The sequence below is a fragment of the Paenibacillus sp. WC2504 genome, from assembly GCF_052682475.1.
On the sequence record NZ_JBQZFH010000001.1, the window covers coordinates 1 to 461,373 of the forward strand.

Consider the following 461,373-nt stretch of genomic DNA (forward strand, 5'->3'; position numbering starts at 1 on the left):
CATAGCAGCTACCGTGGTACGCAATTGATTAATAATAATGCTAGTGACTGACTCATAATATTCAGCATCACGACGGTAACTTGCGAACGTACGAAGCAAATCTGTTTGCAAAAAATAATATCCAATCAAGGAGAAAATATAATGATTCATTATACCTGATATATCACCCATAAGGTCGGTTAGAATAATAACCCGCTGCAATTGCCCCGACAAATATGGTGATAAGTCAACTTCTTGCAAGAACTTCTTCACTAGCCTAGTGTCTTTCTCTATAATTAAAACCCAAGCAGTCTCGGTTTTGTTTCCTAAAATTTGTTTGAGGATTGCTGAAGAACCCATCCCCAAAAGGATATATCCCGTATTGTCAAAATTAACACCGTCTAAGAACTGTTCCGCTTCATACCGCGGATCATACATACTTGCAGAGAAAAATTCATTCCCTTGTTCATCTGCCAGCTTAAAGGCAATATCATCTCCGACGTGAATGATTTCAAGATCATCGGCACTAATCAATTCCATTTGTTCCAACAGCCATTCGTTGTATTCAGTTAAGAATTGTGCATTGCTGTCGTAATAGTTCATACTAAGCTCCTTCTATTCGGAAGAACCGGCAACAGCCTTTATTCGACCGAGCAATTCATACATTAATAAATCAGCTGCAATTAAATAGTCTCTATTATCCACAGCTAGTAAAATTAGCTTCAGCAGTTCTATCAAATCCTGCTGCTGCGCTTCAGAGATATGTTGATTCATCAAAATGCAGTCTATTTCTTCTGTTAGAGCCTCGAACTGACTCAGACCATTCTTAATTTCATAGCGGTAAAAAGCGTAACAAACACGCTTCACTTTCTCATGCAGTGCCTCGACGCTTTCGTCGTACATAATTTCCTCCATTCATTGGCCCTAAATCAATTGTTTTAAAAAAGCCAACCGCAAACGGGTTGGCTTTTTGATAAATCCGAATGTATTAACGCAGCAATTGAAGAACACCTTGTGGTTGTTGGTTTGCTTGTGCCAACATAGCTTGTGCTGCTTGGGAAAGAATGTTGCTCTTCGTGTAGTTCATCATTTCTTTCGCCATATCTACGTCGCGGATACGGGATTCAGCGGCGCTCAAGTTTTCGGAAGAAGTATCCAAGTTAGCGATAGTGTGCTCCAAACGGTTTTGGTATGCACCAAGGTTTGCACGAATTTTGGAAACCGAGCCAATACCTTTGTTGATAGCGGCAATGATGGAACCAACAGTACTCGACTTGATCGAGGAGAACTTGGATCCGTAATTCGCACCAACCAATAAACTTGCTTTCGCGTTTACAAGTACAGACATCGTGATGGTTTGACCGGAGTTCGCACCAACTTGGAAACCAACTTTACTGATTTTGGAGTTCAGCAATTTCTTAGTGTTGAACTCTGTAGCAGAGGAGATACGGTTGATTTCTTTTTGCAACTGTTGAACTTCCAAACCGATTTTGTTACGGTCAGTCGTTGTATACGTGTCGTTACCTGCTTGTACAGTTAGTTCACGCATACGTTGCAGAATGTTTTGCGTTTCGCTCAATGCGCCCTCAGCTGTTTGAATCAAGGAGATACCATCTTGGGAGTTACGGGAAGCTTGGTCCAAACCACGGATTTGGGAACGCATTTTCTCGGAAATTGCCAAACCAGCTGCATCATCGCCAGCACGGTTGATACGCAGACCGGAAGACAACTTCTCCATAGCTTTAGCAGTGCTGTTGTTGTTAACAACCAATTTGTTGTACGTGTTAAGTGCTGGTAGGTTGTGGTTAATAATCATTTGATATTCCTCCTTGAGTTGTAAAGAACACATCCATGTGTCCTAATGTATTGCACACCTCTGGTAGGTCGGCCGCCCTCCAGAGGAGCGATTAATATATATATCGGCTTTTATATAAAAAATGTTTAGAGGAATTTTTGCAAAAATGGAGGAAATTCGACTTTTTTATCACGGAAATTTTTACAAATTTTGCAACGGCATGTGAAAACACAATCTCTACCTCTTCTTTTCCTAAAAATGAGATGAAACGACTCTAAATTCGGTTTGTTATCACTTTTTAAGATCCATTAACTTTTTCAAATTATCTAGATCTATTTTGGAGCGTATCGCCTCTTTATTACTTTTCTGCACTTCCTCATACAACTCCTTTCGCAAAATACTGACTTCCTTAGGAGCACTAATACCGATCTTCACTTGATCTCCGTCAATAGCCGATATTACAATCTCAATATTGTTATTGAGAATGATTGATTGCCCTTTTTTTCTCGTTAAGATCAGCATTAACGCTCACCGCTTTCTTCAGGGGCTTCTTTAAAGAGAGGATCGTTCGTACCATAGGTAGATTGTGGAGGTAGCACCAATTGACGAGCTTGCTCAGTCGCAATGTTCAACACCAGCGGTGCTAGCAAATTCACAGTGGACTTTGTGTACGGCTCCTTAATCGTTACAATATTAATAACAGCAACCTCTTCATTCGAATTCAACTCAAGCAAACTTTTGTCATTGTCCTCGATCTCAAATGTATAGTTGGGATAGAAAACAAAAGGTGTCACTACCAAAAAGCTTATATTTTCATCTTGCACACTTTGCAGATATGCATACGGGCTGCCCTCTTCAACGACAGAGACTTCAAATTCATCCAGTTCTTCGAATCCTAGAATGCTTCCATTAAAACGAAGAACTTTGCCTTGTAAAAGATCAAGCATGCAATAATCTCTCCTAAATACATAATGCTATAGCTTGCGCTATAGCATTATGTTTTATTATTTGTTTTTACCGTGTGTTGGCCAAACTTCAAGAAAGCTAGGTTTTAATATCAATTTGTGGTGGAATTATCTCCACCTTAGGGTACTGAATCATATAAATATCGAGTTTACCCCGAATATAATTAATCTCAGGGGGGTTCGGATGTGTATTTACGTTAACTTTGCCTTCCTTGAATTGAATATCCAGTTTGCCTGGTTCGTAATGCAACTCAACATTGTCCATGGAAGCATCACCTAAGAATTCAAACTCGAAAAACTCATCGCCCTTCTCTTTCGCAATTTCTGCAATAGCGTTTCCACCATTTTGAATAGCCGCTAATCGATTGCCGTTTTCTACAATTTTGGCAATTCCCTGCAGTGCTACATCACGAGCTTTTGAATAAATTCTACTCATTGTTTCCAGGGACGATCCCAATCCCAGTGCATCCCAAGCTTTGCTGGAATCAATGTAAAGCACACCTTTTTCCGAGTGGATTTCCAACTTGGACGGTTCGGTCGTTATTTCGAGAGTAGCTTTAGGCTGCTTGATGTCCAGTTGACCTAAATCAGCATCAATACCTATCTGAGCACGTTGTTGACGTATCTGAATTTGAGGAATTGGAAACGTCATGCTAAACCGCTCCTATCGTAGAAAATCAACGAGACTCGTGCTAATAATTTTAGAACCTACTGAAAGGGACGCATTATAAACATTTTCATCCGTCTTTAAATTAGTAATGACAGCCGGAATATCCGCATCTTCTTCCTTAGCTTGGAGAGTTTGAAGATTGGTGCCTATATCTTCAAGACGAGATTGTGCTAATTCAATTCGATTTTGTCTTGCCCCTACATCTGCACGCGCCTGTAAAAAAGCTTCATTTCGGCTATCAATCTTGCCAATACAAGCACCAATATCATTTTGATTGCCGGAAGCTAAAGCAGCCGATAAATCCTTCATAATCATGAAAATGTTGTCGCTAGCTCCAGCAGCACCAAAAATTTTATCGCCAGAAACATTAGCCGTTACTCTTACACCTACACCAATATCAAACTTAATTTCCCCTTGATCAGCAACATCCGTCGATGCTGTGGCTGAGTTATATGGCGCTTTATCGGTTAACTGGCCATTGAAAACGTACTTCCCGTTAAATTGACTATTCCCAATCGTAACCATCTGTTCTGATAGCTGATCGATTTCTTTCTTAATTGCATCTAGTGCTGATTGCGGATTAGTCCCGTTGGAAGCCTGAACCGTCAACTCTCGAACTCGCTGAATAACAGTATTCGCTTGATTTAACGTTGTATCTGTGAAATCAAGCCAGGAAACTGCAGAGTCCGCATTACTCTTGTACTGTTCGTTCGCGGCTCCCTCGCTGCGATAACGCAAAGAGAAACTTATCCCGACAGGATCGTCTGAGGGTTTATTAATTTTTCTACCAGTTGAGAGCTGGTTCTGATTTTCATTAATTCTCGATAAATTTGCAGTTACATTTCGCAGTAATTGATTATTCATCATGCCTTGAGTAATACGGGTGGTCATGTTAGCATTCACCTACCATACAATATTAGTCTTTCTTATCTGCCTACTGTCCCCATGCTATTAATTACTTTATCCAACAGCTCATCAAACGTTGTCATTACACGAGCCGCAGCACTGTAAGCTTTTTGAAATTTAATCATATTAGACATTTCCTCATCCAACGAAACGCCGCTTACTCCTTGTCTGTTAGAGTCAACTTGATCAACTAAAGTTTGCTGGTTCGTTGCCTGCCTCGTAGCTTCCTGACTTTGAACACCTAGTTGTCCGACAATCGACCGGAAAAACTCATCAAAAGTACCATCTTTTAAAACGGTGTTTCCGCCGGCTGCATCTTCGAAACTGATTTTGTTATCCTTAAGACCTGCCAACAATAGTGCCATATCGTTATTACCCTTAACGACTTTTTCTACACCATCGGTATCTATATATGTTCGAGTCGATGTGGAGACATTGGACGGATCACTTAGAATAGTAGGATTAACTGTGATACTGTCGGCAGTAAATTCCGTCGCTCCAGGCTTTAAAGTAAAGAACGGAACACCCGACTTCAAAGGGCTTGAACCAGAATACCCTAATTGGTGCAAACCATTAAACCCTTTGACAACAACCTTAAGATCGCTTGTCAATGTGCGTCCCGCACCACTAAATTGCTGCTGAGAAGTTGTCCCGTCAGAGTTAACGACAGTTAACGTAGTCCCCTCGGGGACAACCATTCCTTTTGGCAGTGTCGTTTCAACATCACCTTGAACCATCGTCTTCAACATGGCATCCAGCTGAAACTTATAACCGGCAACATAATTATCTCTAGATTGCAGCATTCCATAGACCTCACCACTGTTGAGATCCCCTGACACAGCAGAACTCGTTAACGAGTCTGTAGATAATGTATTAGCGACCTCATTACCACTAACTAGTTGCACGCTGCCCATCTTCACATTATAGCCGTTGCTATCTTCTGTATAAGTTATATTGATAATTTTAGATAAATTATCCATAAGAAGATCCCTTTGGTCCCGCAAATCATTCGCATCGTCCCCTAGCCCCTCGATACGAAAAATTTCTTCATTGAGCTTTGCAATTTGTCCAATCGCTGTATTGGCTTCCGTCGCCTTAATACCGATATTCGTCGTTAAATCGGAAGAGAGATCTTGAAGTTGCCTAGATGCTTGGTTAAATGCATCCGTCATTGCCAGCGCCCGTTCTTTGACTAATACTCTTGCCGTAGTGTTTTCAGGAGATTTACTTAACTCCTGCCAAGCATTCCAAAAACCTTCGACTGTTTGGCGAATGCCAGTATCGGAAGGTTCGTTAATGATCGATTCGATTTTATCCAGTGTATCCTTTCTAGTGCTCCAATCGCCAAGATTCTTATTCTCATTATGAAACTGATCGTCCAAGAATTTCTCGCGAATCCTTGTGATATGGTCAAATTCAACACCTTGACCCATTTGACCAGGAACAGTACTCCGCTGCAAACCAGGATATTCAAGCGGCGCTGCAGCTACCATGTTTACGACTTGTCTCGAATAGCCTTTCGTATTAGAGTTCGCTATGTTATGACCAGTTGTGTTAAGCGCTGCTTGTTGCGTAAAAAGAGCCCTTTTCGAAATCTCTATACCCATAAAAGTGGAACGCATAAATCGAAATCTCCTCTCGTAAACCCTACTAGGCTTTTGTATCGAATAGTCCCGGACGCTTCGCCCCATAGGGCACTTGATTTGGTCTCTGATAGATTACATCATCTTCAGGTACTCCTAGTACTAAATCAACCGTATAATTGATAAAGGATAAAGACTGTTCAATTAATTGCTGATTAATTTCATTCTCAGCCTTTAAAGTTTTCATAGTCTCCACTAATTTTTGTTGCGCTTGCATTAACAGCTGCTTTTCTTCCGCTTTAAAAATGATTTTCACTAAATCTGCAACCGTTATCTTAGGGTTTGGATTATAACCTCTTGAAATTAAATAGGACCCGATATGCTGAATTCTTTCTAAATTCAGCTCTTGTATACCTCGAATCCATCTGCTTTCTTTGTTTACAATGTTATTTAATTGCTCCACATCGTTTTTGACGAGTACGCGAGGCTTCTCACGTGCTAATACGAGCAATGCTTCATGAGCTTCTTGCAGTTTAGACATGGTTTCCATCAAAAGCTGTATCGACACACTCGTTCACCTATTCCATCTTTTGTCATGATATATTTTACTTGAGATAAGGGATCAACTTTTCTGCAATTTTGTTCGCATCCACATAATAGGTGCCAGAGGCTACAGATGCCTTTAATTCCTCGATTCGCTGTGCCTGCTCTTCCGTCCGTACAATGCCCTTTGCATCTAGCATTTCCTTAGCCTCAGCAGAAATTTCGACCTGATCTTTCGCCTTTTCCTTCTTATTGGCTGCATGGGACATAAATTTAGCATCGCCAGTTTTTTTATAAGGGTTTACAGCACCAATTCGCTGATTGTCATTAATTTTCACACTCAACCACTCCCATGATCTGACATAAATAAAATGCCGATAATCTTTAGAGTTATTATCGGCATCATATGTATAATATTTTATATCTCAATCAGCAATTTCGAACAAAATTAATGTCTGTCTTTTAAACGTTCATGAATCTTAAAGCTAATTTTGCCCTCTTGCTTCTTCAGTTCTTCATTTCTCCGCTCGTCCTCGGCCGTGTTCCGTACATCTTTCACAAGCTTCATTCGGCACGGCTCGCAAAGCGTATTTTCCCGAATCAACGTCCCACAAACCTCGCAAGGATAAGCCATGTTCGGCGCATTCATAATAGAGATCCGACCTTCACGAATAAACTTCGTAATCTGCTTAATAGATACGTCCGTCGCTTCACTTAAATCATTTATAGTAGTACCTTTGTTTGCACGCAGATACTTCAGGCATTTATCATACTGCTGCTCCAAATCTTTCAAGCAATTCGGGCATACCTCAGCAAATCCCTTAACAAAAATCTTCCCACAGCGTGGACAATTAGCAACGTTCATGCCCATTATATGGCCCCCTTCTATTGTTCCCTATACCTAAATATTTAATTCCAGTTTACCGCAATCCGACAGCGTTTGCATATCTCTATTTTTCGAGAGCCTGGCTGTAGCCCCTATCGCGCCCATGTAATACCGAACACTTTCGCCGGCAAGGATTCGCCTAAAACCCTTGCACACTGATTCATAGTGCTCCCAGTGGTGTACACATCATCTACGATATATATAACGTATGAAGCTGCCTGGCAACCTGTCAGCTGTTTAATCAGCAGCTCGTTAATCTCAAAAACATGTACTAGATCATCCAGACGCTCACTCCTATTCTTAAAACTTTGTTTATCTGTATGTTTCGAACGATTAAGCAGTTGAACGACAGGGAGCCCGACTTTTCTTCCTAATTCAATAGCCATTTGTTCAGCTTGGTTAAAACCGCGCTCCAGCAATCTACGCTCACTAACAGGTACGAACGTGATAAGTCTCTTAATTGAGACTGGATCCGTGCCGAATTCTCTCATTTCCTCTTGCAATAAATGATACGCATGAACAAGCATTTGACCAATTACAGCCTTGAGTCGTTCATCTCCTCGATATTTATAACGAGCTAATAATTCTTTCATCATTTCATCGTATCTCACTGCACTGCGGCTTTTCGAGAAATAAGCGTATCCCCTTCGTTGACAGTCATAACATACCTCGCCTCGCCCGCATATAGCACAAAGTGCCGTTCGAATCCATGGTATTCTCATATAACATGAACGACAAAGTCCCAGCTGCTTAACACGGTCAGAGCTAACTTGCTTACACAGCAAGCACTCTTCCTTTACTGGACTGAGCAGTGAAAAGAAAGTTCCTCTCATTGCACCCAGCCAATTTTTCCAATCACTCATTCACTTCCCCCTTTCAAAATACCCCCGTTTACGCGCTATGCGATTCATTTTCTCGATTTGTCGAATAGCCTCCTTTTGTGATCGTGTGATTTCTTTGGCTGCAAAATAAACCTTTCCCGCCGGATCGTCCTTTGATCTACCTGCCCGCCCAGCCATCTGAACAAGCGCTGCTTCATCAAATAATTTTGAATCGGCATCTAGGATAAAGACATCCGACTTCGGCAAAGTGACTCCTCTCTCCAAAATCGTCGTTGTCACCAAAACTCGTATGTCCCTGTTACGAAAACGCTGAACCCTCTCAGTTCGGTCAGAGTCCTTTGACGAAGTTCCCTCAATGCACAGCGTAGTACCTCCTTGTAATTTTATCCTAAGTAGATCCACCGTAGGCTCAACCAGGTGAATGTTGGGAACGAAAACAAACAACTGTGCACCCCGCTCCACTGAAGCTACCAGCTTAGCAAATAACGAATTAGGCAGAGCTTGAGTATGTATAGATTTATTTAGGGATGGGGCGGCTATGAGCTCCGGTACTGGCAGGGGATTTTTATGAAAACGCACCGGTACCCGCACATGTGGTAAATGGCCTCGTTCAGCCGCTTGCCTGACGCTCTTCGGCGGTGTAGCCGATAGCAATATATTCACACCACTTCGTTTGCAAACTTTAGCTGCAGCATAAGCAAGCATTGGATTGTTATGGTACGGGAATGCATCAATTTCATCAATGATGACAAGATCAAATGCCTCATCAAAACGCATGAGTTGATGTGTCGTGGCAATTGTAATTTGCCCTTGCTCCCATCGCTGCTCGCTACCACCATAAAGCGTAACGACACTATAGTCTGTGAAAGCTTTCGATATTCTTGGTTGAAGCTCTAATACAACGTCTTTTCGTGGAGTTGCAATCAACACTCGCCCTCCATTGGCCACTGTTATATGAACGAAAGGGAATATCATTTCCGTCTTTCCTGCACCAGTAACGGCCCAGATTAAAAACTTTCGAGGCTCTTTAGTCAGCAATCCGCGCTTATCCTTCCCCCTCTCCTCCGTAATAAATTGTAGCCCCTCCAGAGATGCTCTAGTCTGAGCTTCACTAAGTCCCCATGGTTTGATGTAGTTTTCGAGATTCTCAAAGGACTGTTTCGCGTCTTCCACCACTAACTTTCCATTCTCAGCTGTCCCTCCAAATATAAGCAACGAGCAAAACTTTACCCGTCCCATTGTTAAGCACGCTTCACAGTAGGGGCAGTCTTGTCCGCAGAAATGGCAGGCTGACCAATACAAACTCTCCTCACCGCTTCCGCAACGTTTACAGGAGTAGCTCGTCCTTTTCTGGTAACCTCGACGCCATTCCCGGTACTCCTTTATATAGAGTCCATTCTCTAATGTTAAATCCCCGTTAAGATGAGCTAGCTGTAGATAACTCATCCAAGCTTCCCCTGCACCTAGTTCTAAATTTGCCGCTTTTAACAGCTGCTCAAATTCCTCTACAAGCAACGTCCTACCGCTGCAAGCTAATACAATCTTGGTATAAACCCCATAATCTAAAATCATTCTAGGTAACAATCTTTCCTCGCTAAATGTTATTTTCTTCATTGCAATTTTGTCGCAATTTACTAAACCGCAATTTTTGGCCGCCTGTCGGAACTGCTTCAGCATACTTTCATCGTCCTCAACCGCTTGTTTTAAATTTGCAGATTTTAGTTTACCAAGCACCCGCACACCTTGCCCAAACGAAATAAAAGGTTCGAACAGTACGAGGCCGGCGTCGGCTGCGTATTGCTCGAACCAATATTGAATGTCTGTCATAGGGTGAATGGACAAATGCCAATTCCACTCCTTATTTACAAAAACGGCGTAAAGTTGAACCTTCATTGCTCACCTTACCCTCTTTTTAAGTTGCATCTGCAAGCGGTTACTGCTATCCGACAGGAATTTTCACAAGATCTTCCCTATTGCTAAGATGAACAACAACCACAGGTTCCCCTTCATGCTCACTCACAAATTGATCAACTGCATCAAAATCCATTTGATATCTCAAATCAAGTAAATGGGTATGGGATAATCGCTCAATAATTTGTCTTGTGTCGTCAGAAGACCCTTCATCGTAGATCGTTGCCGTAACTTCATAGCCTTTTAATCCAGAGAAAAAAAATAAAGAGCGAATATACCATTCAATTTGATTTTGGTTATTTTTGGTGACAAGCAGAACTTTTGCAGGCTTCTTCTTTCTACCCTTTCGGGCTCCGAACAATAGATGAAGCACTGCGATGCTGATTCCGTAGCAACCCAAGATCCAAAGTAACCCAATCCACATAGCGGATCCCTCCCTTAATTGCAGTGTATGCCACAAAAAGTAGAGGGGTTCCAACAACGGGAGTCTTATAAGGTTACCCAACCATTCTTAATCGCGATGATAACCGCTTGTGTACGGTCATCTACTTCCATTTTTTGAAGAATGGAGCTGACATGGTTCTTCACCGTTTTTTCACTGATGTAGAGGAACTCTCCGATCAGTTTATTGCTTTTGCCTTCTGCCATTAAACGAAGAACTTCCGCTTCCCGTTTGGTAAGTGGGCTGTTTGTATTATGTATGTACTTAAGCGCAGAATCCTTAGCGCCCTGTCCTGATCCAACCACACCGACGTCATCTAAATAAGTCATGCGTCTTAGTTGGTTGATTAGCTTTCCTGTAACTTTGGGGTGAATATAGGCGTGACCAGCCACCACAGAACGAATCGCATTAATAAGCGACTCCGCTTCCATATCTTTAAGCAAATAACCCGAAGCTCCCTTGCGAAGGGTCTCAAATACATAGCTCTCATCATCATGAAGCGAAAGAATGATAACCTTAATATCAGGGAAAATAAGCTTTAGGCGCTCAGTCGCGACTACACCATTCTCAAGTGGCATGTTGATGTCCATGAGAACAATATCTGGGGTGATTTGATTACATAGCTCGATAACCTGGATCCCATCGCCACACTCTCCGATGACCTCCATATCATCTTCCATATTGATAATCCGTTTAACACCTTCGCGAAACAGCTGGTGATCGTCCGCAATAACAATTCGCACATTGCGTTTATGACTCGCCGTGTTGTCCATTTTGATTTTCCTCCTTGTTCTCTGCACCGCCGCCAATAGGGATTAGCATTGTAATTTTGGTTCCGGAATCTTTGGCAGAATCAATAATCATTGTGCCTTCCAGAAGCTCAACACGCTCACGCATGCCTAACAAACCAAAATTATTTCCCTTAGCTATTTTCTGCTCTGTTTGCGGCACATCGAAGCCGACCCCATTATCTACGACGTAGATTTGTACTTGATCAGGTTCCAGTGTTAGCTCAACAGATAAGAAAGTTGCTTTCGCATGTTTTATTACATTAGATAGAGCTTCTTGCACCAGTCGGAAAATCGCAATTTCAAGCCCTGATGGAATGCGAGTCTGCTTGCCTACGAGATTGAATTGCGTACGAATCCGATATTTCTCTTCGCAATCTTGAACATATTTACGCAGAGTCGGTACGATACCTAGATCATCGAGCGCCATCGGGCGGAGGTTGAAGATGATCTTACGAACTTCTTCAAGTCCCCCTCTGACTTGTCCCTTCAAATCCACTAGTTCTTCCTTAACCGCGGGGATATCTTCTTTAATAAGCATGCGCTGAGCAATTTCTGTTCGTAGCACAACATTTGCCAAGGTCTGAGCCATACCATCATGAATTTCACGCGCAATACGCTTTCGCTCTTCCTCTTGTGCCAAAATAATCTTTAAACCAAGCAATTGCCTGTTTTTAGCGGATTCTAATATGCGAGTGACCTGATTGAGATCTCCGGATAAGTATTCTAAAACTACATTCATCTGAGAAACGATCGTTTCAGCCCGTTCCACCTGCTTGTCCACATTCTTAGTTCGCACTTGCAGGTCATTGCGTCTGGCCTTCAGATTATTTTCTTTTTCTCTAGCAATAGTGAGTTGTAATTGAAAGGCAATAGCCGCTTCATAAGCAACCTTAATATCTTCCTCACGGTACTTATTAAAGTCACGACTGACTTCCGTGAGTCGAATGCGGGAGCGCTTGTAGTCCTTCTCTAACTTGTCAACCAAATCAATTGTGATACTCGTTTCATGCTTAATTTCTTCAAGTTCACGAGTAAGCGATTCTTTTTCCAAGCGAGAAGCTTCTGCGATCTCGAACATCTGATACTTGCTGCTCTCCATGACGTTAATTGCGTTTTTTATGACACGATCTATAGCGTCTGGCTGCAAATGAAACATGCTCCTTTTTTATAACAATATTAGAAATTAGTCTACCCCATATTGTAACATAGTTCTTACAATTTGAAGTGAACTTCTAGCACTATTTATTCAATAGTTATCCCATAATTTTGGGGATCCCAGCCTACTTTAAACCCTAATTTCTCAGAAATTACACGAAGTGGAACCATAGTCACATTATTCATAATTTTTGGCGCAACCTCCGCCGTGATACGATCCCCATTTGCCAGTAGATCTGCATTATCAACCCACAAATCAATTAGCTTATCCCCGCGAATAACAGTAACTTTCCGTTCTTTATCATCCCATTTCACATTGCCGCCGAGAGCTTCTGTTACAAATCGAATTGGAATAAGCGTATTATCATTCACAATAGTCGGCGCTTGCTCCAGCGTCATTGCTTTTGAGTTTACTGTTACTTGCTTCTTGTTCACTGTAAGTTTTACTGAATTCTTCGGTAAAGCCGGCAACTGTCCTTTATAAATAAAAGAGATATCATCTATACTAATTTTCCCTTTCGAAGCTCTTTCATCCTGTCCATTTGCCGGATTAGCTACATATACGCTCTTAAGCTTAATTGGGAATTTAAGATCGGACACATCAGCCGTTAGCTTGCGCCAGCCCGTCCAGTTCGTATTTTCTGTGAAGCTGACATAGTTCAATTTGCCATCTGCATCAACAATTTCAGCACGCACCCAGTTAAAACTTCCATCTCCGAGGACTTTAGCTGTAATAAACTCAGGTTCACCTGCAATTTGCACACCGTTCGTACCATCAAATCGGGCATATGCAGCTTTTGTGCCTGTACCTTTTGTAAAATCATAAGAAATCGCTAAATTCTTATTTCCATTCGCTTGTTCAATATTTACAGAAGAAACAACCTCAGCAGGATATTTATCACCAGTAGTTATAACCGCAGAATTATCTAGGTCGTACCATACCTTTTCTTGTCCCACTGGAAGAGTAACCATGGTACTGAAGCCATCATATCTTGCGATAACCTGAGCAGCTTGGGAACCTGAAGCACTGTCTACATGTAAAACGCCATCTTTCAAGCTCCCTTTTACGCCGCTAAGTTCCCATGTTGCTGATGCCGCGGGCAGTTCTCTTGTTGCACCGCTTTTGGTTGTCACCATAATAGGCAGCTTAAAATCTCCGCCCTCGGTCAATGAAAAAGCACCTGAATTGAATTTCATCGAAGTAATTTGGTTCCGGCCGATAACCTCAACATCCATGGATGCAGAACCTTTTCCTGACTTCGCAGTAATCTGCGTTTTACCTGGTAATGTAGGTGTAAACACATTATCCTTAAAGCCACCATTTGCTGTCGAACTACTCCATTGTGGAACAATACCATCCACTGAAATTGGGTTATAATAATCGTCATAGGCTTTGAATTGATAAGTGCTGGATTCATTCATGAATAAAATGTTTTGACCTTTTAAAATAAGACCTTTCAACTCACCTTTAGGCGCCGTTGAATATACGCCTACACCATTTGCAACCGAACGTTGGTTACCATTCTCTGTTTTATTCACCAATTTCGGATCAAAATCACCTAGAGGTCTAGAAACCATCTGTGTGGAACCACCACCATCCAGGACTAAACCTTTCCAAACTCCAGCACTAATCATAAACTGCTGAAGCTCTGGCAGTGTCATACCCGCGCTACCTGCACTGCGATCAGAGGTAATAATATACGCTGTTTTCATATCTTTGGAATAACCTATTGCCGTTCGTGAGCGCGGACTGTAACCGCTGAAATCATTAATATTTCTTGTGAAGTAACTCGGCTTCGCATCGTCAACTAACAACGTGCTTCCTCCGATAAGCATTTTGAAGTTTTTCCAATCATATGTTTTTGAAGCATCATGCGGAACCATATCATATTTGGTAGTGATTTTATCTCCGACTTTGAGGTGATTTACGATAAACTCCCTAGCTAAGCCTGAACCTCTAAGTATGTAGCCGTCCGCGGGAGCGATCATTTTAATATTCGTATCTACCGCAATCTCCTTGACGATATCATTTTGAATAAGCGCCTCAGTTGGAACATGCGTACCATCTACCGCTCTTTGTGTCATTGCCCAAGCACTTGTATATAGGAAAAGTCCATCAGCAATCATTGCGACATTGTTATCATCCCAATAATATGTTTTATTCACACCGCCAAGTTCAAAAGAGGTTCCATCTTTCGCTGTTACCTTGCCCTCAAAGTCAAGAATATCAATAATCGGCTGATTGTTCTTCGTTATTGCAAAAGAATATAATCCCGATATTTTTGCTGGCGTCGCCATCACCGTTCCATTCGTGATTTGAGCGCCCTCCGGGACACCTTCAGCCTGTGTATTGAAGAAATCTCCATTTACACCTGCTACTGCTCCGCTATCCTTCACCATGCCCAAAACACTCTGGTTCTTCGTAAATTGCGTATTCGTCCCTGCCATTGCGTCTATCTTTACGTTCGGATTCGTCAAGTCGACCTCGATCACATTGGCGTTTACCGAAACATCCTTATTGCTTCTAGTTGTTGTCCATACATAATTCTTCATGATTGCGCCTGATGTAATTGTTTCCTGTGAACTAAGCGTCAACGTTGAACCTGCCGCACTTACCGTAGTCCCAGCTGCCAACTGCCACACCAATGCGCAAGCCAGCGCACCAATCCATACTTGCTTCTGTACCGTCATGTTGCTTTTCCACACTCCTCTTTCAGTCTAAGTCTATTATCTATCATTTTCACGATACTTATATAGACTCTTAAACTATGGAAAAAGTTACGATAGGATTGCAGTTGTATTTATACACCAACGAAACACAAAAAAGAGAGTCATCCCTTATGGGGCCTGCTCTCTGCCTGAGATACAAAACCTGTAAAATTTACAGAATACGTTTTATTTTAGCTTCATGCTCAATGGACCGAGCTGACAAAAGTTCAATAATGGAGTGCTGCTGTTCTTGGATAAGTTCAATCCGTTTTACAGTTGCATTGGTTTCTAAAACAGCTTGTTTAACTTGAGTTTGTTCTATTTCAAGCTTGTCTAGGCGGGTATCGATACCATCTAGGCGAGTGTCAATACCAATTATGTGGTTGTCCATACCATCAAGACGAATATCAATGTCAATTAAATGGTTATTGATACCATCTAGACGTTTGTCGATCCCAGTCAGACGATTTTCAATCCCATCCATACGTCTATCCATCAAATCTATCTTATCATACATCGGCAAAAATTCGGCCTTCAGCATTGCTGATAGAGCCTCTTTCAACTCATTATCCATTTTCCATCACTCCCCGATTCATCTATAATAGATGCTTATAATCGTAATTTCAGTATAACATACGAAGTGCTCGTGATGAAAAGTTATTAAGTATATGTATATATTACCATTTTTTATATTGTTAGTCAAACATATGTTCTGTTTTACTGAAAAGTAAAAAGCCATCCTATTATGGATGGCTTATCTAACTATATTAAACTAATGCTTGAGCTTTCAAGAGCTCAGCTTTGTCTGTACGCTCCCAAGGAACATCCAGGTCATTACGGCCAAAGTGACCATAAGCAGCCGTTTGACGGTAAATTGGACGACGCAGGTCAAGCTCTTTAATGATACCCGCTGGGCGAAGGTCGAAATTGTTGTGAATCAGCTCAACTAATTTCTCTTCGCTTACTTTTGCCGTACCAAATGTATCCACAGCAATGGAAACCGGACGCGCTACACCGATTGCGTAAGCCAATTGAACTTCACATTTTTCAGCAAGTCCAGCAGCTACGATGTTTTTCGCAACATAACGTGCTGCGTATGCACCGGAACGGTCAACTTTTGTTGGATCCTTACCAGAGAAAGCACCGCCGCCGTGACGTGCGTAACCGCCATACGTATCAACGATGATTTTACGACCAGTCAAACCAGCATCCCCTTGAGGTCCGCCGATTACGAAACGGCCAGTTGGGTTGATGAAATAGTTTGTGTTATCATCTAACAAGTGCGCTGGTACGATTGGAGCAATAACATGCTCTTTAATATCTTTTTGGATTTGCTCTAGAGTAACTTCTTCACCATGCTGTGTAGATACAACGATTGCATCGACACGAACTGGTTTATCATCGATATACTCAACAGTTACTTGAGTTTTACCATCCGGACGCAGGTAGGGAAGAGTACCATCTTTGCGAACTTCTGTCAAACGACGAGCCAGTTGGTGAGAGATCGAAATCGGGAGTGGCATAAGTTCAGGCGTTTCATTAACTGCGAAACCGAACATCAAACCTTGGTCACCGGCACCAATTGCTTCAATTTCTTCATCGGACATAGAACCTTCTCTTGCTTCAAGTGCTCTATCAACACCTTGTGCAATGTCAGGGGATTGTTCATTCAAAGAAACAAGAACCGCACATGTTTGGGAATCAAATCCGTATTTTGCACGCGTATAACCGATTTCTTTGATTGTTTGTCTTGCAATTGCTTGAATATCAACATATTCAGAGCTAGAAGTAATCTCACCGATTACCAAAACCAAACCAGTTGCTACAGATACCTCACATGCTACACGAGCATTTGGATCGTTAGCAAGAAATGCATCCAATACCGAGTCAGAAATTTGGTCACAAATTTTATCCGGATGACCTTCTGTTACGGATTCGGATGTAAATAAACGACGTCCACGTACTTGCGCCATATCATTCATCCTCCAATATCATTTAGTATGTTTGAAAAGCTTCTACTCGATGCCTCTATATGAAAAAAAGTGGGCCCGGCTTTAGCGGCAGCTTTTCACGCCAAACGGAATCCCTCTTTTGCGCTCTGCGCTGACAAGAACTTTGAATTCCGCACTGCTAAAATTTAAAACAAGCTTTTAATGAATAAAGACAACAAAAAAATGAACCTTTCCCGATTGGAAAAGGTTAAATTAAACATTGACCTTCAATAAATTATCTTACTTTATTTGTCGTCTAGTGTCAATGAATGCAATCGTGAATAAATTATGAATAAGTTCTAAACTTAGAGAGAAAACAAAGCTTCTTCAGCGCGTTGGATCAACCTCTTTGTTATAGTTCCCCCAACAGCCCCTGTATCTCTCGAAGAGATATGTCCCCAATAGTCTTCTTTCACTGAAGAGGAAGGAATAGAGCCTAACTCCGTCGCGAACTCCGTATCAGCATTTAACGACATTTGCTTACCCACAGGCAATCCTAGCTCAGCAGCAATCTCATATTTGAGTGCATCTAGCGCCTTTTTCGATTGAGGAACCAACTTATTGTTACTTCTAGCCATAATAAACGCCTCCTTAGAGTTTTTATTAAAACCAAGCTCCGTAAACAGTTGACCCAAGTGGGGACACCTTTATTATGGCTAGATTATCAAACTCGAACCTCATAAGAAGTTGTCATTAAGGGTAAAATTGTGGAGAAGAACTATTTTGCAACCGTGCTTCCATCTGCATTCAACAATAAATAGCTGCCGCGCACCATGACAAAAATGTCCGCTGTATTTTTCGGAGACGATTTTATGCCGCGCCCTTCTGTTGGAAAAATCAAAAGATGATTCAGCGCAGGTTCAGTCCCCGCTGGAAGATCCTTGCCTCCCGTTACATCTGGGATGCCATTATCATCGTTGCTCACGGTAAGAACTCTGCCGCTTCGCACGATAAATTCAGCGCCAGCACCGGCATAAAGCGTTTGTCCATTAGCCAATTGGACGACCTTCATCTCCGCTGGCGTTGGGGTAGTGCCTGTGCCTCCGTTGCTCCCACTGCTAGGCTGGCTTCCGCCAGCACTAGCAGCGATCGCTGAGGCAATGAGCTCTTTCACCTTGGCTTCGCTTAACGTGTTCTGATCGAAATAGCTCTTTGTGATCACCGGGTCGGAGGACGAGCCTGGAGTTGGAGCTTCTGCTTGGGAAACTGAAAGGGATGTGGATAATAGTAGAATTGCACCACCTGTTGCCAAGATCATTTTTTTCATATTCATTCGATATTAACTCTCCTGTCTTAATAATCTGTAAAATTAAAGGATATCTTACTTCTTTTGTTGAATTATTTACGGTTAAATAATCTAGCAAACGGAGTGATTCTATGAAAAAATTACTAACAGTCACTATGATTTTATTCTTTATCACAAGCACCGTCAACGCTTCCTCGATCCGGGGAGATTTCGAGGGTAATCCCATCGTGAGTGTAAAAACAAGTGGAAGTGAACTAAAGGTAGAAGATGTCCCTGCTATCAATTATAACGGAAGAACGATGGTGCCGATTTATATGTTAAGGCAGTTAGGTGCCGAAGTTGCTTGGGATGATTCGACTTATAGTGTGAATGTTTCTTTGAAGAATGATCCAACGCAAAACAATGTAAAAGAAACATCTATAATTAATGCTTATAAATGGCTAAGCGATACGGACATGCAAATTTATATGTTTGCAAGTAAATTGCAGCAATACAAGGATTTAGATCAAGTACCAAACCTTAAAGATTTACTTGATCGTGACTATTTGGAGATAACAGATGAGTACAATAAATCTTTGGAGTATGCTACTTCCATATATAAAGAATACGGTGCTGAAACTGGCATCAATGAAATACTCGCTAGCCAATCAAAAGTGCTCGAATCAGTTGGCCAAACGAAAGAATTGTTTAAAATATGGATAACACGTAAAAATGACGCGCAGATCAGTTCTAGTCTTCAAATGAGCGTGTTTACTAGTATTGAAAACAGCCAAAAGAACATTATAAATACCAATAAATATGTGCATAATACATTTATACAAAAATAAAAAGAAGGCCGTTAGGCCTTCTTTTTATTAAGGGGCAACTAATCTTAGTTAGCTGCACCTTTTACTGTTACTGCAACTACATCGGACTTACCACTTGGAGATGTAATTGTTAGATCAAATGCACCATCAACATTAGCAGCACCTGTTTTAGTTACAGAAATGTTACCAATTGCATCGATGGAAACAGAAGTAATATTGGAAGAGTAGTTGCTAGCGGAGAATGTTACACCAAGTACTCCGTTAACTTTTTGAGCTGCTTCTTGCTCGTACTCTTTACCATAGTTATCTGTAACAGTTACGTCTGGAGTAATTAATGCATTTCCATCAGTTTTACCAGCTGCAAGAGTATTGATTGTCATTGTGCTATCAGCAGCAATTTTGTCTACTGCTAAAGCATCATTTTTACTTGTAATAGCAACTGTTGCTAGCTTGCTTTCACCTTTAATCGTTTTGTAGGATACGTTCAATGTAGCAGTACCTACTTTGTTACCAAGAACATATGCTTTACCGCCAACCATAGCTACTTTAGCAATAGCATTATTGGAAGTGGTAATGCTTTGAATTGTGTATGCAGGAAGCTTAACGACGTCGCCAGCAGCATTCTTAGCAGTCAGTTTAACTTCACGTGCAAATGGGGACTTAGATACATCTTTAAGATCATCAGCAGTGATTGTCGTACCAGCTGCACCATAAGTTGATCCGATAACAGTACCACTATCAATTAGGTTGAACAATGTAGGAACCGCGTTCACGGAGTAAGTCAGATCATCAGTATTCTTAACAACACTGAATGTTCTAGACAACTTGGAGATCTCAACACCATTTTTAGTGATTACAGCTGTATATTCGGCACGAGCACCAGCTGGTGTAATAAATGTAGGTGCTGGTGTATTTGGTCCGCTAGTAAACAATGTGAACTCGCCATTGAAAGCATCGAAGTCACCGTTTACACCTTTACCATAAGTTACCGATTTATTGATCGGAGCATCTTTAGCATCTTTCAAACCAAAATCAGTGTAGCTAGTACCAGTAGCGTCGTAAGTTGCAACACTTACTGTAACTTCATATTTGTTTACACCATTATTCCAATCTACAACGTTGTTACCTTGACTATCTGTGTAGTGTGCATCGTCAAGTGTTTTTCCGTATTGGTCAACAACTGCAAGCTCGATTGCTGAAGTTCCGCCTGCAACTGCTTGTTTTGCAGAATCAGTTACAACTTTGAAGTGGTCAGGTACGCGCGCATCAGAGATTGTGAAAGTTTTAGTCGAAGTACTGCTTGCATTTGCTGTTGCGATGATCGCAGTGATGGAAACAGCGCCCTTAGCATTATTACTAATTCTACCTAATTTAATGCTTCCTCTGTGCTCACCAGAATCAAGTACTGTAGCAATAGTTTGACCATCTTCAACGCCAGAAACGTTAACTTTGATACGATCAATGTTTTGATCGCTAGTTAGATCATCAAGGCTGAGTTGGTTCCCCGCAGCGTCATAAGCAACAATTGGAATATATACATCTTTGTCGCCAGCAGCGATTACATCGTTAAGATCGCCGATTTCAACTTTGTTAGCAACTTTAGAAGATTTAACTGAGATTTTACCAGTTGCAGTAGCAGCTTGGTTAAACACTGTGAAGTTGTAATCACCAGCTTTATCAAGATCTTTGTTCAAGGAGATCTTAACTTGTGGGATATCACTTCCATTATCTTCGAAAACTACGCTAACATTTTCAGTTGCAATGTAGTCATTCCAGATAAGAGTTGTTTCTCCAAACAATTTAGCAGTGCTAGTATTGTCTTTGCTGTATACTTTAGCATTGATCAAAGAGTCATAGGAAATTGTGCCGCCGTATTGGTCAAACAGGTTAAGATCGAATTTAGCGTTTTCGCCTTTACCGTTCAAAGAGTCACCTACGGAGTAACGAGCTGCACCAAGCTCAAGTTTTGTCAAGATTGGTTGTGTACCCAATTTGAAGTTTTTAGTAGCTGTAATGTGGCTATCGTTGTTAACGATAGTTACTGGGATTACAGATACGCCTTGAGTTGTACTTTCATTTGCTGTATCCAAAGTGATCAACAAAGTACCATCAGTATCTTTAGTGATTTTTGTGAATGTTGCAGCAGATGTGTAAACGTTGTAAGAACCAGCGTTAGTAGTTGCGTTCTCACCGTATTGGTTGGAAGCTTTTACTTTAACGATAGTTTTGTCAGCGTAAGCAATTGTGTCGCCAGCGTTTACGAAGTCGATTTTTGTAAGAACTTCGTCTTCACCAGTGAAAGTTGCAGTAGTTTTGTCAACAGCAGCTGCATCCAAACCGGAAACTGTTACTGTGTACTCACCTTTGCTAACTTTAACGTCAGTCAATGTCAAAACTGCGGATTTTTTGTCATCAGCAAATTTAACAGTTGTAGCTACATCAGCTGTACCTTTTTTCAAAGCCAATTTTGCTTTGTCAGTGTCAACTGCTTTGTTGAAAGTAACTGTTACTTGTTGAGCTCCAGTTGCTTTTGCACCTGTAACGGATACTTTACCAGCTGGTACGTATTGTTGTTTTGCTTCGTATGCACCTGTAAGAAGAAGGTCACGAGTTGCGTTGGATTGGCCACCGAATTTACCAGCGTCGCCAGTAGGAAGAAGTTTCAACTCAAGAGCAAGAGCTACATAGCCTTGTGCCCAGTCAGAAACAGTTGTGTCAGTACCAGTTTTACCTTTAGCATCAGCATCTTTACCCAGTACGCGAACCAAGAAAGTAGCCAATTGCTCTTTTGTTACTTTACCAGCTGGGTTGTATTGACCTTCAGCATAACCGTCAGTAATACCAGCAGTTTTCAAAGCTTCGATGTAAGGAAGCGCGTAGCCGTTAGCAGCGTCGTCAGCTTTAACATCGGAGAAGCTGGAAGTTTTAAGATCTTTGTTTACTTCGATACCAGTAATCAAAGCTGCAACTTTTGCGAATTGAGCACGGTTCATTTCGTCTTTAAGACCAAATGTAGTGTCGCTCACTCCATCAAAAATACCTGCGCTGATCATTGCATCAAATTTTGCTTTTGTAGCTGCGTCAAGATCTTTAAGATCTGTGAAATCAGCAGAGGATTTAGCTGCGAAAGCTAGGGACGAAAACATGGATAATGCCATTGCTGTAGAAAGAACTACGGATAAACTTTTCTTCATAACCTTTTTTTCTCCTCCTTGAATATCTTTGGTTTTATTTTTTTGGATAAAGCTAGTAATATTTGAGCTCGATTTACTCATAGTTTGGTTCACCCCCTTTCCAGAGTTAGAGCATTATATAACTAAGTTCGCGTGCAGCTCTAGTAGCTGCATTGGAAACTAGTAAACGTAAAGTAGGAAGAAAGACACCCACACCAATTTACATTATACATTGGTCGAATAGCGTCGTAAAGAGTTATTTTGTGATATCTGTATGGCTAGTTATAAACTGGTTAACTCTTTATTATTTGCTTGCTTTCAAAGTATTAAACGCACAGGTTTCGAAAAAGTTGCGATTATTCAAAAAAACTTTTTAAATTTTTGAAAGAACCACAGATCCATCCCGACATAAATACGAATGAATATGTGCATAGTAGCTGTATAAACAAAAAAGAAGGCCAATTGGCCTTCTTTTTTACAAATGGGTTAATCTTATTTGTTATTAGCTGCACCAGTCACAGTTACTGCAACAACATCGGATTTACCACTTGGAGATGTAATTGTCAGATCAAAAGATCCATCAGCATCAGATGTTTTCGTTACTTGAATGTTACCATTCGCATCAATAGACACGCCAGTAACGTTTGCGGAGTAGCTGCTAGCTGAGAATGTTACGCCCAGAACGCCGTTAGCTTTTTGAGCATCTTCTTGCTCATACTCAACGCCATAGTTATCTGTCACAATTAGATCTGGATTGAGGAATGCATTGCCGCCAGTTGTAGCAACTGTCATAGTGCTGTCTGCTTCCACTTTATCGACTGCAAGTGCATCATTTTTAGATGTTACTGCAACAGTAGCTGTTTTAATTTCGCCTTTAATCGTTCTGTAAGATACGTTCAATGTAGCCGTACCTGTTTTGTTACCAAGAACATACGCTTTACCACCAACAAGCGCTACTTTAGCAACCGCATTGTTCGATGTTGTAATGCCTGTAATTGTACCAGTTGGAAGTTTTACAGTGTCGCCAGAAGCGTTTTTAGCTGTAAGTTTAACTTCACGTGCAAATACTTGAGATTTCGTTACATCTTTCAGATCATCAGCAGAGATCTCTTTACCATCAGTACCATAAGTCGATTTAACAACTACGCCGCTATCAGTAAAGTTGAACAATGTTGGAACAGCGTTCACGGAGTAAGTCAGATCGTCAGTTTCACTAGCAACTGTGATTGTTCTAGTTAATTTGGAGATCTCAGTTCCGTTTTTCGTGATTGTTGCTGTGTAATCTGCTTTTGCACCTTCTTTAGCATTCTCTGTTGTGAAGAGTGTGTACTCATCATTGAATGCTTCGAAGTCACCAGCAGTTTCGCCTTTACCAAAGATAGCGGAATTAGTTACTTTATCAGCTGGGTTCAAAAGCCCGATTGTATCAGCAGCAGTACCTGTAGCAGTCACATCGACTTTTACTTGATATTTGTTGTTCGAACCATCAATAAACGTTGGTGCATTGTTACCTTGGTTATCTGTGAAATTCGCATCGTCAAGTACTTGTCCATATTGGTCAATTACCGCAAGCTCAATTGCAGATGTACCACCTTTAACAATGGATTTCGCAGGATCTGTTACTACTTTGAAGTGATCAGGTACACGAGCGTCAGCAACTGTGAATGTTTTTGTGGAAGTGCTGCTTGCATTCGCTGTTGCGATGATCGCTGTAATGGATACTGCACCTTTTGTATTGTTGTTGATTTTGTTCAATTTAATCGAACCTTTGTGCTCACCGGAATCAAGGATTGTTGCTGTTGTTTGACCTTCAACACCAGAAACATTCACTTGGATACGTTTGATGTTTTCATCGCTAGTCAGATCATCCAAGCTCAATTGGTTACCAGCTGCATCATAAGCTACAACCGGAATATAAACTTCTGTGTCGCCAGCCGCGATGACATCGTTCATTTCGCCAATTTCAACTTTATTTGCAAGTTTGGAAGATTGAACGGATACTTTACCAGTTGCTGTAGCTGCTTGGTTGAACACAGTGAAGCTGTAATCGCCAGCTTTATCTAGATCGTTGGTCAATGAGATCTTCACTTGTGGAATATCATTACCGTTATCTTCAATTTCTGTTTTCACATCTCCAGCCGGGATGTAATCATTCCAAATCACAGTTGTGTCACCGAACAATTTAGTCGTGCTTGTATTGTCTTTGCTGTATACTTTTGCATTCATCAAAGAGTCATAAGAGATCGTACCGCCGTATTGGTCAAACAGGTTAAGGTCAAATTTCACGTTTTCGCCTTTACCGTTAAGTGCTGTTCCTACGGAGTAACGAGCATCGCCAAGCTCAAGTTTCGTCAAGATTGGTTGTGTACCCAATTTGAAGTTTTTCGTAGCTGTGATGTGGCTGTCGTTGTTAACAACTGTTACAGGAATTACAGATACGCCTTGTGTTGTACTTTCGTTAGCTGTATCCAAAGTGATCAACAAAGTACCATCTGTATCTTTCGTGATTTTAGTGAATGTTGCAGCAGATGTGTAAACATTGTAAGAACCAGCATTTGTTGTTGCATTTTCACCATATTGGTTAGAAGCTTTAACTTTTACGATCGTTTTATCTGCATAAGCAATAGTGTCGCCAGCATTTACGAAATCAATTTTTGTAAGAACTTCATCTTCACCTGTGAAAGTTGCTGTTGTTTTGTCAACGGTAGCTGCATCCAAACCGGAAACAGTTACTGTGTATTCACCTTTGCTTACTTTCACATCAGACAATGTAAGAACCGCGGATTTCTTGTCATCAGCAAATTTCGCTGTTGTAACAACTTCGCTAGATCCTTTTTTCAACGTCAGTTTCGCTTTTTCAACGTCAACTGGTTTGTTGAATGTAACTGTTACTTGTTGCGCACCTGTTGCTTTTGCACCTGTAACGGATACTTTACCAGCTGGTACGTATTGTTGTTTTGCTTCATAAGCACCTGTCAAAAGCAGATCGCGAGTTGCGTTAGCCATACCGCCGAATGTACCATCTTCACCGTTGGAAAGAAGTTTCAATTCAAGCGCTAATGCTACATAACCTTGTGCCCAACCGGATACTGTTGTGTCTGTACCTGTTTTGCCTTTAGCTGCTTCGTCTTGACCAAGAACACGAACCAAGAAAGTAGCCAATTGTTCTTTCGTTACTTTACCAGCTGGGTTATATTGACCTTCAGCATAACCATCTGTTACACCAGCTGTTTTCAGAGCTTCGATATAAGGAAGTGCATAACCATTAGCTGCATCGTCAACACTAACATCAGTGAAGCTCGATGTTTTCAAATCTTTGTTAACGTCAAGACCCATGATCAATGCAGCAACTTTTGCAAATTGTGCACGGTTCATTTCGTCTTTCAGACCAAATGTTGTTTCGGATACGCCGTCGAAGATACCAGCGGAGATCATAGCATCAAATTTCGCTTTTGTAGCAGCATCCAGGTCTTTCAAATCTGTGAAATCCGCAGAAGATTTCGCTGCGAATGCTAGGGATGAAAACATGGAAAGAGCCATAGCGGATGTAAGGACTACGGATAGAGTTTTCTTCATAAGGGTTTGTTTCCTCCTAATATTTTAAAGTTTTTTGTTATAAAAACTTATAACCAACACAACGACATTGAAGTAACTTGCTATCATTTTCGTATAGCTTTTTTTCTATCACCTCGTCTACATGAATTAGTATACTATTATCTCGCTATTAATTCATTGACAAGTATTTTCCAAGTAGAAGACTGGCTTAATCCATGCTCTCACTAGGAAAACGCAAAAAAGAAGACCCCGAAGGGCCTTCTCATCTAAAATAATTACTTCACAATTACCGACGTTACAGTCGACTTGCCATTTGGCGATGTGATGATCAAATCAAATGTCGTGCCACTATCAGCTTTGATTGTTCCATCAGCACCAATCTCCACTTTTCCTTTTACATTATCCGCAGAGAATGCGAGGCCCATCAAATAGTTGTATGCCGGTGCTTCATCTTTGTCGTACTCAACACCATAGTTATCCGTTACAGTCAGATCTGCTACCGCATAAGCATTAGCACCTGTAGAAATCGTTGCTTCTGATTCCCCAGCTTCCAACTTGTCTACAGCAACCATATCGCTTTTTACCGTCACAGGTACACTTGCCTGCTTAACATTACCGTCAACCGTTTGATAGGTCACACTCAATGTTGCAGTGCCTTCTTTATTCCCCATTACGAAAGCTTTACCGGCATCCTCTCCAGTACCCATCGCAACCTGTGCCACGCTAGGGTTTGAAGTTGTAATTTGTGTAGCTACAGCCGGAAGCTCAACAGATTCACCTGCAGCATTTTTCGCTGTAATTTTTACTTCGCGAGACAATTTGCTTGTTGCAATTGCCAATTCACTGTCCTTAACTACGTCACTGTCCATAGCATTGAACAATGGTGCTACTGTTCCAACGCTGTAAGTTAAGTCTGCATTTTTACCAACGACGGTCAGTGTTCTTTCTGCTTTGGAAATCTCTTGATCGCCTTTAAGAATTTGAGCTGTGAACTTAACATAAGTTCCCTCTTTTGCTGCGCTCGTTGTTTCATAAGTGAACTCATCATTGAAAGCTTTATAGTCGTTTGTACCTTTTTCATACGTATTTTTCGTCAATACGTCTCCATTTGGCGTAAGAACATGCGCAGTAGCATTGTCAATAACATTACCATTTACATCATAAGTCACTGCTGTTGCAACTACACTATATTTCGTATTGCCATCTGCCGTTGGAACCACAGAACCATTGCTGTTTACATAGTTGGAATCATCCAACACTTGACCGTATTGGTCAATCACGCTGAACTCAAAATCAGAAGTTGCCCCTGCTACGGCATTTTTAGCTGGTACTGTTACTTCTTTCAAATGGTCCGCAATACGTGCATCGTGAACAGTGTACGTTTTAGTTGCTGTGCTGCTTGCATTTGCAGTTGCAATGACTGCTGTTACAGATACTGCTCCGTTAGAGCCAGCGTCGATTTTATCTAATTTAATCATACCCTTGTGCTCACCGGAAGTTGCAATTGTGCTGCTACCAGTTGCTCCAGAGATTGAAACTCTAATACGTTCTACGTTTGCATCACTTGCCAAATCGTCTGCACTCAGTTGCTTGCCATTTGCGTCATAAGCCACCAATGGAACATAGACGTCTGTGTCTCCGGATGCAATCACATCATTCATATCGCCAATTTCAATTTTAGTCGCTACTTTTGCGGATTGAATGCTCACTTTACCTGTTGCAGTTGCCGCTTGGTTAAATACAGTGAAGCTGAAATCTCCGGATTTATCAATATCTTTGAGCAAGGAGATTTTCACTTGTGGAATGTCGTTTCCATTATCTTCAATTACATAGCTAACATCTTCACTTGCAAGATAGTCATTCCAGATTAAGCTTGTATCTTTGAGCTTGTCTTCACTGGATAGCGTTTCATAGGACATAACAGAACCATATTGGTCATATAAGTTCAAATCAAACTCAGCATTTTCGCCTTTCGCATTCAGAGCAGTGCCCACGGAATAGCGCGGTTGACCTAGTTCAAGTTTCGTCAAGATTGGCTGAGTACCTAATTTGAAGTTTTTCGTTACAGTGATATGACTGTCATTATTCACAATTGTTACTGGAATGACGGTTACGCCTTGCGTCGTGTCTTTTGTGTTAGTATCCAATGTGATCAATAGTGTGCCATCATTGTCTTTTGTTATTTTCGTAAATGTTGCAGCTGATGTGTACACATCGTAAGAACCTGCATTTGTAGAAGCAGCCTCACCATATTGGTTTACAGCTTTAGCTTTAACAATTACTTTGTCTGCATAAGCGATCGTGTCATTCGCGGATACGAATTCGATGTTTTTCATTACTTCGTCTTCACCCTTGAAAGTAGCTGTCGTTTTATCAACAGCAGCTTCATCAAGACTGCTCATATTTACTGTGTACTCACCGTTGCTGATTTTAACATCTGTTAGTGTCAATACGGCAGATTTTTTATCAGCCGCGAATGCGGTAGTTGTTACAACGTCAGCGTTACCTTTTTTCAAAGACAACTTCGTTTTTTCTACGTCAACAGGCTTGTTAAAGGCAACTTCAACTTTTTGAACGCCAGTTGCTTTCGCGCCTGTAACGGATACTTTACCAGCCGGTACGTATTGTTGTTTTGCTTCATAAGCACCTGTCAAAAGCAGATCGCGAGTTGCGTTAGCCATACCGCCGAATGTACCATCTTCACCGTTAGAAAGAAGTTTCAATTCAAGCGCTAATGCTACATACCCTTGTGCCCAATCGGAAACTGTTTTGTCCGTGCCTGTTTTGCCTTTAGCTGCTTCGTCTTGACCAAGAACGCGTACCAAGAAAGTGGCCAATTGCTCTTTGGTTACTTTACCTGCCGGGTTGTATTGACCTTCCGCATAACCATCAGTTACACCAGCTGTTTTCAAAGCTTCAATATAAGGAAGTGCATAACCATTGGCTGAATCGTCAACACTAACGTCAGTGAAGCTCGATGTTTTCAAATTTTGATTTACGTCGAGACCCATAATCAATGCGGCAACTTTTGCAAATTGTGCGCGGTTCATTTCATCTTTCAGACCAAATGTTGTTTCAGATACACCGTCGAAAATACCTGCAGATATCATTGCGTCGAATTTTGCTTTTGTAGCAGCATCCAGGTCTTTCAAATCTGTGAAATCCGCAGAAGATTTTGCTGCGAATGCTAGAGACGAAAACATGGAAAGAGCCATAGCGGATGTAAGGACTACAGATAGAGTTTTCTTCATAAGGGTTTGTTTCCTCCTAATATTTGAAGTTTTTTTGTTTTTTAAAAACTTAGGATTAACTTTTTGAATGACTCGCAATTAATTTTTCGTATATCATTTCGTATATCAACTTGGCTACAAACTTAGTATACTATCGACCAGTGATAAAAGCATTGATAAGTATTTCCCATGGTGATTTATGCAAAGCACATAAATAAAAAAGAAGGCCAATTGGCCTTCTTTTTTAAAAGCGTTTGTGTATCTTATTTGTTATTAGCTGCACCAGTTACAGTTACTGCAACTACATCGGATTTACCACTTGGTGATGTAATTGTTAGATCAAAAGATCCATCAGCATCAGATGTTTTCGTTACTTGAATGTTACCATTCGCATCGATGGACACTGCAGAAACGTTAGCGGAGTAGCCGTTAGCAGAGAATGTTACGCCGAGTACGCCATTAGCTTTTTGAGCATCTTCTTGCTCATACTCAACACCGTAGTTATCTGTCACAATCAGGTCTGGATTAATGAATGCATTGCCGCCAGTTGTAGTAACTGTCATTGTGCTGTCAGCTTCCACTTTGTCGACTGCAAGTGCATCATTTTTAGATGTTACAGAAACAGTAGCTGTTTTGATTTCACCTTTAATTGTTCTGTAAGATACGTTCAATGTAGCTGTACCTGTTTTGTTACCAAGAACATACGCTTTACCACCAACAAGCGCTACTTTAGCAACCGCATTGTTCGAAGTTGTAATGCCAGTGATTGTACCAGCTGGAAGTTTTACAGTGTCGCCAGAAGCGTTTTTAGCTGTAAGTTTAACTTCTTGTGCGAATACTTGAGATTTCGTTACGTCTTTCAGATCATCAGCAGAGATCGCTGTACCACCAGTACCATAAGTCGATCCAACAACTACGCCGCTATCAGTAAAGTTGAACAATGTTGGAACAGCGTTCACGGAGTAAGTCAGGTCGTCTGTTGCGCTAGCAACCGTGATTGTTCTAGTCAACTTGGAAATCTCAGTACCGTTTTTCGTGATTGTTGCTGTGTAATCTGCTTTTGCACCTTCAGTAGCACCTTCTGTTGTGAACAGTGTGTACTCGTCATTGAATGCTTCGAAGTCACCAGCCGCTTCACCTTTACCGAAGATGGCAGAAGTGATTGCATTATTGTTGTCGTCACCTTTTCTCAGGCCGATCGTACCAGCAGCAGTACCTGTAGCAGTCACATCGACTTTTACTTGATACTTGTTGTTCGAACCATCAACGAAAGTTGGAGCATTGTTACCTTGGCTATCAGTAAAGTGTGCATCGTCAAGTACTTGTCCATATTGGTCAATTACCGCTAGCTCAATATCAGATGTTCCGCCTTTAACCACAGATTTCGCAGGATCTGTTACTACTTTGAAGTGATCAGGTACACGAGCGTCAGCAACTGTGAATGTTTTTGTGGAAGTGCTGCTTGCATTCGCTGTTGCGATGATCGCTGTAATGGATACTGCACCTTTAGTGTTGTTGCTAATTTGATTCAGTTTAATAGAACCTTTGTGCTCACCGGAATCCAAGATGCTTGCAGTTGTTTGACCTTCAACACCAGAAACGTTCACTTGGATGCGTTTGATGTTTTCATCGCTAGTCAGGTCATCCAAGCTTAATTGGTTACCAGCTGCATCATAAGCTACAACTGGAATATAAACTTCTGTGTCGCCAGCCGCGATGACATCGTTCATTTCGCCAATTTCAACTTTGTTCGCAAGTTTCGAAGATTGAACGGATACTTTGCCACTTGCTGTAGCTGCTTGGTTGAATACTGTGAAGTTATAGTCACCAGCTTTATCTACATCATTGATCAATGAGATTTTCACTTGTGGGATATCGTTACCGTTATCTTCCACTTCTGTTTTCACATCTTCAGCCGGGATGTAATCGTTCCAGATCACAGTTGTGTCACCGAACAATTTAGTCGTGCTTGTATTACCGTTGCTGTATACTTTCGCATTCATCAAAGAGTCGTAAGAAATTGTACCGCCGTATTGGTCAAACAGGTTAAGGTCAAATTTCACGTTTTCGCCTTTACCGTTCAGTGCTGTTCCTACGGAGTAACGAGCATCACCAAGCTCAAGTTTTGTCAAGATTGGTTGTGTACCCAATTTGAAGTTTTTCGTAGCTGTGATGTGGCTATCGTTGTTAACAATAGTTACTGGGATCACGGATACACCTTGCGTTGTGCTTTCGTTAGCTGTATCCAAAGTGATCAACAAAGTACCATCTGTATCTTTCGTGATTTTAGTGAATGTTGCAGCAGATGTGTACACGTTGTAAGAACCAGCATTTGTTGTTGCATTTTCACCATATTGGTTAGAAGCTTTTACTTTCACGATCGTTTTATCTGCATAAGCAATAGTGTCGCCAGCATTTACGAAGTCAATTTTTGTAAGAACTTCATCTTCACCTGTGAAAGTTGCCGTTGTTTTGTCAACTGTAGCTGCATCCAAACCGGAAACAGTTACTGTGTATTCCCCATTGCTTACTTTCACATCAGTCAATGTTAGAACCGCGGATTTCTTGTCGTCAGAGAATTTTGTTGTTGTAACAACATCGCTAGTTCCTTTTTTCAAGCTCAATGTAGCTTTATCTGTATCAACCGGTTTGTTGAAAGTTACAGTTACTTGTTGTGCACCTGTTGCTTTTGCACCTGTTACGGATACTTTACCAGCTGGTACGTATTGTTGTTTTGCTTCATAAGCACCTGTCAAAAGCAAATCGCGAGTTGCGTTAGCCATACCGCCGAATGTACCATCTTCACCGTTGGAAAGAAGTTTCAATTCAAGCGCTAATGCTACATAACCTTGAGCCCAACCAGATACTGTTGTGTCTGTACCTGTTTTGCCTTTAGCTGCTTCGTCTTGACCAAGAACACGAACCAAGAAAGTAGCCAGTTGTTCTTTCGTTACTTTACCAGCTGGGTTGTATTGACCTTCAGCATATCCATCAGTTACGCCAGCTGTTTTTAAAGCTTCGATGTAAGGAAGTGCATAACCGTTAGCTGCATCGTCAACACTAACATCAGTGAAGCTGGAAGTTTTCAAATCTTTATTTACGTCAAGACCCATGATCAATGCAGCAACTTTTGCAAATTGTGCACGGTTCATTTCGTCTTTCAGACCAAATGTTGTTTCGGATACGCCGTCGAAGATACCAGCGGAGATCATAGCATCAAATTTCGCTTTTGTAGCAGCATCCAGGTCTTTCAAATCTGTGAAATCCGCAGAAGATTTCGCTGCGAATGCTAGGGATGAAAACATGGAAAGAGCCATAGCGGATGTAAGGACTACGGATAGAGTTTTCTTCATAAGGGTTTGTTTCCTCCTAATATTTTAAAGTTTTTGTTATAAAAACTTATAACCAACGGGACGACAGTTTGAATCATTTTTTCAACCGTTCTATGTAGCTCGGCGGCTATCATCTCGGCTACACGACTTAGTATACGTGAGTATATACTAAATTTCATTGATAAGTATTTTCCAGTAGGCTCGATTTACTAGATAAATAATTATCGGTTTGTGCATGTATCACTCACATTTACAATTTACATGTTAATTGTGAACTAAATAAGTAGAGAAGCTGAAATTAAACTAAAAGTTAGCTTAAAATAAGCTGAAATGATTCTTCGACCATTAAAAAAAGCAAAAGACTGCATCCGATCATATCGGAGCAGTCTTTGTTCGCTTCAATTCAAGTTTTAAGGAATTTTCTTCTGTTGCTTAAGAACACGGTTAGCAATCGCCGCAGCTTGCGCTCTGGTCATATTGCCTTTTGGATCAAAGCTGTAGGTTGGCTTCTTCTGTCCTTGAACAGGCGCATTTTCAATGCCATCCATTAGTCCTGCTTTAATAACTGCTTCTACAGAAGCGAGTGCATAGGTATCAATGTCACCTGCATCTGTGAATTGCTTTTTAAGATTAGCAAGTGATTTGACTGAATCCGCGCTGGTTTTCATGTTTGCTGCTCTTTCGATCATAACAGCGGCATCTTGACGGCTAATAGAATTGGTCGGAAGGAACAAGCCGTTAGAGTTACCTCTGACGATACCCGCCCGTGCTCCGGCTTCAATATGCATGAAGTCATACAAACTGCTGCTATTCGGTAATCCAAGGCCTCTGCGCACATCCGCGAATGTACCTTGGAAGTTAGGGTTGGTCGGATCGTTAGTATGATAGGTTGTATCTTCATTTACTAATGGGATATTAAAAATGTTAACCAACATCGTTACAAACTCACCGCGAGTAATAGCGTCATTCGGCAAGAACTGTCCCGGTGTCTTGTTGTTCATAATCCCTTTGGAATAAAGAATATCCAGGTAATCGCGAGCCCAGTCATGATTCGTTACATCATTAAAGCTGTTATCCATATACATGACTTGGAAATAGCCGAAATTATCAACCGGTACTTTGATTGTATGGGATTTAGCATCTACAATGCCGCCAATATTCTTCCATCCTACATATTGGTTCCCGGTTCCGCTTGGATCCAAGAACGTACCGAATTGGTACACAGTGAGATACTTCCAGGAGTCATTACGAATCTCTTCATCGTATTTCAACGTTAGCGTTCCACGTTCCGTAGGTATGACTAGATTTTTAATGTAACGGGAGTAAAACGCTGTCTCCCCAGGTCCAGGTAGCGATGGAGACGGTAGGTTACCACTGCCTTGTAAAGCGTCTTTAAGTGTCGCATTTGTACTTGCTGCACTACTATCAATCGACCCGCCATCAATCCAGAACAATTTACTGGCAGCTCTGAATCGACCCGTCGGCTCTTGAAGGAAGCGCATGCCGGCTTGAGTCTCAGAAGCCTTATCTACACGCCCGTCATCTTGATTGGCAATCCCAAACACTAATTTACGATCAGATGTGATGAATTGTTCTGTTTGTGTACGGTCATTTCTCATCAACTTTGTGTCTTTCGGGAAAGTTAATGTAAGATCCCCATCGAACAAGCTCATTTTTGCTGTAAGATTCGTACGATACTGCGCACCTTCAATTGGTGTATTCAAATTATTAAGAATGAATGTACCTTTCGATTTAGCACTGCCTCGAATAACTTCAAAGCTAACTGTATTTTTCCCTGCTTTTAAATTCGGTACATCCAGACGGAAGATTCCTGGAGCTGTAAGCTTTGCTTCCGTTTTATTGTAAACAATAGAGTCTGCACCATCAGCTTGAATCACAACAGTTTGGAAATTTGTATTTACATTGGCCTGATCAATCTTATCTGCATTTTTAACGAAATTCGTTGGTTGAAGAAGCAGATAGTCAACAGGCTGTTTTGTAATAGTGATCATTTTGCTTGTCGTACGGCCAGTCTTGTTCTTAGCCACCAGTTCTAACACATAATCTCCATACGCATCCAAACTTAAAGGAGTCGATAATTTGAATTTGGTCGTAATTTGATTACCATCCAGTGGATTGGTCACTTGAGATATTTGCGCTAGTAGCGGCGTAGTACCAACAGTAAGAGTAGAACCATTAGGAACACTTCTTACATATAAAATAGCTGTTGATTTTGGATCAGCAGAATTTAATTGAGCGTTTAACACTGTACCAGAGAGCTGCAGCTTATCAGACGTAGTCAAGAAAGCCCCGGGTACTGAGCTAGGTGTAAAAGGCGTGATAGCTGGATCAAGGGCTAGCTCCTCAACTAGTGGAGCAAAATCACTTAAAACGAAGATCTCATAAATCGTTTGTGTAACAAGCACTTTTACGCCTGCGGGTTTTAAATACAATGAGAATTTAATTGTTTTCTTACCATCTGCATCAAAAAGGGGATTCAATGCAGAAGCAGGGATATTGAAAGTTCCATCAGTCGTGTTAATTGCTCCAGCAATATTGATATTTGTATCATTTACTGTTAATTCAACATCGCCATAGCTTGATGCAGGCAGATTGACAATTTTACCTGTAATACAAGGTGCCGTACCGCTCGCACAAGTGATTTGAGCCGGATTACTAACTACTTTCCCATTATAAAGACTGTTCACAATGACATAAGGGGCACTTGAAATATTCAACTGATACACTTTGGTACCAGCTTGGTTATAACCCGTTGTCGCATTCCACGGAACCAATGTCAGCTTGGTAGCACCATCCGGTATATCATGAAGATCAATCTCCGCTACGCCTGCAGTGACGTTCACATCACCATTGCCTGCAAATCCAGGGATCGTTACTTTCACTTTATCGGCATTCCCATTCACATGGAATTTAAGTTTGGCAGGAAATTCATTGATTTGATTCGTTCCTTGTTCAGTAAGCTTAACTTCATAACCTGCGCCAACTCCAATAGGTGGAGCAAAATATTGCGCAGTGTAATCAATGTAAGGCAAGGTTGGGTTAATGAAATTAAAATTATATCTAGTTGTGTATTCTCCACCCAGACTAGTAACGAATCTGACGTCAATTTCCTGAGAAGTCGCTGTGCCGCTGAGGGGTAGGTTTGCTTCAATATGATGGACGTCATAAGCAGTTCCACCTGTCACGGTCGATGGATTAACCAAACTTGGAGCTGTTCCACTAGGGACATTAGGATTAACATTCAGGAAACCGCCATTAGGAGTTGATGTCAAACCTGTTGCGAATGTATATCGAAGTGTTGTCCCACTTCCGGCAACGCTAATATCCGCAAACAAATAGTCAGGACTACCTGCTGTGATATTTCCTTTGCTGTTCTTTAAATCTGCTGTAAAAACAATGTTATTATCCGTTGAACTGACCAAATTAGGGATATTGACCAATGCTTGGTCTGAGTTCCCTGTTGCTGCCTCTTTAAAACGGACTTTACCATTATAAGCAAAACCTAAACCGTTGTTATAAATAAAGTTTCTTGATGTTGTGTAATAGTTTGTCGGGTTCTTAGCAACGAAAGTGATTAGATTATCCCCTGGCGTTAAGGTGAGATCAGAAGCTCTTCCCGTATTTGTTAAGAATGTAAAAATACCGCCAGAAAAATTAGTAGCTTCATATGTAGTTCCCGATACCGTAGCATCTACTTGATAAGCATTATTAGAATTACCTGTAATTGTAAGATTCGTATAAGGACCTGTTGCTGGGTACATACCACCATCTGCGAAATCAACATCATTGATTTTCAAATTTGTGATATTAGACACCGGTGTAAAGTAAACCCAAGCAGGCTTAGAGTCAACCGTTGAAGTGCTTCCGTATTTAACAACAATTTTATTTAAACCTTCCGTTAACTGAATATTCTCAAAGGTAATTTGGTTGCTGTTATTAGGGTTTTTGATGGCACGATTTGTTTTGTTTGGTGTCGTAATACCTGTAGTCATATTTTTGATTTCGTAGAAAACATTCGTAATCTGATCATCCGAAATACCCCCAATGTCTGCACTTAGCGTAATTGGGTTCGCCGTAATCCTTGGAATCAAAGCATCATAGAAATTCTCAGGATCCTGAACAACGGTAGTATCATTAGGGTCAGTATGTACGTAGTAATTCGTAATATTAATTACAGGTGCGGCCGAAGCCCCGAGTGGCGGAAGCAAGGCCAACAACATAGCAACCATGAGGCTAATGCTAATCCACTTATTTCTTTGCTTGGTCTTCAAAGCTAGTTCCTCCTTATGTCCTCTAAATTCCATTCATTCGACATGGCAATGCTGCTAACCGTCGGTTAGACAAACTTACTTTCGACAATCCCTCCCAAATCCTTCTATCATTCTACATGATTTGACGCGGCATACCGCCAAAAGTTCTTGTACCTTTCTTATCGGTCAAAACCTCTCAATTGTTTAGAGAAAGAAGGAAGTTCACAAAATAGAAAAAAAATCCAACCCGAGGGTTGGATTTGAGTAAAACCTTTATAAGTGCTGATTATTTGCCCATCCGGTCGCTCTGTACGGTCTTGCCTACAAGTCTTTGCAGGAAGTTAAGTACCGGTTTGCGGCTTTTACTAATAATGCCGATCGCTTCTGCTCCGACGAGCATCACCAGGAATAGAGCAACAATGATCATGATTAAACCCCAAGTGGAATCCTGGGAAATGAAGACGGAGCAGATTACCGCGCTACCGCCGAATACGGAAGCAATACCGTAAATAATCAGTACGCTTGTACGATGGCTGAAGCCAAGTTGCAACAAGCAGTGATGAAGATGGCTTTTGTCCGGTGCCGAAATCGGCAATTTATTCACATAACGGCGCATAATCGCGAAGAAGGTATCCGATAACGGTACGCCTAGGATCATAATCGGGATTAGAAGCGATACAACGGCTGCTTGTTTAAAACCTAGGATCGAGAGTGTCGCAAGTGCGAAGCCTAGGAACAAGGCGCCTGAGTCGCCCATAAAAATTTTGGCGGGATGGAAGTTATAGAACATGAATCCTACGATACTTCCTAGTAAGATTACAGCCAACAGAATAACTGTTACATTGCCCATCATAAGCGCTAAAATAAGAATCGTAGTGGTAGCAATACCAGATACACCCGCAGACAGCCCGTCAAGACCGTCAATCAGGTTAATGGCATTGGATACGCCAACGATCCATAATATCGTAATCGGGATACTCAGCCAACCGATAGGCAGGTTCGTTTCTCCGAACGGAATGTTAACGAGATCGATTTTGAGGCCAAAAGAAACGACGATACAAGCAGCAATGAGCTGCCCAAGAAGCTTCCATTTGGGGGATAGTTGAAAACGGTCATCCAAAGCCCCTGTGATGACGATAACTAACCCGCCGAGCAGCAAACCGAACGCTGCATTGGAGTTAACGGCATCAAGCGCTGGAGAGACGACGAAATAAGCTCCGACGAAGGCAAGGAAGATAGCTAGGCCTCCGAGACGCGGCATAATTCGCGTATGAACTTTTCGATGGTTGGGGGCATCTACAGCTCCAACCCAGAAGGCAAACTTTTTGACCAGGGGTGTCAGCAGCACTGCAATAATGCAGGCGGCGATGAACCCAATCGCGTATAATCCATACATGTCTTCTTCACAGCTCCTCTTGTCTTGGGTGGCAGGTGATCCGCCGAAGAGAATTATACTCCCATTTGTCCACAAATACTACTGCTAAATTTGTCTGAAATGACCGTTTTCAGCCAATTTTCATAAAAATTTTCATGGTTTTGTGACTTTCTCTTTGTCACGCATCACTTTCATCGCGAATTTAGGGAGTAATAACATTCTTTTGTAGCGCCACGGCTCCTGTAACAGGCGGTAGAACCATTCAAGACGTAGTTTTTGGAATACAACCGGTGCTCTTTTTAGCTTGCCCGAAAGAACATCAAAACTTCCCCCGACTCCCATCATAACCGGAACGCCGAGCTGCCCTTTGTATTTGCCGATCCACGGCTCCTGATTCGCTGCCGCTCTCCCTACAAATAGAAGATCCGGTGCGGCATCTACAATGGATTGAATCACTTCGGCATCCTGCTCATCACGAAAATAGCCATCACGCACACCAACCAACTTGATTCCTGGATAGTTTTTGCGCAGTTTGTCAGCAGCCGCTTGAATCACTTCATTAGAAGCACCGAGCAGATAGACTTTCCAGCCCTTCGACTCTCCGACCTTCATCAGCTCATTTAACAAATCGTAACCTGGGACCCGCTCTGCGACAGGCTCTCCAACATAATTGGCGGCCCAGACTACTCCTGTTCCATCAGGAACGATAAGCTCGGCGCGCTGCATCATGCTCATATAGGCGGGATCATCCAGCGCCGACATCACCATAATCGGGTTGGCGGTTATGATTTGATGAGGCTGTCTTTGTTCAATCGCCTTGGATAGGTAGGCAACTGTTTGGTTCATGCTCATCTTGGAGATGGGAACCCCATATATGCTTACTTTCGGTATAGCTTGGGCAGAAACAACTCCAGCTGAGGTCGTTGTCGATGTTGAGCTCATAGATATCTCTTCCTTTATGTGACGTTGGCTTTCACGTTTTGGTTGATTTTTTTTATTTATTAAAAAAAGAAACGATGCTTTTCGCAGGAAATTGCGCCTGCGCCTTAAGCTCCTCGATGGCGGCGCGTTTGGACGCCGCCCAAGCTTCTCGGCCATCCAGGAGAGCCCCAGCCTCCTGGGCCAGTGCATCCGCATCGAAACGAGACGTCGATGCGGCAGCTTTCATGCCAAGCCTATGGAGAAACTGGTCGATCTTCGGATCGTACGAGATGCCAACCATAGGCACATACTGCGAGGCTGCATAAATCAAAGAATGCAGCCTCATCCCGATCAACAGGTCGCAGCCCGCGACCTGCGCGAGCATATCCTGCGGATGGACGATGCCCGGCACCATCTCCACCCGCGACCCGTGATCGCCCAAACGGTCGATCGCGAACTGCGAGGCCACCTCGTCCGAAGGGAGGTGGAAGGGCAAGAACCGCAGCCGCACGTTAGGATCGGTGGCGAGCAGCTTTGCCAGGGACCGCGAGAGAGCTTCCAGCTCTGAGCGGTCCTCGTTCCAGAAGCGGACGGACACGCCCACCGTCCGCACGCCCGTGCCAGCCGACCCGCTAACACCAGCCTCGCCGCGAAGCGGCAGGCCCATGACCGGGTCGGGCACAACAGCGATGCGCTCCCACGGGAGGCGCATCGTCGCCAGCAATGCCGCGGACTCCGTATCGCGGACGGAGATGTAGGCGCAGCGTTTGAATACGCCGCGGATCCAGCCGTCAAACATCCGGCGATTCACCGGGCCGATGCCTTGAGAGTAAATAAACGTAGGCTTCCCAAGCCACTGTGCGATTTTCAGAACAGCTAAGTAATACGGAATCGTTTTGGAGCTTGTAGCATCCTGCAATAAGCTGCCACCGCCGCTGATCAAACCGTCTGCTTCCCGCAGGGCGCTGAGAAGTGGTCCTGGTTTCATACGGTGATAGGATTGGACGCCGTACATCGCTGACGTCTTTTCCGGATTCGCGGAAAGTACAATCGGCTCAATACGAATGCCCTGCTCTCTGCCTTGCTCCTCCAAAGCGAACAAAATAGATTGAAGCACAGCCTCATCCCCGCTATTATCGAAACCGTAATAGCCGGATAGCGCTATTTTGACAACTTTGGCACCCATCGTTTCCAACTCCTTGTGATGATTTCCCAAGCTGCAATCAGAACGAGGCCGATGATAGCGCCAAATACGATACCGTAGGAAATACGGATAAGAGAAATATGAAGCGGTGTATGCAGATGTGCGAATGTATCTACAATAGAAAGCTGCCCTATTACACCAATGAAAATCAAGTAAACAGCATGTCTATATCGTATAGATAAGTAGGCACCGAGAATGAAAATAGGGTGAGCTACTAAGAACTCTTTCGTACGTGGTCGGACGCCAAGCGTGTTCTCCAAGAACGAACGGAATAATTTTTCCACCGTCGAGGCTTGTCCTTCGTTACCCGTGCGAGACAAGTAATAGAAGACAGCAGCCAGACCAATCCCGGCAACAACGATCCATAACACACTAATAAAAGAGGTAAGGATACGGCGAACATGCATGATTTTATCGTTATAGGTATTATTCTCACTAAAGAAGAGCAAATACACACCAGCGATTGCGATAGGCAGTAAATGCAGCGCACCTACTCCACGGAACTGCTGCAGAACCAGCGAATACGTAATGTGGTTGAGGAGCGCAACCTCATAAACGACACCAAGGAGTGAAATCGCCGATGTTTTGATGAGTGTCCACAAGGCAAATGCAAGACCTGACTTCCATTTCGCCGCTGCTCCCGAACGAACTGTTCGAATTGCCAGCATAATGGCAATGCTCGGAGCGGAAATCGCTGCTCCCAAAGCAAGCCCTTGAGCATATAAATTCGCCGACAAGGTATGCAGACCAATCAAACCGAGCAGTCCAATCACGAAAAGTACGAGTGTGGCCTCTGGAATGAAGAAAGAAATCATAAGCACGATGATGCTCAAACCGCCAATCAACATAAAGACGCTGGCGACTTTTTGCCATCCTGTTGTATGAACATCAAATGTCTGCGCTAATCCAAGCGTAAAACCGGCTTTCTCAATGCGCGGAATCGCCCCGTCTTTGCCTTGCAAGCTCTCGTAAAATGCGGAAAGAGGGTCTACTAACTTTCCTTTATCTACGCTCTTAAGCGGCTTAGCGTTTAAGAAAACCATACGAATGTTGCGATCTTTCACCGCAAGCACGAAGCGATCCGCAACGCCTTGAATGCGGTCCTCCAGCTCGGCCTTTTTCAGCGGCTCCATGAGTTTCTCTCCATCTTTCTCCGTGAAAGAATGCAGCCGGACGACATTATAGTTCGTCTGTTTCGCTAACGTGTTGAAACCCTTTTGAGGCTCTTTCAGTAATTCAATAGCGGCTAAACCAATGCCATACTTGTTCAGCAGATCCGCCATTTTATTAAGGTTAACTTCGGTATCTTCTTCCGTATAACCTGGAACTTCGTTGCCATCGACAATGATTCTTTTCACGCCCATATCATGCAGCTGCTTCAGGAACTTATCCATCTCATTCGTAACGAAAGGTCGGCGATTAGATAGGCGCACTACAATTTGGAAACCTTGATCCTTCAGCATTTGCAGCGTAATCGGGTCAGGATCCATTCCCTTGATTGAAGCATCGTCCATGCTCATTTGAATGATGAGCCCGTTACGGTTTTTAAAGCTCCAAGGTTTAATGCCAACGTTCAGGTCAGCAAATGTTTTCTGAATTAATGGCTCCAGCTTTTGCTGGGTTGCACTGTCCTTGAATAACACATAGGTGAAGTTCTCATTAGGATCACCAAAAGTTTGCGTAAGCGCGGCGGCGTCCCTCGAGTTATACATCTCAATATGACGGCTTTCTTTGAACTCGCCTAGCGTGCTTTCATACACGGCCATTGATCCAATGCCAGCGGCCTTCATATTCTTCAGCTGCTGCGCGATGAAGCTCTGCGGGTTTGTTTGCAAATCCGAAATATCCAATAAGTCACGATAGTCAAAAACGAACTCGACGTTCTTTGTCGAAGTTTCCGTAAGGTGACGCGTATAAGCTAGCGGAAGCGAGCCTAACATGCCGATAATGACAAGCCACCATAATACATTTTTGAGCGGGTTATTCCACGTTTTATACCAATTCACCAATTGTCCACTCCTTAGAGCATTTACTTTCTAGTCCTATATACATTCGAAAACCCCTTCAGCTCCTAAACTCGAGGAAATAGGCCCAATGAATACGGATTTATTCCATCTATTCATTAGACGACCTATCCCTGACTTAGGTTCTGAAGAGGTTCAATTAATCCTATTTCATTATCCGTCTACACGGCTAAGTACATATTGAATGATGCGATCCAACTGTTCCGCAGCTTCTGCGCCTGAAGATCCTTTTACCGCAAAATAGAACTTAATTTTAGGTTCAGTACCCGATGGACGCAAACAGAACCAGGAACCGTCCTCCAGTTTGAATTTCAGCACGTTCTCAAGAGGAAGTCCATTTACACCTTTGGCGTAATCTTCCATAGCCGTAACCGGCGTACCGGCAATCTCTGTTGGAGGGTTAGTTCTCCACGCTTCTACCATACGTCCAATTTGTTCTACGCCGTCTTTCCCTTTGAGCGTCCTTGACTCCAGTTTTTCCAAAAAGTAACCAAAGGATTCGTACAGCTCTTGCAGGACTTCATATAATGTCTTGCCTTGCTTCTTATAATAAGCTGCCGCTTCTGCGATAAGCATAGCTGCGATGACAGCATCTTTATCGCGCGCGTAGCCGCCAGCCAAATAACCATAGCTCTCTTCGTAGCCAAAAAGGAAAGTATGCTCGCCCGTTTGCTCGAACTGGGTCATTTTTTCCCCAATATATTTAAAACCAGTTAACGTATTTAACGTTGGAATTCCATAATGATCTGCTATTACTGCGCCCATCTCGCTCGTTACGATCGTTTTGACAACTACACCGTTAGCAGGAAGTGTTCCACGCTCTTTCAAGCTCGATAATAAATAATTAACAATAATGGCTCCCGACTGGTTGCCTGTAAGAACAAAATACTCCCCGTTCTGATCCTTCACTACCGCACCCATACGGTCAGCATCCGGGTCTGTCCCAATAATAATATCAGCATTCCATTCTTTAGCTTGTGCGATAGCGAGTGTAAAAGCTTCACGTTCTTCCGGGTTCGGAGACTTCACGGTTGAGAACTGTGCATCAGGTAACTCTTGCTCAGCAACAACACGGACTTGTCCAAAACCCAGAGTTTGCAATACGGCTCTGACTGGCACATTCCCCGCACCATGGAGCGGCGTGAAGATGACACGGAAATCATCGCTAATTTCCTTAATCACATCCGGATTCTGGCTAATCGCGGTTACTGCCTTTATGTATGCTTGATCGACATCTTCGCCAAGCCATGTAAGAAGACCTTGTGCTTCTGCTTCCTCTTGACTAAGCTTCTTCACTTTATCAAAAGAGTCAATGCTCTGAACTTCGGCGATCACTTGCTCCGCAAACTGAGGTACGAGTTGTCCACCGTCTGCGCCATATACTTTATATCCATTATATTCAGGTGGATTATGACTTGCTGTCACGACAACGCCTGCTGTCGCGCCTAAGTATCTCACGGCAAAAGACAGCTGTGGTGTAGCATGTAAAGTTTTGAATAGATAGGCCTTAACGCCATTTCCTGCAAAAACCAGGGCAGCTTCTAAAGCGAACTCCGGCGACATATGACGTGAATCGTAAGCCAGTACAATAGAAGGGCTTTGTACGCCTGTGCTATTCACATATTGTGCAAGACCTTGGCTTGCACGACCAACGGTGTAGACATTGATGCGGTTCGTTCCGGCGCCAATAACGCCACGAAGCCCACCTGTACCGAATTCGAGATCTTTGTAAAAGCGATCCTCAATTTCTTTCTCGTCTTCCCGAATTGCAAGCAGTTCCTTTTTCGTTTCTGCATCCACTGCTGGATCGTTCAGCCATAATTGATACTCTGTTTGTACGCGCGTCATAGTAGTCAGGTTCATCTCCTTTTTATCTATGGGGTTATTTATTAGCAAGGGCGAACATAAGTTCACCTTCGACTACCACTTTCTCGCCTACTTTTGCCACAGCTTGGCCTTTGACAATTGTTCCTTTAACACGTGTAATCGTCATTTCTAATGTCAGTGTATCGCCAGGCACCACTTGTTGACGCCAACGAATGCCATCTGCACCCGCAAATAAACCAATTTTACCTTTATACTCAGGCATGGAAAGGACAGCTACAGCGCCCACTTGTGCCAAAGCTTCAATAATCAGCACACCCGGCATAACCGGATAACCTGGGAAATGGCCTGCAAAGAAAGGTTCATTGATGGTAACATTCTTAATCCCTACCGCTTTCACGCCTTGCTCTACTTCCAAAATGCGGTCAACGAGCAGAAAAGGAGGGCGATGTGGAATAATTTCTTGAATCTGGTTAATATCTAGCATAACAGGTAATGCTCCTTTCAATTTCTTGTATAAAATACAAGGTAATCACTTACAATACTGGTGTCCCTTCATTAACTGCAGAAGTGAAGGTTCATATAGGGGGAGCTTATGTAAGGAGGTGTGTGCACAGCCCTCGCATAGGCTCTTTTTACGTAATTGTCTATTTCGCTTTGGCCCTCCGGTTTAAAAGCAAGAATTGAAAAATATAAATGAAGGAAGTTAAGAAGGATATCCCGATCACGAACCACAAGTACGTAATGGCGAAATCTAAATGAAAAACAATGAAGAGAATGGCGAGATAGTAAAGTACTGTCGTTAATTTCCCCATCACATTGGCGGGAACGGTTAATTTCCCCCTGAAGTGGACGAAAGCAGAACCCATGATCATGCCCAGATCACGTATAAAAATCGCTGCCGCCGCCTGCCATGGTATCATCCCTGTAATAAGCAGAGAGAGAATGACTGCAATCATCATGCACTTATCCGCAAGGGGGTCCAGCATAACACCAACAGGTGTTACCAAACCTCGAGTTCTGGCAATATAACCGTCTAAGATATCTGTAAGCCCTGCTGCCAGCAAGATCAGAAAGGCTATCTGGATATGGCCGCTGAAAAAAATGATGAGGTACACAGGGATAAGAACAAACCTGCTAATGGTGAGCATGTTCGGAATATTCAAAGTACCCCTCCTGCGCCTTTTATCTGGTATCTGACGATTAGCCTTCATTCATTATACATTTGCTAACACAAAAATAAAACTCCCAATAAGGGAGTTTGAATTAATTCGCAAATACCAAATCGTATAAATGCCGCCAAGTGCTCATATGGAAGATCTCCGCTGATGGCTGATGGCCCAGCTTGGAATATCCGACCCATAGTCCGATATAAACGGCTAGCAAGCAAAGAACGGGAATACGTATGATTTTGAAAATAAGCCATATGATGTTTAGCCATTTCGGCCGTGGTGCCTTTTTCTTCTTTGGAGTAGGCTTGTTAGGCTTGTCAGACATCGAGCCCTATCCCTCCCTTTCTACGATCAGGCGCGCAAATTATTTGCGATATTCATCATCTGATCGGCAGATGTAATCGCCCGGGAATTGAGTTGAAGCGCTCTTTGCACCATCACAAGATCCGTCATTTCGTCGGAAAGCGTCACATTGGATTGCTCCAAAAACCCCTGCATTAATGTAACCCGATTATTGGTTGTATCCAGCCCTGGATCCACATTTTGCAAAATGTTCGCCTTCTCGGCATCCGTAATTCCCGCAGGAAGTGCGTATAGGTTATCTCCAACATCTTGGAGCAACTGCGGGCGCACAACGCGAACCAGCTTGATCTGTCCAAGGTTAAGCGGCTCAGCACTCGGGTCCTGCTCACTGTATCCATTGATAATGCCATTTGGTTGAACAACGGGTCTGAAGCCAGCAGGTATACGAATAGGATTACCGTCTGTTCCTGTAACAAAATGACCCTCTTTGGTGGTAAGCACCGTATCGCCATTGGCATCAGGCGTCAAATTGAAAGACCCATTACGCGTCCATGCAGGTTGAAACACTTGGTTTCCGTTCCCATCAACCTTGCTGACGGACACTTCAAACAATCCGTCTCCCTGAATCGCAAAATCCGTAATACCGCCTGTAGACTGAATAGGTCCTTGCGCAAGGTTGGTTTGGATTTGCACCAACTTTGATCCCCATCCTTGGTTGAAACCAAGGGGAGAGAATCTGCCCTGCTGACGGAATCCTTCCGGCTGCGACTTCACATTGGTCAGAACATCCTCAAAGGAGGCATCCTTTTTCTTAAAACCTGTCGTATTGAGGTTCGCTATGTTATTGGACAAGATATCCAGCTTCTGCTGTAAGCTGTGCATGGATACCGATGAGTTAATCATGGAATTGTTCATGTGTGGCTCCTTCGCAAGCTAGATTAGACGCGTCCGACTTCGTTCGCTGCCTTGTCCATACTTTTATCATAAGATTGAATGACTTTCTGATTGGCTTCATAGGCGCGGAGTGCCGACATCATATCGACCATAGACTGCGCAGAATCCACGTTAGAGCGCTCGATAAAACCTTGGCGAACTTCGACCTGATCACCAACGGCAACCTGTGTAACCGTTGCTTCGTCGCCTGGATTAATCCGCAGCAAACCGTTCCCTTCACGCAGCAGAAGATTCGGATCCTCTGCACGCGAAAGCATCAATCCTACAGGTTGTCCAGCCTGATTCAACAGCGGTTGGCCGTTCCCGTCAAGGAACTCCCCTTTGTCTGTTACTTTAAAGGATCGAATGGGCTGGCCCGCTCCATCAACAAGCAGCAAGGGTTGTCCATCGCGACCCAACACCTGATTGCCATTGGCGTTCACGAGTTGTCCTGTCGGATCGACGGTGAACTTACCATTCAAGGAATACCGGCGTTCTCCGTTCGCATTCATCACGGTGAATAATGCCTGCGGCTGGAACGTGCGCTCCCCGTCCGCATTCACGTATTTCCCCGAAGCGTCGAATGCCATGCCAGGCACTTGGATGTTCGACACGAGGGCAAAATCAAAAGGATTTTGCGTTTCCTGCAGGTCGCCTTGTGCGTGGATGGAGATATTCTCCTCTGAAAACACACCAAGACTCATCTTCCCAAGCGGTGCCGTTGAGGCGCCTTGTCCACCGCGAATTGTAGAAATAAGCATCTCCGGGAACGAACGCGACAAGGCATTACCTTGTTTAAAACCCGGGGAATTAATATTAGCAATATTGTTCGTAATGGTATCGTGTCTGCGCTGCTCGGAGATCATTCCTGCCGCCGCGGTATACAGTCCTCTTAGCATCTCTTCACCTCTTGGATAAACTTGTCTAGTTAAATTTACGCTTGGAAACTTTATCTAGGTTATCGAGCATGATCCCAGTTCCTTTAACTACGCAAGACATCGGATCTTCCGCAATTAATACCGGAACCTTCAGCTCGTCTGCTAACAACTGATCCAGGCCGTGCAGCAAAGCTCCGCCGCCTGTCAGGATAACGCCACGGTCAATAATGTCTGCGGAAAGTTCAGGTGGCGTACGCTCCAAAACGCTTTTCGCAGCCGTTACGATCGATGAAACCGGATCCCATAGGGCTTCCTGGACCTCACTGGAGTGAATCGTAATCGTAAGCGGCAATCCGGATACCATATCTCTACCGCGAATATCCATCTCTTGATCTCTGCCATGTGGATATACCGTTCCGATTTTCAACTTAATATCTTCGCTCGTCCGCTCACCAATCAGCAGCTTGTACTTATTTTTGATATACTTCGTGATTGCAATATCGAACTTGTCGCCAGCGATTTTGATGGAAGAGGAGGTGACGATGTCGCCCATGGATAACACGGCCACATCCGTCGTCCCTCCGCCAATATCCACAACCATGTTGCCGCTAGGTTGGAAAATGTCCATACCGGCGCCAATTGCCGCTGCTTTCGGTTCTTCTTCCATGAATACCTCTCGGGCACCGCTGCGCTCAGCCGCTTCGCGGATCGCTTTCTGCTCAACCGAGGTGATGTTGGTAGGGGCGCAGATCAAGATACGCGGATGCGAATACCAGTTCTTGCCCCCTACTTTTGCAATGAAATGCTTTAACATCATTTCCGTAATATCGAAGTCCGCAATAACCCCATCTTTCAATGGACGAATCGCGATAATATTGCCTGGAGTTCTACCCACCATGCGGAAAGCTTCTTCTCCTACAGCAAGCACGCGTTTCGTATCGCTTTCAATCGCTACTACAGATGGCTCATCGAGCACAACGCCGCGTCCTTTCACATGAATGAGCACATTTGCCGTGCCGAGATCTATTCCAATATCCTTGCTTAACATTTCAAGTTAATCCTCCCTAAATCTACCGTCCATCCCGTGAAGAATCGGCGCTCTTATAGATAGTTCTAATTATAAGCTAAATTCGCTGTAAATGCATTAATTCCTCTTTTTCCGTGAAATTTCGACATGTCCAGTTCCAGGAAACCGTCGGGATGATCGTATTTTTAGGATTTGACCGTGACTAAGTTCTCGGAGTGCTTCGGGTTTCGTGTCTTTCGATACTTGATTTTCGTCGCTTCTCCTCCCCTTAGATGTCTAATGGACTTGTGATACTCCAAAATGTGCTTCACCTGGTTGGCCAGGTCCGGGTTGATTTCCGGCAGTCTTTCCGTCAAATCCTTATGCACCGTGCTCTTGGAAACACCGAATTCCTTCGCAATGGTGCGAACCGTATTCTTGGTCTCGACGATACAGGTACCAATCTTAATGGTTCGCTCTTTGATGTAATCGTGCACTCCCCTCGCCTCCCTACTCGAGATAGTTTGGTAAAGTATATGAGGGGCATGACTAGATATTCTACGTAACCAAGCCTGACAAGCCCTTTTCCTATATTTATTTTCAAAAAAATCAGGAAATAAGGGCTTATGCGGTCTTTTTTGGCAAGGACAAGTCTGTTGTGTCCCTGATGGAGGGCAAGCCGTGGAGTAAATCCCCTAGGTTTCAAAGCAAAAAAGCAGCAGGATATACCCGCTGCCCTCATTCTATGTAGGCTGGTTGGTGACGAAGCCACCTGCTTGCCTTTTCATTTTAACCGATTACTGTTTAGCGTTTAGAATCGTTTCCGGATTCAGAGCGGCATTATCGCTAACTTGACGCACTTCAAAGTGCAGGTGCACGCCGTCTTCCTTCTCGAAATCATTACGTCCCGCTTTGGCGATGACGTCGCCTTTTTTCACTTCAGCGCCTTTGGTTACTTTGACTTCCGCTAAGCTTTGGTACACGCTGATCAAGCCATTGCTGTGTGTAATTTCGACAAGATTGCCGACAACTGGATTCTGCTCAACTGCCGTAACCTTACCGCTCATAGCGGCCAATACATCAAATGCTGCGCCATCTTTGGCTTTCAAATCGATTGCGGTATGCGGCGTCAATTGATCGTTATACTGAATCATTGCCGCCTGTTTAACTTCATTGGTTGCATTGGTGTCATAGAACGGAATGGATACGTCTAGAGCCGCTCTGTCTTTCACAGGCCATTGCATAGCTTCTGCTGGTGCGTTGACGGCAACCGCTCCATCTTTGGAATTGTCAGGTGCTTGATCGTCGCTGCTTACCTTAATGCCCAGATCGTCTTGGCTGACTGTTTTCGTACCTGTGTCCTGGTACACCCACATTAAGGTTAAGATAATTGCCGCTGCTGCTACATACGTTGCTGGGAATACCCATTTCTTAGCAAGCAACCTCTTCCATGCGGATGGACTTCCTTGTGCCCCTTGAACAGTTTTAGGAGCTTCTTCTTTTTGAAAACCTTTGTTTTGATCACTCATGGTTAATCACCTCATCAACCATTCTTGACACATTTAAAGGTTTTATACTTGAAGAAAGATATTTTTATAGAAACGTTATGAACTAAGATTTCTGGATAAAAGGGGTCGCTTTTTCAATAGAGATCCCTGTGTAATAGTAGGTTACAATCTGCTCTGCAGTCTTGCCCTCCTTGGCCATTCCATTAGCGCCCCATTGGCTTAAGCCAACGCCATGGCCGTATCCGTAAGTCGTAAACGTAATTTTGGAACCGGACCATTTCCATGCGAATTGAGAGGATGCTAATCCTAGCTTCTCTCTTACTTCTCGGCCAGAGAAGGTTTTTCCTCCGATAGTCATCTTCTTGATTCGGTGTCCCATGGACCACTCTAGCACTTTCATACTCTTTGTTCCGGTACCGGTGGTGGCTATACTCGTAACGCCCAGTTTCTGCAGCATACTTTTGTACGTAATGTCTACCGTTTCTTGGTAACGTGAAGACAGCTTTACATCCCACGGACTGGGCACGCTGCGTAGATAGGGACTCATGAATGGCCAGTAATCTTCTGAGTTTTCCGTATACCCGTTACTCGTTGAGAAAAAAGTAGCATTGATAGGCTTGTGCTCGTAAGTCAAAATCAGATCTTTCGTTTCATTCACAGCTCTATCGATTTTGGCCATATTCGTTTCATACGTACCTTTGGTCCACTTCTCTCTTAACTCTTGATCGGTCAGATAGGCTTGATGTGCCGTTGTGTCTGTTACAAGCGCATCATTTACAGGCACATTACTATAATCCTTCTCTAGCACCCTGCGTATGACGTATGTTCTAGCTGCCATTGCTTGCGCTTTGAGCGCTTCCAGCTCGAACTCTACTGGCATTTCTGCAGCGAGTACACCTTTCACATACTGCTCCAATTGCACCGTTTCGATTTCATCTTTTTTGGTCAAATAGACAGGGATCATCAACCCTCCAGCAGTCACCGTCTCCTGATGAGAGCCATCAATCGCTAGCTGTACAGAGGGCGAATCGTCGCCCCCCGGAATCTTCTTGACTAGCAATCCAGGAACAAGAAGGATGACGCAGAGCATAGAAGACAAACAAACAGCCATCCATAGGATGGCCCCGCGGCCAGGAACACGTTTTTTCTTCAACATCGTCTCAGCAGCCTCCATAAGCGCGTTTACTAGCAGGTATTTTGGTATGACTTAGCTTATGAGAGGCGCTAATAGATTAGAACACGTTGCAATTTGAGATTTACAGACCTGTGACTTGAGCAGGCGTATAATGGTCCGTCCTTGTGCCGTCTCCAAGCTCGCGCCAATAGTTATGACCCCAAGCCCATACCGTTCCATCGGACTTTAACGCTAAACTATGGTAGAAACCAGCTTCTACATCGGTTCCATCTGTTAAATTATTCACTTGAACCGGGCTGTTGCGATTTATGACAGTCGTGCCATCTCCCAGTTGGCCAACAGAATTAGTTCCCCACGCGAATACGATTCCGTCGCTGCGTAATGCCAAACTGTGGTTTTCATCTCCTGCCGCTACATCGACGATATCTTGAAGGAGTGAACTTTGAATGGCAGATGAGCTACTCGTGCCTAAACCGTTACCTAATTGCCCTAAATTGCCATCGCCCCAAGCCCACAAAGTGGCATCTGTCTTTAAAAATAACGAATGCCCCCATCCTGTTGCCAGGACCGTCTTCAATTGAGCTGGATTCGTTGGATTTCCCTGCGCCGATGCAGGTACGATCATCATGGCAGTAACATGAAAGTAAGCATTGAAATAAATCCTTTTCTTCTCATCAACATTAATGTTCTCTCCTTCGCTCGATAAAATGGTTACTTGATTGGTTGGTCAGAATCATAGATTCCAACATCCTAGATAAACTTATCCCCCTTTCTATTAGTGTAAAAATATGGAATTAGTTACATAATTAATAATACTATCTAGCATGGTTAAATCAATAGTAAACTTTTACAATATTTGTATAAAGTATTGGAATCTCGCAATAAAGCATAGAGAGCAAATAATCAGCTATCAGTAGGCAAAAAGAAGGGGACTTTGGCCAGATAATCAACTGGCACAAATCCCCCTCAGCTAACGCTCAATTAGAGGAACTAGAGTCCTCTATCTTCGTGAAAAAACGAGCTATTGCCACTCTGAGCGGAACTACAGGGTCTTAATTGTCCACAATAGCGCCTTTTACAGATGAAATCGACAAAATAGCGGATCGTAGTTCCTCTTCCACATGGAAATTCCGCCTTTTCAGAAAAATAGCGGACTCCAGCTCCCATAACAGCTGCATATGACCATAAAAAAAACCGCCGGAGCTCTCTCCGACGGTTCTTACTTATCCTACGCTAACGTTGGCTGGATATTGAAAAAACCCAGCTCCGCCGCTTCTTGCTCCACTTGTTGCGGCACCGACCGATAAATATCGGCACCAAGCCCGCGCAATACGTCTGTAATATCGACATATCCGCGATCAATATGGTGAACTCCTGTAATCTCGGTCTCACCTTCTGCTGCCAACGCCGCCAAAATCAGCGCGGCTCCAGCACGCAAGTCGGTTGCACACACTTTTGCTCCACGCAGCTTCGCGTTACCGCTGACGATAGCCGTGCGGCCATCGACTTTAATATGAGCGTTCATGTTCGCGAATTCTTCCACGTGCATGAACCGATTCTCGAACACCGTCTCCGTTACAAGACTTGTGCCATCCGCCACCATTAACAGCGCCATCATTTGCGACTGCATATCGGTTGGGAAGCCCGGATACGGCAATGTCTTCACGTCAACCGCACGCAACGGCCCCGTGGCACGCACGCGAATACCGTTTTCGTCTTCTTCGATGACAACGCCCATTTCCTGCATTTTGGAAATAACAGGACGCAGGTGATCCCCGATAGCATTTTCCATGTACAGTTCACTGCCGGTAATAGCAGCAGCAATCATATATGTGCCCGCTTCTACGCGATCCGGTATAACCGTATGTACGGCCCCACAAAGTTTCTCTACGCCTTCTATGCGAATAACGCCCGTTCCAGCACCGCGAATAATTGCACCCATCGCATTCAGATAGTTAGCCAAATCGACAATTTCCGGCTCTTTGGCTGCATTCTCAATGATGGTTGTGCCTTCCGCAAGCGTAGCCGCCATCATAATATTTTCGGTTGCGCCAACGCTGGCTACATCCAAATAAATTTTAGCACCCTTCAGGCGCCCCTTCACTCTGGCTTCAATATACCCTTGGCCTAATTCAATATCGGCACCCATCGCTTCGAAGCCTTTGAGATGCTGATCAATTGGCCTCGTACCAATCGCACAACCGCCTGGGAGTGAAATTCTTGCTTGCCCCCGTCTTGCTAATAATGGCCCCATAACAAGGAAAGAGGCTCTCATTTTACGGACTAGATCATAGGATGCTTCGCATGTGTCAATGCGTTCCGCACGAACACGAATAACCTGACGGTCATAGGCGACTTCAATACCTAAGCTTTGCAATACTTTATTAATGACTAGTACATCGTCAAGGGGAGGCGCATCGTGGATGACGCTTTCACCTTCCGACCCCAGAATGGAAGCTGCAATAATCGGCAGTACCGCATTTTTCGCTCCGTTGATTTTCACATTGCCAGCTAACTTTCGGCCACCGCGGACGATAATTTTGCTCATCATGGTCCCTCCGCGCACTTATTTTAATTACAAGGTTTTGCACATTTCCTAAGTTTATCATCACAAGCCACATAGTTACAACTGTGTTCTTTTGGTATTCTGAAGCACCTACATAGAGTTCGAACAGGATCTCCATTTTCGATCCGTTCTACTATCCATTGTTGACAACAATTTAAATCATTATTCGAAAAAAGGAATTAAAACATCTTTCCGAATCCCATGGAGAAGCCTAAATATTGGATGAAAAAACTGGCAACTAAATGCCCGAGCCCAATAGAAAGTAGAATTTGTAGCATAATGGCTTGTGCGCCTTTTGGATTCTTAAGCAGCACATCAAAGCGAAACGCTTGCAGCGCCCACCACGCGAGGCCGATACACAGGATATAAACCACGATATCGACCATGTTCATTACCGAAGCATACTTCGCGGCTTCATTCCATTTATCCGCTTCTCCCATAGGTCACTCCTTCTCGGTTCTACCGATTCATTACTTTAACCAGCATAGAGACGAATTCAGCGCGTGTGGCTTGCTCATCAGGATGGAAGGAGCCATCTGAATAGCCGGTGATCCAGCCGTCAGCCCACATTTGTTTCAAAATACCCAAACCCCAATAAGACTCATCTACGTCGTTAAAAGGTGAATTCCCCCGCTTCTTCCCTGTCATATTCATGCTGCGGGCAAGCATTTGTGTCATTTCCATTCGCGTAAGCGTACGATCAGGTCCGAAGGTTCCGTCAGGGTAACCAGCAACAATATCTGCTTGCAGCGCTTTGGCGACATAATCATAGGCCCAGTGTGAAGTGGGCATATCGGAGAACTTCAGATCTTTACGCTTCGTCAGCTTCAGGGCTCGAGTCAATACCGTCGCTGCTTCTGCCCGGGTAATCGACTGATTCGGGGCAAAACGATAATTGCCATACCCGCTAATCACGCCTTGCTCCGTAAGCTTGCTTATCGCATCTTGAGCCCAATGCCCTTCAATATCGGCAAATCCGCTTACGAGCGTATAACTGTTAATTTTCAATCTGTAAATTTGACTCATGAACCATTGATTGGCTTGCAGCTTAATATAATAGGTGCCTGCATTCAACGTTTTCTCAACAAAAAGCTGATCAGAACCATACTCGTTTCTATAAAAACCTTGTTCCTTCAATGTGCTGTCATATAGCGTTGCATACATCGTCCTCGAAGTAGGGATGTTAGTCAACCGTACTTGCGCCAGACCATTTTGGCCCATTCGGAATTCAAACCAATCAACATCATCATTGTTATTAAATAAACCTTCGTACACGGAATTCATCGCTGCAAATGTTGCCTGATACGACTTATCATTAGGTTCATTCGGATCGATTAATTTCGGCGTATATTCAATTTCCAGCGTATATTCACCTGTTATCGGCTCCGTATAATCCTTCGTATTACTGACTCGAATATAGTATTGCCCTGGAAATACATCCATGAGCGAGCTGATTTCAATCCCGCCATCTCCACCTTGATCTATAGTGATCGACTTTTCTCCTTCTTTCTGAAAAAGAATCATCGGATCTATACGACCCGTATCGACGGAGAGCTTCAACCTTATTGAGCCTGAATGCTCTAGAGGTAAGACAAACCAATCGACATCCCCTTTCTGGTGAAAGGTTCCGCGAATCGTTTGGCTGCGTTCAGGAAGCGCAAATGCTTTGTACTGCTTATCATTATCTTCAAAAGGGTCCGTGTAGATGATAAAATCCGTTTGCAAACTGTAACTGATCCCTGTTTTCCGTTCGCGATCTACGGTTTGAAGCTGCACATACGTGCGCCCTTTTGTCACTTTCACCTTAAAAGGCTGAGTTCCATCCGAGGAACTATTGGAAATAAAAGTTTCCCCGGAATCAAAGCGTACACGAATACCCGCACTATCGGTGTTTTGCAACCACAGCTCAATATATCCGTCATAGGCCGCATCAATCGCGTACCAATCCTCATCCAGCGCGGAGGATAACGCTGCTTTCACAGAGGTATGTATAGGCAGCTTAGCTGCTTGACTCTGACGATCATTTGGCTCAAATCGATCCTCTTTATAAGGCTTAGTCAGCGCCATATCCACACGCAGCAGCCCATAACCTGTTTTAGCATCCCAGCCGGTTTCTGCCAGATCATCCGCCGTCTGCTCCAGTTGAGATCTCACTTCATACGCGCTCATCGTTGGAAATTTACTCCACACAAGTGCCGCTGCCCCAGCAACCTGCGGTGCGGACATCGAGCTACCGTCTTGATACTGATAGCCGCCGCCTAGTGCTGTAGTATACACATCCCACGGTGCAACCAGATCCAGCTCCGGCCCGAAATTCGAACGAGGATCCGCCTGCTTATCAGCCGTAACGCCTCCTACAGCCAGAACCGTTGGATACGCTGCAGGGTATTTCACACTCATGCTTTCATTGCCGACGGCAGCCACCAGAAGGACATTGTGATCCTCTGCATACTTTACTACCCCTGCCATGTAATCGGAGTACTTATTCAGTCCCAGAGAGAGCACGACAATCTTCGCCCCATGATCCACAGCATATTTGATGCCTTCGCCAAGCTTCGCTTCGCCGCCTGTTCCATCTGACTCCAATGCTTTGATCGGCATAATTTTAGCGATTGGAGCTATGCCTGCAATGCCTTTATCGTTATTGATTGAAGCCGCAATGATGCCAGCTACGTTCGTTCCATGTCCATTATCATCAATTGGCTTTTTTGAGGGCTGTAGCAAATTCACGCCTTCTACCAAATTACCTACCAAATCAGGATGTGTAAGATCAACGCCGGTGTCAACCACAGCTACTACAATGGATGCACGCGAATCTCCAGCCGCAGCCCACGCTTCATTGATGTGGATCATATCCAGATAGGTCTGTTTGACCCTCATGGGATCCGTCGAAACGGGATAGGCTGCTTCTGTTTTTGTAACCATCACTGTAAGTTCCACAACAAGCATCATCAGGACGATGAACCCTAAGTGTCGAATGAATTTCATGAAATCACAGTTCCTTTATCTCGTAATGGTCTTATGCCTTCTCTATCTATACCACATTACCCGTCTTCTCGATACATATAACGGTTTTTCTTCGCAAAAAGTTCAGAACTTTTGAAAAAAATCCGGGGGGTTATCCACTTCTGTCTATTGTACATGCAATTATGGGATTTGTGTGTGATTTGGAGGCAATTACCACATTCCGTTTCTAGGTGCAAAATCAAAAAGCCCTCCCCAGCAAGGGGAGGGCTCATTCCTATTTACATCAAGATAAAATCCTTCGTGAGCATGAAGATAGATTCAATCCATTTGAGCACAAGATGCGGCACCAAACCTAGCGCTACGCTGATAAGAGCACATAACCAGACTGTTATGCCCAAAGCAACAGGCACCTTAACTTCAGCCGACTCATAATCGCTGCGCATAAACATTTGGCGAACGACACCAAAGTAGTAGTAGAAAGATACGACGCTCGTCGCGATCATTAGGGAGCCGAGCCAGTATTGATGGGTTTGCATTGTACCGAAAATGATGTACAACTTACCGAAAAATCCGCCGGAAATCGGAATTCCAGTTAAGGACAACACAATCAGTACCATGGCAGCAGCTGTAAAAGGAGCACGGTAATACAGACCTCCGAAGCCCTTGGCCTCGGTATGGCCCTCTGCTTGCTCAATAATCATCAGTACCGCGAAAGCACCGATGTTCATGAACAAGTACGCGATCAGATAGAAAATAAATTCAGAGAAATTCGCGTAGTGGACACCAGAGAAGTACGTCGCAATTGGTACAAGCAAATATCCTGCATTGGCAATTCCCGAGTAAGCCAATAGCCTTTTCATGTTGGTTTGCTTCAGGGCGATGAAATTACCGACCACCATGGCGATCGCAGCCATAACTGAAATGGCCAGGAACACATCGGATTGGAATTTCGATTCCTCGAAAGAAGAAAACCCGAACAAGACGTAGAAAACTCGGAAAAGGATGGCGAATCCGGCACCTTTGGACACGACAGCCAAGAAAGCCGTCACAGGTGTCGGTGCGCCTTCGTAGACATCCGGTGCCCAGCTGTGGAAAGGGGCAGCGGCTATTTTGAAGCCGAAACCGGCAAGCAGCATGAAAAATGAAACGTAGAGCAGCGGCTCATAGGAACTAATGAGCGATGGAAGCGCCGCGCCAATCTGTGCAAGATTGCTCGATCCCACCATCCCATATAGGAAGGACATGCCATACAAGATGATGGCAGAAGATATGCCACCCATTACTAAGTATTTAAAGGCTCCTTCATTGGACTTGCTATCTTTCTTCTTCATCGCCACAAGCAAGTAAGAGGTAATACTAAGCAGTTCCAGCCCTACGTACAGCGTTATTAAGTCGCCCGAGGATGACATAATCATTGCGCCGAGCGCTGCAGGCAGATAGAAGTAGTAGTACTCACCTACATGCGGGATCGTATCTTCCTTCACGGAACTTAGACTCATCAGAACGACGAGACCCGTTCCTACCAAGGTGAACAATTTCAGCAGATTGGAGAAATCATCCACTCTATAGCTTTGATTGAGCAGCTGAATCGCCTCATCCGGGTTCAACTGAAGCAAAACAAACACGCCGGAAATCACAAGGCCGACCAAGGTCAACCATCCAATAACGGAACGACTTAACCTGCTTGGCAGGATCAAATCCAAGAGAGATAGGATGATCGCGGTGGCAACCAGCGAAAGCTCAGGGAGCAGATGCACTAAATCGGCGACTTGGAGTCGAAGCTGTTCCACCGGACTAACCTCCTATCTTCCCGGCTACGCTTTGGATCAATTGATCCAAGCTGCCTATCGTTTGCTGAAGCGGCTGGCTCAGCACGCTTGGGTATACCCCGAGCAAGAGGATGAACGCCACCAAGGTAATCATCGGCACCGCCTCGATTAATCGTGCGTCGCGTATCCCTTGCAGGACGAGGTTTGGCTGCTTAGGGCCAAACGTGATGTTCAGCACCCCGCGCAGCACGTACACCGCTGCGAGAATGATCCCCAGTGTACCGATAATCGCGTACACCCGGTGTGTCTCGAAGAGTCCGAGGAATGCGAGGAACTCACTGATGAAGCCGGATAAGCCCGGCAATCCGAGCGAGGCCATCCCCGCAATCAGCAGAATCCCGCTGATGAAGGGAACCGACGAAGCGAGACCGCCTAAGCGATCGAGCTCGGTCGTGTTCGTCCGCTCGTAGATGCTGCCGACGAGCAGGAACATCAGGGCCGAGATCAGACCGTGTGAGATCAGTTGGAACACGGCTCCCTGAAGGCCCGACACGTTAAATGCGGCGAGACCGAGCAGGACGATGCCCATATGGCTGATACTCGAGTAAGCCAGCACGAGTTTGAAGTCTTTTTGCACCATCGCGAGAATGGCGCCGTACACGATGTTGATAACGCCTAGGAGCGCTAGCATCCAGGCCCACTGCTTCGCTTCCGCCGGAAAGAACAGAATGCCGAAGCGGATAAGGCCGTAAGCCCCCATTTTGAGCAAAATGCCGGAGTGAATCATAACAACAGCAGGCGGAGCCTCTGTATGTACTTTTAGCATCCACGTATGGAAGGGGAAGATCGGCAGCTTGATGCCGAAGGCGACCAGCAGCATGATGAACACGGTCCATTTCATGGCTGGGCTTAGGAAAAACGGCGCTCCCTCTTGATTCACATAAGCAGCGGGATCCTGCAGCAAATTATGTGCAATGGTATGAATATCTCCGCTGTAGTAAATGATAGCCTCTGTCTGCGACGGATCTTGGTTGAAGCCTGCCGTGCTGACAAGGATAAGGAACGCGATCAGCATAATCGCTGAACCGAGTCCGTTGTAGAGAAGGAAGCGGTTCGCCGCCTGCTCTCTGTTCATATAGCCCCATATTCCGATCAGGAAGAACATCGGCACGAGTGTGATTTCGAAGAACAAGAAGAACAAGAACAGGTCCTGAGCCATAAAGACGCCGAACATACCGGTTTCCAGCAGCAGGAATAAAATAAAGTACGTTTTCCAGCGTTTCTTGATATACACCGAGGCTAAAGCGGCCATGGATGAAACAAGAGCGGTTAAAAATACAAGCGGCAATGAAATTCCATCAACGGCAACGCTGTATTTGAATTCAAAGAAATACGATGTGATTTGTTGAATCCCCTCATGGTTCAGTGGGACTTTGATCCAGTCGAGTTGTTCTTTGTATTGAAGCGGATCGCCTTGAAAGTTGTAATCAGCATACAACCATGCCGCCAAAATAAGCGGAATCAATGTCGTGAGGATACCGATTGTTTTAATTAAACGGCCGCGATCACTTCGAATGAAGAGCAGGACCAGCACACCGAGCAAAGGTGAGAAAGCGATTAGACTGAGTATAGGTAGATTAGCCGGCATGGATGAACCTCCTTCCTGCGATGGCGAGCGCCAAGATCAGCATCCCTAGAATCATGATGACGCCATAGGTCTGCATCTGGCCATTTTGAAGGCGGGAGCCCAAACGCCCAAGACTGACGACAGTAAAGGCGACCAAACGCACGATACCATCAATGATGTACACATCAATCAGTTCAAGAATCCATCCTAAACCTCGCAGTGGCTTGATGATAAGACCGTCATAGATTTCATCCACGAAATATTTACGGTTCAGCAGTGTGTACAACCAAGGCAACTTACCGGATATAACATCCCGCGGAATCGTGCGTTTCAGGTAGATCAGGTACCCTAGACCAATACCAAGCAACCCTGCGAGTGTGGATAAAATAATTACGATCCAATTGGCTTTCTCGTCATGTTCTTGACCCGTTAACCAGTGGCCCAGCCACTCGTTGAACGGCGTATTCACAAACCCCGCAACCACAGCAAGTACAGCCAAAATGATGAGCGGTATCGTCATCGTGGAAGGTGATTCATGAGGCTCGTGGGCATGGTCGTCGTGCCCGTGCGCTTTCCCTCTAGGCGAACCCAGGAAAACCAGGAAAAACAGGCGAGACATATAAAAGGCGGTGAAGAAAGCCGCAATCACACCAACCCAAAACAACAGCTGGTTATGTTCATAGGCTTCTGTCAAAATCATATCCTTTGACCAGAACCCTGCGAATGGGAAAATTCCCGAGAGCGCCAAGGTTCCGATGGCAAATGTCCAGGTCGTTATTTTCATTTTGCGGGATAAGCCGCCCATTTCATTGATGTCCTGCGTATGCACGGCGTGAATCACGCTGCCTGCGCCCAAGAAGAGCAAGGCTTTGAAGAAAGCATGCGTGAATAAATGAAACATCCCTGACGTATACGACACGCCAATGCCGAGCGCCATCATCATATAGCCAAGCTGACTTACCGTCGAATAGGCGAGAATACGTTTGATATCGTTCTGCGCGATCCCAATCGTCGCCGCAAAGATGGCCGTAAAGCCCCCCACATAAGCAACAACCAGTAAGGCATCCGGCGAAGCATGGAAAATATCAAACGTACGCGCCACTAAGTACACCCCTGCGGCAACCATTGTTGCTGCGTGGATCAGCGCACTGATCGGCGTCGGGCCTTCCATAGCGTCAGGCAACCAGGTGTGCAGCGGGAACTGACCTGATTTCCCCATGGCTCCGATAAAGATCAGAACGGCAATCCAAGAGACGATGGTCGGGTCAATTTTGCCCGTAGTGAAGGCATTATGTATAGAGGTAAAATCAAGCGCATGCCCCGGCATGTACCAAAACAGCAGCAGGATGCCAAGGAACAGGCCCACGTCCCCGATGCGGGTAACGATGAAAGCTTTTTTCGCTGCAGCCTTCGCCTCTGGCTTGAAGTACCAGAAACCTACAAGCAAGAAGGAACATACCCCTACAAGTTCCCAGAAAATGTAGAGCTCTAACATGTTTTCCGAAATAACCAGGCCTAACATGGAGAAAGAGAACAAAGCGATATAACCAAAGAACACATGGATTCGCTCGTCGCCTTTCATATAACCTCTAGAGTAAATATTAACGAGGAGAGAGACCAACGTGACGATGACCAGCATCAAGGCGTTCAAATTGGTGACCTCAAACCCCATACTCAAGGTAAAATCGCCAACTTGCAGCCAATTCAGCTTATCCCACGTATAATCCTCAACTTTGCCGCCGATGCGTTCAACAAATATCAGCACAGCGACGATAAATGAGGCGAACATCGCAAAAATACTGATATAAATGCCCAAGTCCTTTAATTGACGTCCCATAGCCGTAAGCGCTAGAAAAGCAATCAACGGAAACAACGGAATGAGCCAGGCGTACTGTGAATAGTCCGATACCATATCCTTGTTAGCCTCCTAGCGCTTCATAGAATCCAAATCCGTTACATCTACTGTTCCTCTATTTCGGTAAATCGTAATAAGAATCGCTATCCCGACAGCTGCTTCTGCGGCTGCAATCGTAATATTGAAGAGTGAGAAAATTTGACCTGTCAGCGCCGGATGATCCCCGAGTTTGGAGAAAGCGATCAAATTTAAGTTCACCGCATTGAGCATCAACTCAATTGACAATAACACGATGACCCCATTTTTTTTCGTTAAAGCGCCATACAGACCGATACAGAACAGGATTGCAGCCAGCGTGAGATAGGGAGTAATAATGTTGCCCATAGCTAATCCTCCTCTCTCTTCGCGACGATAATAGCGCCAATGAAAGCGACTGTCAGTAGCACAGACATGATTTCGAATGGAATCACGTGCTGGTTATACAACAGTTTGCCGATTTCTAATGTATTGTCTTTGCCGGCATCTAAAGAGCCTTGGGAGACGAAGGTCGTTTTTTGAATCGCATAAAACAACACCCCGAACAAGCCCAAAGCGCCAACTATCGCCAAACCTTCGTGCCACGGACGCCTTGGTTCCTCCTCTTCCCCTTGTCTGTGCTTCGTCATCATAATGCCGAAAATCATAAGGATCGAGATCGCCCCTGCATAGATCAACACCTGTACGAAAGCAACAAACTCAGCTTCAAGGATAATATATAGCCCTGCTAAGCTAATGAACGTAAGCGCAACGGCAATGACCATATGAACAACTTTGGTAAAAGAAATCATAAAGATCGCTCCGCCGATGGCCAGAAGGGCGAAAATGAAGAAAGCCCAGCTTGAACCGCTTGAGAGGAAATCACCAATTCCGCTAAACATCTTTCTTGGCCCCCCCTTTTGGCATGGCCGAGTTATTCTCTTGGCGAATGTTTTGGTTATTGTCATTCAACCATTGCAAATTTTTGAAAAGATCATCGCGACTGTAGGAACTTAGCTCGAAATTATTCGTCATAACGATCGCTTCCGTCGGACACACCTCTGTGCAAAGATCGCACAAAATACAAATTTCGAAATTGATATCGTACGTATCAATGACCTTCCCCTTTTTCTCGGGGTCCGGATTCGCTTTACCCGTCAAAGTAATGCACTCGGTTGGGCAAATACGCGCACATTGATTGCACACGATGCACTTCTCTGGGTCAAAATGTTGAATACCGCGAAAACGATCCGGCATTTTTATCGGGACCTCAGGGTATGCGTACGTGATTTTTTTCTGTGTCATGCTTTTCAACGTTACGCCTAAGCCTTTGATTATGCCCTTCATTTGGTTCACTCCTTAGAGTTTTGCTTTTGCAAAACTGACTTCGTAAGCGCAGGCTTTGTTAAAAGATCGTCATAATGATCGCCGTTACCAGCATATTGACTAGCGCCAAAGGCAGCAGCACTTTCCAGCCGAATCCCATGAGCTGATCAATCCGTACGCGAGGCAATGTCGCCCGCAACCAGAACAAGACGAACACAACGAGGGAGAATTTCAGCAGGAACCAGATGATCCCCGGAATAAAATCAAGGAATGGGAACGGCGCATGCCATCCGCCTAAGAAGATCAGGCTCGTTAATGAAGCAATGATAAACACGTATACGTATTCCGATAGCATGAAAAAAGCAAAGCGGAAGCCGCTATATTCCACGTGATAACCTGCTACAAGCTCAGACTCTGCTTCCGGCAAGTCAAAAGGCGTCCGGTTAAGCTCCGATACACCAGCAATGGCGAAGATGATGAAACCTAGAATTTGAGGAATGAAATTCCAATGCCAGAAGCCGCCCGCTTGATGGTCAACGATGGTATGCAGATTTAAACTGCCTGTCATCATAATGACACCAATGACGGAAATGACGAGCGGTACCTCATAACTAATCATCTGCGCTGCTGAACGCATACCGCCAAGTAAGGCATATTTATTGTTGGATGCCCAGCCCCCGAGAATAATCCCAATCGTAGAGATCCCTGTAAGAGCGACGTAATAAAGCAGACCGGCATTCAAATTCGCATTAAACATCCGATCCGAGAAAGGGATCGCCGCAATAATCGTAAACGAAGGAATGAACGTAATGATAGGCGCCAAAATGAACAGCTCGCGTTCCGCCTTTTTGGGAATGGTATCTTCTTTAATGAGCAGTTTGAATACGTCCGCGACGCTCTGCAGAAGCCCAAACGGCCCTGTGCGGTTTGGTCCGATCCGCAGCTGCATCCAGCCAATGACCTTCCGCTCAAAGTAGATCGCGTAGGTAACGAAGCCAAGAACCAAGAGCAGCATAACGATGCCCCAGAAAAGGAAAACGAAGAAGTTCGTCCAGGTTAGACTCTCTTCCAGCAAATTTACCATTAGGCATCCACCTCCCCAACGACAATATCGATGCCGCCCAATATCGTAATCAGGTTGGTCATCGATTCACCGACCAGGAGTTTGGGCAATATTTGTAGATTTACGAAGGACGGTCTGCGGAATTTCAAACGGAATGGCTCTTGCTTGCCTCGGGAAATAATATAGCAGCCGATTTCTCCACGAGGAGACTCGATAGCCGCATACACTTCTCCTTCTGGAGGACGAATCACCCTAGGCACTTTGCCCATGGTTTCCCCTTGTTCAGGGAACTGTGCCACTGCTTGCTCCAAAATACGCAGGGACTGTTTTACTTCTTCCATGCGTACTAGATAGCGATCATAACAATCGCCGCCGCTTCGTACAGGCACATCGAATTGAAAGCGATTGTAGAGGCTGTATGGCTGCGTTTTGCGGATATCCCAATCAACACCCGTACATCTTAAGTTAGCGCCGCTAAGCCCATAGGCAATGGCTGTATTGGCGTCATATTTACCTACACCCTTAATCCTGGAGAGGAAAATCTCATTTCCGGATACAAGGGTATGATATTCTTCCAATTTGCCGTACATATACGGGATAAATTTCTTAACTTTATCGATCCAACCGTCTGGAGCATCCCATTTTACCCCGCCTACACGCATGTAGTTGTAAGTCAAACGAGCTCCGCAGAGTTCATTGAACAGGTCAATGATAATTTCCCGATCACGGAAAGCGAATAAGAACGGACTCATGGCTCCGATATCCAGCAAATACGTTCCCCACCACACCATATGGGAAGCAATCCGCTGAAGTTCCATCACGATCAAACGAAGGAATTCCGCGCGTTCCGGAACTTCCAATCCCATCATTTTCTCAACGGCATGAACGAGAACATAGTTCGTCGTCATGGCAGAGACGTAATCCATACGGTCTGTATAAGGAATAATTTGCGTGTAGCTCAGATTCTCAGCCAGCTTCTCTGTTCCTCTATGTAGATAGCCCATAACGGGTATAGCTTCTTTGATGATCTCTCCATCCAGCTTCACAATCACGCGGAAAACGCCATGCGTACTAGGATGCTGAGGACCAACGTTTAGCAGGAGCTCTTCTGTCCGTAACAAATGCTACACCTCCGGGTCAAGCGGTTCGTAATCTTTGCGCAGTGGATGGCCGACCCAATCGTCAGGCATCATGATTCTTACCAGGTTGGGATGTCCAGGGAAGTCAATTCCCAGCAGGTCATACACTTCCCGCTCATTCCAATTCGCGGTTGGCCACACCGGAGCGACAGATGGGATGCTTGGCTGATCCCGGTCTGTTTTCACTTTCACACAATACTCGCGCTTGTGCGTGAGGGAAAGCAGATGATACGCCACTTCCAGATGCGTCTCTTGATCCACACCGGAGAGATTGCGCAAGTAGTCGCAGCGCAGCTCTTCGTGGTCCCGCAGCGTCAGCGCAGCCTCCGGCCAGCGGGAGCTATGAATAACAACGTAAGGACGGTGATCGTCCCTTTCGTTAATGAAGCTATCGACGACGGCTTCTTCGCCGGCGCTTTCTTTCAAGATCGCAACCAGCCGGTCCAGCAGCGGCTGGTTCGGCGAAGGCTCTTTCGGCGCGGCAGGCTCCGCCGCATCGGTTTTCGCTCCGCGCGCGCTAGCTCGCGCTGCGCGTGCTTCTGCGGCGGCCTGAGCTTTGGCCGCCTTCTCATCATCCCCTGCAGCTGCAGGGGATGGTGGTGCTGCCGCCGACGCGGGCTCGCCCGTCGGCTCAGCGGCCGCCGCCTTCGCCGCTAGGCGGGCGGCTCTCGCCGCGGCGCGCTCCGCGGCCTTCTCTTCGGCGGTCTTCTCCGCCGCTTCAGCCGCGGGCGGTTCGCTCGCCGGTTTCGCGTCAGAAGCAGGCGTCGACTGCTCTGTATTTCCTTCAGCCTTGGTCTCATCCGTAGGGGCTGTCTGCCCGACCTCGACCTTCTCCTCGGGCTTCTTATCCTCACTCATCGGTTAATCACCTGCTTACCGGTCTTCGCCTCATAGCGAATCTTCTCCTGAAGCTTGTTGATCCCATAGATAAGTGCCGCCGGGTTCGGCGGACAACCCGGTATGTACACATCAACCGGTACGATCTGATCTACACCTTTGACAACGGAGTACGATTTAACGTACGGTCCGCCAGCAGTCGCGCAAGAGCCCATAGCGATAACCCATTTCGGCTCCGGCATTTGCTCATAAAGACGGCGCAGCAAAGGAGCCATTTTCTTTGTAACTGTCCCTGCCACAATCATGACATCGGATTGCCTAGGGGACGTACGGAAGATGACTCCAAAACGGTCTAAATCATAATGCGATCCGCCCGTACCCATCATTTCGATAGCACAGCAAGCAAGACCAAACGTTAAAGGCCAAAGTGAATTACTGCGAGCCCAAGCTTTCACCTGCTCCAGTGTTGTCATAAATACGTTGCGGTTTAACTCTTCGCGTTCTTCTGGGGAGATCGACTCTAGACTGAAGTCCATTGCAGCACCTTCTTCTTCCAAGCGTATATTAATCCTATGGCTAGCAAGGCTACAAAAATGCACATTTCTACTAAAGCAAAAAGTCCTAGCTGATTAAAAGCAACAGCCCAAGGATACAGGAACACGGTCTCTACATCAAAGATGACAAACATCAAAGCAAACAAATAATATCGAATGTTAAACCGGATTTGCCCTTCACCAACAGGCTCGTTCCCACTCTCATACGTCGTATACTTCTCCACAACGGGTTTGCTCGGTCTTAACCATTTGCCTATCGTAAGCGCTGCCACCGGGAGGAAAATACCTAACCCAAGAAAAATCGCTACGATTACATAGTTATTTGTATACATCATCTGAATGTAACCGCCTCCATTCTTATTTACTTTCTCAAATCATTGATTCAAATTGGTAATAATCACCTTCAATATTATACCAAAAGAGCACAGGGGAGTCGATGACTAATTCCAAGCCCTCTTTTTTACATAGTTTTGTGAATAGAATTTCCATAACTTTCAAGAAAAATCCGTTTATAAGAAAAAAGCGACGGAACCTAAGTCCCATCGCTTCTTTGATCTATTATTTGCCGGACACGCTGATCCGGTTCAATGCTCTTTGCAAAGAGGCTTCCGCACGTTTGAAATCAACGTTATCTTGCTTTGATTCCGCAAGACGTTTCTCCGCACGTTCTTTCGCTGCTCTCGCACGATCCACATCGATTTGTTCTGGCAGCTCGGCGCTTTCCGCCAGTATGACCACTTTGTCCTTGCGCACTTCCATAAATCCGCCGTTCACTGCGATGATCTCGTCTTTGGAGCCCTGCTTCTTCACAGTAATCGAGCTGATTTTCAATGGAGTCACGAGTGGAATGTGGTTCGGCAGAATTCCAAGCTCCCCTTCGACACCCTTTGCGACTAACATGTTCACTTGTTCAGTGTACACTTTGCGCTCAGGAGTAACAATTTCAAGTAGGAATGTACTCACTTGGATTCTCCTTCCTCAGCTAACGCGAAGTTTACCAAAGGTAACCTTACAGCGTTTTCGCTTTCTCGATTGCGTCCTCAATCGTACCTACGTTGTGGAACGCTACTTCAGGAAGGTTGTCGTGCTTACCTTCAAGAACTTCTTTGAAGCTGCGCACAGTTTCTTTCAATGGAACATACAAGCCTGGGAAACCGTTGAACGGCTCAGCAACGTGAAGAGGCTGAGACAAGAACAGACGGAGACGACGCGCACGAGTAACGACTAGTTTATCCTCATCGGACAACTCATCCATACCCAAGATCGCGATGATATCCAGAAGCTCTTTGTAACGTTGAAGAACTTGTTTAACACCTTGTGCTACTTTATAGTGCTCTTCGCCAAGAATTTCTGGCGTCAAGATACGGGAAGAGGAAGCAAGTGGATCTACCGCCGGGAAAATACCCGCAGCTGCGATACTACGCTCCAAGTTCGTTGTCGCATCTAAGTGAGCGAACGCTGTAGCTGGAGCTGGATCCGTATAGTCATCCGCAGGAACGTAAATCGCTTGAATCGACGTTACGGAACCTTTTTTCGTGGATGTAATACGCTCTTGCAATTGACCCATTTCTGTAGCCAAAGTTGGTTGGTAACCTACCGCAGATGGCATACGTCCAAGCAAAGCCGAAACCTCGGAACCTGCTTGTGTGAAACGGAAGATGTTATCTACGAACAGAAGAACGTCTCTGCCTTCAACATCACGGAAATACTCAGCCATTGTCAAACCTGTCAAAGCTACGCGAAGACGCGCGCCAGGAGGCTCGTTCATTTGACCGAATACCATCGCTGTTTTCTCGATAACGCCGGAGTCTTTCATCTCGTGGTAAAGGTCATTACCTTCACGAGTACGCTCACCAACGCCTGCGAAAACGGAGATACCACCGTGCTCTTGGGCAATGTTGTGAATCAACTCTTGCATCGTTACGGTTTTACCTACACCCGCACCACCGAAGAGACCGATTTTACCACCTTTTGCGTAAGGAGCCATAAGGTCAATAACTTTAATTCCTGTTTCAAGAACTTCCGATTTCGTGGACAAGTTCTCGAATGCAGGAGCTTCTTTATGAATTGGACTAGTCAACGTGCGATCAACGTTTTCGATACCATCGATAGGATCTCCAACTACGTTGAATACGCGACCTAGTGTTGCAGCACCTACAGGTACTGTGATTGGAACTCCTGTGTCTGTAGCTTCAGCGCCACGTACAAGTCCGTCCGTGGAAGACATCGCTACGCAACGAACGAGGTTGTCACCGAGGTGAACCGCCGCTTCAACCGTAATCGTAACCGTTTGACCGGCTTCCGTTTTTTCAATCTTGATTGCATTCAGAATTTCAGGGAGTTGTCCGCGTCCGAACTCAATGTCGACGACAGGCCCTGTAATATTCACAACGCGCCCTTTGCTCATGGTTTCCCTCCTAAGAAAAGCTTCGCCTCTAAGCGAGGCGTTTTATCAATTAAGCGTTCGCGTTCGCGCCGCTGACGATTTCCGCAATTTCTTGCGTAATGGCAGCTTGACGTGCACGGTTGTATGCTAATGTGTAGCTGCTGATCATCTTCGTTGCATTTTTCGTTGCGGAGTTCATCGCCGTCATTCTCGCGCCGAACTCACTTGCTTTACCTTCCAATACTGCGCTGTAAATAATTGTTTCCGCATATTTAGGCAGCAGCACTTCTAGAACGCCTTCCGCAGACGGCTCATACTCGTAGCTAGCCGTTGACGCGCCTTTTACTTCCTCCATAGGAAGCAAGCGAACCATCGTTGGTATCTGACTGATTGCATTTTGGAATTTGTTGTACACCAAGAACAATTGGTCGTACGCGCCCTTCTCAAAATTGGAAACAGCAGAAGCCGCAATCGATTTAATATCCGAGAACTTCGGAGAATCCGGAAGTCCTGTAACTTCTTGAACGATCTCAACATTACGTTTCTTGAAGAAGTTGCTACCTTTACGTCCGATTACGAAAACAGCATATTCCGACGGGGATTGATGTCTTTCGCGAATCTCCGTCATCGCTTTCCGCAATACGTTCGCGTTGTAACCTCCAGCCAAACCACGATCCGAAGTGATAACCAAGTACGCGGTTTTCTTCACTTCGCGCGTTTGCAGCATTGGATGTTTCACACCTTTGGAGCCCGCAGCGATGCTAGCTACTACTTCTTTCAGCTTATCCGAATAAGGACGAGCCGCTTCCGCAGCTTGCTGAGCTCGACGCAAGTTCGCAGCTGCAACCATCTCCATCGCACGCGTAATTTGCTTCGTGTTTTGTGTCGATTTGATTTGGCGCTTAATCTCGCGCATTCCTTTTGCCATACCTGTCACCTCTCTTTTGAGGCTTTGGAAAGCCTTCATTCGAAGGCCTGATCTCAGGCAGCATGCACCTAATCTCAGGCATAAACGGAGTACCTGGCTTTTCACGAAGAAAAGCGCAGGTATTCAAATTTTATTCAGAAACTGCGAAGCTCTTTTTGAACGTGTTGATGGAATCAACCAACGCTTTGTCGTTATCCGCAGTAATGTCTTTCGTATCATTAATGCTGTTCAAGATTTCCGGACGGTTGGATTCCAGGTAAGCCAAGAACTGCTGCTCGAAACGAGTTACGTCTTGTACTGGAATGTCATCCAAGTGACCTTTAACAACGGTGTACAGCGAGCAAACTTGTTTTGCAAGCGAAAGCGGCTGATGCACGCCTTGCTTCAAGATTTCAAGTGTACGAACCCCACGATCCAGACGAGCTTTCGTCGCTCTGTCAAGGTCGGAACCGAACGCTGCGAAGGCAGCAAGCTCACGGTATTGCGCCAAGTCTACACGCAGTGTACCGGCAACTTTTTTCATTGCCTTCGTTTGAGCGGAACCCCCTACACGGGATACAGAGTTACCAACGTTAACCGCTGGACGCTGACCGGAGTAGAACAGGTCGGACTCAAGGAAGATTTGACCGTCCGTAATGGAAATTACGTTCGTAGGAATGTATGCGGAGATATCGCCCGCTTGTGTCTCGATGAATGGAAGTGCCGTAATCGAACCGCCACCAAGATCATCGTTCAATTTCGCAGCGCGCTCCAGCAAACGGGAGTGCAAGTAGAATACGTCACCTGGGTATGCTTCGCGACCTGGTGGACGACGTAGCAAGAGGGACAACTCACGGTATGCAGCCGCTTGTTTGGACAAGTCATCGTATACGATCAATACGTGCTCGCCTTTGTACATGAAGTACTCACCCATTGCGCAGCCTGAGTATGGAGCCAACCAAAGCATTGGTGAAGGCTCGGAAGCAGATGCTGTTACAACGATTGTGTATTCCAAAGCGCCAGCAGCACGAAGTTTTTCAACAACGCCTACGACTGTGGATTGTTTTTGACCGATAGCAACGTAGATACATTTAACGCCGTTGCCTTTTTGGTTCAGGATTGCGTCGATCGCAATCGCTGTTTTACCTGTTTGACGGTCACCAATGATCAACTCACGTTGACCACGACCGATTGGAACCATCGCGTCAATCGCTTTGATACCTGTTTGCATTGGCTCATGAACGGATTTACGAGCCATAACGCCTGGAGCCATGTTCTCAACAGGGCGGAATTCAGTTGTAGCAATAGGTCCTTGACCATCGACTGGTTGACCCAAGGAGTTAACGACACGGCCGAGCAAAGCTTCCCCTACAGGAACCTCCATAATACGACCTGTACGTTTTACTGGATCGCCTTCACGGATATCTTTGTAAGGTCCGAGAATAACGATACCTACGTTGCTTTCTTCAAGGTTAAACGCGTAGCCCAGAACGCCATTTGAAAACTCAAGCAGTTCGCCTGCCATTACGTTTTCCAAACCATGAGCACGAGCGATACCGTCCCCTACTTGAATGACTGTACCAACATCAACCACTTGCATATCGGATTTATAGTTTTCAATCTGTTGTTTAATCAATGAGCTGATTTCTTCAGGTTTGATACTCAACGAACGTCACCCCTATTCTTACAGTGCTTGTTATTAAACCAAAGCTTTGGATAGGCGGTCTAGCTTGCCTGCCAAACTTCCATCATATAAACGGTCACCAATGCGCACTTGGATGCCGCCGAGCAGCTTAGGCTCAACAACAGTCGCAACACGGATTGTTTTTCCCGTAACTTTGCTGAAATGTGATGCAATTTCCGCTTGTTGAGCTTCTGTCAGCGTAAAAGCGGAATAAATCGTTGCACTCGCTTGTCCAAGCGCTTCATTCGCAATCTTCACATAATCGCTCACAAGAACGGAAAAAATTGCTTGTCTTCCTTTATCAATTAAGACCAGCAGCGTGTTCCACACCGGTTCGGAAACTTTGCCTTCAAAAATCTGCTTCAGCAGGTCCGTTTTGACGGTGTTCCCGATGTTCGGATGGTTCAGGAACTTCTGCAAGTCTGCATTGTCCCTAATCGCACTAGCTACAGATTTCAGCTCTTCTTCGACTTGGGAAATAATCCCCTTATCATTGGCTACTTCAAAAAGAGCTCTGGCATAACGCTTCGCTACGACGATGTCACTCATACGTTGCCTCCTACCTCTTTGAGGTAATGCTCAACCAATTGCTCTTGTGACTTTTCGTCGATTTGCTTTTCAATAATTTTGGAGGCAATCAGAACAGACATCGCGCCAACTTGGCTGCGAAGAGCGGCAACCGCTTTGTTCTTCTCGTTCTCGATATCTTTCAAAGCTTCATCTTTCAGACGAGCTGCTTCTGCTCCAGCTGCACGAACAATATCATCAGCTTGTTTGGAACCTGTTTGTTTCGCTTGCTCAATGATATCGTGAGCTTCCTTACGCATTTGTTGCAGTGCTTGTTTTTGTTCCTCTAACAGTTGATCAGCTTGCTTGCGGCTCGCTTCAGCTGTTTGAATTTGATCTTTAACTAACTGTCTGCGTTTCTCCATCATGCCGAACAAAGGGCCGAACGCAAACTTGGAAAGTAGCACGTATAAAATTAAGAACGCGATAAGTTGAATCCAAAATGTGGACCATTCAATATGCAAGTAACGTCACTCCCTTCTGATAACGTGGGCAAAACGAAGGCGTGGTGGCGACTACGGCCATCCCCGCCAAACGGTTTCTTAAGCTTTCCCCATAAAGATGAACGCAAGTACCAATGCAACGACCGGCATTGCCTCTACTAGACCTACCCCGATGAACATAGTTGTTTGAAGCGTACCACGTAGTTCTGGTTGACGGGAAATACCTTCCAAAGCGCGACCTACGATCAAACCGTTACCAATACCTGCACCTAGTGCTCCTAAACCGAATACGATACCTGCTGCTACTAATGCTATTGCTCCCATTGATAAAATCCTCCCTTAAACTCTTAGGTTTGTTTTGTGTATAAGTGACTCGAGACTACCCGAGGTAAGTCTTACTCTTAATGTTCTTCATGGATTAACGTTTGTGAGATGTAAACCATTGTCAGCATTGTAAATACGAAGGCTTGAATAGCACCTACGAACACACTGAAGCCCTGCCATACGAAGAGAGGCGCAATTCCAAACCAACCAGCTCCGATGATGACAGATATCATAATTTCACCTGCATAAATGTTACCGTAAAGACGGAAAGCGAGCGTAAGCGGCTTTGATACAACTTCAATCAAATGAAGGATCAACATTGCCCCTTTGTACTCAAAGTAATGCGCGAAGTAATGCTTCGTGTTACGTGTTATGCCTAAGTAGTGACTTAGTACGATAACGATAACCGTCAGTGCTCCTGTTACAGCGATATCAGCCGTCGGTGATTTCCACCACGACACATGATCTTCCGTCACGATCGAAAAAGGAAGGCCGAGCATGTTGCCGATAAAGATGTACATAATGAGCGTAAGACCAAGCGCGATAAAACCTTTGCCATGCTTAGAACCGATCGTACTTCCAATGATGCCTTCTACAAACTCAATCGTCCATTCCATGAAGTTTTGAATTTTTGAAGGATTCGTTACGGATGCACGGCTAGCCCCTGCGATTGCAAGAATAAGCACGATAATGGTGGTAATTCCGATCATCATAAGAGCTGATGCGTCGAAGTGAATACCTAACCACTCAAATTCTGGTACCTTATGTTCCATATTTCCCATTTTCACCCCTTTCATCGAATGGAATTACTTCTTAGACTTCCTAATAGAAAGAATACCCAGTACGAGTGTTGCCAATTGAGCAAAAAAGTATCCAACAATCGTCGTGGTTAAAGCGACATGTTCCGGATACCGAACGGCAACCAAACCTGCGAAGCCAGCAATTGCTGCTCTTGTCAGAAAACCTAGGGTCACCTTGCGCCCTTTCTGCTCTATCGCAGCTGCTGCCAACTTGTTAATTTTCCAGGCCAGAAACCTTGCATTGATCATGCTCGCCATAGATCCAAGCATAATGCCGGCAAAGTAAACCCGGTAATCGACAAGAAGCGCCCATGCAGCCAAACAAAAGGATAAAAAGAAAAGAAACACATTTTGAACCGTTTTCAGAGTGGCTGAAAATTCATCCATCATAGCCCTCCGTACCGCTTTATCATGAAGTAAATGCTAATGATTCCGGTTACAAGCCCTAGCAAAAATCCGCCTAACAACCAGAATTGTCCCCCTAGTACGCGTGTTAGCCAATCGCCGAACAAGTATCCGGCTCCTAAACAAACTACAAGGTCAATGCCGATCGCACTAGTTAACGCTACTGCCCGCCACGGATTATCATTGGGATTTTGCCGTTTCATCGCATCCCTCCTGAAGGCTTTCCGCTGTGGAAAACCTGTTTCGTAGACATAGTGCTACGAATCCTCATTTATTGTATCGAAGCAGTGCGAGGTTTGTCAATTGACGAAACTTAACAGTCCTCGCAGCCCGAAAGCCCTTAGAGCCTTGCGGCTCTAAGGTTTGCGAGTTTCCAAACCAAACAGTCGAACTGTACGCTGTAGCGTTTGTCATGATTTTGTCACGGTTAGAATGTTTCAGGACGCTCCGAAACCTTGCCAAAGTGATGTAGAATCGCTTGAACGATTCTTTGGGATGCTTTGCCATCCCCGTAAGGGTTGGCTGCTTGGCTCATTTTGTTGTATAAAACTGGATCTGTCAGCAGCGCGCGAGCACGCTCATAGACCTTCTCCTCGTCTGTTCCAACCAGCTCCAATGTGCCCGCTTGGATACCTTCCGGACGCTCTGTCGTATCACGGAGCACAAGTACCGGCACTCCAAAGGATGGCGCTTCTTCCTGAAGGCCGCCGGAGTCTGTCAGAATCATATGTGTCTTCGGATAGAAGTTATGGAACTCACTGGCATCAAATGGTTCTACCAGCTTAATGCGCGGGTGGTTGCCTAGAATTTCGTGCGCTGGCTCTTTGACAGCCGGACTCGGATGCACTGGATATACGATCGCGATATCTTCAAACTCATCAGCGATACGCTTCACAGCACGGAAAATTTGGCGGTGCGGTTCACCTTGCGCTTCCCGGCGATGGGCTGTCATCAAGATCAGCCTGCGGCCTGCCGCCCACTCCAAAACTGGGTGTTCGAAGGATTCCTGTACGGTATATTGAAAGACATCCGTAACGGTATTCCCTGTTACATAGATTTGAGATTCCGATTTATTCTCTTTGCGCAGATTATCAGCCGATTGCTGAGTTGGTGCAAAATGCAGATCCGCCAAAACGCCCGTCAACTGACGGTTCATTTCTTCCGGATATGGCGACATTTTGTTCCACGTGCGAAGACCCGCTTCGACATGTCCAACCTGGATTTGCTGCATAAATGCCGCATAGCTCGCAAGGAAGGTTGTCAGCGTATCGCCGTGCACGAGAATCAGATCCGGCTTCGCCTCTTGGAAGACCGGCTCCAAGCCTTGCAGCACGCGCATGGTAATTTCATTCAGCGTCTGGCGATCCTTCATAACGTTAAGGTCATAATCCGGTGTGATTTTGAAAATATCAAGCACCTGATCCAACATCTGGCGATGCTGAGCCGTTACGCAAACGAGAGATTCGATATGTTCTGGATGCTTCTCCAGCTCCTTAATCAGCGGAGCCATTTTAATCGCTTCAGGTCTAGTACCGAAGATCGTAATGACTTTCAAACGTTTCATTGGTTCTTCTCCCCCATCGTCATAAGTCTATTATTTCGTGCCGAACAGACGATCTCCCGCATCTCCCAAGCCAGGTACGATATAGCCATGATCGTTCAAGTAGTCATCCACGGCCGCCACGTAAATATCAACATCCGGATGCTCTTGTTGAACCGCTTTAATTCCTTCCGGTGCAGCAATTAAACACATCAGCTTCATTTGTGTACAGCCTCTGCGTTTCAATACTTCAATCGCTGCATTTGCTGAACCGCCTGTTGCGAGCATCGGGTCGATCACAATGAGCTCCCGCTCTAAGACATCCGTCGGCAGCTTCACATAATATTCGACAGGCTGCAGCGTGTCGGGATCACGGTATAAACCAACATGTCCTACTTTTGCAGCCGGGATCAGTTTAAGCACACCGTCAACCATTCCTAATCCTGCGCGCAAAATAGGAATAAGTCCCAGCATTCTGCCGGAAATAATGCGGCAATCTGCCGTTGTTACAGGCGTTTTCACCTGTACATGCTCAAGTGGAATATCTCTCGTGATCTCGTAAGCCATCAAAGTCGCTACTTCGTCTACGAGCTCCCGAAAATCTTTTGTTTTCGTATTCTCATCCCGAATAAAGGTCAGCTTATGCTGAATTAACGGATGATCACAAATAAATAACTTCCCCATAATTTCCTCCTAAAAAACCACAATGTTATATGTATTTTACCCATTTTAGCGTCAAGGTACGACAAACCTCGTTCATTATATCATATGTTATCCAACTTATCCTCCGAAAAACCAAACCTACCATGAATATCCTTATTTACGCAAAAAAACGCCTGAGAGCATCTCCCAAGCGGCTTTGCATCCTATCTCATTTATTCTTCCACCGGCCCCGGGTGGTACCAAATGTTTTTGAAGTCAAACCACCCCAGCGTATTGAATGTTATGCCTTGTAAATGAGGACTGTAAACCAATTGCTGCGTCGTATGCAAAAGGAATAAGACGGCGTAATTTTCCGACACTAAATCTTGCATCCCACGGATTCGTTGCAGCCGCACCTGTCTGTCGGGCTCATTTTCGATAGCCGCAATAGTCTCATCAAATATTCGTCGCTGCTCATCCGTTGCACAGACTCGAACCGCTAAATTACCCACTTTATACATCTCAATCAAGCAGCGTGCCTCATCATCATCCGCAACAACTCCGCCTATGATAACATCGGCCTCTAACAGCAGCGGCACCTTTGTCATTTGTTCAAAAGTATATAACTTCAGGATAACGGGAATACCCACTTCCTGACAGCGAGCATGAATCCATTCGGCTTGAGGCTGATTCTTGAGCGTAAATGTCATGGTAATGGGTTCGCCACCATAACCGCATTCTCTAAGCAGCTCCCTCGCCCGCTCCGGCTGGTGATCCTCAGGTCCTTTCCCCGGCGAATCCGATGGCAAGAAATCGGCAGCTGGCCTTGCATGATAAAGGCCTAATTCCTTAATTAACCCACAGCGATTCAGAATAAGCTGTATAGCTTGACGGAATTCAAGGGCTTGCTGTGGCCCATTTTTGCGAAGATTAAACACAACCGTGCTAGACCCGAGCATCATCACTTCTTTTTTACACCAGTGTGCAGGGGCAGGCTGTTTATAATGGTTAAGCTTCCCCATTTGGAAGTTCAACTGCTGCCATCTTCGATCGCTAACGTTATCAGGTACATAGAGCAGCTCGATGCGATCCAAATGGGCGCCTTCCTTGTAGTACTCCTCGAAGGCTTCTAACGTCACACCACCCGCATCATGCCTCGTAATCCGGAAAGGACCCGTTCCAACGGGAAGCATGCTGGCATCCGCTACCTTAGTTGCACTGTAAACATCAGCAGGGACAATCGCTGCCTGGTAGGAACTAACATAATGCGGCAGCATATAATTCGGCGCAGCAAGCTCCATGCGAATCGTCAGCCTGTCGACAGCGCGAATATCCTGAACGGATTTCAGCAGCCAACGATTCGGCGAATCCTCTGTGCCCAGCGTGCGCAACCGATTGAATGAAAACACAACATCGTCCGCCGTCAGCTCCCGGCCATGATGGAATCTCACCCTTTTCCGCAAGTAGAAAGTCCATACAGTCGCATCCCCATTGCATTCCCACTCATGAGCCAAGCCAGGCTCCAGGCTGCCGCAAAGCGGATTGAAATAGAGCAGCGTATCAAAGGCCTGCTTCACGAAATGCAGATCCCGCGAGAACAGCACGTCGACAGGATCAAGCGTCAGCACACGAATCTGCATCGGCAGCCTCAGCGTTTCAGGATTTCCGGAATCACAATTGCCTCTGTATCCGAAATAACTGCCGAGCCAGGCCAGGAACCGATCCATGACACTCCCGTCCAATCCATCCATTTGAAACAAACTCATCGCATGGTTCAAATTTCCTTGTTCAACATGAATCTTCGCTTCCGCCATCAGCACATCTTCCGCTGCGACCAGAAATCGAATCATCGAGCGGTGTCCACGACCTCGTCCCGGCGTCCAGACAATCCAACCCATTTCGCTCATTTTGCGGATCAAAATTTTTACATTGCGCTCCGTACAATACAAGTAACCGGCAATTTCTTCAACGGAGACAGGCACGTCCATATACGTGTGGGGGATCTGTAAAACACGCGTTATTGATGTTTTCAACTGCGCATATTGTAAGGCAAGCTGCATGAAAGTCCCCTCCTTTTACACGAATTACCAAAGAGTATAGTTGCGCCCTGCCATTTCGTCAACAGCCTGCAGGAGGGATAAAAGGTGAAAGTTTTCCAGTGCTCTGTACACTTTTTAACTCATGGTCATTTGTTATGATGGGGGAACACAAATTGACGATACTAGGAAACAGGTGATGGCACATGACATTCTTTCAATTCCATCCTAATGTGCGATTGCGCATTGCTCTAAGCTTTCTGACCAACATCCTCAGCAATATGGTTATACCATTTATGTCGATTTATTTTGCACGCACACTCGGCACAACAATCGCCGGCACAGCGACGACAATCTCCATTGCCGTGGCTCTAATCAGCGCCACAATCGGCGGTCATTACGCAGACCGGGTCGGCCGCAAAAAAATGATGCTAATTGGGGAAGGCGTTGCCCTTCTGGCTTATACGATCATGACCTTTGCTAATTCGCCGGTCTGGCATTCCGCAACACTCACGCTTATCATGACAGTGATCAGTACCGCCTCTTGGGGCCTTAGCAAACCTGCTGTAGAGGCCATGCTGATTGATGTATCAGGACCTGATACCCGTAAAGCCATCTATCGGATAAATTATTGGTCCAACAACCTGGCTATTTCCGTTGCGGGGATGATTGGCGGTTTCTTCTTTAGCGACTATCTCTTTGAGCTTTTGTTCGTTGCTAGCGGAATGTCACTTGTTGCGCTATTGGTGACAGCTTTTTTCATGGCAGAAACGATGCCAGCCGAGGTAAATAGCATGGAGGAAAAAACGCAACCTACAAGTCCTAAACGTATCTCGATGTATCATCGGTATAAAGAGGTGCTGAGCGACCGTAGATTCCTCATCTATCTCATCTCAAGTGTACTCATCGTGTCCGTAGAAATGAATTTAAACGGATATATCGGCATCCGGCTCGCTCAAGATATCCATCACACGCCTTGGTTTCCCAGTATGTCCGCAACCATCGACGGTCTGCCTCTCGTCGGCGTTCTACGCACAGAGAATACACTGGCCGTCGTGCTGCTCTCCCTTTTTGTTGGGCGACTGCTCAAAGGAAATTCCGACACCAGGATGATGCTGTTCGCCATGTTTCTAAACGTAGCCGGCTATACATATCTTGTATTCGGCAGCCAACCGATCATGCTTATGCTGCTAATGCTCATTGCCACCATTGGTGAGCTGACCTATGTGCCTTTAAAACAAGCGCTGCTTGTACAGCTTGTCCCCGACCATGCCCGCAGCTCCTATATGGCGCTCAGCAGCATGTCGAACCGCGTTGCCATTATGCTTAGCGGACTGAACATGATCATCGGCGGTTTTCTGCCATCCGGGGCCATGGCGCTGTTCATTCTGCTGACCGGTGTCGCTGGAATTGGCTTGATGGCGTCCATTCTGCCGAGCCTGAAGGAAGCAGAGCTGCAAAAAGTACAGGTAATTTGATTGCATAAGTGCTAATTAGCTAACTTTGATGTAAAAAGTACAGGTAATATCGGTGAACTGAGCTATTTTGGCGATTTCTAGTTAATTTACCTGTATAAAATGCAGGTATTGATTGAAATTGCATGGAGAATGCTGATTTTAATGTACTTTCTGCAGTTGTGCTGAGTCCACAAAAAAAGGGCTGCTTCAAAAGGTCATTAACGACCCTTTGAGGCAGCCCCTTCGTATTGATTAGTAAGTTAAACCTGGGTACAACGGATATTGCGCCGTCAAATCTTTCACCATGCCGCGAGCTTTCTCAAGAACAGCCTCATCTTTCGGGCTTTTCAATGTAAGTGCAATCACTTTCGCGATAGTTTGCATAGCTTCTTCATTCATACCGCGGGACGTAACAGCTGGCGTACCTAAGCGGATACCGCTAGTGATGAACGGGCTTGTTGGGTCGAAAGGAATCGCGTTTTTGTTCGCTGTGATACCGATCTCGTCAAGAACGTGCTCCGCATCTTTACCTGTGATGTTCAGGTTGCGTAGATCAACCAGCATCAAGTGGTTGTCTGTACCGCCGGAAACGAGGTTGATGCCTTCAGCTGTCAATGCAGTCGCCAATGCTTGCGCGTTGTTGATGACGTTTTGACCGTAAGTTTTGAATTCCGGTTGCAGAGCTTCACCGAAGGAAACGGCTTTGGCAGCAATCGTATGCATCAAAGGACCGCCTTGGGAACCAGGGAATACAGCTTTATCAATAGCAGCTGCCCAAGCTTTGCGCGTAAGAATCATACCGCCGCGAGGACCGCGAAGCGTTTTGTGCGTTGTAGTTGTAACGAAATGTGCATGCGGCACTGGGTTCGGGTGCAAGCCAGCAGCAACTAGACCAGCGATATGCGCCATATCAACGAAGAACAATGCGCCTACATCATTAGCGATGGAAGCTAGTGCTTCGAAATCAATCGTGCGCGGGTAAGCACTTGCGCCAGCAACTAACATGCGAGGCTTATGTTTGAAAGCCGCTTTACGAACATCGTCGTAGTCGATGCGGAAGTCTTTTTCACTTACACCGTAAGCAACGAAGTTGTAAAGAATACCGGAAGCATTAACAGGGCTGCCGTGTGTTAAGTGACCGCCGTGTGCCAGGTTCATACCCAGAACGGTGTCACCAGGGTTAAGAGCTGCCAAGTAAACAGCCATATTCGCTTGTGCACCAGAGTGCGGTTGAACGTTCGCATGTTCAGCTCCGAAAAGCTCTTTCGCGCGATCGCGAGCGATATCTTCGACGATGTCTACGTATTCGCAGCCGCCGTAGTATCTTTTGCCTGGGTAACCTTCTGCGTATTTGTTAGTCAGTACTGTACCCATCGCTTCAAGCACGGCTTGGCTGACGATGTTTTCAGAAGCGATAAGCTCAATTTTGTCGCGTTGACGACCAAGTTCTAGATTCATAGCTTCTACGATTTTTGGATCTTGCTTACTTAGAAAGTTTGTCATATGGAATTCCTCCTAAAGGATAATTTATATCTATAAGTTAACCTAGCAATCCGCATCTGGCGCGGCTTGCTGATAGAGCTGCTCGGCAGCCTCAGGTGTGTAGACTGCTCTCGTCCCGCCAATCAGTTTAGGCCGTGTAAAGGCCATGGTCACATAAGCATGACCCATATTCCGTACGGGCGGCCGTGCAGGCACAGCAACCCGCCGCAAATGCATCCCGATCAGCGTACTGCCAATATCGATCCCGGCATGCGCTTGAATCGTCTCGACGACTACGGGCTTTGCGAAGTGGCGGTACGCGTATGAGGCCATTGAACCGCCGGCTTTTGGCACAGGAATAACCGACACTGGCTCAAGCTGAGGGGAGATCGCGAAAAGATCTTCCTCAATGACAAGCGCGCGGTTCAAATGTTCGCAGCACTGAAAAGCCAAGTGCAAACCGAACTCGCGGCTGATGCGCTGCGCCGTTTCAAAAATCGGCCGCGCTGCATCCAACGTCCCCGAAGTCCCAATCCGATGACCGAGTATTTCACTCGTGCTTGTACCAATGACCAGAATGTGACCTGGTCGTAGATTGCCCACCTTTACCAACTCGCGAAGATTTGTTTCCAAATCTTCTGCAATCGTGTGAAGTATGGAATTTGTCATGGTGGTCACCCTTAAGGATGTATCGCGAAGCGATCTTCGATGCTTTGCAACTTGTTAATGCGGTTCTGGTGACGCACACCTTGCGAAAACTCTGTTTCCAGCCAAATTTTCACGATTTCCTCGGCAACACCCGGCCCAATGACACGCTCACCTAAAGCAAGCACATTCGTATCATTGTGCTCCCGTGTGGCTTTAGCAGAAAATAGATCGTGAACCAGCGCGCAACGGATGCCTGGAACCTTATTCGCAGCGATCGACATCCCGATGCCTGTTCCACAGATCAGAATCCCTTTGTCTGCTTCCCCGGAAACCACATCTTCACAAACCTTCAGTGCATAATCCGGGTAATCGACGGAATCTGCACAACTGCATCCATAATCTATGACCTGATGGCCCAAGGATTCAATAAAAGGAATAATAACATCTTTCAAACGATAGCCTGCATGATCCGCACCTAACGCAATTTTCATGGATAGAACGCTCCTTTGCTTGTTCGAATTCGACCCTTCTATTATATCCCAAAGTCCACCAGAAAACGAAAAAAAGAGCTGACACGCTAAGAATAGCGCGTTGCTCTTTTGCCCAGGCGACCGGCCGTATAGCTCAATGCTCCATTGTGGTTACTCCCACTCGTCGCCAGTTACATTGAGTCTTGCTTGATAAATCCATCTTATCGCATTATGCACGAGGTGTAAAGATGTCTTTCGCAAATCATTTCCCAGACTGCGGATCCTCTTTTCGCTCGCGAAGCTTTTTAACCAATTTATCTAAACTACCGCTGATTTCATTCGCTGTTTGCCGGTAAACCTCCAATGGGCCGCCGAACGGGTCGGAAATATCGTAATCCGGAATGGCATCTTCCAACAAATAAATACGATTTCGCTCTTCAACTGTTACCGTTTGTGAAAGAGCCTGCTTCAGCTGAAGTTCCGTCACCAGCTTTTCTCTTTCCTCAATCGCTTGAAGGATACGCTGATCGTCCTCTACATATTCTTTGAGCGTAAAAATCTTATCAATCGCGTCCGGATACCGCTGGATAACCGAACGTTTATGTCCCATCGTCATCGTCAAAATAAGATCCGCCCACTTCACTTCAGACTCCTGAATCGCTAATGAGCGAATAGGCTCTTTGAACCCTGCCTCTTGCAGCAGCGTTGCACTATTTCGGGAGATCGGAGTGCCCGTCATCGCGGATACGCCAGCTGAACGAACTTCTGCCGCAAGTCCTTCTTGGTGCACCCTGATACGCAGCAAACCTTCTGCTAATGGACTGCGGCACGTATTTCCTGTACAGACAAATAGAATTCGCAACATGAGATCCTCCTCAGAGTTTTGCGTAGCAAAACTTTCTTCGTAAGCGTAGGCTGAGTTTTGCGTTAGCAAAACTTTCTTCATAAACATAAGCAGAGCCTGCTCCGCCTCTATTGTATCATAGCAAAAACTTGATCCCAAACGCGAGCAGAATTAGCCCGCCAAACGCTTCGCCATACTCGCCAACCCAGCCGTTCACCCGTCTGCCAACCAATAAACCAGCTACAGAGAGCAGCGCGCCGAACAAACCAAATACAAGCACGGTTAACAGGATATCCGTCGCAAACATGCCTAAGGATACACCTACTGAGAACGAATCTATACTTACACTAAGCGCAAAAATCGTAAGCCCCCATATAGATCTATGATCAAAAGAGGTTGCTTCCTCTCCACGGATTGAACTATACACCATATGGGAGCCCAAGAGAATGAGCAAACATCCGCCGGCTGCAGTGGCCACATTGCCAAGCAGAAGCGAAACATATTGTCCCATAAATATGCCCATTAACGGCATAATGATATGAAAAATACCGATCACCATGCTAATTTTAAAAATATCCAACAAGCGAATCCCCTTCATGCCGATGCCAATTCCTAAGGAAAAAGCATCCAGACCCAAGGCTATCGCCATGATGAATATGGTGATGATCTGCCCAAATTCAACGCCAGTTACGAGCATAAGTGCTGTCCCCCTTGTCCGCTTTCTTAACCAAGATATGCGGACAAACTGGGAATCATGCTAGCTAAACACGTACAAGCCGGTGACCGGCTGCCTTGCGCAGACGGTTCATAATTGCCTGACCAATCCCTGTTTCCGGGCAGCCTTCTGCAGCAATATACTGAATCCCTTGCTGATCAAATTGCCTTAATGCAGCGTAAAGCCCCTGTGCGATCTTTTCCGGTTCCGCTAACGAGCCGCAGGCAATTACCAAATCAGCTTCAAATAGAGAAGCCCTTTCCTCAAAAGTAAGGATTCCCGTCGATTGCCCTCGCTCCCTAGCGGCTTGAATGTCGCGCTGAATCCAATCAGCCACTGCTTCAGCATTGTCTCCATATACAATATGCATGTATCCCTTTGGCGCATAATGCGTATACTTCATTCCCGGAGCACGGGGCGTTTCTGAGACCTGCACATCTTCCCGCTCAGGCTCATGAATTCGAATAGCCGGCAGTGCGGACTGCAGTTGCTCTGCTGTAATGCCGCCTGGACGCAAAATATACAGCTCACCATTAACAAGCTGAATCACTGTCGACTCAACACCGACCCCCGTCCCGCCGCCATCCACAATACCACCGATCCGGCCGTCCAGATCTTCTCGCACATGTGACGCCAGCGTTGGACTCGGTCTGCCAGAACTATTGGCGCTAGGGGCTGCTATAGGAAGCGCTGCTTTTCGAAGCAGCTCCAGGGCCACAGGATGATCAGGTATACGAATGCCTACCGTCGTAAGACCGGCAGTCACCAACGGCGAAATGCCGCCTGTTTTCACAGGCAGCACGATAGTAAGAGGCCCAGGCCAGAATGCCTCCATAAGCCTATGATGGTCAGGCGTGACACTATCAGGCTCAATGAGATCTGAGAGCTGCCCCGCATCCGCAATGTGGACGATCAACGGATTATCGGACGGCCGTCCTTTGGCTGAGAAAATACGCTCTACCGCTGTGGTATTCGTAGCATCAGCACCAAGTCCGTATACCGTTTCCGTAGGGAAAGCTACGGTAACCCCGTCCCGCAAAAGCGCTGCGGCATCCGATAATTCTTGACCCCTGTTACCAACCCTATCCGGGTCTACTTTCCAGTACTTTGTCACGATCTATCATCCTTACTTCCAAAAATGAAATCAAGTTAACTAAACCATGAAACGATTTTTTTGGTCATTTCCCAGAAGAAAAACTTCACTTTAGGCTGTGAGTCCTCAGTCGCATCAGCAATGACAGGTTGCGTTTGCGCATCCGTACTTGCTTTCTGCTTGACCGTTGGCTGGGCTGCTTTACTGTCTTTTGCCGCAGGTGCAGGTGTAGACGAAGTTTTCAATTTGTCTTGTCCTTCTGTTTTCGCTACTACAGCGGCAGTTGCCACCGCTTCACCTGAAACAGAATCTACAAAGCAAAGCGGCGGGAATAGCACGCACCACCAATTCTGGCCTTCTCCACTGCCAATCGTGACACGCAGCGCCTCATAGTCACCTGCAGGGTAAACTTCATTCCCGTACATTTTCGTAGGAAAAGGGACTTTACCAAGTTCAACCGTATGTGTGTAACTGTAGCCACGAGCTTCAATCATTTGTCCGACAAGCGCGTCAAACTCCGGTAAATGAGCCAATACTACCGCTCTTGCTTCATCCAAGGAATGCGGGCCAACAACCCAACCTTGCATACGTTCAATAATTACATCGCGAATTTCACGTTTCAGTGCTTGATCCTGCGCCGAATCCGAGTTTGCTAGAATACGCAGGCGAATAGACTCTTCCGGTATGGTAGGCGAAATAACCGCCGCATTCGTACGATTGGATTCCCAACTAGTTATCATAACAATAAGTGCAAAAGCCACGAATAATAAGTGCTTGAATGAATGACGATCCGTTCTTTTTACCATGAGGAAAAGCCCCTTTCCCTTCGCTTCTACTAGCCAGTATAGGCAAAAAGAGGAGAGGCTAAACCTAGCAATCTATTTAAATTTGGTAGATTTGATAGAGTTGGGATTCAGTTAACTGCCAAATTCCACTTAGGCTTATCTTAAGGGAACTAGAGAACTCTATTTTGGGAAAAACGGGCTGTTTCCCTCTCTGAACGAAACTACGGGGTCTTATTTAACCCCCATGGTCGTTTTTCGGGCAGAAAACGGCAAAATAGCGGACTGTAGTTCCTGTAGCGGGTGGAAAGCAGAAACAACAAGCCCTACTGCTCGCGCGCCCGGATCGCAATCACGTGGCGATCAATCCCCTGCAGATCCGGCACGAACCGGATCTCCTCCCAATTCGCGGCGGCGCGCAGCATCGCCGCCACAGCATCCGCCTGCCCGATGCCGACCTCGAACCCGACCACGGTCGGGATTCGCGGCAGCAGCGGCAGCTGAGCAACCATCCGGCGGTACAGGTCGAGTCCCTCGACACCGCCGAACAAAGCCGTGTGCGGCTCGAACAGCCGCACCTCCGGCATCAGCGCCGGGAGCTCGCCATCAGGGATATACGGTGGGTTAGACACCAGTATATCCGGAGCGATCCGGCGCTCAATATAAGGCTCGAGGAGGTCGCCCTCGAGCCACTCCACCCGCGCAGCCACGCCGTGGCGCTGCGCGTTCGAGCGGGCCATCTCCAGCGCTGCCGCGGAGATGTCGCTGGCAGCCACGCGCCAGTCGGCCCGCGCGTGAGCCACCGTCACCGGGATAATGCCGCTCCCGGTGCCAACATCCGCAAGCAGCGGAGCGCCTTGCGGGAACAGACGCGAGCCCTCGCGGAGCAAAGCCTCCACGAGCAGCTCCGTCTCCGGCCGCGGAATCAGCACGGCCGGGCTAACGGCAAACGTAAGGCCGTAGAAATCCTGCTCGCCGATTACATACTGTACCGGCTCACCTGCGGCCTTCCTCTCTACTAGCTGGCGCCAAGCGCCCTCCAGCTCGGCAGGAAACTGTTCCTGGAAACGGAACAGCAGCTCAGTCCGGCTGCAGCCCAGAAGATGCTGCAGCAAAAGCTCCACACAGGAAGCCGCCTCCGCTACGCCCAGCTTCCCTAAAAAAGAAGAAGCCTCTACATAGGCTTCTCTAATCGTCATCGAGGCAGTCGGCATCACATTGCCTGCTCCCCATTATCCAAAGCATCCGACTGCGCGGCAATGGTTAGCGCCGACACGATTTCTCCCATGTCACCGTTAAGCACTGTATCTAGTCGGTGAAGCGTCAAACCAATCCGGTGATCCGTAATCCGGCTTTGAGGGAAGTTATACGTGCGAATTCGCTCCGAACGGTCACCTGTACCGACTTTGCTTTTACGCTCGCCTGAATATTTCGCTTCCTCTTCCTCACGTATCTTATCGGAAATCCGTGCACGCAATACGCGAAGCGCTTGCTCCTTATTGGAGTTTTGCGATTTGCCGTCCTGACATGTTGCCACAATGCCCGTAGGCACGTGCGTCACGCGAACCGCTGATTTCGTCGTATTAACGGACTGACCGCCCGCTCCGCTCGAACAGAATGTATCTACGCGAATATCGGCGTCATTAATAACGATCTCAACTTCTTCCGCTTCAGGCATGACAACAACTGTCGAAGTGGAAGTATGAATACGTCCGCCTGATTCTGTTACTGGAATACGCTGTACACGGTGCGCCCCGCTCTCAAACTTCAGCTTACTAAAAGCGCCTTTTCCTGTGATCATGAAAATAATCTCTTTGAATCCGCCCAAATCGTTCACGGAAGCATCGAGAATTTCCGTTCTCCATCCTTGCGCGTCTGCATAGCGGGTATACATACGGTAAAGATCGCCCGCGAACAGCGCTGCCTCATCGCCGCCTGCCGCTCCACGGATTTCAACGATGACGTTTTTGTCATCATTCGGATCTTTTGGCATCATAAGGATTCTGAGTTGTTCTTCCAGATTAGCCGATTGCTCGCTAAGCTCTTCGATCTCCATTTTCACCATTTCACGCATTTCATCATCCAGCTTCTCGTTCTGCATCGCTTTCGCGTCTGCCAGCTGCTCGCTTACGCTCTTATATTCATTATAAGCATCGTAGGCTTCCTGAAGATCAGATTGTTCCTTCGAATACTCTCTAAGCTTCTTGGTGTCACTCGTCACATCCGGGTCACACAGTAGCTCACTTAATTTATCATAGCGGTCCACAATGGACTGAAGTCGATCCAACATAACGGATCACTCCTTTCTTTATTTTTTATTCATTAAACATTAAATCGGAAATGCATAACGTCGCCGTCATTCACCACGTACTCTTTACCTTCCAGGCGTACTTGCCCTTTTTCTTTCGCACCATTCATGGAGCCAGCTGTTACCAAATCCGTATAAGATACAACCTCGGCACGAATAAATCCACGCTCGAAATCGGTATGAATCACACCAGCCGCTTGAGGAGCTTTCGTTCCTTTGCGGATCGTCCAAGCTCTTACTTCCTGCACCCCAGCTGTAAAATACGTATACAAGCCAAGTTTGCGATAAGCTGCTTTAATCAATCTATTCAAGCCGGACTCTTGAAGTCCCAACTCTTCGAGGAACATTGCTTTTTCTTCATCTTCGAGCTCAGCAATCTCGGATTCCACCTTCGCGCTGATCGAAACAACTTCGTTGTTTTCTTTCGCCGCGTATTCTTGAACGATTTTGACGAATGGATTCTCATCCGCAGTTGATACTTCGTCTTCACTCACGTTGGCCGCATAAAGAACCGGCTTCATTGTCAACAAGTGAAGGTCGCGAACGAGCAGCTTCTCATCATCGCTCAAATCAATGCTACGCGCTGGCAGATCGTTATAAAGAGCTTCCTTGATGCGTTCCAAACACTCAACCTCAGCAACAACTTTCTTGTCGCCGCCTTTCAGGTTTTTGCGGGAGCGCTCGATCTTTTTCTCAACGGACTCAATGTCAGCCAAAATCAATTCGAGATTAATCGTCTCGATATCGCCAATTGGATCTACTTTACCGGAGACGTGCGTAATATTATCATCCTCAAAACAACGGACAACATGCACAATGGCATCCACTTCACGAATGTGTGCCAAAAATTTATTTCCAAGCCCTTCGCCTTTGCTCGCGCCCTTCACTAAACCCGCAATATCAACGAATTCGAAGGCTGTCGGAACAATGCTCTTAGGGACAATCATCTCTACCAGCTTGTGCAATCTCTCGTCCGGTACTTCAACTACCCCAACATTCGGATCTATCGTACAGAACGGATAGTTTGCAGATTCTGCCCCCGCCTGTGTAATTGCATTAAACAATGTCGATTTTCCTACGTTCGGTAGACCGACGATACCTGCTTTCAAAGCCATCGTAGTTACAACTCCTTAATTTTCGAAAATCATCCTTCTTATTATATAGTACTTGGAACGCAAAAAAAAGCCTGTAGGCTACTGATTAGCCGCAGACTTTTTTTCCAGTGCTTTTTTTGTTTCATTTTCCTGCTTCTGAATGTAGTACGTTTCAATCTGATTTTTTAAAATAAATCCGCGCAGCGCGTTCGTTTTCTCTTCTGGGATGCTAACAAAACTAGCACCGTAATAGTAGCCGTCATTCGTTTTTTCTTGCCGAACAATTTCCATTGTACATGGCACCAAAAAGCCCAAAATTAACTCCACTTCCAATTGGGAATTCTTTTGAATGACTTTTTCTAGCATAGCATTTTCACTGATCGTAAATCCTAAACCATTAACAGATAGATTTTTGATAGAGAATCGGATCGGTGTTTCAAAATGATGTTTGAGTTTCTTGTTTCTGTCTTGGAGCGCGAAAAGCAGCCCTTCATTCTTCACATCAACGCGAGGGAACTCCCGCTTTTCCGTGAACTTCCTGCGATTTTCAGGAGGATTCAGAACAATCAACGATCCCTGGTCCTTGGCCACAACCACGGTATCCATAACAAACAGCCCGGATTTCGTATACACCGTCATTTTACACTTATCTCCCAGCGCAAAAACATGATATTCCGGAAGCTCCACTTCAATGATGTCACCTAGTGCATAGGTCAACACGCCAGTGGCTACGAAATCTTCCTTGCTCAGCATCGCCTTGCTGTCAATCATTACATCAGCGTCGTACCCTTCCTTGCTGCCATAAAACTTAGCAGATTTTTGTTTGCTAACCACTTTGTCGATCAACCCTCCCCGCGTTCCAATAAAAAAATAGACTGCCCCTGCGCCGGGAACAGCCTATTACCTCAACCTAAAAAAGCATCGATTTTCGGTAACCAGGCTGTCGTAGTTCCATAGGAACCGTAGACCCTCGGCTTTGCGTCCTTACCTTTCGGCAAGTTTGCCATTATCGAACCTTGCAAATGAATTGTCATGCTTTGTCGTACAATATCGTGTTATATGGTCTAAAAGACCTAAGTTATCTTTCATTATACGGATGGATTTCCCTATTATCAACTAATTCTCTTGCATACATCTGGTATTTGTTGTATGAATGTTAAAAGAAATAAATATCCACAACTTTTTGAGTTATACACATTGTTATCCACAGGTTGTTAACAACGAATATTTGTTCGATCCTTTGTTCACATGTGGATAAGATTATTTTTAGTGAGGTGTCCCCCTGTGGATGAATATAGTGAACATATCCCATGGATGAAAGCGGCCATAGAGGAAGCACGTAAAGCCGAAGCCATTCGTGAGGTGCCGATTGGTGCCGTTGTTGTACATCAAGGGGAAATTATCGGCCGCGGCTACAATCTTCGTGAAACGACGCTGGATCCGCTTGCTCACGCTGAAATGATCGCTATTAAGCAAGCCAGTGAGCATTTGCAAGCGTGGCGCTTGCTCGACTGCAAGCTCTACGTCACGCTGGAGCCTTGCCCGATGTGTGCAGGAGCGATTGTTCAGGCACGCGTTCCACAGGTGATCTACGGCACAACCGATCCCAAGGCCGGCTGCGCGGGAACGTTGATGAACTTGCTGCAGGAGGACCGGTTCAACCACCGGGTCGATGTGGTCAGCGGCGTGCTGCAAGAGGAGTGCGCGACGATGCTGACGCAGTTTTTCCGCAAGCTGCGCGGGAAGGAATAGCCGTTCGCGTTCGACGTTAGGCATTGGCGCGCTGGGTGCGAGCGTTAGCTTCCTTCGTAAGTGGACGCCTCGCATTGATATGCGAAAGGGTACTATGATCCCCTATTCGCCGGATATTAAGCACTTCAGCGAGGAGAGGGAACTGTGATCCGCTATTTTAGCACTTCTAGCCGAAATCTTGGCTAATTAGGCTAAATAGAGTCCTGTAGTTCCGTCTGAACCCTGGAAGTCTTCGTTTTGGCTCAAATAGTGCCCTGTAGTTCCCCAACGCACGATGCATTTAGCTAAATTCAACTAGTAGTTAAATCTTGCCACTCAAAGGTTGCGCCATATAAGGCTTCGTGCTATCATAATCTTTGCCATGCGCCCGTAGCTCAGCAGGATAGAGCAACAGTTTCCTAAACTGTAGGCCGGATGTTCGAATCATCTCGGGCGCGTATACAACAAAACGCCAGTTAACGGTATAAGCCGTTGGCTGGCGTTTTTTTCAATCCTCCGGACAGTTGTTTTCCTTTAAAGCTTTTTTCATATTTTCTTTTAATTTATCTGCATAGCCAGTAATATCACCAGAATGATTGCCAAGATTTGCGTTGTACTGATTTACTTCATTGTTTATCTGCTCTGTGTAAAGGGCGATAATCCTCTGACAGGCTGGACCTGCAACTGGCGATTTTGACACAGGCAGCGGTGTAGGCGTTGGTTGAGGTTTATTGGGAACAGATACATCCGTTGTATTATCTACACGCTGAGAGTTCCAAGTCTTCATAAAATGGTATTCTGATAGGTTGTCCTTACTGCTCTTACTAAACTCCTCAGCATTTGATCGTTTGACTGTAACAAAGTTTGTAACCAAGTTATTATAAATAATGCTTACTATCATTGAATCTACGGGTGAATTAACCAAAAAACCGGAGAGTGCAATGATATGATCGTTATCTGCACTAGTATCATTTGATATTTCTAAATCTACTTTTAAATATAAGCCATACTCATTATAGATAAGCTGGACATTTTTCCCCTGAAATTCTTTAGCTTTCTCATTTAATGACGGAATAGTAGCTGCAAAATCTTTCATTGCGTTATCTTCCTTTACTTGAGGAAATGCAAAATCAACTGTGTACTTCTCAGCATCCCACGTCACCGATGCCCCGGTTTGTTTCAATAGGTACAACGGCACAACAGTTCTGCCATCTTGTATAGTAGCAGGCACATCCTCAGCTTGAAGCTCCTTCCCCCCGAATAAAACCTTCACGATTGGAGCCCCCTTGTAGTCACCATGAAGGCCCGCTGCATGAACGACACCAGCCAAACAGAAAAACGCTAACACAGACACAATCAGTTTCTTTTTTTTCATAAAAACTTTCTCCCCCACCCAAATTAGCTTGTTAATTGCCACCTGTAACATTTCTGATATTTCTAGAAAATTCCTGCAAAAATTCAATTTATTCTACCTATCCACATGTTAATAGACCTCCTGCCCGCTGAGAAAAAAATCAGCGTTATCAACATCAGCACAAGTAAGAGGTTTTTCGAACGTTATTAACAGCGAAAAAGAGGGAGGGTTATCCCCAAATTTGCCAGGAAGGGGCATCGAGCAGTAGTACTCAGGTAAGAGCATGCTCTACGGTGTACTTAGTGCAACAAAATGACGGAGGTCCGGCCTCAATTCGCAGTTTCGTTGTATTTTGTGCAACGTTTTGGAGAGGGAGGAGCGGTATATTCACCATTCAGGTCAAAATGAGTTTACTTCATGCAATGAAGATGACGATTCCGAGGTAAAACCGCCTTCAGTACTGTATCAAGTACAACGTAGGGCGGGGCGGTATCTCAGCACAAAAAAGAGACCCGCCGCTTCAAAAGCGGCAGGCCTCCCTTATTTCATCCGGTCCCGATACTGTCCCGGCGTCATATTCTCATATTTCCGAAAAAGACGGATAAAATACGATGGCTGATACCCAATTTGCTCCGCAATCTCGTTCACCTTTAAATCAGACTCGACGAGCAGTTTCTTCGCTTTATCCATACGCAGGGTGATCAAATAGTCGATGAAATTCACGCCATTGATTTGCTTGAATGCTTTACTTAGCGCATAGGTCGTTGTATTAAAAGCGTCCGCACATTCCTCTAGGGAGATGTCGCTGTTCATAAAACGCTCCTGAATCCGATCCGTAACACGCTCCACCAGGCGCTTCATATGGATGTCCTGGTATTCATTCAGCCCTTCAATATAAGGCGAGATCACTTTCGTTTGGAAAAAGCGGACCATCTGCTCAGGCTCCCGAAGCTGGTTCAACTGTTCGTACAAGTTGTAACCCTCGAAGAAATGATGGGGATTGAACCCAGACTCCAGCATAGTATGCAGCATACTGCCCAGAACCTGCATAGCTCCTTCCTGGAGGATCTTCTCTTTGCTCGACTGGCGTACAAGCTCATGAACGAAGCTCTCGATCAAGCTCAATGATTGCTCGCTTTGCCCCATACGAAGGGCTTGCATCAGCTCTTTTTCCAAGGCAAACGGATAATGCACATCGTCATTGGTGCTCGGCAGCATCTCTTCCAAGTCAAGCACTTGATGGTCCACTTTCAAATCCCGATAGCGGATGGAGCTGCGCAAAAATACTAAAAGCTGTGGCAGGTCCTGCACGTTAGCAGTTAAACGGCCCATGCAGACCGTGGTTTGCATTTTAAGAAGGGAGCTGATGGTTTGTCCCAAATCATTCGCTAACAAATACAGCTCATCCTTGGCCTGCTGTTTCGTCCGATCCATGGGGTAGGAGAGCAGAATACCTACGGTCATATCCTGGAAGTTCATAATCTCCGCATTTTGAGTTTGCGTATTTACGATCTCTTGCGCGATATTCGCTGCCGCAAAGGTCGCCAGTTGTTCCTCATTTTCCAGGAATCGGCCATCTTCTTTGGCAAATCCGCTAATCTTCACCAACAGCAGAACGAACCACTGGGACTCCGTCTGCCAGTCGAAACTCTCCATACGCCCTCTTAGCTCCGTCTCGCTTAGGGAGTAAAAGTGTCCTTGCACCAACTGCAGGAGGAACGCCGACCTTAGTGCGGGATAGGCCTTATCCAGCTTGGATTCCAGCACCCTGCTCTCCTGACTTAAATGCCGCCACTCCTGTTCAATAAAGGCAAGGTCATCCCCTTGGCTCTCCTGTGTGGGCTTATAATCCTTAATCACATTCACGAGCCGCACAATCGGCTGATAAATTCGCTTGGAAGCCACCCACGAGAGCAGCACAGCCAAGAGAAGCCCTATTCCCCCTATACTGAGCATACTTCTAGACATAAACTCTACAGGGGCCGTCAATTGCGATAAGGAGGTTGCCGTTACGAATTTCCACAACGTGCCTGAACGAGAGAACTGGCCGAAGGCGACGGAGTAGGACTGCCCTTTTCGGTCCAGAATGTAAGAGCCTATTTCTTCCGACCGTCCAATGACGCTTTCCCTGACCGCAGCTTCTAGTTGGGCATGTTCTTCATTTCCATTGCTTGGCGAGACGATAATATGTCCGTCCTTGCTCATAAGAAATGCGGCGCCATTGGGATCTGTGGCCATTTCTTCAACCATCTCTACCAACTTATCACGATTCAAATATAAAATAAGGGCTCCATACGGCTCTCCTACGCTTGGCAGCTTCTCAATTAGCGCAATGGAAGTGGAGTCTGGCTTCCCATTCCCCTTAGGTAAGGATTCCCACCAGAACACTCCCCGCTCTTGCTTCATTAATGTGTGGAAAATATCCCGCTCCAGCTCATTACGGATCGGAACAATACCCTCGCTATCCGAAATAATGACGGGATCTTCCCGGTCCAAATATAGCTGCGCTTGGTCAATTAACGGGTACGCTCCCTTCATGAGACCTAGGAAGCGATATAGATTTTGCGTTGTGTTGTATTCATCCTTGAGATTCATATCCGCAATTCTGGCATCCATCCTGCTGTCCAGAGACCACTGCGTAGCGGCCAGCTCGAGCTGAGCCAGGTTATCATTCATACGATCCATCGTTTTCTTCAGCAAAGTATCATGGTTGCGCATGATCTCTTTCTCAATATGAGCGCGTCCCGTAATATACGAAGTGTACCCGATGATGGCTGTAGGCAAGCTGGTAATGCACAACACCAAGATCAAGCTTCTGCGATAAAAATTCCCCCTGCCGGAACGTTGTGTCCACCAATACCAACTCTGCCTCCATCGACTCCACATCATCTGTCCCTCTTTCATCAAATGCCGAAATCCCCCGCGACTGCCGCAATTTTTTGGCGTCGGGGGGGCGGTATTTATTTATTTCGCGCTATTGCGTTTTTGATAAGCCGCATTCATTTCTTCCGTGATTTTGACCATATCCGGATCTGTCTTCAACTTAGCAACATAGCTGTCCCATGCGCTGAGCGATTCTTTCCCCATAATAACCTTCGTCTTCATGTCTTGAATTTTCTTTCTTAGCTCCGTACCGACCTTTTGGTTCGTATCGGAATTTAGACCTAACGAAGGGTCACCCGTACTGATTTTCACTTTTTCATCAATGATTTTTCTGTTGCGTTCCAAGTAATCATTCGGCATACCTGTACGGTAAGCACGCAGGTACTTGTCATATTTCAAGAAAATTTGACCTAGCGCTTGTTGGGCTACAATATCTTTCTTTGCTTGCTCTGTCGGTGTCTTGATGCCGTCTTTCTCTGTGTAGTGGACATCTTTCAGACCAAAGCTTGCCAGATCATAACCTTCTTGCGTAGCGCCGTAATCCATGAATTTCAACAATTGTTTCACTTTCGCTTCTGGCACAGATTTCGGAATTGCATACATACCGAAGAATCCGCTATCTTTATTCGAATAGCCATTTAATGATACTAGTGGAATAAAGTCTGCTTTCGGGTTCGTTTTACGCAGTTCTTCCGTTGGTTCCCATGCAGCTTCAGCTGTATCCTGGAAACCGCCGCCACGGTTTGCTTTCAGTAAATCTTTGGCCTGTGTGTTTTTGAGCACGGCGATGTCCTCAGGAATTAACTTCTCCTGGTAGGCACGATTCATCCAAGTAAGCGCGTCCTTCATCTCAGGCAGCACGTTTACGTTGACCAATTTACCGTCTACAAGCTTCCAATCGCCATTGACTTTTGTGAAGCTGTTCTGTAATTGACCCATGTAAGACATACCATTTTGGTCGACGAAGCCAACATAGCCAATGGTGTCATTTTTCCCGTTGCCATCTGGATCTTTCTCAACAAATGCTTTCAGTACTGTATATAGCTCATCTGTCGTTTTCGGAATTTCTAAATGTAACGTATCAAGCCAATCCTTACGCAGGTAAGGGAATCCACCGCCATCCGTAGGACGGGCACGCGGGATACCGTATGTTTTACCGTCAGCTTGCTTGGTATTCTCCCATGATTCCTTCGGATATTCCATCAAATTCGGATAGTCCTTCAGCATCGGTGTAAGTTCCCAAAATGCGCCTTGAGCGACCATGCCGCGTACTTGAGCACTGAATGGATCATCCAGCAAGATCAGATCAGGGATATCGCCTGAAGCTAGTGTTACGTTGATTTTATCGCCATAGTTGTTTGGTGAAACCCAAGTGATTTTGAGCTTAGTGTTCGTTTTCTTTTCGATTTCTTTGACGATGACATTGTCCGGCCCTGGAGGCTCCGGCGTGTAATACATTGTCATGATGCTAATCTCTGTCGGCTTGCCGGACGCTGCTTGTCCCGCGCTGGCAGCCGGTGCGCTCTCTTTGCTTCCACATGCGGCTAGCACGGAGGAAACGAGAAGGGTCGATGCTACTACACTTATTGCTTTTTTGTTCATAACCATTATTGTACAACCTCCCCAAATGTTCATCAATTATCTATTCTTTAACCGAACCTACCATTGCACCTTTGGCAAAATGTTTTTGCAGGAACGGGTACACCAATAAAATCGGGATGGTCGCAATAACAACTGCCGCCATCTTGAGCGTTTCCGGAGGAATCCGCTGCTCGGACATCATTTCAGCTGCGGCGCCGCCACCTGCTGCCGTTGATGCGTCAATCAACATATTTTGAAGCAAAACTTGAAGCGGCTGCTTCGTGAAATCATTGATATAGAGTAGAGCTGTGAAGAAGGTGTTCCAGTAAGCTACGGCGTAAAACAGCCCGAAAGCAGCAAGTGAAGGCAGCGACAGCGGCAAAATAATGCGATACCAGACGCTGATATCATTACAGCCATCGATACGCGCCGATTCCTCCAGACTAGCCGGAATGCTGTCGAAGAAACCTTTCATCAGCAGCACATACCAGCCGCTTGTTAGGACCGGCAGGATGAGCGACCACGTGCTGTTAATCATGTGCAAATCTCTCACCAACAAATAAGGGGGAATAATCCCCGGATTAAACAGGGTCGTGAGCAGAATGAGCAGCATGATGAACTTGCGGCCCTGAAGCCTTTTACGAGAAATCGCATAAGAAAGACAGGATGTTACCAGCAAGCTAAGCACTGTCCCAACTACTGCTAGGAACACGCTGTTTCCTATAGCATGTAGAAAGGCATCGGTCGACATCAGGTATTTGTAAGAGGCCAGGCTCCATTTAGCAGGAAGCAATTTGAACTCACTGGAAATGTAGCTGGACGGATCACTGAACGAAACAACAAACACGTAATAGAGCGGAAAGAATGTAATAATTCCTAGTATCCCTAACAGGATGGCGTTTACCACGTTAAAGACGCGATCGCCTTTGGAAGCAATATTGGTAGATACATGTTCAGCTGACATCAAGGATTCCTCCTTCCCTTTCTAGTAAACACCGTCTTCGCCAAATTTCTTGGCCAACTTATTGGCTCCAATGACGAGCAGCAAGCCGACAACTGATTTGAACAATCCGACTGCGGTACTGTAACTGAATTGACCTTGTTTCACACCAAGCCTGTACACATACGTATCGAATACGTCCGCTACCTCGGATACAGCCCCGTTCATCATCAAGAAGACCTGCTCGAAGCCGACATCCATGATATGACCAATTCGCAGAATAAGAAGAATGATAATGACTGAGCGAATACCTGGCAGGGTAATGTGCCACATTTGACGGAACCGGCCTGCTCCGTCCATCTTGCCCGCTTCATATAATTGAGGATCAATGCTCGCCATCGACGCAAGGAAGATAATCGTGCCCCATCCGGCATCTTTCCAGATGGACTGCGCCGTCAGCATGCCCCAGAAATAGTTTTTATTCGTTAAGAAGTCGATTTTACCGAAGCCCAGGGCAACCAGCATTTGATTGATAGCCCCATCTCCTGTCGAGAACAGCAGGAAGGTGATCCCTACGATAATGACCCACGATAAAAAGTGAGGTAAATAGACAATCGATTGAATGATTTTCTTATAAACCATATGGCGCACTTCATTCAGCATTAGGGATAATAGAATCGGCAGCGGAAAGAAGAGCACTAAGGATAAGACGTTGATTGCCAGCGTATTTCGGAAGAGTGTGAAGAAATCCGGATTGGAGAAGAACCTTTGAAAGTGCTCCAGTCCCACCCACGGGCTCCCCGACATGCCTTGATAAGGTGAATAGTTTTGAAAGGATATGACGATTCCCCACATAGGCACATATTTGAAAATAAGGAAGTAGAGCAGCCCCGGAAGCGCCAACACATATAAAAATTTGTCCCGAGCGATGCCTGACCAGACTTGTTTCAATCGACTCGCGCCCACTTGTATTCCTCCATTCTCGTTGTAATGATATCAGCAGGCTTCTACTTGCCTAGCGACAAGATTCAATGTACAGGCTGCTCCCGTTTCCTACAATCATCCATTTTTGTGCCCTTGATATCGCAGGAAATCTAGGGTTTTCTAGGCAATTTCCACCCGTTGCCTTATTTTGCAAACAACCAATCATAGCCTTGCCCTAGTCGATGTTCTATAATAAAACAGTAGTTAGATCAGGTTTGAAAGGAGCTATCCGTGTCTATTAACAGAATCCCAAGCTCTTATCGCATTCCATTGTTTTGCGCAGTCACTTTGTTGTTCTGGATGTCCATGTATACGAGCGTTCCCATCATGGCCCCTTATGTGGAATTCCTTGGCGGGAATCACCAACTGGCGGGATGGATCGTTGGCATGTATGGGATTTCCCAAATGCTGCTGCGCATACCCGTAGGCATCATGTCGGACCGCTTTCATAAACGAAAACTTTTCATTACGTTTGGGCTGTTTTTTACGGCCATAGGCGGACTAGGCCTTTGGATTACCCACGATTTCACGTGGATTCTAATTCTCCGAGCGCTTGCGGGGGCGGCCGCGGCAACGTGGGTCGACTTCACGGTCTTATTTACAAGCTACTATAAGCATGAAGAGTCGACGAAAGCGATCGGAACGATTTCTTTTTTCAACTCCTTAGGGCAAGTCCTCGGCATTCTCTCCGCAGGATGGGCGGCTGATTCGCTCGGCTGGGAGGCTGCCTTTATTCTAGGAGCGCTGCTAGGTGTGCTCGGGTTCATCGGTTCTTTCTTTTTGATTGAAAAAATAGAGCCTGATGCGCCTAAAATCACGATGCGTGCCATCGGAAATGTGGCTGCGGACCGTACGCTTCTCTTCGTGTCTTTACTGGCTATTTTGTCGCAGGTGCTCATCTTCGCCACGGTTTTCGGGTTTACTCCCGTTTATGCCACTGCGCTTGGTGCCGATAAATTCTCTTTATCGCTGCTCTCTTTATTTGCTAATGTACCGGTTGCCCTAGCTTCCTTATTTGGTGGGCGGAAATGGGCAGCAAAATACGGCGAGAAGCGAATGGTTGTTTGGGGCTTCGTCCTCATGGGGATTTTTACATTTACCATACCTTTTACGCATCATTTATGGGTGCTTATGATTACCCAAGCTTTCGCCGGCTTTGGTCGGGGGCTTTCTTTCACCCTGTTGATGGGAATGAGCATTAAACATATGCCTGCGGAGAAGCGGGCGACGGCAATGGGATTTTTCCAAGCTATCTATGGGCTAGGCATGTTCGTTGGCCCTGTGCTCATGGGTGTTATCGGCGATTGGTTCTCCTTGAATCAGGGCTTTATCGTCCTTGGTATCCTTGGTGTGCTCAGTGCCCTTCTATCTCAATGGTTCGTAAGAAGCACGCCTAAGATTCCAGCCGTCCAGTCAAGCGGATCTACCGCTTCTCTTTAACCGATAATAAGCGAATCTACTCGATTCGCTCTTTTTTTTTTGAGTGAAGTGCAGGGTTATCCTGGTCGCCTTCGTCTATTCATGCGGAGAGGAGGAGAAGCACATTCAGGAACAAGAGCTTGTAACACGCATATTGAATGGTGATGAGGCGGCGTTCCGAGAGCTTGTTGCGACTTATCGTCAATACTTGTTCCAGACGATCTACGCCATTGTACGCCATACGAAAGATGCCGAGGATTTATCGCAGGACGTCTGGTCCCGAATTTATTTCTCCCTCCCTCAGTACCAGATGAAAGGACTCAAAACGTGGATGACCCGCATAGCGGTGAATCGGGCAATTGATTTTAAACGGTCGGCTAGCAGGCGAAGGGAAGAAATGACGTCAGAGATGGAAATTCCGATGCAAGCGGTACAAACCGCAGGAACCTCATCTTTCTCTTCAAATGGTGTGGAACATGAAGTATTGATAAAGGAGACGACAGAGCTGGTCCGTCAGAAGCTCCACCAAATCCCCGCCAATTACCATGAAGTACTAACGGCCTATTATATTCAACATCAGTCTTATCAAGATATAGCGAATGCCCACGGGGTAACGGTAAAAACGATCGAGTCGAAGCTGTATAGGGCCAAGCAGTGGCTCCGTAATAACTGGAAGGAGGAGGATTTCATGTGAAACACTACGATGAACATACCTGGGGTCTATATATCAATGAGCTGCTGTCACCCAATGAAATCAGCGAAATGGAGCATCATTTGTACCGATGTGATGAATGTTTAGATCGGTTTATGATTTGTATGGAGCAAATGACCATGATACTGCCCGTATTGGAAACGGATGAACGAACATTCGCAGATGCCGTGCTTACACGAACGTTGGGAACCAAACGCTCCTGGTACCACTCTACGATATTGCATTACGGGATTGCCGCGGCAGCTACACTCATTTTAGTGGCTACGGGCTTTTTCCACGGATTATCACAGGAATTGGGGCCTCGAGGCGCGCTGCAGCCCGCTCCTCCTCCAGAAATGAAAATAGAGCAACCCATATCGGACCAATTGCTAAATAAAACGTTAACCTGGCTGGATACACTGCAAAATAAATAAGCCACAAGGAGGTCTATACACTTAATGCCTAATAAAAGCAGCATCGTCGCATTCCTGTTGTCCTTCATCCCCGGAGCGGGTCATCTCTATATGAATCGAGTCTTACGTGCCATTTTATACGGAATAGGGTTCTTTGGTCCTCTGTTTCTCATCTTTGTTGGTGTAGCTTTCTTTCACGCACATGATGATAATATTTTCATTCTGCTTTTCCTATTCGCAGCTCTGGTTGCTGTCATCAATATGGTTGATATGATCGTCTACCTGCTGCGCTACCAGCCCTATCCCGGTCCGCAATACGGACCGCAAGGGTCACCCTATGGAGCTGAACCTCCTTATGACCATATGCCAGCCTGGGAACCTAATCCTTACGCCGTTCACGCTGCCGCGCAGCAAGAAAGAACGAGAGTTATGCTGCTTTCCTTTATCCCTGGTCTGGGACATTTCCAGCTGGGTCTTATGCAGCGCGGTTTAACTGCTATGGTTTCGTTCTTCGGGGTTGCTGTTCTCGTCTTTTTCATCACCATGATGACCAATAACGATAGCTTCGTTGCTTTTCTGCTAGCTATGCCCGTATTGTGGTTTTACACCATGTTCGATGCACTGAAGCAGCAAGAGCGTAAGCAAGCAGGTCTGCCGCTTATCGATCGCAGCCTTTTTGATGACTTTCACTTCGGCGATGATTCTGGTCGCAAGAACCGAACCTTGGCAACGATTATCGCTATTTTCCCAGGTGCGGCTCACTTGTATCTCTCCATGAATAAACGGGGCATTCAATTGATGGCAATCTTCTTGTTCTCCATTTATGTGCTGGATGTGCTGCGCTTGTCCCTTTTCTTCTTTTTGATTCCGATACTGTGGTTCTTCAGCTTCTTCGATGGCTTACAGAGTATCTCCAAGTATGAGAATGGTACATTGGTAGATAAACCTATCATTGAAAACTGGTCAGCGTATCACCGCTCCATCGGATTCGTTCTCATCCTTCTTGGAGGCTATTATGTATTCAAAGAAGTCATTGTCCAGTTCCTGTACCAGGTATTCCCCAAAGCGAACTATATGTATTGGCTGAACAACTTCGGTCAAACGTTAATTGTGGCTGTGATTCTGATCGGTGGCGGCATCAAATTACTGCTTTATCGAAAAACGCAGCCTGTTCATTCTAAAGAGCAGCATACGGAATCAGATCCGTCATCGCAGATGTATTTAGAAATAGACGAAAAAAAGAACCCTTTTTAAGGGTTCTTTTTTTGTCGGTGTTTTTTGATTTCTTTTAAACTTGTTACACGTAAACCTTTAGGAAAATCTGCTTATAAAACACGGTAAGTGTCTTTGGCACATCCCCTCCAGCCTGATTATAACAGGTATGAAAGTCCTCTATGCAACGGTTTTTGTTTCGCGGAATGCTCCAACGGAACCACACCTCTCTGCTCACCGACAAATATAGTATGTCCGGTTTATCGAACTTTAATCATGCTTATTTAAAAAGTTTAATGACCGTGGCCGGCGCCTTCACCATGACCATTATTTCTTGAATGGTTACGGTTTTTCACCTTTTTCGACCCTGAGAGGGGCTCTTGTTGCTTTTGTCGCTGACTATTGCCACTCGACTGGTTCTGGGATGTATCCGTGACTCCATAGGCATCTGATTTCATAGAGATCATTCCCTCCTAGTTAATCTGCAATTTATTCTTGATGATTCAACGCATCTTGATGTCTGCGATCATTCACTTGCTGCTGCTGTTGCTGCCTATTGTGGCTGTTTACAGCATTCGTTCGGAAGTCTTTGTCTACATTTTGCAAATTTTTATCCCGCGCTTTTTGCTTCGTCATGAGAGAACTCCCCTCCCCATTTTAATGGTGTGTGACTCTATGGAGTGCTTGTGCGCATTCATGAATGTGACGAACATAGTCATCCACCAGATTTTGCACAACATCTCCCGTTTCATCGATGTGCATGGTCCCTTGTTGGACATCCATTAGCTCCACTTTAACCTCTCTAGCATCCACGTAGTTGACTTTAAAATCGAAATTGTAGCCCGTATGTCCACCCGCCTCAATATGAACCCTAACGGTCTGAGGATCGGCTTCATCGGCCCATACACGCGCCTGATCTGTAGGCTGCAAGGTAGTAGGCAGGACATTACTCCACTCTTGTACCAATTCCGTTTGATCAATGGTCAGCTTATCATAGCTCATAGGTAACACCTCCACATGTTTAAAATGCGGAAGCTGACCGGCTTTTATCCATGTAAAAAAACAACAACTCCCCTAAGTTGTTGCCCAAGGGGAGTTGAGTGAATCCACTGCCTATTTCACTGTCAGTTGCATAAGAATCGCCAGCATTTTAGCTGCTTCTTGGCGTGTTGCCGTATCCTGCGGCGCGAAGAGATTGCCGGACTTACCGGAAATGATTCCAGCTTGCTGCAGAGATTTCGCTGCCTCTACCGCATAAGAAGGAATAGCCGATTGATCTGCAAATTCCGTCGCCTGCGTCGCTTTAGGCAGCGTATAACCCATGAACGAAGCGAAGCGAGTAATCATGGCTGCCATCTGGCCGCGAGTAATGTTTGCCTGAGGATCAAATTCACCTGCATGTACGCCGCTTGTAATTCCTTTCTCAGCCGCCCATTGTACAGCTTTGGCATAGTAACTGTTGGCTTTGACATCCGCGAAGCCAGTGCCTGTATAAGAGCTTAGATCAGCATTAGCCATGCGAGCCAGAATCAACGTGAAGTCGGCTCTGGTGATATCCGCTTCCGGGGCGAACGCATCATCATTGACACCATTCAGGATGTCTCTTGCTGACAGGTACGTAATGTAATCTTTAGCAAAGCTCGAAGCTGTATCCTTGAAGTTTGCTTTCTGATAACCAACAGCATACTTCGAGAAATGCTTAATTTTAAAGCTTAATGTTCCTGTGACAGAATCGAAGTGGCTATTCATCACCTTGGTAATCTCACCGTTATCTGCGATGTAATAAGCTACAATAGCGTTAATATCCTCATTTGCAGCCGGTTGATAAGGAATCGCGACTTGAACCGATCCTCCATTGAAGCTGGAAACTGTTTTGCCACCTGCAGTAACTGTAAAATCAAAGATCGGACGATCTTTAACAGCCTCTTTGATCGCTTCTTTGGCTGTAGCATCCATGTTCTGCGTAATGTCATTCACAACTGCTTTACGTATGGAGATCGAGACCTCACCCGTTGACGCGGCAGAGGAAATGGTGGAGACCGCTTGCTTATCAAAAGTTACTTGTCCAATGCCTGCAGCAATCTTCATTTCCGTCGTTTCGCTATTCGCAATCTTACTCATTGCTTCTGCAGGCAGCTTGACGTCCACTTGGTTCGATGCGGTATCTGCACTTGCTTTGATCTCAAGAACCGTCGATTTACTTGTGGATTCTGTCATATCTTTTAAGGCTTGCGTGACTTGAGCAATCGAAACATTAGCAACGGAATTTCCTTTGCTGTCTTTTTCTACAGAAGGAGTAATGATTGCTTTATCAACGTTAGTACTAGGTGTAGTTGGTACTGTAGATGGAGACGTTGATCCAGACGACGCTGGCGTACCTCCATTACCTTTATCATCCGTACTCGTGGAATATACGTCTACGTTAGCTTCCGCTGTTCCATACCCATCTGGGCTAACAGCAGTAATCACTGCGCTGCCGTATGCTACGAATGATACAACACCTTCTGCATTAACCGTTGCAACGGAAGGATTCGATGATTTCCATTGTACCGTACCCGACGTGACACCATTTCCTTGGGAATCGGATACCGTTGCAGTCAGTTTTGTTGGCGCCGCACCTACCGGTACAGATAAAACCGTCTTATCCAAAGTGACTTTTTGAACATTCAGTTGATATACCGCTACGGTTCCACCAACTTCATTAGCCACTAGCAGGAGCGGGTTGCCATTTGGACTAACAGAAGCAGGGATAAACTCAATGCCTTCAGGACCGGTGTCCGTGTTCAAGTTATCTTTAGGAGTAAATACACGCGAGTTCGTATAGTTAACAAATTTCGCATTGGCAGGATCCGTAACATCATAAGTCATAATGCCACCAATACGCTCTAATCCTACAAAAGCCAGAACCTTGCTGCCGACTTTGCTAACTTTAATATCTTCAGGTTCAGGACCTTTTTTCGAGCTGCGATCGTCCATTGCCGTTTTACTATTGCTTGCATTGAAATTGTTAGGTAAACGCTGTGCCGTCACTTTCTCAAAATCATTGCCGCTGTCATAAACTTGAGACATTGTGTTCGCTTGCCAGATAGAGAAGGAACGTCCGCCATAGAGATAAATGCTGTCATGGCCCATATCACCCGCAACTTCAACACCGTCATAAGCGGTTTTCCCCGCCAAGAAGATTGCTGCCGCTGAGCCAGGAACCAAACTACCCTTCATAGCGCCAATCGTGCTTCCATTGGTTCTGACGCCCGGCCATTCTGTAACATCCCCTTCATTGGCTGTGAAGAGATACGGAACTCCGTCGATCGTATGCGTAGAGATACCATCTGGCATATACATGCCGTAAAATGGCACATTCTCAAACTTAATCGCATTGTCTTTGACGAGATCTAATGAGTTGTTTGGAAGACTCAAATCCTTGAAGCCCAACCCTTTTACGGACAAAAGGGTTTTGGAAGCAATGTCCACTGTTCCGATTGCATTGTTTTCTTGGAACGACACATAAGCTTTGGTGTTATCTTCAGAAATTGCGATGTATTCCGGCTCCAAATCAAACACGGCATCCGCTTTCTGACCTTCTCCCGTAACAGCACCGGTTGTTGGATCGGATGCACCGCGAATATGCACCTTATCATCAATAACGGAGACATTGTTGAACCTAACATGAGAAACTGTATCATTGGTTGTATCAACAATGGTAATGCTTCCTTCCGGATCTACTCCGCTTGTGCGCGGCTCACCTTCATTGGCGGTCAGGATATATCGGCCATCGGAGGTCGTTTTGATCATATCGGGCTGCACACCGGATTCATAAGATTTCAGAACATTGCCATCGTAGTCCATGACAAGGATTTTGCCCGGCTTCTTAGAATCCAGCTCTTGAACAGATAAGGAAATGCGTTTGGTCTTCGTATTGACATCCACACTTGTCAGGTCTCCATATAAGAAACCATCCTTTTCAACCAGATCTTTCATCGTGACTGTTTTCTCCTTGACTAAACCTTGCACAAGGTCTAGACGCACGATTTCCAAACTTGGTGGATTTCCCGAACCATTTACCAAATAAAACTTATTATTATCTTTGTTATACTTAACAATTTCAGCTACACCGCCGTCTTTATTCGTAACGCCTACAGCAAATTGTCCAATTTTGGAGATGCTTAAAGCGTCATTAACAGCTTGTGGAGCCAAGACCGTTAAGGATAGGTTCTGACCATACTGTGCAAGCAAACTGTCTGTTACTTTCACGTAAACGTTAGTAGTGACGGATGTTCCTTGTGCAGGCGCACCATATACTTCACCTGTGGTCGAATTAATCGATAACCCGTTTGGAAGGCCCGTGGCTGAGAACGTATACGGTGGTTTGCCCCCATAAACGCTCATCATTACGGAGTAGGCCATTTGTTCATATGCATTAGGCAAACTTGTGTTCGTATACCCTAATGGAAGGAACCATTCCCCATAGGCCCCGAATTTCGGACCTTTCAAAGCTCTATCTTGATCCGTTGTTGCGGAACCAGTGATATCAAACTGTGCGAAGTCTGCTTTGTTATTATCTGTATCTGCTAATGCTTTGCGACGAATCGACTTCTGCTTCGATGTACCTTCCGCGGATCCCTTCGGATAGTCAAACTCATAGCCATCTATGTCCGTTTGAATATCCGTATTGTCGCCATCATTGCTTCCCGTGCCCACCATATCTACATAACCAGCAGGCTTAGGATTATTGGCAAAAGGATTTTTATTCGTAACATCCAGCTTTGTCTGATTGCTCATAAGCGCAACCTTCAAGCCTTTATTATTGATCCAGCGTCCCGTCCATAACTGGTCATATGTAGCCGACAAATTAAATTTAGGAGACCCTGCCCCTGTAGCTTGTCCAAGAATAAGGAAGGATGATTTTGCCTTAATCGTCCCTACTAAATCCAGCTTCTGCCAATCACCTGTAGGTCCTGTCTTTGCCGATGATCCGCGATCCGCGTATTGCAAGGACCACCCATTGAGGACGACATCACGATCTGTAGGATTGTATAACTCAATAAAACCATGGGATGAGGCCGTATTGCTAGAATCCGTCGTTAATCCCCCACCATAAACTTGGTTAATAAACACGTGCGGCACATTTACATCATAAGTACCGTTCGCTTGATACGGAGTCCCCGGGATCACAATGGCATCTGCAGCTGCAATTGAAACGATGGAGCCAAACGAAGATACACTTACAACCGCCGATAACAGAACGGGCATTAATCTCTTCCTGACAGTCTTCAACTGTTGCTCACTCTCCTTAGCATGGAATATCTTGTCTATTATAAAAAAAGAGGATAATGCTAAATACACACTTTGTGTTAATTTATTTTTAATTATTTGTAAATCGCTACATAAAAAAGAAATAACAAAAAAAGCCACACGATTCATGAAGAATCGCATGACTTTTTGGGTTGGGGTATTACCATGGTTACGGAGAGGGTGGGATTCGAACCCACGGAGGCTTGCACCTCGGCGGTTTTCAAGACCGCTGCCTTAAACCACTCGACCACCTCTCCACGATAGCTGTCCCCTCTAGAGGAGACAACCTTGTGCAGTGACAAAAAGCATTGTATCACATAATCCCGCTAAGAAGCAAGTGCTATTTTTTCGTGATTACTTTTACGTTGTTCATGTACGGAACAAGAACCTCAGGAACGATAATTGAACCGTCCGCCTGTTGGTAATTTTCAAGGATTGCCGCCACCGTACGTCCAAGAGCTAGTCCTGAACCATTCAACGTATGTACGAATTCCGGTTTCGCCTTAGAGTCTCTACGGAAGCGAATGTTCGCTCTGCGCGCCTGGAAGTCTTCGAAGTTACTGCAGGAAGAGATCTCGCGGTACGCGCCGCTGTTTGGAAGCCAGACTTCCAAGTCATATGTCTTCGCTGATGTGAAGCCGATATCACCTGTGCATAGGGATAACACACGATACGGCAGCTTCAACAGCTGTAGAACGCGCTCAGCGTGCCCTGTGAGCTTCTCCAGCTCATCATAGGAGTCTTCGGGCTTAACTAGCTTAACAAGCTCAATTTTGTTGAATTGGTGCTGTCTGATCAAGCCGCGTGTGTCTCTTCCAGCCGAACCGGCCTCCGAGCGGAAGCAAGCGCTGAACGCAACGAAATTAACAGGCAGCTGCTCGGTTGTCAAAATATCTTCCCGATGATAGTTCGTAACCGGTACCTCTGCCGTTGGAATTAGGAAATACTCCGAATTCTCAACCTTGAAGACATCTTCCTCAAACTTAGGAAGTTGACCTGTACCTGTTAAGCTATCGCGGTTAACGATATATGGCGGCAGCATTTCTTCATAACCATGCTCATCGCTGTGCAGGTCCATCATGAAGTTGATCAATGCACGTTCTAGTCTTGCGCCAAGCCCTTTATAGAACACAAAACGGGAACCTGTTACCTTCGCCGCCGCTTCGAAATCCAGAATGCCCAGCTCTTGCGCCACTTCCCAGTGCGGTTTCACTTCAAAGTCGAACTGTGGAATCTCGCCAACGCGGCGCATCTCCACATTCTCCTCTTCAGAGCGGCCCACAGGTACGCTAGGATGAGGCATATTCGGGATGGAGAGGAGAACTTGCTGTAAGGACTCATCCAATACGCGAATCTCGTCATCCAGCTCTTTAATGCGGTCTCCGACTACCTTCATTTCCTGAATCAGTTCGTCGGCGTTCTCGCCGGATCTTTTACGCCCAGCCACCTCTTGAGAAACGGTGTTACGGCGATTTTTGAGCTGCTCTGTTTCTTGCAAGAGCTCTCTACGCTTTAAATCTAATGCTGTAAAACCGTTCAGCTCTTCAATCTGCTTCCCACGGTTTTGCATGGCTGCTTGCACGGCAGCCAAATCGTTTCGAAGTAACTTTACATCAAACAAGGAGATTCCTCCGTTAGCGCAAAATGGTTGTATATGGAAGCAAGCACCCTTACCGAAGTATCCGGTGATATCAAGGTGCTTGTACCATCAATTATGCTTGACTTTGTTTTACCATATCTAAGAAATAGCTGTGCAGACGGAAATCGTCTGTCAGCTCAGGGTGGAACGATGCCGCAAGGAGATGTCCTTGCTGCGCCGCAACGATCTGGCCGTCATACGTAGCCAGAACTTCCACACCCGGACCCACTTTCTCAATCAGTGGAGCACGGATGAAAACAGCGCGAACATTCTCGTCGATGCCTTTGATCGGCAGATCCGTCTCAAAGCTCTCGCGCTGACGCCCGAACGCGTTGCGAGCCACCGTAATATCCATCAGCTCAAGGTGAGCTTCCGGCTGCCCGGTGATCTCTTTCGCGATAACAATCAACCCTGCGCAGGTACCGAAGATCGGCTTCCCTGCCGCAGAAAATTCCCTCAGCGCATCGATGAAACCATATGTGCGCATAAGCTTACCAATTGTCGTACTTTCTCCACCTGGCAGAATGATGCCATCAAGCTCAGCTAGCTGCTCTGTACGTTTAACTACAACGCCCTCGGCGCCTGCTTTCTCGATGCCACGAATATGCTCTGCTACCGCGCCCTGAAGCGCGAGAACCCCAATTTTCGTCATTACCAGCCGCGCTCCTGCATACGTTCGGAAGCCTGCAGCTTGGAGATTTCGATTCCCTTCATAGGGCTGCCTAGGTTTTTGGAGATTTCTGCAATCAATTTAAAGTCTGTATAGTGTGTTACAGCTTCTACAATGGCTTTTGCGAATTTCTCTGGATTATCCGATTTGAAGATACCGGAACCTACGAATACCCCATCGGAACCCAAATGCATCATTAGAGCAGCATCCGCCGGAGTCGCTACACCGCCTGCAGCGAAGTTAACAACTGGCAATTTGCCTGTTTCATGTACTTGCAGCATCAATTCATAAGGAGCTCCAAGTGTTTTCGCTTCAAACATCAACTCATCCTTGGACATGCCTTGAACTTTGCGAATTTGACCTTGAATCATACGCATGTGACGAACAGCTTCAACAATGTTGCCTGTTCCTGGCTCACCTTTGGTACGAAGCATGGAAGCTCCTTCTCCAATACGGCGCAATGCTTCGCCTAAATCACGGCAACCACACACGAAAGGAACCGTGAAATCACGTTTGTTGATGTGATACACTTCATCCGCAGGTGTCAAAACTTCACTCTCATCGATATAGTCAACGCCCAGAGATTCCAGGACTTTTGCTTCTACAAAGTGCCCAATTCTTGCTTTCGCCATAACCGGAATGGATACGACTTTCATAACGTCCTCAACGATAGTTGGATCAGCCATGCGGGATACTCCGCCAGCTGCACGAATGTCAGCAGGTACGCGCTCTAGCGCCATAACAGCGGAGGCACCAGCTGCTTCTGCGATCCTTGCTTGCTCAGCGTTCATAACGTCCATAATGACGCCGCCTTTTTGCATTTCGGCCATACCTGTTTTAACGCGGGATGTTCCTGTTTCCATTCTTTATTTCCTCCTATACCTTAGTACGAATTTATACAGTTTCCTACACGATTCGATAGTAAACTTCTAAACAATTATTTTACATGAAGGAGGGGCATTATACAACCCATTATCTGGTCTAGGAACCACCCTTGATCCCTTTAAACATATCGCCAAAGAAGTTTTTGATGGAGCGGAACAACAGCCGGATCCAACTTCCTTTTTCGACATCCTCATTGGCAATTAGATCTGCCGTTTTCTCTTGTCCATTGTAGCTAACTTTCACTTTACCGAGCGTATCGCCTTTGGCAATTGGAGCTACCAATTTGCTTTCTTCAAGCGGTTCCGCCGTGATTTTAAAATCAGTATCTTTCGCGCCTTTTTTCGTAACGAAAGTTAGACCTGTTTTCGTTACTAGAGGCACTTGCGTTTGAACGCCTTTCTTAATGTTTACGATTTTCAAAGAATCTATTTCTTGTTTCGCATTTAGGAAAGGTTTAATCTCGAAATTATTAAAACCATAATCAAGCAGCTTCCTAGTTTCATTAAAACGTTCAGGTTCTGTCTTCGTTCCCATTACAACCGTGATAAGACGCATGCCGTTTCTTTCGGCAGTTCCCGTAAAGCAGTAACCAGCGTCATCTGTGGAACCTGTTTTTAAACCATCCAGGCCTGTATAAGCATATTTTTTAAAATTAGCGTTGGTCGAATTGCCTTCCAGCATCCAGTTCCAATTGATCATAGGCGTTTTATCGGTTGGTCTCAGCTTTAACGAAGGAATTTTCGTAAATTCGAGAACTTCCTTGTGATCCTTGAGGATGTTGTAGGCAAGAATAGCAGCGTCCCGCGCTGTCATTTTCGTTTCGCCTTCAATCGATTGCGGCGGATTCTTCAAATCGGCACGAGAAAGTCCTGTAGCGCTGATAAAATGAGCCTGGTCGGACATACCTAATTGCTTAGCCTTCTCATTCATCATTTTTGCGAAATTTTCCTCTGATCCCCCACCTAGAAGCTCAGCGAAAGCTACAGAGGCATCATTTGCGGAATAAATGGACATCGCACTGAACATATCTTTGAAAGATAATGTTTCATTTTCTGCAATCAGCTGGCCGGAACCAATCACATCAGCAGCATTTTTCGAAGCTGTGACTTGGGACTCCCACGTGAATTTACCTTCCTTGATGCTCTCCATCGCCAAGTACTCTGTCATCATCTTCGCCATACTAGCCGGTGGAAGCGCCTCATCGGCATTCATTTCATAGAGAACAGCGCCTGTGCTTGCTTCCATGATAATTGCAGATTTGGCATTGACCTTCAACTCGCCCCCCGTAGGTGCTGTGGTCGTCGTAGGAGCTGTCGTGGCGGCTGGTGTTTTGGTATCTGCGGCAAACGCCGGTTGTATATGTAAAAGTACGGATTGAGCGATTAAACTAACACCTAACACCAAAGCAATTTTTTTCCTTGTAAAACTAAAAAATCTCACAACTTCACTCTCCCTAGTAATTTTTATAACTTTTTATATTGTAACACACCCTATTAGACAAAAAAAAGAAGACACAGGTTCAAATCCTGCGCCTCCAATTATAGCCAAATTGTTACAATTATAAGGAGTAGTTAGGAGCTTCTTTTGTAATTTGGATATCATGAGGGTGGCTTTCCTTCAATCCAGCCCCTGTAATCCGTATAAACTGAGTATCATGAATCAATTCTAGAATGTTACGTGCACCGCAATAACCCATGCCTGAACGGAGACCGCCAACAAGTTGATATACCGTATCAGCTAATGGCCCTTTATACGCTACGCGTCCCTCAATGCCTTCAGGAACAAGTTTGCTCTCGTTCTCTTGGAAGTAACGATCTTTACTGCCTTCCTTCATAGCGCCTAAAGAACCCATCCCGCGGTAAACTTTGAACTTACGACCTTGGAAAATTTCCGATTCTCCCGGGCTTTCATCCGTCCCAGCAAAAAGACTACCAATCATCACGGCACTCGCTCCAGCCGCAATCGCTTTGACCACATCACCGGAGTATTTAATACCGCCATCGGCGATAACAGGAACACCAAATTCTGCAGCCGCTTGCGCGCAATCATAGATAGCTGTAATTTGCGGAACACCGATTCCTGCAATGACGCGTGTCGTACAGATCGATCCTGGCCCAATCCCAACCTTCACCATGGATGCTCCAGCTTTGATAAGATCACGTGTACCGTCACCAGTCGCTACATTTCCTGCAATAATAGGAAGATCTGGATATTGAGCTCTGATCTTCTTCACAGTTTCAGCAATGTTAATGTGATGGCCATGCGCAGAGTCTACTACAATCACGTCAATGCCTGCTTTGACAAGCGCAGCGGCTCTCTCCATAACATCTTTCGAGACGCCTACGGCTGCCCCTACAAGTAAACGACCTTGTGCATCCTTCGCGGAGTTAGGGAATTGAATCGCCTTCTCGATATCTTTAATCGTGATTAATCCCTTCAGACCAAAATTATCGTCGACCAAAGGAAGCTTTTCAATTTTATGTTTTTGAAGAATGCCTTCCGCTTGTTGCAGCGTAGTTCCCACTGGAGCTGTAACAAGGCTCTCTTTCGTCATTACTTCTTTAATTTTAATCGAATAGTCATGAACAAAACGCAAATCGCGATTCGTCAAAATCCCTACAAGTTTGTTCGTCTCATCTACGATCGGCACACCTGATATCCGGTATTTCGCCATCAGCTCTTCTGCGTCATAAACATGGTGTTCTGGCGTTAAGGAGAATGGGTTTGTTATAACCCCGCTCTCTGAGCGCTTAACACGGTCTACATGCTCAGCTTGCAGCTCGATAGGCATATTCTTATGGATGATTCCAATACCGCCTTCTCTGGCCATTGCAATTGCTAGGGCAGATTCCGTAACAGTATCCATAGCGGAGCTGATGAACGGAATATTCAATTTCACATGAGGAGCAAGAACCGTTGAAACGTCGATCTCCTTACCGAACACTTCAGACTTCCTTGGCACCAACAGCACATCATCAAACGTTAAACCTTCCTTACCAAACTTGTCTTCCCTCACAACACATATTCCTCCTTAGATCTGTTCTCTTCAAAAACCTCGACATAAGCATCCTGCTCACCGTATATGATTGCAATCTTAACAAAAGCCCATTTTTCGTGTCAAGGAAAAGGAACCCTCTAGAGATCGACAACCATCCGAATAAGAACATTCGGTTAACGATAGGAATATGTGCTGTTTGAATTCCATAACAAGAATTGTTCCACACCCTGTTCTCTAGCCGCTTTAATTTGCTCTTTCACATCTACATTCCCGTATTTCTTATGAGGTTTCACCCACGTTGCGGTAAAATCTTGGTACCATGGCCTGATTTCCGCCGTTGGTGCACTTACTCGCATCAGGTTTGAATTTTTCCCATTCGCATCGCTAATGGCTTTGTGAATCACCGCGTAGGGTTGCAGATCGGGATACTTAATACCGTACATCCCATTCGAATAATGGGAAGGGTACAGCATTGGCGAGATATAGTGAACCTGCTTGCTAATCATTGACCAGTCCTGCCCTATGCCCATGTCATTGTCGGAGGAGGTCGTTAAACCAAATACGTCAGCGGATAAATAGACCTCGTTCCCAAGTCGCTCCTTAGCCTTACTGAGAAAAGACTCAATGACCTGTGCTTTTGTCCATTTCCTTGGGTTATCGAATTTGACCTCCGCGTCAACCCGTTTGCTGTTTTCGGGAAATCGCACATAGTCGAACTGCACTTCGTCAAACCCTAGCTGGGCTGCTTCCTTGGCAATTTGAAGATTATACTCCCACACTTCTTCCTTGTAAGGATCCACCCACGCTATTCCTTTATTATCCTGCCAAACGCCGCCTTGATAAGTCTTCATCGCATAATTGCTTTTCTTCTTACTCAAATAGGGGTCTTTAAAAACAACAACACGCGCTATCGTATAGATATGCTTGTCCTTTAACCTCTTCAGCGTTCCTTTCAGATCGCGAATGATAACATGGCTATTGGCTCCTATCTCATTCACCATAGGCACGGCCGAGGTATATGTAACTTGCCCGGAATCGTTCTTCACATCAATCACCATTGCATTTAAATCGGTTTGATCCACCAAATCAATCAGTTGCTCCAATTTATTACCTACGGCAGACCAGGCCGATACATATATCCCTTTGACGATCTGCTTAGCAGGCATCTGGTTCTGAGCGGATACCTTTACTGGAGGAGCTGCTTGTTTGGTTGCTGCTTCTAATTTAGGTGCAGGGACTGCTTCAGCCGAATGATTTATGGATCGAAGCGGAGCCAGTTCCTCTTTCACGGCGTCCATCTTCACCGAACAACCCTGTAAAACCAAAAGACAAACTAATAAAATCGCCACCCATTTCCTTACAAAACATGCTTTCATACTAATCCCTCCTTATAGGGCTAGTATGGTTTTTTACGCTATTTTGTACTGATGTAAAAAAAAGAGTCTTCTTGGAATTTCTTCCAAAAAGACTCTTTCATTGTGCTTGGCAACGTTCTACTCTCCCAGAACCCTGCGGTTCAAGTACCATCGACGCTGGAGGGCTTAACGGTCGTGTTCGAGATGGGAACGCGTGGGTCCCCTCCGCCATCATCACCAAACAGTCAAAGCGTGTTTGCGCCTTGAAAACTAGATACGAAACTTGCGTAAAGGTTTGATTCTTAGGTTTATTGGTTAAGCCCTCGACCGATTAGTATTCGTCAGCTGCATACGTTGCCGCACTTCCACCTCGAACCTATCAACCTCGTCGTCTACAAGGGGTCTTACATACTGGGAAATCTCATCTTGAGGGGGGCTTCGCGCTTAGATGCTTTCAGCGCTTATCCCCTCCGTACATAGCTACCCAGCGGTGCCTCTGGCGAGACAACTGGTACACCAGCGGTACGTCCATCCCGGTCCTCTCGTACTAAGGACAGCTCCTCTCAAATTTCCTACGCCCGCGACAGATAGGGACCGAACTGTCTCACGACGTTCTGAACCCAGCTCGCGTACCGCTTTAATGGGCGAACAGCCCAACCCTTGGGACCTACTTCAGCCCCAGGATGCGATGAGCCGACATCGAGGTGCCAAACCTCCCCGTCGATGTGGACTCTTGGGGGAGATAAGCCTGTTATCCCCAGGGTAGCTTTTATCCGTTGAGCGATGGCCCTTCCATTCGGTACCACCGGATCACTAAGTCCGACTTTCGTCCCTGCTCGACTTGTAGGTCTCGCAGTCAAGCTCCCTTATGCCTTTGCACTCTGCGAATGATTTCCAACCATTCTGAGGGAACCTTTAAACGCCTCCGTTACATTTTAGGAGGCGACCGCCCCAGTCAAACTGCCCACCTGACACTGTCCCCATACCGGATCACGGTACCAGGTTAGAACTCCGATACGATCAGGGTGGTATCCCAACGGCGCCTCCACCCAAGCTGGCGCTCAGGCTTCAAAGGCTCCCACCTATCCTGTACAGATCGTACCAAAGTCCAATATCAAGCTGCAGTAAAGCTCCATGGGGTCTTTCCGTCTTGTCGCGGGTAACCTGCATCTTCACAGGTATTAAAATTTCACCGGATCTCTCGTTGAGACAGCGCCCAAGTCGTTACGCCATTCGTGCGGGTCAGAATTTACCTGACAAGGAATTTCGCTACCTTAGGACCGTTATAGTTACGGCCGCCGTTTACTGGGGCTTCAATTCATAGCTTCGGGTTGCCCCTAACCACTCCTCTTAACCTTCCAGCACCGGGCAGGCGTCAGCCCGTATACTTCGCCTTGCGGCTTCGCACAGACCTGTGTTTTTGCTAAACAGTCGCTTGGGCCTTTTCACTGCGGCCCCCTCGGGCTATTCACCCTACCGAGGCACCCCTTCTCCCGAAGTTACGGGGTCATTTTGCCGAGTTCCTTAACGAGAGTTCTTCCGCGCGCCTTAGAATTCTCTTCTCACCCACCTGTGTCGGTTTGCGGTACGGGCACCTTCGCCTGGCTAGAAGCTTTTCTTGGCAGTGTGAAATCATGACCTTCGGTACTTTAAATTTCCCTCCCCATCACAGCCCAGCCTTACGGTTAGCGGATTTGCCTACTAACCAGCCTCACTGCTTGGACGAGCATCCATCAGCTCGCGTCACTATCCTTCTGCGTCACTCCATCACTCATAACGGCTACGGTGGTACAGGAATTTCCACCTGTTGTCCATCGACTACGCCTTTCGGCCTCGCCTTAGGTCCCGACTTACCCTGAGCGGACGAGCCTTCCTCAGGAACCCTTAGGTTTTCGGCGGATCAGATTCTCACTGATCTTTTCGTTACTTATACCGGCATTCTCACTTGTATGCGCTCCACCTGTCCTTACGGTCAGAATTCAACGTACATACAACGCTCCCCTACCCATGCACATACGTGCAAGCCATAGCTTCGGTGGCGTGTTTAGCCCCGTTACATTTTCGGCGCAGAGTCACTCGACCAGTGAGCTATTACGCACTCTTTCAATGGTGGCTGCTTCTAAGCCAACATCCTGGTTGTCTGTGCAACTCCACATCCTTTCCCACTTAACACACACTTGGGGACCTTAGCTGATGGTCTGGGCTGTTTCCCTTTTGACAATGGATCTTAGCACTCACTGTCTGACTCCCGGATTTAAGTTTGTGGCATTCAGAGTTTGACTGGACTTGGTAACCCTTGGCGGGCCCCGCACCCAATCAGTGCTTTACCTCCACAACTCACAACATCCGAGGCTAGCCCTAAAGCTATTTCGGGGAGAACCAGCTATCTCCGAGTTCGATTGGAATTTCTCCGCTACCCCCACCTCATCCCCGAATTTTTCAACATTCGTGGGTTCGGGCCTCCAGTGAGTGTTACCTCACCTTCACCCTGGACAGGGGTAGATCACACGGTTTCGGGTCTACGTCCACGTACTAAAGCGCCCTATTCAGACTCGCTTTCGCTGCGGCTCCGTCTTTTCGACTTAACCTCGCACGGGAACGTAACTCGCCGGTTCATTCTACAAAAGGCACGCCATCACCCATATAGAGGGCTCTGACTTTTTGTAAGCACACGGTTTCAGGTTCTTTTTCACTCCGCTTCCGCGGTGCTTTTCACCTTTCCCTCACGGTACTGCTTCACTATCGGTCACTAGGGAGTATTTAGCCTTGGCAGATGGTCCTGCCGGATTCCGACGGGGTTTCACGTGACCCGCCGTACTCAGGATACCTCTAGGCATACGTTCATTTTGGGCTACAGGGCTTTTACCTTCTATGCCGGACCTTTCCAGATCACTTCGCCTAACGAACTTTTGCCACAACGAGGTCCTACAACCCCAAGGAGCAAGCTCCTTGGTTTGGGCTATTCCGCTTTCGCTCGCCGCTACTGACGGAATCACTTTTGTTTTCTTTTCCTCCAGGTACTTAGATGTTTCAGTTCCCTGGGTCTGCCTCCAATGTAGCTATGTATTCACTACATGGTAACTGCGCATTACCACAGCTGGGTTCCCCCATTCGGACATCCCCGGATCAAAGCCTGCTTACGGCTCCCCGAGGCATTTCGTCGTTCGCCACGTCCTTCTTCGGCTCCTAGTGCCTAGGCATCCTCCGTGTGCTCTTTCTAGCTTAACCTAGAAATTACATTTAAAGATTGTCGTGCAACCCGAAGGTTACACTACCTAAGTTCTTACTTTACGTTTTGTTTCGTTATCTAGTTTTCAAGGAACAAAGATATTACGTTGAAAGATTGCTCTTTCAAAACTGAACACGAGTGAGTAAACGATGTGTGCTTGCGCACTTGACTGGGTCGTTTCAGACCCGAGTCTCCATAGAAAGGAGGTGATCCAGCCGCACCTTCCGATACGGCTACCTTGTTACGACTTCACCCCAATCATCTACCCCACCTTCGGCGGCTGGCTCCCTTGCGGGTTACCCCACCGACTTCGGGTGTTGTAAACTCTCGTGGTGTGACGGGCGGTGTGTACAAGACCCGGGAACGTATTCACCGCGGCATGCTGATCCGCGATTACTAGCAATTCCGACTTCATGCAGGCGAGTTGCAGCCTGCAATCCGAACTGAGATCGGCTTATAAGGATTGGCTCCACCTCGCGGCTTCGCTTCCCGTTGTACCGACCATTGTAGTACGTGTGTAGCCCAGGTCATAAGGGGCATGATGATTTGACGTCATCCCCACCTTCCTCCGGTTTGTCACCGGCAGTCATCTTAGAGTGCCCACCCGAAGTGCTGGCAACTAAGATCAAGGGTTGCGCTCGTTGCGGGACTTAACCCAACATCTCACGACACGAGCTGACGACAACCATGCACCACCTGTCTTGGGTGCTCCGAAGAGGGGCACTATCTCTAGTGCTTACACCCAGATGTCAAGACCTGGTAAGGTTCTTCGCGTTGCTTCGAATTAAACCACATACTCCACTGCTTGTGCGGGTCCCCGTCAATTCCTTTGAGTTTCACTCTTGCGAGCGTACTCCCCAGGCGGCATACTTACTGTGTTAACTTCGGCACCGAGGAATCGAATCCCCAACACCTAGTATGCATCGTTTACGGCGTGGACTACCAGGGTATCTAATCCTGTTTGCTCCCCACGCTTTCGCGCCTCAGCGTCAGTTATAGGCCAGAAAGTCGCCTTCGCCACTGGTGTTCCTCCACATCTCTACGCATTTCACCGCTACACGTGGAATTCCACTTTCCTCTCCTACACTCAAGTCAACCAGTTTTGGATGCGAACCGGGGTTGAGCCCCGGGCTTAAACACCCAACTTAATTAACCGCCTGCGCGCGCTTTACGCCCAATAATTCCGGACAACGCTTGCCCCCTACGTATTACCGCGGCTGCTGGCACGTAGTTAGCCGGGGCTTTCTTCTCCTATACCGTCACACAAAGTGCAGTTACTCACCTTGCTGTTCGTCTAGGGCAACAGAGCTTTACGATCCGAAAACCTTCATCACTCACGCGGCGTTGCTCCGTCAGACTTGCGTCCATTGCGGAAGATTCCCTACTGCTGCCTCCCGTAGGAGTCTGGGCCGTGTCTCAGTCCCAGTGTGGCCGTTCACCCTCTCAGGTCGGCTACGCATCGTCGCCTTGGTGAGCCGTTACCTCACCAACTAGCTAATGCGCCGCAGGCCCATCTATAAGCCACAGATTGCTCCGTGTTTCATAATTCTCTCATGCGAGAAAACCAGTTATCCGGTCTTAGCTATCGTTTCCGATAGTTATCCCAGTCTTATAGGCAGGTTGCCTACGTGTTACTCACCCGTCCGCCGCTAAGCACCGAAGTGCTCCGCTCGACTTGCATGTATTAGGCACGCCGCCAGCGTTCGTCCTGAGCCAGGATCAAACTCTCCATAATAGAAAAGCTGATTGTACTCATTGACTTGCTAGCGAGATTTTACAATCTCATTTATAGTCGATTACTCGACTGTGCTTACTCACTCGTTGTTCAGTTTTCAAAGATCAATGACTTCCTTATTCATCCATCGCCTTCAAAAGCGACCTGATTAATATACCACATCAGCCTATTCGATTGCAAGAACTTTTTTTCAGTTACTTTCGTTCTTTCATTCGACCGCCGAAGCGACAAGGAGTAATATAACAAATCTAGAAACAGAATGCAAGCATTTTTCTATATTCTTTTTAAAATAAAGAAAAACCCCTGAATAAGGGGCCTCTCGTCTCTATACTTGTCCGATAACTTCTTGAATAAATAAGCTTCTCTCTATTGTTAAATTGACGATCGTTCCATTGACATTCACCCAAGGTCTTGTCGGCTGCGAGCGATCCGAGAATATAATCTCTCCGACACGATTATCACTGAGTCTAACTAAAGTTCCATTGCTAATTTGTGTAGACTTGTTTATAAACACTTGAACCAGGGTCGGATCAACTTTTCCGAATGATTCCGTAAAGAGTTGCTCTAACACGAGGTAAGGGGACATAGCCGTTTTGTGATGACGTTCGTTTGTCATCGCATTATAAATATCAGCAATTGCGACGATTTTAGCGTAAATATGAAGTTTATCGCCTTTCACTCCTAAAGGATAACCGGACCCATCCTCGCGCTCGTGATGCTGAACGGCTGTTAATTTAACACCCTCATTGATCCCCGAAATATTTTTTAGGATCTGATAGCCTATCAACGTATGCTGTTTGATCTCTTCCATCTCAGATTCCATCAAACGGCCCTTTTTCTCCAGGATGGTTGCATCTACTTTGGAAATGCCGATATCATGCAGAAGGCCGGCTAGTGCAATTTGCATTAAATCTTTCTGGGGAAGACCATGCCATCTAGCCAAACAATACGAGGTCAAACTGACCATAATGCTTTTGTGAAATATGTAATCTTGCAAATTGCGATTTTTGGGAGTAAAAGTGAGTACTTTGTAGGTATCGATATGCTGAATAAGTGCTTCAAGTCCGTTACGAATATCTAGGATGGGTAGAGGCTGTCCGCCATTAGCGAGCAAAAAAACGCGTTTAAGTAGCTTTAACATGTTCTGATACTCTATATAAAAAGGAGGAATTGTAGCAACTTCTTTCACTTTCGCATCCTCAATGGCCCCCTCGGGCTCAATGCCGTTCTTTGATTCAATATAAACAGAAGCAATGAAAAAAGCTTTAAGAATCTCAAGATCTCTCTCATTCAGGATTTTACCTTTATTGAAAAGGACATTTCCTAATTTCGTTGTTACATTGTCTCCTAGTTTTTCGCCATACTTTAATTGAGAAACGGCTACTGTCGGCACGATCGCTCACTCACCTTACTTTATCTTATACATGCTATTGTAAAATAAAAAGGATGGGTTTGTAAGCCCATCCCTGCAAATTATTATTCTGTATCCGTCGATTCCGTATCGGTTTCTTCCCAATCGCCGTCTTCTTCGCTCTCATTTTGGTCTTCGTTCTTCTGTACTCTCGCCAAGGTTCCTACTTCATCATCCTCACGAATGTTGATTAGACGCACACCTTGTGTGTTACGACCCATAACCGAAATACCATCCATACTTGTTCGAATGACCGTACCGGAAGCAGTAATAATCATGAGATCTTCGTCTTCTTGAACGACTTTAAGACCCACAACAGGACCATTCTTATCCGTGATGTTTAAGGTTTTGATCCCTTTACCACCACGTGTTTGGATACGATACTCAGAAACAGGTGTTCTTTTTCCGAAGCCCTTAGTCGTTACAATCAATACGCTGTTATCTTCATGGACTACGTCCATATCGATTACAGCATCTTCCTCATCAAGCTGGATACCTTTGACCCCAGTAGCCGATCTTCCCATTGAACGCACATCTTGCTCTGGGAAATGAATCGACATACCGAACTTGGTCCCCATGATGATACCTTGATTGCCGTCGGTTAATTTAACGCCGATGAGGTCGTCGTCTTCACGCAAATTAATCGCGATTAGACCGCCTTTACGGATATTGGAGTAATCGTCAATTGGCGTCTTTTTCACAACACCTTGCTTCGTTGCAAAGAATAAGTATTGATCTGTTTCGAAGCTCTCAACTGGGATTACAGCATTGATCGTCTCACCTTGCTCGATCTGGATCAAGTTAATGATCGGAGTCCCGCGCGCAGTTCGGCTCAAATCTGGAATCTCATAAGCTTTCAACCGATACACTTTACCTTTATTCGTAAAGAACATCAGGTAATGATGTGTATTGGTTACGAACAAATGTTCCACAAAGTCGTCGTCTTTGGTTCCCATTCCGACAATCCCGCGTCCACCACGCTTCTGGTTCTTATACGTAGTGACCGGTAGCCGTTTAATGTAACCTGTGTGCGTAATCGTAATAACGACATCTTCACGTGGAATGAGGTCTTCATCTTCGATGCTTTCCTCACCAATTGTAATCTCGGAACGGCGTTCGTCACCGAATTTCTCTTTGATCTCATTGAGCTCTTCGCTAATGATTGCTAGAATCAGCTGCTCGTCAGCAAGAATCGCTTTAAGTTCAGCGATTTTCTTCATGAGCTCTTCGTATTCAGCTTCAATTTTTTCACGCTCTAATCCAGTTAAACGCTGTAGGCGCATGTCCAGAATAGCTTGAGCTTGATCATAGCTCAAATTAAACGTGTTCATGAGGCCATCTCTAGCTTCCTCAGTAGTTCTGGAAGCACGAATCAACGCGATAACTTGATCCAGATGGTCCAATGCGATTCGCAAGCCTTCCAAGATATGAGCGCGCGCTTCAGCTTTGCGCAGGTCATACTCGGTTCTGCGACGAATGACTTCTTGTTGGTGTTTGAGATAGTACTGAAGCATCTCACGAAGATTCAGTACTCTTGGTTGACCATTAACAAGCGCCAACATGATGATACCGAAGTTGGACTGCATAGCCGTCTGTTTAAACAAGTTATTCAACACGACATTCGGATTCACATCCCGGCGAAGCTCAATCACAACACGCATTCCGTTGCGATCAGATTCATCGCGAAGATCCGTGATACCGTCAATCTTTTTCTCGCGAACGAGTTCGGCAATCTTCTCAACTAATCTAGCTTTATTTACTTGATAAGGCAGCTCATTAACAATGATTCTAGCCTTATTGTTATTTTCTTCAATGACGGTTCTAGCCCGCATCGTAACAGAGCCTCTACCTGTCGTATAGGCTTGTCTGATGCCCTCACGGCCCAGAATAAATCCAGCTGTTGGGAAATCCGGCCCTTTGATCGCTGTCATCAGCTCCAAAGGTGTTATTTCAGGATTCTGGATCAGCATTTGAATACCCTCAATAACTTCCCGTAGGTTATGCGGAGGAATATTCGTGGCCATACCTACCGCGATACCTGAGCTTCCGTTCACAAGCAAGTTAGGAAAACGGGATGGGAGAACAACAGGTTCTTGTTCCTCACCATCATAGTTAGGCGCATAATCGATCGTCTCTTTGTTGATATCACGTAGAAGTTCCATCGCAATTTTGGACAGACGAGCTTCCGTATAACGCATAGCTGCGGCCATATCGCCGTCGATCGATCCAAAGTTACCATGACCGTCAACGAGCATGTAACGAAGAGAGAAGTCCTGCGCCATCCGAACCATGGTTTCATAAACAGCGGAATCCCCGTGTGGATGGTATTTACCGATAACTTCGCCGACGATTCTCGCTGATTTCTTATATGGTTTATCTGGAGACATGCCCAGTTCTGACATCGCATAAAGAATACGACGATGAACCGGCTTCAGACCATCCCTTACATCTGGCAGTGCACGACTGACAATGATACTCATCGCATAGTCTAAGAAGGATGTACGCATTTCGGTAGAAATGTCAATTTCTTTGACTTGCGAACGTAATTCTTCGCTCATGAATGTTCCTCCTGAAAGCTTACATCGTTAACAACGTCTAAGACGTTTAGACATCTAGATTTTTCACGTAAATTGCGTGTTCCTCGATGAAATCTCTTCTAGGCTCAACGTTATCTCCCATCAAAGAATCAAAGAGCGTATCCGCTTCAATCGCATCTTCGATCGTCACTTGCAGCAAAGTTCGGCTTTCTGGGTCCATCGTGGTTTCCCATAGTTGCTCAGGATTCATCTCACCAAGTCCTTTGTAACGCTGTACATTGACTTTGGCACCCTCACCAAACTCTTGCATGATCGCTTCTCTTTGCTTTTCGTTATAAGCATAACGTACGGTTTTATTCCTCTCCAATTTGAAAAGAGGAGGCTGTGCGATATATACATATCCGGACTCAATTAACTTTTTCATGTATCTGTAGAAGAACGTAAGAAGGAGTGTACGAATATGTGCTCCATCAACGTCGGCGTCTGTCATAATAATGATTTTGTGATAACGAGCTTTATTGATATCGAAATCATCGCTGATTCCCGTACCGAAAGCTGTAATCATCGCCCGAATCTCCGTATTTGATAAAATACGATCCAATCTGGCTTTCTCAACATTCAAAATTTTTCCGCGAAGTGGAAGAATCGCTTGGAAGTGACGATCACGTCCTTGCTTAGCTGAACCGCCCGCAGAGTCACCTTCTACGATGTAAATCTCGCTGATAGAAGCATCCTTGGAGGAGCAGTCTGCGAGTTTACCTGGCAAGGCGCTTACTTCCAGAGCACTTTTACGGCGAGTCAGTTCTCTCGCTTTACGTGCTGCTTCCCTTGCTCTTGCCGCTTGAATCCCTTTTTCCAGGATACGCTTGGCGACAGCTGGGTTTTCTTCCATGAACGTTTGCAATTTCTCAGCAAATAAAGACTCGACAATACCGCGGACTTCGCTGTTTCCTAGTTTCGTTTTCGTTTGCCCTTCGAATTGAGGCTCCGGAATTTTCACGGAAATAATCGCAGCAAGCCCTTCACGGACATCGTCACCGGAAAGGTTTGAATCGCTTTCTTTCAGGGAGTTCGTTTTACGAGCATAATCGTTCAGAATCCGTGTAAGCGCACTTTTGAAACCTGATTCGTGCGTACCGCCTTCATGTGTGTTGATGTTGTTGGCGAAGGAATAAATATTTTCGGTGTAGCTGTCATTGTACTGAAGGGCAATCTCGATAGAGATATTATCTTTGGAGCCCTCTACATAGATCGGCAGCTCATTGACAACTTCGCGATTTCTATTCAAATGCTGAACGAAGGAAATAATCCCGCCCTCATACATATGCGTTGTAGCCGTATCTGTACGTTCGTCGATTAAATTGATCTCGATTCCTTTGTTCAGGAAAGCGAGCTCGCGAATCCTGGATTGAAGGATGTCAAAATCATATTCCGTTGTCTCTTTGAAAATCTCCGGATCTGGCTGGAACGTGACCGTCGTGCCCGTTTCTTCCGTCTCCCCAACCACTTTCACATCATATTGCGGTGTTCCGCGGCGGTATTCTTGTTGATGAATTTGGCCTTTATTCTTTACTTTTACAGTTAAGTGCTCAGACAACGCATTAACTACGGAAATACCTACACCGTGCAGCCCCCCGGATACTTTGTAACCGGAATCCTCGCCACCGAATTTACCGCCCGCATGCAGGACGGTGAGTACGACTTCAAGCGTTGGACGTTTGAGCTTCGCATTTTCCCCGACCGGAATCCCACGTCCGTTATCAATGACGGTAATACTATTATTTTTATGAACAATTACATCGATTTTCGTACAGAAGCCAGCAAGCGCCTCGTCAATACTGTTATCGACAACTTCCCAAACGAGATGGTGAAGTCCACGGGCACTGGTTGAACCAATATACATACCCGGTCTTTTGCGAACGGCTTCTAACCCTTCCAAAACCTGAATCTGACTATCATCGTACGCATTTTGATTCACAGACATGTTAATCTCCACCTGCTTTTTTTATAGTGAGATAAACCTCTTATACTCTCTTATGTGAACAACAAAAGGTTAGTTCGTTAACAAAAGATGCGCTCTTTTCTTGAGCGTGGTAGAGGAGATCGGGGAATAATACACTTTACTCTTCGTAACAACGAGAGATTTGCATTCTTCCTCACCGATTTTTTCTGTTTTTTTATCCTTAACAGCTTGTTGAATGAATTGTTTCGATATTTTTGAGGATTTTTCTATCGAGATATCGAATATAGCAATCAGTTCGGAAGCTCGAATAATTTTTTCTCCACCCAAATGAATAAACATGCTCCTCAGCTCCTGCCACTTACATTTCCTTTCAAAACATGAAACACGGAAGCATGGTTCAGTTGGTCCAAATGGACACTCTCTAGACCCGTCGTGGTGATAAACGTTTGCACTTTTTCTTGGAACGTGCGGATCAACTGCGTCTGCCTATATTCATCAAGCTCTGAAAGCACATCATCAAGCAATAAAAGAGGATATTCGCCAACTTCCTCATGGATGAGTTCAATCTCCGCCAGCTTAAGGGAGAGTGCAGTTGTGCGCTGCTGCCCCTGGGAGCCGTAGGTTTGCACTTCTTTGTCGTTGATGTAAAAAAGAAGATCGTCGCGATGAGGGCCCACTAGTGTAACGCCTCTTCGGAATTCCTGATCTCTGACCAAAGATAACTTTATCATAAATTGGTTTAATAAAACAGATTCATCTTCAAACGAGCCCATGTCAAACGAAGGGGAATAGCGGATGAGTAGCTCTTCACTGTCATTCGTTATTCCTCGATGGATCGTTTCAGCCCATTGTTGCAGCTTCTTTATAAAGTTTTGACGCTTTTTCATAATTTTAACACCATACAGTGCTAATTGTTCATTCCAGATGTCCAACATCGCGTCTGGTGAGCCTTTTCCAGCGAAATTTTGTTTTAAATAATTGTTACGCTGAAGCAAAATTTTTTGATATTGCGATAAATCATAGAGATAAGAGGGCTGAACCTGGCCAATCTCCATATCGAGAAATCTTCGTCTGATACCAGGCGTGCCTTTGACAATTTCTAAATCTTCGGGCGCAAACATAACAACATTAAGCGCACCGATAAAGTTGCTGAGCTTTTTCTGCTCGAGCCCATTAATTTTTGCCTTCTTGCCTTTGGTTGAAATGGAGAGATCCAATTGACAACTGCCATATCGCTTTTGAATCTGTGCATGCAGCTGCGTTTGATCACCGTTCCAGCCGATCAGTTCTTTGTCTTGATGAGTACGATGTGATTTGGTCATTGCCAATACATAGATGGATTCCAATAAATTCGTTTTGCCCTGTGCGTTAGGTCCTACGAAGATATTGACATTGCTATCCGTGGTCAACTCGATCTGATCGTAATTTCGGTAAGACTTAAGCGCGAGTCTGTTCAAAAACATGATTACTCATCCTCCTGGCTTGGCCCAATCAGGAGCTAACGACTTCGAATTGTCCGAAACCCTCCACGGTAACGATATCTTTCGGAACGAGTTTCCGTCCTCTGCGATTTTCTGCTTGTCCGTTCACTTCGATTTTTGTATCCACAACAAAAAATTTGGCTTGTCCACCTGTGGATATACAGTCCGATAATTTGAGAAACTGCCCGAGCGTAATATAGTCCGTGTTAATAGCGATTTGCTTCATACTGGAGCACTCCTTAATTCGTTGTTCGATATGGCAAGATCAGCTGTAGAATGTTTGTCGAATCTTGCGGTTTCATGATGATAGGCTGCATAGCTCCAGTAAATCCAATATGAATAAACTCTGAGTCGAGAACTTTGAGCGCATCAAGCATATATTTGGAGTTAAAAGAGATTTTGAGTAAATCACCGACAATATGCTGCAGGTTAATTTGTTCCGTTACCTTGCCGAGCTCGGAGGAGCTGGACGAAATTTCGATAGTTTGGTCTTCCAGCATCATCATTTTAACAATATTCGTCTTATCTTCTTTGGAAAGGAGGTAAGCGCGATCGATGGCTTCAGCCAATTCTTTCGTCGGAACGACCATTTCCGTTTGGAAAGACTGAGGAATAAGCTTCGATGTATCCGGATACGTACCATCCAAAATGCGTGAGTAAAATAAAATCGAATGAATTTTGAATAAAACCTGATTGTCCGAAATAACTATATCTATAAGTGAGTTTTGATCAGGCAAGATTTTGCTTAATTCATTCAGAGTTCGGCCTGAAATAACAATATTAGGCAAATTGTGCGCATTATCGTTATCAACGGTAACTTCTCGGCTGGCAAGTCGGTGACGGTCACAAGCAATAAATTTCAGTTTATCACCAGTGATATTCCAAAGTACACCCGTAAGAATTGGCGTAGACTCATTCGTTGATACCGCGTAAGACGTTTGTTTAATCATTGTTTTAAGCAAATCACTTGGAAGACGCAGCATTTTGCTTTCTTCGATTTCCGGAAGCAGCGGATATTCGTCCGGATCAAGTCCCATAATTTGAATTTCAGAAGAACCTGAACGAATGATGGTTTGAAAATTATTACCTACTTCAATTTCAATGAGTTGAGCAGGGAGCTTACGGATAATTTCAACGAAAAATTTAGCTGGAAGCACAACACTCCCCGCTTGATATAATTGAATGATTTTGTTCGTACCATTTTCGCTTGGCGTAAAGCTTTGGATGGAAATATCGGTATCGCTTGCCGTAAGGGTTACACCGCTTAAGGTTGCATCTATTTTGATCCCTGTAAGGATAGGAATTGTTGTACGTGACGAAATGGCTTTGGAAACGTGACCAATGGATTCTATTAAATGCTCTTTAAGGATCGTTAATTTCATGACTTCACTCCTGCAGTTCTTTTTTGGGGTGCGTTAGCATATCTTTATATAATAACATTCTTTATTAGTAATAGCAGTAGGGGCTCTGGATATGTGGATATGTGGATGAACCATATATAAAGCAAGCCTATCCACATGTGAATAGATTGTGTATAGGCTCACCCGAAATCAAATGTTATTAAGAGGGGTTTTTGATACGCTCTGTGAGATTATGAACGATCTTATAGAGCTCCTGGTCCGCTTGCAACATTTGCGATATTTTTTCATGGGCATGGATAACCGTGGTATGGTCGCGGCCACCAAAATTATCTCCAATTTTTGGCAAAGAGAAGTCCGTCAGCTCTCGGGCCAGGTACATAGCGACCTGTCTAGGGAAAGCTACGGCTTTCGTTCGTTTGCGCGCTTTAAAATCCTCGAGCTTTAATCCATAGAATTCACCAACACGCTGCTGAATATCCTGTATGGTTATAACCTTTGGCCGATTGGACGGAATAATATCCTTCAAAGCTTCGGCAGTCAAATGTACGCTAATATCCTGATTAATTAGAGAGGAGTAGGCAACTACCCTTATTAGAGCACCTTCAAGTTCACGGATGTTCGTATCGATTTGATTCGCGATATAGATCATTGCTTCATTCGGAATTTCAAGATTTTCAGCTTTCGCTTTTTTCCGCAAAATCGCGATGCGCGTTTCTAAATCAGGCGGCTGAATGTCGGTAATTAAGCCCCACTCAAACCTAGAGCGCAAGCGGTCCTCCAGAGTTGGAATCTCTTTGGGAGGGCGGTCACTGGAGATAATAATTTGCTTACCTTCTTCATGAAGCGCGTTAAATGTATGGAAAAATTCCTCCTGCGTACCTTCTTTACCGGCGAGGAATTGAATATCGTCAATTAATAGCACATCGATTGTTCTATATTTATTACGGAATCCTTCACCGCGGTTATCACGAACAGCATTAATGAATTCATTCGTAAATTTCTCTGATGAAATATATAAAACACGGGCCCCAGGGTTATGTTCCAGCACATAATGACCGATTGCATGCATCAAATGGGTTTTGCCTAAACCAACGCCTCCGTATAAAAAGAGCGGATTATAGGCTTTTGCTGGCGCTTCGGCCACAGCTAATGAAGCTGCATGCGCGAATCGGTTGCCTGATCCGATGACGAAAGTATCGAACGTGTATCTCGAGTTCATCATATTCGTGAAATTTTCTTCACCTGCTACAATGGCGGGACCTTTGGGCGGTATGACAGCCGGTTGAGTCGCAGCAGACTGCGCTTTCTGTTCTTCGGTCTCAATGATGAATTTCACGGAAACGTGTTTGCCGGTGAAATCATAAATGGTACCTTCAATCAGCTTGGTGTAACGGCTTTCCAGCCACTCCTGGGCAAAATTGTTGGGCGCACAAATAACGACAGTCGAGTCATTAAAAACTGTCGCTTTGGTTGATTTTAGCCAAGTATCGAAGCTAGGTTTGCTGAGCTTAGTTTGTATAATCGATAAGATTTGCTGCCATAAGTCCGTAGAATGGCCTTCCACAGTAATTCACTCCTTTAAAATCAAACATGTGGCGTAAAGGCCAGGTTTCATAAAATGCAATCTGTGTATAAATCATTATGGTTGAAGCTCTAACTGGAGCGATCCGAAAAACGCATAGATTGAACGCAATCAGAGTATATTCTGCGCGATTTATTGCGAAAAGAACCAACATGTCTGATGGGGTCAAAAAAGGACGGCTTTTGTCGTTTTATCCACATTATTAAGAATCGGTTAAAATGACTTGTTCTTGTAGAGGGAATTTTGTTCACAATGTTATCCACAGACTGTTGATAAATCGGAGAAGTGGTCGTGTATATCCACAACAGAAACATTATCATCTTAACAAAAGATAGCCTGTTAATCAACGGATTGTTTGGGATTATCCACAATTACAACAAGTTGTGCATAGAAATTGTTCACAACACAAGATATTGTTAATATTCTGTTGATTTTCGACAAGCTTCTCTTTTCGGTGGATAAAATTTATACACAGGTTATTCTTTTTCGATTTATTATGATCAATTTGGCATTTCATTCTGCACGCTCGGGTAGGTTGACTTTCTTGAGTGATATATGATTTAATGAGTAGTAGAAATTTTGTAGGATGGATATCCTCAGGTAGGGAGGTGCTATAGATGGGTCCGACGTTTAACCCGAATACGAGAAAGCGTAAGAAGAATCATGGTTTCCGTAAAAGAATGAGCACGAAGAACGGTCGTAAAGTTCTACAAGCTCGTCGTCTTAAAGGAAGAAAAGTTCTTAGCGCGTAAAAAGAGGCTCCGGAAGGGGCTTTTTTTTTTGCATTTGGATGGACAGTTTATATGCCGTCATTTCGGTCAAAAATAGATAAGATGCCTAAGTGGTGATTTCGCTTATCTGAAGTTAACGGTCTGGAGCGTACATGTCTGTGGAAAAAGAATATAGATTAGCTAAACGAGAAGACTTCAATAAGATTTACCGATATGGCAAATCAATGGCCAACCATCAATTCGTTCTTTACTATTTACCTCAGCCTAAAATGGAAAATTTCCGACTTGGCATCTCGGTGAGTAAAAAAGTGGGGAATGCGGTTGTTCGGAACCGCTTGAGACGAATGGTGAAAGAGATCATCCGTTTGAAAAAGGAGAATTTGACGCCGCATTATGATTACATTTTGCTGGCTCGGAAACCCGCTGTAGACATGGAATATGCCGAGATGGAGAAAAGCATTTGGCATGTAATCCGAAAAGCTTCTTTATTAAAAAGAAATGACACAATAAAAAAGTGAAGCATTATTTCTTTTCACGCTTAAATTGTGTTATAGTTTATGTTGGAAAAGATATTTAGGAGGATCTCATTTTGACTCGTCGACTTTATTTGCTTGCAGCTCTTTCTGCGTTGATCTTATTGTTGTCAGGATGTAGTCCTAGTAGCGCTGCTATGGCACCGATTGATCCTAATACGGCAGGTTTTTTTGTCAAATATTTTGTGTACCCGCTTTCGCAGACACTCGACTGGTTCGCCGTCAAGTTATGGGGTCAATATGGTTTATCCATTTTGGTCGTAACCCTAATTATTCGTCTCATTATTTTGCCTCTGACGCTGAAGCAGTATAAGAGCTCCAAACGGATGCAAGAGTTGCAGCCTGAGATGAAGAAGCTTAAAGAAAAGTATAAAGATGATGCGAAGAAGCAGCAGGAAGAAACAATGAAGTTATTTCAGTCAAATGGTGTGAATCCGTTAGCCGGATGTTTCCCAATCATTGTTCAAATGCCAATTCTGATTGCGCTTTATCAAGCTATCATGCGTAATGACCATATTCGAGAGCATACTTTTTTATGGATGAATTTAGGACAGCCCGATCACTATTACATTCTTCCGATCATTGCCGCGGCAACCACATTCGTTCAACAAATGTTTATGTCTTCTCAAATGAATCAACAAATGAAAAGCTTACTATACATTTTCCCGGTTATGATTTTCGTGATGTCCATGAATTTCGCAGCTGCGCTGCCACTTTACTGGATCTACGGTAACATCTTCACCATTATTCAGTCTTACTTTATTTATGGTTCTCCTGGAAAACAAAAAAATCCTGGATCTCAAAATAATAAGGGTGGCCTGTCCAAATGAAAAAAATTGTGGTGACTGGAAAAACTATTGAGTTAGCGGTGAAAGCCGGTCTATCTCAATGGCAGGTTTCGGAGGATCGTGTAAAGATTCATATTTTGGAACAGCCCTCCCGGGGGTTGTTTGGGTTTATTGGTTCCAAAGAAGCTAAGGTTGAGCTTGAATTGATACCAGATCCGCTTGAGGAAGCCATTGCTTTCTTACAAGATATGTTCGAAGCGATGAAAATTTCCATCACCATAGACACGACAAAGGATCGCGAAGGCTACCAGTTGAATATGAGTGGTTCGGAGCTTGGTATTTTGATCGGTAAAAGAGGACAAACCCTCGATGCGCTGCAGTATATAGTCAATATTGTCGCAAATCGTTATGCAAACTCGCATTTCCGGATTATTTTGGATGCGGAAAATTTCCGAGATCGACGTAAAAAGACGTTAGAGGAGCTTGCTTTAAGGTTGGCGAATCGTGTCATAAAGTCGAAAAAAGAAGTTATTTTGGAGCCGATGAATTCGCAAGAACGGAAGATTATTCATGCTGAATTGCAAGGGCATCCTGTTGTCAAAACATATAGCAAAGGCGATGAACCGAACCGTCGGGTCGTGATCGCCGTCAAATAACCTTAGCCGCAATGACATGAGCATAAGTCATTGCTTTTTCTTTAAGATGAGGTAAATTCGAGGTGTTAATACTATGTTAAATGATACGATTGCTGCTATTTCTACGCCGCTCGGTGAGGGTGGGATAGCGGTTATTCGTGTGAGCGGGGATGAAGCAGTTCCACTGGTGGAGCGTGTTTTTCGCTCGAAAACGAAATTATCAGATGCTGAGACGCATACGGTACATTATGGCTTTATTATAGAACCTGCTTCTGCCGAAAAGGTAGAGGAGGTTCTCGTTACTTTAATGAAATCTCCACGTTCTTTTACAATGGAGGATGTTGTCGAAGTTAGTTGCCACGGCGGTATCGTTTCTGTTAAGAAGGTGTTGGATTTATTGCTGCAGCAGGGGATACGTTTGGCGGAACCCGGTGAATTCACGAAACGAGCTTTCCTTAATGGTCGGATTGATTTGACGCAAGCGGAAGCTGTTATCGACTTAATTCGCGCCAAATCGGACAGAGCTTTTAAAGTGGCGTTAAAGCAAGTTGAAGGAAATTTGTCGAAGCAAATCAAACATTTACGATATGTGTTGGTAGAATTAATGGCCCATGTGGAAGTCAATATTGATTATCCAGAGCATGATGTTGAAGAAATGACGAATGCTTTCATAAAGAGTAAATGTGACACGGTAATGCTTGAAATTGACCGTCTTTTGGTGACCGCTGAGCAAGGTAAAATATTGCGTGAGGGTATTGAAACGGCTATCGTGGGCAGACCGAATGTAGGAAAATCGTCGTTGTTAAATGAATTGGCGCAGGAGAATCGGGCGATTGTAACCGATATTCCAGGAACGACTAGAGATGTCATTGAGGAATTTGTTAATGTTGGCGGTATTCCGCTTAAGCTGTTGGATACTGCGGGGATTCGTGAAACAACAGATTTAGTGGAACAAATCGGAGTTGAAAGATCGAAAACTGCTTTGGCGGAAGCAGATCTGATCTTACTGGTTCTGAATAGCAATGAAGAACTTCAGTTAGATGAGCTTGCTTTAATGAAGCAATTAGCGGATAAGCAAACGATTGTTATTTTGAATAAGATTGATTTAAGTCGTAAGCTAGATATCGATCAGGTACTGAGTTATTTTCCACATGAGCGTATTGTCGAGCTATCACTGATTGAGAATAAAGGTATTGATCATTTAGAAAAAGCGATTGCTGCAATTTTCTTTGAGGGCAAACTAGAGTCAAGTGATTTGACGTACGTTAGCAACGTTCGACATATATCTTTGTTGAAGCAAGCAAAACGCTCGCTGCATGATGCGCTTGAAGCGAACGAGCAATACGTACCAATTGATATGATACAAATCGATATTCGAGCGGCTTGGGAGCAGCTTGGAGAGATTATTGGCGATTCTGTTGGTGAGTCGTTGATCGATCAAATTTTTACACAATTCTGCTTAGGTAAATGAAAACCGACAGCATTTTCGTTTTCATAAAAGAGGGAGGGACTTTGAACTATGGGATATCATGCAGGTGAATTTGATGTTATTGTCATCGGCGCTGGACACGCAGGTTGTGAATCTGCTCTGGCATCTGCCCGGATGGGTTGTAATACACTGCTTTTAACAATTAATTTGGATATGGTTGCTTTCATGCCATGTAATCCATCCATTGGTGGTCCTGCAAAGGGCCACGTTGTTCGAGAAATCGATGCGATCGGCGGCGAAATGGGTCGCAACATCGACAAAACTTATATTCAAATGCGCATGCTGAATACTGGCAAAGGTCCAGCTGTACATGCACTTCGTGCACAAGCCGACAAGTTTTCGTATCAGCACAAAATGAAAGAAACAATTGAAGCTACGCCAAACTTAACGTTACGTCAAGGTATGGCTGAAGACCTCATCGTTGAAGATGGGGCGATCAAAGGTGTTATTACGAAAACAGGCGCTGAATATTACGCTAAAGCAATTGTTCTTACGACAGGAACTTACCTCAGAGGGAAAGTTATCATGGGTGAGCTTATGTACGAGAGCGGCCCGAACAATCAACAACCTTCGGTGAAGCTATCGGAATCGCTGCGTAAGTTAGGTTTCGATCTCGTGCGTTTCAAGACAGGAACACCGCCGCGGGTTCATAAAGATTCAATCGACTTTAGTAAAACGGAAATTCAGCCTGGTGATGATGAACCTAAGTTTTTCTCTTTTGAAACAAAGTCAGGTGCTGCTAATGAACAACTGCCTTGTTGGTTAACGTATACGTCCGAAGAAACACATAACATAATTAATTCGAATCTGCACCGTGCTCCAATGTTTTCAGGTGCGATTGAAGGTACTGGGCCGAGATACTGCCCATCCATCGAAGATAAAATTGTTCGTTTTGCCGATAAACCGAAGCATCAAATTTTCCTAGAACCGGAAGGCCGTAATACATCTGAGTATTATGTACAAGGTTTATCAACGAGTATGCCGGAAGATGTGCAGCTTGGCATTTTGCGCTCCATACCAGGTCTTGAGAAAGTAGAAATGATGCGTACCGGTTATGCCATTGAATATGATGCGGTAGTTCCTACTCAATTGAAGCCTTCATTAGAGACTAAGCTAGTTAGCGGTTTGTTTACTGCCGGACAAATTAACGGGACATCTGGGTATGAAGAAGCAGCTGGGCAAGGGGTTATGGCTGGGATTAACGCAGCTCGTAAAGTTCAAGGTAAAGAAGCAGTTGTGTTAGATCGTTCGGAAGGATATATCGGTGTTCTTATTGATGATTTAGTTACAAAAGGGACAAACGAGCCATATCGTCTATTAACGTCTCGTGCGGAGTATCGTTTGCTGCTTCGTCACGATAATGCTGATTTGCGTTTAACACCAATTGGTCATGATATTGGACTGATTTCTGAGGAGCGTTACGCGACGTTTTTGAAGAAAAAAGAATTAGTAGACCAAGAAATTGAACGTTTGAATACGGATAAAATTAGACCGGAACCGCATGTCCAACAGCTTTTGGAAAGCTTGGAAAGTGTAGTTTTGAATAATTCTGTTCCAGCAATCGCGCTGCTTCGTCGCCCTGAAATTGAATACAAACATATTGAACAAATGTCACCTTCACCACTTGAGCTGGACGATGAAATGAAAGAACAAGTTGAGATTCAAGTTAAATATGCGGGTTACATTGAGAAGCAAAGCAATCAAGTCGAGCGTCTGCGTAAAATGGAGAAGAAGAAGATTCCGGATGATATCGAGTATAGCGAAATTCATGGGATTGCAACGGAAGCGAAGCAAAAGCTGGCTAAAATCCGTCCGATCTCGATTGGTCAAGCATCGCGTATTGCAGGTGTGACACCATCGGATATTTCTATCCTTCTTGTATATTTGGAACACTATAACAGAGTCACGGCGGCTAGAGGTTAATATATGGATGCTATTCAACAACAATTTGTTCAATTTTTAGAGAAGCAACAAATAACTCTTTCTACTCTACAACTGGAACAGTTCGAGCAATACTTTAAGACTCTTGTAGAGTGGAATGAGAAAATGAATTTAACAGGTATCACGGAGAGAGAGCAGGTATACTTAAAGCATTTCTACGACTCTCTTTCCGTTTCTTTTAATTTTGATATGAACTCCATATCTACGATTGCAGATATTGGTTCTGGCGCCGGATTTCCAAGCATTCCTTTGAAGATCGCATTTCCTCACCTAAAAGTTACGATCATTGATTCTTTGAATAAACGAATCTTGTTTTTAAAAGAGTTGGTTTCACAATTAGGTTTAACGGATACGGAATGCGTTCATGGTAGAGCAGAGGATATTGCTAGACTTCCTAAATATCGTGATCAATTTGACCTGGTTACTGCTAGAGCTGTTGCTAGACTTCAAGTGTTGAATGAATTTTGTCTTCCTTTTGTGAAGAAGGATGGTACGTTTATTGCCATGAAGGGCTCAGAGATTGAAGAGGAGCTAAGTGAGTCATCTTATAGCTTATCTGAGTTGAAGGGGAAAGTTATTAAAGTTCTTAAGATGCAGTTGCCTGTTGAGGAATCGCTGCGGCATTTCGTGGAAATTCAAAAGCTCGCTGCAACACCGGCTAAGTATCCTAGAAAGGCTGGAATTCCACTGAAAGAGCCACTTATGAAAAGGTGAAATGTTCCACGTGAAACATTATTCATTTAAGTTTCACAATTGCTTAAAGCAGGAAATCTAGCTTCGATGAAGAATATATAATAGTAAGAATCTATTCAATTTGTAGTGAGTTTATGTGATTGCACTTGTCATACTTCGCCGTATTCTTGACAAGCGTTTTCGTTCTGTAGGACGAAGAGGTCGTCTATCTTTGGATCGTAATGGTCGCTTAAACTACGGGAAGAGTTGGTGGTAGGGTTTCCTATGAAAGAACAAATTTCAAAGCTATTTGGACTTGCTGATCGTTCGTCGACGGATGAGGTCAAAAACATACCGGTTAATACTATTATTCCAAGTCCATATCAACCTAGAACCTTATTTGATGATGATCGTATTGATGAATTGTGCCAAACGATTCGAACGCATGGTGTTATTCAGCCAATCGTTGTCAGAGTCAAAAACAATACATTCGAACTCATTGCCGGAGAACGGCGACTAAGAGCAGTTAAGAAGCTAGGTCTTGATACAATCCCTGCAATTGTAAGAGATTTCAATGATTCTCAAGCTGCATCCATTGCTCTTATCGAGAATTTGCAGCGTGAAGGATTGACTGCAATCGAAGAGGCTGCCGCTTACCAGCAGTTGATCGAGATGCATGATTTGACGCAAGAGAGCTTGGCTCAGCGTCTCGGCAAGAGCCAATCAACGATTGCGAATAAGATCCGTCTTTTACATCTAAGCGAACCTGTTAAGATGGCATTGATGGAGCGGAAGATCACGGAGCGTCATGCGAGAGCTTTACTTGCTTTGGATCAAGAGGATCTGCAAGTGAAAATTCTTGAAGAAGTTATTGCTAAAGAGCTGAACGTAAAACAAACAGAGATTAAGATTAACTTTTTAAAGGAAGCAACAAAGATTAAAAAGTCACGTCGCGTATCCTTTTCTAAGGATGTTCGACTAGCTTTAAACACCATTCGCCAATCCGTTGAGATGGTTACAAGCTCGGGCCTGAATATTAACACGTCTGAGAAAGATCATGAGGATCATTACGAAATTATAATTAAGATTCCTAAAAATAATTGAGCATTTATTGCTACCTTAAACGGCGCAAGCCGTTTTTTTGCATCTTATGAGATAAAACTATCAAATATAGATAAGGTAACTGAATGATAGATATGTTAAGATAGATATACTGCTTTAGTATGGCATATGGAACATAAGCGATTGAGGTGAAATGGTTTTGTCTAAAATTATAGCAATAACGAATCAGAAGGGTGGCGTCGGCAAGACGACAACTTCTGTGAATTTGGGTGCTTCCTTAGCTTCACTTGGGAAGAGAGTGCTTCTCGTTGACATCGATCCACAAGGGAATACGACTAGTGGTATCGGGGTTAACAAGGCCGATGTCGTGAATTGCATCTATGATGTGCTTATTAACGATGTCCACCCCAAAGATGCAACAGTGGATACGAATGTTCCAAATCTTAAGATTGTACCTGCGACGATTCAACTAGCAGGAGCTGAGATTGAGCTTGTTCCAACGATTTCAAGAGAAGTACGCTTGAAGAAATCTTTACAACTTGTTAAACATATGTACGATTATATTCTTATTGATTGTCCGCCATCATTAGGTCTTCTTACTATTAATTCTTTAACTGCTGCTGATTCTGTTATCATTCCAATTCAATGTGAATACTACGCGCTTGAAGGATTAAGCCAGCTGTTGAATACAGTTCGTTTGGTCCAAAAGCATCTTAATACAGGGCTTCAAATTGAAGGCGTTTTATTGACGATGTTTGATGCTAGAACAAACCTCGGCATTCAAGTCATTGAGGAAGTTAAGAAATACTTCCAAACAAAAGTATATCAAACGATTATCCCGCGGAACGTTCGCTTGAGCGAGGCTCCCAGTCATGGACAATCGATTATTACTTATGATCCTAGATCAAAAGGCGCGGAAGTGTATTTAGAGCTTGCGAAGGAAGTGATCTCGATATGACCAAAGGCCTAAACAAAGGTTTAGGTAAAGGATTGGATGCTTTAATTACATCACTACATATTGATGAGAGCGATAAAGTCATTCAAATTCCTTTAGCACAATTGAGAGCTAACCCTTATCAACCTAGAAAGCATTTTAACGAAGATAGCATTAAAGAGTTAGCGGATTCAATTAGAGAACATGGTGTCATTCAGCCTATTATTGTTCGTAAGGTTCTTAAAGGGTATGAAATTATTGCCGGTGAGCGTAGATTCCGAGCATCTCAGGTTACGGGAATTGCAACGATTCCAGCAGTCGAGAGAAACTTTACGGATCAACAAGTCATGGAAATTGCCTTGATTGAGAATGTTCAGCGGGAAGATCTTAACGCAATGGAGATTGCTTTTGCTTATCAAGGAATTATCGATCAGTTCTCGTTAACTCAAGAAGAGCTTTCTGCTAAGGTTGGTAAAAGCCGCTCACATATTGCGAACTTCCTGAGACTACTTCAATTACCGGAATCAATTAAACAATATGTTTCACGTGGAACATTATCGATGGGTCATGCAAGAGCTATCGTTGGTGTTAAAGATGACAAAATTAAAAAAGAGCTTGCGGAAAACACCATTAGTAAGCAATGGAGTGTTCGCGAACTTGAAGAAGCCGTGAAAATGCTTGAGGAGTCACCAGGTCAAGAAAAAGAAAAAACGAAGCAAAAAGAAAAGAATAGAGATCCCTATATCAACCAAGCTGAAGATCAATTAAGAGATATTTACCGGACTACGGTGAAAATCAAGAATCAGCAGGATAAAGGTAAAATCGAACTTCTCTACTATTCAAAAGACGACTTGAACCGTTTGCTAGAATTGCTTCAAGGCAAAATCTCTTGAAATTAGATAGCATACCGATGGTTTTCTTTCGAGCAGAAAGATCAAACTAAGGTATGCTATATTTATGAGTAGAATTCTGAATCCGCGAGAGAGGGTGGGTGAACATATGAAAGGTGTTATGTATTTTGATCAAGCTGCTTCCTCCTGGCCAAAGCCACCGGCTGTAATGGATGCGATGATGACGTGTATGCAAGATTATGCGGCTAATCCAGGACGAGGAAGCCACCAGATGGCTGTGAAGGCAAGCCGGGTATTATTTGAAACGAGAAAAAACTTAGCCCGCTTATTTGGGGTCAAAAACCCGAATGATCTGTCCTTTGCATTAAATACGACGCATGCGCTGAATCAAGCGATCAAAGGGTTTGTAAAACCTGGGGATCACGTGATCTGCACGAATATTGAGCATAATTCCGTGCGCAGACCTTTAGAATATTTGAAGGCTACGGCTGGAATTGAACTTACATATATCCGTAATGATGAAGAAGGAAATATCCAGCTAGATGATTTCAAAAAGGCGCTGCAGTCCAATACATCACTTGTAGTTGTTAATCACAGTTCTAACTTATTGGGGACGATTATGCCTGTGGCAGAGATCGGGGAGATATGTCGTACGCATGGCGCTAAGTTGCTTGTAGACGCGGCCCAGAGCGCCGGTATACTGCCTATTCACGTAGGTAATATGAACATTGATATGTTGGCTTTCCCAGGCCACAAAGGGCTTCTAGGGCCTCAGGGGACGGGTGGTTTATATATCCATCCTGACATAGACTTGGAGCCGCTTTTGCATGGGGGAACAGGCAGTCAGTCAGAAGCTATTCATCAACCGAAAGTAAGACCTGATCGTTATGAGGCAGGTACGCAAAACACAGTTGGCATTGCTGGATTAAACGAAGGCGTGAAATTTGTAATAGCGGAAACGATTGAGAAGATCCATGCTAAAGAGTGGCGTCAAACCCAAATGCTAATGGAAGGTTTACTGGGAATTGAAGGGGTCACGATTCTTGGCCCAGCTCTTGGACAAAATAAAACAGGGATTGTTTCCTTTAATGTGAATAACGCGGATTCATCGGAAGTCGCTTTCATATTGGATCAATCTTTTCAAATCGCCGTTAGATCCGGCTATCATTGTACTCCGCTTGCCCATGAATCGGCAGGTACGTTAGCTAGTGGAGCGGTAAGAGCAAGCATAGGTTATTTAACAACGGATGAAGAAGTGGAAGCTCTTATTTATGCAGTGAAAGAGATCCAGTCGCAGTATGCTAAGTAGAAAGAGGGATCAACCATGGGGGAACTGTTCGGATTGAATGGGAACTTTGTAGTTTTAGCCATTTTGGCATTGATTTTAGTTTTATTCCTTATCGTCATTATACTTTCGGTTAAATTATCAACTTTGCGTAAACGATATACGCAAATGATGAATGGTTCAAGTTCAGATAATATGGAGCAGCTTCTCATTGAAATGCAGCAGGCAATTAACGAGCAAAAGGCTGAGTCAGCAATGACGTCAGCCCAGGTTGATACAATTCGCCAATCCCTAACGAAGATGAAATCCAAAGTAGCGATTCATCGATATAACGCCTTCAATGATGGAGGTAGTAACCTGAGCTTCACAATTGCCATATTAGATGATTTCCAAGATGGTGTGGTTTTGACGGGAATACATAGCCGAGAGCAGATGTACTTGTATGCGAAGCCGATTCAAAATGGACAGTCCACTTACACATTAAGTCCAGAAGAGAAAGAGGCTATTAATCAATCTGTAAAGCCGTCTTAGCACTTGGCGCATAGGCTTGAGTGCGACGTAATGCAGAGTGAAGAGCATCGCCAATAACGTTCGCCATGTTCATGACAAGGCTGAGCCGCGTATTTTGAAGAACGAAATATTCCATGAATCCGCCTACGTTGACGATCCCAGTCACATGAATATTGCCAACAGGAGGAAGGTCTTTATTAACGCCAGCACCAGGCTTAAGCGGACCATCAGCAACCTGAATGCAGCCTACGCTGGATACTTGGCCCAAACAAGCATCGACGGCAACGATAAAAGGATTATCGAATTGACGTTGAATTTTATCAACGGTTTCAGATAAGTTCATGGCATGAACAGGTTCATCTAAAGTACCGAACAAGTGAAGGTTACGAAGGTTCGTCGTACGGTTCAAATGAGAGCCAACTAACGGACCTAGTGAATCTCCTGTAGAACGGTCGGTGCCCACACAGATAACAACGATAGGTTGATAGGTTGGTAGCTTACTAAAAATGGATTGCAAATGCTTAGAGAGAAGAAAAGGGGTATCGGCGTCTGTGTGCTGAATTTTGAGTGGGGTCAGTTCCGTGTCTTTCATTCCGTCGAAACCAATTTGGAATTTCATCATATCCCTCCAAAGTACTTCTTCTTTTTTTACTAGTATATGGATAGATAGAGACATTTATACGTAGGAGAGGAGGGATTTTCCTTGAATATTTCCGTTATGTTGTTAGCATTCGATTCTACGCAGCAGGCCCTGCGCGCCGAAATGCTGCTAGAGTATGCGGATATAGAAATTGACATCAGACCCACTCCGAAAGAAATTACAGCTGGCTGTGCCCTTTCTATTGAATTTCCTGGAGAAAATCTAGTACAAGTTCAAGAGATTATTGAATCAGAGAACGTAGAAATCAGAGGCATCTATTTTAAAAAAGAAGATAAATATGTTACCATGGAATGAAAAAGGAGGTCTAAACCGTGGCCTTTATTACGAAGTATTTCACCGATTTGATGAACTGGATTCGAAAGCATCTATCGAATCCTGAAATACTAGCTTCCCTATTTTGGATTATCGTAAAAATTATTCTCATATATGTTGTTGCGAGAGTATGTATTAAAATTGCAGATAAAACGATTGCACATATGATGGCTGCTAGAGACAAGTCACCGCTGAAGTTTGATAGACGTAGAACGAATACGATAGGCAGCCTTATACATAATTTAATAGCCTACACCGTAAACCTCATTTGTATTATGTTAATCCTTGGACAAGTTGGTTTAAATCTTGGGCCTTTGCTGGCAGGGGCAGGTGTGCTTGGATTAGCGATAGGTTTCGGAGCGCAGAGTTTGGTGAAAGATGTGATTACCGGTTTCTTTATCATTTTTGAGGATCAGTTTGGCGTAGGAGATGTCATTCAAATTGATTCATTTAAAGGGACCGTTGAAGAGATTGGCATTCGAGTCACAAGGATTAAAAGTTGGACGGGTGAGGTACATATCATTCCGAACGGAAATATTAAACAGGTCACTAATTTTTCAACTTACAATTCATTGGCCGTTGTCGATGTAACGATTCCTCATCATATAAATATTGACGATGCTACGCAAATTCTCAAAGACACTGTTAAGCACGTGCAAGAGCTTACGGAGGATATTGTGAAGGAGCCTGAGGTGCTTGGCGTTCAAGTGGTGGGGACGACAGATCTGAAGATTCGCATTATTGCAGAGTGCAAACCAACGCGACAATTCAATGTGACGAGACTTCTGAACATAGAAATTAAGAAGAGACTCGATAGTGTGCAAATTGAGACGATGTAGTTGAAAAGGCGGTGGCGGACGAATGGAGAAGAAGCAGTATCAACTTGGCGATATTGTGCAAATGAAAAAGCCCCATCCGTGTGGCACGAATGAAATGGAAATCATACGGATGGGGATGGATATTAGAATTAAGTGTGTAGGTTGTAAACACAGTGTTCTAGTTCCAAGAACAAAGTTCGAAAGTAAGCTGAAGAAAGTGCTTCGATCCAACGCAGAAAAAGAGGAAGAATCCTCATAAAAATGCTGTGGAAAAGCACTTGCGGGGGTCAGGATTTTTTGATATAATGAATCCTGTTCTCGCGTTTTATTGGAAAGGTACCCAAGAGGCCCAAGGGGGCTGACTCGAAATCAGCTAGGCGTCGCGAGGCGTGCGTGGGTTCGAATCCCACTCTTTCCGTACAAGCTATTACTAGCTAAAGAATGAAAGTCTTCTGCATCTGCAGGAGGCTTTTTTATTTTATCTAGAACCATATTAATGCCAATATTTGAGTTCCACGTGAAACATTTTGGGATTTAATTACGTCTATAAGGGCGTAGAAGGCTCTTTTGTTTTCAGTTCTTTGTCTAACCCAGTAGGGATAAAAAGGCTAAAAGAAAAGCAGAATAAGCTCATATCTATGTGTTGGCAACAAGAAGGAGGTAAGCGTAATGAGAAGTTGGATGATGATATTTCTGGTACTAGCTGTAGTAGCCACAGGATGCGCTAAAAAGAGTGAAGAGAGTGTATCGCCCAGCCCAACAGCGGGAGCGACTATAGCGCCTTCCACAGGGGCTTCAGCGACGCCTAGTGCAACAAGTGGGACAGGTGGTGGAACATCTGCAACAGCAACGCCGGCAACCGGTAGCAACGATACAACAAAGGATGAGCCGCTTCCTCAGATAACGAAGGAGCAAGCTGATAAGATAAGCATGACAAGCACCTATGATGATTTGGTGAAGCAAACAGGAGCGAAGGGCAAGTTGGTGAAAGACGAGAATGGGAAGAAAACCTATGATTTCGCCATTTCTAATCAACCAGGCTACATTGCGGAAATCGTTTATTTTGCAGATGGGAAGATTTCTGAGAAGAAGGTATTTAGGAAATAAATCAGGTCGTGCAGCATGATAGCTGTACGACTTTTTTTATCTCTACCCCGAAGTGAAAAAGAGTTTATACTTTGTTAATATTCCATTTAGATGGATTCAATAAGGATATATTAATATAAATATAAGGAAACGTTTCCCGTACATTGTGTTTAAAGGAGAAAAGAGATGAAACTTAGTAAAAAATCCGTTACTGTACTGTCCTTTACGATTGGAGCGTGTTTATTCGTATCCACGGCATTTGCCGATACGCTGCTTGGATCGGGTTATGACCGCTTAAAAGGTTCAGCAAAAACGACCGCAAGCATGATGGAAAAGGATATGAAGAACTATACCCTAGAAGCGCTCTATACGTTGAAAGATAACGATAAAACCTTAATTCAAGGATCAACGTCGCAAAAGATGGATGTTGAAAACCATATGAAGGAAGAGAATACAACGACGAAAGACGCCAATGGCGAAACAACTTCAAGATACTATTATTCCGATATAACGAAATCAGTTAATAAAAATGGAACAGACAATACTTATTATGTAATGGAATATCCGGCGAATGAGAGCAAGTTTCGTTCTGTAGATTTCAAAAACCCCTTTAAAGAAAAGGGAGCACCAGAAATTGAAAAAATCGTTGATGCCGTGGTTGGTGGTTTGAAAGATTACGTGCAAGTAGAGGAAGGACCTGAAGGTGGAAAAGTATATTCGGGCAGCTTGTCTGAAACTCAGGTGCCAGCCGTCCTAAATGCTGTCTCCTCTTTTGGGATCAAGCAGATGCTGAATGATGATCGCGATATGCCGGCCATAGAGAGCGATGTATTTGTGAAAAAGGTGGTAGGCTCGGCTAATGAAAATAAAGCGGGTTACCTCGAAAATGTGACAGGTGACATTACACTGTCCGGAAAAGATAAAAATGGTGTTCAACACGATTTGAACCTAAATGTCATCGTAAAGCTTTCTGAAGTTGGCAATACGAAAATTACACTGCCTGACCTAACTGGTGCAAAAGTTGAAAAGGTTAGCTACTCCAATGGATTTAGCAGCAAGTATGTAGGTAAATATAAAAACGATATCATTATGGAGAAAGATGGCAAGTTTGTGAAAATCGGCGAAAGAATGGTTGAGATCATAAGCGTAGACAACGATAAAGTGAAAGGAAAATATTCGGAAACGGTTATTCCAGGCTATGAGAGTCAATATCCGGATAAAGATGCCTTTGACTTTGAATACGATCCGGCGGCGTCCTCAACATTCACGTATAAGGATGCAAAAGGCGAGCAGAAAAATGGTTCCATTCATCAAGGTGCAACAGGCAAAGTTTATTTTGAAATGAATGTTGAGATTGTTAACGAAAATTCATACAGATCTATCTCGAAACCATATTACGATGGAGAGTTTAGCCGCATATTTGAATAGAACAGAGAGGTTCAGGAGGCTGCCGGTGCGGCTTCCTGAGCGTTTTTTTTGGGGAGATGATGGAAATTGACAGTCAAGGCGATTGAAATAAGTGGATTAACGAAGGCATTCAAAAATGGCCGAGGGATCACAGAGTTAAACCTGGATGTTGATCAAGGCGATATATTCGGATTCCTGGGGCCGAATGGTGCAGGGAAGACGACAGCTATGAAAATGATAACTGGACTCATGAAGCCAGACCGTGGCGATGTGAAAATTTTCGGTGCCAGCATTTTAGACGACTATGTTAACGCCATGAAGCATGTGGGTTGTTTGATTGAAACAGCGGAGTCTTATCCTTATTTAACAGCTAACGATAATTTAAAGATGTTCGCTAGGTTTTATCCGCATGTCGATCAGAAGAGAATTGATGAGTGCCTCGAACTTACAGGCATGTTGAAATATAAAAATGAGAAATCTCAGAAGTTTTCACTGGGGATGAAACAAAGACTGGGGATCGCGGCTGCTATACTGTCGAAACCTAAATTATTAATATTGGACGAGCCTCTAAACGGACTGGATGTTGAAGGGATGCTGGAGATGAGGAAATTGATCAAACAACTTTCTCAGGAAGGCACGACATTTTTTATCTCAAGCCACTTGATTCATGATGTGGAATTAACGTGCACAAGAATCGGCATTATTTATGGAGGCAAACTTGTTAATGTAGAATATACGCAGAATATCCTCTCGTACTATTCTTCATTGGAGAACTTTTTTGTTAGTGAGGTGGACCGGAATGGAAGGGTTTAAGGCCGCATTTATCAATGAATCCGTGAAGCTGTTGAAAAAGAAAAAGATGATGGCGGCTGCCATTTTATCTATCCTTGCTGTTTTGGTTGGACAGATCGCTGTAACCACAATCAAGCATGGGCTTGGATTGCGGGTTGTAGGAAGCGTTGAATTTCCTATCGTCGTTTTATCGTTTATTACGTATACGCTCTTGCCGTTGTTTGCCATTTTTGTAGCGATCGATATGTTTAACGGTGAATCCTCATCGAATACAATGAAAATAACACTGCTAAGACCAGTCTCCCGATTCAGTGTGTTTAGTGCGAAAGTGTTGAATTTAGCTTTATTTATTGCGGGCAATCTTCTGTTCGTGATGATTCTTTCGTTATTAGCGGGGTTTATTTTTAATCCCTCATCAGCTAGTTTGCCAGGGATCTTGAAGGTTGTTTTATCGTACGGATTAACTTTTTTCCCCGTATTTGTGTTTGCGCTGATTGTCGTCTTGTTGTCTAACGTGATACAAGGAGGACTCGCTGTATTTTTCCTCTCGATTCTGGTATTTATCGTTTTTAACTCATTGGGGATTGTGTTCTCATCCTACTCCAGTTTTTTCATTACATCGATGCTGGATTGGTATACATTATGGATATCGGAAACGATTAATGTGTTTAAAATATTCCGTCAGATTCTAATCATGTCGGGCTGTGGTATGATGTTATTTACAACAGGGTATTATTTGTTTGACAGTAAGGATATATAGAAAGGGATCTTCATGCATTTAACCAAACGTTTCTTCACGATGAATGCGCTGGCTGTGCTGCTCTCCGTTGGTTTGACAGTTCTGGCTGTCATTATTTTCGTTGCTGCTTATACGAAGGTTTTTGGTCGCGAAGCCGATACGAAGGAGGTTCAGAAGACCCTCGAAGTTCGAGCGGCGATCAGTGAGATCAAAAGAGAAGCACAGCCCCTCAAGTTCGAGCAGCTTTTGGATACGAAATTTCAACAAGAGCTTGCTAATCGAGTTAACGCTTTGGATGCCAGTGCGATTATTTTAAAAAATAGAGAAGTTGTATACGCTACGCAAAATTTCAACAGAATCGATATTGAGAGAAGTCTTATGCTCTCAGACAATCAGGCAACTCGAGATGAGGTCGAACTTGCCGGTAAAACATATATGATTACAAGAGTGGATTATAAGCTAACGACTGGCGATCCCGGTGTTCTGCTGCTGCTTGCTCCAATCAAGTTGAAAACGAACTTTTTTATGGTGCTCGGCATATTTACAGTTTGTGTATTCACCTTTGTTTTCTTGTTAACGAACTTTTGGGTGTCGTATCGATTCTCCCGCGGCATTATATCGCCGATCTCCAGGCTCAAAGCTGCTGCTAATAAAATTAGCGAAGGTGATTTAAACCAAGGGATTGCAGAAGAGGGCGAGGGTGAAGTTCGCGAGTTATGCAGGACGCTGGAGCTCATGAGAATTAAGCTGAAAGAATCGGTTTATATGCAGCAAAAATATGATGATAACCGAAAGTTCCTGGTTTCAAGTATTTCCCATGACTTAAAGACGCCTGTAACCTCGATCAAAGGATATATTGAAGGAATTATCGATGGGGTAGCCAAGACACCTGAGAAAATGGACGAGTATCTGGAAACGGCACGATCCAAAGCTATTCTCGTGAATGCTATGATCGATGATCTGCTTCTATACTCCAAGCTGGATTTGAACCAACTTCCTTATCATTTTGAAAAGAGTGATTTGGCGAGTTATTTTGAGGATTGTGTCGCGGATCATAAATATGAATACGAAAAGGCTAACCTCTCGTTAGCGTTAATCAACGAACTTAATGAGCCAGTCAAAGTTTTAATTGATCGTGAAAGATTAAAGAGGGTCATACAGAACATTCTTGATAATGCTATGACATATGTAGAGAAAGCGGACGGAAAGATTGAGATTATTCTCAGGGAAACAAGAACGTCTGCGATCATAGAAATTAAGGATAATGGAAAAGGAATACCGGAGAATAAACTTCCCCATATCTTTGAGCGATTTTATCAGGTGGACCCTTCAAGAAAAAGCGGCAGTGGACTAGGACTCGCTATCGCCAAGCAAATTATAGAAGGGCACGACGGGAAAATATGGGCGAAAAGTGCCGTAGGAGAGGGTACTCAGATAATGATATCTCTGAAGAAGTTCTAGTATGCTTGGAGGTTATGATGAAAAAAATTCTGATTATTGAAGATGATCAAAGTATCGCCAATCTACAGAAAGATTACCTCGAGTTGAGCGGTTACTCTGTTAAGACGGTGAACAGTGGATTAGCGGGTTTGAAAGCTCTCAAGGATGAAGACTTTGAGCTGATCATTCTAGATATCATGCTGCCGGATATAGATGGATTTGAGGTATTGAAGAGAGTGCGCGAGCATGACGATATTCCTGTTCTTCTGGTATCGGCAAGAGCTGAGGAAATTTATAAAATTAACGGCCTGGGCCTTGGTGCGGACGATTATATTACCAAGCCCTTCAGCTCAGGAGAGCTGGTTGCGCGGGTAGGGGCTCATTTGAAAAAGTTCCAACGGATGAAAGAGCGGTTTGGAAAAGGGAATGAGGGAAGCACGATTCAAGTCAGAGGTCTGGAGATTCAAAAGGAGGCAAGGCGCGTCTTTGTGAACGGAAATGAAGTCGTTATGGCGCAAAAGGAATTTGACCTGCTTCTATTTTTATTGCAGAACGCCAATCGGGTGTTTGGCAAGGAAGAGCTCTTTGAGAGAATCTGGGGCTTGGACGCGATGAGTGATGCCTCAACCGTCACGGTTCATATCGCCCGAATCAGAGAGAAAATTGAAGAAACCCCGTCGAAACCTCAGTATATAGGCACGGTTTGGGGATCCGGGTATAGATTTATTGTGTAAAAGAGCTGGTCCTAAGCAGGTAAACTAAACTACCTAGGGGCCAGCTTTCTTTCATTTCAGCCGTTAATAGCTCTTATTGCGGTTTCTGTAACTGATAGAGAATCGATCAATAACATAGCCGACTAACGCCCATGTAGCGATCGTCAATACATAGATGATGAGCATCCGAAACATGGAGATCTCATAGATGTCCGTGAATGTGGATGCAAACCAGGCAGGGACGCTAAGCGCATAGAAGATCATGTAAAAGGCATCATGATCGTGAAATAAATAATGACCTAAACAGAGGGCTGCACCAATAAAGGTAAACAGCCAAGTAAACGTGGATGTTCTCATGGTGAATTTCTCCTAGTTAAGGCTTTTTGCGGTGCCATTTCCGATTGTGGTTGCTGTTGGCCGGAAATCTGTCTCCTTTTTTTAACGTGACTGTTTTCGGGTTCTCAATCCCCATGTGGACGGCATTCTCGCCCATCTCGATATATACGCCGTCGTTAGGTACATGATCGCCTTCATTGAACTGTGTCCATTCACCCACATTGATCACCTCTTCGAAAGATTTTCAATCAGGTTTAGATTACCCTCTTGAGGGGGAAGCATGTACGATAGGCGTTGCCATGTTCATCCTTGAGAGAAAGACTTGTAATCTGGCGTTCAATTTGCTATAGTATTCAGGTGCGAGTTTTGAAAAAGAATCCTCGCTCCTTGCTCCTTCGCTTGTGCGAACAAGCTTGAACAGGGGCCGCTTAGTCCAAAAGGAGGTGACATACATGCGCAAATATGAACTGATGTACATCATTCGTACTGACGTTGAGCAAGAAGTTGTTCAATCTACAGTAGAAAAGTTCCAAGGCATCATCACGAACGGTGGAGGCGAAGTCTCCAAACATGACCTGATGGGCAAACGCCGTCTTGCGTATGAGATCAATAAGTTCCGTGACGGGCACTACGTGCTTGTACACTTCAACGCAGAACCTGCTGTTGTAACTGAACTTGATCGCGTACTTAAGATTACGGATGAAGTTATCCGTCACTTAATCACAAACGACGTAGCTTAATTGCATGCCAGTATTTTCGTCAGGGGGAATGTTCTATGTTGAACCGTGTCATTCTTATCGGTAGATTGACCAGAGATCCAGAACTTCGTTATACGCCAGCCGGCGTTGCGGTTACGCAGTTTACTCTCGCAGTAGACCGTCCTTTCACAAGCGGAGGTTCGAAAGAACGCGAAGCGGACTTTATCAATATCGTCACGTGGAGGCAGCTTGCCGAAACATGCGCGAACTACTTGCGTAAAGGTCGTTTGACAGCAGTGGAAGGCCGAATTCAGGTACGTAATTATGACAACAACGAGGGCAAGAGAGTTTACGTGACCGAAGTGATTGCCGATAATGTACGCTTCCTTGAATCCAGTAACAGTGCCGGAAATCGTGAAGACGGTGGATCGAACGCAAACGCTAGCTACGGCGGCGGAGGCAGTGGCAATCGTGGCGGTGGGTCACGCGAGCAGCAAGATCCTTTCATCGATGACGGAAAACCGATCGACATTTCCGATGATGACTTGCCATTCTAAAGTAGAAAGGACTGAACAAACTAATGGCTTTCCAAAAAAGAGATAACAATAGTGAAGATCGCGGCGACCGCAAATTTGCTCCTCGTGGCAAAGGCGGTAAAGGCAAACGTCGTAAAGTTTGTTACTTCACAGTTAACAAAATCAAGCACATTGACTATAAAGACATCGAAACTCTTAAAAAGTTCATCAGTGAGCGCGGGAAGATTCTTCCTAGACGTGTAACTGGTACTTCCGCTAAGTACCAACGTGCATTGACGATCGCTATCAAGCGTTCCCGTACAATCGCATTGTTGCCTTATACAACGGAATAGGGTTTACTAAGAAGGCAGCTGTTTATACGGCTGTCTTTTTTGTATGCCGATAAGTCCATAGGCGTGAGGAGAGATCGCACCGCTTTGTAGAGGCTTTCTTTTCTCCCCCTATTTTGTGGTATAATTAACGCTATAGTCTTTTGTAGGATGAGGAGAGATGACGGTTGCTGAATAGGGAAAAGGATGTAGACCTAGCCAGACGAGCCAAAGTCATTGAGTGGCTCAAGACAGAAGTCGTAGATCACGTAGCGCACCTGCTTAAAGGCATATGGGAAGGCAGCCATGTCAGAATTGTGGATGGTTTGGCCAGTCTAATCTCAAGCGGCTATATTTTGGGGAGAAGACTGGGTATTTCTTATCGCGATTTGGACGAAGCCATTGTAGAGAAAATGAAGAAGCACCGCCAAGAGGGCCATCAACTTGAGGACTGGTACGGCGACATTTCATCGCTCGAAGAACATTTACGTAAGAGGTGAGCCCGGTTGGGGAATCGAAGTTGGCAAAGCATCATTTGGAGTGCGGTGACGATCCTTTCATTGCTATCTCTAATGACGCCTTTTATTATTTTCACATTTAGTTTTCTCATGATTCCTGTATTGATGTTATATGTTAAATCAAGCACCAAACGTTTCGTCATCAGTTATGTCATCAGCTTGCTCGTCGTTTATTTGCTTACCCAGTGGCATGGGATATCCCTCATGTCCGTATCGCTGTTCTTCTTGCCGCCGGTACTGGTCATGGGTAATTTATATAAACGAAAAGCCCCGGCTAGGACTGTACTCACAGCAGGAATTATCACTATTCTGGCGGAGTCGCTGCTCAGCCTGCTCATTGGGTATTCGCTCGGATTTGATCCGGTAGCGAAGTTCAAGCATTTTATGATGGACAGCATTGCAAGTATGCCGCCGGGGATTAGGGAAGTTCTACCGAAGGACCAGGACTGGTATGTGAATTTCATTGTGCAAGTGATACCTTTGTATCTGATCTTTGTGGCGTTGTTTTACACCTTTGTCACTCACGGTATTAGCCGCTGGCTGCTCAACAAAACGGGAGAAGGCATTCCAGGTCTGCGCCCAATGCGGGAGTGGATGCTGCAGAAATCGTTGGTGTGGATTTATTTGATCGTATTTGTGCTCGATCTCTTTACGAATCCAGCTTCCAATTCGCTAATTCCGACGCTGATGATGAATGCGATGCCATTACTGATGCTGGCGTTTGCTATTCAAGCGATCTGTTTTCTATTTTTTGTTGCGCATGCGAACAAGTGGAAACCCATTTTGCCGATCGTTGCGATAATCATTCTTTGTTTCATGCCGCCACTTTTTATCGTTTACAGCTTACTAGGGGTATTTGATGTTGCGTTTCCAATCCGTGAACGGTTTAAGAAAAATTTATAGGATTAGGAGCTAGTTCGAATGCCGAAGTTCCTTTTAAAGCGATGGCACGGTCAACACATCGTGTGGATTTTCGTACTGCTCATCATCATGTCAGCTACCATCTATATGTTCAAATGGTGGCTTGGCGTTACGGCCTTCCTGGTCTGCGCCGTTCTGGCGTACTTTACGCTCCAAGCGGAGACAGCTTTTCGCAAAGAGCTGAATATGTACGTCGGCACGATTACGCATCGGGTCAAAAAAGCCGGCAATGAAGTGATGAGCGGCCTTCCTATCGGAATTATTTTATATAATGAAGAGAAGCGCATCGAATGGCACAACCCGTTTGTGGCGAAAATGCTGGGGCAGGATTCTGTCATCGGCGAGTCGCTGTACGAATATTTGCCAGATCTGAAAAACCGGAAAGATAAAAGCGATAAAGTAGATCTCACCATCGGGAAGTCCATTTATCAAGTATCGATTCGGCCCGAAGAAAGGCTGCTCTATTTCCGGGAAATCACGGAGCATGCGAATTTGGCTAGAAAGTACGAAGATGAGAAGACGGCGATCGGTATCGTCATGATGGATAATCTGGAGGAGTCAACGCAAGGTCTGGATGATCAAACGCGCAGTATTATGCTGGCCAAAGTGACGGGCGAGATTACCGAATGGGCTCAGAAAAATCAGCTTTATTTGCGCCGGACGTCCTCCGACCGTTTCCTCATTCTGATGGATCAGAAGGCGCTGCGTCAATTAGAGCAAACGCGATTTGAAATTCTGGACGATGTCCGGGACCTGACGATAGAGAACAAGCTGCCGATGACGCTTAGTATCGGGATCGCCTCTGGTGCGGAGCAATTAATGGAGCTTGGCCAAATGGCACAGATGGGCTTGGATATGTCTTTAGGCCGCGGCGGCGATCAGGTTACCGTTAAAGTGGGCCAGAGGTTGAGCTTTTATGGCGGAAGGACGAATGCGGTTGAGAAGCGCACGCGGGTTAGGGCCAGGGTCATCTCCCACGCCTTGAGGGATTTGATGAAGGATAGCGATAAAGTGATTATTATGGGTCACCGCTTTCCGGACATGGACTGCATTGGCGCATCGGTCGGCATATTGAAGGCTGTACAAGTGATTGGCAAGGAAGGATACATCGTGCTTGAGGGTGTGAATCCATCGATCCAGAAGGTGATGGAGACGATTGCGGGCGATGAGAGGCTGCATCGCTGGTTCATCACACCGGAGCAGGCGATGCAGATTACGACGCAGCGTACTTTGGCTGTGGTGCTGGATACACACAAGGCTTCAATGGTAGCCGAGCCTAAGCTGCTCCAGCAGACGCACAGGGTCGTTGTGGTCGATCATCATCGCCGCAGCGAGGAGTTCATCAATGATGCGACGCTCGTCTATATGGAGCCTTATGCGTCCTCTACCTGCGAGCTGGTGACTGAGCTGCTGCAGTACATCAATGAGAAGCTGACGATGGAAGTGCTCGAGGCTACGACTTTGCTGGCCGGCATCGTAGTCGACACGAAGAGCTTCAGCCTCCGCACAGGGGCGAGAACCTTCGAAGCCGCTTCGTATTTGCGCCGTAATGGCGCAGATTCCGCGCTGATTCAGCGTTTGCTGAAGGAAGATCTCGATTCTTACATCGAGCGAGCTGAAGTGATTAAGCATACAGAAACCATCCATGAGCATATCGCTTTGGCAGTTGCTGAGCCTAATCGCAAATATTCTCAGTTGATGATTGCACAAGTTGCTGATACATTGTTGAATATGACGAATATTATGGCTTCCTTTGTCATTGCAGAACGGCCGGATGGACTTATCGGCATCAGCGCCAGATCGCTGGGGCAGATGAATGTCCAACTCGTGATGGAGCGGCTGGGCGGCGGCGGTCATTTGACCAATGCAGCAACTCAGCTGGATGGCACGACATTAGAGGGAGCAACGAATCGATTGAAGAAAGTACTCGATGAGATGCAGGAAGAGGAGGGACTTTTCGAATGAAAGTCATTTTACTGAAAGATGTTAAAGGCCAAGGCAAAAAAGGCGAAATCAAAGAAGTATCCGAGGGCTACGCACAGAATTTCCTCATTGCTCAGGGGCTTGCAGCTCCTGCGACAACGGGGACAGTGAAAGTGCTGGATAACCAGAAGAAAGCGGAACAGCGCAAAAAGGATCAAGAGAAAGCCGATGCCAAAACGCTAGGCGAGAAGTTGAACGAAATGACGGTTCAAATTAAAGCGAAAGCCGGTGAAGGCGGCCGATTGTTCGGCGCAATTCCGAGCAAGCAAATCGCAGAAGTATTAGAGAAACAGTACAAGATCGTTATTGATAAGCGCAAAATCGTGCTCGACGAACCTATTCGTACGCTAGGCGTAACGAAAGTGCCTGTGAAGCTGCACAGCGAGGTTACAGCAAGTTTGAACGTACAGGTTCTCGAAGAGAAATAAGTGACTGAGAAGGCAAATGAGAGTCCCTAGGAGGGGCTCTTATCTATTGTGTGGTACCAAGACTACTAAACTATGAAAAGAAAGGCGGGTACTGAAGCATGAGCGGAGACAATATGTTTATGGATCGCGTACCCCCTCAAAATATAGAAGCCGAGCAAGCCGTACTCGGCGCCATTTTGATTAACGGTGACGCTTTAATTACCGCGATGGAACGGATTACGAGCGACGACTTTTATCGAGGGGCGCATCAGCGCATCTTTGAAGCGATCGTTGAGCTGGCGGAGGATCAAGAACCTGTCGACCTGATTACGCTGACATCGCTTCTGCAGAACAAGCAGCAGCTGGAAGAGATCGGCGGGGTTACGTATTTATCTGAGCTCGCGAACGCGGTGCCGACAGCCGCTAACATCGACTATTACGCAGCTATCGTCGAAGAGAAATCGATGCTTCGCCGTTTGATCCGCACAGCAACCCAAATCGTCACCAATGGCTACGCCAATGAAGACGATGTAGGGTCTATGCTGAGCGAAGCGGAGGCGAAGATTCTTGAGATCTCGCAGCGCCGCAGTTCAAGCGGGTTCGTGGTCATCCGCGATGTACTCATGGAAGTATTCGAGAAAGTAGAGTCCCTCTACTCCAACAAAGGAGGGTCCACAGGCGTCCCTTCGGGCTTTATCGACCTGGACAAGATGACGTCGGGCTTCCAGCGCTCCGACTTGATCATTCTGGCAGCGCGTCCTTCTGTAGGTAAAACCGCGTTCGCGCTGAACGTAGCGCAGAACGTCGGGGTACGCGCCAAGGAAACCGTCGCGATTTTCTCGCTCGAGATGGGCGCGGCGCAGCTCGTTCAACGTATGGTCTGCGCCGAGGCGAACGTCGATGCGAACCGCATGCGGACGGGGTATCTTGAAGGCGATGACTGGGAGAAACTGACGATGGCCATTGGCGCCTTGTCGGAAGCGAATATTTTCATCGATGATTCGGCCCAGATCACGGTTGCGGATATTCGTGCGAAATGCCGCCGTCTCCAACAGGAGAAGGGGCTCGGCATGATCCTCATCGACTACTTGCAGCTGATTGCCGGCCGCGGCAAAGGCGATAACCGTCAGCAGGAGGTCTCTGAGATCTCCCGTACGCTGAAGCAAATCGCGCGTGAGCTCAATGTACCGGTTATCGCGCTCTCGCAGCTCAGCCGGGGTGTTGAGCAGCGGCAGGACAAACGTCCGATGATGTCTGACCTTAGGGAGTCGGGTTCTATCGAGCAAGATGCCGACATCGTAGCGTTCCTGTACCGGGACGATTACTACGATAAAGAATCCGAGAAGAAGAACATTATCGAGATTATCATTGCCAAACAGCGTAACGGTCCGGTAGGAACCGTTGAGCTGGCGTTTTTGAAGCAATTCAATAAGTTCGTGAACATGGATCGAAGTCATCAAGAAGCAGCGGCCGCACAGTATTAACGGTCCGCTGCTTTTTTTTGTACTCGGGTAAATGGATAAACAGGGAGCTATTCGATGAAGAGCCAATTCCATGAAAAAGGGCGCAACTTCATAGTTTGACCAATATCCGAACGATTATACAGGAGCACTTATTATTGTTCGTTTTTCATTGACTTTGCGTAGGGGGACTGCTACACTAAAGACGGTGAAAAAAACCTTGTTCGTCTGCCTGCACGATTAGATCTACGCAGGGCAGCTTCGAGTTAAGGTCGTTTTTCATGCCGAAAGGTAGGTGCCCTTCCTGCAGATTACTGCCGAGGAGACCTAGTTCCTTCGGTGAGTAGTGGAGGCTGAACACTTTAGTGCTTTAATGAAGTCCATTTTTTTCAGTGGTACGAAAGCCATAACGGCTCATTATGGGTGACTCGTCACCGTACGGAGGTAAGTGCATATGTCAACGGTTGTTGTTGTCGGAACGCAATGGGGAGATGAAGGGAAAGGGAAAATCACGGATTTCTTAGCGGAATCTGCTGAGGTTGTAGCTCGTTACCAAGGTGGTAACAACGCAGGCCATACGATTATTATCAGCGGCAAGAAGTATAAGCTGACGATGATTCCTTCCGGTATTTTTTACCAAGATAAAGCATGTGTTATCGGGAATGGTATGGTTATTAATCCCGCGGCACTCATTGAAGAAATTAATTACATTCATGATAATGGTTTTTCGACAAAAAATTTAAACATCAGTGACCGCGCGCATGTGATCATGCCGTATCATCTGGTGCTTGACGGTCTGGAAGAAGATCGTAAAGGCGATAGCAAAATTGGCACGACCCGCAAAGGGATCGGACCTTGTTATATGGATAAAGCAGCACGCAACGGGATTCGTATTGCGGATTTAATGGATGCGGAAGAGTTTGAATTGAAACTGAGACGCATCATCGCAGAGAAGAACGTATTGATCGAGCAAGTTTATGGTTCTACAGGTCTGGATGTAGAGCCGATTCTTAAGCAGTACCTTGAGTACGCAGAAATCATTCGTCCTTATGTAACGGACACTTCTGTCGTTCTGAATGAGTACATCGATCAAGGGCGCAGAGTTCTATTCGAAGGCGCACAAGGCGTTATGTTGGATATTGACCAAGGCACATACCCGTACGTAACTTCCTCCAACCCAACGGCTGGCGGCGTATGTATCGGATCCGGCGTAGGTCCAACGAAGATCCACAATATCATCGGCGTAGCCAAAGCGTACACAACTCGTGTCGGCGACGGCCCGTTCCCGACGGAACTCGACAATGAAGTTGGCGCTTGGATCCGTGAAAAAGGCTTTGAATACGGCACAGTAACAGGCCGTCCGCGCCGTGTTGGCTGGTTCGACAGCGTGGTTGTCCGTCACGCAAGACGCGTTAGCGGCATTACTGGCCTGTCTTTGAACTCCATCGACGTTCTGACAGGGCTGGATACGGTTAAAATTTGCACAGGCTACATGTACCGCGGCGAGCTTATCGAGCACTACCCAGCTAGCTTGAAAGCCATCTCAGAGTGTGAAGCTGTCTATGAAGAGCTTCCGGGCTGGACAGAAGATGTGTCTGGTGCGCGTACACTGAGTGACCTACCTGAGAATGCAAGACACTACGTTGAGCGAGTTTCACAGCTGACAGGCATTCCAATCGCGATTTTCTCTGTAGGCCGTAACCGTGAGCAAACGAATTTGGTTCGTCCAATCTACGCTTAATTCAATCGAGATAAATACAAAATCCTCTAGGCTCATCAGCAGCCTAGAGGATTTCTTTTTTGTCCATTGGGATTTAATGGGCACGATTTCGTCAATACTGGGAAGGAGGGAACAGATTTAAGCGTCAGGAGTGATAGAGAGAATGAAAGTATTAACGTGGCTGGGCAAAATCGTCATAAGTAGTGTACTTATTACATCAATCACGATGTTTACGACATGGTATGTTGTTAACATGTATGTAGAGGATATATTTCGACAATATCAGATACCGGCTTTGGGTAAAAAGATTCAATTTAGTGATTTTGCAGCAAGATTAGCAGGAGACTTGAATATAGTTATGCGTAGAGACGGGGGGAAGCAAGCTACCCCGGCGGAAACACCGCCGGCAGCTACGCCTAGTCCTAGTCCCAGCCCGTCTGGAAGCGTACCTGGTTCCAATTCGAGTGATGCCTTACATTCGGACGCAGGAACATCTGGTGAAGCGGCTTCCCAAGGAGTGAAGGATGATGATGCCGTAGCCGTCATGGGGCGTGTAAGTGATGCAAACGAGCAGAAGAAGGAACTTGTCATGTCGACCGAGGATTTCGCTAAGAAGAAAGAAGCGTTATCCAGCGATGATAAGATGAAAATATTTTCTCTTGTTGTTGCTAAGCTGCCGCAAAATGAGGTGCAGCATCTGTCTGCTTTGCTTGAGGACGGGATTACAACGGATGAGCTTAAGCAGGTCAATGATACGCTCAAGAAATATTTGAACGAGACGGAACTTCAACAGTTAACAGCAATCCTGAACAAGTACTAGTCTTCCTCATTCGAGATCTTGGATTAGCCCTAATGGAGCTGTCCGCCGAATTTCATAATCGTGTCCTCAGCTTGACGGTAGCGCGATTTCTCTACACAAACGATGAGCGCGTAAGAGGGTTCAGCTGCCGAAAAGCTATCAACCGATTGCAGTAAACCGCCGGCATAGTCGTCCGTATGTGGCTCACCGCCATAATTGAACTTGATATCCAGCACACCTTGAGATCTAAGGACTTCTGCTGTTTTCTCCATTGTAGACCGATCTGTGAACGTAGCTTCCAAATTAATTTCCATGCATAAGCTCCCCTTTCAATTTTTCACTCAAATTCGTCATTTCTCGTAATTGGGTGTAAATCTATTGGATTTATGTACAAAAAAATGAAACTTTAACGGCTTCTTTTGGCGGTGGACACGAATCTATCACATGGAGATCGAGTATTTTGTTGAAATAAGCAGAGAAAGTGTGTTAAATTTAACAAAAGGTAGATATCTTCACGGATATTATGTCTAATTAAGGTTTATTTATGTATTTTGGAGTAATTAATCATTAGGATGTATTTGAATAATTACTTCATGGATGCAAAACCGTTCAAAGGGAGAAGATCATGACAGGTTTCAGGGGTATGCGCTTTGTTCAGGATCTCATCAAGAGATTCGCGCCGAAGCGAGAAAGCTTGACCGGAAATGAATCAATATCAGACAAGCAGCTGGAAGAAGTATCGACAACTACGACGCTAACGGTAATCAAACGACATAAATGGTCTCTAGTTCTGGGAGTTGGTGCGGTAGCGCTAACAGGGGCAATTACGTTTGCAGGTCATCAGTATGTGCAAGCGAATATGGTAAATGTATATCACGTTATGCTCAACGGCAAAGAAATCGGCGTCGTGAGCGATAATAAATTGATTGATGAATATAAGCAGCAAAGACCAGAAGAAGTGCAAAAGAATTTCCCAGATGTTCATGTCGTTCTTAAGACAAACGGTGTCACCTACACGCCTGAAAAGGCTTACAATCCGGTGACGGAAGATTCAGCTGTGATCGCCACACTTAATAAGGCATTAGTGCCCCAACCGGTCGGGGTCGAATTGAAGGTAGATGGGAATACCATCGCGATTGTGAAGGATCAGCAAACGGCTGATCAGATTTTGGAACAAGTCAGTGCGCCTTTTACACCAAAAGCCAAGGAAACAACTAAGGTCTCTGTTCTATCTGCAAGCCAGGGCGAGGATATTTCCACTGCGCCGTCAGAGCTGGAGAAAGTGGAATTCGTTCAGAAAGTTGATAAAGTCGAAGTGCCGATTAATCCAGAAGATTTGGCTAAACCGGAAGATGTTGTGAAGAAGTTGACGACTGGCGATGTGACGCCTGCGAAATACACGGTAGTTGAGGGAGATTGCGTCTCCTGCATCGCGAAGAAATTAGGCATTACGAAGCAATTCATCTATGATAAAAATCCTGGTCTTCAGGATGATAAGCTGAAGATTGGCAATCAGCTTGATGTTACGGTGCTTAAACCCAAGCTGTCCGTCAAGACGACAGAGAAGATTGTGAAGAATCAAGAGATTCAATACGATACGGAGTATGTGCAAGATGATTCGCAGCGCGTAGGCGTCGTTCAACCGATTTCACCCGGCAAAAACGGGCTGAAGAAGGTGACGATCCAAGTGACGAAGGTCGATGGGTTAATGACCAACGAGCAGCTGGTGGACGAAGAAATTATTGATAAACCCGTTACGGCAAAGGTGAAAAAAGGGACCAAGGTCGTCAAAGGCGAAGGCACAGGAAAATTCGCGTGGCCTGTTATTTCCCCGAGTATTTCCAGTACGTTCGGCGTGCGTTGGGGCAAGCTTCACAAGGGAATCGATATTACAGGTAACAAAAACATCATGGCAGCCGACAATGGTAAAGTAACCGAAACAGGATATAAATCAGATTACGGCAATTATGTGATTATTAATCATTTGAATGGTTACGAGACGCTATATGGCCACATGAGCAAAATTATTGCTACCGAGGGTTCGATCGTTGAAAAAGGCGATGTGATCGGTATTATGGGTAGTACTGGCGATTCCACAGGTGTTCACTTGCATTTTGAAGTGCACAAAAGCGGCAGCTTGGAGAATCCATTGAAGTATTTAAATCGTTAATTTACATAGAGGCAAGGTCAAACCGGACAACTCGGGGGCCTTGTCTCTTTTTAGTTGAATATATGATAAAATAAAGGGTAGTATGCAAGGAATAGGACGACTTCGCAGTTTATCCTGGAGTAGGCGGTGGTAGGTTTGTTTGGGAAAATTCTCGTGGTGGATGACGAACAACCGATTGCAGATATTTTGAAATTTAATTTGGAAAAAGAGGGCTATCAGGTGGTCTGTGCCTATGATGGCGGAAGCGCTGTAGAGCTTGCGTTCTCCGAGCAGCCCGATCTTATATTGCTGGATCTCATGCTTCCCGTGAAGGATGGGATGGATGTGTGCCGGGAGGTGCGTTCGAAGCTGAACACACCGATTATTATGTTAACAGCCAAAGATACCGAGCTGGATAAAGTACTTGGCCTGGAGATGGGCGCGGACGACTATGTAACCAAGCCATTCGGCACAAGAGAGCTGCTGGCCCGAGTCAAGGCGCATTTACGCCGCCAGACGAAAGTACAGACAGCTCCGACAGAGTCGGATACACAGCGCAACGGGATGCGAATTCACGCTTTATTCATCGATAACGACATGTACATGGTGTATAAAGATGGGGTTCCGCTCGATTTGACGCATCGCGAATTCGAGTTGATTCAATATTTGGCCAAAAACTCCGGCAAAGTGATGACGCGCGAGCACCTGCTGCAAGCGGTGTGGGGCTTCGAGTATTTCGGCGACGTGCGCACCGTCGATGTGACGATACGCCGGCTGCGTGAGAAGCTGGAGACGGATCCAAGCCGCCCGGAGTACATCATGACGCGCAGGGGGCTTGGCTATTTAATGCGCAGCCCTAAAGCCGGAGGCTTCTGAGCATGAAGGGCATCCGCTTCTTTCAATCGATCCAAGCGAAGCTGATTATTGTGTATGTCCTGCTTATTTTGATTGCGATGCAGCTTATCGGGGTGTATTTCTACAAAACGGTGGAGACGTACTTCAAGAACGACTTCTTGGTTTCACGCAATAGCCAGGTTACGCTGCTGGCGGGTTTTGTGGGGTCTTACCTCACAGGAGATCAGGACAGCAAGAACGCTGCCGAAGGCAAGAAAACGTATGCGGATTTGAACGAGTTTGTTAGCAATTTATTTTCGATTAATAATGCTGAAATTCAAATTATAGATGCCAACGGGAACGTCATTAGCACGTCGGTTCCCAGTCATTTAAAGCAGAAAAATACGCAGCCGGAAGTCATCCGAGCGCTGCAAGGGATCAAGGACAACCAGCGGATCTTCACCGACGAGGATGGTTATCGGAAAGTCATCATCGCCAAGCCGGTGGGTAGCGGTGCTCGTGTGCTAGGCGCTGTCTATCTGATTGCATCCATGGAGGATGTCTATAAGACGATTCGTTCGATTAATCGCATCCTGATTTCGGGTACACTGATTGCGTTAGGATTAACGGCTATTCTCGGTGTCATCCTCACCAGTACGATTACGAATCCGATCAAAGAAATCACGAAACAGGCGACAGCGGTCGCCGAGGGGAATTTTGATCAACAGGTCATTATTCAAGGTACCGACGAGATCGGACAGCTTGGTCATACGTTTAATTTCATGATGAATCGGCTCAGGGAAGCCTTGTCCCTCAATGAAGAGGAGAAGGAGAAGCTGGCCTCCATCTTGACGAATATGAACGACGGGGTCATTGCAACGGATGATAAAGGCCATGTCATCGTCCTGAACCGCAGGGCGAAGCAAATTCTGCAGGCGGAAGAAGAGACGACAATCGGCCTCGATATCTCCAAGGTGCTCGGGATTCCGGACGAAACGATTCAAGGGCTGCTTCAGGGAGAGGTGCGCACGACGCTTCTCAATATTGAACTGCCGGATGATGATGAGCAGTTATCCGTAAGGATTACATTCACACCGATTCATCGCCGGGGAGAAGGCCAGAGCGGGATTATTGCGGTGCTGCAGGATGTAACGGATCAGGAGAAGCTGGAGCAAGCCAGACGCGAGTTCGTCGCGAACGTGTCGCATGAGCTGCGCACGCCGCTGACGACGATCAAGAGCTATCTGGAAGCGCTTGATGACGGCGCTATCGAGGAACCGCAGTTGGCCTCGCGCTTTATCAGCGTGACGCGCAGCGAGACAGAGCGGATGATCCGCTTGGTGACGGATCTTTTACACTTATCGAGGCTGGATTCCAAGCAATCGATGATGAGCAAGTCCACAACCCTTGTGAGCGAGATGCTGGAGGAAGTGGCCGATCGGTTTTCTTTTCAGCTGCAGCAGCGCAAGATTGAGATTGTGATTCGGGTTGAGAAAGGCGTAACCGGCCTGCTGCTCGACCGTGACAAAATAGATCAGGTTCTCGATAACCTGGTGTCCAATGCGATTAAATACACGGGCGATGAAGGCGCAATCCGTCTGGAAGCACGGAAAATCGAGAAGGATATGCTGGAAATTTCCGTTCAGGATAATGGGATTGGGATTCCGAAGAAGGATTTGACGCGCATTTTTGACCGTTTCTATCGCGTAGACAAAGCGCGTTCTCGGAATATGGGCGGTACAGGACTTGGGTTGTCCATTGCCCGGGAAATAGTCAAAGCGCATGGCGGTACGATTAGTTTAGAGTCCGAGTTGGGACAAGGGACCCGTGTTGTCTTTACGCTACCGATTCAGCAAGAGGAGGAGGATGAGCTATGATTGAGAGTTTAAAATCTATCGCGCTTATCATCCTGATTGGTACCTCGCTGTATCAAAGTTTTTTGCTGGCGTCGTACAGTCCGCCTAAGATTGAGCCAATTCAACAAAGTAACTATGTGCAGACAGAGACACTTGGGAAGCAGGCAGAGCTGCAGGATATGCTTTTTCCTGATCAAATCATTGTCCATTTGGGCAATCAACAGCATTCCGTACTGTATCCCACGAATTATTACTATACAAGACTGCTCGATAACATTAAGCAGCGGAGCTTTAGGGGCTTCCGCAAGACGTCGATGTATTTGGTGAACGTGAACTGGGAAGATGTTCGCAATAAGCAGCAAGGCGTCGAGATCCGGTTCCGGGACGGCATCCCGTTCACCATTTTGCAGCAGGTGCTGCGGATAGAAGGCGAGCTGCCGGCGGATAACGATAAAGTGACGCGGATATGGATTTACTCGAAAGGCAATAACGAAGATGTTCGCGCTTTCTTCTTTACGGATTCACCAGGCGTAGGGTATGAGGTAATCGGGGCCGATTTTACAAGTAAAGACGTGGAGAATTTTGCAGCCTTCGGTGATGTTACGAATCTGTACAAGACGACGAACAGCGGCGATTACTATCTTCCGGTGAAGGCGCTCAGGCTGCCGAGTTATACTTTCAATTACACCCTGCTTACAGCGGATCAATTGAAGCAAAGCCTGTTCGTAGATCCTGGCATCACCCGCTATCTCAAAGAGCGCGATGGATCGGAAATCTACACGGACAGCAAACGCGGTTTTCAGCTTAATCGTGACCTGCGGTGGATTACGTACTCCGACCCTGTGGCCCCTGTGGAGAGCAAAAGCGAAGTGCTCGAAAACTTGCTGGCCGGCATTAAATTTATCAACCAGCATATCGGTTGGGATGGTAAATATATGGTGGCTCGTACACCACAGAAGCAGCTTTTTGACAATCAGGCCTTCACGTTCCGTCAGTATTATGAATCTTTGCCGATTGTGACGTCACAACCTGAAGGCTATGGTTTTCTGAAAATGCAGGTACAGAAGGGAATCATCTCTGGATTCGAACGGTCGATGATTATTCCGGATCTGAAGACAGCTCAGCGGCGTGACGGGGAAATATTATCCGGTGACGCGTTAGAAGAACGGTTGCAGTATTATCAGCGGCGGTCCAGTATCGTCTCTATTTTTCCGGCATATCATCCGGTTGTCTCGGAAAAGACCCTCACGTTAGTCCCCGCATGGGCGTTGGAGCTGCGAGATGGCACGTATGATTTCATCGAATAAGGTTGATTAAAACTATCTTTATGGAAAGGTTGGTGAGACCATGAATTGGAGCAGGGCCAAAACGATCCTGATTTGCTCCTTTTTGCTGCTCAATATGATTCTTGGCTTCCAGCTGTGGTCCACCAATCGCTCCAATCAGACGGAAATCTCGCTAGACACGTCAGGGACGATCGAGGAGCTGAATCGCGCACTCCACAGTAAAAATATTCGATTAGCCGATGAATTGCCGACGGATGTTACGAAGCTGAAGGTTATTACGGTGAAATATGACGATAGTATAAAGCCTGGGGACAAGAAAATGTTGAAAACGCCGTTGAGCATGAGCGCGTTGCTAGGCAAAGGAGCAAGCAAAGAAGTTCAGGCTCAGTCGGAAATTCCGAATTTTAACCTGTATCAGCTGGATTCAGCGGTAAGAACGAATGGTACTTATGTATTTAATCAACTGTACGGCAAGCTTCCGTTATTTGATGTGACGGTAGAGCTGAATGAGGAAAATGGAGAAATTACCAGTTACCGTCAAGCCTACGTTGAAGTAGAATCAGGAGTAGAACAAACGGAGCAAAAGCTGATTCCCGCTCAGTTAGCGGTGCGCAGCCTTGTAGACAACTATTTAAGTGAAGGCTCGATTATCACGGAGGTCAGACTGGGGTACCATGGACAGCCTTACAATTCCCAGACACAGCCGATGTTCCCGCACTGGCGGATTACGATCGATAATCACGATATTTATTATCTGCAGGCGTTCAACGGCGCGGTGGAGTCTCCGCAAAAAGGGTCGGAGCCCGTTCCATTTGGAACACCAGAAGGTAGCAAACCGGGAAGTACAAGTAACAACGATGATAAGAACAAGCCAGATAAGAAGTAGATTGGTAGCGCAGCGTTTTACATAAATAACTAAAACATTTGTACATGAATGCATAGAGGAGCAGGGTAGGATGGGTATGAGGTTTACAGTGCTGTCGAGCGGTTCGACGGGGAATGCGACGGTCGTCGACAATGGGGAGACCAAGGTGCTTATCGATGTGGGCTTCAGCGCGAAGAAGATGGAGGCGTTGATGAAGGAACGCGAGCTTGCCGCGGATACCATAGACGCTATTGTGATCACACATGAGCATTCGGATCATATCAAAGGTCTAGGCGCGCTGGCGCGTAAGTATGATTTGCCTATTTATGCGAATGAGAAGACGTGGGTGGAATTGGACCGCCAAATCGGTGTGATTGCGGAAGAGAACAAGCGGGTTATGGAAACAGGCACCATCGAAGAATTCGGTACGTTGCGTGTGGAATCGTTCGGGATTTCGCATGATGCGGCGGAACCGGTGGGTTATTGCTTTTATGATGGGGAGCAGAAAATAAGTGTCGTCACGGATCTCGGTTATATGAGCGAGAAAGTGAAAGAGAAGATTGTAGATTCAGATGCTCTGGTGCTAGAGACGAATCATGACGTAGACATGCTGCGCGTAGGGCACTATCCTTGGAGCATTAAGCGCCGCATTCTCGGGGATAAGGGGCATTTATCCAACGAAGCCGCGGGAGAAGCGCTTTGTGACGTGATGACGAATAAGACGAAGTCCGTCTATATGGCCCATTTAAGCCGTGACCATAATTTAATGGATTTGGCCAGGCTAACGGTGAATAACATAGTACAAGAGCGCGCCCCGGAGTCTAAGCAGTTACGATTAATGGATACGTATTTTGACCGTTCTACGAAATGGGATGTATTGGATTCGGAGTAAGTGCAGCGTCGATTTCTTTGGATTTGAGCTGTATTTCCTGCGGTGTGATCAGGCCTTTATCAATCAGTGTTTGAATGAGAGATGAAAGTACGAGGGATTGGTGGTAAAGGCTGTCCTTGAGATCTGCGAGCTTCCCGATCATATTGATTTCGTCCATATGGGATGGAATTCGATTCATAATGTGCATTCTCCTTTGGTTTTCTAATTTAAAGTTACTGTTAACTCTAGTAATTCCTTGAGAGATTTGGTTTACTATTATTGTAGGCAAGAACGGAACGAAACATTCCTATTTTTTGCAAATATAAGATTCTGAGGCAAGAGCGGCATGACCCGCCCCCTGTCAGCAAGGAGGGACACCCTGTGAGTTTGTTTGATGATGATTTTTATTCGACCAAAAGAACCAAGCAGCGAGAGCCTGTGTGGCGTCCTAAACGGTCGGGAGGATTTGCAGGATTTACGGAACGCAGACGAAATGTGGCCCTTATCGCAGGTGTAGGCGGGGCTTTATCGATGCTTTTGCTTGTTGGCTTAGTTAGCGGTTTGGGTCAAAAGGAATCGCATTCCGATGCAATAGCGATACCGGCTGCAGTCGCGAATGCAGAGACGCGTCCTATGAACATCAACGACTCTGTCGTGGCGGCAACGGAGAAAATTAAGCCGGCTGTGGTCAGCGTGATCTCCTCCAAGAAGGATGATAAGGGTCAAGAGAGCGGGATAGGGATCGGATCGGGCGTCATTTTTTCCCGGAATGGGGATAAGGTGCGCATCGTAACCAATAGCCATGTTGTCGAAAATGGGAACCAGTTTGAAATCGTGAATTTTCAAGGTGAGCATCGCAAGGCTACGCTGGTCGGCCGTGACCGGATTACGGATTTAGCGGTTTTGGAAGCTGATGGCAAAGATATCAAGGTTATAGCGGAATTTGGCGATTCCGAGACGCTCCGCGCAGGCGAAATGGCGATTGCCGTCGGTAATCCGCTAGGGCTTGGCTTCTCGCCAACCGTCACGCAGGGCATTATTTCGTCACCGAAGCGAACGATACCGGTTTCTTTATCCCGCGAGGGTACGGATTATGACTGGGAGATGGATGTCATCCAGACGGATGCGGCGATCAACCAAGGTAACAGCGGCGGACCCCTGGTCAATATCGACGGTAAAGTGATTGGGATTAACTCTATGAAAATTTCGGATACCGGCGTTGAGGGGTTAGGTTTCGCGATACCTATTAATAGCGCTAAGCCGATAATCGATAACTTGATCACCGATCACAAGGTCAAAAGACCGCTGATGGGTGTCTCGACGCAGGAATTGCAAGCTTTTAAAGGGACGGATGTATTAAAGCTGCCCGCAGATGTGAAAACTGGAGTTATCGTCTTCGAAGTATCTGGCCCTTCCAAAGAGGCAGGTCTGAAACCGCAGGATGTCATCGTGCTGTTGGATGACCGGAAGATTGATAGTACGATCACGCTGCGTAAGTATTTATACAATGAGAAACATATTGGTGATAAAGTGAACGTGACGTACTATCGCGGCGGCAAGAAGATGAATGCGGTCGTAACGTTAGTGGAAGCAACAGATAAATAAGATATAGAAACAATGCGGATGAGAGGTAGTTGCATGCACGTAGTTTGTAAGGATCATGTGGAAATCGCGATTGATGAGTTTGTCGATGAATACGAGGAAGCGCCGGATGTTGTGGATTTGCTGAAAACCCACTTCGCGAACTGGGAGCCTCCTTCCCATTGTGAGCATTGCCAGGAGTTGGCGCGATTTCTAGTTGTATGAGGAAGGCTGAGGCCTTCCTTTTTGTTTTTGAATAGATTAAGAAAGGGAGTATTCGTTTATGCAGATACAGATTTTAACGGTTGGGAAGTTGAAGGAGCGCTATCTTGTGGATGGGATCGCGGAGTACGTCAAGCGCCTTGGGCCTTATGCCAAGGTGCAAATGATTGAGGTGCCGGATGAGAAGGCACCGGAGAACATGAGCGCAGCTGAGGAGCAGCAGGTGCGCGTGAAGGAAGGCGAGCGGCTGCTGGCCAAGCTCGGCGCGGATGTGTACGTCGTGGCGTTGGCCATCGACGGCGAGATGTGGTCAAGCGAGCAGCTGGCGGCCTCGCTCGATAAGTTGGCCACCTATGGGCGGAGCCAGGTGGCCTTCGTGATCGGCGGCTCGCTGGGGCTCTCTAGCGAGCTGCTGCGCCGTGCGGATATGCGGCTGAGCTTTGGCCGCATGACGCTGCCGCACCAGTTGATGCGGCTGGTGCTGGTCGAGCAGATTTATCGCGCTATGCGGATAAATCGGGGGGAACCGTACCACAAGTAAAGGCAAGTTTTGAGCGTAAGGTAACGTTGGCTTCAGAACCAAATTAGCACATTACCTTTTTTACGTTCGGTCTCTACATATTTGTGGGCATCTGGCAGATACTCCAAAGGATATCGACGATCGATAACGGCGTTCAGTATTCTATTGTTGGCGAGTTCCATGAGAAACGCTAAATTCGATTGGTTTTGCATAAGCCCGGCTGTTGCGAAAACAGCCCTTTTGCCTTTCAACAGAGATGTCCACATCATTTGCAGAAGGATAGACAACCTAGGTGCGGTAGTCAGATAAATCCCCTTAGCCGTTAGCACTCGCTTACTTGCTGAGAAGGAGCGTTTGCCTACAGCATCAAAAACGACATCATAGGCTTTGTCCGCCTTCGTGAAATCTTCCTGGGTATAGTCAATAACGAAGTCTGCCCCTGCTCTTCTGACCAGACCTTCGTTGCCTCCAGAGCAAACAGCGGTTACTTCAGCGCCATAGTATTTGGCCAATTGCACAGCGTAGATACCGACGGCCCCTGAGGCGCCATTAATCAGCACTTTCTGTCCTTCCCGCAATTTTGCCTTATCCCTTAGAAACGTCAATGCGGTGGCGCCTCCGTCACAGACGCCGACGGCTTCTTCAAAGGTAAGGCTGTCCGGTATAACCGCAAGAGGGCTCTCTTCGGAAAGACACTTATATTCGGCGTAAGCACCGAAGTTTTTGACGCTCATCCCCAAGATGCGATCCCCTGGCTTAAAATGCTGTACTTCTCTTCCGACCGCTTCGACCACTCCAGCTAACTCGGTTCCTCCTATTGCAAATTTCGGTCTGGATAACCCGTAAATCAGTTTAATCATAAACGGATTACCCTTGCGAAAAGCGCAGTCCGACGGCCCTACCTTGGCAGCTTGGACACGTATGAGAAGCTCCTTGTTTCCAGGCGAAGGCTTCGCGATTTGTTGCAGAACAATCACTTCCGGCGAACCATACGAGATTTGAACCATGGCTTTCATGGGTTTTCCCCTCCTAGCATTAAATTTCACTTCAACGGACATTTACAAGAGGCTCCCCTGTGGTAGAAAATGGATAGGAGAAAGAACGGGCGACAGGGAGATGAAGGCAAGAGATGATGAAAGACATCCTATACAAATACATTTCGAGATGGACTTCTCTTAACGAGGAAGATCAGCAAGCCATAGTGAACGAAATTCGCATAGAAGAATTTACAAAAGGAGACGTTCTTTTTGAACAAGGAGATATTCCTACAGCATGCTATTTCATCTTGAAAGGCTGCGTAAGGCAGTATTCGATCGATGAAGAGGGTAGAGAAGTCACATCCAATTTTTATACCGAAGAGCAAGCCATCGCGATTTTCAATCATCACAAACCAGACAAGTCTTCCGATTTTACTTTCGTGTGCGCAGAAGATTCGGTAATGGTCGTTGGCGATCTGGATAAGGAAAAGGACATGTACAATAAGCACCCTCAATTGGAATCAATGACCCGCAGGATGATGGAGGAGAACTTTAGTCAGGTCCAAGAGGAATTCGCTGCTTATATCGCTTCTTCGCCTGAAGAACGCGTCAAAACACTTCTAACGAAACGCCCCTCTCTAATCGACCGTGTACCCCAACATCAATTGGCCAGTTATCTCGGCATTACTCCGGAGTCGCTAAGCCGAATTAAGAAGAGAATCCAGTAAGACTTAAACGGGTCCGAATACCGTAATTGTAACTAGGGGGATGTTTCCTTGCATTGATTTAAGTCAATAGACGAGCCTGGAAATACAGAAAGGGCACCCTCCCAGGTGCCATTCAAACTTGCCGTTATAGACAACTCGGAGAGCCTTATCACAAGTAGGGCGAAATTTGAAGCATTATTGCTTGTAAAGCTCAGAAACTAAAAAGAGGCCGCTTTGTTTGGTGGACTCTTGAAGAGAGTAGGATGGCGGTTATCAGTTACGATTTAGGATTGAAGAGATATAGTTTTTGAAGCCTTCTTCTCCAAGTTTTTCGTGCTTACCATCGTATCCCTCTATTTGCAAGTTATAGAGGGACACCTTAGGGAAAATCACGAAGAACTTTTGAAGTAGCATGAGATTACCCTAGCGGTTTTTGGTAGAGGTTGCTGATGGAAGGATTCTGCATGACCGCGCGATTGATTGGCCCGGACGCTCCGCCGGCTGAAATCGTGCAAGCCGCGATGATGTTGATGGAGGCTTATAGCCGTTCATTATGATTTACTCCCCACGCACACATGACTTCTGTTACAGGGATCAATTTTTTTGTTTGAAGGTAATCTTCTTAAATATTGACGGAGTATTAGTGACTACAAATTCTTTAACTCCAAGTGGTAAGTATTTTGGTCACACGTTCGACAAGACCTGCGTTCAAAATCTCATCGAGATACTTAATGCCACTGGAGCAAAAAACATCATTTCATCATCATGGAGAGAAGGAAGAACATTGGTTCAACTACAATCAATTTTCAAGGCTAATGGTCTTGAGGATTGTGTTATAGATGTAAGAAACCACTCCTATAATAAGAAGTGGTTTTTGCTTTTATATATCTTACTTAGCCGCCAATCTTAAAGCCTGCTCCTCAGCATCTTTATATCCCTTTTGCAACACTTCATTTCTGTCCAAAAATGCTGTTCCTTGAATTCGCACCGCTTCAAAATCTTCAATTCCCATTAAATCAAACATGGACTTCAAAAATTTATTCGAGTACTCCAGTTCAGAATAAAAGTCATTATTGGTGTAAATGGACCCACTGGCTTGAATGGTAACGACGCTTCTTCCATCATCAAGAAGTCCGATGGATGCTCTTCCGTTACTCATTGGGGGGCTGATATATTTAAATGTTTCCCGCGCAATCATAACATTATCTATATAATCCTTTAGTTTCGAGGGGATACTGAAGTTATGCATTGGAAATACAATGACGTATTTATTAGCACTTTTGAATTGCTGTAGCAGGGTATTCATACGATCTGTTACTTCTTTTTCTTGACTAGTTAATTCTTTCTCTTCCGCTAGTTTCGACCATGCGCTCAATACATTTTTATCAAGTGCGGGTACTTCGTCGTCGTATAGGTTAATTTGTTCAATAACCTCGTCATTCGAATGCTTCTCTTTGTATACTTTCAGAAAATAGTTAAATACATCGAGACTTGCAGAGGTTTTGGAATCAAAATCCGGGTGTGCATTGATGATAAGTAATTTACTCATGTATATTTCCTCCTAGGAATATATTATAGATCCAATTAATCGTCGATTTATATAGTCCATAATATAACTTCCCCAATTACATGTCAATTTATTAAACCAAGAAATTTATGTAAATAAACAAAATGAAATCGGTGCTGCTATGTTTTTTATCTCCCGCACTAGCGCATTCGTTGGCCGAGCCTCAGGACATAGTTTGCCTATTTTCTTTTAAATACGACACCAGAAAATTATGGTAAGATATTAGGAGAGAGTACCATTCCTATCTTATAAAATGGAGGCGCTTACTTATGGACCAACAATTGCAGCAAGAGGGATACTTTGGGGAGTTTGGCGGCAGCTTCGTCCCGCCGGAATTACAGGAAGTGTTGAGTTATTTGAGTGAGCAATTTTACAAGTTTAGAGACGATCCGGAGTTTAAGGAAGAGCTTCGTTATTATCTAAGCGAATATGTTGGACGTGAGAATCCATTAACGTATGCGGAGCGGCTGACCAAAGCTTGGGGAGGGCCGAAAATATACTTAAAGCGCGAGGATTTAAATCATACCGGAGCGCATAAGATCAACAACGCAATTGGCCAGATCCTGCTTGCTAAAAGGATGGGGGCGAAGCGGATTATTGCTGAGACGGGTGCCGGACAGCATGGTGTTGCTACGGCAACGGCTTGCGCTATGTTTAAAATGGAATGCATCATCTATATGGGAGCTGAGGATACTCGTCGGCAGGCGCTTAATGTGTTCCGTATGGAGCTGCTGGGTGCGACGGTTGTACCGGTACATAAAGGACAAGGAAGATTGAAAGATGCGGTAGATGAGGCATTGGACGATCTGGTTCGCAATTATAAAAATACATTCTATTTGCTAGGCTCCGCTGTCGGTCCGCATCCGTTTCCAACGATGGTCAAGCACTTCCAGGCCATTATTAGTGAAGAATCGAAACGGCAGATTGTGGAGAAAGAAGGCCGTTTACCGGATGCGGTGGTGGCCTGCACAGGCGGCGGGAGTAATGCTATCGGCGCGTTCGCTCATTACATCGACGAGCCGAGCGTTCGCTTAATCGGGGTCGAGCCCGATCAGGCTCCGTCTTTGACCCAAGGCGTTCCGAGCATCATCCACGGCTTTAAGTGTTTAGTGCTGCTGGACGAGGAAGGACAGCCGAAGAAGACCTATTCCATCGCCGCGGGGCTGGATTATCCGGGCATTGGGCCGGAGCATAGCCACCTGAAGGTGACGGGCCGGGCTGAATATGCAACGGTCACGAATGAGGAAGTGCTGGAAGCCTTCCAAGAACTGTCGCGCACGGAGGGAATCATTCCTGCCTTAGAGAGCGCGCATGCAGTTGCCTACGCGAAGCAGTTGGCGCCGACGATGAGCGAAGATCAAATTATTATCGTCAATCTGTCAGGCCGCGGAGATAAGGATGTCGAGCAAGTTTATCAAATGCTTAAATAGAGAGAAGAAGGGCGTCCAATAGGACGCCCTTTTGATTTGGCTCTGTAGACGATGGACAGGTAAATGCTGCTATTACTCGAATAGGATTGTAGTTGATAGTAAACAGTGTTACTCTTACAACGGTAAACACATACTCTACGTTTTGCAAAGAAAGGTAACACTATGATAAAAGTTGAAAACCTATCCTTCTCATTTCCGCAAAAAGAACTATATACAAACGTTTCATTTACGCTTGAAGAGGCACAACATTGCGCTTTTATAGGAACAAGTGGCAGTGGAAAAAGTACATTGATAGATATACTTATGGATCCAGAAAGATATTTGTTCGAGGGCAAGTTAGAAATAGATCCGACTTGCAAAATTAGGCATGTAAGTCAATTCCCACAATTCGACAAAACGAAAGAAACAACGGTTTTTGAATATATAGGGGAAGAATTTATTAAGATACAAGATGAAATAACATCGATTTGTACGGAAATGGAAACATCACCGGATGATATTGAATCGTTATTAGACAAGTATCAATTAGCTTTAGACGCATTTGATTCAATCGGTGGGGCTGATTTTGAAAGTAATATCAATAAGAAACTAAATCTAGCAAACCTCATGAAGCTAAAGGATCTTAGGGTATCCGATCTAAGTGGCGGGGAATTCAAACTTATTCAAGTGATGAAGGAAATGCTTAGTAGTCCAGACTTAATGATTATGGATGAACCAGATGTATTTTTAGACTTCGAAAACCTAAATGCACTTAAAAATCTGATTAATTCTCACAAAGGAATACTGCTTGTTGTTACGCACAACCGATATCTATTGAACCATTGTTTCAATAAAATCATACACCTTGAAAACATGGAGATCCAAGAGTTTGATGGGCGATATATGGAGTATACTTTCTCATTACTTCAGACAAAAATTGAGTTGCAAGAGATCGCAGTCGCTGAGCAAGAAGAAATTGAGAGATACGATAACATTATTGATAATCTTAGAGTTATCGCAACTATTAATTCAGAAGCATCTAGAGGCAGAGCATTAAAAGCTAGAGTTAGGTTTCAAGAGAGATTGGAAGCGCGTAGAATTAAAGCGCCATTCGTTGATATTAAGCAACCGAATATTCGTTTTGGTATGGATAATGAAATTGAAGACAGCGTTGTTGTAAAAGTCAATAATTATAGTGTTACTTTTGATGAGTTGCTTTTAGATAATGTTAACTTCGAGATAAAATCTACGGATAAAGTAGCCATTATTGGTCCAAACGGTACCGGAAAAACGACCTTACTCCGAGATATCTTTAAAAATAAGCATGCTGCAATTGAAGTTAATCCTGATGTTAAAGTGGCATATTTATCTCAGTTTCAAGGCGAAATGCTAAAAGATTCTAATACAATACTAGAAGAATTCATCGATGCTGGGTTTAAAACTTATGATGAGATTAGAACATTTATTGCAAACTATGGCTTTGAAGGGGAAATCGTTAATCAAAGGATAGCTTCTTTATCTGGTGGAGAAAAAAATATGCTTCAATTGGCTAAGGTTTCTGCCAGTAAAGCAAACGTTTTGCTTCTTGATGAACCGACAAGCCATTTGGACACGTATACACAAATAGCGCTAGAGAAAGCCATTGAAGACTATAAAGGTGCGATTCTCATGATTTCTCATGATTTCTATTCGGTTGTAAATGGTATGGATTATGTTTTAATCATTGACGATAAGACGATTAGAAAAATGAGTATGCGAAAATTTAGACAGATGATTTATGCTAGTCATTTTGATAGAGACTATCTAGAACATGAGCAAAATAAAAAATCACTTGAAATGAAAATAGAATTGGCTTTAAAAGATACGAATTTTGAACTTGCAAAAGTTTTGGTTGATGAGCTAGAAGAGCTGATTAAGTTGCTTTAGAAGACAATAATCCTGAAAAAGGGCTCTTCCGAATACAGGAAAAGCCCTTTTGGTGCGGCATCTGTTTTTTCGCAAACCCTGAGCTTCTATATGTCGCCTTCTTAATAATAAGTAATTGGAAAAAGGGAAGACTACACGATATCGCTTTTTCGCCAAAACTTATTATTTCTTGGAGGATGACAAATGAAAGGCAATTCAACCAAAGCAGCATTTTGGATAGTCGCCTGGGTGCTCGTGCTCTGTTTATGGTCTAGTGCAGCACCTTCCATTGTGTTTCCATTATATGCAACGGATTGGCATCTCTCGAAATCAACAACGACAGGTATCTTTGCTATGTATCCTATTGCAATCATCTTCGTGCTTGTAATCGTAGGTAATATTTCAGATTACATCGGACGCCGAATGACGTTAATGATCGGACTTACTTTCCTCCTCTTTGGCGCATTCGTTTTTGCCTTAGCTCCGAACTTGCACTGGCTGTTTGTCGCCCGAGCACTGCAGGGCTTTGGAGTTGGATTGACATCGGGGGCGGGGGCCGCAGCGCTTGTAGAGTTTAATCCGACATCGAACACGAAATTTCCCGGATCGATAAACACGATTACTCAGGCAGTTGGTGTGTTCATTGCATTAATTCTTGGGGCAATTCTAATTAAGTATGAGCCATTCCCGCTACATTTAAGTTATTGGGTTTTATCCTTACTCATATTTGTCAGCATGATCCTGTGTTTCTTCCTTCCGAAAAATCAAACATCTCGATCTGGCGATAAATCGAACTGGAAACCAGCGGGGATTAAGGTACCGAAAGGATTATGGGGCATTTATCTCCTGGCAGCATTAGCCGTAGGAATCGGCTTTGCCTATGGAGGAATATTTTTATCTCTTGGGGCTCAAATTGCGCGCGATGTCGTTGGGACGAAAGATATTCTTGTGATCGGTATGGTGTTATCGATTTTGAGTTTGCTAATTGCGGTGGGTGCTACAATTGCAGGGCGAATGAGTCCGCTGCCTTCAATTCGTATCGGAACGGTTCTGATAAGCTCGACATTGGTTCTTCTTGTCATGGCGTCAGAAATGCATTCTTTCATCCTATTCGTAACGTCGTCGATTACCGGAGGACTTGGTTATGGATTCTCTGTAACCGGAGGGATTGGCCTTGCGAACATGTACGCGTCACCTGAAAACAAAGCGCAGTTTTTATCTTCTGTTTTTGTCGTCTCTTATCTGTTCCAAGGAGCCAGCGCATTTGGCGGTGGTTTGGCTTCCACTATTTATGGCTTTAGCTACGCAATATGGATGCTTTCTCTTATAGTCGGATCAATTGCGCTTATTACGCTACTGTCTACGATGATGTTCAATAAGAAAATGGTCTATGCCAAGTAAATAAAAACACGAAAGTAGACTATCCTTCCTCAGGGTGGTCTACTTTTTGCTATAATATGTATAGTAGGACTGTTTAACAATTGGGCAAATATGGAATCCTAGTACTATCAAATAATGAGAGAATATGAGGGATGAAAATGTCGTACATCGTTGATTTTAAAAATGTGTCTACAGTAGGTTTAGAATCTTCGCCTGTAGCAGAAGCGCTTGCCGGTTTACGTGCGAATGAAGCCCGTTATTTCATGAACAAATACAAGCATGAATTCGAGGTTGTACCCGCTAGCGAAAGTCAGGAAAATCTTGATTATGCGAACAAAATTTTAAAAGAACGTGACATTGAGTTTGCTGCCAAGCCTCTAGAAACGTCGCATTTTCAAGTGGAAAATATTCAGTTTACCTATGTTTTTTACGAGGATGGCCTGTCGATCAATGTCATGTATACGGTGGATGATCCTAAGAAGCGGGCGGTTGGTTTTAAGCTTTCTGAGGGTATGGAGATACCTAAGGAGTTAGAATCGAAGTTCAAGTTCGCTAGGCAGAAGTCTAAATTGGCTGGAACGATTCGGGGTTCGTTTTTCGTAATCAAAGGAGAATATACGTATAACTGAAGCTTAAAATAAGAGGGTGCCCCTGCCATTTCCATGGCTTTTGGGACACCCTTATTTACGCTACATATGGTTGTGTGATGTTAAAAGCGACTGACCGCAACAATGACAGCTAACGCGATGAAGACGAATAAGTTGTACGGAGGTGATCTTTCATGACAAAAACGAATCCTAAGGTTGACGAATTTATTAGTAAGGCTAAAACCTGGAAGGAAGAATACGCAGAGTTGAGAAGAATCGTTCTTGGCTGCCAGTTAACCGAGGAATATAAGTGGATGCATCCTTGCTACACGATTCAGGATAAAAATGTTGTTCTCATACACGGGTTTAAAGACTACTGCGCGCTTTTGTTTCACAAGGGAGTTCTGCTAAAAGATGCTCATGGTATCCTTATTCAACAAACCGAGAATGTCCAGGCGGGGCGCCAGATTCGGTTCACCCATGTTCGGGAAATCCTTGCAATGGAGTCGATCTTGAAAGACTACATTAACGAAGCGATTGAAGTTGAAAAAGCCGGTTTGGAAGTAAGTTTTAAAAAGCAGACAGAATTCACAGTTGCAGAAGAGTTTCAAATGAAGCTCGATGAGAACCCTGCTTTGAAAACGGCCTTTGGAGCCTTAACACCCGGACGGCAAAGAAATTATCTTCTTCATTTCTCTGAGCCCAAACAATCGAAAACGCGAAAGTCACGGGTGGAGAAAAATGTGCAGAAAATTCTCGATGGAAAGGGATTAAACGATTAAAGAGGAAAACCATCCGTCTGCAGGGTGGTTTTTTTGTTATTTCATGACCTAGCCGTTGAACTTGACAAGTATGGATTACAAATGTAATACTGAGTTTGTATTACATTTGTAATCCAAGTAGAAAGGAGGTAGCTAATGTGAAAACTGTCCCACATATTACGGATGCCGAATGGGAAGTTATGAAGGTGCTCTGGAATCAGTCGCCACGCACGGCGAATGAAGTGATTGAAGCAATGCAGGATCAGACGGAGTGGAAGCCGAAAACGATTCGAACGCTGTTAAACCGATTAACGCAGAAGCAGGCGCTGTCTTTTACGCAAGAAAACAGAGTGTATGCCTATTTCCCTTTAGTTTCTGAGGGGGAATGTGTGAAGTCAGAGACGCAATCTTTTCTGAAAAGAATGTATGGCGGTGCCTTTAAGCCGATGCTGGTTAACTTTTTGAAGGAGGAGCAGCTGTCGGAGGAAGATATTAAAGAGTTAAAACAACTTCTGGAAAATAAATCCAACTAACAGCGATGCCCGAACAGGCGGCGCTGCTTCAGGAAGGAAAGGGTGAAAGTGAACCAAACCAATGAACTTCTCAAGGGTGTTTTTGAGTGGATTTTGTCGGTATCGGTAATGGCCGCCATTACGGTAGTGTTGATCATGCTAACCCAACGTGTCCTGCATAAACGGATAAAACCAAGATGGCACTATCTCCTGTGGTTATTGGTCATGGTGCGACTGCTCCTACCCTGGGACCTGGAAAGCGATTTAAGCATCTACAATTGGATAGCTTACTCTGGCGGCATTCACGAAATCGACTCCGTGGTTCAGATAGGAACACAAGAGAGATTGGCTGCTGTGGACTCAGTAGGTACTATTTTGTACAGGTACTCCATGTATGTATGGTTGCTTGGTATTGTCGTATTTGGCATATACACGGTGGTGATTAACCGTAAATTTGCGCGGAAAATAACAAAAGAAACGAGTCCGATTACAGACGCCGGCATCCTGCAATTGTTTTCCCAATGCCAAAAGCTAATGTCGGTACATAAACACGTCACACTAGTCGTATCGGACCAATTGACGATGCCCACGCTTTTTGGATTCTGGAAACCACGGTTAGTTATACCTCAGAGGGTGATTAATAGCTTAAGCCAGGAACAATTGCGGCATATCTTTCTGCATGAGCTGGCCCACTGCAAACGGAATGATATTGGCATCAATTGGATCATGCAATTTTTATTGATTATTCATTGGTTCAATCCTGTGCTTTGGTACGCGAATCAACGTATGCGTGAAGATCAGGAGATTGCAAGCGACGCGTTAGCACTTTCTTATCTTGAGCCAGCGGGAAGAGACAGTTATGGATATACGCTCATTCAGTTATTGGAAAGCTATGTACGTCCTGTAAGTGTACCTGGCAATGTTAATTTATCGGGCAGTAAGTCACAGTTAAAAAGGAGAATTATCATGATTAAACAGTTTCAATTTAATTCGTACCGTTGGTCGTTCGTTGGCTTAGCTGCTGTTTTGATAATTAGCGGATGTTCATTGACGAATGCGACGAATACGGATAAGCAAGCTTCGGCTCCACCGAGCTCTCCGGCTATTGATCAAAAGACGACGGAAACAACAAATACTGCAAACTCAACAGATACAACAAATACAAGTACGCAGACAACTGATACGGATAAAAAGCCGGAAACAACAGGTGATACACAAACTATTAACTCCGTGACACCGACTGCACCACCAAAAGTTACCGCGGAAGAAGCTAGGCCAACAGCAGTAGTATCAAGAACGAACGAGTCGAAGCCTTCACCGGTAGCCTCCGTCACAGAGGCAAGACGTGCTGCGGCTCAGGCAGCGGAGAGTCCAAGACAAGCACCTGCTGCATCACGACAAGCGAGTGAGGTAACGGCAGTGCCTTCATCCCGAGATGTCAAAAGGCCGACGGCAGTGCCAGCACCGGTACCGGATACTCGGCCGGCACAGGCTGAGCCAACCGCCAGAGTGCTAACTAAGGAGCAAGCGGCTCAGTAAACTTTCAGGGCAAAGTTAACCAAGAAGAAGATACCTTTGAGGGTGTTTTCTTCTTTTTCTATACGAATCTTTGTGAAAACTTGACCAAAATTTAGGGAAAATTGATATAAAATGATACTTCCTCACGGTATAATTTAAACATTATACGAGAAGGGGTCGAACTATGTCGTCACTATTGCAAAAACAGAGTTTAACATCGGAACAGCTTCAATTGCTTGCTTCCGAGATGAGTAAGAAACAGAAATCAGGTGGTATTGCATGGCTACTCTGGTTTTTCACTTGCTCATTTGGAGGTCACCGTTTCTATTTAGGTCGAATTGGAACAGGAGTAGCTATGTTACTCACACTTGGCGGTTTGGGTATTTGGTCACTCGTTGATTTGTTCCTGTTATCAGGGATGATTAGAGATACGAATGAAAAAGTTGAGAATGAGATTATTTCCGAAATCCGTCTGATCCACCAAGCGCGAGCCAACTCAGAAGCTGCTGTAGCGCAGGCATAACGAACATCATATTATGGATAATTTAAATTTATTGCGTACGCTAACACTGGAAGAACTAGCTATTTTAGAAGCAGAACTGCTGAAGAAGCGCAAATCTAAGGAAGTTGTATGGGCGTTATGGTCTGTGCTGCATTATTTTGGAGCTCACCGTTATTATACAGAGAATTATCTGTATGCCAGCATGATGTTTGCTGCTACGGTCGTTCCGGGTCTTGCGATCATTCTACTGGTGGTCTACACAGAGTTAGAAGCATTTAGTTACTTTCTTTTATGGTTTAGCATAGCCATATTAGCTGGATCTTTGCTTTGGAGCTGGATCGATGCTTTTTTTCTAAACAGAAGAATAGAAGAGATGAATCAGGAGCAGGAACGTGTAGTGATTCGTCGTATCAAAGCAACAAGTATGAACCAATAAGAATGAGGCCGTCAGAAACCACAAGGTTTCAAACGGCCTCTCTTTTTCATGCGCATATGAAAGCTGAAGGTGGCGCAGTGAGAACAATCATCTGTGTCGAAAGGGTTAACTGTTAATCAGTTAGCCCTCTTTTACAGGTTAGGAAGCTATTTATCTTTCGACAAATCAGGTAATATATATATTATAAATGATTGCCAATATTTTATAGTTGAAATGAGGTCTAGAAGTGCATCATTTGCATGGTACATACGATATGGTTTTAGTTGCATTTTCCTATGTGGTTGCTGTCGTGGCATCCTATACTGTCCTCGATTTAGTAGGAAGAATCAGCACGTCCAAAGGGCTGTTTCGCTGGTTATGGCTCCTTTTCGGAGCGATCGCAATGGGGCTTGGCGTATGGTCCATGCATTTTGTCGGGATGCTTGCATTTTCGCTGAACATTTCAGTTGCCTATAACTTAGTCAAAGTCATACTTTCCGTCGTGGTCGTTATCGCGGCTTCCTTCCTTGCCTTGTATGTAGTTGGCCGCAGTCAATTATCTTGGCGATTATTACTTGTAGGAGGGCTGCTGCTCGCAACGGGCATCTCGGCTATGCATTACATCGGGATGGCGGCAATGGAGATTCATATTTCCTATAAGCCTGTATATTTCGCACTATCGATTCTCATTGCTATTGTGGCGTCCATCGCGGCGTTATGGTTAGCATTCTATTTCCGTAAGGGCACAGAGCCAAGTAGAATGTGGAAAAAGCTAGGCAGCGGCTTAATCATGGGAGCTGCCGTGGTAGGCATGCACTATACGGGCATGTATGCAGCGCAATTTCAAATGCTCGATGCACTAGACGAAACGAAGGGTATGTTTCTGGATCAGAAGCTTCTCGCTTATACGATTGCAGGGGGTACATTGTTCACGTTAGGTTTGTCGCTTTTTGGCATATTTATTTCCAATCGATTGTCACGCAAAGATACCGAAATTCAGGAACATGAGAAATGGTATAGATCATTATTTGAAAATAATCAGGATGGCATCATTTCAATTAATATGCAGTATCGCATTATTGGGTTCAATTCCGCTATTACGCAGCTCACAGGGCTAACCGGTGAATGGTTTCGCAATCAGACGATCGACAATATTCTACCTTTCATTGTACCGGAAGATCAGGAGCGCACGAGGGAGATGTTTGTAAAGTCGCGCAGCGGCGAGATGCAAACTTATCAGACTGCGATTATCCACGAGCAAGGGCACCGAGTCGAACTCAGTGTGATTAACGCTCCGGTCATCCTCGATGGACAAGTTGTCGGCAGCTACATCATTGCCAAAGACATTACAGAAGAAAAGCAGTCCAAAGAGAAAATTCAACATCTCGCCTTTCATGATGAGTTGACGGGAATGCCGAACAGACGAATGTTCAATGAAGTGCTGGGCCAAATGATCGATAGTGAAGCTGAGCAGTTCGCTGTTATGGTAATGGATCTGGATCGGTTTAAATTAATTAATGATTCGCTTGGGCATACGTATGGAGACCAATTTTTGCAGGAGATGTGTGAGCGTATCCGTCGGTGCATGGAGGGCATGAATGTGACCTTGGCGCGTATGGGCGGTGACGAGTTCACACTGCTCTGTGACAGCCGTTACAATAGAGAAGAAGTTGCCGATTTGGCTGAACAAATCATCAGAGCGATTGGCGTACCGTATCGTCTTAAAGAGAATGACTTCTACGTTACAGCGAGCATTGGTATTGCCCTCTATCCGAACGACGGCGCGGATGCGGTGCAGCTGCTCAAAAATGCGGACACTGCGATGTACGAAGTGAAGAAAAACGGCAAGAACGGGTACCAGTTCTATACGGGCGAATTAAACGAGCAGCTGCAGGAGAAAATTGAGCTGGAAGTTGAATTGCGTCAGGCGATCGCGCGCAAACAGCTGTTCTTGAATTATCAGCCGCAAATTCGAGCCGGGGACGGCCAGATGATTGGCGTCGAAGCGCTCGTTCGTTGGAATCATCCGACGAAAGGCACGATTTCTCCAGGCGTATTCATTCCCATAGCCGAAGAAACAGGCATTATTTATGAAATGGGCACATGGGTGCTGAGAGAAGCCTGCCGGCAAATGAAAGAATGGCATCGCGGCGGCGGGCCGTTGATCCCTGTTTCCGTCAATTTATCCTCCCAGCAGTTCCACCAGACCAATTTGGCGATGTACATTAAGGAAATCCTTGAGGAGACGGGGCTTGAGCCGCAATATTTGGAGCTGGAAATTACAGAAAGTATGATGATGGATGCGACGGTTTCCAGAAGTATTCTAAATGAATTGACGGAATCGGGCATTCGGATCAGTCTGGACGACTTCGGAACGGGATACAGTTCCTTAAGTTATCTGAAGCTTTTGCCGATCCACAAGCTCAAAATTGACCGTTCGTTTATCCGTGATATTACGGAGAACAATAATGATAAAGCGATAGTGGCCACGATTATCTCGATGGCGCAGCATTTGAATATGGACGTTATTGCGGAAGGTATTGAAACGAAGGAACAGCTGGATATTCTCATGGATAATGATTGCAAAAAGATTCAAGGTTATTATTACAGCAAGCCGTTGCCTGCTCAAGATGTAGAGGAAGCTTTTTTCGCGCCAATGCGAGCAAGTGGATCATAAAAACGACAAGTTAGAAACCCGATTAGCTCAGTAGAGCTTGTCGGGTTTTTGTTTACTAGTATAAGTAATGTTTACCAAACAAATAATACCATGAGATCTGACAAACGACGTTGGAAGGTGGGGAGTGGCATTGACGGTAAGTGGAACCCTCTCTGACAGTGTTAATTTGATTATGGACGTCATCGGGCACAATCATGATGTCGTTTTGCGAGAAATTATATTAGGAAGTACAGGGCGAAAAGCTGCAATTATCTATATTACTACCATCGGGAGTTCGGATGTTATTAACAAAAACGTGATGCAACCACTGATGCAGATGGAAGCGGCTGACGGCGATTCACTCTCAGAACGGTTCAAAGAGAGAGTGCTGGGCACCACGATTTTACTCTCCGAAATCGTGGAAATTGACTCCGTGACGGCGTGTATTCGCAATATTTTATCAGGGAATACCGTACTCATCATTGACCAAATTAACAGCTATATCATTCTTAGCACGGCACATTTGGAAGGAAGAAGTATTCAAGAACCGAAGTCGGAATCCGTGGTGCGGGGCTCGCGTGAAGGTTTTGTTGAGAACATCTCTAAGAATATTACGCTACTGCGGCAGCGGATCAAAGATCCCACGTTCACGATGCTCCAATATCACGTTGGCAAGCGTACCGAAAGAGAGCTCATTATTGCTTTCATTAAGGATATTGCCAATGATCAGATTGTGGAAGAAGTCTGTCGCAGGATTGAAACGATCGATATTGACGATGCAGCTGAGTCCGGGTCTATTGAACAGTTTATTGAAGATAATACCTTTTCTCCGTTCCCGCAAGTTATGAACACAGAACGACCGGATCGAGTGGTCAATGCCTTGATGGAGGGCAAAGTGGCTATCCTTTTGGATGGCACGCCTTTTGTGCTTATCGTGCCGGTGACATTACCGATGATGTTTTACTCTCCGGAAGACAATAACGAACGCTGGATCTATTCAAGTTTAATCCGCATGATGAGGTATATCCTCGTCGTCGTTTCTCTTTATTGCCATCTCTGTATATTGCCTTTATTTCCTTTCATCAAGGGCTAATCCCCACCAAGCTGGCCATATCCATCACTTCCAGCAGGGAAGGTGTTCCCTTTCCTACCTTCGTGGAAGCCATGATGATGGAAATAACGATTGAAATACTGCGTGAAGCCGCAATTCGGCTGCCCAAACCAATCGGGCAAGCGATTGGCATGGTCGGCGGCTTAGTCATCGGGCAATCGGCGGTACAGGCGGGTATTGTGAGCCCGATCATGGTTATTGTCGTGGCTGTGACGGCAATCGCATCGTATACGATACCTATATATTCGGCGGGAATTGCCATGCGTTTGCTAAGGTTCTTCATGATGCTGGCAGCCGCAGTGTTAGGCTTGTACGGGATTATTATGGTTACGCTGCTGCTCCTCTCCCACATGATGAAGCTAAAAAGCTTTGGGACTAATTATGCAGGCGTGTACGTGCATTATCACCCTTCAGACTGGAAAGATTCAATCATTAAATATCCCTTGAAATGGATAAAAGACCGTCCAAAATTGTTAGATCCTAAAGATAAGAAACGAGCAAATTAAAGCAAATATTTAAAGGGGAAATGGACACATGAAGATCGTGCGAAGTGATCAGATTTCGTTATCGCAATTAACTGTCTTAAACACGTCCATGATTCTCGGACTGTCCGTTCTCACGCTGCCAAGGGCCACTTCTGAGAAGATCGGTACCCCAGACATATGGATCAGCATCATCATAGCGGGGTTAATCTCTATACTGTTAGCTGTCATTTGTACGAAGGTAAGTCAGCGGTTTCCCGGAAAAACTTTTTTTGAATACAATAAGCAGATTGTCGGTAAAGCGATCGGAATAGCTTTTAGTGTCATATTTTGCGTTTATTATATTTTGATGGCTGCATTCGAGGTGCGTATGCAAGCCGAGGTGATCAGGCAATTTCTATTAGATCAGACACCGATTGAAATGACCATGATCACGTTTCTGTTTGTTGCCGGTTACTTGCTCCTGGGACAAATAAATCCCATTGCCCGACTCATGGAATTTTTATTGCCGATTACCTATATAAGCATTCTGTTTGTTATGCTGCTCAGCGTCCAAGACTTTGATGTCGATAAGTTGCGTCCGGTTCTAAGCGAAGGGATGCGTCCTGTTTTAAATGGCCTTCTCTCAACGGCACTTTCTTATTCAGGTTTTGAGTGTATTATGGTGTTCTCCGCTTTTGTGGATAAGCCCCAAAAAATGGTGCGTTCAGCTATCATCGGTGTTGCCTTGATCATCGTCTTATACACGATCAATGCGGTAATTGTTATTGATGTACTAGGTGTCTCAGAATCCAGTACGTTAACCTGGCCGACCTTGGAATTAATCAAAAACGTGGAGATGGCTGGCTTTTTTTTAGAGAATTTTGAAGTCATCTTTATTGCTGTTTGGCTTGTTGAGATTTTTACTACCTATATTATCTCTCATTACATCGCAAGTCTTGGTATCAGCCAGTTGTTTGGCGTCAATATCAATTATGTGCATATCGGTTTGTTGATTGTTATTTATATCATTGGCATTTATCCAAGCGATTTGAACGGCAGTATCAAGCTAGGAGAAATCATTGGCAACTTGTCCTTATTCACTGCTGGAGTCATGCCAATCTTATTATTATTCCTTGCAGCACTTAGAAAAAGGGGACATACACCGTGAAACAACCTGCAAAACGGACTGTCTTATTCCTATCCTTGCTGTCATTCATTGTACTGCCTGGGTGCTGGGATAAACGGGAAATTGAACAGATTGGCATGATTACCGGAATCGGGCTGGATCAAGGGGAAGACTCAACCGACCACCGGATAAAAATGACGCAACAATTCGTCAACACGACTATCGGATCGAAAGAAGGCGTAGTAAAAGGATATTATAACCTTACGGATGAAGGCTCCAATATATTTGAAATCGTTAGAAGAACGTCAACCCGGACGGATCGTTCTCCCTATTATACGCATTTGAAGGTCATTATTTTAAGTGATAAGATCACATCAACCTCCCAGTTGATGGACTTAATAAACTTTTTTCAGCGGGACCATGAGATGAGACGTACCGTGCGTGTGTACTTTTCCAAAGGGCCTGCGAGCACGATTCTTGAAAAAACGACGGAAAATAAAGAGATTCCGGCCTTTAATATTTTTTATAAATCCCGAAATCATTATAAAACGCTAGAGATGCCTCGTCAATTAACCTTAGGAGAGATGTCTGTCTATCTCTCTAGTCAACAAAGCTTCCTTGTTCAAGTAATTGGTCTTATAAATGGGTCCGAGATGCAAGGAGCTGCTATCGTTTCAGGAAAAAAGAAGCGTTTAATCGGTTGGTTGAACAGAGAGGAGGTTTCGGGAATCAATTGGATTTTGGGAACTAAGAGTGGAAGTAAAGGAGGAATCATCACAATCATAGATAAGAAAACGAAGAAGGACATTATCTATGAAGTTGATCATATCGCTACAAAAATAAAACCCAAGGTGGAGGGTGAGCAGATCACATTTCACGTTTCCATTGATTCTGAAGGTCGTCTTGGGGAAGATTGGACCGTGAATGATGCTTTTGATGAGGATTTTATTAAAAAGACGGATGAACAGATAGCGGAAGAGGTAAAGCGTATTGTGGAACAAAGCATTGCCAAAATAAAGGACACCTATAAAGCGGATGTTGCTGGCTTTGGGGAACAATTTAGAATCAAGAACTACAAGGAATGGAAGAAAGTAAAGGATGACTGGGATGATGCGTTCAGCCGTTCAAACGTAGAGGTAGAGGCAAAAGTGCACATTCGAGAGTTCGGATCGAAAGGAAGGAAGGTTCCCAAGATTCCCAAAACCTAAGACCAACAATAGGGGAGGAATCTGAAAAGCCTACGCAAAGCCAATCATTAGTGGCTTTGCGTAGATTATTGTCGTGTATTTAATCAATTCGATATCTATTGATTTCCCATTTACTGCATCGAACTCTACAGTCGTTTGCCGTAATTCTGATATGCGCCATACACATTTTGATTGCTGGCAGATTCGAAGTTCCAGGCTACAAAAGACACCTAGGGGGTGCCCTTAGTACTAGGTTTCTTTTGACATAGATCAGCATAGGAGGTTTCAGAGTCCTTATGGCGAATAAATAGGTGATTGTCTAAGAACGCCGGAGGTGGAACATGAAAGCGCTATTTATTGGAGGAACAGGAACAATTAGTTCAGCAATTACGAAGCAGCTGCTGGACAGTGGATGCGAGCTTTATCTGTTGAATAGAGGCACAAGAAATGAATCGTTGCCAGCGGGGGCTAACTTGCTCACTGCAGACATTCGGGATGAAGAGCATGTCGCTAGTCTAATTGAACACTTGGAGTTCGATGTCGTTGCGGATTTCATCGCGTTCGAACCAACTCAGCTCGAAAGAGATTATCGCTTATTTCAAGGTAAAACCAAACAATTTATATTCATAAGTTCAGCGTCTGCGTACCAAACACCGCTGTCTGATTATAGAATTACGGAAGGGACGCCTTTATCGAACCCGTATTGGGAGTACTCGAGGAACAAGATTGCTTGTGAGGATTACTTACTCAAGATGTACCGCGACCATGGTTTTCCCATTACGATCGTAAGACCGAGCCACACCTATGATGAACGCTCCATACCGCTTGGTGTGCACGGCAGTAAAGGCAGCTGGCAGGTTGCCAAACGTATGCTGGAGAACAAGCCCGTCATCATTCATGGAGACGGCACTTCGCTGTGGACAATGACGCATAATAGCGACTTTGCTAAAGGTTTTATTGCACTTATGGGCAATATTCATGCTATTGGGGAGTCCGTACATATCACTTCCGATGAGACGCTGACTTGGAATCAAATTTATGAAGCTATTGCTGATGCACTAGGGGTCAAACTGCAGGCGGTTCATGTTTCGTCTGAATTTCTGGATGCGTGCAGCACGGAGAATTACAGAGGCGGATTGCTCGGAGATAAGGCGAATTCCGTTGTTTTCGACAATGCGAAGCTGAAGCGGCTTGTTCCGGATTTCGTTGCGACGACTCGTTTTGATCAAGGGATTAAAGTGACTGTCGCGCATATTTTAGCTAAACCCGAGTTACAAAGAGAAGATCAGGAATTCGATCAATGGTGCGATAAGGTGATTCGGGCCCTAGAAGCGGCTGTACAGGCAATTCGGGAATAGATTCGAAGGGGATGGCTAATGAATATAACGGTTGATACCAGAAATAACTCCAGAGTCGCTATTGTGCAAAGTGAAGACATCCTCATAAGTAATGTGCAGGAGGCTTTGGATTTAATGGCGTCTGTTCAATATCTGGAAGAGTGCCACAAAATTTTGATGGACAAATCTAACATTTCAGAAGACTTTTTTGAGCTTAAAACCCGCCTTGCAGGTGAGATTTTGCAGAAATTTACGAACTACAAGGTTAAATTTGCGATTGTTGGCGATTTTGACGTGTATAACAGTAAAAGCCTGAGGGATTTTATCTATGAGTGCAATCAAGGAAACGCAGTTTTCTTCCTCAAAGACAGAGGGGCAGCGCTGGACGCTCTGCACAATGCTAATTAAGGTTATTTCGTCACATCTTTTAGAAATGGAAACTCGGAGGGAACCGTAATGAGCAAGGTTTTACGTTTTGAAATGCAAGTACCGGATCCAGAAAGTACGATCGCGTTTTATTCGAATACCTTCGGATGGAAGTTTACAAAGTTCCCTGGGTCGCGAGATTACTGGTTTATTGAAACTGGGGAGGCGGATGAAAAAGGCATTGACGGAGGGTTAATGAAATCGCCAGATGGTGTGGCTAGAACGGTTAATTCGATTCATGTATCCTCCATCGATGATTTTTTAGCCTCCATTCCTGCCAATGGCGGAGCCATTGTTGTTCCCAAAATAACGATGCCAGGAATGGGGTATCTTGCCTATTTTACGGATCCTAGCGGCATGCTCCTTGGGGTTTCGCAGGCAGATCCAAACGCACGTTAAACGAAAAAAAAAGCACTGTACCTCCACGTTGGAAGGAACGGTGCTTTTTTAATTGGTTGCTTAAAAGCTGCTTAAAAATCAAAGTTGTCCGGATCCGGTCCGACACGTCGATTCTCGTTCAAGGCATCAATACGAGCCATCTCTGCATCCGTTAACGCGAAGTCAAAGACGTTGGCATTATCGATGATGCGCTGCTCTTTGATTGACTTCGGAATCGTCACAATGCCGCGCTGCAGATCCCAACGGAGAATGACTTGAGCAACCGACTTGCTGTGGCTAGCGGCGATGTCATTAAGAACCGGGTGATCGAATAGCTGGCCCTGCATGAGCGGAGACCAAGCTTCTAACTGAATGTTATGCGCTTTGGAGAAGCTGAGCAGCTCTTGCTGTGACAGAAGCGGGTGAAGTTCAACCTGGTTCACCATTGGCACGATTTCCGCGTCTTTCATCACATCTTCGAGATGATGAATTTGGAAGTTGCTGACGCCGATCGCTTTCACGCGGCCCTCTTTGTACAGGGTTTCCAGAGCACGCCAAGCTTCTTTATATTTCCCTTTGACCGGCCAGTGAATGAGGTACAGGTCAAGATATTCCAGCCCCAACTTGGATAAGCTGGCTTCATAGGCGGCAATTGTCGACTCATAGCCAAGATCTGCGTTCCACACCTTGGAGGTTACGAACAGATCCTCTCTAGCGAGTCCTGTTTCAGCAAGGGCCTCGGAAATGGCTTGTCCGACGCCTGTCTCATTCCCGTAAATAGCGGCCGTATCAATACTGCGGTAGCCGTTTCGAATGGCTGCTTTGACAGAGCTTACTACCTCGGAACCGTCTTCTACTTTGAAAACACCTAACCCGAACCATGGCATTTGAACGCCGTTCAGCAGGGTAGTTGTGGATTGTAAATGGTTGATCGTCATGCGTAATTCCTCCTCATGTAACTGTGTATATATGGGCCAACCGGCCTCATCGCATCATAAAATCCTCACCATCAGTAGGATGTCACCTGTTGGCAATTGCTATTATGAACGTTTCATGAGGAGATGAAAAGTACGTACTTTTTAGTACGATAGTTACTCTTCTGTGACTATTGGTGCTTAAATGATCCTATATTCCTCGATTTTACGGTACAAAGTCGTTCTTCCAATCTGCAATTTGGCGGCAGCCTTGCTGAGATTCCATTCAGAAGCAGTCAGTGCCATCTTGATCGCCTTAATTTCCGCTTCTTTTAGTGTTAGAGGGTAATCTTCGCTGGCGGCTTCGCCTGTAAGCTCATCCGCATCTTCCAGCATTAGATGCTCAGCATCAATCGGCTGATCTCCAGCCAGGAAGATTGCTTGCATCAGAATGCCGCTCAGCTCTCTGATATTGCCTGGCCAATTGTAGGCCAGCAGCTTGCGCTTGGCGGCTTCCGTGAAGGCGCAGCACGGTGAAGCATGCTTCTGAAGCAGATGAAGCGCCAATGTCAGGATATCGCTTCTTTCCCGTAGAGCAGGCATCGTAATCGGGATGCCCTTCAGCCGATAATAAAGATCGGCCCGGAATCCGCCGGCCTTCACTTCTGCGGCCAATTACGCGCACATCAACGGCTTTGCTTTTCGCGCTCCCAACCGGAGTAATCCTACCGTCCTGGAGCACACGCAAAAGCGCAGCCTGCGCCCGAAGGGGCATATCACCGATTTCATCGAGGAAAATCGTGCCTGTATGCGCAGCCTTGAATTTTCCGATATTGCCCTCTTTGCTTGCACCAGTGAAAGCGCCGCGGGCATAGCCGAACAATTCGCTTTCGACGAGACTGTCTGGGATGGCACTGCAGTTAAGTGCAATGAACGGCCCTCCCGATCGGACGCTTGCCGTATGAATGGATTGTGCAAACAATTCCTTGCCGACACCACTTTCACCCAAGAGCAGAACAGGGAAGTCGGAGGAGGAAGCCTTCTGGGCCAGCTCTTTCCTCTGCAAGAACGTCGGACACGTGCCGACGAGATCATCAAACGTGTATAAATGCTGATCATTTCCAGTCACCCTTCGAATGGAGACAGACTGCCACAGCTTTTGATATTCATTATGTAAAGTTTGAACGGCAAAACCCTCCAGTTTCGGCATGGGTTTACCGATGACGTCGCCGCCCATGATCCGCATAGCGGCGTGATTTGCCCGGAGGATGCGGTTATCTCGGCTAAGCGAGAGCAGGGGCAAAGGATGATGCATGGAGGAGTAATCCAGCTCTTTTAGCGTGATGAGGTGTTCCTTCTTCGATTCCTCGAGCAAAATTTTGTTTTGCAACGATTGAGCAGCCAAACAGGCGAGGGTAAAGGTATAGGCATGGAAATTCTCTTGCTTGCCGCTAATATTGACGATTCCGATAAGCTCGCCGATTGCGTTGAAGACAGGGGCAGAAGCGCAGGTCAGGAAATGGTTCGATTTGAAATAATGCTCTTCGGCATGCACACGCACGGGCTTACGCTCTGTAAGAGCGACGCCGATGGCGTTCGTTCCTTTGCGATGTTCAGCCCAATTGGCGCCTACTTGCAGCTGAACCGCCAGTGCTCGACGGGAGAAGTCGATATCTCCTGCTGTGTGAATAATGGTTCCTTCCGGGTTGATCAGCAGTGCCATCTGGCCGGATTCTTTGATGCCGGCATGCATGTGTTCGAAGATTTGCTCGGTGTATTGGATGGTTTGCTCATTTTGCTTGAGTAAAGACTGCATGTGAATTCCTGTTAAAATGTCATCGTCAATGGGGTCGGTGGGCACTAAACCAAGTTCGTGACAGCGCTTCCAAGAAGCTGCCGCTGCTTCGGATAAAAAGTTATTTTCCACGGATAGCAAAAAGATCCCTCCATTGCAATCGTATCTTATCCGATCATACCATAGTTGCTTTTATTAAAGGAGGGCTGCCCGTAAGAATGTCCCAAAATGGAACACATCCTTTGTATCAAAACGGAACATCGAACTTCGTACGCCATTCATAAACCCCGTTGTAACGGGATTTTGTCCGTTGGCACGATTCTTGCTTATCTATTTATGTATACCATTTTAAGGAGGCTGAGCGAGAATGATTTATGCACAACCTGGACAAAACGGATCCAAAGTAACGTTCAAAAAACGGTATGAAAACTTTATCGGCGGACAGTGGGTTGCGCCTGTTAAGGGGCAATACTTCGACAATCCGTCTCCTGTAAATAATCGTGTGTTCTGTGAGATTCCACGCTCATCTTCTGAAGATATCGAGCTGGCTTTGGATGCCGCACATGCTGCCAAAGAGGCATGGGGACGCACGTCGGTTGCTGAGCGCGCTGTTATTTTAAATAAAATTGCTGATCGTATGGAAGCTAATTTGGAAATGCTTGCGGTTGCCGAAACTTGGGATAACGGTAAGCCTGTCCGTGAAACGCTTGCGGCCGATCTGCCGCTGGCGATTGATCACTTCCGCTATTTCGCAGGGAGCATCCGCGCCCAAGAAGGTACGCTCAGCCAATTGGACGACAATATGGTGGCTTACCATTTTCATGAGCCGCTCGGCGTCGTCGGGCAGATCATTCCGTGGAACTTCCCGCTGCTGATGGCGACATGGAAGCTCGCTCCGGCGCTTGCGGCAGGAAATGCCGTAGTTCTCAAGCCGGCTGAGCAAACGCCGGCTTCCATTCTGGTGCTGCTCGAGCTTATTCAAGATTTGCTGCCTCCAGGCGTCGTCAATGTCGTTAACGGCTTCGGCCTTGAAGCGGGTAAACCGCTTGCCTCAAGCAGCCGTATCTCGAAGATTGCCTTTACGGGAGAAACGACAACGGGCCGTTTAATTATGCAATATGCTTCGCAGAATTTGATACCGGTTACCTTGGAGCTGGGCGGTAAGTCTCCGAACATCTTCTTTGAAGATGTGCTTGCGCGGGATGACGCTTTTTTCAATAAAGCGCTTGAAGGTTTTGCTATGTTCGCTCTCAATCAAGGGGAAGTGTGCACGAGCCCGTCGCGCGCATTAATTCAGGAGTCGATTTACGATCAATTTATGGAGAGAGCTCTGAAGCGGGTCGCTTCGATCACACAAGGCAACCCTCTTGATACATCGACGATGATTGGGGCACAGGCTTCAACAGAGCAAGTTGAGAAAATTATGAGCTATATCAACATCGGCTCGCAAGAAGGTGCGGAATGTCTGATTGGCGGTGACAGAGGGAAAGTAGAAGGGGAGCTTTCGGAAGGCTACTATATCCAGCCGACCGTTCTTAAAGGGAATAACAAGATGAGAATTTTCCAAGAGGAGATTTTCGGCCCTGTACTTGCGGTTACGACGTTCAAGAATCAGGAAGAGGCTTTGGCTATTGCGAACGACACGCTCTATGGTCTTGGAGCAGGCGTATGGACGCGCGATATGAACACAGCCTACCGGATGGGCCGCAGCATAGAAGCGGGGCGTGTATGGACGAATTGCTACCATGCATACCCTGCCCATGCAGCTTTTGGCGGATATAAGACTTCAGGTATCGGCCGCGAGAATCACAAAATGATGCTGTCGCATTACCAGCAAACTAAAAACTTGCTCGTTAGCTACAGCCCTGAAGCTTTGGGCTTCTTCTAGAGAGCTGCTGCGATGACGGAGGCAAGCAAGGTTGTTGCTACTGAGGCTGCTCTGGAGCTAATTGAAATCGTGAAAGCCAAACACGGCCCCGTTATGTTTCATCAATCCGGCGGCTGCTGCGACGGAAGCTCTCCCATGTGTTATGCGCAGGGGGAGTTCCTGATCGGCGACAGCGACGTTTGGTTGGGGGATATCGGCGGCGCCCCCTTTTATATGAGTAAATCCCAGTACGAATATTGGAAAAACACGATGCTGATCATCGATGTGGTTCCCGGCAGGGGCGGCATGTTTTCGCTCGAAGGCCCGGAGGGCCGGCGGTTTTTGACGCGTTCGAGGATGTTTACGGAGGAAGAGCGGCGCGTGTTAGGTTTGTAAGAAGTGTACGCAGGACCTGGCGATGTTCTATCGCTAGGTCTTTTTGTGCCTCATAAAGTACATGTCAGGGAAATTACAGGGCTCTATTTTTGCCCTAAAGGCTATTGTGCGGTGGGCGGATTCTTGGAGTGCAGCCCTTTTTCATGGTGGATTTTACAGCAAAAGTACGAATATACTAAAGGTAAGCGATTTCATTCTAAAAGGAGGAGTATGCGGATGGAAATCTCATTGACTACCCTGCAGGATCAAAGAATGCTGCTTACCCCACATATGCGGCAGTCTATGGAGATTCTCCACATGTCTTCCTCGGATTTGCATGAGTTGGTGAAACAGCAAGCGAATGAGAATCCTTTTATCGAACTTAAGTATAGACATCCGGCAAACCGTCCTATTAGCGGTTCTAATAACGATTGGCGGCTCAATGTCGATCATAACGCCACGCCTACGTTAGAATCGGTTTTACTAGAACAGATAGCCTGTATGAATTTGGAAAGTGTTCTAAAGGTACTCTGCAAATGGATCATCGGAAATCTGGATGCAAAGGGCTACCTTCCCTATACGAGAGATGAAATTTCTGCCATTCAAGGCTCCTCGTTGGAGCTAGTGCGTCAGGCTATTCAAATTATCCAAAGCTTAGAGCCATACGGCGTAGGGGCTTCAACCTTAGCGGAATGTCTTCTCCTCCAATTGCAGCAGATGAAGGGAATAGACCCGTTGGTGGTAGATTTGATCCAACAGGATTTGCCCGAAATTGCCGCTGGCAAGCTTCATCAGTTAGCGGTCAAATACGGGACAGAGTTACCACGCATCCAAGCAGCGATTGAACAGATAAAAGCGCTCAACCCTAAGCCTGGAGCGATGTACAGCAGAGAACAGCCGCAGTATGTAGTACCAGATCTCAAGTTGAAGCTGGTAGAGGGGAAGTATACTGTTTTTCTGGAAAACGCAGCGATTCCGGGCATTACACTCAGCGATTCCTATTTTCGTCTGATGGAGCAGAAGGCTTCGCAAGAGTCTTACCGCTTCTTGAAACAGCAATGGCAAGCAGCAAAGGGGCTCATGGACAGCATTGAGCGAAGAAAAGCTACGCTGCTGCAAACCGCAAGCCTCATGTTCGAGTTTCAGGCCGACTTTTGTGCGAAGGGCACCGCTCATATCGGAGCGATGACGATGAAGCAAGTGGCTGAAGCGCTGCAAGTACATGAATCCACCGTAAGCCGTACGGTCAGCCGGAAGTACGTTCAAACCCCGTGGGGGATATTTGAGCTGAAATATTTCTTCTCCTCTTCGATAAAGCTGGCCGATGGAACGTCGGTTTCCTCTTTTTACATCAAGGAAAAGCTTCGCGAAGCGATTGCGGGAGAGAATCGAGACCAGCCTTTCTCGGATCAACAGCTTTCCGAGCTTTTCATCAGCAGGGGCCTCGTCATTTCGCGCCGAACCGTGGCTAAATACAGAGAACAGATGAATGTTCCACCTGCTCTAAAAAGGCGATCTAACGTTTGAAGGTTAAACTTTAAACGCTAAGCTTTTAAAGTTTTCAGATCTTAAAGTTTAAGATTTGAGGTTCAGATCTTAAACTTTAAGATTTGAGGTTCAAATCTTGAAGTTTAAGGCTTGAACTTTACCGTTTAAAGTTTAAACTTTAGACTTTAAACTTTATTCCAGTGAAAGCGTAAAATTAACGAAATATTCCAAATACCCACTCATTCTACTTTCCTATTGCGAATAGGTATATAGATTCAAATCAAGGTAGGAGAGGGGAATTGACTTGACAAAGAACGAAGTCTTAACCACTACCATCACGCTGTCCATAGATAACGGCAGCAGTCATGTCAAGGTCATTTATGACCATCTGGACTGTAGCTTCATTTTCCCTAATGTACTAGCACAACCGTTTGGTGAACGATTTCTTTTGATGGAACAAGGTGATCCCTTGGATTTCCTCGACGTTCAAATTACATCGCCTGCCATTGAAAGTGATCAGTACCGACATGTTTACGTGGGAAATCTCGCTATTGGCGATGAAGGTATTCTTCACGAGATTGTCGGAGATAAAGCTGTGCAAAAGAAAGCCCAGAGACCGGAGACCATGGTGACGCTTCTGACAGCTGCCGCTTATGCCATTGCCAAACAACATGAGGACGCAATCAAGCAGGGTAAAAAGCGGATTAAAGCTGCCGTAAACCTGGGCACCGGCCTGCCGATTCGCGAAATTACGAAATTCCGCGATGAATTTGCCCGTAAAATTACCGGAGGCGTCCACTCCGTCACGTTCGTAACGACCCCTGTTTTCAAAGGGATCACAGTTGAAATGGAATTTTCGCTTCCAACCGATATCAGCATAGACGATGTATCCGGCGTTTATGATTTGGAAGCAACTTCGAAATCCCATCTGTCGCACAAAGGCTTTGGCATTGCCGATGTCGGCGGCGTAGATATGGATATCGCTTTCTTCCGACCAGGGCTTGATCTGGATCAAAGGCACTCGACTGGCGCAAAAATCTATCTCAACGACGCACTCGAAAGCATTCGGAACGAGGTGAATGCGCAAGGCGAGGAGCTGCTTGCAAGCACAGCCGAATTGACGCTCATGCTCGTCAACAAGGAGTATGAGATCTATGCCGAGGGCAAGGTCGTGTTTGATATGACGAGCCTGATCAACAAACACATGCGCATATTAGCGGAGAAAGTGCTGAAGTTCGCCCGCAGCTCCTGGAAGCACGTTCGTTATGCGAACGAGTTCTGGTTTATCGGCGGCGGAGCTGTTGTTTTGCAGCCTTGGATTGAGAAAATAAACGCCGAGCTGGGCCTGCCCATTCGGTTTGATACAGCCGAGCACAGCCAATTCCGGAATGTTCGAGGCACGTTCCTCATGCTGGACCACGCCCTGAAACATGCGGACGAAGTCGCGGCCGGCACAGATGCCAAAGGAGTCTCCGAGAACGGGAGCGGTCAGGATTGAAAAAACGCCGATCCACCGTCTACGTTCGCTCTGGCAAGGATGTAACTTTGTATATTCCATCAGATACGCCCACTGAGGTCATCGATTATTTAAACCAGTTGAAGATGGATGGCTATTTTAGCCAAGGTATTATAGATATTTTAACGAAATATGTTCGCGAAGAGCGCTTGTCAGCATCTGCAACATCTGAAATTGAATTATTTCCCGGGAAAGAAATGTTCCACGATATAGACAGAGTAAGCCCTCCCGTAGAACTGGAAGAGATCGATCCCAAGGTAGAATTGGACGAGCCTCCAGAGCCAGCTCCAGCAGCAGGTGCGGAGGGGGAACAGAAGAAATTCAGCTTGGCACAAATATTCCAGCAGTCCCGGCAAAATTCAGGGAAGCTAGTGCCTACTTCGGATCATGGAAGGGAGCCCGAGTAGGGGGAACTCCATGATTCAGGATAAGGAGGACACCCAAATGGATAACAATCAGGGGAAAGAAGCAGCTAGGCATTTTACATTAACTGATGATATATTTCGTTATCCTGGCATGGATGTTTATACGCAAATGACCGTTATCGTGTTGAAATGCTTCTCCTCAGAATCAAATGTTCCCGATTTGGTTGATATTGCAAAACTTGGTCGGATGAATCTGAAGCAGGTAACGAAAGCGATGCAGAATCTCGTCGAGATGAAAATTATTTCCCAGAAAATGTTTCGCCGGTTGGTCGGTGATTTCCAAGACGATCGGTTATCCTGGGCAGCCAAAGGTCTGCTTGCTTTTTGCAAGGAACATCCTAAGATTGACTTGACCGACTTGTTGGAACTCTCCAGCGAGTCAGGCGAGGATGAGAGCAGCATCCGCAAGGCACTTACGGAACTGCACCAGTATGGTTACTTGGATGAGTATCCGGTCTGGAGTCAAATCGCGAACTGAGGAAAACTGCAAATAACAGGGAAAACTCCTGTTCATGATCAAAAAAAGCTATTCCCCCAAAAATCGGGAGGATAGCTTTTTTTGCATGCTGTCTTTCTTCATGCTTTCTTCAGCAATAAGTATATGAAATAAGGTGCACCGATCAACGCGACCATAATACCGGCGGCAATCCCATCGGGGTCGAGCAAATTGCGGCCGACAGTGTCAGCCAGAAGCAGCAGCCATCCGCCGATTAGAACAGCGACCGGAATAAACAGCTGATTCCTTGGCCCGACCAAAGCTTTTGCGATATGCGGAGCCATAAGCCCGATAAAGGTAATGCCTCCCGTGACGGAAACGGCTGAAGCCGCAAGTGCGACAGCGGTAAGAAGTAGGACGATACGCTCTTTTTCCACCGATACACCAACCCCGATTGCAACGGGCTCGTTAAGACCAAGCAGATTTAACCGGTTGGCTTTGTACAAGGAGAACGGGATGAGCACGATAAGCCAAGGCAGAAGCGCCCAGATGAACGGCCAATCGGTTCCCCAGATGTTGCCTGCCAGCCACTTGGCGATAAAGTCTACCTTCGCACGTTCTGCGGAGGAGATGACGACAATCATGATGCCGGATAAGGCCATGGAGAAGCCAATCCCCATTAACACTAATCGGACGGGTTGAAGACCTTCTTTTCGACTATAAGAGAGCAAGTAGATGCAGGCTGCCGTTAGCAGAGCTCCAATAAAAGCGACTAGCGGTAGAAAATACACGAAAGAGCCTGCTTTTACCGGGAAAAAGAGAAAGAAGACGGCAACGGCGACACCCGCACCGGAGTTTATCCCGATAATGCCGGGATCAGCTAGATCATTGCGTGTAACGCCCTGCAGGATCGCTCCGGATAGCGCAAGTGCCATGCCGGCCAATAAGGTAATCAGAATCCGAGGTAATCGAATTGAAAATAACACAAAGTCTTCTTTGAAGGTCCCCTGACCAAATAGGGTAGGAAGCAGCCGGTTATAGGACAACGACGAGTAGCCTAGCCCCATGCCGATCACAATCGTAACGATGATAAGTGACAGAGCTCCAACTACGAGCAGGCGTTGTTTTCTGAGAATAGATGGATGAATCATGAGAAGGCTTTGCCCCCTTTACGTACGATAAACAGGAAGAAAGGTAAGCCTAGCATCGCCACAATAGCCACTACAGGCGTTTCATACGGCGCATTCATGGTGCGTCCGAGTGTATCTGCGAGCAGCATGAACGTACCGCCTGAGACTGCGGACATTGGAATAATGAACCGGTAATCGGTGCCTACGATAGCACGCACGACGTGCGGTATCATAAGCCCAATGAAAGCCATATTGCCGACAAGGGCGACGGATGCGCCTGCCAATAGAATAATGATGATGAAGAGAATCGCCTTAATTTGCGCCGTTTTTTGCCCTAATCCAACAGCCACCTCTTCGCTTAAGCTAAGAATGGTAAGCTGCCTGGAGAGCAGGAGAGATACCAGCGATCCCACCACGATAAAAGGTACGATCACCTTCAGCTGGTCCCATGATGCGCCGATCAATCCGCCTGCCGTCCACATGGTAACATCTTTTGAGATTTTGAAATAAAGACCGAGCCCCTCGGAAACAGCGTATAAAAAGGCCGAGATCGCAGCTCCGGCGAGAACGATGCGGATGGGTGAAAATCCGCCTTTTTTCATCGCTCCGATGCCGAAAACCAGAAGCGCCCCTATGGCCGCTCCAATGAAACAAGCGAGCATGATACCCAAGTAGCTTGTTGAAGGGAATAAAGCGATGGTTAGGGCGAGTGCTGCGTTGGCACCTGCTGTCAGCCCCAGCAAGCCGGGATCCGCTAGCGGATTACGTGTTATTCCTTGCATAATGGCGCCTGAGACGCCTAAAGCCGCTCCAACGAAAATCCCCGCGATTTCGCGGGGTAATCGAATTTCACGGATGATTGTAATCGCACCGCTTGTGGTGTGTGAAGTTAGTGCCAGCCAGACATCCGAGAGGGTAGCATCCGCTGCCCCAAACACCATAGCAACAACAAACATTCCCACAAACACAAGGAGCCCAAGGGCAAATTTATAACCAAATGAAATGGATTGTTTCATCCGAGACGGCTCCTCCGTGATGTTATTTAAGCAAATTTTTGATGAAGAAATCTAGTTGGTATTCCAGCGTTAAAGGATCGTTGAAGTAGAAAATCTTGGCGTTGGCTTCATAAACGTGACCGTTTTTTGCAGCCGTTGTATTCTTGTACGTCTCTGTTTGTTGGAACGAGTTGTCGGCATCCGGGTTTTTACTGAAAATCACGTAATCGCCCATGAATTGCGGCAGCACTTCCGTCGACAAGGCATAATAGCCTTCTTTCAGAGCTGTTTCCTTCACTTTTGCAGGCATAGGCAATTTCATTTCTTGATAAAGAATTTCTGTCCCGCGCCCCCAGTTATCGCCATATACGTAAAGCTGTTTGTCGAAGCTCTCGATGACGGAAATGGTTTTGTCAGCGCCGATTTTGGCTTTAATGTCAGTACCTGCTTTTTGTGCGCGTTTCTTGAAGTCGTCAACCCAAGCTCTCGCTTCACTTTCTTTGTTCAAAAGCTTTCCGATTTCGATATGTTGGGTTAGATAGTCAACTTTCCCATATGTGTATGTAACGGTTGGCGCGATTTTCTTAAGTTTATCTATATTTTTGATTGTGGATAGACCGATAATGAGATCGGGTTTTAGTTCAATGATTTTTTCCAAGTTTTCATCGGAAACTTCCTGCACATCTTTTAGGGTTTTGTCAAAGTTAGGGTTAGCTTTGGACCATGACTCCACGCCGACAAGCTTCACATTTAACGCCATTACGTTTCCTGCAAAAGCAGAAAGGACTATGACACGCTGTGGATTGGCAGGCACTTCAACGGGCCCATCTTCGGACTGGTATGTGATTGTTTTGGACCCAGCCGCAACTGAAGTAGCCGGTGTTGCAGAGCCATCTTCTTTTTTAGGTGCTGCAGATCCGCAAGCGCTAGTAGCTAGTACTAGGATGAAGAGCAGGAATGGAATCAGTATTTTTTTCACTTGAGTAGTCTCCCTTTAGTAAGTTGTAAGTAATGCACATGGGTTTATGGGTCCTAGGATCTCTTCCGATCTCTGCATCAATGTGGAAAACTTGCTTGAGAACTTCAGGCTGCATCACTTCTTCGCAATCGCCAGCTTTGACAATTTCGCCATCTTTCAGAGCGATGATGTAATCCGCGAAACGAGCGGCTTGGTTCAAATCGTGCAGCACCATGACAATCGTTCGGTCTTGTTCCCGATTCAATCGCTGCAACAGCTCCAGCACCTCTAGTTGATGGGCCAAGTCCAAGTAGGTTGTTGGCTCATCCAGAAAAATAATATCGGTTTCCTGGGCGATAGCCATCGCAATCCAAACGCGTTGCCGTTGACCACCGGATAAGGAATCGACAGGCCTGTATTTGAAATCTTGGGTGCCTGTCACTTCGAGCGCCCAGTCAATGGCTTCATAGTCCTTTTTTGTCAATCGGCCAAAGCCGGTTTGATAAGGGAAGCGGCCATAAGACACTAATTCACCGACGGTCAATCCGCTGGCGCTTTCAGGCGTCTGTGGCAGGATCGCCATTTTTTTGGCGAGAACTTTGGTGTTTTCTTTCGAGATAAGTGCTCCGTCCAGTACGATACGTCCGGATTGGTGAGGAATAATCCGTGTAGTAGCTTTCAAAAGGGTGGATTTACCGCAACCGTTAGCACCGATAATGGTCGTAATTTTTTTGTCAGGAATGGCAACGCTAAGATTTTTGACAATCGAACGTTCTCCATAACCAATGTTGAGTCCATCTATATACAGGCGAACCATAAGACACCTCCAGAATGTTATCGATAGTGATAATCATTATCATTAACATAACTAAACATACTTTAAGTCAACAGATTAAGGTTGTCAATGATTATTTTGTTGTCAAAAGAAAAAAATAGTCTTATAGTTAATTGATAATGAAAATCAATTGCATGTAAGTGAAAAGGAGTGAACGTTTATGGAGAATCAGGAATTGTTTGATGTAACGATCATCGGAGGAGGCCCGGCAGGGCTTTACTCTGCTTTCTATAGCGGCTTGAGAGAAATGAAAACAAAGATTATTGAGTATCAGCCACAGCTTGGCGGCAAAGTGCATGTCTACCCGGAAAAGATGATCTGGGACGTTGGCGGTCATACACCGCTGCCTGGCGCAAAGCTGATCGAGAAACTAGTCGAACAAGGATTAACATTCTCGCCGGAGGTTGTCTTAAGTGAGAAAGTCGAGTCGATCTGGCGCAATGAAGAGGGGATCTTTGAACTACTCGCTGCATCCGGCGCAAAGCATTTGTCGAAAACAGTCATAGTCGCAGTAGGCGGGGGCATTCTCAATCCCAAAAGGCTTGAAATCGAGGGTGCGGAACGGTATGAGGTATCTAATTTGAATTATACGGTGAAGTCTCTTGAGCGCTTTAAGGGTAAAACGGTCGTCATCTCTGGCGGGGGCAACTCAGCCGTTGACTGGGCTAATGAGCTGGAGCCTGTGGCTGGAAAAGTCTATTTAACGTATCGCAAAGATGCGCTTTCCGGTCATGAGGCTCAAGTGAAGCAGCTTATGGAAAGCTCTGTGCAATGTATTTTTAATTCTTCGATTTGTAAATTAATTGCCGGTGCAAATCACGAAACGATTGAGCACGTTCAGCTTGAGAATCACGAAACGGGCGAAATTTCGTATTTGGAAATTGATGAAGTCATCATTAATCACGGCTACGAGCGGGATACGACTTTACTTCAAAATAGCGAAGTGAAGATCGAGATCGTAGACGACTATTATATTAAAGGCAGCGCAGCGAGCGAATCTTCCATCGAGGGGATTTATGCAGCTGGCGATATTCTCAATCATGAGGGGAAAGTCCATCTGATCGCCGGAGCCTTCCATGATGCAGCGAATGCTGTAAATAAAGCGAAACAATTCATACAGCCAGGTGCCTACAAGTATGCTATGGTTTCTTCCCATAATGAAGTTTTCAAAGAACGAAATCGGGAACTAGTGAAGCAAATGTTCAGCTAACAGGACTCTTTAAATTGGTTGCTTTGGGAATAATACCTCTCGTACAAGCAAAGATGCTTCGTCAGGACTTCGAATTGCCAAAGAACGAGGAACCATGCAATTTCTGAGAAAAATACAGGTAAGGCCCACGTTTACAAATTTTTCCTAACAAAAGACGACAAGATTCCTTGGCATTCCCGAAAAATACTATAATCTTGCTCCCCTCACTTCGACAGCTATTCCAATTGGGGTGTTGTACTATTTTAGTACATACATCTAGGAGGTGCAGTGGTTGATAGATAAGAATATAAAGAGCAGAGCAGTTATGTTCGTAAAAAGTGACATGGAGCGGGTTGTGAGGGATTTGGAAAGTGGGATCATCACTAGGGATCAAGCTATTGGCAGTTTGAATACACTTTTCAACATCGCCTCCGGGATTGAAGATACGATGCAAATGCAAATGATTTGCAGGATGATTTCCTACATACGAACGACAAGTTTTTACGGTCAAATTAAGAAGATGTATGCGAATAAAATGTTTCATGATCAGCCAGCACCAACGTCAGCGCCTGTACCTATGCAAGTACCAGCTGCTGAAGAAATAGCAGCCTCTTCTATGAAAATCCTCGAGAAAATCGTTCGATAAGCATGTTAGGGGTTCTACATAAAAAAGCCTTCAATCCAACGGTAGAAATGGAATGAAGGCTTTTTGACATTCCGATCTTTAGTTGTTCGTTGGTTGGTCAGTGAAAATGTGGAAGCCTACGCCAAACTTGTCGACTACTTGGCCATATGCAGGGCTGAAGTGGGATTCTGACAGCGGGATAATGACGCGTCCCCCATCTTCCAGTGCATGGTAGATCGCTTTGGATTTCTCAACATCCTTGATCGAAATGCAAATGGTAACATTGGCACCTTTCTGAACAGGTTGCCCAGGGAAGGCGTCGGACAGCATCAGACGCGTATCGCCCACCATCAGCATCGCATGTCCGATAAGTTCATTAGCCTCTGAAGGGAGCGGGAAGTCCGGATTTGCTGGCATTTCACCAAACGTTTGTACGAAAACTTGTTTAGCTCCTAATGCCTTTTCATAGAATTGGATGGCTTCCTTAGCGTTTCCTTCCATGACTAAATAAGGGTCTAAGCGTAATGTCATCAACCTTCAGCTCCTCGAGTTAATTTTGATTAGGATCAATGTTAAGAAAACCTTACCTCTTATTATTAACACAAAACGCGAAAAAAATAAAGAACATATGTTCGATTAATTTGTAAATCTTTGATGAATCACTGGAAGCTCACTCCTCTTGTGTTCATGGACGATTTTTGGCACAATAATAACTAGATGGTAAGCTTCGGCTGTTTCATAGAAATTGGACTGTAAGTGAAAGTCTTGAAAAGAGGATAACACATGAATAAAGGATCCATTTATGGATTAACGTTTGATCAATTAGTTGCTTGGCTCGCTGAAAAAGGATTCAAAAAGTCGCGGGCTTTACTTGTATGGGATTGGCTGTATGGGAAGCGGGTAACCTCGTTCTCGGAGATGACGGATGTTAAACAGGACTGTCTTCAGGTGTTGGAGGAGCATTTCGCCATTCAAACCTTGACGGAGCATCTGAAACAAGAGTCGGCGGATGGGACAATCAAATTCCTGTTTAAATTGATGGACGGCAACCTGATTGAAACCGTGCTGATGCGTCACAAATACGGGCTGTCCGTATGTGTAACAACACAAGTTGGCTGCAATATCGGGTGCAGCTTCTGTGCAAGCGGTCTGCTGGCTAAGAGCCGGGATCTCACCAGCGCAGAAATTGTGGAACAAATTATGAAGGTTCAGCTTCATTTGGACGGCAAGGGCGCGAATGAGCACGTTAGCCACATTGTTGTCATGGGAATTGGCGAGCCTTTCGATAATTTCAAGAACATGGTGGATTTCATCCGCGTCGTAAAAGATCAGAAAGGTCTTGATATTGCCGCTAGACATATCACCGTTTCCACAAGTGGTCTTGCTGATAAAATCAGAGAATTCGCGGATTCCGATTTGAAGACGAACCTCGCGATTTCCTTGCATGCCCCGACGAACGAGCTTCGGACGCGGATTATGAAAATTAACAAAGCGATTCCTATTGAAAAGTTGATGAGTTCGATTGAGTACTATCTGGAGAAAACAAACCGAAGAATTACAATCGAGTACATTTTGCTGAAAGACGTGAATGACGGCAAAGAGCATGCTATCCAGCTGGCTGAGCTGATACAGCACATCCGTCAACTCGCCAATGTGAATCTTATCCCGTACAATCCGGTGGATGAGCATAGCCAGTACCAACGAAGCGAGCGGGAGTCCGTGCGGGCATTCTATGATACGCTCAAAAAGCAAGGCATTTCCTGCAGTGTCCGTCTTGAACACGGAACCGATATTGATGCCGCTTGTGGACAATTACGCAGCAAACAAATCAAGAAATCCACAGAGGATAACTTGGTTGCTCAATAAAAAAGAACCTTCCAGTCCACAAGTTCGTGGTTTGGAAGGTTTTTTTCAGTAGATAAGAAAGTATAAGTTTTTTACTTTTGCTTCGCTCTACCTTGAGAACCACGCTCGTCCTGAAAGGACGACGAAGTCGTTTATCCTTGGTACTTGCTAGTTTCCCGACCGCGCATAAACATTAAGGCCAAACCGACAACAATGAGCAGAGCGGCGAAGATGGGCTGATTGTGGAAAATGCCAGAGAAGAGCGATCCGATCGAGAAAATCGTAAAGAACAAGAGGGACATCACGGTCAAAATGTTGATCGGAATAAGCAGCCATTTATTGCGGCCTCCGAACCAATACAGCTCGAACAAACCGACGGCGGCTGCAAGCATAAAGCCCGGCCACATGAGATGCCAAATGTCGAACAGCATGGATATTTGGCAAACAACACCTGCCGTAAGCAGAATGCCGCCTGGCACCAGAACCCCTACACCTCTGCGATGCAAGATGAAGAAGTACAGCCAATGAAAGAAGACACCGACTGGAATGACGAATAAGGTTGGCCAGAAATATTCAAAAATGGTGCCCGTACTGAACGTGATTTCCCCTTTAAGAAACAGGAAGATGCCTAAAAGAATCAAGATCGGGCCGAGAAAAGCGCTGCGATTCATATTCACTATTTTCACTCCTATTAATTTATTCATTACATCTAGCATATCACGGTGCAAGAATCACGTCCTCCTGCTTAGGTGGAGGAACTTATCAGTCTCAAGACTGATTTTGTCCGGCCGATTCCCTGCATGCTAACTTTTTGCTGGAGCTTCCTCCCTCTTTTATGAATGAAAACGACTCAAGCGTACACAATATAACGAGCTGTTTCCGATTTAGATGAAAAGGAGAATCTACCTATGCAAGGCAAATGGATCAAGTTAACGCTGCTCTCTCTCTCTATTGCGTTCAGTACGGCTCCACTTCGGGCAGAAGCGCAGATGGATGATCGTGCAGTGGCCGCTAAACAGATGATGTACACGCAATCGATGGTGCAGTTGAAAAGCGACTTAAGAAGGCTATGGATGGATCACGCGATTTGGACCCGCAATTATGTGGTAAGCGCTTTGGCCGGTCTAGAAAATAAAGATAAAACACTGGCTAGGCTGTTAAGAAATCAGAAGGATATTGGGAATGCGATAAAGCCTTTCTACGGAGAGGATGCCGGGAACAAGCTGGGTGAGCTGTTGACGGAGCATATTGTAATCGCTGGCAAAGTAGTAGACGCGGCGAAAAGTGGAAATACGGCTGAGTTCGACAAAGTGAACAAGGACTGGTACCGCAACGCTGACGATATCGCCTCCTTTTTAAGCAAAGCTAATCCGAATTGGCCGATGAACACAGTACAGGATTTGATGTATGTTCACTTGCAAATGTTGACGGAAGATGTGAAAGCCATGCTGGCTAAAGACTGGGATGCTGATATCCTGTGGTTCGATAAAGGCGCTGATCATCTTATGATGATGTCCGACGCGCTGACAGAGGGCATTATTAAACAATTCCCGCAAAAATTCAAGTAGACATGAAAAAGGGACTGCTCCGAAGGTCATTTCAGACTTTCAGAGACAGTCCCTTTGATTTTAGAAGAACTTCACGAGCTGGTCTTTGATCTCCTCATTCGAACCGCCAACAACCGTCTGGAACTGCGGTTTGTCGAATAGAGCTTGAATTTGCTGCGGGTAGGTTTGCTCAATACCGCGCAAACGGATCGATTCATCGAATTTTGCCGGATGAGCGGTGGAAAGGGCTACCGTCACTTCGCTGTCCGCTGCGATACGGTCGGCAGCAGCGACACCACACGCTGTATGCGGATCAAGCAGATAGCCGTACTCCTTGTAATAGGAGCTGATTGTATCCAAACATTCCTCGTTCTGTACGCCGTACGCGGCGAAATCCGCCTGCACCGCTTGCAGCTTGTCGGCAGGAATTACAATGCGACCTTCGGCTTTGAACTGCGCCATCAGGGTGGTCACGGCTTCTGCATCTTCGCCGTATAAATAGAACAGGTAGCGCTCGAAGTTGCTGGCTACTTGAATGTCCATGGAAGGGCTGTATGTGCCGCGGAAAGCTCCAGGCTGGTACACGCCTTCCTTCACGAAACGCTCAAGGATGTTGTTTTCATTCGTCGCAAGAATGAGCTTATGAACAGGAAGGCCCATCTTCTGAGCGAGATAACCAGCGAAAATATCGCCAAAGTTGCCAGTCGGCACGCTAAAGTTAACTTTAGCTCCTGCATCGCCAGCTGTAACTTGGAAGTAAGCATAGAAGTAATAGACCGTTTGCGCTAAAATGCGGGCGATATTGATGGAATTAATTGCGCGCAAGTGGTAGCGATGCTTGAACTCAACGTCGGCAAACAGCTCTTTGATAATGCGTTGGCAGTCGTCGAAAGTCCCTTCAACGGACAGATTCAGCACATTTTCGCTATCAACCGTCGTCATTTGCAGTTCTTGCACGCGGCTTACCTTCTGGTGTGGGTGAAGAATACAGATGCGGATGCCTTCTTTGCCACGCACACCTTCAATAGCGGAAGCTCCGGTATCACCGGAAGTTGCGCCGAGGATGTGAATAATCGAGTTCGTCTTGCGGGAGACATACCCGTACAGATTGCCCAGGAATTGCAGCGCGATGTCTTTGAAAGCAAACGTTGGACCGTGGAACAATTCCAGCACATAAGTGTCATCGTTCAGGCGTTTAACAGGCGTTACAGCTTCATCACGGAACGTGCCGTAGCTGTCCTCAACGAGCTGTTTCAATTCTGCGCGCGGGATTTCGTTTTCAATAAATAGGGAGAAAATTTCAAGAGCCAGCTCCGAGTAGGAGAGGTTTTGCCACTTCTGGAGCGTGTCTGCGGATAGTTGCGGGATCGTTTTGGGAACAAGCAAACCACCGTCGTTCGCCAATCCCATCAGGATGGCATCGATAAAGCCGAGGGGTTCTACTTTTCCGCGTGTGCTAATGTATTCCATATTAGTCCCCTTATTCGAATGAATTTTCAGTTATTGTATCAAAAAACGAATCATTTGGACAGTGCGATCAGCCACGTTAAACAAAGAAACCTCCCATTTGGCATGGAAGATTTCAGCTTTTTACAAAAAATTATTCTTCTTTATCAGCAACAACGATTTTCCAAGCAGTACCGATAGGCGGCAGGCTCTTCGTCAAAGCAGGTCCGTAGAATCCAATCACATTTGCGCCCTTCACAAGCTTTGAGGTCGCAACTTTCTTCCCATTCAAGTCAACGATAGCCGTATCTTTCGTCAAATTCAGCACGATTTCGCTTGGCGAAGTTTCCGTTAAGCCCTCGCCTTTCACACGGATTCGCAGATCATCCTTATTTTCGCTGTGCAATTCTTCAATAACACCGGCTGTTCCCATCAGATCTTTTTGTATTTTCGCATCCAGAACCGTTACTTTGGACGTTGGCGTTTGCGGCGGCAGGCTCATCGTCATCACTATGGAATGTTCAGCCAAAACGGTTAAGCCTACATGCAAATCGGCAAGACTAAGCTTAGTGCCATCGGCCATTTGAAAGACCGTATCTTTGTCGACGTTAAGAACAAGGCCGTCTGTGCCTACACCTTGAATGTGGATCAATGCATGATCGCCGTCCGCACGAATGGAAGTGATGACGCCTGTCGCTTGGATTGTTTTGGCCTCTTCCTTCATGGAGAAAGAGACGGTGAGGTTGCCTTTCATCGATTCTGCAGCAAATGTGTCGCTAGGCGTGCCGTAAGCTGTGCCCGCAGTCAACAAGGCAGATAGGGATAGAATGGCAAAACTTTTTTTCATAACAGGATGCATGGAAGGACTTCCTTTCTATATGTAAAGTTGTCATTAGTCTGTCCTTCTTACATAAAAAATTTCCAAAATGTTGCAGGAACAGGAAAGTTTGATTAAATCGAACTTCCTCATGGACTTCACTCGAGCGAAACTATAGAATCAATTTATGTGTGTAACAATGGAAAGAGGTGGAATTCTTGTCTTTTATCATCAAGCTTCGGTGGTTTTTCAAAGAAAGATGGAAATATTATGCGCTGGCAATCGGTCTGTTAATAGGTGTGAATTTATTGACAACTATCCCGCCTAAAATGATAGGAAATACAATTGACCATATCCGCAGCGGGAATTTGTCCGCTACTGCGCTCAACCATACGGTCCTTTTGCTGATAGGACTTGCTGTTCTGCTATACATCATGGCGTATGTGTGGATCACGACATTATTCGGCAACTCGGCTTTGGTTGAAAAGGTGCTTCGTGGCCGCTTGCTTGCGCATTTGTCGAAAATGACGCCGGCGTTCTTTCAACGCAACAGCACAGGCCAGCTAATGGCGTTAGCAACGAATGACGTGCTGGCGATCGGTCAAACTTCGGGGTATGGAGTAATGACGTTGGTCTCCACGATAGTAGGAGCATCGGTTGTTATTGTGATGATGGTATCGCTCATCTCTTTTAAATTAATGATTGCGGCGTTGATTCCGCTGCCATTTCTAGCTTTTGTGATCAGTAAATTGGGTCAAAAGGTGAGAGTGCGCTTCCTTGCGGCACAAGCTTCATTCGGCAAAATGAACGATCATGCACTGGAATCGATTTCAGGCATTCGGGTAATTCGATCCTATGTACAGGAAGATCATGATCTAAAAGCATTTGATCAAGTCACATCCGAAGTGATGAATAAGAACAAACGCGTATCGATGCTCAATGCGCTTTTTCAACCGTTAACTTCCCTCATTGTAGGTTTGAGTTATTCTATTGGGATCGGATATGGTTCCTATCTGGTGTTTCATCATGAGATTTCACTGGGACAGCTCGTTTCGTTCAACATTTATCTGGGTATGCTGATCTGGCCGATGATTTCCTTCGGCGAGTTTATCAACGTCCTGCAGCGCGGTAGCGCCTCCGCTGACCGACTGGATACGGCTCTGACACAGAAGGCTGATATCGTAGACGTGGATAATCCGGTAGCGGTTAGTGTGCCTAATCGGATCGAAATGAAGGATCTCAGCTTCACATATCCCACTGCGAATCACCCAAGCCTGGCGCATGTGTCTTTCGAGCTGGAGCGGGGTCAAACCTTAGGCATTGTAGGACGTACAGGAAGCGGCAAAAGCACGCTGCTCAAGCAATTGCTGCGACAATACCCGATTCCTCCTGAGAAGCTGATGATCTCTGATGTACCGATTGAGCAGATTGCGATTGATCGGGTGAAAAGCTGGGTGGCCTATGTTCCGCAGGAGCATTTGCTGCTGTCCAAATCGATTCGCGACAACATCGCGCTGGGCAAGCATGACGCTCCCCCGGATGAGATCGCTCGAGCGGTGGAGATGGCATCTTTCACGCAGGATATTGAGCAAATGCCGGAAGGCCTTGCCACGATCGTCGGCGAGAACGGGGTCATGCTGTCCGGCGGGCAGAAACAGCGCTTGGCGATTGCCAGAGCCCTGCTCATCGATTCCGAGATCCTTCTGCTGGATGACTCGTTATCCGCGGTAGATGCCCGGACGGAAAGCCGCATCCTGCAAAATATCCGCAAGGAGCGGGCAGGTAAAACGACATTGATCTCGACCCATCGTTTATCCGCGGTGAGCCACGCCAATTGGATTCTCGTTCTGGATGAGGGACGGATTATTGAAGAAGGAACACACGAACAGCTGATGCAGTTTGGCGGTTGGTACCGGGAACAGTGGGACCGTCAGCAAATGGAAGCAAGTTTAGACGAATAATGGAAGAAAGGAGGAAAACACGATGAATCAACCATCAACGGCAAGAAGGCTCGTCTCGTACGCGCTTGTCTATAAATTTAGGATCATCGGAGCGCTGCTCATATTATGCTGTGCGGTAAGCGCAGAGCTTGCAGGGCCCTACATTACAAAAACGATCATCGACCAGCATCTTTCCGTAGATACAAGCCAGATGTCCTCTGTGCTGAAATTGATTGGTCTCTACATGGGGCTGCTTTTAATAGCAAGTATTTGCAACTATTCCCAGGCCTATTTATTTCAGTCCACAGCGCTTCAAATCATCAAAAACATGCGTATGGACTTAATGCAGCACATCCAGCGCATCGCACTGCGTTATTTCGACAATACGCCAATTGGTCAGGTGGTGTCGAGAATTGCCAACGATACGGAGGCCATACGCGACTTATTCATGAGTTTCATGGCGACGTTTGTCGTTAGTACGATGCAGCTTATCGGTATTTTCGTCGCCTTATTTATTCTGGATTGGCACTTGGCTGTCTATTGTTTGGTACTGCCGCCAATTTTCGCTCTCATTATGAAGATTCACTTGAAATATTCGAAAGTGTTCATTACCATCATGCGCGCAAGGCTAAGTGACATGAACGCAATGATTAACGAATCAATCGTCGTCATGCCGATTATTCAAGCCTTTCGCCGCGAGAAGGTGACGTTGGATGAATTTGAAGTGTTGAATAAAGACCGCTATGTGAATCAATTGAAGCAGTTCCGCGTTTTTTCCTTGTCCTCCCGCAACATTGTAGGTACAATCGGGAGCTTGGTGACGGCGATGGTCATTTGGTATTTTGGCCGGGAATCTCTGCAAGCGGCTATTTCCTTTGGGGTGTTTTATGCGTTTATCGATTATCTGGGGCGTATTTTTCAACCGATTATCGGGATTTTCGATCAGCTGACCAATGCACAAAGGGCTTTTGTATCCGCAGATAAAGTATTCGCTATTATGGATATGGAAGGCCAGGACGTTGAGAAAACAGATAAGGTGAGCCGTCCGGAAGGAATTGTGAAGTTTGATCAGGTTACGTTTGCCTATAAAGAAGGGGAAAATGTGTTGAAGCAAATTTCCTTCGAGGCTCGCAAAGGGGAAACGATCGCGCTCGTAGGCCATACTGGCTCAGGCAAAAGCTCAATTATGAACCTGCTGCTTGGTTTTTATGAACCCAATGAAGGCAGTATTACTATTGATGGGCGTGACATCAGGTCGATGTCCAAACAGGCGCTGCGGAAACATATGGGCATCGTGCTGCAGGATCCATTCTTATTTGCAGGGGATATTAAGTTTAATGTAAGCCTCTATAATGAGGAGATTTCTATCGATCGTGTAAAAAGCGCACTAAAAGATGTCGGCGCAGCACCTTTCATCGAGCAGCTGCCTCATGGCTACGACGAACAGGTTGTGGAGCGGGGCAGCACGTTGTCCTCTGGGCAGCGGCAGCTGATCTCCTTCGCGCGAGCGCTCGCCTTCGACCCGTCCATCCTCATATTGGACGAAGCGACAGCGAGCATCGACAGCGAGACCGAAGGGCTGATCCAGCAGGCGCTGAAGGTTGTCAGCGAAGGGCGCACGACACTCGTCATCGCGCATAGGCTGTCTACGATCCGCGATGCGGATCAGATACTTGTGCTGCACCGCGGGGAAATTGCGGAGCGCGGCAATCACGATGAGCTGATGGCGCTGAATGGCCGGTACGCGAAGATGTACCAACTGCAGAAGGGCGAGTCGGCTGTGGTGGGTTAAAGGATTGAGCTGCAGACAGCAGGAAAGCACATCCTCTTTTGAAGGAAGAAGGTGTGCTGGACCGAATGTGCGGAAGTTTGGATGATGGAGCTAACTAACGGACTGAGATGACCTTATCTACTCGTTACAGGGTTGAATTTAGCATTTAACGGACACACACGCGCCGCTAATGCCTTGAATTTAGCTAAAAACGACACTATTAAGAGCAGATAACGGCTCCTCAGTCCGATAACTCCTAAAAACGTTGGCAAATCATAGAAATAGCTGCAGTTGAGTCCGTGAGAGTAGAGTGAAACGTCCATCAAACAACAAATTTTAAAATCAGGTGTTGACATTTATCTTAAATTAAAGTATCTTTAAATCAAGACATCAAACATAAACGAAACCAACGATGAAATGAGGTGAACCTAATGAGCGAAACACGAAACGATTCCTTGGATCTCTACATCGCACTTTCCAGAGCAAGTGAATGGGTCAATGCACACGGCGACCGCGATATCCGCAAGCATGGATTAAACCGGACTGAATTCGGTGTACTGGAACTTCTTTATCATAAAGGAGCACAGCCTATTCAACAAATCGGCTCCAAAGTGCTGATGAGCAGTGGAAATATCACCTACGTGGTCGATAAGCTGGAGAAGAAAGAGTTTGTTGTCCGCCGGACATCCACGGAAGACCGAAGACTTGTTTTTGCGGAAATTACGGTTAAAGGCAAGCAGTTTATTGAAGAAGTTTTTCCTCAGCATATTGAAGTGATTGAGAACGCGGTGGCTGGTCTTACTGCCGAAGAGAAAAGAGTCGCTAGTCAATTGTTAAAAAAGCTCGGCAAGTTCGCCCAAGACGGTTTCAAATAGAAAAGTAGTTTGTCCTCAAAACGGAGGAGTAACTACTTTACCTTATGCCTAATATCTTAAATTAAAGATTCTTAAATTTGAAATGGAGGAGATCATTGATGAGTATCGCATTAGGATTGTTGCTGATCCGCTTGGTTGTGGGGCTTAGCTTCATGGCCCATGGCTCTCAGAAATTGTTTGGCTGGTTCGGGGGCTACGGTCCGAAAGGAACGGGCGGTTGGATGGAGTCCATTGGCATTAAGCCTGGTGTCGCGATGGCGGTTATGGCGGGCCTGATGGAGTTTGCAGGTGGATTATTGTTCGCAGCGGGTTTAGGCACTGTGTTTGCTTCCTTGCTGATTGCGTTGACGATGGTGATGGCGATTGCCAAAGTACATGGCAAAAACGGCTACTGGAACACAACAGGCGGTTATGAGTACAATTTACTGCTGCTTGCAGTTGTTATAGGTGTAGCACTAACCGGCGCTGGCGCCTACTCCATTGATGCATTATTATTCTAAGATTCTTTCTTCATACGGCAGGACATAACTAAAACTAACTATTAAAACTAATTATGAGGAGTGTATTCAAATGACAAAACAACAAACAGCAGGTATTCACCATATAACAGCTTTCGTTCAAAGCGCACAAGGAACTGTAGATTTCTACGCGGGCATTCTGGGATTACGTCTGGTCAAAAAAACAATCAACTTCGACGCACCTGAAGTGTACCATCTCTACTTCGGCGATGAGCATGGCACGCCAGGAACAATCATCACGTTCTTCCCTTGGGCTGGTTCCCGCAAAGGGCGTATCGGCGGCGGCCAAGTAGGTATCACAACATATGCGGTCCCTACAGGCAGTCTTGCCTTCTGGGAAGCGCGTCTGACCAAATTCGGCGTAGCCTTTGAGAAAACAGAAAGATTCCATGAGACCTATCTGCAATTCGAAGATCACGACGGCTTGAAATTGGAAATCGTTGAGCGTGAGCAAGGAGCTCCTAGCACGTGGTCATTTGGCGGCATTCCTGCTGACAAAGCGATCAAAGGCTTCGGTGGCGCTATCCTCTACAGCACGGCTCCGGACAAAACATCGCAGCTGCTTGAGCAGGTCATGGGGCTTGAGAAAGTGGGGCAAGAGGGAGCTTACGCTCGCTTCAAATCATTTGGCGATATTGGGAATATCATCGACATTCTTGTGAATCCAATGCCATATGGAGCAGGCGGAGCGGGTACGGTTCACCACATCGCATGGCGGGCCAAAGATGATGCTGAGCATGAACTATGGAGAAATCATGTGCAGAACAGCGGGTACCATCCGACGCCGATTGTAGACCGTCAATATTTTAACGCGATCTACTTCCGTGAAGAAGGCGGCATTCTGTTCGAAATCGCGACAGATCCTCCAGGTTTCGCAAGAGATGAAGCTCCTGAGGCGCTTGGTGAGAAAATCATGCTGCCGGAATGGTTCGAAGCAAACCGTGCACAAATCGAGCGCAACCTGCCACCGATCGCGGTGCGTGAATTGGAGGGGAACGGACAATGAGACATATTTTCCAACAAGGAACAGATGTAACGGCTCCGGTGCTCGTGCTCTTGCACGGGACCGGCGGCACCGAGCGCGATCTTCTGCCGCTGGCGCAAGCCATCTCCCCGGCGTCATCCGTATTAAGCATCAGAGGTAATGTGCTTGAGAATGGGATGCCGCGGTTCTTCCGCCGGCTCGCGGAAGGTATCTTCGATGAGGAGGATCTCATCTTTCGTACGAAAGAACTGAACGACTTCTTGGATGAAGCTGCCGTAGAGCATGGCTTTGACCGCCGGAATATGGTGGCCATCGGCTACTCTAATGGCGCCAATATTGCGGGCAGCCTGTTGTTCCACTATCCGGATGCGCTTCGAGGCGCGATCCTGCATCATCCGATGGTGCCGCGGCGCGGTATCCAGCTTCCGGATTTGACCGACACCCCCGTCTTTATCGGGGCTGGCCGCAATGATCCCATCTGTTCGCCGGAAGAGACCGAAGAGCTGCAGAAGCTGCTAGGCGAGGCGGGGGGTGAGATCGAAGTCCATTGGGAAAATGCCGGACATCAATTGACTCGTTCGGAAGTTGATGCGGCGGGCACTTGGTTTAAAGCAAATTTAACTTAAAAATAACAAGTAAAGGGGTGATGTCTGTGATCGCCATCGACCCTTCGAATCAAACCGAACGGGAGAATTACAAGCTGCTGATCGGCAGCATTATTCCCAGGCCTATCGCATTTGTCACGACGCTCTCGACAGAGGATGTCCTTAATGCCGCACCGTTCAGTTACTTCACGATTGTGACGGCGGACCCGCCGATGATCGCCGTGTCCGTACAGCGGCGACAGGGCGAACGCAAAGATACATCACGTAATGCTATCGCCAAAGGGGAATTCGTTGTTCATATCTCTGACGAATCGTATGTCAACGAGATCAATCAAACGGCTGCTGCACTGCCGTCTGATGAAAGCGAAGTGGTGTTAGCTGGCCTGACACCTGTTCCAAGTGTGAAGGTAGCTGTACCGGGCATCGCGGAAGCCAGCATCCGGATGGAGTGTGTTCTCGAGCGAGCCATCCCGCTTGGGGGGACGGAAGACGCCCCTTCTGCGGATTTGCTGATCGGCCGAGTGGTGCATTTTCACATCGCCAATGAGTTGTACGACAAGGGTCATATTGATGCTCAGAAATTGAGACCGGTGAGCCGGCTGGCGGGCAACTCCTATGCGAAATTGGGAGAGCAGTTTGAGATAGAGCGTCCTGTTTGACGTATGAGACGTGACAAGCCATTTGTACCCGCGGTTGATGGGGGCAGATGGCTTTTTTCTATTCATTTTATGCACCGAAAACCCGATAAATTTAGTATACTTACTAGAGTTACGCAGGGCGGAGGAATGATAGTGAAACGGAAAAATGGGAATAAGCTGCGTTGGATCAGCGCAGTTCTAATGGTCGCGTTGTTGGTTAACTTCTACCAGCCTGCAGCTTATGCAACTACAACAGTGGAACAAATGATAACGGGCCCATCTTCGTCCATATACGGAGAGTCAGTGCAATTTACTTCGGTTGTGGCGGATCGTGCAGCGAACGGGTCTACCCCAACAGGGAATGTAACGTTCTACGATGGGAGTACGTTGATTGGGGGACCGCTGGAGCTTGTTGCTTCAGAGCCGGAGGTTGTTTCTAGGAGCGCTGGGCTTGCTCCGGTGCAGTCTGGCAAAAAATTGACTTGTTCGGACTGTCCTGTGATTCAGTGGGGCGGGCTGAATTACTGGGCGTACAGCGACACGGATAACAATTTCTATGTGTATTTGTATGCCTTTGATGCGAATAACAATTTGGTAAAGTCCTGGCAGCTTTCGGGGAATCGTTACGTGACAGGTATCACAGTAGATAAAGTGGCCAAAACAGTTACACTTGTCGGCCAAGATAATGTACTCACGACACGAACTTGGGGGGAGCTTGAAAATTACAACGCTTATACGGCCATGTCCTTTTCCGGTCTAGCCGTAGGTGCACATACGATAACAGCTAATTATTCAAGCGGCGATGGTATTCATGACTCAAAGACGTCTACCTTTGTACATACGGTTGCTAAGATTCAAACCAATACCACGCTAACCTCGAATGCCGGATTCATTTACGTCGGCGAGCCGATCACCTTCACGGCGACAGTCGCCAACACAGGTGGCAATCCGGTTATGCCGGGGGGAACGGTTACTTTTAGAGAAGGCAGCAATATCCTGGGCTCTATGAGTGTCAACGGAAGTGGCTTTGCTAGCTTTACAACGTCGTCGTTGCCGGTTAGCGGTTACTCGGTCACGGCTACTTACGATGGTGATGGTCAGCATCTCGGCAGTACGTCAAGCAGTTTGTCGCAATCCGTGCTGGGGATACCAACCGTAGTGGCGGTTAGCGCTAGTCCCGGAAGTACAGCTTATGGGAATTCGGTAACGTTGACGGCAACCGTGGCGAATGGCTTGGCAAGCATTTTTGTACCGACGGGTACCGTGACGTTTAAGGACGGTTCGACAGTGCTTGGCACAGGGACGTTGAATTCGGGAACGGCAACCTGGACGGCCTCCAATTTGGACGTGGGAACCCATTCGATTACAGCGAATTACGGAGGAAGTCTTACCCATACTGCGAATAGTTCAAGCTCCACTCCAGTGACGATCAATCTGATTCCTACGTCATCCACTTTGACGGTTACAGGAACGACGGACGCGACTTCCACCTACGGGACTCCATTGACGTTAACAGCAACCGTGGCGAATACGAATGGCAGCTCGGTTATGCCAGGTGGTACCGTAACATTCAAAGATGGTGCAACCACCTTGGGTACCGCGACACTAAATGCAGGAACGGCTGATTGGACGATGCCGAATCTTTTATCGGCGGGATCTCACACGTTTAAAGCGGAGTACGGCGGAGATGCCAACCATGCGGTTAGTCTAGCAACGGCTGTCGGGCATACCGTTAACAAAGCAAGCACATCAACAACCCTGTCGTCATCGGGTGGGATTTCAGTTGGTGAAACGACGACTTTAACGGCACAGGTCATAAATACAATTAATCCTAATATTAAACCTACAGGTACAGTTACGTTTAAAAATAACGGTGAAAGCTTGCAAGTGCCGGTCTCACTAGACAGCAACGGCGCTGCGGTGCTTACCACTCATGATCTGCCGGTTGGCGATCTCGTCATTACGGCGGAATATAGCGGTGATGGCAACCATGTTGCGAGTGTTTCACAGTCCATCACCCAGCCGGTAACCAAAGCGCCGGTTACGGTTCACCTGTCTGTGGCACCGCAAATGGGAGAAAGTGTCTACGGGCACACGGTGAGTATAACGGTGCAGGTAGTTAATGCAGGCAGCGGAGCTTCCGTACCTACGGGGACGGTCACACTTTTGGGTACAGGAGGCTTCAGCAATTGGCCGGGGGCTATGACGCTGACGAACGGGACAGCGACTTGGGAGACCGACCAGCTGGCCGTTGGAACACATACCGTCGTCGCCAACTACTTGGGGGATCCCGAGCACCTTGACGGGGTGTCAACGAGCAGCAGCCTGCAGATCAAACCGATCCTTGTTACCGTCATGGTTACCGCTTCAGTAACGGAGGCTGTTTATTACGGAAGTCCAATTACATTTACCGCTCATGTGACGAATACGAATGGAGAACCGCAAATCCCTGGCGGTCATATTGTTTTTAGTGGCGGCAATTTACTGGGCACACCAATAGAACTTGACTCGGCAGGGACTGCTACTCTTACATCAGCAGCTTTGCTGCCTGGAACATACGACATTCAGGCCGCGTACATTCCTGATTTGGTGCACGAGGAGCGAATTTCAGCCCCGATCACTCAAATCATCAAACCCAATACGCAGGGGACCGTACTCATTTTGAATCATCCGAGTGGCATTTTTCAGCTTGGAGAACCTATTCAATTCTCCGCATCTGTAGGGAACTTGATCGGTGACCTGAATCAACCCGGCTACATTTCATTGAGAGAGAACGGCACTGAACGAGCGAGGGTAACGACGGATGTGTACGGGAACGCCGAAATTAGCTTAACAGGCGTGAATTCCGGTACACACCGATTTACAGCGCTGTACGAAAGAAGCGGCATCACAGACGGCACGGAGTCCCAAGCGGTGACAGTTGTTGTACAGCCTGCCTTGGTACAGCTTTCGCTCACGAGTGATGACTATGGCAAAGTGCTGCCAACATCCACGCCGTGGACCTCAGCTGTTGTTCATGGCGCTAGCCCGGCATTCGTCTTCCACGCAGCTTCTTCCGAAGAGGGCACTAGCACCTCGTTGAAGCGAATGGATCCGCAGAGCGGCGAGCTGGGTTCAGCCATCGCAGTGTCGAACGGACAAAGCGAACCCGTTACTTTCGTGGAAGGACTGAACCGATTCCAAGTCAAAGTAGTAAGCTCGGACGGTACAGCTTCGACCGAACATATCGTGTCCCTTTTTTATCAAAAAGGGGAGAAGCTTTGGGATATCACCAACGTTCTCGCCGTGACGCCATTGCGCTACGATATGGATGGCAATAGAACGTTCGATAAAGCGGACGTCATCGCGTTATTGAAGTTAATTGAGCCGGTTACCGCGGAATCGCAGCGGCCATAACAGAAAAGGCATACCCTCAGTAGTAACTACTGGTGGGTATGCCTTTTGTTGTTCTCTGATTGCCGGAGGGAACTGGAGTCCGCTATTTGAGGGTCAGGTTTGTCCTACGAACTACCCCGCCAGTTTTTGCCCGCTCGGATTTGCGTTCGCGCGCTTCTCTTTCCGCTCCAACCCATAGCTGACAAAGCCGATCAGCAGTCCCAGCACTGGCAGCAAAGCCCCAGCCCAAGGGAGATAGGTCAGCCCCATATGGGTGATGACCCACCCGCCGATAAAGGCGCCGCTGGCATTGCCGAGATTATTCGCCGAATGGTTCGAGGTGGAGGCGAGCATAGGCGCGTCCTTCGCCATCGTCATAATGCGCAGCTGCAACCCCGGCAGAATGCCGAACGCAGCCGCTCCCCAGACGAAAATGGTGATGACAGCAGCAGCGGGCAGATGAACCGTGATATTAAAAATAACAAGAATGAGGGCCAAAGCCGCGTAATTACCCAGTAATGCCGGCATGAGCTTCCAGTCGGCAAGCTTGCCGCCAATGATATTGCCGAAAGTAACGCCAAAGCCGAAAAGAACGAGAATCCATGCAACACGATGCTCCGAGAAGCCAGTCACTTGTTCCAGCAGCGGTGTAATATACGTGAAAACGGTGAACAAGCTCCCGCTGCCCAGCGCGCCCATGAGCAGCATCAACAGCAGCTTGGGCTGCGTTAAAGCACGGAACTGCTGAAGAATACCCGCACTTTTCTCCTGCTGCACGCGCGGGATTAAGAACATAATGCCGATGAGCGAGACAATGCCCATCAGGACAATCGCACCGAACGAGGCGCGCCACCCGAGCTGCTGCCCAATAAAAGTGCCGAACGGGACGCCCATAATATTGGCGATCGTAAGACCGGCCATCATAATCGAGATGGCCGCCGCCCGTCGATCCGGGCGAACCAGATGCACGGCGATAACGCCGCCTACGCCGAAGAACGTCCCGTGAGCTAGCGCTGTCACAATGCGAGCGCCCATCAGGATGGCGTAATTGGGCGCGATGACGCTGATGGCGTTGCCTAAGATGAACACACCCATTAACAGGCATAACAGCAGCTTTTGCGGCAGTTTGTTCGTGAACAAAGCAAGAATCGGAGCACCGATCGCTACCCCCATGGCATAGCTTGTGATAAGCTGGCCGGCTTGTGAGATGGTAACATGCAAGTCTTCCGCAACATTGGGCAAAAGGCCCATAATTACAAACTCCGTCATGCCAATGGCAAAGGCGCCGGCGGTTAAAGAAAGCAGGGAAATCGGAAACCGCCCTTTGGCGGCATCGCTTCCTTGTACGGCTTGATGACTCATTTTTCTGTCCAACCTCTCCGGTAAAGTTTAGTCTCTATATCTATCTCTCTACCATGTTGCGCCATAGTGCTAAACTGGTCAAGATAATAGTCAAAAAAGTCAAAATAACAGGGTAACGATTGGCCTCTAATTCTTTATAATGAAAGATATCTAGCTTGTAATGGTAAGATCCAGGAAGTCTGCTCGGACGGAAGGCCAGCCGCCTTCACATGACATGGGAAAGTGGGTCGAATTACGATGAGTGTATCTGTAGACAACTTGAACTTGGAAAATGTAAAAGCAGCCCTGCTAGCTGTGTCAAATACCCCTTCACAGCTGCTGTTTCAGGCGGAAACGCCCCTGCAAGTAAAGGCACGCTTGCTGCAAGGCAAGGAAAGCAAACAGCTTATACAGGAGATTCGAGAAGAAGGGGACAAGCTTCTGCAGGAAATGATTCCGACGTTGACGTATTCTTTGTTTCGTTTATTCTCCACAACAGGTTCTCGAAGGGAATATGAGCTTGTTTATTTCCGCCGTCGCAATCGATTGACGACATTTGGTTTATTAGCATGGTTAGAAGGGGCGGACAGCCCATATCTGGATGCGCTTTCTGATACAATTGCTACTATTTTGGATGAGTATACATGGTGTTTGCCTGCGCATATTTTGCATGGGCCGGAAATGAGGTCCGCCGAAGAGGCGCAATATGCGGCGGAGGGGCTTGTGAACCACTCCACGGAGTCGTTCACAATTGATCTCTTCGCGGCGGAGACAGCCTTCGCGCTCAGCGAAATCAGCGCGCTGCTCGGCGACGCGCTGCCGCAACTTCTCCGCGTACGTATCCGCGAAGAAGTGCTGCGCCGCATTCTGCGGCCCTTTGTGACGCAGGCTCCCAGCCACTGGGAGACCGCGACTCACAACTGGGCCTCTGTCTGCGGAGGCTCCATTGCCGCAGCAGCGATTTACACGCTGCAAGACGAGGACGAGCTCGCAGCGGTGCTGGAGCGAGCTTTTCCCGCGCTCGCTTCGTACCTTAGCGGCTTCGAAGAAGACGGAGCATGTACCGAAGGGTACATGTATTGGCAGTACGGCTTCGGCTATTTCACCTATGCCGCTGATTTGATCCTGCGGCGTACCGGTGGCGCCGTCAATTGGTTCCAGACGGACAAGGTGCGGCAGGTGGCCTTGTTCCAGCAAAAAAGCTTCCTCCACGGGAGGAAGGTTGTGAATTTCTCCGACTCGCAAGGGGAGGCGGGGATCTTTATGGGATTAAGCGGCTATCTGAAGCAGCTTTATCCGGAGATTGAGCATCCCGAGCTGTCGCTGCGCGCAGGTTTCCGGGATGATCACTGCAGCAGATGGGCGCCTGCGTTAAGGAATTTGCTCTGGTCTTTAGAGGACATCGAGGAAAGCGCTTGGCAAACGGCGGCTTACTATTTGCCGGATGCCCAGTGGCTGGTGTCCAGACAGCTTCAAGAGCAGGGCGCTTATGTTTTCGCGGCCAAAGGCGGGCATAATAATGAACCGCATAATCATAATGACATCGGACATTTCATCCTGTATGCGCAAGGCGAAACGCTGCTTCCCGATCTGGGGAGCGGGCAATATTCGCGGAAATATTTTGGACCGGAGCGCTATGAAATTTTGTGCAACGGCTCGCAAAGCCACTCTGTACCGATCATTGACGGCTTGTATCAACAAGCTGGAGCGGAGCATCGGGCAGAGGTGCTGAAATATAGCAGCAATGAGGAGCAGGATGATTTCGCATTAGAAATATCCAGCGCCTATGACACAGAGAAGCTTAATGAACTTGTACGTCGATTCACTTGGCACAAAACAGAGCCGCCAACTCTAGAGGTAACCGACAGCTACGAATTCGCACAAGCCCCAACAGCAGTGGTGGAGCGGTTCATGGCATGGCACCTTCCGCAGCAAGCGGAGGATGGGCGAATTGTCATAGCGGCATCGGCAGAAGCGCGGGTTCTCGTTTCTTATGACATGGATCTGTTTGATTGGGAGGTCGAGACTCTCCATCACGTGAATCATTTTGATCAGCCGGAGACATGTTATGCGCTTGATTTTAAGTTGAAGCCGGGTGTGTTGTCCGATTCAAACCTGAACATTCATGCTGCGTTTAGATTTGACTTTCAATAAAATTAACTTAGGATGTGACCAACATGAGTACTTCGAATACTTCACTAGATTGGGTTCAGGAAGCTTGGGACAAGACAGTTCATAAAGTAGCAAAGACAAGCCAAAGAATCGGAGACCGCTTCCCTCATGCCAGCGTGAAGGGCGAATACCAACTGGAGCCTGCGTCTTGGTGGACAGCCGGCTTCTGGCCGGGACTGCTGTGGCTGTTGTACCGCGACACGCAAGACGAGCAGCTGAAGCTGCTGGCTGAGTCCTGTGAGGGGCAGCTCGATCAAGTCATCGCAGATTATTACCGCTTAGATCATGATATCGGCTTCATGTGGACGCTGACGAGCGTTGCGCGCTACAAGCTGCTAGGCGCGGAGGACTCCAAACGCCGCGGCTTGCTAGCGGCGAATTTGCTCGCTGCACGCTTCAACGTGCAGGGCAACTACATCCGCGCCTGGAACCCGTGGCGCGAAGGCGAGGACAATGCCGGCTGGGCCATCATCGATTGCATGATGAACCTGCCGCTGCTGCACTGGGCCTCCCGGACAACCGGAGACCCGCGGTACTCGCATATCGCCGTGCGGCATGCCGACATGGCGTTAGAGCACTTCATTCGCCCGGATGGTTCTGTGAACCATATCGTGATCTTCGATCCGCACACGGGCGAGAAGCTCGAAGTGAAAGGCGGACAGGGCTTCGCCCCTGATTCCGGCTGGTCGCGCGGCACGGCGTGGGCGATTTACGGCATGGCGCTTAGTCATCTCCATACGGGAGATGCGAGGTATCTGGATGCCGCCAAGCGCGCAGCGCATTTTTTCATAGCCAACTTGCCGGAGGATCATGTGCCGCATTGGGATTTCCGTTTGCCGGAGGGAATCACGGCTTATCGCGATACGTCGGCAGGCGCTTGTGCGGCCTGCGGTTTGCTTTTGATCGCAGAGCAGGTTAGCGGCCAAGAGAGCAGCCTGTACCGTCAAACGGGTGAGCGCATCCTGCACTCGCTTTACACGAACTACGGCGCGTGGGACTCGGAGGTGGAGGAAGGACTGATCCTTCACGGTACCAGCCATTACCCGGAAGGCAAGAATGTGGATGTGCCGCTAATTTACGGCGATTATTACTTTGTGGAAGGCTTATCCCGGCTATTAGGGCACGGGGAGTTGTTCTGGTAGGCATTCGAATAAGCTGTCTGAGGTCAGAAATGACTTTGGGCAGCTTTTTTATTTGCAGTTTTCATATATAGACACAACATATATCAATATGATATATTAACAATCGAAATATAAAATATAAGCATTTGTGGAGGAGATCTCATCTTGAACAGTCAGGACGTCATTTTAGGAACATTAATGGATCGTTCGTTAACTGGTTATGAAATTAAACAATTATTCGAAACTTTATATTCCTATTTCTATAGCTCTAGTTACGGAACGATCTATCCCATGCTTCACCGAATGGAGAAGGATGAGCTGCTGACGAAGGAAAGCATTTTGCAGGATGGGAAGCCGAACAAGAATGTTTACACCATCACAGAGAAAGGAAAAAAACAGTTTAACGAATACTTGCAAAGCCCGATTGAAGCGGAGAATGTGAAATCAGATTTCCTGATGAGACTGTTTTTTGGCGAATATGTGGGGAATAGCAAGGTCATCGAGTGGCTGGAGAAAGCACAGATCCAAATCATGGAACAGCTAGATCAGCTGAAAGACTTGCGCGCGTTGTACAAGGATAAGATGCATCCTTCGCAAGTCATCTGTATTCAAATTGGTATGAAGAATTATGAAGCTAAGCTCGAGATGATTACGGAAGGTCTGATTCGGCTTAGAAATGTAGAGCATGAGGAGAGGGATTAACATGAATGGTTCAGGTTCAAATAAGAAACTGATTATTTTAGCCATGGCGTTAGGTTTATTGATGTCATCATTGGATAATACAATCGTCGCTTCCTGCATTAGCAAGCTAAGTGAGGATTTCAACGTATTTGATAAAATCAGCTGGGTATTTACCGCGTATATGCTGGCGGCGACGAGTACCATGCTAGTGTTTGGAAAAATGTCGGATTTATTCGGCAGAAAAATGTTTTACCTGATCGGGATCGGCCTGTTTCTGATTGGTTCGGCCTTATGCGGGATGGCGCAAAGCGTGGATCAGCTCATTTTGTTCAGAGTCATTCAGGGAATCGGTTCTGGCGCGTTATTGCCCATTAGTTTCACGATTATCTATACAATCTTTAACGATCCGAAGGATGCTGCCAAAATGTCAGGGGTTTTCGGGGCGATTTTCGGCCTTTCTTCCGTAGCGGGTCCACAGCTGGGTAGTTTTATTGCCGAACATCTAGGTTGGAGATGGAATTTTTATATCAACGTCCCGATCGGATTGGCTTCTATGCTCGTTCTGATCATTGCTTTGAAAGAGACGCGTTCGGAACGCAAACCGAAAATTGATTATCTTGGCACCTTATTTCTCATTATCACAACCGTTTCACTCATGCTGGCGCTGGAATGGGGCGGGAAAGATTACGCTTGGAACTCGTGGCAGGAAATTGGCTTGTTTGCTGTTTCGGTGGTTTTTGCCGTTTTCTTTATTCTAGTTGAAAAGCGGGCTGCCGAGCCGGTCCTTCCACTCAACATTTTCAAGAACAAAATGGTGCTAGGAACCAGCATCATCGTCTTCTGCCAAGGAGTCCTGATGTTCTCTGCCATCACCTATCTGCCTATTTTCTCCGTCGCTGTCCTAGGTCACACCAACTCTAATGGCGTGCTGACGCCGATGATGGCCTCCCTTATTTGCGGAGCTGTTCTTTTCGGTTTCTTGCAGTCCAAATTTGCCTTCCGCCCGCTGCTGCTCGTTAGTATGACGATGACGATTGTTGTTGCGTTGCTGCTGACCAAAGTTGGCCCGACTGCCTCTAGCGGGTATATGATCGCTCTTATGATTCTGCTTGGATTTGGTGCAGTAGGACCATTAATGAGCGTTGCACAGAGTGCCATAGCCGCTAATGTTGACCCTAAATACATGGGAGTCAGCTCCTCCATCGTTGGCTTCTGGCGCAGCATTGGCGGAATCATGGGTGCGTCGATTATGTCCACCATTGTCAATAATAACTTGAGTCACCTGATAGCAGATGGTGCGGCCAAAGCTGGCATTCCCGCTGACAAAATCAACACCCTGGCGAATCCAGAGCTGCTGATGCACGCAGGCGGAACGATTCCGCCGGAAATCCGTCAGTTCCTGCAAGGTGCGTTGGCAACCGCGATTAATCACGGTTTTATCCTCAGCATTTGCGTAGGTATTATCGGCTTCATTACCGCAATGTTCGTGGGTTCAAGCAGACTTGAAGCTGCGAAGAGGCAGGAAGCCACCCCTGTTCATGTGTAAAAGGACTCCCTCACGGTGAGGGGGAAGTTATTAAGCTGTCAGCTTGAAGCAGGAAATCTGCTTGGGCTGGCGGCTTTTTTTGGATTGGTTATGATTTGTCGTGAGGTGAGGAGGAGTCGTGGATTTGTAAGTAGCGTGGTAATGCGGCTGATTGGTGAATAGTGAGTAATAAGATAAGGGGTAAGCAGCACGTGTTAAGGAGCAAATGATAAGTAGTATCTAGTGAGTAGTGAATAGTAAGGAGTGACGAGTGAGCAATAAGCAGTAAATGTAAAGGAGAAGGAGCAGGTATTAAGTAATAAATAGTCGGATTGAGTAAAGTGTGCTGAATAGTGAGTGGGAGGCAGAGTGGGAAGTTTCGGCGTTTCGCTTCGTTGGATAGAATCCAACGAAAGGGCGATTTAGCTAGCCAAAAAGCACCTTCCATTGGAAATCGTCCAATGAAACGGAGAAGGGGCTCTCGAAATCGAGAGCGGCACCCTCAATTGAGCCAGCGTTATGATCTCGTTGCACTTTCTGCAACATAAATGAGGTCTGCACCGTGTAAACCCGCTTTTCATTGTATAAAATACAATGATCTAACCCAAAAGCCCCCTAAACAGCCTGTTTTAGCCGAAATTGTTGTACTTAGTACAACATAGAGATGAGCAGAGGCCAATTGGGGCTCATCATGTTGCACAAAGTACAACATAGGGAGAGCTAAGGCCAATTGGAGCTCATCATGTTGGAGCTCAGGGGGCTGCCAGCGCTCATCCCCCGTTACTCTGCCGTTCGCCACGCGCTCAGCAGCTTCTCATGCTGCTGCGCAGCTAGATCGAAGCGGTAGCTAGCAAGCAGATTCTCCAGCTTCACTGGTGCAAGGAGCGGGTTCACCGGAATATCCGGCGCCACAGGAAAGGAGAAGGCGGTGTTCATGTAATCCGTCTGCACCTCGCGGGACAGCATGAAATCGACGAGCTGCTTAGCCGCAGCGGTATTGTTACCGCCTTTCAGGATCGACACGGCTCCAATCTCCCAGCCAGCCTGCGGCGGGATGAAGGAGGAGATGTTGTAGCCGGAGTTTTTGAAGCGCAGCTGGTCGCTCAAGAACGAGACGGCCGCCGCCATCTCGCCTTCCGCCAGATGCTGCGCGCTCGTGTTGCCGGCGAACGTCATGGAGGCGCTCTGCTTCTTCAGCGCCTGCATTAGAGCGATCGCTTCGCTGTCGCCGCGCTGCTGGGCAAGAGAAGCGAGCAGCGTGTAGCCGGTTCCCGACGTCTCTGGGTCGGGAATCTCGATCTTGCCCTTGAGCTCGGGTCGCAGCAGATCTTCGTACCACTGCGGTAGCGGCAGACCCTTCAGCTGAGGGTCCTGCTGCCAGACGGTCTGGTTCACGCCAATGGCGAGCGCCCCCATGTACATGCCGGTCCAGTAGCCGGCGGCATCTTTGTATGTAGCTGGAATGCTGCTTGCAGCTGCTGGGGAGTAGCGAAGGGATTTGCTTTTGTTTTTGAGCTGCTCATGCAGATCGGCAGGGCCGCCGAGGACTACGTCGATGCCGGTTTTACCCAGCGTCAGCAGATGGTAGCTGGCTTCGCCGCTTGACATCCGGATGATGTCGTAGGACTGGCCTCTTTTTTCCTTAAACGTTTCGAGCAAAATCCGCCCGGCATCTTCCTGGAAGATCACATACACTTTGAGCGGCTGATTGCTTTTCTTTTCCCCCATGAAGCGAAAACCAAGGAAAACCCCGATCCCCGCTAGGAGCACGAGCAGACTTTTTTTCCACATGATGCAAATCCCTCCTGAACAGCCAAAAAAGGAAACCAAAGTTCCCCTTTTCAGCCAAGCTGCTAGTTGTATTTATGTCCTATTCATGTATCTTCATTAAATGAATTTTATCGTCACCGGCATGGATCGTGACATTCCCTTGAAACCTGGTTAATCCGATGTCATAGGCATCAACAATCCATTCTTTCATATTATCGTCCAGAATGAAATACCGCTCTTTCTCACCGAGGAACATCGATGATTTTACGAATCCGCTAACGGCAAAACTCCCAGCCTCCGGCGCATTAATCCGCATGGATTCCGGACGAATACTAAGCAGCACCTTCTCGCCTGGTGCCAGAACTTCATCCGTCGTTACGCTGGCTGTACGGCCACTCGCGCCGTACTCCACTATGACCGTACTACCCGTCACTTCGCGCACAATAGCATCAACGAAATTGGTTGTACCAATAAAATCGGCGACATAAGGGGTGCGAGGCTTGTAGTAGATCTCATGCGGAGTGCCATATTGGTCAATCGCACCTTTATTAAAAACAACGATGGAGTCGGACATCGACAAAGCTTCGAGTTGGTCATGGGTAACGTAGATGACGGTTAATCCAAGCTCTTGTTGAATGCTGCGCAATTCTACGCGGACTTCTTCGCGCAGCTTCGCATCCAGATTGCTGAGCGGCTCATCCAACAGGATGATCGGGGAGTTCATGACCAGTGCACGAGCCATAGCCACGCGCTGCTGCTGACCGCCGGACATCTCATGCGGGTAGCGCTCCTCCAGACCGGTCAGCTTCACTTTGGCCATCGCTGTCTTTACGCGTTCTTGCACTTCCGCCTCGGGGCGCTTCTGAATATCCAACCCGTATGCGACATTATCGAACACGGTCATGTGCGGGAACAAAGCGTACTCTTGGAATACCATCGGCGTTCCGCGTTTATAGGGCGGCAGATCGTTGACGAGCTGGCCGTCTATTTTAATTTCACCCTCATCTATGGTGTAAAAGCCTGCAATGGAGCGCAGCAGTGTTGTTTTTCCGCATCCGCTAGGTCCGAGAAACGTAATGAACTTTCCGCGTTCGATTTGCAAATCGATCTGTTTGAGAACGTGGTTGCTGCCGAACACTTTACTAACATTTTTTAAATCCAATAAAACTTGTGAACTCATCATTTCTCACTCCTTATCTAGAAATCAAATATTTTCACCTTCGAGCGGAAAATGAGCTTCATTACACCGAGCGTAGCCAGTGTAGTTCCCATCAATCCTACAGCAACAGCGGCTGCCCAGTAGTAAGTCCCGGTCTCAGCGTAGTTGAAGATCGATACGGCGGCGACGACCCATTTGGGCGTAATCAGAAAGACAATGGTGCTTAAGGTGTTCATGTTTTTCATAAAAGCGTAGACGAAGTTGGCGACAATGGTCTTTTGCAGCATCGGGAACACGATGGTTGTCAGTGTACGGCGGCTGTCCGCTCCGAGATTGGTGGCTGCTTCCTCGATGGATTTATCTACCTGCTTGAAGGAGGCGGTGAGTCCCCGATACCCAACAGGCATTTGTTTAAGCAGCATGGCTACGATAATCAAGATGGCGGAGCCTTGAAGCATGATGGGCCCGTTGCTGAAGGCAACGATCAAGGCCAAACCTACGAATGTCCCTGGCAAAGCAATGGGCAGAACAGCCGTGAAATCGAGCGTTTTTTTACCTGGAAAAGGCTTGCGCACTACGACATAAGCCAGGACTAAGGCGAAGCCGACGGCTAGAATAGAAGCGATGAGCGACAGTACTAAGCTGTTAAGAACAGCGGGGCTGGAAGGGTTGAACACCATTTTCGTGATATGACTCAGTGTAAACGTGTTGTCTCTCCCAAAGTTCTTCGTGAACGCGAACAAGATCGTAATGGCGAACATCGATAGGATGAAAAGCGCCATGATGCTGTTAAAAATAAAGAGAAGGATGTCCGTCTTGCGGGACGTTTTGACTCGGTTTAGTCCGGAAACGGGTTTTCCGGTTATCGTGGAATAAGATCCCTTGGACAGCAGCTTGCTTTGAATGACGAAAACCAACAGGGCGGGAATCACGAGAATGATGCCCATCACGGATGCGAGGCCAGGCTCGTTATTAATGATTTCTCCGTAAATTTCAACAGCCAGAAGGGAGTAGTTGCCCCCAATCAGCTTGGGATTTCCGAAGTCGGCAAAGCAGTTGATCGCCACGAGCAGGAAGGCGTTGATAACACCCGGCAGCGCTAATTTGAATGTGATGGTGCGGAAAAGCTTGAAGCCGCGTGCCCCCAGGTTCTGGGCGGCGATTTCCAGATTAGGCGATATGGAGCGTAGAACGCCGGTAATGGTCATGTAGGCAAGCGGGAAATAAGAGATCGTTTGTACGATCCAGAGGCCCGGCAAGCCGTATAAATCAAGCTCGACGTTGAACCAGGCTTTGAGTGTTTGCGACACCATGCCGCCTCTGCCGAATAGAAGCAAGAAGGCCAGGCCGGTCATAACGGAAGGCGCGAGAATCGGGAGAAAGGCGATAAACCGGAAAAACTTTTTCCCCACAATGTTGCTGTAATGAATCGAATAAGCGTAAATAAAACCGCAAACCGTTGCCGTTAGTGCGGAAAGGGAGGAACTGACGACCGTGTTCAACAGGGCGGTGCCGTAACGGCTTTTGCTGAAGAAGGTCGTCCAATCCGTCGCTCCCGGCAAGGCAATGACATATATAAGCGGATAAATGACGAAGAGACAGAGTACGGCGAAACTGATGAGTACGAGGATCAGCGAGGAGGGATCTTTCACCAGCTTGCTGATCGAGGTGCTCATGCCTTTTTTTTCTATAATCATAAGGGGCTCACGACCGCCTTCCACATTCTTGGTTTAGAGGGGCATTGGTCCGCAGAAGATCCGGGTATATGCGGCACCAATGCCCTGGAAACGCTTTCTTATTTGAGGTTCTTGAGCGCGTCCTGCAGCTCTTTACGCTGCTCGGCAGCTTTCCATAAGCTGTAGCTTGTATTGTATTTAGTTGTTTTGATGTCGATACCGCCTTTAGGAATCGGTACCGTAGGTTTCACGGAGCTTGCGAAAGCCGATTCGGTATAAAGAAGTCCAGGTTCATTCGTTAGCATGAAATCCATGAGTTTCTTGGCGCCTTCGGTGTTTGCGCCGCCTTTGACAATAGCCAGTCCGCCAACTTCATAACCTGCGGCTTCCGGAACGATCGAAATAATCGGGCTGCCCTGATTCTTCATTTTCAGTTGATCGCCAAGAAAGGTGATACCGATGGTGTACTCTCCTTTAGCCGCTTTTTGAATCGGCTCGATCCCTGACTTCGGTCTTTCTTTCAGGTTAGGCAGCAGTTTGGCTACATAGTCCAGCATTTTGTCTTTGCCCCATACTTGCGCCAGGGAGGCAACGGCTGTGTAAGCGGTACCGGAAGTTGCCGGATCGGACATGCCGATTTCGCCTTTAAATTTAGGGTCAAGCAGCTCTTGGAACGTCTGCGGATAAGGCGCGGTAGCGTATTTCTCTTTCCAACGCTGCTCGTTGATGCCGATAGCAATTGGATTCAGGTAAAAACCAGTCCAAGAACCCTCTTTATCTTTCATATTGTCTGGGATATCTTTGGCGTTCGGAGAAATGTAATTCTCCAGTGCGCCGGCTTTTTTCAATACCTCGTGCGAATCTGCCGGACCGCCCATGAGGAAGTCCGCTTGGGGTTTGCCCATTTCATTCTGAACGCGTGTCACGGCTTCACCACTCGGAAGACGAAGAACGTCATAATCGATTCCGGTCTCTGCCTTGAATTTATCCAGAATCTTACGCGCTTCTTCTTCTTGGAAAATGGAATAAACGGTAATTTTACCTTTCGCTTTCCCACCAAAAACACCAGACTTGTACAGGAAGAATCCTGCGACAAGCACGACAACAATAACGGATAAAATCATAACGGAGCTGTTACTTTTCTTTCTAGCCATTTCATCAACCATCCCCTCGATAGGTTAGGAGGCGTCACTTAACTTGAAATAGGCTTTATGGTTGGTTTCGTCCAGCAAATCAAAAACAATGAAGTAAGCGTTGTCATAGAGATCGATATGCAGCCAATGCTTCCCGCTCGCAGCTTCATCCTTTAGCTGTACAACATAGTGAGCGCTCGGGCGCTCCGCCATGAAGTCAAAATGGCTGAAGTCGATCAACCGGACGGCCGTTCGCATCTGTGCTGTCAGCGCAGTCCGATCCGTCTCGGATAACGCGGCAAGAACGCCGTCCTGCAAGCGAAATACTTGATGGACCGGGTTCGCAATCACACTGCTGACGGTTTCTGCGGTGAGCGTTTTGTCGATCAGCATGTTTTGCAGTTTGCGGATCTCCGCGCTAGTATCCAGCGAGTTCACCAAGTCACTGCCGAAACGAAAGCCGCTGGTCCCGATTTGGAACGGCACATCCTCTTGATCCAAGTAGGCCATGGAGCCTGTCAGCAGCAGCCGTGAAGCGTTTGCATGAGTGGGCTGCCCGCCTCCGTTTAATAAACGTGTGAACGAAGCTTTCCATGCAATCAACTCTTTGGGATCATCAATGGAGATGGTGCCGATACCCGGGTATGTGACATTCATGCTCATGGGAACGCCGTCGAACATGTCACGGCTGTTCGGGTCCTTCGGAACCGTTCGAACTTCATCGACTCCAATTCGGAATACATAAGCAAAAATGCCGATCAGCGTACAACCGATTACCATTTGCAATAAGATGAGACGCAACCATGAAAGCCCTTTCTTCTCCTCTTGCATGTAGATTACTCTCCTTTTATCTCAGAAAAATCATCGATTTGTATCAATTTTGTAACAGACTTTGGGGGCGTACAGGTTCCATTTGGAAGCTCAAAATGACTTCCGTTCCGCTTCCCTCACGGCTGTGAACGGTGATGTCGCCACCTTGCAGCTCCATCAATTGCTTGCAAAGCAGCAGTCCAAGCCCGTGCGAGTGGGCGGATACAGGCCGCTCGGCTTTTTCGGCAGAAGGATGGAACAGCGTGCGCGTTTCCTCTTCGTCCATGCCTTTGCCATTATCGGTAATGCGCACGAGACAGTGGTATTCCTGCTGCTCCAACCGTACGTTCAGCTGCGTGCAGTCACTGTGCTTGATTGCATTTTCTATAACGTTGAACAAAACTTGCTGTGTACGTTTTGGATCCATGTATACCTCACATGGTACTACTTGGACAGCAGTCGTAATGGCCGATTTATGGAGTGTAGGTTCTAAAATGCGCAAGCTATCCGTCAAGATCGCGGCCAAGTCTGTACGCTCAAGCTGCACCCGCCAAGCCTCATCGCCTTTGAGTGACGTTTGCAGCAGCTCTTCGACCATTTGCAGCAATCGCGTGCTTTCCTTGCGGATGTATACATTACAGGTTCGAATATCATCGATACGCTCCATTTTATCAATCAGATCGGAGAAACCGATGATGGAGGTTAGCGGTGTTTTCAACTCGTGCGTGACATTGTCGTAAAATTTTTTCTGCTTGCTCTGCTCATAATGGAGCAGCTCGATATGTTCTTGCAGCGCCTCGGACATTTGATTAAAGTCATCGGCCAGCTCCCGCACCTCGTCCTGGCTGCGTACGGTTATTTTTCGACTGAAATCGCCTACGGTTACTAGCTTCAAAGCTTGCTGTAAGGCGTGCAGCGGCTGCATGATGAAGAAAGAGAACGAGTAGCTCGCGAGCAAAGCGACAAGCAGGCAGCCCAGTGCGACGCCAATAAACCAGGTCCTCATGGCGGACAGGGTTTCTTCGTGTTTGTTTAAATCAAGCAGGTAGCGGAACCCGCCGACAATTTTGCCTTCGTAAAGGAAAGGAGAGGCATAGATAAGCATCTTGCTGTTCTCACCTTCCGTAATGACGGTGGCGGTTTGCCCTGCGAGTGCAGCGTCGATATCGCTTCGCTTCACCAGATCTTCCCGATTTCCGCTATCGCCGATAATGGTGCCCTCCGGATCAAACAGCTGGACTTGGAAGTTGCTGTTGGCGGCAAGGTGTGAGGCGATCAGCGGGGCATACGTCCCGGAAAAAAGCTGCTCGATGCTAATTTTTTTATCGTTTACAATTTTTAACGCCTCGATGCGGTGGAGGTCGTAATATTGACTAAGCGTCTGGGTATCCCGCTCAATCATACTTTTGCTTAGCGTATAGTTTACGACCACATACATCGCGGCCAGCAGCATGATGATCGTAATGGTGTGCTGAATGAACAGCTTGTTGCGCAGCTTCATGGCTTAAACCTCCAGCTTGTAGCCCATGCCGTGAACCGTGGCCAGCACATGATCGTGGGGTTTCATTTTCTCGCGGAGCCGGTTCACCATCATATCGACGGAGCGGGTTTGTCCGTAGTATTCGAACCCCCATACCTGGTCCAAAATATGCTCTCGCGTGAACACCTTTTTCGGATTTTTACACAACAACCAGAGGAAGTCGAACTCTTTGCTGGTTGTTTTGACGAGTTGGCCCGCCACTTTCAAAGACCGCTCGTTCCGATCGATCTCTATGACGCCGGCTTGGAGGATATCAACCGCATGTGTAGTGGTATCCGGGGTCATTCGACGCATAACCGCCCGAATTCGCATGATAAGCTCCCGTGTTTCAAAGGGCTTGGTCAAATAATCATCGGCGCCGAGCTGGAAGCCTAATATTTTGTCGTTCATTTCGTTTTTCGCTGTAAGTACGATAACAGGTATATCTTTATAAGCTTGTTGGAGCGTTTTCAAAAGCTCAAAGCCCGACTGATCCGGCAGCATCAGATCCAGCAAGATTAAATCAATCGACTGCGCGGCGAGCACGTCGAGACCGGAGGCGACGGTACCGGCTACGATAGGGTGGAAACCCTCAACTTCCAGGCTTAATTTGAGCAGCATTTGAATACTGGAATCGTCTTCAATAATTAATATCGTCATTTGGAAAGCTCCTTTCCGGCAGTCATTTTGCATATCGTACGTATGTCTGATTAGGCATCATCTATGTGTATACATTCTACACAACAGACGAGCTATGTAAATACGATTGACTTATATTGCATTTTACAAAAAGCGTTTTCAACCGTATGATGAAAGTGCGATGTAATATTTCTTTCCGTATTAGGGAACTTAATTTGATCTGCAACGTACTACAACAGGTGACAACAAATCAGATCCGACACGATGTGGAGAGAAGGAGTTCTAAACTGAATGAAACATGATGATAAAAACGGATGGCGTTCTGACATCGCGCCCTACGAAAGACCGCATATGAGGCATAGCGTCTGGCAAATTTTGAATACGATAATTCCCTTTTTTGCACTATGGTATTTCGCTTATTTAAGCCTTTCCGTCTCGATTTGGCTTACGCTAGTAATTGACATTATCGCCTCAGGCTTTTTGGTGCGCATCTTTATCATCTTCCACGATTGCTGTCACAAATCATTTTTCAAAAATAAATGGGCTAATGAAATTGTCGGTACGTTGACAGGAATTCTGACATTCGTCCCTTACCATCAGTGGCGTTACACGCACTCGATTCATCATGCATCCAGCGGCAATTTGGACCGCAGAGGTGTAGGCGATATTTGGACGTTGACGGTTGATGAATATCAGAAGTCCTCATGGAAAAAAAGACTTACCTACCGGCTGTACCGCAATCCGCTGATCATGTTCATTATTGGACCGATCTTCATTTTTCTTATAGATTATCGTTTTAACCGCAAGCGTGCGGGAATGAAAGAACGCATGAATACGTATATTACGAATGTTAGCATCGTGGGAAGTTTAGCGTTATTGTGCTGGGCGATTGGGTGGCAGTCTGTGCTGCTTATTCAAGGACCGATGTTTTTCGTTTCGGGCATGATGGGCATTTGGCTGTTTTATGTGCAGCATAACTATGAAGAGACTTATTTTGAAAATGAACCTGAGTGGGACTATGTCAAAGCGGCGATGCATGGCAGTTCTTTTTACAAATTGCCTAGAGTGCTGCATTGGATCACGGGGAATATCGGGTTTCACCATATTCATCACCTGAGCCCGCGAGTTCCGAACTATTACTTGGAAAAGGTTCATAACAAAAACGCTGTGCTGCGCAACGTGCAGACGATTACGCTCATGACGAGCTTGGAATCGCTCAAATTCCGTATTTGGTGCGAAGATACGAAAAAATTCATCCGTTTCAAGGATTTGAAGCCTATAAAAGTGAAGAGAAGCCTCGTCAAAACGTTGGAAATGGACTAGGTTATAAGGCAGAGCCGGCAGTTAAAGTAGAGAATCTACTTTGATTGTTGGCTTTTTTATTGTGTTTGTGGTCGGTGGATGGAGATTGGGAGATGGACCGCGGCCGCGAGCTGGGCGGGGCGTTCATTAATGTGTGTTGAGCCTCGTTGGATGAAATCCAATGAAAAGGCGATTTGGGGTGCTTTTAGACCCGGTTCGTTGGACTAAATCCAACGAGGTGTTCGATTTGGCGCTAATATGAGTCAATTTTGCGAGGAGTGAGTGGATTTCATCCAAAGGAGCGGAGGAATTAAGACGATAAAGTGTGTTTTCATTGGAAACTCTCCAATGGAACTTGAAGTGGCGGGAGAGGGGGGACACTCGAGCCGCCTGCGTCACATATCTACGTTGCACTTTCTACAACGTAGAAGCCGCATAAACAGCACAAGCCTTACTCTCATTGCACAAAGTACAATCATTTCACCTAAAGTGGCTCTTAGAGTAGCTAATTTAATGAAATCGTTGCACAAAGTGCAACGTAGAGTGCTTCAGGTGTGCGCAATCAGCCTTTTCGTTGCACAAAGTGCAACGTAGGACAGCCTAGGCGCAAGCAATCAGCCTTTTCATTGCACAAAGCGCAATATAGCCGGGCGTGGAGTCCAGTAGAGTCTGAAATGATTGAACACGACAACCTAAAAAAAACACAAGTCGGTGAAAAGACATTCCATTGTTGCAAGCGCTTTAGGAAGGTACCATAGGGGTATAACATCGACGAAGAAATAGTGAGGGGGGCTAGATGATGGCGGTAGGCGCGCAAGCGGTAGAACAGATGAATAAGCGTGCGCAGACGAAAAAGGGCAAGTCCTTTCTGCGAACGTTTTGGAAGTATAGGGCGCTGTATCTGATATCAGTTCCAGGGATTTTATATTTTATTATTTTCAAGTATGTACCGCTGCTGGGTTCAGTTATTGCCTTTCAGGATTACAACATTTTTGACGGCTTCACCGGAAGCAAATGGGTGGGTTTAGAACATTTTACACGCATGTTTGCCCATTATGATTTTATCAAAATTTTGAAAAATACAGTCTTAATCGGTATCTACGATTTAGTGCTTGCATTCCCTGCGCCAATCATCCTGGCTCTCTTGCTTAACGAGCTGCGCGTTGTGCTGTACAAGCGCGTTCTCCAGACGGTCGTATACATGCCTCACTTCCTGTCATGGGTTATCGTGAGCGGGATTGCCATCGGCATTCTTTCCCCTTCGACTGGTGCGGTGAACCACTTCATCGCTTGGCTGGGGTTTGAACCGATTTATTTCTTGGGCGAAGAATCATGGATCCGCACGGTTCTCATCTCGTCAGGGATTTGGCGGGATTCGGGTTACGGCACGATTATTTATTTGGCAGCGCTTGCGGGAATTAATCCGGATTTATATGAAGCTTCGGAAGTGGACGGTGCCAACCGTTGGAGACAAACCATTTCAATCACGCTTCCATCGCTGCTGCCAACTATTATGATTTTGTTCCTGCTGCACATTGGTAAATTCTTAGATTTCGGCTTCGAGCGCGTGTATGTGTTCTTGAATCCGCTGAATAAAGAAAATGGTGAAATTCTGGATACCTACATTTATACCGCGGGATTATTAGGCCAACAGTTCAGCTATACAACGGCCATCGGTCTTTTCAAAGCCATAGTAGGTGTCATCTTTATTGTAACGGGTAATGTGCTCAGTAAAAAAACAACGGGTGAAAGCTTGTATTAAGACGGAGGTGAACGCTATATGAATCGCAAGCCGACAGCCGGCTGGCAAGTTTTTAACATAGTTAATGTCGTATTTCTAACTCTCTTATCATTGGCGATGCTCCTGCCGTTCTTAAACGTGCTGGCTCAATCGTTCAGTTCATCTCAAGCTATCGTGAATGGCAAGGTTTTGTTCCTGCCGGTGCAATTTACAGCGATCAACTATCAATACGTGTTTAGCGACGCGGCCATCTGGCGTTCTTTCGGAGTAACCGTGTATATTACGATAGTGGGCACACTCATCAACTTGATTGCAACAGCTTCACTGGCTTATCCGGTGTCGCGCCCCGAGTATGCCGGACGCAACGCGGTTGTGATTATGGTTCTAATTACGATGGTCTTTACAGCACCATTAATTCCTAACTTTATTTTGATGAAAAACTTGCATCTGACGAACTCGCTTTGGGCTCTTATGATTCCAGGTGCGATCAGCGCCTTTAACTTTTTCGTGATGAGGTCGTTCTTCCTTCAGATCCCTAGCGAATTGATTGACTCCGGCCGGATCGACGGCTGCTCGGAGCTTAGAATGATCTGGAACATCGTGCTTCCTCTATCCAAGCCGGTTATGGCGTCCCTTGGGATTTTCTATGCCGTAGGCCACTGGAATACGTATCAAAGCGCGCTCTACTATATCAACAAACCAGCACTATGGCCGCTTCAAGTGAAGCTGCGCCAGCTCATTGTATCCGAAGATATCAGTATCGATCCTAACTCATCGCAATTTAGCGGACTGGCTCATATGGATCCGGAGGGTATCAAAATGGCGACGATTATTATCGCAACGATCCCGATTATCCTGATTTACCCGTTCTTGCAGCGTCATTTCGTCAAAGGGATGATGGTAGGCTCCGTCAAATCATAAAGAATCATTTGTGAAATCATGTATGAGATGGCGAGTTTTGACAACATTCTAAAAAAAAGACAATTCGAACTAAAGACAACCCATATCGACAAATTGTAAACGCTTTTACAATGAGTGTGTGTATTAGGTCATATTTTAGCGAAATGAAAAGAGGGGTAGAAATGAAAAAATGGATTCCCACGACGATGGCCGCAGTTCTCTTGGCCACTACGATGGCAGCTTGCTCTTCCAAGCCAGCAGAACAACCGGCAACCAGTGCAGCAGCTAACGGGGCTAGCGCAAAGCCGGCGGAAAAAACGAAGTTCTCCATCTCCTTGCGTACACTGGCATTCGGACACGTGGAGAAGTCACCTGATATCAACCAAGACAAATGGGTAAAGAAACTCGAAGAACTAACAAACTCCGATTTGAATATCGTGCTTGTTCCGCACAAAGAATATGAACAAAAAATGATCCAAATGTTTGCAACCAACGACATTCCTGATGTTGTTCAAGGAAGCGGCGGTGTAAACGGGAAAGAAATGGCGGGCTCCGTCAAAGCAGGCGTATTCATGCCGCTGGACGATTTGCTGAAGCAGTACGGCCCGAACTTGCTGAAAAAAGTGCCGAAAGACGCTTGGGATAACGTAACGTACAACGGTAAAATCTATGCGATTCCAGAGTATTTGTCGAACCCTTCCCGCCGCGCGATCTTCGTTCGTAAGGACTTGCTGGATAAAGCCGGTCTAGGCGTGCCGAAAACGGTCGATGAGTACATGGCTGTACTTCGCAAGTTCAAAGAAATGGGCGTTGAGAACCCTTACATGGGCCGCGAGAACTTTAAATATGCGGATTCCTTCTTCGGAGCCTATGACGTCTATCCATATCTCTCCATGTTTGAGAAGTCCGGCGATCAAATTTTGCCGAAGTTTTTCGACACAGAGAATATGACCAAAGCGCTTCAAACGTACAAAACGATGTTTGACGAAGGATTGATCAACAAAGAATTCGCTACGATCAATGCAACGGTATTCAAAAACACGATCCTTGCCGGTAAAGCAGGTATGTGGTCCATGAACGCCAATGAAATGCTGCAATGGGAAACACAGTTGAAAACGACGGTGCCAACGGGCGATATCGAAATCATCGCATCTCCGACAGGACCGGACGGTAAAGGCGGTCACTACTTGTACGGACCTGCGCCGCGTGCTTACTTCATCAACAAAAATGTGAAAAATGCTGCGCAAATCATCAAATTCTACGATTGGATGATGTCTGACGAAGCTGAGAAATTCTTCACATTCGGTATCGAAGGCGACACGTACAAAACGGTAGACGGCAAAATCGACTACAAATCGCCGACAGATTCTGCTGGTGTAGATGAAGAGCGTTACCGCCAATCCTTCTTGTGGTTGGTTCAAGATACAACTTATAATAAAGGCACACTTAGTATGACAGAAGATGGCAAGAAATTAATGAACGTGTACGATACGACTTTGAAAAATGAAGGACGCGACGGTATCAACTTCGAGCCGCGCTTGGAGTCCTTAATGAAAAATCCTGACATTTCACCGCTGTCCGATCAAGCGCCTCCTGTTATTCTTTCCCACATGGTCAAAATGGTGTACGGCAAAGAGCCGATCTCCGATTGGCCGAAAGTATTGGAAGAGTGGAAGTCCAAAGGCGGCAACGAAGTGATCAAGGAAGCTACAGAGAAATTCAATAGCAAAGATTCCGGTACGACTGTGTCGATGCCGCGTAAATAAGCTCAAGCAATTGAGCATGACCGACTCCTCACGAGCACACCAGCGCGTGGGGAGCGGGCATTTCAGAAGGGTAAGAAGGGAGCTGCCGCCTCATGTACCGCATCCTCATTGTCGATGACGAACCGATGATACGCAAAGGATTACAAAAGCTAGTCGAACAGTCGGAGCTGCCGATCGAAAGCCTGCGAACGGCTGAGAATGGTGTTGTCGCTTTACAGCGGATTCAAGAGGATCGACCTGACTTCCTGTTTACCGATATTCGCATGCCCAAAATGGACGGTTTGGAGCTGTGTGCCCGCGTTGCCGAAATGGATGCGGACATCCAGGTTGTCGTTATTTCCGGGTATAGCGATTTTGAATATGCCCAGAAATGTGTTTCTTATGGCGTCAAAGAGTATTTGCTGAAGCCGGTGAATATCAAAGGGTTTCAGAACGTGTTGGAGAAGCTGATCCGCACCAAGTCCAAAGTAAGCTCCGAATCTTTCGTTGCCGTAACGAAGCTGGAACAATGGGCAAGCCGCATGGAGCATGCGGTCTGGATGCTGCATCAGGCGGAATTAGACAGCTTGCTCGAAGAAATTTATACAGAGCTCAAAGATTATAAGTTGAAGCTGAACCGGCTTCTCGATATTTTGGAGGAAATTCATACCCTGCTGCACCAACGTTTGAATGTGCGTGATGTTTATCTCATGCAAGGCGAGCTTGCCTTAACTGGAGCTGTCAGCGAAGAGGAAGCTTGGCTACGATTCACCGGGGCAGTCTACGGCCACTTGGATGAGCTGAGAAATAAGCGGAAAGGGAAGCTGAAAGACCCTGTGGAGGTAGCGAAGCAATACATTGAGACGCACCTCGCAGAGGAAGTTTCCTTAGAGGAAGTAGCTGAATTTATCGGACTCAACCCGTCGTATTTTAGCCAATTATTCAAGCAAAGCACATCGGAGACGTTCGTTCAGTACCGCACACGCAGGCGCATGGAAAAAGCGAAAAAGCTGCTGGAGCAGCCGCAATGGCGCATCACGGATATTTCGGGGGAAGTTGGATACGCTGACCACCCGCATTTTACAAAAACGTTCAAGAAGTATGAAGGCTGCCTTCCATCCGAGTATCGCCAGCAGATGGGGATTCGTACATGAGAGGCAAGACGCTGTCACGGCAAATTTTTTCCAACTTTCTTATTGTCATTGTGCTCTCCCTCGTATCGGTTGGAGCTTTCTCCTATGTGCAGTCTTCCAGAGCGCTCGATGGCCAGGTGAAGCAGTACATGGAGCAAATGATCGACAGTGCCAACTATCAGACGGATAGCTATTTGCAGGCCTATGAACTTTTGAGTAACGCATTTTCCTCCAATTCGGATGTGCGCGCATTTATGGAAATCAAACCGGATGATTCGTACGAGTACTATGTTTACAGCGAAAAAATCAAGGAATTTGCACGTATTTCGGTGATTTCCGTTGTGACGTTATATAAACAGTTGAACATGATCTATGCGGTTGGTCAGCATGGGCGATCCGTCATCTATGAAAATCAGAATTTGCTGAACTTCGATCCCGTACTGGTGAAAGAAAAATATGATTATTTGATGAAAATGACGCCGGTTGACGGCAAAATCTCGCTGCTGAATATGAGCATTCGCGAGGTGGATCAGGGCTCTGTTGTGACGATGGCACGTAAAGTAAGAGGACCTTCTTACGGGGATGCCAATCGCGGAGTCGTCGCCATCGAGATCAAACTGGATGAGCTGGCGAAGACGTGGGATCGGGTGAGTCTGGGGAAAAAAGGGTTCTTTTTCATCGTAGACGATGCCGGGAACTACATCTACCCTCGTTCCATGAGCGAGCGCAAGCCGCAGGACGATTTGGCTTCGCATGTGCTGGCAAGCGGCAACCAGACCTTCATTTACAAGTATGACGGTGAGGAGCGCATGTTTGTATCGCGCAAATCCGGTTACTCCGATTGGAATCTGGTTGCTTCCATGCCGGTTGACGAGCTGAGGCGTCCAGCGAATACGATTCGAACGACAACGATCAGTGTGGGATTGATTACACTCGCCATTGCGTTATGGCTGGCCTCCCGTTTCGGACGTTCGATTATTGCGCCGATCCGATGGTTGAAAGACAGTATGAGAGAAACGGAAAAGGGAAATTGGCAGTACATCGATGAATCGGGCCGTACGGACGAGATCGGCGGACTTATTCATAGCTACAACCTGATGGTGACGCGCCTTTCCGATATGATTGAACGGGTCTACGAGGCGGAGCTGGAACAGCAGAAAAATGCCCTGGAGTTAGGGGAGACGAAGCTGGAACGCCAGCGGGCGGAATACCAGTCGCTGCAGCTGCAAATTAATCCTCACTTTTTATATAACACGCTAGAAACGATTAACTGTTATGCCATCGTTCAGGACTCGACGGAAATCACCGAAATGGTGGAAGCTATGGCGTTCATGCTCCGTTATTCCGTTCAGACCAACCTGGAAGAGATTACAGTAGCCAATGAGTTGAACCATGTTCGCAACTACATGATTGTTTTGCAGCATCGGACTGGCAAAGAGTTTGAAATTGACGTGGCGATCCCGCCATATCTGCTGCTGGAGAAAATGGTTCGGCTGACGCTGCAACCGTTGATTGAAAATATTTTTCAACATGCTTTTCCGGACGGTGTGGAGCCGCATCACTTTATCCGTATCAATGCCAAGAAGGAAAACGGCTTGTTCCAGGTTTTTGTGGAAGACAACGGCATCGGTATGAAGCCGGAGCGGCTTGAGGAACTGCGAAAGAAACTGGAGCAGAACCGATTGGCGGAGCCGGAAGAGAACGGCTCGCCCCGCCGAGGCGGCATTGGCCTCATGAACGTGCATCGGCGCATACAGATGGTGTTCGGTGAGGCTTACGGGCTGTCGATCGACAGTGAGTGGGGACGCGGCTCGTGCCTGACGATGACGATGCCGGAGACGGCGCGGCCGAAGATGCGGAGCTGATGGAAGCGGGCCAATCCCGCCACGTCGCCACGCCTCTGACCATCTACGGGCAAGATGAGAGGGTGAAGCTGGGCTGGCGGGCCAGAGGAGGAACGCCTGGGGAACGCTGGAGTCACGTTGAGGTACTGCTGAGGCACATCTGAGAGCACTTGAGGCAACACGATGAACTTTCTTCGTGACGATGGCGAGAAGTCAGAGAAATAAGCAGGTGCGGAAGGGTTGCTAATGCCGCTACGCCACGGACCCCCGCCTCTGGCCTTCTACGCTAACGGACGCAGATGACCTTAATCGGGTCAAAAGTCTATCGCCAACTATTTTAACTGACACAGTAGTCCTTATTGGCTGGATATGATGGCATTTCTATGCTCTGAAGTGGGAATAGAGTCTCTCATGTCCGTTAGCCTTGAATAAGGAAGCAAATAGACTCATATAACGTTCCTTGAGTCCGTTACACTCATCGAGACGGCTAGTCGCCAAGGCGAACGCTGAAAATTTTCGTTGGTAAACGGGGAATAGAAGTCGCTAGAGGCTCTTATTTCCCATTCATATATATCTTAAACAAAACATGGGAGGAATTCATATGAACATCAACTTAACGGGGAAAATTGCACTGGTAACAGGATCAAACGCGGGGATCGGACGCGCCATCGCACTGGCTTTGGCTAGCAATGGAGCAAAAGTTGGCGTGAACTGCCTGAACAACGTAGCACAAGGGCAAGAAGTTGTCGCAGCGATTCAAGCGGCGGGCGGAGAAGCTGTGTTAGTGCAAGCCGATGTGACGAATATCGAGCAGATCGATAGACTCGTAAGTGAAGTGGAGCAAGCGCTAGGTGGCACCATTGATATTTTAGTCAACAATGCAGGCCATTTGGTACAGCGTGTGCCGAATTCCGAAATGTTTGAAGAGATGTACGACCGCATTATGGACGTTAACTTGAAAAGCACCGTGTTCATGTGCAAAAGAGTGCTTGCCGGCATGAAAGCGAAAGGCTACGGCCGTATCGTCAACATGACATCTGTGGCTGCGCATAACGGCGGCGGACCGGGTTCGAGCATATATGCAGCAAGCAAGGCAGCCGTACTTACGTACTCTAAAGGCTTGGCGAAAGAAGTCGCAGCAAGCGGCATTACCGTGAATAACGTATCCCCAGGCTTTATCGGGAACACGATGTTCCACGCAACATTTACAACGGATGCAGCTCGTACAGCGACCATTAACGGCATTCCGCTTGGACGTGAAGGAGCACCTGATGATGTAGCTGGCGCAGTGCTTTACCTTGCTTCCGATTTGGCTTCTTATGTAACAGGCGAAACAATCGAAATCAACGGCGGGATGATGATGCGATGAGTACCGCGCTAAGATCGGACCGTATAGCCCATATCTTAAAAGAGGAAATCGACAAGCTGCAGCAGGCCGGCAGCCTGTCGATTCCGAAAGAACCTGGTGGCTGGTGGCACCAGTATGTTTGCCCACATCATCACACCGAACTGGTGTTCGATGACGGGCAAGTGGACGCAACCGATTTCGCGTGCCCGCACGGCTGCAGCATTGAAGGCGAAGCCTACCGCGGCGCTTGGCTCGTCTTTAAACATCAGTTGCTGGCACGCGTTGCGTTGCAGGCAGCGGCTGTCTATGCAGCGCTTGGCGAGGTTTCCTATGCCCGGCTTAGCAAAAGACTGCTCGTCGAATACGCCGAGCAGTTCCCGCTCTACCCCGTGCATCCGGAAGCACAAAGCTGGATGCTGAAAGGGCGCGCGTTCCATCAAGCGCTCACGGAGGCTATCTGGTCCACAACCCTGATTCGCGCTTACCTGTTATTGCGCGATAAAGGCGTTGTGTTCGACGGGAAGGAGCAGGCGGCTATCGACGTCTTCTTGGGATTGCTTGCCGGGAGTATGGAAGAATACCGGCACATTCTTATTCATGAGCGGAACAATGCGGAGAACAATTACACCGCTTGGCTGAACGCGTCATTGTCTTGCGTCTACGCCGCGCGTGGCGAACAAGCGGCGCTGGAGGCGCTGATTGAAGGGCAAGGCGGCTTCAAGCATCATCTCTCGATCGGCGTGAAACCCGATCAGTTCGAATTCGAAGGAAGCACGTATTACCACGTATTCGTGCTTCGGGCGTACTTGATCGCTGCGGAGATGGCACAGCGCTTCGGCATTGACCTCTACGCCGTCACAGGCGCAGAGGGCCAATCCATGCGCGGCATGCTGGAGGCGCTCGCCGAGCTGGCCGACGACCAGGGCGCGCTGCCTGCCCTGCATGACGGGCCGCTCGCGCGTGCTCCCTATGCCCGTGAGATCGCTGAGATCGCGGAGCAGGGGCTCGCGATCTACGGCATTGCCGGCCTCGCGCCAGTATTGCGCGAAGCGTACCGCCAGCTGGGCGCTGCCGGCGGCGAGCAGCTCGAGGCGCTGCTCTATGGCACAGACGAGCGCCCGCAGGCTCCTGCGGCTCCGCGGGCTTCAAGACTCTGGCCGGATGCCGGATTCGTCATCGGCCGTGTGGCGGGGAACCCGCTGTCGTTCCTCGCCGATTTTGGCGAGCATGGTGGTTCCCATGGTCACTACGACAAGCTGCATCTGACGTTGATGCACCCTGCGCAAACGCTTACTCCCGATTTTGGCATGGTGCCTTACGGCTCGCATATGCGGAAATCGTGGTTTGCCGAAACGTCCAGCCACAACACGGTGTCGCTGGACGGCATGTCCCAAGCGCCGCATGAAGGGCGCTGCGTACGCTATGAGGCGGCTAATGACGGGAAGTCCGTCTACGCTTGGCTGCAATCCACCGGAGCCTACGAAGGCTGCACGATGAATCGCCACCTGCTGCTCACGGACGAATGGCTGCTGGATTGGTTCCAGGTTGAGCTTGCCGAAGGGGCGCGAAGCATAGAATGGTGGATGCATCCTGCCTTTCAGCCTCTAACAGGAACGCTTGAAGAACGGGACGAGGTGTACACACTTCGGATTCAAGAGAAAGATGGTTCCTCTTCAGCAATAGCTGAACAGAAGCTGCCGATCATTGGCGGGCTGGTGCCGGATGCAGGCCAACTGCAGTTGTCTTATGTACTTGGTGAGAACACCACCGTGTTCCACACGGCACTAACAGAGCAAGGCGATGATGTACTGGCCGTGAATACGCCAGGAGATTCTATCGACCCGAGTCAAGCTTTGACAGCCGTCCTGCACCGTCGTAATGACCGTAGAGCTGATTTCATCCACGTGTATCGGGCAGATAGCAGCGCCTCAATTACCCGTGTTTCCGCGCAGGAAATTAAGATTACCGTACCTGCTCAACCGGAAAGCGCATCACGCATTCAACTTACGGAAGATAAAGGTTTGATTTTCATATAGAAGAAGGGAGCATCGTGATGACAACCCTGTCGCCATTATACGAACCGCAGAGCGGCGTATTAACCGTACAATACGAACCGAATGAGCAAACTAAACTGTTGGAGAACCCGCCACGCTTCACGTGGATTCCGGCCCAACTGGAGAATGACCGTTACGTGCTGCAAATTTCGCAGTCGGACGTATTTTCCGAGGCTGACACGCAAACGATCAAGCCGATTCCCTATAATTTATATACACCGGATGATGCCTTTGAAGCAGGAACTTACTACTGGCGCTACGCACTCCTTCAAGAGAACGGCGAGCAGACGGCTTGGAGTAAAGTCAGAAGTTTTGAGGTAGGAGCTGACTTACCGGAAACTCCGCTGCCTAGTCGGGAACGCCGTTATGCCGAAGCCTCATTGCAGCACCCTCGGCTGTGGCTCCAGTCCGCTGAGGTTGAAGCTTTCCGAGGCGAGCTGGAGGCTGATCCGACTTACTGCGGGTTCGATGTTTTTTATGAAAAGTCTGTTAAACCGTGGATGGATCGCGAATTTATCGCTGAGCCGCAGCCATATCCGGGCAACAAACGTGTTGCCAAGCTGTGGCGTCAAATGTACATGGACACGCAAGAAGTCTTGTATGCGATCCGTCACTTGGCGGTAGCTGGAACGATTTTGGCTGACGAAGAGATGCTGGACCGCGCCAAAACGTGGCTGCTGCACGTCTGCAACTGGGATGTCAACGGCACAACAAGCCGCGATTACAACGATGAGGCCTCTTTCCGAATGACTGGAGCGATTGCATGGGGCTACGACTGGCTGCATGGGCGGTTAACGGAGCTTGAGCGGAAGCTCGTGCGAGAGGTTTTGCTTGCACGTGCCCGGCAGATTGCTACGCATGTGATAGATCACTCCAAAATTCATCACGTGCCATTTGACAGCCACGCCGTTCGTTCGCTTTCCAGTGTGCTGGTCCCGAGCTGCATTGCCTTGTTAGAGGAAGAGCCGGAAGCACGCGAATGGCTGGATTATACCCTTGAATACTATGCATGCATCTATTCCCCTTGGGGCGGGCCGGATGGAGGCTGGGCGGAAGGTCCGATGTATTGGACGACCGGGATGGCTTTTGTTACGGAAGCGATGAACTTGCTGAAAAAATATACGGGCATTAACTTCTATAAACGGCCATTTTTTACGAAAACGGGTGATTTCCCGCTGTACGCTTTCAGCCCGGATACGCTTCGCGCAAGCTTTGGCGATCAATCCACATTGGGAGATCCTGTAAGCCTGAAGACAGGCTTCAACATCCGCCAATTCGCCGGTGTTACGGGGAACGGCCTGTATCAGTGGTATTTTGAGCGGGTACGTGAGACAGATACCGATTCTGAAATGAAGTTTTACAATTACGGCTGGTGGGACTTCCGCTTTGACGAAATGGTTTTCCGTCACGACTATCCGCAAGTGGATGCTATTGTGCCAACGGATGCGAATATCGAGCAGGTAAAATGGTTCCGCGACATCGGTTGGGTCGCATTCCACTCGAATATGGCTGATCCTGAGCGCCACATTATGCTGCTTACGAAGAGCAGCAAATATGGCTCAGTCAGCCATAGCCATGGGGACCAAAACGGGTTCCTGCTGCACGCATATGGTGAACCGCTTGCGATTGAGAGCGGCTACTACGTGGCGTTCAGCTCCACGATGCACATGAACTGGCGCAGACAGACGCGTTCGACGAATAATATTTTGATTGACGGCCTTGGTCAATACGCGGAGAAGAACAAAGTACTGAACATGGCGGCGAACGGATTCGTTGAAGTGGCTGAGCAGCGCAAAGGCTATGGCTACTCCCGCAGCAATGCCACAGCAGCGTATAAGGAGTACGTTCCTTATCTGGAACGGTACGTACGCGAGCTGTACTTCTTTGGGACGTATGTTGTCGTCGTGGATCACATCGATCTGGCACAGACGGGCACCGTGGATTGGCTGTTCCAGACGCTGTACGAAATGAAGCTGAACGGACAGACCTTCAAAGTCCAAGGCCGCAAAGCCGATATGGACGGTCGCTTCGTCTATTGCTCTTCCGGCGAACTGGAGCTTACACAGCATGAGGGCTTCGCGGATGTGGACTTGAGCGAGATCGAAGGCTTGCCGCTGCACTGGCATCTTAAGGCGACGACGAAGCCGGCGCGCAGCCACCGGATCGCTACGCTCCTTGTGCCGATTAAGCATAGCGAGCCGAAGTATGTGTCCTATTTCATGGACGATCAAGGGTTCGATACGCATATTTACTTTACGGAAGATGGCGTCACTCATCGTGTTGAGGTACCTAAGGCTTATTAGTCTATTCATTAGAACGACTCTCCTTTGCCAGCTTGGCGGGAGGGTCGTTTTTTATTTTCACGGCATGCGCTGTGTTGAGTTGTTAGATAATAGTGGTGAAATCTACCGTTATTTGAGCGTTACTGAGGCGTGAATATGGATTAACTGGAAAAACTCCAACTAAACTGCTGGGTTTCTATGCTTAACAGGGCTAGTACATGAATTTAAAGTGAGAAACTCCATTTATTTAAGATAAAACCTCGAAGCTAGCTGGATTAGCGGCAGTTTTTACAGTTAGTTGCTCGTGCAAGCCCCCCAAAAATTGCGATATCAAACCATATCTTACCGCCTCTGTACGTCACTACAATCAACAATACGGGGTATCCTACTGAATATCGGGGCGATGGCAAGCCTTGCTCAACGTTCAAAGCTCTTCATGCCTTAACAGTACTTTCACGCTCTTTGACAGTCACATTTTCAACGCTTTCCAACGCATTTTCAATAGCTTCTCTAGCTCGACTCAAGGCTCTTCAAACCCTATCGCCGGTCTTTCCCAAGCCCTTGAAAGGATACATTCAGGTACATAAACCTATAAAAAGTAAACATGAATCCTAAAGTTCACACATTGTAAGGGTTGCCAATTTCGAGCGATAATAGGGTCATCAAGTTCACCAAACAAACGAGGGGGATTCACATTGATTAAAAAATATAAAGGTCTTCAATTAACAGCAGCAGGCTTACTGGCTATCTCCTTAACAGCATGTGGTGCAGGCGGCAGCACAACAACACCGGCACCGGGCGCAAGCGCATCAGCAGCTCCAAGCGGTGGAAACACAACGAAAGAAAACGTAACGATTACGTTCCAAAACATATATCCCGATCCAACAGATCCGAAAAACGGTATGTTGAAAAAGATCGTGAACGACTACCAAACGAAAAACCCGAACATCAAAATCGAACTTGATTCCCTGAACACGGATCAACAAAAGCTGAAGCTTAAAACACAAGCAGCTTCCAAAGAAGTTCCGGATATCACGATCGTGAATCCATCCGCTCAAATGAAACCTTTCGTAGACGCAGGATTGTTCGCGCCGCTTAACGACATGGTTGAGCAAAACGGCCTGAAAGGCACGTTCCAAGAAGGCATTTTGAACTGGTACACATTCAACAACAACATCTATGCATTGCCTGATGGTAACAACATCGGTCTCGTTTACTACAACAAAGACTTGTTCAAACAAGCCGGCGTAGAAGTACCGAAGACATTCGAAGATATGGTCGCAGCTGTAAAAACACTGAAAGGCAAAGGCATTCAGCCAATGGCGATCGGTGAAAAAGATTCCTGGACCGGTTCCTTCTTGTTCATGAACGTGCTGCTTCGCACAAATGGCGGCCCTGGCTTCCTGCAAGCTGTTGTTGATGGCAAGAAAACATTCGCAGACCCAGCATTCACGGATGCTGTAAGCAGCTTCCAAGACTTGATTCAAGCTGGCGCATTCCAAGAAGGCGCAACTTCCTTTGACTACAACGCAGGTGAAAACTTGTTCAAAACAGGTAAAGCCGCTATGTACTACATGGGTTCATGGGCAACAGGCGGTATCGAGACTTCTTCCGTTAACGGTAAAGTCGGCGTATTCAAATTCCCAACGGTTAAAGGCAAAGGTAACCCTGATGAGTTCATGCTTGCACCAGGAAGCGCGTTCGCAATCTCTGCAAACAGCAAACACTTGAAAGAAACCAAAGATTTCTTGAACTACTTCATGTTGAACTTCCCGAAAGAAGCATTCGCGGTTAAAGGCGCAGTAGGTATCGCTCAAAAAGTGGACGGTGACTTCAAAGCAGCTGGATACTCCGATATGGCGATGGAAGTACTGGATATGTTCAAACAAGTTAAAGGCGGCGACCTTGCGTTCGATAACACAATGAACCCAGGAACAGCACAAGGCCACTTAGCAAGCATCCAAAACCTCTTCGTTCAGAAGAAAGATCCTGCTGAAGTTGGCAAAGAGCACCAAACAGCTTACGATACGAACAAAAAGTAAATAAATAATCATTTAGCAGCCAAATCGGAATTTATCCTTAGCGCCGCAAGGGTGTAGAGGGTGAATTCCGATTGGTATATCTCATGAAGGAGGCGAGCCAAGTGAATGTGTTAAGAGTCTCCAAGTGGACGATTGCCATGTTTGTACTGCCATGTTTGTTGATTTATGTCTGTCTCGTTTTTGTACCGATTCTAGTATCGTTATATAGTGGATTGCTGGATTGGAACGGGATCAGCGGTGCAAAATTCGTTGGTTTGGATAATTTCCGTAACTTGTTGTTTCATGATCCTGTGTTTTGGCCGTCCGTGAAACGGACTTTAATGTTTGCCGTATTTTCAATGGTTGAAATTCCAATTGCATTAGGTGTAGCCGTTCTCTTGAACCGATTCATCAAAAAGCCGAATTTTCTAGTTTCTGCTTACTTCTTACCGGTTATTTTGTCCGTTGTTATCGTCGGACAGCTCTGGAAAACCATCTATAACCCTGCCGCAATGGGCGGTATGCTCAATCAAGTATTGGACATGTTGAATTTGCATAGCTGGTCGAGATCCTGGTTAACGGATCCGAAGATTGCTATGTACTCTCTGTATTTCGTGGCCCTGTGGCAATACCTAGGGTACCACACTTTGATCCAGTTCACTGGCATTCAGAACATCCCTGCCGATATTTACGAAGCAGCGCGGATTGATGGAGCGGAGGGCCTTAAAGCCGACTGGTATATCACTTTCCCTATGAATATTCCGATTTTCAAAATATCGATCGTTCTTGCCTTTATCGGCTCTTTACAGGCGTTTGACATGGTCATGGTTATGACCGGCGGTGGTCCGGCTCATGCCACAGACGTTATTTCCACGCATATGTACAACATGTCGTTCCTATCCATGAAGTATGGATATGGTAGTGCGATTGCTGCCTTCTTGGTTGTCTTATGTTTGATTGCAACTGTAATTATCAATGGTATCTTTAATAAACTAGAGAGAAGATTTACTTAAGGAAGGGGAGTGTCACCATGCAAGATGTCAGGAAAGCAGCGGTTGCTGCACCTGCAATGACTCGGAGACGCAAAAGCTTCTCTATCCTGAAAGTTTTGGTCATTGCACTCTTGTCGTTGCTCGTAGTTACACAAGTGTATCCATTGCTTTGGTTGTTCATTTACTCGTTAAAAACGAATGAGGAAATCTTGTCGGGGCGGTTTTTCGCCCTCCCCCAAGTGCTTCAATGGAAGAACTTCTCCTCGGCTGTAGAGGCGGGGCATTACTTCCAGTACTTGAAAAACAGTCTTTTCGTCACATCGGTTACAATGGTCTGCGTTATCTTGCTTAGTTCCTTGGTTTCTTTCGCCATTACAAGGTTCAAGTGGAAATATGGCCAAGTCGTCATGATCATCTTCCTGATCGGGATGATGGTCCCGATGCAAGCGACATTGCTGCCGCTGATGATTATTTTCAAAAACTTGAATGCTTTGAACACGCATCTATCCATCATCTTGCCTTATATCGCGTTTCAGACGCCAATTGCGGTCTTTATCCTCAGCGGCTTCATGAAATCCATTCCGGCTGAGATTGAAGAATCTGCTGTCGTAGACGGCGCGGGGGTTTTCCGAATCTTTGGAAGCATTATTCTTCCGATTTCGATTCCTCCGATGATGACGGTGTGTATCTTGACCTTCATCAATATTTGGAACGAATACATTCTTGCGGCGACATTCATTTCGTCGGAGCGGCTCAAAACGCTGCCTTTCGGGGTGAACAGCTTCGTCAGTCAATATTCGGTTAATTACGGAGCTATCGGTGCGTTTCTCGTATTAGGTGCGCTGCCGGTCATTATCATTTATTTCTTATTAGCCGATAAAATTACAAAAGGTATGGTAGCGGGAGCGGTGAAGGGTTAACTTCACCCCTCTCTTTTTGCCGTTTAGGAAACAGCCTGTGATATGATAGCCTGTAACGACTAACGAAAGGGGACCGATTTCGAAGTGACACGGGGCCTTCATTCTATTCATAGCCGGCTGTTTTTGCTTTTTATTTCCTGCATGCTGATCCTTTTAACTTTGGTAAGCGTGCTCTATTACAAGAAAACAACGGACATTATTCATAGCAAAATCAGTGATTTGGCGGAGAAAAATATTTCCCAGACGGTAGGTCTCTTTGATCTGCTGCTGCAGGGTTATGACAGCATTACGAAATCGCTCAACAGCAACTATGAGATGCTCAGGTTAATCCATGACCGTGACACAAGCAAAGATGAAGCGGTCAATATCATTAATGAGCGCACCATTACGAATATCATGGGAGCAGCCTACTACTCCAGAGATGACATTGTCGGAATTCATATCATTACGAATGCGGGCAAAAACTATAACTATGAACGTGGTTTTGACAGCGTCATAAATGCGGACTATGCCAGTACGGCCTGGTACCATAAGCTGCAGGATTCCTCCGGTGAGATGGTTTGGCTGGGTCTATCCAAAGGCTCGATCATCAACCGGTTTCAGCAAGATTCTGTTTTCGTATTCGGACGCAAACTGTACGATTTAACCGATCATCGCTTGATTGGCGTTCTGGTGATTGAAACGAACCCGCAGCCGATTCTGGCGGCGCTTTCGAACGTGAGGATTTCCCCGAACAGCCAGGTGTATATCGTCGATAAGGAAGATCATATGATTGCCTCTACCGCGGGAGAAAAGGACAGTCCACCTTCTTTCGGAGGCCTGCCGCGCCCGCAAAACAATGAGATCGTCGTGGATGACCGAACGGAACAACTGATTGTTTCCGCTAAAGCGAAGATGTCCGATTGGACCGTATTCGGTTTAACTCCCAAAGGTGATATTAACTCTGAGGTTGTGAAAACGAGAGAGTACCTGTACCTCGTGATCCTGGCGGTGGTGTTCCTATCCTTGGTGCTTGCGAGTATTATTTCCCAGAATATTTCCTCACCTCTTAAGCTGCTGATACGGGAGATGAAGCAGGTGGAGATGGGGAATTTCAAAGGGTCAGTAACGGTCAAATCGTTCGAAGAAATTAACTCGCTCGTGTCTTCCTTTAACCGCATGGTGAATCGGATGGATGAGCTGATTGATCGCATTACGCTCGCCACCGTAAGTGAGAAGAACGCGGAGCTGCAAGCGCTGCAATCTCAAGTTAATCCGCATTTTCTCTATAATACGCTGGATATGATTTATTGGATGTTAGACGAGCGGGAGAACGACCGTTTAGGTAAAGTTATTTTGGCTTTGTCCCATATGTTCCGCTACAGCAGTGACTGGCAGGAGGCCTCGAAGACAACCCTTCGCCAAGAGCTGGATCAAATGCGTCATTATATGACGATCATTGAGAGCCGCTTAGAAGGCAGGGTCAGCACCGTATTGGACGTTGCGCAGGAGTGTCTGGATGTGGTTCTTCCGAAAATGACGCTTCAGCCAATCATTGAGAATGCGGTCAAATACGGGCTGGAGCCGCTCGATCGTCCTGGCGTGCTGCGGGTCTACACGGAGATCAGCGAGCATGAGCTGCGGATTGTGATTGAGGATAACGGTGTCGGCATCGAGGAGAGTGCCCTCCAGTGCATGCAGGAACAGCTGATCAAGGACGCATCGGATATCGACGGTGCGATGGCGTCTCTGCAATCTCCACAGACAACCGGTGCATCCGGACAAACTAGACGAGGCATTGGCATTACCAACGTGCATCGCCGGATTGTTCTTATGTTCGGAGATATTTATGGACTTCGCATTCATAGCAAGCAGGGGGAAGGAACGACCGTCATCATTGCGATGCCGCTTCCTCGGAAAGGAGAGTAAAACCATGGACATTCTCATCGTAGACGATGAAACGGTGATCCGGGAGGGCATCCAGCGTACGCTGCTCAACCGCTTCCCCGAGCATCAGGTTCATCTCGCGGCGAACGCGGAGCAAGCGATTGCTTTGCTGCGGAGCCACCGCATTCAAATCGTCCTCACCGACATTCTCATGCCGGGAATGACAGGGCTGGAACTTATGAATATGTCCCGGAGCCGGCATCCGAATGTGAAATGGGTGGTCATATCCGCGTATTCCGAATTTTCGTATGCGCAGGAAGCTGTGCGGCTCGGGGCCAAGGATTATTTGCTGAAGCCGATCGGCAAAGAGGTGCTCAGCGAGATGATCCGGAAGCTTGGCGAGGAAATCGCTCACGAAATCGAGCTGAACGAGGAGTCTGAGCTCCTGAAAGCGAACCGCAAGTATTTGCAGGAAGCTGTCTTTCAGCGCTTTGCGCAAGGACTGGATACCGGGCGCATCGATATGAAGCCCTTCATGGAGCAGCACCCGTATTTCCATCTGATTATGGTGAAAATGGAGAGCGATAAGGCCGTTTTCCTCGAAAATTTCATTATCGAGAACGTCCTTCAAGAGCTGATCGAGCGCTACGGCAAAGGTTTCGTAACAGTGCACGACAGCAAAAGCCTGCTCGGCATCGTCACACTGCCGGACGCCGCGCTCTTAACCACACTCGTGGATGAGCTGCGCAGCCACCTCGTGAAGTATTTGAAGGTGCCCTTTCAGATTATGAGCTCCGAACAGATCAACCGCTTCGAGGCGGTGCCAGCAGAAGTACAGCGCATGCGTCAAGCTTCGACGACGCAGGTCTACGAGCATCATGCGAGCGGCAGCGACCGCTCGGTCGATGTGGCTTTGCAATATATTCGCACGCACTATCATGACGACCTGTCGCTGGAGAAGGTCGCAGCGATCGTTTACTTGAATCCGGTTTATTTCAGTCAGTTATTCAAACAGAAGATAGGCCAGGGATTCAAGGAATATGTTACGCATCTTCGTCTGGAACAGGCGAAGCAGCTTCTTTTGAACCCTAAGCTGAAACTGGCGGACGTCGCCGATCGAATCGGTTATCAAGACATGCGTCATTTCTCGCAGGTGTTTCGCAAGAAGTACGGTGTGACCCCCTCTGAGTATCGAAATGAGCAGACGCCGAACACGGTGTGAGAGTTGTCAAGAGTTAGCGGCTCAGCCAACTTTCAGCAAATTCTAATAATAGCGCTTAAAGCTAGGCGCCGCTTGGATATCTCGTAGGACTGGTAAATACCGGTCCTTTTATGTGTGTTATGGTGGACCCAGGGCCAAACAAGCCCATCACCATGATCCATGAAGGAGGATATCCCATCATGTTACTAGTGAAAAAGAGCCGCCTTAGCAAATCATTCGTGGGAATTGGCCTGGCGCTTTCCTTATTAACGTCCGGAACGATGTTATTCGGACCTCAGTCAGCCTTAGCTGCTGCGAGTGATTCCACAACAACCGCAGCATATAGCGCCACGAGCACAAGCAAAGCAAGCGGTGTTGTGCGCACGGCACGATCCTATATCGGTAAAGTGCGTTACAAATTTGGCGTAAGAGACACGTCACGTTTGATTCTGGATTGTTCCTCTTTTACACAGATGGTTTTCAAGAAGAACGGGATCACGATCCCATGGAGTTCGGCTGATCAAGCGAAGTTGGGGACAGCCGTTAAGAGGAAAGCGAACCTGCGCGAAGGCGATCTCGTCTTCTTCAGTACGTCCAAGCCCGGACGTATTAATCATGTGGGCATCTATGTCGGTAATGGCAAGTTCGTGAGCAACACGGCGAGCTCCGGCGTCGTCATGCTGGATATGAATGATAGCTACTGGAAAAATCGGTTTATGACAGGCCGTCGGTTGTAATTGACCGATGGCTCTCTTTAATGGTATATAAAAGAAAACCTACATAAGGGAGCAGGGAAGCCATAATGAACTTGAAGAATGCTTTTGACGATGTGAAAAAGTTCCACCAGACCTTTGAGCACCCGGTAGCCACAACTCCGCAGCGCTTGTCGGAGAGCCGCAAGGCGGCTCGCCTGGCTTGGATGCAAGAAGAGCTGGACGAGTTCAAAGAGGCGGCGACACTGGAAGACGAAGTGGATGCCATGATCGATGAGTTGTACTTCGTGTTGGGTACCTTAGTCGAGATGGGAGTTGAGCCGGGGCCGATTTTTGACATCGTGCATCATGCTAACATGTCCAAAGTGTGGTCGGACGGTCTAGTCCATAAGAACGAATTTGGCAAAACCATTAAGCCCCCCGACTGGCAGGACCCTTTCGACAAAATTAGAGCAGAAATTCGCAGGCAGATGGACGATAAATAAGTTTTCAGTGGAGGAGGAAGAGGCATGTTATTTCATACCAGGCTGAAAGAGCTGAGACAACAGCAAAATCTAACGCTGCGCAAACTTGGCGAGAAAGCGGGCGTCAGTTATTCTATCCTGAATGCCATCGAAAATGGTCGAATACAACCGTCGAATGATGTCGTAATTGCTCTAACAATTGCCTTGAAAATAGAGGATAAAGAGGAACTCTTATCCTTAGTAAGAAATGCCTCTGAAGGGTAATTGCATTAGCCAAATATGTGTGGTACAGTATTAATAGTCTTTGGGGTAAAACCTGAATTGCTTATTGCAAAGGGTTATCATTTTAGTTTGTGAAACCTTTTCCAATGTGTAATTTTTTTGTTCGAAACAAGAAAAAAGACATGTTAATTAAAACTTTGGAGGTATTACCCATGGCAGTAGGAACAGTTAAATGGTTTAACGCAGAAAAAGGATTTGGCTTTATCGAAGTAGAAGGCGGCAACGATGTATTCGTACACTTCTCCGCAATTCAAGGCGAAGGCTTCAAAACTTTAGACGAAGGTCAACAAGTTGAGTTCAACGTTGTTCAAGGCAACCGCGGACCACAAGCTGAGAACGTTGTAAAGCTGTAAGCTTTTGCTTGCATAGATAGCAGTTCGGAGAACAACTCTTAACATTATGTTAAGAGTTGTTTTTTTGCGTCAGGAACTGCGATAGCCCCTACGAGGCGTTTTATGATACGTTCCGAGGGCTTGAAGGACCTTTATCCGCTACTGCTCAGAAAACGGAACAGAGACGTGCTCAGAAGCCTCTCAGGAGGCGTCCGTGCCATGAAAAAGGGCAGCCCCTTGAGTAGATGATCTACTTCGGGGCAGCCCTTCTTGATACTTATCTGTCGATGAGAATTTACTGATACTCTTTCGCCTTTTTCACAAGCTCGTCATAAGCAGCTTCCGGTGTGATTTTGCCGAACATGACTTTCTCGCCGATCGTTTTGAAATCCTTCGCTGTGTAGTTGCTCCAGCCTTTAGCCCCGGCATTGAAAGGTTGAGCGTCAGGAGCTACATTCTTAATAAGTTCAATTTGCATTTTATCAGCAGGGGTGAGTTTCGGTGTTAAATACTCGAGCATTTTCTTGGAAACCGGCACGCCCCGTGTTGTGGTTAGAAGATCTGCCGCTTCGCTGTCATTCACGAACCAGTCGATGAACTTCTTGGATTCTTCAGCATACTTGGAATCTGCGCTCACAGACCAGAACATGGAAGGCTTCAGCCAACCGCTGGATTGCACGCCTTTCGGTTGATTCACAAGGGAATAAACGTTAGGTTTTACAGCTTCATAACCAGGCAGCAGAGCAGCGAAAGTACGCTTCATAAATACGTTGTCATTGTTCATGAGGTCGAGCTTTGCATCAGACTCTTTATCCGTGGTCGCAATTTCTGCCGGAGGAATGACACCGGCTGTGCGAAGCTCGGCATATTTTTTAACAAAAGTTAGATAGGTGTCTTTGTCGATGTTGAATTTGCCGTCTTCCGTAATCGGATAGCCCTTGCCTTGGCTCAGTTGATAAGCGGTGTAGACCGTATAGTCAGATGTTGCGTCCATCAAGACATATTTATCTTTTTCCAGCTTGGCTTTGGCATCTTTACCGAATTGGAAGTATTCATCCCATGTCCAGTTATTTTTAGGTGGCGTGATTCCGAGTTTATCAACCGCATTTTTGTTATAGATCATACCGGTTGCGTTATTGCCTAACGGGATAGCGTAAAGTTTATCTTTGTACTTGCCTGAGTCTACGAGCGACTTGTCGATATCTTCAGTGCGAATGCCTTTCGATAAGTCAGCAAGCTGGTTTCTGCCCGCATATTCGGAAAGCCAAGCCGGGTCCATTTGAATGATATCAGGCGCATTTTTGGCGGCTGCCTGGGTAGCGAGCTTATCGGCGTAACCGTCAAATCCCGAAAATTCCGGTTCGAAGGTCACATTCGGATGTTTTTTCGTATAAGCATCCAGTGCTTTTAGCGTAGCATCGTGTCTTGCTTGTGAGCCCCACCATACAATACGCAGTTTCACAGGTTGCGTGCTTGCAGCGTTCGGCGCTGTCGTTGCAGCTGTGCTGCCTCCTGCTGTACTTGCTTTATTCCCAGAACCGCATGCGCTTAAAGACAGCGCTATCAAAGCAGTCATGCTGAGCATGCCCCATTGTCTCATCTGCATTTTCATTGATAATCCCCTCTCGCTAGCTAGTCTTCCCTACAATCTCATTATAGGATTAACGGAAAAAATGAAGAATGATAGTAATGAACACACTTCTTTCACTTTTGATCACAAAATTACAAAGCACAAAACGGATGCTTCATTTCATGAACGACAGTTAACCGCTTTTGCCTACTTCGCTTGGACTCATGCCTGTATACTTTTTGAAAATAGAGCTGAAGTAAGGAACGTTCTTGTATCCAACCTTCTCAGAAATTTCATAAATGAGATGTTTGCCTTCGGCCAGAAGGGCCTGCGCTTTCTTCATTCGAACCTGAATCAGGTAGTTGGTGAACGTTTCGCCGGTTGATTTTTTGAAAATCTGGTTCAAATAGTTCCGGGATAAGTACAGTTTTTTCGACATATCTTCCAAGGATACCTCTTCGGCATAGTGGTCATGCGCATATTGAATCATGAAATCGACAGCTTCTTTATGTTTGGAATTCTCATTCCAATGCCGGCTGGTGGCGATGATATGAATTTTGGCGCGCAGCCACTCTTGCAAGTGGGTTGTCGTTTGAATTTGCATGATTTCCGACGGCAGATGCATGTCCGGAAATAGTTCATCCAGCACAATGCCAACACTGTACAGGGAGTAGGCGAAGATCGTCCATAACTCTGTGCAGAGATACTGTAAGTAAGCAGGCGTTATCGTTGGCATCTGCTGCAATTGATGAATATAGGCATCTACAATTTGTGAAGCAGTCTCTTCCTTCGAATACACAATGGCTTCCGCAAGTTCCTGATAAAACTTGATTGGCCGAATCGCCAAATCCGATGGCAGGGAGGTTGGTTTGCCTAGCTGCGGAGTCATCGTTTGCTGGAGCAGATCCAGGAAAGCCTCCTCGGTGGAATCGGATATTTCCTGCCAAGCTGTTTTCACTTGACCTATTCCAATACGGATGTTCAGTTTAAGATACATAAGCACACAGTCAGTAATCCGGTTGCCGATTGCGCGAATGCGGCCAAGGGATGCGTCAGCAGGCTCCGAAGGTTCAATATGAAACATGATCGCAGCATGATGGCTGTGAAGCTCGATGAAGTCGGATTCAGGCCAATCTTCCGATAAAATTTCCTGAATGATATTAGCCAGCGCAAAACGGAATAAATTCCAATCGATCAGCGACAGGTTTGCCGTGCGTATTGTGCTCATCAACTCAATGCCCATGACAAGGTGATGGCGATGAATCCAGTGCTGCTGCTCAGCGGGAGGGAGATTTAGGCCAGAAACCCATTTATGGGACGTCCCCGTCATGACCGATTTCAACCATTCCTGCTGCCCGAATGGTTCATAGAGCATCAGCTTTTTTCTAATGTCTTCTTGTTCCATCTTGATAAGCTCTTTGGCTTCTAGTTCTTTAATGACTTTCTCCAGCACAGTCCGAAGCTCATCTACGGTAACGGGTTTGGATAAATAGTCACTGACATGCAGTCGCAATGCTTGCCGGGCATATTGGAAATCGGTGTACCCGCTCAGGATAATGATCTCCCCTGGAAAGTTCGCTTCCCGGAGTTTTTCAATCATTTCAAGCCCGTTCATCACAGGCATGTAAATGTCCGTAATGACGATATCCGGCTGGGTCTGGCTGATCATCTCCAGCCCCTCGGCGCCGTCGCTGGCCTCGCCCGCGAATTCAGCGTCAATGGCTTCCCAAGGAATCGCCTTTTTCATGCCTTCGAGCACTTGAAAGTCATCGTCAATGATGAGTATTTTCCACATAATACCGCTCCTCCACCTGTTCTTTGTATTGAATTTGTGGCAGCAGAACCGTGACAAGCGTCCCATTGCCTTTAGAACTGGTCATTTGAACGCCGTAGGGAGGCCCGAAATAAGCTTCAATCCGCTCCTTCACGTTGCGTACACCATAACCGCCCGTCTTTCTTATCTTTGGTTGATTCCAATCGGGACGCAGCCCTACACCGTCATCCTCAATCTGGAATTGGATGTCTTGATTGACCAGCTGTACGTTCACCTGGATCTCGCCTTTTTTTCTGCCGTGGAAACCATGAATAATGGCATTCTCTATAAAAGGTTGCAGCGTTAACCTCGGAATATAGAGCTCTCTGGCGGACTCATCAACGTTAATGGTGAATGACAATCGGTCGCCCCAGCGGATTTGTTGAATTTGCAAATAACATTCGACATGTGTGATCTCGTCGGCGATCGGAATGAGCGTCTCCCCGTTAGATAGGCCGATACGGAACATTTTGCCCATCAAGGAGAGGATTTTACTAATTTTGTCTTGGCCTGAATCAATGGCTAGCCAGTTTAGTTGATCCAACGTATTGTATAAAAAATGGGGATTAATCATCGCTTGCAGCGCTTGAATTTCCGCTTCACGCTGGCGTTTATGTTGAGCTTTCAAGGAATCCAGCAGCTCCTCAATGCGTTCCATTTGTTTGCGATAACCGTTAAACAGGTTTCCGAACTCATTGGTATAGTCTTGAGGCAAGTCTGCCACAAAACCCCGGTCCGGCAGCTTGCTCATGAAGGCGAGCAGTAACCTGATGGGCTTGGTAAATTGTCTGGAAATAAAAAACGTGACAAAAAATCCAATAATAATAGCGGAAAGCCCTACCGTTAAGAGAATCAGTGCCAGACGGATACTGCCGTTAATGATGTTCTTCCAAGGCGTTACTTCAACCAACATCCAGTTGGAAGGCGATTTGCTCCATACCAGTAAAGAATCGCTTTGCTGTTTGGCTGACAGATGTATGCTTCCGAACTTTTCATTTATGACTTTCAGTTTATCCAGTACATCGCCTTGCAGACTTTGATCCCCAATCGATGTCATTTTCCTGCCGCTAGCATCGAATAACAGCCGGCTTCGGCCTTCCGTTTCCCCCCGAATCAAGTCCTGAATTTCCGAAGATTTCACGTTCAGCATCAGCATGCCATAGTAAATACCGGAGTTATTATAAAGTTTCCTGGCATAGCCGATTACAGCGAGCGGACCTTTGTTGGTCTGAATCGTCCGTTCTTTAATCCAGGCCGAATCGTTATTTTGAATATCCGGAAACCAGTCTTCCTCCCGTACCTTTTGCAAATTATAGACGCGGATAGGACCCTGCGAATCCGGCATAAAAGGCCGCTCCGTATACAAATAAATCGACTGTACCATGGTTGTGCTGTAGGTGATGCTTGCCAGCAAATTCTCCAAATCCTGCTTCCGGCGATTGCGCTCAAATAAGTCGCTTTCGAGTGGATCGTATCCGATAATATCGATGTTTCTGGAAGCGGCTAGCGACATTTGCTCTATCGAGTTTAGCTGAATGACCAGACGTTTATTTAATTCATTTAATAGATCCTGCTGATAATTAGCGGTATTGCTGGCCAGCTCGCGCGAAGTGAGGCTGTAGCTTATCCATGAGGTGACGAGCAGCAGCACGGCGATGAAGGCAGCGAAACTGCCAAAGAACAGCCGGCCGATGCGGACACGCTTGAACATTGTAAACAAGGCTGATCCCCCTCATAAGATGCTATTAAACTGGAAAAAGGCTGCCAAATGCACAACCTTTTTCATATTTATTTCATTTTAGCCTTTCACAGCACCTGAGGCAATGCCGTCAACAAAATGGCGCTGCGCCATAAAAAAGATGATGAGCGAAGGGATGATGGATAGCAGCGACATCGCCAGCAATTGTCCCCAAGGCAGTGCCGACTGGCTGTCCACGAACAGCTTCAAAGCAAGCCCGACGGTGTATTTGCTAACCGAGTTAATATAAAGCAAGTGTCCGAAGAAGTCGTCCCAGTTCCAAAGGAAGCAATAAATGGCGACTGTGACGAGCGCTGGCTTTGTAAGAGGAAGCACAATTCGCCAGTAGATACCGAACCAGTTACAGCCGTCCATCTTGGCCGACTCGTCGAGCTCACGCGGAATGCCGCGGATGAACTGCACCAGCAGGAAGATGAAGAAGGGACCGCCAATCCCTCCAGCTAAGGCGTGCGGCACATAGAAGGGCAAGTACGTATTCACCCATCCCCAAGTGTTAAACATGATGTACTGAGGCACCAAAGTAACTTGGCTTGGCAGCATCAGCGTAACCATCAGGATGGCAAACCAGAAGTTCTTTAGCGGAAAATCCATCCGGGCGAAGCCGAACGCGACCAAACTGCAGGAAATGACAGACGTAATAAGCACTCCGGCAATTAACTCAAAGGTATTGATATAGAAATGGGTAAACGTAAATTTAGGAATGGCGACCCAGCCTTCGCTGAAGTTGCTCCACAACCACTCATTTGGCAGAAGAGAAGGAGAGCTCATTTCGGCATTGGATTTGAAAGCCGCTCCGAACCACCACAGCATAGGATAGATCATGATTAAGCTGAATATAGCCAATAAGGAATGAGTTCTTAACGTTCGAGATGAAATCAGTGGGTTTCTCATTTACCTTTCGCTCCTTCTGTTTCGTAGAATACCCAGTAGCGGGACGAGGCGAAAATGATTGCGGTCACAACAGCGATGACCACAAGAAGTATCCAGGCCAGCGCCGAGGCGTAACCCATCTCATATCGGGAAAAGGCGCGATCATAGAGGTACAAAGCGTACATATAAGTCGAGTTAATTGGGCCGCCTTTTGTAATGATGAAGGCTTGCGTGAACATCTGGAAAGAACCGATGGTTTGCAGCACAAGGTTAAACAGCAGAACAGGGGACAGCATAGGCAGGGTAATACTGACAAACTGTCTTACTTTCGAAGCGCCGTCAACGGATGATGCCTCATATAATTCGGTGGGAATTTGTTTAAGGCCGGCAAGGAAAATCACCATGGATGAACCGAACTGCCAAGCGACAAGGATGATCAATGTTCCTAAAGCTGTCTTGGGGTTGCTGATCCAGCTGGTGCCGTTTATGCCGAGCATGCCAAGAAATTTATTAATAAAGCCGTCCATGCCGAAAATATTTTGCCAAAGGATAGCTACCGCAATGCTGCTTCCAATCAGAGAAGGCAGATAGATGAATGTGCGATATACCGAAATCCCTTTAATTTTCTTGTTGAGCATCATGGCCACCATAAGCGCGCTAAACAGCTTAATTGGAACGGATAATACGACAAACAGAATCGTTATTTTCAAAGACTGTCGAAAAATCTCGTCGTCTGCAAAAATTCGCTCATAATTACGCAAACCAATCCATTCCGGAGCATCAAGCAGCGTATATTTGGTGAAGGAATAATACATCGATTGGATCATCGGCCAAAGTGTCAGCAGCAGAAACCCAAGGAGCCAAGGGGAAATAAACAGATACCCCGCAAACGGCGACTCCCAGCGGCCTTTCAAAGTGAAGGATGATGTTATTTTTCGGGAATGAACTCTTTGTGGAGAGATACTCGTTTCAGCTTTCATCGGGAATAACCGCCTTTCATGTCAGAACATCTTTATGTTTAGTATAAAAGCTAACAGCCCTCTGAAACATGAGAGTAATGAACACACTTCATTCACAATCGAACACTGGTAAAACATACAACATGGTTGTAGGCTTTCTCGGCCATGGCTTGTCTATATGAAGGTTTTCCTTATCTATCACTTCACACAACAGTGCAATTCAGCTTTTTGGTCAGCTTGCGGCATCAATTGCTTATGACCCTCCCTCTTTTTGCCCTGTTTTTTTGTGCGAATTTCATGCATTTTAGCTATTTTTTTGGTAGTTTTACATTGCTACCTACCTTAAAATAATAGATTTATTTTTCTGACTATTTTTTTGTTGGTGATTAAAATTTACTTATATATATGTATTACTTATAAAATATCAGTATTGTATGATAATTTAGATAACTTGGGAGGGCCTGATGAAGCAAGATTATCCGCTTAATCCCAATGGGATGGAGATTGTGTTTCTTGCTGTGTTTTTAATTTTGATCTAGAAATTTTACGGATATAAGCCCTATAATTGCCACCTCTTTAACGGCTGCGTGATAATATAGGGAACGGATTACAATGAAAAGTAGATTTATATGAACGCTTGTTTTTAGACGGAAATCATATAATGAATATTAAAGTTTTAATATTTTGAATTTTAAATTTTTAAAATGTAGAGTGAAAAAAGTGGCAACTATTTCTGGGAGTCTTATCGTTGACACAGGCTAGCGTTTGCTTCACAAAACAAACAAGCCTCCAAGCCCACCTTCTGTGGGTTTTGGGGCTTATTTATTATTTATGATCTTGAACAACGGTGATCGAGTTTTCATTGCCGACATAAATCCGGTTGCTTCGCTTATTCAAAGCCATGTTCCCTGCTGACTGCCCCGTTCGCAGCTTGACCAGCAGCCGATTCGTTAGTCCGCTGTACACGAACAAATCTCGGGTGTCCGTATCTCCGACATAATAACGGTTCGTCAACGGGTTGACGAGGAGTGAAGAGAACGTGGGAATGGGTAAGGTTGCCGCAATCGTATTTGTTAGCCCGCTAACCACGAACAGTTTGCCTTTCCCCTCTTGCTGAGCGCTTGCCAGATAGATGCGATTCGTTAGGTCGTTTACGGCAAGCTCGCTTTGGAGTTTTCCGAGTTGAATGGGCGTGCTTTTACCGAGCGTTGCACCTGATATCACAGAGGCAAACCGGCTTAGATTATTAGCTACATAAATCCGATTCGTCTGAGGGATGATACCCGGAGTAATAATCGGATTTTTGCCTACTTTAATCGTTTTAATTACGCTCAACGTAGAGCCGTTGATAACATGAACAGAGTCTTTCATTACATTTGTTACATAGACCCGATTAGTTCGTTTATCCATAGCGATAAGGGCCGGTGATCCGCCGACTCTTATGGTTTTCAGGACACGGTTGGTGCCGCCGTCGATGACGCTTATCGTTCCACTCGTATTAGCGACATATATGCGATTTCTTATTCGATCAACAGCAATACCAAAAGGGCGCTCGCCGACAGGTACGTTGGTGATGGCCTTGTTCGTTTTTCCATCAATAACAGTGACGTTAGCAGCTCGGAAGTTTGTTGAATAAATTCGGTTGGTACGCGTGTTCACAGCCAGAAATGTAGCGCCATCTCCCGTCTGCACACTGCCGATCACTTTATTCGTGTTACCGTCCAGTACGCCTACCAGATTCTCGTCAAAGACATAATAGACGCGGCTTGTAGACGAATTAACGCGAATATCACCCACTTGGCCAGCCACGGGCACAATTTTGATAACTTGCGGGTTATGGGTTTGTTTAATCTTAACTTGGACCTTAGTTTGTATAAGGGGTTTTGAGAAGTGGACCATTGGAGTCCCCCCTTCCCTGTATTTAATGAATGCAATAGTATATGGTCGACGAAGGGAATCGGAAACTTGTACTTTAGTCTCAGGTGAGTTTTAGAGAACAATAAGTCCGCTAAGAGGGTCATCTTGACGGTTTTTCTCTATACAAAATGAAAATAATGGTATAATTTAGGCGGTGAGTATTTAGGGGATTGGCTAAAGGAGCGGAGTGTCTAAGATGTCTAAAAAAAGGTCAAGTATGCTAGTTGGTGTAAGCGTTTGCGTTTGTATTGGAACCGGGATTTGGGGCTTAAGCTCGCTTAATTTCAGGGAAAGGACAAGCAACCCGACAGCGATTGTAACCTCCCTGGCAGCAACAACCGCGGCAACACCTGTTGAGAGTACACCACCCACGCTTGCGAAAAAAAGTTTCAACAATCTTCTTCAGCAGTATGGCTCTATACCGCTTTCGGATGCGCATAACCATGATGCGAGTGATTCGAAGTACATAAGCATGCAAAATATGTGGAAGCGGGATGCGATGGATCGCGTTGTTCTTTTCGGGGATGTATCGGAATCAAGCGCGATTCGAACCGATGCCTATGCCTGGGATGCCTATATAGAAAAGCCGGATTTCTTTGTGCCTTATTTCTCAGGCTTTGATCTTCATGATCCATCTAGTTTGGAGGTCGTGAGGAATAATCTGGAACAAGTCTATTTTGGACTAGGTGAAATTGCTGCCGCTTCGTATAATTCTCCCGTTGTATCGAAAGTTGAATGGAAGGCTAAGGATCCTATGGACGGCTTTCTACCGCAAATTTATGAGTTGTGTGCGGAGTATCAAGCGCCGATTCTACTCCATATCGATCCACCGAATGGCTTCGTGATTGATAAATTGGAGGAAGCCTTGGCTGCACATCCCAAGACAACCTTCATTTTCGGTCATGCGAATGCCTACAATTCATCTGAGAATATCAAACAATTATTAGAAAAGCATGATAACATCTATATGGATTTTTTTGCTGGGTTTACCGTGCTTAATTTGGAAAGTTCGAACCGGATCGAGGATTTTCTGCCTGTTATGAAGCAGTTCCCTGACAAGTTTATGCTCAGCACTGACTCCGGCTTCGGACTTGCAAGCGAGGATGCTGCCATCGAGGCGATGTATCGTGTCATGGATGCTATCGGAGATCCTGCACTGATCAAGAAAGTGGCTTATGATAATTTAGATGCGATCCTTCAGAATGAACCAGCTACCAAAACGCAGAAGGAAGCTATTCTGAAGAAGGACGCAAATCGTGATGTTACGAAGCTTTCGAAGCTAGAGGCTGGGAGGCTGCTTTGGGGTAAATAGTGATGAGCGTGATGAGTAATGGCTAGTCACATCAAAACATGCAAAAAGTACATTAAATAAATGAGGCTTATAGCCTCGGGGAGTCAAATCATGCAAAAAGTACATCAAATTTAGAATAATTACCCCATTCTAGGTAATCTCTAATGTTTTTGATGTACAAAATGCACGAACACTTCTAAAGTAGGCTAAAACGCAAAGGTTTGCTGTACTTTTTACACTTTCTCGCAGACGCGTCGTGCATCGTCCGCGATAATAATCCGATAACAGTGAAGCATGGCGAAAAAGCCAGCCCCCACCGCATACGAATACGGTGGAAGGATGGCTTTTTCTCGTTAGCGCAGATTAGCGCGCTTCAGCAGCCGCTGGATCGAGCGGTTTGCCTCAGGCAGGACAATGTCCTTGTCGATCGTCCGCATGATGCGGTTTTCCATAACGATCCGACCGTTAATGATCGTTGTCTCCACATCCGCGCGTGTTGCGGAGTACACGATGCGCGAGATCGGATCCACGTCGAAGGACGGATACGTGTGGAAATTGATGAGATCGAGGATCGCCAAGTCGGCTTTTTTGCCGACCTCGAGGCTGCCGATCTCTTTTTCCATACCGACCGCACGGGCGCCGCCGATGGTCGCCATGCGGAAGACCGTCTGCGCGTTCATCGCCGTCGGTCCGTGCACGGGCTTCTGGATGAGCGCAGCCAACCGCATCTCGTTGAACATGTCGAGATTGTTGTTGCATGGTGCGCCATCAGCGCCAAGCGAGACGGAGATGTCGAGCTTCAGCATGTCGGGCGTCTCGGCAATACCCGAAGCAAGCTTCAAGTTTGAGCCCGGGCAGTGGCTCACGTGGACGCCACGCTCATGGATGATGCGCTTCTCCTCATCATCCAGCCAAATACAGTGCGCCAGAATGAGGCGCTCATTCGCTAAGCCCAGATGGTCGAGATACACGACATTGCGCATGCCGGTCTCGGCCTGCACAATCTCGATCTCGCCCAGATTCTCGGATGCGTGCGTATGCACTTTCACTTGGTACTGCTCGGATAAGCTGCGTACTTCACGCAGCAGCTCTTCCGTGCAAGAGATGACGAATCGCGGCGAGAACGCGTACTGAATGCGGCCGCCGTCGTGGCCATTCCATTTTTCGAGCAAATCGACGCTTTGCTGGAGCGATTCGGATGTTTTTTCTTGCAAAGGGAATGGCACCTCATCGCCCTTGTCCATCATCACTTTGCCGGACAAAGCGCGGATCCCGCTCGATGCGATGGCTTGGAAGGCGAAGTCGGTATGATGCACCGTCTCCATATCTACGATGGTCGTTGTACCGCTTTGAATCAACTCGCCGATGCCGAGCAAGGCAGAATAATAGATGGATTCCTCGTCGTGGGAGGCTTCCAGCGGCCAAATCCGCTGTTTCAGCCAATCCATCAGCTCCAAATCGTCCCCTTTGCCTCGGAACAACGTTTGGCACAAATGAATATGAGTCTGCACGAAGCCTGGAATGACCGTCCGGTTCTTTGCTTCTATCACCTTATCCACTTGTGCGGGGTCCACATCCAGATCAGGTCCAATTGCCTTAATTCTGTCGTCTTCAATGAGCAGATCTCCAACGAAAATATCCCCGTCGCGGTTCATTGTTACTATTTCTGCCTGTTTAATAAGAATCGTCGCCATGGGCATAAACCTCCTACTTCTGTTTATTGTATGACGTCAGGAACATAAAAAAACTAGCCACGAAAAATATGCAAATGCGCACATTCTTCGTAGCTAGAAATTTACGGTTTCTAAGTAGAGACCCTTAATCCGATTATTAAGGTTATACGAAAGAGATTATTCAGTTCGTGTAGTTCCTGCTTTTCTCTAGCGTAAACGGGCATCGGCTTTTTGTCAACGAAATGTTATGAATGCTAACACGAACCCTACATCCCCTCCCTCTTTTTACTCGGGATGATTTTGTGTTCCGCTGCCCACGGCATAAGGGGTCTTCACGCCTTCATACATGAGGTGCATTGACATGCCTGCGGCGGCATGCACAAGATTGTGGCAGTGATCCATCCATAATCCCGGATTATTGGCTACAAAGGCGACCTCATACGTCTCTCCCGGCAGCACGTTCAGCGTATCGGACCACCAAGGGCTGCCGGTTGCGGGCTTGCCATTGCGCGAAAGGACAAGCACGTGATGTCCGTGCAGATGCATCGGGTGGTCGACATTTCCTCGGTTAATGAAGGTTGTTTTAACGAGATCCCCTTCCTTCACCATAAACATAGGCGCATTGGGAAATACTTCTCCATTCAAAGTGTAGAGAAAATCAAAGTTACGGTTAAAAATGCCGAGCTTGTTGTCCAGAATTAACGTAAATTCTCTATCGAAGCGGCTGCTCGCATCAAAAGCGGTTGCCGCGGGGTTACCATAGGTAAGAGGATCGAAGGCTACGGTAGGCGGAATCTCAGGGACGTCGCCACTGCCATCGGAAGACATAAGGATGCCTCCGCTCCGATTCCCTCCTACATTTAAGTAGACCGGGCGCTCAGGCATGATGAACGTGATATCATACCGTCCACCTGTAGGAACAACTACGTGGGTATTCGTTAACACATCGGGCTTATTCAGTTCTGTTCCATCAATAGCCGCCACCTCAAAGTGGGTGCCAACGAGTGTATAGTTTTGATTCACCCAATCGTCCGTGTTAATCAGCCGCATTCGGACAGGCGTTCCTGGAGCGATCGCCATGCGTTCGAGTTGATCCGAGGCGCCAACGGCAATCGAAGCCCCTTTCCAACGATGCGTCATCACGGTAATGTCTTTTACAGGCTGAAAAGGTTCCGTTTTCGGCTCCACGATCAAAGCCCCGAAGAGTCCCATGCTGACGGCTTCGCGCGAGTCCTGATGAGAGTGATACCAGAACGTGCCGACCTGCTCGGCGCGAAAGCGGTACGTATACGTTTCACCCGGCATGACCGCATTTTGCGTGGCCCCCGCAACGCCATCTTCGGCATTCGGCACATCCAGACCATGCCAATGCGCCGTAACGCCCTGCTCAATATCTTGGTTAATGAGTGTAACCTCGATCAACTCTCCCTCTTTCATGCGAAGCTCGGGACCCGGAATTTGCCCGTTGTACGTCCAGGCATCGACGGTTTTGCTGGAGCTGAGCGTGACAGTCTTTTTCTGAGCGGTTAGTGTAAAATGGCGATCAGGTATCCCCTCGCGCGGACCCGCCAGGTCGGCGACAGAGATCATTTTGCCTGAATTACTGGTCATTGCAGCCATTCTGCTTTGGTGATTATGCTGACTCATATCGGCCGGCATCACACCGCCGTAATCGTACGTCCCGCTTGCCATATCGATTTCGGGAGGCAGCTCACTTTTGTCCAAGGCATAGTTAAAAAGATAATAACCTGATGCTCCCAGCACGGCGAGTACAGTGAGCATAGCCAAGCCTCTTTTCCAAAAGGCCGGGGCCGTATAAGCTTCCATCTTACTTACCCCCCTGTAACGGAACTGATGCCTCCACCAAAGTCCTGCCGTTGCCAGCACGAAGACAGCCAACGGTATGGATATATCAAGCCATTTGAACGGAACAGGCGGAACTAGTGCGAAGTAAAAGGAAGTTAATGCGGCGAGCGCTGTCATCTGAAAAGGAATGATGAGGCCTGGAGCGGCTGCTCTCAAATGTGCTGTTGAATCAACAGGCGCTGCCTGCTCCGTGTCTCCAAGTGCTTGTTTGGTGATCGAGCGCAGCTTGAGCAGTTTAGGCGCGGCTACGAACCAGATGGTTAGAAGCGGCAAAAGGATCAGCGGTGCTTGGATGAACACGTGATCGATCCAAAAGGTAGTGAGCATGGTCTGCTGCATCCAAGCGATAGGCCCTAGAATAGCGGCGGCCGGAATGATTGGGAACCAGGCCCAGAACAACAGCTTGCGCGTTTTGCGATGCATGCGTTCAATGGTGCGGCTATAGAGCAGTCGAGAAGCTTTCACGCTCCCGATCCAGGTGCATATCACGAATAGCAGCGAAGCTGCCAGAATAGTTCCAATACTTATGTTGTACAAAATGAAGCCCCTCCTAAGTGTTTACGATAGCTTCAGTATAGAGTCGCTGCTTGAAGCGGCAAACGGTCCGGGGACCAAGTATCTACCTAGACTAAAGTTGGGGACGCTCATCTTCTTTAATCATCAGCAGGGTCGGGTAAGCGATTTCATTAGCATGTAAGAATTGGAAATAGTTTGCGTTTTCAAATGTGATATGTTATGATGAATCCAATCGACAAAAAGAACCTGAATTCACATATTGTAAAGGGTTTTCATTTTTGTTAGTGAACCTTTTGCAATGTGTGAATTTTTTCTCTTTGAAGAATAAAAAACATGTTAATAATTTTTGGAGGTATTTCTCATGGCTACTGGTACAGTAAAATGGTTTAACGCAGAAAAAGGTTTCGGTTTCATCGAAGTTGAAGGCGGCAACGATGTATTCGTTCACTTCTCCGCTATCCAAGGCGAAGGTTTCAAAACTTTGGATGAAGGTCAACAAGTTGAGTTCAGCGTTGTTCAAGGCAACCGCGGACCACAAGCAGAAAACGTTGTAAAACTGTAATATAATTTAAAAGACTGCCTTTACTTTGTAATGGCAGTCTTTTTTCAATTTAGCTATTGAAGTTTACTTACGTAAAACGCTGAGGAGGTCCATCATGTATTCCAGAAAAAAGTCCTTTGAAGAGATGCCTCTAGAAAATGTGACAATATGGTCTTGTGAACAAGAAGGTTGTAAAGGCTGGATGCGAGATAATTTTACATTTGATCACGTTCCGACTTGCCACTTGTGTCAGTCCACTATGGTTCGAAGCGTCAAGTTACTTCCTTTAGTTAATAACACGAGCATTGATCAGAAAACGCTCAAAAAAGGCGTTCAAATTTAATATAACAAAAGCCCGGAGACTCTGCTGTCTTCGGGTTTTTTATGTTATTATGGACACGTATTGGAAGAAAATAGCCCATCGCAAGCGAGGGAGGAATAGATGCTATGAAATCAAAAAAACGCCGGCAATGGCCGCTGCTGGTAGGCGCTTGTGTGCTTGCGGCATGTGTCGTCATCGTGATCGGCAAATCGCCGTTTGGCCCTGTCTCTTCTTGGAAGGCAGCCGGGAAGGATGTACCGGCTGCGGCAACACCAGTGCCCACGCCTCCACCTAGAGAGGCATTGGAGTTCCGCATGGTCGATCTCGACCATGGCTGGGTGAAATACGCCGATGGGATCGCGGCGACAGAGGATGGCGGCGGCATGTGGCAACCGGCCGCTGGAGAAGTGGCTGCTGCAGAAACAGCAGTCGACGGTACTCTAGCTGAGCTGCTCAGCTTGGAAGCTGGCTCAGTTAGTTCTACTCCTGCCCCGTTAACGGCCACGTTAGGCGGGGCTGCGTTACCGGTGAAGCAAACGCAGTTTCTGACACCGCGTATTGGTTGGGCACTGCCCGCCAGCAGCAAGGATGCGAAGAATCCGCTGCTGATCACCGTAGACGGCGGGCAATCTTGGGTGGATGGCATGACCGCGGAGGTCAAAGAGGCCATCCTCAAGGAGAAGGACCATTTGCAGCAGCTGGCGAAGGAAAGGGATCTTTACGCAACGAAGGAAGCGGCGAAAGGGATCATGAGCGCCAAATGGAAGCTCGTGCCTGAGAGCGCGGCGCCCGGAGATGCGGTGCTTGTGCGTCACGATGAGCCAGGAACGATTACCTGGCTGAACAAAACGTACACGCTCCAACCATATGGAGCGGGGTATTTCACGTATTTGCCGATTTCGATGAGTGCGAAGCCCGGCAAATATCCGATCGGCGATCAGACCCTCACCATCGTGGCGAAGAAGTTTGAGACGCAGTATCTCAAGGTCACGTCTGAGATGGAGAGCATGAAGCAGGATACGGCGCGTATCAACGCCGATCAGAAGAAAATCGATCTGGCGCGAAGCAAGTCCGAGCCGGAATTTCTGTTCAGCGGGCCGTTCGTGAAGCCCATCGAGGGGATTTTGACGACGCCATATGGGTACACCCGTTACGTGAACGGGAAGTACGATAGCGCTCATATGGCGGTTGATCTGGCCGCAAAGGAAGGTACGCCGATCAAAGCGACTAATGACGGGATCGTTGCGCTGGCCGAGAGCCTGTATTTGACCGGAAATTCCATTTATCTCGATCATGGGATGGGGCTTTTTTCGCAGTACGCGCATCTCTCCGAGCTGCAGGTGAAAACAGGTGACCGGGTGAAGCAGGGCGACATTATCGGGCTTGTCGGCACGACCGGGTTCTCGACAGGGCCGCATTTGCACTTTACATTTTGGGCGCATAATGTACAGGTGAATCCGGATTTATTTTGGAATACGACACCGTTTCGTTGGGTTCAGCCAGCACAGGCTAAGCCGAAGGGTTGAACATAAGAATAAAGGACACCATTCTTCGCTATGCGGAGAGGTTGGTGTCCTATTTGTTTTATTTTAGCGTGGAGAGACGCTCGTAGGTTTCCGCGTCACAGATGACGAAAAGCTGCGCATCCTCGGGAATGAGCTGATCTAACTTCTGATTGATATTCAGTTGATCACGGTCCGAAATCAGTGTCGCCCCCTCAAGGAGCAGCTGCTCAAAGGCGTCGCGGTATGTGCGCCAAGAGCTTCTTTTACCAAGCACCTGAAGGTTGCTGCTGGACTGTCTGGTCAAGAGCTGGGACACAATCCGTGATGATCCCGGTGAGAACGCCGAGCGAACGGCAAGCTGCGAAATCGTCTCGGAGCCGAGGATAAATTCATTCACATTAACATGCTGGAAATTTTGCATATTTTCGCTGTTTTTAATCTCGACGATGGAGTGGACGTTGCGGTAATTGCGCTCGATGGTTGTGGCGACCAGCAGTGTTTTGCCGTCCACAAAGGAGGGATCGCGCAGCATCGCCTGATCTTCCGTGATCTCATTGGCAAAGATGAAGACGGAGCGGGCTTTTTCCATATTCGCCATCTCCAAAGTTTCCATATGTGTAGGATTGCCTCTTATATAATGAACTCTGTTATGTACAATCGGCGTTTTCTCGAGAGTATCGATGAGCACGACCTCAGTGGATGTATCGGTGTTCAAAATTTCTTGAATCGCCAGCTCCGCATGTTTGCTCCAATCAATGATCACGAAATGCTGTTCGCCTTGATATCTCAATTTGCCCGCTTCCTTTCGCTGTCTGTATATGAATAATGAATCAACGACTTTGCTGATTGTGACGGAGATGAGACCAATTCCGAAAATATACAAAAAGATGCCGAGGCACTTGCCGGCCACGGTTTTTGGCGCATAATCTCCATACCCAGTGGTGGTCACGGTCGTCATTACCCACCAAAGTCCGTTGAAGACGCTGCCAAAGGTTTCTTTTTCCAGCATATAAGCACTGATCGCAGATAGAAGGATGAAAAGAAAGGCCAGACTATAGATGAACTTGTTGTTCATTCGCAGCAGTTTAAGAAAAATCTTACTGAAATAGAACATGGGGCTCCCTTCCTGAAAAAGTAGATATTTGGTCCGTCCACATGCTACAATCAAAGAACAAATGTTCTGGAACGGAGAAGGACGAATGGCTGAAACGATCAACATTTCCGTGCGCTCTCTGGTTGAATATGTGTTTCGCAGGGGGAGTATTGAGTCCGGTTTTCGGACAAGCACTGCGCTGGTTGAAGGTACGAAGGCACACCAAAAATTGCAGAAACAATATGGCGAAACGGATCAGCATGAAGTGTATGTTTCCGCTGAAATTGCTTGCCGGGAGCTCCTATTCGTGATTGACGGGCGGTGCGACGGTCTTCTTCAAGATGCGGACGGCGGCCCAGTGACGGTGGATGAGATCAAGTCTACCTCCTCGGACATAAATGAGATCCAAGAAGACTCGTACCCCGTGCATTGGGCGCAAGCGATGTGCTATGCCTATATGGTAGCCAAAGATCGCGGGCTTCATCATATGCGGGTTCAACTTACTTATATGCAGGTGGAGACGGAAGATACGCGCCGATTCGTGAAGGAAGCTTCGTTCAGTGAGTTAGAAGTGTTCGTGCATGACGTGGTAGAGCGGTATTACCCCTATGCACAGGCGATTTATGAGCATGAGCAGCGAAGGAATCGCAGCATCAAGGAGCTGGCATTTCCATTTCCAGCGTATCGCGAAGGCCAGCGGAAACTGGCAGGAGCGGTGTACAAAACGATCAGCGAAGGGCGCAAGCTGTTCGCCAAAGCACCGACCGGTATCGGGAAGACAATGTCGACCTTGTTTCCGTCGGTGAAAGCGATTGGCGAGGGGCTGCTGCAGCGGATTTTTTATTTGACGGCAAAGACCATCACCCGCACGGCAGCAGAGGAAGCGTATGGCCTGCTTCAGGCACATGGTCTTCAGCTTCATGTCGTGACCATCACGGCGAAGGAGAAGGTGTGTCTGAAGGACGAAGTCCGCTGCACCAAGGAGCACTGCGAATTCGCCGATGGTTATTACGACCGAATTAACGGCGCTGTGCTCGATCTTCTTCAATCGGAGACGATTATGACGCGCACGGTCATTGAGTCGTATGCTCGGAAGCATCGTGTTTGTCCCTTTGAGTTTTCCCTTGATGTCGCTTATGCCGCGGATGCGGTCATTTGCGATTACAATTACATTTTTGACCCGCGCGTCAATTTAAAAAGGCTGTTCGAGGAGCAGAGGCGGTACACGACTTTGCTTGTGGATGAAGCGCACAATTTGATTGACCGGGCGCGCGAGATGTACAGCAGCACGCTCTCCAAATCTGGGTTTCTTGCGCTGCAGCGGGAGTTCAAAGGCGTTCGCGCGGATTTGCACGATGCGGCTAAGGCCATCAACCAATATTTCATTACGCTTCGCAAAAGAATCGGAGACCGCCAGATGCTGGTAGAACCGGAGCTGCCGGAGGATCTCTTGGCGCTGCTCGATGGTTTCCTTGCAAGCGCTGAAAAGGAGCTGGCTGCAAGCGGTGGAAGCCCTGCGAGCCCGCTGCTCCTGGAGACTTACTTCGCAGCCCACAATTTCGTCCGTATAGCCAAGCTGTACGATGAACGCTATATGACATTGTTCACGTCTGATCGTAACGAAGTCAGTGTGAAGCTCTTCTGCCTGGATCCCTCCCATCTGCTCCGGCAGATGGGGAAAGGCTATCGCTCGCATGTGTTCTTCTCGGCGACCCTTTCGCCGCTGTCCTTTTTCATGGACACGCTGGGAGCGGGCGAGGAGGATTACTCCGTGAGCGTGCCTTCGCCTTTTGCCAAGGAACAGCTGGAGGTTTTCGTCCAGCCGCTGTCGACCCGGTATCAGGATCGCGAACGAAGCCGGGAGGCGATTGCCCGTTCGATTTATCAGATGGTGACCCGTCGTTCTGGCAACTATTTCGTGTTTTTCCCCTCGTATGCGTATATGAGCAGTGTCTATGAGGCTTTTACGGATCTTGTAGGTGAGCAGGGAGAGGATAGTCAGCTGCGCGTCCTGGTTCAGACGGTTCAGATGCCGGAAGAGGAGCGGGAGCAGTACTTGGCCGAGTTTCAAGCGGGACGTGATGGGACGCTGGTAGGCTTTGCCGTGATGGGCGGCATCTTCTCGGAGGGCATCGATTTGGTCGGCGAGCGGCTGACCGGCGTGGCGGTTGTTGGTGTAGGGCTGCCGCAGCTCGGGCCTGAGCGCAATCTGATCAAGGCCTACCTCGAAGACACAGGCAAAAACGGCTACGAATACGCCTACGTTTTCCCCGGCATGAACAAAGTTCAGCAGGCAGGCGGTCGGCTCATCCGCTCCGAAACGGATCACGGCGTGCTGCTGCTGATTGACGACCGGTACCTGCAGCCGCTGTATCAGCGATTGCTGCCGGAGGAGTGGCGTGATTATACGGTGCTGCGGTAGGATGGGAACTACAAAAGGAATAGGTGATCCGGCGGTTTGCCCATAAAAAAAGGCTATCCTCAAGCAAAAGAATCTGCTCAAGGATAGCTCTTTTTTTATAAGGACATCCGGTAAATGTTAACGACATCTTCGCGCGTCAACTTCTTGAAGTTCCCGAAATCGCCGTACACCATGGCTTTGTCAGCCATCAGCTCGATCGTGGAATCGTCGATGTCGTAATCCGCCAGGCGACTTGGCGCGCCGATGGAGTTAAGGAACCCGCGAAGCTCCGCGATACCTTCCTCGGCTACTTGGCGGTCCGTTTTACCGGTGGTTGTAACGCCAAAGACGCGCTGCGCGAACTGCTTGTACCGCGCTACATTGGCATCCAGCGTGTAGCTCATCCAGTTCGGGAATAGGATGGCAAGACCTCCGCCGTGCGGGATATCATGAACGGCTGACACCGCATGCTCGAGATTGTGCGTCGCCCAGTCGCCGCGAACTCCCATGCTAAGCGTCCCGTTCAGCGCCATCGTGCCGCTGTACAGAATCGTCGCACGATTCTCCAGATCCGTGAGATCCTGCAGCAAGCGAGGCGCCGTATCGATCACGGTGCGAAGAATCGTTTCACAAAAGCCATCTTGAAGAAGTGTATTATCGACATGATGGAAATATTGCTCAAAGACGTGTGACATGATATCAACCATACCATATACGGTTTGATTTTCAGGCAAGGAAGTTGTGTGGGCAGGATCCAGGATTGAAAATTTCGGGAAGGAGAAGGGGCTGCCCCAACCGAGCTTCTCTTTGGTCTCCCAATTTGTAATCACAGAGCCGGAGTTCATTTCCGAGCCCGTTGCGGCAATCGTCAGTACGGTGCCTAGTGGCAGCGCCCCCGTTGCGGATGCTTTACGCGTAACGATATCCCAGAAGTTGCCCTCATATTTGGCGCCGACGGCAATCGCTTTGGCACAGTCGATTACGCTGCCTCCACCTACAGCGAGGATTAGGTCGATGTTCTGAGTGCGGCACATTTCCACACCGCGGTGGACGGTTGTAAGTCTTGGGTTAGGCTCAACACCGCTCAGCTCGAAAATTGAAGCATCGATGCCTTTCAGCAGGTGAACAACTTGGGTGTAAATGCCGTTCAGTTTAATGCTTCCACCGCCATATACGAGCAGCACGTTCTTACCGTATTTGGGTACCTCAGCAGTTAATTTCTCGAGTGTCCCCTGTCCGAAATGCAGCGTGGTTGGATTATAATAAGTAAATGTATTCATCGAATTACCTCCTCGAGATCATCTATATGTAGTCTTACCCCTATATTGTATAGAAAGAAACAGCAAAAAACAAAATTAGAAGGACGAAGGCGCAGAGCCGATTCTAGTTGGATCAACACCATAATAGGAGGAATGATTATGGCAACATTAACACCTTATTTTTATAGCAGAAATGCAAGAGAGCAGTCGGACTTTTATGTAAAAGCGTTTGGGGGCGAAGTCGTCAGCCTGCGTACGTTCGCAGATATGCCGGGGGCCGATGAGTCTATGAAGGATCGCGTGCTTCATTTGGAGCTTCAAGCGCTGGGCTTACGCTTTTTCATGGCGGATGCAGGTACGGAATCGGTAGATAGAGGCAAGGGGTTAGATTTGACGTTGGAATTTAAAGGTGAAGAGGAGGCGAGACGTATTTTTGAAGCGTTATCCCAGGGTGGCCATGTGATCATGCCCTTTGAGCGCATGTTTTGGGGTACGATGTTCGGTCGCCTTGAAGACCCGTTCGGTGTGATTTGGCAGATTTCTACGGAGGCATAAGGCTTGAGTTGAGCCCCTCTACGTCCACGGACCGATTCGTTCCCGTTTATATTCCGTTTAAAATACAGGTGTATGATTCATTTTGCAAAGAGATACTGGAAAGCAAAGAATCATTCAGATGACGGATGTATATTCGATTGGGTAAAGGAGTAGAGATACATGGCAGTTACAAGGAAAGAAGCGCCACAGAGCGCAAGCAATTGGCGGGGATTCATCCGCTTGATCATGCAGGCGAATCCACCCAAGCTTCTTCTAGGCATAGCATTAGGATTAAGCATTATTTCAACATTGGCAGGACTTGTGATACCGCTATTTACGAAAAATGTGGTCGACAGCTTTTCGCTCGACAACTTGAATTGGATGCAGATTAGTGGCATGGCGATCGCTTTTGTCGGTTCGGCGGTTGCCTCCGGCGTCTCGGTTTATTTATTGAATCACGCGGGTCAAAGCGTAGTGGCCGGCATTCGTGAGCGACTATGGAAAAAGCTCCTCGTGCTGCCGGTTCGTTATTACGATAACAATCAGACGGGGGATACGATTTCCCGGATGACCAATGATACGGCTGTGATTAAAGGGCTAATCGCCGAGCATATGTCAGGGTTCGTGACAGGTATTATTTCAATAATTGGTTCTATTGCGGTGCTCTTGTATATGGATTGGAAAATGACGCTTATCATGTTCAGTGTATTCCCGATAGCTTTCCTCATCCTTTTTCCACTGGGACGGCAAATGTTCAAAATCTCCAAGGGCATGCAGGCTGAGACAGCAAGTTTCACTTCTGTGCTCAATCGTGTCCTATCCGAGATCCGCTTGGTGAAGGCAGCGAATGCCGAACCTGTAGAGTACCAGGAAGGCAGCTCAGGGATTCAAAGGCTTTTTAAATTTGGACTTCGCGAAGGTAAGATTCAAGCATTAATGGCGCCGCTTGTAACATTTGTTATGCTGATGTTGTTTGTTGTTCTGTTCGGTTATGGCGGTATGCGAGTGGCCTCAGGCGCGATAACCGCAGGTCAATTAGTTGCGTTCATGCTCTATTTATTCCAAATTGTGATGCCGATTACGCAGATCACACAGTTTTTCAATCAGGCGCAAAAAGCGATGGGAGCAACGGATACCATCCTCAAAGTGTTGGATTATGAAGAAGAAAACCCGCATGCAGGAGTGCCCGTAGCGAATGCTTCACAGTCGATTCATTTCGATCAAGTGACCTATGGCTACAAAGAAGGGGAGTCTGTCCTGAAAAATGTCAGCTTCACGATGGAAGCTGGCAAAGTGACCGCCATCGTAGGACCGAGCGGAAGCGGGAAGACGACGACATTCTCCCTGCTCGAGAGGTTCTATACGCCGCAGAAGGGCTCGGTTACCTTAGGGTCCGATCCGATCGATCAGTTCTCGCTTGTTTCCTGGCGCAGCCAGATCGGCTATGTTTCACAAGAGAGTCCACTGATTGCGGGCACGATCCGGGATAATATTTGTTATGGCTTGCAGCGTGAAGTGACGCTGGAAGAGTTGAAGCGGGCTTCGCAGATGGCCTATGCGGATACGTTTATTGAGGAACTGCCGCAACAGTATGAAACGGAAGTCGGCGAGCGCGGCATCAAGCTGTCTGGCGGACAGCGGCAGCGGATTGCGATTGCGCGAGCTTTGCTGCGCGATCCGAAGATTTTGATGCTGGACGAAGCGACATCCAGTTTGGACAGCAAGTCCGAGGTTGTGGTGCAGCAGGCGCTGCAAAATCTGATGCAGGGAAGGACGACGCTGGTCATCGCGCACCGCTTATCGACGGTGGTGGATGCCGACCAGATTATCTTCCTGGACAAAGGCGTGGTGACCGGCAGCGGAACGCATCAGGAACTGCTGGAGTCGCATGACATGTACCGCGAGTTTGCTACGCAGCAGCTTCAGCTGCAGGAGCAGCTCTCCGCGGATTCAGGTTTCGTGCCTGAGGAGGCGTTGCCTCCCGTGGAGGCTCCTTCGCATCGGTAATTGTACAGGGTAACTGCAGCGCGGGCTGCAGAGTAGGTCTACAACAAGGACTGTTTCAAAAGCAGATTAATCTGCGATTGAGATAGTCCTTTTTGCAGTTGAGGGCATGTTGCAGACGAGAGCATGGCAACTCAGCGGGAACTACAGGGCGCTATTTGAGCTAAATCCGCTGGATTCAGGTCTGAACGGAACCACAGGCTCTTATTTGGGCCTAAAACCTTACATTTCAATTGAAATGGGGGAAATAGAGGGCCGTAGTTCCCCTTCACCCAGGAAACGGGTTCATTCACACGGAATAGAGGACCGTAGTTCCCCATCTTCGATTTTAAAGAAGCTCAAGGTTTCTTTTCATCAAAGCAGCGATATTCCGTTCATTCTCTCGATTGAGAGCTTCCAACCTCTGAATGACGAATTCTTGGCGCTGAACGGGATGATTTTGGCTTAATTTGGCCTTACCCTCCATGTTCGATATGTGGATTTTAAAGCCTTGAATGCCTTTGCTTAATCCGGACAAGTAGGCGGAGTCTACGGATTCTAAATCATAGGGGCTATCGGGCTCCTCATATTTTTCAATCAAGCTCTTCATGGAGGACATCACTTCATCCTCATCGTCGATGAGCTCGGCTTGCCCGTATACGTGAACAGCCACGTAATTCCATGTCGGAACGGAATCGCTGGTTTCGTACCAGGAGGGGGAGATGTAGCTGTGCGGCCCTTGAAAGATGACCAGAACCTCCTGCTGCTGAAGATCTCTCCACTGTGGATTCGGACGAGCAACATGTCCATACAAGCATTTGTTGGTGCGATCAAGAGTAAGCGGCAAGTGGGTTGCCATCGGGTGGCCGTCATGCTGGGAAACCAGGGTCGCAAAGCCATTTTGTTCGATAACCGTGTACATGAGTTCGTCATCTTTTATATTAAAATAGGAAGGGATGTACATGTTGCTTTTCACCTGCTTCTTTAAATTTAACGGTATTGTAACAAGGGAAATGGGCTAAATATAGTGCCAATTTTGATGGGAAATAGTGTGCCACTATACAAAAGGAGGAAGAGTGCTGTTGTCGAATAAGTAAAGTAGCATTCAAATGATGATCTGGAGGGATACGCATTAATGGATAAAGTGCGTTGGGGAATTATTGGTTGTGGAGATGTGACCGAAATTAAAAGCGGGCCGGCCCTCCAAAAGGTGGCGGGTTCTGAACTTGTGGCCGTCATGCGGCGCAATGGCGCGTTAGCGGAAGATTACGCGAGAAGACACGGCGTTGCTAAATGGTATGATGACGCGAATGCGCTTATTCATGATCCGGATGTCAATGCCATATATGTCGCCACGCCGCCTGGTTTTCATCATGAATATACGTTGATGGCGGCTAAAGCAGGGAAGCCGGTTTATGTGGAAAAGCCCATGGCTAGGAATCACGGGGAGTGTCTGGAGATGATCGACGCGTGTGAAGTGGCTGGGGTACCTCTTTTTGTTGCTTATTATCGCCGGGGTTTGCCAAAGTTTATTCAAATTAAAGAACTGCTGGATAGCGGTGTTCTAGGGGAAATCCGGTTCGTCCATACGACTTATCTACAAATGCTCAGAGAAGACCAGGGTCAGGATCTGCCGTGGCGGTTGCAGCCTGAGCTTTCCGGAGGCGGGCTTTTCGTCGATTTAGCCAGTCATACGCTGGATATTTTGGACTATTTGCTAGGGCCGATTGGCGAGGTCAAAGGTTTTGCTCGCAATCAGAGCGGTCAACTGCAAGTCGAAGATATCGTGACAACGGCGTATGCGTTTGAATCAGGCGTGATGGGGACGGGGATTTGGAGCTTTAACAGCTTCGAGCGCAGCGATGTGAACGAGATTGTCGGAAGTCTCGGCAAAGTCATTTTTTCAACATTTGGCGGGGATCTTCGTTTGGAGACAGCGGACGGTCAAGTGCAGGAGTTTACGATTCCGAATCCGGCCCATGTGCAACAGCCTTTAATCGGGATGGTAGTGGATGAGCTTAGAGGTGTGGGGAAAAGCCCAAGTACAGGACAGACGGCCGCGCGGACAAATCGGGTTATGGATGAGCTGCTTCACGACTTTTATCGCCAAAATCAGCAGTAATCTCGTCCATATATTAACAGAATGGATAAAACGATTGACGGAAACACGCGAGCCAATTAAACTATGGTAAATTAGAATCACAGCTTGGATGCCAAACAGCGCCTACATACTTTGCCGAGCAAAAGCGTTAAAGTGGTGAGCGGGCAATGGGTTCAAGTCAACCAAAAGGGAAAAAAGAGAGGGGTAATTAGGTTGAAAAAGAAAGCACTTGCATCACTTGTATTATCAGCAGCTCTTATGGTAGTAGCCGGTTGTGGTCAAAAAACAGAGACAACGCCTGCAGCAGGCGGCGCATCAACAGCTCCAGCAGCAACGGCAGCTGCGGCAAAGACGTACAAAATCGCGATTTCGCAAATCGTGGAACATCCATCTTTGGATGCAACTCGTCAGGGCTTTTTGGCAGCGCTTAAAGACGCTGGAATCGTAGAAGGCACGAACCTGAAGGTTGACTACAACAATGCGCAAGGGGATCAAACGAACAATTTATCCATCGCGCAAAAAATTGCTTCCGGAGACAATGACCTGGTGCTAGGTATCGCAACACCATCCGCTCAAGCGGTTGTACAGCAAGTGAAGAAAGCTCCGGTTCTATTTGCGGCTGTTACGGACCCGGTTGCAGCTAAAATCGTAACAAATGTAGACAAACCAGGCGGTACGGTTTCCGGAGCATCGGACACGAACCCAATGGCGGTCGCACAATTGATGGATTTCGTTGCGGCTAACATGCCTAAAGTGAAAACAGTCGGTCTTGTTATCAACGAAGGTGAGCCGAACGCCGTGATCATGGCGAAAAATGCTGAGCAAGCTTTGGCGAAAAACAACATCAAACTCATAAAAGCGCCAGTAACGAATACATCCGAAGTAAAACAAGCTGCTCAATCCCTAGTTGGACGCGCAGACGCATTTTTGATTACACTCGACAACACCGTTGTTAGTGGTGTAGATGGCATCATTCAAATTGCTAACGAAAAGCACATTCCGTTCTTCTCCAGTGACCGCGATACCGTGGAAAAAGGAGCATTTGCAACGGTTGGCTTCAAATACTACGATCATGGTTATCAAGTTGGTCAAATGGCTGTTGATATTTTGAAAAATGGGAAGAAAACAGCGGACATGAAAGTAACTGTTCCTGATAAGCTCGATCTGATCTTGAACCTGAAAGCAGCTAAGGCGCAAGGCGTTGAAGTAACGGATGCTATGAAAAATGCTGTAAAAGACAAAGAGAAAAACATTATCCAGTAAGGTTTGGTTTGGGATACAAAAGGGGTGGACGTCACTTTCGTTCATCTCTTTTTTTCTCTCGTCTGACCTGAGGTTAGGCATTGTTTATTTTAAACTAGGAGGTTGTTTCAACATGATGGATTCCATGAGCGGTGCTGTCGAACTGGGCCTTCTTTATGCCCTGATGGCACTTGGTGTCTACATCACTTTTCGCATTCTCGATTTCCCTGACTTGACCGTGGACGGGAGTTTCACGACGGGTGGCGCGATTGCGGCGATTATGATTTCACACGGATATTCTCCGCTGCTCGCTTGTTTGGCTGCTTTTGCAGGGGGACTAGCTGCCGGGGCTTGTACGGGATTGCTTCATACGAAGGGGAAAATTAACGGGCTTTTGTCCGGTATTTTGATGATGATTGCCTTGTATTCGATTAATATGCGGATTATGGGCAAACCGAACATTTCACTGCTTGGTGCAGATACCATGTTCACGTCCATCTCTCCGATTGCGGTGGGATTCATTGTTGTGATTTTGTTTAAATTGCTGATGGACGGGTTTCTGCATACTGATTTGGGACTGTCTCTGCGTGCAACGGGCGATAATGCCCGCATGATTCGCAGTTTTGGGGCAAATACAGACAATACCACAATTCTTGGTGTCAGCTTATCTAATGGATTAGTAGCGCTTTCCGGTGCCATGATTGCTCAGCAATCCGGATTCGCCGATATTTCCATGGGCATCGGGATGATTGTTATTGGTTTGGCGTCGGTCATTATCGGGGAAGCGATCTTTGGTTCCCAGAGCGTGTTCCGAGCGACACTTGCGGCTGTTCTTGGCTCCATTGTGTACCGTATCGTGGTCGCTTTGGCACTGCGCGTGGAGTGGCTCAATGCTTCTGATTTAAAATTGATTACTGCAATTATCGTTATCATCGCCCTGGTGCTGCCATCCGTGCAGCGGTCTATCCGGCAAAAAGCAACCGCCAAACGGCGCTCCGCTGAGCTCATCGCCCACGCCGTTCAAATGAATAAGGGAGGTGGACGCTGATGCTGAAGCTTTCGAATGTTTCCAAGTTATTTAACCCTGGTTCAGCTGATGAGAAAATCGCGCTGATCGGCATTAATTTAACCCTGAAGCCCGGCGACTTCGTCACGGTCATCGGCAGTAACGGCGCCGGCAAATCGACGCTGATGAACATCATCTCCGGCGTGATGACGCCGGATGCCGGCGAGGTGGCGATCAGCGGTGAGACGATCCACCACCTGCCCGAGTATGAGCGCAGCCGCTGGATCGGCCGCGTCTTTCAAGATCCCATGGCGGGGACCGCTCCTCGAATGACCATCGAGGAGAATCTGGCCATGGCGTATACCCGCGGCAAGAAGCGCGGGCTTAGCTTCGGCACCAACGCGCGGAGACGCGCGTTGTTCCTGGAACAGCTGCAGCGCCTGGGCATCGGCTTGGAGAACCGCCTGCGCGCGAAGGTGGGTCTGCTCTCCGGCGGAGAGCGCCAAGCCCTCAGCTTGCTGATGGCGACCTTCACCCAGCCGCAGATTCTGCTGCTGGATGAGCATACCGCCGCGCTCGACCCTGCGCGGGCGGAGCTGATTACACGATTGACCGAGGAAATCGTGCGCGAAATGAAGCTGACCACGCTGATGGTCACGCATAACATGGAGCAGGCGATTCGTCTAGGCAACCGTCTGATCATGATGGACAAGGGCCGCATCATCCTCGATGTGAGCGAGGAGCGGAAAAAGGACCTCACAGTGGAGCAGCTGCTCGGTGAGTTCGAAAACATCAGCGGCAACAAGCTGTCGGATGACCGCGTGGTGCTGGGTTAATAAGAGAAGCCTTCAGTCTAAGGAGTTTTCCTTGGCTGAAGGCTTTTTTGTATTGGCTGGTGCGAGAAGAGGGAGTTAAGCAAGTAATTGTGAATCCGTGCTGTGCAACCGATGCAGGAATAGCTACTCCAAGTGACAAAGACGCAGCAAATGTGCTTATTTAGAGGGAATGGTGCGAGAAAGGGAAGTTAAACAAGTTAAAATGAATCGGAGCTGATCCATCGATATGAAATCAGTTGATTCATAAGTGCAGGCTGCTCGTTCCTGTTCTAGCGAATGTGCAAATGCGTGCCATCGCTTGATTGCACTTAATACAATCAAATACGCCTAATATTGCTGCTAGAGCATGCTATATTGCAATTAATACAACGATTTGCTTCATACAAGGTGGTTTTGAAGCCCATTTTGGCGAAATCATTGTATTTTATACAATGAAGAGTGGCTGCAGTGCATAAAATCCACCAAATCGTTGCATAAAGTACAACGTAGCCCCACATCCAAGAGCCAACAAAGCCAAAAAGGCTCTCTCAGCACCGGAAGTGATCAAGTACGCAGCTGAGAAGTCCTAAAAAGCCCTCTCACGACAAAAAGTCCCCACCTTACTGTGTGACACACAGCAAAGGTAAGGACTTTTCATTAATTATTTAGCCGCTTTAGGGCTAATCACTGCTGCAATCGCAGCAGGCGATTCTTTCTCGATAGGACGTTTGCCGACGAACAAGCTGAGAGGCAGTGCAACTAACACGATGAACGTAGCCAGTAGATACACATCGTTCACGCTCATTGTGAAAGACTGCATGCCGATAACGGCTTTATCCGTGATCCCGCTGGTTGCGAGGTCTTGGGAATGAATTGCGGTTTGTGACGCTAGAACAGAAGTGAACAGTGCGATAGCGAAAGAACCAAAAACGTTGCGCACCCAGTTGCTCATGGATGTTGCATGACCGGACAGCGTGCGCGGAATTTGCTCCATACCGGCGTTGCTGGCTGGCATCGTCGCAAAAGCGATCCCCACGTTACGTACGATCATCCAAAATAAGATATAACCGCGGGAAACGTCGACACTTAACCAGCTAAGTGTTAATGTGCCTACCGCAGTCAAGGAAATTCCGACAAACAGAAGAATGCGCGGACCCAAAATGCTATATAGTTTACCTACAAGCGGCATACAGAGCGCCATCGCCAGGGAAGCCGGGAGCAGGATTAAGCCAGTATCGAGTGGCGTTACATGCTGAATATTTTGCAGAAAAATAGGTGTCAGGAAAGTTCCCGAGTATAAGCTGATGGTAACAATACTAGAAATGATAAGTGTCAAAGAGTAGCGCGCATTAGCCAAGACACGTACGTTCAGCAAAGGAGAATCGGCTTTCAGCTCCCTCCAGATGAAGAGGCCAAGCATTAAGATACCTCCTGCGAATAATCCGATGACGCGACCTGATGTCCAACCCCAAGCATGACCTTGAGAGAAAGCAACGAGCAAAGAGAGACTTCCAAGGACGACGGTGATTAAACCGATCGCATCGAACCTTTTTGGCACAGAAAGACGGTAGAAGGGAATTAGCTTGATAACGAGAAAAATAGCAATAAGTCCAACAGGTACATTAAGAAGGAATAACCAGTGCCAGCTCCAATTCTGCAGAAGCCAGCCGCTCAAAGTCGGCCCGATGGCAGGAGCCATCATAGCGGATAACGACCATAGGGAAATCGCAATAGGCTGCTTGTCGCGAGGAATGACCTGATACACGATTGTCATCGTCGCCGGCATGATGAGCCCGCTGAAAGCCCCTTGGATAATACGGAAAGCAATGAGGGAAGAAGCATCCCAAGCAATTGCACATAGTAATGAAAAGACAGTAAAGCCCACAAGAGCTAAAGCATACAATCGCTTATAACTGAATCGCTCACCTAAGTAACCGGTAATAGGAGCAATTGTACCACTCGCCAGCATAAATCCGGTGATGGTCCATTGGATTTTACTCAAATCAGCATGGAAATGTTCACTCAAAATCGGTATAGCAATGTTAATTGTGCTCATACTTAAGATCGAAACGAAAGATCCGAAGAAGATGGCAATCATAATCGGCCAGAAACGAACTTGCTGTAAATCATCCTTACTCACTTGATACCTCCACACTCCATTGATCTTACTCGCCGGATTCTCTATAATTTGAATGAAAATCATCATACTACCAAAGATGACATATGTCAATTATGACATAACAAGGAGTTCCTATGAATACCCTTTCCTATGGATTGCTCAGCCTGCTATCTAAAGATTCTCGAACGGGCTATGAGCTTATGCAGCATATTCAGCCGTTTTGGCCAGCAAAGCATAGTCAAATATACCCACTCCTTGCTCAGCTAGAGCAGAAGGGGTATGTTGAATTTGTACACGTTATGCAGTCAGATAAGCCGGATAAAAAAGTATATTCATTAACAGAAGTCGGATTACAAGCACTTCAGGAGTGGATTGGGCTGCCTACAGACCCACCGGTGACTCGTGATGAATTTGCGTTGAAAGTATACTGCATTGGCCTTGTAAACAAAGAAGAAGCCCTGAAAATGCTGCTTGAGCGCGCGAGTTATTATAAAGGGAAGCAAGAGCGGTTTATGGAGACCTTGGAGAAGGTCAAAGGACAAAGTGCGAAGCCGCTTGAGGAATTAGAGTTTCATGACCCTATGTTCGCTAATTATGTTCTCGTAAAAAAAGCTATGCTCAAAGTAGAGGCAGACCTGCACTGGTGCGAGTGGATGAAATCGAAGCTGAAATCATAAATTGACGCTTTGCTGTTAGAACCAGGAAAGCCCGATAACGGGCTTTATTTGTTTCAGATCATAACGTTGATAGGCTGGATCTTAGTGACCAAGCTCTTGAATGACGGTTTGAATCTTCTGAAGGCGGATATATTCCGATTTTTCCAGTTGGGGACGGAAATAGGCGTATAAGTACGCCGCGTCATGGAAGTCCAGGCCGGGGTAGCACACGACCTCTTGGACTACCTGCGGGTTATCCATAATAACCTGCCATTCTCCCGTGCGTTCCGGCGGTGATATGGTCGTCAGGACGTGCTTTTTCGCTGCTAAGGTAGCCCCCAGCTCGGCCCAAATGCGTTCCCACGACGGGCTGAATTGCACCGGCTCCGGAAAGAGGCGGCCAGCTTTTGCGAGTGCCTGCTCCAGGCTAGGGATGTCCGCATCTGCGGCAGCTTTAATAGCCTCGGTTAAGCCGTCCAGCAGGCGGCGAAAGCCGGCATAACCCTCCGCACATACCTCTTGCTGATAAGCAGCTTCGGCTTCAGTGCTTTGAAGCATGGCAAACTCGGTATACGCGTTCGTTATCATACGGTGAGGTCCCCCCAAAACATACTTTCTCCAAAATGTATCACACTTTTTTTTCCAAAAAAAGCCCTTACATAGTAATAGACCTTCATTGGTTTAAATTCAGTTTATAAAAGTGCTTTATGCTAAAATAAGTGAAAATTAGACCTAACATGAAGCGAGGTTGGATATAAAATGGCTCCAATCCTGATCGTAGATGATGATCCTTATATTCGTGAGCTGGTCCGCGTCTTTATGCTGAACGAAGGCTTCGAGGTGGTTGAAGCTTCCGACGGCGCGGAAGCGCTCAAACTGCTGGAAACCGTCCAAGTCGACATGGTCATTATGGATATCATGATGCCGAATATGGACGGATGGGAGCTCTGCAAGGAGCTGCGGGAGCATTATGATATCCCGCTGCTCATGCTCACCGCCAAAGGCGAGACCTCGCAGAAGGTCAAAGGTTTTGAGCTGGGTACCGATGACTATCTCGTTAAGCCCTTCGAGCCTGTCGAGCTTGCGATGAGGGTCAAAGCCCTGCTGAAGCGCTATAAAATTGCTTCGTCCCAAACGGTTCAGGTCGGCGACCTCAGCATGAACAAAAAAACCTACGAGGTAACCGTTGGCTCCGAGAGCTTGACACTGCCGCTCAAAGAATTTGAGCTGCTCTACAAGCTGGCGAGTTACCCGGGAAAAACATTTTCGCGCGACCAACTGATCGAGCAAATCTGGGGTTTCGATTATGAAGGCAACGAGCGAACCATCGATGTGCATATCAATCGGCTGCGCGAACGGTTCCCGGAAGATCGGCACGCTTTTCGCATTGCAACGATTCGGGGCCTAGGCTACCGGATGGAGGTACTGCAGTCATGAACAAGAAAGTGCGGAGAAAGGACCCCAGAAGTCGTGGACAACGTGTACGTGGCACATTGTTCGCTGTAGGCTTTTTTCTGCTTATCATTTTGTACTGGCTCGCTGCTTTTTACGGTACAGAGTGGATTTACACCCATATTGATAAGCGCCCAAGCGAAGTCATCGTTCAGCTTATTAACTGTATCAGCGGCATGTTTCTGTGGGGCGTCACCATGACTTGCTTGGGCAGGTTCTTTCGCAGCGAGCAGATGAAATTTTTTAAAACCATGATTGCGGCGATCCAAAGTATGTCCAGAGGGGACTTCAATGTGTCTGTTGATAATAATCCGCACAATGGCCCCTTTGTAGAGCTGGTTGATTCCATTAACAACATGGCGGTAGAGCTGGGTCAATTGGAGAAAATGAGGCAGGAATTCATCTCTAACGTGTCGCATGAAATTCAATCCCCGCTCACTTCCATCAGCGGCTTCTCACGGGCGCTCCAGAACGAGAGCATCACGCCAGAGGAACGCAGGCATTATTTGGAAATTATTGAAGCCGAAAGCACACGCCTCTCCAAGCTAAGTGATAACTTGCTCAAATTATCGTCGTTAGAGTCACAGCATCACCCTTTTGAACCGAAAAGTTACCGGTTGGATAAGCAGATCCGCAATCATATTCTTGCCTGTGAACCGCAATGGATAGAGAAAAAAATCGAAATGGATATTGATCTGGAACCCGTTACGATATTGGCCGATGAAGATTTATTGAGTCAGGTGTGGACGAATTTAATTCATAATGCGGTCAAATTCACCCCTGTTGGCGGCACAATAGGTGTCCATGTTGAGAGCACCCGAAAAGAAGTTATTATTCGAATCTCCAATAATGGAGCTAATATTTCTGAGGAAGATTTGCCTCATATCTTTGAGCGTTTCTACAAGGCGGATAAATCGAGAAATCGAACCTCCGGGGGCAACGGATTAGGACTCTCGATTGTGAAAAAGATCATTGATATGCATGCAGGTACGATATCCGTAGAAAGTAAACCGGAGAAAAAGACGACGTTTATCGTTCGCTTCTCGTTGCAAGAGTCTTAGAAGGAGCACAAATAGAGACCTCCGCTTATCACTGATAACCGGAGGTCTCTAAGTTTCATACATCGTATTCAATTGTCCCTACACACACTCCAATCAAACCAACTTCCGTTGAAATTACGACGATAGACGATTACGGATCCTTTCCTCGAATAAACGCATGTTCACATTTACCGCTTCTGGATTCCCACATGCCCGTTGAACGTAACTCGTTCCCGCACCTTTTCTTCCGTCGTTTGAAGGAAAAGTGGGCATGTTTCGCTAACCTTGTCCATTGGACTATCCCCTTCCTAAGTTGAGAATATCCTAGCTACTCTTAGGGGTCCTTACCAGCTGTAAGGCTTGTCCTTCAAGTGAGCCTATACCAACTATAGTTCATTATTATAATATTGTAAATATTCAGAATATTTGCTAAAAAGAGATTATCGCCGAGTATTTTCGTGTTTTCTTTGATTTTCTTCGAATTGCTTAGTTTTGTAAAGGATTTGTAAATATATTATTTGCGGATATCGAACACTCTTAAGCTTGAAAAGATAAATGGCGAGAAAATCCTTTGAATCTGGTTCCTTGGTAAGTCAGTGTTCCCTGATCTCCCTCTACAATATAGCCGAACTGATCCCGTCCGACACGCAATTCTAATCTTTGGCGATCCTCAAATTCAAAGGTCGCATAATAGCTCGTATTAGCGCTCGAATCCCCGGACCCTCCGCTAACCTGCATTCTTTTGGCTACAACTCTACAGGTCAGGTTTTCGATGGGGGCTGAGTTATTGGAAGACCACGTGATAAATCCTTTGATAATGGCAAATAAAATAAAGCCGCCAATAAGCACCGCCATAATTGTAAAAATAACCATAAAAAGGTCTACACTGCCCTGATTAGGAAAGGCTCCTGTGTTGAAGCCTGTTGACATAATAATCACTCCTCAAAGTTTCGTAGTCAATTCGCGGACCTTTTTAGAGGAATCTTTTGACGAATCGATATCCGGTTTCATGAAAACCAAGCGGTTGCTGCGCTTTCCGGCTATCCCCATGGTTCTCCGAACCTGTGATCCACCACATCCCGGAGCAAGCGTGCTCTTGGGCCAGCTGCTCTGCATAGCTTTTTAGCTTATCGGCTGCTGCTTGGCTGCTGTCTGTTTCTTCAATTGATATCACGGAGACTTCGCTAAACTTCACAACGGCATCATCCGCTTGACGAATACGAAACCCTAGAGTGCCAAGTATTTGGTTCTCTTCTTCGTACACATAGAGGGATTCATCGGGATTATTACGCATAAAATGTAACCTATTTTCAATGTGCAGAGGGGAAATCATCTTGCCTGTCCGCTTGGAAACAAAATTGCTGATTTCTTTTGTATCTTGGGGGTTTGCTTCTCGAATGATATACGTCATTACGGGCCTTCTTTCTATGATCCTATGATTCTGCTAATTATACCATATATTGGAACATGAGTTCTACATTTGTATAAAAAAACCCGCCGAAAGGCGGGTAGAGCGTCAGAAGCCACGAATTACGCTTGCGCATGGATCGTGTTTAACGTTGTACGGTCGCTCGCTTGCACGAGCTTGATGAGCAGTTCTTTCGCTGCGGCATAGTCATCCACGTGAAGAATCGACGCGGAAGTATGAATATAACGCGCGCAGACACCGATCACGGCAGAAGGAATGCCGGTACCTTGCACGTGCACCAGTCCGGCATCCGTACCGCCGGCCGAAATAAAATATTGATACGGGATCTTGTGCGTCTCCGCCGTATCCAGAATGAACTCGACCATGCCGCGATGCGTGATCATCGTAGGGTCGAAAATGCGCAGCAGCGCTCCGCGCCCCAGCTGCCCAAAAGCATTGCGGTCGCCGGTCATATCCCCGGCGGCACTGGCATCCAGCGCGTAGAACAAGTCCGGCTGGATAAGATTCGCCGCCGTGCGTCCGCCGCGCACGCCAACTTCTTCCTGTACGGTAGCGCCGGCGTACAGGACATTCGGGAGCTTCGGCCCGCCGTAAAGCTCCTTCAGCAGTTCAATCGCCAGGCCTACGCCGTAGCGATTGTCCCAAGCTTTGGCCATAATCCGCTTCGGATTGGCCAGGGGTGTGAACGGGCAGATGGGAACAATCTGCTGCCCGAGCTTGATGCCGATGGCGAGGGCATCGGCTTTATCTTCTGCGCCGATGTCAATGTACATCGTCTTGATGTCTGCGGGCTTGCTGCGTGCTGCCTCGTCCAGCAAGTGCACGGGCACCGAGCCGATCACGCCGATGATCGGCCCTTGCTCGGTCATGATCTGCACGCGCTGGGCGGGAAGCACTTGACTGAACCAGCCGCCGAGGGGCTGGAATTTGATGGTGCCGTGCTCGGTGATGCCGCTAACCAGGAAGCCAACCTCGTCGAAATGACCGGCAACCATGATTTTCGGACCGCCCTCGTCGCCGCGCAGGATGCCGAATAGGCTTCCGAGGCCATCTTGGACGAACTCGTTGGTGTATTTCTCCATTTCACCGCGGACAAACTTGCGGATGTCTCGTTCAAATCCAGGAGCTGCCTGGAGTTCGGTCAATGTACGAAAAAGCTCTAAAGTTTCAGTGTTCATTGGAAATCCTCACTTTTTTACATGATTAGGTAGTGCGATAACTGTTATTTTATCATAACAGAAAAATAAATGAGATTTAGGCCAAAGACAGCTTTACAAAACTAATGACATTAGTTATTATACTTATATAGATAATAAACGGGAGGCGTTCAAAATGAAGGTAACGAAAATAGGTTTTTTGTATCAGGTGTCTTTTATGCCGAGATTTTTTCCGGTAAATTGTTATTTGGTGGAGGAAGAGAATGAATTGACGCTGGTTGATGCGGCTTTGCCATTCAGTGTGAAAGGTATTCTTCAGGCCGCAGAGAGCATCGGGAAACCAATTACACGCATCGTACTTACGCACGCACATGGCGATCATATTGGCGCATTGGATGGTTTGAAAAAAGTCCTGCCGCAGGCGAAGGTGTATATTTCGCGAAGAGATGCCAAGCTGCTGGCGGGCAGCAAGGAACTGGAGGCCGGTGAGCCGAATTTACCGATCAAAGGAGACGTTCCGAAGTCGGTGCAGACGAAGCCGGATGTGTTGTTAAAAGATGGCGACTACGTAGGCTCGCTCCAAGCCATTTCGGCTCCAGGGCATACGCCGGGATCGATGGCCTTCCTGGATGTGCGCAGCCGTGCATTGATTGCCGGTGACGCTTTTCAAGTTCGCGGTGGGGTGGCGGTTTCCGGTTTGATGAAGTTCTGGTTTCCATTCCCGGCGATGGCTACATGGAACAAAGAAGTGTCGCTGGAGAGCGCGCGCAAATTGAGACAACTGTCTCCAAGTCTTCTTGCAGTCGGGCACGGTGTAATGATTGAACAGCCGCTTGCGGTGATCGACCGCGCCATTGCGGAGGCAGCTCAGAAATTTCAGATGACAGCGGCAAACATTTAGATAAAAGGGACGGGACATCTATGGCGCAACGACAAGGACTAGACGCAGAAAACGTGCTGCAAGCAGCAATAGAAATGGCAGATACACAGGGGGTAGAAGGTCTGACATTAGCAGCATTAGCAGCCAAATTAAACGTAAAAACGCCATCGCTTTATAATCATATTAAAGGTTTGCCAGACCTGCGGACGCAGCTTTCCCGGCGTGGACTAATGCTCATCAAAGCCGCCATGGTCGATGCGGTAATTGGAAAAGCGAAAGATGATGCTTTGTTAGCTGTAGGTTTTGCTTACGTGGATTTTGCCCGGAAACATCCGGGTCTGTATGAGGCTATCTCCATCTTGCCTGATTATGAAGATCCGGAGTTGAAGGAGGCTGGCAACGAGGTTGTGTTTTTTTTACTGCGGATTCTTGAACCGTATGGACTCAGTGAGGAGGATGCGCTGCATGTGGTGCGCGGCTTTCGGAGTATGGTGCATGGCTTCGCGTCGCTTGAGCACAGGAATGGTTTCCGCATGGGACTCGAACGCGATGAGAGTTTGAGGCGGCTGCTTAAGACGTATCTAAGGGGACTTCGGACGGCGGAGTCTTGATGGTTTACTGCAGAAAGTGCAACATAGCAAGTGACATAATGAAGCCTGACGGAAAAATTGATCCGTCAGGCTTTGCTGTTAGTTGTGTTCATTGGACCAAATCCAACGAATACAGTGGCATGAAGGCTTGATTTGTGATTCTATTGGATGAAATCCAATGAAGTCAGTTAATCAAGCTTCTATAGCACCGGATATTGCAGTCTCATTGGATTATGTCCAACCAAATGTGCAATTGGGGTTCATTATTGGTGTTTTCATTGGAAGTTGTCCAATGAAGCGGATCTGCTGCTACCTCACGTCTCCTCGGCAATCATCGACGAGTCCAGACAGACTTCCACCGGAAGCCCGGAGTCAACGAAGCCCATATCGACGGCACGCCATAAATAAAGCGAGGCGAAGCTCCGGTACGGGGACCATGCCGGGGCGATTTGCCCCAAGTAGTTGCCATCCTTGCGCTCCTCCAATTGGTGCAGCCAGCGGGCAGCGCGCTGGAGACCGGCATCACCGACGGACATGATATCCTGCCGACCCAAAGCAAAAATCATGAACATTTCTGCTGTCCAAATTCCAATGCCTTTGACACTTGTAAGCTGCTTCAAGAGCTCCTCGTTATCCAGCACATGCAAGGCGTCCAATCGCAGATCTCCGGCTATGACTTTCATGCTAAGATCGCGAATATAGCGGATCTTGGGAAAAGAGACTCCGCACTGCCGAATGGCAGTCTCATCCGTGGCGAGCACAAGCTCCGGAGTGAATTCGGGAACGATCCCTTTCACTCTGGCTTTGATGGTAGCTGCCGCTTTGGTCGATAGCTGCTGGGAGATAATTGACATCGCCAGCGATTCGAAGGGGGAGGCACTTGTTGTCAAAGTCAGCTCGCCAACAAGGCGAATAAGGCAGGCTAAACGATGGTCAGCTTCAGAAAGCGTCAGGATAGCAGGATGTTCCTTATGCAGCAGAATCGTTGTACGCGAAGAGACGGGTGAATCTTGTTCATTAGAGTTAGAGGGATCGATATCCAACATAGCCGCTTACCTCCTCAAAAGTTTAACGGGTAAATGTACGTAGGTGTCCATTCTTCAAGTATAATAGGGAGACAAAGGCTGGTAAATAGAAGGAGCAGAGCACTTCAATGACCGACGAAATGGGCAAGGATCAAGCTATTCCGCGAAGAAATGTGGGCATTTTCGCTCACGTGGACGCGGGCAAAACGACAACAACGGAACATTTGCTTTATCATAGCGGGCGAATTCGCGCCCTAGGCAGTGTAGATAGCGGCACCGCGCAAACAGATTCTATGGACGTGGAACGAGAGCGCGGCATTTCGGTGCGCAGTGCAACAACCACTTTTACATGGAAAGAAACTTCTATTAATCTGGTAGACACTCCTGGACATGTAGACTTCCTATCCGAGGTGGAGCGTTCTCTGCGCGTGATGGATGGCGCGATTTTGATTGTTTCTGCCGTTGAAGGGGTGCAGTCGCAGACTGAGATGATTTGGCATGCGCTGCAATCGCTTAAAATTCCAACCCTGCTCTATGTGAATAAAATGGACCGCGTAGGCGCGGACGCGGACAGAGTGCTGCGCGACATAGAGAAGCAGCTCACGGGCATGGCGGTGCCGATCTATGCACCGCTCGGCGTCGAAGACACGTTCCGCGGCGCGGAGAACGTGCTGATCGAGGGCGCGTCCGGCGCGCCCGGTTTCGACCTCGCAGCAGCGGTCGAAAAGCTCTCCGAGCTCGATGAGCAGCTGCTCACGAGCTACATCGAAGGCGTGCCCATCCCGGCACGCGAAGTAAAAGCAGCCCTGCAGCGCTATGCGCGGCAGGGGCGGGCCTTTCCTTTGCTTGTCGGAGCATCGAGCAAAGGGTTAGGGATCGAGGAGTTGATGGAAGCCATCCTCGATTATTTGCCCGGGCCTAGCGGCAGCGCGGAGCAGCCGCTATCGGCCGTGGTGTTCAAGGTCGAGCGGGACAAGACCATGGGGAGAATGGCGTACGTCCGCCTCTACGAGGGGGCGATCCGCAACCGGGACACCGTGCTCAATGCCACGCGGGGCGTGGAAGAGAAGGTAACCCAGATTCGCAAAATCGACGGCCGCCGCGCCGAAGATATCGGTTATGTCGCGGCCGGCGACATCGCAGCTGTCTGCGGCTTGACGCAGGTGCGGATCGGCGACGTGCTGGGCCGGCCAGATGCGGTACCGCCGGCTCCACGGCTTGCCGTGCCGCTGTTGACCGTGCAGGTGCATGCGGAGAGCGACGCGCAGTATCCTGCGCTCGTCGCAGCGCTGCAGGAGCTTACGGACGAGGATCCTCTGCTTGATCTCCAGTGGCTGCAGGAGGAACGTGAGCTGCATGTGAAGGTGATGGGCGCCATCCAGCTTGAGATTCTGACCAGTCTGCTGGCTTCGCGATTCGGGCTGCAAGCAAGGTTCGATCAGCCTTCCGTGATCTACAAAGAAACGCCTTCTCAGGCAGGTGAAGGCTTCATTGCTTATACAATGCCCAAGCCGTGCTGGGCCATACTGCGCTTCCGCATCGAGCCCGGGGCGCCGGGCAGCGGACTCGTGTATTCGTCGCAGGTACGCGCCGATCAATTGCTGGCGCAGTACCAGAGCGAAGTGGAGCGCCGGGTACCGGAAGCGCTGCAACAAGGGCTATTCGGTTGGGAAGTTACCGATCTCAAGGTAACGCTCGTGGAGGGCGAACATCATGTATGGCATACGCATCCGCTTGATTTTGCTGTTGCGACACCGATGGGTCTCATGCAGGGTTTGGTGCAAACAGGGACTACGCTGCTTGAGCCGATGCTGCAAGTTCGCATTACCGTTCCAGAGGCTTACGGAGGCAAGGTGCTGAGCGATTTGGTGCAAATGCGGGCGAGTTTTGACCCGCCGCAGCTGAGCGGCGATCGGTTTGTCGTAGAAGGCCGACTGCCCGTTGCCACCTCTCTGGACTATCCGGTGAAGCTTAGTGCGATGTCCGGAGGCAGAGGGGTTATCACTTCGTCGTTCGGAGGCTACCAGCCGAGTCCGCCGGATGTGCATGCCGAGCGGAAGCGGCGAGGCGTGAATCCGCTCGATCAATCCAAATACATTTTAGCCGTGCGCAAAGCGTTATCAACATGACTTAGAATGGGCGGCTGTTCTCATTGACAGGTGGGGCAGGTGTCAGTACAATGGGAAGTAAGTTAATAACATGTGACGGAGAACAGGAGACTCACAAAGGATTGCCATTTTCATAGGAATGGGCATATCTTTTGGTGAGTTTTTTTGTTGTCATCCCCCAGGGGCGTGCACAGGAACGAGTGAACGGAGATGATGAGCTTGTCTTTGCAGGAGCAACGGATTTTACCGGCGATTCGCAAAATGAAGGATTTAGAGAAGCTGCTGAAATCCTCTTATACGTATATTGTGCTGCTGGACAGCCATATTGGACAGCTGAAAAGCATCGTTGATCTGGGACGGGCAAACGGCAAGAAGCTGCTGCTGCACGCGGATTTGATTGAAGGGCTCAAAAATGACGAGTATGCGGCTGAATTTCTATGCCAAAGCATTCGTCCTGCCGGGATCATTTCTACACGGGGAACGGTCATCACGAAAACGAAACAGAATGGGCTCATCGCCATTCAGCGCCTTTTTCTTCTGGACAGCAGCGCACTCGAAAAGAGCTATACGCTTCTGGAACGAACGCAGCCAGATTACATCGAGGTCCTTCCTGGCATTATTCCGCACATTATTAAGGAAGTGAAGGAACGTTCGGGTATTCCTATTTTTGCAGGAGGACTCATTCGTTCTGTAGGCGATGTGGAGCAGGCTTTAGGAGCTGGGGCGACAGCCGTCACGACGTCGAACACAGAGCTGTGGCAGCAGTATCATCAACGATCCTAACTTTTGGAGGTAGAACAATGGCAGAAGCCTCTTCCTATATTCTTTCGCTGGATCAGGGAACGACAAGTTCCAGAGCGATTCTATTTAATCAAAAAGGGAGCATCGTGCACACGTCCCAGCAGGAATTTAAGCAGCATTTTCCGAAGCCGGGCTGGGTAGAGCATGATGCGAATGAAATATGGCTATCGATTCAAGGTGTCATAGCGGCGGTTTTGTCGGAAACCGGCATTCAGGCAGCGGAGATTGCAGGCATTGGCATCACGAATCAACGTGAAACGGCGGTTGTCTGGGATCGGCATACGGGAATGCCGGTGTATCATGCCATCGTATGGCAGTCTCGCCAGACAGCAGATATTTGCGAAGCGCTCAAGGCGCAAGGGCTTAACGATATTTTTCGCGAGCGCACAGGGCTTTTAATAGACGCTTACTTCTCAGGCACCAAGATCAAATGGATTTTGGACCACGTGGATGGTGCAAAAGAGAAGGCGGAGCGTGGCGATTTACTGTTTGGCACGATGGACACTTGGCTGATTTGGAAGCTAACCGGCGGCAAGGCGCATGTGACGGACTATTCCAACGCTTCGCGAACGCTGCTCTACAATATCCATGAGCTGAAGTGGGATAAAGAGCTGTTAGGTTATCTGGACATCCCGGCTTCCATGCTGCCAGAGGTGCGTTCTTCTTCGGAAGTGTATGGATATACGCAGGAAAATCTCTTGTTCGGCTCGGCGATCCCGATTGCAGGTGCGGCGGGTGATCAGCAGGCGGCCTTGTTCGGGCAGGCATGTTTTGAAAAAGGGATGGCTAAGAACACCTATGGCACCGGCTGTTTTATGCTGATGAACACAGGCAATCATGCGATTCCTTCGCGCAGCGGGCTTTTGACCACGATTGCTTGGGGGCTGAACGGGAAAGTGGAGTATGCGCTGGAAGGCAGTATTTTCGTAGCGGGATCTGCGATTCAGTGGCTGCGAGACGGGCTGCGGATGATCAAAATGGCGCAGGACACTGAGGTTTATGCCCAACGTGTGGAGTCGACGGACGGTGTGTATGTCGTTCCGGCTTTTGTCGGTCTGGGCACGCCCTATTGGGATAGCGACGTTCGAGGCGCGATATTCGGGTTGACGCGGGGGACATCCAAGGAACATTTTATCCGGGCAACGCTCGAATCCCTTGCTTATCAGACAAAAGATGTGCTGCAGGCGATGGAAGACGATTCCGGCATTCAGCTCACAAAGTTGCGGGTCGATGGTGGCGCCGTGAGAAACAACTTCCTTATGCAATTCCAAAGCGACATGCTAGGCGTCACGGTAGAGCGGCCGGTCATCAGTGAAACGACGGCGCTTGGCGCAGCATTTTTGGCTGGGCTGGCTGTAGGTTTTTGGCAAGATCAAGCTGAAATTGCGGCGCAATGGCAGGTGGATGAGGCATTCAAGCCCGTGATGGAAGCGGAACGTCAAGAACAATTGTACAGTGGTTGGAAAAAAGCAGTTGGAGCCGCGATGGCTTTTAAATAATTTGGTTCATGCTATGATATACTTATAACAAGTTAATAATTTGGTTGGAGACTAGGGAGAAGCCACAGCGGCCTGCACGTGATAGCGTGTTAGGTTTGTTGCGGCTTTTTATTTTTCATATACGAAGGGAGATTATTGAGATGACTGTAATGACAGAGATGCGAGAAGTGACAGATAGCTTTAGCGGGGTAAAAAGACAAGAAATGCTGCAAACCATGTCGGAGAAGACATTTGATTTAATCGTAATCGGAGGAGGAATTACGGGCGCAGGCATCGCGCTTGATGCCCAGAGCAGGGGGCTGCGCACAGCGCTGATTGATATGCAGGATTTTGCTGCGGGAACGTCGAGCCGGTCGACGAAGCTTGTGCACGGAGGGCTGCGGTATCTGAAACAGCTGGATGTGAAGGTTGTCGCTGAAGTGGGCAAAGAGCGCGCGATTGTGTACGAAAATGGTCCGCATGTTACGACGCCGGAGTGGATGCTGCTGCCTTTTTACAAAGGGGGCACGTTTGGCAAGCTGTCTACTTCTCTTGGTTTAAGGGTCTACGATTTCTTAGCGGGAGTGAAACGAGCGGAGCGCCGTAAAATGTTTCGTCCACAGGAAACGCTAGGGCATGAACCGTTATTGAAAAAGAAAGATCTGAGAGGCGGCGGCTATTATGTGGAATATCGCACGGATGATGCGCGTCTGACGATTGAAGTTATGAAGAAGGCTGTGGAGCTTGGCGCACAAGCCGTGAATTACGCCAAAGTCGAAGAGCTGTTGGTGAAAAACGGGAAAGTGGTTGGCGTTCGGGTGACGGATCAGCTGGGTGGTGACGGCGGGAACTCGTCCTACTCGCTATACGCGAGCAAGATTGTGAATGCAGCTGGACCTTGGGTGGATACGCTGCGCGAAATGGATCATTCCAAGAAAGGCAAGACGCTGCATTTGACCAAAGGGGTACATTTGGTGTTTGATCAGAGCAAATTCCCGCTGCGCCAGGCCATTTATTTTGATACACCGGATGGGCGCATGGTGTTTGCCATTCCGCGTGACGGCAAAACCTACGTCGGGACGACGGATACGAACTATAAAGGGGATATCGTGAATCCCCGAATCACCGTGGCAGACCGCGCCTATGTGCTGCACGCCGCGAACGAGATGTTCCCGACCCTCGGCTTGACGGAAGCGGACGTGGAGTCTAGCTGGACCGGGCTGCGCCCGCTGATCCATCAGGAGGGCAAAGATCCTTCGGAGATTTCGCGCCGCGATGAAATCTTCGTGTCGGACTCCGGCCTGATTTCGATGGCCGGGGGCAAACTGACCGGCTACCGCAAAATGGCGGAGACGGTCGTGGACAAGATCGCCGCCATGCTGGTGGCGGAGGGCCTGTTTTCGGCGACGGCGTTGTCGCCGAGCCGTACTCGCACGCTGCCGATTTCCGGCGGCGAGGTCGGCGGCTCCGCGAAGCTGGAGTCGTTCTTGCAGAGCAAGATCAGCCAGGGCCAGCGGCTCGGGCTGACTAGTGCTGAGGCTGCGCTGCTGGCGCGGCGGTACGGCTCCAATGTGGATGCCGTGTTTGCCTTGGTGGCGCAGTACTGGAATGAGGCGGAGTGCCGGAAGATGCCCGCCGCTGTACTCGCTTCGCTCGTGTACGCGATCGAGTGCGAGATGGCCGTGAAACCGGCGGATTTCTTCATCCGCCGCACGGGGGCCCTCTTCTTCGATATCGCGTGGGCACGGCAGTGGAAGGCGCCAGCCATCGCCTTCATGGCGGAGCGCTTCGGCTGGGATGAAGCGCAGCAGGCGGCTTACACCGCCGAGTTGGAGCGGTTGCTCCATGAGGCGGTGAACCCGCTCGAGGCGTGAGCTCGAGCGGGGGGTTCAGCGGCTCGTACATGTAGCATGTAAGCTGGCTAATGTTGCCTCCGCTATAATAGAAGGAAAAACTACCGCTAATCGGAGCTGCGTTGGTCTGGGCTAAGCAATAGGGGGAGAAGCTCCAGCTAATTCATCGGATAATGGACGAAAATTGCTAGATTTCGTGGAATTAACTGCAGGAATTCCATTAAAGTTGTTTAAAGTGGACTAGATGCGGTGAATAACAGGGGAAATCGGCGTTAAGGAAAAGCAAAAAGAGCTGTCTCATAAGGTCGGGATTGACCTATGAGACAGCTCTTTTTCAATTAAAGATTAACGATTAGGCTTTGCTTGGTGTGTAACCGGGTGTATTGATAATTTCTGAGAGCTTCAAAACTCCTTCGGAGTAGTACTTATCTGCATCTGCTTGTGTTGCACGGTGCATGGAAACTTGGAAATCAAGGTCTTGTCTAAGGACTTTCAGAACCTTTTCTTTCAATTCGCCTGGATCTAGGTTAGCCGCAGAAGCCGCAAGGGTTTTACCTTGGCGAAGATCCTCAAGCACGTCTTTCTCTTCTCTTTTACCGAAAACAGCGGTGTCGTTGATTACGCGATCGATACGAGTTTGAATGACCTTTTCCAGATCGACCTGAGCTGTAACGGATTCAGGTGTGTAACCAGGTGTGTTGATAATATCCGTAAGCTTCGCAGCTCCTTCGGAGTAATATTTATTAGCATCTTCTTGTGTAGCACGGTTCAAAGATACTTGGAAATCAAGATCCTGTCTCAGAAGGTTCAAAACTTTTTCTTTAAATTCGCCTGGATCCAATCTTGCTGCGGAGGCAACTAGCGATTTACCTTGACGAAGGTCCTCGCGAACATCGCGCTCTTCTTTTTTACCGAAGACAGCTGCATCATTGATCACGCGATCGATACGAGCTTGAATGACCTTTTGCAGATCCGCTTGAACCGCGGTAGTCTCAGGAGTGTAACCAGGTGTATTAATGATATCCGCAATTTTAGAAACAGCTTCTGCATAAGACTTGTTAGCATCTTCTTGAGTAGCTTGCCCCATAGCGACTACGAAATCAAGATCTTGGCGAATGACATTCGAAATTTTTTCTTTGAGTTCGCCTGGATCTAAATTAGCTGCTGAAGCGACAAGTGTTTTGCCTTGGAGCAAATCCTCGCGAACGTCTTTCTCATCTTTTCTAGCGAAGAAAGCTGTGTCGGTAATAACATGGTTAATGCGACTAGCAACAAGTTTACTTAAATCTTTAGCTGCCCATTTCACGCTATCCGGATTGTAGCCGGATGTATTAATGATTTCGGATAGTTTACCTGCGCCTAGGGCGTAGAAACGATCGGCATCAGCTTGAGACGCTCCGTACATAGAGACCTGGAATTGCAGATCTTGTTTAAGCAAGCCCAGCAAATCATCTTTTAACTCGCCTGGATCCAAAGATGTTGCTGATTGAACGAGTGTATTCCCTTGGCGAAGAGCTTCGGAAATGTCATTTTGATCTTTTCTTGCAAAGCTGGCTGTATCACGCACGACGCTGTCCAATCGATTCATAACAAGATGAGCCAGAATTGCGTTGGTGTCAGCAGTAGGGAGCTTATCGCCTTTTGTTTCCAGGATGGCACCCAGTTGTTCAGCTACTGCGGCTTCACTAGCTAACAATTCGTCAGCTGAAATGATGCCGTAGCTGCTTGCCTTATGTAAATCAAAGTTAATGATGGGTGTCAAATCAGAAAGCAGATCAGTGCTGCTAATACCGGTAGCTTCAGGCAGCGTGTCTCCAACAGCAAGAGCGTCTCTAATATCGTCTTCGTCTTTGCCGGTGGCTTGAGCGGCATCCTTAGCAAGGATGGAAAGGTGATAGCTGATGAGTTGGTTTGCAAAAGAATCAGCTTGCAAAGTTGATTTTGCTGGAACCGCTTCGTCAGCGAATGCTTTACCTGCAGTAAGAGCAGAGCCTGAAAGCAGAATTGCGGCAGCAAGTGTACCTGTTGATAAAATTTTGAATGGTTTCTTCACTCGAAACATCTCCCTCGTATATCTATAAAATGTCACTAACTGCATTGCGTTAGTATTTATCGTTAACAACGTTGTTAATGATCATAATATAAATCCGCTGACGGGTATTGTCAATTCCGGATTGTGAAATGTTACACAATGTTCACAATATCGATTTTTGTCAATATTTCGACATTAAAGTTGACTGGCTGTTTTTTTTTGACTACAATTATCCTTGATATCTTAATTTTTCACAGAGGAGGAGAGTAGGGATGGATCAACATGAACAGACTTTCTCTGAGTGGAAGCAAACAATTAGCGATTTTATGTCATTGAATTACGAAAAAAAAGGCTTTAGTCCGCTTGTTGGGAAAATATTCGCACAGCTTATGTTCGCTACTTGTCCTCTTAGTTTACAGGATATTGTGGAACAGCTTGGCGTTACCAAAGCTGCTGTAAGCATTCAAATACGCAATATGGAAAGAATGGGCATGTGCAAGAAGATGCCTTCGACCAATGATCGAAGAGATTATTACTATGTTTCTGAAAGCTATAGTCTGAATCACGTTCGCAAAATCGTTCAGGATTTGGAATTATTTCATAAATGGGCGGAGAAAACCGTACAAGAAATCCCCAATATCGAAACTTGCAGTTCAGAGCAGAAGGAATCGCTGGAGCATTTTTCCCAAAGATTTTCGTTACTGGCTGCGATGTACGATATGCTGCATCCTATGATCAAGGAAGTAGAGGAGAAGTGGGAGCAGTGTGTGGTTGATCGCAAGAAAGCCAAAGAAAAGAACACGTAGAGTCTATCGTAACCGTTTACACGGCTCGATGGGCTTTTTTTTCGAATATCCTGAGTTGAAAGGGGCTATCCAACAGGTCATTGCCGACATGTTGAGTCAGCCCCGTTTTCGTTGTCTGGGATAGTCCCCAAAACGTGCTCCAATCTCGTAAAATATGCTATCATGCCTATAGACGGCGGCGCTTCCGCCATTCATTATTGCAAGCAAAGTAGGTGTTTCCCAATGGGATTATCAGAGCTTCTGTCTTATATGACGGAAGAGAACTTGGCCATGCTGGTCGATAAATACCGGTCGCTGGGCCCGTTGCCGGGTCTTCTTCTACCTTTTATGAAATCGTTCATCCCTCCTCTGCCGACACTTGTCATTATTAGCGTGAATGCGGCTGTATACGGGCTATGGCTCGGCTTTTTGTACTCATGGATCGGGATCGTAGGCGGATGTTTGGTGACGTTCGCGATTGTGAAAAAAGTGGCTGGACATCCGTATTTAGTGCGGTGGTCGCAGAAACCTAAGGTGCAGAAAAGTCTCATTTGGGCACGCCGGCAGGCTTTTAATTATGTGTTTCTGCTGAGTCTCTTTCCCGTGGGACCGTTCGTCGTCATCAATATGGCGGCAGGGTTAGTCGGGATGAGATTCCGTTCCTTTCTGGTTGCTGTGCTTGCCGGCAAAGCGGTTATGGTGATGTCGGTTTCCTTTATCGGCTATGATATTCATCGGTTTATCGAGAATCCGTCCCGACTTATTTACGTCGTTCTATTCATAGGGGCTTCGATGGTGATTAGTAAAAGAATCGAAAAACGTTTTAGTCATTAATTAAAAATGAACGAACGCTTCTCAGGAAGGCGTTCGTTCATTTATTTCGGTCGTATCGGCCTCTGTATATACGCGTATTTGAGCTTGATCATCCATGGTGGCCAGCACGACATCCTCCCAATCAACCTGATTAGCATGAATCTGGGCTTCAAGCCATTTTCTGTTCTTTCCTTGCTGAGTTAGCTGTTTCTCATTCATCGTACCTTCAACAATAATCGGCTTAACTAATGAGAAAGAGGAGGTGGGAATGTGCATGTCTTTGGGTGTAACTGGTTGGTGCTGCGCCTCAAGGAATACGGAAATCGTTCCCCCTGGCTCCCATAAAGCAAGAGCTACCTTATCAATATCCTCAATCTGCTGCTTCCGCAGTTCAGAAAAGAGATGGTCTACCGAAATGCGCGCTTTGCGTAAGTTTTTCATGACCATATTCCCGTGCTTGATCAGCGTCAAAGGCGCCGGATCCAGAAAATGCTTAAGCACGTTCCACTTCAGGCTTAACCAGGATGTAAAGATGTACAAGACTACAAGTACGGTGGTGGAAATCATAGAGCCGGTCAACGATAAACGCTCATCCGAGAGAGGGTGGGCAATAATGTTTCCCAAAATTAATGCAATGATGAAATCCAGGAATCTAAGCTGAGAAATGGAGCGCTGTCCGAGCAATTTAGCGGCAATGAGCAGGAAAAAGTAGCCCACAACAGCTCTCATCATCCATTCAAGCGCAGTTAAGGATTCCTGGCTATGAAAGAAGTCCAATCGAAGTCACACTCCGTGTATCAGGATCGTAAACCTGATTATTCTCCCCTTATTTTTCAGGCCTTAATCCGACTTCCCGCTCGCTCCATGCCCAGAACTGTTCGGCGAATTTATCATCTAGGGCCTTCTCGGAGACAGGCGCAATCTTCTTCTTATAAAAATATTCGCCGCTAACGGAGCGCACATCCGGACTGGACGCCAAAAAAATGGCTGTCTCCGCGCCTTGTGCCGGCGTTAGGAAAAAGGGCCGCAGCAAGCGGTGAACGGCCTTGCCGAATCCGGTGTCCCGATCGACACCGATATTCGTGCCGACCGCGCCGGGATGCAGCGCGTTCACCGTCACTGCTGTGCCCGCAAGACGCTTGGCTTGCTCGCGTGTAAACCAAATATTCGCAATCTTGGATTGCGAATAGCCTCTCCAGACACTGAACCCTTGGGTCAGGTGAGGGTTGTTGAAGTCGAAGTGCCCGATCTTGTGGGCGCCTGAGGAGACATTGACGATCCGCCCCTGCGGGGCGCGAATCAGGGCTTCGAGCAGCAGCTGGGTCAGCAGGAAGTGGCCCAGATGGTTTACGCCAAGCATCGCTTCGAAACCGTCGGACGTTGTTTGCCGTTTCACGGTGACGACGCCTGCGTTGTTTACAACCACGTCCAGCACTTTATGTTTGGCGAGGAAGGCGTCAGCGAACGCGCGAACGCTGGCGAGAGAGCCTAGATCGCAAAGCATAAGCTCGATGCGGTCTGAACCGCTCTGACGGCGTGCTTCGGCAAGCGCCAGCTCGCCTCTTGGCTGACTGCGGCACAGCATGATCACGTAAGCGCCCTGACGGGCGAGTTCCACGGTTGTCGAGAGTCCCATTCCAGAATTAGCGCCGGTAACGATGACGGTTTGATTGTGCAAGCGAGACCACTCCTTGGGCTTTTCTTCCATTATAGCCCATGAAGGGTTGCAAGGCTCGAGTTGTCAATTAGACTAGCGGCTGCTTGCCTCTTTCTATCCAATCTTCGCGAGTGGGTCCGTAAATATCCGGAACGCGTAGACCGGCTTGTCGCATCAAAACGATCATTTCACCACGGTGGTGGATTTCGTGTGAGATCAGCATACGCAGCGTTGTCGCATTCAGCCACATTTGGCCGTACATGTCGGTGGATTCCGTAAGCTTGGCATCCGTCCATTGGGACTGGATGGCACTTGTCAGTGCCGCTGATGTAGCGCGGTAAGCATCGGCTATGGTTTTGGCTGAGGCAGGCGCATGCTCATCACCTTCCGGTGCTTCAAAAGCGAGACCTACGCGAGATAACATTTCATGGATGGTTGTAGCGATATGCCAGGCTAGCTGTCCGAGTGTGCGGAAGTCCGGTGAGATTTGTTGCTTCAGGGATGCATCTGTAAGTGTGTCGAGTACACGTTGTGTCGCTGTGGATTCTTCGTTCCATTCGTTCACGAAATCTTGAATTGATTTAAACATGAGGAAAGCCTCCTTAGATTGGATATACCCTAAGTATAGACAACCATGACTGACAGCATAATGTCAGTGTTAGGAATAGAGCTGAACAATTTTTTCAGCTTTTTCTTTAATGGCGGCCGCCAGATGGGCGGGTTCGAGAACTCGCACACTAGGCCCATAACCGAGCAGCAGGCTGTGCAGCCAGGGCTCGTCCGGCTGTTTGGCGGTAATGATCATGGAGCCGTCCGTCTGATAAGCGATCTGCTTCGGCTGGAAATAATCCTCAATCTGCGCCTGAATGCTTTGCTGCGCATGCAAAACCAGATTAATTAATGTGGATGGATCTCCTTTGCCCCAGCCATATTGAAACGGTTCTTTCACCTCAGCCCGGCGTTCAAACGTCTCCGAGAGCACTTCAATTTCCTTCATGCGGTTTAGCCGGAAAATCCGAAAATCCTGACGCAGCAGGCAGTAGCCGTACAAGTACCAGCCGAAACCTTTGGCGACGATGCTCATAGGCTCCGCTGTGCGAATGGACTGTTCGCTTTGTGAAGAAATATATTGAAAGGAGATTTGCCTCGATTCCTTAATGGCGGATCGCAGCATGTTCAGCTTCTCTTTATCCTCGCTGCCTCGTCGCCATGGATTCATATCAATGATGAGTTGGTCGTCCAATCTGGCGGCCGTGTTTTGTTCCGACTTCGCTACGAGTGCGCCGACTTTATCAAGCAGGTTGCCGATTTCCTGGTCGCCGACTGTGGAACGGATTCCTTTTAACCCGACGATAATGGATTGCAGCTCTTCCAGGGAGAGAAATTGGCGCTCCAATCGGTACTGGTCCATAATTTCATACCCACCGCTCAACCCGGCAAATGACACGATAGGGATACCCGCTTGGTTAATGGCTTCGACGTCCCGGTATACAGTTCGCAGAGACACTTCGAAACGCTCCGAAAGCTCCTTCGCACTTATTCTTCGGCGGTTCAACAGCAGCATGGTGATCGCTAGTAAACGGTCGATTTTCAAAAAAACACCTCACGGATTAAAAATACGTTCCTTTCGCCCCGTCTTGTCCGGTTAAAAGGTTAACGGCATGTTCCAAAATGATTCTATCGCGTAAAAGCATGAATTTGGCCGAATAACGCTGACATTTGTGCAGGGAGGTAGCCATTACGTCCAATGCTTCATCGAGTGTCATCCAGGCGACGGACATCCCCAGTCTCAACTCATTCTCTGTTAGGGAAGGGGCGCTGGAAGGGTGGTGCGCTTTGGCAATGTAACAGTAGGAAAGCTGCATAAAATGATTACGGTTCTTATGCTCCTCGATAATGCCTAATTCATGCGTAATTTCCGCCTCATAGCCGGTCTCTTCCTTGATTTCTCGCAAAAAAGCAGCCTTCGGTAGCTCATTGTCCTCAATCCCGCCGCCAGGCAGCTTGTACAGATCTGATTCCGATAAATACATCATCGCAATGTTCATCAAGCCGTCAATGAGAATGCCCCGGGATGAATAGCGGGAAACGCGGTCTATAAATACAGGATCGCCGCCCAACATATCGCTGTCTGTTATTCGTTTGATCATTTGCACGAGGATCACCTGCCTTATTTGAAGAGCGGAAAATACCCGCTGGAATGCATTCCAAAAATACCCACACCAAGAGTATAGTATAACTTAGGTAGTCATGTCTCGAAACTTACAGGAGGCGATCAAATTTGTCTGAAAAACCGGAAGAGTGGATTGTAGAAGCCGATATCATCACAATGCAAAAAGCCATGGAAGCAGGTGAAATCCGTGCCGTCGATCTGGTTGCTTTCTATGTAAAAAGAATTGAAAAATTTAATAAGACCATCAATGCAGTGTTGGAAATCAATCCGGATGCGCTTCAAATTGCACAAGCGCTTGATGATGAGCGTCAAAAGCAGGGAAGCCGAGGTCCGCTGCACGGCATTCCGATCCTGCTTAAGGATAATATAGATACGGGTGACCGTATGCATACGAGTGCCGGTTCTATGGCCTTGGCGCAGTCATTTGCAGCTGAGGATGCTTTTATTGCCGCCAAACTGCGGGAATCCGGGGCTGTGTTGTTAGGGAAAGTGAATATGACCGAATGGGCCAATTTCATGTCCGGACCGATGCCCTCAGGGTATAGTTCCCGAGGCGGACAAGTCCTGAACCCTTACGGTCCGGGACGTTTCGAGGTTGGCGGGTCCAGTTCGGGTTCCGGCGCAGCAACCGCAGCCAGCTTCGCAGCAGCGGCTATCGGGACGGAGACATCCGGTTCTATCGTGAACCCTGCGCATCATAACAGCTTGGTTGGTCTCAAGCCTACGGTAGGATTGCTAAGCCGTATTGGCATCATTCCCATCTCTCACTCGCAGGATACCCCTGGACCGATGACACGGACAGTTACGGATGCTGCGCTGCTTCTCGGAGCGCTGACTGGCGTGGATGCACGTGACCCTTTGAGTCTGGCCAGTGAAGGGAACAGTCCTAGGCAGAGTGATTACACAACCTTTCTGGATGCTGATAGCCTTCAAGGGGCTAGAATTGGTATTCCCCGATGGTTCTACAAAAATTTGAATGAGGAAGCGCAACGTATTGCCGAAAATGCTATCCAAGTGCTGCGCGAGCAGGGTGCTGTTGTGATTGATCCCGTATCGCTTCCATGCGAGCAGGAGGAGTGGAATTCAGACGTATTGCGATACGAATTCAAAAAAGACCTGAACGACTATTTAGCCAAGCTCGATGCCTCCATCCCAGTGCATACTTTGCAGGAGGTTATTGCGTTCAATCATGAGCATGCAGAGAAGGCGTTGGTCTATGGGCAAAATACACTGATTTGGTCAGAAGAAACCAGCGGTACATTGACAGAGGATGATTATCTCCGCAATTTAGTCAAATATCAGGAGCTTACACGCTCTCGCGGCATTGATCATGTGCTCGAGGAGCATCAACTGGATGCGCTGTTTTTTCCTGGCGATGAAGGTTATGACATTGCGGCTCGTGCCGGCTATCCGCTGCTGAACGTGCCTGCCGGTTATACAGCTGACGGGCCTATGGGCGTCATGTTTTCCGCTGGAGCGTTCAGCGAAGGAAAGCTTTTGGCTTTGGGGTATGCATTTGAGCAGGCAACAAAATATCGTCGGCCTCCTATTCTGTAAAACGCCAGATTCCCGCATACAACTTGGAAAAATTTGAAACAATAAGCCGTACTCAAATCTAAGTCAAGGGAGTCTGATGATTCACATGTTTCAAAAAAGCGCTAGAATAGCGCTGCAAACAGCGGTAGTAGGCTTGCTTCTGGGGTGCCTATCCTTAGGGGGCCAGGGGACGGTTGTGGCTCAAGCAGCGAACAACGAAGAGCTTCCAGCGTCGCTACCGTCTCAGCAGCAGCCTGGACAGCTTAGACAAGCGCAGCTCATTCAGACGCGTGACATCGATGTGACAGGCGATGGCGTGCTGGATCAGGTGGCTCTTTCCGGTACGAAGCTGGACATGAACAGTCCGTACTATGACCAGTTGTTCATTGTTGTAACGAGCCCAGGGCAAACGCAAGTCGTTATCCCTCTGCAAGGCGGATACAATCCGAACATGCAGTTCTGCGATTTTATCGGCGAGAAGCTGCCTCAAATTTATGTTTCCGCGGAAAATGGGGGAAGCGGCGGATTATCGACCTTTTATCTCTATTCACTAAAAAATAATGTGCCGACCGCAATCCCGCTGCCTGCACCGCTTCGCGTCTATGCGACTTTTAAGAACAACTATGTGGTGAAAATGAAGATCGAAGAGAGCGGTAAATCGTTCAATATCGATATCAAAGACAGGAAAGACGATTACGAACAGTTTGGTGTGTACAAAGACGGTAAGGTGGTTAAGCCGATTATCGTGAATGTGGATACATACAGCCTTTTGAAGCCTGTTGATAAGGGTGGAAGCGGGAAGTGTGATCTGAGGGGAGTGCAGCGTATTACCGGCATTGCGAACGCCGATACGCTTGGTTACGCTACCTCTCTGTGGCAGTGGAAGAAGGGCAGATGGGTATTGAAAGAGTCTGCTGTCGTCAAGAACTATCATAATCATTGAATAAAAGACCGCCAAGTTAGGGGCTCGTGCTCCTGATTTGGCGGTCTTCTTGTTGAGAGGATGGCTTGTTCTTACACCCAGTTGCCATTGCGGAACAAAGGCTCGCGAGTGCCATCTTCTGATAAGCCATCAATGGCCATGTCGGCTGAACCAATCATGAAATCGACGTGGATCAAGCTTTTATTAAAACCATTCTGGTTGAGCTCTTCGAGACTCATCGACGTTCCGCCTTCAATCGTGAAAGGATACGAATTACCTAACGCGATGTGGCAGGAGGCATTTTCGTCAAATAACGTATTGTAATAGATCAATCCGGAGTTTGAAATCGGCGAATCATACGGCACGAGTGCCACTTCCCCCAAATAGCGGGCGCCTTCATCCATATCCAGCATTTTGTTCAGCACTTCTTGCCCTACTTCGGCGGTTGCTTTTACCACTTTGCCATGCTCGAAAGTAAGCGAGAAGCCGTCGATCAGAGAACCTTGGTAGCTCAGAGGCAGCGTGCTGCGCACTGTTCCGTTCGTCCCTGTTTTGGCGGGCATGGTGAAGACTTCTTCGGTTGGGATGTTCGGAATGAAGAAAACACCTTTCTCGGTTTCGCTTCCTGCAGCAACCCATTGGTGCTTAGGCGCAAGCTCAATGTACAGATCAGTACCTTCTGCCTTGAAATGAAGCTGCTTATATTTCTTGCTGTTCAGCATATTCTGTTTACCTGTCAAAGTCTCAATGTGTTCATTCCATGCTGCAACAGGATCTTCTTTATCCACGCGAGTAAGTTTGAAAATTTGCTCCCAAAGCTTCTTAACACGATCAGCTTCGCTCAAATTCGGGAATACCTTAGCGGACCATTCGGCCGTCGGGTAGGAGACCATTAACCAACTGACTTGATTGTTGCGCATATAATTGAGGAAGCCTTCGCGCGCTGTCGCTGCGGTTTTGCTGGAAATAGCAACCCGCTCAGGGTCTACATCTTTAAGCAAGTCGGAGTTCGGTGCGTAAATTTGCAGAAATGCAGCGTCATTCTTCGCCATTTCTTCCAGGCCGTTCGCGCGCCACATCGGATATTCGCGAAGCGTTGACTCAGGCGCATGCTTGAGTCGCAGCGCTTTTACTTCATCGTCATCCCAGTCGACAACGACGTCTTTCGCGCCTGCCTCATAGGCTTTTTTAGTCAGCTTGCGCACGAACTCCGCACATGATATTGGCGTCATGATGACGACTGTTTGATCCTTTTGTACGTTTAATCCTACACGAATTGCGAGTTCTGCGTATTTATCCAGATAATGATCGAATGTTTCCATCGCTTGGGCTCCTTTATATTTTAGTAACTTTTAGTGTATGATAGAAAATAAAACTTTAACCATTGGGAGAAAGGCTGGCGCAATATGGAAACGAAGACTCCAACGAGCACCCCGTCCAATTTCATTAAGAATATTGTAATCGAAGATTTGAATTCAGGCAAAGTCAGCCAGGTCGTCACCCGTTTTCCCCCAGAGCCGAACGGATACCTTCATATAGGACATGCGAAGTCAATTGTTCTTAATTTTGAATTGGCGGATGAGTTCAAAGGGCTAACGAACCTCCGCTTTGACGATACGAACCCCGTTAAGGAAGATACAGAGTATGTGGAATCCATTAAAGCTGATGTCGAGTGGCTCGGATTTAAATGGGACGGTCTCTTTTTTGCTTCGAATTATTTCGAGGAAATGTACAACCGCGCTGTGATTCTAATTCGTAAAGGTTTGGCTTACGTAGATGATCAAACAGCGGATCAAATTCGTGAAAGTCGCGGTACTTTAACTGCGCCTGGTACGAACAGCCCGCATCGCGACCGTAGTGTGGAAGAAAATCTCAGCTTGTTCGAGCGCATGCGCGCCGGTGAGTTCAAAGATGGCGAACGCGTGCTGCGCGCGAAGATCGACATGTCCTCGCCGAATATTAACTTCCGTGATCCGGTGATCTATCGTGTGGTTCATGCTCACCACCACAATACGGGTGACGCTTGGTGCATCTATCCGATGTACGCGTACGCGCATCCGATTGAGGACGCAATCGAGGGTGTCACGCATTCCATCTGTACCCTGGAGTTCGAGGATCAACGACCTTTCTATGACTGGGTCATCCGCGAGTGCGAAATGCCAAATGTGCCGAGACAATACGAATTTGCACGTTTGAATCTTACGAACACCGTAATGAGTAAAAGGAAGCTGAAACAACTCGTAGACGAGAAGGCCGTTGACGGTTGGGACGATCCGCGGATGCCGACCATTTCCGGACTGCGACGCAGAGGGTTTACACCAGAAGCGATTCGCACTTTTGCCCGTGAAATCGGCGTTGCCCGCAGCAACAGCACGGTTGATGCGAAAATGCTGGATCATTTTATCCGCGAAGATTTGAAATTGAAGGCGCTCCGTACGATGGGTATTCTCAATCCGCTGAAAGTCGTCATCACCAACTATCCGGAGGATAGCGTTGAGATGCTGGATGCCGAGAATAACTCGGAGAACCCGGAAATGGGCAGCCGCCAAATTCCATTCTCCCGCGAGATCTACATCGAGCAAGAGGATTTCATGGAAAATCCGCCGAACAAATATTTCCGCCTATTTCCCGGCAATGAAGTGCGCCTGAAAAATGCATACTTCATCAAATGCAACGATTTCGTCAAAGACGACAGCGGCAAAGTGATCGAGCTTCACTGTACGTACGACATCGAAACGAAAAGCGGCAGCGGCTTTACAGGCCGTAAAGTCAAAGGCACGATCCACTGGGTTGATGCGAAAAGCGCAGTACCTGCTGAGTTCCGTTTGTACGAGCCGCTCATTCTAGATGATCAAGAGGACGAAAATGCCTCCTTCTTAGAAAACCTGAACCCGAACTCCCTGCAAATCGTGCAAGGTTTTGTGGAAGCGGGCATGAAAGAAGCGAAGCCGCATGATAAGTTCCAATTTTTCCGCCATGGCTATTTCAACGTGGATCCGAAGCATACAACTAGCGACAAACTGGTGTTCAACCTAATTGTTTCGCTGAAAAGCTCTTTTGAAGTGTAAAGTTTAAAATCCTAGCTTAGGCTAGGATTTTTTTTGATTTGTTTGGTGGCTGGGCAACACTAACGGGCCTCGTCGCTGCTAGAACGCCGAAAAACATTGCTAAACGTGTGTGGAACGCGCCAGAAGTTTGCGTTAACGCTGAAAAACAAGCTTAACGTCCGGCGAAAGAGCCAAAAAGTCGCATGTGGCCTGCTGAAACGCCGAAAACATTACTAACGTGTGTGGAACGCGCCAGAAGTTTGCGTTAACGCTGAAAAACAAGCTTAACGTCCACCGAAAGAGCCAAAAAGTGGCGTGCGGCCTGCTGAAACGTCGAAAAACATTGCTAACGTGTGTGGAATGCGCCGGAAGTTTGCGTTAACGCTGAAAAACAAGCTTAACGTCCGGCGAAAGAGCCGAAAAGACGAGTGCCGTCCGCTGAAACGTCGAAAAACATCGCTAACGTGTGTGGAACGCGCCGGAAGTCTGCGTTAACGCTGAAAAACAAGCCTAACGTCCACTGAAAGAGCCAAAAAGTGGCGTGCGGCCTGCTGAAACGTCGAAAAACATTGCTAACGTGTGTGGAATGCGCCGGAAGTTTGCGTTAACGCTGAAAAACAAGCTTAACGTCCGGCGAAAGAGCCGAAAAGACGAGTGCCGTCCGCTGAAACGTCGAAAAACATCGCTAACGTGTGTGGAACGCGCCGGAAGTCTGCGTTAACGCCGAAAAACAAGCCTAACGTCCACCGAAAGAGCCAAAAAGACTGTCTCGGCGCCGAGATGGTGGCCGAAGCGGCAGCATTTTCGCAATGAATAAATTTTTTATTCACAAATATCCAGTATGATGGTGTCATAGAACCTAATTTCAGGGGAGTGTGCCTTGTGAAAACCGTTTTGGTGGTAGATGATGATCTGAATATTTGCCGCATTACGAAGCTTTACTTAGAAAAAAGCGGCTATGCGGTGATGACCGCAAATGACGGCGAGCAGGCTCTCACGCAGTTCGAAGAGCTGCAGCCCGACTTCATCGTGCTCGACATTATGCTGCCGAAGCGGGACGGCTGGTCCGTGTGCCAGAAGATTCGCGCAATGAGCGATGTACCGATCTTGATGCTGACAGCCAGAGCTCACGTGGATGAGCGAATAGAAGGTTTGCAAATGGGCGCAGACGATTATCTGGTCAAGCCCTTTGACCCGAACGAGCTGGTCGCTCGCGTGACGACGATACTTCGCAGAACGCTGATTCGTACGGAAGCGTCAGCGCCCTCAAACATTTATGAAGTCGGCAGCCTGCGGGTAGACGCTCTTTCCCACGATGTCACCGTAGAGGGTCAACTGGTCGCTTTGCCCAAAAAGGAGTACGAGCTCCTGTTATTTTTTGTACGTAATCCGAATCAGGTATTCACTCGCGAAGATCTCATCGCCAAGATATGGGGTTGGGATTTTGAGGGGGAAGACCGTGTCGTTGACTTATACATAAAACGTCTAAGACAGAAGCTATCGGCGCATACGGAAAGAAAAGTAGACTGGAGCATTCGGACCGTGTGGGGCATTGGCTACAAGTTCGAGGGACCTGAGTCATGCTGAACTCTTTTTACCGCAAGCTCTTATTTATCTACATGTCCATCACGGTTGTGTCTATTCTTGCGATTTCAGGAACGATCGGTTATTCCATGAATCAGAAGACATATGACCGCAGTGAAAAGCTCTTGCTGGAGAAAGTTGAACAGGTCGATGAGTTAGCCAAAGAGTTATTCGACGGGTCCACCTTGCAGAAGGATTTCCGCAAACAAATAAGTGCGATAGAGAAATCGTCCAACGTTCGAGTGTCTCTGATCAAGCATCCAAAAGTGAATGCGGATAAACTCCAGTCCATCGGCGAGTCCCCGGCACGCAAGGAATGGCTGGATAAAGTGCTGGCAGGGAATCAGGTGACGGTGCGGAGCAATTTTACCCAGAATAGTACGGTGAAAATGTTGATTGTCGGACGTCCTGTGGTGCAGGAGAACCGTGTGGTTGGGGCGATTTTTCTGTATACGCCAATTATGAATATCCAAGGAACGATCAACGATATCAATCGAGCGATCTATATCTCGGCCATATCGGTGGCGCTACTGGCGATGGCTGTGCTGTACTTTGTATCACGGCATTTTGTGAAGCCGATTCAGCTCATGAGCAAGACAGCGGAGGCGCTGGCTTTGGGGGATTTTAGCGGAAGGGTCCCCGTTCGAGGGAAGGACGAGATTGCATCGCTGTCGGGATCGCTGAATCGCATGGCAGGCAAGCTGCAGAAGGTGGAAGAGGGACGCAAAAGGTTTCTCTCTGAAATTTCACACGAGCTGAGGACGCCGCTGACGACGATTCGAGCCTCTCTGCAGGGGATAACGGACGGTGTTGTGGAGCCGGAGGATGCCAAGGAGTTCATTCAGGTATCTCTTCAAGAGACGCTGCGACTGAGCAGTTTGGTGGATGATTTGATGGAGCTGTCTTCTTTTGAGGAGAAGCAGGTGAAGTTGAGTTTTCAACCTATGGATGTATCCGATGTCATTACCCACGTGGTCACCCAGTTGAAGATGAAAGCCAAGGCCAAACGGATCGAACTAAGTTCGGAGGCGGAGATGGCCTACAGGGTGCAGGGGGATGCCGATCGGTTGAGGCAGGTATTCATTAATTTACTGGATAACGCGATTAATCATATCCCAGAGGGATCAGAGGCGGGAATTCGGGTGAAAGCAGTCAGAAATGAGCGCTGGATCGAGGTCTGGGATAATGGTCAAGGTATTGCGCCGGAGAAGCTGCCGCATCTGTTTGACCGCTTCTATAAAGCGGATGAAAGCCGCAATCGCTCCGGTGCAGGCCTCGGACTGACGATCTGTAAACATATCGTTGAAGCCCACGGAGGCTCTATTCGAGTTGAGTCAAAGGTTGGGGCGGGGACGGTATTTAAAATATTTTTACCGGTTGTTTAAACGTCGCGCTATGACAAACTTATGACATAATTATCCGCTAAGATAGGTTTCGTAAGGTAAACATAACCATAGACCAATCGAGGAGTGATACTTATGTTGAAAAAATTAACAGGACTAGCTTTGGTGGGCGCGATTGCATTAACTGTTCCGGTGGCGGCTTTTGCGGCGGAATCGCAGAGCAGCAGCACGTTTCATCCACTTAAACAATTATTGTTGGATAAAGCGCAAGCTTTTGGCATATCGACGGACGGTAAAACAAACAAACAGATCAAAGATGAACTGAAAACGGCAAGTGCAGCCCAAAACACAGAGCGCTTGAAAAAAGCCGCAGTAAAACTGGGCATCAGCACAGACGGCAAAACAGATGAGCAGCTCAAAGCGGACATCCAAGCAGCGGTGCAGGTAAAACTGCAGGCGAGAGCGACGAAGCTGGGGATCAGCACGGATGGAAAAACGAACAAAGAGCTGAGAGAAGCATTAAAGGCGGCGGCATTGACGAAGCTGCAGGCGAAAGCGACGAAGCTCGGCATTAGCACGGAAGGTAAAACGAATAAAGAGATCAAAGCGGCGCTGAAAGCAGCTGAGTTGACGAAACTGCAAGAAAAAGCAAAAGCGGCGGGTATTGCAACAGACGGCAAAACAGCGAAAGAGATTCGTGCAGCTCTCTCAGCCGGCAAAGAGGCGAAAAAAACCGCAGCATTGAATAAACGTGCAGAGAAGCTGGGTATTTCTACGGCCGGTAAAACAGCCGATCAGATTCTTGCGGAAGTAGAAAGCGCATTGAAGGCGAAATGGGCTGAAAAAGCAGCGAAATAGGCCGGTTGTGCGTTTAATGTGCGACAGGTGGTCGGCAAGGCGGAATAGGGGAAGTACAGGGTCTTAAATGAGCCAAAATGGGCTCATTTCTAGGTGAGATGAACTACAGGGCCTTATTTCGCATAATGAACTTGTATTTTGGCCAATTTTGCTAAAATAGCGGAACGTAGTTCCCACTAACCTGAAGAATCGGCTGTATCGTGAAAAATAGCGGACCACAGTTCCCCCTACCCCAAGATAACTACTCATATGGCCTAGAAGGCTGTCTCAAAGGTTGTTTCCGACCTTGTGGGGCAGCCTTTTTAGTTATAGCAGATTTCCACGGATTCAGCCTCGGGAAAATGAAAGGAGCAGAGCCCCTCGGCCTCGGCTTCAACACTAGCTCGCTCTGACGAGGATATGGCGCGGAATAACGTGATTGTTAACACGCACACTTTTCGTTTGTGCATCACAATGGACCAAATGCCGCTGACAAAACCGTCAATAAGCAGCGCTGCGCGAATGATGCCGTTATCCGTAAACACACGCTGCTTCAGCTCCTCCGCCATAATGCGTGAGCGGTCGTCGTAGGATAGCAGCATGTTGTCGAACTCCCCCAAGAAGCGAGGGGGAGCAGGCGTGCTAGCGTCCGGCCGTGGCGCCTCCGGCAGGTCGAACAGCTCATTGCCGTGCTCGTCGCGAAAGACGAGCAGGCCGGGGCGCAGCCGCTCCATGACCTCGCGCAGCCGGGTCAGCCCGGACCATACCTGCATATCCTTCACGGATGCAGGCCCAAATGCCGCCAAGTAGCGCAGCAACATGGCATCCACACTGGCCGCCTCCGCCAGCGGGCGACCGAGCCACGCCTCCGCGGTCGTGTGGACCGCCTGCCCGGCGGCGCCCCAGATGCCTCGCGGAGGCACCTGTACCAGCGGCAAGCGGCAGCGCACCGCTTGCGCCAAGGCCGTGGCGTCGCGCTGCGGCCACTGGGCCCCCAGGCGCTTGCCGAGCTCACCTAACGTGAGCGGCTGCGCCTCAAGCAGCGCTCGCCCGGCGGCGGCAAGCGCGTCCAGGTCCAGTTCGGCAAGTTTCTTGCCGAACGCGCCTTGCAAGCCGCGATCCTGAACTGCTTGCAGGATCGGGCGCAGCGTCACGCAGTCGTCTGCCGTGACGAGGTGGATCGTCGAGCGCATCAAGGCGATGCGCACGATGCTTCGATCCAGGATGAGCTGCGACAGCTGCTCATGGTGAAAGCTTTGCAGGCGGGTCCACAACCCCACGTAGGGTGGGTTGGGGGCTTGCGCCTGCAGCCCGACGAGGTGCCGGACCGCCGCGAGGACAGGCATGTCCGATCGCCGCAGCAGCAGCTGCCGAGCCAGGAGCGCCCGGTTGAGGTCGCGTCGGCTGAGGATTTTATCCATATGTTCAGTCATGCATAGGCCTCCTAAACGCTTTTATTTCAATATATAGCAAGCTCACTGACAGCAGTATGTCATGGTTGGTGCATGTCACAAAATGTATAATTTTGTAACTTATTTGTATATAATTGTAAATTATTTGTATAATAGATACAACGAGAAGGAGACATGTCGTTATGCACTTATTTGTGGCTATTTTCAGTGTTTGGGCTTCGTATCGATGGGGCGATTGGCGGAACTGGCAGAAGTATCAACCTACGATGATGTATTTCGCTATTGGTAATTTATTATACAACTATTTATGCGCTGAGCGTATGCTCTGGACGCTGACTCCCGACTGGTTCGGGGATACAGGCCTCACGGAATTGATTTACACCTTTCTTACTTTCCCAGCCACGGCACTCTTGTTTCTGACGAATTTCCCGCAGGGCCGGATGAAGGTCTTTTTTCACTATGTCCAATGGGTGCTCATCTATGGCGGGGTGGAGTACATCTACTCTTTGACGGGTAGAATCGAGTATCAATACGGCTGGTCTTTAGGATGGTCGATTATTTTTAATATCATCATGTTTCCTATGCTCAAATTGTTTTCGGTCAAACCTCTATTAGCTTATGGTTTTTCAATGCTGTTGACGGTTTTTTGGATGAAAATGTTTCATGTTTCGTTCTAGACCCCTTAGTTGTCCAACTCCCCTTCAAAAAGCTACAATAAAAGAAAATCAGCGATGTAAGGGGAACTTACAATGATCAATATCGGTCTCGCCGGATGGGGCGATCACGAGCTGGGCGGCAGCAGAGGGAAGCTGCGGGAGTACGGCGCACACTTTCCGGTTGTGGAGGTGGACACTTCGTTTTACGCAATTCAGCCGGAACGCAACTACATGAAGTGGAATCAAGAGACACCGGAAGGATTCGGATTCATCATTAAGGCGTACCAAGGAATGACGGGGCATTTGCGGGGAGCGAATCCTTTTGCCGGCGGGATCGGAGAGATGTTTGAGACTTTCTTGCAGTCGATTCGACCCGTTCAAGAAACGGGTAAGCTGAAGACGGTTCTGTTCCAATATCCACCCTGGTTCGATTGCAGCAAAGCTAATGTGGATGTGCTGCGCGATGCGAGAGAACGCATGGGGGATGTGCCTGTAGCTCTGGAATTCCGCCATCAGAGCTGGTTCAAAGAGGACATGCAGGAGAAGACGCTCACATTCATGAAGCGCGAAGGTTGGATGCATAGCATCTGTGACGAGCCGCAGGCGGGAGTGGGCTCCGTTCCTACGGTGCTGGAGGTCACGCATCCCGATATGACAATGGTACGATTCCACGGACGGAATGTCGGCGGTTGGGTGCAAAACAACGAAGCAAATTGGCGCGATGTGCGATATTTATACGACTACAATCAACAGGAATTATTGGAATGGAAGGATTGGCTGCTGCAACTTCAGGAGAAGACGCGGGAAGTCTGTGTGGTGTTCAACAACAACTCGGGTGGACACGCGGCTGGGAATGCTAAGCAGTTGATGGCGATGCTGGGGCTTGATTATGAAGGGCTGGCACCGAGGCAGCTGGATTTGTTTTAAAGGTTTCACTTTACATGAGGTCACCGGATCTTTTCTGGTTGACCTCTTTTTTGCCCAACTAGTTCTAGTTGGGCTCTTTGGCACGACTTTCATTGATTGTAATATTGAATTTTCGTAACAATTGTGCGAATGTTTGGCATTCTTCATCTGACCATTCTTTTAGTACTTCCTTGAATCGGACCGACCTTGCCTTTTTATATTCATCTAATTCATGTTTACCCAAATCCGTTATGTGTAAGGTATATGCCCTTCGATCTTGGGGGTCAGGTATTCTGTACACGTATTCTTTCTGCTCTAATGAAGATGCTTGCCTACTGACGGTGGAGATATCCAATTGAAAAATATCCGCCAATGCTTTTACGCCAGCGCAGCCATGAGCTGATATTTGGTGTAACAACAGATAAGCGGAGCGATCGATATTACCGAATTTCTTGTCGGATGACAAAGACGTGAGGCGGCGAACAAATATGGCCATTTCAAGTTCTATGATCTCCAATGAATCTATTTTCATACTTCTTCACCCCATTAGCTATATGAACTATGGTAACATACCCAACTCCAATTTTGAATCTGAAAAGAGGCTGAAAATGATGATTGACAACCCTCTATAAAGTTGTATAATACAACAATGTAGTTTTATGATACAACTTGTTTTTGGGGGAGTCAATGTGGCTCTTCAATTCTATTCGTCTGAAATGAGGTGTGTGGATGTATCTTGAGACCAATATTGCTAAACTTCTGAGGCAATTGACGAGATACCATAAAGAGTCGTTAGCTAAAAGGATTAATTGTTTGGGATTAACACCTCCCCAATTCATGACGTTGTGTCAAATTAAGAAGGAGCCCAAGACGATCGGGCAGATTGTCGACGCTGTTGATTTATCTTACAGTACCGTGTCGGGTATCATAGATCGGCTTGAACGCGATGGTTGGCTTGAACGTGTGAAAGACGAAGTGGATCGCCGCGTGACTTGGATTTATATGTCTGAGAAGAAACTGGCAAGGTTTGAGGAAAATACTTTTTTTCAAGAAGCTAATTATTCTAAGTTTTTAAATGGATTCTCAGAAGAAGAATTAGTCACTATTCATAATTCTTTCGATTTGATTACAAGACATTTGGAAAAGAAGGTTGAGGAGAAATCATGAAGCGTAAAGTAATGTTGTATATCATATTGACCGCTTTGGTCATCGTCGGCGGAGGAATCGGCGGTTATTTTTGGTATGAAGGCCAAAACTACCTAACTACGGATGACTCAAGGCTTGCCGGAGACATCTACAAAGTAATGCCGCGAATTACCGGAAAAGTGACTTCGTTGCAAGTTAGCGAAGGAGATCATGTGTTGGCCGATCAGATTATTGGGCAGCAAGACAATAATAATTTGCCCACAAGCAGCCTCGATCAAGCGGCACTACGCTCGCCAATTGAAGGAACTGTCATTAAAACTTTGGTTAAAGCCGGAGAAGTCTCCTCACCAGGCCAAACGGTAGCGATGGTCGTAGATACGAACAAGTTGTACGTATCGGCCAATGTGGAGGAAACAGAGATTCATAAGGTCAAGGAAGGCGAAGTTGTAGAAATCAATTTGGACAATTTCCCTGGCAAAGTGCTGCTAGGCAAAGTGCAAGAAATTAGTAAAGCCACTGCGTCGACCTTTTCGCTGCTGCCTGCTACGAATACAAGCGGGAATTTTACAAAAGTCACCCAACGTATCCCTATCAAAATTTCGATCGATGACAATCAAGGGCTTGAATTATCACCCGGAATTAGCACTTCAATCAAAATTCATTTGAAGGGCAACTAAAACAAGAGGAGTTAGTCGACGATGCGTAAACGAAAACAAATAATCGTTCCAGCGATTCTTATATTGGCAGCTATTGTGATCCTTCCTGGATGTGGCGCCAAAGTTTCAGGTCAAGCGGATTCCGCAGCCGTACCGATTCAAGTAATAAAAGTGGGTCAACCTGCAACTGCAGGCTTAAGTGGTAAAGTTATTCCGGATCAGGATATTAAAATTGTATCCAAAGTAGCTGGTAAAGTTGCCAACGTAAACGTGCAAGAAGGCAGTAAAGTCAAACAAGGCGATGTGTTGGTTCAACTGGAAACAAGTGATCTAACGCAGCAAGTGAAACAAGCGGAATCTGCCCTCGTTGCGGCGCAAGCGAAACTTGTTGATACAAAAGCAGGTGCCCGTTCCCAGGAGATTCAAGGGCTTCAAAGCGCAGTTAGCGCAGCTCAAGGGGCTTATCAACAGGCAACCGCGGCGATGGAGCAAGCCAAAGCAGGACTCGATCTCGCTACAAGCACTTATAACCGTTTGAGAAATTCTTACGACAGCAATTCTGGTGTAACGCAAGAAGATTTGGATAAAGGAACACTTGATTATGAGAAAGCGAAAGCTGCCTCTGAACAAGCACAAGGCGCTCAAAAAGCGGCTGAAGCACAACTCCAAGGAGCAGAAGCTAAGCTGCAATTGGCTAAAGTAGGACCAACAGATAATACGATTTCAGCGCTTCAGGCTGATGTTGACCGTTTGAATGCAGGTTTGGAACTTGCTAACAGCGGTTTGAGCAATGCGACAATTACCGCGCCAATCGACGGACTTATTGTCAAAAAAAGCATTTCCGTGGGTGAACTCGCTCAACCGGGCGTGCAAATCCTCTCTCTGGTGAACATGGATCAAGTTCAAGTGGAACTAAGTGTGTCCGACAGCCAGATCACACAAGTGAAGGCGGGCATGCAGGTAGACGTTGCGATTCAAAACTTGCCGAATCAAACTTTTAAAGGCGAGATTTCTTTCGTAAGTCCCGTTGCCAACGCGAACAGCAATACGTTCCCTGTCAAAGTGAAGGTAGACAACAAAGATGGTTTGCTTTTTGCAGGTATGGTGGCGGAAGTTAAACTGAACGCTGCTCAAGAAAGCCGTTTGGAAGTTCCGAAAAGCGCAATTATTAAAAAAGATCAAAAAGAGTATGTATTCACCGTAACTGACAACACAGCTCACCTCGTTGAAGTAAAAACGGAGGAGAAAAACCAGGATTGGTCGTACGTGCTGCCTACGGATAAATTAAAGGCGAATGAACAAATTGTCGTGAATCCTGCAGACAAGATTGCTGAAGGCACGAAGGTAAAAGCCGAATAGGAGGCGCAGCTATGGCCGATGCATCGGCAGTAAAACAACAAGAATCAGAAGGCTCCGGTAAAATGTGGCTGTCGCTTATCGCCATCGTCATGGGTACCTTCGTTGCCGTTCTGAACAGCAGCCTAATGAATGTAGCTATGAACAAGTTCGTTGCCGTATTCGGCTCGGATATCAATACGATGCAGTGGGTTATTACGGGATATACCTTGGCATCTGCGATGGTTATTCCAATGAGCGGCTTTCTCGGTGCCAAATTCGGAAATAAAAATATATTTATTTTCTCTGTAGCCGGGTTTACCTTATTTTCCGTAGTTTGCGGTCTGGCTTGGAGTTCTAGTACAATGATCTTGTTCCGAATCATTCAAGGTTTTGCCGGCGGATTTATTATGCCAATCGGGATGTCCATTATTTATACCACGTTTCCCCGGGAGAAAACCGGTACGGCGATTGGCCTGTGGGGGGTAGCCGCGATGTGTGCCCCTGCACTCGGGCCGACGTTCGGCGGATATCTAATCCAGAATTACAGCTGGAGATTACTCTTTTTCATTAATGTACCTATTGGGATTCTTGCCGTCATACTTGGGAAGGTCTTGCTGAAAGAATCTCCGCGAAGAGAAGGATTGAAATTCGACTTAACCGGGGCTATTCTGTCCATGGTCTTCTTCGGAAGTCTGCTATTGGCGCTAAGTAAAGGCCAGCAGCAAGGATGGACTTCTTTATTTATCATTAGTCTGCTATTTGTTGCATTCTTCAGTTTGCTGCTCTTGATCTGGGTGGAGCTCGGAGTCGAGCAGCCTGTGCTTGACTTGAAGCTTTTTAAAAATTTAAAATTTGCCATTAGCGTTATTGCAGGTAGTTTAGTTATGATGGGTATGATGGGCGGTACGTTCTTGACCCCTTTATATCTCCAGAATATTCAAGGGCTCTCCGCCATGCAGACCGGGCTTGTGATGATGCCGCAGTCCATCGCGATGGCGCTTATGATGCCGATCAGTGGCAAGCTCGCCGATAAATTCGGGATTGTCCCTTTGTGTATCACGGGTCTTACCATCCTTGGTGTCACGACATTGGATCTGCACCATCTCACGACGGATACGCCTAACCATTGGCTAAATACCATATTAACGATCCGCGGTATCGGAATTGGGCTTTGTATGATGCCACTAACTACAGCGGGTATGCGTGCGGTATCTCCACAGCAGGTAGGGAATGCTTCGCCGCTATCCAACGTTGTGCGTCAAGTAGCTGGTTCCCTGGGGATTGCCATCTTTACTGCGCTTATGAGCAATCGTCAAATTCTTCACTTTCAACACATCAGCGATAATGTGCCGGTTGATTCGGTTTCAGCGAATAATACGGTATCCATGCTCTCAGGCTCCATTTATTCATGGTCGGTAGATATGGCAACAGCCTCAGGAACTGCGGCTAGCTATCTGGCCGGCATCATGCAAAAAGAGTCATTAGTCAGGTCAATCGCCGATACGTTCTATATTTCTGCTATCCCTGCTTTTATATGTATCCCTTTCGTCCTTTTCTTTATCCAGAGAAAAAAGGCGCCAACCGAGGTCAAAAAGTAAATGATTTGATGATATCCAGATTTATATCCAGCTTTTGAGAGGAGTACGACAATGAAGAAAAGTTTATCCGTTATCGTGAGCTCAGCTATGGCTGTTACTTTATTTGCATCTGTAGCTCTAGGTGCGACTGGCGCTAAATCCTCAGCGGATTTCAGTGATTTAAGTGGGCTTGATGCGGGAACCAAAGCTAAATTTGATGCGATGATTTCCGCAGGTATTTTTGATGGAGTAAGCAATGGCGTTTTTGGCCTTCATGATAAAATGAACCGTGCGCAATTCGCCAAAGTGGCGGCTTTAATTTTCGGATTGAAGGTAAATTCAACTTTGCAGGTATCTAGTTTCAGCGATGTGAGCAGCTCAGATCCGGCAAATGGTTATGCTCTACCTTATATCGAAGCGTTGAAAGCTGCTAACCTTACCGACGGCTTTGGCCAAGGCACCTACAACCCGGCAGGCGAAGTTACGAAAGAGCAGCTGGCCGCCTTCCTACTTCGGGGATTGAATAAAGATGCCCAAGCTAAAGGAACTACAGGGGTTAATGATAACACCGTCTCCAGTTGGGCCAAAGGTTATGCCGCGTTGGCGATTCAATTGAACCTGCTCAGCAACCAAGCTGACGGTACATTCGGGGGAACCCAACCTGCGACACGCGACCTGTTGGTTACTTCCTCTTATGCAGCGAAGCAGCAATTTGTACCTGGGAGTATACCTTCCGGACAGCATTCGGAAATCCATGCAGAAGACCTGAAAGCCTATAGTCTTCCAGGAGGTTCACAGGCTCAAGTCAAGAGTGTTCTGCAGGAAAAAACAACAGATGGTTGGAGAGTTGGAACCGTCGTTAAGCTAACCAATTCGTCCAATTCCACGATACGTGTTCCTGATTACGAGCTGCGTGTCAGAACGTCAGACGGCACGGATTACACGCTAGTGCCAAGCGCAAGCAACGCCCGTTCGATTTTGCCTCAGAGTGATGTGACACTTAGTTATATGACCGATATTAATGTAAAGTCGGACGTAAGTTTAACGGATGTTCTTTGGATCGATGTGGATACAAAAGTATATCCTAAGCAGGAAACGCTGCTAGCGGATTCTCCTGTTGGATCGATTGTATGGCGCGGTAATGATGCTGTGATCAATGATGCTTCGCTCATGGGAGAGTGGGGAGCTACCTTCTCCATTCCAGGCGTGACTTCATCTTTGAAATATTCGGCGACAAGTCTGTCCAAGCAGTTCTCGGGGCAATCGCCAACCTATATCGTACAAGTGAAAGTTCAGAACTCGGGAAGTTATGCGGAAACCATTCCGGATTTTACGCTTAGCGGGAAATCGAATGGACAATCTTTTATTGGAAAAAGAGTTGAGGAATCCCCAATAACTCTGAATGCGGGAGAACAGAAATATATTCATTTTGCGGTTACAACGGAAGCAAGTACGCAATTGAATGCTTTCTATGTTCTTACACCTGAAAGTTTCTTGAAACAAGGCCAAACAACGCCGCTTCAATACTATACAGGACGCATTGGATTCGGACTTCCGGCTAATGGCGGAACAGAAACAAGCACAGTCCCTTCCGGAGGCAACTATACCTTTGGTACACCGATGGTATTCGAGCAAGGGAATGAGTTCATCAATCCTAATCTGGCTGTATCGTTAGAAGAATTGCATGTGACGAATAACGAAGAAACCGGAAATAAAACGGGATTAGCGAAGTTCAAGCTGGTTAATAAAGGTGATAAGCCGATTCCTGTACCGGCTTTAGCCGCCGATTTAACAGGGAAAGATGGTTTCACGTATACAGGAAGCCGTCAAACGTTGGGTACTTCGGACATCGCTCCTGGAACTGGAGTCGTAGTTAGCTATGGTTATACCATTCCATCGACAGACCAAAGTGATCAGTACAAACTGAATGTGCAGGGTGTCCTTGCAGGAGCTTCGCAAGGCCAAACGGGTTATAAATCCACCATTGCCAGCTACACGGTCAGCACGCAAAGCGACAATGATCATAACAATGTTTCCCTATATCCATTCAAGTTGAACATCAAAAGCTGGACATTATCTCAGCTGACGATTACGACTCCGTCCTTATCTTACTCATATAAATTAAATCTTGATTTGGACATTACACGTGACCCTGAAGTCCTTGTAGATAATAACTTCTCCAAATTGAAATTTGAATTGGTTGATGGTTCCGGAAGTTCATTGGGATCGAGTTCGTTCCCTTTCAGCGGAACAAATCGTTTGGTGAGCGGCACGCAATCGCTGAGCTTCAGCAATTTGACGCAAAACCAAGTTCAAAATAATGTTTCCATCAGAGTTTATGAGTCTGTGACTACACCGAATGGTGAGATGGACAGATTTATTACAGAATTGAAATAATCTTTACGATAAAAACAGAGCCCGCGAATTTTGCGTGGCTCTGTTTTTTTTGTTCGAGGGTCTGCCAGCACCTACTGTCGGCGCTAACGGACTGAGATGACGCTATTCGCGGCTTTTAAGGTAGATTCAGCATCTAACGGACTCACGAGCCGCTATTGGCTATGAAAATGCCAAAAACAGCGGCAAAATCCATAAATAGCGCCTCCTCCGTCCGTTAGCACGGGAAATCAGCCGAATTTAGCAGAATAACGGCTGCTGAGTCCGTAATAGAAGAGTGTGGCTGCTCACGTGCTGACGACTGAGTGGCTTTTGGCGGGCGGGATTCTTATGCAACCGTCGCCTTGCTCTCGTCGTAAAAGGTAAAAAAGGCTGCCCCACCGGTCCTTACAGACCTTAGGGAGCAGCCTCACGTTATGCCTAATCACCAGAAGAGGGGGAGGAAGCTAGAACCAGGATCCTACCACTCCGCTACCGTACCATCCGCTTGGCGCCAAACGGGATTTTTCCATGTGTGCCCGATAGCGGCCATTTCACGAACCTTGTCTTCGTTGATTTCGATGCCGAGACCTGGCGCGGTCAGGTTTTTGACGAAGCCGTCTTCGTATTGGAACACTGCTGGATCCTTCAAATAATCGAGCAAGTCGCTGCCTTGATTGTAGTGAATACCCAAGCTTTGCTCCTGAATGAAAGCGTTCGGGGAGCATGTGTCCAGCTGCAAGCAGGATGCCAGGGCAATAGGGCCTAACGGGCAATGCGGCGCAACCGCAACGTCGTAAGCTTCCGCCATCGCGGCGATTTTGCGAGTCTCCAGAATGCCTCCGGCATGGGAAAGATCCGGCTGGATAATGTCTACATAGCCTTGCGCGAGCAGATCTTTGAAGCCCCAGCGTGTGTACATGCGCTCACCGGTTGCGATCGGGCATGAGGTGTGGCGGGCGATCTCCCGAAGCGCCTCATTATTTTCCGGTAACACAGGCTCTTCAATGAACATAGGGCGGTATGGCTCCAGTTCTTTGACGAGGATTTTGGCCATGGACTTATGAATGCGCCCGTGGAAGTCGATGCCAATGCCGACATCCCGGCCGACGGCTTCGCGGACAGCGGCAATACGAGCGATGGCCTCGTCCACTTTGCTGAGCGAGTCGATGTAGTGCATTTCTTCCGTGGCATTCATCTTCACGGCCGTAAAGCCCGCGGCCACCTGCTGTTTGGCCGCCAACCCAACGTCGCTCGGACGGTCGCCGCCGATCCACGAATAAACGCGTGTGCGGTCACGGCACGCACCGCCAAGCAGATCATAAATAGGGGCATTGTAGAATTTCCCCTTAATGTCCCAAAGCGCTTGCTCGATGCCGGAGATCGCGCTGGTCAGAATAGGGCCTCCGCGATAGAAACCGCCGCGGTACAAGACCTGAAACATATCTTCAATCCGCATGGGATCTTGGCCAATGATTTGCTCACTCATCTCCATGACGGCGGCTGCGACTGTATCCGCTTTCCCTTCGACGATCGGCTCGCCCCAACCCGTAATGCCTTCATCGGTTTCGATTTTCAAAAACAACCATCTTGGCGGCACCTTAAACAGTTCTAATTTCGTAATCTTCATGGTAAATTTCCTCTCCCATAACCTAGAATGTCTTACTGGTTTACTGCCGCCATGAGCTGCTCGGCATATGTTGTAATCGCTTTATAATTCCCTTTTTGAATTTCGCTAAGTGAGACCAAACTTCCTCCCACGCCGACGGAAAAAGCGCCTGCTTCGAGATAAGCGGCAGCATTGTCCTTCGTGATTCCGCCAACGGCGAGGAGGTTTACATCGTTCAGAGGTCCTTTTATTTCTTTCAAATAAGAAGGTCCCAAGCTGGAGCAAGGGAATAATTTCACCGTTGATGCCCCGCAGTTCATGGCCTGCACAATTTCTGTCGGAGTAAGGGCTCCCGGAATCGGAAGCACCTCGCTAGCTAAAGCCTTTTCAATCATGCCCTGATCCACATTCGGCGAAATCAGGAACTGGGCGCCGGCCTGAATGGCTTCATCCCCGTAAGCGGCGTTCAGCACGGTGCCGGCACCAATCACCATACGGCCCTCATACTTTTTGCGCATCATTTGGATGATTTGCAATGCATTTGGCGTATTCAGTGTCACTTCGGCTAGTGCGATGCCGCCGCGCTCAAGCGCCTCAAAAAGAGGCTGCGCCTGAGAGGGCTCAATGCCGCGAATGATGGCAATGACCTTTGATTTCTTCAACTGCTGCAAAACTTCCGACGACATACCGTACATCCTCCTTTTTTATGAATATTGATCACGGTACTCCTGCGGGGTCATGCCGTAATGCTTTTTGAAGGCATGGTTGAAGGAGTGGGGACGTTGGTACCCGAGCTGTGTAGCGATTTCGTATATTTTATCGTGACCGTTCTTCAGCAGATAAGCCGCTCGATCCATTCGTACGCGATTGACATAATCGCTGAGGTTATCGCCGGTTTCCAGCTTATAAATTTTAGACACGTAAACAGGGTGCAAAAAGACATGATCGGCAATAGACTGCAGCGAGACATCGTTGGCCAGATGTTGATCGATAAAGGACCTGATGTCATTAATCAAGGTGACACGGCTGTCTTTCCGCTCTTGATCCATGTCTTCTCTCATCCGATGCAAGGAGCGAATTGTCCAATCACGCAGCTGGTTGACCGTACGAAACGGGATGCCTTCGGTCATCCGGTCGTAATCACCGCCGATGAGTTGGTGCAGAGGCCGGCCATTTTTATGAGCAATATAAGCAAAGGCAGACGCTACAGAGAAGTAAACCTCCAGCAAATGCTCCTGAGACTCGGAGAATTTCGCTTCCATTTCATCGAAAATCAGAGTTAGCTTATCCTCCGTATCCTCCCAACGGGCGGCTTCCAGAAGATGATTGAGCGTAGGCGGTTCGTACAGTCTTTGAAGAGCGGAGAGCTCTGGCTGAACGGATTCGTCGCCGAGCCGCATCAACAGCTCATGTTCACTGCCAATTTGTTTGCGAAAAGCGTTCAAAGAGGCGTTATACAGGGAGGTAACCTCACTGGGAAATTGTCCCCAGCTGCTCAGCAGGATGGAGATTTTACCTTTTAAATAATTTTTGACGGCAGATTGCAGGACGGAAGCGGTTCTCTCGAGCCAGGAGGAGTCTTCTTGATCCTCGGCCAGCGGCTTCTTTTTCATCACAAAAATCAAATAATCATGTGCATCTTTCGTGTGCCAGCTATCAAATTTCTCCGCGAACAGCTCCTCGACCATGTTGCTGATGGCATACTCCATAAGGGATAGACGGCTCATATCGTACTCCAGGAAATCTGACTCAAGCCGTATCATCATTAGCACACAGGGGTGTTCATGGAAATCCGGAAGCTCCAGCATCTGCATTTTGTCCCGGAGGGATTGCTCAGTAAGTTTGCGCCCCTGAAGAAGGTCGCTCAGTAAATTTCCCCGCAGCAGAGGGAGGTTTTCCTTCACTGTATAGCTCAATCGCTGCTTGGAGAAAACTTCCTGCCACTCGCTCTGAAGCTTCTCCATGACCCGCCCGACAGCAGCCAGCAAATCCGGTTCGGTCACGGGTTTCAGCAAATAATCCTCGGTACCTTGAAGAATCGCTTCCTTGGCATAGTTGAAATCGGAGTAACCCGATAAGAGAATGCATTTTGTTTTCTGCCATCTGCGGTTTATTTCGGCTATGAGCTGCAAGCCCGATATACCCGGCATTTGAATGTCGGTAAGAACAATATCGATGGAGAATTGCTCCAGGAGCTCCAATGCTTCCTTGCCTGAGTAGGCTTTGAATACTTGTTCAATCCCAATGGATGCCCAGTCAATCGTGGCATGAAGCCGATCTACGACATGAGCTTCGTCATCGACAATCAAAAGTTGAATCATCGTTTGCTCTCCCCGCCAGCTTCCGGAAGGTTCATCTGCGCACCGCGCTTCCAAGTTAACACAGCCTTCAAGCCTCCTTTTTCACCGGGATAAAAAGTAAGCCCTGATCCTTCTCCGAACTGGTAATACAGCCGGTGGTGGACGTTCCAAGTGCCGCAGCCAATGTCATCCGACATTGGGGAATGCAACTGTTCCAGCAGTCGAGCTAGTCCCGCCTCGTTCAGTCCAGCGCCGTTATCTTCAACGATGACGCGGTTCCAGTTCTCATCCTGCTCACCGGTTATGGTGATAAGATCGCCTTCCACGCTGCGTTCGATGCCGTGCAGGATGGCATTCTCCACCAAAGGCTGGAGGATCAGCCGCGGAACCCACTCATCCAGCATATTCGCGGGAACAGAAATATCGTATTTCAATCGATGGATACGCAGGTGCTGAATATTCAAGTAGTGGCCGACCAGATCAAGCTCATCTGACAGTTTAACGGCCTGCTTTTCAACCCTGGTCGTATAGCGGTAGAATTCGGCCAAATTTTGCGCCATAGCCACGACAGATTCTTTATCCTCCATCTCCGCCGAATTGATGATGAAGAACAAGGAGTTATACAGAAAGTGCGGATGAATCTGCGATTGCAGCTGCTTCAAGGTGGCTTCGCGGGACCGAATTTTCTCGGCATAGACGTCTTCGACCAGCACTTGAATTTGCTCCGCCATTTCATTGAACCGCTGAATAAGGAAATCAAATTCATTTTTGGCCTTGTAGTGGATGCGGGCGGATAGATCGCCGCGTTTCACCTTTTGTACACTTTGCATCATTTTGCCAATCGGTATTTGTACGTTCCGGTACAGCATGAAAGAAGCAAGCACACTCATAACGAGCAGAAGTCCGATGGTGGTATAGAACAATTTGCGCGTCATGGTAATGGGCGAAAGTATTTTCTCCACAGGGACATAATCAACTAAATACCAGCCTAGCTGCGTGGATTTCACATAGCTGATCAAATACTGCTGACGATCGATCTCGAACTGGACTTGACCGGAGCTGGGAAGGTCCCCATCAAGGGCAAGCTGCTCTCTAATGGCATTCGTAATCTGCTGGTTGGAAGAGCTATTCACAATTAGAGCGTTCCTGCCGTCCACCAAAAAAGGATCGCTCCGTTTATCCTGCTTGTACACGTCCATAAGATTCACCATGTTTTGGACGCTGAACCTTACTTGATAAAGCACATTTGCTTGGTCCACCGTCTGCGCACGAATCGGCTCGCTAATTTCCCGGATGAACGACCCAATCCCTTTGTCGCCTTCCCGTATCTCATAGGTCCAGGTGCGCTGAATGGCTCGATGCCAAGGCCACACATCCGTGCCGTTGACGAAAATGCTGGAGGAAAGCACCTGCTTTCCCTTGGGTATGGCAACCGTGAGTTCATTGACCCAGCCACTGGAGACGCTTTGCAAGCTGAGTTTTTGAATCATTCGCGATTGTTCTTTCAGCACATCATAGTCCGGTGAATCGCTCCGATTAATATATTCCCTCATATAAGGATCGCTCCCGAGAATGACGGGGGACATGGCCAGCCGCTCCACATCCGCATCCAGTTGATGCATGAAGAAGGAGAGCTGATTTAAATTTGAAGACTGAATCTGATCCTGCACAACGTTATTCGTAATCCGGTTCGTATAGCTGTACAGCAGCACGATAGGAATGAGCAGTAAGATCAACATGATTAAGATTTTGCTGAAAATATTCAATTTATAGGGCATGCCAAATCACCTTCCGGGTCCGCTAAGCGTTATAACTTAGAGTATACGCCTACGAGAGAAGTCCTCCAAATGAAGTAACCTCTCTCGTCATTGTATCCAGGGATAACCCTTCGGAATTAACCTTTTACAGCACCTGCGGAAAGCCCGCTGACAACATAGCGCTGCGAAACTAAAGCGATAATCAGCACCGGAAGCGTAATGATGCAGGCTGCGGCCATAAGAGCGCCCCAATTAATCTCCGAATAAGACATGAAGTTAAATACGGCGATCGGCAGCGTCTTCGTTTTGTCCCCGGCCAGAATGACAGAGAACATGAAATTGTTCCACGAGAAGATAAATGAAAGCAGAGATGCCGTAATTACGCCAGGCCCGGAGATCGGGAGAATAATCCGCAAGAAAACCTGATGATGTGTACAGCCGTCAATAAGGCCGGATTCTTCGATTTCCGTTGGCAAAGCTTCGAAGAAGGAGATCATAATCCAGATAATAAAAGGCAAACCGACGAGCATGTGGCTTAGAATAAGGGCCGTATACGTGTCCACCAAGTGGATTTTGGAAAATAAAATGAACCAAGGGATCAGGAACGTAATCCCAGGGATGATTCTCGCAACTAGAATGAGAAGCCCAAGCTTTTGAAGGTGATGTCTTGCAATTGCATAGGCTGCCGGAAGGCCCAGAATAAGTGACAGCAGCGTCGAACCGAAGGCAACAAGGAAGCTGTTCCAAATGAATTTCAAGAAATCGTATTCCTTGAACACACTGACATAGTTATGAAAAGTCGGTTTGAAAATAAACAATGAGCCGGTCGACAAAATTTGCGATTGTGTTTTAAAGGAGGCGAGCAGCATCCAGACAAACGGGAATGCAAAAACAATCAACACGATGAAGGTGAGCAGGGTTTGGAGCAATCGTGAACCTCTTTTTTTCTTCATGAAGCGGCTCCCTCCATTCGTTTGCGCATCCAAATCATAAATAACGTAAGGCCCATCACTAACGCGAAGAAGATGACAAGCAGGGACGACGCCATACCGAGCTTGAAGTATTGGAAGCCAAGTACATAGCCGTAAAGATTCAGTGTCTCCGAAGCGAAGTTCGGTCCGCCTTGGGTTGTTGCGTAGATAATGTCGAATGTTTTCAATACGTCGATCAAGCGGAGCATAGCCGCCACAATAATCGTTGGTCTTAAAAGCGGAAGTGTGATGGAAACGAACTTTCTCCATGTACTTGCGCCGTCCACATCAGCGGCTTCATAAGGGTCGGTTGGCAGTGTAGCCAACCCGGCCATGATGATGAGCGCAATCATCGGCGTCCATTCCCAGACATCTACGATGACAAGAGATGGAATAACCTGATTGGGAGAAGCCAGCCATAGCAGGGGTTCTAGCCCTAATGATTTGAGCATCATGTTGGCGACGCCGATTGTCGGCTCATATATCAGCATCCAGACCAAGCCCATAGCGACCGGTGTGGCGACCATCGGGAGCAAGAACACTGTTTTGACGAGGTTCTTCCCGCGAAACTCTCTGGAAAGCAGCAAAGCGATGGCGATGCCAAGGATAACCTCCAAAGCGAGTGCTGCAAAGGTAAAATAAAACGTCGAGCCTGCGGCATGCCAGAAGCGCTCGTCTTTTAGTAAAGCTGTGTAGTTGGCTAAGCCCACCCACAGGGGTGGCGTCGTAGCGGACATGCTCCACTCGTAAAAGCTGATGCGCACCGTGTAGATGATGGGAAACAGCATCATGAGCAGGACGAAGATGACGGCCGGAAGGGTATAAATCCATTTTAAGTTGCGGTTAAACCAGCTGTATTGCACCTGAAGTCACCCTTTCTGATGTTCGGATTGAAAGGAAAAAGGGTCATCAGATGACCCTTTTCACCCATCAAACACCTATTTATCTCGTTTTATCTTTATCTATGATTGTTTGCAGCGCTTGGTTAGCTTTATCTGCAACCGGTTGGATGTTGGTTTCGCCGGACATCACCTTCTGCACGATTTCACCAACCGCATCACGAGCTTCACCTACGCTGATAACCGTTGGACGGTCGTGGTCAACACCTGTTTTGGCGCTTTCCTTGATGATCGGAACTAGCTCTGCAGGGAATCCGGTCGTACCTTCCGGTTTATCCCATACCGAAGCGCGGGCGCCGGGGTTGCCTTTTTGCTGTGTTTTCAGCACGACATCTTTGCTTGTCGCCCATTGGATGAAGGCCCAAGTTGCATCTTTATTGCCGGATTTGGCATTCATGGCAAGTCCCCAAGATGTGATGCTGTAAGGCTTGGAGCCTGCTTTGCCGCCAGGGAATACTGCGAATCCAACTTGGTCAGCTACTTTAGACTTGGCAGGATCCGTTGCATTCTGGTACAAGGAGTTGGCATCCGTTAAGAAAGCAACCTTTCCTTGTGCGAAAATACCAAAGGCTTGCGGCCAGGACATGTTAAGCACACCTGGAGGTGCGTAGTCTTTCAGCAGCGTACCGTATGTGGTAAAAGCTTTGATCGCTTCAGGCGTATTGATGCTGGCTTTCTCGCTAGTCGTGAAGTCCGCTCCTTCCGAGTACAGGAAGGACGACACCTGCGTGACGAGCGGTGAGCGCTGGCCCCTTGCGACGAATCCGTACATTTCGTTTTTCGGATCGTGTAATTTTTTCACTGCAGCATTAAGCTCATCTAATGTTTTCGGTACGGCGATGCCGGCCTTTTGCAGCAGGTCCTTGCGGTAGTACAAAATCTCTTGCTCCGTAATAATCGGAATGCCCGCTAATTTGGATTCAACCGTTGTGGAGCCGATAGCTGATTTGGAGAAATCGTTGAAATCGTAATCCTTGGCTTTTTGCGCATAGTCATCTAAAGGCTGCACCCAACCGTTTTTGTAAAAAAGCTTACCTTCCTGAAGCGGTCGGTACATGAAAACGTCAGGCGTTGCGGAGCCGGATGTGAATTGAACCGTCAGCTTTTGTGTGAGCTGATCTTCGAAAAAGCTTTCGACATTCACCTTGATGCCTGTTTCCTTCTCGAAATCCGGCAGCAAAGGCTTGATGGCATCTGCCCAAGGGTGGTTGGCCGTAACGAGCGAGATCGTTTTACCTGCGAACGGCTTTGCGTTAGCGGTTGCAGCAGCACCGGCGCTTGGCTGAGTAGATGGCTGTGTCGTGTTCGATGTACTTCCGCAGCCTGCTAATACCGTTGCAGCCATAACAGCCGTCGTGCCAACGCCAATCCATTGTTTGAATGATTTTTTCATCTAATATGTGACCTCCCATGTACTTAGAAATGACTGTGTTTACATCTCTAAGAGTACCTGAATCCTGTAGGGTGTTGATATAACTAAGATTTAAGATGGATAACTACGGCTGAAGGTAATTCGTGTTAGGGATAGGGTGCCCTGATTGAAAGCATAAAAAAAGCCCTATTAGGAGGGCAATTCTTAAGTGAATAGACATACTTCACTTAGTTGCAACCCAATAGGGCGTTACGCTTGCACTTCTCTCGCGCTGCTGGCAGTTTTACTTTTTCGTTCTTTTAACGTAATTGAGAGTTAAACCAATAATGTTCACGATTAAAAATAAGGTAAGTAAAATATTTGTGGTATGCAGTTCTGCCTTTAATTGCGTTATATCTGTTTGTAGTTGTTGTGAAAGGTTGTTAGTTTGATCTGCTACATTTCCAATCCTACTACTGATATCGTTAAAAAACTGGTGAAGTTCTGAAAAGTCCAAAGAATATCATCCTCTCAGATATAGATGCTTATTTTCTATATAATACTGTATATTTCTAATAATTTACAATATTAATTCCATATTATAGTATTTAATTGTAGTATATATATTATTTTTAAGGAGATGGTATTTTTGTTAAAAATTAAAGAAAGAGTTTTATCAGCTTTACTGGCACTTTGTTTTGTATTATCTATACCTTCTCAGGCATCAGCAGAAGAAGTAGTTTCCACACAAAAAGTTAAACTTAAACTGACGTATGTTGATATTCCCTTTTCTGAAAGCGTCAATCTGGTTAGAAGTGAAACTATCAATTCTGCAAAAGTTGAAGTTTTTGATACAAAAACTGGGGAATTGTTGAATACATATCGAGAAACGATTGAAAAACAACAGAAGAAGTCTAATATTAATTCTATTACAAGCGGCGATTACTACATAGTGACCACTACTAACGATAGAACAGATGGTCCGAGTGGTACACAAGCAGTTACTAGATTAACTGTTAAAATGAATGTCTATAGTTCTGGCGGGTTTAGACAAATAAACTCGATAGAATCTAAAACTATGGCTGTAGTAAATTCAGGAAGTTTTACTTTAGAATCTGTAGACACTGTGGCTATTTCAGCTACAGGTAGTTTTCCTACCACCGGAATAAGAGCCAATGGAACTGGTGTAATTACAAAAAAAATGACCTTTACGTCTCTTTGGGAATTTAGTGCGGGACTATCGGCTTGGAAAATGGCGGAGTTTAATATTACTTATCAGGATAGTACAGCTAAAGAATTTTATGCTAGAAAGCCTATAAGTGTGAGTTTAAACTATAGTTTATATTAATTTAAAAAGACTACGGTAAAACCTTAGACGGAATTCTTTGCAAGTAAGTAAACAAAAAAGAGGGCTCCCAGATTAACGGGAACCCCCTTTTTGCATCTCTAACGGACTGAGCAGCCCTTATTCAATGAATTTGGGGCATTTTCAAATTGTAACGGACTCCAAAGCCGCTATTCACACAAAAATTGTGCGTTTTACTTGATTTATTAGCTAATAAGGACTCTGGTGTCCGTTACATTTGAGAAATAGGGAAATAAACGAAAATAACGTCTCTGGTGTCCGTTAAATAATTAGAGATAGCGGAAAGCTTGACCGCCTCAGCCATGGAGGCAGCCTTCAACCGTAACGGCTCCTTAAAGCGAGCTAACCTGGCTGAATTGGTTGGCATACAATTCATAATAATGCCCGCGGAGCGCAAGCAGCTCCTCATGCGTGCCCCGTTCCACGATCTCGCCGCCGTGGATGACCAGAATCGCACTCGCTTCGCGAATCGTGCTGAGCCGGTGGGCGATCACGAAGCTCGTGCGCCCTTTCATCAGAACGCCCATCGCCTGCTGGATGTGCAGCTCAGTGCGCGTGTCGACGGAGCTCGTCGCCTCGTCGAGCACGAGGATCGCGGGATCGGCGAGAATCGCCCGCGCGATCGTGAGCAGCTGCCGCTGGCCTTGACTCAGGTTGCCGCCTCCGGCGGTCAACATGGCGTCATAGCCGTTAGGCAGCTTGCGAATGAACCCGTCCGCGTTGGCAAGCTTCGCGGCGGCTTCGACTTCTTCGTCCGTCGCGTCCAGACGGCCGAAGCGGATATTTTCTCGGATCGTATCCGAGAAAAGGTACACATCCTGCAGCACGATGCCGAGGCGGCTGCGCAAACTGTCTTTATCGAGGCTGCGAATATCGCGGCCGTCGATAGTGATGGAGCCCTCGCCGACATCGTAGAAGCGGGTCAGCAGGTTGATGATCGTCGTTTTGCCGGCGCCCGTCGGGCCAACCAAGGCGATCAAATCGCCGGGCTCTGCGGCGAACGTGACATCGTTCAGCGTAGGCACGTCGTCGGTGTAGCGGAAGGAGACGTTTTGAAAAACGACTTCACCTTTCACGTCGGTTAGCTGCTCGGAACTTGTGCCAGGATCGTATTCCGTCTCGCGATCCATCACTTCAAACACACGCTCAGCACCCGCGATGCCGGACTGAATCATATTATATTGATTCGCAAGATCGTTGATGGGGCGGCTGAACTGCCTGGAATAGTTGAGGAAGCTGATAATAACGCCAACCATCGTCCAACCTTTGAGCACCATCCAGCCACCTATGGCAGCCAGCAGAATGAAACTGAAATGATTGATCATGTTCATGCTTGGTCCCATCATACCCGAAAGCTGCTGGGAGCCAGTACCGGCTGTGCGGAGCTGCTTGTTGATCGCACCCAACTGGCGGACCGTCGCGGCTTCACGGCGGAACGTTTTAACTACTTTTTGCCCGGAGATCGTTTCCTCGATTAAGCCATTGAGTTCACCGAGCCGTTGCTGCTGTTCCTTGAACAGGCGCTGAGTGTGCCTCGTAATCTGCTTCGTCGTGAATAGAACGATGGGAACCGTAATCAATGTAATGAGAGTAAGCCAAATGTTCAAAGTAATCATCATAATAAAAGATCCGACTATCATAACGATACTTGTAATGATTTGCGTTAAGTTTTGACTGAGCGTAGTTGCTACGTTATCGACGTCATTCGTCGTGCGGCTCATAAGTTCACCGTGAGAAGTCTTGTCAAAATAACTGATCGGAAGCTTGTGCAAGTGGCGAAACAGATCCTGTCTCATTTCCCAAACCGTCCGCTGAGATACCCCTGCCATCACATAGGATTGAATCCAAGTAGCGGCACCGCTGAACAAATAACAGCCAAGTAAAAGAAGGCAGAGTCCAAGCAGCCCGCTGCGGTCCCGCGGTACGATATAGTCATCGATGGCGACGCCTATCAAATAAGGCCCGAGCAGCGCAAGACCGCTGCCGACAACAGTAAGGATAATAACAGTGATCAGCCCGATGCGCTGCTGCTGAAGATAACCCCACATGCGAAGTAGGGTAGCACCGATGTGCTTGGCGCGCGGCTTTTGCGCCGGTGTCTGCTTTTTAGCCATGAAGGGCGGTCTCCTTTCCTTGCTGCGAGCGGTAAATGTCTTGATAGATCGCGCTTGTCGCCAGCAGCTCTTCGTGAGTTCCCCGTGCGGCGATGCGGCCCTCATCCAGGACAAGAATTTGATCGGCGTGCAGCACCGATGTAACGCGCTGCGCGATGATGATGCGTGTGCTGCCGGCCATTAACTGCTGTAGGGATCGCTGGATGCGCTTCTCCGTGCCAAGGTCAATGGCGCTGGTGCTGTCATCCAGTACAAGCAGCGGTGAGCGCAGGAGCAGAGCTCGCGCAATCGCTATGCGCTGTTTCTGACCGCCGGATAGATTCACCCCGCGTTGTCCCAGCTTCGCCTCGTACCCTTCGGGTAACTGGCGAATGAAGCTATCCGCTTCCGCAGCCTTGGCGGCTTCCTCGATCTCGGCCGCAGTAGCCCCGGGCCTGCCGAAAATAAGGTTCTCGCGAATGGTCCCGCTAAACAAGATGGACTGCTGCAGCACAATGCCAATTTGACTGCGAAGCTGTTCGACGGGCATTTCTTTAATATCAACGCCACCTAAAAGAATGCGGCCCTTCGTTGCGTCATAAAGCCGTGGAATCAAGCTGACAAGCGTGGATTTACCGGAGCCGGTCGCCCCGAGAATCCCGATCGTTTGACCTGGCAGCGCTTTGAAAGAGATGTCCTCAAGCACAGGCTGATTGGGAGCAGAATCATACACAAAGGATACATGTTCGAACTCCAACTCACAGCCAGCCCCTAGTGAATTCCGCTCTGTATGTACTTCGTTCCGTTCCTGCACAGGTTCGTTCATATCCGGTTCTGTCTCCAAGACTTCACGGATTCGCTCGGCGGAGACTTGGGCGCGGGAAATATTCATCAGCGTATTGCTGATTGAAACCAACGAAAAGAGCACTTGAGTGATATAGATAATAAAAGCGGCCAAATCGCCAATCGCCATAGAACCGCTCCAGGTCTGTCCGCCACCGAACCACAGAACCGCAACAATGCTAATGTTCAAAATTAATGTCATCAGCGGTCCGCTTGTAGCCAGAGCGCGGGCGGAGCTGAGACTTGCGTCCAGCAGGGCGGTGTTCGCTTTACCGAAGCGGGTTCGCTCGAAGGCGGCGCGAACGAAAGCTTTGATCACCCGAATGCCTGATGTGCTTTCCTGCATAACGGTGTTAACGCGATCGAGCCTCGCCTGCATCAACCGAAAAAGTGGCGTAGAGCGTTTCATCAGCACAAATAAAATAAGAAATTGAATCGGGACGACGACCAGCAAAATCAAAGAAAGCCGTGGCGAAATAACAATCGCCATGATGATGCTGCCATTAAGCAGAGAAGCCTCGCGTGTAAACTGGCGCAGCAGAATTTGCAGGATGTTCAGCATTTGCATCACATCACCGGTCAAGCGAGTAATCAGCGAACCGGTTGAAAAAGTATCCAACTGCCGGAACGAGAAGGATTGCACCTTCTCAAAAACGCTGAGCCGCAAGTCAGCGCCAAAGTTTTGTGCGGCTTTCACCGTAAAAAACGTACAGCCTACCCCGCCGACTAGGCCGAGAAAAGCAACGCCCAACATGTGCAAGCCCGTTGACCAAACCAGCGCGAGGTTACCCTCGGCTACGCCGTGGTTCACAATAGCCGCCATGAGGCGAGGCTGAGTAAGGTCCATGCAGACCTCCATCACCATGAGCAAAGGGGCAAGCAGGGTAATTAGCCAGTAAGGTTTAACAAATGATCGTAGTTTCCACATCGCAAGAAGTCCTTTCTTTTGTTTGGTGGCTAACTAATTTTCTTCCTCTTTCGGACGCAGATTCGCCTGCATTTGAAGCAAAAGACGGCGGAATAGGAGGATTTCCTCAGGCAGAAAATGCGAAAAGGTCAGCTCATCCGTCGCCTTAATGGCTTCCTTGACATGGACGGTGACTTCCCTGCCTTTATCTGTTAAATAAACGCGGGTAACCCTCTGATCCGTTGGGTCTGGCCGGCGTTCAACAAGGCCTGTTTTCTCCATGCGGTCAACCATAACCGTCAGTGTTGCCGGCTTATTGTGTATGCGCGCGGCAAGCTCGCGCTGACTGAGTCCGTCTTCGGCGGACAGGGCAAGGAGCAACGGCGGTTGTCCGGGATAAACGTCATACGGATGAATGATTTGATCGATCGTCCGGCGGTGCATTTTCAGCAAATGAGACATCATATGTGTGAGTGATTCGGGATTCGGGTGACGCGACACGGATATCCTCCTTTTTTGTTAGGTGACTAATCAATATCTTAGATACGTATTTCGATCCTGTCAATACACGATTTCACTTCTACGCTCCTTGTAAAATGCTCTTTGCACGGCTCCACGCATTTCAGGTATTGTATAGGTAAGGCATAAAAGGAGAGTGGAAGGAAATGACCGGCGCTATTATTTTGGGCGTAATTGCCCTTGTTATCATACTTGGAGCAACATTCTGGGTAACTCGGAAGGCGTACTCCCGTAGATGGGACGAAGAGGAGCGCGATTGAGGAGAGCGGTTTGCAGGCACAACCTCCCCCTAGTCAGGTATGCGCTTTCTTGCTATGATTGAAGGAGCAAACATAAAGGTGGATGGCCGATGAACCGAATGGAGGCCGAATTCAGTAACCTGGTCAAGGCTTATCGCAAAAGGCATATGGGCAAAGGGCCGGAGCGCGTTACGACGACTTTTTGCAAGTGCTGGGCGATCTGCGAAATGGCTGGCAACCTATCACCGGTGGAGAAGTTCATGGCGAAGACGGGCGATGGCAGACAAATGCTCCGCACGGCTCGCACGGAAATGGTCAAAGAGATGTATCGCGATTATCCCCCTGTGGAGATGGAAGAACTGCTCGGCGCGAAATTCGTCCAGCTGTTCGTTGACATCGACATTGAGCAGGACTTGGGGATGTCCGTATTCGTTTTTGATCAGGATTTGGAGAAGAAGTTTGGCGGGAAGTAGGCTGTGGTTGTTATGGGGAACTTTGTCTGACTGTTGACCGTAGACAGGGGACCACAGACCACAGACCAGAGACCATTGAAGCTGTACAATCATGTAAAAAGTGCAGCAAAACATCGCAATTTTGCGATTTTGAGAGTGAATCGTGTATTTTATACAGCAAAATTACGGACTATAGCCACCAAATAGAGCTTTATCCCCAATTTTGATGTACTTTTTGCAGGATTCAATCTAAGTTATGCGTAGTTGGCATAAATTTGATGTACTTTTTGCAGTTTGAGGGCGTGACTTCCATACATGGCACCATCAAACGCAAAGGCAAACATGCCTCCCAAGGCAAGATTTGCTAAGAATGGCATATACATAATCAAAGTGCTTGGCACTTGGTAGCGAACCTGCCGGAGACTAACCACTGTAGAACATCGCTTGTAACTTTCTGAAAAGGAAGCTTGCAGGGCGAGTTTTGCGGTGGTTTTTTGCTTCATATCAATCCAATATCATGATAAAGGAGCTGCTTATAATGGGAAAAACGAAGCACACCGGGCCGATCAAGCTGCCCGCCAAGCCGGATCCGAAGCTGTGGGTCAGCAAAGTGCCGTTCGGGTTAGGCAAAGTGAAGCCGCAGCATATTCGGGAAACGGCCAAAATTGCTTGGCAGAATCGGGATAATCTTCCTTATGCCTACCGAATATTAACGCAAGGGGTCTGCGATGGCTGTGCATTAGGTGTGTCGGGGCTTTACGACCAGACGCTGGCAGGGCCGCATCTCTGCACAACACGGCTGAACGTGCTTCGGCTGAATACGATGCCGGCGATCCGGGAGGAGCTGCTCCATGCGGACATCGACGAGCTGAGCCGCATGAGCAGCACAGAGCTAAGGCAGCTCGGGCGTATTCCTTATCCGCTCATACGGCGGCACGGGGAGCGGAAATTCAGCCGCGCCACATGGGATGAGGCGATGGACACGATTGCAGCGAAGGCGCGGGCAATTGACCCGAAGGGGATGGCCTTTTATCTGACGGCGAGAGGTATCACGAATGAGTCTTATTATGCGGCGGCCAAGGTGGCGAGGCTGCTGGGCACAAACAATATCGACAATGCCTCGCGCATCTGTCATTCGCCGTCGAAGACGGCTTTGAAGCGCTCCGTCGGTGTCGGGGCTTCAACATGTAATTACAAGGACTGGATCGGAACGGACGTCCTTGTGTTCTGGGGCAGTGTGGCCGCGAACAATCAGCCGGTCTCAACGAAGTATATGTATGCGGCCAAGCGCAAAGGGACGAAGATCATTGTCATTAACCCGTACTATGAGCCCTCTATGGAGCAGTACTGGATTCCTTCCATTCCCGAATCGGCATTATTCGGGACCAAGCTTGCCGACGATGTGTACCAAGTGAACATCGGCGGAGACATTGCCTTCATGAACGGCGTCATGAAGGTATGGTTCGAGATGGAGGAGGCTGCGCCCGGCTCCGCCATCGACCATGCGTTCGTGCAGGCGCACACGAACGGCTACGAGCAGCTGCGCGCCCACGTGGCGCAGCAGGACTGGACGACGCTTGAGCAGTCGTCCGGGCTCTCCCGCGAACGCATGCGCGAGTTCGCTCAGCTGCTTGCGCGTGCCGCGTCCGCAGTTTTCGTGTGGAGCATGGGGCTCACACAGCACCGCTTCGGCACGGACAACATCTCGCAGGTGGCGAATCTCGCCCTCCTGCGCGGCTTCCTTGGCCGCGAACACTGCGGGCTGATGCCCATCCGCGGCCACAGCGGGGTGCAGGGCTCCGGCGAAATGGGCGCGGATCCCTTCTCTTTGCCCGGCGGCGACATCAGCAGTGCCGTCGACCGCAGCCGCATCGAGCAGCTCTGGGGCTTCGCGCTGCCGAGCTGGCAGGGTGACATCGTCGGTGTCACCCTGGAGAACGCGCTTCTGCCCGAGGAGCAGGAGCGGAAGCTCCGGCTGTTTTACACATCCGGAGGCAATTTCCTGGAGACGATGCCTGACCCGGCATTCGTCCGTGAAGCTCTAACCGCAGTCGATGTCCGTGTTCACCAGGACATCATCCTGAACAGCTCCACGCTGCTGGATGCGCGGGAGGCCGTGGTGGTGCTGCCGGCGATGACGCGTTACGAGCAGCCAGGGGGAGGTACGTCCACCTCGACGGAGCGGATGGTGTACTTTTCGCCCGAGATCGCCGGCCCGCGGATCGGCGAAGCCCGCGCGGAGTGGGCGATCTACGCCGATTTGGCCCGCCGCGTGAAACCCGAAGACGCCGCCCGGCATCTCGGCTGCGGCAGCGCCGCGGCCATTCGCGAGGAGATTGCGCTGGCCGCGCCAAGCTATAATGGCATCCAGCACCTGCGTGAGCGCGGTGATGTATTTCAATACGGCGGCGCTTGGCTGTGCGAGGACGGCGTCTGCCCGACGCCGGATGGTCGCGGCGCACTGCTGCCGATTGAGCTTCCGCAGCTGCGGAAGCCGGAGGGCCACTTTGCCGTGACGACGCGGCGCGGCAAACAGTTCAACTCGATGATCTACAGCCACATCGATCCGTTCAACGAAGCGGATCGTTACGATGTGCTGATCCATCCCGGGGATGCGGCGCCTCTTGCTCTAAGCGAAGGGGAGGCGATTGTGGTCTACAACCGGTTCGGCAGCATGCACGGCAGGGTCAAATTTGCCGAGATCAAAACCGGCAATATTGAAGTCCACTGGCCGGAAGGGAACAGCTTGATCCCGAAAGGCGTTTACGAGCCTCATGCCGGCATCCCGGAATATAATACAGCGGTTATTGTGGAGAAAGCAGAAACGTACCATGCCCACAAAGACACGCGTTACGTCGAGAAGCGGATTGAAGAGCTGGAGATCGAGGCGGGGTGATGACGTTGGAAAACGAACAAGATCGGGTTGAGTCTACTGGCTTTGCCGAATCTCTGAAGTCTGCAGAGCCAGCGGAGCCAGGGCTTTCTTCAACGACAACATGGAACATTTACCGCTATAATGGCACGGAAATTCTCCCTCAAGAGGACACGATCGCGACGGAGACGCCGTTAACGATCAAGGTGGATGGCGAGGAATTCGCTACGCTGGTGTACACACCAACGGATTCGGTTGATCTGGTTACCGGCTTTCTTGCTTCTGAAGGCTTGATTCGATTCGTCGATCAGATTGAGTCCCTCACATTAGAGGAGGAACGCGGCTTCGCCTATGTGAAGCTGCGGCATTTGCACCAGCTAAGTAAACAAATGGTGTCCAAACGGTTCATCGGCTCCTGCTGCGGCAAAAGCCGTCAGTTTTATTTTCACAATGACGCTCGCACGGCCAAAACCGTTTCTACGAAACTTCAGATTACGATTCAGCAGTGTTTTCACCTTATGAGTCTCATGCAGGAGCAGTCGGCGGATTTTCGAGCTACGGGGGGACTGCATAATGCAGCCCTGTGCACGGCGGATGAGCTGCTCTTGAGCAGGTCGGACATCGGAAGGCATAATGCACTGGATAAAATATATGGTCACTCGCTGAGACAGCGAATACCTGTTCGTGATAAAGTGATTGCCTTTAGCGGGAGGGTCTCTTCTGAGGTCGTACTCAAGGTTGCCAAAATCGGAGTCGGTATTTTGCTGTCGAAATCTGCCCCAACGGACTTGGCGCTTAGATTAGCGCAAGACCTAGGAATTACGGTCGTTGGTTTTATCCGAAGGGACCAATTAACGGTCTACACCCACCCGCAGCGTATAGCGGAATGTCGATAAACCCCTTTTTATGTGGGAAAATTTGTATTGTCTCTCTATCACAAATATGCTAGATTCTAGTCACTGTCATATTTTGTTAAGAGAGGAAGACCGTCATGGGGAATTGGAATACCGTTGCTAAAAAAGGGGCAACAGCGTTACTGGCCGCCTTCTTGCTTGTTTCCCTGCAGGGGCCGTCACCTTCTTATGCAGCCGAAATAAATGCCGAAGTTCCTAAAGTGATTGAAAAAGCCTCACCGTCGGTTGTTGCAATTATCGGCAAGCCATCCTACGATTCAGATAAAACACTGGAGAAAAATCGTTTTAATCTTGCACACGGCACAGGCGTAATCGTCGAGTCCAATGGCGTCATCGTGACGAATGCACATGTTGTCAAAGATATGAAAAATATCGTTGTTGTTACATCGGACGGCACTACCTATAACGGGCATGCCACGAATATCGATGAGGAGAGCGACTTGGCATTGGTGAAAATCGAGGCCACCGGCTTATCGCCCGCGACTTTCGCTTCTTCCTCGGACATTAAAGTGGGCGAAACCGTCGCGGCGATTGGGACGCCGATTTCTTTCGCTTTGCGTAATTCCGTTACGGTAGGGATTGTCAGCGGACTTGACCGCTCGGTTAGCTCGCAATATCAGCTTATTCAAACAGATGCGGCGATCAATCCAGGCAACAGCGGGGGCGCATTAATTAACATGAATGGTGAGGTTATCGGTATTAATACGATGAAATATGCCGATTTCGGGGTTGAAAATCTCGGCTTTGCCATTCCGGTAGACACCGTCAAGTATGTGTTGAAGCATTTTAAGTTGTACGGGAAAGTAAAGCGTCCTTATTTGGGGCTGGAGCTGGAAGAAAGCTGGGAGGCCGTCGTTGGTTTGCCTAGCTCAACAGGACTTCGGGTTGCTTATGTCGATCCTGATTCACCGGCCGCGGCCGCGGGCATTGAGCAGGATGATCTGGTGGTTTCCATCGGTGCCAACAAGGTGAAAACGCTGGTCGACTACAATGAGGCGATCAAGAAGTATTTGCCGGATGAGAAGGTGGATATCACCATTCAGTCAGAGGGTGCGACCGTGACGAAGTCTGTTACGCTCGGCGAAGTGCTTCATCCCGAAACGAAGTGGAAGGAAGACGCGGAGGGGTCTGATTTGGACGCGGACCGCGGTAAAACCAAGATCGGCGACAGCCATTTCGGCTGGTCGATGAAGTATCCGGCAGGTTTAGTGAAAGGGCACCAATCCGAGGAGGGCGATTCGGTTAGCTTCATGGATGCCAAAGGAGAGTTCTCCTTGTCCATCCAAGTTGATAACGAGAGCGATGAGCTGTCTCCGTCGGCGCTTTTGAACAAATTAACCGGCAGTGAAGATGATGACTATAATGATATGGCGGCATCCACGATTCTGGAGCGCCAATATGTAAAGCGCGAAGGCGGTCCGTTTGCCAAAATTGTTGGCCGTTCCGGAGATGACGGCTACATTCAAACGCGTGGTTATCTTCACCAAGGGCGCCTATATAAAGTGCAATTATTTGTAACGAAAGATCACTATAACAACGATTTTAAACAAAATAGCTATAATGACTTACTTGATTCTTTTAAGCTTTCCTTTAATGCGCAAGATGAATCGCTCAAAGATATTTCGGTTTATTCTAACGGCAATACGACCTATACGAATGAGTATGGCTTATCATTTGCCTTGCCTTCCAACTGGCAGAAAAGCAGTTATACCGGAAGCTCCTCCTTCTTTAATTCGGATTATTCGCAATCGCTGCAAGTTGAGGTGACGTCGGCTTCATCCGGCGACACGTTAACCGCGTGGGCTGATCGTGAGCGCAAGCAGCTTGAAGCGCAGTATGTGCAGAAATATCGTAAGATCAGCGCCCCTGAGGAGCTTACTTTGGCCGGGGTTCCAGCTTTAAAGACAGCTCATGCCGAAACACTGGGCAACAAATGGACCGCGGGGTACTCGCTCTTTTTCATTAAGGATAAATATAAGTATGAGGTTGAAGTCAGCTATCCGCAGGAGGAGGAGGGGGCTGAGATCAATGATCTCTTGCACACCTTAACCTCCACGATTGAAGTGGATAAAGACCACATGGACCAAGAGCTTGGTTTCATTCAAGATCTGGACGAACTGATGGATCCGAATCGTACCATTACCTATAAAAATGAGAAATATAAATACACCCTGCAAATTCCTGAAATGTGGACAAGCAGCAAGTCATACGACAACAAAGACCAAGTGAGCAAGTCCTTCCTTTTCACCGGAGGATACTTGACGATCGGCGCAGATACCATCACACCTTATGAAGATGCGGTAAAAGAAGAGGACGCGGCGCAGAAGAAGAGTCACGATAGCGATAGCGAATATGCCTATACCGATGAGGAAACGACAGTGCTTGGCGGCGTGAAGGCGAAGAAATACGAAGTTAATTATGTGAGTGCCAAAGTGCCTTACAAAGAAACAACGTACATTTTCAGCCAAAATCAAATGACTTATACCGTTACGCTGCGCATGGACGAAGCGGTTCGAACAGAGGCTAATGAAGCTCGTTTGAAAAAGGCTTTTGACTCTCTCAAATTTTTGGATGCGGCGAACAAATAGCCTGCGGAAGCAGCAGGACATGTATGACCCTCTCCTCAGTCGTGACTGAAGGGAGGGTTCTTTATTGGCAGAGCAGAGCGGGGAGCAGGGGGAGGGCGATCATCATGAGGAAGAGGCTTATCCGGCAGATCGTATGGCTGCTTTTTATCGGTTACACGGGCTGTTTGCTGTATTGGATGTTCTGGGGGTTTGGGCGTGAGAGCCTGCGAAGCGGGGGGCATTTTGAGTATAACTACAATATAGTTCCTTTCAGGACCATTGGGATGTATATTCGGCATGCCCATTTGTTTCCGATGCGGACATGGGTAATCAATTTATTTGGTAATATAGGCGTCTTCATGCCCTATGGGTTCATTCTGCCGTATTTGTTTAAGGTGGCGAAGCGGTACAGGGTGTTTCTACTGCTTTTTGGTTGCCCGCTGGTAGGCTTGGAAGTGTTGCAAATGCTGCTCAGAGTGGGGAGTTTGGATGTGGATGATTTGATTTTGAACATATTTGGGGCGAGCCTGGCCTATTGGATTTTTGTGGCTTTCCTCCGATGGCATGCTTCAGATCAAGTTGAAATGAAATACAGGGTATAAAATGTGACCAATTGCCTCAATATAGCCCTTGTAATGATTTTAATTTGAGGAGGCTCATTGAAACGATGACCAAGACCGATTCAAGCCTACAGTCACAGAATCCGATTTCTTCCGCACAAAATTCAGCCGATAATGTCCATCAAGCGGTGAACCATGCGATGTCCCATCCGACACCTCAGACGCTGCAAGAGGCTCGGAATGCTATCGGTAAAGCCGAGAACTCGTTGGAACAGGCTGCAGATCAATCTGACGCGCCGGCCGTGCAGCAAGCTGCTGAATCGCTCAGCGAGGACGAAGCTAGGCTTCAATCGTTGGAATAGCATCAAAGGGAGCTATCCTGGGAGTAGTTCAACTACTTGGGGGTAGCTCTTTTGATTTTTCTGCGGTAGGTTGTGCGTGGGGAACTACAGGGCGCTATTTTGGCTAAATAGACAGTTCTCATGGTTAGACGGAACTACAGGGCCTTATTTGCCTCGAAAAGCTCACATTTGGCGGCGAAGGGACGAAATAAAGGCCAGTAGTTCCCTTCGACTAGCGGAAGTGACGTTTATTCGAAGAATAAGGGCCCGTAGTTCCCATTAGGTCAATTTTTCGCCAAGCTGCACTTACCGCTCCCAAGCTACTTCAACTACCTAAGCCCCCAAGCCATTCTGACTCCCGATTACTCCAGCACTTAAGCCACTCCCGCCACTCCCCGCAACCCAAGCCGAAAAGGCCATCCGTCAGATCATTCCTGATCTGCTCTGATAGCCCCGCTGCGATGACATCTCATCGTATTATTTATGGTACAACGCGTAGCCCGGATCTACCGGCACTTCAATCGCAATGATGCGCAGGCCTTGCGCGTCATCCGCCTTCAACAGCAGGATTTCATCGGCTTGTTTGTCATTTTGGACAACGACGAAATCCTTGTGGGAGATGGCCTGAGGACCGTTGCCATCTGCGGCGGCTTCACTGCTGCCTTGTCCTCGAATAGCGAGGAAAGCAAGCTGCCGCTTCGGGTGGAGGGAGTACGTGAATGATGCATCCGGCTCAAGGATCCAATCAAACATGTTAGCGTCTGTATCCAGCTGAATGGGGGCCTCTCCGCCAATGACGCTTTTCACCGTTACGCCATCTTGTTGGACGACCGGGAATTGCGCATGTTCGTATTGATTGTAGGTGGCGGGCTTTTTCACCGATTGGCTAAGGTGAGGCTCGAACCAGATTTGCATGCCTTCGGTGCCAGCGGTGCGGAAGGCTTCCGCGTGAGAGACGCCGGATCCGGCTTGAATGACTTGAGCACCGCCGTCCGTGACGGTCTCCAGTGAGCCAAGAGAGTCGCGGTGTTCTACGAGACCTTCGATCACATAAGTGACGATTTCGAACGCTTTATGCGGATGCATGCCGATCTCAGCAACATCGGTTGCGTGACCCCAAGCCCAATAAAATAAGGGACCTACACGATCCACAGCCGTTTTCTCTCTCGGAAAGCTAATGGCCCGCTGCTCGATAAAGTTGCCGCCGTCAAAAGCCCCAACACCTTGTTGATCAGCCGAAAATATTTGTATATGCATAAGAATCGCTCCTTTACTTTAAAATAATTAATTACTTACTATATGTAAGTATTATAGATCTCTTTTAACGAAATGTAAAGTGAAATCCCACTCTTTTAACAGCATATCTTGACTTCGCTGCGCGACTCCTACTACAATTTGTAGTGTAAGGAGTGTGTCTATCATGAAAATGCAAAATTTTAAATATGAAGGAAGCGGGCTTAACCGTTTTTTCGGTCCCTTAGAGGCTAAGATCATGGAGATTCTATGGAACAGCGCCGAGGAAATGACGATTAAAGACGTCCAACAGAAGCTTGATAAGGAGGCTAAAGCGATCAATTTCAATACCGTCATGACGGTGATGAACCGCTTGGTGGACAAAGGTATTTTGCAGAAAAAGGCGCTTGCCCGCTCGTACCAGTACAAACCGGTTGTTACAAGGGAAGCCTTCATGGAAGCTCAGTCCAAAGAGCTCACGCTTGATCTGATTGAAGAGTTCGGCTCCTTGGCGGTGACTCATATGGTGGATGCGCTGGATAAAGTGGATCCCGGTCTGCTCGACCAATTGGAGCAAAAAATCAAAGAAATGAAAAAGGATCGATAACGATGATGGAAAAGCGATTGAAATGGCTGTATGCTGCTTCTTTAGCCTTGTCGGGGCTTGTCTTGGGACAAATGCTGCTTTTTGTGGGACAGCATCTCTTCAAATGGCATGTACGCTATAACATCTTTGATTTGTGCGTTATCTTATTCAAAAATCTTCATATCCCTGCACCCATTGCGCTTAATTTGGTGAATGTTGTGATCCTTTATACCCTTAGCGCGGTCCTTTTGCTAATTATGCGGCAAACCTTCCAAGCGATGAAAGCCAAGAAGCTGGTTGCCAAACACCAGGATGCTGCGCTCACCTTGCAATACCGCGGCATGTATCAGCTTGCTGAGCATCAACTGCGAATTATTGCTTCCAAAGCGCCAACCGCCATGACGATAGGCTTTCGGAAGCCGCAAATCATCCTATCGACGGGGTTACTCGACATGTTGGACCCCACAGAGCTTCATGCCGTTATCGACCATGAGAAATGCCATTTGAAGCATCGCGATCCGCTCGCTATTTTCCTACTGTCCGTCATCTCTAAGGCGCTGTGGTATATCCCGATCTTTGCATGGCTTGCTAAGAAATACCCCATTATGATTGAACTTAGGGCAGATAAGTATGCCATTGGTCAAATGAATCAACCTGCCGATTTGGGCAGCGCTCTCCTCAAACTACTCAAACAACAATCACCGGTACCGAATCTATCCTTATCTCATGCCTCTTTCGCTGAAACATCCATAAATGTTCGCATCAAACATATTCTTGACCCGCAAATGACCTTCTTACTACCGTGGCCAAGGCTTCGAATAGTGGTATCCCTGTTGATCGCTATCCTGCTGATGGGGCTCATTTAGAGCCCTGATTGGCAAGGCTTGACTTTCCATTTATTAAACACTACACTTTGTAGTGTAAATGAAAAAGATGAGTGAGGAGAGAGATTGATGGATTATATCTTGAACAATCTGCACTTCATAGTGACGCATGTCCCTATCGCACTTCTTATTTTCAGTTTTGTTTTTGATATTATTGCGATGATCATGAAAAAACGGGAGTGGCACTCTGCCGGTATGCTCTGCCTTGTGGTAGGTGCGCTTGGGGCGATTGCGGCTGTCATGACGGGCCCGTCTCCTTGGCGTAATCCCCTGGTTGTCCCTCATGAATTCTATGCGAAATTAACAATGCTTGCAGCGATTGTTCTTGCGGTAGTTCGTGTAGGTTTGCTCATTTGGAAAAAGAAAGACGCAGGCCGGCATCCGATGTATTTGATCGGCTCGCTCGCGGCTGTGATCCTCGTCAGTTATACAGGCCATCTTGGCGGTCAAATGGTACATAGACCCATGAATGCCCCGGCTATGGCACCAGGGGGCGGAGTACCGGGTGGACAAGCACCTAGCGGACAAGGTGAGCCAAATGGACAAGGCCCTAGAGCTCAAGGAGCTAAGGGACCTGCGTCATCACCTGCGGCACAATAAATACAGGGCTATCCATCAGGTCTATTCAGACCCGTTGAGATAGCCCTGTTTTTGTCTAATCCTCATACAGGCTCGTCCAGCTCTAACTCCTCCAGCGTATACCGATTATCCCACAAAAAAATCATATCGTATTTCGTCGAATCGCGCGAAACGAATCTGGCAACGAGTGCAACAACGCCTCCAATTACGACTCCGAATGCGGCAATCCATCCTAACAAGGCAAACACTTGATCGACCATGCCCATCCACTCCCCCTGCGCGATATGAACTCATATGCTATGAATATGCCGCGAGAATTTGAAACATGTGTGACAATCGCACAAGGGGAAAAAGCAAGTATTCTGATCCGAAATTGGCAGGGTAAGATAGTTCTTTTATAGTCTTTTTCTCCGATTGACAGGGGCTTGAAAAGGGTGTTAAGATCACCTCTGTAAGCGCAGATATACAACTTTTGGAAATGATTAAGGACGCAAGACGGTTTGCGGTAGAGAAGGAGGGTTTCAAGATGATTAAGTTGGTTCTGGATCCAAACGCGCATTTTGAGCACAAAGATAACGACCATACAAATTCATACGGAGTAACCCGCCTGTTAGCCGATACCGATACGCCTTAAGGGTGTTTGTTCGGCTGCTGCAACCACTTCATATACGCTAATGAAGAGAAGCGCGGGTTACGAAGAAGTTCGTAACGAGCGCTTTTCTGTTTTCGAAAAGGCATATCGCTGCGTGCGGTGTGCCTTTTTGCGTGGATAAGTAAAGTAAAGGAGTGATGAAAGCGATGTTTATCGTATTAAAAAAATTAGGCTGGTTCTTCCGCATGAATTGGAAGCGATATACGCTGGCGATTGGGCTGCTCATTATCGTCGGAATCATTGATGTGATACCTCCGAAGCTGATCGGCTATGCGATTGATGGTATACACATGGGGACTTTAACTGGCAGCAAACTGTTCCAGCTGCTCGCCTTCTGGGGGACGCTGATTGTAGCCGGCTATGGCTTGTCGTATGTTTGGCTGTATCAGCTGTTTGGAGGCGCCTTCGTCCTGGAGCGCGTGCTCCGCTCCCGCTTGATGAGGCAGCTGCTGCGCATGACGCCAACGTTTTATGAACGCAACCGCACGGGCGATCTCATGGCTAGAGCTACGAACGACCTGCAAGCGGTGTCGACGACAGCAGGCTTTGGGATTTTGACCTTCGTAGACTCCACGTTGTTTATGCTGACTATCCTCTGCATGATGGGCTTCTTCATTAGCTGGAAGCTGACGCTTGCTTCAATCCTTCCTCTGCCTTTCATGGCTGCTGCGATCACCATTTATGGCGGGCGAATTCACGAGAGATTCATTCTCGCACAAGATGCTTTCGGTCAAATGAATGACCGGGTGCTTGAAACGATAGCCGGTGTACGCGTCATACGCGCTTTTGTACAGGAAAAGGCTAGTGAACAAAGTTTTAAAGCGATGACGGACGATGTTTTTCGTAAAAATATTGCCGTTGCCCTTATCGATGCTCTATTCGAACCCACGGTCAAAATCCTTGTCGGCATCTCTTATCTAATTGGATTATGTTACGGCGGATACATGGTGTTTCATAGTGAATTGACACTTGGGGAACTCGTTTCCTTCAATACGTTCCTCGGCATGTTGATATGGCCGATGTTCGCAATCGGGGAACTCATGAACATCATGCAGCGCGGCAATGCCTCATTGGATCGGGTGAATGAGACCCTTGGCTACAAACCCGATGTCACAGATGAACCGAATGCAACAACCATGCTGCTGCCTAATTCGATTAGCTTCCAAGCAGTCACCTTCCGCTATCCGTCATCTTCTATCGATAATCTCGTCAATATCTCTTTTGAGCTCAAGCGTGGACAGACGCTAGGCATTGTAGGGCGGACAGGAAGCGGCAAAACGACGCTGCTCAAACAACTGCTGCGCGAATATCCGCCTGGAAAAGGCACGATCGCCATTTCCGATACGCCGATAGAGCAGTTGACGATCGACACCGTACATGGATGGATCGGATATGTGCCACAGGAGCCGATTCTTTTCTCCAAAACGGTGAAGGAAAACATTAAGTTCGGCGCAAGCCAAGGCACAGAGGAGCAGCTTATTCAAGCGCTTGAACTGGCCGCCTTCCGCAAAGACGTTGAGTTCCTGCCGGAAGGCTTGGAAACCTTGGTTGGCGAGAGGGGCGTGGCTTTATCCGGCGGTCAAAAGCAGCGCGTATCTATCGCGCGGGCGCTTTATGTAGATCCAGAAATTCTCATGCTGGATGATGCGCTTTCTGCCGTGGATGCCAAGACGGAAGCCGAAATCATCCGAGGAATTCGCTCCGAGCGTGCCGGCAAAACGACACTCATCACAACGCACCGCCTGTCTGCGGTTCAACATGCCGATCGGATTCTCGTGCTCGATGAAGGGTATATCGTGGAAGAAGGCACGCATGAGGAGCTTCTCGCGCTCGGCGGGTGGTACAAAGAGCAGTATGACCGTCAGCAGTTAGAAGAGCAGCAGGTCGGCTGAACGGACAAAACGATGATCTCATGAAAAGAAGGTGAAAACCCTAATGAAACATACAAGCAAGCGATTATTTCAATATGCGGCATTGTTTAAAAAACCTCTGCTGATCGCGCTGTTATGCTTATCTGTCGCCGTTGCGACAGAGCTGGCAGGTCCTTTCATCGCCAAGAAGATGATCGACACGCACATTCTCGGTATTGAGAAGCCGTGGTTCGAGACCACGTCGGCAACGAAAACAGAGAACGCAGTTCCGATGAACGGAGGTTTTTATAAACGGAGCGATCATTTTGCGGAAGGGGAGCCGAAGGGGCATGAAATTCGGATTCTGCAGGTGGGCACCCAGTTTGTATGGGTGGATCAACCGCTCGTCTTTGACGGCGCCCGCAAGTTGACGGAAGATGGGAAGCTGACGATTACGCAGGGTACAGACCAAGCCGAGTATCCGGCTAGAAAGCTCAGCATTCAGGAACTGTACACGTTTTATGAGCCTGAATTTTTTAGCTTGATGAAGCTGGCCGGTGTCTACTTCGTGTTAATTCTCATTGGCGCCGGATTTACCTATGGTCAGCGGTATCTGCTGCAGTCCGCGGCGAATCGCATCATTCAGCGCATGCGGAGCGATGTGTTTGCGCAAATCCAGCGGCTGCCGATCAATTATTTTGACAATCAGCCTGCTGGTAAAATTGTTTCACGGATCACGAACGACACAGAGTCTGTCAAAGACTTGTACGTTCAGGTGTTGGCGAACTTTTTTACAGGGACGATTTATATTGTTGGTATTATTGTCGCGTTGTTTATACTAGACTATCGTTTGGCTTTATTCACGCTGCCGGTGCTTCCTCTGCTGTATGCGTGGATTATTGTTTACCGTAAATATGCCTCTTACTATAATCACGAGATCCGTGAAAGGATCGGTTCCATCAACGGTATGATCAATGAGGCGATTCAAGGCATGACGATCATTCAAGCTTTCCGCAGGCAAAAGGAAACGACGGAAGAATTCGAGCAATTGAACGAGGAATACACGCATTATCAAAATAAATTGCTCAGCCTGAACTCGCTGACCTCCCATAACCTTATGAACGTTGTGCGGAATTTGTTCTTCTTCGGTCTCATTTGGTACGTCGGGGGAAGCTCCTTACATTCGTTAATCACAGTTGGTGTTCTATACGCATTCGTTGATTACTTGAACCGGATGTTCCACCCTATGGTGGGGATCGTGAATCAACTGCCCAACCTGGAACGAGCCATTGTATCGGCCGATCGTGTATTTGAACTGCTGGATGAGCAGGGCATTCCCGTGGCGACTGAGAAATCCGAACGTTATCTGGGCAACGTGAAGTTTGAGCATGTTCGTTTTGCTTATAAAGAAGGCGAAGACGTGTTGAAGGACATCACTTTCGAGGCCAAACAAGGGCAAACCGTTGCGCTTGTCGGGCACACCGGCTCAGGCAAAAGCTCCATCTTGAATTTGCTGTTCCGCTTCTACGATGTGAACAAGGGCCGCATCACGGTCGACGGCCGCGATGTGCGCGAGATGCCCAAGCAGCTGCTAAGGCAGCATATGGGCATCGTGCTGCAAGATCCGTTCCTGTTCACAGGGACGATTGCATCCAACGTATCGTTGGATGATCCGTCCATCACCCGGGAACGGGTCGAGGAGGCGCTGCGCGAGGTCGGTGCAGCGGCTATGTTTCAAAGCCTGCCGCACGGCATCGACGAGCCCGTGATCGAGAAGGGCAGCACGCTGTCGGCCGGGCAGCGGCAGCTGATCTCTTTCGCCAGGGCGCTGGCGTTCGACCCGGCGATCCTGATCCTCGATGAGGCGACGGCCTCCATCGACACGGAGACCGAGGCCGTCATCCAGGCGGCGCTCGAGGTGCTATCGAAGGGGCGGACCACCTTCATCATTGCCCACAGGCTGTCGACGATCAAAAACGCCGACCAAATTCTGGTGCTCGATCATGGCGAAATCGTCGAGCGCGGCAACCACGAGGAGCTGATGGGGCACCTCGGGCGGTACTACCAGATGTACCAGCTGCAGCAGGGTCATCCGGAGACGGCAGCCGCCGGCGAGGACGAAGTGCGGAGCGGCTTGTAGGAACTTTTCCAGGCGCAAACGAGAAAAAACCGTCAGGCCATGCTGCCTGGGCGGTTTTTTTGTGCCGCCTATGCTACAATAACAGCAATAAATCTTTTCCTCACTGAAATGGAGGGGTTGTATGCGTCCAGATACACTTCGTTTGCTAAATTTGCTTCAGCTGCTGTCGGAAATCGCAATCGCTGTGGGATATTTGCTAGGCTTGATCCCATTCGTTTACCTGTGGTCGTGCGCTTGGGTAATCCCGCTCGTGTTTGTGAACTTGGTCTTTGCCATCCTCACCCATAATGGAACGACGACAAAGACAGTCATTAACATCATTATGGCGTTTTTGAGCTTTATTCCGGTTGCGGGGTACGTGTTCCGTATTGTCGGTATCGTGATCTCATGGCTGAACATTGCTGCTTTGTCCAAAGAAAGAAGCAGACGTTATTAAACGGCAAAAAGAGGCTCTCCCTTGGTCATTGGATGACTGTTGGGAAAGCCTCTTTTCCGTTAGTAGGCCAATCCTGCTCGGCAGCCAACATACTCTTGCGAACACGCAACGCTGTAGGTAAAATCCGCCGTATCGCCCACGGAGATCGACTTGCCATCCTCCGGCAGGAATTCGCGCGCGACACGGTAGGTGCCCAGCGCCTCGCCGTCTGGCAGGTAGGTTGGGCAGACGACCGTCCAAGAGAGGCCGGAGGCTTGCAGCAGCTCCCAGGCCTTGCGATGCTCCTCGGCGGCTCGCGTAGAGGAACGTCTTGTGTCCGGCGTCTCGTAGCGCAGCAGGCCGGGGTGCTCTTGGCTTTGCAGGATGCCGGCTGTGCCAATGGTGACGATCCGGCTTACGCCTTGTTCCTTCATAGCTTCGATGAGAAGAGGTATGGACTCCGTCAGCACCGTGCCGCCATCGGTATTGAGGCAACTGATGACGACGTCTACGCTCTCCAAGGAGTGACGAATGTCACCGGGATGGCAGGCGTCGCCTTGCAGCAAGGTAAGCTGTTCGGAGCGCTGGTTGACCTTTTGTGGATTGCGTACCAGTGCAGTTACTTTATGATTGTCTGCCAAAGCTCGCTCTAAAACGCGAGTTCCGACTCTTCCTGTTGCTCCTAGTAGAAGAAAATGCATGACTAGCCTCCATATTTCAAACGTTGTGAATTCTATTATACGCTTCTTGTTTGTCTTAGAGAAATGCACCTGTTACAGGCGTCTCAGAGTGATTCATCTATTTATTTAAAGATAGGTTCGTAGAGGAGACAAACTCACATAGACTAGCATAAATTGAATGCATCCCCTTACAAAGGAGAATGCACATGGCGACTTTTTATGAGGCTTTAAGGCAAAATGACAGGCTTTTCGCAACGCTGCAAATGCCGGGTGTTCTGGGTACTGGTGTTGGCTATGCTGATCCGGATAAACCTGGAAGAGGTGCGGCGATTATCGTGTACACGCGTAAAGGTGCGGTTACGACAGCAATCGGTAAAAGCATCGCAAAGGTTGTCGGCACTAGCATCCCCGTCCGTTATATTGCTGGAGCTCCCTTCAGACCTAACTCCGTAGCGGCCCCGAAAAAGATGAGCCGGTCTGTGAAAGCTCCGGTGAAACGTTACAGAGCCACGCAATTTCGCGGCAAACATCGTCCCGTTCCGGGCGGCGTTAGCATTGGCCGAGAGAATCGGGGGACAGGGACTTGCGGTCTGATCGTCATTCAGAATGGCCAACTGCTGATGCTGAGCAACAACCATGTGCTTATTGAAGCGAACAGATTCGGCGCGAATATTGTTCAACCGGGGAACCTGGACGGAGGCGTAAATGTGACAGATCGTGTCGGTACGGCATTCCGGTTTGTTCCTTTTAATCTAACAGGACCGAACTTCATGGATGCTGCTACGGCGATACCTTTTAACAACAGTTTGCTCACTCCGAGATATTTGGTCAGTAATACAGGGCAATTCGTGAATCCGCAAGGTCATTTGCTCAGCTACCGTGTGGGAGACCGTTTCTTTAAATCAGGACGTACCACGGGGTTTGTTATCGGCACGGTGGAGAGTATCGGCGTACAAATTAATATCGGACCTTATCCTGAGTTGGGGGGCGTTACGCTGCAGTTCCGTAATCAGACGATCCTCACGGCTCCTACGAACATCTCTCTGCCTGGCGACTCCGGGTCTGTATGGATGAGAGGACAATTTGCAGCGGCTTTGAACTTCGCAGGTAGCGGTCCTCGTTCTATCTCGACACCGATTGCTAGCGTAATGAATACATTCAATATTCGAGTAGCCGTTCTTGCGGGAACAGGCACTTTTAAAAGCGGTGCGGCCATTAATCCTTCGCCAAAAGGCAACTATGCTTATACCCGGCCATTGACGGTGGCACAACGCAAATTGGTGCGTATCGTTCGAGCTATGCCGAAAAAATAGATCATTGGTAGATCGCTCCCGTTCACAGGATGGAGGGCGATTTTCTTTTTGCCATGTGATACCTGACTTGAACGAACTTGGGGAATCCATCATAATAGGAGATATCAGAAAAATAGGATCACGGCATAGAAGGGATTTCCCAAGCATGAGAATCAATAAATTTATTAGCGAGACAGGGGTTTGCTCCAGGCGGGAAGCGGACAAGTGGGTAGAAGCGAAACGTGTTACGATTAACGGTGAGGTTGCCGGGCTTGGAAGCGTTGTAGGTCTTGGCGATGAAGTTCGAATCGATGGCAAACCGATTGGCGAGAAGAAGGAACATGTCTATATTGCGCTCAATAAACCAGTAGGAATCACCAGTACGACGGAAGCTCATATCAGAGGCAATATTGTTGACTTTGTGGGGCATTCGGAACGTATTTTCCCGATCGGCAGACTGGATAAGGATTCGGAAGGTCTCATTCTTTTAACGAATAACGGAGACATTGTGAATCAGATTTTGCGCGCAGAAAATAATCATGACAAAGAGTACATCGTGACGGTGAACAAGCCAATTACGCCGATGTTCCTGAAGGGCATGGCTAGCGGAGTGCGCATTCTGGGCACGGTAACGAAGCCATGCGAAATTTATCCGGTGGGCGATCGTGTTTTCCGCATCATCCTGACACAGGGGCTTAATCGGCAAATTCGTCGGATGTGCGAAGCGTTCGGGTATCGGGTGGTGCGCCTGCAGCGCGTTCGGATTATGCATATTCATCTGGGGAACTTAAAGGTTGGCAAATGGCGAGATTTGACGCAAGGCGAAATGAAAGATCTCATGCACACCCTTAGCCAAGAAAACGCCAAAACGAGCAAGATGCCTAACGGTAATTAAAACAGCAGCACATGTTCATGCCTCCCTGAAGGGGGCTTGGAGATGTGTTTTTTATTTTTTAATTTTTTTGTATGTTTAAAGCAACTTTTTCTTCCTTATCAGCGTCAAGGGTTATTATGGTAATTTTCAATGCCTAAAGGAGGAAGAGGACTTTGAAATTAGTCAAACAAGCAGGAACGCTAGTACTAGCTTCAAGTTTGCTGCTCACGGCTGCTCCAGCCGTTTGGGCCAGTGAGGTAAGTGTGGATAGTAAGACCATTGCAGTGCCTGCCTATCCCGGCGTCGTCGACAGCAAGATGTTAGATGCCAAAATCACGAAAGAGCAAGCGATAGAGCGGGCTAAGGCGTATATCACGCTGCCTCAAGGCTTCACATTCCAATCGATTAGCTTAAATGCTTACTATGGCACGAATGGCAGAAATATCCCGACATGGAACATTAATTATGTGAAAAAGGTAAAAGATCAGACCTACGGTTATTTGAACGTATCGATTAATGGCCTGGATGGAACGCTGACGGCTTATTCAATGAATGACAGTGATCCGGATCATAAACCGGCGTATCCGCCGAAGGTTGACTTCGCTGCAGCTAAAGATGTCGCTTCCGCTTTTATTGCTAAAGTGAATCCAGACAAGCAGAAAGAGCTGCTTTACGACGATTCGGAAGAGAAAGCGTTCCGCACACCGTTGAACGGGAATTATCAGTACAACATCCGCTTCGATCGTTCGGTTGACGGTGTTCCTTTTACTGCGAATGGTATTTCGGTCAGTGTGAATGGCGACGGTCAAGTAACGAATTATAATTACAATTGGTCTGATGACGTTACTTTCCAAGCGAATACCGGGCCTGTTACGAAAGAAAAAGCTGCTCAATTATTCCATGACAAAGCGGATCTCTCGCTTCTCTATCAGATTCCATACGGGGCCAAAGGCAAGAAATTACCGATTATTTCTTATATGATGGGAGCGTTTTCGCTGAATGCGCTAACCGGAGGAGTATGGAACCCGGTTCCGCATACGGAGGATTCCAAGCCTTTGACGGACAAACCGCTGGCTGAACGTCCATCGGCTGCTTTGAACCTGACGAAGGAGGAAGCCGTGAAGAAAGTCATCACGGTGTTCAATCTTTCCTCGGACTACAAGCTCCAAGAGGCTACCTACAATGAAGGGACGAACCCTGAAACCGGAGAAACCAACTCGAATTGGAACTTAAGCTGGAACACCGTTTCTGAGAAAGACCCTACAGGCAAGATAGCCGGAAGCGGAGTCTGGGCAAATGTAAACAGCAAAACCGGAGAAATCACCAATTTTAACAGCTATGTGCCGTACAGCCCTGATAACAATAAGGACATTGAAGGTAAGGTTTCCTTAGAGGATGCTGTTGCCAAAAGCGTAGATTTCGTGAAAACGCAAATTCCTTCTTACACTGACCAGTTAGTGCTCAGCCAGCCATCCGCCAAGGATTACTCGGAAGACCAGCTGAAGCATATGCGGAATTGGGATATCCGATTCAATCGCGTTATTGACGGTGTTAGTGCGGGTGGTGAGGGTGTAACCATCAGCATCGACCGCGTGACGGGTCAAATTATGAACTATCAATTCGGGCTCAGCGACATGCCTTATCCGAAGCAGAAACCGGAGATTCTGGCGCTCGACAAGGCGAAGGAGCTGTGGCTTTCCCAGTTCGACATTAAACTAAACTATGTGCTCGAATATGGCGGATCCAATGGCGTAATGCCAATTGAGAAATACAACCTGATGATTGCTGCGGGAGAAATTCCTCCGACTGCAGCCGTTACCAACGCAAATCAAAAATTAGAAGCTAAGCTTGTCTACACGCTCGTTCCAAAACTTAGCCGGGAACCCTTCCTGCTTGATGCGCAAACTGGAAAATGGAGAAACAGCCAGACGGGTGAGGTTATGTCCCTGGATAAAGTGACCGTTAGCGACATCGACAATCACTGGGCTAAGAACGAGCTTCAACTGATGCTGGACTATCAAGCACTTGATGTGCAGGATGGCAAAGTCAACCCGGATCAATTGATTAAACGGGGCGAGCTGGTCAAAATGCTGGTTATCGCGATGAATGGCGGGAACGGTGGCATCTATTACGGAGCGGATCGCAAAGCTTCCTTTGCGGATGTAAGCAACGCTTCCCCTTATTTTGCCTATGTCGAAAATGCGGTTGACCGCGGTTTGCTGGACGTTGGCGCTGATTTCAACCCAGAAGCTACGCTAAGTCGCGAAGAGATGGCACAATTGATCGTTAAGGCACTTGGATACAAAAACCTGGCGAAATTCGACGGCGTGTTCAACAGCCAATTCGCGGATGCCGCTGAAGTTAAGCAAGTAGGTACCGCTGCGATTGTGGTAGGGCTTAACATTATGTCCCTCAACGATGGCAAGTTTGCGCCGCAACAAGAAGTGTCAAGGGCACAAGCAGCAAGCGCGTTTTACCGTTTCTTGCAGAAACGGGCGGAGCTGCAAGATCAGCCACGTTACTACTACTAGGAAGCCGGTATGAGGATCATAGTTCCCCAATAGTGCGAGATTCGCGTGGTCATTACCGTATATACTGAAAAAAAGGCTATCTTACAGGTCATAGACCCGCAAGATAGCCCTTTCTTCACGCGCTTATTCATGTTCTAAAACATTGGAAATACATAATGAACTAAGAAATATAGAACTCCGAAGATGATGATGATGTAAGCTGCATACTTAATGAAGGTGGAAGCTACTAAACTGGAATCCGATTTTTTCTCTACATGGCGTTCTTCAATGTCAATATTACGTGGTTGTGTCGACATAGCAATCACTCCCTTATAAAGTATCTTGCTAGTTAATACCCGCCATATTTTGGAGTGAAACATCAGCATTCATAAAATGTTCCAATAATATTTTCTTACAGGCGCTCCTCAGTGTGCTACAATAATCTTTAAAATTTATTACGCATATTGGAGAGAAAGGAAGTAAGAGAAAATGGTTGTTTCCGGAAAAGTAGGTTTGGAAGAAATTATTAGGGCCAATCATGTGCTCAGCAAGGTGATCGAACCATCGCCTCTGCAACGCAATGAGCTGCTCTCTAACTTGTATGAATGTAACGTTTATTTGAAACGTGAAGATATGCAGGTCGTTCGTTCTTTTAAAATTCGCGGAGCGTACAATGTGATCCAAAGTTTGACCCCGGAAGAACGCGAAGCGGGAGTCGTGTGCGCAAGCGCAGGCAATCACGCACAAGGCGTTGCTTACTCTTGTAAGCAGTTGGGAATTGAAGGGAAAATCTTCATGCCAACGACGACGCCAAGGCAAAAAATCTCGCAGGTGAAGTTGTTTGGCGGATCTTTTGTAGAAGTGATTCTGACAGGGGATTCTTTCGATGATTCATCTAATCACGCCAAGGCCTACTGTGCCAAAGAAAATAAGGTGTTCATTCACCCTTTTGATGATATTCGCACGATCGCGGGACAAGGGACTGTCGGTCTGGAAATTATGAATCAGATGTCCGATACGCCTGACTTTATTTTTGCCACCATCGGGGGCGGCGGTCTTGTAGCTGGTGTGGCGACTTATGTGGACAGCGTTTCTCCACGTACCAAGATTATTGGCGTTGAGCCAGAGGGCGCTGCAAGTATGCAGGCGTCGCTCAAGCAGGGCAAAGTCGTTACTTTGTCTACGATTGAGAAATTTGTAGACGGCGCAGCTGTGAAGCAGGTAGGCGAGCTTACCTTTGATATTTGCAAAGAAAAGCTGGACGATATTGTTGTTATTCCTTCAGGGAAGGAATGCACGACGATTCTGGAGCTTTACAACAACAACGCCATCGTGATTGAGCCAGCAGGGGCTCTGCCTGTTGCGGCGCTTGATGCTTACCGGGATCAAATTCGCGGCAAAAACGTAGTTTGTATCATCAGCGGTGGTAATAATGACATAGACCGGATGCAGCAAATCAAAGAAAGATCGCTCGTGTACGAGGGCTTGAAACATTATTTCATCCTCAATTTCCCTCAGCGTGCAGGCGCTTTGCGTGAATTTCTGGAGGAAGTTTTGGGGCCGACCGACGATATTACCCGGTTTGAGTATACGAAAAAGAACAATCGGGATGATGCTCCAGCACTAGTCGGCATCGAGCTGAAGAATAAAGATGATTATGAGGGTCTTATTGAACGTTTGTCCCGCAAGGACTATGATTATATCGAGATCAATAAAGATCCCAAACTTTTTAATTTGCTAATTTAACTAAAAATAGCCAGAGTAGAAAAAATTGTGATATAGTTAAATAGTCCTGCTTTTTCTTTGTTTACCTGAATATTGTAAAAGGCAAACTTGCCGAAAGGTAAGGACGCAAAGCTCCGGGTCTTAGGTTGCCGCCGCAACGATGATGGCTGGGCTGCCGAGAGGAGCAGTTTACCGATACAGGTACGCCTACGGCTATTCCAAATGGAATAGCCTTTTTTGATGACCGGAATGGAGGTTCCCCCCGAATGAGAAGCCTTTTTTTAAAGTGGATTCAACAGATGAAAGATCAGGAGCTCCGCTATGTGGGCATCCTTGGTTTCTTTCTGCTGACGGCTAATCTACTTGCTGCTGCTTCTTTTACATTTACCCCGAAGATGATAGTGTTCGTTCTCATTCAAGCACTTATTTGCTTCTTTTTTGCCATTCGCATCCGTCACCTGCGGCTTAACAGCATCGAACAGGAGGAGAAGAGTAAGCAGCTGGCTTACTTGGCTTACCATGATACATTAACGGGATTGCCGAATCGACGGCTGTTCGAGGACCGCTTAAAGCGCGTGCTCCTTCATGCTCAGCGCTATGACCAGCTAGCAGCAGTTGTATTTCTCGACATGGATAGATTCAAGGAGGTTAATGATTCCTATGGCCATGCCTCTGGTGATCAGCTCATTCGATTGGCTGCGGAGAGATTGTTAGGCTGTCTGCGTGGTTCGGATACGGTGTATCGGCAGGGTGGCGACGAGTTTATTATTTTGCTTGAATCTTTTACCAAACCGGAAGACGTCCGAGCAGTGGCTATGCGCATTCAAAATGTCCTGGATGAACCCTTTATCCTGGATGGAAAAACCGTTACGATAACCGCTAGTATGGGAATTGCATTATATCCGCTAGACGGCACTAAGCCCGAACAGCTTCTTCAGCGTGCAGATGAAGCGATGTACGAGGCCAAAAACCATGAGAATAGCCGCTTCCAGTTCTATGCGTCAGACATTGATACGATGGTGAAGAGCAAGGCTCACATGGAGAACGAGCTGCGCTTGGCTTTAGAGCAGGAACAGTTCGAATTACGGTATCAGCCGCAATATGAAATCGCAGGCCGCAAGCTCATCGGCATGGAGATCAGCCTCTACTGGGAGAAGGGGGCTAAGCAGCTTAGCAAGCTCATGGATTGGCGGAAAGCAGCGGATGAACTGGGATTCATGGTGCCTATCGGCAAGTGGGCGTTTCAGACCGCGTGCAGGCAGATGAGAGACTGGCAGAAGGCCGGTCAAGAGCCGCTCCGAATGACGTTCACCATTAAATCTTCGCAGTTTAAAGATGATCATTTTATTGCCCATATAGCTGATGTGCTGCAAGAAACAGGTATCGATCCCAGTCTGGTCGAGCTGGACCTTACGGAGAGCATCACGTCTTCCAACGTGCAAGAAGCAAGCAAGAAGCTGACGATGCTGAAAAAGCTTGGCGTACGCATTGCCATGGATGACTTGTGTACGGGGCTTTTTACACGAAGCGGGCTGGAAGGTATGCCGCTGGATAGTGTAAAGCTGGACAGCACGCTGATCAGAGACCTTGTCGATGATGACGAAAATCAACTGCTTGCAGCTGCTATCGTTCGGATGGCCCACCGATTAGGGTTAAAGTTAATTGCGAAAGGTGTCGAAACGGAAGAGCAATTCGAATACCTGAAATTTCTGCAATGTACGGAGGTGCAAGGAAAACTGTTCAGCAATCCGCTATCCTCCGATCAATTCCTGACATTGATGACCATAAAAAATTAAAAATAGGTCATCTAGATTTTATTGACCGGCGGTAGTATAATAAATAATTGGGGCTTAAAACCTATATTGTGGGGCTTTACAAAAAGACCATGTCAACTTGGTTAACATCACGAATTATGATCATTTGCTGCAGGATTGCTTTTCACTTAAGTTGCAAAGTGATACACTCGGTCTATGATCAGACATACATAATTTAACTGATTCTGGTCAACCTAGAATGTGGGATTTAAGGTACAATTTTAAATTTATTTTGGGGGTAAAGATGATGAAAAAAGTATTCACAACAGCGTTAATGGCTGTCACTGTTTCCGCGGTTGCTTTGACAGGTTGCGGTGCCAAAAAAGAAGAAACAAAACCGGCCGCTTCCGCTTCACCAGCAGCAAGTAGCGCAGCATCCGCAGCACCAAGCAACAACAGCGGCAAAGATTTCAAAATCGGCATGGTCACAGACATTGGCGGCGTAAATGATAAATCTTTTAACCAAAGCGCATGGGAAGGTTTGCAACAATTAAAAAAATCAACTGGCGTAAACGTGAAGAACCTGGAAAGTAAAAGCGATGCGGACTATACGCCGAACTTGAACCAATTCGTAAAAGACGGCTATAACTTGACTTGGGGTATTGGCTTCTTGATGGGTGACGCGCTTAAAACGGTTGCAACTCAAAACCCGAATGCTAAACTTGCGATTATTGATAACGTTGTAGAAGCTCCAAACGTAGAATCCGTAACATTCTCCGAGCAAGAAGGTTCCTACCTTGTAGGTGTGGTTGCAGGTCTTACGACAAAATCCAACAAAATCGGTTTCGTTGGCGGTATCGACATCCCGGTTATCAAACGTTTTGAAGCTGGTTTCGTTGCCGGCGTGAAAGCTGTTAACCCAAATGCTAAAATTCAAATCAACTACACAGGCGCGTTCGATAAGCCTGACCTTGGTAAAGCAGCGGCAGCAACCATCTACAACGATGGCGCAGACATCATTTTCCACGCAGCTGGTTCCACAGGTAACGGTGTATTCAACGAAGCAAAAGACCGTGCGAAAAACGGTAAAAAAGTTTGGGTTATCGGTGTAGATAAAGACCAATCCCTTGAGTTCGGCGATGAAGTAACACTGACTTCCATGTTGAAGCGTGTTGACAACGCGGTTGCTCGTGTTTCCAAAGACGTTATCGACAACAAATTCCAAGGCGGTAAAAACGTTACACTTGGTCTGAAAGATGACGGTGTAGGCCTTCCGGAAACTTCCAAGAAAAACGTAACAGCAGATATCTTGAAAAAAGTTGACGAGTACAAAGCAAAAATCATCAGCGGCGAAATTAAAGTCCCAGAAACACCATAATACGGGTATAATAGGTACAGCGGTTACGAACGATAGGTTTACTTTTGTTCAAACAAGGCTAGTTACAATAACTAGCCTTGTTCTTAGTTTTGAGGGTTTTAAAAAAAAATTGATCCTTAGGGTGATCTGATGAATGAAGTAGTCCCTGTTGTTGAGCTCAACAACATTACGAAGAGGTTTCCGGGCATCGTGGCGAATGATGCGATCAGCTTAAAGCTGATGAAGGGTGAAATCCATGCCTTGCTGGGCGAAAATGGTGCGGGTAAATCCACATTGATGAATATTTTGTTCGGGCTGTATCAACCGGACGAGGGTTTTATAAAAGTACAAGGCAACGAGGTATCCATTGATAGTCCGAATCGGGCGATTGAGCTGGGCATCGGGATGGTGCATCAGCATTTTAAGCTTGTACAGCCGTTTACCGTAACGGAGAACATTATCCTGGGCATGGAGCCGAAAAAAGGGCTGAATGTCGATATTAAAACAGCGCAAGAAAAGGTGCGCAAGATATCTGAGCAATATGGGCTTCGCGTTGATCCGAAAGCAAGAATTGAAGATATTTCCGTCGGTATGCAGCAGCGCGTAGAAATATTGAAAACGCTGTATCGCGGTGCCGATATTCTCATTTTTGACGAACCAACAGCTGTACTGACGCCGCAAGAAATTAGTGAATTGATGGTCATTATGCGCAATCTTGTGAAAGAGGGCAAGTCCATCATTCTCATTACACATAAGCTGAAAGAAATCATGGAGATTGCTGATACCGTAACCATTATTCGCCGCGGGAAGGTGATCGATTCCATTGCAAGCAAAGACGCGAATCCGCAAATTTTGGCTGAGAAAATGGTCGGGCGCGATGTCTCCTTTAAAGTGGAGAAAAAAGATGTGAAGCTTGGGGAACCTGTTCTCCAAGTTAAGAACCTGGTTGTTCGGAATCAACAGGGACTGGCTGCACTGAAAGAACTTAATTTCGAAGTGAGAGCCGGAGAAATTCTGGGTATCGCGGGTGTAGACGGCAATGGCCAAAGTGAATTGATCGAGGCGCTGACAGGGCTGCGATCTATTGATAGCGGGCAGGTATTGCTAACAGGAAGCGACATTACGAACCATACGCCGAGAGAGATCTCGGAGGCAGGCTTGTCGCATATTCCGGAGGACAGGCATAAGCATGGACTCGTGCTTGATTTCTCTATGAGTGAGAACATGGTGTTGGAAACATATTTCCATCCTGCCTATAACAAAGCGGGTTTCCTCAATTACGAGGCGATTGACCGCCATGCGGAAGCGCTGATCAAGCAGTTCGACGTAAGGACACCGAGCATTTACAATAAGGCTCGATCTTTGTCGGGAGGGAACCAACAGAAAGCAATTATTGCCAGGGAAATACACAAGAATCCGAACCTGCTAATTGCTGCTCAACCAACGCGCGGATTGGACGTAGGAGCGATTGAATTCGTGCACCGTCAACTGATCGAGCAGCGGAACAAGGGCAAAGCAGTTTTGTTGATTTCTTTTGAGTTGGATGAAATTATGAACGTATCGGACCGTATTGCCGTTATCTACGAAGGACAGATTGTGGGAGAAGTGCTGCCGCAAGAGACGAACGATCAAGAGATCGGACTTCTGATGGCTGGCAGTAAGCGCACAGGGAAAGGAGCTGCTCATGAATAAGGTTGCTCGTATTTTTACAAGTGAATCAGCGGTGAATCCCATCGTGGCCATTGTGCTCGGGCTGTTATTCGGAGCGCTCGTCATGCTGGCAGGCGGCTATAATCCGATTGCTGCCTACGGGGCATTATTTGCCCGTGTTTTCGGAAATTCGTATGACATCGGGGAATCGATTCGTGCGATCACGCCTTTGATTTTGACGGGATTATCCGTTGCATTTGCATTCCGGACAGGCCTATTTAACATCGGAGCTGAGGGGCAGTTCGTCATGGGAATGACGGGGGCTACTTTTATCGGTGTGAAAGTGACAGGTCTTCCATGGATTATTCATGCGCCATTGGCCGTTATCGTCGGAGCGCTTGTCGGCGGACTCTGGGGGGCTATCGCAGGTTACTTGAAAGCAAAACGCGGGGTTAACGAAGTTATCACAACGATCATGCTCAATTGGATCGCGTTATTCCTGTCAAACTATATCGTAAATACATTCCTATTGGAGCCGAAGCAGCAGCGTTCGTATATGATTCAGGACTCGGCTTCGCTTAGCATTACTTGGTTGTCGGATTTGATGAACCATGCCAGGATTCACTGGGGCACCGTGGTTGCGATCCTCGCCGCCATCGTCTTCTATATCATTCTTTGGAAAACAAGACAAGGCTATGAGCTGCGTGCCGTAGGCCATAATATTGATGCTGCGAAGTATGCGGGCATGAACGTGAATCGCAACATTGTTAAAGCGATGTTTATCTCGGGTGTTTTTGCCGGTCTTGGCGGCGTATTTGAAATTCTCGGTGTGTTCCACTATCAGGTCGTAGCCGCGGCATCCCCTGGGTATGGATTTGATGGCATCGCCGTGTCCTTGTTAGGTGCGAACAATCCGCTCGGGATTGTCCTCGGCGCCGCGTTATTCGGCGGATTATCCTACGGATCAGCGGGAATGAGCTTCGGGGCCGATGTGCCGCCGGAAATTATCCGCATCGTGATCGGCTCGGTGATTTTCTTCGTAGCCACACAAGGCATCGTCAAATGGGTGCTCATCCCGTTCTATAGCAAACGCAAGAAAGAGAGGGCGTCGTAACATGGACCTGCTCACAATGCTCAACGCGTTTTTCACGAAATTCAGTGAACTTATTAACACAACGCTCGTTTACTCGACTGCGCTGATCTTCGGTGCTCTGGCTGGTATTTTCTCGGAGCGCTCCGGCGTGGTGAATATCGGGATTGAAGGACTTATGGTCTCCGGAGCTTTCGCATCCGCGGTTGGCGCTTATTATGCGGAAGAAGCAAACATGGGAGTCTGGTCCCCGTGGATCGGCTTGCTGACGGCCATGCTGTTTGCGCTCATCTTTGCGCTTATCCATGCTGTAGCGACAATTACCTTTAAAGCGAACCAAGTCATCAGCGGTGTCGTAATTAACTTTTTGGCTGCCGGTGTCACGCTGTTTCTGGTTAAAGTACTATTCAATGGCGCTGGTCAAACGGAAACGTTAAACGATGTATTTTCAAAATGGGAGTTTCCGCTTTTGTCGAAAATTCCGTATATCGGATATGCTTTATTTACTGCTTACCCGACAACCTATATTGCTCTAATTCTCGTTGCTGTTACGTACTATGTGCTGTTCAAAACACCATTCGGTCTGCGTCTTCGCTCCGTCGGTGAGCATCCAAGTGCAGCGGATACCGTTGGGATTAAGGTGAAGCGCGTGCGTTATATCGCTGTTTTGATCAGTGGTCTGCTTGGCGGCCTTGGCGGTGCAACCATCACATTGACGACAACAAGTACCTTCTCGCATAACACGATTTCCGGCCAAGGTTTTATTGCGATGGCTGCGATGATCTTCGGTAAGTGGCATCCGTTTGGTGCACTTGGCGCTGCCGTGTTCTTCGGTATGGCGCAGGCGCTCAACAACTTCATGCGGTTGTTCGATTTCTCCAAGAACATCCCGCAGGAGTTCCTCTACATGCTGCCTTATGTGCTAACGATCTTGGTCCTGGCAGGCGCAGTAGGTCGGGCGAAAGCGCCATCTGCTCTAGGTGAACCTTACGATCCGGGCAAACGATAAGCTATAGAAGTTAGAAAATGAAAAGGCACCACTTTGGGAGTTATAGCTCCTGAGGTGGTGTTTTTGTTTTGGAGTGAGGGAAGCGGTGTAGGTCTGATATCAAGGGTTTATCGTATTGAGATTTTGTCATATTATGTCGATGAAAAGAGGTTCGTAGTGTGACGAAATTTCAGGACGAATGTCATTTTCGAATAAAGAAAACTAGATTTGAGAGTGATTCTGAGATCTATAAATTGGCGTATGTTGACCCGCAAGGTTTCTCGACAGACACAAGTGGCGGCAAGATAGACGCGACGAACTTCGACAATTACAAGAAAGCGGCCGCGGATAAAAAACTGGCGGTCTCTGATATCAGAACCGAGGCAAGCAGCGGGAAAAATATTGTTATCATCGATCTCCCGCTTGTCGATGCCAAAGGTGAATTCCGCGGTGTCGTGCAGATGTTTCTAGTTCCTGAACAAATCATGTCGATTATCAACCACATCAAATTTGGGGAAACCGGCTACGGATATTTGATTTCTCCGAGTGGCATGTATCTCGTCCATCCGAATAAAACAGGACAAAGGCTTGAGGAATCATCGACCGCCGAGAAGGTGGAGCTTTACAAAAAAACCGTATTTAAGGATAAAAACGGATATATCTTTTATAAAGAACCGGACGGGACTTTGAAGTCGGCTGCTTATCAAACCATCGAGGCGACGGGCTGGAAGCTAATATTGACCGCTGAGCAGTCCGAAGTGTATCAGAAGGTCAATCTGCTTCAGAAAAATGCGGTCACTATGCTAGTCATCGCAGCTGTTCTAGTGATTGTGTTGGCTATTGTCGTTTCTAGAGCGATCGTCCGGCCTATCACAACGATCTCGGCGCTAATGCAGCAAGTCGGCAAAGGGGACTTATCCGGAAGATTGTCTGACCGCGGCGAAGACGAGATTGCCTCTATGCGGAAAAATATCAATGGCATGCTCTCATCCTTCTCGGAGATCATCGGCAACATCTCGGAAGCCGTCTCCCATACGGCGGCTTCTTCTGAAGAACTGACAGCGATCGCGAACGAGTCGACGAAATCGTCTGAACATATCACGCTTGCCGTTAAGCAAGTGGTCGGCGGCTCAGAGGCGAATTATCAGGCCTCTGAACAAATTTCGACAGCTATGAATGAAATGTCGACCGGCGTGCAAAAAATTGCCGAATCGTCAACAGACGTTTCGGAAACTGTGCAGAGTGTTGTCGAGCAAGCCGGCAGAGGGAATGTCGAAATTGTGCAGGCGGTTGCTCAAATGAACGAGGTCTGCCACGTCGTAGAGCATACGGCAGGCCTGGTACTCGGCTTAGAAGAGAAATCGGAGCAAATTCGCCAGATCGCCGGATTTATTTCGGGCATTGCCTCGCAAACGAACCTCTTGGCCCTGAATGCATCGATTGAAGCGGCAAGAGCTGGCGAGCATGGCCGAGGTTTTGCCGTCGTCGCGAACGAAGTGAAGAAGCTTGCGGAGCAGACCAGCAGAGCAACTGTGGACATAACCGCGATTATCAGCGAAACGATTGCAGCAACCAAAGAGGCGTCAGGTTCCATGCGCGATGGACTGTCGGAAGTGGAGAAAGGTTCGGTGCTTGTTCAGACAGCCGGCGAAGTTTTCCAATCCATTTTAGCTTCCGTTCAAAGTGTGAATGATCAAATTCAGGAGGTCTCGGCGGCCTCCGAGGAGATATTGGCAGGGACGGAGGAAGTGGCGGCTTCTGCGCAAGAGACAGCGGGCGTGGTGAAACAAGCGTTGATGGAGCTTCAAGACATTGCTAAGCTTTCGAGCGGGCAATTGCAGGCGATGGAGGAGATTTCCGCTTCTTCGGAATCGCTCAGCGTCATGGCTGTCAATCTGCAGGAACAGATCAGCCGGTTTAAGCTGAAATAAGAAAAAGGGTTGCACAGGACCACTCATGATCCTGATGCAGCCCTTTGTTATAGCGACTTGATCTGATTCCGGTACTCACTCGGAGAAACGCCGTATAAGCGGCGGAATTGTTTGGAAAAATATAACGGATCATAAAAGCCGACAGAGGCTGCGATCTGCTCAATCGTCAGTTCCAGCCGTTCCCGCAGCAGTTGGCGTGCTTTATCGACACGAAGCTTGAGCAGAAATGTCACGGGCGTGACTTTGGTGTGGCGCTTGAAGAGGCGAGACAAATAGGCGCGGTTATAGCCTAAGCTCTCAGCCATCATTTCAATAGTAATCGGCTCGGCATATTGGGTGGACAAATAGTGAATGGCCTGCTGCACGATCCGGTCGCTCTCCGCGTCTGAGATGACGCCGGCTGTCGTGGACGCGGAGAGAGCTTCGCAGTACTCACCTAATAGAAGAAGTAAATAGCCGATGGACTTCAGTTGTGCACTTACTTTCTTGGCTCGTAAAGCTTGCTGAATATGGCGAAACAAGACGGGGATATGCCGGTTGCGTTTGTTGTGCAGGATAGGCTGCAAAGGGTTGATGCCTGTTGATGCTACCAAAGAGGGAGCTTGCTCGCCTGTAAAGGCAATCCAACAGTAATGCCACGGATCATTGTCATCCGAAACATAGCTGATCAGCTGCTCTGGCTCGATGACGAAGCTGTCTCCTGCACCTAGCGCATACTCTTCCCCCTGTGTGGAAAATACGCCTCTCCCTGAAATGACATAGTGAATTAAATAGTAGTCGTACACCTTAGGTCCTAACCGATGAACGGGCTTAGTCTGACTCTCTCCTGCAAAGAGCACGGTCAAAGCACTCTCTCCAGAGGGGAGTGGGTTCGAAACGACATAGTAGCTTTCCTGCTTGGGCATGGCTCTCTTCAGCTCCGTGGGATATTGTCCTTATGCTCCTTTTAATTTACCATACTTAGCCGCCGAGTAGAAATGTTGAAATCACATTTTTCCATGTGAAAATAACATGCTTCCATAGCCAACACTGGATTCTTCTCTTATACTGAAGTTACAAACTTGCTCCTACATCCTACTAATAAAAAACTAAAGGCGGTGCCAGAATGGCAGATTTGCAAGCTTTAAAAGACACGTTTATTGAAATTTACGGGGAATCCGCAGCACCAATTTCAGCGTTCCATGCTCCAGGTCGGGTTAACCTGATCGGCGAGCACACGGATTATAATGGCGGTTATGTATTCCCTGCTGCATTAACGTTCGGAACGACACTGCTGATCCGTCCTAGACAAGATCGTGTCATCGGATTTGCATCGACCAATCTGGCCCTTCGCAAACAAATTTCCATAGATGACTTGACCTACCAGGAGGAAGATAACTGGATCAACTATCCGAAAGGAATCTTTGCCCACTTGGCCAAAGAAGGTCTTCCGGTTACGAAAGGCTACGATCTTTTGTTCCACGGTGAAATTCCGAACGGCGCTGGACTTTCCTCTTCGGCTTCCATCGAGGTAGTCACGGCTTACGCCCTGGAGACGCTTGAGAAATATCCGATTGATACGGTGAAAATTGCCCTTTTGGCGCAAAAAACAGAGAATCAATTCGTTGGTGTGAACTGTGGGATCATGGACCAATTTGCTGTAGCTAATGGGAAAAAGGATCACGCGATCCTGCTCATGTGCGATACGCTTGAGTACCGCCATGTTCCGTTCCAAAGCGGCAGCTACAAGCTGGTGATCGGAAACACGAACAAACGCAGAGGTCTCGTCGACTCCGCTTACAACGAAAGAAGAAGCCAATGTGAGCAGGCGGTCACATATTTGCAAAAGCAGTTCCCATCCCTCACATTGCTTGGTCAGTTAAACCTGAACCAGTTCAATGAATTCAAACACTTGATCCCAGACGAGACCGTTCGTCGCAGAGCGCAGCACGTTGTAGAAGAAATTGATCGTGTGCTCAAGTCGATCGAAGTGCTGGAACAGAATGATCTTGAAGCTTTTGGCCAGTTGATGATTGGGTCCCATAACTCACTGCGTGACCTCTATGAAGTAACAGGCGTTGAGCTGGATACGATGGTTGAGGCAGCGCTGAAGGTTCCGGGTGTGCTAGGTGCGCGGATGACAGGCGCAGGATTCGGGGGATGTACGGTTTCCTTGGTTCACGAAGACAGCGTACAAACATTTATCGATCAAGTCGGCAAAGAATATACGGAAAAAACAGGTTTGACACCAAGTTTCTATGTATGTGATATCGGGAATGGCGTAGAACAAATCGAGGAGGTATTGTAAATGGCGATTCTAGTAACGGGTGGAGCCGGTTATATCGGTTCGCATGCAGTGGCTGAGCTGCTGGAAAAAGGGGAAGAGGTTGTTATTGTCGATAACTTGCAACAAGGACATAGAGATGCCGTGCTTGGTGGCAAGCTGTATGTCGGCGATTTGCGTGACAGCGCGTTTCTGGATACTGTTTTTTCGGAAAACAGTATTGATGCCATCATCCATTTCGCAGCAAATTCACTAGTTGGCGAGAGCATGACGAATCCTGCCAAATACTATCACAATAACGTGTATGGAACGCTTTGCCTGCTCGAAAAAATGAATCAATACGGCGTGAAAAATATCGTGTTCTCGTCGACAGCGGCGACCTACGGCGAACCTGAGAACATTCCGATCTTGGAAAGCGATCGTACGCTGCCGACGAATACGTATGGCGAAACGAAGCTGGCGATGGAAAAAATGATGAAATGGTTTGACACGGCCCATGGTATCAAATATGTATCTCTTCGTTATTTTAATGCGGCGGGCGCACATGCCGGCGGCAAAATCGGCGAAGATCACAGCCCGGAGACGCACCTTATTCCAATTATTTTGCAAGTAGCCCTTGGTCAGAGAGCACACATCTCCATCTATGGCGATGACTATGCAACGGAAGACGGCACTTGCGTGCGCGATTACATTCATGTTAGCGATTTGGCCAGCGCCCACGTGCTTGCGGTAGAGAAGCTGCGCGGCGGAGCTGAAAGCAATATTTATAACCTGGGCAACGGCACAGGCTTTTCGGTTAAACAAGTGATCGATATCGCCCGCAAAGTAACAGGGCATGCGATCCCTGCAGTGATCGAGCCGCGCAGAGCAGGCGACCCTGCTACCTTGATCGCCTCCTCTAAGCGTGCAAGAACGGAATTGGGCTGGAAGCCTAGCCGCGATTCCTTGGAATCCATCATTGAGAGCGCATGGAATTGGCACCAAAATAACCCGAACGGTTACGCGGAATAAGCTTGTTTAGAAAGGAGTGTGGCACATGGAACGGACAGTTGAAGCAACGCAGTTTACGGCATTAACCATTGAAAGGCTCCTTCAGTTTGCGAAGCAAAATGGACTCATAGAGCAGTTGGATATCTATACTTCACGAAATGCTTTGCTTGATTTATTTGGGCTTGCTGAACCTTATGCAGGGGAAGTGCCGGATGAGAAGTTAAGCAGCCCTGTAGCCCTTCTGGAAGATTTGCTGGATGCAGCTTACGAGGCAGGCCTCCTGGAAGAGAACACAGCCACGTACAGGGATCTGTTGGACGCACGGATTATGGGGCTGCTCATGCCCCGTCCTTCCGAGGTTGTGAATCAATTTTGGAACACGGCGAAGACCAATGGGGTTGAGGCGGCAACGAATTATTTTTATAAACAATCCATTGATTCCAATTATATTCGGATGGATCGTATTCAGAAAAATGAATACTGGCTGACGGGCACCGCTTACGGTGATCTTGAGATTACGATCAATCTCTCTAAACCAGAGAAGGATCCGAAAGAAATTGCCCTGCTCAAAACGCTGCCGCAAAGCAGCTATCCCGCCTGTCTGCTCTGCGCGGACAACTTAGGATATGCCGGGCGTGTGAATCACCCGGCAAGGCAAAATCTACGGTTCATTCCCTTAGAGCTGGATAACGAGAAATGGTACTTCCAGTATTCGCCTTACGTGTATTACAACGAGCACAGCATTATTTTCCATGAAAAACATATTCCGATGAAAACAACGGCGAATACGTTCTATCGTTTGCTCGATTTCATCGATCAATTTCCGCATTACTTCATCGGTTCCAACGCGGATCTGCCGATCGTGGGCGGTTCTATTCTGAACCATGACCACTTCCAGGGCGGACGTCATCAATTCCCGATGGAGAAAGCTCCGAGCGAGCAAACATTCGCGAACGCTGAGTTCGCTGGCGGGAAAGCGGCCATCGTGAAATGGCCGATGTCAGTCATTCGCTTGAGCGGCCATAACAAGCAGCAGCTCTACAAGCTGGCGAGCAAGCTGCTCGAAGACTGGCGCGCCTACAGTGATGCGGAAGCGGACGTCCTCGCCTTCAGCGAGAAGGACGGACAGCGGATCCCGCATAACACGATCACCCCAATCGCCCGCAACAACGCACGAGGCGAGTACGAGCTTGATTTGGTGCTGCGGAACAACCGCACCAGCGCAGAGCATCCGGATGGCATCTTCCATCCGCATCAGCACTTGCACCACATCAAGAAGGAGAACATCGGCTTGATTGAGGTAATGGGGCTGGCGGTACTGCCAGGCCGCTTGCAAGAGGAGCTGGCGGATATCGCCAAGATCCTCACGGGCGAAGCCGACTACGGCAGCGCAATCCGTGACGAGGCCTCTCATCCGCTGCATAAGCATGCGGCATGGATCGAGGCGATGATTGCGAAGCACGGCGCTGCGCTGACGGCAGACGGCGCGAAAGCGGTGCTGCAGGAGGAAGTCGGCAGCAAGTTCATGGACGTGCTGCTCGACGCCGGCGTGTTTAAACGTGATGAAGCCGGGCAAGCGGCTTTTGAACGGTTTTTGAAAGCTGCGGGTTTTGCGCAGCAGCAATAAGAAGGGCTCCCTGGTCATAGGACCGGGGAGTTTTTTTGCGATTTGTGGTGGGATAGGAGCACTCTGCGTGCCGATAAGGGAACTGCAGGACGCTATTTCAATGGGAATAGCCCATTGGGCCGGCAAGGGGAACTGCAGTCCCCTATTTTGCCAATTTTGGCGCAACTAAGCGGATTCGAGCGTGAATAAAGCCCTGTAGTTCCACCGGGACCCACAAATGGGCCTTTTCCCCCGAAATAAGGCCACGTAGTTCCCCTCATGCAACCGCAGCCTTAGAATTTTCATCGATGTGTCGAAACCTTTGAATACTGAACACGATTTTAGTAAACTAAATGGGTAGTAGTTGGAAAATTCACTTGATTGAATCCGATGGGGACCGAGGAGGCTAAACCAGTATGGATAGCTTTAAGGCGTTAGTGGTGGAGAAGACAGAGGAGCACTTTTCCTCACAGGTGAAAGAGCTGCGAATAGAGGATTTACCACCGGGTGAAGTGACGATCCGCGTGCGTTACTCGGGTATTAATTATAAAGATGCGTTGGCTTGCACGCCGAACGGTCGCGTTGTGCGGAAGTATCCCATCGTGCCTGGCATCGATCTGGCAGGTACGGTTGCCGCTTCGTCAGACCCCCGCTTTCGCGAGGGGGACGAGGTGCTTGTGACCAGCTATGAGCTAGGAACGGGACATTACGGCGGGTTTAGCGCCTACGCGCGGGTCCCGGCCGACTGGGTTGTGCCGCTGCCGAAGGGACTGTCCCATCGCGAAGCGATGATCCTGGGAACGGCAGGTTTTACAGCAGCGCTTTCGATTCAGCGTATGGAGGAGAACGGGCTGAGCAAGGAGAAAGGGCCTGTCCTCGTCCGCGGCGCTACCGGCGGCGTAGGCAGTAACAGTGTATCGATGTTGGCTGCGCTCGGTTATGAGGTGGAAGCCAGCACGGGCAAGTCCGCCGATCATGCGTATTTGCTGGAATTGGGCGCGACGCGTGTAGTGCCTCGGGAGGAGTTATCCCCGTCCGTCAGGAAACCGCTCGACAAGGAATATTGGGCAGGCTGCGTCGATCCGGTAGGAGGCGAATCGCTTGCCTATGTCCTGAGTCGGATGAAGTACGGCGGGTCTGTAGCGCTGAGCGGAGTGACAGGTGGCGGTGAATTTGCCGCGACAGTGTTTCCTTTTATATTGCGAGGCGTGAACCTGTTGGGTATTGATTCGGTGTATTGCCCGTCCGAGATTCGGAGGCCCCTGTGGGAGCGGATGGCTGGGGAATTAAAACCGCAGCTGCTTGAACGGATGATGTACAAAGAAGTGACATTAGATGGCATTGTCCAGGCGACGCAAGAGGTTTTGGGAGGGAAAGTTAGAGGGCGAGTGCTTGTTAGCTTGTAACTCTTTTAATTCTTGTAACTCAGGCTTATAGATTTAATGACAAGTTGGGAGAGATGACGTTGAAAATGCGAGTTTCGGCCGTGCAGTACCATCTGCACACGATACACAATTTTGAAGAGTTCGCTGCGCAGGTGGAGCATTATGTGAAGGTGGCTCAGGAGTTTGAGGCGGATTTTGTGCTGTTTCCTGAACTGTTCACGACACAGTTGATGTCCATTGGTGATGAGCATGGCAAAGCGCTGCCGATTGAGGCATTGCCGTCGTTTACAGAGGCTTATCGGACGCTTTTCCAAGGACTGGCTAAGCAAACGGGCATGCACATCATTGGCGGCACGCACATTACCTCTGAAGAGGGCAAGCTGTATAACACGGCCTTTTTATTTTATCCGGACGGGCGTATCGGGGAGCAGAAAAAGCTGCATATCACCCCGACCGAAGTGAAGGAATGGAATATGGGGGCTGGGGATTCCCTGCAGGTGTTTGACACGGAGAAAGGCCGTATCGCGATACTCGTCTGCTATGACGTAGAATTCCCTGAAATCGTCCGAATGGCTAGAGCCCGCGGCGCTGATGTGCTGTTTGCTCCTTCCTGTACGGATGACCGGCACGGGTTCCACCGAGTGCGTTACACCTGCCATGCACGAACAATTGAGAATCAAATCTACGTCGTCACGACGGGCACGGTCGGCGCTCTGCCGACAGTTGATTTCATGAGGGCAAATTTCGGGCAAGCCGCGGTGCTTACTCCAAATGATGTGCCTTTCCCGCCAAAAGGGATCATGGTCGAAGGTGAAATCAACGGTGATATGGTGGTCACGGCGGATTTGGATTTAGATCTGTTAACCCTCGTCCGCGAAAAAGGCTCTGTCACCACATGGCGTGACCGCAGGACGGATCTGTACACCGATTGGTCCTAATCAGGGCGAGGGGGTATGCCTAGCATGGTGGATAGGAATTCGCACCAATATTACGCTAAAAAGTTGTACGTCTTCGACGGGGACAAGCCCATTGAGGCAGTCATTCGCAATTATGAAAAAGCAGATATGGACGCGCTGATTCGCGTTCAGCAGGAAAGCTTTCCACCGCCTTTTCCGTCGGAGTTATGGTGGAATGAGGAGCAGCTCACGGAGCACATTACAAGATTCCCCCAAGGCGCACTCTGTGTAGAGGTGGAGGGGAGGATTGTTGGCTCCATTACGGGATTACTTGTCGATTATGACGAGGTGCATGCTGCTGATCACAGCTGGTCGACGTTAACCGACGATGGCTACATCCGTACGCACCAGCCGGACGGCGATACCTTGTATATTGTGGATATCTGCGTGATGCCCGCATACCGCAAGTTCGGTCTTGGCAAATGGATGATGCAGTCCATGTATGAGGTCGTTGTACATTTGGGGCTGCGCAGATTGCTTGGAGGCGGGCGTATGCCAGGGTACCATAAGCAGGCTGAAGCGATGACTGCGGAGGACTATGTGAAAGCGGTCATGGCAGGGGCTTGCAAGGACCCGGTGATTACGTTCCTGCTGCGCTGCGGGAGAACGCCGGTGCAGGTTGTGCCGGATTATTTGCAGGATGAGGAATCACTGAACTATGCACTTTTGATGGAGTGGCGGAATCCATTTCGAATTAGGACGTAAAGGAGCTTGAGAAACTAATGGAATACATACGGATAACAAGTATAGACAACCCTTTGTTTCGTGCGATGCATGATCTGATGAAGGAGGTATTCCCACCGGAAGAGGTGCTGGAATATGCCCTGTGGAAAGAGCCATTGGAGGACCCGGGGATTCGAGTGTTCGTCGCTGTGCACGAAGGGAAGGTCGTTGGTACGACAGAATACCGCTACTATGAGGATTTTCAAGTGGCGATGACGGACTTTACGATTATTGGTCAAGCGGGACTTGGCATTGGTCGTTTTCTAGCGCGTAAACGTTGGAATGACCTGGAGGCTCTGGCGGCCGAGTCGGGCAAGCCGATGCTGGGGATGTTCGCTGAGATCTACGATCCGTATCGGATCGAAGGCCATGCGTTCGGCGGCGTGAAGCCGATGGACCCTTACGTGCGGCGAGAGGTCTTGTCGCATCTCGGTTACAAGCGGATTGATTTCCCGTATGTGCATCCTTCATGGGAAAACAACGGGGAAGCGGTGGAAGAGCTGGACCTTTGCTTCCTACCCACGGACGAGGATGCGGAGGAGATCAGCGCGAAGCTGGTTGCGACGTTCCTGCGCCGTTACTATGCCGTTCTTGCGAATAAACCGCAAGCTTGGCATGCCATGGTTGAGGGGCTTGAGGGGAAAGCGTCGCTTGCACTTTTGCCTTTATAAATGAGAAAAGGCTATCTCAAGGCGTGTTGATCCTTTGAGATAGCCGCTTTTTTACCAACCGAAGTCTAATGTTTTACCAGTCTCCGCTAGTGTCTTGATATTGCTTAAAATCATCCACCAGCTTGCTTTCGTTCTCTCGAAGCTTGGGTGGTTCGGTGTCCATTCATCATTGATGAGCGTCATTTTGGTGCAGCTGCCGACCGTCTCTAACGTAAACGTCATCCGCGACTGAAAATCCGCATGATTCGGATTATAGGACGGGCCTGCATGTTCGATGCAGGAGAGAAGTTTCTCCGGTTCATAGGCCAGAATCTTGCCATAGACATGGACCGTTTCATCGCCGTCATTGCCTGGCCCAATGTATCTGAAATCAGAGCCGACCTCGAACGTAGTCTCGAGCACGCTGCCGAACAGAATTTTACGCGTCCCCTCCGGTGTCACCAGAATATCCCACACTTCTTTGCAAGTTGCACCAATATAAAATTCGTATTTTAATTCCAACTTAAGCTCACTCCCTCGACTTGTGTTAAGTTTATGATAGAAGTTTGTACGCTCCAAGTATTGTAAAAACGCGACAAGGAGTGATCGGCGTCATGTCAGACCTTATCAAGCCCAGTCTAGGCATTATGAATCTGCAGCAAACTGCACGGAAATTTCAGCTTTCCAGGGTGGCTCCCTCGGAGGATCTGGCCTTTTTCATTCGCCATTATTGGATTATCCGGTGGGATTTAAGAGGTCAAGAGCCTTATACCCAGCACGTCATTCCGAATCCCTGTGTCAACTTGGTCGTTGAGCCTGACCGGACGGCCATTTATGGACCTGGAAAAGAGAAATACGGCCACTACCTGGAGGGCCACGGATGCGTATTTGGTGTGAAATTCAAGCCAGGCGGTTTCTATCCGTTCTTCAAGCGGCCGGTTTCTGACATGCAGGCGGGCCCGCTGAGCGTTCAGAATGTATTTGATACTGATCCGCTAAGGTTAGAGGCTGACATGTTTGCGCAGACAGATGAGCGGCAAATGGTAGAGCTAATCGAACGAATGATCCGGCCTAAGCTGCCGGAGCAAGATGCGCAGGTATCTTTTATCAATGAGATCATTGATTATATTAACGAGCAGCCGGATATTACGAAGGTAGACAGTCTCTGCGAGCACTTCCACGTGAACAAGAGGACGCTGCAGCGGCTTTTCGACCACTACGTTGGCGTTACGCCCAAGTGGGTCATTAAGCTGGCCCGCATTCAGAATGCGGCGGAAATGACGGATGTGAGCGTCAGGCCGAACTGGTCCAAGCTATCGATGGATCTGGGGTATCACGACCAGTCGCATTTTATTAAAGATTTTAAGTCCATTATCGGCCAGACGCCGGATGAATATGCCCGGCAGGCGCAGTAATAGCGAAAAGAGCCGGCCTCTAAGTAGGGTGGCTCTTTTCGTGTTGTGTATCGACATTATGCTGCTTAATTAAATGGAAAAACTCAGGCTGTCGAGACTTTCTCGACAACCTGAGTAATCGGCGTAAATTTCTTAAGTAGAATTTCAGAAACTCAATTCCCTTTGCCCGAGAAGCTGCGGTGAATCTTCCGTACCGCAAACAAATACACGATGAGCGGCGTCGGTGCCTGAAGGATGCCCCAAATCCCCCAAAACCAAGGATACCGAGCACTCCGCTTGCGCGCATCAACGAATAGCCATGTGCTTTGCACGAGCAGAATAAGAGCAATGCCTATCCAAGCCCATATAGGTAGCGCATCCCAATTCTCATGTTTCATGTGAATCCACCTGCTTTCTGAAGAGTAGCCAAGCTAGCGGTGCAATGATCGCCAAAGCTTGGAAGGTAATGAAGGTAACCGGCTGTGCAGCTGCGATTATGAAGAGGAGATAGAACAGCAGTAGGGCGGTGCCCCACAACTTGAGCAGATCACCGAGCAGCCGCGAGCGCTGTTTTCTCTGGACGGCTGCAACTTGTTGATCGAACCATGCGCTGCTTGGACGCGAGGCGGGGAATAAACCGTCTAACGCGTCAAGTCCTTGCTGCAGTCTAAGAACGGCATCCTCAGCCTCATTAGGAGGACCGTCGGCCTGAGCCTCAGAAGATCCGCTCATCTGAGGCTTTTTATGATTAGCGTCCTGAAAGTTATCCATCTACACCAGCTCCTTTCGCAATTGCTTCAAAGCGTTATGCACTCTAGATTTGGCGGTCCCTTCCGCGATGGCAAGGATTTGGCCGATTTCTTCATAAGTGTAGCCGTAGTAATGTTTGAGAATAACCGGAATGCGGCTTTCCTCGGGCAGTTCAGCCAAGGTGTTCAGTACATCGGGCCAAGCCTCGTTCCGGCTTTCGGCGTGCCACTGCATCTGACGCAGGGCTTGCACCTGCTGTTCTTCCTGCCATTTCTTTTCGCGTTTGCGCCGCCGCGCCTGATCAATCATCAAACGGGTGGCTATCGTGATCAGCCAAGAGGAGAACTTGGATTTCGCGTTGTACAAGTTTATTTTTTCGATGCATCGAATCATGGTGTCTTGCGTCAGGTCCTCCGCCATGGACGGATTCAGCGTTATTTTCAACAAATATTTGTAAACAAAATCATAATGCTGCTGTAACAGCCGGGATAGAGCGGTGCGATCTCCCTGCGTTGCCCGATCAAGCCAATCTTGCTCTTCCAAGTCAAGGGTCACCCTCTCTGCCTGAATTCTTAGATAGTACGAACAACGGGGATCAATCGTTCACGGTGCACGAAACTTTATGTAAAATCATTTATTAGCTTACCACGCTGAAGAATAGACATGTATAATGGCAGTAGGATAAAAACTCAGTGTGTATGGAGGACAATCTATTGAAACAAGGCATATTTGCAAAGGCAGGACTGTCACCGCAGGAGCTGAAGGAAGTTCGGGATTTATGGGAGACATGTAACCGCCATGACCATATCGAGATTAAACTAAACTGGGGGACATTATCGGATCGTCCGCCGGGCGTGACGAATGACTTTTTATTTTACCGGGATGACCGGATTGTCGGTTTTCTAGCGATATATTCTTTTCTGTCCACGGAAGTGGAAATTAGCGGAATGGTGCACCCGGAGGCGCGAAACCAAGGTATCTTTGGGCAATTGGTTCAGACGGCGTTGGAAGCGTGCAGACATCGAAGGGTGCCGAAGGCGATTTTCATTAATGAACGGGGATCGGTGAGCGGGAAGGCTTTTTTAACGAAGCTTGGCGCGGACTATCGTTTCTCTGAATACGTGATGGAGCTTCAGGAGGGCGCGGAAGGCGTGCCGCAAACCGGTGAAGAACCGCTGACGCTGCGCTCCGCCGATGTACAGGATACCGAGCTGCTTGTTCAGCTGAACATGTCAGGCTTTCAAATGCCGGAAGCGGATACGAGAGAATACGTGAACCAAACGATTACCGGCGACAAGGAAAGAACCTGGATCGCAGAGCTCGGGCACGGGGAACAGAAAGTGCCGATTGGTAAGATCGGAGCTATGATCGAGACGGATGCCAGCGGATTCATCTATGGCTTTTGCGTTCTGCCGGAGCGTCGAGGTCAGGGTTACGGACGCCAGATCTTGAGTCTGACAATCGGTGAGCTGAAGATGAAGCATCAGGCGGGTTTGATCAAACTCGAAGTTTCGGTCGAAAATGAGAAGGCGCTGGGTTTGTATGAATCTTGCGGCTTTAGAACGAAGAACGCGAACGATTACTACGTGTTGATGCTGGACCAAAACGAGTAAAATAAAGAAGGATAGAGTGGCAGTTGTTAAAACTGTGCTCTATCCTTTTGTGCGTCTCGTCGTGCCTAGTGAGCGGAACTACAGGGCGTTATTTCGTCGAAAATACAGTTCCATTACCCCTGCTGATAAATAAGCTCCGAGGAGCCGCTGATGATCGTACCTGTATTTTGTCCTGCACATATTTCTTTCATGGAGCCGGGTTTGTCGAAATTGAACACATGGATGGGAATATGATAATCCCGAGCCAGAATAAAGGCAGATTGATCCATGACCTTCAAATTGTGGTGGATGACGTCGTTGTAGTGGAGAGATTTGTATTGTAGGGCCTCTTTATGATGTTTAGGATCCTTGTCGAACACGCCGTCAACGCCTTGCTTCGCAACGAGGATCGCTTCGCAGTTTACTTCGATAGCTCTCTGAACCGAGGGATAGTCTGTAGTGACGAAAGGCTGTCCATTGCCCCCTGCGAAAATAACGATGTACCCTTTTTCCAAATGATGAATGGCTCTAAGCCGGATAAAAGGCTCTGCCACGGAGGCGATCGGAATGGCCGTCATGACGCGCACTTCCGCGTCGGTCTTCGCCTTCAGCACACCGCGCAGCATCAAGCTGTTGATTACGGTAGCGAGAGTTCCGATATTGTCAGCCTCCGCTTTCTCAATGCCCCAGCTCTCGCCCATGTTGCCGCGGAAGATATTGCCCCCGCCAATCACAAGACACACTTCAACACCTAACTGAACAACCGTCATAATTTCATTGGCAATATGATCCAGTTGTTTCGGATCGAAACCGAACTCGCTTTCTCCCGCAACTGCCCCGCCGCTTAGCTTAATGAGGACTCGTTTGTACCGCATATGGATCTCTCCTCCCATCAGACAATTGGTTTCTCTTCCCTATCTTTGTACTGTTTCAAAATCAACGCTGCCCGTGAGATTAGGACGGCTGCAGAGCGAAAAAAAACACTAAAGCAACGAATGCTTTAGTGTTTAATAGAAATGAGAAATAGGAAACGATTCTGCTTCTGCACGATCACAGGACCCTTCATATCCCTCACTCCTTTCCGCTTATGATTAAAAGTTATTGTACACGAACTAAGTAGAAGAATGCAATTTCTGCGGAACCCGCATATGCACGATGAGTCCGATCACGACTAGCACCAGAAGCGAGCCAAGCGCGACGCGGCTGGCGAAGTTCCCTGTGGAGGCGAGCGCCAAGGTAATGGATCCGTACAGAGCAGGCCCAACAATCGAGGATACCTTGCCGGAGAATGCGAAAAGGCCGAAAAACTGGCCGCGTTTCTCCACAGGCGTCAACTGCACGATCATGGTCCGTGATGTTACCCACATGGCGCCCATCGACACGCCGTAGAGACTGCCGGCAGCCCAGAACAGGCTTTGGCTGGTCGCTAAGGCCGCAATGGCTATCGCGATGATAAGTACGAAGGCAACGATCGTGACGGCTCTTTTTGGCCCGACACTGCGGGTGACATAACCGAAGAGGAAAGAGCCGATGATGCTGGATACGGTAGAAACCAAGTAGAGGAGAATGAACTGCCCCGTTGTGAAGCCCATCACTGTATTCGCATAAATCGCCATGACGGCGATGGCTGTGGCAATGGCGTCATTAAAGAAGAAGTAAGCAATCATGAACAAGAAAGCGGCCTGATATTTTCGCGCCTCCTTGAATGTTGCCCAAATCTCGCGGTAGCCGCTTAGAAGTGACTTTTTCTCGCTTACCGGCTTGAGCGGTTTCTCTTTGTAGAGAAACATAATCGGCAGGGAGAATAGCAGGAACATAAGCGCACTAGGAATAAATGTGTTTTCATAATGATTGCCGTTAATTAAAGGGAAAACGACAAGCCCGACTAGCGTCCCTACATATCCAACGGCTACGCCTACACCGGAAATAATGGGGATTTCACGCTCGCTGCCCAGATCCGAAATCATGGAGTCGTAGAAGATTAAGCTGGAATTATAAAAGAATTTGGCGATCATGAAGAAGAAAATCACGCCTAAAATCGAGGTGTTAAGCCCCATCCACTGTTGATCGGTATGCCAGATGGCCGAAGTGCCCATGAGCAGAGTCGCCGCGATGGCAATGAGCGTAAAGGGAACAAGGTAGGCCTTCTTTCTACCCGTGCGGTCGATCCACACCCCGAATAAAGGGGAGAGCAGGACGAGAAATAAGCTGGATAAAGCATTGGAGTACGTGATGAAGGTGCTGGCTATCTGATTCAACTCTTCGCTTTTTCCTAACGTTTCTTTTAAATAAAAAGGGTAAAAGACCGTCACGATATTGGAGGAGAAGATCGTGTTCGCGAAATCGTACATGGCCCAAGCGAATATCGGTAAGGAGAAGAACAGTGTCCAAGCGCTGCGTGTCTGCATAGAATTGGATGCGGGTTCAAGCTTTGCCACCAAGGTCACCCTTCCTGCGTGAATGAATTCATTTTTCTCTAGTATATTGGCTGCCGGGCAGAGAAATCCCTGTTGCTTTACAATAAAAAAATCTCTCCACCCCCGAACGGGAGGAGGAGAGATGGCAGTCTAGCTAGAAGGCCTTTTAATTTCAACCTCAATCATATCCAAATTTTCTTTCATCTCGACCACGTCGATGCCGTTGCGCTGCAAAGTAGTAGAGAGAGAATCTTTGTCCTGAGCCGGAAAAACGTACGCATTGCTTTTCTTATTATCGAGTAAATTTTTCGCTACTTGGACTAGACGCTCCATGGAGAACGGTTTTTTGAGATATTTCTGAATTTCTTTCTCATGGAAGTCATGCGGTTGATCCAGTGCGGTAGAAACAATAACCGGTGTCTGATAGTACAAAGGATGCCTGGATAAGTCGGCGATGAAATCCCATCCGTTCTTTACACCTTCTAGATGGATATCGACAATGAACAGAATCGGTTCACCTTTGCAACGGTTTAATGCGATAATTCCCTCTTCGGCAGAGCGCAATTGGATGGAGGGAAGATTCAGTTTATTCAACGCAATTTGGATCAGCTTGGCGAGATCATCATCATCTTCGAAAATAACGATTTTCCCTTCCATGGAAGATAGCTGATACTGGTCGAATTCAATCCGGAAGGTAGTGCCCGCACCCATTTGAGACTCGTAGGAGATCTGTCCACTGTGCCCTTCAACGATCTCTTTCACAATGGCCAGCCCTAAGCCGGTTCCGCCAATTTGACGTCGGTCGGAGTTATCGACACGGAAAAACTTGGAGAACATCTGGTCATGCGCTTCCTCAGGGATGCCGAGCCCGTAATCCTGCACGGAAGCAACAACTTTGCCGTTCTCTGCGGATAAATAAATATCGATGCGTTCCGCGCCCGGAGAATACTTGATTGCGTTGCTGATCAGGTTATGGAAAACTTGCCGGATTCGATCCGCATCTGCCCGCACCCAGAGTTCCGGTTCCTGCTGATGGATGACGATGTTGTGGTTTTGTTTATCCTGCCACTGATCAACGATGTCCTGGACAGTCGGCAGTAAGTTGATCGGGGAGAAGTGATATAACTGCCGCCCGGACTCCATACGTTGCAAATCAAGGAAATCATTGATTAAATTCGAGAGACGATGAGCTTCCTTATAAATCGTCTCCATGTATTTCTTCTGTTTATCTTGCGGCAGCTCACGATGGAGTAGAATCTCTATGAAGCCAAGCACACTCGCCAAAGGAGTCCGCAGCTCATGGGAGACGATGGAAATGAACTCATTTTTCATTTCATCGACGCGTTCTTCTTCCGTTCGGTCACGGAAAACGAAGAGATAACCCTGCTGCTCCGTATCTTCACTGACGACAGTTGCATACAGCTCAGCATGCTGGGGCTGATCATCCAATACGAAACCAAATCGCTGTGTCAGATGCGTATGTGCTCCGTTAATCAGCGCTTCGATCGAAGAAGCTGCGCCGAAGAAGCTCGGGGTTTCAGCTGCGATCTCGTGGCAGCTAGCTACCAAATTCTCGCCGATGCGTTCATTCAAACCAAAATAGCGGCTCATCCGATGGTTCGCGAAAAGGATGGTCCCCTCGGAGTCACACATCATCATGCCTTCGTGCGCCGATTCCAAAATATTTTGAATCAAGTCGCGCTGTCCTTCAATTAACAGCTTCTCGGCAATAAGCTCGTCGTTCAATTCCGCCAAATGGGCAGCTTGCTTCACTCTCTCGTCATTCATTACTTGAGCGAAAAATGCCAAGCCGAACTGACGGACCAAGCCCTTCGTCAGGCGTTGGTTGTTTTCTTGGAACACGGAGCTTTGGTAGCTCGTTAGGAGCAAGAAACCGATGACCGTCTGTTTGTCGTCAAGCAGAGGAACGTAATGATCGACGGCATGCATCATCCCGCCATGGACACCCTTCTCATGCCCGGTTACATCACGCGTGTGCACCAGGTTCGTGCCTTCTTCAAAAACACGTCTTGCCGGTCCAAATAACTCGTTCTGATGAACCTGAATATGTTCCTTCGGGTATCCGATTGAATGAATGATTTCATAGGTAGGATTGCCAGTGCCGCCAGTACTGCCAATACCTCCAGTATCGCCATTACCCGGTTCGGGGTCGCGTTTCATGACAACAAGAGCCGCATCCTGCAGAAGCGAATTCAGCAGTGCTGGCAGCGTGTGCTTCAAGAAATCCTTAAGCTCCACGTAACCGGTGAGTTTCTCTTGGTAGGAAGAGATCAGCTCAAGATCCCGTTCTCTTTCGGATAGCTTGGCCAAAGTGATTTGCTGCTCTTCCTGTTGTGCAATGATCTCCTCATTCTGGGTTTCGAGACTCTCAGCCATATACCGATAAGTTTCCTCGCTTTTACGAAGCTCCTCTTCGGCATGAATGGCCCGGAAGGAGATGAAGATGGACATCACGCCTGCGATGAGTGCAATAATGCCCCCAACCATGGTAATCGTACGAGAGGTTTGGCCAGCTTTGAGAGAAGAGTTGTAGGCGTCCTCTGTGATTTGCACAATTGTTTTCTCGATGCTCGTGTGGATGACACGGTAACGATCCATCATCGTTTTGCCTGAGTTGATCCGGGTTCGAGCTTCATCCGTTTTGCCTGCGCGAATGAGTTCTAGCTGACTGTCAAAAAAGCGCTGCAGATTGGTGATCGCCGGTATGGCCTGCGTATCCATAATGAGTTGGAGAGTCGGATACTTTTTATCATAAATACGGATCTTGTCCAGATCTTCTTCCAGCTGTTTTTTGCCTGCGGTATAGGGGTCCAAATATTGTTCATTGCCCGTTAATTCAAAACCGCGAATGCTGGTCTCCTGATTAATTAAGTCGGTCAGCAGACTGTTCGTAGTCTTGGAGATCGGAATGGCATCATTCACGATCGCATCGCTTTCACTTTCCATGTTACGGGAAGCAATATAGTTCGATATACTGACAAAAGCAAGTAACGCCACGATTAAAATAACGTATAGCATGGAGATTCGCGATCTCGTGAATGTTTTCATAGCCACTTGGTCACCTGAATTCTACATAGAATAAAATGAATGGGAATTCGTTTGAAATTCGACAAGACTCAACAATATTCCTCTAAAAATCAATCATGTTATGTTTTCTTCCATGAATTCATTGCAAGAACCGACAATGTCGTTTACAATACTATTCATTACATAGTTTATGTAACATTTGAGTACATGAAGGTTTCACAGGAGGAGGGCGCACACCGTGCAGGTTAAAGACAGCAGGATTCCGCTGAGACATGAAGTACGTCCATTCTTCCAACCTATACTCTCTCTTCAGACGCAGGAAATTATCGGCTATGAGACGTTGGGAAGGCGAATTAGGGAGGACATTGTCGAAAGCTTGGGGCCTTTTTTCAAAAATCCTGAAATTCCGGAAGATGTGCAGCTTCTCATTGATCGACACTTAAGGGAGCGGGCTATTGAACAGCTTGCCTCTACACAAGATGAAAGTTTATTATTCATTAACTTAAAACCCTCATGGATCTATCGGACCTACAAGCGCACAGGCGTGCTGCCGACGATTGAACTATTGCGGAAATATGACATAAATCCTGCACGTATCGTGATAGAAGTTACCGAAGAAGAATTTACAGGAAAGCTGCAAGAGCTTACCCAAATTGTAGAGTTATATCGGCAATTCGGCTGCATTATCGCAATAGACGATGTAGGCAGCGGGTTCAGCAATTTCGATCGCATCGCCAGTTTGCAGCCAAAAATATTGAAAATCGATCTTAATATACTGAAAAAAAGCGCGATTCATGCGGGTTACAAAGCATTAATGCAATCCTTTTCCATCTTGGCAGCTCAAATGGGCGCCTCCCTGCTTGTCGAGGGCATTGAAACGAAGCAGGAGCTGCACAGCGCACTGCAAGTTGGTGCGAGATATGTGCAAGGTTATCTCTTTTCGAAGGCAGAGCCGTATTTGCAGCATAAGGATGTGTTTAAACCTATGCTGAAAGAGGAAATGGGCCTCTTTAGCCAAGGGGAATTTCAGCGGAACCGTCATCTCTCTGCCATTCATCAAAGTTTGGAAGCAGTCACCCAGTCGGCCATTCGCATTTTAACAGCAGAAGACGCGGATCAGCTTATTGAACATACGATCACAACGGTAACTGAAAACTGTATACGGATCTACATCTGCATGGAGGACGGCTATCAAATTTCTTCCAACTACATACGTAAAGAGGATGCCTGGAATAAAGACGACAGTTATCGCGGGGCGAACTGGACGTGGCGTCCGTATTTCATCTCTAACATCCTCATGATGAACCTGCAAAAGCAAGGGATCTTATCACAAGTGTACACAGATCTGGATACCTCACATCAGATTCAGACCTATTCCTGTGCGCTGGGTGATGGGTATTATTTGTTTTTGGATTTACTGATATAGGGTGAGCAACATAGAAAAGACCGTCAGGCGCTTTTGCCTAGACGGTCTTTTTGTGTGGATAGGAGTCCTTTCACAGTACAGGGGAACTACAAGGCGCTATTTTAGCTGCAATAGCCATCTGCTCAAACATTGGGGAACTACGTTCCACTATTTAGTCATTTTTGGTTAGCAATACGCCAATTTCACTGAAATAAGGCCCCGCAGTTCCCCTACAATTATGAAAGCTCCAATTTAAGCCTGAATAGAGGTTTACAGATCCCTTATATTGCGACAAACAATGCGCGCACTCTCTGGAGAATGAGGCACCGTGGCCAGCACAACCAACTAGGCCTCGACCCACTCGCGCCGCAGCGAGAACAAGTCGCGCAGCTCATCTGTCGACAGTTCGGTGATCCAATTCTCACCCGTGCCGACGATCTGCTGGCTGAGGCCGAGCTTACGCTCGATCATCTCGTCGATGCGCTCTTCGAGCGTGCCGAGCGTAACGAACTTGTGCACCTGCACATGGCGAGTCTGCCCGATGCGGAAGGCACGGTCCGTCGCTTGGTTCTCGACGGCGGGATTCCACCAGCGATCATAGTGGAACACATGATTCGCCGCCGTCAGATTGAGCCCGATGCCGCCGGCCTTCAGCGAAAGAATAAACACATTTCGCTGCTCCTCTGCCGGCCGCTCAGCATTGTCCTGGAAGTTCGCGATCATCTCATCGCGACCCGCTTTGGTTGTTCCGCCATGCAGGAACAACACGGTCTCGCCCAGCTCCTGCTGCAGCACATGCTGAAGCAGGTTGCCGGTTTCGACAAACTGCGTGAAAATCAAGCATTTGTCGCCTTCTTGGCGCAGCTCCTGCACCATCTCCAGCAGGCGCTCCAGCTTGTTCGAACGACCGCTCCACGGCGCGGTCAGGCCTTCCTTGAGCAGCAAGGCAGGGTGGTTGCACACCTGCTTGAGCTTCGTCAGAGCAGCGAGAATGAGTCCGCGCCGCTCCATGGCGGAGAGCGTATCCAACCGGTCGAACATGTCTTGAATGTAGTTTTCGTATAACGAACCTTGCTCGGCGGTCAGTGAGATGAACGTTTTGGACTCGTTTTTTTCCGGCAGGTCCAGCTGAATCGCCGGATCTTTCTTTTCGCGGCGCAGCAGGAAGGGACGGATCAATTTTTGAACCTTATTGATGATCTCAACATCGCGCGTTTTCTCGATCGCATTCACATAACGATGCGTAAACTCGCGCACCGTTCCCAGATAGCCGGGATTCGCGAAGTCGAAGATCGACCATAATTCCGTAAGCCGATTCTCAATCGGAGTACCCGTCAAGGCAATGCGATGGAAAGCGTTCAAACGGCGAATCGCCGAGGCTTGCTTGGTATAAGCATTTTTTATATTTTGCGCTTCGTCCAGACAGATGGAGTTCCAAGTGATTTCACCCAGCTCCGCTTCATCCAGATGGGACAGCGTATAAGAAGTTAACACTAAATCAACTTTGCCGACAGCTTCCGTGAAGGCGGCTCCTTTGAACCGTTGAGGCCCGTAATGCAGATGTACCTTCAATGAAGGGGCAAAGCGCTTCAGCTCCATCTGCCAGTTGCCGAGAACAGACGTTGGACAGATCAGCAGAGAAGGCGCCGCAGGCTGCTCAGTCTCTTTGACGGTGAGCAGGTAGGTGATCCACTGGATCGTTTTACCGAGACCCATATCATCGGCCAAACAGCCGCCAAGGCCGAAACGGCGCAAGAACAAGAGCCAAGAGATGCCGTCCACCTGATAGTGGCGCAGCGAGCCTTGGAAGCTTGGCGGCGGTTCCACGGTAGGAATTGCCGCCGTTTGGGTCAGCTGATCGACCATGTGGCGCAGCTGCTCGTTCAGCTCGACTTCCATCTCGATGTAGCGCATCGCATCGGGATCATCTTCCGCAGGCAGCAGCCCGGCGGCATCCCCTGCGAAGTGCAGCTCGAGCACGTCGCGGAAGGAGAGGCCCTGCTTCTTCTGCACCTGCTTCATGATCTGCTCGACCTGAGCCATGAACTTCGGGTCGAGCTGTATCCAATTGCCGCGAATCTGGATCAGCTTGCGTTTTTCTTCCAGGAGCAGGCGGAACTCTTCCTCCGTCAGCTCCAGATCACCCACAGCCAGCTTCCAGTCGAACTGCATCAGCTGGGTGAGCCCGAACATCGTCTCCCGTCCAGAACCGACGGAAGACTTGATCTTCGCGCGCAGCTTCGGCTTCATCTTGCGGATACGATCCCACCAGGCCGGGAGGAACACACTGGTCCCGGCCTCCACAAGCCGAACGCTTCCCTCTGCGAGGAAGCGCCAAGCTTCTTCCTCCGTCAACGTCTGACGGAGGGTGCTTTCGCCCGCATCCAGCCAAGGCAGGATGCGCAGCCATTTGGCCGCGTCACGTTCGACGCGGCTCAGCTCCGGCTGCCACGCCTCCGGCAGTGGCAGTTCGCCCGCCACCGGCTCGCCGGTGGGCGTCACCGCGCGCAGCACGTCTGGCGCAAGCCGGTCCTGCAGCAGCACACGCAGCTGCCAGCCTGCGCCATGCGCCAGGTCCGGCTCTGCGAGCTGCAGGCACGTGCGCATCGGCGACCGGTCTTGGCGCCAGCCAATGGCGACGAGCCAGTCTTCCTCGTCGAGCCAGAGGTCGGCGGCGAGTTCGCCTCGCCGCATGAGCGGGTACGCGGCCTCCAGCTTGCGCAGATTGTCTTTCATGATGCCGTCAGCGTCCACCCATTCGGGGATGAGCGCATGAATCCAGCGGGAAACGGCTGGCGATTCCAGAGACTGCAACTCTTCTGGAAGCTGCAGTTTCCAGCCCATCTCGCCGGCCTTCCATTTCTCATAATCCGGCATGAAGCTTCCGGTGGCTAATGCCTCGCGAACCGCAGGTGCCAAGCGGATGAAATCCGCGGAGTCCTGATGCCAGCTAAGCTGCAAATGCTGCACAGGCTGTGGATCGCTGAAATAATCGAGCGCCTCAAGTGGCTGCAGCTCAATGCCTTCGCGATTTTGCCATTCGCTTGGTTCCATGAAAGTGCCATAGAAAGAAGCGCGGTGCCAGGCAAAAAGCATATTTTTCAAATCAAGGGCGTCCCAAATGCCGCCGTTCTCGCGGGATCCCCATAGAAACAAGGAGCCGCTGGGGAGGGAGCTTACATGAACCGTCAGCGCGCTGGTTTCGATCATCGAATCCATTTTCCTTTCTTGAGCTCTTCTTGGAAGGCACGCAAGCGTGAGAATTTATCCGCTAAACGATACACATAGTGCTCCCAGCGATCGTTTTGGCCTAATTGTTTGTAAATGCTGTGCAGCTTCTTCAGCAGCCGGACAGCCGTTTTGTAGGAAGCTCTGTTTTTCTCCAAAACCGCACGTTCCGCCGCTTGATGATACAGAGGGAGGAGCAAAGCGGCATCGTGCTCTTCAATCGCTTTTAGCTCCAGCGTGTATAGATTCAATGGCGAAATACGGTTTGCCAGTTGCAAATCAACCCATTGCCGATACCTTTTCGTCTGCAGCAAATAGGCGGTGTAATAGTAATAGGAGCGAGGCAGCAGGGACTCCATGACCTGTACCCATTCGCTGTCGGATTCCAAGTGCTTGGTCGTGTCGAGCCAATATTGGCAAAAGGTCCGGAAATCATCATGATTGGCCTGTGCAATCGACTTGAACAACCAGCGGAGCCAGACCAACATATCGTTCCACTGCTGATCGTTGTAATAATAATTCAGGTACAGGAAGTAATCCTTGGCATGAGGATGAGCTAAAAGCTCCAGCAGCTTGAAGGCACTGTCTGTATCCCCCTGAATAATGTGAAAATGTGCTCTAGCCGCAATCAGTGCATCTTTCTTCTTGGCAGGCTGATCCTTCTTGGACAGCAGAGCGTCGAGGCGCTGAATCTCCTCTTTCTGCGCGGCTGTTTGAGCGGACAGCCTCCACCAGATGAAGCGATATACGAAAAGCCAGTCAATCGGGCTGTCTTTTCCTTGCAGCGCGAATTCACCGAGCATTTTGAGCGTGGCCAGCATATGTTTGGGTTCAGCCGCGAAGGAGGCGTTCAGATCCATCCCTTGAGTAAGCTGGGCAAGCTTATCCTCGCAGTTTTTTGCGGCGATTTTGCACCCATTTTCGTGATAATAAGACAAGTAAGAGCTTTTGGTCTCTTGATAAAATTGTTCGATCTTACGCATCATGAACAGCACGATATGAAGCATATAGATTTCGCGCATCGAGCTTTTCCAATCGGCGGCAAAACCAGGCAAAGACTCTAACGCAGAGTCATAAAACGTTTCAATGGAGTGCTGATGCGAAATCGAGAATCCATGAAATCTCCCCTCGAAAAAACGATGCCAATCAGCAGGCAAAGCCGCTTCTTCGGGTTTATTGGCCTTGGCGGCTTCTTTGCGTTCTTGTGCCACAGAGGCGCCTCGCAATGGTTTTTTGCGCGCAAATATTTGTTGCTTTAACTGTTGCAGCAGCAGTTCGGGCCGTCCATAGGGGGCATATAAGCTGAAGAACGTAGCACCGATATGCTGGCAAAAACCATCGAAGGAGCAGCTGCATGAGCTGTCCTGAAAATTCTCTAGGTTCACCGTCGTGTTGTGCAGTCTCTTGCCTGCAACCGTCGACTGAATGCTTGTGCCTTTCAGATCGACATCCGCCACGCGGCCTTTATGATAATACTCCCAGCCCTGCTCCAATACGGCAGCATCGAAATGCAGCGGGATTTGCTTGATTAGGTAGTTCATTCGATTTTTGGGAATCTGCAGTTTCAGCATGTGTGCTTTCCTACCCTCCGAGCGGTACATTCCTTCTTCCATAGTAACAGATTTTTTCCGAAATTGCCCATTTCCACAGTTTATGCCAAAGGGTATTTTTTTATCCGGGGGAAAAACGGTTAACCCTGCATTCAAACCTATAATATGATAAAGTGAAGCTAGAAGGTTAGCTACCGAAGGGAGACTATACAATGGGTATTAAATTCGGAAGAGAATATAAGGATATTGTCACTGATTTTGTACGCGGCATTGAGATGGTGAATGGTTTCTATGAGCTGCTGGAGATGAGCGCGGACGATTGGCAGGAGCTTGAGCCGGAAGAACAGGAAGAGTGCCTGCGTACGCTGGCTGACGATATTTTCTATGGATTGGGCAACAGCCCTGTGATGCATGTTGGGGCAGGCTCGGTTCGCCATGATCCGAGTAATCACGTGTTGAAGGTTCACGACGGGGAAAAGCTGGTTTCCGTCATTTATTTGGTCTGATTTTTGAGTGAGCTAAAGAAAGGTGTATAAAAGTTATGCTGGATGGGGCAAGGAAGGTTTTACAACAAGTTTACGGGTACCCGGAATTCCGTGAGGGGCAGAAAAATATCATTTCCAATCTGCTTGAGGGGAAGGATACGCTTGGCATTATGCCGACGGGCGGCGGTAAATCGATCTGCTATCAGGTTCCTGCGATGCTGATGGAGGGCGTGACCCTCGTCATCTCGCCGTTGATTTCCTTGATGAAGGACCAAGTGGATGCCCTAGGCGTGCTCGGAGTTCCGGCGACGTTCATTAATAGTACGCTGGAAGCCAGAGAAGTGGAACAGCGGATGCAAGGCGCGATGCAGGGCAAATACAAGCTGCTGTATATCGCACCCGAGCGGCTGGAGTCAGAGCGGTTTCGCGCGCGGATGTCGGCGCTGAATCTTCCCTTTGTGGCCATTGACGAGGCGCACTGCGTGTCCCAGTGGGGGCATGACTTCCGCCCCAGCTATGTCTCTATTGCTCCGTTTATTCGTGAGCTCCCGAATCGCCCGATCGTAGCGGCCTTTACCGCTACTGCGACGGCCGAAGTGACGGCAGATATTGCGAGGCTGCTCGACCTGTCGGATGCTGGCATCTTTGTGAACGGTTTCTCGCGGGATAATTTGGAGCTGACGATTCTTCGGGGAGAGAACAAGCGAGATTACATCCACAATTATGTGAAAGAGCACACACATCAGCCGGGCATTATTTATGCCGCTACCCGTAAAGATGTGGAGGAGCTGTACGAGTCATTGCGGAAAAAAGGCTACGCCGCAGGCAAGTACCACGCCGGTTTAACGGACGATGAGCGCTCCTACATGCAAGAAGCGTTTCTGTATGACGATATTCGGGTGATGATCGCCACGAATGCCTTCGGGATGGGCATCGATAAGTCGAACGTGCGTTATGTCATCCACTACAATATGCCGAAAAATATGGAGGCTTATTACCAAGAAGCCGGTCGCGCAGGACGTGACGGAGAGCCGAGCGAATGCATTCTGCTGTTCAGCGCGCAGGATATTATGACGCAGAAGTTCCTTATTGAGCAGAACCAGCTTTCGCCTGAACGCAAAGCCAACGAATACAAAAAGCTGCAGACGATGATCGATTACTGCTATTCGCCGAGATGTCTGCGGAATGTCATTTTGCATTATTTTGATGAAACCAATATCAAAGACACCTGCGGGAACTGCAGCTCGTGCAAAGACGATCGCGATACCGTGGATATTACCGTTGAAGCGCAGAAAATTTTTTCCTGCATCCGTCGCATGAATGAACGTTTCGGTATCTCGATGGTTGCTTCAGTACTGAAGGGCTCGAAAGCGAAGAAAATTGTCGAATATCGGTTCGATCGACTGCCGACGCATGGCATCATGCGGGATTTGCCGGAAAAAGAAATTTCCGATCTGATTAATGTGCTGATCTCGGAGGGGTTCTTGCAGCTGTCCGAAGGCCAGTACCCTGTGGTCCGATTAATGCAGCCCGCAGCGGAAGTGCTTCAAGGGAAGCTGCCTGTGTACCAAAAGGTGCGCAAACAGCCGGTCAAAGCGGCTGCTGTCGACAATACCTTGTTCGAGCAGCTGCGGTTGCTTCGCCGGGAAATTGCGGCACGCGAGAAAGTGCCGCCGTATATCATATTCTCCGACAGCACGCTGCGTGAGATGAGTGAAAGCTGCCCGACTTCGGAATCCGCGATGCTGCGCATCAAGGGTGTCGGCGAGGTCAAATACCGCAACTACGGGAAGCCGTTCCTTGATTTGCTGCGCACGTATGCGGGTGAGAGCGAAGCCGAGGCGGTCGCTTATGATTTTGAGTAAAAGTAGCAAGTAGGACCGGAAGGGGCGGAAGTACGTGAAACTTGGGGACCGTGAGATTGATCAAAGGCTTGGGGCGCTCGCCGGCTGGACGACGGACGACCATAAATGGATCTTGCGGAAATACCGTTTCGCAGAGTTCATGCAGGGTATTTCTTTTGTAAATCATGTTGCCCGTATCGCTGAAGAGGATAACCACCATCCGATGATCGCCATCGATTACAAAATGGTGACCTTGCGGCTTACGTCATGGCATGCGGGCGGTTTGACAGAGCTGGATTTTCAATCCGCTGCCAAGTTTGATCATGCATTTGAAGAGGTTGTTGAGGGTTCTGGCGACGCTTAATTGAATAAGCTCTCGTTGTACACCATACAGTGAAAATTCGATACGCCTGTGGGCGTCTGCTTTTCATATGTGTCCGTGATGGTAAAACCAGCACGCTCATAGGTGCGGATTGCGCGCTCATTCCAGACAAGCACTTCAAGGTCGACCTCCTGCCCGGGGGCGTGCTTCAGCGCTTCACGGGTCAGGAGCTGCACGAATTGGACGCCAATTCCGCTGCCTTTTCCGCAGAGATCCGGACGGAGTCCCAGACCTAAGCGCGTGACGCCGACAATCGGGAAGAATTGAACGAAACCGGATAGCCCGCCATTGGCATCGACGACGGCTCGGTACTGTTCAGCCCGAATGTGCGGGTCGGCGAACTCGGTTTGCTCCCGTAGCATGGTTTCCCAAGAGGGCCAATTGTACAGCTCGTAGGGAGACGGATATTTCCACGTGCATAACTCCTCGCATTGCGCGTTAGTTAACGGTACAACTCGCCAGGGTAAGCTTGCTTTTACCACTTTTATTATCACCTTTTCTTTTATCGGTTGGAGGATCGCATGGGTTGGCTTTGGCTTTTACATATTCCATTTACTACATGTATTCTGTTTTCTATGCTCATGCTGGGATTACATACATTTCGAATTTCTGTGAATAAGAAATGGCCACTTGTGCTCATCTTCACCTTGGTTATCTCCTGTTTGGTCGAACTATTTACGTTCCTGGTGGACACGAAGTCTTGGAGTCCCATGCTTGCTATCGTGCTAGAAGCCATGTGTGTTCACTATGTATTACGATTGCGCAAGCTGCATGCACTCATGATCGTATTGATTGGAGCAGTTGGCTATACAATTTATTTATTCATTGTTCTAATCGGGGTGGCGCTAGTAACGGATGTTCCCGTTTACGATTATTTTGACAACCTGGATTCCTGGTATCGTCCTCTGAAAATCTATGCCGCACTGCTTGCGTGCCTTACGGCATTGCTCTTGAACAAGAACCGATTAGGCTTCACTATGCGGCTGGAACGAAATGAGGCCAAACATGCTAATCAAGCGTGGCGTCCCCGGAATCATGTGTTTTTTCCCGCTCTTTTGACGGCTTTTATTTTATTCTCCTCCGCTTATTATGGCGTATCCAGGCATGTGGCGTCCATTTTCTATTGGGCTGCGGGGTTTTGCCTAGTGTTTGCCTGGATGATTTACCTGCTGTATCGCAAGGAGATGGAGGAGCAGTGAAAGACGAATTTTGGAGATTTTGGATACAATAACGATAACGATTTTATTTGGATGAGGAGGTCATTTCCATGGCCCAAGTTACAGTTCGTGAAGCTGTTATACAAGATATTTCCCAGTTAAAAACGTTAATGATCGCCTATATCGTGGACTTTTACCAATATCGCCAGCCAGAGGACGAGAAGTTGAACGGATTGATTCACCGACTTTTGGAGCAAAAGGACGGCATCCAATTTGTAGCGGAATCGGAAGATGGGAAATTGGTCGGTTTTGCGACCTTATATTTTACCTTCAGTACATTGCGTGCTTCCAAAGTAGCGGTCCTGAACGATCTCTACGTTATTGAAGCGGAACGCGGTCAGGGCGCGGCTGCCAAGCTTTTCGCTGCCTGCAAAGGGTATGCGGCCAGACATGGCTACGCGAATCTATCATGGACCACGGCTACGGATAACCTGCGTGCACAAGCTTTTTACGATAAAATGGGCGGAGATCGCAGCGATTGGCTCACTTATTCTGTGAATCCTACGATTGGTATCGGGGATTAATTGCTGCGATTGACTGTTGCCTGGTCGGCAGCACGGTAGTACGGTAGGGGAGCAACAGTTCGCTATTTGCGCGATAGTTGCCCCTTTGATGGATGAAGGGGAACTATGAGCCTCTATTTCGCCGGATTTGGTGGAAATGTGGAGTTCCTGGGGCAAATAGAGCCCTGTAGTTCCGCTGAGGAAATGGAATATGCGAGAATTGCAGATTTAGAGGGCCATAGTTCCTCTAAATCTATGGGGGCAGCAAATTCTGAGGTGGCGGGGAGTTCGGTCACCGCTTCTACACCACGAGATTGCACAGATCTATTACTCGTAACAGGTAATCGTTGCTTCTCAGTCATCTGGACCTCGCGGACTGTCTATCATCACAGGCAATCGTTACCTCAGATTGACCTTTCCAGCCCCCATCTCTCGTTACGAGGGAATGGGGTTTTTTTGGCATCGTCTGGTTGACGAGGCTGAATTTAAAATTTTCATAATGTTTGCTAAAAAACAAATAATAAAGAGGTTCTAGATGAGGTCATATATAAAAATTGACATATCATCTGGTTTGGATCATACTAATAATTCGTATACGAAATAATATCAGGAAGTACATTCGGACGATCAGCTGCGCCCTATACAAATCTTCCGTACCTACCAAGAAGTCCATCAAACTTGTTATCAAGTCATGACGAAATCAGATTTATTCACGCGTGAACCAACCGAGTCTGATCGCTGGAGATAATGCTATGGCTATCGGATAATAAACATAGGTGAGGATGATCTCGATGACTAGCATGATGAATGCAACATTGCGTAAGGGACCAATCATGGCCTCGTTGCTTATTGCCGCATTCGTGGCGTTATTAAGTCAAACGGTCTTAAATGTAGCTCTGCCCAAAATGATGATTGACTTGAATGTGAATGAAAGCACCATTCAGTGGCTATCGAACGGGTATATGCTCATGAATGGCGTTCTCGTTCCTATCAGCGCCTATCTTATTAACCGTTTCACAACCCGCAAGTTATTCCTAGTAGCTTCGTCTATGTTTGCTCTTGGGACAGTTATTTGCGCATTATCCGGGAATTTCAGCTGGTTGTTGATAGGCCGACTTGTCCAAGCCGTTGGTGCAGGGGTACTTATGCCGCTTATGTCGGTTGTCGTTCTGACCATTTTCCCAGTCGCCGAGCGCGGTAAAGCAATGGGTATGATGGGGATCGCGATGATTTTTGCTCCAGCGATTGGACCGACGATGTCCGGATGGGTCGTGGAACATTACCATTGGCATGTTTTGTTTTACATCGTGTTGCCACTGGCGATCTTCGCTGTTATTTTCGGAGCTTTCTCGATGAGGGATGTTATAAAAACATCAAACCCGAACCTAGATGTATGGGGAGTTGTTTTTTCCACGCTTGGCTTCGGCGGTATTCTCTATGGATTTAGTGCTGCGGGCTCTGATGGGTGGGGAAGCGCGGATGTTGTCGTTTGTCTCGTCGTAGGCGGTATCTCTTTACTGCTCTTTGTCCTACGATCGATTATGGGGAAGACACCGCTGCTCGAATTCCGAGTATTCAAATATCCGATGTTCTCTCTAACAACGCTTATTAACGCAATTATCACGATGGCCATGTTCTCGGGTATGATCCTGCTTCCTATTTTCCTGCAAAATATCCGGGGCTTTACACCATTGGAATCCGGTTTGCTTTTGCTGCCGGGAGCCATCCTGATGGGAATTATGTCTCCGATTACAGGCATGATTTTCGATAAAATAGGCGCTCGGTGGCTAGCGGTCATAGGCTTAATTATCACGACCATCACGACTTACGAATTCAGCAGGCTTACCGCAGATTCAACTTACAATCATTTAATGCTGGTATACACCTTGCGGATGTTTGGGATGTCCATGCTGATGATGCCGATTCAGACAGCCGGTATGAATCAACTGCCGCGAAGCTTGAATGCGCACGGATCTGCGATGTCGCAGACGCTTCGTAACGTTTCCGGAGCGCTTGGAACGGCGCTTCTTGTCACCTTCATGACGAACAAAGCTGCTTCTCATGCCAAAGAGCTCATCATCTCGGGCAGAATCGATCCAAGCGACAAAGCCAAAATGGCGGAAGTCACACAGGCATCAACGATCTACGGAATCAATCACTCTTTTTATTATCGCTACATGGCTGAGTATTGCTGCGCTAGTGCTTGCCTTCTTCATTCGTAAAGTAAAACCGCATGAGGATACAAGGGAAGTGACGACAACTGCACAAGTCGCCGCTTTGTTGGAGGAAGACTGAGGAAACTATTATGGTTGTATGAAATACAACATAGAAGACTGTCAGGATTACCACTTCGGCGGTCTTTTTCGTATGTCCCAAAGATAACTTCCGCGCGCAACATTTTTACGATAAAATAAGTGGAGGTAACTGGAATTAATTGCAGGTAGGGAAAGGTGGCATAATCTGTGGAAAATATCGTAAGTCAATCATGGCTGCTCGGGCAGCTGGGCGATGCCAATATCGTCATTGCGGATTGCCGTTTTGCGTTAGGACAACCTGAATCTGGCAGAAAACATTATGAACAAGATCATATAACGGGAGCTGTATACGTAGATTTGGAAAAGGATCTGTCCGGTGCCATTATGGCGCACGGAGGCAGGCATCCGCTCCCTGACCTCGGTGCATTCTCCATCCTCGTGGGCAGCCTCGGAATCGACAGTACCAAAACCGTCGTCGCTTACGACGATCAAGGCGGAGCCATGGCTTCGCGCCTATGGTGGATGCTGAAATTCCTCGGGCACTCCGAGGTGTACGTGCTCGACCAAGGGTACACCGCATGGAAAACAGCGGGCTACCCGGTCACAGATGAAGTGACCGCCGCGTACACGCGTACCTTCTCGCCGAAAGTGCAGCGCACCATGCTGGCTTCCATGGATGAGGTCAAGGACAAGCTCGGCCGCCCGGGTGTCGTGCTCGTGGACTCGCGTGAGGAGCGCCGCTACCTCGGTTTGGAAGAGCCGATTGACCCAGTGGCCGGTCACATTCCCGGCGCACGGAACTACTTCTGGAAAGGCGTGCTCGGCGCTGATGGCGCTTGGCTGCCTGCGGCAAAGCAGGAGCAGCATTTTGCCGGCTTGCGCGATGCCGATGAAATCATCGTCTATTGCGGCTCCGGCGTGACGGCTTGCCCGAACGTGCTGGGCCTGAGCGAAGCGGGCTTTGACAATGTGAAGCTCTATAGCGGAAGCTGGAGCGACTGGATCAGTTGGGAAGATAACCCGATTGCGACGGGTGAGGAATAAGAGTTAGCCTAGCAGACTCAGCGAACAATTAAATAAGCCTGATTCCCATTAATGGGAGTCAGGCTTATTTCGCTTTGCCATGCCATCGCATGTTACTGTCATCTCGATGTCTCATACTGCCGCAACGCGATGGCTGTTGATTAGCGTCTTAGCAGCTACCGAGAACAACTCAGGCTTGAAATCATCCTTGTTTATATAAGCTACCATGGCGGCACCGCTCCATAACATCCGAATCTGGTCAGAGAGGTCACGGGGGTTGGGGAGGCCAGCCTCCTCGGCCAATAAGGTTACCTCGTCCCAAATGTCGCTTCTGCTCTCAAGTGCTTTGGCATGGTTGGGGTGCGCCGGTTCAGGGAACTCCACAATTGTATTCATGAAGGAACAACCCCGATACGCAGGACGCTTCATACGTTCAGCTAAATAGTCCATCAAAAAAAGGAGCTGCTCGAGACTGGACTCCGGATGCTCCTTCCGTGCATGCTCGATATTCGCTAGAAACTGGAGACGACGCAGCTCTAAGTACGCAGCTACTAATTCATCTTTGGTCGCAAAGCTTCGATAGAAGCTGGCTTTGGCTACACCGGATTCTTGAATGATCCGATCAATGCCGACCGCGCGTACACCCTCACGATAAAACAACTCATCGGCAACTCGTAAAATGCGCTCCTTGGCTGTTTCTTTCTTTTCCATCTGAAATTCACCTACCCAAAGTTATTTTTCTATATGTTAAAAAAAAGAGACAGATCTGTCTATATTATTTTAGGTAAGAACAAGGTTGCTGTCAATTTATTATCTCCTTACCAATTCGGGCACTATTCGTCCATTTCGAACGGCGATGCCGCTGCCTCCTCTATCTGAGCAAGTAAATAATGGACGAAACTGCCCTCTACCGAGGCTGTTTTTTTGCATATGTTGTTTCATACACATCAGCAAGGGAGGAGCAGCGACCGTGATCACGCATTTCGCTAGAGTAGAGTTGAACACCGTATCCATTCAGGGCGTGAAACAATTTTATGGCAACCAGCTCCAATTTCCCGTCAGTTTCGAAGCTGTGGATGAAATACACGTTCAACCTGCAGACCATTGTACGTTGGTTTTTAAAGAGGACAACCAGCCGTTAAGTCCTGCTCATGTGGCGTTTGAGGTTCCTTTCACAGCGTTTGATGACATAGTGGACCTCCTTCAAAAGGCCGGGGTAACGCTTCTGCAGTGGTCTGACGGCAGATCTGTCGACGAATTCGAAACAGGCAGAAATGTTTATTTTCGGGACGGTGATGGTAATTTGTTAGAAGTTGTTGCGCATACCTATGTGCAAGAAGGAGTCCTTCCTCCTAGCGGCTATCTAAAGATCCTGTATCTGAGAGAAATCGGCTTTCCGGTTGATGACGTTTTTGCATTCAGAGAGCTGCTTGTGGAACTTTTTGATTTTAAGTTGGATAACGTGGAGGACAATTTTACTTTTGCTATCGGGGGAACCGCACATGTCGTTGTTGTTTCGAAAAAGAGAAAATGGCTTCTTATTGCCATGACGGCCCTGAAGTCTGCTATGAACGTTAGGTTCGGGGCGCCTAGTGTCCAAGTGTTAAACAAAATTAGTAATAATTTAGACGATAAACACATCCCGTACACCCTGGAAAAAGATAGACTTCATTTTCAATTAGGAGAATATAACCTTCATATACAAGTCACGGCTTTTCCTGAAAACATCCCGGCGCTTTTGCAATTACCTAACGCTAGTAAGTAAAGCTAGATCCTCATCTAACTTCAGTGCATAATTCTATCTGCTGCCCATAAATTTTGTAAAATCTTGACCTATTTTGTCGCCCTCATATGCTAGAATAAGAGAAACAGATGGAAATTATATGCAGAGGGGTTTGTTGATGAGGAACAAGAGTGGGATTTTCATGGTGGGTTGTCTTGGTTTTATCGGCTTACTAGTGTTAATTGCAATCATCACAGCAGCTGTTGTATGGGGGCAACGAGGGACGGCGATTGCGCTGGATGAACAAATCAAGTCGCAGCACGTTGCAAATAAGTCAAACTACGATAACATGTGGAAAAGGTTTAAGGAAATGGCCCAAGTCACCGATATGCAGGCTGATGATATCAAGAAGGTATATACCGACCTCATTGCAGGCCGTTATACGGATACGCAGGTGCTTTTCAAAGTGGTACAGGAGCAGAACCCGCATATGAGTAAGGATTTGTATACGAAGCTTCAAAATGAAATATCATCGGCGCGTACCGAATTTGATCGGAACCAGAAGAAAATTGCCGATCAAGTCCGCGAGTACAACACGCATATTCGGAAACATGTGCTGATGAATGCGATTTTCCATTTCCAAACGATGGACGCGGAGAAATTTATTATTACTTCGGACCGTACGAGCGATGCGTATCAAACAGGCAAAGATAACGAAGTGAAGCTGAGGTAGCAGATGGCGTATTGGACAGCGTTATTCCTCGTTCTGATTGTTGGTTTTGCCATTGAACTTATAACGGGCCGCAAATGGTGGCGATATCTGCTGACATCGGTACTTGCCGTCATCTTATTCGCGGGAGTAGTAGCCAGTGATTTTTTTCTGAGGACGGTCGATACGGAGGTCTGGTCCGGGGCTGTCACGGACTGGGAGCACAAAGAAGAGTGGGACGAGTGGATCGCAGGCAGCGAAGAGTGCTCTACGGACAGCCGAGGTCACAAGAGCTGTACCAAAGAGCCAGGCCACTACGAGCACCACGAGGCGGTAAACAAACTTAAAACATCGGATAACGGATGGTTTGAGGTGAGAAGGTCTATGGACGGAAGGACGAGGTTTACGGACAGGTCACCTAATTCGGCAGCCGAGTTGGCCAAATATTTTCCTCCTGGGACACCTTCTGCCTCCGTGCATCTGTATGTAAATAAGGTGAGAGGTTCCTACAGTCTTTTTAAACATAGCGACATTGATCTGAAAGATTATCCTGATCTGCCTGAATATCCGAGCTTCGTCTCGGAGGTGCTTCATGTGGATAGAATCGTGGGCAATGTGCCAAATAGGCAAAATGCCTTGGCGGCGTTGGCGGCATGGAATACCGAGTTGAACAAGGCGGTGCCTGACCCGGATCGTCCTGGGGAGACGAAGTCGTGGAAGCAGGTCAATCTCATTTTTGTCAATATGGGAACGAATCTGCCGGAAGCGTATGGCTATGCCCTTCAGGATAAATGGAAGAACGGCAACAAGAATGATTTCATCGTCAGCTTTAGTCCAGCTTCGGATGGCTCTATGAAATGGGTGCATGCCTTCTCGTGGAGTGAAGTCGATATGCTCAAGCTGGAAGTTCAGGACTATATGACCGAGCAGGGGTATGGCAAGGACTTTGTGCCGATTGTGGATCATGTGGCTCAGATGGTGGCGGACCAATTCGTTCGCAAGCAGTTTGCCGACTTTAACTACTTGCAAATTGAAGTGAGCGAGACGTCGACCTATATTATTTGGGGACTAGAGATGTTTGTGCTTCTATTTTATGTGTATAGATGCATCATAACCTTCGTTCGTCGACGACGTAACCTGACCTATGATTATTCCTAGATAAAAAAGCGTTCTCCCACCGCATGGTGAGAGAGCGCTTTTTGGTTTTTCACTTTGTGGGGGGTTAAAAGGTTACTTCCAAACGAACAGGGCAATGATCGCTGCCCAGAATTGCGCAGTCGATGTCGGAGGCGACGATGTTGGTGCTCAACCTCGCTGAAGCGATAAAATAGTCGATGCGCCATCCAACATTCCGCGCGCGCACGCCGGGCATATTGGACCACCAGCTGTAGACGTCGGTGCGGTCCGGATAGAGGTGCCGGAAAGTATCGATGAAGCCGGCCTCCAGCAGCTCGGTCATTTTCCCGCGCTCCTCTAGGGTGAAGCCGGAGTTGTTGTGGTTGCCTTTGGCATTCTTGAGGTCGATCTCCTGATGAGCGACGTTCAGATCGCCGCAGGCAATAACCGGCTTCTTCGCGTCCAGCTGACTGAGATAGCTGCGGAAGCGATCTTCCCACTCCAAGCGGTAGTCCAGCCTGGAAAGATCGCGTTTGGCGTTCGGGGTATACACCGTCACCAGATAAAAATTCTCGAACTCGAGCGTGATGATCCGACCCTCGGGTTCTTCGTCCTCTTCCATGCCGTAGCGTACGGAAAGCGGCTCGAGCTTGGTGAACACCGCTGTGCCGGAGTAGCCTTTTTTGACGGCGTAGTTCCAGTACTGCTTGTAGTCCTCGCCAAGCTCGAGGGCGATCTGCCCCTCCTGCAGCTTCGTCTCCTGAACACAGATGATATCGGCGTCCGTTTCCTTGACGTAATCCACGAAGCCTTTATTCACGCATGCGCGCAGCCCATTCACATTCCACGATACCAATTTCATTCGTCAATTTCTCCTAACGTTCGCGATGATTTCTCATCACAGTGTAACATAAGATCACTATTGCTACATTAAGTGAGCGGTAATCCGCATTTATAAGAAAATATCCTACTCCATTATCAACATTACTGATTTCATTTTTCGCCATTTCCGCGCTATACTTTTCTTATCCAAGTAAGTTCATGGGTTTAATAAATATAGAAGGCGAGGTCATACGAAATGGCGACCATATACAATAATTTGACAGAGCTAATCGGCAACACGCCGCTGCTAGAGCTCTGGAATTACAATAAACGGCAGGCCCTTGAAGCCAAAATCATGGCGAAGTTGGAGTATTTTAATCCTGCCGGAAGTGTCAAAGATCGTATCGGTTTCGCCATGATCAAAGAAGCCGAGAAATCCGGCCAAATCAAACCGGATACCGTTATTATAGAGCCAACCAGCGGGAATACAGGGATAGGCCTTGCGTTTGCCGCAGCGGCTTTAGGATACCGCTTAATCATTACGATTCCAGAATCGTTCAGTATGGAACGCACGAAATTACTGAAAGCGCTGGGTGCGGAAGTGGTGCTTACGCCTGCTTCAGAAGGAATGATGGGGGCGATGAAAAAAGCAGAGGAGCTCGCAGCGAAGCTGCCAAATGCTTTCATTCCGCAGCAATTCAGCAATCCAGCTAATCCTGAGGTACACAGAAAGACGACGGCAGAGGAGATTTGGCGAGATACAGACGGAAATGTTGATATTTTTATTGCCGGTGTAGGTTCGGGTGGGACGATTACGGGCGTGGGTGACGTTTTGAAAAAAAGGAACCCGTCCGTGCAAGTCATCGCCGTAGAACCGGCCAATTCGCCGGTCCTGCTGGGCGGCCAGCGTGGCGCGCACCAGATTCAGGGCATCGGCGCCGGCTTCGTGCCGGATAATTACGACGGTTCCCTTGTCGATGAGGTCTTCAGCGTATCCGACGAGGATGCTTTCGCCACGGCTCGCGCGTTGGCAAAGACCGAGGGTCTGCTGGTCGGCATCTCCTCGGGAGCGGCTGCTTTTGCAGCGACGGAAATCGCCAAAAGGCCTGGAAATAAAGGAAAGACCATCGTGGTCATCCTTCCAGATACCGGAGAGCGGTATTTATCTACGGCACTTTTTGACGAATAAGGGAGACGTTACTTCCTATAAAAAGCAAGAAGACCGCTCCCATTCCGGGAGTGGTCTTCTGTCGTTAAGCTTGAACGAGTGCATGAAAAGCTTGATGCTCGGGCAGCGGTTTGCTGAAATAGTAACCCTGTACAAAATCACAGCCGACCGCCTGCAGGATGAGCAGCTGCTCCTGCTTCTCTACGCCCTCGGCGACTACCTCTTTATCAATTCGCTGAACGAGTGAGATGATCGACTCCATAATTACCCGATCTACGGTTGAATCGTCAATATGATCAATGAAAGATTTATCAATTTTGATAATGTCAGCAGGCAATTGCTTAATATAACTAAGGGAAGAGAAGCCCTTGCCGAAGTCGTCGAGCGCGATGCGCACCCCTTTATCCCTAAGGAGGTTGAGGTGGTTGGTCGATGTTTCTATGGATTGAATGAGCAGAGTCTCTGTGAGTTCAAGCACAAGGTGGCGGGGATCGAGTCCGGTCTCCTCCAATATGGCTAGAACCTGATCCGCAAAATCATACTGCATCAACTGAAGCGCAGAAATATTGACGGATATGGTAAAAGACATCTGCGAGGCAATTTGCCACTTTCTAGCCGTATGACAAGCTGTTTGCAGCACCCAGTAACCGATCGGCACAATAAGCCCGGTCTCTTCGGCTAACTGTATCCATTCACTAGGGGGAATGTACACCCCATCGGGCTGCTGCCAACGCAGTAAAGCCTCATATCCTTTGACCTCTCCGCTGGGCACATGAATTTGCTTCTGGAAATGCAGCGTAAACTGATTCTGTGCCAATGCTCCCTGCAGCGCATCTTCCAGCTTCCGCTTGTAGAGCTGATCTAATCGCATCGTTTCATCAAAAATACGGAATTGATGCTTCCCGCCGGCCTTCGCCTTACGCATAGCGACATCGGCACATTTAAGCAGCTGCTCAGCCGTTTGCCCATGATCCGGATACAAGGCGACACCCATACTCACTTTGAGCGGAAAGGAAACGCCGGCAACTTGAAAAGGAGATTGGCAAGCTTTCCAAATAGCATGAACTGTGCTTATGAAATCCGTATCATTGCCGCCTACATCCATAATGAGGTTAAACTCATCTCCCCCTGATCTCGAAACATGCATGCCGGGAGTGAACATATGTACCATTTTACGGGCAAAAAAGCGCAAGTATTGATCGCCTGTGGCATACCCCACAGAATCATTAATCATTTGGAAGTTATCAATATTCACCCAAATAACACAAACTCGGCCATTAACAGCACTGGCTTGCTGGATCGCCTGTTCTAAAAATTCATATGCGGAGAAACGGTTTGGAAGCAGCGTTAATCGATCGGTGGAAGCCATATGCTTGATCTGCTCGGCTTTATCCAGCGTATCTTTCTGAAGCGTGAAGAAGCGTTCCATGAGCTTTCTGTTAGTGCTGGAAACCAGGAGCAAGCTGATGATAATGAGCAGTGACCAGGTAAGAATGCCTGTAAGAATTTGAGACGACAGCACGAAGTTCTTGGCTTCTACAAAAAAGAAGAAGTAAGCGTCCGCTGCCAAGACAAGGGAAATGGCGACAAACATCACTTTTCTGCGCATAAAAACGGCGGCGACAACAACGATGTAAATACTGCTAAAAGTATTCGTTACAGCAGGCACAAACATCATTAGAAGCATTGTGTTGAGAAACTGTCCCCCAATAGGGATATAGCCGATCCAACCGGAATCCTTGTGATAGGAATAAAAGATGATATAGGTGGTAAGGGTCAAGACATTGGCGGCAGCCATGCACAAATAATGGGGAGCAGTTAACCCAAGCCTCATGTAGGCAAAAGTGATGACAAGGATGATGATCGTGAAATTTAGCAGCAACAATCGCAAGGCAATCGTATTTCTTTGACGGCGATTCTCGCTTATTAAAAGATCCATTTGTATAAAGGCCCCTATCAAAATTTGTCTTCTGTAGGTTTATGTCGAATAAGTAATGTTCCTGTTGAAAATTGTAAATTAAAACAAGATTTTTGTAAACCTTTGCCAGAAATCTGGACGAATAACGTCGATAAATAATAAATTGACCAAAAGTTCATTTCGCTATTGATAATGGTTTTCATTATCAATATAATGATAATGAAAACCATTATCAATTATTAGATGGGGACATGAAGCGAGATTACATCAATGAAAGTAAGCTTTATCGTACACAACTAAAGAAAAGCGGAGGAACTCCCTATGAAACAATTGGACAAAGAAAGCATGAAACTACAGTACTTAAAATTTACGAACAGCCTGAAATCCCTGATGTTGAGCACAGTCGATGAACAGGGCAAACCTTTCATTTCGTATGCCCCTTTTGTTAAAAAAGATGGCAAGTTGTACATCTATCTCAGCCGGATTGCCAACCATTACCGCTATATGGAGTCCAATTCCTCTGTGGATGTCATGCTGATTGAGGATGAAACTTCCACAGAGAATATGTTCGCCAGACAACGGGCGCGCTTTGTATGCCAAGCCGCAAACATCGGCAATGAGGGGCATGAAGACATTTTTGAACTCTTCGGAGAAGCATTCGGCAAGCCGACGATTAATATGCTGAAGACGCTAGACTTCTCGCTGTTTGAACTGACAACTTTGCAGGGCCGCTATGTGGCAGGCTTTGGTCAAGCATTTGATATCAACTTAACGGCGGAACAGTTTGATCATGTAGCAAGAGATGGCCACCAGCAAACAAAGTCCTCATAATTTATTCGAATAAGGGAGTGTAATCACTATGAGTTTTGCAACCGTATTACCGATTTGGAACGCGATTCAAGACCGTTTCCATGCTTCAATGAGAAAATTGCCGGAGGCCGATCTGACCCTTGAACTGGGTTCTGCTTCGATCGGATATATGCTTCGTCATAATGCAGAAGTTGAATATATGTTCGCTAATTGGTTTTTTGGTAAAAGCTTTCCAGAGGGGCTTAAGTTGCAAACGAGCGGAGGTCCATCCGCTAGTAAAGCCGTCTTTACGAACAAAGAGGAGTTGATCGACCTCCTGGCCGCGTCCAATGCTTACTTAATTGAAGCGATGCGTGAATTGCCGGAGGAAAAATGGCATATTCCCGTTGAAACGGTAATTGGGACATCGACGCCTTTGGAAGCGGTGGGGCGCTTGATGTATCACACAGGTATCCATGCCGGTCAGATTTCATTGATTCAGAAACATTTTGCAGTGAAGGAAAATGCATAAAATTTAAGAAAGATCCCCATCCAGCTCGATATTGAGTGAAAGGGGACCTTTTGTTTTTTTACGTATTTTTATTTTCGTTTACGCTGCTTTTGTTCACGAGCAGTGTCTGAAACAGCAGGTAATGAATCGACTGCAGAAACAAGTAAATAGGGAAGGAGAACATGAGCCGGTACCCATTTTTGTAATGAAAGACGCCAACCAACAAGCTCAGCCATTCAATGCCTACACTTAGGAGAGACCAGATTACTATGTAAGGAATGATGTAATAACCTTTCAGACCTAGCCATTTATATAGATAGATGAAGAGGTAGCCGAATGGAGCGTACATGGCATAGGAAAAGATATCGAACAAGTGATAGTTGGAATCATCCCCGACATCGTAGAGATCGAAGGGAGGCAGTCCAATTGTATGGTCAAAAATAAGACCAAAGACAATCCCGATCAGCAAGGTGAACAAGGTTTGTACAGGGGTGAATTTTTTGGGCAATATCACAATGGTTAGCAGTCCGAATACGATCATGGCGATAACAAACCACTCATTCGCATTGAAGTGGCTGTCGTAATAGACTTCATCATTCATGCTTCTTTCTCCTTCTGCGTGAAGTGCAGCAGCCAGCGACCTAGACCATACGTCACAGACATCATGATCAGCAGCGTTATACTGTCATAATAGGCGTTCCATGTCAGATTGGTTATGGCACCTGTCCACTTGAGGATGAAGCAGCACATAAGGAGAAATAGGAAGGTATAGAGGGAAATAATCACTTTCGTGAGAAATCTAGAAGCTGTGAGATACACATTGGCAAAAGTAAGTAACGTAAAGCAATAGATGAAATCTCGATATAGGATCACGGAAAGGAATTCAGGGATTTGAGTGCTAAAGTGGTACAAGTTTAGACTTACACTGAATAATGTCATGCGATTAATGTCGATGATGGACAAAACCATGTAGAGCAGCACATTCGTAATGAGAGGCAATTTTTTGGGCAGTGTGACTAGTACATGTACGCAATACCAGGCTAAAACCAGGAAATAAACCAGGACCAAGGCTGAGCTCCCCTTTTGGATGAAAATAAGGATCAACCTTATCCTTGCCGTTATTGAGCTGTTTAAACCTTGCGGGTACGTCACGGGTTCAAGGGTCGCGGGTCACGGATCAGGGATTACGGACAAAATCCCGGTGTTCGATTTTGCAATTGTTCCGCATAGCGGGGATCCAGCTTTGCCAATTCGGCAAAGTAGCCGCTAATTGCGTGGTTCGCGGACATGGAGCCGGCTTGGTAGGTGAGCTCGACGCCTTTTTTGACATGCAGATAGTGGTAGACTTGGTCGGTTCGGGGAGATCTATAGATGAAAGGCGGAAGCTCCGGGACGATGTCATTGGTATTATATATGCGATAACGAGGCCCGGTCCTGCGGTTGAAGAGGCTGGAAAATGCCGGATTTCCAACACGCGGTGAACCATAGGTATAGACAGAGGGCTCCTTAAATCTCGTATTAGCCGTAAGATCGAGGGCGCACAAATTGGCGAGACATCCTCCAAGACTGTGTCCAGTGAGGTAAAGGGTTTTGCGAGGGGAAAGTTTGGACATGACGGCTATAATCTGCTTGCGTGCGCTATTGTAGATGTCGAGAAAGCCTTTGTGGACAAGGCCTCCTTCTTTGGCATAGGGGTATGCCGTTTGTCTGGCTATCGCATCGGAAATCCAGTCTGACGTCGAACTCGTGCCTCTAAAAACAATCACAATCTGCGTATCAGACTCTGCAATAAAACCGAATAACTCTTTATTGCTAAAAACCGAGGTGGCCGTAAAGGAAGAAACCATCCGATAATTGCGTGGTAAAATGACGCTTTCCGGACCATTCGCAAACTGCACGTAGCTCTGACTGCACATAGCGGCAAGGAAGATCGCGGTTCGTGTGTCCAATGTGTTGATTAGCATTGTCCGTTCCTCCACACACAGAATGCTGTTCAACTATATATATGAGAATTGTGGACAGCTGTCATCCGGTAACCGCCTATTTTTTTCCTCATTCATTTTCTATGATGTATAATAATCGATGGAGGTGTGAACTAACGTGTTGAAACGTTTCTTCTCGTACTATAGACCGTATAAGCACTTATTTATTTTGGATTTTACCTGTGCGGTTGTGGCTGGGCTTCTGGAGCTTGGTTTTCCGCTAGCTGTTAATCAAGTGGTCGATAAATTGCTGCCTGCCGGGAATTGGGCTTGGATTCTTTGGGCTTGTGCAGGGCTGCTTGCCGTCTACGGACTGAATACCGTGCTGAATTTTATCGTTACGTATTGGGGTCATAAATTGGGGATTAATATTGAGACGGATATGCGGAAAAAAATGTTCGACCATCTGCAGAAGCTTTCCTTCCGGTTCTATGACAATAACAAAACAGGTCAACTAATGTCGCGTATGGCGAATGACTTGCTGGAGATTGGCGAAGTAGCGCATCATGGCCCTGAGGATCTGTTTATTGCGGTAATGACGCTAATTGGCGCGCTGCTACTGATGCTGAGCATTAATGTGAAGTTGGCTTTGCTAACCTTTGTGATTGTACCTGTGCTGCTCTGGATCGCCGTGTATTTTAATCAAAAAATGACAAAAACGTTCCGCCGGATGATGGGCGATCTCGCCGACATTAATGCCAGAGTCGAAGATAACATTGGCGGCATTCGTGTAGTTCAGGCTTTTGCGAATGAGTCTCACGAGAAAAAACTGTTTGAGGATAACAATGGGCGGTTCCGGATCACTAAGCTGCTTTCATATAAAATCATGGCATGGAATGTCTCCTTAAGTTATATTCTCATGCGTTTGGTGACGGTGTTCGTGTTGATTTGCGGAACTTGGTTCGTGATTGATAAGCAAATTTCTTATGGGGAATTTATTGCTTTCGTTCTGTTGACCAATGTGTTTCTGGGCCCGATTCAGAAGATTAATAACGTCATTGAGAGTTATCCCAAGGGTATTGCCGGGTTTAAACGGTATTGCGAAGTGATGGATACAGAGGCCGAAGTGTCTGATCGTCCTGACGCCGTGAAAGTCGACCATCTCGTCGGCCAAATAACATTTGATTCAGTCTCCTTCGGATACGGGCAGGAAGACCGGGTTTTGAATGATATTTCCTTAACCATTCGGGCAGGAGAAACCGTTGCGTTCGTTGGTCCTTCCGGTGCAGGTAAAACAACGATCTGCAGCTTGCTGCCGAGATTCTACGATGTAAATGAAGGCAGCATTTCCATTGACGGCATGGATATACGAAGTATCCAGCTGGAATCGCTGCGCCGGCAAATCGGCATCGTGCAGCAGGACGTGTTCTTGTTCTCCGGCACGCTGCGGGAGAACATTGCTTACGGCAAGCTGGGCGCGACGGATGCCGAGATCTGGGAAGCTGCACGGCGTGCGCAGCTGGAGGGTTACATCCAGTCCCAGCCGAAGGGACTGGACACGGTCGTTGGCGAGCGCGGTGTCAAGCTCTCGGGCGGACAGAAGCAGCGCCTTGCGATCGCGCGGATGTTCTTGAAGAATCCGCCGATTCTCATCCTCGACGAGGCGACATCAGCGCTCGACACCGAGACCGAGGCGGCGATTCAGCAGTCGCTCGCCGAGCTGTCGCAGGGTCGGACCACGCTTGTGATCGCCCACCGGTTGGCGACGATCAAGAATGCCGACCGCATCGTCGTCGTGACGGAGCAAGGCATTACGGAGCAAGGCGGTCACGAGGAGCTTATCGCAGTGGGCGGCGTTTACAGCCGTCTGCACCAAGCGCAGTTTAGCTCGTGAAAAAAACCTGGCAGCGATCTTAGTGATCGCGTGCCAGGTTTTTTGTTTTGTCTCGATTTGGTGGACAGTCGGGCAGGACTGGACTGGATCTGTACCGAGCGTAGGGGGAACCCTGGTCCTTTATTCTGCCGGGAATCTACACTTTTGCAGAAGGAGGGGAACTACCGTCCTCTATTTTACAGATATCAGCCAAAATGTTGGCTTTTTCGAGGGAATAGGGCCCTGTAGTTCCCATTTGCAGCTGAATGGAGCGGATTTAGCACGAATAAGGCCCTGTGGCTCCCTTATGCCAGATAAATGGATAGTACTCCCAAATGAATCATGGTAAACTATAAAATAGTTATCTACCAACGGTGAATAATAGAATGAGGTGACCGGTTTTGAAGTCAACGATTCGGTGGCTGTTGCTCGGGGTGTTTACACTTGTGTGCATCTTCTTTCTAAGCAACATCCGAAATGCCTTCCTATCTACCCAGCCAGATCAAATTCGGGTCACGCTTGGACCGGATACAAGCATTCAGAAAATAAGCGATCAACTGCCGGGGAGTCGCGTCCTCAATAACAAAACGGGCTTGCTGTCCGTTCCCTATGGCGAGTCATGGGATTACGTCAGCAAAGCGTTGACGATCAAAGGCATTTACCGCGTGTCAACGGTTCCATTGGAGCGTCCTATCATCTCATGGCGGTATTACGGATATTCCGTGAAAGATCAAATTCAGGGCTTCTTCCATGGCGATTTCGGTAAATTCCGCAGTCCGTACAACCGCAATGAAATCTCTGTCATCGGAGAGCTTCCCCGCATGCTGCTTCGCACTTGTACGTATTTCATCCCAGGCTTGCTGCTGGCAATTGTGCTTAGCGTGCTCATGGCGATGTCAGCGTCATTGTGGCGGCGATTAGGTCTTGTACTTGATGGCGCACAGGCTTTGCTTGTGGGCTTACCCGATTTCTTTTTAATTGTTCTTATTCAATTAGGCGCAATCTATGCGACGAAGTTTCTAGGTCATTACGTGCTGCTGATTGTACAAGTCGGTGATAAAACGCCGTTCCTCATCCCATTTCTCACCATCGCGCTAATCCCGTCAGTTACGATTTACGGTACAATGCGGGTCGCGATTGCGAGGGAGCTGGGGCAGGATTATGTCGTTACCGCACAAGCCAAAGGATTGACCCGCGGTGAGGTGTTGATCTCTCACGTACTGCGCAACGTAATGCTCGATTTGCTCTCGATTCTGCCGAAGGCGACAACGCTGGCACTGGCGAGTATGGCTGTTGCGGAAGCGATCTGCGGTATATTCGGCCTGGGCGGCTTCATTACTTCACCGGCCATGCAAAGCGTCACATCGATGTCAGTCATTTGCATGTCGCTCGTGCTGCTCGCAATGGCATTTCATGTGCTGTATGCCTTATTGCGTAAAAGGTTTGTCGTTCGCACAAGGGAGGTTGTATCACGATGATCAAACGTTCATCTAGTGCATTCTATCTCTCTATTGCTCTTATCGTGCTTATCCTTCTTGTTGCGATATTTGGTACATGGCTGAAGCCGCACGGCATCGCGCCGGAGGACAAAATCAACATGATTCAGTATCAGCAAGATGGGAAAACCCGCTACAACATTCCGCCGTTTTCACCGAACAGCACGTTCCTGTTGGGGACGGATCACCGGGGCTTTGACATGGTGAGTCTGCTGCTTAACGGTTTGAAGTATACGCTGGGGACGACTTTAGTGCTAACGCTGCTCCGTTTTATTATCGCGCTCCCTTGGGGATTGTGGAGCGGGACCACCGGCAAAGGGTGGGGTGTTCTAAAAGCGATGCAGTGGGTAGTGGCTTCCGTGCCTGCGTTTGTATTTCTATTTCCGCCATTAGCCGGGATGTATTTCGGGCTGAGGCTCGATCAGTGGGTGAAAGCGGACGCGCACTACAAGTTGCTCTTCTCCGCCACCTTTGTCATTCTCGTCACGTTCATCGGCGTATTTCCGCTAGCTCATCAGATTGCCGAACGAACGCGTTATTATAATGATAAATTATTTATTGAAGCATCGCGTTTAATGGGCGGCTCTGTTTTTCACCGTACAGTCCGGCATTTAATCCCCTGCATGAGGAATGAAATGACGTTCATGTTCCTTAGCGAATTCATGCAAGTGCTCTTCTTGCTGGGGCAATTAGCCGTCTTTAACATTGTTCTTGGCGGTACGGAAACGATTGGTGACAGCGACGCCGGCTACTCCATTACCATTACGACATCGGGGGAATGGTTGTCCCTTATCGCCTATGGCTCCAGGTATATTAGGCTGCATCCTTGGATTATTTTGAGTGTAGGGACCAGCTTCGCTTTGTTATTCCTCTCGCTGCAGTTCTTCTTGAGTCAATTGAAGCGCCGCTACGGGAGTGAACGACAGTTCATGTAAAAAAGGTCGGGTTCCATCTAAGGATGGAGGCCCGGCCTTTTCATATGCGGATCTTTTACTGCAAGTTGCTGAGTCGAAAATCGAGCCTGGCAGCAACGCCGGCAGGATTTTCCTCGGTGCGCGACCCGCCAAGGTTAAAGGCGATGATAACGACGTCATTGCGTCCGCGCCGTACAAATCGGCGAATGTCGAAAGTGCGGCCCGGGTTGTAGAAGGAAGGTGTGTTCTGCGGTCCGTCAAAGAGGAGCGGCACGCCATTGATGATGACAACGGCATAATTGTCGACAGATAGGAAAAGAGAAGCGCCGAGAATGGCTCTACGCTCAGAAAGCGTGAAACGTGTCGAAATGATGGCATTCTCACTGTTCAAATTGCCGGAGTACCAAACATAGTTGGCATTAGCAACTTGCACCCACGCAGGGTTGCGGGGAATGATTTGCGCATTGAACCACGAGTTGTCGGTGCCGATCGAAACCGTGCGCTGACTTAGAAAGCGACCCGAACCGGGCTTATGGTATTTTCTAAGCTGCGTACGGTACATCAGCATGGCTTTGCTTCTGGGCAGGCCTGCGCTCTTGGGGAGCCGAACAATTTTGCTCGGTTTTCCAGCCATTCGTTGTTTGGGAATCATTTCTCCATCTCCTATCAACATATGAATATACTTTCTTTGTATTCTATGTTTACTAGAGCGATTTGCGAGGGTGAGTGGCCGGTGTCGCCTTCTTCATGCAGCCTAAATTCTCTACTCACATAAAAAAGTACAATTAATATGTTTTAATGACATATAATATATGTTAACATAATAAAAACACAAAGGAGGAATCTCCCAATGGACGATAAGAATGATAAGACCAAAAGACTTTCCGTCTACTTGCCTGAAAAGGTGAAGACCGATCTGGAGCGCATGGCTGAGGAAACGGGCTTGTCGATGACACAGCTTATTGTGATGGCGACGCACGGTCTACTTGCGAATTATGCTTCGCAGGGCGGAGCTATTTTTGCCGACTTATTGGCAGCTAAACAACGGATCGTTCACGAAGTGAAGGATAGGCAGCGGCTTTTAAATGAAGAGAAAGAAGGCATGCAGGATTACTACGGCGCGCGAGCAGCCGAATATGAACGGATTTATGCTCGCGAGGATGCGGACTATCAGCAAGAACTTGCGATGCTGGCGGATATCGTGAAGAGGCAGGTTACGGGGAGCCGTGTCTTGGAGGTGGCCTGCGGTACCGGATATTGGACGCAGTTCATGGCGGAAACAGCCAAGCACATCGTTGGGATGGACGTTCGACCGGAGGTGCTGCAAATTGCTGCAGCCAAATCTTGGCCGCTGCATAATACATCTTTCGTCGAAGGGGATGCTTACCGGCTTTCGGAAGTACAAGGGGATTTTGACTACGGAATCGCCAACTTCTGGTTTTCGCATATCCCGAAAAATCGTCTGGATTCGTTTCTGCAAGGATTTCATGAGCGGCTTGGACGGGGAGCCCGCGTTTTTATGGCGGATAATGTGTACGTCCCGGGAAGAGGCGGCGAGCTGATTACGAGTGAACATAGCGAAGATACGTATAAAAGAAGGGAGCTGGCCGATGGCTCCAAGCATGAAATTATTAAAAACTACTATTCGTACGAAGAGTTGAATGAAATCTTTAAGCCGCTGTCGGAGCATCTGCGCATATTTGTCGGCAGCTCCTTCTGGTATGTTAGCTACATCGTGGCTTAAGAATCATCGGCCCAAGGAAAGAAGGAAACTCCTGGCTTAATGTCCGGATGTGAATTTAAGGCCGAGAACGCCGACCAGAATGAGGATCATGAATAGGATACGCAGTAAACTAACAGGCTCGTTCAGAAATAGGGTGCCGATAATAATCGCGCCTACAGCGCCAATTCCCGTCCAAGCCGCGTAGGCGGTGCCGATAGGTAGAGTTTTCGTAGCCACCGCCAGAAAATAAAAGCTGATGATCATGCCGACAATGGTGATGCTGGACGGAACCAGCCGTGTAAAACCGTTGGAGAACTTTAGTGAGATCGCCCAAACTACTTCAAAAACACCTGCAATGACCAAGTAAAGCCATGCCATCTGTGAATCACTCCTTAAGAAAGTATGCGAAGATGCCCATCTGACCGCGGCAAAAAGAAAAAGCCTGGAAGCAATATCGCGAATGCGATAAGACTCCCGGGCTTTTTCCCCTCCGTGATCACAGCGTATTCGCTGTGTGTTTTCTCTCGGACCAGACTGGCGCTGCAGCGCCACGGAACCCTAGAAACATGATGCCGTAATTATAGGACGGCTTACACGCTATGTCAAGTTACAACAGCCACAAGAAATGAATAAAAGCCCTGAGAAGCAGCTCATTCGAGCTAACGCTTGTCTGGGCTTTTTATTCATGATGAACAAGAAAATTACTTGGATTCAGCAGTTAGTTGATTGTAGATATCATCCCACAGAACACGTCTAGCGGATACATACCTTTTCGCATAATAGGATTCGCTCAGCTTGTTTTTCACGATGCCTTCATTGGATGCGGAATGAATAAATTCACCGTTACCCAAGTAGATGCCTACGTGAGAAATGCCTTTGCCTCCTGTGTCGAAGAACACAAGATCACCTTTACGAAGATCACTTTTGTCGATCCAGTAGCCCTCTTTATTTTGAGCTGCTGAACTATGAGGAAGGTCAATGCCGAATTTGTTGAACACGTACGCGGTGAAACCAGAGCAATCAAAGCCTCTTGTTGTCGTTCCCGCATCGCGGTACGGTACTCCAATCAATTCGTCAACCGTTGAGTCCAATGTGGATTCTGACGCAGACACACTCCCTAAAGCTACACTCAAAAACAAAACAAGACTAAAAAGAAGAGCAACAACCTTTTTCAACTGCTTGTCTCCTTCCGGTGCCTACGAGGTTAGCTGGAGGGTTCGGTTGAAGGTTCCCTATGATCCCTGTCTTGCAAGATCAATTCACCCGGTATGGTTCCCCCGTTTCCCCAAGAAATGAGGAATTCGGCATGAAATATTTGGTTTTTTAATGCTAGTCCCTTAAATTCGTCATAAACATCGAAATTCCTCCTTTTTCGTGCAATTGGGTCTGAAAAAATGTGTAAAGGTTCGCTTTACAGACAAAAAAACCCCCTTTTGCAAGGGGGTTGAACAAATCTAAACCATTTATGGTTTTATTTATTGCTTTTTAACGACTTAATTTGGCGGAAAGAAGCTGGAATTGCGACGTAATGGACCACATCTGCATGAAAATATGGAAAAGCGGGAAAAGTTGATAAATGATTAGCGCTACCAGACCTGCCCAGATATAGGTCGTTGTGACCGTGATCCCTGCCAAAAGTCCTGAGCTCAGTAAAAGTATCAGAGAAAGGCCGATAATCGGAAGCGAGTACCGCATGAACGTTAGGACTGTGGATATAATGCCGAGACGTGCGGCAATGGCGAACTGCACATACATGAAGAGCAGATGCAGCAGAAAACCGTACACCAGCATGCCCAGCAGCCAAGGCAGTAAATCGAGGGAAGCCTGTTCATAAGATGTGCTGTGAGCGAACACCTTCTGCACTTTGGGCAGCACCCAGATGAGCGGCAGCAGAGATAAGGCGATTCGAATCAAATACACGGCAAAGAAGGGGAGCGTGAGTTCCTTGATGCCGCGGACGAAGCGGTAGCCGGCATTTTGATCGGAATGGGTGAGCGAATAATAGACACCGCCGTTCAGCATCGGGCTAAGGAACATGCGCGCCAGGAGCAGGCCGGCCAGCCACCACAAGTAAGAGTGGCTAAGATCCGTTTTGAATAACTGAAACTGACTTTCGGCCAGAAAAAGCTGGAGCGCTTGCTTCGGCTGATCGCCGCCGGGAAACCGGTGCATGAGGGGAACTAACACCCCTTGTACAAGCTTATATAGGAGCATCCCCCAGCACATTTGGTAGATGAACAAGACAATCGTAGCGAAGGGTTGCCGTAGAGCCGCCCTGAAGCCGGATTTGAGATAGGTTGTCACCGGTGTCCCTCCTAAGCGTTGTTTTCTGAAGGCAAACTTGCCTTGTAGAGTGGGCGCCTACCAGGCTACCCACCCGAAAATAGCTTGCAGGAATTGGATAATGCCGAGATTCAGGCGGAGTTTCCACTTGGTGTCCACTTCTGCTTGCATAAAGTTATTAATATGCTTGTTCTCAAGAATGAGCGAGTAGTTCGGGTCGATACGAACCCAGTCAATAGGCGTCGTGTGGGTTAGTTTGTACTCAATGCTGCTCTCTTTGCCGTCCCACGTTTTGTCGAGCATCGTACCGTCGGCGAAATGGAACTGAATCGGCACTTCGGGCGAATTGCCTCCACGCTTGGAGATGAGGACCGTGCTCTCGTAAGGGCCGGCTCCTTTGCTGCCAGTGGCTTTCACATGGATGCTTTCAACCGTATAATCAACCATCATTGAGCCGTAGACATATTCATTGAAGAAGTCGTCCCACTTCGTTTTCGTTACATCCTCGACCACATTTTGAAAGTCTTTGGTAGAAGGATGCTTGAATTGCCATTTTTGAAAATAAGTCCGCATGATACGATCCATGGTCTTGGTGCCGACCTGTTTCTCGATGGCTTTCAGCACGAGTTTGCCTCTGGTATACACATTTTCTGCGTATTGATCATGTCCGGTATAGGCCCATGCGTTTTGCCGCAGGGCATTCGGAGAAGTAATGTAGCTGGACTCGACAGGCAAATTAGGGGTTGCCCCGAAGTCGGCCTCCATCACTTTATCCTCGGCGTAGGAGGTAAAGCCCTCATCCAGCCAAGCTTCTTCAAACTCATTGCTCGCCACAAGGCCATAGAAATATTGGTGACCGATCTCGTGCACAACGACGCGTTCCAATTCCTGATCCGGCGTTTTGTCGTCCGCGCCCCAAGCGGTTATGAGCGTAGGATACTCCATCCCGCCTGCGCCGCTGCCTCCGGGAGGAGGTACAACGATAGACAAGGTCGAGTAAGGATACGATCCGTACCACTGGCTATAGCGGGAGAGCGCTTTTTTGGCAGCGTACATATAGCGGTCTTTCAAATCCTGATGGTTGGGATCAAGATAAAGCTTGATCTTCACACCGGGTATTTGCGGCGTAGAGAAGGGTTCCTCCACATACACGAAGTGAGGTGAAGCCGACCATGCGAAATCATGCACATCATCGGCATAAAATTGGTACGTCTTCGTCCCGTTCTCCGTCACCGCCGGTTTCACAGGGAAACCTGTCGCGGCAACCGTGTAGTTCGCCGGCACTTGAATTTTCACATCATACAAGCCGAAGTCCGCATAAAACTCCGAATTCCCATGGTATTGATGGAGATTCCAGCCTGGCTCGGTGCGTCCCCTTGTGCCGGCCCGTTCATAAGCGGCGACCTTAGGGAACCATTGTCCAGCCATCACGAAGTCGTTCACATAGCCCATTCTGGCGAAGGCTTCGGGCAGTTTGACGAGAAATTCCGTTTTGAGTGTGACTCGCTCGCCGGCTCCAACCGGCTTTGACAACGGTATTTTGATCAGCGTGTGGTCGTCTTTATTGCCGTCATCAGGTTGTACAAACGCCATGCGTGGCGTAAGGTCCTCGCCATCTTCCGTTTTTACGGAAAGCAAGTCCATCCAACCGGTGCTATCCGCCGTAGCTTCATCTTGCCTTAGCTTGCCGCCGGACTCCCGCATAAACGTGGTTTTCTTAGATGCGAATGCATTCGGATATAAATGCAGATAAATCTCTTGCACAGGAACCGTTCCCGGATTTTCCCACGATAACGCTTGCTGCCCCTTGAGCTGCCTTGTTTCGGGTGTGTAGGCAACATTCATGTGATACTCCGCAATGCGGTAGCTCAGCGGTTCCTGCGTTTGTTTGTCCGAAGATTTGCCGCGATCAGCAGGCTGCATGTCCGGCGCCGGAGCTGACGGTTCCTCCTTAGAGACGACGGGCACCGTCAGTTTACTTGCAGATGGGAGCAAAGTTTCAGACAGCAAGACAGTGCCTGCTGCAAGGAGCATGACAACGAACCATTGTAGCTTTCGGTTTTTGAATAAAACACTCAATAGATTCACCCCGCCTAACAAGCATCTACAGCATGTATATGTAGACAACCTAGGGAATATTTCTGTGAGTGGAAAAGATTTGTTAGCACGGCTGAAATAGGCGCTGGCCAAGCCCTGGTTCTCTGCTCTTGTTCTCATGGAGTACTTTAGCTACAATAAAAGCAAAGGTATCATTTTAACATTACGATGAGTGGAAGGTGCAACGATGGAAGCGGACAAAAAGAAGCTGGCCTTGAATATAGTAAGCTCTAAAGTCAATCACAAAGGATTCGGTGCTGGAGCAATCGATCTTAGCAATGTATCAGGGGTAATTATCGATGGAGATGAAGCCTATCTCGATGAGGGCACACTGCATGCCAAGAGTAAAATCGAGAAAGGCATTAAATTTTCGACGAACAAAGAGGATGTGCCGAATGGACGCAAGGCGTGGATCGTATGGGTTGCCGTCGACCGCACCGAAGAAGGAGCGTATTATGCCGGCATGTCTGCTTGCGAGATGCTGATCGATACAGAGGCACGCCGGGGATGGAAGATTCTGGCCGATCATGTGAACAAGATGGATGGCGCGATGAAGCGTAAATTTATCCTGGATGGCTTGTCCGACAGCGAGCGTGCAGCCTTGAAAAAGCAGCTGATCAGCCATAACGAAGAATGGTGGAATCGCTCGGACCAAGTGCTGAAAGATGCCCTTTCGTAATTGTAGCAAGGCATAATTGGAAGTTATGAACATTATGTGTCATCCATTGTTACGTTCATGTGAACCGAGTATACTAGACCCTAGTGTATGTTACCTCATATACTAGGACAGCAAAAAGGCAGACTAAGACGCGCTTAGTTCTGCCTTTTTGTGTTCTCCGAAAGCCGCGTGGAAGCTGGAAATCAGTCGTTCCACCAGCGTTTGAGGTCGTTCCACCAAGAGCCGTTTTGGCCTTTTGGCGCGTCCTTTTTATCATCACCCGAAGCGGGTTTGGCGGGTTTGCCCGTACAGTAAGTCGTTGGCTCCGTGCCGGCGAGAAATGCCTCAAGATGAGCGTTCGGGCAATCCTCGTTGGACAGCTTTCCGCTCACAGGATCAATATAGACATTGGCTACGCCTTCTGGAATTTGGAACAGCTTAGGCGGAATGGCCTCCAGCGTTTGTTCCGTGAATTCTGCGAAAATCGGCGATGCCAGATGAGACTCGACGGTAGAGATGTCCCGGTCCTTATCATAGCCGACCCATACCGCAGTAGCGAGCTCCGGTGTGAAGCCGACCAGCCAAGCATCCGTATCGGTCGTTCCGGTTTTACCGGCAATCGGCCGTTTAATCGTGCTGGCAACACGGTTACCCGTACCGCCCTCCTCGAACACGCTCTCCATGAGATTCGTCATCACATAAGCAACCGCAGGGTTAATCACCTGCTCCTCTTTCGGAGCTGCTTGATATAAAATCTGACCATTCGCATCCTCAATTCGCACAATCGCTGTCGCTTCCTTATGCAGACCCTGATTCGCAATTGTTCCGAAAGCGGATGCCATTTCAAGCGGGCTAACAGGGAAGGAACCGAGCGCCAGTGAAGGCAGAGGCTTCATCGGTGAATTAATGCCCAGCTTGCGAGCCAGATCAATTACCTTCGCAGGACCAACGTCCAGAATCGTATGAACCGCATAGATGTTATCGGATTTGGAAATCGCCTGCCGCATATCGATATTCGCGTTTACATATTGATCGTTGAAGTTTCTAGGCGTGTAACGTTGCCGCCCTTCATCGTACGTGAACACCGTCGGTTCACTTTTCACCTGCGTGACGGGGGTATACCCATTTTGCAGAGCTACCATATACATAATAGGTTTAAAAGAGGACCCCGGCTGCCTTGTATTCGACAAAGCTCGATTGAACTGATTTTCTGTATAGTCGCGTCCGCCGACCATGGCTTTAATTTCACCGGTACGCGGATCAATGGCGACGAGAGCGGCCTGCAGCTCTGGTTTGCCAGTTAACTGTTGGTTCACGACATTTTCGGCAATTTCCTGCGCTTTCTTGTCGAGCGTCGTGTAAATGCGAATGCCGCCCTCGTCGAATTGCTCCTCAGGGATACCGAGCTTTTCCGTGGCCAGTGTCCGTACATAATCTCTAAAATATGGGGCGGCTGCTGGCTTTTTCTTCGTGAGCGGTTGGATGGTTAGCTTCTCTTTGCCGGCAGCGTCTGCGGCAGCCTGCGTGATGAACCCGCTGCGGACCATCGTTTGGAGCACGATTTTTTGCCGGTCCAGCGCATTTTTCATATCATAATAAGGGGAGTAGTAACGTGGCCCCTTCGGGACACCGGCAATCAAGGCGCTCTCGGCTAACGTCAATTCACTGGCGTGTTTACCGAAGAATAGCTCCGAAGCCGTTTCTATGCCATAGGTCGAATGACCGTAGTAAATTTGATTTAAATAATCCGCAAGAATTTCATCCTTGCTCAGCTGCATCTCCAGTTGAACGGCAAACATCGTTTCTTTGATTTTACGCGCCCAGGTACGGTCATGCGTCAAATACAAATTTCGTGCCAACTGCTGTGTGATGGTGCCTGCGCCCTGCACTTTCGCCATCGCTTTCACATTGACAATCGCTGCACGGGCAACAGCTTTCACATCGACACCGAAATGATCGTAGAAATGTTGATCCTCCACGGCAAGCGTAGCTTTGATAAGGTATGGTGAGATTTCATTTAATGGAACGACCTGCCGATTTTGCCCCGAATAGAATGTGTCGATGAGTTCGCCGTGTGTATCAAACATTTGAGAAGTTTGCAGCATCTTCGTTACAGGCAGCGTCTGCGAACGCAAATATACGAAAAAGATGGCAGCAGCAATGAGCATAAAAACACAGGTAGTGAAGAAGAAGGAAAACATTTTTTTAATACGGCGCATCCATCGCATGGACGCAGGCACCTCTTGCTCCCTTTGTTTTTGCGGAGTGCCTGAAGAGGGTTGACGATTGTTTTCATTATCGGACATCGATTCCTACCTCCTTTCTTGCTTCGCCCTAAGGACGTATTAACCAGTATGGAAAAGCATGGGTTTCCATATTCAATAAATTGTAAATATTTTTTGTGAATTGGGGAAAAGACCTAGGAAATTATTGCAATTTGGGGGTAATGAACTATAATACAATTTGTGCGTGTGAAGGGACGGGAAATTTTAGCCGACCTTGCATGACATTTTGGGCCGGTGGAACACTGTTAGAGATAACGAATGTCAGTAATTATTCATCCAATATAGAAGCGAAAGAAGGTATGAACATGGATTTGTGGTACACAGAGAAACAGACGGACAGCTTCGGCATTACAGCGAAAGTAAAAGAGACTTACGTAAGAGAGCAAACAGATTTCCAAGATCTGTCGATGATCGAAACCGAAGAGTGGGGAACGATGCTTACCCTGGACGGCATGGTCATGACAACTGTAAGAGACGAGTTCGTATACCATGAAATGGTTGCTCATCCTGCACTTGTGACTCACCCGAACCCTGAGAACGTCCTTGTTGTGGGCGGCGGCGACGGTGGCGTAATCCGTGAGATCATGAAGCACCCGAAAGTGAAAAAAGCCGTTCTGGTCGACATCGACGGTAAAGTAATCGAGTACTCCAAAAAGTACCTGCCGACCATTGCCGGCGAATTGGACAACCCGCGCGTTGAAGTGATCGTAAACGATGGCTACATGCACATTCATGATCACAAAAATACATACGACGTTATCATGGTCGATTCCACAGAGCCGGTTGGCCCAGCGGTTGAACTGTTCACCAAAGGTTTCTACCAAGGCATTTATGATGCGTTAAAAGAAGACGGAATCTTCGTTGCACAAACGGACAACCCTTGGTTCAAAGCAGATCTGATCCAAACCGTTAACCGTGACGTTAAAGAAATCTTCCCGATCGTACGCGTATACAGCGCGAATATCCCTACGTACCCAAGCGGTCTCTGGACCTTCACAATGGGCAGCAAAAAGCATGACCCTCTTCAAGTCGAGGAAGCTTCCATTCCGGAATTCCCGACGAAGTACTATACAGCACGCCTACACAAAGCAGCATTCGTGTTGCCTAAATTTGTTGAAGATTTGATTAAATAAATGAAAAGGCCGTCAGCCCTTGTGAGAGGGAGGCGGCTTTTTTGTTTGTGGTGTCGCTCGGCTGGGCTCGACCTTGGTCGCGAGTGCATGTACAAGTGCAAGTGCAACCCCAACCCCAACAGGAAGTGCTCGCAGGTCGAAACTGGCGATCGAAGTCACAAAAATCCACCAAAAGAGCAAGCTAGTTAAGTACCATGGAACCCACCAGTAGAAGCCAGCTAATTAAGTGCCACGAGACCCACCAGTAGAAGCCAGCTAATTAAGTGCCACGAGACCCACCAGTAGAAGCCAACTAGTCAAAGTAGCATGAGACCCACCAATAGCAGCTCACCCGTCAGCCCTCCCAAGTAGCCACAGTTCTGTAACGGACTCAGGAGCCGTTATTCTGCGGAATTCAGCGGATTTGAGGTGCTATCGGACTGAGGAGCCGTTATTTAGTGGTTTTGTCGCTAATCTAGGCAATATCATTGCCAATAGCGGCACGTGAGTCCGTTAAAAGCTAAATTTGTCCCAAAAGCAGCGAATAGAGTCCCCTCAGTCCGTTAGCCAGCAGGTAGTGCTCGCAGGAGCCGACTAAGCACCGTGGTCGACTCCCCAACGAACCTCCTAAAATAATTCTTCCAGCTCCACAACACTGCCATACTGTTGTCAGTCACACTCCACTATACTGATTACATGAAGTATTAAATCACACAAACCATGGAGGTAATTCCTATGTTCACTACCGTAGATAGCTTTATTAACGAATACCAACGCGAATCCGCTACAACGCAGCAACTGCTCGACGCCTTAACTGACGCCTCCTTGCAACAGCCGCAGGCTGAAGGCTATAGGCCGCTAGGTTTCATCGCGTGGCACTTGGTGCACAATGACCGCGGTATGCTGCTCGCAGCCGGGCTCAAATTCGATGCACCTTCTGCCGCCAGCAACCCGCCATCAGAGGCTGCAACCGTAGCGGATGCTTACCGCTCAACAACAGCCGGGATCCTGGAAGCCGCACGCACACAGTTAACAGACGCAAAAATGCAGGACGTCGTGAACATGTTCGGCCAGCAGTGGACCATCGGCGAAACGCTGTTCGCATTCCTTAAGCATGAAATCCACCACCGTGGACAGCTCACGATTTTGATGCGCCAAGCAGGCGTACCTGTCATCGGAGCCTATGGTCCTGCTAAAGAGCAGTGGGAAAGCATCGGTAGGCCGATTCCAGCCATTTAACAACTACAAAGCCCGCCAAGGAAAGCCTCAGATTTCACGCATTCGTGAGATTTGAGGCTTTTTGGCATGAGGAAAGAGCTGGCTTCGACATCATTCCTGAACGCTGATCGCAGTGATACATTGAATTCGTCGAACCTTTCATATAAACTAATACCTAACTTGCCTTATCTTGACATAAGGTGCAAAGAGGACCTGCAGAATAGGAGAATGACGAATCATGACGGATAAAGCGCGTGTGCGCATTCGCATTGAGAGCCGGAGCGGGAGCGAGACAACTGTGCAGAAGGCGCGGGGAGACCTGTACCGCAAAGGCAATCACACCTACATCCGCTATGAAGAAGAACGCAGCGAACTTGGACGAACGGTGACGCTTATTAAGCTGGAAGAGAATCAGATCCGGATCGTCCGCCAAGGTGATGTGCAAGCGGAGCAAACGTTTGTGCCTGGCGAGAAACGACTCGGATTTTATCATACGCCGCAAGGTCGCCTGGAACTCGAAATCGAGACGCACGAGCTGACAAGCGAAGCGGAACAGGGCATCGGAATCACGCGATGGAAATACGATTTATATGCATCCGGCACGCATGCGGGTACATACAGGATTAAGTTGTTAATTCAGGAGGAGTAAGAAGAATGGACGTATTAAACGAAGTCAAAGTCATCGTGAAACAAGCTATAGCAGATGCCGTTGCCGCTGCTGGCATTGTGGATGCCGCGCAGCTGCCGGAAATCATTCTGGAAGTTCCGAAGGAGAAAACACACGGGGATTTCGCAACGAACATTGCGATGCAGTTGACCCGTATTGCCAAGCAAAATCCAAGACAAATCGCCGAGCAGATCATTGCGAATCTGCAGAAAGATAAAGCGAATATCGCGGAAGCAGAGATTGCCGGACCGGGCTTTATTAATTTTAAAATGAACAAAGTTTACCTTTATCCGGTTATCGCCGACGTACTCGCTCAGGGTGAGCGTTACGGGGCAAGAAACGTGGGCCAAGGGCTGAAAGTACAAGTGGAGTTTGTCAGCGCCAATCCGACAGGTTCTTTGCATCTCGGACATGCCCGCGGCGCAGCTGTAGGGGATGTGCTGTGTAACGTGCTGGATCTTGCGGGGTATGACGTATCCCGGGAGTACTACATTAACGATGCGGGGAACCAAGTCGTAAATCTGGCCAAATCCATCGAAGCCCGCTATTTGCAAGCGCTTGGACAAGATGCCGAAATGCCGGAGGACGGCTACTTCGGGGAAGATATCAAAGGCTTTGCGGCAGATCTTGCCGCAGAAGAAGGAGATCGCCTGCTGAGCTTGCCGGATGATGAGCGCCGTGCTTTTTTCCGTACGTATGGCTTGAAAAAAGAACTCGACAAAATCAAACGCGACTTAGGCCGTTTTGGTGTACGTTTCGACAACTGGTTCTCCGAGACGTCGATTTATGAAGATAACCTGATTCCACCCGTTCTACAAGAACTGCGTGACAATGGACATATCTATGAAGAAGAAGGCGCTACTTGGTTGAATACGACACCGCTGGGTGACGACAAGAACCGCGTTTTGATCAAAAATGACGGCTCCTTCACGTACCTGACGCCGGACATCGCCTACCACCGCAATAAGTTCGGGCGCGGCTTTGAGCGCTTGATTAACATTTGGGGCGCCGACCACCACGGCTACATCCCGCGGATGAAAGCGGCCATGACGGCGCTGGGCTTCGAGGCGGATCGACTTATTGTGCTGATCGCGCAAATGGTGAGCCTTTTCCAAAACGGGGAAAAGGTCAAGATGTCCAAACGTACCGGCAAAGCGGTCACGATGGAGGATCTCATGGACGAGGTCGGCGTCGACCCGATCCGTTATTTCTTCGCAATGCGCAGCATGGACTCGCATCTGGACTTTGACATGGACTTAGCGGTATCTCAGTCCAATGAGAACCCGGTTTACTATGTGCAGTACGCACATGCACGGATTTGCTCCATCTTCCGCCAGGCGGAGGAGCAAGGCATCGCGGTGCTCCCGCTGGAGCAAGTTGACCTTGCTCAGCTTTCCTCGGAAGCGGAGTTCGACTTGCTGCGCAAGATCGGCGAGCTTCCGGAAGAGATCGCGATCGCGGCGGAGCAGTACGCGCCGCATCGGATGATTCGCTATGTTTACGAACTGGCAAGCCAGTTCCATAGCTATTACAGAGGCCACTACGTCATCACGGAAGACGTGGCCTTGACGCAAGCGCGCCTTGCCTTGCTAGGCGCACTGCGCACGACCCTCGCCAACACGCTTCGCGTAGTCGGCGTGTCCGCACCGGAGCGGATGTAAGTCGCCGCTCCCACCAAAAAGGAGTTAAGCAGCCATGAGCCGCTTAACTCCTTTTTTCATTGCGAGTCTTTGATCTGCCTCGCAGCACGCAAAGCCCGCCTGGCATTCAGGTGCCCTGGCTGCCAGCGTGTGCTTTCGCGCTTGTTAATGCCGAGCGCGCAGCGGCGCAGCGCGGTTTTGATCTGCTGCGGGGACAAGGGCTTGATGGCCAGCATTAACGCGATAACGCCGCTGACGTGAGCGGTGGCCATGGATGTGCCGCTAAGCTCATTGTATTTGCCGTGCAGCCAGGACGAGTAAACTCGTTCACCTGGTGCATAGATGTCAATTTGTTTGCCGCGATTGCTGAAGGGAGCTATGCGGCCTAGCCGAGTTGTGGCTCCAACGGAAACGACCTGGGAGAAGCGAGCGGGATAATCAATCGTTTTCCTTTTGCCATCATTACCGGACGAAGCGACAATGACTTTTCCTCTGTAATACGCGTTCAAAACAGCCTGCTCCAGCGCACGGTTGTACGACTTCATGCCGAAGCTCATGTTGATAATATCGAGATCATTGTTTACGCACCAGTCGATTCCGGCAATAATGTCTGAGACATAAGCGCTTCCACTGTGGTCAAATGCCTTAACAGGATGAATAATCGATCTGGGCGCGACGCCAATGATTCCCGAATTGCGGCCAGTCGCCGCAATGGTGCCTGCAATGTGCGTGCCATGGCCATTATCATCATAGGGGAGCATGCTGCGATTTAATAAATTGATTCCCCGTGAGATTGAATTTCGTAAGTCCGGGTGATTGTAGTCGATGCCTGTGTCGATGACGCCTACATGGATGTTTTGGCCTAGCGACTTGCTCCAAACTTCAGGTGCGCCAATTTGATCAACGCCCCAGGGGATGGTGTGGGAGCCGAAGCCAGATAGCGTGGTTGCACGTTTGATGAGGGTTCTGCTTCCAACTGATTGGTGAACGGTAATTTTGGTATCTTCTTCAATGACCGGATTGCCTGTCAACTGCTTGAGTTTCGAGTCGGAACGGAGCGTGCAGGAGAAGGCATGGATGATGTCGAGCGTGCGAACCTTGGACAGGTTGGCCAGACGGGATCTCATTCGCTTCAGCTCGGATTTGCATGCGTAGTAGTCCTTGGCTGATGAGAAACGGATCAAATGCTTCTTTCCGGATTGCTTGGTGAGTCCGATTTCCTCATGAAGCGAATGAAGAAAGGTGGCTATATCCATACGTGCCATCCCCCCATGACAGCTTATAATCGAGTCTCCCCTATCCTATGTACAGGTCACCCCTTCTGACCGTGTGATAGCCTTTATAGAAATAAATGGGTGCGAAGCCGTGTCAGATGTGCTGGTTTTACATAGGATAAATAGAGAGGCGCGAGCAGGAGTGTCTCTTCCTCAGGTACTGGAAACGGCTGTGACTCGCTCATACCGCTTCCTTAGGATACAGTCGCAAGCGGAGGGGGACCTTCGCTTGTATTCATTTTCGGGGGGCTTGTCCGAAAGGTTTTTTGCGGGTAGTTGCAATTTTAGAAAAAATAGGTTTTACTTAATGAAGATATTGGATAAGGTAGATAGAAGAAGTGAAGAAGACGGTCGAAAGGGATGTGCCTTAGATGAGTAGCGAATACACACTCAAAATCACCACAGAACAAGCACGCGAAATGCCGATGGTGGATTTGGCGTTTGAATTATTGAAATCGGCGAATACGCCGTTTTATTACCGTGACTTGATGGCAGAAATTGCAAAAATTAAAGGGTTATCCGAGCAGCACGTTATGCAAGTGATTGCCCAACTATATACGGAAATCAACATCGATGGACGTTTTGCTTGCGTAGGTACGAATCTATGGGGCTTGAAGCGTTGGTACCCTGTCGAGAAATCAGATGATGCGGTTGGTAACGCGAAGCGTCCAAGAATCATCAATGATGAAGACGACGATCTGGATGAAGACATCTATGCTGAGGAAGAAGATACATACGCAGAGGAAGACGAGTACGATGCGTTTGGTACGGAATCCGAAGAGGAAGAAGCGGAAGAAGATACCGAATTCTTTGAGGATGAAGAGATCGAAGAGGATCTTGGCGAAGAAGGTATCGAGGAGTCCGACGACGAGGATGAAGACGATCTGGACGAAGAATCCGATTTGGATGAGGATGATTCCGATCTGGATGAAGAGGATGACGACGACAAATAACTTGTCTTGACAGCCGCCGCCCGTTCAGAGTAAACTATTGCATGGGCTTTAAAAGAATCTTAACAAATCGCGCAAGCGTTCAAAAAGTGCCCCGTCTACTCACGGGTGTCACTTTTTTTTGTTTTCAGGCTGTTTTTTTCACCAGATTTTCATGAAAACCCTCATTTAGTAGACACTAAATCTGAGGCAGTGGCACCACGACAACGATAGCGAATGCTTACGGTGTAAGCTTTTTGCATAGAAAGACACAGGCCGGTGATCTGGCACTACTAAACGTATGCGTACGTTGCAATTTTCAACTAAAAAACTATTAGGAGGCGTACATAGTGACAAAATACATTTTCGTTACGGGGGGCGTAGTTTCATCCCTTGGCAAAGGAATTACTGCAGCTTCCTTAGGAAGATTGCTGAAGAACAGAGGTCTGAAAGTTACGATTCAAAAGTTTGATCCGTATATTAACGTGGATCCAGGGACAATGAGTCCTTACCAGCACGGTGAAGTTTTCGTAACTGATGACGGGGCTGAAACGGATTTGGACTTAGGCCATTATGAACGTTTCATTGATATCAATCTGTCCAAAAGCTCGAACGTGACTTCAGGCAAGGTGTACTCCTCCGTTATTACCAAAGAGCGTAGAGGGGAATATCTCGGAGGTACAGTACAGGTTATTCCTCACATTACGAATGAAATTAAAGATCGCGTATTGCGAGCGGGCCGTGAGGCTCAATCCGACGTTGTCATTACCGAAATCGGCGGAACCGTTGGCGATATCGAGAGCCTTCCTTTCTTAGAAGCAATCCGTCAAATGAAAAATGATATCGGCCGCGAGAATGTGATGTATATTCACGTTACGCTGATTCCTTATATTAAAGCTGCAGGTGAAGTAAAAACAAAACCGACACAGCACAGTGTGAAAGAACTGCGCGGCTTAGGCATTCAGCCTCACGTTATTGTTTGCCGTACCGAACATTCTTTGACAGAAGATATGAAGCGTAAGCTTGCCCTATTCTGTGACATTGATCCAGCGGCTGTAATCGAGTGTAAAGATGCAGAAACACTTTACGAAGTGCCAATGATGCTTCGCGAACAAGGACTTGACGATTATGTCGTTAATCACTTGAAGCTCAAAACGAATGAACCGGACATGACCGAGTGGGAAAGTCTCGTTCGTAAAGTTAAATCCTTGACGAAAAAGACAGAGATCGCCATTGTCGGAAAATATGTTGCTCTGCATGATGCTTATTTGAGCATTGTTGAAGCGCTTGGACATGCCGGCATTGATAACGACTCCGAGATCAACATTCGTTGGGTAAATGCAGAAGAAATTTATGACCACAACGTGGATGATCTGCTTTCCGGCGTGCAGGGTATCTTGGTGCCAGGCGGTTTCGGCGATCGTGGTATTGAAGGCAAAGTATCTGCTATTCGTTATGCCCGCGAGAAGAAAATACCTTTCTTCGGCATTTGCTTGGGTATGCAGGTTGCTGTTATTGAGTATGCGCGTTCTGTTTCAGGCTTGGATGGAGCGAACTCCTCCGAGATTAATCCGACTACGGCTTATCCGGTTATCGATCTTCTGCCAGAACAGAAGGATATTGAGAATTTGGGCGGTACTATGCGTCTTGGTCTCTATCCATGCAAAATTGTTCCAGGTTCATTGGCGGAGAAATGCTACAATGATGAACTTGTTTACGAGAGACACCGTCACCGGTATGAGTTCAACAATGAATACCGCGAGTTGATCGAATCCGCTGGCTTGCGCATTTCCGGTACGTCCCCGGACGGTCGTTTGGTCGAAATGGTAGAGCTTCCAGGTCACCCTTGGTTCTTGGCGGTACAGTTCCATCCGGAGTTCACTTCCCGTCCGAACCGTCCGCAGCCTCTATTCCGTGAATTCGTGAAGGCAGCTCAAGGAATTGCACGTAGCTAACTCGCTATGTGAACTACCTCCTGTAAAACAACTTATTTGTAAAAGTTTTCAATTTGGTTCTCTCTCGTGAAGGAAAACGGAAATGAATAGCGAATACGTTATGTATCTGTGAAGTGCAGGGGATTTGTTATTCGTTTTCGGGAGGGAACTAGGCTGATGAAGAAAAAGGTACTGATTGTCGATGATCAAAATGGAATTCGCGTACTGCTAATGGAGGTTTTCAGCAATGAAGGATACGATACTTATCAAGCCTCTAATGGTAAATTGGCTTTAGAAATCGTCAAAAATTCTTCGCCGGACCTACTATTACTGGACATGAAAATTCCCGGGATGGATGGCCTAGATATTCTCAAGCATGTGAAAGCTATTGATGCCTCGATCAAAGTAATCATGATGACAGCGTATGGTGAGCTGGATATGATTAAAGAAGCGACGGATTTGGGTGCCATCATGCATTTCACGAAGCCGTTTGACATTGATGAGTTGCGTATGGCGGTTAATATGCAGTTAAATAACGAGTCAAGTAGTGGTTTTGCCGTGGGATCCTAGTCATAGGGTCTTTTTTTGTGGCTGAGAAGCGAGGGCTTGGTTATCATTTGAAAGTATATGTGCTATAATAACTCAGGTATGACAAGAGCGGTCTACGCAAAACTACAAAAAGGTTCTAGGAGGAAGAGAAACATGGCATTGGTTTCAATGAATGAGTTTTTACCTAAAGCAAAAGCGAACAAATTCGCGGTGGGTCAATTTAACATGAACAACCTTGAGTTTGCTCAAGCGATTGTGGAAGCTGCAATGGAACTGAAATCCCCTTTCATTTACGGTGTTAGCGAAGGCGCACTGAAATATATGGGTATCGAATTTACAGTAGCAATTGCTGAAGCTGCAGCCAAAAAATCCGGTCTGCCGATCGCTTTGCACTTGGATCACGGCAGTTCCTTTGAAGTAGCAATGAAATGTATCCGCGCAGGATTCAGCTCCGTTATGTTTGACGGTTCACACTATTCTTTCGAAGAAAACATCCGTTTGACGAAAGAAGTTGTTAAAGCGGCTCGTGCAATGGGCGTATCCGTTGAAGGTGAGCTTGGAACAATCGGTGGTGTTGAGGATGACATCTCGGTAGACGAAGAGCACGCTAACCTTGCAAAACCTGAAGAAGCTATCCGCTTCTACGAAGAGACTGGCGTTGACTGTTTGGCAATCGCAGTAGGTACAGCACATGGTATGTACGCTGGCGAGCCTAACATCCATTTTGACATTATCGAGCAAGTTTCCAAAGCGATCCCAGTTCCTGTTGTATTACACGGCGGTTCCGGTGTTCCTGACGAAATGATTCGTAAATCGATCGCTGCAGGCGTTGGTAAAATCAATGTTAACACTGAGAACCAAGTAGCATGCACAGATACGATCCGCGCAGTTCTGAACAAGGACGCAAAAATTTATGATCCTCGTAAATATCTAACCCCAGCTCGTAACGCAATGGTCGAAGTTGTAAAATCCAAAATTCAATTGTTCGGAAGCAGCAACCAAGCTTAATTTTAATTGTATAGATGCAGTGGGAAATGCCGCAAGACGCAAACGGAGGATGCGAAATGTCCGCCGTTTGCATGCTTGCGGGCGTTTCCTTCTTCTATTTTTTGTCTTCAGTTGTTACTAGGACTGTAAGCGTTTTTGTTATTGATGTTCTTATTTCCTTTTATTTGTTCATGTTCATTTCAATAGATTGTGATACAATTTTGGTTGCAATTGGCGTTTAGGTTGAGAAGTTTGCGTTACAGGAAGGCACCTGGATTTAGGGGGAGAATCATGTTGGAGAAATTAATGGTGGTCGGGGGACGTCCACTACGAGGGACTGTTCAAATTAGCGGAGCTAAGAATAGTGCGGTTGCACTTATTCCAGCTGCGATTCTTGCTGAAACGCCGGTAACGTTGGATAATCTGCCGCATTTAAGCGATGTGGCTACATATACAGAAATTTTGACGGATTTAGGAGCTACCATCGACTGGAACGAAGATCGGATGACGATCGATCCTAGCAGAATGAAGTCTCTTCCAATGCCTAATGGAAAAGTTAAGAAGTTAAGAGCTTCCTATTATTTGATGGGAGCGCTGCTCGGAAGGTTCGGGGAAGCGAATATCGGTTTGCCGGGCGGATGCAATTTTGAACCACGTCCAATCGATCTGCATATCAAAGGCTTTGAGGCTTTAGGGGCTGAAGTAAGCAATGAGAATGGCGCATTAAGAATTCGGGCCAAAGAGCTGCGTGGAGCTAAGATTTATTTGGATATGGCGAGCGTAGGGGCGACGATCAACATTATGTTGGCGGCTTCACGTGCAAAAGGAAATACAATTATTGAAAATGCGGCGAAAGAGCCTGAAATTATAGATGTAGCTACATTGTTGAACTCGATGGGTGCAAGAATCAAGGGTGCTGGTACCGATACCATTCGGATCGAAGGGGTAACGGAGATGCATGGCTGCCGCCATTCCATCATTCCTGACCGGATTCAAGCGGGAACGTATATGATTGCTGCAGCTGCTACGCGCGGCGATGTTACCGTAGATAACGTCATTCCTAAACATATGGAAGCATTAACAGCGAAACTTCAAGAAATGGGTGTACATATCTACGAGATGGATGAATCCATTCGTGTAGTAGGTCAGCCTGAGTACTCTAGCGTCGATGTAAAAGCATTAATTTACCCAGGGTTTGCAACAGATTTGCAATCTCCAATGGCAAGCCTATTGTGCCAAGCTAGAGGAGTTAGTATACTAACGGATCATGTTTACAGCAATCGGTTCAAGCACATTCCTGAGCTCGTGCGGATGGGAGCTAAGATGAAAGTTGAGGGACGCTCCGCCATTATCGAAGGATCTGAGCTTAGCTCGGCGAAGGTTCGGGCAACGGATTTGCGAGCAGGAGCATCCCTTGTGCTTGCCGGTCTTAGCGTAAGAACAGGCGGTATCACCGAGGTGTCCGGCGTTGAGTTTATTGACCGAGGGTATGAGAACTTAGTCTTCAATTTATCTTCACTAGGTGCCGAGGTTTGGCGCGAGAGCGAAGAGTAAGGAATAAAGTTCCAGACAACAGGCAATGCTAGAATCCAATTGAAAATTTAATAGTTTGGTGGTTGAAACATGAGCATGCAGCTTGCTGAGCTTGAAGTACTCAAGCTTACTGAATTATATAAACTAGCTAAGAAACATCAGATTCCATACTACGGTACGCTGAAGAAAAAAGAACTCATCTTTGCAATTTTACGTGCACAAGCTGCTGAAAGTGGTCTAATGTTTATGCAAGGTGTCCTCGAAATTCTTCAAGAGGGCTTTGGTTTCTTGCGTCCCATTAACTATCTTCCAAGCTCAGAAGATATTTACATTTCTGCGTCCCAGATTCGCAAATTTGATTTGCGCTCCGGGGATATTGTATCAGGCAAATGCCGTCCTCCTAAGGAGAATGAGCGCTATTTCGGGCTTCTTCAGGTTGAAGCAGTTAATGGCGAGAAACCGGAAACGGCTGCCGAGCGGCTTCATTTCCCTGCCTTGACGCCACTCTATCCAGATACGCGTATTACGCTTGAAACAGAACCTAACAAAGTTTCCATGCGTATCATGGATTTGCTTGCGCCTGTAGGTTTAGGCCAGCGTGGATTGATTGTTGCGCCTCCCAAAGCAGGTAAAACGTTGCTGCTCAAAGAAATAGCTAACAGTATTTCTACGAACTACCCTGACATTGAGCTTTTCGTTCTGCTGATCGATGAGCGTCCGGAGGAAGTTACGGACATGCAGCGCTCTGTGAAAGGAGAAGTTGTTGCTTCTACTTTTGATGAGCTGCCTGAGAATCATATTAAAGTTGCTGAATTAGTCCTGGAACGCGCTATGCGTCTAGTTGAACATAAGAAAGACGTTGTTATTTTGTTGGACAGCATCACTCGTTTGGCTAGGGCTTATAACCTTGTAGTTCCGCCAACAGGCCGGACACTATCCGGTGGTATCGATCCTGGCGCATTTCATCGTCCGAAGCGTTTCTTCGGGGCTGCCCGTAACATTGAAGAAGGCGGCAGCTTGACAATTCTCGCTACAGCACTTGTGGAGACGGGTTCACGTATGGACGACGTCATCTATGAGGAATTTAAAGGGACAGGTAATCTTGAGCTGCATCTGGATCGTAAAATGGCGGAACGCCGTATTTTCCCTGCTATCGACATTCGCAGATCCGGTACGCGCCGCGAAGAGGCGCTGCTGAGCAAAGATGAACTTGAGAAGGTATGGGCGCTGCGCAAAGGCATGAACGATTCGCACGAATATACCGAGTCCTTCATCAAAAAACTTGCCGAAACGAAGACCAATCAAGAGTTCCTGGATTCTTTGGCTTCCCCATCGACAGGCGCTTCAACAGGGGCAAGCAAAGGGAAAGTGAAAAACTCAGCATCTTAAGGATGCGGAAGATGCGTTAACGCATAAAGAGGAGTACCGTTATGAATTTGGTTTATTCAGACTCACAAGGAAACGTTTTTGACCATCCGGATTTTTTGGCGCTTGGTCGAAATGCTGAAATGATAACAGAAATTATGGAAGACGAATTGATTCCGCTGCCCGAAGGGGCGACGCTTGTCAGTCTTCCTTTTACACGGCCAGTAGGCATAGATGCTGAGACTGGCGATATGAAGTTGGTGCCAGGCGATTATCATGCTGTGGGTGCGCTGCTGCCGCAGGGGTTTACCCGCCTGCTGCTTCCCGGTTACGTCAAATCCGACAAGACCAAGGCGCTGCCGCTGTTCGGTTATACGGCTGTTGTATGGAAGGATGAAGCCTTCTATGTAGCTGCTCGACTAACGGATAATCCCTACTTCTGGAATCCGATTCATTGCGATGTCACGGAGCTGGAGTCTCAAGTCAAAACCTTGACGGCCAAGTATCCGGAAAACCGCTTGTACGCCCACTTATCCAACTGCGCACTCGGTTATGAGTGCCTGACCGCTTCGAATACGTTCCTGCAGCGTTGGGAAGGCGCTGTTCCGGTCTCCTATTCCTGCAACGCAGGATGCTTCGGGTGTATATCGGAACAGCCGGATGAGAGCGGCTTTGTGGCTCCACAGACGCGTATGAATTTTAAGCCTCAGATCGAAGAAATAACGCAGATCATGCTGGAGCATCTACGTACGCCGGATAGCATTATTTCCTTCGGACAAGGGTGTGAAGGTGAGCCTAGCACGCAAGCGGCGCTTATTATTCCGGCGATCAAGCAGGTTCGTGAGCAGACGAAGATGGGCTACATCAACATCAACACGAATGCAGGGCTGACAGACCATATACGCGGCATCGTAGACGCAGGGCTTGACCTGATGCGTGTGAGTACAATCAGTGCTTTGGATGATCACTACAATGCCTATTACAAGCCTAGAGCTTATACGCTGAAAAATGTAGAAAAATCCCTTCGCTACGCAACGGACAAAGGTGTCATCACTTCCATCAATTATCTTGTTTTCCCGGGGGTAACGGATCGGGAGGAAGAGATTGAGGCTATGATCGAATTCGTGCGAAGAACGGGATTAAAATTAATTCAATTGCGCAACCTGAATATTGACCCTGAAAGTTATTTGGGGATTATCCCTAAGGCTCGGGGTGAGCTGCTTGGAATGAAGCAAATGATTGAGATTTTCGAGCAGGAATTGCCGGATGTTGTACTTGGATCCTACTCGCATACGCCAAAGTTCTACGCTAGCGACAGAAATACGACAATGGTTCTCTAAGGTAGAGGTTCCACTCGTTTTTCCATTGCATTCGAACTTGCGAATATGCTACAATGCAAAAGTACGTTAAGTACGTCCATTAACTCTGATTCAGCAAATGATTCAGGGCGGAAAGAGGTGAACCAACATGAAAGCAGGTATTCATCCTACTTATCATGCAACCACAGTGACTTGCGCTTGTGGTAATGTGTTCGAAACGGGTTCAATCAAGCAAAATCTTCGCGTTGAGATTTGCTCTAATTGCCATCCTTTCTACACTGGTAAACAAAAGTTTATCGATGTAGGCGGCCGTGTCGACAAGTTCAAAAAGAAATACGGAATCTAATTGGTATCAATTACTTTGCTGCCAATCAGCATAAGACGTCCTCCCTTGGTCATCCTAAGTTTAGACTTAGAGTCCAATGGGAGGTGTTTTTATGTTCAAGGGTATGCGAAGATTGACCATTGCCATCCTGCTTACCGTGAGCTTGGCCGGGTGCGGCATCAATTCGAGTAACAAAAACCCGCCGCAGACGGATACGGGCAATTATAAAGCGCAAAATTACAAGCGTGACGGGTATTTGGGGATCACCAACGTGAATCCAAACGACCCGCTGAATCCTACGTATCATCACTACGAGGATGATTCGAACTTAATGAAAAATGTGCTCGCACAGTTTCAGGGGATCGAGAAATCCAATATTGCCATCAACGGACCCAATGCTCGGGTGAAAATAAAAGCAAAGTCGAATTTGACGGCGGCGCAGGTTGAGGAGCTTCGCTCCCAAGTACAAAATGCTTTTGATACCAATATGCCGCGATACAAAACAACGGTGAAAATGTCACGTTAATCCAGGGGATCAGGTATATTTTCCCCCTTAGTTGCTATTTACAGGTGAATCAGCTATACTATTTTTACTGTGCTAGACGGGGAGGTAGCGGTGCCCTGTAACTCGCAATCCGCTGTAGCGGGGTTGAATTCCTGTTAGCGGTACTGTGATGTGAGGTCTGGCTCTTACACGTGGTGTTGAGAGTTGGGTCCTTCGCAATGAATGCTCATGAACCCGGTCAGGTCTGGAAGGAAGCAGCCGTAAGTGAGATGTTTCATGTGCCGAGGGGCTGCCTGACTTGAGCCAACGATAAGAGTTCGCTTGTATCACTTTATCAATAACAGGTGCACGGTTTACCATGTAATTTCATATGACTTTGAACTTGGACGCCTTCTTATGAGGCGTTTTTTATTTTGTCTATCCGCATCAGATCCGGATTCCATGTTTGATCCTCTATTTCATCCCCTGTTGCGATATAGTATAATGGATTCAGCATTCCACGCAGGGATTAATGGAGAGGAACACTATGGCACATATTGCTCTATATCGAACGTGGAGGTCTCAGACGTTTCGTGAGGTTGTCGGACAGAAACATATCACGCAGACACTGCAGAATTCTTTGCGAGAAAATCGCCTTACCCATGCTTATTTGTTCAACGGTCCACGGGGAACAGGGAAGACAAGTACGGCCAAAATATTAGCCAAAGCAGTTAACTGCTTAAACGGTCCAGCGGAAGAGCCATGCAATGCTTGCTCTGCCTGTGAACGAATTACAGACGGCGCTGTCATGGATGTCGTTGAGATTGACGCCGCTTCAAACCGCGGTGTTGAAGAAATTCGGGATATTCGGGATAAAGTCAAGTATGCTCCTACCGAAGTCAGACAGAAGGTCTATATCATCGATGAAGTGCACATGCTGACTACAGAGGCTTTCAACGCACTGCTTAAGACACTTGAAGAGCCGCCGGCCCATGTGATGTTCATACTAGCGACGACGGAGCCGCATAAGATTCCGGCAACGATTATTTCTCGCTGTCAGCGCTTTGACTTTCGACGTGTTTCAATGGATGATCAGGTGCAGCGGCTGAAATATATTTGTGATCAGGAACAGATTTCCATTAACGAGGAAGCGCTCCATTATATTGCGAGATTGTCCGATGGCGGGATGCGCGATGCGCTCAGTCTTCTGGATCAAGCGACCTCTTTTGCAACAGGGGAAGTGCAGCTCTCTGACATATTGTCCATTACCGGCGGAGTGGCATCCGACCAATTTAAGAAGCTCGTGCTTTGTATCAAAGACAAGGATCTTGGCGCCGCGCTAGAGCTAATCGATACATTCATGCAAGAAGGCAAAAGCGCTGACAAATGCATCGAGAATTTGATTAATTATTTCCGTGATTTGCTCATGGTTCGTATGGTGCCGAATTCGCCGGTCATTACAGAACGCGTGTTTGATATGCGCGAGCTCAGTGATATTGCCAGCCATTTTACACCAAACGAAATGATGGGCATGATAGAAATACTGAATCATTATCAGAGTGAAATGAAGTATTCTGTCCAGCCCCAAACCCTGCTCGAGATTTCGATTATGAAAATGTGCGGTGGTCATAGCGGCGAAGGACATACGGCTGTCAGCACAGGGGCAGATTCGGGAAGCCGAATGCCGCAAGGCGATCTTTTTGCTCAAATGTCCCAGAAGCTCAAACAACTTGAAGATCAGATAGCTGGACTGGTAAAATCGGGAGTATCGGGTGCGGCAGTTGAAACGAAACCAGCTCCCAAAATGCCGGTGGCCTCTGCGCCGTCCAAGAAGTCAGGAATTAAGCTTGATGGGTACTTGAAGGCTTCGGAAGGTCCGGAAACCAAGGCAGCTCTAATGAAATGGAGTCAGGTGCTGGGTCTGGTCAAAGAGAAGAAGATTACTGTCCATGCTTGGTTTGTGAATGGTGATCTGGTCTCGATGCTGGATGATGTGGTATTGGTGGCGTTCAAGAATGAAATGCACCGTAACACCACAGAGAAACCGGAGAACAAACTCATTATCGAGCAAGTGCTCAGCTCAGTATTCGGCAAACCCATGCGCTTGCTTACGGTTATGCGCAAAGAGTGGGACGACGCCAAGAGTGATGTGACTAGCAGTCCGCCTGAAGTTCTAGAACTTGTGGCAGAGGAAGGCAGCCCAGGATCTCCACCCAAAGAGGAGTGGATCTCCGAAGCGATTCAACTGTTTGGCGAAGATTTAGTGACCATTAAAGAAGACTAGACTAAATACAAAGGAGCAAACAAAATGAATAACATGAACCAAATGATGAAACAAGTGAAGAAAATGCAAGAGCAAATGATGAAGGCTCAAGAAGAACTGGGTACGAAAATCATTGAAGGCACAGCTGGCGGCGGCGTTGTTACTTGTACAGTGAATGGACACAAGAAAGTACAAAGCATCACAATCAAGCCTGAAGCTGTTGATCCGGATGATGTTGAAATGCTGCAAGACCTTGTGCTTACAGCTGTCAATGATGCGATGACGAAAGCGGAAGAAATCGCGAATAAAGATATGGGCAAATTTACAGGTGGCATGAACATCCCTGGTTTGTTCTAGTCACAACCATGAGTTACGATTCTGAAAGATGAGGGAGAACTTCCTTTGTATTACCCCGAACCGATTTCTAAGTTAATCGATGCTTTCTCCCGTCTGCCGGGGGTAGGCCCCAAAACGGCGGGACGCCTTGCCTTTCATGTACTTCGTATGAAGGAAGAAGACGTGATTGATTTTGCGAAGGCGCTCGTCAACGTGAAAAGAAACCTCCACTACTGTTCCGTTTGCTGTAACATTACCGATGTCGATCCTTGCCGGATCTGTCAAGATAAGAACAGGGATGGTTCCGTCATTTGCGTCGTACAGGAGCCTAAGGACTTGGTTGCTTTGGAACGCACCAAAGAGTTCGAAGGCTACTATCATGTCCTGCATGGGGCAATTTCCCCTATGGAAGGAATCGGACCCGATCAAATTCATATCGCCGAGTTACTCAAGCGGTTGGGGGATGAAACCGTACAGGAATTAATTTTGGCCACGAACCCGAACATTGAAGGTGAAGCTACGGCTATGTACCTGTCTCGATTAGTGAAGCCGTTTGGCCTGAAGGTTACGCGTATCGCGCACGGACTACCTGTTGGCGGCGACTTGGAATATGCCGATGAAGTAACACTGTCCAAAGCGATGGAAGGCCGCAGGGAATTATAAATAGCGTTAATCATGCAAAAGGGAGCTGAAGAGCTCTCTTTTTTTGTTTCGTGTAAAAGAAGTGCTTTAGTTCTATTTGCTCTATTTCCCCCATAAGCATAAGGGTAGATTAACCCGCATTTGGGGTCATGGAGGTTTGCTGATGAGACCAGCACTATTAGGCATGCACGGAAGGAAGAATCCACAGACGAAAAAAGGGGCAAAAGAGGAACTTCTGCGGGACAAGCAATTGCTGCTGCAAGAGATTCGTTCGGCACATGCGAATTGGGTGGCTGCTCAGGCACATTTCGAGTTTGCCTTGGACAAGGATCAGATTGACTATGCCATTTATGCGATGGAGGCGGCTGAGAAAAGATTTGAAATGCTGATCAAACAGGCAAAAAGGCTAAATCTGAGCATGATTGACACTGATCGATTACTGGAGGTGTAGACGTGTATATTAAATATGCGGTATGGGGAGTACTCATACTATCCTCACTAATTCTACTTGTTACCGTATTGCGTAACAGTGGGGCCGGCAGATTATTGTCTGGTCTAACGTTGAACGTTGTTGTAGCGGCCTTCCTGCTATATGCTTTGAATTTGCTGAGCGCCTATACGCAGGTGGATTTGCCGATTAATACAGCCACATTAGGGACAGTAACGGTGCTCGGTGTGCCTGGTGTTCTTCTGCTTGTTGGATTAAAGCTGACCTTGTTATAGGTGGAAGGAAAATACAGTTATCATATAGGTTGACTCGGAAGCAGCATCTGTGGTATCTTATAAAAGTTGCCGCTGAGACATGCGGGAATAACGAGTAACTTGAGAAAAACAAGTTGCAAATATAAAGTTAGTGTGGTATATTGAACTTCCGGCTTTCGAAAGAGAGCGGATAGGACAAGAGTTCTTGATCTTTGAAAACTGAACAACGAGTGAGTAAGCACAGTCGAGTAATCGACTATAAATGAGATTGTAAAATCTCGCTAGCAAGTCAATGAGCTATTCAGCTTTTCTATTATGGAGAGTTTGATCCTGGCTCAGGACGAACGCTGGCGGCGTGCCTAATACATGCAAGTCGAGCGGTCCCTTCGGGGATAGCGGCGGACGGGTGAGTAACACGTAGGCAACCTGCCTATAAGACTGGGATAACTATCGGAAACGATAGCTAAGACCGGATAATTGGTTTTCTCGCATGAGAGAATCATGAAACACGGAGCAATCTGTGGCTTATAGATGGGCCTGCGGCGCATTAGCTAGTTGGTGAGGTAACGGCTCACCAAGGCGACGATGCGTAGCCGACCTGAGAGGGTGAACGGCCACACTGGGACTGAGACACGGCCCAGACTCCTACGGGAGGCAGCAGTAGGGAATCTTCCGCAATGGACGCAAGTCTGACGGAGCAACGCCGCGTGAGTGATGAAGGTTTTCGGATCGTAAAGCTCTGTTGCCCTAGACGAACAGCAAGGCGAGTAACTGCGCTTTGTGTGACGGTATAGGAGAAGAAAGCCCCGGCTAACTACGTGCCAGCAGCCGCGGTAATACGTAGGGGGCAAGCGTTGTCCGGAATTATTGGGCGTAAAGCGCGCGCAGGCGGTCAATTAAGTTGGGTGTTTAAGCCCGGGGCTCAACCCCGGTTCGCATCCAAAACTGGTTGACTTGAGTGTAGGAGAGGAAAGTGGAATTCCACGTGTAGCGGTGAAATGCGTAGAGATGTGGAGGAACACCAGTGGCGAAGGCGACTTTCTGGCCTATAACTGACGCTGAGGCGCGAAAGCGTGGGGAGCAAACAGGATTAGATACCCTGGTAGTCCACGCCGTAAACGATGCATACTAGGTGTTGGGGATTCGATTCCTCGGTGCCGAAGTTAACACAGTAAGTATGCCGCCTGGGGAGTACGCTCGCAAGAGTGAAACTCAAAGGAATTGACGGGGACCCGCACAAGCAGTGGAGTATGTGGTTTAATTCGAAGCAACGCGAAGAACCTTACCAGGTCTTGACATCCCTCTGAATATCCTAGAGATAGGGTAGGCCTTCGGGACAGAGGAGACAGGTGGTGCATGGTTGTCGTCAGCTCGTGTCGTGAGATGTTGGGTTAAGTCCCGCAACGAGCGCAACCCTTGATCTTAGTTGCCAGCACTTCGGGTGGGCACTCTAAGATGACTGCCGGTGACAAACCGGAGGAAGGTGGGGATGACGTCAAATCATCATGCCCCTTATGACCTGGGCTACACACGTACTACAATGGTCGGTACAACGGGAAGCGAAGCCGCGAGGTGGAGCCAATCCTTATAAGCCGATCTCAGTTCGGATTGCAGGCTGCAACTCGCCTGCATGAAGTCGGAATTGCTAGTAATCGCGGATCAGCATGCCGCGGTGAATACGTTCCCGGGTCTTGTACACACCGCCCGTCACACCACGAGAGTTTACAACACCCGAAGTCGGTGGGGTAACCCGCAAGGGAGCCAGCCGCCGAAGGTGGGGTAGATGATTGGGGTGAAGTCGTAACAAGGTAGCCGTATCGGAAGGTGCGGCTGGATCACCTCCTTTCTATGGAGACTCGGGTCTGAAACGACCCAGTCAAGTATCTTCGGATACACAATCGCTTACTCACTCGTGTTCAGTTTTGAAAGAGCAAGCTCTTTCAGCAAGATGGTGAAATCCATGTTGCACTCGTTTGGTGATGATGGCGGAGGGGACCCACGCGTTCCCATCTCGAACACGACCGTTAAGCCCTCCAGCGTCGATGGTACTTGAACCGCAGGGTTCTGGGAGAGTAGAACGTTGCCAAGCGGACCCATAGCAAGCTTTCGAAGAAAGCTTCGAAAGCTTGTAGGTGGGTTTTTATTTTGGGGAGTTTCCCCGAAACACATATTGGCCCTTAGCTCAGCTGGTTAGAGCGCACCCCTGATAAGGGTGAGGTCGGTGGTTCGAGTCCACTAGGGCCAACCAATTTTATAATCATATGGGGCCATAGCTCAGCTGGGAGAGCGCCTGCCTTGCAAGCAGGAGGTCAGCGGTTCGATCCCGCTTGGCTCCACCAACTATCATTTTCAGACAGAGATTTCCAAGAAATTTCGACTTGAAATGAGAATGTGAGTTGTGATAAGATAACTTTCGCCGCTGAGATAGGGCAAGGGAATTTGAATCGCAATGAACACTTTGTTCCTTGAAAACTAGATAACGAAACAAAACGTAAAGTAAGAACTTAGGTAGTGTAACCTTCGGGTTGCACGAAATTTTCAAATGTTTTTTTCTAGGTTAAGCTAGAAAGAGCACACGGAGGATGCCTAGGCACTAGGAGCCGAAGAAGGACGTGGCGAACGACGAAATGCCTCGGGGAGCCGTAAGCAGGCTTTGATCCGGGGATGTCCGAATGGGGGAACCCAGCTGTGGTAATGCGCAGTTACCATGTAGTGAATACATAGCTACATTGGAGGCAGACCCAGGGAACTGAAACATCTAAGTACCTGGAGGAAAAGAAAACAAAAGTGATTCCGTCAGTAGCGGCGAGCGAAAGCGGAATAGCCCAAACCAAGGAGCTTGCTCCTTGGGGTTGTAGGACCTCAATATGGGGTTAGTTTGGTAGGCGAAGTGATCTGGAAAGGTCCGGCATAGAAGGTAAAAGCCCTGTAGCCAAAATCGAACGAATCTCCTAGAGGTATCCTGAGTACGGCGGGTCACGTGAAACCCCGTCGGAATCCGGCAGGACCATCTGCCAAGGCTAAATACTCCCTAGTGACCGATAGTGAAGCAGTACCGTGAGGGAAAGGTGAAAAGCACCGCGGAAGCGGAGTGAAAAAGAACCTGAAACCGTGTGCTTACAAAAAGTCAGAGCCCTCTATATGGGTGATGGCGTGCCTTTTGTAGAATGAACCGGCGAGTTACGTTCCCGTGCGAGGTTAAGTCGAAAAGACGGAGCCGCAGCGAAAGCGAGTCTGAATAGGGCGCTTGAGTACGTGGACGTAGACCCGAAACCGTGTGATCTACCCCTGTCCAGGGTGAAGGTGAGGTAACACTCACTGGAGGCCCGAACCCACGAATGTTGAAAAATTCGGGGATGAGGTGGGGGTAGCGGAGAAATTCCAATCGAACTCGGAGATAGCTGGTTCTCCCCGAAATAGCTTTAGGGCTAGCCTCGGATGTGGAGTTGTGGAGGTAAAGCACTGATTGGGTGCGGGGCCCGCCAAGGGTTACCAAGTCCAGTCAAACTCTGAATGCCACAAACTTAAATCCGGGAGTCAGACAGTGAGTGCTAAGATCCATTGTCAAAAGGGAAACAGCCCAGACCATCAGCTAAGGTCCCCAAGTGTGTGTTAAGTGGGAAAGGATGTGGAGTTGCACAGACAACCAGGATGTTGGCTTAGAAGCAGCCACCATTGAAAGAGTGCGTAATAGCTCACTGGTCGAGTGACTCTGCGCCGAAAATGTAACGGGGCTAAACACGCCACCGAAGCTATGGCTTGCACGTATGTGCATGGGTAGGGGAGCGTTGTATGTACGTTGAATTCTGACCGTAAGGACAGGTGGAGCGCATACAAGTGAGAATGCCGGTATAAGTAACGAAAAGATCAGTGAGAATCTGATCCGCCGAAAACCTAAGGGTTCCTGAGGAAGGCTCGTCCGCTCAGGGTAAGTCGGGACCTAAGGCGAGGCCGAAAGGCGTAGTCGATGGACAACAGGTGGAAATTCCTGTACCACCGTAGCCGTTATGAGCGATGGAGTGACGCAGAAGGATAGTGACGCGAGCTGATGGATGCTCGTCCAAGCAGTGAGGCTGGTTAGTAGGCAAATCCGCTAACCGTAAGGCTGGGCTGTGATGGGGAGGGAAACTTTAAGTACCGAAGGTCATGATTTCACACTGCCAAGAAAAGCTTCTAGCCAGGCGAAGGTGCCCGTACCGCAAACCGACACAGGTGGGTGAGAAGAGAATTCTAAGGCGCGCGGAAGAACTCTCGTTAAGGAACTCGGCAAAATGACCCCGTAACTTCGGGAGAAGGGGTGCCTCGGTAGGGTGAATAGCCCGAGGGGGCCGCAGTGAAAAGGCCCAAGCGACTGTTTAGCAAAAACACAGGTCTGTGCGAAGCCGCAAGGCGAAGTATACGGGCTGACGCCTGCCCGGTGCTGGAAGGTTAAGAGGAGTGGTTAGGGACCTCGGTTCCGAAGCTATGAATTGAAGCCCCAGTAAACGGCGGCCGTAACTATAACGGTCCTAAGGTAGCGAAATTCCTTGTCAGGTAAATTCTGACCCGCACGAATGGCGTAACGACTTGGGCGCTGTCTCAACGAGAGATCCGGTGAAATTTTAATACCTGTGAAGATGCAGGTTACCCGCGACAAGACGGAAAGACCCCATGGAGCTTTACTGCAGCTTGATATTGGACTTTGGTACGATCTGTACAGGATAGGTGGGAGCCTTTGAAGCCTGAGCGCCAGCTTGGGTGGAGGCGCCGTTGGGATACCACCCTGATCGTATCGGAGTTCTAACCTGGTACCGTGATCCGGTATGGGGACAGTGTCAGGTGGGCAGTTTGACTGGGGCGGTCGCCTCCTAAAATGTAACGGAGGCGTTTAAAGGTTCCCTCAGAATGGTTGGAAATCATTCGCAGAGTGCAAAGGCATAAGGGAGCTTGACTGCGAGACCTACAAGTCGAGCAGGGACGAAAGTCGGACTTAGTGATCCGGTGGTACCGAATGGAAGGGCCATCGCTCAACGGATAAAAGCTACCCTGGGGATAACAGGCTTATCTCCCCCAAGAGTCCACATCGACGGGGAGGTTTGGCACCTCGATGTCGGCTCATCGCATCCTGGGGCTGAAGTAGGTCCCAAGGGTTGGGCTGTTCGCCCATTAAAGCGGTACGCGAGCTGGGTTCAGAACGTCGTGAGACAGTTCGGTCCCTATCTGTCGCGGGCGTAGGAAATTTGAGAGGAGCTGTCCTTAGTACGAGAGGACCGGGATGGACGTACCGCTGGTGTACCAGTTGTCTCGCCAGAGGCACCGCTGGGTAGCTATGTACGGAGGGGATAAGCGCTGAAAGCATCTAAGCGCGAAGCCCCCCTCAAGATGAGATTTCCCAGTATGTAAGACCCCTTGTAGACGACGAGGTTGATAGGTTCGAGGTGGAAGTGCGGCAACGTATGCAGCTGACGAATACTAATCGGTCGAGGGCTTAACCACAAATCCTAAATGACACTTTACAAACGTTTCGTATCTAGTTTTCAAGGCGCAAACCGCTTTGACTGTTTGGTGATGATGGCGGAGGGGACCCACGCGTTCCCATCTCGAACACGACCGTTAAGCCCTCCAGCGTCGATGGTACTTGAACCGCAGGGTTCTGGGAGAGTAGAACGTTGCCAAGCACAGATGAAGAACCTTTTTGAGAGAAACTCAGAAAGGTTTTTTTGCATCTCCTACGACAATTCTAAGAAGCGCCACAAGAGAACTATAGACCGCTAATTGATTAGATTTGGACCTTTTCAGAGCTTAATTGGAACTGCGGGCACTTATTTCACCTAAAAAGGCAGGCTATTAGCCAAAACAAACAGAATAGCGGATCGTAGATTCCTTAACAAGTGAATCGCTCGCTTTTGCCAGAAATAGCGGAACGTAGTTCCCACTTGCTCAAGATGCGGCGTACTCTCGAGAAGGGTAACTCGCTAGGTTACTCAGCTGCAGAAAGTACATCAAAATCAATAGCCTCAAGCCTGTTTCACCCATTACCTGCATTTTGTGCAGGTAAATTCACAAGAATCTACCCCAAACGGATCAAACAACGGAAACTAGCTGCACTTTTTACATTAAAGCTACCTATAAGGGCGTGGTGGAGTGGAATTACCTGCACTTTCTACAGTTAACTATGGGGGAGGCGAAGCTCTAGAAGCTCCATTTGACCGGTATCAATTCCTGACAGTGGTACGAACCATGACGGTAGCTCTTTTTACAAGAACAGTCTCACCAAAGTTATACTGGATTAGCCACAGCCAGCCCTCCCGCATTCTTCCTACGCATTTAACAATCGGCTTTTCCAAGCACTCCCTAATCGCTCGCTAAAAGGGCCCTCAAAAGCATACTGCCTACACCCCAAAAAAAGGAACAGTCCCTGACGTTAAGCAGGGGTTTTTTTGTAAATACTGAGAGTAAGCTGTGAAAATGCTCAGTTTTCTTATATACGGCCAATGTTTAACGGCAGCACTTGTCAAAAAGAAAGGAAATGATTATAATCTAGTTAAGGTCAAAGAAAGTCAAAGTCAATCAAAGTCAATTTACTTCTAGCAGTCTGGGAGGATGAATTGATGCGTAACGTATCAGAAATTATTGAGCAGTATTTAAAGCATGTCCTTCAACAAAGCTCTGAAGGAGCCATCGAGATTCAACGAAACGATCTGGCCGATCAATTCCAGTGTGTGCCTTC

At 47.4% G+C, this 461,373-nt stretch carries 402 protein-coding genes, 5 tRNA genes, 7 rRNA genes, 1 other RNA gene, 3 pseudogenes and 6 riboswitches (1 of these 424 only partly in view); of the genes and pseudogenes, 219 read left to right on the forward strand and 199 right to left on the reverse strand.

Annotated elements, in window-relative coordinates; translation table 11 throughout:
• From ACUN27_RS00005 to ACUN27_RS00105, 21 genes are all read right to left on the reverse strand, one after another.
• A partial coding sequence (locus ACUN27_RS00005; RefSeq protein WP_445558220.1) for a hypothetical protein occupies positions 1–582 on the reverse strand: 582 nt, incomplete at its 3' end.
• A 12-nt stretch (positions 583–594) separates the two neighbouring features.
• Positions 595–882: a hypothetical protein gene (locus ACUN27_RS00010; RefSeq protein ID WP_315955580.1), complete on the reverse strand. Its 288-nt coding sequence runs from the start codon at positions 880–882 to the stop codon at positions 595–597.
• A gap of 85 nt (positions 883–967) precedes the next feature.
• Complete coding sequence (locus ACUN27_RS00015) at positions 968–1,795, reverse strand: flagellin N-terminal helical domain-containing protein (RefSeq protein WP_145668370.1); 828 nt, start codon at positions 1,793–1,795, stop codon at positions 968–970.
• Between the two features lie 270 nt (positions 1,796–2,065).
• Positions 2,066–2,296, reverse strand: a complete 231-nt coding sequence (gene csrA, locus ACUN27_RS00020) for a carbon storage regulator CsrA (RefSeq protein WP_315955579.1) — start codon at positions 2,294–2,296, stop codon at positions 2,066–2,068.
• Entirely contained in the window at positions 2,296–2,721 is a 426-nt protein-coding gene (gene fliW / locus ACUN27_RS00025) for a flagellar assembly protein FliW (RefSeq protein ID WP_315955578.1), read from the reverse strand. Before fliW ends, csrA begins: the two co-directional genes overlap by 1 nt.
• A gap of 97 nt (positions 2,722–2,818) precedes the next feature.
• Positions 2,819–3,391, reverse strand: a complete 573-nt coding sequence (locus tag ACUN27_RS00030) for a DUF6470 family protein (RefSeq protein WP_315955577.1) — start codon at positions 3,389–3,391, stop codon at positions 2,819–2,821.
• 12 nt (positions 3,392–3,403) lie between these two features.
• Positions 3,404–4,300: a flagellar hook-associated protein FlgL gene (gene flgL / locus ACUN27_RS00035; protein ID WP_127453339.1), complete on the reverse strand. Its 897-nt coding sequence runs from the start codon at positions 4,298–4,300 to the stop codon at positions 3,404–3,406.
• A 35-nt stretch (positions 4,301–4,335) separates the two neighbouring features.
• Positions 4,336–5,937, reverse strand: coding sequence for a flagellar hook-associated protein FlgK (flgK, locus tag ACUN27_RS00040; protein ID WP_445558221.1), 1,602 nt, complete (start codon positions 5,935–5,937; stop codon positions 4,336–4,338).
• A 28-nt stretch (positions 5,938–5,965) separates the two neighbouring features.
• Positions 5,966–6,448, reverse strand: coding sequence for a flagellar protein FlgN (locus ACUN27_RS00045; protein WP_445560584.1), 483 nt, complete (start codon positions 6,446–6,448; stop codon positions 5,966–5,968).
• Positions 6,449–6,503: 55 nt separating this feature from the next.
• Positions 6,504–6,779 carry a flagellar biosynthesis anti-sigma factor FlgM gene (gene flgM / locus ACUN27_RS00050; protein WP_315955574.1) on the reverse strand — a complete coding sequence of 92 codons (276 nt, stop codon included), beginning with the start codon at positions 6,777–6,779 and terminating at the stop codon, positions 6,504–6,506.
• 110 nt (positions 6,780–6,889) lie between these two features.
• Positions 6,890–7,306, reverse strand: a complete 417-nt coding sequence (locus ACUN27_RS00055) for a TIGR03826 family flagellar region protein (RefSeq protein ID WP_315955628.1) — start codon at positions 7,304–7,306, stop codon at positions 6,890–6,892.
• A 113-nt stretch (positions 7,307–7,419) separates the two neighbouring features.
• The gene (locus tag ACUN27_RS00060) at positions 7,420–8,190 is read right to left on the reverse strand and encodes a ComF family protein (protein WP_445558222.1); all 771 of its coding nucleotides are present in this window, start codon (positions 8,188–8,190) and stop codon (positions 7,420–7,422) included.
• Positions 8,191–10,062, reverse strand: a complete 1,872-nt coding sequence (locus tag ACUN27_RS00065; RefSeq protein ID WP_445558223.1) for a DEAD/DEAH box helicase — start codon at positions 10,060–10,062, stop codon at positions 8,191–8,193. It lies immediately after the preceding gene.
• 46 nt (positions 10,063–10,108) lie between these two features.
• On the reverse strand, positions 10,109–10,504 hold the full coding sequence (locus ACUN27_RS00070; RefSeq protein WP_445558224.1) for a hypothetical protein: 396 nt from the start codon (positions 10,502–10,504) through the stop codon (positions 10,109–10,111).
• Between the two features lie 65 nt (positions 10,505–10,569).
• A complete protein-coding gene (locus tag ACUN27_RS00075; RefSeq protein ID WP_127453353.1) occupies positions 10,570–11,295 on the reverse strand; it encodes a response regulator in 726 nt (241 codons plus the stop codon).
• Positions 11,273–12,469 carry a sensor histidine kinase gene (locus tag ACUN27_RS00080; protein WP_315955570.1) on the reverse strand — a complete coding sequence of 399 codons (1,197 nt, stop codon included), beginning with the start codon at positions 12,467–12,469 and terminating at the stop codon, positions 11,273–11,275. The genes ACUN27_RS00075 and ACUN27_RS00080 overlap by 23 nt, the downstream gene beginning before the upstream one ends.
• A gap of 86 nt (positions 12,470–12,555) precedes the next feature.
• Positions 12,556–15,159 carry a stalk domain-containing protein gene (locus ACUN27_RS00085; protein WP_445558225.1) on the reverse strand — a complete coding sequence of 868 codons (2,604 nt, stop codon included), beginning with the start codon at positions 15,157–15,159 and terminating at the stop codon, positions 12,556–12,558.
• Positions 15,160–15,349: 190 nt separating this feature from the next.
• Positions 15,350–15,751 (reverse strand): hypothetical protein, encoded by a 402-nt coding sequence (locus ACUN27_RS00090; RefSeq protein ID WP_315955568.1) that lies wholly within the window; start codon positions 15,749–15,751, stop codon positions 15,350–15,352.
• A 193-nt stretch (positions 15,752–15,944) separates the two neighbouring features.
• Positions 15,945–17,150: a methionine adenosyltransferase gene (gene metK, locus ACUN27_RS00095; RefSeq protein ID WP_315955567.1), complete on the reverse strand. Its 1,206-nt coding sequence runs from the start codon at positions 17,148–17,150 to the stop codon at positions 15,945–15,947.
• Between the two features lie 323 nt (positions 17,151–17,473).
• Positions 17,474–17,746 (reverse strand): alpha/beta-type small acid-soluble spore protein, encoded by a 273-nt coding sequence (locus ACUN27_RS00100; RefSeq protein ID WP_315955566.1) that lies wholly within the window; start codon positions 17,744–17,746, stop codon positions 17,474–17,476.
• 140 nt (positions 17,747–17,886) lie between these two features.
• Positions 17,887–18,441, reverse strand: a complete 555-nt coding sequence (locus ACUN27_RS00105; RefSeq protein WP_445558226.1) for a hypothetical protein — start codon at positions 18,439–18,441, stop codon at positions 17,887–17,889.
• Between the two features lie 200 nt (positions 18,442–18,641).
• Between ACUN27_RS00105 and ACUN27_RS00110 the strand changes: the two genes are divergently transcribed.
• Positions 18,642–19,241, forward strand: a complete 600-nt coding sequence (locus tag ACUN27_RS00110) for a stalk domain-containing protein (RefSeq protein ID WP_445558227.1) — start codon at positions 18,642–18,644, stop codon at positions 19,239–19,241.
• A gap of 44 nt (positions 19,242–19,285) precedes the next feature.
• Here ACUN27_RS00110 and ACUN27_RS00115 read toward each other — a convergent pair whose 3' ends face one another.
• From ACUN27_RS00115 to ACUN27_RS00350, 48 genes are all read right to left on the reverse strand, one after another.
• Positions 19,286–22,495, reverse strand: a complete 3,210-nt coding sequence (locus ACUN27_RS00115; RefSeq protein ID WP_445558228.1) for an S-layer homology domain-containing protein — start codon at positions 22,493–22,495, stop codon at positions 19,286–19,288.
• A gap of 390 nt (positions 22,496–22,885) precedes the next feature.
• Positions 22,886–25,969, reverse strand: coding sequence for an S-layer homology domain-containing protein (locus ACUN27_RS00120; RefSeq protein WP_445558229.1), 3,084 nt, complete (start codon positions 25,967–25,969; stop codon positions 22,886–22,888).
• Positions 25,970–26,223: 254 nt separating this feature from the next.
• Complete coding sequence (locus ACUN27_RS00125) at positions 26,224–29,199, reverse strand: S-layer homology domain-containing protein (protein ID WP_445558230.1); 2,976 nt, start codon at positions 29,197–29,199, stop codon at positions 26,224–26,226.
• A gap of 242 nt (positions 29,200–29,441) precedes the next feature.
• Complete coding sequence (locus ACUN27_RS00130; RefSeq protein WP_315955560.1) at positions 29,442–32,531, reverse strand: S-layer homology domain-containing protein; 3,090 nt, start codon at positions 32,529–32,531, stop codon at positions 29,442–29,444.
• A 389-nt stretch (positions 32,532–32,920) separates the two neighbouring features.
• The gene (locus tag ACUN27_RS00135) at positions 32,921–36,802 is read right to left on the reverse strand and encodes an S-layer homology domain-containing protein (RefSeq protein WP_315955559.1); all 3,882 of its coding nucleotides are present in this window, start codon (positions 36,800–36,802) and stop codon (positions 32,921–32,923) included.
• Between the two features lie 265 nt (positions 36,803–37,067).
• Positions 37,068–38,177, reverse strand: a complete 1,110-nt coding sequence (locus ACUN27_RS00140; protein ID WP_315955558.1) for a glycosyltransferase family 4 protein — start codon at positions 38,175–38,177, stop codon at positions 37,068–37,070.
• Between the two features lie 132 nt (positions 38,178–38,309).
• On the reverse strand, positions 38,310–39,098 hold the full coding sequence (locus ACUN27_RS00145; protein WP_315955557.1) for a WecB/TagA/CpsF family glycosyltransferase: 789 nt from the start codon (positions 39,096–39,098) through the stop codon (positions 38,310–38,312).
• 52 nt (positions 39,099–39,150) lie between these two features.
• Entirely contained in the window at positions 39,151–40,263 is a 1,113-nt protein-coding gene (gene csaB, locus ACUN27_RS00150; RefSeq protein WP_445558231.1) for a polysaccharide pyruvyl transferase CsaB, read from the reverse strand.
• Complete coding sequence (locus tag ACUN27_RS00155) at positions 40,239–42,287, reverse strand: DUF5693 family protein (RefSeq protein ID WP_445558232.1); 2,049 nt, start codon at positions 42,285–42,287, stop codon at positions 40,239–40,241. Before ACUN27_RS00155 ends, csaB begins: the two co-directional genes overlap by 25 nt.
• A 171-nt stretch (positions 42,288–42,458) precedes the next feature.
• Complete coding sequence (locus ACUN27_RS00160) at positions 42,459–44,153, reverse strand: phospho-sugar mutase (RefSeq protein ID WP_445558233.1); 1,695 nt, start codon at positions 44,151–44,153, stop codon at positions 42,459–42,461.
• A gap of 34 nt (positions 44,154–44,187) precedes the next feature.
• The gene (gene fabZ / locus ACUN27_RS00165; protein WP_127453383.1) at positions 44,188–44,616 is read right to left on the reverse strand and encodes a 3-hydroxyacyl-ACP dehydratase FabZ; all 429 of its coding nucleotides are present in this window, start codon (positions 44,614–44,616) and stop codon (positions 44,188–44,190) included.
• 160 nt (positions 44,617–44,776) lie between these two features.
• The gene (locus tag ACUN27_RS00170; protein ID WP_315955553.1) at positions 44,777–45,295 is read right to left on the reverse strand and encodes a CDP-alcohol phosphatidyltransferase family protein; all 519 of its coding nucleotides are present in this window, start codon (positions 45,293–45,295) and stop codon (positions 44,777–44,779) included.
• 100 nt (positions 45,296–45,395) lie between these two features.
• Positions 45,396–45,626 (reverse strand): DNA-directed RNA polymerase subunit beta, encoded by a 231-nt coding sequence (locus tag ACUN27_RS00175; protein WP_315955552.1) that lies wholly within the window; start codon positions 45,624–45,626, stop codon positions 45,396–45,398.
• 26 nt (positions 45,627–45,652) lie between these two features.
• Positions 45,653–46,519 carry a flagellar hook-basal body protein gene (locus tag ACUN27_RS00180; RefSeq protein WP_315955551.1) on the reverse strand — a complete coding sequence of 289 codons (867 nt, stop codon included), beginning with the start codon at positions 46,517–46,519 and terminating at the stop codon, positions 45,653–45,655.
• A gap of 23 nt (positions 46,520–46,542) precedes the next feature.
• Entirely contained in the window at positions 46,543–47,436 is an 894-nt protein-coding gene (locus ACUN27_RS00185) for a flagellar hook-basal body protein (protein WP_315955550.1), read from the reverse strand.
• Positions 47,437–47,461: 25 nt separating this feature from the next.
• On the reverse strand, positions 47,462–48,463 hold the full coding sequence (locus tag ACUN27_RS00190) for a rod shape-determining protein (protein ID WP_079417018.1): 1,002 nt from the start codon (positions 48,461–48,463) through the stop codon (positions 47,462–47,464).
• Between the two features lie 164 nt (positions 48,464–48,627).
• Complete coding sequence (gene spoIIID, locus ACUN27_RS00195; protein WP_029195640.1) at positions 48,628–48,918, reverse strand: sporulation transcriptional regulator SpoIIID; 291 nt, start codon at positions 48,916–48,918, stop codon at positions 48,628–48,630.
• Between the two features lie 300 nt (positions 48,919–49,218).
• The gene (locus ACUN27_RS00200; RefSeq protein ID WP_157318555.1) at positions 49,219–49,950 is read right to left on the reverse strand and encodes a M23 family metallopeptidase; all 732 of its coding nucleotides are present in this window, start codon (positions 49,948–49,950) and stop codon (positions 49,219–49,221) included.
• Positions 49,951–50,032: 82 nt separating this feature from the next.
• Positions 50,033–51,085, reverse strand: coding sequence for a stage II sporulation protein D (spoIID, locus tag ACUN27_RS00205; protein WP_315955548.1), 1,053 nt, complete (start codon positions 51,083–51,085; stop codon positions 50,033–50,035).
• Between the two features lie 100 nt (positions 51,086–51,185).
• The gene (locus ACUN27_RS00210; RefSeq protein ID WP_445558234.1) at positions 51,186–51,692 is read right to left on the reverse strand and encodes an RCC1 domain-containing protein; all 507 of its coding nucleotides are present in this window, start codon (positions 51,690–51,692) and stop codon (positions 51,186–51,188) included.
• A 424-nt stretch (positions 51,693–52,116) separates the two neighbouring features.
• Positions 52,117–52,242: a hypothetical protein gene (locus ACUN27_RS00215; protein WP_445558235.1), complete on the reverse strand. Its 126-nt coding sequence runs from the start codon at positions 52,240–52,242 to the stop codon at positions 52,117–52,119.
• Positions 52,243–52,292: 50 nt separating this feature from the next.
• Positions 52,293–53,612: a UDP-N-acetylglucosamine 1-carboxyvinyltransferase gene (gene murA / locus ACUN27_RS00220; RefSeq protein ID WP_127453399.1), complete on the reverse strand. Its 1,320-nt coding sequence runs from the start codon at positions 53,610–53,612 to the stop codon at positions 52,293–52,295.
• 197 nt (positions 53,613–53,809) lie between these two features.
• Positions 53,810–54,070, reverse strand: a complete 261-nt coding sequence (locus tag ACUN27_RS00225; protein ID WP_246069053.1) for a DUF1146 family protein — start codon at positions 54,068–54,070, stop codon at positions 53,810–53,812.
• A 19-nt stretch (positions 54,071–54,089) separates the two neighbouring features.
• A complete protein-coding gene (locus ACUN27_RS00230; protein ID WP_315955545.1) occupies positions 54,090–56,618 on the reverse strand; it encodes a S8 family peptidase in 2,529 nt (842 codons plus the stop codon).
• A 257-nt stretch (positions 56,619–56,875) separates the two neighbouring features.
• Entirely contained in the window at positions 56,876–58,387 is a 1,512-nt protein-coding gene (locus ACUN27_RS00235) for an NADH-quinone oxidoreductase subunit N (protein ID WP_315955544.1), read from the reverse strand.
• 4 nt (positions 58,388–58,391) lie between these two features.
• On the reverse strand, positions 58,392–60,014 hold the full coding sequence (locus ACUN27_RS00240) for a complex I subunit 4 family protein (protein WP_315955543.1): 1,623 nt from the start codon (positions 60,012–60,014) through the stop codon (positions 58,392–58,394).
• Positions 60,004–61,905 carry an NADH-quinone oxidoreductase subunit L gene (gene nuoL / locus ACUN27_RS00245; RefSeq protein WP_445558236.1) on the reverse strand — a complete coding sequence of 634 codons (1,902 nt, stop codon included), beginning with the start codon at positions 61,903–61,905 and terminating at the stop codon, positions 60,004–60,006. The genes ACUN27_RS00240 and nuoL overlap by 11 nt, the downstream gene beginning before the upstream one ends.
• Positions 61,906–61,920: 15 nt before the next feature.
• Complete coding sequence (gene nuoK, locus ACUN27_RS00250) at positions 61,921–62,232, reverse strand: NADH-quinone oxidoreductase subunit NuoK (RefSeq protein ID WP_127453411.1); 312 nt, start codon at positions 62,230–62,232, stop codon at positions 61,921–61,923.
• Positions 62,233–62,234: 2 nt separating this feature from the next.
• Positions 62,235–62,765 (reverse strand): NADH-quinone oxidoreductase subunit J, encoded by a 531-nt coding sequence (locus ACUN27_RS00255; RefSeq protein ID WP_127453412.1) that lies wholly within the window; start codon positions 62,763–62,765, stop codon positions 62,235–62,237.
• The gene (gene nuoI, locus ACUN27_RS00260) at positions 62,758–63,210 is read right to left on the reverse strand and encodes an NADH-quinone oxidoreductase subunit NuoI (protein WP_127453413.1); all 453 of its coding nucleotides are present in this window, start codon (positions 63,208–63,210) and stop codon (positions 62,758–62,760) included. The genes ACUN27_RS00255 and nuoI overlap by 8 nt, the downstream gene beginning before the upstream one ends.
• A gap of 58 nt (positions 63,211–63,268) precedes the next feature.
• Positions 63,269–64,273, reverse strand: coding sequence for an NADH-quinone oxidoreductase subunit NuoH (gene nuoH, locus ACUN27_RS00265; protein ID WP_315955540.1), 1,005 nt, complete (start codon positions 64,271–64,273; stop codon positions 63,269–63,271).
• Complete coding sequence (locus ACUN27_RS00270) at positions 64,273–65,373, reverse strand: NADH-quinone oxidoreductase subunit D (protein WP_315955539.1); 1,101 nt, start codon at positions 65,371–65,373, stop codon at positions 64,273–64,275. The genes nuoH and ACUN27_RS00270 overlap by 1 nt, the downstream gene beginning before the upstream one ends.
• A 3-nt stretch (positions 65,374–65,376) precedes the next feature.
• A complete protein-coding gene (locus ACUN27_RS00275; RefSeq protein ID WP_315955538.1) occupies positions 65,377–65,817 on the reverse strand; it encodes an NADH-quinone oxidoreductase subunit C in 441 nt (146 codons plus the stop codon).
• 428 nt (positions 65,818–66,245) lie between these two features.
• Positions 66,246–66,764, reverse strand: coding sequence for a NuoB/complex I 20 kDa subunit family protein (locus ACUN27_RS00280; RefSeq protein WP_127453417.1), 519 nt, complete (start codon positions 66,762–66,764; stop codon positions 66,246–66,248).
• Entirely contained in the window at positions 66,749–67,114 is a 366-nt protein-coding gene (locus tag ACUN27_RS00285) for an NADH-quinone oxidoreductase subunit A (protein WP_127453506.1), read from the reverse strand. Before ACUN27_RS00285 ends, ACUN27_RS00280 begins: the two co-directional genes overlap by 16 nt.
• Positions 67,115–67,340: 226 nt before the next feature.
• Positions 67,341–67,745: a F0F1 ATP synthase subunit epsilon gene (locus ACUN27_RS00290; protein ID WP_315955537.1), complete on the reverse strand. Its 405-nt coding sequence runs from the start codon at positions 67,743–67,745 to the stop codon at positions 67,341–67,343.
• Between the two features lie 46 nt (positions 67,746–67,791).
• Positions 67,792–69,189, reverse strand: a complete 1,398-nt coding sequence (gene atpD / locus ACUN27_RS00295; protein ID WP_127453420.1) for a F0F1 ATP synthase subunit beta — start codon at positions 69,187–69,189, stop codon at positions 67,792–67,794.
• Between the two features lie 49 nt (positions 69,190–69,238).
• Positions 69,239–70,096, reverse strand: a complete 858-nt coding sequence (gene atpG / locus ACUN27_RS00300; RefSeq protein WP_315955536.1) for an ATP synthase F1 subunit gamma — start codon at positions 70,094–70,096, stop codon at positions 69,239–69,241.
• Positions 70,097–70,226: 130 nt separating this feature from the next.
• Entirely contained in the window at positions 70,227–71,741 is a 1,515-nt protein-coding gene (gene atpA / locus ACUN27_RS00305) for a F0F1 ATP synthase subunit alpha (RefSeq protein ID WP_315955535.1), read from the reverse strand.
• Between the two features lie 33 nt (positions 71,742–71,774).
• Positions 71,775–72,308 (reverse strand): F0F1 ATP synthase subunit delta, encoded by a 534-nt coding sequence (locus tag ACUN27_RS00310; RefSeq protein ID WP_315955534.1) that lies wholly within the window; start codon positions 72,306–72,308, stop codon positions 71,775–71,777.
• A complete protein-coding gene (gene atpF, locus ACUN27_RS00315) occupies positions 72,305–72,790 on the reverse strand; it encodes a F0F1 ATP synthase subunit B (protein WP_127453427.1) in 486 nt (161 codons plus the stop codon). Before atpF ends, ACUN27_RS00310 begins: the two co-directional genes overlap by 4 nt.
• A 78-nt stretch (positions 72,791–72,868) precedes the next feature.
• Complete coding sequence (gene atpE / locus ACUN27_RS00320; protein WP_028556930.1) at positions 72,869–73,093, reverse strand: F0F1 ATP synthase subunit C; 225 nt, start codon at positions 73,091–73,093, stop codon at positions 72,869–72,871.
• Between the two features lie 77 nt (positions 73,094–73,170).
• Positions 73,171–73,875, reverse strand: coding sequence for a F0F1 ATP synthase subunit A (gene atpB, locus ACUN27_RS00325; protein WP_445558237.1), 705 nt, complete (start codon positions 73,873–73,875; stop codon positions 73,171–73,173).
• Positions 73,876–73,899: 24 nt separating this feature from the next.
• Complete coding sequence (locus tag ACUN27_RS00330; protein WP_127453431.1) at positions 73,900–74,280, reverse strand: ATP synthase subunit I; 381 nt, start codon at positions 74,278–74,280, stop codon at positions 73,900–73,902.
• Positions 74,280–74,501, reverse strand: coding sequence for an AtpZ/AtpI family protein (locus ACUN27_RS00335; protein ID WP_127453433.1), 222 nt, complete (start codon positions 74,499–74,501; stop codon positions 74,280–74,282). The genes ACUN27_RS00330 and ACUN27_RS00335 overlap by 1 nt, the downstream gene beginning before the upstream one ends.
• A 224-nt stretch (positions 74,502–74,725) precedes the next feature.
• On the reverse strand, positions 74,726–75,862 hold the full coding sequence (wecB, locus tag ACUN27_RS00340; RefSeq protein ID WP_127453435.1) for a non-hydrolyzing UDP-N-acetylglucosamine 2-epimerase: 1,137 nt from the start codon (positions 75,860–75,862) through the stop codon (positions 74,726–74,728).
• Between the two features lie 30 nt (positions 75,863–75,892).
• Positions 75,893–76,522, reverse strand: coding sequence for a uracil phosphoribosyltransferase (upp, locus tag ACUN27_RS00345; protein ID WP_127453437.1), 630 nt, complete (start codon positions 76,520–76,522; stop codon positions 75,893–75,895).
• Positions 76,523–76,713: 191 nt separating this feature from the next.
• Entirely contained in the window at positions 76,714–78,540 is a 1,827-nt protein-coding gene (locus ACUN27_RS00350) for an ABC transporter substrate-binding protein (protein WP_326061744.1), read from the reverse strand.
• A gap of 182 nt (positions 78,541–78,722) precedes the next feature.
• On the opposite strand from ACUN27_RS00350, the gene ACUN27_RS00355 reads away from it, so the two are divergent.
• The gene (locus ACUN27_RS00355) at positions 78,723–79,994 is read left to right on the forward strand and encodes an MFS transporter (protein ID WP_326061745.1); all 1,272 of its coding nucleotides are present in this window, start codon (positions 78,723–78,725) and stop codon (positions 79,992–79,994) included.
• Between the two features lie 231 nt (positions 79,995–80,225).
• Here ACUN27_RS00355 and glyA read toward each other — a convergent pair whose 3' ends face one another.
• The 11 genes from glyA to ACUN27_RS00410 all read right to left on the reverse strand — a co-directional run bounded on the left by glyA (position 80,226) and on the right by ACUN27_RS00410 (position 90,243).
• A complete protein-coding gene (gene glyA, locus ACUN27_RS00360) occupies positions 80,226–81,476 on the reverse strand; it encodes a serine hydroxymethyltransferase (RefSeq protein ID WP_445558238.1) in 1,251 nt (416 codons plus the stop codon).
• Between the two features lie 42 nt (positions 81,477–81,518).
• Positions 81,519–82,124, reverse strand: a complete 606-nt coding sequence (locus tag ACUN27_RS00365; RefSeq protein WP_127453445.1) for a TIGR01440 family protein — start codon at positions 82,122–82,124, stop codon at positions 81,519–81,521.
• A gap of 11 nt (positions 82,125–82,135) precedes the next feature.
• A complete protein-coding gene (rpiB, locus tag ACUN27_RS00370; RefSeq protein WP_315955530.1) occupies positions 82,136–82,594 on the reverse strand; it encodes a ribose 5-phosphate isomerase B in 459 nt (152 codons plus the stop codon).
• A 103-nt stretch (positions 82,595–82,697) separates the two neighbouring features.
• A riboswitch (ZMP/ZTP riboswitch) is annotated at positions 82,698–82,778 on the reverse strand.
• Between the two features lie 57 nt (positions 82,779–82,835).
• Positions 82,836–83,438: a low molecular weight protein arginine phosphatase gene (locus ACUN27_RS00375; RefSeq protein ID WP_315955529.1), complete on the reverse strand. Its 603-nt coding sequence runs from the start codon at positions 83,436–83,438 to the stop codon at positions 82,836–82,838.
• A 115-nt stretch (positions 83,439–83,553) separates the two neighbouring features.
• Complete coding sequence (locus ACUN27_RS00380; RefSeq protein ID WP_315955528.1) at positions 83,554–84,114, reverse strand: manganese efflux pump MntP; 561 nt, start codon at positions 84,112–84,114, stop codon at positions 83,554–83,556.
• A 64-nt stretch (positions 84,115–84,178) separates the two neighbouring features.
• Positions 84,179–85,246 carry an L-threonylcarbamoyladenylate synthase gene (locus tag ACUN27_RS00385; protein ID WP_315955527.1) on the reverse strand — a complete coding sequence of 356 codons (1,068 nt, stop codon included), beginning with the start codon at positions 85,244–85,246 and terminating at the stop codon, positions 84,179–84,181.
• Positions 85,247–85,281: 35 nt separating this feature from the next.
• A complete protein-coding gene (gene spoIIR / locus ACUN27_RS00390; RefSeq protein ID WP_315955526.1) occupies positions 85,282–86,031 on the reverse strand; it encodes a stage II sporulation protein R in 750 nt (249 codons plus the stop codon).
• Between the two features lie 302 nt (positions 86,032–86,333).
• A complete protein-coding gene (gene prmC, locus ACUN27_RS00395; RefSeq protein WP_315955525.1) occupies positions 86,334–87,206 on the reverse strand; it encodes a peptide chain release factor N(5)-glutamine methyltransferase in 873 nt (290 codons plus the stop codon).
• Positions 87,207–87,220: 14 nt separating this feature from the next.
• Positions 87,221–88,297, reverse strand: coding sequence for a peptide chain release factor 1 (gene prfA, locus ACUN27_RS00400; RefSeq protein WP_157318575.1), 1,077 nt, complete (start codon positions 88,295–88,297; stop codon positions 87,221–87,223).
• 32 nt (positions 88,298–88,329) lie between these two features.
• Positions 88,330–89,430, reverse strand: coding sequence for a redox-regulated ATPase YchF (ychF, locus tag ACUN27_RS00405; RefSeq protein WP_127453457.1), 1,101 nt, complete (start codon positions 89,428–89,430; stop codon positions 88,330–88,332).
• 78 nt (positions 89,431–89,508) lie between these two features.
• On the reverse strand, positions 89,509–90,243 hold the full coding sequence (locus ACUN27_RS00410) for a PilZ domain-containing protein (protein WP_326061746.1): 735 nt from the start codon (positions 90,241–90,243) through the stop codon (positions 89,509–89,511).
• Positions 90,244–90,336: 93 nt separating this feature from the next.
• Positions 90,337–90,424, reverse strand: a riboswitch (cyclic di-GMP riboswitch).
• 233 nt (positions 90,425–90,657) lie between these two features.
• On the opposite strand from ACUN27_RS00410, the gene tadA reads away from it, so the two are divergent.
• Positions 90,658–91,161 carry a tRNA adenosine(34) deaminase TadA gene (gene tadA, locus ACUN27_RS00415; RefSeq protein ID WP_315955523.1) on the forward strand — a complete coding sequence of 168 codons (504 nt, stop codon included), beginning with the start codon at positions 90,658–90,660 and terminating at the stop codon, positions 91,159–91,161.
• 363 nt (positions 91,162–91,524) lie between these two features.
• A tRNA-Arg gene (locus tag ACUN27_RS00420) sits at positions 91,525–91,598 on the forward strand.
• A gap of 50 nt (positions 91,599–91,648) precedes the next feature.
• On the opposite strand, the gene ACUN27_RS00425 is transcribed toward ACUN27_RS00420, so the two are convergent.
• The 5 genes from ACUN27_RS00425 to ACUN27_RS00445 all read right to left on the reverse strand — a co-directional run bounded on the left by ACUN27_RS00425 (position 91,649) and on the right by ACUN27_RS00445 (position 98,864).
• On the reverse strand, positions 91,649–92,515 hold the full coding sequence (locus tag ACUN27_RS00425) for a stalk domain-containing protein (protein ID WP_315955522.1): 867 nt from the start codon (positions 92,513–92,515) through the stop codon (positions 91,649–91,651).
• A 519-nt stretch (positions 92,516–93,034) separates the two neighbouring features.
• On the reverse strand, positions 93,035–95,380 hold the full coding sequence (locus ACUN27_RS00430; RefSeq protein WP_315955521.1) for an AraC family transcriptional regulator: 2,346 nt from the start codon (positions 95,378–95,380) through the stop codon (positions 93,035–93,037).
• 78 nt (positions 95,381–95,458) lie between these two features.
• Positions 95,459–96,985 carry an extracellular solute-binding protein gene (locus tag ACUN27_RS00435; protein WP_315955520.1) on the reverse strand — a complete coding sequence of 509 codons (1,527 nt, stop codon included), beginning with the start codon at positions 96,983–96,985 and terminating at the stop codon, positions 95,459–95,461.
• Positions 96,986–97,019: 34 nt separating this feature from the next.
• Complete coding sequence (locus tag ACUN27_RS00440) at positions 97,020–97,922, reverse strand: carbohydrate ABC transporter permease (RefSeq protein ID WP_315955519.1); 903 nt, start codon at positions 97,920–97,922, stop codon at positions 97,020–97,022.
• A 21-nt stretch (positions 97,923–97,943) separates the two neighbouring features.
• On the reverse strand, positions 97,944–98,864 hold the full coding sequence (locus ACUN27_RS00445; RefSeq protein ID WP_281282262.1) for an ABC transporter permease: 921 nt from the start codon (positions 98,862–98,864) through the stop codon (positions 97,944–97,946).
• 249 nt (positions 98,865–99,113) lie between these two features.
• Between ACUN27_RS00445 and ACUN27_RS00450 the strand changes: the two genes are divergently transcribed.
• From ACUN27_RS00450 to ACUN27_RS00465, 4 genes are read left to right on the forward strand one after another with little or no spacing between them, the layout of a single operon-like run.
• A complete protein-coding gene (locus ACUN27_RS00450) occupies positions 99,114–100,322 on the forward strand; it encodes an MFS transporter (protein WP_445558239.1) in 1,209 nt (402 codons plus the stop codon).
• 43 nt (positions 100,323–100,365) lie between these two features.
• Complete coding sequence (locus ACUN27_RS00455; protein ID WP_315955517.1) at positions 100,366–100,995, forward strand: RNA polymerase sigma factor; 630 nt, start codon at positions 100,366–100,368, stop codon at positions 100,993–100,995.
• Complete coding sequence (locus ACUN27_RS00460) at positions 100,992–101,426, forward strand: hypothetical protein (protein ID WP_445558240.1); 435 nt, start codon at positions 100,992–100,994, stop codon at positions 101,424–101,426. The genes ACUN27_RS00455 and ACUN27_RS00460 overlap by 4 nt, the downstream gene beginning before the upstream one ends.
• Positions 101,427–101,450: 24 nt before the next feature.
• The gene (locus ACUN27_RS00465) at positions 101,451–102,659 is read left to right on the forward strand and encodes a hypothetical protein (RefSeq protein WP_315955515.1); all 1,209 of its coding nucleotides are present in this window, start codon (positions 101,451–101,453) and stop codon (positions 102,657–102,659) included.
• A 251-nt stretch (positions 102,660–102,910) separates the two neighbouring features.
• Here ACUN27_RS00465 and ACUN27_RS00470 read toward each other — a convergent pair whose 3' ends face one another.
• The 22 genes from ACUN27_RS00470 to dnaA form a co-directional block, all read right to left on the reverse strand.
• Positions 102,911–103,075, reverse strand: coding sequence for a small acid-soluble spore protein P (locus ACUN27_RS00470; RefSeq protein WP_379174283.1), 165 nt, complete (start codon positions 103,073–103,075; stop codon positions 102,911–102,913).
• Between the two features lie 31 nt (positions 103,076–103,106).
• The gene (locus ACUN27_RS00475) at positions 103,107–103,253 is read right to left on the reverse strand and encodes a hypothetical protein (RefSeq protein WP_315955514.1); all 147 of its coding nucleotides are present in this window, start codon (positions 103,251–103,253) and stop codon (positions 103,107–103,109) included.
• 21 nt (positions 103,254–103,274) lie between these two features.
• Positions 103,275–103,619 (reverse strand): hypothetical protein, encoded by a 345-nt coding sequence (locus ACUN27_RS00480; RefSeq protein ID WP_127453470.1) that lies wholly within the window; start codon positions 103,617–103,619, stop codon positions 103,275–103,277.
• Positions 103,620–103,730: 111 nt separating this feature from the next.
• Complete coding sequence (locus tag ACUN27_RS00485) at positions 103,731–107,891, reverse strand: choice-of-anchor I family protein (RefSeq protein ID WP_315955513.1); 4,161 nt, start codon at positions 107,889–107,891, stop codon at positions 103,731–103,733.
• Between the two features lie 190 nt (positions 107,892–108,081).
• Positions 108,082–108,166: transfer RNA gene (locus tag ACUN27_RS00490), tRNA-Ser, on the reverse strand.
• 83 nt (positions 108,167–108,249) lie between these two features.
• The gene (gene serS / locus ACUN27_RS00495; protein WP_157318584.1) at positions 108,250–109,530 is read right to left on the reverse strand and encodes a serine--tRNA ligase; all 1,281 of its coding nucleotides are present in this window, start codon (positions 109,528–109,530) and stop codon (positions 108,250–108,252) included.
• Positions 109,531–109,621: 91 nt separating this feature from the next.
• Positions 109,622–110,200, reverse strand: a complete 579-nt coding sequence (gene pdxT, locus ACUN27_RS00500) for a pyridoxal 5'-phosphate synthase glutaminase subunit PdxT (protein ID WP_127453476.1) — start codon at positions 110,198–110,200, stop codon at positions 109,622–109,624.
• Positions 110,200–111,081 (reverse strand): pyridoxal 5'-phosphate synthase lyase subunit PdxS, encoded by an 882-nt coding sequence (gene pdxS, locus ACUN27_RS00505; protein ID WP_315955512.1) that lies wholly within the window; start codon positions 111,079–111,081, stop codon positions 110,200–110,202. Before pdxS ends, pdxT begins: the two co-directional genes overlap by 1 nt.
• 118 nt (positions 111,082–111,199) lie before the next feature.
• Positions 111,200–112,543, reverse strand: a complete 1,344-nt coding sequence (locus ACUN27_RS00510) for a D-alanyl-D-alanine carboxypeptidase family protein (RefSeq protein ID WP_315955511.1) — start codon at positions 112,541–112,543, stop codon at positions 111,200–111,202.
• A gap of 118 nt (positions 112,544–112,661) precedes the next feature.
• Positions 112,662–114,119, reverse strand: coding sequence for an IMP dehydrogenase (gene guaB, locus ACUN27_RS00515; protein WP_326061753.1), 1,458 nt, complete (start codon positions 114,117–114,119; stop codon positions 112,662–112,664).
• Positions 114,120–114,274: 155 nt separating this feature from the next.
• Complete coding sequence (locus tag ACUN27_RS00520; protein WP_315955509.1) at positions 114,275–115,477, reverse strand: putative glycoside hydrolase; 1,203 nt, start codon at positions 115,475–115,477, stop codon at positions 114,275–114,277.
• A 104-nt stretch (positions 115,478–115,581) separates the two neighbouring features.
• Positions 115,582–115,698 (reverse strand): 5S ribosomal RNA (gene rrf, locus ACUN27_RS00525).
• Between the two features lie 69 nt (positions 115,699–115,767).
• Positions 115,768–118,684: ribosomal RNA gene (locus tag ACUN27_RS00530) — 23S ribosomal RNA — on the reverse strand.
• A gap of 200 nt (positions 118,685–118,884) precedes the next feature.
• A 16S ribosomal RNA gene (locus ACUN27_RS00535) occupies positions 118,885–120,420 on the reverse strand.
• Positions 120,421–120,745: 325 nt separating this feature from the next.
• The gene (locus ACUN27_RS00540; RefSeq protein ID WP_315954328.1) at positions 120,746–121,813 is read right to left on the reverse strand and encodes an HD-GYP domain-containing protein; all 1,068 of its coding nucleotides are present in this window, start codon (positions 121,811–121,813) and stop codon (positions 120,746–120,748) included.
• Between the two features lie 83 nt (positions 121,814–121,896).
• A complete protein-coding gene (gene gyrA, locus ACUN27_RS00545; protein ID WP_315954329.1) occupies positions 121,897–124,389 on the reverse strand; it encodes a DNA gyrase subunit A in 2,493 nt (830 codons plus the stop codon).
• 46 nt (positions 124,390–124,435) lie between these two features.
• On the reverse strand, positions 124,436–126,352 hold the full coding sequence (gene gyrB / locus ACUN27_RS00550) for a DNA topoisomerase (ATP-hydrolyzing) subunit B (protein ID WP_315954330.1): 1,917 nt from the start codon (positions 126,350–126,352) through the stop codon (positions 124,436–124,438).
• 69 nt (positions 126,353–126,421) lie between these two features.
• The gene (gene remB / locus ACUN27_RS00555) at positions 126,422–126,670 is read right to left on the reverse strand and encodes an extracellular matrix regulator RemB (protein WP_127454100.1); all 249 of its coding nucleotides are present in this window, start codon (positions 126,668–126,670) and stop codon (positions 126,422–126,424) included.
• A 5-nt stretch (positions 126,671–126,675) separates the two neighbouring features.
• Complete coding sequence (recF, locus tag ACUN27_RS00560; protein ID WP_127454098.1) at positions 126,676–127,794, reverse strand: DNA replication/repair protein RecF; 1,119 nt, start codon at positions 127,792–127,794, stop codon at positions 126,676–126,678.
• Positions 127,795–127,822: 28 nt separating this feature from the next.
• Positions 127,823–128,038 carry a S4 domain-containing protein YaaA gene (gene yaaA, locus ACUN27_RS00565; RefSeq protein ID WP_127454096.1) on the reverse strand — a complete coding sequence of 72 codons (216 nt, stop codon included), beginning with the start codon at positions 128,036–128,038 and terminating at the stop codon, positions 127,823–127,825.
• Between the two features lie 13 nt (positions 128,039–128,051).
• Complete coding sequence (gene dnaN / locus ACUN27_RS00570) at positions 128,052–129,194, reverse strand: DNA polymerase III subunit beta (RefSeq protein ID WP_315954331.1); 1,143 nt, start codon at positions 129,192–129,194, stop codon at positions 128,052–128,054.
• Between the two features lie 178 nt (positions 129,195–129,372).
• The gene (dnaA, locus tag ACUN27_RS00575) at positions 129,373–130,737 is read right to left on the reverse strand and encodes a chromosomal replication initiator protein DnaA (RefSeq protein WP_127454092.1); all 1,365 of its coding nucleotides are present in this window, start codon (positions 130,735–130,737) and stop codon (positions 129,373–129,375) included.
• 635 nt (positions 130,738–131,372) lie between these two features.
• Here dnaA and rpmH point away from each other — a divergent pair.
• The 12 genes from rpmH to ACUN27_RS00635 all read left to right on the forward strand — a co-directional run bounded on the left by rpmH (position 131,373) and on the right by ACUN27_RS00635 (position 142,207).
• A complete protein-coding gene (gene rpmH / locus ACUN27_RS00580) occupies positions 131,373–131,507 on the forward strand; it encodes a 50S ribosomal protein L34 (RefSeq protein WP_028557239.1) in 135 nt (44 codons plus the stop codon).
• Positions 131,508–131,644: 137 nt separating this feature from the next.
• A complete protein-coding gene (gene rnpA / locus ACUN27_RS00585) occupies positions 131,645–132,004 on the forward strand; it encodes a ribonuclease P protein component (protein ID WP_181646286.1) in 360 nt (119 codons plus the stop codon).
• A 71-nt stretch (positions 132,005–132,075) separates the two neighbouring features.
• Positions 132,076–132,849, forward strand: coding sequence for a membrane protein insertase YidC (yidC, locus tag ACUN27_RS00590; RefSeq protein ID WP_235959431.1), 774 nt, complete (start codon positions 132,076–132,078; stop codon positions 132,847–132,849).
• A complete protein-coding gene (gene jag / locus ACUN27_RS00595) occupies positions 132,846–133,463 on the forward strand; it encodes an RNA-binding cell elongation regulator Jag/EloR (RefSeq protein WP_326062276.1) in 618 nt (205 codons plus the stop codon). The genes yidC and jag overlap by 4 nt, the downstream gene beginning before the upstream one ends.
• A 73-nt stretch (positions 133,464–133,536) precedes the next feature.
• Positions 133,537–134,913 (forward strand): tRNA uridine-5-carboxymethylaminomethyl(34) synthesis GTPase MnmE, encoded by a 1,377-nt coding sequence (mnmE, locus tag ACUN27_RS00600; RefSeq protein WP_315954334.1) that lies wholly within the window; start codon positions 133,537–133,539, stop codon positions 134,911–134,913.
• A 48-nt stretch (positions 134,914–134,961) separates the two neighbouring features.
• Positions 134,962–136,854 (forward strand): tRNA uridine-5-carboxymethylaminomethyl(34) synthesis enzyme MnmG, encoded by a 1,893-nt coding sequence (gene mnmG, locus ACUN27_RS00605; RefSeq protein WP_315954335.1) that lies wholly within the window; start codon positions 134,962–134,964, stop codon positions 136,852–136,854.
• Between the two features lie 3 nt (positions 136,855–136,857).
• Positions 136,858–137,586 (forward strand): 16S rRNA (guanine(527)-N(7))-methyltransferase RsmG, encoded by a 729-nt coding sequence (gene rsmG, locus ACUN27_RS00610; protein ID WP_315954336.1) that lies wholly within the window; start codon positions 136,858–136,860, stop codon positions 137,584–137,586.
• 243 nt (positions 137,587–137,829) lie between these two features.
• A complete protein-coding gene (gene noc, locus ACUN27_RS00615) occupies positions 137,830–138,648 on the forward strand; it encodes a nucleoid occlusion protein (RefSeq protein ID WP_315954337.1) in 819 nt (272 codons plus the stop codon).
• Between the two features lie 157 nt (positions 138,649–138,805).
• Positions 138,806–139,564 (forward strand): ParA family protein, encoded by a 759-nt coding sequence (locus tag ACUN27_RS00620; RefSeq protein ID WP_127454079.1) that lies wholly within the window; start codon positions 138,806–138,808, stop codon positions 139,562–139,564.
• Complete coding sequence (locus tag ACUN27_RS00625) at positions 139,561–140,433, forward strand: ParB/RepB/Spo0J family partition protein (RefSeq protein ID WP_127454077.1); 873 nt, start codon at positions 139,561–139,563, stop codon at positions 140,431–140,433. The genes ACUN27_RS00620 and ACUN27_RS00625 overlap by 4 nt, the downstream gene beginning before the upstream one ends.
• Positions 140,434–140,539: 106 nt before the next feature.
• On the forward strand, positions 140,540–141,700 hold the full coding sequence (locus ACUN27_RS00630; RefSeq protein ID WP_326062274.1) for an aminotransferase class V-fold PLP-dependent enzyme: 1,161 nt from the start codon (positions 140,540–140,542) through the stop codon (positions 141,698–141,700).
• A 15-nt stretch (positions 141,701–141,715) separates the two neighbouring features.
• Positions 141,716–142,207, forward strand: coding sequence for a DUF4446 family protein (locus tag ACUN27_RS00635; protein WP_315954339.1), 492 nt, complete (start codon positions 141,716–141,718; stop codon positions 142,205–142,207).
• Here ACUN27_RS00635 and yyaC read toward each other — a convergent pair.
• Positions 142,182–142,805: a spore protease YyaC gene (gene yyaC / locus ACUN27_RS00640; RefSeq protein WP_315954340.1), complete on the reverse strand. Its 624-nt coding sequence runs from the start codon at positions 142,803–142,805 to the stop codon at positions 142,182–142,184. The two genes, ACUN27_RS00635 and yyaC, sit on opposite strands and share 26 nt — an antisense overlap.
• Before the next feature lie 99 nt (positions 142,806–142,904).
• Here yyaC and ACUN27_RS00645 point away from each other — a divergent pair, with 99 nt between their 5' ends.
• From ACUN27_RS00645 to ACUN27_RS00690, 10 genes are all read left to right on the forward strand, one after another.
• Entirely contained in the window at positions 142,905–143,141 is a 237-nt protein-coding gene (locus tag ACUN27_RS00645) for a DUF3343 domain-containing protein (RefSeq protein ID WP_127454124.1), read from the forward strand.
• 17 nt (positions 143,142–143,158) lie between these two features.
• A complete protein-coding gene (locus tag ACUN27_RS00650) occupies positions 143,159–143,998 on the forward strand; it encodes a mechanosensitive ion channel family protein (RefSeq protein WP_315954341.1) in 840 nt (279 codons plus the stop codon).
• A gap of 22 nt (positions 143,999–144,020) precedes the next feature.
• Complete coding sequence (locus tag ACUN27_RS00655; RefSeq protein ID WP_315954342.1) at positions 144,021–144,236, forward strand: DUF951 domain-containing protein; 216 nt, start codon at positions 144,021–144,023, stop codon at positions 144,234–144,236.
• A 71-nt stretch (positions 144,237–144,307) separates the two neighbouring features.
• Positions 144,308–144,395, forward strand: a tRNA-Ser gene (locus tag ACUN27_RS00660).
• Positions 144,396–144,646: 251 nt separating this feature from the next.
• Positions 144,647–145,084 carry a hypothetical protein gene (locus ACUN27_RS00665; RefSeq protein ID WP_315954343.1) on the forward strand — a complete coding sequence of 146 codons (438 nt, stop codon included), beginning with the start codon at positions 144,647–144,649 and terminating at the stop codon, positions 145,082–145,084.
• 165 nt (positions 145,085–145,249) lie between these two features.
• On the forward strand, positions 145,250–146,491 hold the full coding sequence (locus ACUN27_RS00670) for a hypothetical protein (RefSeq protein ID WP_315954344.1): 1,242 nt from the start codon (positions 145,250–145,252) through the stop codon (positions 146,489–146,491).
• A 66-nt stretch (positions 146,492–146,557) separates the two neighbouring features.
• On the forward strand, positions 146,558–147,283 hold the full coding sequence (locus tag ACUN27_RS00675; RefSeq protein ID WP_315954345.1) for an ABC transporter ATP-binding protein: 726 nt from the start codon (positions 146,558–146,560) through the stop codon (positions 147,281–147,283).
• Positions 147,270–148,022, forward strand: a complete 753-nt coding sequence (locus tag ACUN27_RS00680; RefSeq protein ID WP_315954346.1) for an ABC transporter permease — start codon at positions 147,270–147,272, stop codon at positions 148,020–148,022. The genes ACUN27_RS00675 and ACUN27_RS00680 overlap by 14 nt, the downstream gene beginning before the upstream one ends.
• Positions 148,023–148,034: 12 nt before the next feature.
• Positions 148,035–149,462 (forward strand): sensor histidine kinase, encoded by a 1,428-nt coding sequence (locus ACUN27_RS00685; protein WP_315954347.1) that lies wholly within the window; start codon positions 148,035–148,037, stop codon positions 149,460–149,462.
• A 17-nt stretch (positions 149,463–149,479) separates the two neighbouring features.
• Positions 149,480–150,175, forward strand: coding sequence for a response regulator transcription factor (locus ACUN27_RS00690; RefSeq protein ID WP_127454059.1), 696 nt, complete (start codon positions 149,480–149,482; stop codon positions 150,173–150,175).
• Between the two features lie 63 nt (positions 150,176–150,238).
• Here the strand turns inward: ACUN27_RS00690 and ACUN27_RS00695 are convergent, their stop codons facing one another.
• Together ACUN27_RS00695 and ACUN27_RS00700 are read right to left on the reverse strand one after the other, a co-directional pair.
• Positions 150,239–150,511: a hypothetical protein gene (locus ACUN27_RS00695; RefSeq protein WP_315954348.1), complete on the reverse strand. Its 273-nt coding sequence runs from the start codon at positions 150,509–150,511 to the stop codon at positions 150,239–150,241.
• 16 nt (positions 150,512–150,527) lie between these two features.
• Positions 150,528–150,710 (reverse strand): YjzC family protein, encoded by a 183-nt coding sequence (locus ACUN27_RS00700; RefSeq protein WP_315954349.1) that lies wholly within the window; start codon positions 150,708–150,710, stop codon positions 150,528–150,530.
• Between the two features lie 232 nt (positions 150,711–150,942).
• Between ACUN27_RS00700 and rpsF the strand changes: the two genes are divergently transcribed.
• The 10 genes from rpsF (at position 150,943) to ACUN27_RS00750 (ending at position 159,861) form a co-directional block, all read left to right on the forward strand.
• Positions 150,943–151,230, forward strand: a complete 288-nt coding sequence (gene rpsF, locus ACUN27_RS00705) for a 30S ribosomal protein S6 (RefSeq protein WP_127454054.1) — start codon at positions 150,943–150,945, stop codon at positions 151,228–151,230.
• A 35-nt stretch (positions 151,231–151,265) separates the two neighbouring features.
• Positions 151,266–151,745: a single-stranded DNA-binding protein gene (ssb, locus tag ACUN27_RS00710; protein WP_315954350.1), complete on the forward strand. Its 480-nt coding sequence runs from the start codon at positions 151,266–151,268 to the stop codon at positions 151,743–151,745.
• A 23-nt stretch (positions 151,746–151,768) separates the two neighbouring features.
• On the forward strand, positions 151,769–152,056 hold the full coding sequence (gene rpsR / locus ACUN27_RS00715) for a 30S ribosomal protein S18 (protein WP_029196139.1): 288 nt from the start codon (positions 151,769–151,771) through the stop codon (positions 152,054–152,056).
• A gap of 164 nt (positions 152,057–152,220) precedes the next feature.
• Complete coding sequence (locus ACUN27_RS00720) at positions 152,221–152,532, forward strand: MazG-like family protein (protein WP_127454050.1); 312 nt, start codon at positions 152,221–152,223, stop codon at positions 152,530–152,532.
• Between the two features lie 6 nt (positions 152,533–152,538).
• Positions 152,539–153,453, forward strand: a complete 915-nt coding sequence (locus ACUN27_RS00725) for a DUF2232 domain-containing protein (protein ID WP_315954351.1) — start codon at positions 152,539–152,541, stop codon at positions 153,451–153,453.
• 18 nt (positions 153,454–153,471) lie between these two features.
• Positions 153,472–155,436, forward strand: coding sequence for a DHH family phosphoesterase (locus ACUN27_RS00730; RefSeq protein ID WP_315954352.1), 1,965 nt, complete (start codon positions 153,472–153,474; stop codon positions 155,434–155,436).
• Positions 155,433–155,882: a 50S ribosomal protein L9 gene (gene rplI / locus ACUN27_RS00735; protein WP_127454045.1), complete on the forward strand. Its 450-nt coding sequence runs from the start codon at positions 155,433–155,435 to the stop codon at positions 155,880–155,882. The genes ACUN27_RS00730 and rplI overlap by 4 nt, the downstream gene beginning before the upstream one ends.
• A gap of 98 nt (positions 155,883–155,980) precedes the next feature.
• Positions 155,981–157,345: a replicative DNA helicase gene (gene dnaB / locus ACUN27_RS00740; RefSeq protein WP_127454043.1), complete on the forward strand. Its 1,365-nt coding sequence runs from the start codon at positions 155,981–155,983 to the stop codon at positions 157,343–157,345.
• Between the two features lie 430 nt (positions 157,346–157,775).
• On the forward strand, positions 157,776–159,062 hold the full coding sequence (locus ACUN27_RS00745) for an adenylosuccinate synthase (RefSeq protein ID WP_315954353.1): 1,287 nt from the start codon (positions 157,776–157,778) through the stop codon (positions 159,060–159,062).
• 142 nt (positions 159,063–159,204) lie between these two features.
• A complete protein-coding gene (locus ACUN27_RS00750; RefSeq protein ID WP_315954354.1) occupies positions 159,205–159,861 on the forward strand; it encodes a hypothetical protein in 657 nt (218 codons plus the stop codon).
• 29 nt (positions 159,862–159,890) lie between these two features.
• On the opposite strand, the gene ACUN27_RS00755 is transcribed toward ACUN27_RS00750, so the two are convergent.
• Positions 159,891–160,154: a hypothetical protein gene (locus ACUN27_RS00755; protein WP_315954355.1), complete on the reverse strand. Its 264-nt coding sequence runs from the start codon at positions 160,152–160,154 to the stop codon at positions 159,891–159,893.
• A gap of 311 nt (positions 160,155–160,465) precedes the next feature.
• Between ACUN27_RS00755 and ACUN27_RS00760 the strand changes: the two genes are divergently transcribed.
• The 6 genes from ACUN27_RS00760 to ACUN27_RS00785 all read left to right on the forward strand — a co-directional run bounded on the left by ACUN27_RS00760 (position 160,466) and on the right by ACUN27_RS00785 (position 167,722).
• Complete coding sequence (locus ACUN27_RS00760) at positions 160,466–162,010, forward strand: peptidoglycan DD-metalloendopeptidase family protein (protein ID WP_445558241.1); 1,545 nt, start codon at positions 160,466–160,468, stop codon at positions 162,008–162,010.
• A 135-nt stretch (positions 162,011–162,145) separates the two neighbouring features.
• Positions 162,146–162,865: a response regulator YycF gene (gene yycF, locus ACUN27_RS00765; RefSeq protein WP_127454036.1), complete on the forward strand. Its 720-nt coding sequence runs from the start codon at positions 162,146–162,148 to the stop codon at positions 162,863–162,865.
• 2 nt (positions 162,866–162,867) lie between these two features.
• Positions 162,868–164,700 (forward strand): cell wall metabolism sensor histidine kinase WalK, encoded by a 1,833-nt coding sequence (gene walK, locus ACUN27_RS00770; protein ID WP_315954357.1) that lies wholly within the window; start codon positions 162,868–162,870, stop codon positions 164,698–164,700.
• Positions 164,697–165,986 carry a YycH family regulatory protein gene (locus ACUN27_RS00775; protein ID WP_445558242.1) on the forward strand — a complete coding sequence of 430 codons (1,290 nt, stop codon included), beginning with the start codon at positions 164,697–164,699 and terminating at the stop codon, positions 165,984–165,986. The genes walK and ACUN27_RS00775 overlap by 4 nt, the downstream gene beginning before the upstream one ends.
• Before the next feature lie 40 nt (positions 165,987–166,026).
• On the forward strand, positions 166,027–166,851 hold the full coding sequence (gene yycI, locus ACUN27_RS00780) for a two-component system regulatory protein YycI (protein ID WP_315954359.1): 825 nt from the start codon (positions 166,027–166,029) through the stop codon (positions 166,849–166,851).
• A 70-nt stretch (positions 166,852–166,921) separates the two neighbouring features.
• Positions 166,922–167,722 carry an MBL fold metallo-hydrolase gene (locus ACUN27_RS00785; RefSeq protein WP_445558243.1) on the forward strand — a complete coding sequence of 267 codons (801 nt, stop codon included), beginning with the start codon at positions 166,922–166,924 and terminating at the stop codon, positions 167,720–167,722.
• On the opposite strand, the gene ACUN27_RS00790 is transcribed toward ACUN27_RS00785, so the two are convergent.
• Entirely contained in the window at positions 167,691–167,900 is a 210-nt protein-coding gene (locus tag ACUN27_RS00790; RefSeq protein ID WP_235959445.1) for a hypothetical protein, read from the reverse strand. The genes ACUN27_RS00785 and ACUN27_RS00790 overlap by 32 nt on opposite strands.
• Positions 167,901–168,082: 182 nt before the next feature.
• On the opposite strand from ACUN27_RS00790, the gene ACUN27_RS00795 reads away from it, so the two are divergent.
• Genes ACUN27_RS00795 through rlmH form a run of 3 tightly spaced genes read left to right on the forward strand, consistent with a single transcriptional unit; the run spans position 168,083 to position 170,045 of the window.
• Positions 168,083–169,306: a S1C family serine protease gene (locus tag ACUN27_RS00795; protein ID WP_315954360.1), complete on the forward strand. Its 1,224-nt coding sequence runs from the start codon at positions 168,083–168,085 to the stop codon at positions 169,304–169,306.
• A 33-nt stretch (positions 169,307–169,339) separates the two neighbouring features.
• Positions 169,340–169,507 carry a CxxH/CxxC protein gene (locus ACUN27_RS00800; RefSeq protein WP_127454029.1) on the forward strand — a complete coding sequence of 56 codons (168 nt, stop codon included), beginning with the start codon at positions 169,340–169,342 and terminating at the stop codon, positions 169,505–169,507.
• Between the two features lie 58 nt (positions 169,508–169,565).
• Positions 169,566–170,045: a 23S rRNA (pseudouridine(1915)-N(3))-methyltransferase RlmH gene (gene rlmH / locus ACUN27_RS00805; protein WP_315954361.1), complete on the forward strand. Its 480-nt coding sequence runs from the start codon at positions 169,566–169,568 to the stop codon at positions 170,043–170,045.
• Between the two features lie 32 nt (positions 170,046–170,077).
• Here the strand turns inward: rlmH and ACUN27_RS00810 are convergent, their stop codons facing one another.
• On the reverse strand, positions 170,078–171,040 hold the full coding sequence (locus ACUN27_RS00810) for an NAD(P)-dependent alcohol dehydrogenase (protein WP_315954363.1): 963 nt from the start codon (positions 171,038–171,040) through the stop codon (positions 170,078–170,080).
• Positions 171,041–171,156: 116 nt separating this feature from the next.
• Between ACUN27_RS00810 and ACUN27_RS00815 the strand changes: the two genes are divergently transcribed.
• Together ACUN27_RS00815 and ACUN27_RS00820 are read left to right on the forward strand one after the other, a co-directional pair.
• Positions 171,157–171,729 (forward strand): Crp/Fnr family transcriptional regulator, encoded by a 573-nt coding sequence (locus ACUN27_RS00815; RefSeq protein ID WP_315954580.1) that lies wholly within the window; start codon positions 171,157–171,159, stop codon positions 171,727–171,729.
• 532 nt (positions 171,730–172,261) lie between these two features.
• Entirely contained in the window at positions 172,262–172,618 is a 357-nt protein-coding gene (locus tag ACUN27_RS00820) for an HAD domain-containing protein (RefSeq protein ID WP_315954364.1), read from the forward strand.
• Here the strand turns inward: ACUN27_RS00820 and ACUN27_RS00825 are convergent.
• A complete protein-coding gene (locus ACUN27_RS00825) occupies positions 172,598–173,257 on the reverse strand; it encodes an FMN-dependent NADH-azoreductase (protein ID WP_315954365.1) in 660 nt (219 codons plus the stop codon). The genes ACUN27_RS00820 and ACUN27_RS00825 overlap by 21 nt on opposite strands.
• A 287-nt stretch (positions 173,258–173,544) precedes the next feature.
• Here ACUN27_RS00825 and trpB point away from each other — a divergent pair, with 287 nt between their 5' ends.
• The 16 genes and pseudogenes from trpB to ACUN27_RS00905 all read left to right on the forward strand — a co-directional run bounded on the left by trpB (position 173,545) and on the right by ACUN27_RS00905 (position 190,970).
• Complete coding sequence (gene trpB, locus ACUN27_RS00830) at positions 173,545–174,705, forward strand: tryptophan synthase subunit beta (RefSeq protein ID WP_326063038.1); 1,161 nt, start codon at positions 173,545–173,547, stop codon at positions 174,703–174,705.
• Between the two features lie 162 nt (positions 174,706–174,867).
• Positions 174,868–176,610, forward strand: coding sequence for an ABC-F family ATP-binding cassette domain-containing protein (locus ACUN27_RS00835; protein ID WP_445558244.1), 1,743 nt, complete (start codon positions 174,868–174,870; stop codon positions 176,608–176,610).
• 183 nt (positions 176,611–176,793) lie between these two features.
• Positions 176,794–177,990 (forward strand): MFS transporter, encoded by a 1,197-nt coding sequence (locus ACUN27_RS00840; protein WP_315954368.1) that lies wholly within the window; start codon positions 176,794–176,796, stop codon positions 177,988–177,990.
• Between the two features lie 137 nt (positions 177,991–178,127).
• The gene (locus ACUN27_RS00845) at positions 178,128–178,598 is read left to right on the forward strand and encodes a phage tail protein (protein WP_315954369.1); all 471 of its coding nucleotides are present in this window, start codon (positions 178,128–178,130) and stop codon (positions 178,596–178,598) included.
• 152 nt (positions 178,599–178,750) lie between these two features.
• A complete protein-coding gene (locus ACUN27_RS00850; protein WP_445558245.1) occupies positions 178,751–179,338 on the forward strand; it encodes a YdeI/OmpD-associated family protein in 588 nt (195 codons plus the stop codon).
• A gap of 137 nt (positions 179,339–179,475) precedes the next feature.
• Positions 179,476–179,850, forward strand: a complete 375-nt coding sequence (blaI, locus tag ACUN27_RS00855) for a penicillinase repressor BlaI (protein ID WP_315954371.1) — start codon at positions 179,476–179,478, stop codon at positions 179,848–179,850.
• A gap of 42 nt (positions 179,851–179,892) precedes the next feature.
• Positions 179,893–181,368: a M56 family metallopeptidase gene (locus tag ACUN27_RS00860; RefSeq protein ID WP_445558246.1), complete on the forward strand. Its 1,476-nt coding sequence runs from the start codon at positions 179,893–179,895 to the stop codon at positions 181,366–181,368.
• Positions 181,369–181,531: 163 nt separating this feature from the next.
• Complete coding sequence (locus tag ACUN27_RS00865) at positions 181,532–181,870, forward strand: TM2 domain-containing protein (RefSeq protein ID WP_127454005.1); 339 nt, start codon at positions 181,532–181,534, stop codon at positions 181,868–181,870.
• 13 nt (positions 181,871–181,883) lie between these two features.
• Positions 181,884–182,285 (forward strand): NINE protein, encoded by a 402-nt coding sequence (locus ACUN27_RS00870; RefSeq protein ID WP_315954373.1) that lies wholly within the window; start codon positions 181,884–181,886, stop codon positions 182,283–182,285.
• 226 nt (positions 182,286–182,511) lie between these two features.
• Positions 182,512–184,941 carry an EAL domain-containing protein gene (locus tag ACUN27_RS00875; RefSeq protein ID WP_445558247.1) on the forward strand — a complete coding sequence of 810 codons (2,430 nt, stop codon included), beginning with the start codon at positions 182,512–182,514 and terminating at the stop codon, positions 184,939–184,941.
• Between the two features lie 172 nt (positions 184,942–185,113).
• Positions 185,114–186,537 (forward strand): annotated as a pseudogene (locus ACUN27_RS00880) (spore germination protein).
• 28 nt (positions 186,538–186,565) lie between these two features.
• Complete coding sequence (locus ACUN27_RS00885) at positions 186,566–187,663, forward strand: GerAB/ArcD/ProY family transporter (RefSeq protein WP_445558248.1); 1,098 nt, start codon at positions 186,566–186,568, stop codon at positions 187,661–187,663.
• Positions 187,660–188,829, forward strand: coding sequence for a Ger(x)C family spore germination protein (locus ACUN27_RS00890; RefSeq protein ID WP_315954377.1), 1,170 nt, complete (start codon positions 187,660–187,662; stop codon positions 188,827–188,829). The genes ACUN27_RS00885 and ACUN27_RS00890 overlap by 4 nt, the downstream gene beginning before the upstream one ends.
• Positions 188,830–189,149: 320 nt before the next feature.
• Positions 189,150–190,166 (forward strand): SDR family oxidoreductase, encoded by a 1,017-nt coding sequence (locus tag ACUN27_RS00895; protein WP_445558249.1) that lies wholly within the window; start codon positions 189,150–189,152, stop codon positions 190,164–190,166.
• Between the two features lie 18 nt (positions 190,167–190,184).
• Positions 190,185–190,553 (forward strand): DUF4180 domain-containing protein, encoded by a 369-nt coding sequence (locus ACUN27_RS00900; protein WP_315954379.1) that lies wholly within the window; start codon positions 190,185–190,187, stop codon positions 190,551–190,553.
• Between the two features lie 48 nt (positions 190,554–190,601).
• Positions 190,602–190,970, forward strand: coding sequence for a VOC family protein (locus ACUN27_RS00905; RefSeq protein ID WP_315954380.1), 369 nt, complete (start codon positions 190,602–190,604; stop codon positions 190,968–190,970).
• A 71-nt stretch (positions 190,971–191,041) separates the two neighbouring features.
• On the opposite strand, the gene ACUN27_RS00910 is transcribed toward ACUN27_RS00905, so the two are convergent.
• The 3 genes and pseudogenes from ACUN27_RS00910 to ACUN27_RS00920 all read right to left on the reverse strand — a co-directional run.
• Positions 191,042–191,887, reverse strand: a complete 846-nt coding sequence (locus ACUN27_RS00910) for an aldo/keto reductase (RefSeq protein ID WP_445558250.1) — start codon at positions 191,885–191,887, stop codon at positions 191,042–191,044.
• A gap of 177 nt (positions 191,888–192,064) precedes the next feature.
• The gene (locus ACUN27_RS00915; RefSeq protein ID WP_445558251.1) at positions 192,065–192,466 is read right to left on the reverse strand and encodes a helix-turn-helix domain-containing protein; all 402 of its coding nucleotides are present in this window, start codon (positions 192,464–192,466) and stop codon (positions 192,065–192,067) included.
• A gap of 127 nt (positions 192,467–192,593) precedes the next feature.
• Positions 192,594–193,679: pseudogene (locus ACUN27_RS00920) on the reverse strand (sigma-54-dependent Fis family transcriptional regulator); the annotation flags it as partial.
• Between the two features lie 346 nt (positions 193,680–194,025).
• On the opposite strand from ACUN27_RS00920, the gene adh reads away from it, so the two are divergent.
• The 6 genes from adh (at position 194,026) to ACUN27_RS00950 (ending at position 199,807) form a co-directional block, all read left to right on the forward strand.
• On the forward strand, positions 194,026–195,546 hold the full coding sequence (gene adh / locus ACUN27_RS00925) for an aldehyde dehydrogenase (protein ID WP_315954382.1): 1,521 nt from the start codon (positions 194,026–194,028) through the stop codon (positions 195,544–195,546).
• Between the two features lie 12 nt (positions 195,547–195,558).
• Positions 195,559–195,921 (forward strand): DUF779 domain-containing protein, encoded by a 363-nt coding sequence (locus ACUN27_RS00930; protein WP_315954383.1) that lies wholly within the window; start codon positions 195,559–195,561, stop codon positions 195,919–195,921.
• 216 nt (positions 195,922–196,137) lie between these two features.
• On the forward strand, positions 196,138–197,427 hold the full coding sequence (gene rpoN / locus ACUN27_RS00935; protein WP_326063029.1) for an RNA polymerase factor sigma-54: 1,290 nt from the start codon (positions 196,138–196,140) through the stop codon (positions 197,425–197,427).
• A 265-nt stretch (positions 197,428–197,692) separates the two neighbouring features.
• The gene (locus ACUN27_RS00940; protein ID WP_315954385.1) at positions 197,693–198,886 is read left to right on the forward strand and encodes a ParM/StbA family protein; all 1,194 of its coding nucleotides are present in this window, start codon (positions 197,693–197,695) and stop codon (positions 198,884–198,886) included.
• Positions 198,883–199,311 (forward strand): hypothetical protein, encoded by a 429-nt coding sequence (locus tag ACUN27_RS00945; protein ID WP_315954386.1) that lies wholly within the window; start codon positions 198,883–198,885, stop codon positions 199,309–199,311. The genes ACUN27_RS00940 and ACUN27_RS00945 overlap by 4 nt, the downstream gene beginning before the upstream one ends.
• Before the next feature lie 37 nt (positions 199,312–199,348).
• A complete protein-coding gene (locus tag ACUN27_RS00950) occupies positions 199,349–199,807 on the forward strand; it encodes a hypothetical protein (RefSeq protein WP_315954387.1) in 459 nt (152 codons plus the stop codon).
• Positions 199,808–199,905: 98 nt separating this feature from the next.
• Here ACUN27_RS00950 and ACUN27_RS00955 read toward each other — a convergent pair whose 3' ends face one another.
• From ACUN27_RS00955 to ACUN27_RS00970, 4 genes are read right to left on the reverse strand one after another with little or no spacing between them, the layout of a single operon-like run.
• Positions 199,906–200,916 (reverse strand): FecCD family ABC transporter permease, encoded by a 1,011-nt coding sequence (locus ACUN27_RS00955; RefSeq protein WP_315954388.1) that lies wholly within the window; start codon positions 200,914–200,916, stop codon positions 199,906–199,908.
• A complete protein-coding gene (locus ACUN27_RS00960; protein WP_315954389.1) occupies positions 200,913–201,911 on the reverse strand; it encodes a FecCD family ABC transporter permease in 999 nt (332 codons plus the stop codon). The genes ACUN27_RS00955 and ACUN27_RS00960 overlap by 4 nt, the downstream gene beginning before the upstream one ends.
• Before the next feature lie 22 nt (positions 201,912–201,933).
• Positions 201,934–202,869, reverse strand: a complete 936-nt coding sequence (locus ACUN27_RS00965; RefSeq protein ID WP_445558252.1) for an ABC transporter substrate-binding protein — start codon at positions 202,867–202,869, stop codon at positions 201,934–201,936.
• A complete protein-coding gene (locus ACUN27_RS00970) occupies positions 202,817–203,665 on the reverse strand; it encodes an ABC transporter ATP-binding protein (RefSeq protein ID WP_326063024.1) in 849 nt (282 codons plus the stop codon). The genes ACUN27_RS00965 and ACUN27_RS00970 overlap by 53 nt, the downstream gene beginning before the upstream one ends.
• Before the next feature lie 178 nt (positions 203,666–203,843).
• On the opposite strand from ACUN27_RS00970, the gene ACUN27_RS00975 reads away from it, so the two are divergent.
• Together ACUN27_RS00975 and ACUN27_RS00980 are read left to right on the forward strand one after the other, a co-directional pair.
• Positions 203,844–204,893, forward strand: coding sequence for an NAD(P)/FAD-dependent oxidoreductase (locus ACUN27_RS00975; protein WP_326063023.1), 1,050 nt, complete (start codon positions 203,844–203,846; stop codon positions 204,891–204,893).
• A 271-nt stretch (positions 204,894–205,164) separates the two neighbouring features.
• Complete coding sequence (locus ACUN27_RS00980) at positions 205,165–205,518, forward strand: hypothetical protein (protein WP_315954393.1); 354 nt, start codon at positions 205,165–205,167, stop codon at positions 205,516–205,518.
• Between the two features lie 78 nt (positions 205,519–205,596).
• Here the strand turns inward: ACUN27_RS00980 and ACUN27_RS00985 are convergent, their stop codons facing one another.
• Positions 205,597–206,028: a VOC family protein gene (locus tag ACUN27_RS00985; RefSeq protein WP_315954394.1), complete on the reverse strand. Its 432-nt coding sequence runs from the start codon at positions 206,026–206,028 to the stop codon at positions 205,597–205,599.
• 252 nt (positions 206,029–206,280) lie between these two features.
• Here ACUN27_RS00985 and rlmN point away from each other — a divergent pair, with 252 nt between their 5' ends.
• Complete coding sequence (gene rlmN, locus ACUN27_RS00990; protein WP_315954395.1) at positions 206,281–207,363, forward strand: 23S rRNA (adenine(2503)-C(2))-methyltransferase RlmN; 1,083 nt, start codon at positions 206,281–206,283, stop codon at positions 207,361–207,363.
• Between the two features lie 131 nt (positions 207,364–207,494).
• Here the strand turns inward: rlmN and ACUN27_RS00995 are convergent, their stop codons facing one another.
• Positions 207,495–208,013: a hypothetical protein gene (locus ACUN27_RS00995; RefSeq protein WP_315954582.1), complete on the reverse strand. Its 519-nt coding sequence runs from the start codon at positions 208,011–208,013 to the stop codon at positions 207,495–207,497.
• A gap of 237 nt (positions 208,014–208,250) precedes the next feature.
• Between ACUN27_RS00995 and ACUN27_RS01000 the strand changes: the two genes are divergently transcribed.
• Positions 208,251–208,910 carry a glycosyltransferase gene (locus ACUN27_RS01000; protein ID WP_315954396.1) on the forward strand — a complete coding sequence of 220 codons (660 nt, stop codon included), beginning with the start codon at positions 208,251–208,253 and terminating at the stop codon, positions 208,908–208,910.
• 60 nt (positions 208,911–208,970) lie between these two features.
• Here the strand turns inward: ACUN27_RS01000 and thrC are convergent, their stop codons facing one another.
• Both thrC and ACUN27_RS01010 read right to left on the reverse strand, forming a co-directional pair.
• Positions 208,971–210,359 carry a threonine synthase gene (thrC, locus tag ACUN27_RS01005; protein ID WP_315954397.1) on the reverse strand — a complete coding sequence of 463 codons (1,389 nt, stop codon included), beginning with the start codon at positions 210,357–210,359 and terminating at the stop codon, positions 208,971–208,973.
• A 130-nt stretch (positions 210,360–210,489) separates the two neighbouring features.
• Positions 210,490–211,182 carry a hypothetical protein gene (locus ACUN27_RS01010; protein ID WP_315954398.1) on the reverse strand — a complete coding sequence of 231 codons (693 nt, stop codon included), beginning with the start codon at positions 211,180–211,182 and terminating at the stop codon, positions 210,490–210,492.
• Between the two features lie 188 nt (positions 211,183–211,370).
• Here ACUN27_RS01010 and ACUN27_RS01015 point away from each other — a divergent pair, with 188 nt between their 5' ends.
• The 8 genes from ACUN27_RS01015 to ACUN27_RS01050 all read left to right on the forward strand — a co-directional run bounded on the left by ACUN27_RS01015 (position 211,371) and on the right by ACUN27_RS01050 (position 221,880).
• Entirely contained in the window at positions 211,371–213,113 is a 1,743-nt protein-coding gene (locus ACUN27_RS01015) for an ABC transporter ATP-binding protein (protein WP_445558253.1), read from the forward strand.
• A gap of 22 nt (positions 213,114–213,135) precedes the next feature.
• On the forward strand, positions 213,136–214,884 hold the full coding sequence (locus tag ACUN27_RS01020) for an ABC transporter ATP-binding protein (protein WP_315954400.1): 1,749 nt from the start codon (positions 213,136–213,138) through the stop codon (positions 214,882–214,884).
• A gap of 410 nt (positions 214,885–215,294) precedes the next feature.
• Positions 215,295–215,738, forward strand: a complete 444-nt coding sequence (locus ACUN27_RS01025) for a MarR family winged helix-turn-helix transcriptional regulator (protein WP_315954401.1) — start codon at positions 215,295–215,297, stop codon at positions 215,736–215,738.
• A 98-nt stretch (positions 215,739–215,836) separates the two neighbouring features.
• Positions 215,837–216,238, forward strand: a complete 402-nt coding sequence (locus tag ACUN27_RS01030) for a DoxX family protein (RefSeq protein ID WP_315954402.1) — start codon at positions 215,837–215,839, stop codon at positions 216,236–216,238.
• 70 nt (positions 216,239–216,308) lie between these two features.
• The gene (locus ACUN27_RS01035; RefSeq protein ID WP_315954403.1) at positions 216,309–217,262 is read left to right on the forward strand and encodes a ring-cleaving dioxygenase; all 954 of its coding nucleotides are present in this window, start codon (positions 216,309–216,311) and stop codon (positions 217,260–217,262) included.
• Complete coding sequence (locus tag ACUN27_RS01040) at positions 217,259–217,867, forward strand: alpha/beta hydrolase (protein WP_445558254.1); 609 nt, start codon at positions 217,259–217,261, stop codon at positions 217,865–217,867. The genes ACUN27_RS01035 and ACUN27_RS01040 overlap by 4 nt, the downstream gene beginning before the upstream one ends.
• Positions 217,868–217,887: 20 nt before the next feature.
• Complete coding sequence (locus ACUN27_RS01045; RefSeq protein WP_445558255.1) at positions 217,888–218,505, forward strand: flavin reductase family protein; 618 nt, start codon at positions 217,888–217,890, stop codon at positions 218,503–218,505.
• A 132-nt stretch (positions 218,506–218,637) separates the two neighbouring features.
• On the forward strand, positions 218,638–221,880 hold the full coding sequence (locus ACUN27_RS01050) for an Ig-like domain-containing protein (protein ID WP_326061214.1): 3,243 nt from the start codon (positions 218,638–218,640) through the stop codon (positions 221,878–221,880).
• Positions 221,881–221,991: 111 nt separating this feature from the next.
• On the opposite strand, the gene ACUN27_RS01055 is transcribed toward ACUN27_RS01050, so the two are convergent.
• A complete protein-coding gene (locus ACUN27_RS01055) occupies positions 221,992–223,221 on the reverse strand; it encodes an MFS transporter (protein WP_445558256.1) in 1,230 nt (409 codons plus the stop codon).
• Between the two features lie 237 nt (positions 223,222–223,458).
• On the opposite strand from ACUN27_RS01055, the gene ACUN27_RS01060 reads away from it, so the two are divergent.
• The 4 genes from ACUN27_RS01060 (at position 223,459) to ACUN27_RS01075 (ending at position 228,720) form a co-directional block, all read left to right on the forward strand.
• Entirely contained in the window at positions 223,459–225,354 is a 1,896-nt protein-coding gene (locus tag ACUN27_RS01060; RefSeq protein ID WP_326061212.1) for a heparinase II/III domain-containing protein, read from the forward strand.
• A 23-nt stretch (positions 225,355–225,377) separates the two neighbouring features.
• Positions 225,378–226,514, forward strand: a complete 1,137-nt coding sequence (locus tag ACUN27_RS01065) for a glycoside hydrolase family 88 protein (RefSeq protein ID WP_326061211.1) — start codon at positions 225,378–225,380, stop codon at positions 226,512–226,514.
• 144 nt (positions 226,515–226,658) lie between these two features.
• On the forward strand, positions 226,659–227,195 hold the full coding sequence (locus ACUN27_RS01070) for a PadR family transcriptional regulator (RefSeq protein ID WP_315954410.1): 537 nt from the start codon (positions 226,659–226,661) through the stop codon (positions 227,193–227,195).
• 1 nt (position 227,196) lies between these two features.
• Positions 227,197–228,720 carry a DHA2 family efflux MFS transporter permease subunit gene (locus ACUN27_RS01075; protein ID WP_326061210.1) on the forward strand — a complete coding sequence of 508 codons (1,524 nt, stop codon included), beginning with the start codon at positions 227,197–227,199 and terminating at the stop codon, positions 228,718–228,720.
• A 759-nt stretch (positions 228,721–229,479) separates the two neighbouring features.
• On the opposite strand, the gene ACUN27_RS01080 is transcribed toward ACUN27_RS01075, so the two are convergent.
• From ACUN27_RS01080 to ACUN27_RS01110, 7 genes are all read right to left on the reverse strand, one after another.
• The gene (locus ACUN27_RS01080) at positions 229,480–230,490 is read right to left on the reverse strand and encodes an extracellular solute-binding protein (protein ID WP_445558257.1); all 1,011 of its coding nucleotides are present in this window, start codon (positions 230,488–230,490) and stop codon (positions 229,480–229,482) included.
• A gap of 79 nt (positions 230,491–230,569) precedes the next feature.
• Positions 230,570–231,649 (reverse strand): ABC transporter ATP-binding protein, encoded by a 1,080-nt coding sequence (locus tag ACUN27_RS01085; protein ID WP_315954413.1) that lies wholly within the window; start codon positions 231,647–231,649, stop codon positions 230,570–230,572.
• Positions 231,650–231,666: 17 nt separating this feature from the next.
• Complete coding sequence (locus ACUN27_RS01090) at positions 231,667–233,325, reverse strand: ABC transporter permease (RefSeq protein ID WP_445558258.1); 1,659 nt, start codon at positions 233,323–233,325, stop codon at positions 231,667–231,669.
• Between the two features lie 98 nt (positions 233,326–233,423).
• Positions 233,424–234,458 (reverse strand): ABC transporter substrate-binding protein, encoded by a 1,035-nt coding sequence (locus tag ACUN27_RS01095; protein WP_315954415.1) that lies wholly within the window; start codon positions 234,456–234,458, stop codon positions 233,424–233,426.
• Between the two features lie 24 nt (positions 234,459–234,482).
• Entirely contained in the window at positions 234,483–235,268 is a 786-nt protein-coding gene (locus ACUN27_RS01100) for a DUF3919 family protein (protein ID WP_326061207.1), read from the reverse strand.
• A gap of 43 nt (positions 235,269–235,311) precedes the next feature.
• Positions 235,312–236,748 (reverse strand): HAMP domain-containing sensor histidine kinase, encoded by a 1,437-nt coding sequence (locus ACUN27_RS01105; protein ID WP_326061206.1) that lies wholly within the window; start codon positions 236,746–236,748, stop codon positions 235,312–235,314.
• Positions 236,749–236,751: 3 nt separating this feature from the next.
• The gene (locus tag ACUN27_RS01110; protein ID WP_326061205.1) at positions 236,752–237,426 is read right to left on the reverse strand and encodes a response regulator transcription factor; all 675 of its coding nucleotides are present in this window, start codon (positions 237,424–237,426) and stop codon (positions 236,752–236,754) included.
• A 270-nt stretch (positions 237,427–237,696) separates the two neighbouring features.
• Here ACUN27_RS01110 and ACUN27_RS01115 point away from each other — a divergent pair, with 270 nt between their 5' ends.
• The 18 genes from ACUN27_RS01115 (at position 237,697) to ACUN27_RS01200 (ending at position 260,566) form a co-directional block, all read left to right on the forward strand.
• On the forward strand, positions 237,697–238,728 hold the full coding sequence (locus ACUN27_RS01115) for a fatty acid desaturase (protein WP_326061204.1): 1,032 nt from the start codon (positions 237,697–237,699) through the stop codon (positions 238,726–238,728).
• An 808-nt stretch (positions 238,729–239,536) separates the two neighbouring features.
• Entirely contained in the window at positions 239,537–240,469 is a 933-nt protein-coding gene (locus tag ACUN27_RS01120) for an ABC transporter permease (protein WP_315954583.1), read from the forward strand.
• Between the two features lie 18 nt (positions 240,470–240,487).
• Positions 240,488–241,369, forward strand: a complete 882-nt coding sequence (locus tag ACUN27_RS01125) for a carbohydrate ABC transporter permease (protein ID WP_326061203.1) — start codon at positions 240,488–240,490, stop codon at positions 241,367–241,369.
• A gap of 161 nt (positions 241,370–241,530) precedes the next feature.
• Positions 241,531–243,114 carry an extracellular solute-binding protein gene (locus ACUN27_RS01130; protein ID WP_127453908.1) on the forward strand — a complete coding sequence of 528 codons (1,584 nt, stop codon included), beginning with the start codon at positions 241,531–241,533 and terminating at the stop codon, positions 243,112–243,114.
• A 92-nt stretch (positions 243,115–243,206) separates the two neighbouring features.
• A complete protein-coding gene (locus ACUN27_RS01135) occupies positions 243,207–244,247 on the forward strand; it encodes a response regulator (RefSeq protein WP_315954422.1) in 1,041 nt (346 codons plus the stop codon).
• Complete coding sequence (locus ACUN27_RS01140; RefSeq protein WP_315954423.1) at positions 244,244–246,091, forward strand: cache domain-containing sensor histidine kinase; 1,848 nt, start codon at positions 244,244–244,246, stop codon at positions 246,089–246,091. The genes ACUN27_RS01135 and ACUN27_RS01140 overlap by 4 nt, the downstream gene beginning before the upstream one ends.
• A gap of 580 nt (positions 246,092–246,671) precedes the next feature.
• Positions 246,672–247,439 (forward strand): SDR family NAD(P)-dependent oxidoreductase, encoded by a 768-nt coding sequence (locus ACUN27_RS01145; protein ID WP_315954424.1) that lies wholly within the window; start codon positions 246,672–246,674, stop codon positions 247,437–247,439.
• A complete protein-coding gene (locus ACUN27_RS01150; protein WP_326063019.1) occupies positions 247,436–249,454 on the forward strand; it encodes a heparinase II/III domain-containing protein in 2,019 nt (672 codons plus the stop codon). The genes ACUN27_RS01145 and ACUN27_RS01150 overlap by 4 nt, the downstream gene beginning before the upstream one ends.
• Before the next feature lie 17 nt (positions 249,455–249,471).
• The gene (locus tag ACUN27_RS01155; protein ID WP_445560585.1) at positions 249,472–251,775 is read left to right on the forward strand and encodes a DUF4962 domain-containing protein; all 2,304 of its coding nucleotides are present in this window, start codon (positions 249,472–249,474) and stop codon (positions 251,773–251,775) included.
• A gap of 674 nt (positions 251,776–252,449) precedes the next feature.
• A complete protein-coding gene (locus tag ACUN27_RS01160; protein WP_315954426.1) occupies positions 252,450–253,796 on the forward strand; it encodes an extracellular solute-binding protein in 1,347 nt (448 codons plus the stop codon).
• 101 nt (positions 253,797–253,897) lie between these two features.
• Positions 253,898–254,788: a carbohydrate ABC transporter permease gene (locus tag ACUN27_RS01165; RefSeq protein WP_181646517.1), complete on the forward strand. Its 891-nt coding sequence runs from the start codon at positions 253,898–253,900 to the stop codon at positions 254,786–254,788.
• A 56-nt stretch (positions 254,789–254,844) separates the two neighbouring features.
• Positions 254,845–255,687 (forward strand): carbohydrate ABC transporter permease, encoded by an 843-nt coding sequence (locus ACUN27_RS01170; RefSeq protein ID WP_127454106.1) that lies wholly within the window; start codon positions 254,845–254,847, stop codon positions 255,685–255,687.
• A gap of 141 nt (positions 255,688–255,828) precedes the next feature.
• Positions 255,829–257,595, forward strand: a complete 1,767-nt coding sequence (locus ACUN27_RS01175) for a sensor histidine kinase (RefSeq protein WP_315954427.1) — start codon at positions 255,829–255,831, stop codon at positions 257,593–257,595.
• A gap of 4 nt (positions 257,596–257,599) precedes the next feature.
• On the forward strand, positions 257,600–258,775 hold the full coding sequence (locus ACUN27_RS01180; RefSeq protein ID WP_315954428.1) for a response regulator: 1,176 nt from the start codon (positions 257,600–257,602) through the stop codon (positions 258,773–258,775).
• Positions 258,776–258,954: 179 nt separating this feature from the next.
• The gene (locus tag ACUN27_RS01185; protein ID WP_326062597.1) at positions 258,955–259,491 is read left to right on the forward strand and encodes a C40 family peptidase; all 537 of its coding nucleotides are present in this window, start codon (positions 258,955–258,957) and stop codon (positions 259,489–259,491) included.
• Between the two features lie 65 nt (positions 259,492–259,556).
• Positions 259,557–259,952 (forward strand): HAD family hydrolase, encoded by a 396-nt coding sequence (locus tag ACUN27_RS01190; protein WP_326062596.1) that lies wholly within the window; start codon positions 259,557–259,559, stop codon positions 259,950–259,952.
• Between the two features lie 24 nt (positions 259,953–259,976).
• Complete coding sequence (locus ACUN27_RS01195) at positions 259,977–260,195, forward strand: helix-turn-helix domain-containing protein (protein ID WP_315954431.1); 219 nt, start codon at positions 259,977–259,979, stop codon at positions 260,193–260,195.
• Between the two features lie 170 nt (positions 260,196–260,365).
• Positions 260,366–260,566 carry a cold-shock protein gene (locus ACUN27_RS01200; protein WP_126140957.1) on the forward strand — a complete coding sequence of 67 codons (201 nt, stop codon included), beginning with the start codon at positions 260,366–260,368 and terminating at the stop codon, positions 260,564–260,566.
• A 274-nt stretch (positions 260,567–260,840) separates the two neighbouring features.
• Here ACUN27_RS01200 and ACUN27_RS01205 read toward each other — a convergent pair whose 3' ends face one another.
• The 6 genes from ACUN27_RS01205 to ACUN27_RS01230 all read right to left on the reverse strand — a co-directional run bounded on the left by ACUN27_RS01205 (position 260,841) and on the right by ACUN27_RS01230 (position 269,415).
• Entirely contained in the window at positions 260,841–262,157 is a 1,317-nt protein-coding gene (locus ACUN27_RS01205) for an ABC transporter substrate-binding protein (RefSeq protein WP_326062594.1), read from the reverse strand.
• Between the two features lie 151 nt (positions 262,158–262,308).
• Positions 262,309–263,910: a response regulator transcription factor gene (locus tag ACUN27_RS01210; protein WP_315954433.1), complete on the reverse strand. Its 1,602-nt coding sequence runs from the start codon at positions 263,908–263,910 to the stop codon at positions 262,309–262,311.
• The gene (locus ACUN27_RS01215) at positions 263,888–265,639 is read right to left on the reverse strand and encodes a cache domain-containing sensor histidine kinase (RefSeq protein WP_445560586.1); all 1,752 of its coding nucleotides are present in this window, start codon (positions 265,637–265,639) and stop codon (positions 263,888–263,890) included. The genes ACUN27_RS01210 and ACUN27_RS01215 overlap by 23 nt, the downstream gene beginning before the upstream one ends.
• 87 nt (positions 265,640–265,726) lie before the next feature.
• Entirely contained in the window at positions 265,727–266,578 is an 852-nt protein-coding gene (locus ACUN27_RS01220) for a carbohydrate ABC transporter permease (RefSeq protein WP_445558259.1), read from the reverse strand.
• Positions 266,575–267,537 carry a carbohydrate ABC transporter permease gene (locus ACUN27_RS01225; RefSeq protein ID WP_445558260.1) on the reverse strand — a complete coding sequence of 321 codons (963 nt, stop codon included), beginning with the start codon at positions 267,535–267,537 and terminating at the stop codon, positions 266,575–266,577. The genes ACUN27_RS01220 and ACUN27_RS01225 overlap by 4 nt, the downstream gene beginning before the upstream one ends.
• 804 nt (positions 267,538–268,341) lie before the next feature.
• Entirely contained in the window at positions 268,342–269,415 is a 1,074-nt protein-coding gene (locus ACUN27_RS01230) for a YncE family protein (RefSeq protein WP_326062593.1), read from the reverse strand.
• Between the two features lie 214 nt (positions 269,416–269,629).
• Here ACUN27_RS01230 and ACUN27_RS01235 point away from each other — a divergent pair, with 214 nt between their 5' ends.
• Positions 269,630–270,745, forward strand: a complete 1,116-nt coding sequence (locus tag ACUN27_RS01235; RefSeq protein WP_445558261.1) for an amidohydrolase family protein — start codon at positions 269,630–269,632, stop codon at positions 270,743–270,745.
• Between the two features lie 332 nt (positions 270,746–271,077).
• Here the strand turns inward: ACUN27_RS01235 and ACUN27_RS01240 are convergent, their stop codons facing one another.
• Together ACUN27_RS01240 and ACUN27_RS01245 are read right to left on the reverse strand one after the other, a co-directional pair.
• Positions 271,078–272,418 carry a 5'-deoxyadenosine deaminase gene (locus ACUN27_RS01240; RefSeq protein ID WP_315954437.1) on the reverse strand — a complete coding sequence of 447 codons (1,341 nt, stop codon included), beginning with the start codon at positions 272,416–272,418 and terminating at the stop codon, positions 271,078–271,080.
• A gap of 70 nt (positions 272,419–272,488) precedes the next feature.
• Positions 272,489–272,588: riboswitch (purine riboswitch) on the reverse strand.
• A 94-nt stretch (positions 272,589–272,682) separates the two neighbouring features.
• The gene (locus ACUN27_RS01245; RefSeq protein ID WP_445558262.1) at positions 272,683–274,800 is read right to left on the reverse strand and encodes a multicopper oxidase family protein; all 2,118 of its coding nucleotides are present in this window, start codon (positions 274,798–274,800) and stop codon (positions 272,683–272,685) included.
• Positions 274,801–275,140: 340 nt separating this feature from the next.
• Here ACUN27_RS01245 and ACUN27_RS01250 point away from each other — a divergent pair, with 340 nt between their 5' ends.
• The 3 genes from ACUN27_RS01250 to ACUN27_RS01260 all read left to right on the forward strand — a co-directional run bounded on the left by ACUN27_RS01250 (position 275,141) and on the right by ACUN27_RS01260 (position 277,168).
• On the forward strand, positions 275,141–275,341 hold the full coding sequence (locus ACUN27_RS01250; protein ID WP_127453854.1) for a cold-shock protein: 201 nt from the start codon (positions 275,141–275,143) through the stop codon (positions 275,339–275,341).
• Between the two features lie 94 nt (positions 275,342–275,435).
• The gene (locus tag ACUN27_RS01255) at positions 275,436–275,663 is read left to right on the forward strand and encodes a cold-shock protein (protein ID WP_315954439.1); all 228 of its coding nucleotides are present in this window, start codon (positions 275,436–275,438) and stop codon (positions 275,661–275,663) included.
• Between the two features lie 104 nt (positions 275,664–275,767).
• On the forward strand, positions 275,768–277,168 hold the full coding sequence (locus ACUN27_RS01260) for a M23 family metallopeptidase (RefSeq protein ID WP_326062589.1): 1,401 nt from the start codon (positions 275,768–275,770) through the stop codon (positions 277,166–277,168).
• Positions 277,169–277,226: 58 nt separating this feature from the next.
• On the opposite strand, the gene ACUN27_RS01265 is transcribed toward ACUN27_RS01260, so the two are convergent.
• The gene (locus ACUN27_RS01265) at positions 277,227–278,261 is read right to left on the reverse strand and encodes a potassium channel family protein (protein ID WP_315954441.1); all 1,035 of its coding nucleotides are present in this window, start codon (positions 278,259–278,261) and stop codon (positions 277,227–277,229) included.
• Positions 278,262–278,346: 85 nt separating this feature from the next.
• Between ACUN27_RS01265 and ACUN27_RS01270 the strand changes: the two genes are divergently transcribed.
• The gene (locus ACUN27_RS01270; protein WP_315954442.1) at positions 278,347–280,662 is read left to right on the forward strand and encodes an ATP-dependent DNA helicase; all 2,316 of its coding nucleotides are present in this window, start codon (positions 278,347–278,349) and stop codon (positions 280,660–280,662) included.
• 95 nt (positions 280,663–280,757) lie between these two features.
• On the opposite strand, the gene ACUN27_RS01275 is transcribed toward ACUN27_RS01270, so the two are convergent.
• Positions 280,758–281,921, reverse strand: coding sequence for an iron-containing alcohol dehydrogenase (locus ACUN27_RS01275; RefSeq protein ID WP_326062588.1), 1,164 nt, complete (start codon positions 281,919–281,921; stop codon positions 280,758–280,760).
• Positions 281,922–282,059: 138 nt separating this feature from the next.
• Here ACUN27_RS01275 and ACUN27_RS01280 point away from each other — a divergent pair, with 138 nt between their 5' ends.
• On the forward strand, positions 282,060–282,455 hold the full coding sequence (locus ACUN27_RS01280) for a VOC family protein (RefSeq protein ID WP_326062587.1): 396 nt from the start codon (positions 282,060–282,062) through the stop codon (positions 282,453–282,455).
• A 159-nt stretch (positions 282,456–282,614) separates the two neighbouring features.
• Positions 282,615–284,441, forward strand: a complete 1,827-nt coding sequence (locus tag ACUN27_RS01285) for an ABC transporter ATP-binding protein (RefSeq protein WP_445558263.1) — start codon at positions 282,615–282,617, stop codon at positions 284,439–284,441.
• 325 nt (positions 284,442–284,766) lie between these two features.
• Here ACUN27_RS01285 and ACUN27_RS01290 read toward each other — a convergent pair whose 3' ends face one another.
• Positions 284,767–285,381: an FMN-binding negative transcriptional regulator gene (locus ACUN27_RS01290; protein WP_326062585.1), complete on the reverse strand. Its 615-nt coding sequence runs from the start codon at positions 285,379–285,381 to the stop codon at positions 284,767–284,769.
• Positions 285,382–285,552: 171 nt separating this feature from the next.
• On the opposite strand from ACUN27_RS01290, the gene ACUN27_RS01295 reads away from it, so the two are divergent.
• The 4 genes from ACUN27_RS01295 (at position 285,553) to ACUN27_RS01310 (ending at position 289,602) form a co-directional block, all read left to right on the forward strand.
• Entirely contained in the window at positions 285,553–286,539 is a 987-nt protein-coding gene (locus ACUN27_RS01295; RefSeq protein WP_326062584.1) for a Gfo/Idh/MocA family protein, read from the forward strand.
• Between the two features lie 192 nt (positions 286,540–286,731).
• Positions 286,732–287,781, forward strand: coding sequence for an ABC transporter substrate-binding protein (locus ACUN27_RS01300; protein ID WP_315954448.1), 1,050 nt, complete (start codon positions 286,732–286,734; stop codon positions 287,779–287,781).
• Positions 287,782–287,893: 112 nt separating this feature from the next.
• Positions 287,894–288,808, forward strand: coding sequence for an ABC transporter permease (locus ACUN27_RS01305; protein ID WP_315954449.1), 915 nt, complete (start codon positions 287,894–287,896; stop codon positions 288,806–288,808).
• Positions 288,808–289,602, forward strand: coding sequence for an ABC transporter ATP-binding protein (locus ACUN27_RS01310; RefSeq protein ID WP_326062583.1), 795 nt, complete (start codon positions 288,808–288,810; stop codon positions 289,600–289,602). The genes ACUN27_RS01305 and ACUN27_RS01310 overlap by 1 nt, the downstream gene beginning before the upstream one ends.
• 640 nt (positions 289,603–290,242) lie before the next feature.
• Here ACUN27_RS01310 and ACUN27_RS01315 read toward each other — a convergent pair.
• Positions 290,243–291,679, reverse strand: coding sequence for a DHA2 family efflux MFS transporter permease subunit (locus ACUN27_RS01315; protein ID WP_418936935.1), 1,437 nt, complete (start codon positions 291,677–291,679; stop codon positions 290,243–290,245).
• A 155-nt stretch (positions 291,680–291,834) separates the two neighbouring features.
• Between ACUN27_RS01315 and ACUN27_RS01320 the strand changes: the two genes are divergently transcribed.
• On the forward strand, positions 291,835–292,377 hold the full coding sequence (locus tag ACUN27_RS01320) for a PadR family transcriptional regulator (RefSeq protein WP_315954451.1): 543 nt from the start codon (positions 291,835–291,837) through the stop codon (positions 292,375–292,377).
• Positions 292,378–292,458: 81 nt separating this feature from the next.
• On the opposite strand, the gene ACUN27_RS01325 is transcribed toward ACUN27_RS01320, so the two are convergent.
• Positions 292,459–292,962, reverse strand: coding sequence for a hypothetical protein (locus ACUN27_RS01325; protein WP_326062581.1), 504 nt, complete (start codon positions 292,960–292,962; stop codon positions 292,459–292,461).
• A 153-nt stretch (positions 292,963–293,115) separates the two neighbouring features.
• On the opposite strand from ACUN27_RS01325, the gene ACUN27_RS01330 reads away from it, so the two are divergent.
• Both ACUN27_RS01330 and ACUN27_RS01335 read left to right on the forward strand, forming a co-directional pair.
• A complete protein-coding gene (locus ACUN27_RS01330; protein ID WP_326062580.1) occupies positions 293,116–293,793 on the forward strand; it encodes a response regulator transcription factor in 678 nt (225 codons plus the stop codon).
• A complete protein-coding gene (locus tag ACUN27_RS01335; protein ID WP_315954454.1) occupies positions 293,790–294,869 on the forward strand; it encodes a sensor histidine kinase in 1,080 nt (359 codons plus the stop codon). Before ACUN27_RS01330 ends, ACUN27_RS01335 begins: the two co-directional genes overlap by 4 nt.
• A 516-nt stretch (positions 294,870–295,385) precedes the next feature.
• On the opposite strand, the gene ACUN27_RS01340 is transcribed toward ACUN27_RS01335, so the two are convergent.
• From ACUN27_RS01340 to ACUN27_RS01350, 3 genes are all read right to left on the reverse strand, one after another.
• Positions 295,386–295,778: a DUF2500 domain-containing protein gene (locus ACUN27_RS01340; protein WP_315954455.1), complete on the reverse strand. Its 393-nt coding sequence runs from the start codon at positions 295,776–295,778 to the stop codon at positions 295,386–295,388.
• A gap of 43 nt (positions 295,779–295,821) precedes the next feature.
• Complete coding sequence (locus ACUN27_RS01345; protein ID WP_315954456.1) at positions 295,822–296,259, reverse strand: GNAT family N-acetyltransferase; 438 nt, start codon at positions 296,257–296,259, stop codon at positions 295,822–295,824.
• Between the two features lie 119 nt (positions 296,260–296,378).
• Positions 296,379–297,455, reverse strand: coding sequence for a M42 family metallopeptidase (locus ACUN27_RS01350; RefSeq protein WP_326062578.1), 1,077 nt, complete (start codon positions 297,453–297,455; stop codon positions 296,379–296,381).
• A 154-nt stretch (positions 297,456–297,609) separates the two neighbouring features.
• Here ACUN27_RS01350 and ACUN27_RS01355 point away from each other — a divergent pair, with 154 nt between their 5' ends.
• Positions 297,610–298,335 (forward strand): MBL fold metallo-hydrolase, encoded by a 726-nt coding sequence (locus ACUN27_RS01355; RefSeq protein WP_326062577.1) that lies wholly within the window; start codon positions 297,610–297,612, stop codon positions 298,333–298,335.
• 20 nt (positions 298,336–298,355) lie between these two features.
• Positions 298,356–298,925: a TetR/AcrR family transcriptional regulator gene (locus ACUN27_RS01360; protein WP_315954459.1), complete on the forward strand. Its 570-nt coding sequence runs from the start codon at positions 298,356–298,358 to the stop codon at positions 298,923–298,925.
• A 293-nt stretch (positions 298,926–299,218) separates the two neighbouring features.
• On the opposite strand, the gene ACUN27_RS01365 is transcribed toward ACUN27_RS01360, so the two are convergent.
• On the reverse strand, positions 299,219–299,950 hold the full coding sequence (locus ACUN27_RS01365) for a DNA-3-methyladenine glycosylase family protein (RefSeq protein WP_326062576.1): 732 nt from the start codon (positions 299,948–299,950) through the stop codon (positions 299,219–299,221).
• A 107-nt stretch (positions 299,951–300,057) separates the two neighbouring features.
• On the opposite strand from ACUN27_RS01365, the gene ACUN27_RS01370 reads away from it, so the two are divergent.
• The 4 genes from ACUN27_RS01370 (at position 300,058) to ACUN27_RS01385 (ending at position 306,190) form a co-directional block, all read left to right on the forward strand.
• Entirely contained in the window at positions 300,058–302,058 is a 2,001-nt protein-coding gene (locus ACUN27_RS01370) for a translation factor GTPase family protein (protein WP_326062575.1), read from the forward strand.
• A 198-nt stretch (positions 302,059–302,256) separates the two neighbouring features.
• Positions 302,257–302,820, forward strand: coding sequence for a glycerol-3-phosphate responsive antiterminator (locus ACUN27_RS01375; protein ID WP_326062602.1), 564 nt, complete (start codon positions 302,257–302,259; stop codon positions 302,818–302,820).
• A gap of 17 nt (positions 302,821–302,837) precedes the next feature.
• On the forward strand, positions 302,838–304,337 hold the full coding sequence (gene glpK / locus ACUN27_RS01380) for a glycerol kinase GlpK (protein WP_445558264.1): 1,500 nt from the start codon (positions 302,838–302,840) through the stop codon (positions 304,335–304,337).
• Positions 304,338–304,504: 167 nt separating this feature from the next.
• Positions 304,505–306,190 carry a glycerol-3-phosphate dehydrogenase/oxidase gene (locus tag ACUN27_RS01385; RefSeq protein WP_445560587.1) on the forward strand — a complete coding sequence of 562 codons (1,686 nt, stop codon included), beginning with the start codon at positions 304,505–304,507 and terminating at the stop codon, positions 306,188–306,190.
• Between the two features lie 331 nt (positions 306,191–306,521).
• On the opposite strand, the gene ACUN27_RS01390 is transcribed toward ACUN27_RS01385, so the two are convergent.
• Positions 306,522–308,222, reverse strand: a complete 1,701-nt coding sequence (locus tag ACUN27_RS01390) for a hypothetical protein (RefSeq protein WP_315954464.1) — start codon at positions 308,220–308,222, stop codon at positions 306,522–306,524.
• A 251-nt stretch (positions 308,223–308,473) separates the two neighbouring features.
• On the opposite strand from ACUN27_RS01390, the gene ACUN27_RS01395 reads away from it, so the two are divergent.
• Both ACUN27_RS01395 and ACUN27_RS01400 read left to right on the forward strand, forming a co-directional pair.
• Positions 308,474–309,007, forward strand: coding sequence for a GbsR/MarR family transcriptional regulator (locus ACUN27_RS01395; RefSeq protein WP_315954465.1), 534 nt, complete (start codon positions 308,474–308,476; stop codon positions 309,005–309,007).
• Positions 309,008–309,229: 222 nt separating this feature from the next.
• Positions 309,230–309,820, forward strand: a complete 591-nt coding sequence (locus ACUN27_RS01400; protein WP_315954466.1) for a TVP38/TMEM64 family protein — start codon at positions 309,230–309,232, stop codon at positions 309,818–309,820.
• Positions 309,821–309,841: 21 nt separating this feature from the next.
• On the opposite strand, the gene ACUN27_RS01405 is transcribed toward ACUN27_RS01400, so the two are convergent.
• From ACUN27_RS01405 to ACUN27_RS01425, 5 genes are all read right to left on the reverse strand, one after another.
• A complete protein-coding gene (locus ACUN27_RS01405) occupies positions 309,842–310,576 on the reverse strand; it encodes a DUF421 domain-containing protein (protein WP_326062573.1) in 735 nt (244 codons plus the stop codon).
• A gap of 49 nt (positions 310,577–310,625) precedes the next feature.
• Positions 310,626–311,477, reverse strand: coding sequence for an SDR family oxidoreductase (locus tag ACUN27_RS01410; RefSeq protein ID WP_445558265.1), 852 nt, complete (start codon positions 311,475–311,477; stop codon positions 310,626–310,628).
• Between the two features lie 67 nt (positions 311,478–311,544).
• Positions 311,545–312,045 carry a DinB family protein gene (locus ACUN27_RS01415; RefSeq protein WP_445558266.1) on the reverse strand — a complete coding sequence of 167 codons (501 nt, stop codon included), beginning with the start codon at positions 312,043–312,045 and terminating at the stop codon, positions 311,545–311,547.
• A gap of 69 nt (positions 312,046–312,114) precedes the next feature.
• Complete coding sequence (locus ACUN27_RS01420; RefSeq protein WP_326062570.1) at positions 312,115–313,050, reverse strand: helix-turn-helix transcriptional regulator; 936 nt, start codon at positions 313,048–313,050, stop codon at positions 312,115–312,117.
• Positions 313,051–313,066: 16 nt separating this feature from the next.
• A complete protein-coding gene (locus ACUN27_RS01425) occupies positions 313,067–313,606 on the reverse strand; it encodes an NUDIX hydrolase (RefSeq protein ID WP_315954471.1) in 540 nt (179 codons plus the stop codon).
• Positions 313,607–313,737: 131 nt separating this feature from the next.
• On the opposite strand from ACUN27_RS01425, the gene ACUN27_RS01430 reads away from it, so the two are divergent.
• Together ACUN27_RS01430 and ACUN27_RS01435 are read left to right on the forward strand one after the other, a co-directional pair.
• The gene (locus tag ACUN27_RS01430) at positions 313,738–315,186 is read left to right on the forward strand and encodes an amidase family protein (RefSeq protein WP_445558267.1); all 1,449 of its coding nucleotides are present in this window, start codon (positions 313,738–313,740) and stop codon (positions 315,184–315,186) included.
• 85 nt (positions 315,187–315,271) lie between these two features.
• On the forward strand, positions 315,272–316,108 hold the full coding sequence (locus tag ACUN27_RS01435) for a hypothetical protein (protein WP_445558268.1): 837 nt from the start codon (positions 315,272–315,274) through the stop codon (positions 316,106–316,108).
• A 71-nt stretch (positions 316,109–316,179) separates the two neighbouring features.
• Here the strand turns inward: ACUN27_RS01435 and ACUN27_RS01440 are convergent, their stop codons facing one another.
• Positions 316,180–317,409 (reverse strand): aminopeptidase, encoded by a 1,230-nt coding sequence (locus ACUN27_RS01440; RefSeq protein ID WP_445558269.1) that lies wholly within the window; start codon positions 317,407–317,409, stop codon positions 316,180–316,182.
• 84 nt (positions 317,410–317,493) lie between these two features.
• Here ACUN27_RS01440 and ACUN27_RS01445 point away from each other — a divergent pair, with 84 nt between their 5' ends.
• Positions 317,494–319,155: a glutamine--tRNA ligase/YqeY domain fusion protein gene (locus tag ACUN27_RS01445; protein WP_445558270.1), complete on the forward strand. Its 1,662-nt coding sequence runs from the start codon at positions 317,494–317,496 to the stop codon at positions 319,153–319,155.
• A 602-nt stretch (positions 319,156–319,757) separates the two neighbouring features.
• Here the strand turns inward: ACUN27_RS01445 and ACUN27_RS01450 are convergent.
• The gene (locus tag ACUN27_RS01450) at positions 319,758–319,988 is read right to left on the reverse strand and encodes a hypothetical protein (RefSeq protein WP_445558271.1); all 231 of its coding nucleotides are present in this window, start codon (positions 319,986–319,988) and stop codon (positions 319,758–319,760) included.
• A gap of 28 nt (positions 319,989–320,016) precedes the next feature.
• Between ACUN27_RS01450 and ACUN27_RS01455 the strand changes: the two genes are divergently transcribed.
• The 3 genes from ACUN27_RS01455 to ACUN27_RS01465 all read left to right on the forward strand — a co-directional run bounded on the left by ACUN27_RS01455 (position 320,017) and on the right by ACUN27_RS01465 (position 322,919).
• A complete protein-coding gene (locus tag ACUN27_RS01455; RefSeq protein ID WP_315954476.1) occupies positions 320,017–320,721 on the forward strand; it encodes a response regulator transcription factor in 705 nt (234 codons plus the stop codon).
• A complete protein-coding gene (locus tag ACUN27_RS01460) occupies positions 320,715–322,103 on the forward strand; it encodes a sensor histidine kinase (protein WP_445558272.1) in 1,389 nt (462 codons plus the stop codon). The genes ACUN27_RS01455 and ACUN27_RS01460 overlap by 7 nt, the downstream gene beginning before the upstream one ends.
• A gap of 93 nt (positions 322,104–322,196) precedes the next feature.
• Positions 322,197–322,919, forward strand: coding sequence for a hypothetical protein (locus ACUN27_RS01465; protein ID WP_445558273.1), 723 nt, complete (start codon positions 322,197–322,199; stop codon positions 322,917–322,919).
• Positions 322,920–323,221: 302 nt separating this feature from the next.
• On the opposite strand, the gene ACUN27_RS01470 is transcribed toward ACUN27_RS01465, so the two are convergent.
• On the reverse strand, positions 323,222–324,331 hold the full coding sequence (locus ACUN27_RS01470; protein WP_445558274.1) for a winged helix DNA-binding domain-containing protein: 1,110 nt from the start codon (positions 324,329–324,331) through the stop codon (positions 323,222–323,224).
• Positions 324,332–324,492: 161 nt separating this feature from the next.
• On the opposite strand from ACUN27_RS01470, the gene ACUN27_RS01475 reads away from it, so the two are divergent.
• The gene (locus ACUN27_RS01475) at positions 324,493–324,987 is read left to right on the forward strand and encodes a CBO0543 family protein (RefSeq protein ID WP_315954480.1); all 495 of its coding nucleotides are present in this window, start codon (positions 324,493–324,495) and stop codon (positions 324,985–324,987) included.
• A gap of 72 nt (positions 324,988–325,059) precedes the next feature.
• Positions 325,060–325,893 carry a DUF72 domain-containing protein gene (locus tag ACUN27_RS01480; RefSeq protein ID WP_445558275.1) on the forward strand — a complete coding sequence of 278 codons (834 nt, stop codon included), beginning with the start codon at positions 325,060–325,062 and terminating at the stop codon, positions 325,891–325,893.
• Between the two features lie 64 nt (positions 325,894–325,957).
• Here ACUN27_RS01480 and ACUN27_RS01485 read toward each other — a convergent pair whose 3' ends face one another.
• Positions 325,958–326,404, reverse strand: coding sequence for a MarR family winged helix-turn-helix transcriptional regulator (locus ACUN27_RS01485; RefSeq protein ID WP_315954482.1), 447 nt, complete (start codon positions 326,402–326,404; stop codon positions 325,958–325,960).
• A gap of 197 nt (positions 326,405–326,601) precedes the next feature.
• On the opposite strand from ACUN27_RS01485, the gene ACUN27_RS01490 reads away from it, so the two are divergent.
• The 5 genes from ACUN27_RS01490 to ACUN27_RS01510 are packed head-to-tail and all read left to right on the forward strand — an operon-like array spanning position 326,602 to position 332,986.
• Positions 326,602–327,039, forward strand: a complete 438-nt coding sequence (locus ACUN27_RS01490; protein ID WP_315954483.1) for a MarR family winged helix-turn-helix transcriptional regulator — start codon at positions 326,602–326,604, stop codon at positions 327,037–327,039.
• Positions 327,036–327,695 carry an efflux RND transporter periplasmic adaptor subunit gene (locus ACUN27_RS01495; RefSeq protein WP_315954484.1) on the forward strand — a complete coding sequence of 220 codons (660 nt, stop codon included), beginning with the start codon at positions 327,036–327,038 and terminating at the stop codon, positions 327,693–327,695. Before ACUN27_RS01490 ends, ACUN27_RS01495 begins: the two co-directional genes overlap by 4 nt.
• A gap of 21 nt (positions 327,696–327,716) precedes the next feature.
• A complete protein-coding gene (locus ACUN27_RS01500; protein ID WP_445558276.1) occupies positions 327,717–329,033 on the forward strand; it encodes an efflux RND transporter periplasmic adaptor subunit in 1,317 nt (438 codons plus the stop codon).
• Between the two features lie 11 nt (positions 329,034–329,044).
• Positions 329,045–330,610 (forward strand): DHA2 family efflux MFS transporter permease subunit, encoded by a 1,566-nt coding sequence (locus ACUN27_RS01505; protein ID WP_445558277.1) that lies wholly within the window; start codon positions 329,045–329,047, stop codon positions 330,608–330,610.
• A 51-nt stretch (positions 330,611–330,661) separates the two neighbouring features.
• Positions 330,662–332,986 (forward strand): S-layer homology domain-containing protein, encoded by a 2,325-nt coding sequence (locus ACUN27_RS01510; protein WP_445558278.1) that lies wholly within the window; start codon positions 330,662–330,664, stop codon positions 332,984–332,986.
• Between the two features lie 457 nt (positions 332,987–333,443).
• Here ACUN27_RS01510 and dgoD read toward each other — a convergent pair whose 3' ends face one another.
• The 7 genes from dgoD to ACUN27_RS01545 form a co-directional block, all read right to left on the reverse strand.
• Positions 333,444–334,592 carry a galactonate dehydratase gene (gene dgoD, locus ACUN27_RS01515; protein ID WP_315954488.1) on the reverse strand — a complete coding sequence of 383 codons (1,149 nt, stop codon included), beginning with the start codon at positions 334,590–334,592 and terminating at the stop codon, positions 333,444–333,446.
• A gap of 32 nt (positions 334,593–334,624) precedes the next feature.
• Positions 334,625–335,257: a bifunctional 4-hydroxy-2-oxoglutarate aldolase/2-dehydro-3-deoxy-phosphogluconate aldolase gene (locus tag ACUN27_RS01520; RefSeq protein ID WP_445558279.1), complete on the reverse strand. Its 633-nt coding sequence runs from the start codon at positions 335,255–335,257 to the stop codon at positions 334,625–334,627.
• An 18-nt stretch (positions 335,258–335,275) separates the two neighbouring features.
• The gene (locus ACUN27_RS01525) at positions 335,276–336,892 is read right to left on the reverse strand and encodes a response regulator (protein WP_315954490.1); all 1,617 of its coding nucleotides are present in this window, start codon (positions 336,890–336,892) and stop codon (positions 335,276–335,278) included.
• Positions 336,889–338,649, reverse strand: coding sequence for a sensor histidine kinase (locus ACUN27_RS01530; protein WP_445558280.1), 1,761 nt, complete (start codon positions 338,647–338,649; stop codon positions 336,889–336,891). The genes ACUN27_RS01525 and ACUN27_RS01530 overlap by 4 nt, the downstream gene beginning before the upstream one ends.
• Positions 338,650–338,765: 116 nt before the next feature.
• Entirely contained in the window at positions 338,766–339,581 is an 816-nt protein-coding gene (locus ACUN27_RS01535) for a carbohydrate ABC transporter permease (RefSeq protein ID WP_315954492.1), read from the reverse strand.
• Positions 339,578–340,462, reverse strand: coding sequence for a carbohydrate ABC transporter permease (locus ACUN27_RS01540; protein ID WP_445558281.1), 885 nt, complete (start codon positions 340,460–340,462; stop codon positions 339,578–339,580). The genes ACUN27_RS01535 and ACUN27_RS01540 overlap by 4 nt, the downstream gene beginning before the upstream one ends.
• A 79-nt stretch (positions 340,463–340,541) precedes the next feature.
• Complete coding sequence (locus ACUN27_RS01545; RefSeq protein ID WP_315954494.1) at positions 340,542–341,891, reverse strand: ABC transporter substrate-binding protein; 1,350 nt, start codon at positions 341,889–341,891, stop codon at positions 340,542–340,544.
• A gap of 607 nt (positions 341,892–342,498) precedes the next feature.
• Here ACUN27_RS01545 and ACUN27_RS01550 point away from each other — a divergent pair.
• Complete coding sequence (locus ACUN27_RS01550; protein WP_445558282.1) at positions 342,499–343,197, forward strand: hypothetical protein; 699 nt, start codon at positions 342,499–342,501, stop codon at positions 343,195–343,197.
• A 350-nt stretch (positions 343,198–343,547) separates the two neighbouring features.
• Here ACUN27_RS01550 and ACUN27_RS01555 read toward each other — a convergent pair whose 3' ends face one another.
• The 3 genes from ACUN27_RS01555 to ACUN27_RS01565 are packed head-to-tail and all read right to left on the reverse strand — an operon-like array spanning position 343,548 to position 347,559.
• Positions 343,548–345,329 (reverse strand): ABC transporter ATP-binding protein, encoded by a 1,782-nt coding sequence (locus ACUN27_RS01555; RefSeq protein WP_445558283.1) that lies wholly within the window; start codon positions 345,327–345,329, stop codon positions 343,548–343,550.
• On the reverse strand, positions 345,322–347,079 hold the full coding sequence (locus tag ACUN27_RS01560) for an ABC transporter ATP-binding protein (RefSeq protein ID WP_445558284.1): 1,758 nt from the start codon (positions 347,077–347,079) through the stop codon (positions 345,322–345,324). Before ACUN27_RS01560 ends, ACUN27_RS01555 begins: the two co-directional genes overlap by 8 nt.
• Before the next feature lie 33 nt (positions 347,080–347,112).
• The gene (locus tag ACUN27_RS01565; RefSeq protein WP_326062974.1) at positions 347,113–347,559 is read right to left on the reverse strand and encodes a MarR family winged helix-turn-helix transcriptional regulator; all 447 of its coding nucleotides are present in this window, start codon (positions 347,557–347,559) and stop codon (positions 347,113–347,115) included.
• A 367-nt stretch (positions 347,560–347,926) separates the two neighbouring features.
• Here ACUN27_RS01565 and ACUN27_RS01570 point away from each other — a divergent pair, with 367 nt between their 5' ends.
• Positions 347,927–348,289 (forward strand): DUF2294 domain-containing protein, encoded by a 363-nt coding sequence (locus ACUN27_RS01570; RefSeq protein ID WP_315954499.1) that lies wholly within the window; start codon positions 347,927–347,929, stop codon positions 348,287–348,289.
• A 233-nt stretch (positions 348,290–348,522) separates the two neighbouring features.
• Here ACUN27_RS01570 and ACUN27_RS01575 read toward each other — a convergent pair whose 3' ends face one another.
• Positions 348,523–348,771 carry a hypothetical protein gene (locus ACUN27_RS01575; RefSeq protein ID WP_315954500.1) on the reverse strand — a complete coding sequence of 83 codons (249 nt, stop codon included), beginning with the start codon at positions 348,769–348,771 and terminating at the stop codon, positions 348,523–348,525.
• Between the two features lie 35 nt (positions 348,772–348,806).
• On the opposite strand from ACUN27_RS01575, the gene ACUN27_RS01580 reads away from it, so the two are divergent.
• The 5 genes from ACUN27_RS01580 (at position 348,807) to ACUN27_RS01600 (ending at position 355,543) form a co-directional block, all read left to right on the forward strand.
• Positions 348,807–351,164: an FdhF/YdeP family oxidoreductase gene (locus ACUN27_RS01580; RefSeq protein ID WP_445558285.1), complete on the forward strand. Its 2,358-nt coding sequence runs from the start codon at positions 348,807–348,809 to the stop codon at positions 351,162–351,164.
• Positions 351,164–352,036 carry a formate dehydrogenase accessory sulfurtransferase FdhD gene (gene fdhD / locus ACUN27_RS01585; protein ID WP_445558286.1) on the forward strand — a complete coding sequence of 291 codons (873 nt, stop codon included), beginning with the start codon at positions 351,164–351,166 and terminating at the stop codon, positions 352,034–352,036. Before ACUN27_RS01580 ends, fdhD begins: the two co-directional genes overlap by 1 nt.
• 95 nt (positions 352,037–352,131) lie before the next feature.
• A complete protein-coding gene (locus ACUN27_RS01590; protein ID WP_326062972.1) occupies positions 352,132–354,642 on the forward strand; it encodes a S1C family serine protease in 2,511 nt (836 codons plus the stop codon).
• A gap of 104 nt (positions 354,643–354,746) precedes the next feature.
• Positions 354,747–355,223, forward strand: a complete 477-nt coding sequence (locus ACUN27_RS01595) for a VanZ family protein (protein ID WP_315954504.1) — start codon at positions 354,747–354,749, stop codon at positions 355,221–355,223.
• 65 nt (positions 355,224–355,288) lie between these two features.
• On the forward strand, positions 355,289–355,543 hold the full coding sequence (locus tag ACUN27_RS01600) for a hypothetical protein (RefSeq protein ID WP_315954505.1): 255 nt from the start codon (positions 355,289–355,291) through the stop codon (positions 355,541–355,543).
• A gap of 456 nt (positions 355,544–355,999) precedes the next feature.
• On the opposite strand, the gene ACUN27_RS01605 is transcribed toward ACUN27_RS01600, so the two are convergent.
• Positions 356,000–356,779 (reverse strand): pirin family protein, encoded by a 780-nt coding sequence (locus ACUN27_RS01605; protein WP_445558287.1) that lies wholly within the window; start codon positions 356,777–356,779, stop codon positions 356,000–356,002.
• Positions 356,780–356,942: 163 nt separating this feature from the next.
• Between ACUN27_RS01605 and ACUN27_RS01610 the strand changes: the two genes are divergently transcribed.
• The 3 genes from ACUN27_RS01610 (at position 356,943) to ACUN27_RS01620 (ending at position 358,825) form a co-directional block, all read left to right on the forward strand.
• Entirely contained in the window at positions 356,943–357,362 is a 420-nt protein-coding gene (locus ACUN27_RS01610; protein WP_315954507.1) for a BlaI/MecI/CopY family transcriptional regulator, read from the forward strand.
• A gap of 2 nt (positions 357,363–357,364) precedes the next feature.
• A complete protein-coding gene (locus tag ACUN27_RS01615) occupies positions 357,365–358,207 on the forward strand; it encodes a M56 family metallopeptidase (protein ID WP_315954508.1) in 843 nt (280 codons plus the stop codon).
• Between the two features lie 87 nt (positions 358,208–358,294).
• Positions 358,295–358,825 (forward strand): DUF2231 domain-containing protein, encoded by a 531-nt coding sequence (locus ACUN27_RS01620; protein ID WP_315954509.1) that lies wholly within the window; start codon positions 358,295–358,297, stop codon positions 358,823–358,825.
• A 62-nt stretch (positions 358,826–358,887) separates the two neighbouring features.
• On the opposite strand, the gene ACUN27_RS01625 is transcribed toward ACUN27_RS01620, so the two are convergent.
• Positions 358,888–359,070 carry a hypothetical protein gene (locus tag ACUN27_RS01625; RefSeq protein ID WP_315954510.1) on the reverse strand — a complete coding sequence of 61 codons (183 nt, stop codon included), beginning with the start codon at positions 359,068–359,070 and terminating at the stop codon, positions 358,888–358,890.
• A gap of 532 nt (positions 359,071–359,602) precedes the next feature.
• Between ACUN27_RS01625 and ACUN27_RS01630 the strand changes: the two genes are divergently transcribed.
• The 3 genes from ACUN27_RS01630 (at position 359,603) to ACUN27_RS01640 (ending at position 363,882) form a co-directional block, all read left to right on the forward strand.
• A complete protein-coding gene (locus ACUN27_RS01630; RefSeq protein WP_315954511.1) occupies positions 359,603–361,348 on the forward strand; it encodes an ABC transporter ATP-binding protein in 1,746 nt (581 codons plus the stop codon).
• Positions 361,349–361,391: 43 nt separating this feature from the next.
• Positions 361,392–363,446, forward strand: a complete 2,055-nt coding sequence (locus ACUN27_RS01635) for an ABC transporter ATP-binding protein (RefSeq protein WP_445558288.1) — start codon at positions 361,392–361,394, stop codon at positions 363,444–363,446.
• Between the two features lie 121 nt (positions 363,447–363,567).
• Positions 363,568–363,882 carry a hypothetical protein gene (locus ACUN27_RS01640; RefSeq protein ID WP_315954513.1) on the forward strand — a complete coding sequence of 105 codons (315 nt, stop codon included), beginning with the start codon at positions 363,568–363,570 and terminating at the stop codon, positions 363,880–363,882.
• A 59-nt stretch (positions 363,883–363,941) separates the two neighbouring features.
• Here the strand turns inward: ACUN27_RS01640 and ACUN27_RS01645 are convergent, their stop codons facing one another.
• Complete coding sequence (locus ACUN27_RS01645) at positions 363,942–364,562, reverse strand: NAD(P)-dependent oxidoreductase (protein WP_326063055.1); 621 nt, start codon at positions 364,560–364,562, stop codon at positions 363,942–363,944.
• A gap of 185 nt (positions 364,563–364,747) precedes the next feature.
• Between ACUN27_RS01645 and ACUN27_RS01650 the strand changes: the two genes are divergently transcribed.
• The 3 genes from ACUN27_RS01650 to ACUN27_RS01660 all read left to right on the forward strand — a co-directional run bounded on the left by ACUN27_RS01650 (position 364,748) and on the right by ACUN27_RS01660 (position 369,238).
• Positions 364,748–365,854: a hypothetical protein gene (locus tag ACUN27_RS01650; protein WP_445558289.1), complete on the forward strand. Its 1,107-nt coding sequence runs from the start codon at positions 364,748–364,750 to the stop codon at positions 365,852–365,854.
• 145 nt (positions 365,855–365,999) lie between these two features.
• Positions 366,000–366,728 (forward strand): 23S rRNA pseudouridine(2604) synthase RluF, encoded by a 729-nt coding sequence (gene rluF, locus ACUN27_RS01655; protein ID WP_315954516.1) that lies wholly within the window; start codon positions 366,000–366,002, stop codon positions 366,726–366,728.
• A 152-nt stretch (positions 366,729–366,880) separates the two neighbouring features.
• On the forward strand, positions 366,881–369,238 hold the full coding sequence (locus tag ACUN27_RS01660) for an S-layer homology domain-containing protein (RefSeq protein WP_445558290.1): 2,358 nt from the start codon (positions 366,881–366,883) through the stop codon (positions 369,236–369,238).
• A 134-nt stretch (positions 369,239–369,372) separates the two neighbouring features.
• Here ACUN27_RS01660 and ACUN27_RS01665 read toward each other — a convergent pair whose 3' ends face one another.
• The gene (locus tag ACUN27_RS01665) at positions 369,373–369,534 is read right to left on the reverse strand and encodes a hypothetical protein (protein WP_186456555.1); all 162 of its coding nucleotides are present in this window, start codon (positions 369,532–369,534) and stop codon (positions 369,373–369,375) included.
• 172 nt (positions 369,535–369,706) lie between these two features.
• Here ACUN27_RS01665 and ilvA point away from each other — a divergent pair, with 172 nt between their 5' ends.
• The 7 genes from ilvA (at position 369,707) to ACUN27_RS01700 (ending at position 379,712) form a co-directional block, all read left to right on the forward strand.
• Entirely contained in the window at positions 369,707–370,963 is a 1,257-nt protein-coding gene (gene ilvA / locus ACUN27_RS01670; protein ID WP_445558291.1) for a threonine ammonia-lyase IlvA, read from the forward strand.
• Positions 370,964–371,033: 70 nt separating this feature from the next.
• A riboswitch (cyclic di-GMP riboswitch) is annotated at positions 371,034–371,122 on the forward strand.
• A gap of 86 nt (positions 371,123–371,208) precedes the next feature.
• Positions 371,209–372,738, forward strand: a complete 1,530-nt coding sequence (locus ACUN27_RS01675; protein WP_315954519.1) for a putative bifunctional diguanylate cyclase/phosphodiesterase — start codon at positions 371,209–371,211, stop codon at positions 372,736–372,738.
• 265 nt (positions 372,739–373,003) lie between these two features.
• Positions 373,004–374,074 (forward strand): BMP family lipoprotein, encoded by a 1,071-nt coding sequence (locus ACUN27_RS01680; protein ID WP_315954520.1) that lies wholly within the window; start codon positions 373,004–373,006, stop codon positions 374,072–374,074.
• Between the two features lie 129 nt (positions 374,075–374,203).
• Positions 374,204–375,745 (forward strand): ABC transporter ATP-binding protein, encoded by a 1,542-nt coding sequence (locus ACUN27_RS01685; protein WP_445558292.1) that lies wholly within the window; start codon positions 374,204–374,206, stop codon positions 375,743–375,745.
• Positions 375,738–376,817 (forward strand): ABC transporter permease, encoded by a 1,080-nt coding sequence (locus tag ACUN27_RS01690; RefSeq protein WP_315954522.1) that lies wholly within the window; start codon positions 375,738–375,740, stop codon positions 376,815–376,817. The genes ACUN27_RS01685 and ACUN27_RS01690 overlap by 8 nt, the downstream gene beginning before the upstream one ends.
• Before the next feature lies 1 nt (position 376,818).
• Positions 376,819–377,802, forward strand: coding sequence for an ABC transporter permease (locus ACUN27_RS01695; RefSeq protein ID WP_315954523.1), 984 nt, complete (start codon positions 376,819–376,821; stop codon positions 377,800–377,802).
• A 158-nt stretch (positions 377,803–377,960) separates the two neighbouring features.
• A complete protein-coding gene (locus ACUN27_RS01700; protein WP_445558293.1) occupies positions 377,961–379,712 on the forward strand; it encodes a methyl-accepting chemotaxis protein in 1,752 nt (583 codons plus the stop codon).
• A 47-nt stretch (positions 379,713–379,759) separates the two neighbouring features.
• Here ACUN27_RS01700 and ACUN27_RS01705 read toward each other — a convergent pair whose 3' ends face one another.
• The gene (locus tag ACUN27_RS01705) at positions 379,760–380,617 is read right to left on the reverse strand and encodes an AraC family ligand binding domain-containing protein (RefSeq protein WP_445558294.1); all 858 of its coding nucleotides are present in this window, start codon (positions 380,615–380,617) and stop codon (positions 379,760–379,762) included.
• Positions 380,618–380,817: 200 nt separating this feature from the next.
• Here ACUN27_RS01705 and ACUN27_RS01710 point away from each other — a divergent pair, with 200 nt between their 5' ends.
• The 7 genes from ACUN27_RS01710 to ACUN27_RS01740 all read left to right on the forward strand — a co-directional run bounded on the left by ACUN27_RS01710 (position 380,818) and on the right by ACUN27_RS01740 (position 388,306).
• Positions 380,818–381,999 carry a galactokinase gene (locus tag ACUN27_RS01710; RefSeq protein ID WP_326063061.1) on the forward strand — a complete coding sequence of 394 codons (1,182 nt, stop codon included), beginning with the start codon at positions 380,818–380,820 and terminating at the stop codon, positions 381,997–381,999.
• Positions 382,000–382,986, forward strand: coding sequence for a UDP-glucose 4-epimerase GalE (galE, locus tag ACUN27_RS01715; RefSeq protein WP_445558295.1), 987 nt, complete (start codon positions 382,000–382,002; stop codon positions 382,984–382,986).
• 25 nt (positions 382,987–383,011) lie between these two features.
• Entirely contained in the window at positions 383,012–384,592 is a 1,581-nt protein-coding gene (locus tag ACUN27_RS01720; RefSeq protein ID WP_445558296.1) for a UDP-glucose--hexose-1-phosphate uridylyltransferase, read from the forward strand.
• 395 nt (positions 384,593–384,987) lie between these two features.
• On the forward strand, positions 384,988–385,977 hold the full coding sequence (locus tag ACUN27_RS01725; protein ID WP_315954529.1) for an acrylyl-CoA reductase family protein: 990 nt from the start codon (positions 384,988–384,990) through the stop codon (positions 385,975–385,977).
• 59 nt (positions 385,978–386,036) lie between these two features.
• Entirely contained in the window at positions 386,037–386,894 is an 858-nt protein-coding gene (locus ACUN27_RS01730) for a carbon-nitrogen hydrolase family protein (RefSeq protein ID WP_315954530.1), read from the forward strand.
• Between the two features lie 24 nt (positions 386,895–386,918).
• Entirely contained in the window at positions 386,919–387,617 is a 699-nt protein-coding gene (locus ACUN27_RS01735; RefSeq protein WP_315954531.1) for a GNAT family N-acetyltransferase, read from the forward strand.
• Between the two features lie 17 nt (positions 387,618–387,634).
• The gene (locus ACUN27_RS01740; RefSeq protein WP_315954532.1) at positions 387,635–388,306 is read left to right on the forward strand and encodes a GNAT family N-acetyltransferase; all 672 of its coding nucleotides are present in this window, start codon (positions 387,635–387,637) and stop codon (positions 388,304–388,306) included.
• Between the two features lie 51 nt (positions 388,307–388,357).
• Here the strand turns inward: ACUN27_RS01740 and ACUN27_RS01745 are convergent, their stop codons facing one another.
• Positions 388,358–388,807: an SRPBCC domain-containing protein gene (locus tag ACUN27_RS01745; RefSeq protein WP_315954533.1), complete on the reverse strand. Its 450-nt coding sequence runs from the start codon at positions 388,805–388,807 to the stop codon at positions 388,358–388,360.
• Positions 388,808–388,899: 92 nt separating this feature from the next.
• Between ACUN27_RS01745 and ACUN27_RS01750 the strand changes: the two genes are divergently transcribed.
• Positions 388,900–389,700, forward strand: coding sequence for a helix-turn-helix domain-containing protein (locus ACUN27_RS01750; protein WP_315954534.1), 801 nt, complete (start codon positions 388,900–388,902; stop codon positions 389,698–389,700).
• Between the two features lie 152 nt (positions 389,701–389,852).
• Here ACUN27_RS01750 and ACUN27_RS01755 read toward each other — a convergent pair whose 3' ends face one another.
• Genes ACUN27_RS01755 through sigY form a run of 3 tightly spaced genes read right to left on the reverse strand, consistent with a single transcriptional unit; the run spans position 389,853 to position 390,972 of the window.
• Entirely contained in the window at positions 389,853–390,077 is a 225-nt protein-coding gene (locus ACUN27_RS01755) for a sigmaY antisigma factor component (protein WP_315954535.1), read from the reverse strand.
• Positions 390,067–390,450, reverse strand: a complete 384-nt coding sequence (locus ACUN27_RS01760) for a DUF5345 family protein (RefSeq protein ID WP_315954536.1) — start codon at positions 390,448–390,450, stop codon at positions 390,067–390,069. The genes ACUN27_RS01755 and ACUN27_RS01760 overlap by 11 nt, the downstream gene beginning before the upstream one ends.
• Complete coding sequence (sigY, locus tag ACUN27_RS01765; RefSeq protein WP_315954537.1) at positions 390,451–390,972, reverse strand: RNA polymerase sigma factor SigY; 522 nt, start codon at positions 390,970–390,972, stop codon at positions 390,451–390,453.
• Positions 390,973–391,142: 170 nt separating this feature from the next.
• Between sigY and ACUN27_RS01770 the strand changes: the two genes are divergently transcribed.
• The gene (locus ACUN27_RS01770) at positions 391,143–392,042 is read left to right on the forward strand and encodes a GNAT family N-acetyltransferase (RefSeq protein ID WP_445558297.1); all 900 of its coding nucleotides are present in this window, start codon (positions 391,143–391,145) and stop codon (positions 392,040–392,042) included.
• A 113-nt stretch (positions 392,043–392,155) separates the two neighbouring features.
• On the opposite strand, the gene pyrH is transcribed toward ACUN27_RS01770, so the two are convergent.
• The 3 genes from pyrH to ACUN27_RS01785 form a co-directional block, all read right to left on the reverse strand.
• Positions 392,156–392,896, reverse strand: a complete 741-nt coding sequence (pyrH, locus tag ACUN27_RS01775; RefSeq protein ID WP_127456781.1) for a UMP kinase — start codon at positions 392,894–392,896, stop codon at positions 392,156–392,158.
• Positions 392,897–393,133: 237 nt separating this feature from the next.
• Entirely contained in the window at positions 393,134–394,429 is a 1,296-nt protein-coding gene (locus tag ACUN27_RS01780; RefSeq protein ID WP_445560588.1) for an MFS transporter, read from the reverse strand.
• Positions 394,430–394,588: 159 nt separating this feature from the next.
• Positions 394,589–397,507, reverse strand: a complete 2,919-nt coding sequence (locus tag ACUN27_RS01785; protein WP_445558298.1) for an ATP-binding protein — start codon at positions 397,505–397,507, stop codon at positions 394,589–394,591.
• 217 nt (positions 397,508–397,724) lie between these two features.
• Between ACUN27_RS01785 and ACUN27_RS01790 the strand changes: the two genes are divergently transcribed.
• Positions 397,725–398,912 carry an EAL domain-containing protein gene (locus tag ACUN27_RS01790; protein WP_445558299.1) on the forward strand — a complete coding sequence of 396 codons (1,188 nt, stop codon included), beginning with the start codon at positions 397,725–397,727 and terminating at the stop codon, positions 398,910–398,912.
• A 324-nt stretch (positions 398,913–399,236) separates the two neighbouring features.
• Here the strand turns inward: ACUN27_RS01790 and ACUN27_RS01795 are convergent, their stop codons facing one another.
• Both ACUN27_RS01795 and ACUN27_RS01800 read right to left on the reverse strand, forming a co-directional pair.
• Positions 399,237–402,110, reverse strand: a complete 2,874-nt coding sequence (locus ACUN27_RS01795; protein ID WP_445558300.1) for a DEAD/DEAH box helicase — start codon at positions 402,108–402,110, stop codon at positions 399,237–399,239.
• On the reverse strand, positions 402,098–403,690 hold the full coding sequence (locus ACUN27_RS01800) for an SWIM zinc finger family protein (RefSeq protein ID WP_315954542.1): 1,593 nt from the start codon (positions 403,688–403,690) through the stop codon (positions 402,098–402,100). The genes ACUN27_RS01795 and ACUN27_RS01800 overlap by 13 nt, the downstream gene beginning before the upstream one ends.
• A 191-nt stretch (positions 403,691–403,881) precedes the next feature.
• On the opposite strand from ACUN27_RS01800, the gene ACUN27_RS01805 reads away from it, so the two are divergent.
• From ACUN27_RS01805 to ACUN27_RS01815, 3 genes are read left to right on the forward strand one after another with little or no spacing between them, the layout of a single operon-like run.
• A complete protein-coding gene (locus tag ACUN27_RS01805) occupies positions 403,882–404,175 on the forward strand; it encodes a hypothetical protein (protein WP_315954543.1) in 294 nt (97 codons plus the stop codon).
• Positions 404,176–404,210: 35 nt separating this feature from the next.
• Positions 404,211–406,019, forward strand: coding sequence for a DNA helicase RecQ (gene recQ / locus ACUN27_RS01810; protein WP_445558301.1), 1,809 nt, complete (start codon positions 404,211–404,213; stop codon positions 406,017–406,019).
• Between the two features lie 34 nt (positions 406,020–406,053).
• Positions 406,054–406,362 (forward strand): 4a-hydroxytetrahydrobiopterin dehydratase, encoded by a 309-nt coding sequence (locus ACUN27_RS01815; RefSeq protein WP_445558302.1) that lies wholly within the window; start codon positions 406,054–406,056, stop codon positions 406,360–406,362.
• Here the strand turns inward: ACUN27_RS01815 and ACUN27_RS01820 are convergent.
• Positions 406,359–406,862, reverse strand: coding sequence for a GNAT family N-acetyltransferase (locus tag ACUN27_RS01820; protein ID WP_445558303.1), 504 nt, complete (start codon positions 406,860–406,862; stop codon positions 406,359–406,361). The genes ACUN27_RS01815 and ACUN27_RS01820 overlap by 4 nt on opposite strands.
• A 129-nt stretch (positions 406,863–406,991) precedes the next feature.
• Between ACUN27_RS01820 and ACUN27_RS01825 the strand changes: the two genes are divergently transcribed.
• The 4 genes and pseudogenes from ACUN27_RS01825 to ACUN27_RS01840 all read left to right on the forward strand — a co-directional run bounded on the left by ACUN27_RS01825 (position 406,992) and on the right by ACUN27_RS01840 (position 411,399).
• Positions 406,992–407,579 (forward strand): hypothetical protein, encoded by a 588-nt coding sequence (locus ACUN27_RS01825; RefSeq protein WP_445558304.1) that lies wholly within the window; start codon positions 406,992–406,994, stop codon positions 407,577–407,579.
• A gap of 68 nt (positions 407,580–407,647) precedes the next feature.
• Entirely contained in the window at positions 407,648–408,121 is a 474-nt protein-coding gene (locus ACUN27_RS01830) for a GNAT family N-acetyltransferase (RefSeq protein WP_326063737.1), read from the forward strand.
• Positions 408,122–408,882: 761 nt separating this feature from the next.
• Positions 408,883–410,395 (forward strand): annotated as a pseudogene (locus ACUN27_RS01835) (DHA2 family efflux MFS transporter permease subunit).
• Between the two features lie 167 nt (positions 410,396–410,562).
• A complete protein-coding gene (locus ACUN27_RS01840; RefSeq protein WP_315954550.1) occupies positions 410,563–411,399 on the forward strand; it encodes a sulfurtransferase in 837 nt (278 codons plus the stop codon).
• 111 nt (positions 411,400–411,510) lie between these two features.
• Here ACUN27_RS01840 and ACUN27_RS01845 read toward each other — a convergent pair whose 3' ends face one another.
• Positions 411,511–412,089, reverse strand: a complete 579-nt coding sequence (locus ACUN27_RS01845; protein WP_326063740.1) for a TetR/AcrR family transcriptional regulator — start codon at positions 412,087–412,089, stop codon at positions 411,511–411,513.
• A 259-nt stretch (positions 412,090–412,348) separates the two neighbouring features.
• Here ACUN27_RS01845 and ACUN27_RS01850 point away from each other — a divergent pair, with 259 nt between their 5' ends.
• From ACUN27_RS01850 to ACUN27_RS01860, 3 genes are all read left to right on the forward strand, one after another.
• Positions 412,349–413,143: a VOC family protein gene (locus tag ACUN27_RS01850; RefSeq protein WP_445558305.1), complete on the forward strand. Its 795-nt coding sequence runs from the start codon at positions 412,349–412,351 to the stop codon at positions 413,141–413,143.
• Positions 413,144–413,279: 136 nt separating this feature from the next.
• Entirely contained in the window at positions 413,280–413,834 is a 555-nt protein-coding gene (locus tag ACUN27_RS01855) for a hypothetical protein (protein WP_315954553.1), read from the forward strand.
• Positions 413,835–413,837: 3 nt separating this feature from the next.
• Positions 413,838–414,968, forward strand: coding sequence for a hypothetical protein (locus ACUN27_RS01860; RefSeq protein WP_445558306.1), 1,131 nt, complete (start codon positions 413,838–413,840; stop codon positions 414,966–414,968).
• Positions 414,969–415,032: 64 nt separating this feature from the next.
• Here the strand turns inward: ACUN27_RS01860 and ACUN27_RS01865 are convergent, their stop codons facing one another.
• On the reverse strand, positions 415,033–415,788 hold the full coding sequence (locus ACUN27_RS01865) for an exodeoxyribonuclease III (protein ID WP_445558307.1): 756 nt from the start codon (positions 415,786–415,788) through the stop codon (positions 415,033–415,035).
• A 216-nt stretch (positions 415,789–416,004) separates the two neighbouring features.
• On the opposite strand from ACUN27_RS01865, the gene cysK reads away from it, so the two are divergent.
• Positions 416,005–416,937, forward strand: coding sequence for a cysteine synthase A (cysK, locus tag ACUN27_RS01870; protein ID WP_445558308.1), 933 nt, complete (start codon positions 416,005–416,007; stop codon positions 416,935–416,937).
• Positions 416,938–417,001: 64 nt separating this feature from the next.
• On the opposite strand, the gene ACUN27_RS01875 is transcribed toward cysK, so the two are convergent.
• Positions 417,002–418,855, reverse strand: coding sequence for a putative bifunctional diguanylate cyclase/phosphodiesterase (locus ACUN27_RS01875; protein ID WP_445558309.1), 1,854 nt, complete (start codon positions 418,853–418,855; stop codon positions 417,002–417,004).
• A gap of 300 nt (positions 418,856–419,155) precedes the next feature.
• Here ACUN27_RS01875 and ACUN27_RS01880 point away from each other — a divergent pair, with 300 nt between their 5' ends.
• Positions 419,156–419,665, forward strand: coding sequence for a HugZ family pyridoxamine 5'-phosphate oxidase (locus ACUN27_RS01880; RefSeq protein WP_445558310.1), 510 nt, complete (start codon positions 419,156–419,158; stop codon positions 419,663–419,665).
• Between the two features lie 28 nt (positions 419,666–419,693).
• Positions 419,694–420,155: a DinB family protein gene (locus ACUN27_RS01885; protein WP_445558311.1), complete on the forward strand. Its 462-nt coding sequence runs from the start codon at positions 419,694–419,696 to the stop codon at positions 420,153–420,155.
• 58 nt (positions 420,156–420,213) lie between these two features.
• Here ACUN27_RS01885 and ACUN27_RS01890 read toward each other — a convergent pair whose 3' ends face one another.
• The 3 genes from ACUN27_RS01890 to ACUN27_RS01900 form a co-directional block, all read right to left on the reverse strand.
• On the reverse strand, positions 420,214–420,735 hold the full coding sequence (locus ACUN27_RS01890) for a hypothetical protein (RefSeq protein WP_315954560.1): 522 nt from the start codon (positions 420,733–420,735) through the stop codon (positions 420,214–420,216).
• Positions 420,732–421,202 carry a hypothetical protein gene (locus ACUN27_RS01895; RefSeq protein ID WP_315954561.1) on the reverse strand — a complete coding sequence of 157 codons (471 nt, stop codon included), beginning with the start codon at positions 421,200–421,202 and terminating at the stop codon, positions 420,732–420,734. Before ACUN27_RS01895 ends, ACUN27_RS01890 begins: the two co-directional genes overlap by 4 nt.
• Before the next feature lie 116 nt (positions 421,203–421,318).
• On the reverse strand, positions 421,319–422,098 hold the full coding sequence (locus ACUN27_RS01900) for a lipase family protein (protein ID WP_445558312.1): 780 nt from the start codon (positions 422,096–422,098) through the stop codon (positions 421,319–421,321).
• A gap of 136 nt (positions 422,099–422,234) precedes the next feature.
• Here ACUN27_RS01900 and ACUN27_RS01905 point away from each other — a divergent pair, with 136 nt between their 5' ends.
• The 3 genes from ACUN27_RS01905 to ACUN27_RS01915 all read left to right on the forward strand — a co-directional run bounded on the left by ACUN27_RS01905 (position 422,235) and on the right by ACUN27_RS01915 (position 426,360).
• On the forward strand, positions 422,235–423,950 hold the full coding sequence (locus ACUN27_RS01905; RefSeq protein ID WP_315954563.1) for an ABC transporter ATP-binding protein: 1,716 nt from the start codon (positions 422,235–422,237) through the stop codon (positions 423,948–423,950).
• Between the two features lie 380 nt (positions 423,951–424,330).
• Positions 424,331–425,407 (forward strand): ABC transporter permease subunit, encoded by a 1,077-nt coding sequence (locus ACUN27_RS01910; protein ID WP_445558313.1) that lies wholly within the window; start codon positions 424,331–424,333, stop codon positions 425,405–425,407.
• Entirely contained in the window at positions 425,404–426,360 is a 957-nt protein-coding gene (locus ACUN27_RS01915; RefSeq protein WP_326062236.1) for a hypothetical protein, read from the forward strand. Before ACUN27_RS01910 ends, ACUN27_RS01915 begins: the two co-directional genes overlap by 4 nt.
• A 55-nt stretch (positions 426,361–426,415) precedes the next feature.
• On the opposite strand, the gene ACUN27_RS01920 is transcribed toward ACUN27_RS01915, so the two are convergent.
• Entirely contained in the window at positions 426,416–427,012 is a 597-nt protein-coding gene (locus ACUN27_RS01920) for a hypothetical protein (RefSeq protein ID WP_315954566.1), read from the reverse strand.
• A 177-nt stretch (positions 427,013–427,189) separates the two neighbouring features.
• On the opposite strand from ACUN27_RS01920, the gene ACUN27_RS01925 reads away from it, so the two are divergent.
• Positions 427,190–428,083, forward strand: a complete 894-nt coding sequence (locus ACUN27_RS01925; protein WP_445558314.1) for a methyltransferase domain-containing protein — start codon at positions 427,190–427,192, stop codon at positions 428,081–428,083.
• Positions 428,084–428,119: 36 nt separating this feature from the next.
• On the opposite strand, the gene sugE is transcribed toward ACUN27_RS01925, so the two are convergent.
• The 4 genes from sugE to ACUN27_RS01945 form a co-directional block, all read right to left on the reverse strand.
• A complete protein-coding gene (gene sugE / locus ACUN27_RS01930; RefSeq protein ID WP_127457638.1) occupies positions 428,120–428,440 on the reverse strand; it encodes a quaternary ammonium compound efflux SMR transporter SugE in 321 nt (106 codons plus the stop codon).
• 91 nt (positions 428,441–428,531) lie between these two features.
• Positions 428,532–428,634: riboswitch (guanidine-I (ykkC/yxkD leader) on the reverse strand.
• A gap of 129 nt (positions 428,635–428,763) precedes the next feature.
• Positions 428,764–429,237 (reverse strand): C40 family peptidase, encoded by a 474-nt coding sequence (locus tag ACUN27_RS01935; RefSeq protein ID WP_145664846.1) that lies wholly within the window; start codon positions 429,235–429,237, stop codon positions 428,764–428,766.
• 3 nt (positions 429,238–429,240) lie between these two features.
• A riboswitch (cyclic di-AMP (ydaO/yuaA leader) is annotated at positions 429,241–429,379 on the reverse strand.
• Between the two features lie 168 nt (positions 429,380–429,547).
• Positions 429,548–430,366: a hypothetical protein gene (locus tag ACUN27_RS01940; protein WP_315954568.1), complete on the reverse strand. Its 819-nt coding sequence runs from the start codon at positions 430,364–430,366 to the stop codon at positions 429,548–429,550.
• Between the two features lie 57 nt (positions 430,367–430,423).
• Positions 430,424–432,379: a M1 family metallopeptidase gene (locus ACUN27_RS01945; RefSeq protein WP_315954589.1), complete on the reverse strand. Its 1,956-nt coding sequence runs from the start codon at positions 432,377–432,379 to the stop codon at positions 430,424–430,426.
• Between the two features lie 250 nt (positions 432,380–432,629).
• Between ACUN27_RS01945 and ACUN27_RS01950 the strand changes: the two genes are divergently transcribed.
• A complete protein-coding gene (locus ACUN27_RS01950; protein ID WP_127457635.1) occupies positions 432,630–433,121 on the forward strand; it encodes a YwhD family protein in 492 nt (163 codons plus the stop codon).
• Positions 433,122–433,303: 182 nt separating this feature from the next.
• On the opposite strand, the gene ACUN27_RS01955 is transcribed toward ACUN27_RS01950, so the two are convergent.
• Positions 433,304–435,406, reverse strand: coding sequence for a transglycosylase domain-containing protein (locus ACUN27_RS01955; protein ID WP_326062238.1), 2,103 nt, complete (start codon positions 435,404–435,406; stop codon positions 433,304–433,306).
• Positions 435,407–435,690: 284 nt separating this feature from the next.
• On the opposite strand from ACUN27_RS01955, the gene speE reads away from it, so the two are divergent.
• From speE to argS, 4 genes are all read left to right on the forward strand, one after another.
• A complete protein-coding gene (gene speE, locus ACUN27_RS01960) occupies positions 435,691–436,518 on the forward strand; it encodes a polyamine aminopropyltransferase (protein WP_315954590.1) in 828 nt (275 codons plus the stop codon).
• 714 nt (positions 436,519–437,232) lie between these two features.
• A complete protein-coding gene (locus ACUN27_RS01965; protein WP_445558315.1) occupies positions 437,233–437,736 on the forward strand; it encodes a DinB family protein in 504 nt (167 codons plus the stop codon).
• Positions 437,737–437,953: 217 nt separating this feature from the next.
• Positions 437,954–438,364: a DUF1934 domain-containing protein gene (locus ACUN27_RS01970; RefSeq protein WP_127457631.1), complete on the forward strand. Its 411-nt coding sequence runs from the start codon at positions 437,954–437,956 to the stop codon at positions 438,362–438,364.
• Between the two features lie 5 nt (positions 438,365–438,369).
• Positions 438,370–440,043, forward strand: coding sequence for an arginine--tRNA ligase (argS, locus tag ACUN27_RS01975; RefSeq protein WP_315954572.1), 1,674 nt, complete (start codon positions 438,370–438,372; stop codon positions 440,041–440,043).
• Positions 440,044–440,099: 56 nt separating this feature from the next.
• On the opposite strand, the gene ACUN27_RS01980 is transcribed toward argS, so the two are convergent.
• Complete coding sequence (locus ACUN27_RS01980) at positions 440,100–441,278, reverse strand: S8 family peptidase (protein WP_315954573.1); 1,179 nt, start codon at positions 441,276–441,278, stop codon at positions 440,100–440,102.
• 389 nt (positions 441,279–441,667) lie between these two features.
• On the opposite strand from ACUN27_RS01980, the gene rpoE reads away from it, so the two are divergent.
• The 22 genes from rpoE to ACUN27_RS02090 all read left to right on the forward strand — a co-directional run.
• Positions 441,668–442,249 carry a DNA-directed RNA polymerase subunit delta gene (gene rpoE / locus ACUN27_RS01985; RefSeq protein ID WP_326062240.1) on the forward strand — a complete coding sequence of 194 codons (582 nt, stop codon included), beginning with the start codon at positions 441,668–441,670 and terminating at the stop codon, positions 442,247–442,249.
• A 326-nt stretch (positions 442,250–442,575) separates the two neighbouring features.
• Positions 442,576–444,180: a CTP synthase gene (locus ACUN27_RS01990; RefSeq protein ID WP_181646500.1), complete on the forward strand. Its 1,605-nt coding sequence runs from the start codon at positions 442,576–442,578 to the stop codon at positions 444,178–444,180.
• Between the two features lie 156 nt (positions 444,181–444,336).
• Positions 444,337–444,729, forward strand: coding sequence for a response regulator (locus ACUN27_RS01995; protein WP_079418635.1), 393 nt, complete (start codon positions 444,337–444,339; stop codon positions 444,727–444,729).
• A gap of 132 nt (positions 444,730–444,861) precedes the next feature.
• Positions 444,862–445,716 carry a class II fructose-1,6-bisphosphate aldolase gene (gene fba / locus ACUN27_RS02000; RefSeq protein ID WP_127457626.1) on the forward strand — a complete coding sequence of 285 codons (855 nt, stop codon included), beginning with the start codon at positions 444,862–444,864 and terminating at the stop codon, positions 445,714–445,716.
• Between the two features lie 273 nt (positions 445,717–445,989).
• Positions 445,990–447,249, forward strand: coding sequence for a UDP-N-acetylglucosamine 1-carboxyvinyltransferase (locus ACUN27_RS02005; protein WP_127457668.1), 1,260 nt, complete (start codon positions 445,990–445,992; stop codon positions 447,247–447,249).
• Between the two features lie 69 nt (positions 447,250–447,318).
• On the forward strand, positions 447,319–448,617 hold the full coding sequence (gene rho, locus ACUN27_RS02010) for a transcription termination factor Rho (protein WP_315954575.1): 1,299 nt from the start codon (positions 447,319–447,321) through the stop codon (positions 448,615–448,617).
• A 41-nt stretch (positions 448,618–448,658) separates the two neighbouring features.
• Positions 448,659–449,933: a radical SAM protein gene (locus ACUN27_RS02015; RefSeq protein WP_315954576.1), complete on the forward strand. Its 1,275-nt coding sequence runs from the start codon at positions 448,659–448,661 to the stop codon at positions 449,931–449,933.
• Positions 449,934–450,060: 127 nt separating this feature from the next.
• Positions 450,061–450,258, forward strand: coding sequence for a 50S ribosomal protein L31 (gene rpmE, locus ACUN27_RS02020; protein ID WP_029197218.1), 198 nt, complete (start codon positions 450,061–450,063; stop codon positions 450,256–450,258).
• Positions 450,259–450,349: 91 nt separating this feature from the next.
• Positions 450,350–450,763 (forward strand): hypothetical protein, encoded by a 414-nt coding sequence (locus ACUN27_RS02025; RefSeq protein WP_315954577.1) that lies wholly within the window; start codon positions 450,350–450,352, stop codon positions 450,761–450,763.
• 67 nt (positions 450,764–450,830) lie between these two features.
• Positions 450,831–451,094: signal recognition particle sRNA large type (gene ffs / locus ACUN27_RS02030), an RNA gene on the forward strand.
• Positions 451,095–451,268: 174 nt separating this feature from the next.
• On the forward strand, positions 451,269–453,005 hold the full coding sequence (gene dnaX / locus ACUN27_RS02035) for a DNA polymerase III subunit gamma/tau (RefSeq protein WP_315954578.1): 1,737 nt from the start codon (positions 451,269–451,271) through the stop codon (positions 453,003–453,005).
• 24 nt (positions 453,006–453,029) lie between these two features.
• Positions 453,030–453,341: a YbaB/EbfC family nucleoid-associated protein gene (locus ACUN27_RS02040; RefSeq protein WP_127457621.1), complete on the forward strand. Its 312-nt coding sequence runs from the start codon at positions 453,030–453,032 to the stop codon at positions 453,339–453,341.
• 45 nt (positions 453,342–453,386) lie between these two features.
• Positions 453,387–453,983, forward strand: coding sequence for a recombination mediator RecR (recR, locus tag ACUN27_RS02045; RefSeq protein WP_127457620.1), 597 nt, complete (start codon positions 453,387–453,389; stop codon positions 453,981–453,983).
• Between the two features lie 142 nt (positions 453,984–454,125).
• A complete protein-coding gene (locus ACUN27_RS02050) occupies positions 454,126–454,413 on the forward strand; it encodes a DUF2508 family protein (protein ID WP_127457619.1) in 288 nt (95 codons plus the stop codon).
• A gap of 2 nt (positions 454,414–454,415) precedes the next feature.
• Positions 454,416–454,685, forward strand: a complete 270-nt coding sequence (locus ACUN27_RS02055) for a pro-sigmaK processing inhibitor BofA family protein (protein WP_445558316.1) — start codon at positions 454,416–454,418, stop codon at positions 454,683–454,685.
• Positions 454,686–454,976: 291 nt separating this feature from the next.
• Positions 454,977–456,510, forward strand: a 16S ribosomal RNA gene (locus ACUN27_RS02060).
• Positions 456,511–456,636: 126 nt separating this feature from the next.
• A 5S ribosomal RNA gene (gene rrf / locus ACUN27_RS02065) occupies positions 456,637–456,753 on the forward strand.
• An 82-nt stretch (positions 456,754–456,835) separates the two neighbouring features.
• A tRNA-Ile gene (locus ACUN27_RS02070) sits at positions 456,836–456,912 on the forward strand.
• A gap of 15 nt (positions 456,913–456,927) precedes the next feature.
• A tRNA-Ala gene (locus ACUN27_RS02075) sits at positions 456,928–457,003 on the forward strand.
• 216 nt (positions 457,004–457,219) lie between these two features.
• Positions 457,220–460,139: ribosomal RNA gene (locus ACUN27_RS02080) — 23S ribosomal RNA — on the forward strand.
• Positions 460,140–460,204: 65 nt separating this feature from the next.
• A 5S ribosomal RNA gene (gene rrf, locus ACUN27_RS02085) occupies positions 460,205–460,321 on the forward strand.
• Positions 460,322–461,254: 933 nt separating this feature from the next.
• Positions 461,255–461,373, forward strand: partial view of a CtsR family transcriptional regulator gene (locus ACUN27_RS02090; RefSeq protein WP_145669433.1) — the start only. Its footprint extends 343 nt past the window's final position; the window shows 119 of its 462 coding nt (coding positions 1–119); it begins with the start codon at positions 461,255–461,257; its stop codon lies beyond the right edge, outside the window.

Coding starts and splice junctions, on each gene's coding strand:
- ACUN27_RS01465 (WP_445558273.1), top strand. CDS start 322,197: ATGTTGAAAAAATTAACAGGACTAGCTTTGGTGGGCGCGATTGCATTA.
- ACUN27_RS01915 (WP_326062236.1), top strand. CDS start 425,404: ATGATCAAACGTTCATCTAGTGCATTCTATCTCTCTATTGCTCTTATC.
- atpB (WP_445558237.1), bottom strand. CDS start 73,875: ATGGGAAATATGGAACATAAGGTACCAGAATTTGAGTGGTTAGGTATT.
- ACUN27_RS00680 (WP_315954346.1), top strand. CDS start 147,270: ATGGAAGGGTTTAAGGCCGCATTTATCAATGAATCCGTGAAGCTGTTG.
- ACUN27_RS01365 (WP_326062576.1), bottom strand. CDS start 299,950: ATGTTGGATATCGATCCCTCTAACTCTAATGAACAAGATTCACCCGTC.
- ACUN27_RS00010 (WP_315955580.1), bottom strand. CDS start 882: ATGTACGACGAAAGCGTCGAGGCACTGCATGAGAAAGTGAAGCGTGTT.
- ACUN27_RS00695 (WP_315954348.1), bottom strand. CDS start 150,511: ATGAGAACATCCACGTTTACTTGGCTGTTTACCTTTATTGGTGCAGCC.
- ACUN27_RS01035 (WP_315954403.1), top strand. CDS start 216,309: ATGACAAAACAACAAACAGCAGGTATTCACCATATAACAGCTTTCGTT.
- ACUN27_RS01295 (WP_326062584.1), top strand. CDS start 285,553: ATGGATAAAGTGCGTTGGGGAATTATTGGTTGTGGAGATGTGACCGAA.
- csrA (WP_315955579.1), bottom strand. CDS start 2,296: ATGCTGATCTTAACGAGAAAAAAAGGGCAATCAATCATTCTCAATAAC.
- ACUN27_RS01155 (WP_445560585.1), top strand. CDS start 249,472: ATGACAACCCTGTCGCCATTATACGAACCGCAGAGCGGCGTATTAACC.
- ACUN27_RS01230 (WP_326062593.1), bottom strand. CDS start 269,415: ATGGTCCACTTCTCAAAACCCCTTATACAAACTAAGGTCCAAGTTAAG.
- ACUN27_RS01275 (WP_326062588.1), bottom strand. CDS start 281,921: ATGAATACATTTACTTATTATAATCCAACCACGCTGCATTTCGGACAG.
- ACUN27_RS00185 (WP_315955550.1), bottom strand. CDS start 47,436: ATGCTAAGAGGACTGTATACCGCGGCGGCAGGAATGATCTCCGAGCAG.
- ACUN27_RS00225 (WP_246069053.1), bottom strand. CDS start 54,070: ATGGGAGAAGCGGATAAATGGAATGAAGCCGCGAAGTATGCTTCGGTA.
- dnaB (WP_127454043.1), top strand. CDS start 155,981: ATGAGCGGAGACAATATGTTTATGGATCGCGTACCCCCTCAAAATATA.
- ACUN27_RS00240 (WP_315955543.1), bottom strand. CDS start 60,014: ATGCCGGCTAATCTACCTATACTCAGTCTAATCGCTTTCTCACCTTTG.
- dnaN (WP_315954331.1), bottom strand. CDS start 129,194: ATGAAATTAACGATCCTTAAAGAGCATTTAATAGAATCCATTGGTCAC.
- ACUN27_RS01110 (WP_326061205.1), bottom strand. CDS start 237,426: ATGACGATATTAATTATTGAAGACGATTCCAGTATTCAAATGCTGCTC.
- ACUN27_RS01800 (WP_315954542.1), bottom strand. CDS start 403,690: ATGCTGAAACTGCAGATTCCCAAAAATCGAATGAACTACCTAATCAAG.
- ACUN27_RS01210 (WP_315954433.1), bottom strand. CDS start 263,910: ATGTGGAAAATACTCATCATTGACGATGACTTTCAAGTGCTCGAAGGC.
- ACUN27_RS00815 (WP_315954580.1), top strand. CDS start 171,157: ATGAAAGACATCCTATACAAATACATTTCGAGATGGACTTCTCTTAAC.
- ACUN27_RS01505 (WP_445558277.1), top strand. CDS start 329,045: ATGGCCGATGCATCGGCAGTAAAACAACAAGAATCAGAAGGCTCCGGT.
- ACUN27_RS01220 (WP_445558259.1), bottom strand. CDS start 266,578: ATGAGAAACCCACTGATTTCATCTCGAACGTTAAGAACTCATTCCTTA.
- ACUN27_RS01045 (WP_445558255.1), top strand. CDS start 217,888: ATGTCTGTGATCGCCATCGACCCTTCGAATCAAACCGAACGGGAGAAT.
- flgL (WP_127453339.1), bottom strand. CDS start 4,300: ATGACCACCCGTATTACTCAAGGCATGATGAATAATCAATTACTGCGA.
- jag (WP_326062276.1), top strand. CDS start 132,846: ATGAAAAAAATTGTGGTGACTGGAAAAACTATTGAGTTAGCGGTGAAA.
- ACUN27_RS00335 (WP_127453433.1), bottom strand. CDS start 74,501: ATGAAACGGCAAAATCCCAATGATAATCCGTGGCGGGCAGTAGCGTTA.
- recF (WP_127454098.1), bottom strand. CDS start 127,794: ATGTTTTTGAACAGACTCGCGCTTAAGTCTTACCGAAATTACGATCAG.
- ACUN27_RS01625 (WP_315954510.1), bottom strand. CDS start 359,070: ATGGGCATGGTCGATCAAGTGTTTGCCTTGTTAGGATGGATTGCCGCA.
- ACUN27_RS01190 (WP_326062596.1), top strand. CDS start 259,557: ATGAACTTGAAGAATGCTTTTGACGATGTGAAAAAGTTCCACCAGACC.
- ACUN27_RS01445 (WP_445558270.1), top strand. CDS start 317,494: ATGGAAACGAAGACTCCAACGAGCACCCCGTCCAATTTCATTAAGAAT.
- nuoK (WP_127453411.1), bottom strand. CDS start 62,232: ATGGGCAACATTATTACTCCCTATCTCACGCTGGCTGCAATCCTGTTC.
- ACUN27_RS00655 (WP_315954342.1), top strand. CDS start 144,021: ATGGAGAAGAAGCAGTATCAACTTGGCGATATTGTGCAAATGAAAAAG.
- ACUN27_RS01925 (WP_445558314.1), top strand. CDS start 427,190: ATGGACGATAAGAATGATAAGACCAAAAGACTTTCCGTCTACTTGCCT.
- ACUN27_RS00075 (WP_127453353.1), bottom strand. CDS start 11,295: ATGGACAACACGGCGAGTCATAAACGCAATGTGCGAATTGTTATTGCG.
- rpoN (WP_326063029.1), top strand. CDS start 196,138: ATGGAAATCTCATTGACTACCCTGCAGGATCAAAGAATGCTGCTTACC.
- ACUN27_RS01120 (WP_315954583.1), top strand. CDS start 239,537: ATGAATAAGCGTGCGCAGACGAAAAAGGGCAAGTCCTTTCTGCGAACG.
- ACUN27_RS01140 (WP_315954423.1), top strand. CDS start 244,244: ATGAGAGGCAAGACGCTGTCACGGCAAATTTTTTCCAACTTTCTTATT.
- ACUN27_RS00375 (WP_315955529.1), bottom strand. CDS start 83,438: ATGTTGCGAATTCTATTTGTCTGTACAGGAAATACGTGCCGCAGTCCA.
- ACUN27_RS01460 (WP_445558272.1), top strand. CDS start 320,715: ATGCTGAACTCTTTTTACCGCAAGCTCTTATTTATCTACATGTCCATC.
- ACUN27_RS01575 (WP_315954500.1), bottom strand. CDS start 348,771: ATGAAGCAAAAAACCACCGCAAAACTCGCCCTGCAAGCTTCCTTTTCA.
- ACUN27_RS01945 (WP_315954589.1), bottom strand. CDS start 432,379: ATGCTCCTTGCAGCAGGCACTGTCTTGCTGTCTGAAACTTTGCTCCCA.
- rpoE (WP_326062240.1), top strand. CDS start 441,668: ATGAGTAGCGAATACACACTCAAAATCACCACAGAACAAGCACGCGAA.
- walK (WP_315954357.1), top strand. CDS start 162,868: ATGAAGGGCATCCGCTTCTTTCAATCGATCCAAGCGAAGCTGATTATT.
- ACUN27_RS00970 (WP_326063024.1), bottom strand. CDS start 203,665: ATGGTTCGCCTGTATATAGATGGACTCAACATTGGTTATGGAGAACGT.
- ACUN27_RS01665 (WP_186456555.1), bottom strand. CDS start 369,534: ATGTCGACACAACCACGTAATATTGACATTGAAGAACGCCATGTAGAG.
- spoIID (WP_315955548.1), bottom strand. CDS start 51,085: ATGTTGAAGAAAAAACGTGTTCCTGGCCGCGGGGCCATCCTATGGATG.
- ACUN27_RS00790 (WP_235959445.1), bottom strand. CDS start 167,900: ATGAATCGAATTCCATCCCATATGGACGAAATCAATATGATCGGGAAG.
- ACUN27_RS01590 (WP_326062972.1), top strand. CDS start 352,132: ATGGGGAATTGGAATACCGTTGCTAAAAAAGGGGCAACAGCGTTACTG.
- ACUN27_RS00475 (WP_315955514.1), bottom strand. CDS start 103,253: ATGACGAAGCAAAAAGCGCGGGATAAAAATTTGCAAAATGTAGACAAA.
- ACUN27_RS01440 (WP_445558269.1), bottom strand. CDS start 317,409: ATGGAAACATTCGATCATTATCTGGATAAATACGCAGAACTCGCAATT.
- ACUN27_RS01760 (WP_315954536.1), bottom strand. CDS start 390,450: ATGGATAACTTTCAGGACGCTAATCATAAAAAGCCTCAGATGAGCGGA.
- ACUN27_RS00085 (WP_445558225.1), bottom strand. CDS start 15,159: ATGACGGTACAGAAGCAAGTATGGATTGGTGCGCTGGCTTGCGCATTG.
- ACUN27_RS01215 (WP_445560586.1), bottom strand. CDS start 265,639: ATGTTCAAGCGTGTCCGCATCGGCCGGCTGTTCTTTGGCAGTTTCGCT.
- ACUN27_RS01345 (WP_315954456.1), bottom strand. CDS start 296,259: ATGACGTATATCATTCGAGAAGCAAACCCCCAAGATACAAAAGAAATC.
- ACUN27_RS01735 (WP_315954531.1), top strand. CDS start 386,919: ATGGTGGATAGGAATTCGCACCAATATTACGCTAAAAAGTTGTACGTC.
- ACUN27_RS01475 (WP_315954480.1), top strand. CDS start 324,493: ATGCACTTATTTGTGGCTATTTTCAGTGTTTGGGCTTCGTATCGATGG.
- rluF (WP_315954516.1), top strand. CDS start 366,000: ATGAGAATCAATAAATTTATTAGCGAGACAGGGGTTTGCTCCAGGCGG.
- ACUN27_RS00785 (WP_445558243.1), top strand. CDS start 166,922: ATGGGTATGAGGTTTACAGTGCTGTCGAGCGGTTCGACGGGGAATGCG.
- ACUN27_RS00645 (WP_127454124.1), top strand. CDS start 142,905: ATGTTGTTAGCATTCGATTCTACGCAGCAGGCCCTGCGCGCCGAAATG.
- ACUN27_RS01075 (WP_326061210.1), top strand. CDS start 227,197: ATGAATGGTTCAGGTTCAAATAAGAAACTGATTATTTTAGCCATGGCG.
- ACUN27_RS01255 (WP_315954439.1), top strand. CDS start 275,436: ATGTATTCCAGAAAAAAGTCCTTTGAAGAGATGCCTCTAGAAAATGTG.
- ACUN27_RS00065 (WP_445558223.1), bottom strand. CDS start 10,062: ATGAAGGTTCAACTTTACGCCGTTTTTGTAAATAAGGAGTGGAATTGG.
- ACUN27_RS01260 (WP_326062589.1), top strand. CDS start 275,768: ATGAAATCAAAAAAACGCCGGCAATGGCCGCTGCTGGTAGGCGCTTGT.
- ACUN27_RS00870 (WP_315954373.1), top strand. CDS start 181,884: ATGGATAATTTAAATTTATTGCGTACGCTAACACTGGAAGAACTAGCT.
- remB (WP_127454100.1), bottom strand. CDS start 126,670: ATGTTTATTCATTTGGGTGGAGAAAAAATTATTCGAGCTTCCGAACTG.
- ACUN27_RS00470 (WP_379174283.1), bottom strand. CDS start 103,075: ATGAAATCAGATGCCTATGGAGTCACGGATACATCCCAGAACCAGTCG.
- ACUN27_RS01680 (WP_315954520.1), top strand. CDS start 373,004: ATGAAAAAAGTATTCACAACAGCGTTAATGGCTGTCACTGTTTCCGCG.
- galE (WP_445558295.1), top strand. CDS start 382,000: ATGGCGATTCTAGTAACGGGTGGAGCCGGTTATATCGGTTCGCATGCA.
- upp (WP_127453437.1), bottom strand. CDS start 76,522: ATGGGGAAGTTATTTATTTGTGATCATCCGTTAATTCAGCATAAGCTG.
- yaaA (WP_127454096.1), bottom strand. CDS start 128,038: ATGAAGCAAATCGCTATTAACACGGACTATATTACGCTCGGGCAGTTT.
- ACUN27_RS00905 (WP_315954380.1), top strand. CDS start 190,602: ATGAGCAAGGTTTTACGTTTTGAAATGCAAGTACCGGATCCAGAAAGT.
- ACUN27_RS01605 (WP_445558287.1), bottom strand. CDS start 356,779: ATGCATATACAAATATTTTCGGCTGATCAACAAGGTGTTGGGGCTTTT.
- ACUN27_RS00090 (WP_315955568.1), bottom strand. CDS start 15,751: ATGGATAATGAGTTGAAAGAGGCTCTATCAGCAATGCTGAAGGCCGAA.
- ACUN27_RS01280 (WP_326062587.1), top strand. CDS start 282,060: ATGGCAACATTAACACCTTATTTTTATAGCAGAAATGCAAGAGAGCAG.
- gyrB (WP_315954330.1), bottom strand. CDS start 126,352: ATGTCTGTGAATCAAAATGCGTACGATGATAGTCAGATTCAGGTTTTG.
- ACUN27_RS00900 (WP_315954379.1), top strand. CDS start 190,185: ATGAATATAACGGTTGATACCAGAAATAACTCCAGAGTCGCTATTGTG.
- ACUN27_RS01490 (WP_315954483.1), top strand. CDS start 326,602: ATGTATCTTGAGACCAATATTGCTAAACTTCTGAGGCAATTGACGAGA.
- ACUN27_RS00850 (WP_445558245.1), top strand. CDS start 178,751: ATGACAAAAACGAATCCTAAGGTTGACGAATTTATTAGTAAGGCTAAA.
- ACUN27_RS00145 (WP_315955557.1), bottom strand. CDS start 39,098: ATGAGCTCAACATCGACAACGACCTCAGCTGGAGTTGTTTCTGCCCAA.
- ACUN27_RS01530 (WP_445558280.1), bottom strand. CDS start 338,649: ATGCCCTATAAATTGAATATTTTCAGCAAAATCTTAATCATGTTGATC.
- ACUN27_RS01880 (WP_445558310.1), top strand. CDS start 419,156: ATGAAACAATTGGACAAAGAAAGCATGAAACTACAGTACTTAAAATTT.
- adh (WP_315954382.1), top strand. CDS start 194,026: ATGATTTATGCACAACCTGGACAAAACGGATCCAAAGTAACGTTCAAA.
- ACUN27_RS00210 (WP_445558234.1), bottom strand. CDS start 51,692: ATGATGATCGTACCTGCATCGGCGCAGGGAAATCCAACGAATCCAGCT.
- ACUN27_RS01370 (WP_326062575.1), top strand. CDS start 300,058: ATGACCGACGAAATGGGCAAGGATCAAGCTATTCCGCGAAGAAATGTG.
- ACUN27_RS00230 (WP_315955545.1), bottom strand. CDS start 56,618: ATGAAATTCATTCGACACTTAGGGTTCATCGTCCTGATGATGCTTGTT.
- ACUN27_RS01685 (WP_445558292.1), top strand. CDS start 374,204: ATGAATGAAGTAGTCCCTGTTGTTGAGCTCAACAACATTACGAAGAGG.
- pdxT (WP_127453476.1), bottom strand. CDS start 110,200: ATGACGAAAATTGGGGTTCTCGCGCTTCAGGGCGCGGTAGCAGAGCAT.
- ACUN27_RS00835 (WP_445558244.1), top strand. CDS start 174,868: ATGATAAAAGTTGAAAACCTATCCTTCTCATTTCCGCAAAAAGAACTA.
- ACUN27_RS01265 (WP_315954441.1), bottom strand. CDS start 278,261: ATGTTCTATTTCAGTAAGATTTTTCTTAAACTGCTGCGAATGAACAAC.
- ACUN27_RS01170 (WP_127454106.1), top strand. CDS start 254,845: ATGACTCGGAGACGCAAAAGCTTCTCTATCCTGAAAGTTTTGGTCATT.
- noc (WP_315954337.1), top strand. CDS start 137,830: ATGAAAGAACAAATTTCAAAGCTATTTGGACTTGCTGATCGTTCGTCG.
- ACUN27_RS00840 (WP_315954368.1), top strand. CDS start 176,794: ATGAAAGGCAATTCAACCAAAGCAGCATTTTGGATAGTCGCCTGGGTG.
- ACUN27_RS01545 (WP_315954494.1), bottom strand. CDS start 341,891: ATGAAAAAATCATTCAAACAATGGATTGGCGTTGGCACGACGGCTGTT.
- ACUN27_RS00130 (WP_315955560.1), bottom strand. CDS start 32,531: ATGAAGAAAACTCTATCCGTAGTCCTTACATCCGCTATGGCTCTTTCC.
- rlmN (WP_315954395.1), top strand. CDS start 206,281: ATGAATAAAGGATCCATTTATGGATTAACGTTTGATCAATTAGTTGCT.
- ACUN27_RS00285 (WP_127453506.1), bottom strand. CDS start 67,114: ATGTATACAAATAACTATGTAATCGTAGCGATTTTTCTTGGGTTAGGT.
- ACUN27_RS00665 (WP_315954343.1), top strand. CDS start 144,647: ATGAGAAGTTGGATGATGATATTTCTGGTACTAGCTGTAGTAGCCACA.
- ACUN27_RS01595 (WP_315954504.1), top strand. CDS start 354,747: ATGAGGAAGAGGCTTATCCGGCAGATCGTATGGCTGCTTTTTATCGGT.
- ACUN27_RS01690 (WP_315954522.1), top strand. CDS start 375,738: ATGAATAAGGTTGCTCGTATTTTTACAAGTGAATCAGCGGTGAATCCC.
- ACUN27_RS00930 (WP_315954383.1), top strand. CDS start 195,559: ATGACGGAGGCAAGCAAGGTTGTTGCTACTGAGGCTGCTCTGGAGCTA.
- rsmG (WP_315954336.1), top strand. CDS start 136,858: ATGGATGCTATTCAACAACAATTTGTTCAATTTTTAGAGAAGCAACAA.
- rplI (WP_127454045.1), top strand. CDS start 155,433: ATGAAAGTCATTTTACTGAAAGATGTTAAAGGCCAAGGCAAAAAAGGC.
- ACUN27_RS01830 (WP_326063737.1), top strand. CDS start 407,648: ATGGCCCAAGTTACAGTTCGTGAAGCTGTTATACAAGATATTTCCCAG.
- ACUN27_RS01095 (WP_315954415.1), bottom strand. CDS start 234,458: ATGGCTAGAAAGAAAAGTAACAGCTCCGTTATGATTTTATCCGTTATT.
- ACUN27_RS00480 (WP_127453470.1), bottom strand. CDS start 103,619: ATGAGCTATGATAAGCTGACCATTGATCAAACGGAATTGGTACAAGAG.
- glyA (WP_445558238.1), bottom strand. CDS start 81,476: ATGACAAACTTTCTAAGTAAGCAAGATCCAAAAATCGTAGAAGCTATG.
- ACUN27_RS00055 (WP_315955628.1), bottom strand. CDS start 7,306: ATGAACGTTGCTAATTGTCCACGCTGTGGGAAGATTTTTGTTAAGGGA.
- ACUN27_RS00115 (WP_445558228.1), bottom strand. CDS start 22,495: ATGAGTAAATCGAGCTCAAATATTACTAGCTTTATCCAAAAAAATAAA.
- ACUN27_RS01710 (WP_326063061.1), top strand. CDS start 380,818: ATGGCAGATTTGCAAGCTTTAAAAGACACGTTTATTGAAATTTACGGG.
- ACUN27_RS00915 (WP_445558251.1), bottom strand. CDS start 192,466: ATGCCTGCTCTACGGGAAAGAAGCGATATCCTGACATTGGCGCTTCAT.
- ACUN27_RS01995 (WP_079418635.1), top strand. CDS start 444,337: ATGAAGAAAAAGGTACTGATTGTCGATGATCAAAATGGAATTCGCGTA.
- ACUN27_RS01395 (WP_315954465.1), top strand. CDS start 308,474: ATGGATCAACATGAACAGACTTTCTCTGAGTGGAAGCAAACAATTAGC.
- ACUN27_RS01485 (WP_315954482.1), bottom strand. CDS start 326,404: ATGAAAATAGATTCATTGGAGATCATAGAACTTGAAATGGCCATATTT.
- metK (WP_315955567.1), bottom strand. CDS start 17,150: ATGGCGCAAGTACGTGGACGTCGTTTATTTACATCCGAATCCGTAACA.
- ACUN27_RS01890 (WP_315954560.1), bottom strand. CDS start 420,735: ATGAATGATGAAGTCTATTACGACAGCCACTTCAATGCGAATGAGTGG.
- ACUN27_RS01240 (WP_315954437.1), bottom strand. CDS start 272,418: ATGGCGACGATTCTTATTAAACAGGCAGAAATAGTAACAATGAACCGC.
- ACUN27_RS00810 (WP_315954363.1), bottom strand. CDS start 171,040: ATGAAAGCCATGGTTCAAATCTCGTATGGTTCGCCGGAAGTGATTGTT.
- ACUN27_RS01520 (WP_445558279.1), bottom strand. CDS start 335,257: ATGTCGTCGGAAGTTTTGCAGCAGTTGAAGAAATCAAAGGTCATTGCC.
- ACUN27_RS01495 (WP_315954484.1), top strand. CDS start 327,036: ATGAAGCGTAAAGTAATGTTGTATATCATATTGACCGCTTTGGTCATC.
- yyaC (WP_315954340.1), bottom strand. CDS start 142,805: ATGAAATTCCAAATTGGTTTCGACGGAATGAAAGACACGGAACTGACC.
- fliW (WP_315955578.1), bottom strand. CDS start 2,721: ATGCTTGATCTTTTACAAGGCAAAGTTCTTCGTTTTAATGGAAGCATT.
- ychF (WP_127453457.1), bottom strand. CDS start 89,430: ATGGCTTTGAAAGCAGGTATCGTCGGTCTACCGAACGTAGGAAAATCG.
- mnmE (WP_315954334.1), top strand. CDS start 133,537: ATGTTAAATGATACGATTGCTGCTATTTCTACGCCGCTCGGTGAGGGT.
- ACUN27_RS00885 (WP_445558248.1), top strand. CDS start 186,566: ATGAAGATCGTGCGAAGTGATCAGATTTCGTTATCGCAATTAACTGTC.
- ACUN27_RS01885 (WP_445558311.1), top strand. CDS start 419,694: ATGAGTTTTGCAACCGTATTACCGATTTGGAACGCGATTCAAGACCGT.
- ACUN27_RS00120 (WP_445558229.1), bottom strand. CDS start 25,969: ATGAAGAAAACTCTATCCGTAGTCCTTACATCCGCTATGGCTCTTTCC.
- nuoH (WP_315955540.1), bottom strand. CDS start 64,273: ATGGTAAATTTGCTGGAAGAGAGTCTAACCTGGACGAACTTCTTCGTT.
- ACUN27_RS01125 (WP_326061203.1), top strand. CDS start 240,488: ATGAATCGCAAGCCGACAGCCGGCTGGCAAGTTTTTAACATAGTTAAT.
- ACUN27_RS00865 (WP_127454005.1), top strand. CDS start 181,532: ATGTCGTCACTATTGCAAAAACAGAGTTTAACATCGGAACAGCTTCAA.
- ACUN27_RS01425 (WP_315954471.1), bottom strand. CDS start 313,606: ATGATCAAACGAATAACAGACAGCGATATGTTGGGCGGCGATCCTGTA.
- ACUN27_RS00520 (WP_315955509.1), bottom strand. CDS start 115,477: ATGAAAGCATGTTTTGTAAGGAAATGGGTGGCGATTTTATTAGTTTGT.
- ACUN27_RS01150 (WP_326063019.1), top strand. CDS start 247,436: ATGAGTACCGCGCTAAGATCGGACCGTATAGCCCATATCTTAAAAGAG.
- pdxS (WP_315955512.1), bottom strand. CDS start 111,081: ATGGAAACAGGAACATCCCGCGTTAAAACAGGTATGGCCGAAATGCAA.
- ACUN27_RS01635 (WP_445558288.1), top strand. CDS start 361,392: ATGAAACATACAAGCAAGCGATTATTTCAATATGCGGCATTGTTTAAA.
- ACUN27_RS01090 (WP_445558258.1), bottom strand. CDS start 233,325: ATGATTATAGAAAAAAAAGGCATGAGCACCTCGATCAGCAAGCTGGTG.
- ACUN27_RS01480 (WP_445558275.1), top strand. CDS start 325,060: ATGATCAATATCGGTCTCGCCGGATGGGGCGATCACGAGCTGGGCGGC.
- ACUN27_RS00045 (WP_445560584.1), bottom strand. CDS start 6,448: ATGGAAACCATGTCTAAACTGCAAGAAGCTCATGAAGCATTGCTCGTA.
- ACUN27_RS01065 (WP_326061211.1), top strand. CDS start 225,378: ATGAGTACTTCGAATACTTCACTAGATTGGGTTCAGGAAGCTTGGGAC.
- ACUN27_RS00330 (WP_127453431.1), bottom strand. CDS start 74,280: ATGGATGAATTTTCAGCCACTCTGAAAACGGTTCAAAATGTGTTTCTT.
- ACUN27_RS01285 (WP_445558263.1), top strand. CDS start 282,615: ATGGCAGTTACAAGGAAAGAAGCGCCACAGAGCGCAAGCAATTGGCGG.
- fba (WP_127457626.1), top strand. CDS start 444,862: ATGGCATTGGTTTCAATGAATGAGTTTTTACCTAAAGCAAAAGCGAAC.
- ACUN27_RS01335 (WP_315954454.1), top strand. CDS start 293,790: ATGAACAAGAAAGTGCGGAGAAAGGACCCCAGAAGTCGTGGACAACGT.
- ACUN27_RS00365 (WP_127453445.1), bottom strand. CDS start 82,124: ATGACAAATTCCATACTTCACACGATTGCAGAAGATTTGGAAACAAAT.
- ACUN27_RS01750 (WP_315954534.1), top strand. CDS start 388,900: ATGTCAGACCTTATCAAGCCCAGTCTAGGCATTATGAATCTGCAGCAA.
- ACUN27_RS01725 (WP_315954529.1), top strand. CDS start 384,988: ATGGATAGCTTTAAGGCGTTAGTGGTGGAGAAGACAGAGGAGCACTTT.
- ACUN27_RS01435 (WP_445558268.1), top strand. CDS start 315,272: ATGTTTCAAAAAAGCGCTAGAATAGCGCTGCAAACAGCGGTAGTAGGC.
- ACUN27_RS01875 (WP_445558309.1), bottom strand. CDS start 418,855: ATGGATCTTTTAATAAGCGAGAATCGCCGTCAAAGAAATACGATTGCC.
- ACUN27_RS00440 (WP_315955519.1), bottom strand. CDS start 97,922: ATGTCAGCTGAACATGTATCTACCAATATTGCTTCCAAAGGCGATCGC.
- rpiB (WP_315955530.1), bottom strand. CDS start 82,594: ATGAAAATTGCGTTAGGTGCGGATCATGCAGGCTATCGTTTGAAAGAT.
- ACUN27_RS01060 (WP_326061212.1), top strand. CDS start 223,459: ATGAGTGTATCTGTAGACAACTTGAACTTGGAAAATGTAAAAGCAGCC.
- ACUN27_RS00755 (WP_315954355.1), bottom strand. CDS start 160,154: ATGGAAATTAATTTGGAAGCTACGTTCACAGATCGGTCTACAATGGAG.
- gyrA (WP_315954329.1), bottom strand. CDS start 124,389: ATGAGCGAAGAATTACGTTCGCAAGTCAAAGAAATTGACATTTCTACC.
- ACUN27_RS00030 (WP_315955577.1), bottom strand. CDS start 3,391: ATGACGTTTCCAATTCCTCAAATTCAGATACGTCAACAACGTGCTCAG.
- recQ (WP_445558301.1), top strand. CDS start 404,211: ATGCTGGATGGGGCAAGGAAGGTTTTACAACAAGTTTACGGGTACCCG.
- ACUN27_RS00140 (WP_315955558.1), bottom strand. CDS start 38,177: ATGTATGGATTATACGCGATTGGGTTCATCGCCGCCTGCATTATTGCA.
- ACUN27_RS01560 (WP_445558284.1), bottom strand. CDS start 347,079: ATGTGGAAACTACGATCATTTGTTAAACCTTACTGGCTAATTACCCTG.
- ACUN27_RS01100 (WP_326061207.1), bottom strand. CDS start 235,268: ATGCAAGAGGAGAAGAAAGGGCTTTCATGGTTGCGTCTCATCTTATTG.
- ACUN27_RS01355 (WP_326062577.1), top strand. CDS start 297,610: ATGAAGGTAACGAAAATAGGTTTTTTGTATCAGGTGTCTTTTATGCCG.
- ACUN27_RS00080 (WP_315955570.1), bottom strand. CDS start 12,469: ATGTTTCATTTGCAGCCAGACGCTATAGATCGTGTCATAAAAAACGCA.
- atpG (WP_315955536.1), bottom strand. CDS start 70,096: ATGGCAAAAGGAATGCGCGAGATTAAGCGCCAAATCAAATCGACACAA.
- thrC (WP_315954397.1), bottom strand. CDS start 210,359: ATGGAATACATTAGCACACGCGGAAAAGTAGAACCCCTCGGCTTTATC.
- ACUN27_RS00255 (WP_127453412.1), bottom strand. CDS start 62,765: ATGTTTAGCGGAATTGGTGATTTCCTCTCAAGCGGTTCAAGCTGGGCT.
- nuoI (WP_127453413.1), bottom strand. CDS start 63,210: ATGAAGGGCATAATCAAAGGCTTAGGCGTAACGTTGAAAAGCATGACA.
- fdhD (WP_445558286.1), top strand. CDS start 351,164: ATGACGTTGGAAAACGAACAAGATCGGGTTGAGTCTACTGGCTTTGCC.
- ACUN27_RS02040 (WP_127457621.1), top strand. CDS start 453,030: ATGAATAACATGAACCAAATGATGAAACAAGTGAAGAAAATGCAAGAG.
- cysK (WP_445558308.1), top strand. CDS start 416,005: ATGGCGACCATATACAATAATTTGACAGAGCTAATCGGCAACACGCCG.
- ACUN27_RS01965 (WP_445558315.1), top strand. CDS start 437,233: ATGTTCACTACCGTAGATAGCTTTATTAACGAATACCAACGCGAATCC.
- ACUN27_RS01640 (WP_315954513.1), top strand. CDS start 363,568: ATGCGTCCAGATACACTTCGTTTGCTAAATTTGCTTCAGCTGCTGTCG.
- trpB (WP_326063038.1), top strand. CDS start 173,545: ATGGACCAACAATTGCAGCAAGAGGGATACTTTGGGGAGTTTGGCGGC.
- ACUN27_RS01755 (WP_315954535.1), bottom strand. CDS start 390,077: ATGAAACATGAGAATTGGGATGCGCTACCTATATGGGCTTGGATAGGC.
- ACUN27_RS01470 (WP_445558274.1), bottom strand. CDS start 324,331: ATGACTGAACATATGGATAAAATCCTCAGCCGACGCGACCTCAACCGG.
- mnmG (WP_315954335.1), top strand. CDS start 134,962: ATGGGATATCATGCAGGTGAATTTGATGTTATTGTCATCGGCGCTGGA.
- ACUN27_RS00950 (WP_315954387.1), top strand. CDS start 199,349: ATGGATAACAATCAGGGGAAAGAAGCAGCTAGGCATTTTACATTAACT.
- prfA (WP_157318575.1), bottom strand. CDS start 88,297: ATGTTGGATCGACTTCAGTCCATTGTGGACCGCTATGATAAATTAAGT.
- ACUN27_RS00670 (WP_315954344.1), top strand. CDS start 145,250: ATGAAACTTAGTAAAAAATCCGTTACTGTACTGTCCTTTACGATTGGA.
- ACUN27_RS01200 (WP_126140957.1), top strand. CDS start 260,366: ATGGCAGTAGGAACAGTTAAATGGTTTAACGCAGAAAAAGGATTTGGC.
- murA (WP_127453399.1), bottom strand. CDS start 53,612: ATGAGCAAAATTATCGTCCGCGGTGGCCGAAAGTTAGCTGGCAATGTG.
- csaB (WP_445558231.1), bottom strand. CDS start 40,263: ATGGGTGCCAAAGTTGTCAAAATAGCGCTATCCGGCTATTACGGTTTC.
- ACUN27_RS00190 (WP_079417018.1), bottom strand. CDS start 48,463: ATGTTAAGCAAGGATATTGGAATAGATCTCGGCACGGCAAATGTGCTC.
- ACUN27_RS01645 (WP_326063055.1), bottom strand. CDS start 364,562: ATGCATTTTCTTCTACTAGGAGCAACAGGAAGAGTCGGAACTCGCGTT.
- ACUN27_RS01580 (WP_445558285.1), top strand. CDS start 348,807: ATGGGAAAAACGAAGCACACCGGGCCGATCAAGCTGCCCGCCAAGCCG.
- ACUN27_RS01900 (WP_445558312.1), bottom strand. CDS start 422,098: ATGCTAATCAACACATTGGACACACGAACCGCGATCTTCCTTGCCGCT.
- ACUN27_RS00215 (WP_445558235.1), bottom strand. CDS start 52,242: ATGCAGCTGTTATGGGAGCTGGAGTCCGCTATTTTTCTGAAAAGGCGG.
- ACUN27_RS01570 (WP_315954499.1), top strand. CDS start 347,927: ATGAACCGAATGGAGGCCGAATTCAGTAACCTGGTCAAGGCTTATCGC.
- ACUN27_RS01950 (WP_127457635.1), top strand. CDS start 432,630: ATGGAAGCGGACAAAAAGAAGCTGGCCTTGAATATAGTAAGCTCTAAA.
- ACUN27_RS00760 (WP_445558241.1), top strand. CDS start 160,466: ATGACAGGTTTCAGGGGTATGCGCTTTGTTCAGGATCTCATCAAGAGA.
- ACUN27_RS00775 (WP_445558242.1), top strand. CDS start 164,697: ATGATTGAGAGTTTAAAATCTATCGCGCTTATCATCCTGATTGGTACC.
- nuoL (WP_445558236.1), bottom strand. CDS start 61,905: ATGGTATCGGACTATTCACAGTACGCCTGGCTCATTCCGTTGTTTCCG.
- ACUN27_RS01650 (WP_445558289.1), top strand. CDS start 364,748: ATGGCGACTTTTTATGAGGCTTTAAGGCAAAATGACAGGCTTTTCGCA.
- ACUN27_RS01415 (WP_445558266.1), bottom strand. CDS start 312,045: ATGTTTAAATCAATTCAAGATTTCGTGAACGAATGGAACGAAGAATCC.
- ACUN27_RS01620 (WP_315954509.1), top strand. CDS start 358,295: ATGGATTATATCTTGAACAATCTGCACTTCATAGTGACGCATGTCCCT.
- ACUN27_RS01080 (WP_445558257.1), bottom strand. CDS start 230,490: ATGTGGAAAAAAAGTCTGCTCGTGCTCCTAGCGGGGATCGGGGTTTTC.
- ACUN27_RS00125 (WP_445558230.1), bottom strand. CDS start 29,199: ATGAAGAAAACTCTATCTGTAGTCCTTACATCCGCTATGGCTCTTTCC.
- ACUN27_RS00350 (WP_326061744.1), bottom strand. CDS start 78,540: ATGCAGCTTGCCTTACAATATGCGCAGTTGAAAACATCAATAACGCGT.
- ACUN27_RS02015 (WP_315954576.1), top strand. CDS start 448,659: ATGAATTTGGTTTATTCAGACTCACAAGGAAACGTTTTTGACCATCCG.
- ACUN27_RS00465 (WP_315955515.1), top strand. CDS start 101,451: ATGCCTAATAAAAGCAGCATCGTCGCATTCCTGTTGTCCTTCATCCCC.
- ACUN27_RS01500 (WP_445558276.1), top strand. CDS start 327,717: ATGCGTAAACGAAAACAAATAATCGTTCCAGCGATTCTTATATTGGCA.
- ilvA (WP_445558291.1), top strand. CDS start 369,707: ATGGTTGTTTCCGGAAAAGTAGGTTTGGAAGAAATTATTAGGGCCAAT.
- ACUN27_RS01865 (WP_445558307.1), bottom strand. CDS start 415,788: ATGAAATTGGTATCGTGGAATGTGAATGGGCTGCGCGCATGCGTGAAT.
- ACUN27_RS01695 (WP_315954523.1), top strand. CDS start 376,819: ATGGACCTGCTCACAATGCTCAACGCGTTTTTCACGAAATTCAGTGAA.
- ACUN27_RS00730 (WP_315954352.1), top strand. CDS start 153,472: ATGCCGAAGTTCCTTTTAAAGCGATGGCACGGTCAACACATCGTGTGG.
- ACUN27_RS01175 (WP_315954427.1), top strand. CDS start 255,829: ATGCTGATCCTTTTAACTTTGGTAAGCGTGCTCTATTACAAGAAAACA.
- ACUN27_RS01290 (WP_326062585.1), bottom strand. CDS start 285,381: ATGTACATCCCTTCCTATTTTAATATAAAAGATGACGAACTCATGTAC.
- ACUN27_RS01615 (WP_315954508.1), top strand. CDS start 357,365: ATGATGGAAAAGCGATTGAAATGGCTGTATGCTGCTTCTTTAGCCTTG.
- ACUN27_RS01130 (WP_127453908.1), top strand. CDS start 241,531: ATGAAAAAATGGATTCCCACGACGATGGCCGCAGTTCTCTTGGCCACT.
- ACUN27_RS01315 (WP_418936935.1), bottom strand. CDS start 291,679: ATGATTGCCATCTTCTTCGGATCTTTCGTTTCGATCTTAAGTATGAGC.
- ACUN27_RS01535 (WP_315954492.1), bottom strand. CDS start 339,581: ATGAAGAAAAAAAGAGGTTCACGATTGCTCCAAACCCTGCTCACCTTC.
- ACUN27_RS01510 (WP_445558278.1), top strand. CDS start 330,662: ATGAAGAAAAGTTTATCCGTTATCGTGAGCTCAGCTATGGCTGTTACT.
- fabZ (WP_127453383.1), bottom strand. CDS start 44,616: ATGCTAGATATTAACCAGATTCAAGAAATTATTCCACATCGCCCTCCT.
- spoIIR (WP_315955526.1), bottom strand. CDS start 86,031: ATGGTAAAAAGAACGGATCGTCATTCATTCAAGCACTTATTATTCGTG.
- ACUN27_RS01340 (WP_315954455.1), bottom strand. CDS start 295,778: ATGTCAACAGGCTTCAACACAGGAGCCTTTCCTAATCAGGGCAGTGTA.
- ACUN27_RS01805 (WP_315954543.1), top strand. CDS start 403,882: ATGGGTATTAAATTCGGAAGAGAATATAAGGATATTGTCACTGATTTT.
- ACUN27_RS01610 (WP_315954507.1), top strand. CDS start 356,943: ATGAAAATGCAAAATTTTAAATATGAAGGAAGCGGGCTTAACCGTTTT.
- ACUN27_RS01105 (WP_326061206.1), bottom strand. CDS start 236,748: ATGAAGCTGCGCAACAAGCTGTTCATTCAGCACACCATTACGATCATC.
- ACUN27_RS01330 (WP_326062580.1), top strand. CDS start 293,116: ATGGCTCCAATCCTGATCGTAGATGATGATCCTTATATTCGTGAGCTG.
- ACUN27_RS01195 (WP_315954431.1), top strand. CDS start 259,977: ATGTTATTTCATACCAGGCTGAAAGAGCTGAGACAACAGCAAAATCTA.
- ACUN27_RS01525 (WP_315954490.1), bottom strand. CDS start 336,892: ATGATTCAACTTTTGATTGTCGATGACGAAGCTCATGTCGTAGATCGG.
- ACUN27_RS00200 (WP_157318555.1), bottom strand. CDS start 49,950: ATGAGTGATCAAAACAAAGGTTTTCAAAAAGAAGAAGCTCCTAAAACT.
- ACUN27_RS00625 (WP_127454077.1), top strand. CDS start 139,561: ATGACCAAAGGCCTAAACAAAGGTTTAGGTAAAGGATTGGATGCTTTA.
- glpK (WP_445558264.1), top strand. CDS start 302,838: ATGGCAGAAGCCTCTTCCTATATTCTTTCGCTGGATCAGGGAACGACA.
- ACUN27_RS00105 (WP_445558226.1), bottom strand. CDS start 18,441: ATGAATATGAAAAAAATGATCTTGGCAACAGGTGGTGCAATTCTACTA.
- yycI (WP_315954359.1), top strand. CDS start 166,027: ATGAATTGGAGCAGGGCCAAAACGATCCTGATTTGCTCCTTTTTGCTG.
- ACUN27_RS01780 (WP_445560588.1), bottom strand. CDS start 394,429: ATGCAGACACGCAGCGCTTGGACACTGTTCTTCTCCTTACCGATATTC.
- ACUN27_RS00015 (WP_145668370.1), bottom strand. CDS start 1,795: ATGATTATTAACCACAACCTACCAGCACTTAACACGTACAACAAATTG.
- ACUN27_RS01980 (WP_315954573.1), bottom strand. CDS start 441,278: ATGGATATAGCCACCTTTCTTCATTCGCTTCATGAGGAAATCGGACTC.
- ACUN27_RS01180 (WP_315954428.1), top strand. CDS start 257,600: ATGGACATTCTCATCGTAGACGATGAAACGGTGATCCGGGAGGGCATC.
- ACUN27_RS00430 (WP_315955521.1), bottom strand. CDS start 95,380: ATGTGGAGTCGATGGAGGCAGAGTTGGTATTGGTGGACACAACGTTCC.
- ACUN27_RS01845 (WP_326063740.1), bottom strand. CDS start 412,089: ATGGAAAAGAAAGAAACAGCCAAGGAGCGCATTTTACGAGTTGCCGAT.
- ACUN27_RS00280 (WP_127453417.1), bottom strand. CDS start 66,764: ATGGACTTCAGTCTAGAGTCGATCTCCCCAGAAGAACGCGAAGAGTTA.
- ACUN27_RS00635 (WP_315954339.1), top strand. CDS start 141,716: ATGGGGGAACTGTTCGGATTGAATGGGAACTTTGTAGTTTTAGCCATT.
- ACUN27_RS00825 (WP_315954365.1), bottom strand. CDS start 173,257: ATGAGTAAATTACTTATCATCAATGCACACCCGGATTTTGATTCCAAA.
- ACUN27_RS01145 (WP_315954424.1), top strand. CDS start 246,672: ATGAACATCAACTTAACGGGGAAAATTGCACTGGTAACAGGATCAAAC.
- ACUN27_RS01115 (WP_326061204.1), top strand. CDS start 237,697: ATGAAACATGATGATAAAAACGGATGGCGTTCTGACATCGCGCCCTAC.
- atpE (WP_028556930.1), bottom strand. CDS start 73,093: ATGGGAGCAATAGCATTAGTAGCAGCAGGTATCGTATTCGGTTTAGGA.
- ACUN27_RS01040 (WP_445558254.1), top strand. CDS start 217,259: ATGAGACATATTTTCCAACAAGGAACAGATGTAACGGCTCCGGTGCTC.
- ACUN27_RS00845 (WP_315954369.1), top strand. CDS start 178,128: ATGTCGTACATCGTTGATTTTAAAAATGTGTCTACAGTAGGTTTAGAA.
- ACUN27_RS01310 (WP_326062583.1), top strand. CDS start 288,808: ATGCTGAAGCTTTCGAATGTTTCCAAGTTATTTAACCCTGGTTCAGCT.
- ACUN27_RS00435 (WP_315955520.1), bottom strand. CDS start 96,985: ATGGTTATGAACAAAAAAGCAATAAGTGTAGTAGCATCGACCCTTCTC.
- ACUN27_RS01135 (WP_315954422.1), top strand. CDS start 243,207: ATGTACCGCATCCTCATTGTCGATGACGAACCGATGATACGCAAAGGA.
- ACUN27_RS00630 (WP_326062274.1), top strand. CDS start 140,540: ATGAAAGGTGTTATGTATTTTGATCAAGCTGCTTCCTCCTGGCCAAAG.
- ACUN27_RS00175 (WP_315955552.1), bottom strand. CDS start 45,626: ATGTCTGACAAGCCTAACAAGCCTACTCCAAAGAAGAAAAAGGCACCA.
- ACUN27_RS02025 (WP_315954577.1), top strand. CDS start 450,350: ATGTTCAAGGGTATGCGAAGATTGACCATTGCCATCCTGCTTACCGTG.
- ACUN27_RS00355 (WP_326061745.1), top strand. CDS start 78,723: ATGACATTCTTTCAATTCCATCCTAATGTGCGATTGCGCATTGCTCTA.
- ACUN27_RS00310 (WP_315955534.1), bottom strand. CDS start 72,308: ATGAGTGACATCGTCGTAGCGAAGCGTTATGCCAGAGCTCTTTTTGAA.
- rlmH (WP_315954361.1), top strand. CDS start 169,566: ATGCAGATACAGATTTTAACGGTTGGGAAGTTGAAGGAGCGCTATCTT.
- ACUN27_RS00985 (WP_315954394.1), bottom strand. CDS start 206,028: ATGACATTACGCTTAGACCCTTATTTAGTCATGGAAGGAAACGCTAAG.
- ACUN27_RS00070 (WP_445558224.1), bottom strand. CDS start 10,504: ATGTGGATTGGGTTACTTTGGATCTTGGGTTGCTACGGAATCAGCATC.
- ACUN27_RS00955 (WP_315954388.1), bottom strand. CDS start 200,916: ATGATTCATCCATCTATTCTCAGAAAACAACGCCTGCTCGTAGTTGGA.
- ACUN27_RS01225 (WP_445558260.1), bottom strand. CDS start 267,537: ATGAAAGCTGAAACGAGTATCTCTCCACAAAGAGTTCATTCCCGAAAA.
- ssb (WP_315954350.1), top strand. CDS start 151,266: ATGTTGAACCGTGTCATTCTTATCGGTAGATTGACCAGAGATCCAGAA.
- ACUN27_RS00800 (WP_127454029.1), top strand. CDS start 169,340: ATGCACGTAGTTTGTAAGGATCATGTGGAAATCGCGATTGATGAGTTT.
- ACUN27_RS01085 (WP_315954413.1), bottom strand. CDS start 231,649: ATGAGTTCACAAGTTTTATTGGATTTAAAAAATGTTAGTAAAGTGTTC.
- ACUN27_RS01320 (WP_315954451.1), top strand. CDS start 291,835: ATGAATACCCTTTCCTATGGATTGCTCAGCCTGCTATCTAAAGATTCT.
- ACUN27_RS01740 (WP_315954532.1), top strand. CDS start 387,635: ATGGAATACATACGGATAACAAGTATAGACAACCCTTTGTTTCGTGCG.
- ACUN27_RS01855 (WP_315954553.1), top strand. CDS start 413,280: ATGAGGAACAAGAGTGGGATTTTCATGGTGGGTTGTCTTGGTTTTATC.
- flgK (WP_445558221.1), bottom strand. CDS start 5,937: ATGCGTTCCACTTTTATGGGTATAGAGATTTCGAAAAGGGCTCTTTTT.
- pyrH (WP_127456781.1), bottom strand. CDS start 392,896: ATGCGGTACAAACGAGTCCTCATTAAGCTAAGCGGCGGGGCAGTTGCG.
- dnaX (WP_315954578.1), top strand. CDS start 451,269: ATGGCACATATTGCTCTATATCGAACGTGGAGGTCTCAGACGTTTCGT.
- ACUN27_RS01360 (WP_315954459.1), top strand. CDS start 298,356: ATGGCGCAACGACAAGGACTAGACGCAGAAAACGTGCTGCAAGCAGCA.
- rpmH (WP_028557239.1), top strand. CDS start 131,373: ATGGGTCCGACGTTTAACCCGAATACGAGAAAGCGTAAGAAGAATCAT.
- tadA (WP_315955523.1), top strand. CDS start 90,658: ATGTGGATAAGATTATTTTTAGTGAGGTGTCCCCCTGTGGATGAATAT.
- ACUN27_RS01235 (WP_445558261.1), top strand. CDS start 269,630: ATGTCTAAAAAAAGGTCAAGTATGCTAGTTGGTGTAAGCGTTTGCGTT.
- ACUN27_RS01270 (WP_315954442.1), top strand. CDS start 278,347: ATGGCTGAAACGATCAACATTTCCGTGCGCTCTCTGGTTGAATATGTG.
- ACUN27_RS01030 (WP_315954402.1), top strand. CDS start 215,837: ATGAGTATCGCATTAGGATTGTTGCTGATCCGCTTGGTTGTGGGGCTT.
- ACUN27_RS00820 (WP_315954364.1), top strand. CDS start 172,262: ATGATTTACTCCCCACGCACACATGACTTCTGTTACAGGGATCAATTT.
- ACUN27_RS00180 (WP_315955551.1), bottom strand. CDS start 46,519: ATGAACAATTCCATGATTAACTCATCGGTATCCATGCACAGCTTACAG.
- ACUN27_RS01025 (WP_315954401.1), top strand. CDS start 215,295: ATGAGCGAAACACGAAACGATTCCTTGGATCTCTACATCGCACTTTCC.
- ACUN27_RS00160 (WP_445558233.1), bottom strand. CDS start 44,153: ATGACGCGCGTACAAACAGAGTATCAATTATGGCTGAACGATCCAGCA.
- ACUN27_RS01785 (WP_445558298.1), bottom strand. CDS start 397,507: ATGAAAACATTCACGAGATCGCGAATCTCCATGCTATACGTTATTTTA.
- ACUN27_RS01055 (WP_445558256.1), bottom strand. CDS start 223,221: ATGAGTCATCAAGCCGTACAAGGAAGCGATGCCGCCAAAGGGCGGTTT.
- ACUN27_RS01000 (WP_315954396.1), top strand. CDS start 208,251: ATGCAAGGCAAATGGATCAAGTTAACGCTGCTCTCTCTCTCTATTGCG.
- ACUN27_RS01020 (WP_315954400.1), top strand. CDS start 213,136: ATGAATCAACCATCAACGGCAAGAAGGCTCGTCTCGTACGCGCTTGTC.
- ACUN27_RS01920 (WP_315954566.1), bottom strand. CDS start 427,012: ATGTTGATAGGAGATGGAGAAATGATTCCCAAACAACGAATGGCTGGA.
- ACUN27_RS01400 (WP_315954466.1), top strand. CDS start 309,230: ATGGGATTATCAGAGCTTCTGTCTTATATGACGGAAGAGAACTTGGCC.
- atpD (WP_127453420.1), bottom strand. CDS start 69,189: ATGAGCAAAGGGCGCGTTGTGAATATTACAGGGCCTGTCGTCGACATT.
- ACUN27_RS01630 (WP_315954511.1), top strand. CDS start 359,603: ATGTTTATCGTATTAAAAAAATTAGGCTGGTTCTTCCGCATGAATTGG.
- ACUN27_RS00690 (WP_127454059.1), top strand. CDS start 149,480: ATGAAAAAAATTCTGATTATTGAAGATGATCAAAGTATCGCCAATCTA.
- ACUN27_RS02050 (WP_127457619.1), top strand. CDS start 454,126: ATGAGACCAGCACTATTAGGCATGCACGGAAGGAAGAATCCACAGACG.
- rpmE (WP_029197218.1), top strand. CDS start 450,061: ATGAAAGCAGGTATTCATCCTACTTATCATGCAACCACAGTGACTTGC.
- ACUN27_RS00995 (WP_315954582.1), bottom strand. CDS start 208,013: ATGAATCGCAGCGCTTTTCTCGGCCCGATCTTGATTCTTTTAGGCATC.
- ACUN27_RS01600 (WP_315954505.1), top strand. CDS start 355,289: ATGACCAAGACCGATTCAAGCCTACAGTCACAGAATCCGATTTCTTCC.
- ACUN27_RS01860 (WP_445558306.1), top strand. CDS start 413,838: ATGGCGTATTGGACAGCGTTATTCCTCGTTCTGATTGTTGGTTTTGCC.
- ACUN27_RS01705 (WP_445558294.1), bottom strand. CDS start 380,617: ATGCCCAAGCAGGAAAGCTACTATGTCGTTTCGAACCCACTCCCCTCT.
- argS (WP_315954572.1), top strand. CDS start 438,370: ATGGACGTATTAAACGAAGTCAAAGTCATCGTGAAACAAGCTATAGCA.
- ACUN27_RS00100 (WP_315955566.1), bottom strand. CDS start 17,746: ATGGCTAGAAGTAACAATAAGTTGGTTCCTCAATCGAAAAAGGCGCTA.
- speE (WP_315954590.1), top strand. CDS start 435,691: ATGGATTTGTGGTACACAGAGAAACAGACGGACAGCTTCGGCATTACA.
- rpsR (WP_029196139.1), top strand. CDS start 151,769: ATGGCTTTCCAAAAAAGAGATAACAATAGTGAAGATCGCGGCGACCGC.
- sugE (WP_127457638.1), bottom strand. CDS start 428,440: ATGGCATGGCTTTACTTGGTCATTGCAGGTGTTTTTGAAGTAGTTTGG.
- ACUN27_RS00745 (WP_315954353.1), top strand. CDS start 157,776: ATGTCAACGGTTGTTGTTGTCGGAACGCAATGGGGAGATGAAGGGAAA.
- ACUN27_RS01955 (WP_326062238.1), bottom strand. CDS start 435,406: ATGTCCGATAATGAAAACAATCGTCAACCCTCTTCAGGCACTCCGCAA.
- ACUN27_RS00685 (WP_315954347.1), top strand. CDS start 148,035: ATGCATTTAACCAAACGTTTCTTCACGATGAATGCGCTGGCTGTGCTG.
- ACUN27_RS00425 (WP_315955522.1), bottom strand. CDS start 92,515: ATGAAAAAAAAGAAACTGATTGTGTCTGTGTTAGCGTTTTTCTGTTTG.
- ACUN27_RS01010 (WP_315954398.1), bottom strand. CDS start 211,182: ATGAAAAAAAGTTTTGCCATTCTATCCCTATCTGCCTTGTTGACTGCG.
- rpsF (WP_127454054.1), top strand. CDS start 150,943: ATGCGCAAATATGAACTGATGTACATCATTCGTACTGACGTTGAGCAA.
- ACUN27_RS00750 (WP_315954354.1), top strand. CDS start 159,205: ATGAAAGTATTAACGTGGCTGGGCAAAATCGTCATAAGTAGTGTACTT.
- ACUN27_RS00895 (WP_445558249.1), top strand. CDS start 189,150: ATGAAAGCGCTATTTATTGGAGGAACAGGAACAATTAGTTCAGCAATT.
- ACUN27_RS01350 (WP_326062578.1), bottom strand. CDS start 297,455: ATGAACACTGAAACTTTAGAGCTTTTTCGTACATTGACCGAACTCCAG.
- ACUN27_RS00960 (WP_315954389.1), bottom strand. CDS start 201,911: ATGAAACAATCCATTTCATTTGGTTATAAATTTGCCCTTGGGCTCCTT.
- ACUN27_RS01555 (WP_445558283.1), bottom strand. CDS start 345,329: ATGGCTAAAAAGCAGACACCGGCGCAAAAGCCGCGCGCCAAGCACATC.
- dgoD (WP_315954488.1), bottom strand. CDS start 334,592: ATGAAGATTACGAAATTAGAACTGTTTAAGGTGCCGCCAAGATGGTTG.
- ACUN27_RS01450 (WP_445558271.1), bottom strand. CDS start 319,988: ATGACACCATCATACTGGATATTTGTGAATAAAAAATTTATTCATTGC.
- ACUN27_RS01720 (WP_445558296.1), top strand. CDS start 383,012: ATGGAACGGACAGTTGAAGCAACGCAGTTTACGGCATTAACCATTGAA.
- wecB (WP_127453435.1), bottom strand. CDS start 75,862: ATGAAACGTTTGAAAGTCATTACGATCTTCGGTACTAGACCTGAAGCG.
- ACUN27_RS01305 (WP_315954449.1), top strand. CDS start 287,894: ATGATGGATTCCATGAGCGGTGCTGTCGAACTGGGCCTTCTTTATGCC.
- ACUN27_RS00380 (WP_315955528.1), bottom strand. CDS start 84,114: ATGCTCGTAACTGGCGTTGAATTTGGGCAGATCATCACCATATTCATC.
- ACUN27_RS01205 (WP_326062594.1), bottom strand. CDS start 262,157: ATGAAAATGCAGATGAGACAATGGGGCATGCTCAGCATGACTGCTTTG.
- ACUN27_RS00975 (WP_326063023.1), top strand. CDS start 203,844: ATGGAGAATCAGGAATTGTTTGATGTAACGATCATCGGAGGAGGCCCG.
- ACUN27_RS01675 (WP_315954519.1), top strand. CDS start 371,209: ATGAGAAGCCTTTTTTTAAAGTGGATTCAACAGATGAAAGATCAGGAG.
- ACUN27_RS01250 (WP_127453854.1), top strand. CDS start 275,141: ATGGCTACTGGTACAGTAAAATGGTTTAACGCAGAAAAAGGTTTCGGT.
- ACUN27_RS00060 (WP_445558222.1), bottom strand. CDS start 8,190: ATGAGTGATTGGAAAAATTGGCTGGGTGCAATGAGAGGAACTTTCTTT.
- ACUN27_RS01185 (WP_326062597.1), top strand. CDS start 258,955: ATGTTACTAGTGAAAAAGAGCCGCCTTAGCAAATCATTCGTGGGAATT.
- prmC (WP_315955525.1), bottom strand. CDS start 87,206: ATGACGATTAGAGAAGCCTATGTAGAGGCTTCTTCTTTTTTAGGGAAG.
- rho (WP_315954575.1), top strand. CDS start 447,319: ATGAGCATGCAGCTTGCTGAGCTTGAAGTACTCAAGCTTACTGAATTA.
- ACUN27_RS01795 (WP_445558300.1), bottom strand. CDS start 402,110: ATGGATTCGATGATCGAAACCAGCGCGCTGACGGTTCATGTAAGCTCC.
- ACUN27_RS00910 (WP_445558250.1), bottom strand. CDS start 191,887: ATGACGATCAACCATTTACAATCCACAACTACCCTGCTGAACGGCGTT.
- ACUN27_RS01970 (WP_127457631.1), top strand. CDS start 437,954: ATGACGGATAAAGCGCGTGTGCGCATTCGCATTGAGAGCCGGAGCGGG.